This window comes from Micromonospora sp. CA-240977, from assembly GCF_050942285.1.
GTDB lineage: Bacteria > Actinomycetota > Actinomycetes > Mycobacteriales > Micromonosporaceae > Micromonospora.
Genome location: NZ_CP192055.1, coordinates 3804388 through 4261039, shown reverse-complemented (window position 1 = coordinate 4261039; position 456652 = coordinate 3804388). Strand labels below are relative to the sequence as shown.

Below are 456652 nucleotides of genomic sequence, written 5' to 3'. Positions count from 1 at the left end.
CACGCAGAGGCCGCCGTTCAACGTGACCTCCTCCGGCAGTTGCGTGCCGGTGGCGACGAGCCCCAGCGACACGCTGCCGCCCGGCGGAATCAGCGCGTTCCGGTTGGTGTTGCGCACCCGCAGATAGCTGTTGTTGAGGCGATCGACGACCGTCGCGCCCCAGATGCCGCGGACCTGCTGGCTGGCCCAGAACCGCCAGGTCATCGTCCACCCGTCGACCGCAGTGGTGCCGGTGTTCTCGACGACGAGGTTTGCCACGAAACCGTCCGACCACTGCCGCACCGTGGACCGGACCGTGCAACTCGGCGGCGGGGGCAGGGTGGTCACGGTGACCGGCGCGGACAGGGGAGACAGGTGGCCGGCCTCGTCGCGGGCCCGCACCACGAAGGTGTACGTGGTGTTCGGCGTCAACCCGCCGATCTGGGTGCTGTTTCGGGGCGGGTACTGGGACACGTCGCGGACCAGGGTGAGAGCGCCGCCAGCGTCGACCCGGAACACCTCGTACCTGTCGAGCACGACGTTATCCACCGAGTGCGTCCACCGCAGCGAGACCTGTGTGGCGGCGACGTCGTACGCTACCGGTTGGCCCGGCGCGCTCGGCGGTTGGTCGTCGCCGGGTGGCATGGTCAACCGCAGGGTCGGGTTGGACAGCGAACTGTTGCCGGCCGCGTCCAGCGCCCACACCGAGAAGGTGTACGTGCGTGAGGGCCGCAGGCCCTCGATCCGGATGCTGTTGGTGTCTGTCGAATACTGGGCGCCGTTATCCTCGAATTGCGCGCCGACCGGGTAGCGGACCACGCCCACGTTGTCGGTCGAGGCCGCCCAGGTCAGCTCGATCCAGGTGGTGTCGATGGCGACGACTGTGATCGCGCCGGGGGTGGTGGGACGCTCGGTGTCCGCCGCGGCGTACGCCGGGGTCGCGCCCGTCGCCACCAGGGCCGCCGTGAGCGCGCAGGCGGCCAGTGCGGCGGCCCTGGAACGGACGCCGCGCCACGGATGATCGCGCATGATGATCGCCTCGCCTTCGGGGTGACCGCAGCGGACCAGTCATCGACTGATGACGATGATAGGTCAGTGGCGGTAGGGCTGCTGTCCCCTCAGCCGACGAGACGCCGTTCCCAGGCCCACGCGGCGATCTCGACCCGGTTGCGGGCCTTGAGCTTCATCTGCACGCTCGCCAGGTGGGTCTTGACCGTGCCGACCGCGATGAAGAGCCCGGCGGCGATCTCGGCGTTGGTCAGGCCCCGGGCGACGAGCTTCACGACGTCGAGCTCCCGTGGTGACAGCCCGGTGTCGCCGCGCGCCGGGGTCGGCGAGCTGAGGTGCTCCAACAGCCGTACCGTGATGGAAGGGCTGATCAGCGCGTCACCCGACACGGCCGCGCGGACCGCCTCCACCAACAGCGTCGGGCCGGAGTCCTTGAGCAGGAAACCGCAGGCGCCGTTGGCGAGCGCGGTGTGCACGTACTCGTCCAGGTCGAAGGTCGTCACCACGACCACCCGGATTGGGTCGGCGACGCCCGGCCCGGCGATCAGCCGCAGCGCTTCGAGGCCGTCGAGGCGGGGCATCCGGATGTCCAGCAGCACCACGTCCGGGCGCAGCCGCCGGGCCAACTCCACGGCGACCACCCCGTCGGCGGCCTCGCCGACCACCTCCATGTCCGACTGGGCCCCGATGATCATGCCGAAGCCGGTCCGGACCATCGCCTGGTCGTCGGCGATCAACACCCGGATCATCGCCCCACCGCCGTGCGCAGCGGGAACGCCGCATCGAGCACCCAGCCACCGGCGACGCCGGGTCCGGCGCTGATCGTGCCGCCGAGGGCGCGTACCCGCTCGGTGAGGCCGATCAGGCCGAAGCCGTGCCCCCGGGCGGGCGTGGTGCGCCCGGCCGCGCCGTCGTCGGCGACCCGGACCAGCAACCAGTCCGGGGTACGGCGCACGGCGACGTCCACGGCTCGGGCGTCCGGGGCGTGCTGGCGGGTGTTGGTCAGCCCCTCCATCACCACCCGGTACGCCGACGTCGAGACCTCCACCGGCAGTCCGTCCAGGTCACCGTCGACGTGCAGGCGGGCCGGGGCGCTCGCCGTGCCGTTGAACCCCGCCAGCAGCGGCGGCAACTCGGTCACGCCGGCCAGTGGGGCCAGCGGCGCGTCCGGCGGGGTGTCCGGGTTGCGCAGGATCCCCACCATCCGGCGCATCGAGGCCATCGTCTCCGTGCCGGCCCGCTCGATCTGCTCCAGCGCGACGATGACCCGATGCGGGTCCTGCTCGGCGACGAACCGGGCGCCCTGCGCCTGCACCACGATGCCGGTCACGTGGTGGGCGATGAAGTCGTGCAGGTCCCGGGCGAACTCCGCGCGCTGCTCGGCCCGAACCAGCGCGATCGCCCGGTCCCGACCGGCAGCCATGATCCGCAGGTAGAGCCCCACCCCGGCGGCGCCGGCCGCGGCGAGCACCTGGAGCAGACCGAAGATCACCAGCAGGTTCTCGGTGCCGGAGCGCAGCGGCAACGCGGCGACGGCCAGCCCGACGGCCACCGCCGCCCACGTGGCGAGCCGGGGCGCGCCCCAGCGGGTGACCACGAAGGCCACCCCGATCAGCCCGGCCGACTCGGCGAGCCCCCAGCTGCCGCCCGGGGCGTACGTGCCCGCGGAGAGGAACAGCAGGGCCGCGGTCACGGCCAGTGAGGCGCCGGCGAGCGCCAACGCGGCAAGCGGCACCACCCGCGACCCCGGTCGGTGCACCGGCAGCCAGAGCGGCACCGTCGCCACCGCCAGCCCCATGCGTACCAGCAGGAGCAGGAGAGCGGCCAGGCTCTCGGGCGCGCCGAACCGAAGGTCGAAGAGGGCGAGCAGGCCAAGGGCCAGCAGGCCGGCGGCCTGGGCCAGGCGTACCCACCAACGTCGAAGATCCGGCGTGCTCATGGTGACCCAGCGTAGCCAGCGGACGGCACCGGCAGATCGGCCGAAAGACAGACCCGACGCCGGCGATACCCGGCCACGGGCCGATGCGCCCGCCCGCCGGTGGCGGCGACGCTGTCCGGGCCACATCGCAGCCACTGGAGGAACAATGACAACCCACGCCCCGCCGGAGACCAGCCACGCCGCGGTCGCCGCGGTCGACCTGGTGAAGGTGTACGGCAGCGGCGACACCGCCGTCCGTGCCCTGGACGGGGTCTCGGTCGGCTTCGGCCGGGCCGAGTTCACCGCCATCATGGGCTCGTCCGGGTCCGGCAAGTCGACACTGATGCACTGCCTCGCCGGTCTCGACACCGCCACCTCCGGCCGCGTCCTGCTCGGCGGCACGGAGCTGACCGGCCAGTCGGACCGGACGCTGACCCGGGTGCGCCGGGAGCGCATCGGCTTCGTGTTCCAGTCCTTCAACCTGCTGCCGCAGCTCACCGCCGCCCAGAACATCACACTGCCGCTGGACCTCGCCGGCCGGGAGCCCGACCGTCACCTGCTGGAGCACCTGGTGCGGGTGCTGGGCCTCGGTGACCGGCTCAACCACCGGCCCAGCGAACTCTCCGGCGGCCAGCAGCAGCGGGTCGCGATGGCCCGCGCCCTGGTGGCGCGGCCCGAGGTGGTCTTCGCCGACGAGCCGACCGGCAACCTCGACTCCCGCTCCGGCGCGGAGGTGCTCACCATCCTGCGCGACTCGGTGCGCGACCTCGGCCAGACCGTCGTCATGGTCACCCACGACCCGATCGCCGCCGCGTACGCCGACCGGGTGGTGCTGCTCGCCGACGGCCGGGTCGCCGGCGAGATCGACAAACCGGACCAGGTGTCGGTCACCGACGCGCTGCGTGATCTGGCGGCCCGCGCGTGAGAGCGACAGTGCTGCGTACCCAGACGAGCGCCGCCGCCCGGCGGCCCGGCCGGCTGATCCTGACCGGCCTGGCGATCCTTGTCGCGTCCTTCGTCGTCTTCGGCACCGTGCTGGTGCAGCAGATCACCGAACGGACCGTGCGGGACAACCTCAGCGGCACCCCGGCCGTCACCGACCTGGTGATCGGCGCGGTCGACGTGCCGCCACCCACCGTCGCGGACCTGCGGCAGATCCGGGCCGTGCCCGGGGTGGCCGAGGCGGTGGCCCGGGTGGCGACCGGGGTCTCCATCGGCCAGGGGTACCTCAACCTCCAGGCCGACCCGGGGAGCGGCCCGCTGACCACGGTCCGGGTGATCGAGGGCAGCTACCCGGACCGGCCCGGCGAGATCGCGATCACCCCGCGTACCGCCGAACGGCTCGGGCTCTCGGTCGGCACCACCACCAGCGGAACCGGCGGTGAGGTCACCTCGCCCGCACCACTGACCGTCACCGGCCTTGTCGACGCCGGCCGCGACGCGGGCTACGACGCGTACGCCCCGGACAGCGCCGTGATCGGCTGGGCGCGACTGACGGCTGTGGAGCGCGTCGACGTGCGGGTGGCCCCCGGGACCGCGACCGACGCGGTCCGCCAACGGGTGACCGCGGCGGTCGCCGGCCAGCCGATCCGCTCCGGCGCCGAGGTACGTGACGCCGAGGCCAACGCGGCGGCCCAACAGGTCGGGAAGCTCTTCATCCTGGTCGGCGTGTTCGTCTCCATCGCGGTCGTCGCTGCGGCGCTGGTGGTCACCTCGACCTTCCGCATCGTCTTCGCCCAGCGGATGCGGCAGCTCGCGCTGCTGCGGGCCGTCGGCGCGGGTCGGGGCACCCTGGTGGGCGCGTTGACCGCCGAGGGCGCCCTGACCGGGCTGGTCGCCGGGGTCGTCGGGGTCGCCAGCGCCCTCACCCTCGGGTACGCGCTGCCGGCGATCCTGCGCGCCACCGGTTACCAGGTCTCCTCGCCGGGCCTGCCCCTGGCGGCGGCGGTCACCGTGGTGATCGGCGCCGTCGTGCTCACCGTGCTGGCCGTGCTGGCACCGGCGTTCTCGGCTGCCCGGGTCTCCCCGTTGGAGGCGCTGCGGACGGCGAGCACCACCACCGCCGGCCGGCGCGGCATCGGGGTGCTGCGTCTGATCGTCGGGCTGATCCTGGCCGTCGGCGCGGTCCTGGCGGCGGTCGCCACGGTCAGCCAGTTGCCGAAGCCGGACCAGGCGAACTACGACGCCTCGAGGCCACTGCTGCTGCTCGTCGCGTCCGGCGCGCTGGCGTTCTTCGGGCTGGTGGCCCTCGGTCCGCTGCTGGTGCGCCCGGTGCTGGCCGTGGTGGGGTGGCCGCTGCGCCAGCTCGGGCCGCTCGGGCGGATGTCGGTCGGTGGGATCGGCGGGGCTCCGCGCCGGGCCGCCGCGGTCTCCGTCGTTGTCGCGCTGGGCGTGACCCTGATCTCCGGGGTGGTCATCGGCGGCGCGTCGTTGCAGATCCTCGCCGACCGCGAGATGGCGCTCTCGGCGCCGACCGACTTCGAGGTCACCGGGAACGTTGGGCCGCTGCCGCCGGCAGTGGTGACCCGGGCCCAGGCGGCGCGTGGCGCACTGGCGCGGGTGGTGCCGTACCGGATGGTCGGTGACGCCACGCTGCTGCGCGGCGCCGACAAGCTGGGTGACGTCGAGTCCGGCTACGCGACAAGCGACCTGGACCTGGCGGCGCTGCCGAGCACCGGCGCTCTGGACGTGGCCCAGGGCTCCCTGGCCGATCGTGGCCCGGGTCGGATCGTGCTCACCAGTTGGGTCGCCCGGGACGCGGGTCTGCGGGCCGGCGACAGCGTCACCCTCGCCGTCGCCACGGGGAGGATCGACGTGCGGGTGGCCGCGGTTCTGCCCGGTGACGGCCCGCTGCACGCCAGCATCCTCGCCGATCCGGCCGACCTGGACCGGATCGGCGTGCCGGCGGCGTACAGCGGTCTGCTGGCCGACGCGGCCGGGTCCGGTGAGGACGGTCGCACCGCCGGCGTGCGGGCGCTGCGCCAGGCGATCGGGGGCAGCGACGGGGTGGGCCTCGCGGTGCTCGCCGACGAACGGGACCGCAACGACAGTTTGGTGCGCACCCTGGTCTGGATCGCGGTGGGCCTGGTCGGCCTGACCGTGCTGATCGCTGTCGTCGGCGTGGGCTCCACGACCGCGCTGTCGGTGGTGGAGCGGGTACGCGAGTCCGGGCTGCTCCGCGCGATCGGGCTGTCCCGGACCGGCCTGCGCACGATGCTGACCGTCGAGTCCGGCCTGTACGGGGTGATCGGCGCGACGATCGGCCTGGTGCTCGGTGTCCCGTACGCCTGGTTGGCGGTCCAGACCCTCGGGATCGAGGCGCCGCTGACCGCGCCGCTGCTGCCACTGGCCGGGCTCTTCGTGGCCCTGGTCGGGCTGACCGCGCTGGCCGGGGTGCTGCCGGCCCGTCGGGCGTCGCGGGTCAGCCCGGTGGTGGCGTTGGGGGCCGACACCTGAGCACCGTCGTGGGCCGGCACCGGAACGTGGCGCCGGCCCACGACGGCCCGGTCAGTTGGGGTTGTTGGCGTGGGTGAGCGTCTCCCAGGCGACGAAGAGGTTGTTGGTTCCGGCCGGACGTTGTTGCAGCGTGAGGGTCTGGGTGTTGGTCATGACGTTGCCCAGCCGGGTGCTCATCGCGTTGAAGCCGACCTCGGTGATCGGGCCGAGGCCCCGGGTGAGGCTGCCGCCGCAGAGCCAGGAGGGCGGCGCCTCGCCGAGCTGGTAGCGCGAGTGGAAACCGAGCGCCTGGCGCAACCGCTCACCGACCTGTGGGTACAGGTCCTGTCCCTGGATGCGGGAGGTCTCCGCGACGTGCGAGATGGCGGAGATCCCGTACCCGGTGTGGACGAAGTCGCGGCACGTCTCCTGGGCGAGGCCGGCGACGAAGGTGGACTGGCCCTGCCAGTAGCCGATGATCTCCGAGCTGGTGTCCAGACCGCTGCCGGGCACCGTGTAGGGCAGCGCGCCGTCGCTGGGCAGGTAGACGAAGGCGCGGGTGCGGTTGAGGAAGCGGGTGACCGCCGCGTCGTAGGCGCTCCGGTCCTCAAGGAAGACGGCGATGCCGACGGTCGCCTCCATCATCGTCAGTTCCCAGTTGCCGTTGCTGTTGGAGCCGTTGCGCACCATCGGCAGGTAGACGGTGCGCAGCATGGTGGCGAAGCGGTTGGCGTTGGGCCAGCTGGTGTACGTGTACTTGATGATCTCGGCGGCCCGGGGCCAGACCGAGGCCGCCCAGCCGGTCTGCAACGGGGCGTTGCTGCCGGTGTGCGCGGTGATCGTCGCCGACCACGCGTCCATGATCTGGATCGACTTCTGCGCGTACCGGGCGTCTCCGGTGACATACCAGGCGAGCGCGTCGGTGTACGCGGCGATCGCGTCCTCCCGCTCGTCGGTGCAGCCGTTGTTCGGGTTGGAGTAGGACCCGCACTCGACCACCGACCGGGGCGCCGGGGTACGCGACAGCGAGGCGTACCGGCTGCCCATCATCTGGCTGTGGGCCGACGCCCACGGCTGCGCGCCGGCCTGCACCCGGCCCCGGACGAAGTCGAGCTGGCCCCGGCTGACAAGCACGCCGGGGTGCGTGAAACCACCGGGCGGCGGTGGGGTGGTGCCGCCGCCGGGCAGTGTCCAGGTCTGGTTGGCGGTGCCGGTGCAACTCCAGATCTGGAGCGGGGTGCCGTCGGCGGAGCTCTGGCCGGTCGCGTCGAGGCACTTGCCGGAGATGGGGTTGACCAGCTGGCCGGCGTTGGCCGACCACTGTTGCGCCCCGGTGCCGTTGCAGTCGTAGATCTGCACCCGGGCGCCGTTGGCGGTGCTGGCGGCGGCGATGTCGAGGCACTTGCCCAGCGCCCGGATCGTGCCGTCGTCGCCGACCGTCCACTGTTGCGCGGTCGAGCCGTTGCAGGTGTAGAGCTGGACCGGGGTGCTGTTGGCCGGGTTCGCGGCGGCCACGTCGACGCACTTGCCGCCGTACCCGGTGATGATGCCGGTGCTGGCGGCCGTCGCGGAGGGGGCGCCGACGACCAGGCCGATCGGTACGGCGAGCACTGCGGCAGCGAGTGCGGAGGTCAGTCTGATGCGGGGGCGGCGGGGCGCGGGCCCGGCCAATCGTCGCGCCATGTCGGGGTCCTTCCGGGGCGGCGAAACAACTGTAAAGTGTGTTAATCATTACAGTCATACGGACCGATATCAATGTCTTCGCCGCCCCGGATACCGTTACGGGTGCATCGACGCCCCCTTGAGCACCTTGTCCACCACGGCGCGCGGCGCGTGCAGCGCCAGGCCCACCAGGTCGAGCTTCTCCCGACCGACAGCCTGGACGGCGGCGCGGTTGTCCCGGTCGTTGCCGGTGGCGAACAACTCGGACGTGAAGATCGCCATCCGCAACCCGCGGGCCAGGGCGCGCGAGTGCGCGCCGACAAGCGTCGTCCGGTCACCGGCGAAGACCAGCACCGGCTGGCCGAACATCGGCAGGTACGCGGTGCCGTCCGCGTCGCGGTACTCCTCGCCGAGCAGCTCCGGTACGGCGTTCGCGATGCCACTGACCAGAAAGGCCGTGACGTTCAGCCGTTGCCAGCCGGCCAGGTCGTTGCGGAGCAGCACGGCGATCTTGGTGGGAAATCGGATCGGTTCGGTCATGGCGTCGAGCCTGCCGACCTCGACGCCGGCCGGTCTTGTACGTTCTTAGCGTGGCCACCCGCCCGCCGGGCTCGCACGTGAACGCGTGGCGACCTGCGGTAGCCGGGGTCGCCGAGGTCTTCCACGCCCACTTCGTGGACCACGCCTACCCCCGGCACATCCACGACGTGTGGACACTGCTGATCGTCGACGACGGCGCGGTCCGCTTCGACCTCGACCGACACCGGCACGGCGCGCTGCGCACGTCGGTCACCCTGCTGCCGCCGTACGTGCCGCACGACGGAAGCTCCGCCACACCGGACGGCTTCCGCAAGCGGGTCCTCTACCTCGACACCTCGGCGCTCGACGCCGACCTGGCCGGCCGGGCCGTCGACGAACCGGATCTGGCCGATCCGCAGCTGCGGGACCGGATCCACCACCTGCATCAGGCGCTCGCCGCGCCCGGGGACGAGTTCGAGGCCGAGAGCCGCCTCGCGCTCATCCTGGACCGGCTGCGCCGGCAGCTGCGGCAGCGTCCCCCGGTCGTCGGCCAACCCGCGGGACGCGGCCTCGCGATCCGACTACGGGAGCTGCTCGACGCCCGGACGGTGGAGGGCGTCACGCTGGGGGAGGCCGCCGAGTTGCTGCACGCCCACCCGACGCACCTGGTCCGGACGTTCGGTCACGTGTTCGGCGTGCCACCACACTCGTACCTGACCGGTCGCCGGGTTGAGCTGGCACGTCGCCTGCTCCTCGCCGGGCGGCGGCCCGCCGACGCGGCCGTCGCGGCCGGGTTCTTCGATCAGGCGCACCTGACCCGCCACTTCCGGCGCTACCTGGGCGTCAGCCCAGCTCGGTTCCCCGCCGGCAGGTGATCGCGGTCAGACGAGCTGGCCACCGATGACGGAGAGCAGCCGCAGCTTCTCGTCGCTCGGCGACCCGGGCACCGCGGTGAAGACCAACAGTGTCTGGGACTGGTCGGGGTCCACAAGCGTCTGGCAGTGCAGCTCCAACGCCCCGACCTCGGGGTGCACGAAGCGCTTCGGCGGACAGTGGCCGGCCGGCACCGGGTGCTCCCGCCAGAGCTGGGCGAACTCCGGGCTCCTGGCCAGCAGGTCGTCGACGAGGGCCGCCGCCCGCGACCCCCGGCCGTCGCGGGTGTACGAGGCGTGCAGGCTCGCCACGAGCAGGCGGCTCTGCGTGTGGTGGTCCTCCGCCGGGTGCAGCCGCCGTGCCGTCGGGTCGGTGAACCAGCGGTGGTGCGCGCTGCGGGCCAGCCCGGTGTGCCGGGTCTCGTCGCCGAGCAGGGCGACGGCCGGCGCGGTCTGCGCCAGGGTCTCGCCGAGGTGGTTCATCACCTGGGCCGGTGTGTCCTGCATCCGGTCGAGGATCCGCATCATTCCCGGGTTGACGTGGTCGGCCCGCACCGCCCGGCGCGGGACGGCGTGGCCGGCGAGCTGGAACAGGTGGTCCCGTTCGGCAAGGGAGAGCCGCAGGCCGCGGGCCAGGGCGGCGAGCATCTGCTCCGATGGGTGCGGCCCGCGCTGCTGCTCCAACCGGCTGTAGTAGTCGGTGGACATCCCGCTCAACGTGGCGACCTCCTCGCGCCGCAGCCCACCGGTGCGCCGGCGCGGGCCACGGGGCAACCCGACGTCCTCGGGCTGGAGCGCCTCCCGTCGCGTGCGCAGGAAGCTGGCGAGCTGGGCGCGGTCCACGGTGCCTCCGATCGGGGTGCCGGCGGTGAACCGGCACGTCGAGTGCAACAGGCGAGCCCGGCCGGGGTGTTCCGCCTCGACCACCGTGCCGATGGTCACCGCCTGATCGACACCCCGACGTCCGGCTCCAACGGGACGGCCGATCGGTTTTCGCCACCGGCCGGTCACGAAACCCGGCGGCGAACCGTCACAGCTGACGGTTAGTCTGCCAGCGCGCGTCGTCGCCCAGCACGTCGCGTCACGCGCCGGTGCAGGCGCGGCACATCGCCACCACCCACCAATCGGCGCTCAACCGACTTCAGGAGAGTTAGTGACACAGCAATCTGTCGCGACATCGGACAAACTCGACGCCGCGGTGCTCAAGGTGGCCGGCGTCGTCGTCCTCGGCGCGATCATGTCGATCCTCGACGTGACGGTGGTCAGCGTGGCGCTGCCCAAATTCCAGAGCGAGTTCGACGCGTCGTACGCCCGCGTCGCGTGGACGATGACCGCCTACACCCTCGCGCTCGCCACAGTGATCCCGCTCAGCGGCTGGGCGGCTGACCGGTTCGGCACCAAACGCCTCTACATGGTGGCGCTTGCCCTGTTCACCATCGGCTCGGGGCTCTGCGCCACTGCCGACACGATCGGCGAGCTGATCGGCTACCGGGTGTTGCAGGGCCTCGGCGGCGGCATGCTCATGCCGCTGGGCATGACCATCATGACCCGCGCGGCCGGCCCGCACCGGATCGGCCGGCTGATGGCCGTCCTCGGCATTCCGATGCTGCTCGGCCCGATCGGCGGCCCGATCCTCGGCGGCTGGCTCATCGACACCGCGAGCTGGCACTGGATCTTCCTGATCAACCTGCCGATCGGCGTCGTCGCCCTGATCTACGCGCAGATGGCGCTGCCGAAGGACGCCCCCGAGCCGTCCGAGTCGTTCGACTTCGTCGGCATGCTCATGCTCTCGCCGGGCCTGGCGCTCTTCCTCTACGGCATCTCGTCGCTGCCGGAGGCGGGCACCTTCACCGCGGCCAAGGTGTGGGCGCCGATGCTTGTCGGTGGCGCGCTGGTGGTGGCGTTCGTGCTCTACTCGTTCAAGCCCCGGCACCCGCTGCTCGACCTGCGGCTGTTCCGCAACCGCAGCCTGACCATCGCGTCGGTGACGCTGTTCGTGTTCATCATCGCGTTCATGGGCGCGGGTCTGCTGTTCCCGAGCTACTTCCTCCAGGTGCGCGGCGAGACGACGCTGACCGCCGGTCTGCTGATGGCCCCGCAGGGCCTCGGCGCGATGATCACCATGCCGATCGCCGGCACGTTGGCCGACCGGGTGCCGATCGGGCGCACCGTCCCGTTCGCGCTGGCGCTCATCGTCGTCGGGTTCTTCGGCTTCACCCAGGTCGACCCGCAGACCTCGTACTGGCTGCTCGGCGGGTCGCTGTTCGTGATGGGCCTGGGCATGGGCGGCACCATGATGCCGATCATGACTTCCGCCTTGCGGACGTTGTCGGCAAACGACGTGGCGCGCGGCTCGACGCTTGTCAACATCCTCCAGCAGATCGGCGGCTCGGTCGGCGCCGCCGTGATGTCGGTGATCCTCACCAACGAGCTGAACGGATCCCGGCCGATCCCCGGCCTGGTGGACGAGAGCGGCAAGCCGATCACGGAGGCCGGGCTGGCCATCGCCTCCCAGCAGCGGCCGGAGCTGCTCCAGCAGATGCCGGTCGACCCGTCGATCATCGAGCGGGGGCTGGACTTCGCCGCCAGGTCGTTCGGCAACACGTTCTGGGTCGCGTTCGCGCTCGTCGTGCTCACGTTCATCCCGGCGGCTCTGCTGCCGCGCCGACGTCAGCCGGCGCAGCTCGACGACCCGCAGGCCGAGCAGGTCAGGACGCCCGTCGTCATCCACTGACCGACGCCGCCGCGCTCAGCACCCGGTGCGGTGCTGAGCGCGGCGGGTACGGCGTCAGCGCAACGGACCGTCGCCGGGCCCGTCCGGGTCCTCGACCACGTGGATCGCGGCCTCCTCGGCGCTGGCAGCACCGGCGTCGATACCGGCGTCCCAGGCCACCGACTCCGCTTCGTCGTCCTCGCGGACGCCCTCGTCGTAGGCGACGAGACGGCCCGCGCGGGCCTCGCTCTCGTACCCCCGGCGGGTCAGCTCGTCCTCGTCGTCGCCACCCTCGGCGTAGGGGTCGACATCCGGCACCTCCTGAGCGAGGTGCTGTGCCAAGGACTCGCCCGCCCGCTCCTCGGCGGGCGTGGTGCCGAACCGGTTGGCGGCGGTCCAGTGGTCCTCGGCCACGATGCCGGTGTCGAGGGGATCGCCGACCCGGTCGTCGTCGAGGGTGTCGGAGGCATCCAGGACGCCGTCGTCCTCGACCACGTTCCACTCGTCGACGGAATCCATCCGCTCGGTCTGGCTCACGGCGGTCTCCTCTTCGTCACGGTGCACCAAAATGCCCAGCCTATGACCGTGCAACGCCGGCGGGCGCGCAGGCCTGCCCGCTGTGACAAACCGACCTCGGGGTCCGGCCGCGCCGCGCCGGGTCAGCGCGTGAGCAGCCCCACCACGGCCTCGGTGAACTCCGCCGGCTGCTCGATGTGGGCGAAGTGCCCGCTCCGCTCCAGCAACACCAGCCGCGAGTCCTTGAGCCCCGCGTGCAACTGCTCGGCCCAGCGCGGGCCACAGATGAAGTCGTACGCCCCGACGATCACCACGACGGGCACGGTGACCTCCGCCAGGTCCTCCCGCACGTCGAAGGGCGTGGGATCCTGCGCGCCGGCCGGCGCCGAGGAGATCCGGACGGCGGCCTGGAACGGGGCGAACTCGTCCTGTCGGCCCCAGAAGTCCGCGAAGTACACCGGGAGGGCGGCGCGCAGGGCGGCCGCCAACGACTCGTCGTCAGTGGCGCCGCCGATCTGGCCGAAGGCGGCCGGGACCGCCGCCGCCTCGGGCCGGTCCGGGTGCCGCTGCGGGTACGCGGCCAGCCCGGCCATCGCCTCGGCCCAGAACTCGGCGCCGGTGACGGGTGAGGTGTCGTACAGGGCGAGACCGGCGACCCGGTCCGGGTGGGCGAGGGCGTACCGCTGGACGACGAAACCGCCGTGCGAGTGCCCGAGGAGGTACACGCGGGGCTCGCCGAGGTGCTCGACGACGGCGTGCAGGAACCGGACATACGTGTCGAGACGGTAGTCGGCGGGGTCGTCGAGACGTCCCGAGGCGCCAGTGCCCACCGGCTCGACGTACACCATCGTGAAGTGCTCCTCCAGGCTCGGCGTCCGCAGGTAGGACCACTCGATGCCGGGGCCGCCGGAGTGCGCCACGCACACCGGGCCGGTGCCGGCGACGTGGTAGACCTGCCGGACGCCGTCGACGGTGAAGGTGTGGGCGCCCGGTGCGAGGGCACTGGTGTCGTGGCTGATGGAACCCATGAGCTAACTCCCGATCCGAGACCCGCGCGGCGTGTGCCGGCGCGGCAACTGGTGCATGACGCGGACCAGATGCGCGGGCGGCGGGAAAAGTTCGCTCGGTCGGGGAGGTTTTTTCAGACCCGCGCCGGGATGGGGTGGAAGAGGGTGAGTTGGCGCACCCGCCCCTCGCGCAGTACCTGCAACCACAGCGCCGCGGGCGGGCAGTGCTCCGGGTCGTCCGGCGGGCTGATCAGGTCGGTCTCCCAGATCAGCACGTCGCCACTGGCCACCACGTTGCGCAGCCGCTGGCGTACCCCGGCGGTCAGGTCGCGGTTCATGCCGTTGACCGCCAGGTCACGGCCGCCGCGCGGGCCGCCCGGCACGATCATCTCGGCGTCCGGCCACCAGCTTTCGCGCACCACCCGGTCGAAGTCGCCGACCATCGCCGTGGCGATCATGTCGCGACCCTCCCGCCAGCGCGAGTCGTTAGCGGTGGCGACGTCCGGGTGCGCCGCGCTCGCCGCCGTGCGGAGGCCGCCGGCGAGCGCCCGGCGGGCGTGGCTGAGGCGGCTGCGGACGGTGCCGACCGGCACGCCACACACGGCCGCGATCTGCTCGTACGAGGACGCGTCGCTGAAGTACCGCAGCAGGGTGACAAGTCGGTCAGATTCGGACAACCGCCCGATGGCGTGCCACACCCAGTCGCGCATCGCACCCCGGTCCAGTGCCTCCTCCGGGGTGGGTGTGTCGGCGGGGCCGGCGAACCACTCCGGCTCGGCGACCGGGACCGCTCTGGGGTCGCGCAACGCCATCCGGCTGTTGTTGCGGACGATGGCCCGCAGCCACGGGCCGACGGCGGCCGGGTCGCGAACCTCGCCGATGCGACGTAACGCCACGACCATGGCGTCCTGCACCGCGTCCTCGGCGTCCGGCCCGTAACCGAGGACGCTCAGCGCCACGGCCCGCATCCCGGCCTCGTGCCGGGCCAGCAGCACCCCGAGCGCGGCCGCGTCTCCCGCTTGGGCGAGCACGACCAGCTCCGCGTCGCTCTGCGTCACGCCCAGTTCCTCCCCAAAAAGCCAGTTTCGCCGGCTTACGCCCCATCAATCGTACGGCGGGCCGGCGTGTCGATGCCCCGAGCCGCTGGCCGTCCTACGCCGCGGAATGGCTGGCGGCGCGGGTGGCCCGGGCGCCGATCTGCCGCAGGTGCGCGACCAACTCCGGCGGCTCGTGCACCTCCAGGTCGCAACCGAGGGTCAGCAGGCGCCACGCCAGCCACTCCAGCGTGTCGGCGTTGCTGCGCAGCCGGCACGAGGTCGCGTCGATCGGCTCCAGCTCGACGCCGGCGCCACCGAGCGGGCCCGCCATCTGCTCGACCGGCGCGTACAGCGTCACCACCGCCCGGTAGACGGGCGTCAGCTCAAGCAGCTTCTCCGTCATGAACGAAGCGGCGTCGGGCGCCGGCAGGCGCCGGGCGGCGACCCGGACCCGGGTGGGCCGCAGGTCGGTGATCCGGTCGACCCGGAAGATCCGCCAGTCGTCGCGGTCGTTGTCGTAGCCCACCAGATACCAGCGCCGACCCGCCGACACCAGCTTGTACGGCTCGACGAGCCGTTCGGTGTCCGCGCCGTCTCGACTGCGGTAGGTGAACCGCAGGCGCTCCCGGTTGTTGACGGCGGCGGCCAGCGCGCTCAGGTGCTCCGGGTCGACAGTCGGTCGGTCCCAGGTGAGCAGCGGTTCGGTGGCCGCCCCCAGCGCGCTGACCCGGTGCCGCAGCCGGGACGGCAGCACCTGTTCGAGCTTCGCCAGCGCCCGTACCGAGGCTTCCTCGATGCCGGCCACCGCGTGACCGGCGGCGGTGCGCAGACCGACAGCGATCGCCACCGCCTCGTCGTCGTCGAGCAGCAGCGGGGGCATCGCCTTGCCGGCGACCAGGCGGTAACCGCCGATCGCGCCCATCGTCGCCCGCACCGGGTAGCCGAGGTCGCGCAGCCGCTCCACGTCGCGGCGGATGGTGCGCAGGCTGACACCGAGCCGGGCGGCCAGTTCGCTGCCGGGCCACTCGCGGGGCGTCTGCAACAGCGACAGAAGGCCCAGCAGTCGGGCGGGGGTGTCGGACACGGCTCCCAGAATGCCAGCGATGTGTGCCAGAAGCTGTCCTATATCGGCCGTAGCGTTTCCGGCATGACGCCCTTCCGCATCGACATCCCCCAGTCCGACCTCGACGACCTGCGTGACCGGCTCTCCCGAACCCGGTGGCCCCGCTCGTTGCCGGGCACCGGCTGGAGCCGCGGGGTGCCGGTGGACTACCTCCGTGAGCTGACCGACTACTGGGCACGTGGTTACGACTGGCGGGCGCACGAGGCGCGCCTCAACGACTTTCCCCAACTCGTCACCGAGATCGACGGCCTCGACGTGCACCTGCTGCACGTCCGCTCGCCGGAGCCGGACGCGTTGCCGCTGCTGCTGACGCACGGCTGGCCGAACTCCGTTGTCGAGTTCACCGAGCTGATCGGCCCGCTGTCCGACCCGCGGGCCCACGGCGGTGATCCCAGCCAGGCGTTTCACGTGGTGGTGCCGTCGGTGCCCGGCTACGGTTTCTCGCAGGCGCCGCCGGCCGGGTTCACGATCGACCGGCTCGCCCGCATGTGGGCCGAGCTGATGGCCCGGCTCGGCTACCACCGCTACGGCACCCAGGGCGGTGACCTCGGCGCGTACGTCGCGCCGCGGGTGGCGGCGGTGGCGCCGGAGCGGGTGGTCGGCGTGCACATCGACGGTGGGTTCGGCTTTCCGACAGCCGCCGACGTGCCGGAGATGAGCACGGCGGAGCGTGCCGAGTGGGAGCAGATGCAGCGGTGGATGAGCGGTGGCGTGGACCACCACGCGCTGCTGCGGGCAGCGCCGCAGACCTTTTCGTACGCCTGGAACGACTCGCCGGTCGGGCTGCTGGCCTGGATGATGCAGAAGTTCAAGGAGTTCACGATGACGGTGCCGACGCCGGAGCAGGCCATCGACCGGGACCACCTGCTCACCAATGTCAGCCTCTACTGGTTCACCGGTACGTCGGGAACGTCGTCGTGGCCCATGTACGAGCGACTCACCGTTGCCGATGATGGCGGTTTCGCGTGGCCGACGGGCCAGCGGCGGGTGCCGTCCGGTGTGTACGGCGGCGGGTCTGCGCTGATGCGCCGCCTCGCCGAGCGGGACAACACCATCGTGCACTGGCCGCAGGGCAACCCGGGCAGCCACTTCGTGGCGATGGACGAGCCGTTGGCGCACGCCGCGGACATCCGCGCGTTCTTCACGGGCCTGCGATGACCGAGCTGAGCTGGGCCCAGGTGTCCGTCCGACGTCTACAACGACACCGGCTCTCCCCGTCGGCGGCGGACGCGGCACCGGACGCCGGGCGCATCGCCGAGGTGGTGTCGACGATGTGCGGCGCGCACGCCCAGATCGCCTCCGCAGCCGAGCTGTCCATCGGGCTGCGGGTGCCGGGCGCGACCCGCGCCCTGGTGCGCCGGGCACTGTGGACGGAACGCACACTGGTCAAGACCCGGGGGCCGCGCGGAACGGTGCACCTGCTCGCCGCGGCGGACCTGCCGATGTGGGTGGGCGCGCTGTCCGCGTTGCCGGCCCCGTCCTGGGAGCGGAGTGTGGTCCTGCTGACGCCCCGGCAGACCGACCAGGTCCTCGCGGCCATCGCCGACGCGGTCGCCGAGGCCGACCTGACCACCGCCGAGCTGACCGAGGAGATCGTCGCCCGTACCGGCCCGTGGGCGGGTGATCTGGTCATGGAGGCGTTCCAGGACACCTGGCCCCGGTGGATCGCCGCGATGACCGCCGCGACCCGGGGCGGGGTGGTCTGCTTCGGCCCGAATCGTGGTCGGGTCACCACGTACACCAGCCCGGCCCGGTGGCTGCCCGACTTCGCGCCGATGCCCGGTCGCGCCGCCCTGGCCGCCCTCGTCCGCAGCTACCTGTACGCGTACGGGCCGGCCACCCCGGCGCAGTTCGCGAGGTGGTTGGGGGTGCCGCCGGACTGGGCGACGTGGCTGTTCGACTCGGCCGATCTGGCCGAGGTGACGGTGGAGGGCAGCCGGGCCTGGGTGGCCGCCGACGACACCGAGTTCCCCGACGATCGACCGTCCGGGGTGCGGCTGCTGCCCTACTTCGACGCGTACGTGGTGGGCTGCCACCCCCGTGAGCGGCTCTTCCCCGGTGCCGCCGCCGAGCGGGCCCTCGCCGGTGGTCAGGCCGGCAACTATCCGGTGCTGCTTGTGGACGGGGTGGTCGCCGGTGTGTGGCACCAACGCCGCTCCGGGCGCTCGATCCGGGTCACCGTCGAGCCGTTGCGGGCGCTCGACGCCGCCCGGCAACGGGCGCTGGGGGAGGAGGTCGAACGGGTCGGCGAGATCCTGGAGGGTAGGGCGTCGCTGACCATCGGCACCATCAGTGTCGGCCCGCACGCCTGAGACCACGCCGGCCCACCGCCTGGGCGAAGATGAGAGTGTGCACCCCGAACCGGTCGACCACTCGCCCCGGCAGTCGTTCCCCTGGGCGGTCCTGGGTCAGCGCTGGGAGGATCTCACCTTCCTGCACTGGGCTGTCGCTCCGGAGCTCGTCGCACCGCTGCTGCCCGCCGGCACCCGTCCGGACATCCTGGACGGGGTCAGCTACGTCGGCCTGATCGGTTTTCGGATGGTCGGGCTGGGCTTCGGCCGGGGCCCCGGGGTGCCCTACTTCGGCACGTTCTGGGAAACCAACGTCCGGCTCTACTCGGTCGACGACACCGGCCGGCGGGCCGTCGTGTTCCGGTCGCTCGACGCGTCCCGCCTGGTGCCGGTGCTTGTGGCGCGGGTGACGCTGCGGCTGCCGTACCTCTGGTCGTCGATGCGGATGGACCGCGACGGTGACCGTCTCACCTACCGGTGCCGGCGACGGTGGCCCGGCCCGGCGGGCACGACGAGCCGGATGGCGGTGCGGGTGGGGGAGCGGATCGTCGACCCGACCCCCCTGGAGCACTTCGTCACCGCGCGCTGGGGGCTGCACACGCGGGCTCACGGGCGCACCCTGCACCTGCCGAACTGGCATCCGCGCTGGCCGCTGCACCGGGCCGAGCTGCTGCACCTGGACGACGAGCTGGTCGCCGCCGCCGGGTTGCCGACACCGGTCGGGCCGCCGGTCAGCGTGCTCTACTCGCCCGGCGTCGGGGTCAGGTTCGGCCCGCCGGTGGCACTGCGGCGGCCCGGCTGAGTAGTGCCGGGCCGCCGCGGCCTCAGTAGCGACCGCCCTCGGGTGCGGGCAACGCGTCCAGGTCGGCGAGATCTTCGGCGCTGAGCCGCACGTCGCCGGCGGCGCAGTTGTCCACCAGGTACTTCGGGGTCTTGGTGCCCGGGATCGGGATGACCCGGTCCCCCTGGGCGAGCACCCAGGCGAGGGCGACCTGCGCGGGGCTGGCCCCGGCCCGGTCGGCGATCTCGCGGACCCGGGCGACGATGGCGAGGTTGGCGCGCAGCGCGTCCTGTTGGAAACGCGGCAGGCCGCGACGGAAGTCGTCGGCGGGCAGATCGTCGAACGAGGTGAACCGGCCGGCGAGGAAGCCGCGACCGAGTGGGGAGAACGGCAGGAAGGCGATGCCCTGCTCGGCGCAGTACGGCAGCACCTCGGTCAGCGGGTCGCGGGTCCACAGCGACAGTTCGGACTGCACCGACGCCACCGGGTGCACCGCCTGGGCCCGCACGATCTGGGTCACGGTGACCTCGGACAGCCCGATCTGCCGGGCCTTGCCCGCCGCGACGACCTCCGCCATCGCACCCCAGGAGTCCTCGATGGGCACCTCCGGGTCGACCCGGTGCAGCTGGTAGAGGTCGACGTGGTCGGTGCCCAGCCGGCGCAGGCTGTCGTCGATCGCCCTGCGGATGTGCTCCGGGCGGCCGTTGTTGCCGATCGTGGGGGAGTTGCCGGGACCACCGGCGGGGGAGGTGGCCACCAGCCCGGCCTTTGTCGCCAGGACGGCACGCTCGCGGTGACCGCCGGCCAGCGCCCGTCCGACCAGCTCCTCATTTGTGTACGGCCCGTACACGTCCGACGTGTCGATCAGCGTGGCGCCCAGGTCCAGGGCCTTGTGGATGACAGCGATCGACGTGTCGTCGTCGCGCGGGCCGGTGATGTCGTAGCCGTGGCTCATGCCCATGCAGCCGAGGCCGATGACGCCGACCTCGGGGCCTGCGCTGCCCAGCGTGGTGGTTCGCATGCGCCCTACGCTACGACCGGCGCGGGCGGCCCGCACCCGACGTGCCGGGCCAGCGGTCGCGGCCGGCCACGCCGGGTGGGTCCCTAGCGGTGCAGGGCCGAGCCCGACCGGTGCACGACGCGACGGATCTCCTCGGGCGACAGCCGCCGTCCCTGCTCGTAGGCCGTCGCGAAGTCCTCGTCACCCAACGCCGCCACGGCCCGCGCGGTCGCCCGCTCGACGTCGGGTCGATCGGCCGGCGCCAGCGGGAGCCCCGTCGCCTCCCGGCTCGCCGCCGCCGCGCCCAGCAACCGGGCCGCGTCCTGTGGTCGGTCACCGGCGGCGGCCACGCCGACCAGGACCTGCCACGGTGCCTGGTCGGCGCCGAGTTGTACGGCGACCTCGGCGGCCCGCAGGTGCCAGTCCAGGGCCGCCCCCCGGTCACCGCGCAGCTCGGCGACGTACCCCAGCTCGCCCAGGACCCCGGTCAGGTAGAGCGGCTGTCCGGGACCGTCCTGCTGCCGCCCGGCCGCGTCCAGCAGGTTGCGCAGGTGGGCCTCCGCCGTGTCGAGGCTGCCCGCGCGGCGCGCGGCGGCGGCGAGACACAGCTCCGCGAACACGATGCCGAGCGGCGCCCCCTGCTCGGTGGCCAGCCGCAGCCCACGACCGCTGAGCTGCCGCGCCCGCGGGTAGTCGCCCCGCTGCAACGCCACCCAGCCCAACCAGCAGAGCTGCCCGGCCACCTCGAACCCGAGTCCCAGGTCCTCGGCGACGCGCAGGCCCTCCTGGTACAGCCGATCGGCCTGCTCGTAGTCCCCGGCCATGCCCGCCTGGGCGCCGAGCCACTCGGTGGCCTGCAACAGCCCCCACCGGTCGCCGAGCCGGCGGAACAGCGCCGCGCTCTCCGCCCCGGCGCTCACCACCATCGCCCCGTCGCCCCGGACGTGCGCATGCTTGGCCCGCAGGCCCAGGGTGGCGGCCACCACCCACTCGTCGCCCAGCACGCGCGCCTCGGTGAGGACCCGGTCGAGCAACTCGCCGGTGGCCGCCACGTCACCGAGGTCGACCTCCGCGTAGGCGAGAAACCACTGCGCCCGGAGCCGGCCGTGCGGGTCGTCGACGCCCTCGTACCGCCGGACCGCGGCGTGGTGGCGACCGGCCCAGTCCGCGACGTCGCCGGACAGGAGGGCGAAACCCAGGTGCCACGCCGCGGCGCGGGCGCGCTGGGCGGTGGACCCGTCCGGCGCGCAGTCCAGGGCCGCCGCGAGTCGCCGCCGGGCCTCGGCGAACCGGCCCCGCAGGAACCAGTACCAGCTCAGCGCGGTGGCCAGGCGCAGCGCGAGGTCCCCGTCGCGCTGGCGTACCGCGGCGTCCAGCGCCCCGCGCAGATTGGCGGACTCGGCGTCGAGCTGCCGCAGCCACGAGAGCTGACCCGGACCGTGCAGGTGCTCGTGCGCCCGGTCGGCCAGATCGGCGAGGTGCCGGTGGGCGCGCGCGTGGATCTCGTCGAGCTCGCCGGCCGCGCGCATCTGCTCCGCGCCGAAGGCGGCGACCGACTCCAGCAGCCGGTAGTGCGGGCTGCCGTCGCGCGGCGCGACGACGACCAGACACCGGTCGACGAGTCGGGCCAGCAGATCCGCGATGCTCGCGGCGGGCACGCCGTCGGGCGCGCAGACGGCCCGCACCGCGTCCACGCGACCCCCGTCGGCGTACGCGGCCAGCCGCCGCAACACCACCCGTTCCGGCTCGGTGAGCAGTTGCCAGCTCCAGTCGAGCATCGCCAGCAGCGTCCGCTGGCGGGCGGGTACGCCCCGGTGCCGGGCGCCCAGCAACCGGAACCTGTCGTTGAGCCCGGCGACCAGACCCGGCACGCCCAGCCCGCGGACCTGGGTGGCGGCCAGCTCCAGCGCCAGCGGGATCCCGTCGAGCCGCCGACACACCGTGGCGACGGCTGCCGCGTTCTGCGCGGTGAGCACGAATTCCCGGTCCGCGGCGGTCGCCCTGGCGACGAAGAGCCGTACCGAGCCGGAGCGTTGCAGGGCAGCCAGGTCCGTGCCGCCGGACGGGTCGGGAACCGGCAGCGGCGGGACGGCCCACACGACCTCGCCGGACAACCCGAGCGGTTCGCGGCTGGTCGCCAGCACGTGCACCCCGGGCGCCGCCCGCAGCAGCGCGGCGGTCACCTCCGCGACCGGTTCCACCAGGTGCTCGCAGTTGTCAAGCACGAGCAGGAGCCGTCGGTCGCGCAGCACGCGGGCGAGCCGGTCGATCGGCGCGAGGGCGGTGCCCGCTTCGGCGGCGTCCCGGACGTCGAGCACCGCCAGCACCAGGTCCGCCAACGCGTCCACCGTTTCGGGCGCGTCGGACCGGGCGACTCCCGCCAGCTCGACAAGCACCACCCCGTCCGGGTACGCGGCCGTCCGGGCGCGGGCGACCGCCAGGGCGAGTCGGGTCTTGCCGACCCCGCCGACGCCGATGAGGGTGACCAACCGGTTGCGCCCCGGCTCCGCCAGCTCGGTGATCGCCGCCTCGCGACCGATCAGCTCGGTCAACGGGGTCGGCAGGTTCGTCCGGGTGGGAGCGACTGGCTCGGCCGCCCGGTGGACCGTGTCGAGGGCTGCTGGTGGTGTGGCGAGCGCCGGATCGTGGGCGAGAATGGCCCGCTGCAACGCGACAAGCTCGGGGCCCGGATCAAGCCCCAGCTCCTCCCGAAGCCGGACCCGCAGCTCGTCGTAGCTGCCCAGCGCCTCGGACTGCCGTCCCGCCCGGTACAGGGCGAGCATGTGCAGCCCACGGGCACGTTCGCGCATCGGCTGCCGGGCGAGCAGGTCGCCGAGGTCACCGGCGACCGCCCCGTGCTCGCCCAACGCCAGGCGGTCGTCGAGACAGTCCTCCAGGGCGAGGAGCCGCTGCTCCTCCAGACCGGCGGCCGCCGCGGCGGTGAACGACTCGTCGCGGAAGTCGGCGAAGGCCGGCCCCCGCCACAGGGCCAGTGCCGTCGTGAAGAGCGCGACGCGAGATCGGATGTCCCGCGCGCCGCGCGCCTCCGACACCAGCCGGTGGAAGCGGCGCGAGTCCACCTCGTCGTGCTCGACCAGGATCCGGTAACCGGGTGGCGGCGACCGCACCAGCTCCCGACCACCGGGCTCGGCCTCGGCCAGCACCCGGCGCAGCTGAGACACCTTCACCGACAGCGCCGCGGCGGCGTTCGTCGGCGGGGCGTCACCCCACAGGTAGTCGATGAGCCGATCCGCCGCAACCGGCTGCCCCTCGTGCAGCAGCAACGCGGCGAGCAGGGCCCGGACCTTCAACCCCGGGACGGGAACCACGGCCCCGTCGGTGGTCCACACCGTCAACGGGCCCAGCACCCCGAACCGCATGGCGGCCAGGATACGGCGCTGCCCACCGTCTGGAGGACCGGCCGGCCGGTCGGCACCGCCAGCACACCGTAAAGAAACGGTAAGGCGCCCGGAGCAGGGTGAACCCCATCGGTCGGCCACCGCGAGCGGGCCGTTCACCCACCAGCAGATTCCCGAAGGGACACTCCCGTGTCGATGTCGACAGGTCGCCTCCTCCCCGTACTCACCGCCCTGGTCCTGCTGGCACCGGCCGCCCCGGCGAACGCCGCGACCGGCCGCGCCAACCCGGACAACTGGTCGGCGGCCTGGTCGGCCGCCCACCACCACCCCGTGCCGGGCAACGACTGGTTCGGCGCGAACTGGTCAGTGCCCGGCTTCGCCGACGAGTCGGTCCGGCAGGTGGTCCGGGTCAGCGCCGCCGGTTCCCTGATCCGGATCCGGGTGTCCAACCGGTACGGCAGCCAACCGCTGCGACTGACCGGCGCCACAGTGGGCCGGCCGGACGCCGGTGCGGCGGTACGGCCCGGCACCCTGCTCCCGGTCACCTTCGACCGGCGGCGCTCGACCACCGTGGCCGCCGGCGCCGAGACCACCTCCGACCCGGTGCTCCTGCCGGTACGGGCGCTGGAGGCGCTCACCGTGACGCTGTACTTCGCCGGCGCCACCGGCCCGGCGACCTACCACCAGGACGGACTCACCAGCACGTACCGCGCGACGGGTGACCACCGCTTCGACCACCGGGCCGCCGCGTTCGCCGGCGAGACCAGCCAGTCGTGGTACCACCTGACGGGAGTGGACGTCGCCGGGTCGCCGAACACCAGAGGCACGGTGGTGACGTTCGGTGACTCGCAGACCGACGGCTACGGTTCCACGCCGGGGGCCGACAACCGTTACCCGGACCAGTTGGCCGAGCACCTGGTCGCCGCCGGTCGCCCGCTGGCCGTGGCCAACGCCGGCATCGGCGGCAACAAGCTGCTCACCGACTCGCCGTGCTTCGGCGAGCGGGGCGTCGACCGGTTCCGCCGCGACGCCCTCGGACAACCGGGCGTGCGCACGGCGGTCGTCCTGATCGGCATCAACGACATCAGCGGCGGCGGCTACCCCGACTTCGGCTGTGGCGCCTCACCGACGATCACCGCCGCCGCACTCGTCGAGGGCCACCGGGCGCTGATCCGGGCCGCCCGCGCCCACCGGGTCACCGTCATCGGCGCCACGATGCCGCCGATGAAGGGCTCCGCGGGCTACACCCCGGAGAAGGAGCAGGTACGCGACGAGGTGAACCACTGGATCCGCACCAGCGGCGCGTACGACGCCGTCGTCGACCTCGACCGGATCCTCGCCGATCCGGCCGACCGGGACGCCCTGCGACCCGCCTACGACCACGGGGACTTCCTGCACCTCAACGACGCCGGGGCGAGCGTCGCCGCTGCCGCCGTCGCCGCCCGGATCCGCTGAACCAGCCGGTCGAGTGGGAAAGAATCAGCTGGACGTGTCGAGAGCGGCGGCGCTGGCTTCGACCACGGGGTGAGGGCCGGACACACCCGGCCCCACCCCACGGCCGACACGGCACAGACCAAGGAGTGGATCGATGACGAAGGTGACGACCGGGGCGACGATGTCGTTGGACGGCTACATCGCGGACCCGTCCCACGGTGGCTTCGAGTACCTCTTCCAGTGGTACGGCAACGGCGACGTCGAGACGCCGACGGCCAACCCGGAGATGACGTTCCGGACGTCCGCGGCGAGTGCCCGGCACCTGCGGGACCTCAACGAGCGGACCGGAGCGCTGGTCGTCGGCCGGCGGCTGTTCGACATGACAAACGGGTGGGGCGGCCGGCACCCGATGGACGTGCCCGTCGTGGTGGTCACGCACAGCGTGCCGGCGGGCTGGGAGCCGGAGAACGAGTCCTTCGTCTTCGTCACCGACGGCATCGTCAGCGCCATCGACCGGGCGAAGGCGCTCGCCGGTGACAAGGAGGTCGGCGTCAACGGCGGCACCATCGCGGCCCAGGTCGTCGAGGCCGGCCTGCTCGACGAGGTGCACGTCGATCTCGTCCCGGTGGTGCTCGGCGGCGGCGTCCCCCTCTTCGCCGACCTGAAGATCGCGCCACTCCAGCTCGACGGCCCCCTGCGCGTCGTCGAGGGCACCGGCGTCACCCACCTGGCCTACCGGGTACGCCGCACGGCCTGAGCGCACCGGGGACCGGCCCGGCCGGGCCGGTCCCCGCTCGAGCCGAACCGTCGTCGTCCTGCGGCTCTGGCGGACTCGGGACCCAGGGCGGGACCATCGGGCCGCACTGAGTCCGACGAGCGGCCGACGCCCCGGCCAGCGAGAAATCAGCGGCCCGAACTTGAACCGAATAGCGAATGATCGATATTGTCTGCCGCAGGCGCCGCCCCGCCCCAGGCCATCACCGTCGATTGACCGAAGCGGGTTCAGCATGCGCGCACTGAGACTTGTCACGACTCTGGCCGTCGCCGGCCTGCTCGCCGGTGCGGTGGCGATCGTCGCCACACCGGCCAGCGCGGCGACCGTCGTGTTCTCCGTGACCAACAACTGGGGCAGTGGCTACCAGGGGCAGGTCACCGTCACCAACAACACCGCCACGCAGATCAGCGGTTGGCGAGTCGAACTCGACCTGCCGGCCGGAACGAGCATCAGCCAGTCGTGGAACGCCCAACAGACCACCTCGGGCAACCACTACACCTTCAGCAACGTGTCGTGGAACGGCACTCTCGGCGCCGGTGCGTCGACGTCGTTCGGCTTCCTCGTCAACGGCTCCGGCACCCCGGTGAACTGCACAGTCAACGGCAGCAGCGTGTCCTGCACCGGCGGCACACCGCCCACGACCCCGCCTCCCACCACCCCGCCGCCCACGACGCCGCCGCCCACCACCCCGCCTCCGACGACCCCGCCGCCGACCACCGGCACGCCGGTGCAGCGGTACGGGCAGCTACGGGTGTGCGGCACGACGATGTGCGACAGGTCCGGCGCGCGGGTGCAGTTGCGCGGCGTCAGCAGCATGTGGCTCAACTGGGAGACCGCCCCGTACGCCGAGAACCTCTCCGCGCTGACCTGGATGCGGGACAACTGGAACCTCCAGGTGATCCGCGCGGCGATGGGCGTGGAGCCGGCCGGCGCGTACCTGAGTGACCCGGGCAGGGCGCGGGCGCAGGTGGAGACCATCATCAACAACGCCGTCAGCGCCGGGGTGTACGTGATCGTCGACTGGCACGCGCACGAGGCGCAGAACAACCAGTCCCAGGCGGTGGCGTTCTTCGGCGACCTGGCCCGCCGCTACGGGCACCTGCCCAACGTCATCTGGGAGCCGTACAACGAGCCGTTGCAGGTGAGCTGGACCAACGTCATCAAGCCGTACCACCAGGCGGTGGTCGCGGCGATCCGCGCCGCCGACCCGGACAACATCGTCGTGCTCGGCACGCCGACCTGGTCGCAGGACGTCGACGTGGCGGCGGCCAGCCCGGTGACCGGCACCAACCTGATGTACACCCTGCACTTCTACTCGTGCACCCACGGCGCGTCGCTGCGGTCCAAGGGTGACGCGGCGATCCGTGCCGGCCTCGCGCTCTTCGTCACCGAGTGGGGCGCCAGCAACGCCGATGGCGGCCTCGACGGCCGGTCCTGCCTGCCGGAGGCACAGTCCTGGATCGACTGGATGAGGGCGAACGGCATCTCCTGGACGGCGTGGAAGCTCGACGTCGGCACCGACACCACCAACCTGCTCAGCCCCGGCGCGCCGGTGACCGGTGGGTGGACCAACTACCTGCACGGCCATGCGCCGTTCGTGGTGGCGAACATGAGGTGACCTCGGCCCTCGATCGTTCAGGGCCAACCCGTGGCGGGGCATCCGGGCCGGCGGATGCCCCGTCACGGGCGACCCCCTGCGGGCGGCCCGCGAGGTGCCGCTGAGCGGGCCGGTGAGAACGGTCCGCCACCTTAACGCACCCGAAACACACCCGGTACCAACCCTGGGAACGCTCGTCGGACAGCCACGACCACCGATACGCGAACCGGGGTGACCATGGCCGACAACACCACGAACGCGCCGACGTTCGACGGGCCGATCAGCCGATCCGGCAACGGCCGGGCACTGCCCACGCCGCGCGCCAACCCGGCCGCGACCCTCGACGACGGCGACCCGGCGGATCTCGCCACGATCGGTGTGGAGGAGGAGTTCCACGTCGTCGACCTGCACACCAGGGAACTGGTGCCCCGGGCCGGGGAGTTGCTCGACCGGCTACCGGCCGACTCGTTCACCGCGGAGTTGCAGCGCAGCGTGGTGGAGACCAACACCGCGGTCTGTCGCACCCTGGACGAGATCCGCGCCGAGCTGACCCGGCTGCGCCAGCTTGCCGTCCAGGTCGCCGACCGGGCCGGGCTGGGCATCGTGGCCGCCGGCACGGTGCCGTTGCGCGCCGAGGGCGACCCGAGCGTCACCCCCACCTCCCGTTACCGCCGGATGCTCGACGAGTACCAACTGCTCGCGCGGGAGCAGTTGATCTGCGGTGCGCAGGTGCACGTCGGGGTGTCCGACCGGGACCTGGCCGTCGCTGTCACCCGCCGGGTCCAGCCATGGCTGCCGGTGCTGCTCGCCCTGTCGACCAGCTCGCCGTACTGGATGGGTCAGGACAGCGGCTACGCCAGCGTCCGGTCGCTGGTCTGGCAGCGCTGGCCCACGGCGGGTGACCCGGGCGAGGTGACAAGCGCGGCGGATCACGAGGCGTTGGTGGCCGAGCTGATCTCGTCCGGCACGATCACCGACCCTGCCATGATCTACTTCGATGTCCGGCCGTCGGCCCACGTGCCCACCGTGGAGCTGCGGATCACCGACGCCAACGCCGACGTGGAGACCATCGTCCTGCTCACCGGGCTGTTCCGGGCGTTGGTCCGGCGGGAGGTCGCCGCCCTGCGCGCCGGGGTGGAGCGCACCGCCGTGCGGCCCCCGGTCCTGCGCGCCGCCGTGTGGCGGGCGGCCCGCTCCGGGCTCGAGGGTGACCTGCTCGACCTGCCCCGCTCGGCCCGGCCGGTGCCGGCCGCCGAGGCGGTCCGCCGCCTGGTGACCGACCTGCGCCCGCAGTTGGAGGCGACCGGTGACGGGGAGCAGATCCGGGAGCTGACCCGGTACGCCCTGGAGCGCGGCAGCTCCGCCGCGCGGCAACGACGGGCGTACGAGCGCCGCGGCCGGCTGGCCGACGTGGTGGACCTGCTCCTCGACGAGACCCGGGGCCGGGTCCGCGAGGCCCCGCCGGGCGCGCCCACACCGCCGGCGCTGTCCACGTACGCCGATGCCGGCGACGAGGTCTTCGGAACGGCCGGGCCGGAGCCGGCGTACGCCCCGATCCTGGCGGCCCTGCGCCACCTCGGCGCCGGCGTCCTCCGGCAACGCGAGCACGACCGGGACGAGGAGCAGCGCGCGCGGGGCGTGACGTTCAGCGTGGCCGGCGAGGCGAGCACCCGACTGTTCCCCGTCGACCTGGTGCCGCGCGTGGTGCCGGCCGCCGACTGGCAGACCCTGCGCACCGGCCTGGTGCAACGCGCCCACGCCCTGGACGCCTTCCTCCGGGACGTCTACGGCGACCGGGCCGTGGTGGCCGACGGCGTGGTGCCGGCGTGGGTGGTGGAGTCCTCACCCGGGCTGCGCCCGACCGGCGCGCTGATGGGCCGGCGGGGCACCCGCGCCCAGGTGTCCGGGACCGACCTCGTCCGGGACCCGGACGGCGGCTGGTACGTCCTGGAGGACAACCTGCGGGTGCCGTCCGGGATCGGCTACGCGGTGCAGAACCGCCGGCTGACCCAGGCGGTGCTACCGGAGCTGCCGGTGCCGGAGGACCTGCTGTCCGCCGACGAGACGCCGGCGATGCTGCACCGGGCGCTGCTCGCCGCCGCGCCCGCCGCGGCCGACGATCCCGCCGTGGTGGTGCTCAGCAGCGGCCCGGGTGACCCGGCGTGGTTCGAGCACCGTTTGCTCGCCGACGAGATGGGTGTGCCGCTGACCGAGACCGGCGACCTGCTGGTGCAGGAGGGGCGGGTCTGGCTGGTCCGCGCCGGCACCCGCGGCCGGGTCGACGTGATCTACCTGCGGATGGACGAGGAGGCGCTGCTGCACGCGCCCGGCGCCGACGGGGTGCCGCTGGGCTGGCCGTTGCTCGCGGCGGTGCACGCCGGACGGCTCACGCTGGCCAACGCGCTGGGCAACGGCGTCGGCGACGACAAGGCGCTGTACGCGTACGTGCCCCGGCTGATCGAGTACTACCTGGGCGAGAAGCCCCTGCTGGGGGACGTGCCGACGTACCTGTGCGGGCTGCCCGAGCAGCGGGCCGAGGTGCTGGACCGGCTCGACCAGTTGGTGCTCAAACCCGTCGACGGGTACGGCGGCGACCGCGTGGTGATCGGCCCGCGGGCCGAGGCGGAGGAGTTGGACGCCGTCCGGGAGCAGATCCTCGCGGCCCCGCACCGGTGGATCGCCCAGGAGATGGTCTCGCTCACCACCCACCCGGTGTTCGACGGCACGGCTCTCGCTCCCCGCCACGTCGACCTGCGGGCGTTCGTGTTCCTCGGCGAGAAGGCCGAGGTCGCGCCGGTGGCGCTGACCCGGGTGGCGCCGGCCGGCAGCATGATCGTCAACTCGTCGCGAGGCGGTGGGTCGAAGGACACCTGGCTGCTCGGCGGAACCGCGCAGAATTCGGTGTAACGCACGGTTGACCTACCCGTCATCGGTACGCAACCCGGTCCGCCAAACCTGGACCGGTCAGCGGCCCGAGCGGATCCGAGCCGATGAGAGGTGAGTGCCATGTGCGGTATCGGAGGCGAGTTACGCCTCGACGGGGCGCCACCGGACCTGGCCGCCGTCGAGCGGATGCTCCCCGCCCTGACCTCCCGGGGCCCGGACGGGGAGGGGCGGTGGCAGCACGGGCCGGTGGCCCTGGTGCACCGTCGGTTGCGCATCATCGACCTCTCCGACGCCGGCGCCCAGCCCATGGTCGACCCCGAGCTGGGCCTGGCCGTGGTCTTCAACGGCTGCGTCTACAACTACCGGGAGCTGCGCGACGAGCTGACCGCCCTCGGCTACTCCTTCCGGTCGACCTCCGACACGGAGGTGATCCTGAAGGCGTACCACCGGTGGGGGACGGCCTGCGTCGAACGGTTCTACGGGATGTTCGCGTTCGCCCTTGTCGAGCTGGCCACGCACACGGTGGTGCTGGCCCGCGACCGGCTCGGCATCAAGCCGCTCTACCTGACCGAGGGGCCGGGACGGATCCGCTTCGCCTCGACCCTGCCGGCGTTGCTCGCCGCCGGTGACGTGGACACCGACCTCGACCCGGTGGCGCTGCACCACTACATGACCTTCCACTCGGTGGTGCCCCCGCCGCGCACGATCCTCGCCGGGGTCCGCAAGCTCCCACCGGCCACCGTGCGGGTGATCACCGCGGACGGCCGGAGCACCGACACGCGTTACTGGCAGCCGGAGTTCAGCCGGGCCGCAGCCGCCCCGATGTCCGCCGACGAGTGGCAGGAACGGATCATGGCGGCGTTGCGCACCGCCGTACGCCGACGGATGGTCGCCGACGTGCCGGTCGGGGTGCTGCTCTCCGGCGGTCTCGACTCCAGCCTGATCGTCGCGCTGCTGGCCGAGCAGGGCCAGACCGGGTTGGCCACCTTCAGCATCGGGTTCGAGGCGGCGGCGGGGGAGAGCGGCGACGAGTTCCACTACTCCGACCTGGTGGCCCGCCACTTCGACACCGACCACCAGCAGATCCGCATCGGTGCCAGCCGGTTCGTCCCCGCCGTGCACGACGCCATCGCGGCGATGAGCGAGCCGATGGTCAGCCACGACTGCGTCGCGTTCCACCTGCTCTCCGAGGAGGTCTCGCAGCGCATCAGCGTGGTGCAGTCCGGGCAGGGCGCCGACGAGATCCTGGCCGGCTACGACTGGTACCCGCCGATGGCGAACGTGGCCCGCGCGGACGCCGTCGAGGCGTACGCCCGGGTGTTCTTCGACCGTCGCCACGACGCGCTCGCCGGGCACCTGGCACCCGAGTGGATGCTGGACCACGACGCGAGCCTGGAGTTCGTCGCCGCCCACTTCGGCGCGCCCGGCGCGGACACCGCGCTGGACGCGGCGCTGCGCCAGGACAGCCTGGTGATGCTCGTCGACGACCCGGTCAAACGGGTCGACAACATGACGATGTCCTGGGGGCTGGAGGCCCGCGTGCCGTTCCTCGACCACGAGGTGGTCGAGCTGGCCGCCGCCTGCCCACCCGCGCTGAAGCTGGCCCACGGCGGCAAGGGCGTGCTCAAGGCGGCGAGCCGGGGCATCGTCCCGGACGAGGTGATCGACCGGCCGAAGGGCTACTTCCCGGTGCCCGCCATCCGGCACCTCTCCGGCCCACTGCTCGACGACGTCCGGGACGCGCTGACCGCCCAGCCGGCGCGCGAGCGGGGCCTGTTCCGCAAGGACTACCTGGAGGAGTTGCTGGACGCGCCGAACGCCCGGCGGACCACGCTGGGCTCCAACGCGCTCTGGCAGCTCGGGCTGCTGGAGCTCTGGTTGCAGCGGATCGGGGTTTAGATGAGCGTACGGACCGAGGTGCCGCGCACCACCCGACGGGCCCGGCCCGCGAGTCACCGCCCCGCGCCGCCGTCGCTGTCGCCGCACGGCGAGGACTTCGCGCCCGCGCCGTCCCCGGACGGCCGCCGGGTGGCGTACCTCTCCGACCGGGCCGGCGCCCCGGGCGTCTGGGTCCGCGACGTCGACGCCGCCGAGGCGGTGGCGCTGCCCACCGGTGACGAGCCGGTGCTGGCGCTGAGCTGGTCCCCGGACGGGCGGTGGCTGGCCTGCGTCGTCGCCCCCGGTGGCGCGCCCCGCACCGAGCTGTGGGTGCTGCGCCCGGACGGTTCGCGACGCCGCCAGGTCGCCGGGTTCGGCAGGCGCAGCGCCGCGCTGGCCGGCTGGCTGCCCGACGGCGCGGTCCTGATGGTCACCGAGACCGACGAGCAGGGCCGGGCCGTCCTTGTCGACGCGGGCACCGGGCACCGGCGGGTCCTCGCCGAGGGCAACCTGCTCACGCTCCTGGACGTGACAGCGGACGCCGGCTCCGCGCTGCTGCGCCGTGGCCCCCGCAACGCCCGCTGGTTGGAACTGCTCGACGTGGCCACCGGCGTTCGGCGGCGATTGTTTCCGGACACCGGCCAGGGCAGCACCGACCAGGGCTGGTTCGGCCCGGACGGCACGAGCGTGCTGGCCCGCACCGACGCGTTCTCGGAGCTCGCCGCGCTGGTGCGGGTCGACCTGACCCGACCGGAGCGGACGCCGACCCGGCTCGCCGGGCGGTCGGACGCCGAGTTGGAGCACGTGGCGCGGAGCCCGGACGGGCGCCGTGCCGCGCTGCTGTGGAACACCTACGGCGGGCGCAGCGAGCTGAGCCTGCTCGACCTCACCGACGGCGTGCAGCGGGCCGTCGGCGCGCCCGGGGAGGTGCTCGACGACGTCGTCTTCGCCGCCGGCGGCGACCTGCTCTGCCTGACCGCGCAGGGGCCGGTGCAGCCCCGGGAGGTCTGGCTGGTCGACCCGCCGACCGGCGCGCCGCGCCCGTTGCGGCCGAGCGCCACGACCGCCGGCACGAACGGCGGCGGGGTCGCGCCACAACTTGTCGACCTGCGCGCCCAGGACGGGTTACCGCTCTCCGGCTGGCTCTACCGCCCGGCCGGGCCGGGCCCCTGGCCGACCGCGATCAGCCTGCACGGCGGTCCGGAGGCGCAGGAGCGCCCCGGCTACAACCCGCTGTTCCAGGCCCTCGTGGCGCAGGGTGTCGCGGTGTTCGCGCCCAACGTACGCGGGTCGTCCGGCTTCGGCCGCTCCTTCGTCGCCGCCGACAACCTCGCCGGCCGCTACGGTGCGATCGCCGACGTGGCGGCCTGCGGTGAGTTCCTCGTCGACGCCGGTGTCGCCCGACCCGGTCAGCTCGGCTGTCTGGGCCGTTCCTACGGCGGTTACCTCGTCCTGGCGGTGCTCGTGAACTTCCCCGGGCTGTTCGCCGCCGGGGTCGCCGAGTGCGGCATCTCCGACTTCCACACCTTCTACGCCGGCACCGAGCCGTGGATCGCCGCCGCCGCCGTCAGCAAGTACGGCGACCCGCAGCGGGATGCGGAGCTGCTGCGTGACCTGTCGCCGCTGACCCACATCGACCGGCTGGACGTGCCGGTGCTGCTCATCCACGGCGCGAACGACACGAACGTGCCGGCCGGGGAGTCGGCGCAGGTGGCGCAGGCCCTCGCCGCCCGGGATGTGCCGCACGGGCACCTGGTGCTCACCGGCGAGGGGCACGACTTCCTGGCGCGGGCCAACCAGGAGACGGCCCGTACGGCCACCACCGCCTGGCTGACCCAGCACCTCGCCGTGGCCGCGACCACCGTCGGCTGAGGCGTTATCCTGCGCCGGTGGAGGTCACGACGCAGGGCGAGCGGTTGGCCGCCGACCTGGGTCGCTGGTTGGCCGAGCTGACCTTCGTCGACCTGGACGTCGACGCGGTCACCGCCCTGGTGATCGACTCGGTGGTGCGGTGGGCCGAGGCGCAGGGCTGGCGGGTCTACCGGCGCGCGCCAAGCGTGCTGCCGCTGCCGCCGCCGATGGAGCAGCGTCACTCGGTCCTCGACGTGGCGTGTGCCCGTCCGGACGGCCCGCCGGTCGTGGTGGAGGTCGACCACACCGACCGGGCCCGTACGGTGCAGAAGCTGCGCGCCGAGGCGGACGCCGGTCGCATCCCCCTCTGGGTGCGGTGGGGTGTCGGGCGGTTCACCGCGCCGCCACCGCCGGTGCGGATGGTGACCGTCGAGGTGACCCGGCGGGCCGGGCCCGCCGGGCGCGGACGGCTGCACAGCCGCACCGGGGACCGCCCCGCGCCGGCGCACTCGACCGGCGGTGGCACGCTGGCCGCGCAGGCACTGCCCATTCCACTGGCCGGCCCGGACGCGGACGACGGTAAGGGCGTCTGAAGCGGATCGTAAGTGGAGATCGGCAGAGTTCTGGGTGTCACCGGAGAACACGACCGACACCCAGGAGAATTTCGATGCGCAAGCTCATCAACTCGACCTACATCACCCTCGACGGCGTCATCGAGAACCCCATGTGGACCGCGCCGTACTTCGACGAGGAGGCCATGAGCCTCGCCGGGGCGCAGACCACCGAGGCCGACGCGATGCTGATGGGACGGGCCACCTACGACGGCATGTCCGCCGCCTGGCCGAAGATGGACGAGAGCGACCCGAACACGGGCGCCGCGTACTTCAACAACGTCAAGAAGTACGTCGCCTCGACCACCCTCACCAACCCCACCTGGAAGAACACGGAGGTGCTCCAGGGCGACCTGGTCGAGGAGGTCACCAAGCTCAAGGCCCAGGAGGGCAAGAACATCATCCAGTACGGCTTCGGCTCGGTCACCGCCCAACTGATCAAGGCGGGCCTGGTGGACGAGGTCCGGTTCTGGATCCACCCGGTGCTGGAGGGTGGTGCCAACCTGACGGCGGCGCTCACCGATTTCAAGGCCTCGTTCGATCTGGTCGACACCCGGGTGCACAAGAGCGGCGTGATCGTCGCCTCGTACGCGCCGAAGACGCCGGCCTGACCGGAGATCAGAGCTGAGCCCGGGCCTCGCTCGGGCTCAGCTTCGCGCCCTCGGCGAGCAGCGCGTCGAACCGTTCCGGCCCGAGTTCGGCCCGCAGCCGTGCGGCCGTCCGGTCGGTGTCGTCGCGTTCGGCCGGCGCGGCGGGGGACTGCGTGGTGAGCCGGGCGGCGGCCGCCGCGCCCAGCAGCCGGGCGGCCACCTCGGGGGAGCGCGCCGCCGCCGCCATCCCCTCCAGCGGGCCGACCGCGTCGCGCATCGTCGCCATCGCCTCGGCGGCCTCGAACGCCTCGATGTGCAGGGCCAGCGCCGCGTCCGGGTCGCCGCCCTGCTCGATCGCGTAGCCCAGCTCGACAAGGACCATCGGCAGGTAGAGCGCGGGTTGGCTCTCGCCCCGGCCCTGGTCGACGAGGTTGGTGAGGTGGGTGACGGCCAGGTCGAGCTTGCCGTCGCGGCGGGCGGCCAGGCCGAGGCTCATCTCCGCGAAGACCAGCGCGCCGGGCGAACCCTGCTCAACCGCCAGTCCGTACGCGCGTTCGGCCAACTCCCGACCCTGGGCGTAGTCGCGGGTCTGCACGGCGAGCCAGGCCAGCCAGGACAGCTCCGCGCAGACCTGCGGCCACAGCGCCAACTCCTCGGCCCAGCGCAGCCCTTTTCGGTGCAGCGCGACGGCGCGCTCGTGCTCGCCGCGCATGTCGGCGAGCCCACCCACCCACTCGGTCGCCCGGAGTCGACCCCACCGGTCGCCGAGGTCGGCGAACAGTGCGGCGCTGCGGGTCGCCGTGCGCTCCAGGGCGGCCTGGTCACCGTTGGCGTGCGCGAGGTGGGCCCGGGAGGTGAGCACCGCCGCCTCGGTCCACGTGTCGACGGCGGCGGTGGGTAGCAGCTCCGCCGCCAGGGCCAGGTCGCCGTGCTCGATCACCGCGTTGGCCGCGAACCAGGCGGCGTGGCCGTGCGGGTCGACCGCCACCGCGGCGCGTACGTCGTCAGGTGCGATCGCCTCGCCCTGCGACAGGGCGAAGCCGACCCGCCAGGGGGCCGCACGGGTCTCCTGTCCCGGGTCACCGGGCACGGCCAGGGCTTGCCGTGCCTCGGTGAGCCGGCCGCGCAGATACCAGTACCAGCTCAGGGCGACCGCCAGGCGCAACCCGCCGCCGTGGGCCAGCGCCGAGCGCAGGTTCGCCGTCTCCGCGTCCAGCAGCGCCAGCCATCGTTGCTGGTCGGCGCCGCGCAGCTCGGGGTCGGCGCGTTCGGCCAGCTCGGTGAAGTAGGCGGCGTGCCGCGCGCGTACCTCGTCGGCGTCGGTCAGCCGGTCCAGGCCGAACGCGGCGACCGATTCGAGGAGCCGGTAGCGCGGGTCGGCGCCGGAGTCGTCGAGCACGACAAGCGACCGGTCCACAAGCCGCGCGAGGGTGTCCAGGTCGGTGCGGCAGACGTGCTCGGCGGCCTCCGGGGTGCAACCGTCCCGGAACACCGCCAACCGGGCCAGCACCTCCCGGTCGGCCGGGTCCAGGAGGTCCCAGCTCCAGCCGATCACCGCGGTCAGTGTCCGCTGCCGGGTGGGCACGTCCCGTTGCGCTGTGGTGAGCAACCGGAAACGGTCGTCGAGCCGGTCCACCACGCCCCGCACACCGAGGGCGCGGACCCGGGTCGCGGCCAACTCCAGTGCCAGCGGCAACCCGTCGAGGCGGCGACAGAGCTGCGCCACCGCAGGTGCGGTCTGCTCGTCGAGCCGGAAACCGCGCTGCTGCGCGGCGGCGCGGGCGGCGAACAACCGGGCCGCCGCCGAGCGCCGGACCGCGTCCAGGTCACCGTCGGCCGGCACGGGCAGCGGGGGTACGTCCCAGAGCAGCTCGCCGGTCAACCCGAGTGGCTCCCGACTGGTGGCCAGCACGCTCACCCCGGGCACGTCCCGCAGCAGTCGGGCGACCAACTCGGCGACCGGCTCGATCACGTGTTCGCAGTTGTCGAGCACGAGCAGCAGGTGCCGGTGTCGCAGGGCGGTGACCAGGCGGTCGCCGGCCGGCAGGCTCGTGCCGGCGGCCTCGTGGGCGCCCAGCGCCGCGAGCACCTGCTCGGCGACGCGCGGGTCGCCGGCCGGCAGCGGAGCCAGCTCCACGAGCTGGACGCCGTCGGGGAAGGACTGGGTGCGGGCCGTCTCGGTGGCCAGTCGGGTCTTGCCGACCCCACCCGGCCCGACCAGCGTGACCAGCCGCTGCCGGGGCAGCAGCGCCCGCAGCTCGGCCAGCGCCTCCGCTCTGCCGACGAGTTCGTCGAGCTGGGCCGGCAGGCTGTTGCGGATGAGCGCGGCCTTCGGCGGTGCGCTCAGGCCGGCGTCCTGTTCGAGGATCCTGCGGTGCAGGGCGACCAGCTCCGGGCCCGGGTCGAGGCCCAACTCCTCGGCGAGCCGCTCGCGCAGGTCGGCGTAGCTGTCCAACGCCTCGGACTGGCGGCCGGCCGCGTACAGCGCGCGTAGCTGCACGGCGCGCAGGCCCTCGCGCAGCGGATGCCGGGCGACCAGTTCGGCGAGGTCGGCCGCGACCAGGTCGTGCTCGCCCCGGGCCAGTCGGGCCTCGGCCAGCCGCTCGTGCACGGCGAGGCGCTGCTCGGCCAGTCGGGCCGCCTCGGCGCGGACGAACTCGGCGTCGGCCACATCGGCGTACGCCTCGCCGCGCCACAGCCCGAGCGCCTCGGTCAACCGGTCGGCGTCGCTGCTGCGGGCCAACTCGGCGAACCGGTCGGCGTCGACGGTGGCGGTGCGCAGCAGGTAGCCGGGCGGTCGGGACTCGACCAACTCGCGGGCGCCCGGTTCGGCGTCGTTGAGCGCCTTGCGTAACTGGGACACCCGCACCTGGAGGGCGCCCAGGGGGTTGGCGGGGGAGTCAGCGCCCCACAGGTCGTCGACGAGGCGGTCCGCGGAGACCACGTGGTTGCGGTTGGCCAGCAGGTCGGCCAACAACGCGCGCACCTTCGTGCCGGGCACCACCACGGGCTCGCCGTCGTCAGTGGACACGGCGAGCGGCCCGAGCACCCCGAACTGCACGGCCGACATCTTACGACCTGGTGCGCGAATGAGTCCGGAGCGCGCCGGGTTGGAGGCCCGGCCCCCGGTAGGAAGCCGGGCCATCCGAGGGCTCAAAGTCCGGCGCCGCCGGTTGCGTCGATCACTCTGCCGGTGACCCAGCGGGCGTCGTCGGAGGCGAGGAAGGCGACGATGTCGGCGATGTCGGCGGGTTCCCCGACGCGTCCGAGGGCGGCCAGGGAAGCGGCGTGGGCTTGGGCGCCGGGGTTTCCGCGCAGCCATCCGGCGTTGATGTCGGTGTCGACGATGCCGGGAGCCACCGAGTTGGCGGTGATGCCACGCGGGCCCAGGAGCTTGGCCAGGTTGAGGGTGAACGTGTCCAGGGCGCCCTTGGTGGACCCGTAGGCGATGGCCTCAGGCATGGACAGGCGGGCCGCGCCGCTGGAGATGTTGATGATCCGGCCGCCGTCGCGCAGCCGCTTCAGCCCTTCCTTGACGATGAAGAACGGTGCCCGGACGTTCACGGCGAAGACCTCATCGAACCCCTCCTCGGTGAGCGAGGCCAGATCGGCGCTACGGCCGATCCCGGCGTTGTTGACGATGATGTCGACGCCGTCGCCGGGCGTGTGGGTGCCGATGTGAGCGTCGAAGGCGGCCCACAGCGCGGCCGCGTCGCCGTGGCCGCCCAGTTCCGTCCGGATCGCGAAGGCCCGGCCGCCGTTCTTGCCGATCCGCTCGACGACCTCGGTGGCGGCGGTCTGGTCGCGGGCGTAGGCGACGGCGACGACGGCGCCGTCTCGGCCCAGTCGCTGGGCGATGGCCTGACCGATCCCCCTGCTGCCTCCGGTGACCAGTGCGACCTTGCCGTCCAGTGCGTGCGCACCCATGGCTAGTCCCTCCTATTTGTTGATCGATGGCTCAACAAATAGACTAGCACCCATTGTTGAGCGATAGCTCTACAATGGGGGTCATGAGTACGGCAGGCGCGACACGGGGACGCCCCCGGACCTTCGACCGCGACGCGGCGCTGGCCGCGGCTACACGGCTGTTCTGGGAGCGCGGCTACCACGCCACGTCGGTCAGTGAACTCACCGAGGCGATGGGTATCCGGCCAGCCAGCCTGTACGCCGCGTTCGGCGACAAACAGTCGCTGTTCAAGGAGGTGGTGGCCGCCTACGGATCCTCACCCGTCGGCGCCTTTGTGGGTGCAGCCCTCGGGGAGGAACCCACCGCCTACGCCGCGTTCGCCCGCATCCTGCGCGAGGCCGCGGAAATCTACCCCGACCCCTCCCACCCGGCCGGGTGCCTGACCATCACCGCCGCCACCAACGTCGCCGTCCAGGACGTCGGCATCGAGACGTTCCTACGCGACCTGCGCAACGCCAACCTCAGGGTCTTCCAGGACCGCCTGACCGCCGCACAGCAAGCAGGAGAACTACCCCGGGACACCGACCCCCACGCCCTGGCCGGATACTTCGCCGCCGTCATCCAGGGAATGTCACAACGCGCCCGAGACGGAGCCGACAAGACCGAACTCACCCAGGTCGCCGAGCTGGCCCTAACCGCATGGCCCACCCACCGACCATCTGGACGCGTACGCTCCACCAACGCGCACCAGGTTGTTAACGTCGGTAAGCCGACCGGAAGCCAACCGTAAGCGCGTCGGCGCACCGTGTGGTCATGGACATCTATCACGAAGAGCACGGCAACGTCACTGGTCGCCCGCTGGTGCTGATCCACGGAGCGCTCTCCGGCATCGACACCTCGTTCGGCACGATCCTGCCGCTCCTGGCGAAGACCCGGCGGGTGATCGCCGTCGAGTTGCAGGCACACGGCCGCACCCCGGACGTGGATCGCCCGCTGACCGTGGAGCACTTCGCCGCCGACGTCGTGGAACTGCTCGACCGGCTGGGCGTCGAGCGCGCCGACGTGTACGGCTGGAGCATGGGCGCGGCGGTCGCGCTGCGGCTCGGCACCGATCACCCCGACCGGGTCGGGCGGTTGGTGCTCGCCTCGGTGAGCTTCGACGACGACGGCCTGCACCCCGGGCTCCTGGACGGCATCCAGGACCTGCAACCCGAGCACCTGCACGGCTCGGAGTTCCACGAGGAGTATCTGCGCACCGCGCCGGAGCCGGCGGGCTGGGCCAACCTGGTCACCAAGATGAAGGTGCTGGACGCGAACCTGCCGCAGTGGACGCCCGAGCAGATCCGGGCGCTCGCCGCACCGACCATGATCGTGCTGGCCGACTCGGACATCGTCCGGCCCGAGCACGCGGTGGCGATGTTCCGACTGCTCGGCGGCGCGGTGCCCGGCGACCTGACCGGTCTGCCGGCCTGCCGGCTGGCGGTCCTGCCGGGCACCACGCACACCTCGATCCCGCAGCGCGCCGACTGGCTGGCCCCGATGATCGACGAGTTCCTCACCGAGGTCGGATCGTCCGTCTAGCTCTGCCGGTACGGACCGCATCCTCGCTCTGGTCGATCCTGTTCGGATCGGCGGCGGATGGTCGCGAGCATCCGTCGGACGCCGATCACGTGACCGCCGGACGTCAGCAGCATCTGCCGGTAGAGGCCGCCGGTGAGGCCGGGAAAGGCGGCTCGCGTCTCGGCCCGCAGGCGGGATCGGCCTGGCTCGGCTGGTTCGAGGCGGAAGATGAGCGCGTAGGTGGAGAACCGGTGGCTGCCTCGCAGTGCCAACGTGCGGCCGGGGATCGCGGTGGCGACGTGGAATCCGGGGAATGTCGACCCCTCGGTGAGTGGTCGTGGCCCGGACGTGACGGGGTCGGCGGCACTTACCAGGCGGGCGTACTCGCTCATGCCGCGCCGCGAGAACGACCTCTCGACGACGTCGGTGAGGTGGGGCCAGACCCGGTCGGTGTTCGCCGCGATGAGCGTGGCGTGTTCGTCCAGGTGGGGCAACGAGTCGATCTGCATGTGCGCCTCCTTGCGTCACCTCCCATCCTCACCCGTACGGCCGGAAGTTCGCCGCCCCCGGTCATGGCGTGGGGTCGATCCAACGGGTAGAAACATGTCTACCCATCAGAGAGCGCTCTCACCGCCCCAGCTGTGCCGGGAGTACGCCGCCGGCCAGCGGAGAGGACGAACCACATGGCAAACCCCTCCCGACGTACCCTCATCCTTGCCCTTCTGGTGACCACCGCGGTCGCAACGACCGGCACGGCCGCCAGCGCCGGCCGCCCGACGGTCGGCGCACCCGACTTCGGGCCGAACGTGACGATCTTCGACCCGAGCATGCCGGTCGGCGAGATCCAGCAGACCCTCGACGCGGCGCACGCCCGGCAGGTCGACAACGAGATGGGCACCGAGCGGCACGCCTACCTGTTCAAGCCGGGCGCGTACGGCACGGTCGAGCAGCCCCTCCAGGCCAGGGTCGGCTACTACACCGAGGTCTCCGGCCTGGGCGCCTCGCCCACCGACGTCACAGTCAACGGCAAACTCGAGGTCTACAACCGCTGCCTGGCCGACGGCGGCACCGGCAACTGCCTCGCGCTCGTCAACTTCTGGCGCACCCTGTCCAACCTGTCGCTCACCATCAACGCCGCCGGTCAGGACGACTGCCGGTCGACTGCGAACTTCTGGGCGGTGTCCCAGGCGGTGTCGATGCGCCGGTTGAACATCAGCGGCGGCGGTCTGTCGCTGATGGACTACTGCACCGCCGGCCCGCAGTACGCCAGCGGCGGGTTCATCGCCGACTCGCGGCTGCCGGCCACCACGAACGGCTCCCAGCAGCAGTGGCTGACCCGCAACAGCGAGGTCGGCGGCTGGTCCAACGCGGTGTGGAACCAGGTCTTCGCGGGGGTCGAGGGCGCGCCGGACGACGCCACGTTCCCCGACCCGCCCTACACGACACTGGACACCACCCCGCTCAGTCGGGAGAAGCCGTACCTCTTCGTCGACGACAATGGTCGCTACCACGTGCGGGTGCCGGCCGCGCAGCGCGACAGTCGGGGCGTCTCCTGGGTCGACGGCATGACGCCGGGGCGGACCCTCGACATCGGTGACTTCTTCATCGCCAAGCCGACCGACTCCGTGCGCGTCATCAACAGCCACCTCGCGCGCGGCAAGCACCTGCTGCTCACCCCCGGCACGTACGACATCGCCCGCAGCATCGAGGTGCGGCGCCCCGGCACGGTGGTGCTCGGCATCGGGCACGCCACCCTCACCGCGGTGAACGGCGCCATCCCGCTGGACGTCGCCGGCGTCCCGGGCGTGATCGTCGCGGGCGTCACGATCGACGCGGGCCTCGTCGAGTCGCCGGCCCTGCTGCGGGTGGGTCGCCAGCACGGTCACAACGCCAGCAGCCCGACCAACCCGACCACGCTGTCCGACGTGTACTTCCGGGTCGGCGGCCCGCACATCGGGCGGACGAACACCGCGCTGGAGGTCAACAGCGACAACGTGCTCATCGACCACACCTGGGTGTGGCGCGGGGACCACGGTGTGGAGGGCTTCACCGAGGGCGTCAACGGTGACACCGACCGCTGGCGCACCAACACCGGCCGCTACGGCGCCGTCATCAACGGCGACCACGTGACCGCGACAGGCCTCTTCGTCGAACACTTCCAGCGCTACAACACGGTCTGGAACGGCGAGCACGGCACCACGATCCTTTACCAGAACGAGCTGCCGTACGACCCGCCGACGCAGGCCGACTGGATGAACGGCCCGGTCGAGGGCTGGGCCGGGTACAAGGTCGGTGACCAGGTGCGGCACCACATCCTGCACGGCGGCGGGGTGTACGTCTTCAACCAGAACAACCCGTCGATCCACACCGAGAGCGGCTTCGAGGTCCCGGACCGGCCGGGCGTGCGGCTGCACCACGTCATGACCGTCAACCTCAGTGCCGGCACGATCGACCACGTGGTCAACGGCGTCGGCGCCGCGGCCGACATGACCAAGGTCGGCGCGCCGGTCTACCTCGCGCAGTACCCGGCCCCGTAACGGATCCGGCGGAGCGGACGGGGGTCGGAGCCGACGGGGCTCCGACCCCCGCTGTCGTCCCCGCCGCGCGCACGGCTCCGCTGCCGGAGTGCCCTCGATCCCCAAGGTGGCGATCGAGTACTTCCGATTTACTGGCAGATAATTTCACCGTTCAGTCGTGCTCTTGCGGTGCAGCATTCACTGCTGCCACGATGGCCGTCAATGCCTTCCGTCCCGAAGGAGTGGTCCCCATGGCGGTCTCCCGCCGCAGGTTCGTCACGTCGGTGTTGGCCGGGTCCGCCCTCGCCGCCACCTCCACCGAGCTCTTCGCCAGCCCCGCGCAGGCCGCCAGTCCCCCCGGGGACGTGGTCGGCAAGGTGACGGTCGGCTACCAGGGCTGGTTCAGCGCTCCCGGCGACTCCGCGCCGATCGGCGGCTGGTGGCACTGGAGCCGCGACCGGTTCCAGCCGCCCTCACCCGCGAACACCACGATCGTGTCCTGGCCGGACATGCGCGAGTACACGCGCAGCTATCCCACCGCCTACCCCAACCTGGGCAACGGCCAGCCGGCCACCCTCTTCTCCTCCTACGACCAGCAGACGGTGGACACCCACTTCCGGTGGATGCAGGAGTACGGCTGCGACACCGCCGCCCTGCAACGGTTCAACCCGACGGGCGACGAGGGGCCGACCCGCGACGCGATGACGCTGAAGGTCCGCTCGGCGGCCGAGCGCTACGGCCGCAAGTTCTACATCATGTACGACGTCACCGACTGGTTGACGATGCAGTCGGACATCAAGACCGACTGGACGACGAAGATGTCCACGCACACCGCGTCCAGCGCGTACGCCAGGCAGAACGGCAAGCCGGTCGTCTGCATCTGGGGCTTCGGCTTCAGCGAGCCCAGCCGGCCCTTCACCCCAGGGCCCTGCCTGGAGGTCATCAACTGGTTCAAGGCGCAGGGCTGTTACGTCATCGGTGGCGTGCCCACCTGGTGGCGGCAGGGCATCGAGGACTCCCGCCCCGGCTTCCTCGACGTCTACCACGCGTTCCACGCGATCTCGCCGTGGATGGTCTACCGGGCCAGGACGGTGGAAGAGCTCGACTCGTACTACAACAACGTCAACGTCGGCGACATGGCCGACTGCGCGGCACGCGGCATCGACTACCTGCCGTGCGTGATGCCCGGTGACCTCGCCGGTGGGCACCGCAAGCACGGCGACTTCTACTGGCGGCACATCTACAACATGGTCCGGCTCGGCTCCCAGGGCCTCTACGTGTCCATGTACGACGAGTACAACGAGGGCAACCAGATCGCCAAGACGTCCGAGACCCAGGCCACCACCCCGGCCGGCGCGAACATCCGCGCCCTGGACGAGGACGGCGTGTCCTGCTCGGCCGACTACTACCTGCGGATCACCGCCGACGGCGGCCGGATGCTCAAGGGGCAACTCGCGCTCACCGCGGTCCGTCCCACGCCACCGATGACCGGCACCCCGCCCCCGACCGGCGGGAACCTGGCCGCCGGTCGGCCCACCTCGGCCAGCAGCCAGGGTGGCGGGTTCCCCTCAGGGAACGCTGTCGACTCCGACGCCGGCAGCTACTGGGAGAGCGGCGGCGGCGCGTTCCCGCACTGGTGGCAGGTCGATCTCGGCGCCAGCCACCAGGTCAACAAGCTCGTGGTACGGCTGCCCGCCGGCTGGGGCGCGCGGACCCAGACCATCACCGTGCAGGGCAGCGTCGACGGCGGGTCCTTCGCCACCATCGCCGGGGCCTCCGGGTTCACCTTCGACCCGGCCACCGGCAACACCGTCACCCGCACGCTGCCGACCACCACGACCCGCTACGTCCGGCTCAGCATCGGCGCGAACACCGGCTGGCCGGCCGCCCAACTCGCCCAGGTCGAGGTGTACGCCACCGGCGCCACCACCGACAACCCGCCGACCGCGCCGAGCGGCCTCACGGTGACCGGCAAGACGGCGGGCAGCGTGTCTTTGGCCTGGACGGCGTCGACCGACGACAACGGGGTGACCGGTTACCAGGTGCGCCAGGGCGGCACGGTCGTCGCCACGGTCACGGGCACCACGGCGACGGTGAGCGGGCTCAACGCGTCCACCGCGTACACCTTCACTGTCACCGCGCGCGATGCCGCCGGCAACACCTCCGGCACGTCCAACGCGGTCACCGTCACCACGGACGCCGCGGCCAACGCGGACCTCGCCCGCGGACGGTCCACCAGCGAGAGCAGCCACGTCCAGAGCTACGGGTCGGGCAACGTGGTCGACGGCGACGCGAACAGCTACTGGGAGAGCGCCAACAACGCGTTCCCGCAGTGGGTCCAGGTCGACCTCGGCGCGACGCGCACTGTCGGGCGGGTGGTGCTGAAACTGCCGCCGTCATCGGCCTGGGGGAGTCGGACGCAGACCATCGCCGTGACGGGCAGCACGGACGGGAGCAGCTTCGGCACCCTGTCCGGGTCGGCGGGGCGCACGTTCGATCCGTCAAGTGGCAACCAGGTGAGCCTCACCTTCAGTGCCGCGCAGGCCCGGTACGTGCGGGTCACCGTCACCGGCAACACCGGCTGGCCGGCCGGGCAGCTGTCAGCGCTTGAGGTGTACGCAAGCTGAGCGGGCGTGGGCGGTCGCCGGGACGCCGACCGGCGGCCGCCCACCCATCGGCGAATCACATTCTTCCTCGTCGGATCGCGAAGGGGATGCCGACGGCCGCGATGAGCGCGCAACCCGCACCGATGACCATCAGCTCCACGCCGTTGTCTCCACCGTCGGCCGCGGTGATCGCTCCCCAGACGAGGACGAGCACGCCGAAGAAGCCCGTCGCGAGACCCAGCGCCCACATGGTGTTCTTGCTGTACGGTCCGGGGTTGGCCGATCGCTCTTCCATCTCACTCCCTGCCCATCGGCGGCGTGTGCGGTGCCTGCTTGCCGGTCCACGATGGACAATTACCCGCAGGGCATTGTCGGCAACCGTGTGCGGGACACGGTCATCAAACCCCCGCCCCGGTCGCCGATCCCGGAGAACAAGATTACCGAGACGACCGACAGGGATCGGGGTAGCCAAATCTCCTTGGGCTGGTTACATTGTCACAATGTAAGCCGACCTTCGTCTTATCGCGGCGAGGGCGGAAATCAGAACGACGAGGAGGGCGAATGATCGTCAAGCGTAGGCTCACGGCAGGACTGTCCACCTTCTTGCTGTCGATCGGAGCTGGCGCCTTCGTGGCGTCAACTCCGGCTCAGGCAGATCTTGTCTACTGCTACGACAACCCGCAGTTCTGTCTGTATGACCGAGATGGCTTTTATTCCGAAGGCTACCCCGGGAACACGCCCCGCAACACGTGCATCCCGCTGAAGAGCTTCGACGACAACGTCGTCTACAACCTGACCAGCACGAGATGGTACGTGTTCCACACCACCACCTGCGACGGCGCCCACGAGGAGGTTCCCCCCGGCTACGTGGGCCTGATCCCAGGCGGCTACCACTACGGACAGACTCACGCGATCATGCGAACCAGCAGGACCAGCTAACCCCGAGATCACATTAATCGTGCCGCGCCCGGGTGAATGACACTGGCTGTTGTCAATCGGATGACCATTGACATCCAACTCGTCAAACGCTCGGGCGGCATCGGTTTGTCGCGACGACGGATGCGCTGACGGCCCCGTTTCGTCCAGCGTCAGACGACACCAGAACGAGTCGACCTGTACGCCACAGCGTGTTCACGCATTCTGTGATCGATGCCCTGCTTCGTGTTCTCTGTTGCCGAAGGACAGTGGGACGACCGAGCCGCCAGCAAGGTACAGCGCTGCGTCCAGGTCACGCGCACTCATCACCGCACGGACTCGTGTGGCTACGTGGCCGGGAAGGTGCCGCTCGGCCTCTCGGGGCGAGAAGAGGGCGACGTCCTCCAACTCCTGTCCCGGCAGATCGAAGCCATCGAGGTTGTCAAACGACCCGCAGTCGATCGACGTCGCGCGGGCGTACCTCCGGGTGGGTGACCTGCGCGGGGCCGCCCGCGCCCTGGTCGACGCGGACCACGTTGCGCCGGCCGAGGTACGGTGCCGGCCGTTGGCGCGTACCGTGATCGCCGAGATCGCTCGCGTGCGGCCGGCACCGGCCGGTGTGGCGCGACTGGCGACGGTTGTCGGTCTTACCCGCTGACGCCGACCGGCGGCCGTCACCCACCCGGCGAGCGGGCAGGGCACTTCGAACCCCTTGAGTACGTCATGATGTGACCATCCATCGCGACGACCGGGTTTTCTCGTCGGCTGCCGCCGTCGCCCAGCACCGGTGAGGAGCACTGTTGGCGAAGAACAAGCCGCCGTTCAGGATGAAGGCGATGCTCAGTCTGGAACGCGGCATCGGAACCGCCACCGACGCTCTGCGCCGTTACGCTCCGCTCGCCGACGAGATCGGCGCCGACGGGATCGACGTCGACGTCGACCGCGCGGACCTGCTGCTGTCGGGCTACCGGGTCGCCGCCAACGAGGAACGCGCCATGCACGACTTGGCGCAGGGCCTGCTGCACCGCTTCGGCTGGCGCGATCAGGACTTCAGCTACGCGAGCAACGTCCGCTACGCCGAGACCGACGTACCCCCGTCCGGTCCGCCGGCCACTCGCCTGGTGATCAACCGTGCCGACCAGTATCTGGGCTGGGAAGGCGAGACCCACGGCTGTGCCCTCACTCCCGACCGCACCCTGGACATCGGGCCGACCGAGGCCGATGTCGTCGCCCGGCTCTTCGTGACCGTTGCGGCGGCCACGATCGCCGAGAGCGTACAGGCGCTGGGACCGTGGCTGGCTCGCGTCGGGCCGGCCGCCGTCAGTGTGGACCCGGGCCGTGCGGCCCTGCTCTACCTCGCCCGCGCCGACCTGCGGACCGAGGCGGAGATGCTTGGCCTGGGCCCGGTCGAGACCGACCGCATCGAGGGGGACACCGATCACGTCATCGAGACCGCGACGGCCGCCGACGGCACGACCCTCTGGCTGCGTCGGGGCACCGACCCGGTTTCCCCGCGCTGGCCCGGCATCTTCGAGCCCCGAGAGTTGATGATCTCCGACTCCTATCCGGACTAGCTCGGAAACGGTGGCCGGGGCCGGGCAGTTCCGCCAACTGATCTGCGAAGCCAACGGCGCTTGCGCTGGCCGGTACACCCGTAATCAGGTGGACGGGCTGGCTCGGCAATGGGCAGCATCGGGTGGTGCACATCGCAACGGACGGGGAAGTCGTCGACATCATCACGGCTGCCGACCACTGGCAGTCTTCCTGGTATCCGCCGTCGGACGTTCCCACTGGCACTGCACATGGATCGACCGGAGTCTGCGTTGTCGATGGTCAGGTGGTCCTGGTCAGCGATGACGGCACGTACTGGCAATTCCCCGGCGGACGCCCGGAGGCCGGCGAGGACTGGTCCGACACCCTGGCCCGTGAGGTCAGCGAAGAGGCGTGTGCGACGGTGCTCGGCTGTCGATTGCTGGGCTTCAGCCGTGGGCTGTGCAGGAGGGGGCCAGAGCAGGGTCTCGTGCTCGTGCGGGCACTGTGGGGCGCGGATGTCCGCCTGGACGCGTGGACGCCCGAGCACGAGATGGTCGAGCGTCGCCTCGTCCCTCCACAAGGTGTGTGGGATGCGTTGACTGTTCCGACTGGCTGGGAGCCAATTTACCGCCGAATCGTGATCGAGGCAGGCATCCCGGCTGGTCGATAGTGAGGTCCGGTGCCGGCCGTTGGCGCGTACCGGGATCGCCGAGATCGCCTGCGCGCACCCGACGCCGACGTGGCGCGACTGGCGGCGGTGGTCGGCCTCGCTCGGCCGTGAACAACCGGTCCGGACGTGTTCGAAGGGGGTTGCTCGTGGGCGGGAGCGCCTGGCATGCTCTCGGCATGATCGACAGAATTGAGTCCTCCGTCCGCCGGTGAGCGTGACACCCGAGCCTGGACTGCTCGGAACCCCGCTGTCGTTGTTTGAGCACGCGTTGCGGTTGCATCGCGAGGATCCCGACTCGCCCCTGTTCCGTGACGGCGTGCCCTACCCGGACGACGGACAGCACCGAGGTCGGAAGCTTCGTCCTCCAGTACCGGACGACCGGCGCCACGTTGGTGTTGAGGTCGCCGCCGTCTTGGACGCGCATTTTGCTGAGCCTCTCGCCGCTCCAGGCGATCTCGCCGAAGCGTTCCATGGCCTCTACATTCCGATCCATCGCAATGACCACATCGCGGCTGCGGCGTCTCGCGTTGATGCTGACCGTGTCCGGCAGACCGGTCGCTGGCTTGTCCGGCACGCCACCGATCGGTGCGCTGCGACCGTTGGCCTGGCGCTGTTGGGCACCCTCTGGGATGACGACGACATCGAGCTGATCAAGACGATCGGGCTGTTGTCGAACCACTTCGGGCCGCTGGCCGCGCATGCGTTGGAACGGCGGTTGTGGTGCGGTGGCGCGGATGCCCTGCTGTGGCTGGCTGAGCGGGTCACGGACTGGGGCCGGGTGTATGTCGTGGAGTCCCTGTGCAAGGTCGGCGGCACCGGTGCGCGGCCGTGGATGCTGCGTCGTGCATGTGACGGCGACTACCTCAACCGCTACTTCGCCGGAGAAGTCGCCACCGCCGCGCACCTGCACGAGGCGATCACCGCTGCGGATCCCGACAGTGCGGTGATCGACCACACCGGCCTGCTGCTGGCCACCATGGCCGACAGCGGCGGCACGGGCATCACGCTCGATCGCTACCCGTCCGCCGCGGCCGTTCTGGAGGCCCACTGTGAACGCGCCGGTCGTCTGGAGCCGTCGGTGGGGCGCTTTGTCATCGCTGCGCAACTGGCCGGGTATCTGCATGGGGCAGCGGCGGACCGAATGGCGTGGCCCGAGGGGGGACGAGAACGAGTCTTGGGCGGCTACCTTGCTCTCCTGAATCGTGCGGACTGGTGCGCTGTCGCCCGCGCTGGGCTGGCCGAGGGCGATCACCGCGTCACCTGGCTTGCCGGGGCGCTGGCACCGCGCCTCGGGTTGCGTGCGTTCAGTGACTGAGGGCGCGCCGGTGCATCGTGATCGGCTCGGTTTCAGTGATGTCGCGGTGTCCGGGTCGGTGGGATGCCGCGGTTTTGCCGAAAGCGTGTTGATCTCGCCTCGTCCGCGTTTCCGGGTCAGCCTGCCGTCTGCCGCATCCGGCGGAGGTCCGCCGCCGGGTTGATGGTGCGCACCGGATCGGGCACCGAGCCGCGCCGCCGCCACTCGCGCGGGTAGCCCAGCGAGACCTCCTCGAACCGCACCTCGTCATAGAACGTGGTGCGGGGGATGTGCAGGTGCCCGTAGACCATCGTGGACGCGCCGAAGCGCAGGTGCCAGTCGCGGGTGCGGACGGTGCCGCACCACTGGGCGAACTCCGGGTACCACAGGACGTCGGTGGGTTCGCGCACCAGCGGATAGTGGTTGACAAGCACGGTCGGCAGGGCCGTGTCGAGTTCGGCCAACCGGCGCTCGGTCTCGGCGATCCGGGCGTCGCACCACGCCTCCCGGCTCGGGTAGGGGTCGGGGTGCAGCAGCGCCTCGTCCGTGCACACCACCCCGGCCTTGTACGCCAGGTCGAGTGACTCCTGCTTGGTGTTCGCCCCGGGCACCCGGAACGTGTAGTCGTAGAGCACGAAGAGGGGCGCGATAGTGGCCGGGCCGCCCACGCCGTCCCAGACCGGGTACGGGTCCTCCGGGGTGACGACGCCCAGCCCGCGGCACAGCCGGACCAGTTCCTGGTAGCGCGCCTCGCCGCGCAACTGCACCGGGTCGTCGGGTGGTGTCCACAACTCGTGGTTGCCCGGCGCCCAGACGACCTTCGCGAACCGCGTGCTCAGCAGCGTCAGCGCCCACTCGACGTCGGCGTACCGCTCGGCCACGTCGCCGGCGACGAGCAGCCAGTCACCGTCGTGGGCCGGGCGCAGCTCCTGGACGAACGAGCGGTTCTCCGGGTGGGCGATGTGCAGGTCGCTGACGGCTCGCAGTCCAGGAGTTGGGCTCACGCTCCGAGGTTAGGCCTTCGTGGCCCGATCGGAACACCCCTGTTGGGCCTGCTGGGCGTTTCCCGCCGCCCGCATATCCGCCGACTCGACGGGAAAGCCGCGACGTCCGACAGCCCGAGACCGGAGCAGGAGACAAACATGCCTTTCATCACCGTGGGGACGGAAAACTCCGCGCCCATCGACCTGTACTACGAGGACCACGGTTCCGGTAAGCCGGTGGTGCTGATCCACGGCTTCCCGTTCAACGGGGCGACCTGGGAGAAGGTGACCACCCAGCTGCTCAACGCCGGATACCGGACGATCACCTACGATCGGCGCGGTAACGGCAACTCCGCCCAGCCGGCGTTCGGGTACGACTACAACACGTTCGCGGCGGACCTGGACGTGCTGATGACCGAGCTGAACCTGAACGAGGTGACCCTGATCGGTCACTCGATGGGCACCGGCGAAGTGGTCCGCTACCTCGGTAACTACGGCTCGCAACGGGTGAGCCGGGCCGTGCTGCTCAGCCCGCTGCAACCGATGTTGGCGAAGGCCAGCGACAACCCGGAGGGCGTCGACCGGAGCCTCTTCAAGGGTTTCCAGGACGCCATCATCAAGGACCGCTTCGCCTATCTGACGTCCTTCTGCGACGCGTTCTTCAACCCGGACCAGAACATGGGCAAGCGGGTCAGCGAGGAGGCGTACCGGGCGCACTGGCAGATCGGCGCGATGGCCTCCGGTAAGGCCACCCACGACAGTGTGGACGCCTGGCAGGAAGACTTCCGCCCGGACCTGCCGAAGATCAATATTCCGGTGCTGATCGTGCAGGGTGACCAGGACCGGGTGCTGCCCTATCCGGTGACCGGCCAGCGGCTCGGGCCGATGATGCCGACCGGTCAGCTCGTCACGCTCAAGGGCGCGCCGCACGGCATCCCGTGGACCCACGCCAACGAAATCGGCAAGGCGATCATGGACTTCATGAAGCAGCCGGCCAAGGCTCGCGCCTGACCCGTACCGGTGGCCGATCGGACACCCGCGCCGTGAGGCGCCACGACACCCGGCCCAGGGTTCGCACCGGGGCCGGGTGTCGCCGTCGGTCAGGGCCGGCGGGCCACCACCGCGCCGTTGGCGCCGGGGGCGTCGAACGGCACCGTGCGCACGTCGACGAAACCGGCGTCGGCGAGCCAGGCGCCGTACTCCGCGCCCGAGTAGTTGCGCCCGCCCTCGGTCTCGACAAGCATGTTCATGCCCATCAGCGCCGCCTCCGGCGGCCCGGTGCGCTCGTCGTTGAGCAGCAACTCACACACGACGATCGCACCACCGGACGGCAGTGCCGCGTGGCAGCGGGCCAGCAGCGCCCGGTTCGTCGGCTCGTCCCAGTCGTGCAGGATCATGCTGAGCAGGATGACGTCGTGCCCGCCGGGCAGCGCCGGGTCGGCGAGGAAGTCCCCGGCGACCGCGTCGATCCGCCCGGTCAGACCGGCCTCGGCGATCCGCTCCCGCGCCCGTACGCAGACGTGCGGCAGGTCCAGCACTGTGGCCCGCAGGTCGGGCAGGCGGCGGCAGAACTCGATAGGGAACGCGCCCGCCCCGCCGCCTACGTCGAGCAACCGGCGGTGCGCGGAGAAGTCGTACGCGTCGGCTAGGGCGCTGGCGGTGAAACTGGACGTGGAGAACATCGCGTCCCAGAACTGGGCGAGCATCTCCGGGTCGGCGGTGTCGAACATCGACTGTTGGGACTCCGGGTCCCAGGTCAACGGCCGATCCGTGCGCAGGGCCTCGCCGATGCGGTGCCAGGGCAGGTAGGTGCGCAGGTCCGAGTAGCGGACCTGCGCGCCGAAGTAGTACGGGCGACCCTCGACAAGGAACTGCTCGGCCAACTCGGAGTTGCGGTAGCCGTCGCCGGCCTTCTCCAACAGGCCGAGCGAGGCGCTGGCGGCCAACAGCAGGTCCGCGGGCCGGTCGGGCAGCCCGAACTCGGCGGCGACCTCGTCGACTGTCATCGTCCGCCCGCCGGCCAACCGGGTGAACAGGCCGAGCTCGACGCCGGCCGCGAGGGTCTTGAACCCCCACACACCGGCCACCAGGCGCATCAGGGGAGTGGGAGTGGTCACGAAAACATCAGACCATACGTCGGCCCCATCCACGATGGTCGTTCACGCCCGGATGAGCGTCACCAACCCGGCCGCGACCAGCACGCCCGCCCAGAGCCGATCCACGTTGAACCACGCCCGACGCAGCACCCCGACCCCGAGCACCTGGTAGACAAGCAGCGCCACCACCAGGGCGGTGCCGAGCATGGCCACTGTGTGCACCCCCGCCGCCGCGAGCCCGGACAGCGCACCCACCGGCGCGGCGGACAGGTGCCCGGCATGACCCCCGGGCACCGGCTCGGCCACCAGCAGCGGCAGCAGCATCAGCCCCGCGCCGTGCGCCGACGACATGAGGAACGACCAGCCGGCGAGCTGCGCCGAGGACAGCCGCATCCCCGCCCAGTGGAAGTGCCGCTCGGAGAGCAGCCGCCACAGCCCGAACGCGACGAGCAGCACACCGCCGACCACCGCCAGGGTGGTGCTCGCCGTCACCGAACGGGTAGCGGTCACCAGCGCCGCGACGATACCCACCGAGGCGAGATGCCCTGCCGCGATCGGCGGCAGCGACCGCAGCAGGGCCGCCCGGTCGCGCTCCTGCAGGCCCCGGGCCACCGCGAACAGCCAGCCCATCGCCGGGTTCAGACCGTGGAACGCGCCGAGCGCGGCGAGCGCCGCCCAGGTGGCGACGGTCACGGGAAGCAGTACGAGTCGGAGGACGCGTCCCCGCCCTGCAACCGGGTCTGGTGCACCCGCAGCCCGCGGAACTCCTCACCGTGCGGGAAGAACCTCTCGTCGGGGGTGAGCCCACCGGCGTCCACGTCGACGTCGAGCTTCGCCAGCCAGGCCCCCACCCCGTCCGGGTAGAACTGGTCGTCCCACGAGCCGTAGAGGGAGTTGCTGACGTAGACGCGCCGGCCGTCGCGGCTGACCTCGACCATCTGCGGGCCGCCGGCCAGCGCCTCGTCGGGCGCGGACGGGTGCGCGGTGCGGCGGACGATCCCACCGAGGCGCACCGAGCCGGTCTGCACGGGGTGCAGCGGGTCGCTGACGTCGTACTGGCGGAGCTCGCCGGTGCCCCAGCAGGAGACGTAGAGGAAGCGGTCGTCGACCGACAGGTCGATGTCGGTCACCAGCGGCGGCACCGCACCGAACGGCTTGAGCAGGTCGGGCAGGTCGGCCGGATCGGCCGGCTCCGCCGGAATGTCGATCACCTTGGTGACCGCCCAGGCGTCGCCGTCGCGGTGCCACAGCCACACCGAGGCGGACAGGTCCTCGACGCTGATCACCACCCCGACGAACCCGTACGACTGCGTCGGGTCGTGCGCCGGGCGCAGCTCCAACGGCATCTGGTACTGATCGCCCAGGTCGACGCGCTGCACGTGCCGGCGCTTCGCGAGGTCCCAGAAGTGGATCGCGTGGCCGTAGCGTCGGCCCAGCAGCAACTCGCCGACGATGCCGTCCTCGATCATCGACGGGGTGCCCCACTCGCTGGTGACCAGCACGTCCTGGGTGAGGTGCCACCACACGTCGTACGCCAGGAACTGCGGACCCCGGTCGGACTCCCACGCCGCGCGTACCTCGAAGGTGGTGTGGTCGAGGATGGCGATGCCGCCCGGCCCCTCCGCGCCGTCCGCGCCGCCGAGGGCGGAGAGGTAGATGCCGTCCGGACCACAGTGCACCGTGTGCGGGCGCGAGTAGCCGGCCTTCTTCGCCAACTCCTCCGGCCCGATGACCTTGACCACCTGGGGCTGGCGCGGATCGGGCTGCGTGTCGATCACGTGGATCCGCGACGACCGCAGACCGGGCACGATCAGGTAGCGCCGCTCGACGTGCGGGTGCGGGGCGGTCGGACAGAGCGCGCTGCTGCACGCGTTCCACCCGAAGTGGTGCAGCTCGTCGCCGAGGTGCGGCAGGTCGGTCCAGCCGACCACAGTGCCGTAGGTGGGGGAGTCGGGGTCGGTGTCCAGCACCACTATGGCGTCCGGACGGCTGGCCGTCCGGTCGAAGGCCGCCACGTAGGCGAGCTTTTCCGCCGGCGCGGCCACCGCCTCCCGCGGGGAGGGGTAGAAGGTGGGATCGGGGGTCCAGCGGGTCATCGGGTCTCCGCTCGTCAGAAGGTGGGAACGCCGAGTCGGTCGAGCAGGTGCCGGCGCAGCGCGCCGAAGGCCGGATCGTCAGGCGTACGGGTGGGGGCCAGGTCGACGGGCAGTTCCGCGGCGATGCGGCAGTCGTCGAGGAGCAGGATCCGGTCGGCGAGCAGCAGTGCCTCCTCCACGTCGTGGGTGACCAGCAGGGCGGCGAAGCCGTGCTCGGCGCGCAGCCGACGCAGCAGGACCTGCATCCGCAGTCGCGTCAGCGCGTCCAGGGCGCCGAACGGTTCGTCGAGCAGCAACAGGTCCGGTTCGCGGACCAGGGCCCGTGCGACGGCGACCCGTTGTGCCTGCCCACCGGAGAGCTCGGCCGGCCAGGCGCGGTGCCGTTCGGCGAGCCCGACCTCGGCCAGCGCGCGGTGGATCCGACCGGCGGTGTCCGCGCCGGACAGCCCGAGCCCGACGTTGGGCGCCACCCGCTTCCACGGCAGCAACCGGTGTTCCTGGAAGACCACGGCGGCGGTGCCGTGCACGACGATCTCGCCGCTGGCCTCGCCGTCCAGCCCGGCGAGAATCCGCAGGAGGGTGCTCTTGCCGGAGCCGCTGCCGCCGAGCAGAGCCACCACCTCGCCACGGGCGATGCTCAGGTCGACTCCGGCCAGCACGACCGTCGGCCCGAACGCCCGGTGCACCGCGTGCGCGGTCAACACCGGCGTCGTGCCGGTCAGGTGGCCCGCAGTCCGCGACGCCATGTCAGCATCCTCCTCTCCACCACCCGCAACGCACTGTCGGATATCAGCCCGAGCAGCGCGTAGACGAGCAGGCCGAGCACCACCACATCGGTCTGGCTGAACTCCCGCGCCTCCATCATCAGAAAGCCGATCCCGGTCTGGGCGTTGACCTGCTCGCCGACGACCAGGCTGAGCCAGGCCGCGCCGATCGCCAGCCGCAGGCCGAGGAAGAGGGAGGGCAGCGCGCCGGGCAGCACCACGTGCCGCAGCCGCGCCGCCTGCCCCAGCCCGCAGGTACGGGCGGCCTCCACCAGCCGCTCGTCGATGTCCCGGATGCCGGCGTAGGTGTTGAAGTAGAGCGGGAAGAACGCCCCCAGGGCCACCAGGCTGATCTTGAGTGACTCGCCGATGCCCACCCAGATGATCAGCAACGGGACCAGGCCCAGATGTGGCAGCATCCGCGCCATCTGCACCGGTGGGTCGACCAGGTCGTCGCCGAGCCGCAGCAGCCCCGCCACAGTGCCCAGAAACAGCGCCAGGACGCCGCCGATCAGCAGCCCCGCTCCGGCGCGGGTGAGGGAGTCCAGCAGGTGCACGAGGAGTGTGCCGTCCCGGGCCAGCCGCCAACCGGTGGCCAGGACGTCGCTGGGCGCGGGCAGCTTCTCCGGTGCCAGCAGCCCGGTCCGGGCGGCCACCTCCCACCCCAGGACCAGCGCCACCGGGCTGATCAGCCGCCGGTAGCGTCGGACCGACCGAGGGCGCCGAGGCGGAGCTGGCGCCGCGGTCACGACCTCGCTGGGGGCCTCGGCGAGCGTGGCGCGGCTCATTGGAAGACCGCGCTGAACCGGTCGTCGACCCGGGATCGGAGGTCCACCGGCCCGGGAATGAGATCCAGGGCGATGAAGCCGTCGGTGATCGCCTGAAGCTCGTCGCCGATCGCCGGGGTGACCGGGGCGAGGGGCCGGGCGCTGCGAGCCAGGGCGCGGCTGGTGACGTCCTGCGGGATCTTCAGCTCCGGCGCGAGGGTGCTGGCCCGCTCCTCGGGATGGGCGATGCCCCAGTCGGTCACCTCGCGGTAGCGCTGGAGGAAGGCCCGGACCTCGTCCGACCGCTTCGTGACGGCCTCCGGGGCGGCCAGGACGTACTCCCGGTTGCTGGCCAGACCGGTGGCGTCCGCGAGCACCCGCACCCCCGGTTGTTCGGCAAGCGCGAAGTACGGGTCCCAGATCACCCAGGCGTCGACCTGCCCGCCGTCGAACGCGGGCCGCCCCTCCGCGGGCTTGAGGTACGTGACCTGGATGTCCTTCAAGGTCATGTGGTTCGCCTTGAGTAGCTGGACCAGCAGCCAGTGCACGTTGGACCCCTTGTTCAGGGCCACCGTCCGGCCCTTGAGGTCGGCGAAGCTGCGGTAACCACTGTCGGCCTTGACGAGCACGGCCTCACCCTGCGGGATCGGCGCCGACGTGCCGATGACGGAGAACGGGATCTTCCCGGCCGCGGCGAAGACGGGTGGCGCCTCGCCGACCTGTCCGATGTCGATGGAGCCGGCCTTGAGCGCCTCGGTGAGCGCGGGGCCACTCTCGAACAGCGACCACTCCACCTCCGGTGCGGCGCCACGCGCCTTGACCAGACTGAGGCCGCCGAAGCGCTGGTACCCGACCCGGAGCTTGCCCGCGCCGTCCCCGGCGTCGGCCGAGCCGCCGCAGGCGCTCAGGACGGCCGTGGCGAGCACGGCCACTGTCGTCAGCGCGGCGGTGACCAGGCGACTGTGGTGCGGGGGACGGCGGACCGAGGGGGTACGCATGGCGGCTCCTTGGGGGTGCGCGGATGTGCCGGGCCGCGTCGACCGGCGTGGGTGCGTGGGCGGTAGCCTACTAACCCGATAGGTTTTATGGGTAGGCTGTCCGCGCGATCGTCCCACCCCTCAGGAGGTGCCCGCCTCACCGCGCGCGCCGACCGTCCCCGCTGGAGGAAAGAGCCGCCATGACCCTCACCTTCCACTGGTTCCTGCCCACCAACGGCGACAGCCGGGACATCGTCGGCGGCGGACACGGCGTACCGACCGGCGCCGCCGGCGGTGCCCGCCCGGCCAGCGTGGCGTACCTGGGACAGATCGCCCGCACCGCCGAGCAGCTCGGCTTCGTCGGCGCGCTCACCCCGACGGGCGCCTGGTGCGAGGACGCCTGGCTGAGCACGGCGATGCTGACCGAGGTGACCGAGCGCCTCAAGTTCCTTGTCGCCTTCCGCCCCGGGCTGCTGGCGCCCACGCTGGCCGCCCAGATGGCCTCGACCTTCCAACGGCTGTCCCGGGGCCGGCTGCTGCTCAACGTGGTCACCGGCGGCGAGTCGTCGGAGCAGCGGGCCTACGGTGACTTCCTGGACAAGGACGCCCGGTACGCGCGGGCCGACGAGTTCCTGCACGTGGCGCACGCGCTCTGGCGCGGCGAGACGGTCGACCACGCCGGCGCCCACGTCCGCGTCGAGCAGGCGCGGCTGCACCGGCTACCCGAGCCGGTCCCGCCCGTCTACTTCGGTGGGTCGTCCGCCGCCGCCCTGCCGGTGGCGGCGCGGCACAGCGACGTCTACCTGACCTGGGGTGAGCCCCCGGCGCTTGTCGCCGCCAAACTGGCCCGGGTTCGGGCGCTGGCCGCCGACGCCGGGCGCGAGCTGCGTTTCGGCATCCGGTTGCACGTCATCGCCCGGGACACCGCCGAGCAGGCCTGGGCGCAGGCCCACCGGCTGCTCGACGGGATCGCCGAGGCCGACATCCGGGCCGTGCAGGACGGGCTGCGCCGCAGCGAGTCCGAGGGGCAGCGCCGGATGCTCGACCTGCACGGCGGCTCCCGCGACGGCCTGGAGGTCGCACCCAACCTGTGGGCCGGGGTCGGGCTGGTCCGTGGTGGGGCCGGCACCGCCCTTGTCGGCAGCCATGCCGAGGTCGCCGACCGGATCGCCGAGTACCACGCGCTGGGCATCGACGAGTTCATCCTCTCCGGCTATCCCCACCTGGAGGAGGCGTACTGGTTCGGCGAGGGGGTGCTGCCCATCCTGCGCGACCGTGGGCTGTGGCGACACCCCGACGGACCGCCCGGCGTGGCGGTGAACGTCGACGTGCCGTTCGCCGCGATGCCCACGCCGCAGCCGGCCGCGGCCCACTGACCGGCCGGCCCGGCTGGGGAGCGGCGGCTCACGGTGTGAGATTGACCGTGTGGTTGTCGCTGGGTATGTAGACCTCGCGGAGCCCGACGACCCGCGCGTTGGTACTGCCGACACTCGAGCACCAGTTGAAGGCGGTCTGCGGGACGTAGATGGGTCCGTACTGGCCGGTCCACACCGCGCCGTCGGCGGCCTCGGCATAGTAGTAGGCGTAGCGATTGTTCGTGTTCAACACGTACGCTTGGCCGCCGTTGTCAATGGTCCACCAGCCCCGGGTCGCCCACGAGGAACCGTCGGAGTTGCAGCCGGTGTCGTAATACATGATCGCGACCCAGATCCGTGGGCCGTAGCTGTTGCGGAAATGCAGCTGCATCGCTCAGTCCTCCACGGTCCACGGCGCCGGGCGGCGGCTCAGCGGGGTGGCGATGATGCGGCTGTGGTTGGGGGCGAGACGGGCCCCGGAGGCGGTGCCGGGCTCGGGCCCCGTCGCCTGGCCCGGCCGGACGTTGGTCATGCTCCCGGTGTGGGCCCGGCTCGCCTGCTGGCGGGCGATCCCCGGTGCCGGCGGGGCGCCGAAGCCGCCCGGCGCGTCCGGGACAGCCGACGCACCGGTGTCATTCGCTGACGCGGCGGCACCGACCGCGGCGATGCCGGCGGCAGTCAGGCCGAGCACGCCGCCGATGCGTAGGAGTACGCGCCTGGTGAACGACGCGTCGGCGGGATCGGGTGGATGAGGATGCGGGGCATCAGGCATAATTCGGTCCCTTTCCGATTACCTTCTCCGGCGGGGCGGATCTGGCCGTTTTCGGCCGATCGTTCATCCGACCGGCGATAAGGATATTGGCGCTCCCGTATCGAAGGTATGACGCCTGTTATGAGCCGGTCCAGGGTTTGGAAGAAAGGGCACAACCCGAAAAATCCCGAATGACCACGCTGAATGCCTCGGCCAATTCTCCAACTGTCCGAAATTGGCCTCTCGCATCGTGCGCACGCTCGTCGATCAAGGGCAAGCGCGCATGCTTCGATCTCCGATCCGCGTGCTCCTGCTCACAGTCACGGCAAATCCCTCGATCGACGCACATTCCGGATGACGGGCGCACGCGCAGACCGCCTGCTGGGCGACGCGCTGGAGTCCCCGGTGCACCGCCGGCGTTTCGGGCCGAACGGCCTGTGTGTCAACCGCCCGGACGGCAAACCGGCCGAGCTGCTCCCCGTCCGGGAAGAGGCGGGTTACCTCTGGCTGCTGCCCCCGGGCCGGGCCGCTGACTCCGGCGCGGGTGTTCCGGCCTGATCAGCCGGGCTCGCCCCCGGGAGCGGCGAGGACGCAGAGCTCATGTCCGTCAGGGTCGGTCAGGCAGATCCAGGAGACGTCGCCGCCCTGGCCCACGTCGAGATCGGCGGCACCGAGTGCGCGCAGGCGAACGGCCTGGGCGGCCTGATCGTCGCCGGTGTCGGGCCGCAGGTCGAGGTGCAGCCGATCGAGTATGGGCGTGGTGCCGGGGACGCGGACGAAGGTGAGGTCCGGTCCGGTGCCGCGGCCGGACCGCAGGGTGGCCCGCTCGCCGGTGACGGCAACCACGGGCCAGTCGATCGCCGCGCCCCAGAAGCGAGCCATGGCGGGCGGGTCGGTGCAGTCCATGACCACCGCGGAAATGGGACCGGTGTCCCGGCCGGTCTCCTGCGGTCCTGGTACGCAGAACTCGTTGCCCTCCGGATCGGCCAGCAGGGCGCAGGACGCGCCGAGCCGATCGGCGCCGACAGGTTTCGCGCCAAGCCTCTCCAACCGGGCCAGCAGCTCGGCCCGGTGTCCGGACGAGCTGCTGGCGAGTTCGAGACGCATACGGTTCGTTGTCGCTGTCTTCGGCTCGGGGACCGGAACGATGTCGATGCCCAGGAAGTCCGGGTCCGGCCAGACGAGCTCGGCTCGGGGCCCGACGTACGTGGTGACGCCGGGGTGGAACGCGTTCCAGCCGAGCGCCTGAGCCCAGAACTCGCCGACCGCGACGGGATCGACTGCCTTGATGTTCACATGAGCCGGTCGCAGGGCCATGCCCCGATTCTAGGGGAAAGCGGGCATGCGGTCATCGGCGGCCGCCGTGCCCAGCAGCACCAGAATCCCACCAACCACCCACAACCCGCCGTCGTCGGTCGATGCGGCCCGCCACGACCAGGCCGCCGTGAACGCCACGGCCATCACCGGCGCCACCAGCCACGGGCTGAGCCGCGTTCCGGCTAGCGCGGCCAGCAGCACGAGCGTCAACACACAGCCGATCACCTGCCACGGCTCGTACGGGCCGCTGGTCGCGCCGGTCTGCTCGTCGACCCGTGTACCGGGTGTCCCAGCCCAGCCAGAGGATCCACCGCCTACAGGTCCATCGCGTAGACCCGGACCCGGCGGCCGGTGTCCGGCTGCACCGTCTCGCGCTCCAGCGACATGCCCAGCTTGACCATCACCCGCGCCGACGCCTCGTTGCCGACGACGTGGATGCTGACCAGCCGCCGCAGGGCGAGCGCGGCACGGGTGTGGGCGACAACGGCCTGGGCCGCCTCGGTGGCCAGGCCCCGACCCCAGTACGCGCGGCCGAGCCGCCAGCCGATCTCCACGGCCGGCATGATCTCGGGCAGGAAGGTCGGCGTCGCCAGTCCGGTGAAACCGGCCAGCTCGCCGGTCTCTCTGACCTCCACCCCGTACAGGCCGAAACCGTGCTCGTCCCAGTGCCGCTGGTAGGTGGCCAGACGCTCCGCGGTCGCGGCCCGGTCCAGGGTGCGGCCGTCATGGATGTAGCGCATCACCTCGGGCTGCGCGTTGACCGCGGCGAACGCGTCCAGATCATCGCCCCGCAAGGGGCGCAACAGCAGTCGCGGAGTCGTGAGGGACGAGGCAGCAGGGAAACCAGTCAGGTCAGGCACGTCCTCTTCGTAGCATTTCGGCGTCCACCGGGTTGTCCCCGAACGGTCCGGTACGGCGAACGCCCGCACCGGAACAGCCGTCCCGCGCGCCGACCTCAGACGCCGGTGGCGTCCCAGACCACGACGTGGACAACGAACACCTGATCCCTGCCGGGCGGGGCGATGGTCGCGAACCCCACGCGCCCCTCCGAGGTGCGGAAGCAGAAGTCCGCCCCCGGTGTGAACGACGCCCGCGCCGACCCGGAGCCGCCCTGGGCGCAGTCCTGGTACGCCCGGCGGGGGTCGCCGCCCGAGAACTGGTAGACGTTCGGCGGGTTGGCCACCTGGATGTTGTCCGACCGGATGTCCGCCCAGTCGTGGTACAGGTCGAGCCCGTCGGTGGCCCCGCCGGCGTGTTTCACGACGACCTGCTGATTCGGCTTATCCACGTCGATCGCGGCAGCGCGGGGCAGCATCACGTTGCGCTCCACGAGGACGCGCGGCGTGTCCGGGTCGACCACGGCCGTACCGTTGGCGCTCGGGGTGGCTGGCGTCGGAGAGCCCCCCACGGTCGGGGTGGCGGCGGTGCTCGGCGGGGAAGCGCCGCCCACTGCCGACGGTGTGGGCGTCGAGGCGTCACCGGCGACGGGTGGGGGCGCCGACGAGCGGCCGAGTTGTGTCGCCACGACACCGCCGAGCAGCACACAGCCGAGCGCGAGCAGCGTGATCGCCAACCTGGTCCGTTGGTACCAGAACCAGAACCCTCCGAGCAGCAACACGGCGGTGAGGGCGAGGGCGATCAGCAGCGCGTCCCGGCGCAGCACGCTCTCCACCGCCGTGACCACACCGAGGACGTTGGCGGCCACCCCGACCACGGTGAGCGTCCGCAGCCGCCGCTCGCCGTCACCGTTCGCCGCGGGCGCTGACTCCTGCATCGGATGCCTCCCCAGTGGCCGGTGCCCGATCGCGCCGCAGCCCGACCGGGACGGCGGAAAGCCCGCCCAGGTCATGCTCTCACCGGACCGCACGCCGCCGCGGACCAGGACACGCGGGTGCCCGACCCATCCGTGGTCGACTGTTGCCTTGGTCGGTGGCGATCCTCTACGGTCTGCTCAGCGGTGGGCGGTGCGGTCCGCATCCGACCGGACACCGCCGGTTGCCCGTCGTTCGGGCCGGGATGGTGGAGTCCCGGGTCGACCCGTCGACGGCGGCTCGGCGGTCGTGTGACTCCAGCTCGTACTCCCGGGTGTGTTGCCGCCCGGCGTGGCTCAGTGCGGAGCCGACGACGAGCGGGGCACGCTTACCCCACCGGGAGAGCCCTGTGTTTCTCAGCCCGCACGAGCAGGACCGCCTGCTCGTCCATGTCGCGGCCGATGTCGCCCGCCGCCGCCGCGAACGCGGCCTGCGCCTCAACTATCCCGAAGCGGTCGCGCTGATCACCGCGTTCCTGCTGGAGGGGGCCCGCGACGGCCAGTCGGTGGTCGACCTGATGTCGACGGGCCGGACCGTGCTCACCCGCGACGACGTCCAGGACGGCATCCCCGAGCTGCTGAGGGAGGTGCAGGTGGAGGCAACGTTCCCGGACGGCACCAAGCTGGTGACGGTGCACCACCCGATCCCGTGATCCCGGGGGAGATCCTGCCGGCCGCCGGCCCGGTCGAGATCAACGCGGGTCGTCCGGTGACCACAGTGCTCGTGCTGAACACCGCCGACCGGCCGGTGCAGGTGGGTTCGCACTACCACTTCGCCGAGTGCAACCCGGCGCTGGCGTTCGACCGGGACGTCGCCTGGGGGCAACGGCTCGCCGTGCCGGCGGGCACCTCGGTCCGGTTCGAGCCGGGCATCAGCCGCAGCGTCGACCTCGTCCCGTTCGGCGGAGCACGGATCGTGCCGGGACTGCGGGGGGAGTGCGCCGGCCCGCTGGACCCGGCGCCGACCACGCCGACGGCCGACGGGTCGTCGCGGTGAGCGCCGTGCGGCGGGACCGCTACATCGACCTGTACGGGCCGACGACCGGTGACCGGATCCGGCTGGCCGACACCAACCTGTTGATCGAGGTGGAGACCGACCACTGCGTGGGCGGTGACGAGGCGGTCTTCGGCGGCGGGAAGGTGATCCGCGAGTCGATGGGGCAGTCCCGCGCGACCCGCGCCGAGGGGGCGTTGGACACCGTCATCACCGGCGCCGTGGTGCTCGACCACTGGGGTGTGATCAAGGCCGACGTGGGGCTGCGCGACGGGCGGATCGTGGCGCTCGGCCGGGCCGGCAACCCGGACACCATGCCCGGGGTCCACCCCGACCTGGTCATCGGCCCGGCCACCGAGGTGATCGCCGGCAACGGGCGGATCCTCACCGCCGGCGCGGTGGACACCCACGTGCACTTCATCTGCCCGCAGATCGTCACCGAGGCGCTGGCCAGTGGCATCACCACGATGGTCGGCGGCGGCACCGGGCCGGCCGAGGGGACGCGCGCCACCACCGTCACCCCGAACGCCTGGCACCTCGCCCGGATGCACGAGGCCCTGGACACGCTGCCGGTCAACGTGCTGCTGCTCGGCAAGGGCAACACCGTCTCCAGTGAGGCGCTCTGGGAGCAGTTGCGGGCCGGCGCGGGTGGTTTCAAGCTGCACGAGGACTGGGGCACCACACCGGCGGCGATCGACGCCTGCCTGCGGGTCGCGGACGCGTCCGGGGTCCAGGTGTCGATCCACACCGACACGCTCAACGAGGCCGGCTTCGTCGCCGACACCCTGCGCGCGATCGGTGGCCGGGCCATCCACTCGTACCACACCGAGGGCGCCGGCGGCGGGCACGCACCGGACATCATCACCGTCGCCGGTGAGCCGAACGTGTTGCCGTCGTCGACAAACCCGACCCGTCCGTACACCGCGAACACCCTCGCCGAGCACCTGGACATGTTGATGGTCTGCCACCACCTCAACCCGTCCGTGCCGGAGGACCTGGCGTTCGCCGAGAGCCGGATCCGACCGTCCACGATGGCCGCCGAGGACCTGCTGCACGACCTCGGCGCGATCTCCATCATCGGCTCCGACGCGCAGGCGATGGGCCGGGTCGGCGAGGTGATCATGCGGACCTGGCAGAGCGCGCACGTCATGAAGGACCGGGTCGGCGCGCTGCCGGGCGACGGCGCCGCCGACAACCACCGGGCCCGCCGGTACGTCGCGAAATACACGATCTGTGCGGCGATGGCCAACGGGTTGGAGGACGAGGTCGGCTCGGTCGAACCGGGCAAGCTCGCCGATCTGGTGCTGTGGGACCCGGCGTTCTTCGGCGTACGACCGCACCTCGTCCTCAAGGGCGGCATGATCGCGTACGCCCAGATGGGTGACGCGAACGCGTCGATCCCCACGCCGCAGCCGATGTTGCCGAGGCCGATGTTCGGGGCGTACGGCGCGGCGGCGTCCGCCACCAGCCTGGCCTTCGTGGCGCCGGCGGCCCTGGAAGCGGGGCTCCGCCTCGACGTGCGACGTCGGGTGGTGCCGGTGCGCGACGTGCGGTCGCGGGGCAAGGCCGACCTGCCGGAGAACAACGCGATGCCGCGGATCGAGGTGGACCCGGACACGTTCACGGTCCGCATCGACGGGGTGGTGGTGGAGCCGGACCCGGTGACCCGGCTGCCGATGGCCCAGCGGTACTTCCTGTTCTGATGGTGACGCCCAGCCTGCTGTTGCTGTTGGCCGACGGACGCTTCCCGGCCGGGGCGCACGCGCACTCCGGCGGTCTGGAGGCGGCCGTCGCCGCCGGCCGGGTCCGGGACCTGGCCTCGTTGGAGGCTTTCCTGGTCGGACGGTTGGCCACCGCCGGCCTGGTCGGCGCGGCCTTCGCGGCGGCCGCACACCGGGCGGCGAGGCCCGGGAGTGCCGACGGGGCCGAGGCCGTCGGGTCCGTCGGCGGGGCCGAGGTCGCGGAATCCGTGGGACGGTCCGCCGTGCTGGCCGGGTCCGCCGCGCGGCCGCGCATGCTCGCCCAGCTCGACCTGGAGCTGGACGCGCGTACCGCGTCGCCGACGTTGCGGGCCATCTCCCGCCGGCAGGGTCGGGCGCTGCTGCGCGCCGGCCGGGCCATCTGGCCGGACGCGCCGTTCGGTGACCTACCCGCGACGTCCTGCGGCGTGCACCAACCGCTGGTGCTGGGGCTGCTCTGCGCCGCAGCCGGGCTGTCCCGCGTCGAAACCGCCACGATCGCCGCGTACGGGACGCTGACCGGGGCGGCCAGCGCCGGCGTACGCCTGCTCGGCCTCGACCCGTACCAGGTGCAGGCAGTGCTTGTCGGTCTTGCCGACGTCTGCGACGGCACTGCCGCCGACGCGGCGCGGGCCGCCGACGATCCACCGGAGCGGCTGCCGGCCGCGGCCGCTCCGCTCGCCGACATCCATGCCGAAATCCATGCCACCTGGGAGGTGCGTCTCTTTGCGTCCTGACACTGCTGTGCCGAGCGCTGGGTCCGCTGTCGAGCCGATCACGCCGGCACCGAACGGCCAACCGCACGACGAGAACATCCCGCACACCCACCCCGAACCGGGGGTCGACCCGCATCCGCCGCTGGCGCGCGCGGGTCGAGCCCTGCGGGTCGGCATCGGAGGCCCGGTCGGGTCCGGCAAGACGGCACTGGTGGCCGCGCTCTGCCGTGCCTTCGCCGACGAGTTGCGGCTCGGCGTGGTGACGAACGACATCTACACGACCGAGGACGCCGACTTCCTCAGGCGGGCCGGAGTGCTGGACCCGGCGCGGATCCGCGCGGTGGAGACCGGGTGCTGCCCGCACACCGCGATCCGCGACGACATCGGCGCCAACCTGGACGCCGTGGACGAGCTGGCCGAGGCGGTCGGCCCGTTGGACCTGGTCCTTGTGGAGAGCGGTGGGGACAACCTGACCGCGACCTTCAGCCGGGGTCTGGTCGATCGGCAGATCTTCGTGGTCGACGTGGCGGGAGGCGACAAGGTGCCGCGCAAGGGCGGCCCCGGCGTCACCGCCGCCGACCTCCTCGTGATCAACAAGACCGACCTGGCGCCGATGGTGGGGGCGGACCTCGCCGTGATGGACCGCGACGCGCGGGCCCGACGGGGCGACCTGCCGACCATCTTCCTGTCCATCGTGGGGGACCCGACGGCGAGTCGGGTCGCCGACTGGATTCGGCACGAGTTGGCCCACCACGCCACCGCGCACCCACGTGCCGTGCCGGTCGGCCCGCTCTGATGCGGGCGTCCGCCCGGCTGGTCGCCCGGGTCGACGGTCGGGGCGGGACGGTCCTCGTCGAGTTGCACGGCGAGACGCCGCTGCTGCTGCGCCAGACCCCGACCGACGGAGGTGTCGCCACCGTGCACCTCGTCGGCGGGGCGGCCGGGCCGATCGCCGGCGACGATCTGCGGCTGGACATCGAGGTGGGGCCGGGCGCGGCGGTCCGGGTGCACACCGTCGCCGCGTCGATCGCCCTACCGGGCCGGCCGGGTGCGGTGTCCCGGATGGCGGTGCGGGCGGTGGTGGGTACCGGGGCCACGTTGCACTGGCTTCCCGAACAGTTGGTCGCGGCGGCGGGCTGCGCACATCTCGCCGAATCCACTATCGACCTGGCGGCCGGGGCGAGCCTGCGCTGGCGCGACGAGCTGATCTGCGGACGGTACGGCGAGGCGCCCGGTGGGGCCGTCGTGCACACCCAGGTCGACTACGCGGATCGGCCGTTGCTGCGGCAGTCCCTCGCCGTCGGACCACAGGCGCCCGGCTGGGCCGGACCCGCGGTGCTCGACGGCGCGCCGGCCACCGGTTCCTTGCTGGTTGTCGACCCGTCGCGACCCGCCGAAGCGGCGCACGTCCGGCCCGACGCGACAGTCGCCCGACTGCCGCTGGCCGGCGGTCCGGCGACACTGTGGACCGCCACCGCCCCGGACGCCCACACCCTGCGCGCTCACCTGACCGCCTAGCGACGCCGCCCGCCGGCCGCCCGCTGCCGGCTGGCGGGGTCGGTGGGTCAGTGGAGAGAGGCGTGGGCCGGGCCGGCGTGGTCGCGTCGGGAAGCGGGATCGAGACGGCTGATCAGGTCGTCGAGTACGCCGACCAGGTCGGCGGCCTGCGTCACACCCGATTCGGCGGTCTGCGCGATGCCCAGCTCGGCGAGGCTGGCCTGGACCCGCTGGTCGAGGCGGTCGTGCTCGCGTCGCCCCCGAGCCGTGAGGTAGGCGCGGATCCGTCGGCGGTCCGCCGGATCGATCCGGCGGAAGACGAGGTTACGGTCGACAAGTTGGTCGACCAGCTTGGTGAGGGTGCCCGGAGGCAGCGACGCCTCGGCGGAGACCTCACTCATCGGGTGACCCTGGCCATCGGCGAGCAGGCAGAGCACCCGCCACGCCTCGATGGTCAGTGCGTCGTCGGCCAGGACGGCGCCAAGTCGGCGGGAGAGCAGCCGCTCGGCGCGGGTGAGCGAGCGCAGCAGGTCAGCTGGCGCCCCGGGCACGTCTGACATGAAACTCCCTGGTCCGGTGGCCCTGTCATGCTACCGAGTCGTCCCGGTCCGTGGTGAGCTCTGGCCTTCCGTCGTGGGCCGGGCAATCATGTGCACATGTCCGCGCCGGCACCGCCGTGGCTGACCGTCGACCGTGCCGTGGTCAGCATCGCCCTGGTCTATCCGATGCGCGGGCCGGCCGGCATGTTCGGCCCCACCTGCGAGCTGTGCGCGCAGCTCGCGGTCGAGGAGATCAACCGGTGCGGCGGGGTGCTGGGTCGGGAGGTGCGGCTGGTGCTCGTCGACGGTGGCGCGCCGCCGGCCGAGGTGGCCGCCGAGGTCGAGGCGCTGATATCGGTGGGGGCCGTGCAGGGTGTGACGGGGTGGCACATCTCCTCGGTGCGCCAGGCGCTGGCACCCCGCGTCGCGCACCGGGTGCCGTACGTCTACACCGCACTCTACGAGGGTGGCGAGCGTACCGAAGGGGTCTTCCTGACCAGCGAGACGCCGGACGCCCAACTGTGGCCCGCGATGCGGCTGCTCGCCGGTGAGCAGGGGGTGCGTCGCTGGTTCGTGGTCGGCAACGACTACGTGTGGCCGCGGCGCACCGCCCGTGCCGCCCAGTTGTACGCGCTGCGCGGCGGCGGGCAGGTGGTGGGCCAGCACTTCCTGCCGTTGGACGCGCACCACTTCGACGAGGTGCTGCGCCGCATCGAGCACAGCGACGCCGACGCGGTGCTGATGCTGCTGGTGGGCGCGGACGCGGTGCGGTTCAACAGGGCGTTCGCCCGCTCCGGGTTGGACCAGCGTTGTCTGCGGCTGAGCACCCTCATGGACGAGAACATGCTGCTGGCCAGCGGTGCCGGCGCGACCCGCCGGCTGTACAGCACCGCGGGTTTCTTCGCCGGGCTGGTGACCCAGGAGAACCTCGACTTCCACGGCGAGTTCGCCCGTCGGTTCGGGATCGAGGCGCCGCCGCTGGGCAGTCTGGGGGAGTCCTGCTACGAGGGCGTGATGCTGCTCGCGGCGCTGATCGGCCAGGCCCGCACCCTCGACGTGCGGGCCATCGAGACGGCCGCCGACACCGTGGCGTACCACGGGCCGCGCGGGCGGTTGCGGTTGCGCCGGCGGCACGTGCGGCAGCGCATCTACCTCGCCGAGGCCGACGGGCTCGACTTCACGGTGCTCGCCCAGCTCTGACCGGCGGCCGGGTCGAGGCAGCCCTTGACAGCCGCACCCGACCCGGCCCTAAGATGCTTCCTGTGTGAAGTATCTGCCTCTGCGGGCAGCTGCCACCAATGTGTGTCCACCATCGGCGACATCATTCGCCGACCATTGTGATGGCAATTTTTCCGTGATTTCCAGCGGCCGGCACCGTCTTTCCCCGACGGCGTCGGCCGTCTTTTGGTGACCCTGCCGCGCCGGCGGCGGGAAACACTCAATTAAGGGCTGGGAAACACGATCGCAATGATGCCGGTCGACGCTTTCCCTGCCCGTATCCGCTGCGGTGCCCCGGTGGCGTCCACCCGTCGACCCCGGCATCGCCCACGTCAGATCCACCGGACCGCACCGACCGTCCTTTCGCCACGTGAGTGCACCGCAGGGGAGAATTGATGTCATTATTCCGGGGCCGCCGCATCCTGGCGGGTGCCATGACCCTGGTCGCCGCGGCCGCGATGACCGCGTGCGGCAGCAAGACCACCGACGAGGGCGGCGCGGCCGGCGTCACCGCCGACGTCTCCGGCGACACCGTCAAGGTGGGCCTGCTCAACTCGCTCTCCGGGACCATGGCGATCAGCGAGGTCACCGTCCGCGACTCCATCATGCTCGCCGTCGAGGAGATCAACGCGGCCGGCGGCGTCCTCGGCAAGAAGATTCAGCCGGTCGGCGAGGACGGTGCCTCGGACTGGCCCACTTTCGCCGAGAAGGCCGAGAAGCTCATCTCCGAGGACCGGGTCGCCGCCGTCTTCGGCTGCTGGACCTCGGCCAGCCGCAAGGCGGTCAAACCGGTGTTCGAGAAGAACAAGGCGCTGCTGTTCTATCCCGTGCAGTACGAGGGACTGGAACAGTCGCCCTACATCTTCTACACCGGCGCGACGACAAACCAGCAGATCGTTCCCGGGCTCGAATATCTCAAGGCGCAGGGCGCGAAGTCGGTCTATCTGGTCGGCAGCGACTACGTCTTTCCCCGCACCGCCAACAAAATCATCAAGGCGTACGCGGCCGCCAACGGGATGACCGTGTCAGGCGAGGACTACGCGCCGCTCGGATCCACCGAGTTCGGCACGATCGTCAACAAGGTCAAATCGGCCGGGGCCGACGCCGTGTTCAACACCCTCAACGGTGACAGCAATGTGGCCTTCTTCAAGGAGTACAAGTCGGCCGGCCTGACCGCCGCGGCGATGCCGGTGGTGTCGGTGTCGATCGCCGAGGAGGAGGTCAAGGGGATCGGCACCCAGTACCTGGAGGGCCAGCTGACCGCCTGGAACTACTACCAGACCACGCCCGGGGCGGCGAACTCGAAGTTCGTGGCCGCGTACAAGGCCAGATACGGGGCGGACAAGCCGACAAGTGACCCGATGGAGGCCGCGTACGTGGCGGTGTACCTGTGGAAGGCGATGGTCGAGAAGGCCGGCGCGTTCGACGTGGAGAAGGTCCGCGCCGCCTCCGGGGGGATCACCTTCGAGGCGCCGGAGGGCACTGTCACTGTCGACGGTCAGACCCAGCACATCGCCAAGACCGCCCGGATCGGCAAGATCGGCGCGGACGGCCTGATCAGCGAGGTGTGGAACTCCGGCAAGCCGGTCCAGCCCGACCCGTACCTCAAGACCTACCCCTGGGCGAGTGGCCTGAGCTGACGATGCCGGCCCGGGCGGAACGCGTTGCCGCGCGGTCCGCCCGGGCCCCCCGACCAGCAGTACGGAGTCCCCACCGTGACAGTTCTCTTCGGTCAACTCTTCACCGGCATCAGCATCGGCGCGGTGCTGCTGCTCATCGCTCTCGGCCTCGCGCTGACCTTCGGCCAGATGAACGTGATCAACATGGCGCACGGTGAGTTCATCATGGCCGGCGCGTACACCACCTACGTCCTGCAACAGAGCATCACCGGGGCCGGCCTGTCACTTGTGGTCGCGCTGCCCGTGGCGTTCGTGGTCGCCGGCACGATGGGCGTCCTGCTGGAGATGTTGCTCATCCGCCGGCTCTACGCCCGACCGTTGGACACCCTGCTCGTCACCTGGGGTGTGTCGCTGATGCTGCAACAGCTGGCCCGCGACGTGTTCGGCAGCCCGAACGTGCAGACCCGCGCCCCCGACCTGCTGACCGGCAACGTGGCGCTGCCCGGTGGGCTGACCATCGCCAACAACCGGCTGTTCATCCTGGCCCTGGCGTTGGCGGCCGTCGCGGCGCTCACCCTGGGGCTGCGGCTCACCCCGCTGGGCCGCCGCATCCGCGCGGTGGTGCAGAACCGCGACCTCGCCGCGGTGTCCGGCATCCCGACCGCCCGGGTCGACCGGACGACCTTCTTCGTCGGCTCCGGCCTGGCCGGGCTGGCCGGGGTGGCGCTGACGCTGCTCGGCCCGATCGGCCCGACAATGGGCACCAACCTGATCATCGACGCCTTCCTGGTCGTCGTTGTCGGCGGGATCGGCCAGCTCAAGGGCAGCGTGATCGTCGCCTTCGCCCTCGGCGTGCTCCAGGCCACCGGGGAGTACCTGACCACCCTCAGCGTCGCCAAGGTGATCGTGTTCGTGGCGATCGTCGCGTTCCTCCAGTGGCGGCCACAGGGCCTGTTCACCCTGCGGACCAGGAGCCTCGCATGACCGCCGTCACCCCCGCGCCCCCCAGCACCGCCACCGGTCCGGCGCCCACCGGCCCCGCACCCGCGGCCCGGCCCGGTGGTCGCGCCCCACGGCTACGGACCGCCGCCGGCTTCGCGTTCGGCGCGGCGCTGCTGTTCGCCGTGGCGCCGCTGGCGCTGTCGGACTTCCGGCTGGCCCTGCTCGCCAAGTATCTCTGCGTCGCCATGGTGGCGGTCGGCATCGGGATCGCCTGGGGCCGGGGCGGGATGCTGACCCTCGGCCAGGGCGTCTTCTTCGGCCTCGGCGGCTACGCGATGGCCATGCACCTCAAGCTCGCCGACGCGGGTCCCGGTGGGATGCCCGACTTCATGCAGCTGTACGGGCAGCTCGACGAACTGCCACTGTGGTGGCGACCGTTCGCCAGCCCGTGGTTCGCGCTGCCCGCGACGGTGCTGTTGCCGATGGCTGTCGCCTTCGGGCTCGGCTCACTGGTCTTCCGCCGCCGCGTTCGGGGCGCGTACTTCGCCATTCTCAGCCAGGCGCTCGCGGCGGCGATGGTGATCCTGCTGATCGGGCAGCAGGGCACCACGGGTGGCACCAACGGGCTGACCGACATCAAGGGCTTCTTCGGCTACGACCTGGACGATCCGGTCAACCAGCGAATGGTCTACTTCATCATCGCCGGCACGCTGTTGGCGTTGCTCGCGCTGGCCCGCCAACTGATGCAGAGCCGCTACGGGGAGCTGCTGGTGGCGGTCCGTGACGGTGAGGAGCGGGTCCGTTTCCTCGGCTACGACCCGGCGTCGGTCAAGCTTGTCGCGTACGTCGTGGCGGCGGGCATGGCGGGGCTTGCCGGGGCGCTGTTCGTGCCGGCGGTGGGCATCATCTCGCCCGCGCTGATCGGCATCGTCCCGTCGATCGAGTTCGTCATCGGGGTCGCGGTGGGCGGCCGGGCCACCCTGCTCGGCCCGGTGCTCGGCGCGGTGGCGGTGGCCTGGGCGCGTACCGCCCTGTCGGAGCGTTTCCCCGGCACCTGGACGTACCTGCAGGGTCTGCTCTTCGTGGTGGTGGTGGCGTTCCTTCCCGGCGGCCTGGCGTCGCTGTGGGCGTTAACCCGCCGCCGGGAGGGCGGCGCGGAGGCCCGTGGGCGTGGGTGGTTACCGCCGGGACGACGACGCGGCGAGCGGGCGGAGGTGCCGGCGGCATGAGCGACGAGCGGCTGGACGGGTTGTCCGTCCGTGACGTGCGGGTCACCTTCGACGGGTTCACCGCCGTCGACGGTGTCTCGTTGGAGGTGCCCGCCGGTGACATCCGGTTCCTGATCGGGCCGAACGGCGCCGGCAAGACGACGCTCGTCGACGCGATCACCGGCCTGGTCCGGGCCACCGGGTCGGTCCGCTTCGGTGAGCACGAGCTGCTGGGCCGCCCGGTGCACCGGATCAGCCGGCTGGGCATCGGGCGCACGTTCCAGACGTCGACGGTCTTCGAGGAGCTGTCGGTGTTGCAGAACCTCGACATCGCGGCGGGTGCCCGGCGCAGCTGGGCGACCCTGGCCCGTCGTCGGCGCGACATCCCCGACGAGGTGGCCGCGGCCCTGGAGACCATCGGGCTGACCGGGCGGGCCGGGCACCTCGCCGGGACGCTCGCGCACGGCCAGAAGCAGTGGCTGGAGATCGGCATGCTGCTGGTGCAGGACGTCCGGCTGCTGCTGCTCGACGAGCCGGTCGCCGGGATGAGCCACGAGGAACGCGACGCCACCGGCGCCCTGCTGGAGACGGTGAGCCGGGACCGCACAGTGGTGGTGATCGAGCACGACATGGATTTCCTGCGCCGGTTCGCGCGCACCGTCACCGTGCTGCACGCCGGTCGGGTGCTCAGCGAGGGCACTGTGGCGCAGGTCCAGGCGGACCCTCGCGTCCAGGAGGTCTACCTTGGCCACCCGGTCGACGCCGGGTCGGCCCCCACCGTTCGGGAGGCATGATGCTGACGCTGCGCGGGGTGCACGCCGGGTACGGGCGCTCGCGGGTGCTGCACGGGGTGGACCTCGCCGTCCCGCCCGACGGGGTGGCCGCCGTGCTCGGGCACAACGGCGCCGGCAAGAGCACCCTGCTGCGGGTCGCGGCGGGGCTGCTGCGCCCGACCGCCGGCACCGTCGAGCTGGACGGCGAGGACGTCACCCGTCTCGGGCCGCACGAGCGGGTGGCGCGCGGCATGGCGTACGTCCCGCAGGGTCAGCAGAGTTTCCCGCACCTGACCGCCGCGGAGAACCTGCGGCTCGTCGCCGACGGGCGGCGCGACGGCGCGGTGGCCACCGCCGAGGTGCTGGACCTCTTCCCGGCGTTGCGCCAGCTGCTGCGGCGGCGGGCCGGGTTGCTCTCCGGCGGTCAGCGACAGCAACTGGCCATCGCCCGCGCGTTGATCACCCGGCCGAGGTTGCTGATGCTTGACGAGCCGACCGAGGGCATCCAACCGTCGGTGGTCGCCGAGATTCAGGAACGGATCGTCGAGTTGACCCGGCAGTCGGGGTTCAGCGTGTTGCTCGTCGAGCAGCACCTGGGCTTCGCGTTGCGGGTGGCGAATCGCTATCACGTGCTGGAGTCCGGGCGGGTCACCTCGCACGGCGACGGGGGTGTCACTGCGGAACGGGAGGTCCGGGCGGCCCTGGCCGTCTGAGCCGGCGAGCGGTTCGACAGGTCAGGTCGTCGGCGCGGGCCCGGTCGAGTCGCGGACGACGAGCAGGTGCCCGGTGGGGCGGCGGCGAGGGCGGGCCGCGCGCGGCTTCAGCGCGAGGGCGAGTGCCGTGCGGCCCATCTCGGTCATCGGCAGGCGAATGGTGGTGAGGCTGGGCGCGAGGTCGGCCGCCACGGAGACGTCGTCGAACCCGACCACTGACATCCGTGCGGGCACCGGCACACGGCGGGACCGCAGCGTCGACAGCACACCCATGGCCATCGCGTCGTTGAGCGCGATGATCGCCGTCGTCTCGGGATGCTCGTCGAGGATCTGCTCGGCGGCGGCGCGCCCGCCACCGCGGGTGAAGTCGCCGTGCACGACGGCGAGGTCGGCGGGGGACCGCCCGCGCCGCCGCAGGGCCGACGACACTCCGGCCAGCCGGTCGGCGACAGTGGTGAGACCGGCGCTGCCGGCGGCCACCGCGATCCGCCGGTGGCCGAGATCCAGCAGATGCTCGGCGAGCGCGACGCCGCCGGCCTCGTTGTCCGGCAGGACGGCGTCGATGCCCAGCGCGTGCCGTCCGATGGCCGCGGCCCGTCCGCCGTGGTCCTGGAACGCGGCCAGCTCGGCGCGGGCGGCGGCCTCCATGCGGCTGTCGTCGTAACCGGAACCGCTGATCAGGACGATGCCGACCCGCTGGGCGATCAGGTGGCGCAGCTGTTGCAACTCGTAGCCGGGGTCGCGGCCGGACTGGCAGATCTGCACCAGCAGCCCCCGCTCGGCGGCGAGGTGGATGACCCCGGCGGCGATCTCGGAGAAGTACGGGTCGTCGACCTGATGGACGATCAGCCCCACGGTGGAGGTGGCTCCGCTGGCCAGGGTGCGGGCGTACGGGTTGGCGACGTAGCCCAGCTCACCGGCGACCTGTCGGATCCGGTCGGCCACCTCGGCGCTGACCCCCGCGCGGCCGGCGAGGGCGCGGGAGGCGGTCGCCAGTGAGACGGCGGCGTGTTCGGCGACATCCACGAGGCGCGGCCGCTGGCTGGCCCTGGGCATCCGCAACCCTCCGGAAAGCATTCATGTCACCCGATCTATTGCGAGCGACATTGATCGAAGCCTAGGGTACGTAAGCGCTTACGTAAGCGCTTACGTGACCGGCATCCGGCATGCCGCGAAACGAGGTGACAGCCATGTCCATGGCCCGACGAGCGGCCGTCTCCCTCCTGGCGGTCGGCGCACTGGCCGGCGCCGGCACGCCACCGGCGCACGCGGATCCCCGCATGTCGTCCGACGTCCACCCGGCGCTGCGCGCGCACCTGGTCGCCGCGTACGACTTCGACCACCCGGTGCCCGGCGACCCCGCTCTGGAACGCGACCAGGGGCGTTCCGGCACCGAGATCGAGCTGATCAACGGCGGCGCCGCCATGCGGGTGCCGGACCGCGCCTACCGGGGCAGCCGCAACGCGGTGCAGACCCGGCAGGTCGACCCCACCGTCGCCGGCAACGACGACTGGAAGGCCGGCACCTGGTCGGCCAGCGGGGTGCGGACGCTGCGCGCCTTCGGCGCCACCGCGGGCACCACCGTGATGGGCTGGTTCAAGCTGAACATGGACAGCCCGCTGCCCAACTCCACCACCGCCGACCCGGACGACAGGTACAACGCGATCGGGCTGGCTGGAGTGCTGACCGGCGACTCCGACGGCCACGGCGTCCGCGCCCTGCTGGAGCTGATCGACGTCGACGGGGAGTTGCGTCTCGTCGCGCTCGGCCGGCGGCTCGACGGTGGCAACTCGCAGACCTTCGCCGCCAGCCAGGACTGGCGCGAGCTGCTGCCGGTGGGGCAGTGGGTGCACCTGGCCGCCACCTTCGACTTCGACACCGGCGCGCTCGCCCTCTACCGCGACGGCGAACCGGTGGACGGGTTCTACACCCGCGCCGACGACCCGTGGCTGGTGGCCGGGCCCGGCCCGCACCTGACCACCGCCTCCGACCCCCGGGGCATCAAGATCGGCGGCAGCTTCCCGCAGGACACGCTGGAGCGCAACCCGTGCGACTGCCGCATGGACGGTCTGATGTTCCTCGACAGTGTGGTCTCCGCGACCGACGTGCGGAGGCAGTACCACCACCTTGCCCGCTGACCACCCTCGGCACCGTCCCACCGAGAAGGAGACACGCGTGCACACCCTGCGCCGCCGTGCCGGCAGAGACCGCCGGCCCACAGTGAGGGCCGGCCTCACCGCCCTCGTGCTGATCCTGTCCGCCCTGGTCGCCACCCCCGCACGGGCCGCCGACGCGGTCGACGACCCGATCCCGGAGATGCCGATCCAATCCCGCCTCGGGCTGGTCCTCAGCGAGTACGCCAGCTTCCCGCAGTCGTACCCCACTCCCGCGCCGACCGACGCGCGGCTCATGCGTACCGCGCGGATCAACACCGTCATGGAGCTGCCCGACGGCTCCGGCCGGCGGGCGGTGCCCGACCTCAACGGCAGCCTCTACCTGGTCGAGGGCGGCGTGCCGCACGTCTACCTGGACGTGGCCGCGACGTTCGCGCCGCAGTTCTTCTCCGGTCGTGGGCTCGGCCAGGGCTTCGGGTACGTGGCGTTCCACCCGGAGTTCGGGGTGAACGGCCGGTTCTACACCATCCACACCGAGTTGGCGTCGACGACGACCGCCACTCCGGACCACGCCCAGCCCAACACGCTCTTCCACGGCGTCATCACGGAGTGGACGGCGACCGATCCCGCCGCGGCCACCTTCGCCGGTACGCACCGCGAGGTGCTGCGCATCGGGTTCGGCGGGCAGATCCACGGCATTCAGGAGATCAACTTCAACCCGACGGCCACCCGCCACGACAGCGACTACGGCCTGCTGTACCTCGCCGTCGGCGACGGCGGCCAGGGCGCGCGCAACACCGACCCGCAGAACCTGGCAATGCCCCACGGCAAGCTGCTGCGGATCGACCCCCGGGGCACCAACTCGGCGAACGGGCGCTACGGCATCCCACCGACGAACCCGTTCGTCGGCCGGGCCGGCGCGCTCGGCGAGATCTACGCGGTGGGTTTCCGGGACCCGCACCGGTTCAGCTGGGACCGGGCGACCGGCCGGATGTACCTCGGGCACATCGGTGAGCACGCCGTCGAGGCGATCTACGAGGTCCGCGCCGGCGACAACTTCGGCTGGAGCGAGCGCGAGGGCTCGTTCGTTTTCGACAAAACGGCCACGAACCCCTGCGACCGGCTGCTCCCACTGCCCGCCGACGACGACCGGTACGGCTACACGTACCCGGTCGCCGCGTACGACCACGACCCCGCCGCCGGCTGGAACTGCACCGACGACGTCGGTGTCGCGGTGGCCGGCGGTTTCGTGTACCGGGGGCGCACGCTGCCCGCGCTGCGCGGCAAGTACGTCTTCGGTGACCTGGTCGACGGCCGGGTGCTCTACACCGAGGCGAACGAGATGCGCCGGGGTCGAGGGCTCGCCACGATCCACCAGCTCGCGCTCTTCGGCCCGGCGGGCACTCCGGTCCGGATGCGGGACCTCTCCGGGCCGGGCGCGCCCGGCGACCCCAACCGGGTGGACCTGCGCTTCGGCACCGACGCCGCCGGTGAGCTCTACCTGGTCGCCAAGGCCAACGGAAAGATCTGGAAGGTCACCGGCACGCGGGAGTTCGCCAGCGGCGACGTCGGCGACACCACGCTGCGCCGCACCGCCGGGGCGTCGAACTGGGCGCCGGTGACCCCGGCCAAGTGGCAGTTCACCCACGACCAGGTCATCCTCGCCGAGGCCGGCGAGAGCCGGCCGGGCCCGCGCCGGCCGTTCGAGTACGCCGTGCTGACCGCCGGCCCGGCGTGGACGTCGGCGCAGATCGACGCGCGGGTACGCCTGGACACCCCGGTGGAGGTCACCAACCGTGACGTGATCATCGTCTTCGGCTGGCGGTCGGACACCGAGTTCTACTACGCCCACCTGTCCACCGACAACACGATCTATCCGCACAACGGCATCTTCAAGGTGAACAACGCCGACCGGGAGCGCATCGACCACCAGTGGAACGGCCGTTCCCGGGGCGCGAACCCGGCGATCACCGATGCCGACTGGCACCGCGTCCGGGTGGTGCACCTGCCGGCCACCGGCGAGATCGCCGTCTACGTCGACGGGCACCGGGACCCGCTGCTGACCGCGAAGGACACCACGTTCGGCTCGGGGCGGGTGGGCTTCGGCTCGTTCGACAACGTGGGCCGGGTACGGAACCTGACGGTGACCGGCACGCCGGCCTGAGCCGTGTCGCGGTGGGGACGGCGGGGTTCGTGCCGCCGTCCCCACCGGGTCATCCGTCGACCTGCCCTCCAGGAGCCGGTCCGCTTCGTAGAATCCCTGCCATGCCGGAGATCGTCGAGTTGCTGGCCTCGCCCGTGCACCGCTTCCTGGGTCGGCCCGCCGACGGCCCCGCGCCCGCCCCACCCGGGGAGCTGGTCGACGCGGTCCGGATCCGGGCGCACCTGGGCATCGTCGGCGACAGGTACTTCGGCCAGCAGGCGCACCGCGACGCCAGCGTCACTGTCATCGCCCAGGAGTCACTGCCGGTCGGCATCGGCCTGGCCGAGGTCCGGCGCAACATCCTCACCAGCGGGATCGCGGTGGACGAGCTGATCGGCAGGGTGCTGGTCCTGGATTCCGGAGACGGCCCGGTGAGCCTGCGGGTCAACCGGGCAGCCCGGCCCTGCGCCTGGATGGACGTCACAGTGGGCCCGGGGACCTGGAAGGCGTTACGCACCACCGGCGGCATCCGCTGCACGCCACTCACCGACGGAACCCTGCGCATCGGACCCATCGACGCCGTGGTCAGCTGAGGAAACGACTCGACGGTAACGCCCCCCGACAGGCAAGGTGTGCACCGGACACCGCCCGGTCGGGGCGGCCGACCAGCGCTCGGGGGCAGCGGCAATGGAGCAGACGCTGACGGATCAGCAGGTCGACGACCGGACGATCCTGCAGGTGGTGGTGGGGTCCCGCGCGTTCGGCCTGGCCGGCGGCCCGGCTGGCCGATTCGGCGAGGTGACGCCCGCGCCCGCTGACGCGTGGTAGAACCGACACGCGCACCGGTTCGCGAGCTGCGGGCAGAGCCGGGCGACCGGACGGGACCTGATCCGAACAGAGGTGGTGGATTGATCCCCGAGCTGCGGCAGCTCATCGAGGAGCTGCGGGTGGATCTGGCCGACCAGCCGGCGAGCCTGGCGTTCGCCGAGTTCGCCGAGGGGGCCGCCATCGATGCCGTTCCGGCGGGTCTGCCGGACGACCTGCGGGATCTGCTGCTGGTCGCCGACGGGCTGCGCGCCGGTCGGCTCGAGCTGGCGTCCACGTCGACCCTCACGGGGATCCAGTACCACCTCGACTACGCGCCGGACTTCTCGTCGATCCCCGAGGACCGGGCCGGCTGGCTGGTGGTCGGCACCCGCAGCGACGAGCCGATCTTCATGGACCGCGGCACGGGTGCCATCTGGTACTTCCCACCGAACGGCACCGAGTGGTTCATGTCCGACGCGTTCGAGGAGCTCGCCCCCGACCTCGGCTCCTTCGTGGACTACTACCTGCTCGGCCCGGGTTACGCCGAGCTGACCCCCGGCGACGACAGGTGGTTCGCGTTCCTCGACGAGCAGGGCCTGCTCGACGCCGACGACGACGCCGACGACGAGACCTGACCTCGGTCAGACCGGGCTGACGTGCGCGGCGAGGACCCGCCAGCCGTGCGGGTCGTCGTGGACCCAGGTCCGGGTGTAGCGCAGGCGCGCCGCGAACGCCGTCCCCTCGTACACCCCGGCCACCCGGCCCAGGAAGAACGTCACCCCGGTCTTTCCGACGACGAGCAGGTCCAACTCCTCCTCGACCAACTCCTCCACCACCGAGCGACGGTCCCGGTAGGCGGCCAGGTCATCCTGCTTGGTGTACGCCCGGCCGTCCGGGCCGATGGCGATCAGCTGGTCGACGAGCAGTTGGTCGAGGGCGGCCACGTCGCCGGCCCGCTGGGCGGCCTGCAGGGTCCGCTCGGCATCGAGCAGTTCTGCCTCGCGTGCGCTGTCCGGCATCGTGGCGTCCTCCCGATCGGTGTGGACCCGGCGTCACCGTCGGCCCGGGCTGTCCGCATTGTGGCAGCCGGCGGGCCCCCGAGCGGGCGGATCGCCGGCGGCGGTCACAGGCTCAGGCGGATCCGCACGACGGTCTCGCCGGGGCTGGTGAGCACGGCGACCTCGTCGCAGACCTGCTCCACGATCGCCAGCCCCCGACCCCGGATCGCGTCGGCTGCCGGCATGCGCCGGCCCAACGCCCGCGTCGGCCCCCGGTCGACGACGTCGCAGAACAGGTGGCCCGCCTCGGCCCAGAGACGGACCCGGCCGCCGCCGGTGGCGTGCTGCAACGTGTTGGTCGCCAACTCGCTGACCGCCAGGACCAGCAGCTCCACCCGATCGGGCGGCAGGCCCCGGGCGAGCGCCCCGACGCTGACGAACGCGCGGAGCGCCCGCACGTCCGTCGCGACCTGGTACGACATGGTGTCCGTGAGATGGGCGGGGACGCTCTGCTCGGCCACGGCCTCCGGTCGCTCGGCCGGCATCAGCCCGCCATCCGCGGGTCGGCGGCGAGCGTCACCACGACAGACCCGGGTGCGGGGAACGTGCGAGCCGCGAAGTGCGCCATCGGGCAGCAGCAACCCTTCTCCTAGCGACAGCTGTTTGTTGGCACATCATGTCACCTGTTGTCGCGCCGGCTGCCCCACCCGTTCGGCGGTCGATCCGGCGACGCCCGGTCAGGCCGCCCGATGGCCGCGTCGGTCCGGGGCGTCGGGAGGTCAGGGGGCCGGGTCGAACGCGATGGACTCGCTCAGCTCGCGCCACCGCGCGTCGGACGCGGCCAGGGCCTCGGCGGCAGCCGAGGCGCCCGCCACGGCATCGGCGCCGAGCAGCAGCCGCAGGGGCGGGTCGTCGACCCGGGTGATCCGGATGATCGCCTGGGCGGCACGGGCCGGGTCGCCCGGCTGGTTGCCGCTGGCCTGGCGGAGCCGCTGCACTGCCGGATCGATGACCGGTCGGTACGGATCGCTGATCGGCAACATGCTCATCGACGAGCCGGCCCAGTCGGTCCGCAACGCGCCCGGCTCGACGCTGGTGATCCGGATCCCGAACCCCTCGACCTCCCTGGCGAGCACGCCGGAGAAGCCGCTGACCGCCCACTTGGCGGCCTGGTACGCGCCCAGGCCGGTGCTGGCGACCCGGCTGCCGACGCTGGAGATCTGGAGGATGTGCCCGCGCCCCTGGGCGCGCATCGCAGGCAGGGCCGCGCGGGAGAGATTGACCACCCCGTAGAAGTTGGCCTCGATCTGGGCCCGGAAGTTGTCCTCCGGCATGTCCTCGATCGCGGCGACGTCGGCGTATCCGGCGTTGTTGACGAGGATGTCCAGGCTGCCGAACGTGTCCACGGTGGTGCGGGCGACGGTGTGGGCCGCCGCCGGGTCGGTGACGTCGAGGGCCACCGTCCTGAGCCGCTCGCCGTACCTGTCGCTCAGGGCGTCGAGCTGGGCCGGGTTGCGGGCGGTGGCGACCAGGTGGTCGCCGTCGGCCAGCACGGCCTCGGCGAGCGCCCGACCGAGACCCCGGGAACACCCGGTGATGAGCCAGACTCGCGACACGTGGTCTCCTCCTGTCGGGCGGGTCAGCGGCTGCTACGAGCGGATGTCCAGCGCGCCGACCAGGTCGTCGCGCAGGGTGAACCGGTAGCGCAGTTCGATCGGGCTGCCGGGAAAGTCGCCGGACACCCGGGTGCGGACCAGGTACGAGTCGCCCGCCTGCGGTGTGACACCGAGCGGCTCGGCCGTGTACGAGTAGGCATCCATCGTCTTCTGCCGCCAGGCGCGGATCGCGGCCCGTCCGTCGTAGAGCCGGTCCTCGTCGGCGACGCTCGCGGTGTCCGCGAAGCAAGCGACGAAGGCATCCAGGTCCCGGTCGTTGACGGCCCGGAAGTACCTGTCGATCACGTCGGGCAGGTCCACCGCCATCTGCTCCTCCTGCGGCACGGGCCGCCGTCGGGCAGCCGTCGGGTTCCCGGTCCGACCTCACCGTACGAGAAGCGGACGGCATCGCGCCGAGCAACGAACAGAACGACCGGGCGCGCGTTCCGGGCGGGCCGCCCACGGCGCGGTGGCCGTCCGGGCCGGTGGGCGGGGTTTGCTACCGGTGGGTCCGGGTAGGCACGCCTTTCCGGAACGAAGGGCGGGAGCATGGCCGAGCTGAGGTTCGTCGACAAGGTCGCGGCGCGGGCGGGGATCCCGCCGGAGCAGGCGCGCGCACTGACCGAGGCTGTTCTGCGGACCCTCACCGAGCGCCTCAGCGGCGGTGAGGCGGGCGCGTTGGCCCCCCACCTGGCCGCCGAGCTGAGCCCGCTGCTGGTCAAGGCCGCGGAGCCGCCGGAAGCGTTCGGCTACGACGAGTTCCTGCGCCGGGTGGCCGACCGCGCCGGGATCGACCGGCCCGCCGCCGAGCGGGGCGCCCGCGCCGTCCTCCAGACGATGCACCGGGTGGTCGGGCACCGGGAGTTCGAGGATGCCCTGGCCCAGCTCCCGTCGGAGCTGCGGGCGCTGGCACAGCCCCTGCCGCACGGCCCCTGAGGGGCGTGGCCTGACCCGCCGGTCAGACCACGCCCCTCGCCGAGGTCAGCCGGTTACCCCGCTACCGATCACCCACTTCTGGTGCGCCCCGCCCGAGTACGTGCCGAGCTGGATCTGGGTGCCGTTGGCGGTGCTGCCGCCGGCGGCCTCCAGGATCTTGCCCGACTGCGGATTGCGGATCGACCCGTCGGACTGCGGCTGCCAGACCTGCGCGCCGGTGCCGTTGCAGGTCCAGAGCTGGACCTTCGTCCCGTTCGCCGTGCCGCCGTTGTCGATGTCCAGGCACTTGCCGAGGACCCGGTACGTGTCGTCGACCCGCGTCCACGACTGCGCGGCGGTGCCGTTGCAGGTGTAGAGCTGGATCTTCGTGCCGTCGGCCAGGCCGGAGTTGTCGACGTCCAGGCACTTGCCGCCGGCGCCGGTGATGGTGCCGCCGGTCGGCGGCGGGGGACTGCCCGGGATGGAGTTGAGCGTGTACCACGCCTCGGTGCTCCACAACGACTGGCCGCTGGTGGAGGTGAACGGGCGCGGCGAGCGTAGGTACACCACCCGGCCGGCCTTGCGACCGGGCACCGTGAGGCTTACCTTCTTCCCGTCCGACGAGAGGGTGGCCGAGGTGACGGTCAGCGTCTCCTCGTCGATCTTCGGCCCGCCGTAGTTCGACGTCGCCACGTACCGCCACTGCTTGACCTTGTACCGTGCGGCCAGTTCGGCGGCGGTGTCCGACGAGACGGGCTGGGTGTACTCCACCTCGAAGCCGGTCGTGGTGGCCCGCATGGCGAGCATCTCGAACGCGGTGGTGCTGGTCGGGGTGAGCTTCTGCAGGCCGTACGACAGCTTGCCGGTCTGACCCCAGTTGCCGCCCGCGCCGAGCCCGCCGACGTAGATCGCGCCGTCCGGGCCGATGTTGACCTCCGAGACGCCCGCCTCCAGGCCCTGCGTGAGCCGGAACAGAGCGCCCTGGTACTCGCCGTTGACCTTCTCCACATTGGCCCGCTGGAGGCCGCCGTAGGTCACGTCGCCGATGACGAACTGGCCGGCGTAACGGCCGCTGGTCAGGTACAGCGGCGTGCTGGGGGAGTTGGCGATCTCGTTCTGCGGCATCCAGAGCACCGGCTGGGTGACCTGGGCGGTGTCGAACGGGCCGGCCGGGTTCGTGTAGTGGTTGAAGAACCGGCCCTGCTTGATGTGCAGCAGCTTCGACGAGGGCAGCCAGCCGCCCTGGTTGTCGGTGACGAAGATGCCGCCCTCCGGGCCCCACCCGATGCCGTGCGGGGTGCGCAGGCCGCCAGCGACGTAGCTGACCGCGCCGGTGTCCTTGTTGACCTTCAGGGTGGTGCCCCGGTTGACGGCGGGCTGCGGGTTGGTGGTGGCGCCGCCGGAGTTGATCGACACCGACAGGTTCAGGTAGAAGAACCCGTCCTGATAGAGCAGCCCGAACGCGAACTCGTGGAAGTTGCCGCCGTACGGCCAGGTGGCGACGGTATCCAGGCGCTCGGCCACCTCGTCGCCGCCGGTGTTGACCAGCCGGGTCAGCCGCTGCTTCTCCGAGACGTACACGACCCCGTCGACGACCTTGAGCCCCTGCGGCTCCTTCAGCCCGCTGGCGATCTTCTTCGTGGTCACAGCGCCCGGAGTGGTCGCGCCACCGGTGTTGCCGAGGATCCAGACCTCACCGTCCTGGGAGGTGCCGGACTGGTCGCTGCCGCCCCAGGTCGAGATGACCAGCCGCCCGTCGGCGAGCCAGTCCATCCCGGTGACCTTCGGCTGGAAGCCGCTGGGCCGCAGGTTGGTGAGCGTGTAGCCGGGGTGCACCCCGGTCAGGGGCAGGCCGTCGCCGGGGGTGTCGGCGATGCCCTCGCACTCCTTGCGGCCGGGCGCGGTCACCCGGACCACGCCGGCGTCGGTGCTCAACGCCGAGTTCGGTACGACAACGAAGGACGACGAGCCGGGCGTCCTCCATTCCAGGGTGATCTGCTGCCCGCCGCCACGCTCGAAGTGGTCGATGCGCAGCGGGTGCAGGCCGGCGGTGAGGGTGACGGTGCCCTCCTTCGGCGGGGTCGCGCCGTGCAGGCCGTCGTGGTTGATCACGACGGTGTTGTCGATCGCCAGCTTGGATCCGTCGTCACTGCTGAGCCGGAACGTGTAGCTACCGGCCTGGGTGGTGGTGATGTTGCCGAGCACCTGCGAGACGAAGTTGTCCTCGAAGCCGAAGTCGGACGCCGAGGTCCAGTTGATTGTGGACATCAGTTTGTCCACGTTGGGGGTTTGCGCGGGCTTGAGGGTGCAGAGTTCGGAGAGCGGCACCTGCACGTCGAAGACGCGGAGTGTCACGCCCGGTTCCTGCGCGGGGGCGGCGGTGGCGGGGGCGGCCCAGAGTCCGGTGGTGAGGATGAGTGCGAGCGCACCCAGGACGGGATTGTGGAGTCGGCGTTGCAGGCGTGGGCCCATCGTTCCTCCAGGAGGCAGTGGAGTGTCCGACGGCAGGTGCGAGGCTGCGGTGAGGATGGCCGTCGGCCCCGGATCCGTAACGTCCTCGACGCCGACGAGTGACATTGCGGAAACACCGGGTTGATGGGTCGAGACATTAAGGTGTTTCGATTGGACTGTCCATGGCTTCGCGTCGATACACCAAAAGTTACTCATGTCCGTGCGAAAGTTGGCGCTGCTACGCGAAGAGTGTCCGGTTTTCACAGCCGGCCTGGGCGGTGAGTCCGGCCCGGCACCGGGCCAGCGCGGCGGCGGACCCGGTGCTACGCCGGCCGGTCGCGCCGATGCTGGCGGCCCCGGTAGACGCGGTGCCCGATGCTCCCGGCCTCATCCACGAATCGAAGTGGGACGGGTGGAGGTGTATCGCGTTCCGGGAGTCGGACCGGGTGTACCTGTAGTCGCGTGCCGATGTGTCGGTCAACGGAACTTCCCTTCACGCAAGGTGACGAGTCGCCCGAAGCTGGACGCGTGTTGTCAGCGGCAGAAGAGCGTACGCAACCGGGTGCCGGCTGTGCCGGTCTGTGATGGCGGCTTCGGCACGAGGGGTGACTGGCGACCCACCGGGGCCAGATCCACTCGGGTAGCGTCTCACTGTGTATCAGGCGATCTTGCTGGACGTGTACGGCACGCTCGTACACGATGATGAGAGCGCGGTCAATGACGTCTGCGTGCAGGTAGCGGATTTGATCGCAGTTGATCCGTCTGCTATCGCGGCGGAGTGGTCCCGACGGCTGGAGGCCAGCGCCGAGATGGCGTATGGGGCCGGTTTTCGTACGCTCGCAGACCTGACGCTCGGCAGCCTCGCCGAGGCTGTGGCGAACTTCGGGGCCTCCGTGGAGCTTGAGCCGATCTGCCGGAAGCAGCTGCACTCCTGGCGTCATCCACCGTTGTACGACGACAGCCGGCCGTTCCTCGATGCGGTGAAGGTGCCGGTGTGCCTGGTCTCCGACGTCGACCAGGACGACCTGACGGCGGTGCTGCGGTGGCACGGCGTCGCCGTCGCCGCCGCGGTGACCAGCGAAGAAGCCCGCGCATACAAGCCCCGCCCCGAACCGTTCCAGCTCGCGCTGGCCCGCCTCGGCCTGGGCCCCGGCGACGTAATCCACATCGGCAACTCCGTATCGTCCGATGTTGCCGGAGCCGCCGCTCTGGGTATCGACACGGCATTCCTCGACCGTGCCGGAGGCGGCCTGCCGCCGGGGGTCACGGCAACCTACACCGCGGCGACGCTGACGGCGCTGCTGCCCCAGGTGTTGCCATGTTGAAAATCCTGGTCAGCGGCTGCCTGGGTGGCGCACCGATCCGGTTCAACGAAACCGGCGTGCCGGTCGCCTCTCCGATTTGGCAGCGCTGGGCTTCTGAAGGGCGCCTCGTGTCGCTGTGTCCAGAACTGGCCGTCGGATTCCCGGTGCCGCGTTCGCCAGCCGAGATCGTCGGCGGCAGCGCGGCCGATGTCCTCGACGGCCGCGCCCAAGTACACGAAGCATCGGGCCGTGACGTCACCGAACTGTTCCAGGCGGCGGCGCAGCGGGCGGTCGACAAGGCACTGCAGGCTGGCGTCGGGCTCGCCATCCTGGTCGAGGGCAGCCCTACCTGCGGTAGCACCTACGTTCACGACGGAACCTTCACCGGCGTCACCGTCGCTGGGCGTGGCGTCGCGGCCGAGGCGTTGCGCCGCCGGGGCATCCCTGTGTTTCCTCACTACGACCTGGACAGGGCAGCGGCTGCTCTGGCGGAGCAGGAACGGCAGCATGGCGGACACGCCTGAGGCCACCTGCCAACTGCCAGCCCGCGTCGGACCGGACCGCCTGCCTACCGCCGTCCGCGTCGGGCCGGACCACCGGAGCGATTGCCGGGCCTGCGGGCCGGGGTGCCGCCCTTGCCCGGCGAGCCGGCTGGCCGACGGCTCGGCGTGGCGGCCCCGCGCGGGGCGGGTCGGCGGCGCGCCGCCACCAGCACGATCGCGGAGACCACGACGACGATCAGGGCCGGAACCAGCCAGGCCGGGAACCCGCCGCCGGACTTCTCCTCGGCGGCACCGGCCGGATTGTCCGTCGGAGCGCCGGTCGGAGCCACCGCGCTGCCGGTCACCCCGGGGCTGGCCGAACCCTCGCCCTCGGCGAGGGCCACCAGCGCCGGCTCCGGCCCGGCCGTGGGCGGCGTCCAACCGGCCGGCGCCGCTGTGGTGCGCCCCTGGTAGTCGAAGGTGACGGTGCCGCGGACCGCCTCGCCGTCGGAGGCGACGGAGAGGTAGCTGGCGGTGTAGCGGCCCTTCGCCGGCCAGTGCGCGACGGTCACCATGGCCGGGAACCCGGTGTGGTAGAGCCGGGGCTCGAACACACCGTTGACCATGAAGTATTCCGTTACCGGTTTGTCCAGTCGCTTGGGCTCGCCGAAGGACCAGCCATTGTCCACCCGCGACCCGTTGGGCCCGCTGATGGCGAAGTGCGCGTTGGAGGCCGGCTTCTCGGTGAAGTACAGGGCCAGCTGGGCCAGTGGCGCGCGCACCACGGTGCCGGTCAGCGGGGTGGAGGTCGCCAACTGACCGTGCGCGGACGCCGGAGCGGCGGGCAGCAGCAACGACACCACAAGCGTCGCGGCCACCGCCGCCATCGCACGGCTCAGGGTGTTACGCGCAGTGACCAGCCTCGATCGCATTCGTTCATCATGGTCATTTCCCCTCCGCCGAACAAGACGTAGAGTTCTCCTCCCCGACGATCACCCCGACACCCGTCCCCCTCGCGTCGTTCGGAGTCCGCCCGTGCCCCTCCGTACCCCCGCCTCTGTCGCCCTCGCCGCCAGCCTCGTCGCCACCCTGCTCGTCGCCGGTTGTGGGCAGGACGACGACCCCTCCGTGGCCACCCCCTCCGCGCCGGCCACGTCCGCCGCCCCGCCGAGCGCCGCCACCACCGCGCCGAGCCCGACGGCCAGCCCCACCCCCAGCGCACCGGCAGCGGACCGCGAGATCGTCGTGACGATCGCGAAGCGGCGAATCAGTCCACCGACCGGTCGGATCACCGTGGGTAAGGGCGAGTTGGTCCGCATCACTGTCACCTCCGACGTGTCGGACGAGCTGCACGTGCACGGCTACGACCTGGGCGCCCGACTGCCGGCCGGCACGCCCGGCTCGGTGGAGTTCCGCGCCGACAAGACCGGGCTGTACGAGGTGGAGACACACGAGACCGAGCTGGTGCTGTTCCAACTCGTCGTCCGCTGAGCGGGATGGCCACCCCCGCAACGCTGCTGGCGCACGGCGTCGGCGGCCGCCAGGACCTGCCGATCACGCTGCCGCAGCTGGTCGTCGCCGCCGCCCTGACCCTCGTCGTCACATTCCTCGCGCTGGGCCTGCTCTGGCGCGAACCCCGACTCGACCGGGACGCGGCCGGCGGCCACCCGGTGCCCCGACGGGTCGCCCGGCTCCTCGACTCGCCCACGTTCCGCTGGGCGTCGCGCGGGCTCGGCCTGCTCGCCGCCGCCTGGTTCTGCCTGGGTCTGCTGGGCGGGCCGGACACCGCGGACAACCCGACGGCCGGCGCGCTCTACGTGCTGCTCTGGGTCGGGCTCGCGCCACTGTCACTGCTGCTCGGCCCGGTCTGGCGGGCGCTCAACCCGCTGCGTACCGTGCACCTGCTCGCCGCGCTGGCGTTGCGCCGCGACCCGGACTGTGGTGTTCGTGAGCTGCCGCCCGGTGTGGGCAGCTGGCCGGCCGCCGCCACGCTGTTCGGGTTCGTCTGGCTGGAGCTTGTCGCACCCGATCGGGCCACCCTGCCGGTCATCACCGCCTGGCTCACCACGTACACGGTGGTCATGCTGGTCGGGGCGGTGCTGTTCGGCGCCGGCTGGTTCGACAGCGCCGACCCGTTCGAGACGTACAGCGCCCTGATCGGTCAGCTCGCCCCGATCGGCCGCGCCGCGGACGGCGTGCTGGTCTGGCGCAACCCGCTCGACGGGATCGCCGGGCTGCGGCCCCGCCCCGGGCTCGTCGCCGTGGTGATCGTGCTGCTCGGCTCGACCATGTACGACAGCCTCTCCAACGCGCCGGGCTGGCTGCGCTTCAGCCAGGAGAACGGCCTGCACCCGGCGGTCACCGGCAGTGGGGGACTGGTCCTGGTCATCGCCGCCGTCGCGGTGGCGTACCTGCTCGCCACCGCGGCGGCGGCCCGCATCGGCCGGGCCGACCCGGCCGACGCCCGAGCGGTGCCGGGCGAGATCGCCCACTCGATCGTGCCGATCGCGGTGGGCTACGTGGTGGCGCACTACTACTCGCTGCTGATCCTGGAAGGCCAACGCACCGTCGCGCTGCTCTCCGACCCGCGGGGCACCGGCGCCAACTGGCTCGGCACCGCCGACTGGGAGCCGCACACCGGGCTTGTCACGCCCTCCGGGGTCGCCACCCTCCAGATCACCGTCATCATCCTGGGACACCTGGTCGGCACGCTGCTCGCCCACGACCGCGCCCTGTACCTGTTCCCCCGGGCACGGGCGGTGGCCGGTCAACTCCCGCTGCTGGCGCTGATGGTCGCGTACACCGTCGCCGGACTGCTGCTGCTGTACGCGGGGTAGTCCCGCCGGGCTCCGACCCGTGCGTCATGATGGCCCGTGGACTCCGACCTTCAGCACTACCTCGACGACCTGGTCGCCGCCGCCCGCGACGTGCTCGGGGCCGACCTGGTCGGCGCGTACGCGGCCGGCTCGGTGGGGCTCGGCGCGTACCAGGCCGGCCGCAGCGACGTGGACGTGGCGCTGGTCAGCGCCGGGCCGCTCACCGACGCCGCCAAACGGACGCTTGTGGCCCGGCTGCGGCACGAGGCCCTGCCCTGCCCGGCACGCGGCCTGGAGCTTGTCACCTACCAGCGTGCGGTGGCCGCCTCCGGGACCCCCGAGCCGGGCTTCGAGGTCGAACTGAACACCGGCTCCGGCATGCCGTTCCGGTGCACCCTCGACCCCGCCGACCGGCCGGCCGCCGACGGCCGCTTCTGGTACGGCCTGGACCGCAGCATCCTGCACCAGAGTGGACTGCCGCTGCTCGGCCCCCCGGCGGGGGAGGTCTTCGCCGACCTCGCCCCCGCCGACCTGCGCCGCCTGCTCGTCGACGCGCTGTCCTGGTGGCTGGCCCTGCCGACACCGCCGGACGACCAGCCCGCGCCCGGCACTGAGGACGCCGTGCTCGGCGCCTGCCGATCGCTGGTGCGCCACCGCGACGGCGTCTGGCTCGCCAAGGTCGCCGCCGGTCAGCGGCTGATCGACACCGACGACCCGGCCGAGGTGATCCGCCAGGCGATCACCGCGCGGCACGGCGGGCCGCCGCCCACCGGGGCGCAGGCCCGCGCCTTCCAGCAACGGGTACGCGACGAGATCGCCGCGTAGCAGGGCCCGGCAGCCCGGTAGTCGTGCGGCCGCCGCCGTGCGGAGGTCAGCGGACCGGGCGGGACGTGAGCGAGGCGAAGAGCAGGTTGAGCCCTTCGGTCATGGTCGGGTGGGTGATGATCGCGTCGCGCAGGGCGGTCCACGGCATCCCGGCGAGCATGGCCAGCTGCACGGAGGTGATCACCTCGCCGGCCTCGGCGCCGAGCAGCGCCGCGCCGAGGATCCGGTCGGTGCTCGTGTCGATGACCGCCTTCCACATGCCCTCGGTCTGGCGCAGGGTGCGCGCCCGGGGGATCGCGGCGACCGGCAGGTGGGCGACCTGGATGTCGTACCCGGCGCGGCGCGCCTCGGTCTCGGTGAGCCCGACCCGGGCCAGCTCCGGGGTGGTGAAGACGGTGTACGGGATCAGCCGGTCGGCGGTGCTGCGCTGGCCACCAGCGAGGTTGGCCCGGATGATCCGGTAGTCGTCCAGCGAGACGTGGGTGAACTGCGGGCTGCCGGCGACGTCACCGGCAGCCCAGGTCCGCTCGGCGCTGGTGCGTAGGTGCTCGTCGACAAGCACGAAGCCCCGTTCGGTCCGGCGTACGCCGGCCGCGTCCAGGTCGAGCCCGTCGGTGACCGGTTCCCGGCCGGCGGCCACCAGCACGTCATCCCCGGTGACCAGGCTGCCGTCGTCAAGCGTCACCCGGAGCGTGCCGGTGACGTCCCGGTCGACACGGGCGACCGCGACGCCGAGGCGCACGTCGATGCCGTCGTCGAGGAAGACGCGGAGCACCGCGTCGCTCACGTCGGGATCCTCCCGGGTGAGCAGCCGCGGGCCGCCCTCGACGAGGGTCACCGCGCTGCCGAACGACGCGAACATCTGCGCGAACTCCACCCCGACGGTGCCGCCGCCGAGCACCACCAGCCGGGCCGGCAGCTGATCCAGGCGTAGCAGCTCGTCGCTGGTCAGCACCCCGGCCTCGGCCATGCCGGGCACCGATGGCAGATGCGGACGCGTACCCGTGTTGATGACCACGTCGTCGCCGCGTAACAGTCGCTCACCGCCGTCGGCGAGGGACACCCGTACGGTCCGGGGGCCGACGAACCGCGCCTCGCCGATCACCAGGTGCAGGCCGGAGTCGAGGAACTGCTGCCGGTTGGCGGCCACCATCCCCTCGACGACGTCCTGCTTGTGCGCGCGCAACAGGTCCACGTCGACCCGGCCGCCCTCGACCGTCAGGCCGAGCGCGGACGCGTCGCGCAGGTGACGTGCCGCCCGTGCGCTTGTCACAAGGGCCTTCGTCGGGATGCACGCGACGTTGATGCAGCTGCCGCCGATCATGCCGCGTTCGACCATGGCGACCCGTTGCCCGGACCGGGCGACGTCCATGCTCAACGTCTTCCCGGCCTTGCCGCCGCCCACGACGAGCAGGTCGAACTCCTCCGGTTGGTCGGTCACCGGGCGCTCCTCTCGGTCACCGGGCGGGCCGGCGGCAACCGCTGGTGCGCGGCGGCCAGCCCAGCCTGCCAGTTCCGAGGAGACCGGCGGCCCGGTTCGGCGCAGAATCGTCCCGGACCCGTGCGAGTTCGCCGCGGGCCCGGGACGACAGTGGTCGAGGTCAGTGCCGGGCTGCGCCGTTCTCGCTGACCGGCTGCCCGAAGGCGAGGAACGGCACGGGCGTCGGGGCGTCCGGCCGGGTGAAGATCCGCTCGGGCTCCTGGATGTGCCCGTCGGGGACGGCCGGTCGGTCGGCGGACGCGGGCACCGGCTCGTCCGCAGTGGTCGGTCCGTCGGCGCGCTCACCGTCGGACCGGTCGGCGGCGGACTGGTCGGCCCTCGACTGATCGGTGGCGGACTGGTCGTCGCCGGGTTGGTCGCCCTCGGCCCGCCCACCAGCGGCGCGCTCGACGAAGGGCCGGTCGGCGCTCGACCGGTCGAGGTGCGACCGGGCACCCACCATCGGGTACTCGGCGGTCTCCGGACCACCGGCCGCCGCCGCCATGACCGCGGCGGCGGCGAGGTCGGCCACCCGCTTCGCCTCGCGCTGCACCCGGGCGCGTACCTCCTTGGCGTGCCGCTCGGCGGAGTCTCCGGCCCGACGGGCCTCCTCCAGCCGGGCGCTCTCGGCGGTCAGGTCCCGGCGGACCTCGCTGAGCCGCTGCTGCATGCGCGACAGCTCGTTCTCCAGCGTCTCGCCCTCCTGCTGGATCTCGGCGAGTTGCTGGCGGGCGGTGTCCAGCTCGGCGTGCAGCTCCTCGGCCTCCTGCCGGCGCTCCCCGATCTCCTGCTGGAGGGCGGTGAGTTGCTCCTGGTGGCTGGCAGCCTGCTCGTCGGCCCGGTTACGCAGCTCGGTCACGTGCTGCTGCGCCTCGGCCAGCAGCGCGGCGATCTGCTGCTCGGTCGCGCTGCGCTGCTCGGCAAGCTCCTGCTCGGCGGCGGCCTGCTGCTCGGCGAGGTCCTGCTCGGCGGCGGTCCGCCGCTCGTTGACCTCCCGCTCCACGTTGGCCTGCCACTGGGCCATCTCCTGCTGGTTCTTGGCGCGGGCGGACTGGAGTTCCTGCTGGATCTGGGTGCGGGCCGACTTCATCAGCGCGTCGGCGGCGACCCGGGTCTGGTTGAGCTGCTGGGCGCTCTGCTCGGTGATCCGTTTCGCCTCGTGCTGGGCGCGCTCGTGGGCGGCCTCACCGTCGGCGCGCAACTGTTCGGCGTGCTCGCGGATCGCTGTCAACTCGGCCTCGGCCAGGGTGCGCCGCTCCTCGTGCGCCTGCTCCTGTTCGGACCGTCGGGTCGACAACTCCTCGGACAGGTCCTGCCGTGCCTGCGCGGCCCGCTCCCGGGTGTCGGCGAGGATCCGCTCCGACTCGCTGCGCAGCTCGTTCGCCCGGTCGGTGGCCGACTCGATGATCATCGCGGCCTGCTTGTCGGCGAGCGTCATGATCTCGGCGACCATCGGACCCAGATCGTGGATGGAGGCGCGATCCACCTGCACTGGTTGCTCCCGCATCTCGGCCAGTTCGGTGCGCAACCGCTGCACCTCGGCGGTCAGCTCCCGGACCCGGACCGCGGAGCGGCCGTGCTCGCCGCTCAGCATCGCGATCTGGCCGTCGAGCTGCTCCAGGTGCCGGTCCACCTGGCGTTTGTCATAGCCGCGCAGGGCGAGCTCGAAGCTCGGCCGCGAGGCCGCATCGTCGCGTACTGCGTGCGGCTCAGCGCCGATGGACATGCACCATCCTCCGTACGATCGGGGGCGTGAGGGTCGGCGGTCGCCTGCCCCGCGGGCCGTCAGTGTGGCGCAACGCTACCGCCGAGCCGACCACATGCGAAGTCCCGCCCCACCACGTCTCGTAACGCCGCCCGGTGGTGCCCCGATCCCGCGTCGACCATGGGTTTGTGGGTGTCGGAATGGCGGTGGTCCGCCACCTTTGTGACCGACCACAGCGCCATGGTCGACGCGGCGTGACCTCCGGCTAGCGGCGGCGGGCCAGCAGGACGGCGTCGTGCAGGGTGAGGGGCTTGCCGTCCGGGTCGGTGGCCGGACGGGGGCGGGCCTCGGCGGCCAGCACCTCCCAGCCGGCCGGGTCCAAGGTGGCGGCCACGTCCTCCGCGGTGAACATCATGTCCGGCATGTGCATCCGGCGCGCCGACGTCCACAGGTCCGACGGGTGGTGCCCGACGATCAGCAGGACGCCGCCGGGCGCCACCGCCTCGGCCAGCCGGGCGAACAACTCCCGCCGCTGCACCGGGGGCAGGTGCATGAACTGCGCGGACACCAGGTCGTACGCCTGCTCGGCGGGCGGCTTGTCGCGCAGGTCGGCGTGGGTGAACTCGATCCGGTCGCCGACGCCGACGGTGTCGGCGTGCGCGGCGGCCCGGTCCAACGCCGTGGTGGAGATGTCCACCGCCGTCACCTGCCAGCCCCGCTCGGCCAGCCACACCGCGTCGGCGCCCTCACCGCTGCCCACATCCAGCGCGCGCCCCGGGGTCAGGTCCGCGACCTCGGCGACCAGCTGCGGGTTCGGCCGGCCACTCCACACCGAGGGCCGCGACTGGTAGCGCTCCTCCCACGCCGGCTCCTCGAACGCCGTGGCCACCACCTGCCGGTACGCGGTCACCGCCGCACGGGTGTCCTCGGCGATGAGGTCGGCGTTGATCGCCGCCGCGGCGGTCAGGCCGGCGGCGGCGGACGTGATCACCTGGCCGCGGATGTCGGCCACGTTGCCGGCCACCCAGACGCCCGGGACGCTCGTCGCGCCGGTGGGGTCGGCCGGAATCTGGGCGCCGATGACGTGCTCACCCATCGTCACCTCCTCCGGGGCGAGGCCCAGCCCCACCAGCAGGCTGGCGCGAGGAGTCAGCCGCGTCGCGACGACCACCGCGTCCAGCGCCACCACCCGGCCGTCGGCCAGCCGTACGCCGGTCAGCGCGTCCCCGGTCACCTCCACCGCGGCCACCGGACCCGGCACCACCGCGATGCTGCGGGCGGCGAGCCGCTCGGCGGTCTCCGCGTCCGGCGCCGGAGCGTCGTGCAGCAGGAGCAGCACGCTGGAACTCCACTGTCGCCACATCTCGGCCTGGTGCACGGCCAGCGGCCCGGTCGCCAGCACGCCGATCCGCTGGTCCCGGACCTCCCAGCCGTGGCAATACGGGCAGTGCAGCACGTCGCGCCCCCACCGCTGGGCCAGGCCGGGCACGTCGGGCAGCTCGTCGGTCAGACCGGTGGTCACCAGCAGCCGGCGGGCCCGCACCGAACCCCCGTCGTCGAGGTCGAGCCGGAACCCGTCGTCGTCGCGGGTCGCGGCGTCCACCCGTCCGGCGCGGAACTGCCCGCCGTACCCGGCGACCTCGGCCCGCCCGACCGCGAGCAGCTCGCCCGGAGGCGTTCCCTCGCGTCCCAGATAGTTGTGCACATGGCCGGCGGGCGCGTTGCGCGGCTCGCCGGCGTCGATCACCAGTACCGACCGTCGCGCCCGGCTCAGCGCCAGGGCTCCGCTGAGCCCCGCGGCGCCGCCGCCCACCACCACCACGTCGTATGTCTCGTCCACCGGTATCTCCCTGTCACCTTGTCGGCTGGGCCCACCATCCGTCGTCGCCGGTAACCTGGCAACTATTCTTGCCGTTATGGCAAACGAGGACACCGCCGCGCTGGCGGCCGTCGGCCCCCGGCTGCGCGCCCTGCGCCAGCAGCGCGGGACCACGCTGACCCAGCTCGCCGACCTGACCGGCATCTCCGTGAGCACCCTGTCCCGGCTGGAGTCCGGCAGTCGCCGGCCCACCCTGGAGCTGCTGCTCCCGCTGGCGAGGGCCTACCAGGTGGCACTTGACGAACTGGTCGACGCGCCGGCCACCGGCGACCCCCGGGTACGCCCCAAACCGATAGTCATCCACGGCGTGACGCACCTGCCGCTGACCCGCCGACCGGGCGGTGTCCAGGCGTTCAAGCAGATCTTTCCGCCGGACCCGTCAGCCGGGGGCCGGATCCCGCAGGTCCACGAGGGGTACGAGTGGCTCTACGTGCTCTCCGGCCGGCTGCGCCTGCTGCTCGGCGACCGTGATCTGACGTTGACCCCCGGGGAGGTGGCCGAGTTCGATACCCGTATTCCGCACCTCTTCTTCAACCCCGGCCCCGGCACCGCCGAGGCCCTCAGTCTCTTCGGGCCGCAGGGGGAGCGGCTGCACGTGCGGGCCCGACCGGCCGCGCCGCGCGACAAGCCCGGTGATCGCTGACCGGCACGAGACCTCCGAGCCCGAGGCCCGGTGCGAAGATGGCGCGATGACTGACGCGGCATACCGGCACGGGAGCGACCGGATCGAGTACCGCGACATCGTCGTGAACGAGGTCCCCGGATTTCGCCCGCTGACGTTGGACCTTGTCGTGCCGGCGGCGGTTCCCGATCCGGTCCCGGTCCTGGTCTGGATCCATGGCGGAGCGTGGCTGTTCGGCTCGCCCAAGCATCCGGCGGACTGGCTCATGCGAGCGGATCCGTTCACCGCCGCGATCCGCGCCGGATTCGCGGTCGCCTCGGCGCAGTACCGGCTCAGCGGCGAGGCGCCTTTTCCCGCCCAACTCGACGACGTCAAGGCGGCCGTGCGCTGGCTACGTCGCAATGGCGACCAGGTGGGCGTGGATCGCGGACGGATCGCGGTGTGGGGAGAGTCGGCCGGCGGGCATCTGGCCTCGCTGGTCGCGCTGACCGGCGTCGACCAGGACGACAGTCGGGTCGATGCGGCGGTCTGCTGGTACGCGCCGGCGAACCTGTTGACAATGCAGTCGCAGGCACACCCGTCGGCGACGATCGACCACGACGCGGCGGACTCGCCCGAGTCCCTCCTGATCGGCGCCGCGTTGACCGAGCACCCGGAGCTGGGCCGGGCGGCCAGTCCGATCACCCACGTGACCGGCCAGGCCCCGCCGATGCTGCTGGTGCACGGCGACCAGGATCTGGTCGTACCGGTGGGGCAGAGCGAAGAGCTCGCCGCCGCCCTGGCCGCCGCGGGTGCCGAGGTCGAGCTGTCGGTGGTGCCGGGCGCCGACCACTGCTTCGCCGGCGTACCGCTGGAGCCCGTGGTCCGCGACAGTCTGGCGTTCTTCACCCGCGTCCTCTGAGCACTGCCCGTTCGTGCCCGGCGGTCGTGCCGACTCGGTGCGGCGATGGTGCTGACGTGCCGCGAGGGCCGGACCGGTTCCCCTCCGGTCCGGCCGTCGCGCGCTCACGCCGGGCCAGGTGTCACCCCTTGTGCTTCTCCTGGCACGGCACGCAGAAGCGCACGTGCGGGAGGACTTCGAGGCGCTCGGCCGGGATGCTCTCGCGGCACCTCTCGCAGGCGCCGTAGCTACCATCCGCGATCCGGCTCAACGCCCCGGTGATCTGCTCCAGGTGGCGGCGGGTGACCGCCAGCAGAGCGGCGTGGTTGTGGGCCTCGCCCGGGTCGCCGGTGTCCGCGTTGAGTTCGGTCAGTTCCCGTAGCCGCGCCGTCTGCGTGGCGAAGTCGTCCGCCAGGGACGCTCGTAGATCAGCCAGCCAACCGTGCTCGACAGCGCGTTGATCGGTGCTCATGGTCTGCCCTTCAGAAAGAACGGGAAAAAGAAAAAGGGCCGAAGCCTGAGTAGCTTCGCCCTGCGGTCGTTCTGGGATGCAACGATTCCGCGGGAGGGCCTCGGCCGGTGCGCGCCGGGCGCGACGTCCCGCGCGTGGGCACGATGTACAAGGCGCCGACAACAGGCACTCCCATGCACGCCTTGCCGCGCGCAGCCGTCACGACGCGGGCAGCACTGCCAGCCGTCACGTCAGTGACGGCTGGCGAGCGGAGGATCACCCACGGCATGCCCCCACCATAGGGCGGCGAACGCCCGGAAGCCAACGTCCCCTCATCGATCACCAGCATCGGGACAGGCGATGGCGCCCGGGGCCGTATCGGACTTCTGAGCACGGTCGAGACACGAGACCGCTGCCGCGTTGTCAGCACGCTCGGCCCGAGCACCGGACAACGTCGAACCGTGCACGCCGTACCTCCGTGTTTATGATCGACGACCCGACCGGGGACGGCCGGCCTGCTCGGCCGGGAGCAAGAGGTGAGGTGCGCGACGGTGATCCGCGAGGCGTACGCCTGCTGGGTGCGCGAGCCCGGCACGGCGGAGATCCGGCCGGTGTCGCTGCCGACACCAGGCCCCGACGAGGTGCTGGTCCGGGCCCGCTACTCCGGTGTCAGCCGGGGCACCGAGACGCTGGTCTTCGCCGGCCGGGTGCCCACCGACCAGTACGCCGCGATGCGCGCGCCCTTTCAGGAGGGTGACTTCCCCGGCCCGGTGAAGTACGGCTACCTCAGCGTCGGCGAGGTCGAACAGGGTCCACCGGAGCTGCTCGGGCGCACGGTGTTCTGCCTGCACCCGCACCAGAGCGCGTACGTCGTGCCGGCCACCGCCGTGGTGCCCGTACCGGACGGGGTGCCGCCCGCGCGGGCGGTGCTCGCCGGCACTGTGGAGACCGCGATCAACGCACTGTGGGACGCCGCGCCACTGGTCGGCGACCGGGTCACAGTGATCGGCGCGGGCATGGTGGGCTGCTGCGTCGCCGCCCTGCTCGCCCGGTTTCCCGGCGTACAGGTCGAACTTGTCGACATCGATGCCCGCCGGGCCGGGGTGGCGGGCGCGCTCGGCGTCGGATTCGCCCAACCGGCCGACGCGACAGGCGACCGGGACCTGGTCGTGCACGCCAGCGCCACCGGCGCCGGCCTGCAACACGCCCTGGACCTGCTCGCGCCGGAGGGCACGGTCATCGAGCTGAGCTGGTACGGCGACCGCCCGGTGCAGGTGTCGCTGGGCGGGTCGTTCCACTCCGGTCGACTCACCGTACGCAGCAGTCAGGTCGGCATGGTCGCTCCCGCCCGGCGGGGACGGCGCAGTTACACCGACCGGCTGGCGCTCGCCCTGGACCTGCTCGACGATCCGGCCTTCGACGCGCTGATCACCGGCGCGTCCCGGTTCGCGGAGCTGCCCGACGTGCTCGCCAGACTGAGCGCGGGCGACCTGCCCGCGCTCTGCCACCTCATCACCTACGACGACGGGGAGTGACAGTGTTCAGCGTGACCGTTCGGGATCACATGATGATCGCCCACAGTTTCCAGGGCGAGGTGTTCGGTCCCGCCCAACGCCTGCACGGGGCGACGTTCGTGGTGGACGCGACGTTCCGCCGTGCCGACCTGGACGCCGACAGCATCGTTGTCGACATCGGCCTGGCCACCGAGCAGCTGCGGGCCGTACTGGGCGAGCTGACCTACCGCAACCTCGACGACGAGCCGGCCTTCGCCGGGGTGAACACCACCACCGAGGTGCTGGCCCGCACCGTCGCGGACCGGCTGGCCGAGCGGGTGCACGCCGGCCAGTTGGGCGAGGGCGCACGCGAGCTGGCGGGCATCACCGTCACCCTGCACGAGTCGCACGTCGCCTGGGCGAGCTACGAGCGGTCACTGTGATCGATGCGGGTCGGGCGGCGTCCCCCGCCGGCTCGGGTAACACCGGCCGTACGGTGCACGTCGTCCTGCCCGGCGACATCGACGACCCGGCCACGCCCAGTGGCGGCAACACCTACGACCGGCGGGTCTGCGCGGGGCTCGGCGACAGTGGCTGGACGGTGCGCGAGCACGCGGTGCCCGGGGCCTGGCCGAGCCCCGAGCCGGCCGATCGGGCGGCGCTGGCCGCGGTGCTCACCGCCGCGCCGGACGACGCCGTGGTGCTGCTCGACGGGCTGGTCGCCTCGACCGTGCCGGACCTGCTCGCCCCGCACGCCGACCGGTTGCGCCTTGTCGTCCTCGTACACATGCCGTTTGACGACGAGGCGGAGGGCCGGGCGCTGGCCGCCGCGCGGGCCGTCGTCACCACAAGCGAGTGGACCCGCCGCCGCCTGCTGCTACGCCACCCGCTGCGCCCCGACCGGATTCGGGTCGCGCCGCCGGGCGTGACTGCCGCTCCGCTGGCGCCCGTCGGCTCGACCGCCGGGGTCCGGCTGCTCTGCGTGGCCGCGGTCACCCACCACAAGGGCCACGACGTGCTTGTCGACGCGTTGACGGTGCTGCCCGAGGTGCCCTGGACGCTTGTCTGCGCCGGCACGCTGACCCGGGAGCCCGAGCTGGTGCGCCGGCTGCGCGACCGGCTCGTCGGCGCGGGCCTCGCCGACCGGGTGCGGCTGGCCGGCCCGCTGACCGGCGCCGCGCTCGACGACGCGTACGCCGCCGCGGACCTGCTGGTGCTGCCCTCGCGGGGCGAGACGTACGGCATGGTCGTCACCGAGGCGCTGGCCCGGGGCCTGCCGGTGCTGGCCACCCGGGTGGGTGGTCTACCCGAGGCGCTCGGCCGGACCGCCGACGGTCACCTGCCGGGGCTGCTGGTGCCGCCGGACGATCCGGCCGCCCTGGCCGGCGCGCTGAGCCGGTGGTGGGGCGACGACGTGCTGCGGGCCCAGCTGCGGTGGGCGGCTGTCGGCCGGCGCCAGACCCTGACCGACTGGACGGTGACGGCCGCGTCGCTGGCCGCCGTGCTCGAGGAGGTGGCGGAATGACCGTCGAGGAGACCCTGCCGTTCGCCGACTGGTTGCGGTTGCGGGAGCCGGCCGACGCGGCGGCGCGGGCCGAGGACCTGCTGGACGCCATCCGTCCCCGGCTGACCGGCGCCACGCCGACGGTGATCCACGACCTGGGCAGCGGCACCGGCTCGATGAGCCGCTGGCTGGCCACCCGGCTGCCCGGCCCGCAGCACTGGGTGCTGCACGACCGCGACGCCGACCTGCTGGCCCGCGCCGCCGAGGGCATGACCGGGGTGGTCGCCGCCGACGGCGCCCCGGTCACCGTCAGCACCCGGTGCGGCGACCTCACCCGCCTCAGCGCCGCCGATCTGGCCGACGGGCGCCTGGTCACCGCGTCCGCGCTGCTGGACATGCTGACCGCCGAGGAGATCGAACGGGTGGTGGCGGCCTGTGTCGGCCGGCCCACCCTGTTCGCCGTCTCGGTGACCGGGCGGGTTCGACTCACCCCGGCCGACCCGTTGGACGCGGCGGTCGAGGCCGCGTTCAACGACCACCAACGGCGCGTCGTCGACGGCCGACGACTGCTCGGCCCGGACGCCGTCGCCGCCACCGCCGCCGCGTTCGCCCGACGCGGCGTGGAGGTGCGGGAACGGCCCAGCCCGTGGCGGCTCGGCCCGGACCAGGCCGACCTGGCCGCCGAGTGGTTCCGGGGTTGGCTGGGCGCGGCCTGTGCGCAGCGTCCCGACCTGGCCGGCCCGGCCGAGGCGTACGCCCGGCGTCGGCTGGCCGACGCGGCGGCCGGCCGGCTCACCGTGCTCGTCGACCACAGTGACCTCCTCGCCGGTGGATGAACCGTTCACACCCTGGGTACGTGCACTAGGGCAAGTGGACGATCTTCAAGGGGAGGGCCGCGGTCGATGTTCTGGGCCTGGGCACGAGTGGTCGGTGGGGTGGGTCTGCTCGCCGTCCTGTTGTGGCAGGTGGGCAGCGGCCCGTTCCTCGCCGGGGTGCGGTTGATCGACGCCCCGGCGTTGGCCGCGGCGCTGGTCATCGGGGTGCTCACCACTGTCTGCGCGGCGTGGCGGTGGAGCCTCGTCGCCGGTGGCCTGGGCGTGCGGCTGCCGCTGGCGACAGCGGTGGCGCACTGCTACCGGGCCGTGTTCCTCAACGCCACCCTGCCGGGCGGGGTGCTCGGCGACGTGCACCGGGCGGTCCGCCACGGCCGGGACGCCGGTGACGTCAGCCGGGGCATCCGCGCGGTGGTCTGGGAACGTGCCGCCGGGCAGGTGGTGCTGGTCGGCGTCGCCCTGGTGGTGCTCGCGGCCTTCCCGTCGCCGGTACGACCGTATCTGCCCGTCGCGGCGGCGCTGCTTGTCGCGGCCGGGCTGGTCGCCGTGCTGCTGGCCCGCGCCGTGCCGAACGCCGGCCCCTCGCGCTGGGCGCGGGCGCTGCGCACCGCCGGGGCGGACGTGCGGTCCGGGTTGCTGTCCCGGCGCACCTGGCTCGGCGTGCTGATCGCCTCCGCGGTGATGGTCGCCGGTCACCTGGCCACCTTCCTGGTGGCGGCCCGCACCGCCGGATCCGACGCCCCGCTGTCGCGGCTGCTGCCGTTGACGCTGCTCGCCCTGCTCGCCATGGGCCTGCCGCTGAACGTCGCCGGGTTCGGACCGCGCGAGGGGGTGGCGGCGTGGGTGTTCGGCGCGGCCGGGCTCAGCGCGGCCGAGGGGGTCGCCACCGCGACCGTCTACGGTGCACTGATCCTGGTCGCCAGCCTGCCCGGCGCCGCGGTGCTGCTGATGCGACGGAACCGTAATCCGGTCGCCGCCCGGGAAGCCGCCCCCGCTGGCGGCTGTTGAATCGGTGGTGAGGAACACGCGCCGCCGCGCGTCGGTGGCGCCGGACAGAGGAGTCCCATGCCCGAAGCATTGCCGGTCGCCACGATCCGCACACAGGTCACTGTGCCGTTGACGTTTCCCGACGGCTACGCCACGACGGTCCGGGTGTTCTCGTTCAAGGGCCTGGTGGACGGCCGGGAGCACCTCGCGCTCGGCCTGGGTGACTGGGCGGGCGCGCTGGACCGGCTCGCCGCCGGGGGAGAGCCGCCGCTGGTCCGCCCGCACAGCGAGTGCCTGACCGGCGACGTGTTCGGCAGCCAACGCTGCGACTGCGGGCCGCAGTTGCGCGAGGCGGTGCAGCGGATCGCCGAGGCCGGTGGTTTCCTGCTCTACCTGCGGCAGGAGGGGCGGGGCATCGGCCTGTACGCCAAACTCGACGCGTACGCGTTGCAGGACGCCGGGCTGGACACCTACCAGGCCAACGTCGCGCTCGGCCGGGGCGAGGACGAGCGGGACTACACCGCCGCCGCGCAGATGCTGAGCACGCTGGGGGTGCCGCGGGTCCGACTGCTGAGCAGCAACCCGGACAAGGCCGTGCAGCTGACCCGCCTCGGCGTGGACGTCGCCGAACAGGTGCCCACCAGCGTCTTCCTCTCGCCGGCCAACGCCGACTACCTGGCCGCCAAGGCCGCCAAGGCCGCCAAGGCCGCCAAGGCGGCGGAGGTCGCCTCGGCCGCGCCCGACCTGCCCGTCGACAAGTGAGCCACACGCCGGCGCCGACGCGGCCGTACGTGCTGCTCAGTTGCGCCACCTCGATCGACGGGTACATCGACGACACGTCCGACAAGCGGCTGCTGCTGTCCAACGAGGACGACCTGGACCGGGTCGACGCGGTCCGGGCCAGCTGCGACGCGATCCTGGTCGGCGCCGGCACCGTCCGCCGCGATGATCCCCGGCTGCTGGTGCGCTCCGCGAGCCGCCGCGCCGAACGGGTGGCGTGCGGTCGGCCCGCCTCGCCCACCAAGGTCACCCTGACCGCCCACGGTGACCTCGACCCGACCGCCCGGTTCTTCACCGCCGGTGACCCCACCCGGCTCGTCTACTGCGCCACGGGCGCGCTGGAGAAGACCCGGGAACGCATCGGTCGACTGGCCACAGTGGTGGACGCGGGGGAGCCGGTCCACCCCGCATGGCTGTTGAGTGACCTGGCCGCGCGGGGCGTACGACGGCTGATGGTGGAGGGCGGCGGGACGGTGCACGCCCAGTTCCTCGCCGCGGGTCTCGCCGACGAGCTGCACCTGGTGGTCGCCCCGTTCTTCGTCGGCGACGGCCGGGCGCCCCGGTTCGTCGGCGAGGGGCGCTTTCCCTGGCACCCGGGCCGCCGCGCCCGGCTGGCCGAGGCCCGCCAGATCGGCGACGTGGTGCTCCTGCGCTACGCCCTCTCCGACCGCTGCACCGAAAGCTGACGCCACCGTCCTGGTTGATCATGAGGTTGGCGGGTCATGTGATCTCTGGAGAACCCGCCAACTTCATGATCGCCGGTGGTTGCGGCGTTGGTAGGCGGCGGGCGCCGGGGCCTTCGCGGCCGAGCACGTCGCGGGGGTTGGTGAGGTGGCAGGCCCGCAGCGAGAGGCAGCCGCATCCGATGCACGCGGTGAGGTCGTCCCGAAGTGCCCGCAGGTGCTCGATCCGCGCGTCGAGGACGCCGCGCCAGTCGGCGGACAGGCGAGCCCAGTCCTCGGGGGTCGGGGTGCGTTCGCTCGGCAGTCGATCCAGGGCCTCCCGGATCACCGTGAGCGAGATGCCGACGTGCTGGGAGGCCCGGATGAACGCCACCCGACGCAGCGTGTCGCGACTGTATCTGCGCTGGTTGCTCGCCGTCCGGTTGCTGCGGATCAAGCCCTTGCGCTCGTAGAAGTGCAGCGCGGAGATGGCGACGCCGCTGCGGTCGGCGACCTGGCCGACGGTGAGTTCGTGAAACGTGGTGCGAGCCCTTGGCATGGGGCCCAGCCTAGGCCTTGACCTCAATCGAGGTTGAGGCCAGAGAATCGGCGGCGTCCAGAACCGCGAATCAGGGAGCACCCCTCATGACCAACGTTCTCGTCATCGGCGCCACCGGCAGGCAGGGCGGCGCCGTCGCCGACCTGCTGCTTGACCACGGCCACGACGTCGTCGCCTACGTGCGGTCGCCCGAGTCGCCCGCCGCGGTGGCCCTGTCCGCCGCCGGGGCCCGGCTCGTCACCGGCGACCTGGCCCACCCCGAGGGCCTCGCCGACGCCGCCAAGGGCGTCGAGGCGATCTTCGGGCTGTCCGTACCGTTCGGGTCCGGCGGCAAGGACGAGGAGGTCACCCAGGGCCGCCACCTGGTCGATGTCGCGGCGCGCGTCGACGCGCACCTCGTCTACTCGTCGGTGCGCGGCGCCGGCCGGGTGGCGCGGACCGATCTCGACCACGCCGACAGCAAGCAGCTCGTCGAGGCGTACCTGCGCGATCGGCAGGTTCGGGCGACAGTCCTCGGGCCCGTGTACTTCATGGAGAACGTGCTCAACGTCGGGTTCAGCCGCCTGACCGACGGCGTCCTGGCCAACCCGCTCACCGCCGGCAAGCCGCTGGACCAGGTGACCGTACGCGACATCGCCGGTCTCGCCGTGCACGCCATCGAGCACCCGCACCGGTTCGTCGGCGAACGGATCGACGTCGCCTCCGACCGGGTCACCGGCGACGAGGCGGCCCGCATCCTCAGCGACGTGCTCGGTCGCGAGATCCCGTACCAGCAGATGCCGTTGGAGCAGGTCCGGCAGTGGGCCGGCGACGAGATCGCCGACATGTTCCAGCGGTTCGAGGAGAACACCGACTTCGTCGACGTCGACGGGCTGCGCGCCAGGTACCCGGAGGTGACCTGGCACCGCTACGCGCAGTGGGTCCGGACGGTCGACTGGGACCGGGTCCTCGCCAGCCGGCCGACCTGGCAGTAGGCCCTCAGCCGTCGATCCCGGCGGCAACCAGGTCGTCGGGGTACGGCACCTGACCGAGTGATCAGCGGGGCGGCGCCGCCTGCGTACGATGCGGGGTCGAGCTCCCCTCGTCGCCGCGGAGGTATCGGGTAGATGGCAGGCCAGCACGAGGGTTTCGCCCTCGGCGTCGACCTCGGTACGTCCAACACGGTCGCGGTGCTGCGCTGGCCGGACGGGCGGACGCGTCCGTTGCTGATGGACGGTCAACCGGTCAGCCCGTCCGCCGTGTACGGCGACCCGGACGGCACCCTGCACGTCGGCTGGGACGCCCGCCGGTTGGCGCAGACCGACCCGGGGCGGTTCGAGGCCCACCCGAAGCGTCGGGTCGACGAGCCCACAGTGCTGCTCGGGGACCGCTCGTACCCACCGTCGGACCTGCTCGCCGCGGTGCTGGCGGCGGTCGCGCGGGCCGCGGTGGCCACCGTGGGGTTCCTGCCCCCGGCCGTGCTGACCTGTCCGGCGGCCTGGGACGCGCGGCGGCGGCAGGTGCTCGCCGACGCGCTGCTGCTGGCAGGCTGGCCGCAGGCGGCCGAGCACACCCTCGCCGGTCCCACGCCACCCGGCACCCGGCTGCTGCGGGAGCCGGTGGCCGCCGCCCGCTACTACGCACAGGTGCTGCGTCGCCCGGTGCCGGTCGGCGGGGCGATCGCCGTGTTCGACTTCGGTGGCGGGACGCTCGACGTGGCGGTGCTGCGCAACGAGGGTGCCGATCCCTGGGGCGATTCCGGCTTCACAGTGGTCGCCGACGGTGGCCTGCCCGACCTCGGCGGCCTGGATCTCGACGCCGCGCTGGTGCGGCGGGTCGGCGAACTGGTCGGCGAACGGCACGCCGCGCAGTGGGCCCGGCTGATCCGACCGGAGGACCCGGCGCAGCGCCGCGACCAGGTGCGGCTCTGGGACGAGGTACGAGGTGCGAAGGAGACGCTGTCCCGGTCGACGGTGGCGCCGGTCGTGGTGCCGGGGGTGGCCGAGGCGGTCCAGCTCACCCGGGCCGACGTCGAGCGGGTGGCCACGCCGCTGCTGCGCCGCGCGGTGGACCGGGCACGGGAGGTGATCGCCGCCGCCGGGCTCAGCCCCGACCAGCTCGCCGGGCTGTTCCTCGTCGGTGGCTCGTCGCGGATCCCCCTGGTGGCCCGGATGCTGCACACCGAACTGGGGGTGGCGCCGACGGTGCTCGACCAGCCGGAGTTGCCGGTGGCCGAGGGCGCGCTGACCGACCTGCCCCTGCGCCGACCGGTGGCCACACCGGCGTACGCCGGGCCGCAGCTCGCCGCACCCGCACCGGCTCCGGTGGGTCCGCCGGCGCCGGCTGGGCCGGCCGGGGGCGGGCCGGCCGTACCGTCGCAGCCCTGGCCGGGGTCGCCCGCGCCGGCGGGACCGGGTGGGGCGGGTGCCCCGCCGGCGGGTCCGCCCGCGCCGGGGTGGGCGGGTGCCGCGCCGCCGAATCCGGCGGGCGCGGCGCGCTGGCGGCGGGCACGCTGGGTGGTGCTGGGCGCGGTGCTGGCCCTGCTCGGGGTGGGCACCGCGGCGACGCTGTATCTGACCCGGGACCGCTACCCCGACCTGGAGTTCGCATCGCTGCGCGTGTTGTCCCGGCCGCCGGCCGGCGGGGAGCGGCCGGCCGGCATGTGGACGGCGGTGCTCGGCGACCGGGCCTACCTCGGGTATCCGCTGCCGGACGACCGGCTGGAGGTGGTGGCGGTCGACACCGCTGGCGGTGGGGAGCTGTGGCGCAGGGCGACCGACGTGCGGGCCGACGACTGGGAGGCGATCATCGCCGTGCCGGGGGCGGTCGCGGTCCTCGCCGACGCGCCGGGCGACAGTACCCTGCGTCCGCTGGCCGTCCTGGACGGTGGTTCCGGCACCCAGCGCTGGCAGCGCCCGGTCCGCGGGGACGACGAGATCTACGTCGCCGACGACACGGCGGTGCTTGTGGACCGGGCCGCGGCCCGGCTGGTCGGCCTGCGCCTGAGCGACGGCACCGAGAAGTGGAACCAACCCAACCCCCGCGACCAGTACGACGGCAGCCGCACAGTGGTCCGGCCGGTGGGCAACGATGAGGCGGCGGGTGGGCCCGCCTTCCTCGACGGCAGGCCCCGCGACCCGTGGACGGGCCGGGGGCGGCGACTCGTCCAGGTGGGTGCGGACCGGTCCGTGCGGCTGCTCGACATGGCATCCGGCGCCGTGTTGCGCCGGTGGGGCAGCGTCGCCGACCTCGACGATCTGGTGGTCGCCCACGAGGACCGCCTGTTCGTGGCCGCCAACGAGGGCGGGTACCAGCTGCTGGCGTATGACCTGGGGTCCGACGCGGAACCGGTGGTGCTCTACCGCTCCGGGAACGACGAGCAGCGGCCGAAGGAACTGGTGGCCTGCGGCGAGCGGAGGGCATGCCTGTTGCAGGTGCCCGACAACGACGTCGAGCGCACCGAGGTGGTGGCCGCCACCGAGGGCGAACGGACGGCCCACTGGCCGGCGCCGGGCGTGACCGACCTGGTGTCGGTGGGGGAGCGGCTGCTCGCCCAGCGGGAGTACCCGGAGCCCACTGTCACCCTCTTCGATGCCGCCGGAAAGGCGGTGCTGCGGGACCGGGGCGGTGTGGCGGTCCGGCTGGACGAGGGCAACCTGCTGGTCTTCGCCAAGCCGCCCAGCGTGGTCGCGGACAACCGGGTGCTGGCCGGGGTGTGGGCCGAGTCCGGGGGGGTCGACGAGTTGGGCGAGCTGAAGGACGTGCGCAGCTCGTCCTGCTCGTGGAACACCCACGTGATCGCCTGCGGCGCGGACAAGGACTTCGTGCTGTACCGCTTCACCGACGACTGACGTTGGCGGCCGCCGGGCCGGCTCGTACGATGCTCCGGTGAATCTTCGGGGAACGGTCCGGTCCGATCGTCCGCTGGTGGTGCTCGCCGTCGGCGAGGAGGCCCGCTACCTGCCGCCTGACCTGCCGGTCCTGTTGACCGGCATGGGCAAGGTGAACGCCGCGAGCGCGGTGGCCGCGGTGCTGGCCACCGGGCCGCGTCCCGCCCTGCTGCTCAACCTGGGTACGGCCGGCGCGTTGCGCCCCGGGCTGGCCGGCATCCACGAGGTCGCCACAGTGCTCCAGCACGACCTGGACACCGACCTGCTGCGCACGCTCACCGGCGAGACCTACGGTGCGCCGCTGACCCTGGCCACCGAGGGCGCGGTGCTGGCCACCGGTGACACGTTCGTGGCCGACGACGCCGCGCGGGACCGGTTGGCGCGGCGCGCCGACCTGGTCGACATGGAGGGGTACGCGGTGGCCTGGGCCGCCGCGCAGGCCGGCGTGCCGTGCCGGTTGATCAAGCAGGTGAGCGACGAGGCGGGCGACGGCGCGGCCCGGACCTGGAAGGAGTCGGTGGACGCCTGCGCCCAGAACCTCGCCGACTGGGTCGGTCGGCACCTGGCGTGAGCGTCGCGGGTCATCCGGCGGGCCGTCGCGGTCCGAGCCCCTGCCTGGTCTCCCGTTCACCGGCCCTCGGGGCCAGGACGTGCCCGGCCAGCGCGAGGGCCACGATCGCGGTGACCAGCACCGGTGGCCAGCCGCCGGCCCAGGGCAGCACCAGCAGGGGGAGCAGTTGCGACGCCACTCGCCGCCACGGCACGCGGGCGGAGAGCAGGTAGGCGAACACTGCCCGGCCGAGCACGAACACCAGCGGTCCGCCGATGATCAGCATTAGCCACCGTACCGGTGTCGTTCCGGTCGGTCGGTCGACGACAAGATCGAAGGAGGCCGCCGTGACGAGCACGCCGACCAGTAGTACCAGGTGGGTGTACGGAGCGATCCGGGAGGACCGGCCGGGCATTGACACGGACGCGGTTTCGCGCAACTCACCGGCCCGATAGACGTAGATCTGCCAGAGCAGCAGCATGATGGCGAACGCGCAGAGCAGGGCGACGATTCTGAGGCGGTCGAATTCGCTGCGGCTGACTTCCAGGGTGGGCACCAGGATGATGTCGCCGAGAGCCAGGATGACGAACTGCTGGTACCGCTCGCCCAGGTGCGCCGTGGTCCGGTCGTACTGGTCGAGCGGCACCCGCCCGAGCCAGGGTGTGGGGTAGCGCGCCGCCGCTGAGATCAGGTCGATCGCGATCGCGATGATCCAGATCCACCACCGCGCGGTGTCGGCCAGCGCGCCGATGATCCAGAGGACGCCGGACACCAGGAACCAGAACAGGAACCGGGTGGCTCGCGCCATGGCCGAGCGGTGCTGCTGCCGGTACAACGTGCTGACCAGGACGATGCCGCGCACCACGTGGGTGCCGACGTAGGCGAGCGCGAAGGCAATGGCCTGCCCTGTGGTGATCATCGGCAGCGATGCCGCCATCCCCACCGATCCGACCATGGCGATCATCAGGATGGCCTGGATGGGGCGCTGCTGCGGGTCGTAGAACTCGGTCGTGGTGGAGGTGACCGACCAGGTCCACCAGATGGCCGTCAGCATCAGCAACACCGCCGCGCTGCGGGCCCAGGATTCCTGGTCGGCGAGGAGCTTCGAGGTCTGCGCGAGCGCGGCCACGAAGACCACGTCGAAGAGCAGCTCCAGCAGCGTCGCCCGGGTCGACCCGTCCAGCCGGCGTACCAGCGCCGCGGTGCCTCCGGTGGTCATGCCCGGCCTCCCGCCGTTTCTCCCGAGAATTATCGGCGGTGCCGGCGGGGACCGTCCCCGGATCGGCGATTCCCGCCGGCCGGGGAGAGGGACGGTCCGAGGTTGCCACGGCGTCGGAGCGGGGGCGATGCTTGACGGCATCCATCACGCTCGATCCTCGCGGAGGTTCGGATGCGCCGCTCCCCGCTCGTCGCCCTCGTCCTGACCACCCTCCTGCTCGTCGCGCCCAGCACGGCGCGGGCGGCCGGCCCCGACCGGGCCGCCGACGCGGCGGCAGTGCTCGCCGGGGTACGCACCGCGGGCACCGCCTGGGGCCTCGACCCCGCCACCGGCCGGATGACCCTCACCGTCGACGACACCGTGGCCCCCGCCGAGCTGACGGCGCTGCGGGCGACCGCCGAGCGGGCCGGCGCGCTGCTGCGCCGCGAACCCGGAACCCTGCGCCCCCTGATCGCCGCCGGCCAGGGCATCTACGGCGGCGGCGGTCGCTGCTCACTCGGCGCGAACGTGCGCAGCGGCAGCACCTACTACGTCGTCACCGCCGGGCACTGCACCACCACCGCCAGCACCTGGTACGCCGACAGCGCCCAGACCACCGTGCTCGGCACCCGTACCGCCACCAGCTATCCCACGAACGACTACGGGCTGATCCGCTACACCGGTCGGCTCGCCCATCCCAGCGCGGTCTACACCTACCCCGGTCTGCTGACCATCAACGGGCCCGGCACCGCGTACGTCGGGCAGGCGGTGTGCCGCAGCGGTGTCACCACCGGGGTGCGCTGCGGCAGCGTCACCGGGCTCAACCAGACAGTCAACTACGCCACCGGCGTGATCTACGGCCTGATCCGCACCAACATCTGCGCCGAGCCGGGTGACAGCGGCGGACCGCTCTACGTGGCATCGACCGGCACCATTCTCGGCATCCTCTCCGGCGGCAGCGGCAACTGCACCTCCGGCGGCACCACCTACTACCAGCCGATCGGGGAGGTGCTCGCCGCGTACGGGTTGACGTTGCCCTGACTCCCCGCGCAGCGGGTTGCTCGTCTCGCGCCCGACACCTAGGCTCGGCGACGCCCAGGATCCCCGCCGCGAGGACGTGTGCCCCCGATGCCTTCCGACCCCCGACCTGACCAGGCGAGCGTCCCGGCGGGTTCCCCGTCGGTGGAGGTGGCAGCGGTCGGGGAGACGATGGTGGTGCTCTGCCCCGCGCCGGGCGAGCCGTTGGAACACGCCGGACAGGTCGCTGTCTCGGTCGGCGGCGCCGAGTCCAACGTGGCCGGCTACCTGGCCCGGCTGGGGCACCGGGCGGCCTGGGTGAGCCGGGTCGGCGACGACCCGTTCGGCCGGGCCGTCGTCCGGCACGTCGCCGCGACCGGCGTCCTCGTCGACCAGGTCAGCGTGGATCCGGCCGCCCCCACCGGCCTGTACGTCAAGGACCCGGGCCCGGAGGGCACCGCCGTGCACTACTACCGGGCCGGGTCGGCGGCCTCCCGGATGGACCCTGACACGTTGGCCGCCCCGGGTCTGGCCGGTGCCCGTGTGCTGCACCTGTCCGGGATCACACCGGTGCTCTCCGCCTCCTGTCGGGCGCTTGTCGAGCACGCCGTGGCGGACCGGCCGCTGGCGGGGGCGCTTGTCAGCTTCGACGTCAACCACCGGAGCCGGCTGTGGCCCGCCGAGCAGGCCGCCGAGGTGCTCCGCGACCTGGCCGACCGCAGTGACCTGGTCTTCGTCGGCCAGGACGAGGCGGAGACGCTGTGGGGCACCGCCGACCCGGCGGCCGTACGCCGGCTGCTGCCCGGACCGGAGACGGTGGTGGTCAAGGACGGCGCGGTGGGCGCCACCGCGCTGAGCCGGGACGCCGAGCCGATCTTCGTGCGCGCGCCACTGGTCACGGTGGTGGAACCGGTCGGCGCCGGGGACGCGTTCGCGGCCGGCTACCTGGCCGGGCTGCTGCGCGGCCTCGACCCCGTGCGGCGCCTGCGCCTCGGGCACCTCGTCGCGGCCCAGGCGTTGACGAGCAACGGCGACAACGCCCCGGTGCCGCCGTGGGCCTGGTTCGACAAGCTTGTCGACGCCCCCGACGAGGCCTGGTCGCCGCTCGACCTGACCGGCGCACCGGCGACGGCCTGAGCCAAGCCGGCGGGCCCCGACCGGGTCGACCGGGCCAGCAGGCAACAGATTCACCGCGATCTCGGATGGAGTGCACCATGACCACAGCGGATTTCGAGCACATCTTCGGCGGCGCCCGGGTGATGGCGATCCTGCGCGGCCTGCCGGTCGCCGAGACCGTTCGGCTCGCCGAGCGGGCCTGGGACCTCGGCATCGACGTGGTGGAGGTTCCGGTGGCCACCGCGGACGCCGTGCCGTCGCTGCGCGCCGCCGTGGCGGCGGGCGCCGAGCGGGGCCGGATCGTCGGCGCCGGCACCGTGCTCGACGTCGAGCAGGTCGCCGCTGCCGCCGACGCGGGCGCCCGGTTCACCGTGGCTCCCGGGCTGGACCTCGCGATCGCCGACGCGGCCGCCGCGCGTGGCCTGCCGCACCTGCCCGGTGTGGCCACTCCCACCGAGGCTCAGCAGGCGCTGCGGCACGGCCTCACCTGGCTCAAGGCGTTCCCCGCGATCTCGCTCGGGCCGGCCTGGTTCAAGGCCATGGCAGGCCCGCTGCCGCAGTTGCGCTTCGTCGCGACCGGTGGCCTGGACGCGGGCAACGCCGCCGCGTTCCTCCAGGCCGGAGTGCGGGTGGCGGCGGTCGGCTCGGCGCTGTCCGACCCGAACCAACTGGATCAACTGGCCGCCCTGACCACCGCCGGGCGCTGACCCCCGCACGCCCCACCCCGCCGCGGCAAGGCCGGAGGGCGCCCGACCGGGGTGGGGTGGCGGGTTTGCGTCATGGCGTAAGTGCGCCGAGGTTCGGTGGGCGTCAGGAGTGGGTGTTGCGTCGATGCTGTGCTGCGTACCACTTCTCGACGCAAAGAGGTCATCTTGGCTCTGTCTCACCGGCGTCGCCGATCCGGGCTGATCGCCCTCGGCACCGCCCTCACCCTGGCGGCCGGGTTCACCCCACCCGCCGCGGGGGCGTCCGCCGCCCCGCCGACCACCCCCGACCGCCCGGTCGGCCTTCCCCCGGCCGCAGCCGGACGTGCGTCCACCGTCACGCTGATCACCGGTGACACGGTCACGGTGACCACCGCGGCGGACGGCAGCACCGTGACGACCGTACGCCGCCCGGACGGCAGCACGCCGACCTTCCACCGCACGGTGTTGGACGGCGACACGTACGTCTACCCGGACACCGCGCTGCCGTACGTCACCAGCGGCGTGCTGGACCGCCAACTGTTCAACGTCACCGAGCTGATCGGCGACGGCTACGACGACGCCCACACCGACAAGCTGCCGCTGATCGTCACGATGACCGACGCGGCGGCCCGCGCCCGCACCCGTCCCACAGTGGACGGCGCCGAGCTGGTCCGCCCGCTCGACAGCGTGCGGGGCGCGGCGCTGACCCGCCAACGCGCCACCGCCGACCGGTTCTGGACCGCCCTGACCGCCGGCGCCACCCGGCGTACGGGCGCCGCCCCGACCTTGGCCAGCGGCATCGCCAAGGTCTGGCTGGACGGACGGGTCCACGCCGACCTGGCCGACTCCACAGCGCAGATCGGCGCGCCGACCGTCTGGGCCGAGGGCAACACCGCAGCCGGGGTCGATGTCGCGGTCCTCGACTCGGGCGCCGACGCGGAGCACCCGGACCTCGCCGGTCAAATCGCCGAGTCCAGCAGCTTCGTGCCCGAGGAGCCGGACATCCTCGACTACAAGGGCCACGGGACGCACGTCGCCTCGACGATCGCCGGCACCGGCGCCGCGTCCGGTGGCGCCGAGCGGGGCGTCGCCCCCGGCGCCCGCCTGCACATCGGCAAGGTGCTCAACAGCGAGGGCAGCGGGCAGAACTCGTGGATCATCGCCGGTATGGAGTGGGCGGCCCGCGAGCAGAAGGCCCGGGTCGTCAGCATGAGCCTGGGCGGTGAGGCCACCGACGGCAGCGACCCGATGAGCCAGGCCGTCGATCGGCTCAGCGCCGAGACCGGCGCCCTCTTCGTGATCGCCGCCGGCAACAGCGGCCCGGCCTCCATCGGCAGCCCGGGTGCCGCCAACTCCGCGCTCACCGTGGGCGCCGTCGACAACACCGACCACCTCGCCGACTTCTCCAGCCAGGGCCCGCGCGCCGGCGACGGCGGGCTCAAGCCCGAGATCACCGCCCCCGGCGTGGACATCCTGGCGGCCCGCTCGCACCTGGTGCGGGGCGGTTCCGGGGACTACACGCTTATGAGCGGCACCTCGATGGCCACCCCGCACGTGGCCGGCACGGCCGCGCTGGTCGCCGCCGCGCACCCGGACTGGACCGGTCAGCGGATCAAGGAAGCGCTGGTCAGCACGGTCAAGGCCACCCCCGAGTACACCCCGTACCAGGCGGGTGCCGGCCGTGTCGACGCGGTCGCAGCCGCGCACGCCACGGTCTTCGCCACCCCGAGCGCCTACTCCGGTTTCCAGGCGTGGCCGCAGCAGCCGGGCGCGACAGTCGACCGTACGGTCACCTACACCAACCTCGGCAGCACGCCGGTGGCCCTGAAGCTGGCCCTCGACGCGGCCACCGCGCCGGCCGGCCTCTTCGCGCTCTCCGCCGATCGGGTCACCGTGCCGGCGGCCGGCACCGCCACCGTGACGGTGACCGCCGCGTATGACAAGCTGCCGGTCGAGAAGCAGGTCAGCGGCATGATCGTCGCGACCGACGACACCGGTACGGTGCGCGGACGCACCCTGGTCGGGGCCGGCAAGGAAGGCCAGCGGCAGAACCTGACGCTTGTCGCCAAGGACCGGGACGGCAAGCCACTCGTCGGCAAGGTCATCCTCACCACCGACACCCTGTTCACCGCCGTGGACCTGCCCGAGAGCGGCACCGCCACGCTGCGGCTGCCGGTGGCGAGCTGGAACGGTTGGATCTCCGCGGACGTGCGCGGCGCGCACGGGCCGCACTCCAAGGGCATGGCGATGCTCAGCTTCACCGACGTCAACCTGGACCGCGACCGGACCGTCGTCCTGGACGCGCGGGCCGCCCGACAGGTGCAGGCCCGGGTGCCGCAGGAGGCCACCGCCAGCGCGCTGCGGATGGACATCCACAGATCCACGAAGAACGGTCTCACCGAGAGTCAGGTGCTGCCCGACGACTCGTACGACAGCATGTGGGCGTTGCCGACGAGCCGTCCGGTCACCGACGGCGAGTTCGAGTTCGGCGCCCGGTGGCGGCTGGAGCAGCCGGCGTTGACCGTCTCGACGGGCGGACACTCGTACGACGATCTGTTGGTCAAGCGGGCGACCCCGGCGCTACCGGCCGGTCGTCACCAGCTGGACGCGGTCTACGTCGCCGACGCGTCGGCGACGGGGCTGGCCAAGCGGCCGGTCCGGGACCGGGCCGTGGTGGTGCGCCGCAGTGACAGCGTGGACATCGCCACCCAGGCGCAGGCCGCCGCGGCGGCCGGGGCGAAGCTGCTGCTCGTGGTCAACGACGGCATCGGTCGGCTCCAGCCCTGGGACGAGGCGGCGTGGAGCCCGGAGAGCCCGGCCCCGGTGACAGTGGCAACCCTCGGCGCCGACGAGGGTGGGCAGCTCATCGCCGCGCTGGAGCGCGGCGCGGTGCGGCTCACCGTCGAGTCGCACCCGGAGACCAGCTACCTGTACGACGTGGCGCACCACTGGGCCGGCACGGTGCCGGCCGACCCCACCTACCGGCCCACGAAGCGGCAGTTGGCCCGGGTCGACGTGGAGTTCCGCAACTACCGGCAGGGCAAGGCGCTGGAGTTCCGCACCGACATCTGGCGCGGCTGGGCGTCGAGCAACCAGGAACCGGCCCCGGCGCAGGGCCGGCGAACCGACTGGGTGAGCGCCGACCAGCGGTGGATCGACGACGCGTTCATCGTCCGCGAGACCGGTCAGCACCTGCAGGCGGTGACCACGTACCCGGCCGGCAAGCCGAGCGCCGTCACCTGGTTCGGGCCGATCCAGCGGCCCCGGATGGGCGGCAGCTACGTGCCGGTCCGCTACCTCGACACCGTCTACCTGCCCGCGCCCGGGTGGGGCGACGGGGGCGGCCACATCGGCGAGGCGTACGCGAACTTCGACATGGTCAACCGGACCACCCTCTACCAGGGTGACAAGGAGCTGGACTGGGGTAACGCCGAGTACCTCCAGGTCTCCGGGCTGGCGGGGGAGCGACTGCCGTACCGGCTGGTGGTGGAGAACGACCGGGCCGCCTGGACCAACCCGTACTCCCGGCAGACCCGTACCGAGTGGGGCTTCCACTCGGCGGTCACCGGGGAGGAGTCGGCCGAGGTGCTGCCGATGATCCAGCTGGACTACCAGGTGGCCATCGACTCCGCCGGCACGGCGTCGCGGCGGGCACCGCTGACCGTTGTCGCCTCCCACCTGCCCGATGTCATTGGCACGATCGGCGCGGTGACCGTCGAGGTGTCCTACGACGACGGGGCGACCTGGCAGAAGCAGCGGCTGACCCGGCACGGCGACGGCTGGCGTACCTCGTTGGCCGCACCGGCGAAGGCCGGTTTCGTGAGCCTGCGCACCACCGCGCGGGACACCGCCGGCAACACCGTGAGCCAGAGCATCACCCGGGCGTTCGGCCTGCGCTGACGCCACTGCGGCCGGCCGCCGCCGGGTGCCTCGCGCACCCCGGCGGCGGCCGGTGCCGTCAGTCGCGTTCCTCGACGAGCTGGTCCCAGTCCGTCACGATCGGTAGCAACTCACCGGCCAGCCAGGCGGCGCTCTGGTTGTCGTGGTGCGGGTCGCCGGGCAACCCGCAGGCGCCCAGCGGGACCACCCACCGGCTGTCCGAGCGGCGGGCCAGGTCCCAGACGAAACGCGCCGCCGGCCCCCGGAAGCACCAGTGGGTGACCCCGGGCACGCTGGAGGTGGCCAACACGCAGTCGTGGTCACCGTCGAGCCGGGGGCCGGGCCCGGCGTCCGGGCCGGGCAGGGCCCGCCACGGCGCCAGCCGGTGCAGGTCCCCCCACGGCACCTGCCCGGCCGCCGCGTCGCCGACCTCCTCGGCCGCCGCACCTACCAGCGCGGTGATGTCCACACCGGGCAGCGGGGTCGCGCCGAGCAGGTGCTCCAGCGCGTACCCGACCCGCGGCGTCAGCGCCAGCCAGGGCCCGAACACCTCGGGGTACGCGGGCGGCTCCGCCAGCGCGGCCAGCGTCGGGTGGGCGGCGATCCGGCGTACGACAGCCGCCCGCAGGATGGCGTAGGCCGCCGCGTCCGTGCTGTCGGCGGCCATCCGGCGATCCCAGCGCAGCAGCCGTTCGCGCAGCGCGGCGGCGGCCGGGCCGAGCCCCGTCGACTCGGCGAGGACCGCCAGCAGCGGCCCGGACGCGCCCAGGTACGTATCGGTGTGCACCGTGGCCATCCCGTCGGCCGTCCAGGCCGAACCGGCGTCGAGCAGCTCGGCGATGCGATGCGCCCGGTGCGGTGGGGCGAACTCCACCCCGAACGGCGCCGCCAGCCCGCGCTCGTTGGCCATCACCGCCCGACCGACCACCTCGGCGCGGGGCATCGGCGCGTGCCAGCCCTGCCAGGCGTGCGCGGCGTCCCACCCGGGGACCACCCGCCGGCCGTTCTCCGGGTGCCGCACCGGCACCGCCCCGGCGACCCGGTGCAGCAGCCCTCCGGCGGTGTCCGCCGCCTGGACCACGTTGACCGGCTCCACCCAGTGCCGTAGCGCGTGGTCCACCTCGGCCACGGTGCGGGCGCGCAGCAGCTCCGGCAGCGTCGCGAAACCGAGGTCACCCCGGACCCGGGGCGGGTAGCGCAGGCTGACGGCCGTCTCGTCGTCCGGCCCACCGGCGATCACCGGACCGCGGTCGGTCTCCACCACTTCGACCTCGACCGGGTCGGCCCCGGCCACCTCGATCGTCTCGACGTGGCGGTGCGCCGGCCGCCAGCCGTCCGGGCCGAGCGCCTGCACCCGGGGGCCGTCGCGGCGCAGCCGCTCCGCGTACACGTCCTGGTAGTCGGCCATCGCGTTGGTGATCGCCCAGGCCACCCCGCCGGTGTGCCCGAAGTGCGCGATACCCGGCACGCCCGGCACCGCCAGCCCGACCACGTCGTACTCCGGGCAGGCCAGCCGGATCTGCTGGTAGACGCCGGGATCCTCGATGAACCGGTGCGGGTCGCCGGCGAGCAGCGCGGCCCCGGTGCCGGTGCGCTCGGCGGCGAGCAGCCACCCGTTGCTGCCGGCCACGGCCGGCCCGTCGGTGGCGAACAGGTCGACCGCCTCCGGCCCGAGCCGCTGCGCCACGTGCTCGCGCCAGAGCTTGCCCGGGAACCCCGCGAACAGGATGTGGTGGCCAAGCCAGACCGCGAGCGGTGTCCACGGCTCCCACCGACCCGGGCTCAGCCCGGTCGCGGCGAACTCCGGCGCGCGGGCCGCCCCGGCGGCGAGGCCCGCGTTGACCCCGTCCACGTACGCGCCCACCCACTCGGCGGTCACCGGGTCGAGTGCCGCGTGGCAGCGGCGCGCGGTGTCGTCGAGCCGGACCTGTCGGGCGAACCGGTCCCAGCCGAGCGCGTCGACGCCGAGGAAGGCGGCGCTGCTGCCCTGGGCCCGGTGCCGTTCCACCTCGATCTGCCACGCCCGGTCGTACGCGGTGACCCGGCCCTGTGCCGCCGCCAGCGTGAGCGGGTCGTCGGCCCGCAGGTGCGGCACCCCCCACGGGTCGCGGAACCGCCGCGCGCTCATGCCGGCCCCGCGACGGTGGCGCGCCGTCGGGCGGCGGGCACGACCAGCGGAGTGCCGCTCTCCGGGTCGTCGATGACCCGGCAGGGCAGCCCGAACACCTCGGCCACCAGGTCGGCGGTGACCACCGTCGTCGGCTCTCCGGCGGCCACCACGCGTCCGTCGCGCATGGCGATCAGGTGGGTGGCGTAGCGGGCCGCGTGGTTCAGGTCGTGCAGCACCGCGACGAGGGTGCGCCCCTGCTCCTCGTGCAGCCGGGCGCAGAGGTCGAGAATCTCGATCTGGTGGGCGATGTCGAGGTACGTGGTCGGCTCGTCGAGCAGCAGCAGCGGGGTCTGCTGGGCCAGCGCCATGGCGATCCAGACACGCTGCCGCTGGCCGCCGGACAGCTCGTCCACCGGCCGGTCGGCGAGGTCGGCGACGCCGGTCGCGGCCATCGACTCCTCGACCACCCGTTCGTCCTCGCGCGACCACTGCCGCAGCAGCCCCTGGTGGGGGTAGCGGCCCCGGGCGACCAACTCGGCGACGGCGATGCCGTCCGGCGCGATCGACGACTGCGGCAGCAGGCCGAGCGTCCGGGCCACCTTGCGGGCCGGCAGGTCGTGGATGTCCCGCCCGTCCAGCAGCACCGCGCCGGCGCTGGGCCGCAGCATCCGGGACAGGGCGCGCAGCAGTGTCGACTTGCCGCAGGCGTTCGGACCGATGATGACGGTGAACGAGTTGTCCGGGACCGCCACGGTCAGGTCCTCGGCGATGGTGCGCTGGTCGTAGGCGAGGGTCAGCGCGGTGCCGCCGAGCCGGGAACTGCCGGGGTGCATCTGTGCTCCTTCGAGGGGGGCGCGGGTGTTCACAGCCGACCCGCCCGGCGTTCCATGGCCAGCAGCCAGACCAGGTAGCCGCCGCCGATCACTCCGGTCACCACTCCGACCGGAAGTTGGTGCCCGGCGAACGCGCGTTGGGCCAGCAGGTCGGCGCCGACCAGCAGCGCCGCGCCGACCGCCATCGACGGCACCAGGTTCGGGCCCGGTGCCCGGGTGAGCCGTCTCGCCACGTGTGGCGCGACGAGCGCCACGAAGGACACCGGCCCGGCGGCGGCCGCCGCGAACGAGACAAGCAGCACCGCCGCGGCGAGCAGCACCAGACGCAACCGGCGCACCGGCACGCCGAGGGCGCCGGCGGTGTCGTCGCCCAACTCCATCATGCGCAGCGCCGGGGCGCAGCCCACCAGAACCAGCGGCGTCAGCACGGCCGTGACGGCGAGCAGGGGACCGGCGTTCGCCCAGCCCCGCCCGTCCAGGCTGCCGGTGAGCCAGAGCACCGCGCGGGCGGCGTCCATCAGGGGCGCCCGGGTCAGCAGGTAGCCGTTGACGCCGGTGAGGATCGCGGAGACGCCGATGCCGACCAGGATGAGCCGGTAGCCGTGCACTCCGCGTCGCCACGCGAGCGCGTAGATCACCAGGCCGGTGCCGAGCCCACCGACGACCGCCGCGCCGGCCAGCGCCAGGCTGCCGCCGCCGAGGACGACCACCACCAGCGCGCCGGTCGACGCGCCCTGGGTGAAGCCGAGGATGTCCGGGCTGCCCAGCGGATTGCGGACCAGCGACTGGAACACCGTGCCGGCGAGGGCCAGCGCGGCACCGACCAGCAGGGCGGTGACCAGCCGGGGCAGTCGTAGCTCCCGCACGATGAACTGCTCCGCCGGGGTGCCACCGCCGGTGAGCGTCCGCAGCACGTCGGCCGGGTCCATCGGGTAGTCGCCGCTGCCCAGGGCCACCAGGCCGAGCCCGGCCGCGAGCAGCGCCGCAGCGACGCCGACGGTGAGCGCGCGGGGGCGGAACCGCACCGACAACCCGCCAGGAGTACGCAGAACTGTCATGCCACCGCTCCGCTTCGCTGCGCGCCGGCGCTGGGCCCGCTGCTCCGCCCGCTCACGGCTGGGCCACCCGTGAGCGGCTGACCAGCCACAGGAAGAGCGGGCCGCCCAGCACGGCGGTGACCATGCCGACCTGGAGTTCACCGGGCCGGCCCAGCACCCGGCCGAGCACGTCGGCGCCGAGCAGCAGCACCGGCGCGAGCACCGCGCAGTACGGCAGCAGCCAGCGCAGGTCCGGGCCGGTCAGGGCCCGGACCAGGTGGGGCACCAGCAGCCCGACGAAGACCATCGGGCCGCACGCGGCGGTCGCCGCGCCGCAGAGCAGGGTGACCGCGACGATCACGGCGGCGCGGATCAGCGCGGGTCGGGCGCCCAGGGCTCGCGCCGCGTCGTCGCCGAGCGCGAGCGCGTTCAGCGGGCGGGCGGCGCCGAGCGCGACCAGCAGGCCGACCAGGATGAACGGCAGCACCCGGGTCACTGTCGCGGAGTCCGCGCTGGCCAGCGAGCCGACCGTCCAGAACCGCAGCCGCTCCAGCGAGGCGGTGTCCAGCAGCATCACCGCGCTCACGTACGAGTAGAGGGTGGCGTTGAGCGCCGCGCCGGCCAGCGCGAGTCGGGCTGGGGTGGCCCCTCGCCCGCCGCCGACGGCGTAGACGAGAGCGGTCACCACCGCCGCGCCGAGCAGCGCGAACCAGACGTACCCGCCGATGGCGGTGACGCCCAGGAACGCGGCGGCGGTGGCGACGGCCGCGGACGCGCCGGCGTTGATGCCGAGCAGCCCGGGGTCGGCGAGGGGGTTGCGGGTGAGGGCCTGCATGACCGCGCCGGCCACGCCGAGCGCGGCGCCGGCGAGGAGGCCGAGCAGGGTGCGGGGCAGGCGCATCCGGTGCACCACGGCGTACTCGGTGGCGTCGCGGTGCAGCAACCCGGACCAGACGTCGGCGAGCGGCATCGCCTTCGCGCCGACCGCGATGCTGAGCACCACGATCACCGCGAGCAGTGCCCCGGCGGCGACCAGGCCGGCGGCGCGGATCGCGTGACGACCACGCCGGCTCGGGGGTGCGGCCGTGTCCCCGGTCGGCACGGGTGGTGCCGGTCGGGTGACGGTGGGTGTGGCGTCCAGTGTGGGCTCCGGGGTGGTGGCGACTCGGCGAACCGCTGTTGACAATGACCGAGGTTAGGCTAACCTAACCCCGCTGCCCTGGTCGACCCCGGCCAACCCCTGATCGAAAGACACCACCATGCCCGATGCCCTGTCCGCCCGTCGCCTCTCTCGTCGTGGTCTGCTGACCGCCGGTGGCGTCGCTACGCTGGCCACCCTGCTCGCCGGCTGCGGCACGGACGACACCGCGAAGCCCGCCGCCAGCAACGGAGGCGGCCCCTGGTCGTTCACCGACGACCGCGCCAGGAAGGTCGAGGCGGCGGCCCGTCCGACCCGCGTGGTGGCCTTCACCGGGGTGGCGGCGGCTCTGATCGATTTCGGTCTGGACAAGCGGCTCGTTGGCGTGTTCGGCGAGACCAGGCGGGCCGACGGCACGGCCGACCCGCAGGCCGGCGACCTCAACGTCGAGACCGTCGAGATCCTCGGCAACGTGTGGGGCGAGTTCAGCCTGGAGAAGTACGCGGCGCTGCGTCCCGAGCTGCTTGTCACCCACATGTACGACCCGGACGCGCTCTGGTACGTGCCGGACGAGAGCAAGGACAAGATCCTCCCGCTCGCGCCCAGCGTGGCGATCACCACCGCCCGGGTGCCGATGACCAAGCCCATCGAGCGGTACGCCGCACTGGCCGAGTCGCTCGGCGCGGACCTGTCCGCGAAGAAGGTCACCGACGCGAAGGCCCGCTTCGACGCCGCCGCCGAGGCGGTCCGGCAGGCGGTCAAGGCCAACCCCGGCATCAGGGTGCTGGCCTGCTCCGGCAGCCCCGACCTCTTCTACGTCTCCAACCCGAAGGTCAGCACCGACCTGATGTACTTCGCCGAGCTGGGTGTCGACATCGTCGTCCCCACCAAGCTCGAAGCCGGCGACTACTTCGAGGCGCTCAGCTGGGAGAACGCCGGCCGATTCCCGGCCGACCTGATCCTGCTGGACAACCGCGGCACGGCCCTGCAGCCCAAGGACCTCACCGCCAAACCCACCTGGCAGCAGCTGCCCGCGGTCAAGGCCAACCAGGTGACCCCGTGGGATGCGGTGCCCCGCTTCTCGTACGCCGGCTCCGCCCCGCTGCTGGAGAACCTCGCCGCCGCGATCCGCGCCGCGAAGAAGGTCAGCTGACGCGCCGACCGGGCGACAGTGCCCGAGTGCCGACCCCCACCGCACGGCAGCACAGCCCCGAGGCGCGCGACAGCGTCCAGGGACGGTTCCGGCTGCCCCTCGTCGAGAACGTGGAAGGACATCCCGTGACCGTGCCGACGTACCCCGTCGAGACCACCGCGCCACCCCCGGCGCCGGCCGCCGCGCGGGCCCACCTGCTGCACGACGGCTCGGTCGAGCAGTACCGGCGGACGATCGCCGACGGCGTCGACCGGGTCGCCCGCCGGGTGGCCACCGTGGACCGCCCGGTCACCGGCATCACCCCGGCCGAGCTGGCCCCCCTGGTGGACCGGGTGGACCTGGACCGGCCACTGGGCGACGCGAGCGCCGCGCTGGACGAGCTGGAGGACGTCTACCTGCGCGACGCCGTCTGGTTCCACCACCCGCGATACCTGGCCCACCTCAACTGCCCGGTGGCGATCCCGGCGCTGCTCGGCGAGGCGGTGCTCACCGCCGTGAACTCGTCACTGGACACCTGGGACCAGAGCGCCGGAGCCACCCTCATCGAACGGCGGCTCATCGACTGGACCGCCGAGCGGATCGGCCTCGGTCCCACCGCCGACGGCGTCTTCACCAGCGGTGGCAGCCAGTCCAACCTCCAAGCCCTGCTGCTGGCCCGGGAGGAGGCGTGCGCCGACGCGATCGGACCGGCGGCGCGCGCCGAGCTGCTGCCCCGGCTGCGCGTGCTCACCTCCGCCGCCGGTCACTTCAGCGTGCAGAAGTCGGCCAAACTGCTCGGCCTCGCCCCGGACGCGGTGATCGCGGTGCCCACCGACGCCCGGCGGCGCATCCGTCCGGCCGCCGTCCGGGAGGAGATCGCGCGGTGCCGGCAGGCCGGACTTGTGGTGATGGCCGTCGTGGCCACCGCCGGCACCACCGACTTCGGCTCCATCGACCCGCTCCCGGAGCTGGCCGAGATCCGCGCGGCGACCGGCGTCTGGCTGCACGTCGACGCCGCGTACGGCTGCGGTCTGCTCGTCTCGCCGACGCGTCGGCACCTGCTCGACGGCATCGAACGGGCCGACTCGGTGACCGTCGACTTCCACAAGTCGTTCTTCCAGCCAGTCAGCTCCAGCGCGCTGCTGGTCCGCGACCGGCAGGCGTTGCGGCACGCCACCTACCACGCCGACTACCTCAACCCGGCCCGGATGGTGGAGCAGCGCATCCCCAACCAGGTCGACAAGAGCCTGCAGACCACCCGCCGTTTCGACGCGCTGAAGCTCTGGCTGACCCTGCGGGTGATGGGCCCGGACGCCCTCGGTGCGCTCTTCGACGAGGTGGTCGACCGGGCCGCCGACGCCTGGCAGCTGGTCAGCGCGGACCCCCGCTTCGAGGTGGTGACCCGCTCCGACCTGAGCACCGTGGTCTTCCGTTACCTCCCCACCGGAGCGGGCCGGGGCCTGGCCGACGCCGCCAACCTGCACGCCCGGGAGGCGCTCGCCGCCTCCGGCCTCGCCGTGGTCGCCGGGACCCGGGTCGACGGCCGGCACTTCCTGAAGTTCACACTGCTCAACCCGGCCACCACCGTCGACGACGTCGGCTACGTGCTCGACCTGATCGCCACGCACGCCGGCCGGTACGTGCACGACCACGTCGTCGCCGAGCTGACCTGCCACGTCGGCGGACGCCGGTGAACCCGCACTCGCGCCTGGAGACCCGGATGTCCACCCACGACTTCATCGCCATCGGGCTGGGCCCGTACAACCTGGGACTGGCCTGCCTCACCGCGCCGATCGACGACCTGGACGGGGTGTTCCTGGAGGCCCGGCCCAGCCTCGCCTGGCACCCCGGCATGCTGCTGGAATCGGCCCGGTTGCAGACCCCGTTCATCGCCGACCTGGTCAGCCTCGCCGACCCAACCTCGCCGTACTCCTTCCTCAACTACCTCAAGGAGATCGGCCGGCTCTACCCGTTCTACATCCGGGAGAGCTTCTACCCCCTGCGCAGCGAGTACGACGCGTACTGCCGGTGGGCGGCGGCGAAGCTGCCGAACCTGCGCTTCGGTCAGACCGTGACCACAGTGGAGTTCGGCGCCTCCGACGAGCGGTACGTGGTGCGGGCCAGCACCGGCGCGGGGGAGACCGTCGAATACCGCGCCCGGCACCTGGTGCTCGGCACCGGCACCCCGCCGCACCTGCCCGACGCGGTCGCCGACCTGCCCGGCGACGCCGTGCACAACTCCCGCTACCTGGAGCACCGCGCGGCGCTGCGCACCAGGCGCAGCATCACGGTGGTGGGCAGCGGGCAGAGCGCCGCCGAGATCTACCACGACCTGCTCGGTGACATCGACAGGTACGGCTACCAGCTCAACTGGGTGACCCGGTCGCCGCGGTTCTTCCCGCTGGAATACACCAAGCTGACCCTGGAAATGACCTCGCCGGACTACGTGGACTACTTCCACGCGCTGCCCGAGGCGACCCGCTACCGGCTGGAGTCCGACCAGAAGGGCCTGTTCAAGGGGATCAACGCGGACCTGATCAACGACATCTTCGACCTGCTGTACGCGCAGAGCGTCGACGGGCCGGTGAACACCCGCCTGCTCACCAACACCGAGTTGGTCAGCGCCGCGCACCAGGACGGCGCGTACACGTTGGGGTTGCGTCAGGTCGAGCAGGAACGGGACTTCACACTGCGGACCGAGGGCCTCGTGCTGGCCACCGGCTACCACTACCGGGTGCCGGAGTTCCTCGCGCCGGTGCGCGACCAGATCCGCTGGGACGCGCACGGCCGGTTCGACGTGGCCCGCAACTACAGCATCGACCACACCGGGCGGGGCATCTTCCTGCAGAACGCGGGCACCCACACGCACAGCATCACCTCACCGGACCTGGGCATGGGCGCCTACCGCAACTCCTGGATCATCCGGGAACTGCTCGGCCGGGAGCACTACCCGATCGAGAAGACCATCACCTTCCAGGAGTTCGGGGTGCCGTCGTGAGCGCCGTCTTCACCCGCGTCGACGATCGGCTCGGTGAGTTCGCGCTGCGGACGCTCGACCCGGACGCCGACGCCGCGCTGCTGCACACCTGGGTGACCCACCCGAAAGCCGCGTTCTGGCTGATGCAGGACGCCGACGTGGCCCGGGTGGCCGAGGAGTACCGGCGGATCGCCGAGCACCCGCACCACGACGCGTACCTGGGGCTGTGGCGGGGGAGTCCGGTTTTCCTCGCCGAGCGCTACGACCCGGCCCACGTCGAGCTGGTCGGCCGCTACGACCACCAGCCCGGTGATGTGGGCATGCACTTCCTCTGCGCGCCGGCCGACACCCCGGTGCACGGCTTCACCCGGGCGGTGCTCACCACCGTCATGGCCTGGCTCCTCGCCGATCCGGCGACCCGGCGGGTGGTGGTCGAGCCGGACGTCCGCAACACCGCAGTGCACGCGCTGAACGCCGCCGTCGGCTTCGAGGTCGTCGGCCCGATCGTCAAGCCCGAGAAGGACGCGCTGCTCAGCGTGTGCACCCGAGCCCAGTTCCAGGCCGCCGCCGACCGCGCCGCCGCCACCCGAACCGAAGGAGCCCCGGCGTGACCGCCACCGCCGTCCCCGCCCAGAGCACCGTCGCCGCCACCCCCGGCGACCCGGTCGGGCATCTCACCCCCCAGCGGTGGGCCCGGGCCAACCGGCTGCTGGTCCGCAAGGCGCTCGCCGAGTTCACCCACGAGCGGCTGCTCACCCCGCAGCCGGTGTCGGGCCCGGACGACCGCCAGTGGTACGAGGTGCGCAGCGACGACGGCACTGTCACCTACCGGTTCGCCGCGCGGGTCCTCGCCCTGGCGCACTGGCAGATCGACGCGGACAGCATCACCCGGCACCGCGACGACACGACGCTGCCGCCCGACGCGGTGGATCTCATCGTCGAGCTGCGCGGCGCCCTCGGGCTCTCCGCGCGGGTGCTCCCGGTCTACCTGGAGGAGATCACCTCGACGCTGGCCGGCACCGCGTACAAGCTGGCCCAGGCCGCGCCGAGCGCCGCCGAGCTGGCCGACGCGGACTTCCAGACCATCGAGACGTCGATGACCGAGGGCCACCCGTGCTTCGTGGCCAACAACGGCCGGCTCGGCTTCGGCGTCGACGAATACCACAGGTACGCCCCGGAGGCCGCCGCCCCGGTCCGGCTGGAGTGGCTCGCCGCCCACCGGGACCACTCGACGTTCAGCAGCGCCGCCGACCTCGACTACGACACCCTCGTCGAGAGCGAGCTGGACGCCGAGACCCGGGCCCGGTTCGCCGCCACGATGACCGACCTCGGGCTGGATCTCGCCGACTACCACCTGATCCCGGCGCACCCGTGGCAGTGGTGGAACAAGCTGGCGGTCACCTTCGCCGGGGAGTTGGCCGCGCGCCGGCTGGTGCACCTCGGCCCGGGACCGGACGTGTACCTCGCCCAGCAGTCCATCCGTACCTTCTTCAACGTCAGCGCGCCGCACCGGCACTACGTGAAGACGGCGCTGTCGGTGTTGAACATGGGCTTCATGCGGGGGCTGTCGGCCGCGTACATGGCGGCCACCCCGGCGATCAACGACTGGTTGGCCGACCTGATCGCCTCCGACGAGGTGCTGACCGGCACCGGCCTGACCGTCATCCGGGAGCGGGCCGCCGTGGGTTACCGACACCGGCAGTACGAGGCGGCGACCGACCGCACCTCCCCGTACCGCAAGATGTTGGCCGCCCTGTGGCGGGAGAACCCGGTGCCCGACCTGGCGCCGGGGCGTCGACTGTCCACGATGGCCGCGCTGCTGCACGTGGACAGCGACGGCGGCTCGCTGGCGGCGGCGCTGATCGCGCGGTCGGGCCTGCCCCCCGAGGTGTGGCTGCGCCGCTACCTGGACGCCTACCTGACCCCGTTGCTGCACAGCTTCTACGCCCACGACCTGGCCTTCATGCCGCACGGCGAGAACGTCATCCTGGTTCTCGACGAGCACGACACGGTCGAGCGGGTGATCTTCAAGGACATCGCCGAGGAGATCGCGGTGCTGAGCGCCGACGTCGAGCTGCCGGCCGAGGTGGAGCGGATCCGGGTCGACGTGCCCGACGACACCAAACTGCTGACCATCTTCACCGACGTGGTGGACTGCTTCCTGCGCCACCTCAACGCGGTGCTCGTCGAGGCCGGCGTGCTCGCCGAGGGCGACTTCTGGCGTACGGTCGCGGCCTGCGCCGCCGACTACTTCGACCGGGTGCCGCAGTTGGCCGAGCGGGTCCGCCACTACGACCTGTTCGCGCCGGAGTTCACGCTGTCCTGCCTCAACCGGCTCCAGCTGCGCGACAACCAGCAGATGATCAACCTGGCCGACCCGTCGGCGGCGCTCCAGTTCGTCGGCACCCTCATCAACCCGTTGGCCGCGCACGCCCCGGCCCGCTGAGGGGCACCCCCGTCCGGTCAGGACGCGCGCCAGCGGGTGCAACGGGCCGATGCCTTCGGGCTGCTGGCGTGGGCGCTGGTCGCCGCGGCCCGGCTGCCCGGCTGAGTCGCCGGGGTGACCGGCTGGGCTCAGCCGGTCGTCTCGGTCGTCTCAGCGGCGCCGGCCCGTTGGAACGCGCGCGCCAACTGGGCGAGGTCGAAGCTCTCGAAGTGCTGGAGGAAGCGCCGGCGGACGGCGTTCAGGTGACTGGGCCAGGACTCCTCCAGGCGGGCGAGTCCCGCGTCGGTGAGGACGGCGTTCCAGCCGCGCGCGTCCTCCGCGCAGCGCTCCCGCTTGACCAGGCCCTGCGTCTCCAGCCGGATGATGGTGCGGGTCATGCCGCTCAGCGAGAGGTGGCAGGCCGAGGCGAGCTCGTTCATCCGCATCCGCCGGCGCGGCGCCTCGGATAGGTTCATCAGGGCGGTGTATTCGGTGAGCGGTAGCTGACGGTCACCGACCATGTCGGCATCGATCGCGCGGGGCAGCACGTGCATCACCTGGCCCAGGGCGCGGACCAGGGCCTCCTCGTCGGGGTTGAGGGGTTGCAGAGGTTCTGCGGCGGGGTTGGACATCCTCATATCATACTTGCTTGACTGAGCAATTGCTTACTCAGCGTGTGATCGTCGCCACGAGGACAACATTTGCTTGACCAAGCAATCACCGGTTAGCGTCGGCCCGTCAGCCCACGTACCGAGGAAAGGCGCCACCATGACCAGGATCGGGATCATTCTCGGCAGCACCCGCCCGGGGCGTAACGGTGAAGCCGTTGCCCGCTGGGTGCTCGAGATCGCCAAGCAGCGCTCCGACGCGGAGTACGAGCTGATCGACCTGCTCGACTACCAGCTGCCGCACCTCGACGAGGCGTACCCGCCGTCGATGGGCCAGTACACCCAGCCGCACACGCTGCGCTGGGCCGAGACGATCGCCTCCTACGACGGGTTCATCATCGTCACCCCCGAGTACAACCACTCGACCTCGGGCGCCCTGAAGAACGCGATCGACTTCCTGTACGCCGAGTGGAACAACAAGGCCGTGGGCTTCGTCAGCTACGGCTCGGTCGGCGGCGCGCGCGCCGTGGAGCACCTGCGGTTGATCTCCGGCGAGCTGCAGATGGCCGACGTGCGGTCGCAGGTCGCGCTGTCGCTCTTCACCGACTTCGAGAACTTCAGCGTCTTCAAGCCCAACCAGTTCCAGCAGGACGCGCTGACCACCACCCTCGACCAGGTGGTCGCCTGGAGCACCGCGCTCGCGCCGCTGCGCCAGGCCTGATCGTTTCGAGCACGTTCGCAGACGGCCGCGGGATCCTCCCGCGGCCGTCTGCGCCTTTCCGTCTCCCGGTCGGTCAGGCCTGGCGCACGTCGGCGAGCAGGTCGAGCGAGAGCTGCCACAGCCGCGCCGCCGCCGCCGGGTCGGTCGCGTGGTCGGCGACGCCCTGCAACGGCGTCTCCGGGCGGTGGGGCGCAGCCTGGTTGCAGTCCTCGAAGTAGCGGCCGCCGACGCCGTCGAGCTGCGGCCAGGCGGCGAGCAGCACCGAGGTCGCCGCCCCCTGCTCCGGGGTCTTGAAGTCGAACGCCGGCAGCTCCGCGTAGTCCTCCTCGGTGAGGTGTCGCCCCAGGTTCGTGATGACCGCGCCCGGGTTGGCCGCGTTGACAGTGATGCCGTCGTCGGCCCAGCGCCGGTTCGCCTCGACCGCGAACAACGCGGTGGCGGTCTTCGACTCGCCGTAGGCGAGCATCCGCTCATAGGGGCGGGCGCGGAAGTTGACGTCCTCGAAAACCATCGGCGCCTGCACGTGGGCGATCGAGCTGAGCGACACCACGCGGGCCCGGCCAGCCGCCGCGAGCGCCCCGTGCAGCCCGGTGGTGAGCGTGAAGTGGCCGAGATGGTTCGTGGCGAACTGCAGCTCCCAGCCCTCCGGCGTCCGCATCTCCGGGGTCGCCGACACTCCGGCGTTGTTGACCAGGATGTGCAGGGGACCCGCCCAGGCCGCGACGAAGGTCGCGATCGACCGCTGGTCGGACAGATCCAACGGTACGACCCGAATCGACCGGTTCGGCGCGCCGGCCCCGATGTCCTGCGCTGCCCGCTCCCCGGCCCGGACGTCCCGTACCGCAAGGGTCACCTCGGCGCCCGCGGTCGCGAGGGCCCGAGCCGTCTCCACGCCGATGCCCGACGAGGCGCCGGTGACGATGGCGCGCTGCCCGCTGAGGTCGACACCGGCCACGACGTCACTGGCGGTGGACCGGGCGTTGAACGGCGTGGTGAAACGTGTCGCAGTCATGATCGGCTTCCTTCGTGGGTGTCGTCGGGAGGCCGTTGCCGCCTCCGGAACGATCGTGCGCGGAGGTCCGACCAGACGGCCAACACAGGCTTCCTGACCTGGCTACAGTCTGTTCCTGTGGCCATCCCTGAGCTGCGGCAACTGCGATACTTCCTGGTCCTCGCGGAGGAGCTGAGCTACACCCGTGCCGCCACCCGGCTGATGATCGCCCAGCAGTCGCTGTCCCAGCAGATCACCGCGCTGGAACGCACCCTCGGGGCGAAGCTGTTCGACCGCGACTCCCGCGGCACCACCCTGACCGACATCGGCGCGCTGTTCCTGCCCGAGGCGCGCGCCGTGACGGACCGCGCCGACGCGGCCGTCGCCGTCGTGGGGCGGGCCCTGCGGGGCGAGGTCGGCAGTCTTCGACTGGCCTTCCTGACCACCGTCGCCAACCACCTCCTGCCCCCGGTGGTCCGAGCCGTGCACCAGCACCTTCCCGACCTTCACCTGGCCACCGAGTCCACCGGCATCGCGCCGCTGGTGCGGGGCGTGCTCGGCGGGCAATACGACGTCGCCTTCACCAGGACCCCGTTGGTCCCCGGCCTGGCGTCCAGGAGGCTGACGACCGAACCGGTGTGCGCGGTGCTGCCCGAGGGCCACCCGCTCGCCGGTCGCGCCGAGTTGACGCTCGCCGACCTGGCGGACGAACCGTGGGTGACGACGCCGCGCAGCTCCTGGGAACCCTGGCACCGCACCTTCGAGGACCAGTTCCGGGAGGCGGGGTTCGTGCCGAACATCGTCCAGGAGGAAGCCAGCGTGCAGAGTCTCCTCGGCCTGGTCGCCGCCGGAGTCGGCGTCACCCGGCTCGCCAGCTCGGCAGCCAGCCTTCGCCGCACCGGCGTGGTGTTCGTTCCGCTGACCGGCGCATACGCCCACACCGAGATGGTGTGGCTACCGGGCAGCACCGCCCCCGCCCTGCGCCGGCTCCTGGACGTGGTGACCGACCTCGCGACCACGACCGACCTCACCAGGACCGGCTGACGGCCGGTCGCCTCCCGGGGCGGCTCAGCTCGTCCGCAGCTGGTGAGTGGTGCCGTCGGCGACGGCGCGGAGCTTGTCGGGGTTGGCCACGTTGTGGATGGCGGTGACGCGGCCGTCGGCGTCGATGTCGAGGCAGATGGTGGCGACCACCCGGCCCGCACCGCTGAACACCAGGCCGGGAGCGCCGTTGATCTCGACCAGGGCGGCGTGCAAGTCGTGCGGCTCGACGCCCTGGTAGGTGACGGTGCCGAGGGCCGCGAACCAGGTGGCGACCGGCTCCGCGCCCCGGACGGGACGCCGGGCCTGGCGGACCTTGCCGCCACCGTCGGTCCACAACGTGACGTCCGGGGACAACAACTCCAGCAGGGTGTTGATGTCGCCGCCGGTCGCGGCGGCGAGGAACCGCTCGGTCACGCCGCGCTGCTGCGACCGGTCCACAGTGAAGCGTGGCCGCTGGGCCCGTACGTGCTCGCGAGCGCGGTGCGCGGTCTGACGGACCGCGGCCTCGGAGCGTTCCACCGCCACGGCGATCTCCGCGTGACTGAAATCGAACACCTCCCGCAGGACGAACACCGCACGTTCGAGCGGGCTGAGCGTCTCCAGCACCACAAGCATCGCCATCGACACGGACTCCGCGTCGGTGACGGCGTCGGCAGAGTCCCCACCGGTCAGGACGGGCTCGGGCAGCCACGGTCCCGGATAGGTCTCGCGTTGCCACCGGGACGAGCGCAGACGTTGCATCGCGAGGTTCGCCACGATGCGGGCCAGGTACGCCTTCGGGTCGGCGACCTGGGCGCGGTCGGCCGAGGACCACCTGATCCAGGCGTCCTGCACCGCGTCCTCGGCATCGGCGGCGGTGCCGAGGATGCGGTAGGCCACCGAGAACAGCAGGTTGCGATGACGGTGGAAGACCTGCTGGTCACTGTCGGGTGGGTGCGTCACCGCGCGTCGTCCCGCAGGCGGGTGAAGCGACCGCCGCGCGGCCAGAAGGCGCCGGACGAGGGCATTGTGGTCATCCGGCGGTACGTCGGCCAGGGCGAGGCGCTCACGGTCTCCTTGTACCAGACCGCCGGACGCCCGGTCAGGCACCCACGGCGGGGGCTGTCGTCGGGGTGGGTGAACTGCACCACCGCATCGTTTCGGCCCAGACTCACCGGCGTGTGGTAGTAACCGAACCGGAACTGCCGGGGCTGCTTGCCCCGCAGCGTACGGGCGATCGACACCGCCGCGTGCACCCCGGTCGGCATGCCGCTCTGGCAGGTCCCGTGCAGGACGCCGTAGCCCTGCCGGACCGCCGCCGCGTCGCCGATCGCGTACACGTCGGGGTGCGACACCGACCGCAACGTCGGGTCGGTGACGACGCGACCGCGTTCGTCCACTGTCAGGCCCGCGGCGGCGGCCAGCGGCGACACCCGCGTACCGGCCGTCCAGAGCACGACGTCGGCCGCCAGGGTCTGCGCGCCGACAAGTTCCACCCCGTCGGGCAGCACCTTCGTGACCGCCGTTCCGCTGATCACCCGGACACCGAGTCGGGCGAGCGCGGCCCGCAGGTGTGACCGGGCCTTCGCGGTCATCGTCGCCCCGGGATCCTGCCGGCCCACCAGCACGACGTCGAGCTCCGGGTGCTGTTCGGCGATCTCCGCGGACGCCTCGACGCCGGTCAACCCGCTGCCGACCACGACGACAGTGCCGCCGCCGAGCCGCGCCAGCCGGTCCGCCAGCGTCGTCGCGTCACCCACACCGTCCAGGGTGTACGCGTGCTCCTCCACGCCCGGCACCGCCGCCGTGTCGGTCACGCTGCCCAACCCGTACACCAGGGTGTCGTAGCGCAGCACCCGGTTGTCGTCGATCCGGACGGTCTTCGCGTGGGCGTCGACCGCCGTCACCCAGCCGCGGACGAAGTGTGCGCCCGTCTTCGCCAGCAGCGTCGGGATGTCCAGCTCGGCGACGCGTTGCCCGGTCGCCGTCAGGTGCAGCCGGAGGCGCTCGGTGAACCGCTCCTGCGCGTTCACCAGTGTCACCTGCACGTCTGCCTTCCCGGTCCGGGCCGCGAGCTGGGTCGCCGCGGCCAGGCCCGCGTAACCCGCGCCGAGGATCAGAACGCGGTGCGTTGTGCTCATTGTTTCGCCTCTCCCTGTCTGACGTGACGACCACGAGATGCGCGGCGCCCGCCGCTTCGTGACATCGGGTCGATGTGACGCCCGCCACGGCCGGCGCCGGGATGGTCGTGCCCACTACGCTCGTCGCGATGAGCAGTTCCGCCGCTGCGGGCCGGCCTCCGCTGTGGCGGGACCGCACCTTCGGCACCTACTGGGTCGCGCAGTCGCTCTCCGCGGCCGGTGACTCGTTCGCCTACCTGGCGGTGCCGCTACTGGTGCTCCAGGCGACCGGGTCGGTGGCGCGGATGGGCCTGCTCACCGCCGTGGCGGGGGCGGCGTCCGTCGTCGCCGGCATCTTCGGCGGGGTGCTTGTCGACAGGTACGACCGCCGCACCCTGATGATCGTCGCGGACCTGGCCCGGTTGGTGCTCTACGGCCTGGTGCCACTGGCCTGGCTCGCCGGCCCACAGGTCTGGCTGCTCTTCGTCGTGCTGCCGATCTGCGAGGCGGCCGGCATGGTGTTCCAGGTCGCCGCGGTGACCGCGGTCCGCAACCTCGTCGACTCCGACCGGATCACCGAGGCCAACGGCCGGTTGCAGGCCACGTACGCGGCGTCGGCCGTCCTCGGGCCGCTGCTCGCCGGCGTGGTGTCGGCCCGCTTCGGCCCGACGCTCGCCATCGCCGTCAACGCGGCGAGTTTCGTCCTCTCGGCAACCGGTCTGTGGCTGATCCGGCTGCGACCCGCGCGGGCCGACGCCGCCGCGCCGGCGGTCCGGGAGCGGCCACTTGCCGAGTTCCTGGCCGGGGCGCGGTTCCTGTGGCGGCAGCCCGTGCTGCGCGCGCTCACCGTCCTGTTGTCGGTGTTCATCTTCCTGACCTACGGCTTCACCGACGTGCTGATCTACCACATCACCCACGACCTCGACGGCTCCGACGGCACCGTGGGAGCGGTGCTCGGCCTGGCCGCGCTGGGCACCGTCGCCGGTGCGCTGCTGGTGGCCCCGCTACGCCGCCGCCGTGGCTTCGGCGCGACCTGGATCGGCGCCCACTCGGTCTGCGGCTTCGCGGTGGCGGGCGTCGGCCTCGCGACGAGTGTTCCCGCGGTAACCGCGCTGACCGCCGTGTATCTGTGCTGCCTGAGCGTCGGCGGGATCTGTTCGATGTCGCTGCGTCAGGAGATCACCCCGGATCACCTGCTCGGCCGGGTCACCTCGGCGTTCTGGAGCACGCACTACGCCCTCGGGCCGATCGGCGCAGCCACGCTGACCTGGGCCGCCGGCCGGTACGGTGTCCAGGCTGTCACGGTCGCGGCCGGCGCGGGATGCCTGCTGGTCGCCGTCGGTGGCCTCCTCACCCCGGTTCGCCGCGCTGGCGCGGAGCCGCCTGGTCCGCCCGCCGGGGCCGTGGTGGGTCAGGTGGTCAGCCACCGGTGAACCGTCCGCCAACGGCGTGAGCCGGCGCGGCACCTGGGCGGTGACTCCAACCCGGATGTCTCCTCATTGCCTGTCGAGCTGCCCCACTTGTGGGGCAGTCACGGCCGTGGCCCGCCGGCATAAGGGTGGCCCGCAGTCACGGCCGTGGCCCGCCGGCATAAGGGTGGCCCGCAGTCACGGCCGTGGCCCGCCGGCACGGTCGTGGTTCGCGGGCATGGGGTGGTCCGCAGGCATGGGGGGCGGTTCGCCGGCATGGCCGTGGTCCGCTTGTCGCCGCGGGCACGCAGCCCCCGGCTGACCGCGACGAACGGGCTGCCCCGCTGATGGGGCAGCTCGACAGGCATTCGACAGACACACCGCACCCCACCCGCCGCGAACCGGTGTGCGCTGGATCGTCCCGGTCAGAACTCCTGGTACATGACGTGCAGACCGACCCGGCCGAGGGTGGGATGGCGGAACGCCCCGGGCACCGTGCCGACCACCGCGAAGCCCTCCCGCCGGTACAGCTCGACCGCCGACCGGTTGCTCTCGACGACGGCGTTGAACTGCATGCCGGCGTACCCCCGCTGGCGGGCCCAGGTCAGGGCGTCGCGGCACAGCGCGGTGCCCACGCCCCGGCCCCGCGCGTCGGCGGCGACCATGAAACTGGCGGTGGACACGTGCGCGCCCGGCCCGGGTCGGTTGGTGCCCATCTTCGCGGTGCCGAGCACCCGCTCGCCGTCGACAGCGACGACGGTCCGGCCCGGCGGCGCCTCCGCCCACATGCCGTACGCCGCGTCGGCGGTCATCGCCGGGTCGTAGGGGAAGGTCTCCCGAGCCCGGATCACCTCCTCGATGATCGACCACACCTGGGACCAGTCCTCCGCCACGAAATCCCGAATTCGCACGTCGAGCAGGGTACGAGCGGCGAACCGGCCGGACAACGGGAATTGCGTCAGCCCGCGAGCGCGTCGAGTTCCGCGTCCAGCAGCGCCGCGAGCCGGGCGTGCCGCTGCGGATGGCTGCTCGGGGTCATGCCACGGCTGGGCATCTCCACCGTCATCAGCAGGTACAGGTGCAGCCGGTAGAGGCCGAGCCGGCGGCGCGCCGAGGCGTCCAGCACCAGTGGTGTGCCGGCGGCGCTGCGGTAGCCGCGCAGCAGCGGATGCTCCGGCTCGTCCTCGACGCGCCGGAAGAGCAGCGGTGAGACCAGGTCCAGCAGCGGGTCGCCGTAGAGGAACCGTTCGCCGTCGACCAGGCCGCACAGCCGGAGCCGACCCTCCCGGTCGGGCGCGGCCAGCACGTTGCCGTCCCAGCAGTCGAAGTGCAGCAGCGCCGGTCGGCGTACCTCGTCCAACGCGTCGGCGTGCCGTCCCACAAGCGTGCGCAGGCGATCCGGGGTCACCGGCAGTGCCACGTTCCAGTCGGTCGCGTCGGCGAGCAGCGCGTCGAGCATCGCCGTGAACGCCGCCCGCCAGGTCGTCCCGCCGGCCCGGTCGTCGTCGTACCCGAACCGGTCGCCGGTGACCCGGTGCAAGCCGGCGAGGGCGACGCCGAGGTCGTACCGCGCCGGGCCGTCGTCGACCGCGACGCCGGCCCCGGCCAGCTCGGACAGGGACCGGCCGGGCAGCAACGCGGTGACCAACCACTCGCCGTACGCGGGGTCGGCGCCGTGCCACAACACCGGCGGTACGGGCACCTGCGGGGCGTGTTCCGCGACGAGGCGGAAGTATCGCGCCTCGGCGGCGCAGAGTCCCCGTTCGTAGCGCAGCAGCGGTGTCCCGGCCGGCGGGGCGAGCTTCAGCACCACCTTGCGGTCGTCGTCGAGGCGTGCCCACCAGACCGTCGCGTATCCGCCGCCCGTCAGCGGTCCGGCGTCCCGGACCCGGGTGTGCGGGCCGAACGACGCGCGGACCAGGTACGCCACGTCGTCGCTGGTGAGCAGACGCTGCGTCGGACTGACGCCGGTCACGAGGCGGAGTCGCCCCGTCGAGCGCGCGGCGCGGAGCCGGCGCTCACGCGGGCGGCGAGCGGGACGGGACCGGCGGTGTCCCTGCGGACCAGTTCGGCGGGGAGCACCTCGACCCGCGGGGCCGCGACCTCCGCGCCGAGCACCAGGGACATCGCCCGGACTCCCATGTCGACAAGCGGCAGCCGCACGGTGGTCAGCGCCGGGGTGACGTCCCGGGCGATCGGCATGTCGTCGAACCCCACCACGGAGACCTGCTGTGGCACGGCCAGCCCACGTGCCCGCAGGGTGGCCAGCGCCCCGATGGCCATGGAGTCGTTGAGGGCCACGATCGCGGTCAGCTCCGGGTCGGCGTCGAGCAGTCGGGCGGTCGCCTCGGCGCCGCCGTCGCGGTCGAACTCGGCGTAGCGGATGCGCCGTTCCGGCAGGTCCCGGCCCTGCTCGGTGAGGGCCTGCCGCAGGCCGGCCAGGCGATCGGTCGTGGTGGTCAGGATGCGCGGACCGGCGACCACACCGATCACCCGGTGCCCCAGTCCGCACAGCTCCCGTCCGGCGAGGTAGCCGCCGGCCCGGTTGTCCGGCATCACCGCGTCGCCGGAGTGCTCGTGCCGACCGATCACCGCCACCCGCCCGCCGGTGGCCTCGTACGCGGCGAGCTTCTCGTTGAGCTGCCTGGTGAAGGCCTCGTCGTGGTAACCGGATCCGGCCAGGATCAGCGCCGCCACCTGGTGGCCGCGCAGCAGCTCCACGTACTCCAGCTCGCGGTCCGGATCCCGGTAGCTGTTGCAGATCATCAGCAGCCGGCCCCGGTCGGTGGCGACGCGTTGCAGGCCGCGGGTGATCTCGGCGAAGTACGGGTCGGAGACGTCGTGCACGATCACGCCGACCGCGCTGCGGTGCGAGCGGGCCAACAGTTGGGCGTGGGCGTTCGGCACGTACTGCAACTCGGCGACGGCGGCGAGCACCCGCTCGCGCAGCTCGTCGGTCACCGGTTTGCTGCTGCCGTTGATCACCCGGGAGGCGGTGGCGGGGGAGACGCCCGCTCGGCGTGCCACATCGGACAGGGTCGCCATGGCCCGCCCCCCTCGGTCTGTTGACGGCGTTTCGCCGTGCCGGCTAGCGTCACGGTACCGCAGAGAAAGCCCTTTCCCGCAGGGAGGCCCGGCCATGTCCGACCGCTTCGCGGCCCCGCTGCCCGGCGGGATCGGGGTGTCCCGGCTACGCGTCTACGACACCGTCGCCCCGGACGGCCTGGTCGGCGGCACCCCGCACGTCCACCTCTGCTGCACGGAGGGGTACGTGGTGACCGACGGCGAGGGCGCGGTGCAGACCCTGACCACCGCCGGTTTTCGGGAAACGCCCCTGCGCCCGGGCGCGGTGGTCTGGTTCGAGCCGGGCACCGTGCACCGCCTGGTCAACGGCGGCGGGCTGACCATCGTGGTGCTCATGCAGAACAGCGGCCTGCCCGAGGCCGGCGACGCGGTGCTGACCTTCCCGCCCGACGTGCTTGCCGACCCGGCCGCGTACGCCGCCGCGGCGGCGCTGCCGGACGGGGGAGCGCCGGGCGCGGACGTGCGGGCCGCGTACCGCCGACGTGATCTCGCGGTGACCGGCTTCCAGGCGCTGCGGTCCGGCGGGCCGACGGCGCTGGCCGCCTTCCACGCCGCCGCTGTCGCCCTGCGTCAGCCGCTGCTGGCGCGGTGGCGGCAGCGGTGGGCGGCCGGCGCGGGTCGGGCCGCCACCGGCACCGGCGTCCACCTCGACGCCCTGGAGCGGGGGGATGCCCGCCACCTGGGCGAGGCCGGGGTGTACGCGGTGGACGAGCCGATCGAGCGGGGTCGGCTGGGCATGTGCGGCCTGCTCGACACCTATCCGGCGGCGAGCTGACGTCGCGGACGCGCGCTGACGTTACCGACGCGCGCTGATCCACTCGGTTTCCTTGAAGGCGCGGTCTCCGAGGGGTGGGGAAGGCCCGGTTTCCAGGAAGTCGAGTCAATTTTGGAGGGACGCCGGTGTGCTGGCCCGGCAATCGGTGAATAGATCAAGGAAAGGCCTTGCCCGGCATCGAGGGGCCGCCTACAGTCCAGGAAAGCGTTTGCCTGATCCGCCGACCGGCCCGGTCCACGGGTGCCGTGCCGGGCCCCGAGGAGGTTCCGCGTGACCGAGAACTCTTTGGACACGGCGGGCCGGCAGGCCGCCGCCGACCAGGCGAGCGGCGCACAGGCGGCCGCCGCCGCGTCTGGGCCCACGTCCGCGTCCGGTCCTGGGCCTGCGTCCTCGTCCGGGTCGGCGTCCTCGCCCGGGCCCGCTGACGCGACGGACGTCGTCGACGGCTCGACACCGTCCACGGTGGCCGCGTCGCGACCCGGCACCGGGGGCCGCCCACCCCGCCCGACGCTCGGCCGCCGGGCGCTGACCCTCGCCGACTCGCTCTGGCGCCCGGCGCTGGTGCTCGCGGTCTTCTTCGCCGTCTGGTGGTTCGTGGCCGCCCGGGAGTACGTCCCGAACTACCTGGTGCCCACGCCCGGCCAGGTCTGGGAGACGATGACCGGCCAGTGGTCCGAGTTGGCCCGACACACAATGGTCACCCTCTACGAGACGGTGCTCGGCTTCGTGCTGGCCGCCGCGCTGGGGCTGGCCACCGCTGTCGCCATCGCCTACTCGCGCACCCTGGACAAGGCGCTCTACCCGATCGTCCTCTTCGCACAGGTCATCCCGAAGATCGCCATCGCGCCGCTGCTGGTGGTCTGGTTCGGCCTCGGTCTCACCCCGAAGATCATCCTGGCGGTGCTCATCGCGTTCTTCCCGGTGGTCATCTCCGGTGTGGCCGGGCTGCGCTCCACCGACCCGGAGCTGCTCGACCTGGCCGCCACCATGGGTGCCGGGCCGTGGCGCACCTTCCGCAAGATCCGCTTTCCGAACGCGTTGCCGCACCTGATGGCCGGCCTGAAGGTGGCCGTCACCCTCGCGGTGGTCGGCGCCGTGGTCGGCGAGTTCGTCGGCGCCAGCGAAGGGCTCGGCTACGTCCTGTTGCTGGCCAACGGCAACCTCGACGCCCCGCTGCTGTTCGCCGACCTGATCCTGATGTCCGCCATCGGCATCGTCCTGTTCGTCCTGGTCGAGATCGCCGAGGCACTGCTCATCCCGTGGCACGCCAGCCGCCGCGCCGGCGTGTCCCTCACCACCTCCTGACCGACCCCATCACGGAGGCACCGATGAAACGCACCGCCACCACCATCCTGGCCACCGCCGCCCTGCTCCTCACCGCCGCCGGCTGCGGCGGGGACGACTCCGCCGGCAAGACCGGCGCCGACGGCAGCAAGCAGGTCACCCTCACCCTCAACTGGGTCCCCTACGGCGAGCACGCGCCGTTCTACTACGGCCTGCAGAAGGGCTACTACTCCGCCGAGGGCATCGACCTCAAGATCCTGCCCGGCAACGGCTCCGGCAACACTGTCAAGCAGGTCGCGCAGAAGCAGACCGACTTCGGCTGGGCCGACAGCCCGGTGCTGCTCAAGTCGGTGGCCAGCGGCATGCCGGTGCGCAGCCTCGGCGCGTACCTGGAGAAGGGCCCCTCCTCGGTGGAGTTCTTCACCGAGGAGGGGATCAAGACCCCGGCCGACCTCAAGGGCAAGACCGTCGGCGGCACACCCGGCGACGCCCTGTACGCGACCTTCCCGGCCTGGCTGGAGAAGAACGGCGTCAAGCAGAGCGACGTCAAGGTGGTCAACGTGGACGCCGCCGGCAAGATCGCCGCCCTGGCCGAAGGCAAGGTCGACGCCATCATGGGCTTCTTCCACGACCAGGCGCCCACCATCGAGAGCAAGACCGGCAAGAAGGTGGACGTGCTGCTCTTCGCCGACTACGGGATGAACCTGCTCGGCACCGGCCTGATCGCCAACACCCAGACCCTGCAGAAGGACCCGGAGCTGGCCCGCAAGTTCGTCCGGGCCACCCAGAAGTCCTGGGCCGACGCCGCCCGCGATCCGGCCGGCGCGGTGGGCGCGATGACCGCGCTCGCCGAGAACGAGCCAGCGCCCGAGGTGCTCACCAAGCAGCTCACCCTGGTCCTGCCGCTGCTCGGCAGCGAGGGGCCGGCCGGGGTGAACACCGAGGCCCAGTGGACCGAGACCATCGACCTGATGTCCCGCTACGCGGAGCTGAAGGACCCGGGCGCGCCGAAGGCGTACTGGGACTCCTCGTACGCGGCCCAGGGGTGACCCGGTGACCGCCGCACCCACCGCCACCGGCGCCGCCATCGGAATGTCCGGGGTGACCGTCCGGTTCACCACCCGGCGGTCGCAGACCACCGCGCTCGACGACGTGTCGCTGGACATCGAGCCGGGGGAGTTCGTCACGATCGTCGGCCCGTCCGGCTGCGGCAAGTCCACCCTGCTGAAGATCGTCGCCGGCCTGGTCAAGCCCACAAGCGGCGAGGTGTCGCTGCTGGAACGCCCGGTCCGCGGCCCGCAGAAGGACATCGGCTTCGTCTTCCAGAAGGCCGCGCTGTTGGAGTGGCGCGGCGCTCGGGCCAACATCCTGCTGCAGGCCGAGATGCGGGGCATGGACCGGGCGCAGGCGGCCCGCCGGGCGGACCAGCTGATCGAGATGACCGGGCTGACCGGCTTCGAGAAGGCGCTGCCCCACGAGCTGTCCGGCGGCATGCAGCAGCGGGTGGCGCTGTGTCGCGCGTTGCTGCACTCCCCGCCGGTGCTGCTGATGGACGAACCGTTCGGCGCCCTGGACGCGCTGACCCGGGAGCAGATGAACGCCGAACTGCACCGGATCTGGCAGGAGACCGGCACCACTGTCGTGCTTGTCACCCACTCCATCGCCGAGGCGGTCTTCCTCGGCACCCGGGTCGTGGTGATGAGCCCCCGGCCCGGCCGGATCATCCGCATCTCCCCGGTCGAGTTGCCGGCGCACCGCGACTACGCGCAGGTGATGTCGGACTCCCGCTTCGACCGGCTCGCCACCGACCTGCGTGGGTTGCTCGGCAGCGCGGCCGCCAACCACTGAGCGCGGATCGGCACGACCAGCACGACGGAAGGAACACCATGACCCGCAGGTCGATCGGCATCATCGTCAACGGCGTGACCGGACGGATGGGCTACCGGCAGCACCTCGTGCGCTCGCTGCTGGCCATCCGCGAGTCCGGCGGTGTGACGGTGGCCGACGGCACGACCATCTGGCCGGAACCGGTCCTGGTCGGGCGCAACGAGACGAAGCTCCGGGAACTCGCCGAACGGCACGGGCTCACCGACTGGACGACCGACCTGACCTCGGCGCTGGCCCGCGACGACGTCGAGATCTACTTCGACGCCCAGGTCACCCAGCAGCGGGAGAAGGCGATCCGGCAGGCCATCGAGGCCGGCAAACACATCTACACGGAGAAGCCCCTCGCCGAGGACACCGCCGCCGCGCTCGACCTGGCGCGGGCGGCGGACGCGGCCGGCGTCCGCACCGGCGTCGTCCAGGACAAGCTCTTCCTGCCCGGTCTGCGCAAGCTCAAGCGCCTGATCGACGGCGGCTTCTTCGGCCGGATCCTCTCGGTGCGCGGCGAGTTCGGCTACTGGGTGTTCGAGGGCGACTGGCAGCCCGCCCAACGTCCGTCGTGGAACTACCGGGCCGAGGACGGCGGCGGCATCACCTCCGACATGTTCCCGCACTGGCACTACGTGCTGGAGGAGCTGTTCGGTCGGGTCGCCGCCGTCTCCTGCGTGACCGCCACCCACATTCCCGAGCGGGTCGACGAGGCCGGCCACGGGTATCAGGCCACCGCCGACGACGCCGCGTACGCCGTCTTCGAACTCGACGGAGGGATCATCGCGCAGATCAACTCGTCCTGGGGTGTGCGGGTGTACCGCGACGAGCTTGTGGAGTTCCAGGTCGACGGCACCGAGGGCAGCGCGGTGGCCGGGTTGCGCAACTGCCGGGTGCAGCACCGGGCGGTCACGCCGAAGCCGGTGTGGAACCCGGACCTGCCGGCCACCGAGGACTTCCGGGCCCAGTGGGTCGAGGTGCCCGACAACGAGGAGTTCGACAACGGCTTCAAGGTGCAGTGGGAGGCGTACCTGCGGCACGTCGTGGCCGGTGAGCCGTTCCGGTGGGACTTCCTGGCCGGCGCGCGCGGCGTCCAACTCGCCGAGCTGGGGCTGCGCTCGGCCCGCGAGGGCCGTCGCGTCGAGGTGCCGGAGCTGCGCTCGTGAGCGTCGAGGTGGCGCTGCCGGGCGGGCGACGGCACCGGCTGGCCGGGGGGAGCGGCTTCGCCCGGCCGGACGCGCCGGCGAGCAGCCGGATCGCGTACGCCGCCGCGCACGTGGTCGCCGACCCGACCGCGGAGAACGTGCCGGGCGCCCCGGCGGCGGTGGACTGGGACACCACTCTCGCGTTCCGGCGGCACCTGTGGTCGTACGGCTTGGGGGTCGCCGAGGCGATGGACACCGCCCAGCGGGGGATGGGGCTGGACTATCCGGCCACCCGGGAGCTGATCCGTCGCAGCGCCGCCGAGGCCCGCGCGGTCGGCGGGCGGATCGTCGCCGGCGTCGGCACGGACCAGCTACCGCCCGATGCGGCCACCCTGGCGGCGGTCACCGCCGCGTACACCGAGCAGCTCGGCGACGTCCGCGCGGCCGGCGCCCGGCCGGTGCTGATGTGCAGCCGGCACCTGGCCGCCGCCGCCCGCGGCCCGCAGGACTACCTCCGGGTGTACGACGAGCTGCTGAGCGCCGCCGACGAGCCGGTGGTGCTGCACTGGCTCGGCCCGATGTTCGATCCGGCGTTGACCGGTTACTGGGGTGCGGTCGACCTGGACGTGGCCGCCGACACGGTCACCGAGCTGATCAAGGCGCACGAGTCCAAGGTGGACGGGATCAAGGTGTCGTTGCTGGACGCCGGGCGGGAGGTGGCGCTGCGCCGCAGGTTGCCCGCCGGGGTGCGCCTCTACACCGGTGACGACTTCCACTACCCGCAGTTGATCCGGGGTGACGAGCTGGGGCACTCGGATGCGCTGCTCGGGGTGTTCGCGGCCATCGCGCCGGCCGCCGCCGCCGCGTTGGCGGCCCTGGACCGGGGGGACCTGGCCGCGTACGCCGAGATCTTCGCGCCGACGGTGCCACTGGCCCGGCACCTGTTCGCGGCGCCGACCTGGCACTACAAGACCGGGATCGTGTTCCTGGCCTGGCTGGCCGGGCACCAGGACCACTTCACGATGGTCGGTGGCGCGCAGTCCGGCCGGTCCCCGGCGCACCTGGCGACCCTGCTGGTCCTTGCCGACGCGGCCGGGTTGCTGCCGGACGCCGACCTGGCCGCCTCCCGGGCGCGCGCGTTCTTCACGGTGGCGGGGGTGGCCCAGTGAGCACCGGAGCGGTGAGCCTCGCGCGGTTCTCGTTCAACCAGGCCACCGCCCAGCGGTGGCCACTGCCCGACGTGGTGGCCGGTTGCGTCGCCGCCGGGGTGCCGGGCATCGGGCTGTGGCGCGAGCCGGTCGCCGAGTACGGGTTGGCCCGGTCGGCGAAGCTGGTCCGCGACGCCGGCCTCACGGTCACCTCGTTGTGCCGGGGCGGGTTCTTCTCCGCCGACGACTGGCGGGCGGACAATCTGCGGGCCATCGAGGAGGCGGCGACGCTGGGCGCCCCCGAGTTGGTGCTGGTCTCCGGTGGGTTGCCGCCCGGCAGCCGGGACCTCGACGGCGCGCGCCGCCGGGTCGCCGACGCGATCGGAGAGTTGGCGCCGCACGCGGCGGCGGCCGGGGTGCGGCTGGCGATCGAGCCGCTGCACCCGATGTTCGCCGCCGACCGCTGCGTGATCGCGACCCTCGGCCAGGCGCTGGACATCGCCGAGCGGTTCGACCCGACGGTGGTCGGCGTGGTCGTGGACGCGTACCACGTCTGGTGGGACGACACGGTGTACGCGCAGATCGAGCGGGCCGGGCCACGGATCGCCGCGTTCCAGGTCTGCGACTGGGTGACGCCGCTGCCGGAGGGGGTGCTGCTCGGTCGGGCGCTGCCCGGCGACGGCTGCATCGAGTTGCGTCGGCTGCGCGAGGCGGTGGACGCGGCCGGGTACGCCGGCCCGATCGAGGTGGAGGTCTTCTCCGCCGAGGTGTGGGCGCGTCCGGGCGCCGAGGTGTTGGACGCGGCGCTGACCGGCTACCTGCGCCACGTTGTCTGAGCCGCTCGACCGGCGGTGGCCGGAGGCGGTCGGCGCGTGGCTGGGCATCGGGACCGCGCCCGCCACCCTGGTGCTGGGCGCGGCGATGGCGGCCCGGCACGGCGGTGCGGTGCCGGTGGCCGGGCTGTTGCTCGGTGGGGCGCTGATGGCGGGGCTGCTCTGGGGGCAGGGCCGGATCGGTCTGCGCCGGCCGCTCGGTGACGGCGGGACGCTGACCGCGGTGCTGCCCGCGTACCTGGGGAACACCTCGCGTCTGCTGCTGGCGGCGGTGCTGACCGTGTCGATGGTCGGCTGGAACGGGTTCAACGTCGGGCTCGGCGGTGCGTCCCTTGCCGCGTTGGCACAGCTGCCGGGCTGGGCGGGGCCGGTGCTGTTGGAGGTGGCTGTCCTCGCCGTCTCCTGGGGGCCGGCCCGGCTGGGCAACCGGGTCGCGGTGGTCACCACGCTGAGCGCGGTGGTGCTGGTCGGGTGGTGCCTGATCGCGCTGCCGCCGCCCGGCGCGCCGGTCCGGCTCGCCGCCGGTGGTCTCGGCGACGCCGCCGCGCTGATCGGGTACGCGGCGGTGTTCGCGCTGCGCGCGCCGGACTTCAGCGTCGGCCTGGCCCGGCGGCGGGACCTGGTCTGGTGCGTGGGGCTGCTGATCGGCCCGGCGCTGCTCGGTGTGCTCGCCGGTGCCGGCCTGTGGCTGCGCACCGGCTCGGCGGACGTGGTCGCGCTGCTCGCCGCCGGGTCGGGGCTGGCCGCGTACGCGAATCTGTTCGTCGCGGTGGCGGTCTTCGCCGCGGCGCTGACCACCACGTACTCCGGTGCGTTGGCGATGCGCGGCCTGCTGCCGCGGGTGCCGGCCCCGGTGTCGATGCTCGCCGTCGCGGTGCTCGGCGGAGTGCTGGCGGTGGCGCGTTTCGACCGCCTCGTGCTGCCCTGGCTGACGGTGCTGGCCGCCGCGCTGCCGGTGCTGGTGGTGCCGATGGCGACCGAGGCCGCGGCGCGGCGGCGCGGTCGTGCGCCGCGGACAGTGCCCGCCTGGTGCTGGATGCCGCCGGCGGTGCTCGCGGTGGCCTGCACGCTCGCCGGGATCGGCGTCGCGCCGCTGCTCGGGCTGGCGCTGGCCGGGGCGGGCACGCTGCTCTGGCGCCGGCGGGAAAACGCGGCTCTAGCTGGCGCCTGAATGGGTGAATTCTCTACCGGGTGGCGTGCGAGCCGGAACTGACAGGGGCTCGACCGGGCTGGCGACCTTGGCCGCCCTACTCGGCTGGCCGACCCGGAGCGCGCGAGCCGTACGCCGGACCGAACACCACAAGCAGCGCCAGATCCTCGGTCACCTCGTCGAACCGGTGTTCCTCACCAGCCGGCACGAAGATCACCGAACCCGGGCCCACCTCGGCCGCGCCGTCCGGGGTCACGACCCGCGCCCGCCCCGTGGTGACCACGTAGATCTCATCCTCGGTGTGCGGGCTCTGACCGTCGCGGCCGCCCGCCGGAATGCAGTACGTCCCCACCGACAGGTCCGGCACTCTCAGCTGTTCGACCCAGTCGTTGGCGGCCCCGGCGGGCGCGGTCCACCGGCCCGCGCCTTCGATGATCAGCATGGCGGAAGCCTAGTGCCGCAACGGCAGCAGCAGAACCGCCGTCGGGACGCTGCGTGATCGCCGCCCGCAGCAGGGCGCCGGATGTCCACCGACCGGTACCGGGGAAACATGATCTAGGCGTGGCCGACGGAACGTGATCTTATACGCACCAGCGATCCGTAACACCGCGCAAACCATCGATTAACCGTCGGCGGCTTAGGTGGGGGAGCGCTCCCATGAGCGGATCGTGATCGAGGAACAGCTCCACAAGGGAGCCATCGAAAGGAGCCTCGTGGCTACAGGCACGAGCGGAAACAGGCGGCGACGACTGGCGATACCGACGCTGGTCGTCGCGCTGATCACCGGCACCACCGGGGTTGCGGGATCGGCGTCGGCCGCCCCCGGCGGGGCGTCGGGCAGCGGCACCGGCGGCTACTTCACCACCGGGCAGGACAAGAAGGTCACCCTGACCGACGGGGCCGATCGTCGACCCGACGGCCGGAACGCGGCAGGCCAACGGGCCGCGACGGACGCGACAGGCGCCGGCATGTACGTCGTCGAGCTGGCCGAGGAGCCGCTGACCGCGTACGCCGGCGGTGTGTCCGGGCTGGCGCGCACCCGTCCGGAGGCGGGCCACCGGCTGGACGTGACGTCGGCACCCTCGCGGGCCTACCGGGGACACCTCGACACGCAGCGCACGGCAGTCGCCGCCGCCGCCGGGGTCACCGTCAACGCCGCGTACACCACCGCCTTCAACGGGTTCTCCGCGAAGCTGACCGCCGAGCAGGCGGCCGCCCTGCGGGCGGACAAGCGCGTTCGCGCGGTGACCGCCTCGCGGGCCCTCGGCACCAGGACGCCGCCGCCCTCGGCGCCGTCGACCGCGCCGACCCCCGGCGCTCCGGCCGCCGCCGCCCCGGCCACGCCGGAGCAACCCCCTGCGGGAGGTCCCGCCGGCAAGCCGGTCAAGCCCGGCCCCGGCACGGGCGCGGGCATGGTGATCGGCGTCCTGGACACCGGCATCTGGCCGGAGAGCGCGTCGTTCGCCAAGAAGATGGCGGCCCCCGCGACCTGGCACGGCACCTGCCAGACCGGTGTCGCCTTCGTGGCCGAGCACTGCAACGGCAAGATCGTCGGTGCCCGGTACTTCGCCGACACGTGGCTCGCGGGCGGCGGCTCGGTGCCCGAGGGTGAGGTGTTGTCTCCCCGCGACATGGCCGGGCACGGCACGCACACCGCGTCCACGGCGGCCGGTCTGCCGATTCCGAACGTCACCATCGACGGTCGGGGCTTCGGCCCCGTCTCCGGGGTGGCGCCGGACGCCCAGATCGCCGTCTACAAGGTGCTCTGGGGCGGCATGGGCTTCGACGCCGACATCATCGCCGGCATCGACGCCGCCGTCGCCGACGGCGTGCAGGTCCTGAACTTCTCGATCGGCAGCGACCTCGGCGACTGGGAGGCCAACACCCCCATCGGCATCGCCTTCCTCAACGCCACGCTGGCCGGAGTCTTCGTCGCGGCGTCGGCCGGCAACACCGGCATCGTGAGCGGGGCGATCAGCAACGCGGCGCCGTGGGTGACCACTGTCGGCGCGGCGGTGACCAACCTCGACGAGGCGACCGTCAAGCTGGGCGACGGCACGAAGCTCGTGGGCGGCTCCCTGGACGCACTGCCCGGCGGAGACTCGCTGCCGATGGTCTTCGGTGAGCAGGCCGGGTCACCGGACCTGGGTGCGGTCTACTGCGAACCGGGCAGCCTCGACGCGGCCAAGATCAAGGGCAAGGTGGTCGCCTGCGCGCTGTCCGACATGTTCGGCTCGGCCGCCGAGATCAAGGCCAAGGGCGGCGCGGCGATGGTGGTGTTCGAGCCGGCCGGCAACTACCGGATCAACTCGATCTTCAATTTCCCGGTCGTCTACCTGCCGACCGAGAAGCAGGCCGGCACGCTGTTCAACTACCTGATGCGCCACCCGACCGACGCGCGGGTGTCCCTGCGCAGCGGCGGTGACGGCTCCAGCGTCCCCGGCGTGCCAAGCGTCGCGGACTTCTCCTCCACCGGCCCGGACAAGGTGACCCTCGGCGTCCTGAAGCCGGACCTGGTCGCGCCGGGTTCGGACATCATCGCCGCGGTCTCACCAGCAGGCAACTTCGGGCGGAACTACGACGCGTACTCGGGCACCTCGATGGCCTCGCCGTACGTGGCCGGCGCCGCCGCGGTGCTGCGTGCCGCGCACCCGGAATGGTCACCGGGCGCGGTCGCCTCGGCGCTGCGGACCACCGCGACCGACACGGTCGGCACCACCAGTCCGCTCGACCAGGGCAGCGGTTTCATCAACCTGGCCGGGGCCACCGACCCCGGCCTGGTCATCCAGCCGGCCGCGGCGGACCTGGTCGCGTTCAGCGAGACGGCCGTGCCGGACGGCAAGGAGCTCAACCTGCCGGCCATCTCATTGCGCGAGTACGACGGGACCCGCCCGGTGACGCTCACCCGCACCCTGACCAACGTGGGCAAGGTGAAGGAGACCTACCGCTCGTCGGTGTCCGGCCTGCCCGGCATGAAGGTCACAGTGACGCCGGCGTCGGTGACGCTGGCGCCCGGCACGTCCGCGACCGTGACCATCACGCTGCGTCGGGGCAGCGCGCCCTGGGACCGGTACGTGACCGGGTCGATCGCCTGGCGCGGCAAGGCCCACAGCGCCCGGATCCCGGTCGCCGCCCGGCCGTGGGGGATCATGCCCCGGCCGTACGGTGACGACGGGGAGGAGTTCGGCCGGATGACCAGCGGGGTGTCCGGCTCGATCCAGCCCGGCTTCACCGGACCGCTCGCCGGTCGCAGCACCGGGTACACGCCGATGCAGCGCGCGTCGTACTCGATGCCGGCCGGCGTCTACGGCGGCGTGTTCGACCCGGAAGCCACCGGGGTGAAGAAGTTCGACTTCACGGTGCCGGCGAACACCGCCGGCATCATCGTCGACGCCAACACCGACGACCCGAACACGAACCTGGACCTGTACCTGTACAAGGGCGACACCCTGATCTACAGCAGTGACAGGTTCTGGACCAGCGCGGAGCAGGCGTACAAGTTCCTGCCCGAGCCGGGGCGCTACACCGCGTACGTGTTCGCGCAGTACCCGGGCAGTCCGGTCGTCGACTTCCAGTTCGGTCACGCGATCATCGGGCAGAACGCGAAGTATGCGGGTGCCGCGTTGACGCTCCCCGCCACCGCGGAGCGCGGTGCGACGCAGGGATTCACGCTGAAGCCGAACAAGCCGCTGCCCGAGGGCGACTTCTGGTCGTACACCGAGTTGAGCACCAACGGCACGGCCATCCCTGGAAACCTTGTCTACACGCAGCAGAGCGCCTGGGAGTAAGCACCATCGACGGTGGGGCGGTGCCGACCGGCGCCGCCCCACCCAGACATCCTTCCTGGCAATCTTGGACAGTTTCCGTTCGGGCCGAACGGAAACTGTCCAAGATCTGTTCTGCCGGCTCCCGTCCGGGCCGCGCGGTGGCGGGCGGGGGTACGCCGCGTCCGCCACCGCTCGACGGTCAGGTGACAGTGATTGTCAGGTTGATCGAGCGGGTCTCGCCGCTGCTGTAGGTGGTCGTCACCCGGGCGGTGAAGGTCCCCCTGCGGTTGTAGGTGTGCGTCGTCGACCGCACTGTCGCCCCGTGCGTGCTGGCGCTGTTGTCACCGAAGTCCCACGCGTAGTCGGTGATGCTCTGCCCGGCCGGCGCTGCCGCGGTGGCGGTGAGCGTGGTGGTGAGCGTTCCGGTGCCGCTGGCCGGGTTGGCGGCGAGGGACAACGTCCCGCCCGGTTCCTGTTTGACCCCGGCCCCGTTGAACCGCAGCCAGTCCAGCGAGAGCAGGTCCGGGGTGCCGCCGACCTGGGCGGCGTTGACGAACTTCGCGTACAGCGTGGTGGTGCCGGCCGGCTTGTTGGTGAGCGTGACGGTGGGGGAGACCAGGTTGTCCCACCCGCCGGTCGAGGCGATGGTGGCCGAGCCGATCAGAGTGCCGGTGGGTGAGCCGGTGCGCAGCTCGACGGTGCCGCCGAGCCCGCCGTTTGTCACCCCGAGCGTCACCGAGCCGATGTTGCGCAGGTCCACCGGCCCGTACGCCGCCCAGTCGTTGTGGTCGACCTCGCCGAGCCGCTTGCCGGCGCGGGCGGTGGCCCGGTCGTTCACGACGAGGCCGGACTGGGCGCTGAAGTGCTCGGCCTCCTTGCTCTTCGGCTGCAACTGCACCCGGGTCGAGCCGGTCAGTGCCGGTACGCCGCCCGCCGCGCCGCCGTCGGTGTACTGCGCGGTGACCAGGGTGTAGAGGTTCTGCCCCGGCCCGTGTCCGTCACCCGCGTCGGCCTCGGTGGCGAGCAACCCCGAGCAGCCGGTGTAGACGTCCAGCGGGTGGGCGTGCGAGTCGTGGCCGAGCTGCGTCTGCACCGTCACCTTGGCGCAGTCGATGCTGGTCTCCTCCGGGTCGGTGACCGTCACCGTGTACGGGATCTTGTCGCCGAAGTCGAAGAACCCACCGTCGGGCACCGTGATGGTCACCGTGGGCCGGGTGTTGCCGACCACCACGTCGGTGACCGCTGTGGCGGTCAACCCGTTGCCGCCGTTGCGCACGGTCAGCCGGGCGGTGTGCTTCCCGGCCGTCGAGTAGGTGAAGCTCGGGTTGGCGGCGGTCGAATCGGTGCTGCCGTCGTTTGTGAAGTCCCAGGCGTAGCTGAGCGTCGACCCGTCACCGGCTGTCGATCCGGCCGACGAGAACGTCACAGCGAGCGGTGTGCGTCCGCTGTCCGGGGTGGCGGCGATCTTCGCGGTCGGGGGCCGCCCGTTGGCGACGTAGTCGATCCGGTAGATGCCGGCGCCGGCGTTGCTGCCGCCGCGACCGCTGCCGGTGCCCTCGCCGAAGTCGATGACGTAGAGCGACCCGTCGGGGCCGAACTCCGCCTCGAACGGCTGGATCCAGCTCATGTTGTCGAAGATCCCGTTGATCGACTGGAGATCACCGACGGCGGTCGGGCCGAAGCGGGAGTTGCTGAAGGTCTGCGCCGTCTGGTGGATCGAGAGCGTCTTGAACCACCTCCGGGTGAACTCGTACGTGATCCACTTGCCGTCGAAGTACTCCGGGAACTTCGTGGTGCGGGTGTTGGCCGGGTCGTAGTCGTAGACCGGCCCGCTCATCGGCCCACCACCGCCGGTGCCCAGCTCGGGGAACTGGGTCGAGGCCGAGTACGCGTACCAGACCAGTGCCGACCTCGACGCCGGCAGAGTGGTCAGGCCCGTGTTGTTGGGGGAGTTGTTCACCGGTGCGGCGCAGTTGAACTTCGCCCCGGAGGTGCTTGTGGCGAAGTTGTAGTCGGTGAACGGGATGTTGTTGCCGACGCAGTACGGCCAGCCGTAGTTGCCGGCGCCGGTGATCCGGTTGAACTCGACAGTCCCCTCCGGACCCCGGTTCGGGTCGGCGGCGCGAGCGTCCGGGCCGTAGTCGCCGACCAGTACGGCGTTTGTCTGCGGCTCGATGGTGATCCGGAACGGGTTGCGCATGCCCATCGCGTAGATCTCCGGCCGGGTCTTCGCGGTGCCGGGCGCGAAGAGGTTGCCGCTCGGGACGGTGTACGTACCGTCGGCCTGCGGGGTGATTCGCAGGATCTTGCCGCGCAGGTCGTTGGTGTTGCCGGCGGTGCCCTGCGCGTCCCAGGCGGCCCGACCGGAACGCTCGTCGATGGGGGTGTAGCCGCTGGAGCCGAACGGGTCGGTGTTGTCGCCGATCCCCGCGTAGAGCCGCCCGGCCGCGTCCATGGCCAGCGAGCCGCCCATGTGCGAGTTGGCCCGGCCCTCACCCCGGTAGGTGGGGATGGTGAGCAGGCGTTTCTCCGAGGAGAGCGCGACGCTGTTGCTGGCGACGGTGAACCGGGACAGGTTGAGCTGTTTCAGGGTCTTGTCCGACCAGAGCAGGTAGACCCAGCCGTTGCTGGCGAAGTTGCGGTCCAGGGTCATCCCGAGCAGCCCGTCGGACTGGTCGGTCATCGCCGAGGTGTACGCGAAGTCCAGCAGCGTGGTGACCTGGAGGGTGTCGGAGTCGACCACCTTCAACGCGCCGGTGCGCTGGATGTAGTAGACCTTGCGGTCCGGGGCGACGGCCAGCTCGAACGGGTCGGCGAGGTTCTCGGTGACCAGCCCCACCCGCTCGAAGTTGCCGGTCTTGGTGGCCGAGCAGTCACCGGCGACCGCGCCGGCCGCCCACTCGATGCCGTAGCGCAGGTGCTCCAGGAACGTCGGCGTGCTGAACTGGGAGCTGGCGTGCCCACCGGCGGTGAACCAGGACCGGCCGCCGTCGTAGCGCTGACACCAGGAGTACGCGTGGTCGACGCCCTCGTCCAGGCCGCTGATCCCGTCGCGCACCTTGATCTGCGCGAGGGTGTGCACGTTGCCGGTCGGGTTGGTCCGCCAGTTGTACCACTCCTCGCTCTGCTCCCAGAGCTCCGGCAGGTTACGCGTGGAGGGGTGCGCCCGGTCGAGCACCTTGACCCGGCCGGGGAAGGTGCCGCCGGTGGCCGAGAAGTCGGGGTGGTAGTCGAAGATCGTGCCGACCAGCCCTTCGTACCACGGCCAGTCGCGTTCGCTGGCCGAGGCGGCGTGCAGGCCGGCCCAGCCGCCGCCGTTGCGGATGAAGGTCTGCAACGCGGCCCGCTGGCTGGCGTTGAGCAGGTCGCCCGAGGTCGGGAGCGAGTTGGTGTTGTTGAAGACCAGGGCGTCGAAGGTGGCCAGGTTGGCGTCGGTGAACGCGGCCGCGTCGGTGGTGGCGACGACCTCGAAGTTGTGCGCCGTGCCGAGCTGCTGGATCGCGGCGATGCCGGCCGGGATCGAGTCGTGGTAGAAGTTGGTGATCTTGGAGAAGACCAGCACCCGGAAGCGGGGGGCGGCCTCGGCGGGCAGGGCGGTGGTGGTGCTCACCACGGTGGCGATGGCGAGCAGGATGAGGCAGAACGCGCGGAGGTGTCGGGGCATGGGGGCGCTCCCTGTCGGACGGTGAGGGTCGGAAAGCGCTTTCTCGCTGCCCGCATCACGGTACTGACAGCCAGTGATGACCGTCAATAGCGCTAGGTAAGCGGTTTCCTGTTCCGGTCGCGACACGCGTCGGCGAACCACGCCCGCCTGTCGCCTGCCGAGTCTCTTGATCCACCGGTGCGTCTGGTCGAGAATCGGCGCCGTGGCAGACGGGGATTCTTCGCAGGGCTGGGTCCAGGTGCTGGGCCACCTCGACCGGCAGGTGTCCTCCGGTCAGCTCTCGCCGGACACGGCGACGTTGTCCGACCTGATGAGCGTCTACCAGGTGCCGGGGGTCAGCATCGCCGTCGGTCACCTGAGCGGGTGGGTGTGGGCGGCCGGGTACGGCGTCACGGGTGGCGAGACGTCGACGGCGGTGACCGAGCGTACGACGTTCGCGGCCTGTTCGATCAGCAAGCATGTCGCCGCGTTCGGCGCGCTGCGGCTGGTCCAGGACGGCGTCCTCGACCTGGACACCGACGTCCGCGAATACCTCACGTCGTGGCAACTGCGCGACCGCGCGGGCCGGCAACCAGTGGTCACCGTACGACAGTTGCTGGCGCACACGGCGGGCCTGTCCGACACCTGGTACCGCGGCTACGGCGCGGATCGCGCCCCGTCGCTGGTGCAGGTTTTGGAGGGCAGCGGCCCGACGACCACCGCGCCGGTACGGTCGACAGTGTTGCCGGGCAGCCGTTTCCGTTACTCGGGCAGCCACTACTCCGTCCTCGAGCAGTTGATTGTGGACGCGACCGGGATGCCGTTCGAGGACCTCATGCGGACTCTGGTGCTGGACCCGGTGGCCATGGCCGACAGCAGCTTCGACCAGCGGTTTCCGCACCAGCGACAGCAGGTGGTGGCGCGCGGCCATCACCTCGGTGGCACCGGGGTCCCCGGCGGGTGGCGGGCGCAACCGGAGACGGCCGCGGCCGGGCTGTGGAGCACCCCGACCGACCTGCTCCGGCTCGACCTCGAAATCGCCCGAGCGGTCTCGGGGAGTTCGAAGCTGCTCGGCCGCGACCTGGCCACCCAGATGTGGACACCGCAGCTTCCGGGCGCCTCCTACGGGCTCGGCACCGAGATCGACGAGCGCGCCGGGCATCGGCGTTTCGGGCACACCGGGATGAACGTCGGGTACACCTGCTTCTCCTTCGTGTGGCCGGACACCGGCACCGCGGTCGCGGCGATGACGAACTCCGACGACGGCTGGGAGCTGCTGAGCAGCATCCGCGTCGCCGCGGACCGTCGGTACGCCACCAGGCTCACCACCGCACCCGTCGGCGACGTGTCGGGTCACTACGTCCTGCGCGACGACTATCCGATCGACATCGCGGTCACCGACGGTCAGCTGATCTTCTCCGCCGCTGCCCAGCAACCGGTGGCGCTGGTGGCCGGCCCGGACGGTAACTACCTCCACCCCGGACTCGATCTGGAGATGCGGTTCGTGCCGGCCGACGACCAGCCGCACGTCCTGGAACTGCGGCAGGAAGGAGTCACGCAAACCGCGACACGATCCACCGCTGCGCCCCACTGACAGCGGCGAACAGCAACTGGATCTTGCCGGTAGGCTGCGCGCCATGCCTCTACGTCCGGACCAGTTCCACGACCACGCGATCGCCGTCGCGGACGACGAGCGGCGGCTGCCGCTGGCACGCATGACGGGCTGGGACATCAGCCCGTTCGAACAGGACGGGTTGCGCGTCGCGCCGCTGCGCCCCCCGGTGCTGCCCGAGCCCGACCGACACGGCGAGGACCCGGCGCAGTGCAGCCCCTGCCAGGAGCGTGACGAGGGGATTTGGTTCAACGATCACTGGCGGCTGGCCCGGGTCACGGGTGTGGGCGTGCCGCTGGCGCTGATGCTGTACCCGCGCGACCACTACGACATGGCCGACCTCCCCGACGATCTCGCCGCGGAGCTGGGCCTGTTGACCACGCGGATCGTCCGCCACGTGCAGGCCCTGCCGCACATCTCGCGAGCCCACGTCTACCGCATCGGTGACGGCGCCGCCCACCTGCACGTCTGGTTCTTCGCGCGGCCCGCGGGCCAGGCGCAGCTCTTCGGATCGTGGCTGGTCGTCTGGGACGATCTCCTGCCGGAGTATCCCGCCGACATCGCCGAGGCGGACGCCGCGATCGTGGCCGATGCTCTGGTCACCTCGCACGGCGGCCAGAGGTCAGCCACCACCCCGCCGCCCGACTGACCGGAGCGCCAGCAGCAGACTCCTCCAGGCTGTCCTGATGGTGATCTGGGGCGTCCTCGCCACCCGCACCGGCCCGCTCGCCGCGATCACCGTCTCCGGCGTACCCCGGCTCGCCACCCCGCTCCTGCTGCCCCGGCGGATACGTTGGTCGACCGGGCGCCAGCCCTGCGGGCCGTGGGAGCCGGCCGTCGCCGCCGTGACGGCTTCCCGTCCCTGCCGGGCTGAGCCAGGTGCTTCGTGCACGGTCGGCTGGGGTGCGGTGGATGATGGCTCGATGGAGGGACGAGCGTACCTGGAGAAGTACGTTGCCGATCGACTGCCGGCCGATCATGGTCAGCCGCCGGAAGGGGGTGGCCTGACGTTGGACCGTTCGGAGGTCCGCGGAGTGGCGATCGGGTTGGTGGCGGCCGGTGCCCTGGCTCAGGAGGAGATGGAACGCATCCTCGCCGGCCTGGACGAGGAACTGGAGCGACGTGGCCGGTTGACCCGCGTCGAGACGCGCATGTCGGCCGAGGGTCGCGTGTCGCCCGTTCATTGGGCGCCTCTGTCCGTCGAGGCCCGGCAACAGTTGGTGTTACAGCAGGGTCGTGAACGCGCGCAGTGGCGGGAGCCGGCTGTTGACCCTGCTCAGTTGCGGGAGGTGATCCCGCTTGCCGGTCGCCGGGCAATGCTTGATGCGGTGCCCGCCACTCTGATCAGCCTGGAATGCTGGTCGACAATGGTCGTGGCAAGGCTGGCGTATGCCGGCACCGACGCCCACCATCCGGGTTTGCCAGACAGCAGGCAAAGTCGATTGAAGCGGTGGCGCGGGTGGGACGACGCGGGAACGCAGTATCGGTCCCACAGCGGCAGCGTAGAACGGCGTGGGGGGCTGTTCATGGAAAGCGTGGTCTTCGAACCCGGCGCTCCGGACGAGGCGCGCACGTTGACGCTGGCGTTTGACCACGACGGTGGGTCGGAACGGGTGACAGTTGGCATCGGCGGCCGGACAGCGCCGGCCTGACGGGATCACCATCGGCTCCGGATCGAACCGACCATGGCCGGCGAAGGCAGAAGTCCCCGTTCGGTGGGGATCACCGGTCCTTGCGAAGCAGAAGAGTCACCGCCTGTCCGTCGGCCGTGCCGAAGGTGCCGTCGGTGGGATGTCCCAGCGCGGCGGCGAGGGTGCGGACGTGCAGATCGACCACCGCCTCCACCAGGTCGGCCAGCACGGACACCGTGCCACGGCCCTGTCGCCAACCCGCCACGCACAGGCCGAGGCCGAGGACCGCCGCGGGCCACCACAGCAGGCCGAGCGCCAGATACAGCAGCCCCCAGCCCACTCGTCGGGCCGCGGCGGTGAAGTCGGCCTGCGCGAGGGCGAGCGGGTCCCGGGTCTCCTCGGGCAGCAGCAACCACAGTCGGGGCCAGGCGGCGACCAGGTCCAGGCCGTAGCAGGCCCGTACCCGTACCGCCGTGGCGAGCATGCGGTCACCGATCCAGGTCGGCCGGTCCGGTTCGGTCAGGGCGATCCGGTCGCAGGCACGGGCGAGCGCCTGGGTGTCCGGCAGCGGCCCGGTGGCGTCATCGGCAGACCGCAACCGGCGTGCCTTGTCCCGCAGGGCATTCTCGTACCGGTCGACGGCCGCGTTCCACCGGTGCCGCCGCCGGCGGGTTACGGCCTCGCCGGCCCGGCCCCAGTCCTGGGTCCACAGGGCCACGACCAGACGTCCCAGGCTCTGGGCGGCGGTCGCGGCGACGACGCTGGCCAGCACGACACCGAGCACGATCAGCAGCGCGGAGCCGGTGCTCCGGGCCGGTGACCCGAGGACGAGCCGGTCCACCTCCTGCCGCAGCAGCCGCAGGTCCCACCAGTGGGCGTGGCCGAGCCGCACTGCCGCGGCGGCCACCGCCACGAACACCACACCGGGCAGCGCCAGCCCGGCGAGCCACCGCTCTGCCAGCTTCCCGCCGAGCGACGCGATGAGCGCGTTCACCGGTCCATCCGGAATGTCGGCAGTGGGCAGTCCCACACCGCGCAGCGCGGCGGCGGGCCGGCGTCCGCCCGGGGGATCTCCACCCGGTCACACAGGTCGCCGGGACACACCTGGACGACTTCCGGGCGGCGGCCGCGGACGCCGGCCAGTGGCAGGTAGCGGTGCCCCCGCACGGCCGTGTCGCCGCCGACCAGCCCGCCGCGGCGCATCAACTCGGTCACCTCGGCGAGCACCGCGTCGACGCCCTGGTCGGACAGCGACCGGTCCCGCAGGCGCGCCATGGCCTGGGCCGGTTCCGGCCCGAGCAGGTCACCCACCTGCGCGATGTCCGCGCAGATTCGGGCCAGCCGGGACGCCCGGTCGTCGTCGAGTCGTCTGCCCGGCACCGATTGACTCATCGGCTGATTATCTCCTGTCGATGTCGACGCGCGGCTGGCAGGCTGGGGAGCAACCGCGACGGGGAGGTGCGCCGGTGGGTGGCTACTCGAGGCACGCCGTCGACCACTGGCGTCGTGCCGCGGCCGGGCTGCCGCGCGGCGACCGGCGATGGGCCGAGGCCCAGGTGGAGCTGGGGGCCGCGCTGCTCGGCCGGTACGCCGCGGACCGCGCGCGGGAAGACCTGATCGAGGCCACCGTCGTGCTGGAGGCCGCGATCCGCACGATGGCCGACTCCTGGCTGGCCCAGGAGTTGGGTACCGGGCACGGTGTCCGCGCGCTGGCCACGTTCACCGATGTGCTGCTGGCCAGAGCCCAGGTGGACAGTGATCCACAGCTGCTGGACATCGCCGAGCAGTATCTGCAGTTCGCGGACGACGTCTCGGCCGACCTCGGCAACAGCGCGTTGCTGAGGCTCAAGACCTGCCAGGTCTATCGGGCCCGGCACACCTTCGACGGCTCGGTCGACACGCTCTACCGGCTGACGGGCATCGCCAAGATGGCCGAGCGGTGGATCAGCGAGGAGCACCGGCCCGCGCTGCGGGGCATTCACGCGGAGGCGCTGCTGCGCGCCTACCAGCTCACCGGGGTGGAGGACTACGTCGACGAGGCGATGGAGCTGATGTCCTCGGTGGACACGACCGGGCCCAACCAGGACCAGATCGTCGTGCTGAGAGCCCGGTGCCTCCTGGCCAGGGCGGCCGGGACCACCCACACCGTGGATGCCGAACGGGCCGTCGCGTTGCTGCGGGAACACACCCCGCAGAGCAATGCCCCGCGTTTCCTGGCCGGGCAGACGTTGCTCACCCTGGTCGACCGCACCGGCCGCGCCGAACTGCTCGGCCAGGCGTGGGAGGAGTTCCTGGCCGCGCTGAACAGCGTCCCCGAGCGGCATCCGGACCATCGGACAGCGCTCGCCAGCCTCGCCAGCGTCGCCCGGAAGACGCACCAGCTGACGGGCGACATCTCCGCCCTGGAGACGGCGATCGGCCTGCTGCGCCGGGCGCTCGCACTCTCCGTGCGCGGCGAGGCCAACCACGCCCTGTACCTGGACCAGTTGGGCTACGGCCTCCGGTTGCTCTACGACGCCACCGGGGAGCCGGCCTACCTGGAGGAGGCGATCGTCCTGCTGCGGAGGGCACTGGACGCCCTGCCCGCGGGCGATCCGCAGCGGGTCGAGACCGGGTTGTCCATCGCCCAGGCGTTGCGGGCGACCTACCTGCGTACCGGTGAGCCCACCCTGCTCACGGAGGCCGCCGAGCGGGCGCGCGCCGCCGGCCGCACCGACTCCGGAGCCGTGCCGGTCCGGATACAGGCCTTCGACAAGGCGGCCTACACGCTGGCGGCGCTGGGCCGGTGGGAGGCCGCGACGGAGGCCTTCGACGAGGCCATCACGCTGCTGCCGCGGCTGGCCTCCCGCGGACGTACCCGGCACGACCAGTACGCCGACCTCGGCTCGACGGCCGGGTTGGCGGCGACCGCCGCCTCCTGCGCGGTCGGCGCCGGGCAGCCCGAGCGGGCCCTGGAGCTGCTGGAGCGCGGCCGGGGCCTGCTGCTGCACCAGCGGTTGACGGCGGACGGCGAATGGGCGGCGCTCCAACGCGCCGACGGGCGCCTGGCGGCCGACTTCCAGCGCATGCGCCGGGACTTCGAAGCGCCAGTCCCCGAATCGTCCCGGCCCACCACCTTCGGCCGGGACCGGGAAACCGAGTGGAACGTGCTGCTGGCAACGATCCGGGAGTTGCCCGGCCTCGGTGACTTTCTGCGCCCGCCCAGCGCCCGGCAGTTGCTCGACCGGGTCGACGGGACCGTGATCGTGCCGATCGCGAGCGAGTTGCGCTGCGACGCGCTCATCCTGCGGCAGCACCGCGTGACGGTGCTGCCGCTGCCGGATCTGTCGTTGGCCGACGCGATGACACACCTGCGGCTGCTCCAGGAGGCCACCACCACGGCGTACGATCCGGCGGCGGATGCGCGGAGCCGGCTGCGCGCCCAGTCGGTGCTCACCGGCGTACTGGAATGGTTGTGGCACGCCCTCGTCGGGCCCGTGCTGGACCGGGTCGACGCGCCCGGGGCAGCCGGCGAGCTGCCGCGCGTCTGGTGGTGCCCGGTCGGCCCGCTGGCGTTCTTCCCCCTACACGCCGCCCAGGCCGGCGCCGGCCGGTCCGCCCTCGACCGGGTGGTCTCCTCCTACACCCCGACCGTGACCGCGCTCGCCCGCAAACGCACCGGGCCGCGGCAGTCCCGACCGGACGCCCGGTCCTGCGTCGTGGCGATGCGTGCCACCCCCGGTGGCCCGGGGGCGCTGCCCAGCGCCGAACTCGAGGCCACGTCGGCGGCACGGGCGCTGCCCGCGGCGTGGCTCGGACTGGACGCGACGGCCACCCGACAACAGGTCCTGGACCGGTTGGCCGGCTCGGCCTACGCGCACTTCGCCTGCCACGCGGTGGCCGATCCGCACGACCCGGCGCAGGGCCGGCTGCTCGTCCACGACCACCGGGACAGCCCGCTCACCGTGGCCGACGTGTCCCAGCTCGACCTGGACGCGGAGTTCGCCTTCCTGTCGGCCTGCGCGACCGCCCAGGCCCCGCTGACCCTTGTCGACGAGTCGCTGCACATCACCGGCGCCTTCCAGCTCGCCGGGTTCCGGCATGTCATAGGCACCCTGTGGGAGATCGACGACGCGGTCTCTCTCGCCCTGACCACCGCCTTCTATGAGCACCCCGACGCGACCGGGGCGGCGGCGTACGCGCTGCACTCGGCCGTGCGGGGGCTCCGGGACCGCTACCCGCTGGCGCCGACGCTGTGGGCGGCGCACATCCACACCGGCGGCTGACCGCCGCCCGCCGGGCCAACGACCGTCGACGTCAGCGGGTGAGCCGGACCAGCGCCCGAGCCTTCTCCGTCTGGGGATGAGCCGGGCCGTGCACGCGTTCGCACCCGGCCAGCGCGGCCCGCGCCTCCTGGGCCGCCCGCCGGTCACCCGCCTCGACAAGCAGCAGGGCGAAGAGCGTACGCATCTCCAGGGTCGCGGGGTGGTCGACGCCTCGGCCCCGTTCACTGTCGGGCAGCGTGTCGGCCAGCAACCGGATCGCCTCGCCTCGCCGCCCCACCCCGGCCAGCGCTCTGGCCAGGGAGTGCCGGGCGTGCAGGAGCACCCCGTCGGTGCTGCTCAGGGTGCGCGCGGCGTCGTCCGCCAGGGCCCGGGCCGCGTCGACCGCCTCGGCCGCCCGGTCGTTGTCGAGCAGGACGACAAGCAGGTTGCTGCGGGCCTGGAGCGACACCGGACTGGTGGGGCCCAACGTCCTGGTCAGCCGCTTGACCACGTCCCGCAGGGCCCGCTCGGCCTGCTGGCTGCGGCCCTGCAGGTGGTGCAGCCCGGCCAGCTTCAGCTGGCAGGACAGGGTGTCCGTGTCGTCCCTGCCCAGCGTCCGCGCCATGCCGTCGGCGACCCGCCGCAGCAGCGGCTCGGCCTCGTCGACCCGACCCAGCTCGATCAGCAACCAGCCGAGGTTGTTGCCGCTGCGCAACGTCTCGGCGTCCTCGTCGCCCAGCACCCGGCGCCGCGCCTCGTAGACGTCTCGTTGCACCCGTTCCGCCTCGGCGTGGGAGCCGCGCTGCCAGAGCGCGAAGGCCAGGCTGTGCTTGCTGCGGAGGGTGTCCGGATGCTGCGGCCCCAGCGCCGAACTGCGCAAGCCGACGATCTCCTGATAGACGGCCACGGCTTCGTTGATGTCGTTGCCGCGCATCAACTCCTGCGCGTAACGCGACCCCGCCTCCAACGTCCGCGCGTCGGTCGCGCCGTACTGCTCGTGGTAGGCGTGGTATTGCAGCCCGAAGGCGAGCGGACCGCCGACCGTCTCGGTGACCGACCGGCCGCCCGTGGTGACGGTGATCTCGATGACCGGCCCGGACGACGACCCCGACTCGCGCGGTGGCTCGTCGTCGCGTTCACGGCCGCGGTTGAACCATCTGCCCACCGCCACACCATATCGCTCTGGATCGATTATGCGTCGGGTTCTCGGCGTCGACCGACTGCGGGCCCCGGGGCGGCGGGTGGTGGCCGGACGTCGGGGCCGTGACGACGTATCGTGGCGCCAACGTTCGGCTCGACCTGGCCGTCGTGGACAACGCCTTCGGCCAACTCGGACTGCGTCGGGTCGACGGCCGGGAGGTCAGGAGTCCGGAATATGCACGTCAGCCTGGCGACGAGCGCCGGAAGGATTGACCGGCGCAACGAGGACTTCGTCGGCGCGGTGCCCGGTGCTGTCGTCCTACTGGACGGCGCCGGCATTCCCGGAGCGGAGTCGCTCTGCCGGCACGGGGTCGCGTGGTACACCCACCGCCTCGGCGGCGCGCTCCTCGGCCACCTGTCGCCCGACGACGGACGGGACCTCGCGGCCGTGCTCGCCACCGCCATCGACGATGTCGCCGCTGCGCACCGGCACAGCTGCGACATCGCCGATCCGAGCAGCCCGCAGGCGACAGTCGTGCTGGCCCGTGCGCACCGGGGCCGGCTGGACTACCTGCTCCTCGCGGACTCCTTCCTCGTCCTCGACCAGGTCCACGGTGGCCCGCAGGTGATCACCGACGAGCGGGAGGTGGTCGCCCGGCGCAACTGCTCCGCCCCGCTGAGCGGTGTCGCCCGGCACACACCGGAGTACGACCGCGTTCGCGCCGCCTGCGCCACGGCCCTGCGAGGCCGCCGGAACCGGCCGGGAGGTTACTGGATCGCCAAGGACGACCCCCGCGCGGCGCGGGAGGCGGTGACCGGCAGCCGGAGCCTTGCCGACCTGAACGGCATCGTGCTGCTCAGCAACGGCGTCAGCCGCATCGTCGATTCGTACAACCAGACCGACTGGCCCGGCGTGTTGGACCTGCTCGCCGCCGACGGCCCAGTCGGCGTCATTCGTCGCCTCCGACGGGCCGAAACCGACGGCGGCCCCGACGGTTCGGCCCCGGACGACGCCACGGTGGCGTACTGCACGCACCTGCCGCGCTAGGGCACTGTTTCACGAGAACTGGCCGGCCTGCGGCGGGCCCGGGCGACGACCGGCGGCATTGCGATCTTGTCCGGATGGAACACCGGTGTCCGATCAGGAGCACCTGGATGCGGATGTCGAGCCGGAAGCATGCGGAGTGCCGAGGCCGATGGTGCGCGGATCAGGCTGCTTTGTGCTGACCGTTGACGGCAGGGGTGACAGTGCCCTGGCTTGCCGCGTCCAGCCGGGCGGAAATGGTTTTCGGGAGGTCGAAGGTGAGTCCGGCGAGATTGGCAGTCAGCTGGTCGGTGGAGCGAGGGCCGAGGATCACCGATGTGATCTCGGGTCGGTCGCGGAGCCAGGCGAGTGCGACGGTTGGGGCGGTGGTTTGCAGTTCGGTGGCGACAGCGAAGACCTCGTCGGCGATGTCGAAGTGCCGTTCGGCGAGCAGACCGGTCACGAATGCGCGCGCCATGGGGCTGGGCATCGCCGCCCAGTGGGCGAGCCGAGATCCGGCGGCCGGAGCGGTGCCGCGCTGGTAACGCCCGGCAAGCAGGCCGCTGCCGAGCGGGCTGTAGGCGAGGATACCGAGCCCTTGCTCGTGGCAGGTGGGGACGATCTCGGCCTCGATGGCACGGGTGATGAGGGAGTAGTTGGCTTGCAAGCTGACGAAGGGTGTCCCGCCGACACGTTGCGCGGCCCATTGGGCGCTGATGATGCCCGCCGCGGTGAAGTTGGAGCAGCCGATGTAACGCACCTTGCCGGAGCGTACGAAGTCATCAAGCGCGGCCATGGTCTCGTCGATCGGGGTGTCCGTGTCGGGTACATGGCACTGGTACAGGTCGACGTAGTCGGTGCCCAGCCGGCGCAGGCTCGCCTCCAGGGCGCGAGTCAGGTGAGCACGGGACAAACCCCGGTCGTTGGGTCCGGCACCCTGTGGCGCCGCCCCTTTGGTCGCCAGGACGACCTCGGCGCGACGGTCGGCGATGGCTCGGCCGACGACTTCTTCGCTGGTACCACCTCGGTAGGTGTCTGCCGTGTCGATGAGGTTGTGCCCGGTTTCGAGAAACGTGTCGATGATGCGGTTAGCTTCGGGTTCAGGGGTCGGGGCCTGCGGGTCCGTGCCGAAGTTCATAGTGCCCAGGCATACCTGGGAGACGCGAAGGCCGGATCGACCCAATGTCCTGTACTGCATGCCATCCTCTAAAATCGGAATCATGATTCCGCTTGAAGATACGGAACCTGGATTCCGCTTGTCAACGCTGTTTGTCCATGAGGGTTCGGCATGATCCGCTCCGACGCGGCGCGCAATCGCGCGAAGGTGCTCACGGCGGCCGAGGCCGTGCTGGGTGAGCAGGGGTTGGCCGCCCGCATGGACGAGATCGCGCGCCGAGCCGGAGTCGGAGTCGGCACGCTGTACCGGCACTTCGCCACCAAGGAAGTCCTGTATGCGGCCATCGTCTCGGCCCGGGTGGACCTGTTGCTGGAGGAGGCTGCCCGGTTGCGTACGGCCGCAGAGCCACAAGCCGGATTCTTCACATTCTTCGCGCAGATCGTGGCGGATGCCGCACGCAAGAAGACTCTTACCGACGCGCTGCAAGGCGCAGGGGTCGATGTCAAAGCAGAGCAGGCAGACCAGCGAGCGCAGATGCGCGAGGCGTTGGCGGACTTGCTGCACGCCGCTCAACGCGTAGGCGCCGTACGCCCCGACGTCGGCATGTCCGAGACACTCGCCCTGCTCCGAGGCGCCAGCATGGCGGCGGAAACCGGCGACTATCCCGGCCCGGTCCTCGACCAGGCCCTCGCCGTCCTGTTCGACGGCTTGCGCCCATCCGCGGCCTCTGCGGAGTCCGCGCAGACCGCTTGACGCGCGCTCGTCGGCAGAAACGGCTGGGGGAGAGGTACGGCCGCCGGAGTGCGTTGGCCACCAGCCAACGCGGGACCTGTCGGCCGGCGAGCGGCAGTACCCATGCGGGCCAGATCCGGCCGCAGCGGTGTACCAACGCCAGTGGCAGCAGGGTGCCCGCGAGGAGCATCAGGACGATGAAGGTGACCATGAAGGTCCAGGGGATCGCCGGTGCCTTGCTCGACACGAAGCCGTGCGCGATCTCGGCGACGAAGCGTGCCAGGCAGGCGTCAGGGGAACCCCCTACCCCGGTCGGGGAGTGGCCGCGCGGTCGAGCTGGACCGGCTCCTGTCGGGGCGAGTCCCCCACCCCCAGTAAGCTCGTCACGTTCTGGTGCGGCCAGACGCGACTGAGGCGGGGTTGGTGGCGGTCCTACGGGTGACAACTCGCAACGCACGGTTCCAACAGTGGGAGGCGCTGTTGGGCAACCGCACCAAGCGCCAGCGCAGCGGCGAGTTCCTCGTTCAGGGCGTCCGACCCATCAAGCTGGCGATCCAACTCGGGTGGCAGGTCCGCCAGCTCCTCTACAACGCGGACGCGCACCTGTCGGCCTGGGCGCACGAGACCCTCGACGCGGCCCGCGCGACGAAGGTTGCCGTCGCCGGCGAGTTGATGTTCGAGTTGGGCGGCAAGGTGGACGTCGCCCCGGAGCTGCTCGCGGTCGTGGCGTTGCCCGATGACGACCTGGGTCGCATCCCGGTGGGTCCCGACCTGCTCGCGGTCGTGTTCGACAGGCCCACCAGCCCCGGAAACATCGGGACGCTGGTCCGGTCGGCGGACGCCTTCGGCGCCGGTGGCGTCATCCTCACCGGCCACGCCGCCGACGTCTACGACCCCAAGGCGGTTCGGGCCAGCACGGGCTCGCTCTTCTCGGTCCCCGCGGTGCGGGTGCCCTCACACCGGCCGGTGCTCGACTGGGTCGAGGCGATCCGAGCCGGGGGCGTCGATGTGCAGGTGGTGGGGACCGACGAGAGCGGCGCGGCGGAGGCAGCGGAGTACGACTTCACCCAGCCGACGCTGCTGGTGGTCGGCAACGAGACGTCCGGGCTGAGTTCGGCGTGGCGCGACGCCTGCGACCACCTGATCCGGATACCCATGGTGGGCACGGCCAGCTCCCTGAACGCCGCCACCGCCGGATCCGTCGTCCTGTACGAGTCGGCCCGGCAGCGGGCCCGCGGGAAGCGCGGATAGCGGACCCGCGGGTCAGGGGATGAGCCGGTCGAGCAGGTCGAACCGCTCGTACGGCTGGTCGTAGTCCCCGAAGTGCCCATCGTCGCGCACGATCTGGGTGCCGCCGAGTCGCTCGAACATGGCGCGCCCCTGGCGGTCGTCGCAGCCGTACGGATCCTTGCGGGAGTTGATGAAGTAGATGTCCCGCACGTGGGATCGGATCGCGGCCCAGTCGTAGCTCTCCTGCAGGACCGGTTCGTCGCTGGCGTTGGGCCGGGTGCAGTAGCCGGCGACAAGGATCGCCTGGGCGACTGTCGCGTCGACATGTTCGAGGAGCGCCAGGAGGAGCGCCGCGCCGCCGGAATGCCCCACCAGGACCGTGTCCTCGTCGAAGCGGTGCCCGTCGAGCACCTTTGGCAGGAACGTGGCGATCGGCTCGACGTTGATGCCCGGAAGGTGCGGCACCTCGACGGCGTAGCCCCGGGCCTCCAGCCGTTGCGCCAGCCAGCGATACCAGACGACGTCCGGATTGCCACCGGTCCCGTGAAAGATGATCGCCCTGCGCCCCACCGGGCCCCCTTTCGGATCGACGTGCAGATCAAACCACGTGATCCGCGCGAGCGGCTGCGGCACCCGTGCCCGTTGGCGGGGGAGCAGCTACCGATCAGGCGGACGGGCGGGGGCGGGGCTTGTCGCTCAGGCCAGCGGCACCTGTGGGGCACGGTCGCCGTCGGCCCCGGCGCGGACCGGGACGGGAGCGGCGATCGGGGCGGCGACGATCCGGCTGGGCAGCACCGGCGCGTCCCGACCCGTGCCGCGCCGGTCGCCGCCGGAGGACTGCTCGTGGTAGTCCTGCTCGACGTTGACCGTCCAGACGTCATGCGTACTGCCGGTGGCGATGTTCTCGGCGGTGAGCATCGCGGTCAGCATCGAGTGGTCCTGGTTGTTGTAGCGGTGCATGCCGTTGCGGCCCACCGGGTGCACGTTCGGCACCGCCTCGGCCAGCCACGCCCGGATCACGTCCACGTTGTGCTGGTAGCGCTCGTCGTACACCGGGTAGGCCTTCGGCATCCGCACGACGTAGCCGGCCTCCACCACGCCGGGCCGCGCCAACCCCAACCGCTCCAGCTCCGCGGTGGCCAGGGTCACGAGGTCGGCATCCGGGGTACGCCACATCTCGTCGTCCTCGAACACGAAGTACTCCAGGCCCAGGCAGGTGCGGCCGTCCTTGACGAGGTACGGCGACCAGGAGCCGAAGTTCTGGATCCGGCCCACCCGCACTCCCGGATCGTGTACATAGATCCAGTTGTCCGGGAACGAGAACTCCGCCGGTACCACCAGCGCGACAGTCAAAAAGTCGCGGTAGCGCAGGTCGGCGGCGCAGGCCAGCACCTCCGGCGGCGCCGCCGGACGCAGGACGGACACCAGCTCCGAGATCGGCATCGACGAGATCACGTGGTCGGCTGGTTCGGTGCGCTGCCCGCCCGCGCCGTTGACCGTCACGCTGATCGCCCGCCGTCGCGTCGGGTCGCGGTGCACCGCGGTGACCCAGGTGCCCGTCGACAGCTGCCCGCCCCGGTGGCGCACCTGCTCGGCGCAGCGTTCCCACATCATCCCCGGCCCGTACTTCGGGTACTGGAACTGCTCGATCAGGCTCGTCACGTCCGTGCGGTACCGCTTGGGCAGCAGCGCGTTGCGGATCGCCTTGGCCAGTGACAGGTTCTTGATCCGCTGCGCGGCCCAGTCCGCCTGCAACCGGTCCGCCGGCATCCCCCAGACCTTCTCCGTGTACGTCTTGAAGAAGATCGAATACAGCCGCCAGCCGAACCGGGCCGACACCCAGCCCTCGAAGTGGGACTGGTCCCGGGGCGGCCGGAGCCGGGCGTGGGCGTACGAGCCGAGGCAGCGGGCCGCCTCCGACAGCCCCAGGTTGCGCAGCGCGTTGACGGCGCTGAGCGGGTAGTTGAACAGGGCGCCCCGGTAGAAGATCCGGCTCATCCGGGGCCGGGTCAGGAAGTCCTCGTCCGGCAGGATCTCGTGCCAGAACGCCTCCACCCGGGGCACCTTCGTGAAGAACCGGTGCCCGCCGATGTCGAACCGCCACCCGTCGCGTTCCACGGTCCGGCTGATCCCGCCGACCACCTCGTCGGCCTCGAAGACCCGGACCGTCCGGCCGTGCCGGAGCAGTTCGTACGCCGCCGTCAGCCCTGCCGGTCCCGCGCCGATGACCACCGTGCCGTGCTGCTCGCTCATGCTGCCGCACTCCCTGCTCTACGCCATCGTCGGAGGCGCCGTGCCTACCCGTTCTGCGCCGAATGTCACTTCCGGTCAACGATCGTTTCCGCTCCGGAGTGGCGTCTGGCGGCGTACAACGGGTTGGACCACACTCCTGTGCGGCGGGTGGGCCGGCGAACCGGGGGGCGGGGGCGGATGCACCGGTGGCGGAGCGGCGCGGCGACGCTGGCCGTCCGACTGGTCGCGGCGGGCCGCGCCGGAGCGCGCGTGGCCCGTCGGGTGCCGGCGCCCTGGCCGTACGTGATCGGCCTGTTCCTCGGCGCGAAGCTGCTGCTGACCCTGCTCGGGCTCCTGGCACTGCACGCCTGGGACGGCGTGCCGGGGGCGCCGCCGCCCGACGACGCGCTGATGTGGGCGCAGCAGCGCGACGTCTCCGGGCACCGGTGGATCTCCTTCTGGTTCGCCTGGGACGGGCTGCTCTACCTGCGGCTGAGCGAGCTGCCCCTGACCGGGCCGTGGCGGGACTTCGGCTTTCCGCTGCTCTACCCGTTCCTGGCCCGGCCGGTCGGCGCGCTGCTCGGCGGCGACAACGCGCTGGCCCTCCTGTTGATCAGCAACGTCGCGTTCCTGCTGGCGCTCTGGTACGGCTACCGGCTGGCCGAGGTGCTGCTCGGCGATCCGCCCGCGGCCCGCCGGTTCACCAGGTACCTGGTGCTGCTGCCGACCGCGTTCCTGTTCCAGGCAGCGCTTACCGAGTCGCTCTTCGTCTGTCTCGCGTTGGCCGCGTTCTACCACGCCGAGCGACGCCAGTGGCTGCTGGTCGGTGTGCTCGGCTACTTCCTGGCGATGAGCCGCTCCGTCGGCCTGTTCGTCGCGCTGCCGCTGGCCCTGGTCCTGCTGCGCCAGCACGACTGGCGGCTCGGCCCCCGCGCCCTGCTCGGCTACCTGCGGATCGGCTGGCCGTTGCTGCTGCTGCCCGCCGGCTGGTTCACCTTCATGGCGTTCTGCCGGTGGCGCGGCGGGGACTGGTTCGCCTACCAGCACGCCCAGCAGACCGGGTGGGGCATCGAGGTGCAGAACCCGCTGCCGGTGCTGCTGAACGGGCTGGCCGGGGAGCCCCGCGACGTCGCCCGGGTCCTCTTCGCCGTGGCCGTGCTGGCCGTGCTGGCCGCCGGGTTCCGCCGCCGGGAGCTGGCCTACCTGGTGTACGGCGTACTCATGGTGCTGGTGCCGCTGTCGATGGGCCCGGCGGTGTACCGGAGCCTGCTGCGGTACCTGCTCGCCGCGTTTCCGGTGGCCCTGGTGCTGGCCCGGTGGGCCCGCCACGCCGGCGTCGACGTGTGGCTGACCGCGACGCTCGCCGTGGTGCAGGGCGCGCTGTTCGTGCTCTGGCTCACCTACTGGACCCACATGATCATCTGATTGGTCGGCCGCCGACGGGGCAGAATGTGGCGGTGAGTGAGCCGCGGGTGCGCCTCGACGACCTCGGGGCCTGGCTGATCAAGGGCAACGCCGACCTGGTCGACCTGACCGCCCGGTTCGCCCGGGACCCGCAGGTGACCAGCTGGTGCGTACGCCCCGGCTACCGGGCGCGGCTGATGAGCGCCGGACAGGTGGTCGTCTTCTGGGCCAGCGGCAGTCGCTGTCGACTGCCCTACGGGCTGTGGGGGATCGGTCGGGTCACCGGGCTGGCCGAGCCGGGGCCGCCGGGGCAGCCCTGGTCGGTGCCGCTGGACCTGCCCATCCTCGCCGAGCAGGACCGGGTGCCCCGGCGGCGACTCCGCGCCGACGAGCGGCTCGCCGCCCTGGAGGTGTTCCGTCAGCCGCAGGCGGCCAACCCGTCGTACCTGACCGTGGCGCAGTTCGCGGCACTGCGTACCCACCTGCCCACCTGAGCGCGCGGACGGCCGGGCCCGGCGCGGACCACGGCGACGAGCCTGTGCGAGGCTGCTCCCCGTTCCTGGCGCGCGCCCGAGTGGAGGTCCGGTGTTCACCCTGCCGCTGACCGAGGAGGTCGAGCTGCGCCCGCTGAACCCGTGGCGGGCCGAGGAGTTCCTCGCCCACCTGGATCGGGCCCGGGAGCACATCCAGCCCTGGGTGTCGCCGTCGTTCGTCGCCACCGACCTGCCGTCGGCCCGCGCGGTCCTGCAACGGTACGCCGACCGGTGGGCCAGCGACACCGGCGGCATCTGGGGGCTGTGGTGGCACGGCACGCTCGTCGGCGGCGTCATGTTCGTGTCGTTCGACGTCGTGCTGGGGATCTGCGAGGTCGGCTGCTGGGTGGAGCCGGCGGCACAGGGACGGGGCATTGTCGCCCCGGCGATCCGCCGGATCGTCGACTGGGCCGTCCGCGAGCGTGGCATCCAGCGGGTCGAGTGGCGGACCAACGCCGCCAACGCCCGCAGCATCGCCCTGGCCCGCCGACTCGGCCTGCGCCACGACGGCACCCTGCGCCAGCTCTACCCGAGCCCTCGCGGACGCATCGACCTGGAGGTCTGGTCGGTGCTCGCCGACGAGTGGCTGGCCCAGCCCGCCACCTCGTAGCCGACCGTCCACTGACGACTACGATTTTTGTCGTACCCCGGCGGCACCATCCATCCATGGCCGTCCCCGCGCTCACCCCCCACCCCGACCCGCCGCGTTCCGTGCCGCTGCGTGAGGCGCGCACCCGGTTCAGTCAGCTTGTCGCGCTCGCCGAGCTGACCGACGCGGTCACCGTCGTCACCCGCGACGGCGATCCCCGCCCGGTCGCCGCGATCGTCCCCGCCGCAGCCGCCCGCAGCGGCGCCCAGGCCCGCGCCGACGCCGACCGGCTCGCCACTGTCACCGCCGGCTGGGCACGCCGCCTCGACGAGCAGCACCGCCGCAGCACCCAGCGGCACGCCGCCGAGCTGGCCGCGATCCGCGCCGCGTTGGCCGAGGCGTGGGCCGAGCTGGATCGTCGGGTCGTGCCGGGCAGCGACCCCACGCTGGCCCGGCTGCGCGCGGCGCACCACGACCTGCTCGCCGGCTGACCGCGTCCGCGCTGCTGGCTGGCCGGTTCTGCGCTGCCGGCTGACCGGGTCCGCGCTGCCGGCTGACCGTGTCCGCGCCGGCGGTGCCAGAGGCGTTGCCAGGGGTCAACCGGTAGCCGGGTACGCGTGCGTCTCGGTCGCCTTGACCGCCACCCAGACCCGCTGACCGGGGATCAGTCGCAGTTGGGCGGCGGCGGCCGGCGTGACGTCGGCGGCCACCCCGATCGGGCCGTCCACCTGCACCCGCACGTTGTCGCCGTGCCGCTGGACGCCGACCACGGTGCCCGCCCAGGTGTTGCGCGGGCTGCCCTCCGGCCGGGACGGGTGCAGGGCCACCGCCGCCGGACGGAACGCCACGAACGCCTCGCCGGCCAGCCGGTCGGCGACGGTGAGGGTCAGGTCCGGCGCGACGCGTACCCCATGCCCTTCGGCACTGCCCCGGTAGAGGTTGAGCCCGACCAGCCGGGCGACGTAGTCGGTGCGCGGGCGGGCGGTGACACTCGGCCCGTCGCCCTCCTGCACCACCCGGCCACCCTCGACGATGACCAGCCGGTCGGCCAACGCCAGCGCGTCCAGTGGGTCGTGGGTGACAAGCACCGTGGCGCCCGGGTGCGCGGACAGGTGTCGGTGCAACTCCGCGCGGGTGTCCAGCCGGGTGCGGGCGTCCAGCGCGGCGAGCGGCTCATCCAGCAGCAACAGAGCCGGCGCCACGGCCAGCGCGCGGGCCAGCGCCACCCGCTGCGCCTGGCCGCCGGAGAGCTGCCGGGGGCGTCGGTGCGCCTGCGTGTCGAGCCCCACCCGGCCGAGCCAGTCCCGGGCGGTGGCACGTGCGGCCCGCCGGTCCACGCCGTGCCGGCGCGGCCCGAAGGCCACGTTGTCCAGGGCGCTGAGGTGCGGAAAGAGCAGGTAGTCCTGGAAGACCACACCGATCGGCCGGCGTTCGGTGGGCACCCAGCCCCGGTCGGCCGGCCGATCCAGGTCGACGCCGTCGAGCGTGACGTGCCCCGCCGTGAGAGGGTGCAGCCCGGCCAGCGCGCGCAGCGCGGTGGTCTTGCCGGCGCCGTTCGGCCCGAGCAGCGCGACCACCTCGCCGGGCGCCACCCGCAGCGGGACGTCGAGCCGGAAGGCGCCCCGGTCGACGACGAGCCGGGCGTCGAGCAGCGGCGGCCTCATGCGCTTGTCATCCAGCGATCCCGCAACGCCACCAGAATGCCCACCGACACGACGAGCAGCACCAGGCTGAGCACGATCGCGGACTCCAGGTCGGTCTCCAGGGCCAGATAGACGGCGAGCGGCATGGTCTGGGTGCGGCCGGGATAGTTGCCGGCGAAGGTGATGGTGGCGCCGAACTCGCCCAACGCCCGCGCCCAGCAGAGCACCGCCCCGGCGGCCAGCCCGGGTGCCACCAGCGGCACCGTGACGTGGGTGAAGGTGGTCCACCGGCCGGCACCCAGGGTGGCGGCGGCCTCCTCGTAGCGGTGGTCCGCGGCACGCAGCGCCCCCTCCACCGCGATGACCAGGAACGGCATGGCGACGAACGACTCGGCCAACACGACGCCCGCGGTGGTGAAGGGCAGGGTGATGCCGAACGTGGCGTCCAGCCAACCGCCGAGCAGCCCTCGCCGGCCGAACACCAGCAACAGCGCCACCCCACCGACCACCGGCGGCAACACCAGTGGCACGGTGACAAGCGCGCGGACCAGTCGGCGGCCGGGAAACTCGACCCGGGCCAGCATCCAGGCGAGCGGCACCCCGAGCAGCAGGCAGAGCACGGTGGCCAGGGTCGCGGTCTGCACCGACAGCCGTAGCGCGGTCAGCGCCCCCGGTGTGGTGAGCCGCTGCGGCAGGGTCGTCCAGGGCGCCCGGATCACCAGACCGACGAGCGGCAGGACGAGGAAGAGCAGCCCCAACCCGGCGGGGATCAACAGCGCCGCCGGCACCCGCCCGCGCCGTCGGGGCGCGGCGTGATCGAGAACCCGACTCATGGGGCCTGGAAGCCCGCCTCGGCGAGGATTTCCTGCGCCGGCGCCGAGCGGACGTACGCGACGAAGGCCCGCGCACCGGCCGGATTCGGCGCGTCCCGCAACGCGACGATCGGATAGTCGTTGACCGCCCGCGTCGACTCGGGGAACTCGACGCCTGTCACGTCGGCGCTCGCGGCCCGCGCGTCCGTGCGGTAGACCAGGGCCGCGTCGACCTCGCCGAGCTTCACCTTGGCCAGCGCGCCCTTGACGTCCTGCTCCAGGGTGACCGGGGTCAGCGCGACCCCGGCCGCGTCCAGGGCCGTGCGGGCGGCCGCGCCGCAGGGCACCTGGTTGGCGCAGAGTGCCACCTTCACGCCGGACCGGCTCAGGTCGACCAACCCGGTCACCCCGGCCGGGTTGCCCCGGGGCACCGCGATCACCAACTGGTTGCGGGCGAAGATGCTCGGTGTGCCATCGGCACTGCCGGCCTCGGTGACAGTGGTCATGGTCGTCGGGGCGGCCGAGGCGAACACGTCCGCCGGCGCACCCTGGTTGATCTGGTTGGCCAGCGCGGAACTGCCGGCGAAGTTGAGAGTCACGGTGCTGCCCGGGTGGGCGGCCTCGAAGTCCTTGCCGATCCGGGTGAACGACTCGGTCAGCGAGGCAGCCGCGAAAACCGTCACCGTGCCGGTGACCGGGCCGTCGACGGCACCACCGGACGCCCGGTCGCCGCCCGCCCCGCAGCCGGCGACGACAAGCGTCACCAGTACGGCCACCGCCGTACGCACCGCCCGCACGCTCATCCCGCGGACCGTCCCCGGGCCGCAGCGGGCGCGGCCCGCTCCACCACCACCGTCGTCGACTTGATCACTGCGACGGCCACCGAACCGACCCGCAGATCCAACTCGTCGACCGCCTCCCGGCTCATCAGCGACACGACCCGGAACGGGCCGGCCTGGATGTCGACCTGGGCCATGACGGCGTCCTTACGAACGTCGACCACAATGCCGCGCAGCCGGTTACGGGCCGAGGAGAACTCGGCGCCCGCATCCGGGTCGGCGGCCTGGGCGCGGGCGAAACCCGCCAGGTCGGCGCCGTCGATGATCCGATGGCCGTGCTCGTCGCGCCCGGCGGAGAGCCGCCCGGCGTCCACCCAGCGGCGGATGGTGTCCGCGCTGACGCCGAGCAGGTCGGCGGCCTCCCCGATCCGGTACGTCGTCACCCGCTCACCCTAGCGCCCGCACCTGCGAGCCCATAAGGCCCTTCCGGGCGGTATCCACATAGGCAATGGGGCGGTAGTGCCGGCAGTTGCGGCCACTGTGTGGCGCGTCACCGCCGCCGATGCCGTCGCCGCCGCCGTCGCCGCAAGATCGTGCTCGATCCAGGAAGTAGTGGCATCGGTCTGCTGGTGAGGCCACTACTTCCTGGATCGAGCGTGACCAACGAACGGCGAGCCACCCGAACCCGCGCTCCGCGGTCCGTGCGCGCCGTGCGCCGTGCGCTCGGTGCTCCGTGCGCCCGTTCTCCCTGCGCCCCGTACTCTGTCCCGTTCCGTACTCCGGGCGCCCCGTGCTTTTTGCGCCCCGTGCTCCGTGCTCCGCGTACCCGCACGCCGCGCCAAGATCCGCGCACCGGGTGCCCCCGCGCGCCGCGCCCCCCGCGCCAAGATCCGCGCAACTTCCCTGATGTTGCTGCCTCCGACGTGCGAGAGACAGCAACATCAGTGAAGTTGCGTAGATCTTGGTGCTGAAGCGCTGAAGCGCTGAAGCGCTGGAGCGCTGGAGTGCTGGAGTGCTGGAGTGCTGGAGTGCTGGAGTGCTGGAGTGCTGGAGTGCTGGAGTGCTGGAGTGCTGGAGTGCTGGAGCGCTGGGGTGCTGGGTGCTGGAGCGCGCAGGTCTGGAGGTCTGGAGGTGCGGAGGTGCGAGGCGAGGCGAGGGGCGCGGCGCGAAGGCGCGTGGCGCGAAGGCGCGTGGCGCGTGGCCCGTGGCGCGGGGTGCGTGGCGCGCGGGGGCGCGGGCGCGGGACGCGCGGGGCGTACAGGGTCGGCGGGTCGGCAGGGGCGGGCGGGCCGCAGGGGCTCCGCCCGCCCCGACGACCCCTCAGCAGTTGCGGAGTTCGGGTGACTGGTTGAGCAGTTGGCCACGGGTCGACACGAAGCGGCGGTACCGCTCCCCGTCCACCGCGGACGGGCGGAACGCGGCGACGCGGTGGCAGTTCTGGAAGGCCAGGCGTACGCCGAAGTGCCGTTCCAGGCCGGCGCGGATCGCGTCGCTCGCCAGCGCCCGGAGCAGTTGTCCCCGGTCGGCGTCGGTGGGCGGCGGGACGACGTTGTCGGCCAGGTCGGCGTCGCCGGCCTCCAGTTCGGCGACCACGCGGCTGACGGTGGCCCAGGCGTACGGGAGCGAGTCGCGGACGCAGGCGATGAAGGCCTCGTCGTCGACGGGGCCGCGTTCGGCGGCGTCGAGCAGGGTGGGCGGGACGGTGAGCGACATGGTTCTCCTCCGCTTCAGCCAATGATTACCGTTTTCAATAACGGCGTCGACTGAGCAGACCACGTCATCGGACGGACGTCAACGACCGGTGGGCGCGCCGCGCCGCGACCCGCGCGAGGGGATCGGGAATGACAGCAGGTCAGGGGCGGCGGGGATGGCCCTTGAGGTGCCGGCCCAGCTCGCGGGCGATCTCCCGGTTGGCGTCCCGCTCGGCAAGCGTCTGCCGCTTGTCGTAGGAGCGCTTGCCCTTGGCCAGGGCCAGCTCGACCTTGGCGTAGCCGTTCTCGAAGTACATCGACAGCGGGACCATGGTCACCCCGCCCTCGCGAACCTTGTCCAGGATCCGGTCGATCTCGGCCCGGTGCAGCAGCAACTTGCGGTTGCGGCGCGGGGCGTGGTTGGTCCACGTGCCGTAGGCGTACTCGGCGATGTGCAGGCCGTACAGCACGATCTCACCGTCACGCTCGTGCGCGAACGCGTCCACCAGCGAGGCCCGCCCCTCGCGCAGCGACTTCACCTCGGTGCCGACCAGCACGATGCCCGCCTCGTACGTGCGCAGCACCGTGTACTCGTGCCGGGCCTTCTTGTTCGAGGCGATCAACCGGCGTTCGGGCTGCTTGGACGGGCTCACCCCGCGACAATATCCGGCCGTCGCCTCAGCCGGTCGTCCGGCGTTCGGGGCGCAGCCGCCCGGTCAGTTCCCGTACCGCCTCGGCGAACTCCTCCTGCGACTCACACGGCCAGTGCCCCAGGATCGGTGGGGGAACGCTGTCGCTGGGCGCCGGCACCACATCCTCCGGGTCGACCAACCGGCGATCCACCATCGCCGCGGGCCCGGTCAGCGTCTCCGCCTCCCCGGGCCGGTCGGAGGCGAAGATCCAACCACCGATCGGGTCCGTGTCGCGCCACAGGTTGATCCACCGCCAGCCGACCCGTTCGCCGATCTCCCGCAGCGCCGGGTCACCGGCGTAGGCCGGGAACAGCCGCGAGTACAACCGATTCAGTGGCGACCCGTAGGTCAGCAGGGCGACCCGGTCGGTGATCCGGGTGGGCAGTTGCAGCACCGTGGCGGCGAGCAGCACCGAGCCGTGGCTGTGCCCGGCCAGCAGCACGCCCTGCCCCTCTTCCACCAGGTAGGAGATCCGCTTGGCCAACTCCGGCACGGCCCGCTCCGCGTAGCAGGGCGGCGCGAACGGGTGCGCCGCCCGGGGCCAGAACGTGCCCAGGTCCCAGAGCACACCCACGTACCGGCGGAACTGCGCGGTCCGGTACGCGAAGATGCCGCCCACCACCAGGCCGATCAGGATCGCGGCGATCGCGTAGCTACCCGACCCGATCAGGAAGTTGACCATGCTCTCGGGTATTCCGACGTAGCGCTGCGCCAGCTTGCCGGGCAGGAGCTGGAGCAGACCGAGCACGCTTGTGGACAGGCCGAGCGCCGCCAGCCCGGCATACACCACGGAGAGCGGTTCCAGCCGCTCGGTGAACCGGGCGCGGGCGATCGCCTGCTCGACCCGGCGCAGCCGGTCCGCCGCCGACGGGGGAGCGTGCGGGAAGTCGGCGGCCACGATCGTCCGGGCGGCCCGCCGCCGGCCGCGCCGGGTCAGCCTGGTCACCACGGCGGCCACCAGCAGAGCGGTCAGCACCGCCAGGAAAAACCCGAAGATCGCCCACTTGTACGCCAGGGGAGGGCTGGTCGCCAGGCCGTCCGCGGTCGTCCCCTCGCGATCGAGCAGGTCCGCCACCCGGTAGACCAGCTCGGCGGAGAACGCCACGGCGAGGCCGGCCGCGATCGTGACGAAGACCGGCGCTCCCAGCGCGCGCAGCGGCGCCCCGTGCTGCCCGCCGCCCCGCCGCCAGATCACCAGCGCGGCGAGGACGGTCACCAGCATCATCTGGCTGACGAACAGCCAGGCCACGATCGCCCCGTAGCCGGGCAGCGCGCCGCCCCGCGGCCACGGGGCCGGGCTGATGACGATGTGCACGATCACCAGCATCGTCACGCCGCAGGCGATCGTGCGCAGCCCGCGGAAGAGGGCGTCCACCCGGGGCGCCGGGCCGGGCCGGTCGATGCTCGGCACCACGGTGAGCAGGACCAGGCAGGCCAGCAGCACCGCCCCGGTGGCCGCCAGCAGGATCACCATCACCCACGAGCGGTGCTGGCTGGCCCGGGCGGCCAGCAGACTGCCGTCGAGGGTGGCGAACGCCGCCGCGACGTGGACCGAGCGCAGCCGACCCACAAGTGGCTCCCCGTCCCACTGGCCGACAGCGCTCAACTGGTGCTTCGAGGTCGGGGTCGACGGGGTCCGGAACGCGTCGAACGAGTGGCCGGGGCGCGCGCCCAGCCACCAGACCAGACCGATGGCGGCGACCGGCACCAGCGCCAGCACACCCAGGCGCAGCCCGGGCGGGCGTCCGCCGAGCCAGGACAGCCAGCTCCGCCCGGCCAGGCACGACGGGCTGTCCATGCAGCGCCAGGCGACCAGGTCCAACGCCACCCCGACGATGGAGAGCACGTACAGCATGGTGAGGGTGAGGGCGAGCACCCGGCTCAGCGCCATGAAGCCGAGCTTCGAGGCGGGGGCCGCCGGGCGCATCCAGAGCGCCACGTTGCACAGCATGAACGGCAACAGGAACACCAGCGAGAGCGTCCGCACGGCCGTGCCGGACGGCAGGTCGCTCCACCGGTACGCCTCCAGCGTCACCCCGTCCGTCCCGGTCGAGTCCGGGTAGCCGGGGCGCGGTCGGTAGAACCCGCCGCTGCGGTCCCCGGCGACCTGGTACACGTACGGCCGGTCCAGAATCTGGTCCGCTCCCGAGCCGGAGACGCCGTGCACCCGCAGCTCCACGATCCCGCCCGACGTGGTCGGTCCGGTCGGCGACACGTCCGCCATGGGCCCCCCGAGGTGTGCGCGGCAGCCGGGCGTGTCGTCGATGTCCGACCACCCACGCGGCTCCCCGGCTTACCCATCCCGAACCCGGTCAACCGTGCCGCAGTGCCCGGGGCGGTGATGCGGCCGACCCGCAACAGGTGATTTCATGGCGCCATGGCGAACCCGGTGATCCTGACCGTCGACGACGACCCCGTGGTGTCCCGTGCGGTGGCTCGGGACATCCGCCGCCGTTACGGCGACCGCTACCGGGTGCTGCGGGCCTCCTCCGGGCCCGAGGCGCTGGACGCGCTGCGGGAGGTGAAGCTGCGCGGCGAACAGGTGGCGCTGCTGCTGGCCGACCACCGGATGCCGGAGATGACCGGCGTGGAGTTCCTGGAAGCGGCAATGGACATCTTCCCGGCGGCTCGCCGGGTGTTGCTCACCGCGTACGCGGACACCGACGCCGCGATCGAGGCGATCAACGTCGTGGACCTGGACCACTACCTGCTCAAGCCCTGGCATCCGCCGGAGGAGAAGCTGTACCCGGTGGTCGACGGGCTGTTGGAGGCGTGGTCGGTCACCCCGGACGCGGCGAGCGCCGAGATCCGGGTCGTCGGGCACCGCTGGTCGGCGCCGTCGTTCAAGGTCCGTGACTTCCTGGCGCGCAACCTGGTGCCGTACCGGTGGATGTTGTCCGACGACCCGGAGGGCGCCCGCCTGCTCGACGCGGCCGGGGCCACCGAGGCGGACGTGCCGCTTGTGGTGACGGCCGACGGTAAGGCGTTGATCGCCCCGAGTGAGGCCGAGTTGGCCGCGCTGGCGGGGCTGACCGTGGTGCCCGCGTCGGACTTCTACGACCTGGTGGTGATCGGCGGCGGCCCGGCCGGCCTCGGTTCGGCGGTGTACGGCGCGTCGGAGGGGCTGCGCACCGTGCTCGTCGAGCGGCGGGCGACCGGTGGGCAGGCCGGGCAGAGCAGCCGGATCGAGAACTATCTGGGCTTCCCCGACGGCGTCTCGGGCGCCCAGTTGACCGATCGGGCCCGGCGGCAGGCGGTCAAGTTCGGGGCCGAGTTGCTCAGTGCCCGGGAGGTGGTCGGCCTCAGTGAGGCCGGGGGCGCCCGGCTGTTGCGCTTCGGCGACGGCTCCGAGATCGCGGCGCACACAGTGGTGCTTGCCACCGGGGTGTCGTACCGGGTGCTGGACGCTCCCGGGCTGGCTGACTTCACCGGTCGGGGGGTGTTCTACGGCGCCGCCGCGACCGAGGCGCCGAGCTGCGTCGAGCAGGAGGTCTACATCGTCGGCGGGGCCAACTCCGCCGGCCAGGCGGCGGTGCACTTCTCCCGGTACGCGTCGAGGGTGCACCTGCTGATCCGGGGCGCGGACCTGACCGCCTCGATGTCGCGTTACCTGATCGACCAGTTGGAACGGATCGACCGGATCACCGTGCACCCGCATACCGCGGTGGTGGGCGGGGCGGGTGAGGACCACCTGCAACGGCTCACCCTCTGCGACACCCGCACCGGGGAGGCCCGCTCGGTCGACACCTCCTGGTTGTTCATCTTCATCGGCGCGGAGCCCCGTACCGACTGGTTGGACGGGGTGCTGGTCCGGGACGGGCGCGGCTTCATCGTCACCGGCCCGGACCTGGTGGCCGGCGGGCGCCGGCCCGCCGGCTGGTCGCTGTCGCGCGACCCGTACCACCTGGAGACCAGCGTGCCGGGCGTGTTCGCGGCCGGAGACGTGCGGGCCGAGTCGGTCAAGCGGGTCGCCTCGGCCGTCGGTGAGGGCGCGATGGCGGTGTCGCTCGTGCACCGCTACCTGGAAGCCCAGTGAGCGCGAGGAGTGAGCCGGTTGTGCGAGCCCCGCAGTCGCGAACGAAAGGTGGCCCAGTGAGCGCGAGGAGTGAGCCGGTTGTGCGCCCCCCGCAGTCGCGAACGAAGGAGACCCCGTGACCACCGCGTCTGATCGGCTGACACCCGCGCAGTTGCGCACCCTGTTCCTGTTCGAGGCGCTCGACGACGGGCAGTTGGACTGGCTGGCCGAGCGTGGCCGCGTCGAGCAGCGTGCCGGCGGCACCCTCGTGTACGCCGAGGGTGAGCCGGCGACCTGCTTCTTCGTGCTGGTGCGCGGCGCGGTGGCGCTGAGCCGGCAGGTGCGGGGCGACGATGTCGAGGTCAGCCGGACCGACCAGCGCGGCGTGTACGGTGGGGCCGTCCAGGCGTACCTGGGTGACCAGGTCGACCAGGTCTACCGCAACAGTCTGCGGGCGGTGACCGACGCGGACTTCTTCGTGCTGCCGGCGGAGGACTTCGCGCACGCGCTGCGGTCCTGGTTCCCGATGCCCATGCATCTGCTGGAGGGGCTGTTCTTCGGCATGCGGGACTCGCAGACCATCGTCGGCGAACGGGAGCGGCTGTTGGCGCTCGGTTCGCTGTCGGCGGGGCTGACCCACGAGCTGAACAACCCGGCCGCGGCGGCGGTGCGCGCCACCTCGGTGTTGCGGGACCGGGTCGCCGGGATGCGGCACAAGCTTGCCATGATCGCCGATGGTCGGCTCGACGGCACCGCCCTGCACGGCCTCGTCGCGTTGCAGGAGGAGGCGGTGGCCCGGGTGGCCACCGCGCCGACGTTGACCCCGATGGCCACCGCCGACGCGGAGGACACCCTCACCGACTGGTTGGAGGAGCACGGGGTCGACGGCGCCTGGGACCTGGCGCCGATCCTGGTGGGCGGCGGTCTCGACGCGGCCTGGTTGGCGCAGGTGAAGGCCGCGGTCGGTGCCGCGGACCTGGAGGCGGCGGTGCGCTGGCTCACCTACACGGTGGACACCGAGCTGCTGATGCGCGAGATCGGGGACTCGGTCACCCGGATCTCCGGCCTGGTCGGCGCCGCCAAGCAGTACTCGCAGCTGGACCGCGCACCCCACCGGGTGGTGGACGTGCACGACCTGCTCGACGCCACGCTTGTGATGTTCAAGGGGAAGATCCCCGCCGAGGTCAAGCTGGTCCGCGAGTACGACCGCGGCATCCCGCCGGTCCCGGCGTACGCGGCCGAGCTGAACCAGGTGTGGACCAACCTGATCGACAACGCGTTGGGCGCCATGGGGGAGAAGGGGGTGCTGACCATCCACACCGGACGGGTGGGTGACCTGCTGGCGGTGGAGGTCACCGACACCGGCCCGGGTATCCCGCCCGAGGTGCGTCCGCGCATCTTCGAGCCGTTCTTCACCACCAAGCCGGTGGGCGCGGGCACCGGCCTGGGGCTGGACATCTCGTACCGGATCGTGGTGCACAAGCACCACGGCGACATCCGGGTGGAGACCGAGCCCGGACGGACCACGTTCCGGGTGCTGCTGCCGATCACGGAGGGCACACCGGAGGCGCCACACGACGCGCCGACTACCTAGAGACAACGGGCGGTCGCCGCCGAGCCCCGCGCCCCGCGCCCCGAGCCCCGCGCCCCGCGCCCCGCGCCCCGCGCGCCGCAAGATCGTGCTCGAACCAGGAAGTAGTGGCCTCGCCGGCTCGCGATGCCACTACAACAAGGATCGAGCACGATCTTGCTCGATCGAGTGGGTGACGCGCGCTCGGGGTCGCGTGCGAGCGGGGCGGGCTCAGACGTGGCGGGTGCAGACGTGGCGGGTGCAGACGCGGCGGGCTCAGACGCGGCGGGGTCACACGCCGCGCGGGGTGACGCGCGGGGTCAGGTTCTGCGGTCGGGGGTGAGGAAGTCGGCGAGGACCCGCGTGTGGGTGGAGAACGCCAACTCGACCGGGTCGGTGAGCACCAGCCACTCGGTCGCCTCCTCCGTCGCAGTGGACGGCGGCAGCTCCTCGGCGGCGCGCTCGGGCAGCACTCCGAAGACCATCATGGTGCCGCCCGCCGGGGCGCCGTGCACCGCGAACAGTCGGGCGTCCTCGGCCGCCGCGACCAGGCCGGTCTCCTCCCGTAGCTCACGCACGAGCGCGTCGGACCAGTCCTCGCCGTACTCGATGAACCCGCCGGGCAGCGCGAGCAGGCCACGGGCCGGCTCGATGTCCCGGCGGACCACCACCACGCCCAGGCCCTCGCTCGTGCGGACCGGCAGCACCGCGACCGCCACCGGCAGCGGGTTGCGCCAGACGGTCTCCCCGCAGACCGCGCAGACCCGCGGCCACCCGGCCGCCGCCGGGTAGGCCGCACCGCAGTAGGAGCAGTGCGCGTACGGCGTGCCGGTCATGCCGCAGCACGTTACTCCGATCGCCGCTCGGGCAGCCGTGCCGCGGTTGAGCCGCTGCGCTCAGGCCTCCGGGGCGCCGGTGTAGAAGGCGGTGGTGCGCGCGGCGGCGGCGTTCGCCTCGTCGGGGTCGGTGCCGGCGGCGATGCTCGCCGCACACCACAGTCGGCTGCTCAGCTCCATGGCCCGTCGGCCCTCGGCGGAGGCGGTCCACTCGGCGGCCTGCTCCGGGGTGACCCCGCTGCCGTCGCCGGCCAGGTGGGAGGCGAGACCGAGCAGCCCGAGATCCCAGCCGACGCCGACTGCGCCCGGCCCGAACTGGGCCCACCGGTCCTGGTCGACGTGCGCGATGTGGTCCAGGTCGAGGCGGGCCCGCTCGTCGTCGACCGGGGTGATCCGCACCTCGATCCAGCTCACCTCGCCGCCCATTTCCCAGGTGGCGGTGAAGCGGTGCGGCGGCTCGCAGCTCTCGATGACGCCGTGGGCGTTGCCCTGGAGTTCGTACTTGCCGTGCAGCCGCAGGTCGCCGGAGATCGGCAGGAACCAGCGGGGGATGCGCTCGGCGTTGGTGCAGGCGTCCCACAGATCCTCGGCCGTCGCCTGGTAGGTCTGGCTGATCGTGGTCACCCGGGCCTCGCCGGCCTCCAGGGTGCGGCTGCCGACCGTGCGCCGTACGGCGTTGATCTGCTCGGTGGCGTCGAACATCAGGTGTTCCTCTCGTCGGGTGGGTCGGCCAGCTCGCGGAGCCGACGGTCGCGTCGGCCCCGGGCCAGCTCGGTGGCGAGTGCCGCCAGGGGCGGGGTCCAGAACCGGCGGAAGTGCTCCAGCCAGCCGTCGACCTCCCGCAGTGGCCGTGGGTCGACCGCGTACAGCCGCCGGGCGCCCTCCGGCCGCACTGTGGCGAAACCGTTGTCCCGTAACACCTTGAGGTGCTGGGACACGGCGGGCTGGGAGATGCCGAACTCGTCGCGGATGACCGCGCTGACTGCGCCGGCGGTCTGCTCGCCGGTGGCGAGCAGCTCCAGGATGCGGCGCCGGACCGGATCGCCCAGCACGTCGAAGGCGTGCACGGGACCTTTATATCAGTACTGGCTTATTTAAGCCAAGCGTGATGACCCGATCAGCTTGTCCAGCCGGATCGGCAGGTCCCGGACCCGCACGCCGGTGGCATGGTGCACCGCGTTGGCGACCGCCGCCGCCGCGCCGACGATGCCGATCTCGCCGATGCCCTTCACCCCGGCCGGGTTCAGCTCGTCGTCCCGCTCGTCCAGCCAGTACGCCTCGATGGACTCAACGTCCGCGCAGCCGGTGATGTGATAGGTGGCCAGGTCGTGATTGACCCAGTCGCCGTACCGCTCGTCGAGCAGGCCCTCCTCGTGCAGCGCCATCGACAGCCCCATCGTCATGCCGCCGATGAGCTGGCTGCGGGCCGTCGTCGGGTTGACCACGCGACCGGCCGCGAACACCCCGAGCATCCGGTTCAGCCGCACCTCGCCGGTGTCCGCGTCCACCCGCACCTCGACGAACTGCGCCCCGTACGCGTACCGGGGCAGGGTCGGCTGCCCGGCCACCTCCTCGGCGGTGTCGACCTCGACGGTCATCTCGCCGGGGTTGTCGCGCAGCTTCTCGCGCACGCCCTGGCAGGCGCGGATGACCGCCCAGCTCCAGCTCGCGGTGCCCATCGAGCCGCCGGCCAACGGCGCGACCGGCAGCGCACTGTCCCCGATCCGGATCTCCACCCGCTCCGGCGGCGCCCCGAGGGCGTCGGCGGCCACCTGCCACATCGCCGTGCGGGCGCCGGTGCCGATGTCGGTGGCGTTGATCCGGACCAGGAAGCTCCCGTCCGGGCGGGCCGTGGCGGCGGCCGACGACGGCCGGGCCCGGGCCGGGTAGCTCGACCCGGCCACCCCCGTGCCGATCAGCCAGCGCCCGTCGCGCCGGGAGCGGGGCATCGGGTCCCGGTCGGTCCAGCCGAACCGCTGCGCGCCCTCGCGCAGGCAGGCCACCAGGTTGCGGCTGGTGAACGGTCGCCCCTGATCCGGGTCGACCGCCGTGTCGTTGCGGATGCGCAGCTCCACCGGGTCGATGCCGGTGGCGATGGCCAGCTCGTCCATCGCCGACTCCAGGGCGTACGCGCCGGGGCACTCGCCGGGGGCGCGCATCCAGAACGGCGTGGGCACGTCGAGGCGGGCCAGCCGATGCGTGGTGCGGCGGTGCGGTGCGGCGTACATGCTGCGGGTGTAGACGGCGGTCTGTTCGGCGAACTCCCGGATGGTCGAGGTCTGACTGATCGCGTCGTGGCAGATCGCGGTGAGTCGCCCGTCGGCGTCGGCGGCGAGGCGGACCCGTTGGATGGTGGGGGTGCGGTAGCCGACCGGCCCGAACAGCTGCTGCCGGGTCAGCGCCAGCTTGACCGGCCGGTCCACGTGCCGGGCGGCGAGGGCGGCCAGCACCACCGAGGACTTGGCGTACCCCTTGCTGCCGAAGCCGCCACCGACGTGCTCGGCGACCACCCGGATCGACTCCGGGGGCAGCTCGAACAGTTCGGCCAGGGTGGCCCGTACCGGTGACGCGCCCTGGGTGGAGTCGTGCACCAGCAGCCGCCCGTCGCGCCACTGCGCCGTCGTGGCGTGCGGCTCCATCGGGTTGTTGTGGTACGCCGGCGTGCGGTACGTGGCGTCCACCCGCACCGGTGCCGCCGCGTACCCGGCGTCGAAGTCACCCTCGGCGGTGTCGGTGGGATAGCTGGGGTTGACGTGGTCCGGCCGGTACAGGCCGGGGTGCTCGTCGGTGAGCACGGTGCTGTGCGGGCCGGCGTCGTAGTCGATCCGGACCAGCCGGGCGCCCTCGCGCGCCGCCTCCAGGCTGGTGGCCACCACGACGGCGACGTACTGCCCCCGGTAGTGCACCGCCGGCGACTGCAACAGCCACAGCTCCGGCTCGGGGCCGGGCGCGAGGCGGGGCGCGTTGCCGTGGTGCAGGACGGCCAGCACGCCCGGCGACGCGAGCGCCTCGGTGGTGTCGACCCGGGTGATCCGGCCCCGGACCACCGCCGACGGCACCGCCCAGCCGTAGGTGACCCCGTCCACCGGGTACTCCACCGCGTAGCGGGCCGTGCCGGTGACCTTTTCGCGACCCTCCAACCGGGGGTACGCGCGGCCGACGGCGTCGGTGGTCACGACGACGCCAGCTCGCTGAGCGCCCGCACGGTGATGGCCCGGGTCAGCGGCACCTTGAAGCCGTTGTGTCGCAACGGGCGGGCCTCGGCCAGCTCCGCGTCGGCGGCCCGCGCGGCCAGCTCGGGGCTGAACGGTCGACCCCGCAGCTCCTCCTCGGCCCGGTAGGCCCGCCATGGTCGGTGCGCCACCGCCCCGTACGCCAGCCGCACGTCGCGGACCACGTCGCCGTCGAGGTCCAGCACCGCCGCCACCGACCCGGCGGCGAAGGCGAACGAGGCCCGGTCGCGCACCTTGAGGTACGTCGAGCGGCGCGCGGCCGGCAGCGGTGGCAACCGGACGGCGGTGATCAGTGCGCCCCGGGCCAGGGTGGTCTCCCGCTCCGGGTGCGTGCCGGGGGAGCGGTACAGGGCGGCGATCGGGATGTCGCGGGGCCCGTCGGTCTCGTGCACCTGCACCACGGTGTCGAGTGCGGTCAGCGCAACGGCCAGGTCGGACGGGTGGGTGGCCACGCACTGTTCGGACCAGTCCAGCACCGCCAGGTCGCGGTTCTGGCCGTGCAGCGCGGCGCAACCGCTGCCCGGCGCACGCTTGTTGCACGCCTTGCCGGTGTCCTGGAAGTAGACGCAGCGGGTGCGCTGCAACAGGTTGCCGCCGGTGGTGGCCATGTTGCGCAGCTGCCCGGAGGCGGCGGCGAGCAGGGCGCGGGCCAGCACCGGGTAGTCGCGGCGGACCATCGGGTGGGCCGCGAGGTCACTGTTGCGGACGGTCGCGCCGATGCGCAGCCCGCCGTCGGGCAACTCCTCCACGGTGTCCAGCGGGAGCCCGGTCACGTCCACCAGCACGTCGGGGCGTTGCACCCCGAGTTTCATCAGGTCCACCAGGTTGGTGCCGCCGCCCAGGTAGGCCGCGTGCGGCTCCGCGCTGAGCACGGCGACCGCGTCGGCCACGTCGGCCGGCCGGTGGTAGCGGAACGCCCTCATCGCGTCGCTGCCGTCTCGCGGACGGCCGCCACGATGTGCGGGTACGCGGCGCAGCGGCACAGGTTGCCGGCCATCCGTTCGCGGATCTCCGCGTCGGTCAGCTCAACCGGCGCGGTCAGGTCGTCGGTGACGGCGCTCGGCCAACCCCGGGCGACCTCGTCGAGCATCCCGCGGGCGGAGCAGAGCTGCCCCGGCGTGCAGTAGCCGCACTGGAACGCGTCGTGCGCGATGAACGCGGCCTGCAACGGGGACAGCTCGTCCGGCCCGGCCAGCCCTTCGACGCTGACCACCGAGTGGCCGTCCACGGTGACCGCGAAGATCAGGCAGCTCTTCACCCGGCGACCGTCCAGCAGCACGGTGCAGGAGCCGCACTGGCCGTGGTCGCAACCCTTCTTCGCCCCGGTCAGGCCGAGGTGCTCGCGCAGCGCGTCGAGCAGGGTGGTGCGGTTGTCCAGCGTCACCGCCCGGGCCGAGCCGTTGACCTCGACCGTCACCCGGGACGAGTGCCGCTCGTCGGTCGTCGTCGCGTTCTCGGGTCCGCCCTGCACCGGCCCAGATTAGCTTTACCGGTACGAACAGGGGCGAATAACGCGGGAGGTGGTCCGGGTGCCGGATCTGCCGATGATCGCCGGGCTGCTGCTGGCCGCTGGCGCCGGACGACGCTACGGCCGGCCCAAGGCGCTGGTCGAGCTGGCCGGGGAGCCGCTGGCGCGACGTGGGGTCCGGTTGCTGCGCGCCGGCGGCTGCGCGCCGGTGCACGTGGTCGTGGGCGCTGGCGCGGACGAGTTGCCCGAGCTGCCCGGCGCGGTGCCGGTACGCCACGAGGGCTGGCGCGAGGGTCTGGGCTCGTCGCTGCGCCGGGGTCTCGCCTCGCTGCCGGACACGGTGCCGGCGGTCGTGGTGGTCCTCGTCGACCAGCCACTGCTCAGCCCGCTCGCGATCCGTCGGGTGCGGGCCGCGTACGCCGGGGGCGCCGTCGTCGCGGTCGCCACCTACGCCGGCCGGCCGGGGCACCCGGTGCTGCTGGGCCGCGCGACCTGGCCGCTGCTGGACAGCTACGCCGTCGGCGAGCGCGGTGCCCGAGACCTGCTGCGCGCCCGCCCGGACCTGGTGGTCGAGGTGCCCTGCGACGACGTCGGCTCGCCGGTCGACGTGGACACCTCGGCCGACCTGTCACGAGCTGTGGCGATCAGGGCGGTGCCGCCGCCGGGGTGATCAGCGGCGGCGACCGGCCGAACGTCGTCGCGGCCGGCGCCGCAGCCCCTCGCTGGTGACCGCATGGTAAACGATCATGACGATGATGCCGACCAGCCCGAGCAGTGGGTTGACGAACCAGCCGAGCAGGCCACTCAGCGCGTACAGGACCAGGCCGGTCACCGGCCGTAGTCGCTGCGCCCGGACGTGCTCGGGGCCGACCTCGCGGTCGAGCAGGGTGGGGTGGCGGTGCAGGTAGCCGAAGAACAGCAGCCAGGGTGCCGACATCAGCGCGGCCGACAGCGCGTACAGGGCGACGGCCGTCCGGCGGTCGTCGGTGTCGCCGTGGGTGAGCGCCGACGCCAGCACCGCTGTCGGAAACGGGATGATCACCGCTCCGAAGAGGATGCCGAGGTTGATCCAGCTCAGCGCGAGCGTGGTCGCGCGGACCAGCCTGAGCAGCGCCTGGTGGTTGAGCCAGATCACCCCGACGTAGACGAAGGACACCACGAAGGCCAGGTAGGACGCTCCCTCGTCGAGCAGCGCGCCCAGCAACTCACCCTCGTGGTACGCCGGCACCCGCAGTTCGAGCACCAGCAGGGTGATGACGATGGCGAACACGCCGTCGCTGAACGCGGTCAGCCGGTCCGTCCCGGATCTCTGTGGCCCGGCGTCGGACTGCTCGACCTCGTCAGGTGCTGCGGCCATTGGCGCAGGCTAACCGCTGCGCGCACCGTCGGCGGCGGTTTGTCCGGTGCGGGACCCGTTGGCGACCGGGTCCACCCAGCAAAGAATACTGTGTATTATACCGAGTATGCTGACTCAGGGTGATGGCTCGTGAGCATCCGGCACGCCATGCTGGCGCTGCTCACCGAGGCACCGAAATACGGTCTCCAGCTCCGGCAGGAGTTCGAGGCGCGCACCGGCGAGGTCTGGCCACTCAACGTCGGGCAGGTCTACACCACACTGCAACGTCTGGAGCGGGAGGGGCACGTCGAGTCCGACGACGCCGGCCGTGACGGCGCGCAGAAGCGCTACCGGCTCACCGCCGACGGCGAACGCGAGCTGCACGGTTGGCTGCGGACGCCGCCCCAGGCCGGGCCGCCACCGCGCGACGAGCTGGTGATGAAGGTGCAGGTGGCGTCGCGGCTGCCCGACGTGGACGTGCACGAGATCCTCCAGGCCCACCGGCGCCGGATCGTCGAGGAGATGCAGCGCTACACCCACCTCAAGGCCGACGCGGCGCCCGAGGACGTCGGCCTCGGCCTCGTCGTCGACGCCGAGCTGTTCCGGTTGGAAGCCGTCGTCCGCTGGCTGGACGCCGCCGACAGCCGGCTGCGCAGCCACCCGCCGACCCGCGGCGAGGCACGACGAACACCGGACACCCCGGCGACCGGTCCGGCCGCGGGGCACCGCGACGCTCGCGACCGCGCGGCGGAGGCCCGCCGATGAGCGCCGTGTTGAGTCTGCGACAGGTGTCCAAGGTGTACGGCAGCGGCCCGGCGGCCGTGCACGCGCTGCGCGGGGTCGACCTCGACGTGGACGCCGGTGAACTGGTCGCGGTCATGGGTCCGAGCGGCTCCGGCAAGAGCACGCTGCTGACCATCGCCGGCAGCCTGGAGGAGCCCACCGCCGGTCAGGTGACGGTGTGCGGGTCCGACCTGACCACTCTCTCCGCCGACGCGACCGCCCGCCTGCGCCGCCGGTCACTGGGCTTCGTCTTCCAGGACCTGAACCTTCTCGCCGGCCTCTCCGCAGTGGAGAACGTGGCCCTGCCCCTCGAACTCGACGGCACTCCGGCCCGCGTGGCCCGCGCCGCCGCCCTGGTGGTGCTCGCCGAGCTGGGGCTGACCGACCGCGCCGGTCATTTCCCGGACGACCTGTCCGGCGGTGAACGGCAACGGGTCGCCATCGCCCGGGCGGTGGTGGGCCAGCGGCGACTGCTCCTCGCCGACGAACCCACCGGAGCGCTCGACGCGACGAACGGTGAGGCCGTCATGCGGATGCTCCGCTCGGCCTGCAAGCGCGGCATCGCCGGAGTGATGGTCACCCACGACGCCCAGCTCGCGTCCTGGGCCGACCGGGTGATCTTCATCCGCGACGGCCGGGTGGTCGACCAGACCGCGCCGTCGTCCGGACCGGACGCCCTGCTCACCCCGGACCTGGCCCCGTGAGCACCGCACCGGCCCCGGCGAGGCGCGGGAAGGCGACCCCGCCGGCCGGCGGTGGTCTCCCGGCCCGCCGCGCCATGATCCGTTGGGCGCTACGGCTGTTCGGCCGTGAGTGGCGTCAGCAACTGCTGGCCATCACCCTGCTCAGCGTGGCGGTCACCGGCGCCACGTTCGGCGTCGCCGCGACCTGGAACCTGGCCGCGTCGAGCGACGCCACGTTCGGCCGCGCCGACCAGCTCATCCGGCTACCCGGCGACGACCCGGCCGTGCTGGACGCCCGGGTGGCCGCCGCCCGGGCGTGGTTCGGCGCGATCGACGTGATCGGGCACCGGCACGTGCCGGTGCCCGGGCGCTTCGACCCGGTCGACGTCCGGGCCCAGGACCCCGCCGGGGCATACGGTCCGCCGATGCTCGCCCTGCGCGAGGGCCGCTACCCGGCCGGACCCGGCGAGGTGGCGGTGACCGACGGGGTGGCGCAGGTCCTGCGCACCCGGCTCGGCGCCCGGGCCCACCTCGGGGACAGCGACCGCCTGGTCGTCGGGGTGGTGGAGAACCCGGCGGACCTGCACGACGAGTTCGCCCTCACCGATCCCGTGCACGCCGACCGGCCGGAGTCGGTGACCGTCCTGGTCGGCGGCAACCGCGGCACCATGGAGGCGTTCCGGCAGACCATCGACGGTCCCCTGGTACGCGAGTCGCGGCCGGTGGACGAGCGCACCGCCCTGACCGTCGCCGTGCTGGCGCTGGCCACCGTCGGGCTCCTGCTGGTGTCGCTGGTCGCCGCTGCCGGGTTCGTGGTGCTGGCACACCGTCGACTGCGTCAGCTCGGCATGCTGGCGGCGATGGGCGCCACCCGTCGCCACCTGCGACTGGTGCTGCTGGCCAACGGCGCGGCGGTCGGCGCGGTCGCCGCGGTCGTCGGCACGGTCGTCGGCGTCGCCGCCTGGCTGGTCACCGCCGGCTTCGTGGAGACGGCCGCCGGGCACCGCATCGACCGGTTCGACCTGCCCTGGCCGCTGCTCGGCGCGGGCGTGCTGCTGGCCGTGATGACCGCGACCGCCGCGGCGTGGTGGCCGGCCCGGGCGGTCACCCGTACCCCGATCATGAGCGCGCTGTCGGCCCGGCCGCCGACACCGCCGCGGGCCCGGCGGACCGCCGTGGCCGCGGTCGTGCTGCTCGCGGCGGGCCTGACCGCGCTTGTGCTCTCCGACGGGTCGAACCCGCCGTTGATCGCCGTCGGCAGTGTCGGCACCGCGCTCGGGGTGCTACTGCTCGGCCCGCTGGCCATCGCACTGCTGGCGGCGGCCCGGGGCGGTCTGCCGGTGGCCGTCCGGCTCGCCCTCACCGACCTGGCCCGTTATCGGGCCCGCGCCGGCGCGGCACTCGCCGCGATCAGTCTCGCGGTGGGCATCTCGGCGGCGGCGGTGGTCGGGTCGGCTGCCGCCGATCACCACAGCCGCCAGGAAGCCGGGCTGGGCAACCTCGCGGACAGCCAGTTACTGATCCGGATCGGGCAACCGGAGCCGGTGATTCCGGACCGCACGGCGGCCGAACTCGCCACCCTGCAGGCCCGGGCCGACACCATCGCGTCCACGGTGGGCGCGTCCACCGTCATCCCGCTGGACATGGCGGTGGTGGCCTCGTACACCGAACCGGGTGGTAAGGGGGGATCGACCGGTCACCCGGCCGTCGAGATCGGGCCACCGAGGGCGCCCGGCGAGTCGACGACCTCGCATCCGCTCTACGTGGTCAACGACGGGCTGCTCCGGCTCAACGGCGCGGCGGGCTCGGTGGTCGATCCCGGCACCGACGTGCTCACCACCCGCACCGGCGTGCTGGAGCTGATGAACATCCCGGAGCGCGACGTCCGGCCGACAGTGCGCAGCCTGCCCCGGTCCGGTTACACCGGGCTGCCCGACGCACTGATCACCCCGGCCGCGCTGAGCCGGCACGGCTGGCAGCCGGCACGGGTCGGCTGGTTCGTCGCGGCCGACCACGCTCTCACCACGGCGGAGCTCTCCACAGTGCAGGATCTGGCCGCCACCGCCGGGCTCACCGTCGAATCGCGCCGGGAGCAGCGGTCGTTGACCGGGCTGCGTACCGGCGCGACCATCGCCGGCGCGCTGCTCGCGCTGGGCGTGCTGGCGACCACCGTCGGGCTGATCCGGGGTGAGGGAGCGGCGGATCTGCGCACGCTGATCGCCACCGGTGCGCGGCGACGGGTACGCCGGACCCTCACCGCCACCACCGCCGGAGCGCTCGCCCTGCTCGGCGCCGTGCTGGGTGTGGGCGGCGCCTACCTCGCGCTGGCCGGTGCGCTGCACCGCGACCTCGACCCGCTCGGCACGGTGCCCGTCGTGCACCTCGCGGCGATCCTCGGCGGGCTGCCGGTGCTCGCGGCGGGCGGCGGTTGGCTGCTCGCCGGCCGGCTGCCACCGAACTTCTCCCGCCGCCTGCTCGACTGAACCCGGGACGCCCCGGGTGCCGCCCGACCGCACGGCACCCGGGGCGTCCCGCCCCCCGCTCAGGCCACCGGCGCGGCCGTCCCGGTCGTGCGGGCCAGCCGCTGGTGGGCGCGGATCAGCTCGGCGTAGCGCAGGCCGCTCGCCTTCATCGTCCGCCGCTGGGTGGCGTAGTCGACGTGCACCAACCCGAAGCGCTTGTCGTAGCCGTACGCCCACTCGAAGTTGTCGAGCAGCGACCAGACGAAGTAGCCGTCCAGGGGCACCCCCCGGGCCACCGCCGACGCGCACGCCGCCAGGTGCTGCTCCAGGTGGTCGGTGCGCTCCTTGTCCTCCACAGTGCCGTCCGCGGTGACCTCGTCCGGCCAGGCCGAGCCGCTCTCGGTGACGATGATCCGGCCCGGCCGGTACTCCTCGTGCACGTCGACGAGCAGCCGCTCCAGGCCCGCCGGGTACATCTCCCAACCCATCGCGGTCTCCACCGAGCCGGGCACCGGCACCTGCCGGGCGTACGGCGCCGCGCCGGTCGGGTCGTCGACCACCAGTTGCCGGAAGTAGTAGTTCACCCCGAGGAAGTCGGTGGGCGTGGCGATCACCGCGAGGTCGTTGTCGCGTACCGGTGGCTCGACCCCGTAGGTGGCGATCATGTCGGCCGGGTAGCCACGCCCGTGGATCGGGTCCAGCCACCACCTGTTGACGTGCCCGTCCGCCCGGCGGGCAGCCGCCACGTCCTCGGGCCGGTCGGTGGCCGCCTCGATCGGGCTGAGGTTGAGCACCAGGCCCACCGACGCCGGCCGGGCGGCGTTGGCGCGGATCGCCTGGGTGGCCAGCCCGTGCCCGAGCAGCACGTGGTGCGAGGCGTGCACCGCGCGGGTCAGGTCCCGCTCGCCGGGGGCCATCTTCCCCTCGAGGTGCCCGATCCAGCACACGCAGAGCGGCTCGTTGACAGTGTTCCAGTCGGCGACCCGGTCACCGAGGCGACCGGCGACCACCGCCGCGTAGTCGGCGAACGCCTCGGCGGTGGCGCGTTCCGGCCAACCGCCCCGGTCCTGGAGAACCTGCGGCAGATCCCAGTGGTAGAGCGTGACGAACGGCCGGATCCCGTCGGCGAGCAGCCTGTCGACGAGCCGGTCGTAGAAGTCCAGCCCGGCGGGGTTGACCCGACCGACGCCGTCGGGCATCACCCGGGGCCAGGCCACCGAGAAACGGTACGCGTCCACGCCGAGCCGGCGCAGCAGCGCCAGGTCCTCCGGCCACCGGTGGTAGTGGTCGCAGGCCACCGCGCCGGTGTCGCCGTTGTCGACGTTGCCGGGGATCGCCGAGAAGGTGTCCCAGATGGACGGCGCCCGGCCGTCGACGTCGACGGCCCCCTCGATCTGGTACGCCGCCGTGGCGACACCCCAGAGAAAGTCGGGTGGCAGCTTGGACAGGTCGGGCACGGGACGGGTCTCCTCTGGGATTGACTGACTCACTTGACCGCGCCGGCGGTGAGACCGGCCACGAAGTAGCGCTGCAGGGCCAGGAACCCGACGACGACCGGGACGCTGACCACCAGCGAGGCGGCCATGATCTGGTTCCAGTAGACGTTGAACTGGGTGGAGTAGCCCTGGAGGCCGACGGCCAGGGTGCGGCTGCCCTCGTCGGTCATCACCGACGCGAAGAGCACCTCGCCCCAGGCGGTCATGAACGCGTACACGGTGACCGCCACGACGCCGGGCACGGCGGCCGGCAGGATGACCTGGAACAGGGTGCGCAGCGGCCCGGCCCCGTCGACCTGCGCCGCCTCGTCCAGCCCGCGGGGGATCGAGTCGAAGTAGCCGACGAGCATCCAGATCGAGAACGGCAGCGAGAAGGTCAGGTACGTGATCACCAGGCCGGTCCGGCTGGCGTACAGCTCGATGCCTGTGGCGTTGCCCAGGTTGACGTAGATGAGGAACAGCGGCAGCAGGAACAGGATGCCGGGGAACATCTGGGTGGACAGCACCGTCACCGAGAACACGCCCCGGCCCCGGAACCGGTACCGGCTCACCGCGAACGCCGCGAAGATGGCCACCGCCACCGAGCAGATCGCCGCGATGCTCGACACCACAAGGCTGTTCACCAGGTACCGGGCCAGGGGCACGGTGCTCCACATGTCCACGAACGGTTGCAGCGTGGGCCGGCTGGGCCACCAGGTGAAGCCGTTCTGCACGTCCTGCAACGGCTTCGCCGCGGAGGTGACCATCACGTAGAGCGGGATGACGACGAAGAGGGTGAGCAGGGTCAGCACGATGCGCCGGCCCCAGCGCTCACCGGCGGTCTCACGCATGGTCGTCCCTCCGACGGTTGGTGATCAGCAGGTACGCGGCCGAGACGATCATCAGGAACAGCAGCAGCGCCACCGACATGGCCGAGCCGGAGCCGAAGTCCCAGGTCTTGAAGGAACTGCGGTAGATGTGGATGGAGATGAGGTCGGCCTGCGCGGGGGCGGAGCCGCCGAAGAGCACGAACGGGGTGTTGAAGTCGTTGAAGGTCCACAGGAACAGCACAAGCAGCAGCACCAGGTTCACCGGCCGCAGCATCGGCAGGGTGACCGAGCGCAGCCGACGCCAGAACCCGGCGCCGTCGATCGCGGCGGCCTCGTACAGTTCGCCGGGCACGTTCTGCAGACCCGCCATCAGGCAGAGGAACGCGAACGGCCAGTTGCGCCAGACCGACACCACAAGCAGCGACCAGAAGCTGTTGTCGCCGATCAACCAGAACGGCCGCTCGCCGAGCACCCCGAGCTGGTCGACGAGGACGTGGTTGACCAGGCCGGTGTCGCGTTGCAGCAGGAAGCTCCAGGTGATCACCGCGGCGTAGACGGGCAGGGCGTACGGGGTGAGGAAGAGCGCCCGCAGGATTGCCCGGCCCCGGAACGGTCGTTGCAGGACGACCGCCGCCGCGATGCCGAGCAGCCAGGCGAACCCGACCGAGAGCAGGCTGTAGGCCAGGGTGATCCAGAACGAGTGCAGCAGTTCCTTGCCGGCGGCGCTGTTCAGGTCGAGCGTCGCCCGGTAGTTCTCGAACCCGACGAAGGGCGCGGTGGACCAGTCACGGATGTGGAACTGGGTCAGCTCCAGCAGGCTCATCCAGACCCCGACGACCATCGGGATCACGTGGATGGCGAGTTCCAGCACGATGGCCGGGGCGAGCAGCAGATACGGCAGGAGTGAGCGGCGGGGGCCGCGGGGCCGGCGGGCCGGCCCCCGGGCCGGTGACCCGGCCCGGGGTTCGCGCCGGTCGGCGTCCGGCGCGGTGGTGCTGGTTGCCATCGGGGTCCTCTCGGAGGCGGTGGCCGTGGCCAGGCTCAGCACCTGACCACGGCCACCGGTGACGCCTGGGTCAGCGCATCTTCTGCTGCGCGTCGGTCAGCTTCGCCTTCACCGAGGCCTCGGTGACCGGCTTGCCGCTGGCCGCGTCCGCGAACAGCTCCTTCATCGCGGTGCCGACCAGGGTCTCGAAGGTGCTCTCCTCGGGCACCTGCGGCAGCGGGGCCGCCGTGGTGACCAGGGTCTCCTGGATGGTCTTCTGCTCCGTGGCGCTGAACGCCGGGTCGGAGCCCGCGGTCTTCACCGCCGGCAGCGAGCCGTACGTCTTGTTGAGGATCGTCTGCTCCTCGTCGCTGGTCATGAACTTCACGAAGCTCAGCGCGCCGTCCTTGTTCTTCGTGTGCTTGAAGACCGCCATGTTGATGCCGGCGACCATGCTGTTGACCTTCTTGCCGCCGGCCGGCGGGCTGGCCAGGAACGGCACCGGGGCCACCCCGTACGCGTCGGCGGGCATGTTCTGCGTCTTGAGGTTCGAGCCGGCGGACTGCCACAGCAGCATGGCGGCCTTGCCGTTGGCGAAGTCGGAGACCGACTGGTTCTGCGCGTACTCCGCGTTGCTCGGGTTGGTGATCTTGTCGGCGGCCATGAAGTCGATGTACCGCTTGATCGCCGAGACGTTCTGCGGGGTGTCGAAGGTCGGCTTGCCGGCCGAGTCGAACCACTCACCGCCGTACTGCTGGCTGAAGGTGAACGCGTGGTGGGCGTTCTCCGACGGGTTCGCCCCCTCGATCGCCAGGCCCCACTTGCCGCCGGTGCTCAGCTTCTTGCCGTCCTCGGCGAGCTGCTCCCAGGTGGTCGGTGGCGCGGTGATGCCGGCGTCGGCGAACGCCTTCTTGTTGTAGTACAGGCTGTACGCCATGCTGTAGAGCGGCACGGCGGCCGGCGGCTTGCCGGGGGCGCCGGCGGCGGCGAGCGCGGCGGGCACGATCCGGTCCTTGCCGCCGACGGCGGTCAGGGCGGCGTCGTCGAACTCGACGAGCGCGCCGGTGGCCTGCAACGACGCCGACCAGGTGTTGCCGATGTTGACAACGTCCGGGCCCTTGCCCGAGGCGGCGGCGGCCAGCAGCCGGTTGAGCAGGTCCGACCAGGGGACCACCTCGACGGTGACCTTGATCCCGGTCTGCTTCTCGAACTTGTCCAGCTCGGGCTGGAGGATCGTCTTGTCGGCCTCCAGGCTGGCGCCCTGGTTGCTGGCCCAGTAGGTGAGCGTCTTGGGCGAGGCGGCGGAGTCGTCGCCGGAGCCGCCGCAGGCGGTCAGCGAGGCCGCGGCCAGTACGGCGGCGGTGAATATCCCGAGGTGTCGTCTCGACACGGGTCAGCCCTTCCGGTGCGTGGTGGGGGTCCGCCGACCTCCGTCGCCGATAGGGGTCGAAGGCGACGGGCGGCCGGCTGCGGACAGGGTTCGGGGTTGCGCCGTCGGGGTCCGTCGGCGTTTCCCGGGAGTTACATCACGGCTTAAATTATGTCGTCATTAAAGTGGCTGGTCAGTGGGTCGTCAAGCACGGGGCGGTTACAGTCGCCTCGAACGGCCAACGGGAACGAGGTGTCGAGTGGAGCTGGCGCGTGCCACCAACCGCAGCGTGCGGCTGCGCAACCGGTCCGCCCTGCTGACCAGGCTCTTCCTCGACGGCCCGCTCACCCGCCAGGACCTGGTGCGCAGCACCGGGCTGAGTCAGCCGGCGGTCAGCAACGTGGTGGCCGACCTGATCGACGAGGGGTTGGTCGCCGAGGCCGGCGCCGCCGAGTCCGACGGCGGTCGGCCCAGCATGCTGCTGCGGATCGCTCGCCGCTTCGCCTTCGTGGTCGGCGTGGACGTCGGCGAGACCCGGGTCCGGGTGGAGCTGTTCGACTTCGCGATGACCCTGCTGGCCAGCATCGAGTACCCGCTCGACCCGGCCCGGACCGAGCCGGACCTGGTGGCCGGGCACGTGCTGGCCGGCATCGACGCGGTGACCGGGCAGGCGCAGGTGGCCACCGGCGACGTGCTCGGCGTCGGCATCGGCGTCTCGGGGGTCGTGGAGCAGGGCGTCGAGGCCGTCGTGCACGCCCAGGCCCTCGGCTGGGACCGGGTGCCGCTGGAGCGGCTGATCGGCGCGGGCACCGACCTGCCCCTGCACATCGACAACGGCGCGAAGACCCTCGGTCAGGCCGAGATGTGGTTCGGCGCCGGCCGGGGCGCCCGGCACGCCGTCTTCGCGCTCGTCGGCTCCGGCGTGGGCGCGTCGGTGGTGACCGGCGGCGCCACCTACCGGGGCGCGTCCAGCAGCGCGGGGGAGTGGGGGCACACCACCCTGGTGTACGGCGGCCGGGCCTGCCGGTGCGGGGCGCGCGGCTGCCTGGAGGCGTACGTGGGCGCGGAGGCGATCATCGACCGCTACCGGGAGGCGCGCCGGGGTCGAGCCGTGCCGGGCGAGGACGAGGAGTCCCAGCTCGCCGCGCTGGTCGCCGCCGCCGACACCTCGGTGACCGCGCGGCGGGTGCTGGACGAGACCGCCGGCTACCTCGGCGCGGGCGTGGCCAACCTGATCAACCTCTTCAACCCGGAGCGGGTGGTGCTCGGCGGTTGGGCGGCGATGGCGCTTGGCGACCTGCTGCCGGCCGTCCGGGAGGCCGCCGGTCGGCAGGCGTTGCGCCAACCGTTCGAGCAGGCGTCGATCGAGCTGTGTCGCCTCGGCGTGGACGCGGTGGCGTTGGGCGCCGCCACGCTGCCGATCGCCCGCTTCCTCACCGAGGGTGGCGTCCGCCGCTGAGGGGTGCGACTCCGCGGGCCGACGGCAAATTACCCAAAAAGAATCCTCGGGATAAATAACGAAGTTATAGATCGATGTCTTGACGCCGCCGCAATCTCGCCGCAACACTCCTACGAGAGCGCTCTCCGACCCGCGGCGCCGCATCGGCGGCACCATCCACGGCACCACGGGGCGAGCCCGATCCCACCCTCGCGGCATCCGTAGCCCCCTATCGACAGGCGATGTCATGACATCTCGTGCAACATCCGTACGCCCGCGTCCCCGACGGGCCGTTCGACACCTGCTCGTCGGGCTCACCGTGGCCCTGGTCGCGGCGCTCACCCCGGCCGGTCCCAGCACCCCCGCGCAGGCCGCGCCCACCCTGCTCTCGCAGGGCCGGACGGCCACCGCCTCGTCCAGCGAGAACGCCGGCACCCCCGCCAGCGCCGCAGTGGACGGCAACACCGGCACCCGCTGGGCCAGCGCGTTCAGCGACCCGCAGTGGCTCCAGGTCGACCTGGGCAGCCGGGCCACCATCAGCCAGGTCAACCTGCTCTGGGAGGGCGCCTACGGGCGGGCCTTCCAGCTCCAGACCTCCGACGACGGCGCCACCTGGACCACGATCTACTCGACCACCACCGGCACCGGCGGCACCCAGAACCTCACCGTCACCGGCGCCGGCCGCTACGTCCGGATGAACGGCACCGCCCGGGGCACCGGCTACGGCTACTCGCTCTGGGAGTTCCAGGTCTACGGCGAGACCGGCGGCAGCACGCCGACCTGCGGCAGCACCAACGTCGCGCAGGGCAGCCCCGCCACCGCGTCGTCCACCCAGGACGCCGGCCTCGCGGCGTCCGCCGCCGTCGACGGCAACACTGGCACCCGGTGGGCCAGCGCCGCCAGCGACCCCCAGTGGCTGCGCGTCGACCTGGGCAGCACCCGCACGATCTGCCGGGTGGTGCTCACCTGGGAGGCCGCGTACGCGCGGGCCTTCCAGCTCCAGACCTCGGCCGACGGCGCCACCTGGACCACGATCTACTCCACCACCACCGGCACCGGGGGCACCCAGTCGCTGACCGTCAGCGGCAGTGGCCGCTACCTGCGGATGTACGGCACCGCACGGGCCACCGCCTACGGCTACTCGCTGTGGGAGCTGGCCGTGAACACCACCGGCGGGACCAGTGAGCCGCCGGTCGACGGGACCGACCCGCGCAACCCGAACCTCGGGCCGAACACGTTCGTCTTCGACCCGAGCACCCCGACGTCGACAATCCAGAGTCGACTGAACACGCTCTTCACCCAGCAGGAGACCAACCAGTTCGGCCCGCAGCGCTACGCGGTGCTGTTCAAGCCCGGCACCTACACCGCCGACGTGAACCTCGGCTTCTTCACCCAGGTCGCCGGCCTCGGGATGAGCCCGGACGACGTCAACCTCAACGGCCACGTCCGCACCGAGGCGTTCTGGATGGGCGGCAACGCCACCCAGAACTTCTGGCGGGCGGCCGAGAACCTCTCGGTCACCCTGCCCGCGGGTCAGACAGTGGAACGGTGGGCGGTGTCCCAGGCCGCCCCGTACCGCCGGATGCACCTGCGCGGCGGGCAGAACCAGATCCAACTCTGGAACGGCGGCGACGGCTGGTCCAGCGGCGGACTGCTGGCCGACACCCGCATCGACGGCCTGGTCGTCTCCGGCTCGCAGCAGCAGTGGTACTCCCGCAACAGCGAGTTCGGCAACGGCTGGACCGGCTCGGTGTGGAACATGGTCTTCCAGGGCGTCACCGGCGCACCCGCGCCGAGCTTCCCCAACCCGTCGCACACCGTCATCGCGCAGACCCCACAGGTACGCGAGAAGCCGTTCCTCTACGTCGACGGCACCGGCGAGTACCGGGTGTTCGTGCCGGCGCTGCGCACCAACTCGACGGGCACCAGCTGGTACAACAAGACGCCGGCCGGCTCGTCCATCTCGCTGTCGCAGTTCTTCGTCGTCCAGGCCGGCACCAGCGCCGCCACCATCAACGCGGCCCTCGCCCAGGGCAAGCACCTGCTCTTCACCCCGGGCGTGCACCACGTCACCGAGCCGATCCAGGTCAACCGGGCCGACACTGTGGTCCTCGGCCTCGGCCTGGCCACCATCCAGGCCGACAACGGCAGCGTCGGGATGCGGGTGGCCGATGTGGACGGCGTCAAGGTCGCCGGCCTGATGTTCGAGGCCGGCACGACCAACTCGCCGGTGCTGATGGAGGTGGGTCCGTCCGGTTCGTCGGCGAGCCACGCCGGCAACCCGACCTCGCTGCACGACGTGTTCTTCCGCATCGGCGGGCCACACGTCGGCAAGGCCACCAACACGTTGACCGTCAACAGCGACAACGTGATCGGTGACCACATGTGGCTGTGGCGGGCCGACCACGCCGCCAGCGGCGTACCGACCGGGTGGACGTTGAACACCGCCGACACCGGGCTCACCGTCAACGGCGACGACGTCACCATGTACGGCCTCTTCGTCGAGCACTACCAGAAGTACCAGACGGTCTGGAACGGCAACGGCGGCCGGACGTACTTCTACCAGAACGAGCTGCCGTACGACGTGCCGAACCAGGCGGCCTGGATGAACGGGTCGACCCGGGGCTACGCCGCGTACAAGGTCGCCGACTCGGTGACCACTCACCAGGCGTTCGGGCTGGGCAGCTACAGCTACTTCAACGTCAATCCCGCGGTGGTCGAGGAACGGTCCTTCGAGGTGCCCACCAACCCGAACGTGCGCTTCACGAACATGGTCACCGTCTCGCTCGGTGGCGTCGGCACCATCAATCGGGTGATCAACAACGCCGGTGGCACCGCGAACGCGGCCAACCAGACGGTGTACCTGACCACCTACCCCTGACCGGGGCGCCCGCGCCGGCCCGGCCGTCCAACGGACCGGGTCGGCCGGGTCGCACCGTGGGCCGAGGCCGGCCCGGTCCCGCCGAGACCGGGCCGGCCCTGGTCGTTGCGATCTCCACCGGCCAGCACCTCGGCCGCCGCCCGCTCACCGGCGCGCACCGCGCCCTCCAGGTAGCCACTCCAGCGGGTGGCCGTCTCGGTGCCCGCCCAGTGCACCCGCCCCACCGGCGCGCGCAGGTGCGGACCGTACGTCCGCCACGTGCCCGGGGTGAGCGCACCGGAGAAGCAGCCGCGGGTCCACTCGTCGGCCGACCAGTCGTACTCGACGACGTCCACCGGATCCGCGGCGTGCGGCCCGACCACGCTGGCGAACGCCTCCAGCAGGCACCGCCGACGCCCGGCGGGGGACATGCCGCGCAGCGTGGCGGCGTCGGTGGAGTAGCTGAATCCGGTCAGCACCCCGAGCGGCGAGGTCGGGGTGGAGTTGTCGACAGTCTCGGTGAACGGCCCGGCGCTGCTGGTGGCCACCCCGGAGCGCCCGTCGGCACGCCAGAACGGCTCCGGGTAGACGGCGTGCACCTTCAGCGCCGACCCCATCGGCATGCGCTGGGTGAGCCCGTCGCGCAGCGGGGGCAGCGGCGGGTCGTACCGGATCCGGCCGGCCAGTGCCGGGGCCAGCGCGACCACCACGGCATCGCCGTCGACGCGCCCGGTGTCGGTCCACGCGGTCGCGCCGCCGACTGTCTGTTCGATGGCCCGCACCGGCGCGGCCAGCGTCAGCGCGCCCGGCGGCAGGGCGGTGGCCATCCGCTCGGCCAGCGCCGACGGCCCGCCCACGATCCGATCCTGCTGCGCGCCACCGGCCATCCCCAGCAACGGCCCGGTCCCGCCGGCGCTGCGCAGGTAGAACAGCAGGTGCAACAGGGACAGCTCGTCCGCGCCGGTGGCCAGCAGCCCGCCGGCGAGCAGCCGTCCCAGGTAGTTGGCTGTGTCGTCGTCCCCGGCCGTGGTGGCGAGCCACCCGCCGAGGGTCGTCCGGTCCCACCGCGCGGCCTCCGGCGTCGCCCAGGGTGCGGCCGGGTCCAGTCGTGCGGCGTACTCGTCGAGCAGACCGAGCACCCGGCCGACCTGCGCCGGCGGCTCGGCCCGGCGCTGACCGGCCCAGAGCAGGGTGGGTCCGCCGACGGATGCCGAGGCGAAGGTGGCCAGCCCGTGCTCGGCGACCAGCTCGTACATCCGGTCCTGGGTCGGGCCGATCCACTGCGCCCCCAGGTCCACTTGCGTGAGCTCGGGCAGCCACCGGGTCAGCACCCGACCGCCCACCCGGTCGCGGGCCTCGAGCACCCGCACCTGGGCGCCGGCGCGGGTGAGCGCCAGCGCGGCGGCGAGCCCGGAGAAACCGGCGCCGACCACGACCACCCGCAAGCCGTCGGTCACGGCGGGGTCTACCCACAACCGCCGCCGGCATGACTACCGGCGTCGGTCGCGGCACCGGTTCCGGGTGGGCTCCGGGTCGCGGCAGGAGCGGATGTTCCTCGTGTGACCCGTGTCCGAGGCGCTCGCGGCGGTGCGGCAACATGATCGTCGTGCAGACGGTTGTCGCGCTCCGGCGTTACCCGCTCAAGAGCGCCCGGGGTGAGGTTCTCGAGGCGGCTGATGTCGAGCCGACCGGTCTGCGTGGAGACCGGACGTGGGCCTGTATCGACTGCCACGACGGGACGGTCGGCAGCGCCAAACATCCACGAAGGTGGGGTCGCCTGCTCGATGTCGGTACGACAGTGCGGGATGACGGCCCGGAGACGATGGTGACGCTGCATGTCGACGGCAGCTCGCTGCGAGCCGGAAGCGCCGCGGCAGATGCCGCACTCAGCAACCACCTGGGCCGTCCGGTGCGGCTGAGCCGGGAGCTGCCGCCCGACGCGAGGCTGCACCGGACGTTGCCTGCTGACGTCGGCATGGTGCCGGACTGGATGGCCGGTGCCCGGCCCGGTCAGGACACCATCACGGAGATCGCGGGCGCGGGGCGGGTCGGCCGGTTCGTCGACTTCGGCGCCGTTCATATCGTGACCACCGGTGCGCTGTCTCTGCTGGGTGAGCGCATGGGAGGTGTCGGTGTGGCCCCGGCGCGGTTTCGCCCGAACCTGGTCATCGACGCACCGCGTGACCCAGAACCGGGGCAGGAGCTACGGCTGGGCGATGTCGTGCTCCGGCTGGTCCTGCCCACTCCACGGTGCGTCATTCCCGGACTCTCCCAGGCCGAGCTGCCGGCCGACCTCTCCGTGCTGAGCGCCCTGGCCCGGCACTACCGCATCCCGGTGGCCGGGCTGGGGCGGGCAGCCTGCTTCGGGACCTACGCCGATGTCGTCCAGCCAGGCCGACTCCGACTGGGGCAGGTCGTCCGCTGAGCGACTCCTCCGTTACGCCGATGCGGTCGTCGTGGCGACCGCTCGGCGGCAATCGAACGCGCGACGCTGCTCGATTGCTCCGGAAAACCGCCTGGCCCCTACCGCGCTGAACTGCGACGATCCGCCGATGTCCCACAACACGAGGCAGCGTCGGCTGGCCGCGCTGCGCGCCTGCGACCGAATCCTTTCCGGCATCCGGCCCACGACGATGAGGGAGCGGCTCGCCGACCTGGACGCCGGTGGTGATCTGGACGATCAGCCCGACTTCTACGGCGACGGCCCGGTGACCGTGCTGGAAGAACGCGTGGCGAGTCTGCTGGGCACGGAGGCCGCCGTCTTCTTCCCCACCGGCACGATGGCCCAGCAGGTCGCGTTGCGCTATGGCGCTGACCGCAGCGGGCACCCGACCGTCGCTCTCCACCCGCTCGGCCACCTCGAGGCGGACGAACGGCATGCCTATGCCCACCTGAGCGGCCTGCGCAGTACCTGGCCGACGACCGCGTTCCGCAACCCCACCGCCGAGGAGATCACCGCGCTCGCCGAGCCCGTGAGCACCGTCGTCATCGAACTCCCGCTGCGCGACGCCGGCTTCGTCCTCCCCTCCTGGGACGAGCTCGCCGCCGCATCCGCCGCGGCGCGCGCCATCGGTGCACGCGTCCATTTCGACGGTGCCCGGCTGTGGGAATCCACCGCACACCTGGCGCACACCCTCAGCGACATCGCCGACCTCGCCGACAGCACCTACGTCTCGTTCTACAAGACGATCGGCGGTCTCAGCGGCGCGGCGCTCGCGGGTACCACGCAGCTCGCCTCCTACGCCCGCATCTGGCGGCACCGCTACGGCGGCGAGGTGTTCCAGCAGTGGCCAGCCGCTCTGAGCGCACTCGCCGGCCTGGACAGGGAATTGCCGCGTATCCCCGATTATGTGCGGCACGCGCGGACGGTCGCCGCGGCGCTCACCGCCCTTCCCGGCGCGCGGGTGTATCCAGAACCTCCGCACACCCATCGATTCCGCCTCTGGCTACCCCACCCGGCGCAGGCACTGAACGACGCTGCGCTGGCGCTCGCCGAGGAGGAAAAGGTGTGGTTTGTCGCCGGCTGGCAGGAAACACACCTACCGGGCATGGCGATGACCGAGATCACCGCCGCCGCGCCCGCCCTCGAGTGGACCACCGACGACATCGCCGAGGCTGGTGAGCGCTTTCTTGGCCGCATCGTCGATCGGTGACCACCACGTGCCTGCCACAGCGGTGCGTGGCGAACTCGCGCATCCACACTGCGGCCAACACGTCTGAGCAGGCGTTTGCCCTCGGGTCGGGACGGGAACCCGAGGCGCCGGCCGCAGCAGTGGAGGGGAGGCGCCATGGCGTACCGTTCGGCGACCGCCGGCATCGTGCCCGACCTGGCCACCCTCACGCTCGGCGTCGAGGAGGAGTTCCTGCTGCTCGAACCGGACAGCGGGCGTAACCTGCCGGTGGCCGACCAGGTGCGGGACGCGCTGCGCGGCCCCGCCCGGGACCAGAGCCGCCAGGAGTTCCGGCACAGCATGGTGGAGATGGTCACCCCGGTCTGCGCCGACCTCACCGAACTGCGCGCGCACCTGGTGGCGCTGCGCCGCTCCGCCGCCGATGCCGCCACGGCGGCCGGGGCCCGACTGGTGGCCGTCGGCGCCACCCCGGTGGCCGAACCGCACCGCACGGTCCCCGACGAACCGCGCTACCACGCGATGTCCCGCCGGTACGGGCCCGTGGCGCACGACCCGGCGGTGTGCGGCTGCCACGTGCACGTCGGGCTGCCCGACCGGGAACTGGCTGTGCGGGTCTGCAACCACCTGCGGGTGTGGCTGCCCGTGGTCCAGGCGATCACCACCAACTCGCCGCTGCACGACGGGTACGACACCGGACACGCGAGCTGGCGTTCGATGCAGTTGGAACGCTGGCCCAGCATCGGCCCGACGCCGTACTTCGACTCGGCCGTCGACTACGACCGCACCGTCGACGAGCTGATCGCCGCCGGCATCATGCTCGACGCGGCGATGGTCTACTGGTACGCCCGACCGTCGTCGGCCTACCCGACGGTGGAGGTGCGGGTCGGTGACGTCTGCACCGAGGTGGACGACGCGGTGCTTGTCGCCGCGCTGGTCCGGTCCCTGGTCGCCACCCTCGCCGACGACGTGCGCGCCGGGGTGGCCGCCCCGCCCGTCCGCGACTGCCTGGTCGCCGCCGCGCACTGGCGGGCCGCCCACGACGGCCTCGACGGCGAGCTGATCGACCTGCGCGCCGGCGGCACCCGGCCGGCCTGGGCGCTTGTCGACGAGATGATGGCGGTGATCGCCCCGGCCCTGCTGCGCCACGGCGACCTGGGGTACGTGTTGGCGCAACTGGCCCGGGTGCGCCGCGACGGCACCGGCGCGACCCGGCAGCGCCGGGTGCTGGAGCGCGCCGGTGACCTGCGCGCCGTCCTCGACGACCTGGCCGCCCGCACGACGACCGGGTGACCGGCGGCGCTCAGCGGATGTCGTGCGTCTGTAGCCACAGCTCCAGCAGGCCGAGCTGCCACAGCTTGTTGCTGCCGGCCGCCGCCCCGGCCCGGTCCGGCTCGGCGAGCAGGCGTGCCACGTACTCCGGGCGGAACAGCCCTCGCTCCCGCGCGGCGGGCGCCTGCAACGCCTCGGCGACCAGCTCGCGCACCGGGCCGTCCACGTTGCGTAGCGCCGGCACCGGGAAGTAGCCCTTGGGACGGTCGATCACCTCGGCGGGCAGCACCTCCCGGGCGACCTCCTTGAGCACGCCCTTGCCGCCCTGGGCGACCTTGTGGTGCGGGGGGCAGTGCGCCGCCAGGGTGACCAGGTCCTGGTCGAGGAAGGGCGTGCGCACCTCCAGGCCCCACGCCATGCTCATGCTGTCCACCCGCTTGACCGGGTCGTCGGGCAGCATCAGGTGGGTGTCCAGGCGCAGCACCGCGTCCAGCGCGGTCTGCGCCCCGGGCGCGGCGAGGTGCTCGGTGAGCAACTCCCGGCTGGCGTCGTGCTCCAGCGCGTACGCCGGGCCGACGATGGCGCGCAGCTCGTCGTGGTCGCGGTCGAAGAACGCGGCGGCGAACGTCTCGGCGGCGCTGTGCCGGGGCGCCTCGGTGAGCGGCTGGTGGTAGCCGTAGCCGGCGAACACCTCGTCGGCGCCCTGCCCGGACTGCGCCACCTTCACGTGCCGCGCCACCTGCTCGGAGAGCAGGTGGAAGGCGACCACGTCGTGGCTGCCCATCGGCTCGGTCATCGCCAGCACCGCACGCCGGACCGCGGGCACCAGATCGTCGTCGGCCAGCCGGATCCGGTGGTGGTCGGTGTCGTACGCGCGGGCCACCAGGTCCGAGTAGTGGAACTCGTCGCCGGACTCGCCGTCCCGGCTGTCGAAGCCGATGCTGAACGTCCGCAGGTGCTGCTGACCGGCCTCGGCGAGCAGCGCCACGATGAGGCTGGAGTCCAGTCCACCGGAGAGCAGCACGCCCACCGGGACGTCGGCGACCAGCCGTCGGCGTACCGCAGTGCGGAGCGCGTCGCCGACGGCGGCCCGCCAGTCCGCGGCGTCCATTTCCGCGTCGGCGGGCTCCCGCACGTAGTCGGGTCGCCAGTACACCTCCTCGCGGCTGCGCCCGTCCGCCTCGATCACCCGCAGGGTGGCCGGCGGCAGCTTGCGCACACCGCGCAGCACGGTCCGGGGCGCGGGCACGATGGAGTGCCAGGACAGGTAGTGGTGCAGCGCCACCGGGTCGATGCCGGTGTCCACGTCGCCGGCCCGCAACAGCGCGGGCAGGGTGGAGGCGAACCGCAACCGCCCGGGGGACTCGGCGAGATAGAGCGGTTTGATGCCGAGCCGGTCGCGGGCCAGGACCAGCCGCCGCCGCACCCGGTCGACAAGCCCGATCGCGAACATGCCGACCAGGTGGTCGACGAAGCGTTCACCCCAGTGCGCGTACGCGACCAGGATCACCTCGGTGTCACTCGTGGAGTGGAAGGCGTACCCTGCGTTCTGTAACTCCTCGCGCAGCTCCGGGTAGTTGTAGACGCAGCCGTTGAAGACCAGCGCCAGGCCCAGGTCGTCGCGGACCATCGGCTGCCCGCCCGCGTCGGACAGGTCGATGATGGTCAGCCGGCGGTGCCCGAGGGTCACCCAGCCGTCGGCGAACAGGCCCTCGTCGTCCGGGCCGCGCGAGCGCATCGCCTCGGTCATCCGGGTGACCGCCGCCGCGTCGGGCGGCCGGCCGTCGAAGCGCGCCTCCCCGCTGATCCCGCACATCAGCCGGGGTGGTGGTTCGGGTGTGGCACCAGCGGCACGAGCATCCTCCTGTCACCTCGCCCCCGGCCGGTGACGGCCGGTCCCGCCGACCGGACGGGGCCGCTGGCTACCCGTGCGCGGAGCGGGCAAACCCGCTCGGCAGGCCCGCCGCGTGTGCGCGAGGCGGGTCTCCCGCCTGTGCGGGGCGGGCCTGCCGAGTGTGCGGCGCCGGTCGCCCGCCTCTGCGGCGCGGGTTTGCCGCCGGACGTGTGGGGGGCCGGCGGGTCGCCGTCGGTCAGGCGCGGAGGGTGCGCAGGATGCGGGCCAGCTCGGCGCGGTCCGTGTCGTTGAGGTGGCCGAAGAAGCGGTCCGCCTCGGCCCGGCGGGCGGTCCGGATGGCGGCGCTGAGGCGCTCACCCTCCTCGGTGAGCGCGACCAGGGTGGCCCGCCGGTCGGCGGGGTCGGGTCGGCGTTCGACGAGCCCACGGGCCTGCAGGTCGTCGACGACCTCGGTTGCCGAGCGGGCCGCGATGCGCAGGTGCTCGGCGAGCGTGCCGGGGCGCACCTCACCGTGGCGGCCCAGCACACCGAGGGCTCGGGACTGGCTGGGGGTGATGTCCCAGGGGGCCAACGACTCCCGGGTCTGCCGACGCAGACGGGACGCCACTGCCCAGAACGTCTCGGCCAGGCTGTCGTCGTCGCCGGTCCCGGTGGTGTCCTCGGTCACCGGAATACCGTAGCAGCCAATGCGGTTGTTCCCTCATGTTGAGGTAACCTCAGCATATCCGAACGAAAGGCAGTGCCCCTTGGAACCCACCCCGATGGGCCGCGAGCGCGGCCACCGCGCCCTCAGCGCCGAAGAGAAGACTCAGGCCCGCCAGGTGTCACTACGTCGCATCGGCCGCCTGTTCACCCCCCACCGGCCCGCGCTGGCCGTGGTCACCGTGATCATCGTGCTCTCCTCGATCATCGCGATGGCGACTCCCTTCCTCCTGCGTACCGTGATCGACAGCGCCCTGCCGCAGGGCGACGTGACCCTGCTGGTCTGGCTGGTCCTCGGCATGGTCGCCGTCGCGGGCGTGACCTCCGCCCTCGGCGTCGTGCAGACCTGGATCTCCACCCAGGTCGGGCAGCGGGTCATGCACCGGCTGCGTACCGACGTGTTCAGTCACCTCCAGCGCCAGTCGCTGGGCTTCTTCACCCGCACCCGCACCGGCGAGGTGCAGTCCCGGATCACCAACGACATCGGCGGGATGCAGTCGGTGGTCACCTCCACCGCCACCGCCGTCGCCGCCAACCTCACCACAGTGGTCGCCACCGCCGTGGCGATGGTCGCGCTCTCCTGGCAGCTCTCCCTCGTCTCGCTCGTGGTGCTGCCGCCGGCGATCTGGCTGACCCGCCGGGTCGCCCGGATGCGCCGGGAGATCACCGCCCAGCGGCAACGCGAACTCGCCGACCTCAACGTCACAGTCGAGGAAGGCCTGTCGATCAGCGGCGTGCAGCTCGCCAAGACCCTCGGCACCGGCCCCGCGCTCGTCGACCGGTTCACCGCTTCCTCGGAACGACTCGTCGACCTGGAACTGCGCAGCGAACTGGCCGGCCGCTGGCGGATGGCCTCGATGAGCATCATCTTCGCCGCCGTACCGGCGGTCATCTACCTCGCCGCCGGGCTGCCGGGCACCGCCGGCACGCTGAGCATCGGCACCCTCGTCGCGTTCACCGCCCTGCAGGGCGGCCTGTTCCGGCCGCTGATGGGCCTGCTCAACGTGGGCGTCTCGCTCACCGCGTCGCTGGCGCTCTTCGCCCGGATCTTCGAGTACCTCGACCTGCCGGTCGACGTTGCCGACCCCGCCGAACCGATCCACCTCGACCCCGCCCGGGTCCGTGGACACCTGCGCCTGGAGGACGTCACCTTCGGCTACCCGGGCAGCGACACCGCCGCCCTCGCCGGAATCACCCTCGACGTGCCCGCCGGCACCAGCCTCGCCCTGGTCGGCGAGACCGGCTCCGGCAAGAGCACCCTCGCCGGACTGGTCAGCCGCCTGCACGACCCGACCGCCGGCCGGGTCACCGTCGACGGGGTCGACCTGCGCGACCTGCGCCTGGCCGACCTGGCCGTGATCGTCGGCGTGGTCAGCCAGGAGACGTACCTGCTGCACACCACCGTCCGGGAGAACCTGCGCTACGCACGCCCGGATGCCACCGACGCCGAGATCGAGGACGCCGCCCGCGCCGCCCAGATCCACGATTTGATCGCCGGGCTGCCCGACGGGTACGACACGATGGTCGGCTCCCGTGGCCACCGCTTCTCCGGCGGTGAGAAGCAACGGCTCGCCATCGCCCGTACGCTGCTGCGCGACCCCCGCATCCTGGTCCTCGACGAGGCCACCAGCGCGCTGGACACCGAGACCGAGCGGGCCGTCCAGCGGGCGTTCGACGTGCTCGCCGAGGGGCGTACCACGATCACCATCGCCCACCGGCTGTCCACAGTGCGCGACGCCGACCAGATCGCGGTGCTCGACCACGGGCGGATCGTCGAGGCCGGCACCCACGACAGCCTGCTGGACCGCAACGGCCGCTACGCCACCCTCGCCGCCTGAGCCGGCCACGGCGGTGGCCGCTCGGGTCCCTGCTGATCCTTGGCAGCTGAGCAACTCGACACGCCGATATCCGTCCTGAGCTGCCAGCGATCAGCGTGGCTAACACAAATCAGGCTGGGTGGGTCGTTGTCCACAGGTGGACGCGTTTCCACAGGGCAGACGCGGGTGTGGTTGCCGAAGGCCAGGGCGGGGCGGCACGGTCCTCGCGTGCAGGTGGCGCTTCGGGAGATGGTTCAGCTCGGCGGCGGACTGGTGACGCTCGGGGCCCTCCGGCAGGTCGTGCCGCAGTGGACGTTGCGGCAGGCTTGTCGTAACGGTGAGCTGGTGCGCGTACTGCCCCAGGTATTCGTGGGGGCGTACCTGCTCGGCGATCGACCCGGCGCCCCTGCCATCAGCGGCTCGACCCTTCTCTGGCGCAGCGCGCGGCCCTCGCCTGGGCCGACGGCTGCGGCGCGCTCAGTCACCTCAGCGCGCTCGATGTGTGGGGGTTGCGCCCGTCGACGGCCGGTGACCCGGTGCACCTCAGCACACCGGCGAGCGCCAGCCTGCGCAGCCGACCCGGAGTTGTCGTGCATCGACGCCGCGAATGTACCTCGACAAGTTCGCCGACCGGGAACGGGTCAACCTCGAACTCGACGGTGCGACCACCCACGGCGACCCGCACCAGCGGGAAGTCGACCTGCGCCGGGACGCGCTGCTCGCGACCATCGGAATCGTGGTGGTTCGGTTCGCCCACCGTCGCCTGGTCAACGAGATCGCTGCGGTACGTCGGGAGACCCTGGCCATCCTGGCGATCCGCAGGACATGACGTGGTAGCTGTCCGGCGGCGACTGGGATCCTGGCTGGGCTGTCGGTGCGTGCCGCCTCGCGAAAGTGGCATATAGCATGATTAGGGCGTGAATGCCCAAAGGGTTACGTCCCCATTGACCCGTCAGCCGGGCCGGTTGGTGTCCTTCAGCGACGGAGTCTTCGCCATCGCCGTGACGCTGCTCGTGCTGGAGATCCAACCGCCAGCGGACTTCGGGCACCTCCTGCGGGGCCTCGGGGCACTCTGGTCGTCGTACCTGGCCTACGCGCTGAGCTTCCTGCTCATCGGGCAGGTATGGGTCAACCACCACGTCATGTTCGACTGCGTTCGACACGTCGACCGTGGAATCCTGTTCCTCAACACGCTGCTGCTGATGGTCATCGCGTTCCTGCCGTTCTCCACGTCGCTCCTCGCCGGCGCGCTGCGCGCGGAGCAGGGACTGCGAACCGCCGTCCTCGTCTACGGCAGCACGCTGTGGATGGCCGCGGCCCTGTTCAACATCATCTGGTTCTATCTGCGCCGCGCCAAACTGCTGGCCCCCACCCTCGGCGCGTTCGGCGTCCGGGCCATCGGCCGCCGATTCGCGCTCGCGCTGATCTGGATCGGCTCCGGCATCCTCGTCGGCGGGTTCGTGCCGATCGCGGGCGTCGCCATCATCGCCGGCTTCCTACCCGCCTACTACCTACCGATCCGGGGCGAGTACGGCGAGGGTGACCCGACGGCGGGATGACAGGCTCGACACATGGAAAGCGTTCTGACGCAGTTGCCCGCCCTGCTCGGCGTGTTGCTCGGCACCATCGGCACGATGGTCGCCACCACGGTCGCAGAGCGCGGCCGATGGCGGCGCGGCCAGACTGTCCGCTGGGACGAGCGGCGGCTGGACGCGTACGCCGATTTCACTCGTGCCGTGAAGGAGATCCATCTGCTCTCCCTGGGGATGCTGAGCGGTCACCGCCCCGGCTCCCGTACGCCCGCCCTGGACCGCGAGGACGGGCTGGCCCGGCTGGCCGAGGCGGACGTGCGTCACACCCTGACCTGGGAGACGGTCCTGCTGCTCGGTGACGCGGCCACGGTGCGGGCGGCCTCCACCTGGCGGCGAGCCGTGCGCGACCTGGAGCAGGCGGCGCGGAGTCTGCCGGACCAACCGGAAGGCCTGGCCGCCATGGTCCGTCAGGCAGACGAGGCCCGCGACGACTTCTACCAGGCCGCCCGCGGCGGCCTCGGCGTGCGCGGCGGAGGCGTCGAGCAGTTTCGGCGTCCAGCCGAGGGACGGGTCCCGGCGGCGCGCACCTGAGCAGCGTGGAAGCGACACGAGCTGCTTATCCGTGAGCCATCGGCTGGCTTCGCTGATCGGCCATGCATGGTCGCGACGCCTGTCACTCACGCGAGAGGCACCGCGATCCGAGGCGAGCACGGCGACCGCCGCGGCAAACATTAGCCCGACGCACTCCCACCGGGCAGCGCTCTGACAGTCCCGTCGCTCGGAGATCGCTGTCCTCCCGCGCCCGATCAACGGCTCTGGTAGACGAAGTGGACGCGGGGTCGTGTGTCCCGACGGGTACATACCACAGCCGGTGCCGCCTCGGGTCGCTGTCCACAGGTGCCTTCCGCTGTCCACAGCAGCCCCGGCGGGACAGCGCACGGGGGCAGGGTGGGCGCGTGGACCCGAGGCTGCACGCTCTGCTCGTACGCCATGACGGCCTGGTCACCCGACAGGACGTGCTGCGTGTGGCGCCGGCCTGGACGATCCAGACCGCCTGGCGTGCGGGTCGAGTGGTTCCGGTGCTGCCCGGGGTCTACGTCGACGCCGCGCTGATTCGCGCCCGGGACGCCGACCTGCCGATCCTGGCCCGTGTTGAGCCCGAGTTGGCCCGTCGGGCGGCTCTGGCGTATGCCGGTGGGCGGGCGGCGCTCAGTCGCCTCACCGCCCTCGACGTGTGGGGCCTACGCCGCCAACCACCTGGGGAGCCGGTTCATCTCGACCTGCCCAACGGGTCAGGCCTGCGGACTCGGCCACACCTCGTGGTACGCCATCGCTCCGACCTCGCGATTGCGCCACCGCAGGTGGTGACCCGGACGGGAGTGCCGGTTACCCGGCTCGACCGGACTCTGGTGGACTGTTGGCCGTTGCTCGAACCGGTTGACCGGCCGGGCCCGCTCATCCGTGCGGTAAATGACCGGCTGACCACCCCGCAGCGCCTCGTCGCCGCTGTTGCCGAGGTGCCGAGGATGAACGACCGCGTGACGTTGCGGCGTCTGCTAGATCGGCTCGCCGCTGGTTGCCGCAGCCCACTGGAGATCTGGGGCCACGACCACGTCTTCACAGGTCCTGGTATGCCGACGTTCACCCGACAGGCGCGGGTGCGGGTCGCGGGCCGAACCATCTATCTCGACATGTTCGCCGAAGCGGAGCGAGTCGACATCGAGCTGGACGGCGCCACCAGCCACGGTGATCCGGCCGAGCGGGAGATCGACCTCCGCCGCGACGCCCTTCTGGCGACCATCGGGATCCTCGTGGTCCGGTTCACGCATCGCCGGCTCACCGCGGATCCGCTCCAGGTCCGCCGGGAAACCCTCGCCATCCTCGCCGCACGCTCCTGCCCCCCATGATCAATTGATGAAAAGTAGGTTCCAGACGCGCCCCAGACCTACTTTTCATCAATTGATCATGGAATGCGGTGGGTGGGAGGGGGAGCGGGAGGGGCGGGGCGGGTGGGGAGAGGGCGGCGGGGCGGGGGCGGGGGCGGGGCTAGGTGGGGGTGGGGCGTTGGTGGGGTGGGGCCGGCGGTGTGTTTACCGGGTCGGCGCGGTGGTGGAGGAGTTCGGTGATCCATCTCGCGGCTTCCCGCTGGGTGCTGAGCAGGTGGTCGCGGGCGTCGGCGATGTCCTGGTCCTCGGCGTGGGCGCTCAGGATCGTGGTCCACTGGCGGCTGAGTTCCTCGGCGTAGCGGGCCTTGCGGAGCTGCTCGTCGAACTGGTACTCCAGCTTCAGCATCCGGTCGACGTGCGGCTGGAGCGCCGGCATGATCCGCTCGTCGAGGCGGACGGCGGCGTCGGGGCGGCAGGTGATGACGAGGTCACCCCGCTGGTAGGTCCACTCTGGTTCGTCGGCCAGCGCCTGTTGCAGCGCCACCTCCAGGTCACCCGCCCGGTGCGGCGCCAGGTCCCGGGCGGCGTCGGCGGCGAGCCGGGTCAGTCGCTGCACGGCGGTGGGCTGGAAGTACCGCACGTACCAGCTCAGTACCTCGGAGCGGAGGCTCACCGGCGACGACCAGGCGAACGTGGCGCGGATGTGGAACGAGTACACGTAGCCGCGCGCGGGCACCGCGATCAGCCGGGGCGCGTCGCGTTGTTCGACGAGCGGGCCGGAGGGCGACGGGTCGGCCGCGGAGCCGACGGGGGCCTCGTCCTGGAGGGCGGCGACCAGCCGATCCCAGGTCCGCGCCCACCACCGCCACCCGCGGACACTCACGTCGCGGGCGACGGTCAGCCCGCGGATGCCCCGGTGCCGCCACTGGTCCGCGGGCCTCGGCCTCCCATCGGGGGCGTCCGTCATGGCACCCCTCCACTGTCACGGATCCGCAACCCACGCTAACAACCGGTGACCGATATGTCCGCCGCCACGCCGGTGTCACACTGCTGGCCTCTGCCGCTCTGGTCACCCCCTCTGCAGGCGGGTACGTGTGGGGCAGCGTCGGGATGCTCGCGCTACTCCCGACCGTTCGCGCCGACGCGAGGGAGGCGCACCGGGGGTTCACCGAGCATTGTGGTGCGGTTGGGGCGACGGGGGCTGTCGTCGTCGACCGGCAACGGCGAGACTGGGTCATCGATCCGATAGTGACGCGGATCGATGACCCGACTGGTCTGGAGGCAGCCTGTGTCCACCCTCGTGTCCCCGCTGGCCACGCTCGGCGCGATCCGCCGGCGTACCACCACTCTCGCCCTGCTCCTCACCATGGTCGCCGCCGCGCTGGTCGGCCCGTCCGTGGTGGCTCCGGGGCTGGCCGACTCCGCCTCGGCGGCGGTCTACAGCTCCTGCACCGTCAGCCGCTGCGCGGACGCCCGCACCGCCCGCTCCGGATGGGCCGCCAAGGGGTTCCCGACCAGCCGCGGCTGGTACTCGTGGAGCGGTGGCCTGTCCAACTTCGCCGGTGGTCGTTTCTACAACTACGAGGGTCAACTGCCGACCAACGCCACCTACTACGAGTACGACGTCTACCCGCGCACCCAGGGCGCCGCCCGGGACGCGTACCGGATCGTGGTGAACCGCAGCACCGGGGTCACCTGGTTCTCACCCAACCACTACACCGACTTCTACCGGCTCTGACCGATCCCAGGCCGGTCGGTCGCGGTCTCGCGGCTGGCCGGCCCTGCGGTTTCGGCGCCCGACAGACCAGGAGACACGTGATGGCCGACGAGGACGACGGACGATGGCCGGACTGGCTGACCGTGTGCCGTGACGACGCGCAGGAAGTGCCGGGAGCGGTAATGCTGGCCGGCGCGGCGACCCGGACCCGGCCCGCGCTCTTCGCCGCGATGGCCGACGCGCTGACCCTGCCAACCCACCTCGGACACACCTGGGACGCCCTCGCCGACGTGCTCCGGGACCGGCTGGACGCCGGGCCGCTCACCCTGTTGGTCGGCGACGCCGGTCAGTTGCTCGTCGACGAGCCGGCCGATCAGTACGCCCTGCTGCTCACCGTGCTCGGCGATCTCGCCACCACCGCACCCCACCCGCTGCGCGTCGTCCTTCGGGAAGCCCCGCCCTTCTGACCGTTCGCCCCGCTCACCCTCCGCGCCGCGGCGGTGCGCCGGCTGCCAGCCGCGGGGTCGATGACGTCGCACGGCGGGTGGCGGCGTCCGGAGTCGCATGGTCCGATGAGCGATATGACCCAGAGGTATAAATATGACGCTGAGGTATATCGCTCGTGAGCAACCCGGCCCGCCCGCGCCGTGCTGGGCGCTGGCCGGCGGCACGAGTGGGGTCACCCGCGCCGCCGGCCATCCCGGTCAGTGTGTCGCGGGCGGGATGCTCTGCTCGTACTGGAAGACGTTGTGCGGGTCGTACTTCGCCTTGATCTTGCGCAGCCGCGGGAAGTTGCGCCCCCAGTAGGCCTCCTCCCACTCCGCCATGCCGATGTTCGGCACGTTGACGTAGGCACCGTCCACGTAGGGGCGCAGCGCCTGGCTGAACTCGGCGATCCAGGTCTGGGCGATCGGGGTGACGGCGTCGTCGCTGTCCGGCTCGCCGCGCTTGCCCCAGCCCACGCCGGGCTCGGAGTAGAAGAGCGCGTCCCGGTGCGGGAACGCCGCGCCGCCGAACGGCTCCTTCCGCTGGGCGCCCCGGCCGAAGGCCTGGGTGAAGAAGTTGCTGTCCGGCGACGGTGACTTCTCCATGAACTGGCGGACGATGCTGATCGCCTGCGCCGGGAAGGGTTCCCTGGTGAACTGCGAGAAGAACTTCCACTTCGCCGGCTCTTCGTCGTTCGGGATCTGGAACCCGGCGTACGTCTCGCTCCAGCCGCCGATCTGCACTGTGACCTCGGGCGTGCCGATCGAGAGGAGCGGTTCCAGCAGCCTCCTCGCCTCGGCCTCCGAACCCTCGGCGAGCACCGCGAACAGCAGGATCTCGGTCGGGTGGACCTCGACCTGGGTGCCGAGACGAGGGTCGCTGAACGGCGCGGTGTGCTGCCAGGTGTCGAAGACCTCGTGCAGGTCGTCGAGACCCGGCCAGGTCACCTGGAGGTAGGCGACGCTCTTCAGCGGGGCCACCTGGTAGGTGAGGGACGTGACGATCCCGAAGTTGCCGTTTCCGGCGCCGCGCAGGGCCCAGAGCAGGTCCGCGTGGTTCCACGGGTCCACCTCGAGCACCCGGGCGCCGTTGGCCCCCGACGCGACGACGATCTCCGCCCCGATCAGGTTGTCGCAGGCCATGCCGAGGTAGCGGGTGAGGAACCCGAAGCCGCCCCCGAGGGTCGCACCGGACAGGCCGACGGTCCCCTCCGTGCCGGTCGTCGCCGCGAGGTCGTACTCCCCGAGCGCGGTGATCGCCTCGGACTGGTTGAGCCCCGCGCCGAGCTTCGCCGTGCGGGTGGCGGTGTCGATGTGGACGTCCTTCAGCTCACTGACGTCGATCACGATGCCGTTGTCGACGTTCGACCAGCCCTCCAGGCTGTGCCGCCCGCTGCGCACCCGCAGCGCGACGTCGTGCTGCCGAGCCCAGGTGAGGGCGTTGACGACGTCCTGGGTCTCCTGGGCGAAGACGATGACCAGCGGGTACCGCACGAACAGCTCGTCCCAGCCGAGGCTCGCCTGCGCGTAGTCGGGGCTCTGGGGACGGACGATCCGGCCGGTCAACGTGGCGGGCGGGGACGTGTCACCGAAGGACGGGCCGTCCGCCGCCAACGCCGAACTGCCGGCGATCATGCCCGGGAGGGCGACCGCTCCGGCGCCGACGGCCGTCGCCTTGAGCAGATCGCGACGAGAAAGGTCGCGCATGGTCCGAGTCCTCTCGATCGGGGTTACGTCAGAAACTTCGATCGAGAGGACTTTTGCCTCCCAACTGACGCAAAACCACCGTAATGCCGCAGGGTGCGGCAAAGATCCGAGAGATTGTCACGGAACCCGGTCGGGTGATGAAATCGCAGGTCAGGTGGAGTGCGCGGGCTGATCCAGGATGGCGCTGAACCGCTCCTCGGCGAGGTCGAGCTGACCGAAGATGTGCCGCTTCACCACCGGGGACAACGGGGTGTCCGGCCGGCCGATCAGGTCGCGGAAGAGCGGCACCAGCGGCCGGTACTTCCGGGCCGACGAGACGACCTTGGGCCCGATCGTGTGGATCACCCCGACGCCGTTGTCGGTGAAGTCCGACACCTTGATCACCCGGGCCCAGGGCTCGCGGTCCAGGCTGACCGCCAGGTGCTCCCGGTACTGCGTGTTGCGGTCCCGCTCGGGGTCGTACACCGGGTTCGTGACGGCGGCGACGAGCGTCGCGACGCGCGTCCCGAACCGCGCGGCGAGCGCGGCCAGCGCGGCCGCGGTCGGGTCGGCGCCGACGTCGCCGGCGGCCAGCTCGACCGGGTGGTCCTCGACCGCGTCGTGCAGCAGGCCGGCGACGATCACGTCCACGTCGCGCACCTGGTAGTGGTGCATCAACCGGATCGCCACCCGCAGCAGGTGGTTGAGGTACGGCTCGCGGACGCGCCGGTCGTCGCGGTGCAGCTCGGCGGCGAGGTCGAGCGCGGCGGTCAACCGCTCGCGGGCGGCGTCGTCGAACTGCTGGACCTCCAACCGGAAGCGCTCCAGCAGGCCCGGTTCGCCGTGGATCTCGGTGATCGCGTGCATCGGCATACTGCCCAGGTGCGGCGGGAAGTCCATGCGTCACTTATAGCCGATCTTCGCCAGATCGATGAGCCCTTACGTCGCCGACCCGACCGCGAACCCGACCCGGGTCGAGCCGTCAGCTCGGCAGCCGGTCGGCCCCGGCGAGCGGGTCCACCAGGAGTGGGACCAGCGGCGCCGGCAGGACGGGGTCGCGGCGCAGGGTGGGCGTCCAGCCCGCGTCGGCGGCCAGGTCGGGATCGTGGCCCGCGTTGTACGCGGCCAGCAGGTCCACAGGTCGGGCCCGCCCGGCGCCCTGGCGCACCCAGGAGCCCCGCTCGGTCAACCCGGTGCCACCCCAGTCGTGGAGCAGGTCGGCCGGGTCGACAGTCGGGTCGAGTGTGAAGAAGTTGTTCTCCGCGTGGATCGCCGACTGGACGCCGACGCCGAGCGCGTACTGGAAGCCGTCCCCACCGAGCCGGTAGTGGTTGTTGTAGACGTCGACCTGACCGAAGCGCACCCGGGGCAGCCGTTGCAGGACGCCGTCGAAGAGGTTGTGGTGCACTGTGACCCTCAGCCGGCCCACGTCCGGGCCGACGGTGTTCGACGAGCCGATCAGCATCAGCTTGTCCCGCCGCGTGAAGCGGTTCCAGGAGGCGGTGACCAGGCTGGCGGTGTGGGTGACGTCCAACGACCCGTCGTGCACCTGGTAGGGCCGCCCGAAGTAGACGGGCTGGGCGCTGTCCGGGTTGTCGCCGTCGGTGAAGCTGTTGTGGTCGACCCAGACGTGCTCGCTGCGACGGACCGAGATCTGGTCGTACTGGCTGTTCCAGTTGCCGGCCTCGCCGTCGGTCGGCGACCAGGCGGGGAAGCAGTCCCGGGCGGCGACGAAGGTCAGGTTCCGGACGATGACGTTCGACGCGCGGTCGATCATGAGGGTGAGCCCGGTCAGCCGGGCGCCGCGCAGGCCGACGATCGTGGTGTTGGGGCCGACGTTGATCTGGGTCTGCCGGGTCTGGTTGGTCACCGAGCGCACCCGGGCCTCCTCCACCGGTCCGGCGGGCGCCACCCGACCCCACACCGCCGGGTCGTACGCGGCCAGGTAGGCGTCCAGCCGGTACCCGGGGTCGGCCAGGTCGGCGCAGCTCAGCGTCGTGCCGTCGGGTCCTTCGAAGCCGTCGATGGCGCCGTCGACGTAGATGAGCTTCGGTGTGGCATCGGCGGCGTTGCTGGCGTTGTCGCCGCCCAACGCGGCGACCAACTCGGCCCGGCTGCGCACCACCCGGGTGCGTTCGGGGGTGGCCGCCGAGCCGCCGGTGGTGCCGGGGCCCTCGGCCGCCCAGCCGTCGCGCTCGGGCAGCGCCTGCCGGCCGAGGTGACGGGCCAGCCAGGAGAGCCGCTCGGTGGACGGAACGTCCGGGCGGGCGGCGGCGGCCGGTGCGGCGCCGAGCAGGAGGGCGACCACCGTGGCGCCGGTGAGGACTGCGCGCATCGACTCTCTCCATTCGTCGGTGGTGGGTCTCCACCCAGGTGATGTCTGTCCGTTCGGCTAGCGGGCCAGGTCGGCGCGGTACGCGGCGACCGCCCACGGCACCGCCAGCTCGTTCGGGAGCGCCCCCCGCTCGGCGGCCCGGCGCAACACGTCGACCACACCCCGCAGGTGGCGGACCCGTTCCCCGCCCTCCCCGACGGCGGTCACCAGATCGCCGTCGAGCAGTCGCGGCTCGGGAGCGGCCCGCAGCGCGTCCAGCAGGGCGGTGAACGGCGCGGTACGGGCCAGCGGGGCGATCAACGGCACCCCCGACGGGTCGGCCCGGTGCGCGAGCAGGTTCTCCAGCAGCCCCTGTCGCCCCGGGATCCGGCGGGTCACCACGTCCCCGGGCAGCCGCAGCCGGTCCGTCGGGTACTCCAGCACCGCCTGTCCCGCCGTACCGGTCACCACCACCTCGCCTGCCACGAACTCCTCGGCGACAAGGGTCACCGCCACCAGCACGGGCGGGCCGGCGCGCAACAGGATCCGCAGCACTGCGGTGTCCTCCACCTCGATCGGCCGGACCCGGTAGCGCTCCACCTCGATCGTCACCGGCCAGGGCGTCGCCCCACCGAGCGCCTCGGCGACCGCCAGGCACTGCATCACCGCGTGGGCGAGCGGGTTGACAAGCGCGCCGTCCAGCACCGGGCGGCCGTCCAGACTCCGTCGGCCGGCCCAGGGGGAGCGGGCGTAGTAGGCGTCCGGCCGTTGCCAGGCGGCGACGGTGCGGATGCCGGTGACGGTGCCCAGTCGGCCCGCCGCCAACGCGTCGGTCAGCGCGGTGAGCGCCGCCGAGCCGAGCGCCTGGAAGCCGACCTGCGCCACCCGGCCGGCGGCGGCGAGCGCCCAGGTCAGCTCCTCGTGCTCGGCGAGGGACAACACCGGCGGCTTCTCCAGCAGCAGGTCCGCCCCGGTGGCCAGGGCGTCCCGGGCGATCGCCAGGTGGGTGTGCGGCGGGGTGCAGATCACCACCACCTCCGGCCGGGTGGCGGCGAGCATCGCCCGGTGGTCGGTGAACACCTCGACCCCGGGCGGCACCGGCGCGACCGGGTCGTCCTCCACGGGCCGGACGTCGACCAGGGCGACAAGCCGCAACCGGCCGCTGGCGTGCAGCGGCGCGAGCACGCGCCGGTGCCAGCGGCCGTGCCCGTTCGCCCCGATCACCGCCACCCGGGGCGGCGTCGCGCTCGCCAGCCCGCTCACCGCGCTCCGACCGACCACGTCACCGGGCACCGGCCAGGGTGGCCTCGACGCCGTGTCGTTCCAGCGCGGTCAGCCAGGCGATCACCTCGGCGCGGACCTCGTCGTCGGCGGCCACCTCGGCCGGGATGACCTCGCGGAGCGCGAAGACGGCGTCCACCGCGCCGGCCGGGGTCCGCGCGCCGGCGTCCAGGGCGGCCCGGATCGGCCCGGCGAGGGGGTCCTGCAACGGCAACGGTCGGCCGTCGTCGGCGTACCCCAGCGCGAAGCGCAACCAGGACGCCACGACCAACGCCCCCCAGCGCGCGGACCGGCCGCTCGCGCGCAGGTCGACGATGGTGTGCAGGATCCGCTGCGGCAGCTTCTGCGAGCCGTCCAGCGCGACCTGGAGGGTGCGGTGGTGGATCGCCGGGTTGCCGAACCGGGCGAGGACCTGCTCGCCGTAGTCGACCACCCGGACACCGTCCGGTGGGGTGAAGCTGGCCGCGACATCCTCGGCGATCAGCCGGCGCAGCACGTCCGCCAGGTACGGGATCTCCAGCGCCTCGGCGATCGTCTCCCGCCCGGCCAGCGCGCCCAGGTACGCCACCGCCGAGTGCACGCCGTTGAGGGCGCGCAGCTTCAACCGCTCCCACGGGCCGGCGTCGTCGGTGAGCACCGCCCCGGCGTGCTCCCAGCCCGGCCGGCCGCCGGGGAAGTCGTCCTCGATCACCCACTGCGCGTACGGCTCGGCGGCGACCGCGGCCAGGTCGGTCACGCCGAGCGCCCGGCGGGACGCCTCGATCGTCGCCGGGGTGCTGGCCGGCACGATCCGGTCCACCATGGTGCCCGGGCAGGTGACGTTGCCGGCCACCCACTCGACAAGCCCGGCAGGCACCCCGGCGGCACGACCGACGGTCTGGTCGAGCATCCCGCGCAGCCGTCGGCCGTTGGCCGGCAGGTTGTCGCAGCTCACCAGGGCCACCGGTCCGGCGTCCGCGGCGGCCCGCGCGGCCAGCCCGCGCAGCAGCAACCCGGGCACCGTGGTCGGCGGCCGGCCGCCGGCCAGGTCGGCGGCGAGCGCCGCGTCCGGGGACAGGTCCCCGGTCACCGGGTCGAGCTGATAGGCCTTCTCGGTGACGGTAAGCGTCACCACCCGCACCGCCGGGTCGGCGAGCAGCGCCACCACGGCGTCCGGGTCGTGGGGCGCGTGCCGCACGCCGCTGAGGGCGCCCACCACCCGGGTGCCGCTGCTGGCGGCGGAGAGGGTGCTGACGCTGAACAGGTTGTCCTGGGCGGCGAGGGCCTCGACCACCGCGGCGCTGCGCGGCGCGACGGCCACGATGCCCCAGTCACCGCCGGCCGCGCCGACCGCCGCCTCGGTGTAGACGGCCTGGTGCGCCCTGTGGAACGCACCAAGCCCCAGATGGACGATGCCGGTCGGCACGGTGCCCGGCCGGACCAGGGGGCGGGCCTCGACGGGGAGTCGGCGCAGCACGCCCAGGCCGAGTCGGGCGCCGACGGTCACCGCCATGCCGGACCGTCCGGGAAGCGGAACTCGGCGATCGACGCCGGCTTCATCGTGGCGCTGTAACCGGGCCGCTCGGGCAGCAGATAGCGGCCACCGCGGGTGCGGACCGGGTCGACGAAGTGTTCGTGCAGGTGGTCGACGTACTCGATCATCCGCCCGTCCAGGCCGGTGCCCACCCGCAGGTAGTCGAAGATCGCCAGGTGCTGGACGTACTCGCAGAGGCCGACGCCACCGGCGTGCGGGCAGACCGGCACCCCGAACTTCGCCGCCAGCAGCAGCTCGGCGAGGACCTCGTTGACACCGCCGACCCGGCACGCGTCGATCTGCATCACCCCGATCGCCTCGGCCTGCAACAACTGCTTGAAGACCACCCGGTTGGCGGCCACCTCACCGGTGGCGACCCGGCACCGCCCGCCGGTCAGCTCGTCGACGGCGCGGGCGATCCGGGCGTGCCCGAGGATGTCGTCGGCGTGGGTCGGCTCCTCGATCCAGTACGGATCCACCTCGGCCAACGCGCCCATCGCGGTGATCGCCTCGTCGACGTCCCAGGCCTGGTTGGCGTCCATCATCAGCAGCGCGTCCGGGCCGATCTCCTCCCGGATGATCCGGGCCCGGCGCACGTCGTCGGCGAGCGGACCGCCGACCTTCATCTTCATCGCCCGCCAGCCGTCCTGGTACGCCTGCCGGGTCAGCGCCCGCACCTTGTCGTCGGGGTAGCCGAGCCACCCGACCGAGGTGGTGTACGAAGGAAAACCACTCTGCGTGAGTTCCGCGAGCCGGCCATCCCCTCCGATCAGTCCCTTGTCGAGGATGGTGGCCGCCTCGTCGGGGGTGAGCGCGTCGGTGATGTGCTTGAAGTCGATGCTGGCGACGAGGTCGTCGGTGGGCAGCTCGGTGAGGAAACGCCACATCGGCTTGCCGGCGAGGGTGGCCCGCAGGTCCCACACCGCGTTGACCAGGGCGCCGGTCGCCATGTGGATGACGCCCTTCTCGGGGCCGAGCCAGCGCAGCTGCACGTCGGCGCTGAGCGAACGCCAGAACGTCACAGGCTCGGCGGTGATCTCCTCGATCGTGCGCCCCCGGACGTGGTGGGCGAGCGCCCGGACCGCCGCGCAGGTGATCTCGTTGCCCCGGCCGTTGGTGAAGGTGAACCCCGCGCCGCTCGGCCCGGCGTCGGTGCCCAACTCCACGTACGTCGCCGAGTAGTCGCCGCGGTTGACCGCGTCGGAGCCGTCGCCCCGGGCGGCGGTCGGGAACCGCACGTCGTGCACCTCGACGGAGGTGATGGTCACCGTCACCGGTCCACCTTTCCGAAGTTGAAGACCCGCTTGGGCAGCCGGTACGCCAGGTCGACGATGGTCTCGGCGGCCTCGTCCATCGGCAGTCGGTGCTCGGCGACCAGCCGGGCCAGGAAGCCGGCGTCCACCCGGCGGGCCACGTCGTGGCGTACCGGGATGGAGCAGAACGCCCGGGTGTCGTCGACGAAACCCGTGGTGTTGTAGAAACCGGCCGTCTCGGTGACCGTCTCCCGGAACCGGCGCAACACCTCGGGGGAGTCCAGGAACCACCAGGGCGCGCCGAGCAGCACGGCCGCGTACCCGCCCGCGAGGGGCGCCAGCTCGCGGGTGAAGGTGTCCTCGTCGAGGGTGTAGAGCACCAGCCGCAGCCGCGGATCGTTGCCGTGGCGCGCCAGCAGCGGGGCGAGGGCGTGCACGTACTCGGTGGCCTGCGGGATGTCCCCGCCGACGTCGCGGCCGTGCCGGGCGTGCAGCCAGCGGTTGTGGTTGCGCACCGCGCCGGGGTGCAGTTGCATCACCAGGCCGTCGTCGAGGGACATCCGGGCGAACTCCATGAGCATGTGCGCCCGGAACGCCTCCGCGTCGGCGGCGTCGGCCGTGCCGCGCCGGCCCCGGTCGTAGAGCCGCTCGGCCTCGGCCGGCGTCAGGTCCAGTGTGCGCGCGGTGGGGTGGCCGTGGTCGGAGGAGGTCGCCCCGGCGGCGACGAACGCGGCCCGCCGGGTCCGCAGGGCGGCCAGGTAGCCGGCGTACGTGCCGGTGTCCTCGCCGGCCAGCTCGCCGAGCCGCGCCACGTTCGTGGACCAGCCGTCGAACTCCATGTCCACCACGTCGTCCGGGCGGAACGTGGTGACCACCCGGCCGCCCGGCCCGCCCCAGCCGTCGGCGGCGAGCTTGGCGTGCTGGCTCAGGTCGTCGAGTGGGGATTCGGTGGTCGCGAGGACCTCGATGCCGAACCGTTCGAACAGCGCCCGGGGCCGGAAGTCCGGTTCGGCGAGCCGGGCCGCGATCTCGTCGTAGACGGTGTCGGCGGTGGCCGGGCCGAGCGGGGTGTGCACGCCGAACACGGTGCGGAAGGTCTGCTCCAGCCAGAGCCGCGACGGGGTGCCCCGGAACAGGTGCCAGTGCGCGGCGAAGCGTCGCCAGATCACCCGGCCGTCGGTCTCCACCGGACTGCCGTCGCGGGTGGGCACGCCCAGGTCCGCCGGCGGGACGCCCTGGCTGAGCAGCATCCGGGTCAGGTAGTGGTCGGGTACGATGAGCAGCCGCGCCGGGTCTGGGAAGGGCTGGTCCTCGGCGAGCAGGGCCGGGTCGACGTGCCCGTGCGGCGAGATGATGGGTTGCTCCGCCGCGAGCGCGTACAGCTCCCGGGCCAGCGCGCGCTGGCCCGGTTCGGGCGGCAGGAGCAGGTCGGTGTGGTCGAACGTCGGCACGGGGATGGGCTCCTCGTCTCCTGGTCAGTGGGGGGTGAGCAGGTCGGCGACCCGGACCGGTTGACCGGTCTCGAAGGACCGGTTGGCGGCCAGGCCGGTGAGCAGGGCCAGCGCGCCGTCGTCGGCGGTCGCGGCGCGGCCCATCGGGTCGGGTTGACCACCGAGGAGTACCCCGGTCATCCGGGCGTCCGCGCCACCGTGGCCGTGTCGGGTGCGGCCCTCGACGGGGATCTGCCGGGGCGGGGCCCAGAACGGGCGCAGGGTGAGGGTCGCGCCGCCGCCCTCGGCCGGCGCGTCGACGCCGTGCAGGGCGGCGCCCTTGACCGCGCCGGCGGTGCCCGGGTCGACGAAGTCGTTCTCGGTGACCTCCAGCTCCAGCCGACCCCGACTGCCGTTGACCATCACCCGGTAACCCTCCCAGGGCGCGTAGGCGGTGAGGTGGTACGTCATGGTGGCACCGGTGGAGTAGCGGGCGAGCACCGCCATGTCGTCCTCGATGGTGACGCCGGGGGCGAAGACGTTGCGGTCCCGCTGGTAGCCGTCCTCGGCCTCGGCATCGAGGTACAGCTCGCGCAGTCGGGGGTGGGCGTCCAGCCGCAGCGCGAACGGGTCGTCGGCGGCGGCGGGGGAGCCGTGTGCCCGGTCGTAGTCGCGGGCGTAGCCGTGCCGCCGGCCACCGTCGCCGTAGAAGAACAGGCGGCCGGCCGCGTACACCTCCACGGGGGTGGCCGCCAACCACCAGTTGACCAGGTCGAAGTGGTGACTGGCCTTGTGCACCATCAGCCCGCCGGAGGTCGCCTTGTCGCGGTGCCAGCGGCGGAAGTAGTCAGCGCCGTGGCGCACGTCGAGCAGCCACTCGAAGTGCACCGAGCCGATCTCGCCGACCGCGCCGTCGGCGAGCAGCCGGCGGACCTGTTCGTGCAGGGGGTTGTAGCGGTAGTTGAACGCGACAGTCACCCGGCCGCCGGTCTCGGTGACCGCGTCCAGGATGCGCCGGCAGCGCGGCGCGTCCACCGTCATCGGCTTCTCGGTGATCACGTCGCGGCCGGCGCGCAGCGCGGCCACCACGTACTCGTCGTGGGTGACATCCACGCTGGTGACCAGGACGACGTCGACGTGCTCGGCGTCCAGCATGGCCTCGACATCGCCGGCCGGGTAGGTCGGCACCGGACGGTGGCCCAGCTCGGCCAGCCAGCGGTTGTGTGTGTCCATCCGGGTCTGGTTGACGTCGGCGAACGCGACGAGCTCGGCGGTGTCGGCGTGGTCGAGCACCAGGGCCCGGACGAACATCTCGGCCCGCGCGCCGGTGCCCACCACGGCGTACCGGACCCGGCCGCCGGCTCTCGGTGACATGCTGTCGCCTCCCCGGTGATCCTGCAAAGGTTTGCAATGAAGTAATCACGATCAATGCGATGGCGTCAACGACGGCGATGCAAACGGCGGTAATTATCCGGTTTTGAGAGGCAGTAGGTCACCGTGGGAAGTGGTGGCGCAACAAAGCCGCAACCATTGACCGTTGACACTGGCGCAACCGTTTGCATTAATGGGCCACACCCACGTGACCGCCACCACATCGGACGAAGGGCCAGCCGTGCCAGTCACCATCCGGGACGTCGCCCGGGCGTCCGGTGTGCACATCTCCACCGTGTCCCGCACCTTCTCCGCCCCGCACCTGGTCAACCCGGAGACCCGGGTCCGGGTGCTGGCCTGCGCGGAGGATCTGGGCTACCGGCCGAACCGCGCCGCCCGAGCCCTGATCACCGGACGTACGCACAACATCGGTCTGATCATCGCGGACATCGCGAACCCGTTCTTCCCGCCGCTGATCAAGGCGGCGGAGAGTCAGGCCCGACACCGCGACTACCACGTCTTCGTGGCCGACACCAACGAGGACCCCGCCGCCGAGGAGGAGTTGGTCCACGCGCTGGCCAAGCAGGTGGACGGCGTGCTGCTGTGCAGCCCTCGGATGAGCAACAGCCTCATCGGGCAGCTCAGCCGCGAGGTGCCGCTGGTGGTGGTGAACCGCCAGGTGACCGGCCTGCCCTGCGTGCTGATGGACGTCGGGCAGGGCGCCCGCTCCGCGATCGAGCACCTGGTCGGCCTGGGCCACCGTCGCATCGCGCTGCTCGGCGGCCCACGCAGCTCGTGGACCAACCGGGAGATGCGTCGCGCCGCCGGCACGGCCGCCCGATCCGGCGGCGCGGAGCTGACAGTGCTCGGCCCGAACGCGCCCACCGAGACCGGCGGCGCCGCCGTCGCCGAGCAGGTGCGACACAGCGGTGTGTCGGCAGTGCTCGCCTACAACGACCTGATGGCGATCGGCCTCATCGAAGGGCTGGACGCGCTCGGGGTTCGGGTGCCGCAGGAGGTGAGCGTCGTCGGGGTCGACGACATCACCCTGAGCCGGCTCACCCGACCCAAACTGACGACGGTGGCCACACCCACCGGGGCCGCCGGCCGGACGGCCGTCGACATGCTGCTGCAACAGGACATCGAGTCACCGCGCGGCGCGCGGGGACCCGGTGCCGGCACGGCGCTCGGCGTCCGTCGTACCACCGCACAGGTAATGCTCCAGACCGACCTGGTCATCCGCGACTCGACCGGACCGGGCCCGCACGCCCGACCGGCACGTTCCCTGGCCTCATCGCATGGCCCGGACCCGCATTGCCCTGCGGGCCCGGGCATCCCGACCGCGGCCACCGGTGACGCCGTCGCCTCCTAATGCCGAGGAGTGAGCGCACATGCACCCCGCAACGCCCCCCACCGTTGACGCGCCCGTCGGGCGCAATGACCGTACCCCGCTGCCTCGGCGGCGCCTGCTGCGCGGCCTGCTCGCCATGACGGTGGCCGCGCCGCTGATGCTCGGGGCCGCCGCCTGCGGCGACGACGGCGGCTCCGCCGACCCGAACGCCCCGGTCAAGCTCTCCATCTTCTGGTGGGGCGGCGACGCCCGGGCCAAGTTGACCGAGGACGCGCTGGCCCTCTACACCCAGAAGCACCCGAACGTGACATTCGAGAAGACCTGGCAGGCCAACCAGGGCTACTTCGACAAGCTGGCCACCCTCACGGCCGGCGGCAACCCGCCGGACCTGTTCCAGATCGACGACAACTACCTGGCCGAGTACGCGGCCCGCAACACCACGCTCGACCTGACCTCGTACCAGAAGTCGGGGAAGCTGGACACCTCCAAGTTCCCCGAGAGCCTCTGGCAGTACGGCGTGGTCGACGGCAAGCTCGCCGGGCTGGCCGCCGGGGAGAACACCCAGGGCCTGGTCTACAACAAGACGCTGCTGAAGACGCACAACCTGCCCGAGCCGACCACCGGGATGAGCTGGGAGCAGCACATCGCCTGGGCCGAGCAGGTCACCGCGAAGACCAGGGTGCCCGGCACCCAGGACCCGAGCGCCGACTACAAGGCGTTCTGGGTGTGGCTGCGCCAGCAGGGCAAGGACCTCTACCGGGGCAAGGAGTTGGGCTTCACCGCCGACGACGTGACCAAGTGGTTCGAGCTGTGGAAGGGCGCCCGGGACCGCAGGGCCACCCCGACCGCCGACGTCATCCACGAGGGCAACTCCAGCGACGTCACCAAGCAGCTGGTGGTCACCGGCAAGTCGGCGACCTCCTGGGTGTGGGCCAACCAGATGCCCGACCTGAAGAAGAACACAAAGGACGAGCTGGGCGTCATCGCCTATCCCGGTGACCCCAGCGCGCAGTGGGCCCGCGCCTCGATGTACTGGTCGGTCTTCAAGGGCAGCAAGAACAAGGACGTCGCGGTCGATGTGATCAACTTCCTGAACAACGACGTCGGGGTGGTCAAGCTGCTCGGCACCGACCGGGGCCTGCCGTCCAACCTGGACCTGCGCCGGGTGGTCAGCGACGACACCACCGACCCCGCCATGAAGCAGTCGATCGCCGTCGAGGCCGAGCTGACCCAGAAGTTCGGCCCGTCGCCGCAGGTGCCGATCAAGGGACACAGCAAGGTCAAGTCCGAGCTGATCAAGGCCGCCGAGAACGCCCAGTACGGCCGGGCCACCCCCGCCGAGGCCGCCACCCAGTTCGTCGAGGCGTGCGCGTCCGCCATCGCCTGACCGCCCCACCGGGCGAGGAGAGGAGCCGTTCGTGGCGTTGACCACGGCGCCCGACCCGACCCGACGCGGCCCCGGATCCGTCCGGGCCCATGCCCAGCGGCGTGGGCCCGGACGCCTCCGGCACAGCGAAGGTCTGGCGGGGTACGTCTTCCTGTCGCCGTGGCTCATCGGCCTGATGGGTGTCACGGCGATCCCCATGCTGCTGTCGCTCTACCTGAGCTTCACCGACTACGACGTCCTCACCCCCTTCTCCGAGGCGCGGTGGGTGGGGCTTGCCAACTACGAGCGGATGTTCACCGCCGACCCGTCGTACTGGCACGCGGTGCGGGTGACAGTGACCTTCGCGCTGGTCGCCGTACCGCTGAAGCTGGCCGCGGCGCTCGGCGTGGCGCTGCTGCTCAACCGCGCCTGGCGCGGCGTCGGGTTGTTCCGTGGGCTGTTCTACCTGCCGTCGCTGCTCGGCGGCAGCGTCGCGCTGGCCATCGTCTGGGTCAACATGTTCAACCGCGACGGGGCGTTCAACTCGCTGCTGAGCCTCTTCGGCGTCACCGGCAGACCGTGGGTCAACGACCCGGACTGGGCCCTGGAGACCCTGATGGTGCTCGCCATCTGGCAGTTCGGCGCGCCGATGGTGATCTTCCTGGCCGGGCTGAAGCAGGTGCCCACCGAGCTGTACGAGGCCGCCTCCGTCGACGGCGCCGGCCGGTTCCGCCAGTTCCGCAACGTCACACTGCCGATGCTCTCCCCGGTGATCTTCTTCAACCTGGTGCTGGAGACGATCAACGGGTTCCAGGGCTTCACCGCGGCGTTCGTGCTCAGCAACGGCACCGGAGGCCCTGTCGACTCGACGCTGATGTACACGCTGAACCTCTACATCACCGGCTTCACCGAACTCCAGATGGGCTACGCCTCGGCGATGGCCTGGGTGTTCCTGCTCGCCATCGCGGTCATCACCGCGATCTTCTTCAGCACCGGACGGTTCTGGGTGCACTACTCCGACGGGGAGGACCGGTGACGGTGACGGTGACCCCGACGGCCGACGTGCCGACCGGACCGGCGCCCAGCACGCGCCGACGCACCGGCGGTCGCTCGGTGCTGCGACTGCTGATCCTGGTGGCGATCGTCGCCGTGGTGCTCTACCCGCTGATCTGGATGGTCGGCACCTCGGTGAAGTCCCAGGAGGAGATCGTCAACAACGTCGGCCTGCTGCCGGAGCGGTTTTCCCCGGGCAACTACACCGCCGGGTGGTCCAACTTCGACGTCAGCTTCGGCCGGTTCTTCCTCAACAGCGCGATGGTCAGCCTGCTCACCGTCGTCGGCAACGGGCTCTCCTGCCTGCTTGCCGCGTACGCCTTCGCCCGGCTGCGGTTCCGGCTGCGCGGGGTGTGGTTCGCCGTCATGATCGGCACGCTGCTGCTGCCGCAACACGTGCTGATCGTGCCGCAGTACATCCTCTTCCGGACGCTCGGGCTGGTCGGCGGCGAATGGCCGTACCTGCCGCTGCTCGTCCCGCAGTTCCTGGCCACCGAGGCGTTCTTCGTCTTCCTGATGGTGCAGTTCATGCGGGGCATCCCCCGCGAACTGGACGAGGCGGCCCGGATCGACGGCGCCGGCCCGTACGGCATCTTCCGGCACATCATCCTGCCGCTGAGCCGTCCCGCGCTGGTCACCACGGCGATCTTCTCCTTCATCTGGACCTGGAACGACTTCTTCCGCCAGCTGGTCTTCCTGTCCCAGCTCCAGGACTACACGGTGCCTGTCGCGTTGACCCTGTTCATCGACTCGACGAGCCAGAGCGCGGTCGGCCCGATGTTCGCCATGTCGGTGCTGTCCCTGCTGCCGGTCTTCCTGTTCTTCGTCGCCTTCCAGCGGATGCTCGTCGAGGGGATCAACACCAGTGGCATCAAGGGCTGAACCGGCGACGGACACCGTCGGTCGGCGGGACTGGCGGGACGTCGCCCGCGACGCCGCCGACCTGGCGCTGCTCGGCATCCTGCTGACCCTCGCCGCGGCGCCGCTGTTCACCGCGGCGGCGGCGGCCGGCACCGCCAGCGCGGCGGTGCACGACTGGACGCGTACCGGCGGTTGGCCGTCGGCGCGGGCCACAGTGCGCCGGTTCGGCAGTTCGGTGCTGTCGGGCGTGCCGGTCAGCCTGCTCGCGCTCGCCGTGGCCGGGCTGCTCGCCGCGGACCTGGCGGCGCTGGCCACCGGCCGGGTGCCGGGCGGGCCGCCGGCGCTGCTGGTGACGGCCCTGGTCGCGGCCGGCCTGGCCGGATACGCCGGGCTGGTCGTCGTCGAGGTGGGCGGCAACGGGGGTGGGTGGTGGCGGGCGGCGGCCCGGTCCGCCGCCCGCGCCTGCCTCGACGCCCCCGCCCGCTGGGCCGCGCTCGCCGGGGTGACCGCGCTGGCCGGGCTGCTCGCCGTGCTGGTCACCCCGGTCGCGGTGCCGATCCTCGCCGGGTACACAGTGGCCGCGCTGCACGCCGTCGCCGGTCGGCGGCCGGCCCCCGTCGACCGGGAGGCACAGTGAGCACCGAGGTCGGGTCCCGGTTCCCGGCGGGCGACGGCGGCGAGCAGCCGGCGCGGCTGGTGGTCGGGGGCACGGAGGTGGCCCGGTACGTTGTCGACCCGGCGCTGGACGCGCGGCACGGGCCGCGGCCGTACCTGCATCCGGTCCGCACCCTGGGCGGGACGGTGGTCACCGACGCGCTGCCCGCCGACCACGTCTGGCACCTCGGCGCCTCCCTGGCCGTGGCGGACGTCAACGGCGCCAACCTCTGGGGTGGGCGCAGCTACGTGCGCGACGTCGGCTACACCTGGCGTGACGACCACGGGCGGATCGCGCACACCGGGTGGTCGGAGCGGTCCGCCGACCGGCTGGCCCACCGGCTCGAGTGGCGCGACCCGCAGGCGGCCGTGCTGCTCACCGAGGACCGTCGGCTCAGCGCTGTCGCGGTGACCGGGGACGTGCCGGCCTGGCGGCTGGACGTGGACTACACGCTGCGGGCCCCGGCCGGGCAGGACGTGCGGCTGGGCAGCCCCACCACGAACGGGCGTCCGGACCGGGCCGGGTACGGCGGGTTCTTCTGGCGGGCGGTCTCAGCCGCGCCCGCGTCGGTGTTCAGCGCCTCCGCGACGGGGGAGGAGGCGGTGAACGGTTCCGTCGAGCCGTGGGTCGCCCTTACCGGCACCGGGCCGGACGGGCGGGCGTACACCCTGGTCCTCACCGGTCTCGGCGACGGCGACCGGTGGTTCACGCGGACCGCGATGTACCCGGGCGTGGGGGTGGCGTTCGCGTTCGAGCGGCCGGTCACCATCGCCGCCGGCACCCGGCGGCGGGGCCGGCACGCGGTGGTCGTCGCCGACGGGGTGCTCGACCGCACCACCGCCGCGGCCCTGGCCGCCAGCGCCGACCCCGGGCGGTCGGACGGTGCTACTCCTTCGTGAAGTAGGCAGCGCTCTCCGGGTCCGCCGGGTAGTAGGACTCGATCGCGATCTCGTCGATCGTGATGTCCATCGGGGTGCCGAACGTGGTGATTGTCGAGAACAGCCGCAGCTCACGTCCGTCGATCCGCAGGATCATCGGGATCACCACGTCGGCGTCGACCCGTTGGCCGACCGGGTCCTCGGGACTCAGCAACTCCTCGTAGAGCGCGGTCAGCTCCGGGTCGGGAGCGCTGGCGAGCTGCCGCGAGATCCGGCTGCGGAACACCGCGCGTACGTCCGCCAGGTTGACGACCAGGGGAGCGAACCCGCGCGGGTCGAGGCCCAGCCGCACCAGGTTCACCGGTGGCCGCAACAGCTCGGGGGCTACCTGCGCGAAGAACGGGTCGATCGCGCGGTTGGTCAGCACGATGTTCCACCGCCGGTCGAAGACCAGTGCGGGATACGGCTCGTGTGCCCGCAGCACCCTGCGGACCGAGTCGAGGGCAGCCGACAGGGCGGCGTCGTCGAGTGGACGCTCCGGGTAGCGGGGTGCGAAGCCCGCGGCGAGTAGCAACCGGTTGCGGTCACGCAGTGGCACATGGAGCTGGTCGGCGAGCCGGAGGATCATGTCCGCGCTGGGCGTGGACTTGCCGGTCTCGACCAGGCTGACGTGCCGGGCCGAGACGTCCGCGGCGATCGCCAGGTCGAGTTGGCTCAGCCCCCGGCGTCGCCGCCACTGCCGCAGGAGGTCCCCGACCGCACACATGATCATGAGCGTACTCAGCTTCGCGCCGAACGCCATGAAGTGCGATGTCATCGACAACCACCGGGGCCGGCGAAACACTTGCTCCCGTGACCACCGAAAACAAGATCATTGTCCAGCGGGCGCTGGCGGGGCTGGCCGAGACGGGCGACGTCGACGCGCTCGCCGCGCTTCTGAGCGACGACTTCATCCACCACCGGCCAGATTCGACCCGCTCCACCAAGGCGGAGTGGCTCGCTGCGGTCCGGGCCGCGTTGGGTCCGACCGCCGGCATGCGGGTCGATGTCCTCCACCTGTTGGCCGACACCGACCATGTCGTGGTGCACTCGCGGCGTCGGCTGCCCGACGGCGGACCGGAGATCGTGGTCGTTGACGTCCTTCGGATCGCCGACGGGTCGATTGCCGAGGTGTGGGAGATCATCGAACCGGTGGCCCAGGCGACCGCCAATCTGGCCTGGTGGGACTCGGCTCGGCGATGACCGGGTCGTGGCGGCCCGGGACGTGCGCCGGCACGTCCCGGTGCCGCCTTGTCGGTCATCTTCGCCCCGGACCGGTCGGCAGCCCCATATCCTCGAGCGGATACGCCAACCGGAGCGGGTGCCGTCTGCGCGACGGCTTACAGGGGGCCGTGATGAGCGGAGCGGATCGGCCGCAGGGCATCAGCCCGACAGCTGTGGAGGGAGCGCCCGGGTTGTGGCGCGTCGACCTCCAGCGACACGATCTCAGCATTCCTGGACGGGAGGTCATCCAGAGTCGGGTGGAGTTCACCCCGGACTCGCCGCCGTTCAAGCACTTCCACCCCGGCGAGGAGATCATCTGCGTGCTCCAGGGGTCGCTGGAGTACACGCTCGAGGGCCAGCCGCCGGTGGTGTGCAATGCCGGTGATGCTCTTACCGTTCCCTACGGTGTCCACCACCAGGCCCGCAATGTCGGCAACTCCGTAGCTGTCGAACTGGCCACCTACGTCGTCGAGAAGGGCAAGCCGCTCCTCACCAAGGTGGAGTGAACCGGTGCCGGCCGGCGGGAGCCGGCACGCCGCGGTGGGCCGGGCGGTGCGCTCAGCGGGACCGGTCAATCAGCTCGCGGACCGCCACCTGGTACGCGGCCTGGGTGTGGTAGGGCCAGTGCCGCTCGATCGGAGGTGGCACGGTGTCCGCCGGGTCGATGGTCAGACTGCGGGGATCACGGAGTCGGATGTCGACGTCTCCGGCCGCTGGGTCGGCGCAGGGCGGCGCGGTGCCCGGGGCACGGGGAAAGGTCGGCCCGCCGATCGGGTCGGTGTCCCGCCAGAGGTTGCGCCACCGCCATCCGATCCGCCCGCCCAGGTCGCAGAGCGTCTCCGGCCCCAGGTAGGCCGGATAGAGCCGGGCGTAGGTGCGCCGCAGCGGTGAGCCGTAGGTCAACAGCGAGAGCCTGGCCCGCACGGACGGCGGTAGTTGCAGGATCGTGGCGGCGGCGAGCACCGAGCCGTGGCTGTGCCCGGAGAGGACCACCGGCCCTCGCGCGGTGAGCCCGGTGATCCGTTTCGCCAGCTCCGGGACCGCGCGGGCGGCATAACAGGGCGGCGCGAACGGGTGGACGGTGCGGGGCCAGAAGGTGCCGAGGTCCCACAGCACCGCCACCATTCGGCGGGTCTGGGACGACCGGTACGCGCGGAAACCGAGCACCATCAGGCAGATCACCATCAGGCTGATCACCCAGACGCCCGCGTCGGTGACGTAGGCGGCGAGGACGGCGAGGGCGCCGCCGTGCCCGCCGAGGCGGGCGGCGAGCTGGGTGGGACCGATCCCGATCACGTCGAAGGCGACGGTGGCCAGCCCGAGCGACGCGATCACCAGGAACGCGATGAGCACCGGGCCCAGTTCCTCGGTCAACCGGGACCGCGCGATGGCCTCCCGGACGAGGCGCAGCCGGCTCGCGTCCTCCGCCGGCACGTCCGGGTAGTCCCGCTCGATGATCCGCGCCGCCAGCCCACGTCGCCGACGCCGGGTCAGCAGGAGAGTCGCCGAGGTCGCCGCCGCGCCGATCAGCAGCGCGGCGAGCCCGGCGAGCGCGGCCCACCAGTAGGCGACCGGCGGATCCAGCGGGCCGACGATCGGCGCGTTGGGCCGGATCGGATCGGGGATGTCGCCGTGGTCGAGGACGTCCGCGACACGGTAGACCAGGGTGGCCGTGAAGGCCGCGCCGACGCTCGCCGACGCGGCCGCCATGATCGGAGTGCCGAGCCCGCGCAGAGGAGGGCGGTCGTCGCCGCGGGCAGCACGTTGGCGGACGTACGTGACGACGGTGAGCACGACGAGCAGGACGCCCTGCGCGGCGACCACCCCGGCGGCGGCCCCCTCGTACCCGGGCAGTTTGCCCGAGCCGGACGGCGCCGCGCCGGCCAGCACGGCGGAGATGAGACACAGCGCGGTCACCCCCGCGGTGGCCGCCCACAGGGGGCGCAGGACCCGTCGGGCCTTCGCCGGGTTGGCCGGAGTGGGCAGGGCGAGCAGGACCACGCCGACCACGAGCAGCCCGACGGCCACGCCGAACAGGGCGAGGTGACCGGGCGCACCGACCCCACCGGGCGAGACGCCGGCGAGCAGGGCCACGTTCAGAGTCCCGACGCCGAGCGCCACGTGAACCTGACGCAGCCAACCGGTGGTCTGCTCGTCGTGCCAGAAGCTGGCATCGGCGAGGCGCTCGGTCCGAGCGCCGCTGAGTGGTTGCGCCGATGGCGGGCCGAACCCCTCGAAGGCCCGCGCCGACCGGGCGCCGATGGCCCAGACGGTCCGCAGCGCCAGCAGTGGGACGACCGACAGCAGAGCCAACCGGGGGCCGGACGGGAGCGCGTAGAGCCAGGCCAGGTAGGGGCGGCTGGCCCGGCACCCGGGGTACGGCACGCACTGCCAGCCGACCAGGTCCAGTGCGACACCCACGATCGCCAGCACGAACGTGGCCGTGAGGGTGCCGGCGAGCAGGCGGCACAGCATGCCGAGCAGGCCCCACCGGTCCCGCCCCGGCGGTCGCAGCCAGATCGCGAGGTTGCTCAGCATGAAGGGCAGCAACAGCAACATCGAGGCCGTCCGTACCGCCGCCCCGGCGGTCAGCGAACCCCACCGGTACGCCTCGACGGCGACTCCGGCCGTCGCCCCGCCGGCGACGCCGCTCGCGGGCCGGGGCCGGAAGAAGCCCGCGTGCGGGTCCCCGGCGACGCGGACCACGATCGGGTGGTCGAGAATCCGTTCCGCGCTGACTCCGGAGATGCCGTGCACGCGCAGCTCCACTGCGTCGCACTGCGGCGTCCTGTCCACGCCGTCAGGGTCACAGACAAATGAGCCTGCCGTTGCCGATACCGCAAACGTTCAACGGGCCGGCAGTGCGGCGGTGACCCGGATGGCCTTCACGATCGCCGGGATCGACCCGATCAGCAGCACCAGCCCCCAGATGATCGCGATCACCGCGAAGACCAGTGCCGCCACGTCGTCGACGATGCTGACCAGGATCACCGGCACCAGGTGGTGCAGGAACTCCAGGACGACGGTGCACAGCAGGGTGGTGAGGATCAGCAGGACGAGGCCCTTGTTCTGCAGGAAGCGCGGCTGGGCCAGCACCAGCAGCCCGGCCCACACCAGCTTGAGCAGCAGCACCAGCCCCAGCAGCAGCGCCGCGTCACCGACCGGGAAGAACCCCCACAGCGCCAGGTACGCGAGCGTGCCGAACGGGACCGCCAGGAACAGCGACACCATGATGGACAGTTCCACGAACGCGACGACCAGCGCGACCAGTCCGACGATGATCAGAATGATCGAGAAGATCAGGCTGGCGACGCCCTGCACCCGGCCCTGGACGCGTTCGGGCAGCAGCATGCCCAGGCAGAACAGCGCGGTGCTCCAGACCGCCACCACGTCGATCAACGCCAGGTAGCCGGTGCCCCGGCCGGACGGCTCGCTGACCCCGGACACGTCGTCGAGGTCCACGTCCAGCGATCCGGCGCTGTCCGCGAGGGCCGCGCCGGCGTCGGCGCCGCCCAGCAGCAGCCCGGCGCCCAGCTCCACGCCGATCACCAGGACGATGGCGAGCATCGCCAGCAGCAGGAACGGCTTACGCAGGTCACCCACGGCGGCACCCTCCAATTCCGGCCAGGTCCCCGGCCACGGTGATCAGGTCAGGACGTGGCCACGACGACGGTGCAGCCACCGAGGCCGGGGCAGGTCAGGCCCACCTCGGTGGCCTGGTCGACGGCGACCTTCGCCACCGCGCCGGTGCCGTCGGGCGCCGGCTCGACCTCGTCGCGGATGGTGAGGTCGGCGTCGCCGGGCGCCGGGGCGACCACAGTGAACCGTGCCTCGCTGCGCAGCACCAGGGTGCGCAGCCCGCCCGGGTCGGCGACCCGCACCACGCACCTGCCGGAGAACGTCAACCGGCCCGTTCCGTCGGCGCAGTCGGCGTCGACGGTGGCCGGGTCCACCGCCGCCCGCTCGCCGCCCAGCGCCGCCAACCGGTCGACAAGCCCGTGCCGGGCCCCCGGATCGCCCCGGTCGTCGCCGCCCACGCCGACAGCTACCACGAACAGCGCCACCAGCAGCACGGCGAACAGCGCCAGCAGCGCCTTCTGCCGGCCGCTCATCGCGCCACGGCCTGCGCCACGAGCTCGGTGAACCGGATCTCGTCGACGCCCGCGAAGTATCGGTTGGTGCCCTGCGTCTTGCCCACCACCGCCAGGGTGACCCGGTGCGGGCCCTTGGTCAGCCGGACCGTGCCGACGTCCAGGAACTCCGTCGTCTGCACCTTCGGTGTGAAGCCGAGGAACGCCCCGCCGACCTGCGTGCCGTCGATCGCGAAGACCGTGTTGGCGTAGTCGAACGACGTGGTCCGCGTCGCCGCGAAGCGCCAGGTGCCGTCCGCCGGGATCTGGACCGTCACGGTGACCTGATCGCCGATGGCCAACCCCTGGAAGAACAACTGCTTGTCCCCGGACCAGGTCACCCCGCAGCAGTTGGGCTGCGCCCCCACGACCGCCCCGCTGGTCCGCGGCGACTCGACCACCGCACCGTCCACCAGGCTCTCCGCCTCGATGGTGACCACCCGCGGTTCGCCGGGAGCCGGCTCGCCGTCGCGGGTCAGCAGCACCACCGCCACGCCGGCGACCACCAGCACCAACGCCGCCGCGGCGGCGATCCACAACCACGGGGTACGCCGGGGCGGCGCGACCGCCCGCACCTCGTACGTGACCCGACCGCTGGACCGGGAGCTCTCCTCCGGCGCGGTGTTCGCCGAGTACGCGAACCCGGTCATGTCGTAACGCCGAGGCGGGGTGCCGGCGGGCACGGCGAGCTTGACCAGGAACGACACCGAGCCCTGCCCCTGTACCACCCGCTGTGGCTCGGCGACGGTGAACCACGCCCGCTGGGAGCCGTCACCGGGCGCCACGTCGAACACCACGGTGTCCGGCGCGTTGCCCGGGTTGGAGACGGTGAACGTCAGCTCGCCGCTGTTGCGCGGGTCGAGGGTGAACTGCTCGGCGGCGGCGACGACCGCCCATTCGGTGGTCATGACGACTCCTCTTCCAGGACGATCTCGACGGTGGTCGAGGCGGGCTTCTCCGCCTCGACGATGCGGGTGATCACGGCGAGTTGGCCGGCGGCGGCGGCCGGGACCCGCACCACGACGTGGAAGGGCCGTTCGGCTGGCTCGTCCAGAGCGAAACCACTCAACCCGGTAGCCACCTCGAGAGCTCTTCGCATGCCGTACGGGGTGCCGCGCCACCGGGCCAGCAGCGCGGCGTTGGCCACCAGGTCGCGCAGCCGCCCCACCGGCAGCGGCAGCGGGGCGTCCGGCCGGGGCGAGGCCACCACGTGGTCCATCGCCACCCAGCGGGTCAACCGCACGACCAGCCCGTCCGGCGCCCGGTACGGGTCGAACAGGGCGTCCACCTCGGCGAGGATCGCCTCGTCCGGGGCGTGCAGCCCCTCCATCACGTCCAGCAGCGCCCAGAGCACGCTGCCGGGCACGCAGGCCCGCTGGTAGGCGGCGGGCAGCAGCCGTTCAATCGCCGAACGTCGCATCCTGGCGCACCACCTCGATGTCGTGCTCGCCGGAGCAGAGCAGCCAGGTATCCGGGACGGTCACCACGTCGGCGGTGGCCTGGTTGGCGCTGGGCGTCCAGTCCACCGCGTTGGCGCTGCGGTGCACGCCGCGTTCGCCGCCGGCGAGGATCAGCCGCTCCGCCGCCCCGGCCGCCGGGCCGCCTGTGCCGTCGCCGGTTGGGCTGCCGCCGGGCGGGCCGCCGACGGCGATGGCGTCCACCGGCACGAACCGGGTCCGGTCCCGCAGCGGCAACCCGCAGTTGACCGACACCGATTGCCACTGTGGCTGTGCGGCAAGGGTGTCCAGCCGCAGCACCCCGCCGCTCTGCGTCGCCGCCACCGCGAGCTGGCCGGCGAACGCCAGGTCGCGGCAGGTGCCGCCGATCCAGCCGGCCTGCACCGGCTGCCACTTCACATCGGACTCGAACAACCGGGTGCGGTGACAGCCCTGTCCCGGCTTCTTCGGATCCGGCTCGCCGGCGCCGCTCCACAGCAACGTCGCCGGGCCGTCGTACTGCACGGCGAGCACCCGGTTGTCCACGTTGGCCAGGCCGACGTGGACGAAGCTGCCCGGTCGACCACCGGCTGTCGACAGGTACACCCCGAAGCCGGCCTGCGCGGCCACCGCCACCCCCGGCGCGCCCCGCTCCGAGACGAACGCGCGCACCGCGTAGAACCCCCGATCGGCATCCGACGGGTCGACAAGGATCTGCAACGGCACCGCCCCGGGCAGCAACGACACCTCGTACAGGCCGGTGTCGGTGGCCACCAGCAGCGCGCCCGCGCCGTCGCGGTCCAGCCAGGCCACGTCGGAGATCCGCGCATCCAGGTCGGTGAGCAGGGACCACGTCTCGCCCAGGTCGGTGCTCAGGTGCACCCGGGAGCCGCCGGACGACCGGAGCGTCACCACGGCCACCGAGCCGGGGCGCGCGACGATTCCCGGTCGTACCGGCGCCGGCGCGGGCGCCACCCGCAGCACCGTCTCACCGTCGAACCGGCCGGCCGGCTCCCAACCGGCGCCGCCGTTGCTGGAACGGAACAGCACCGGGCCGCGACCGGCGTACCAGGTGCGCGGCTGGTACTGGTCGACGGCGAGGGCGCGTACCTCGGCGTCGGGGGCCTCGTCGACAACGAACCGGACCGACTCGACGTAGCGCACGCCCGGCTCGGCGTGCTCCAACAGCCGGTACACGTTTGACGCCCGCAGGGGCTCCCCGAACGGCCAGCCGGTCGGGTTGAGCGCGGTCGGCAGCGGGCTCAACGTCTGGTGCAGCCGGTCGTGGATCCGGCGGCGGACCGCGTCCACGTCCTCCTCCCGGCGGACCACCACCCGGGCCCGGACCGACACCGCCTTGAACCGGGCCCAGGTGGCCCTCGACCGGATGCCGACCATCCGGCGTTCCTCCAGGTCCGCCTCCACCCGGTGGCGCGCCTCGGGCACCTCGTGCTCGCGCAGCACCGCCACCGGCAGCCGGCCACCGGGGCGGGCCGTCGGCGGCACGTACGGCACCAGCACCACCTCGACCTCCCCGGGCCGGGCGAAGCTGTACACCGCCGCCCGGGTGAACGCCCGAGCCCGCGCCACCGCCCCCGAACTGGTGGCGAGGATCTCGAAGTCGCGGGCGGTGACCGCCCGTTGCTGGGCGAAGAACTCGTACGGCCCGCGCAGCAGCACCGACTCCAACGCCTCCACCTCCCGGCCGCCGGCGGCCGGGGCGGGGTTGTCCACGCGGACCCCCGGTAGCGGGTCGCGCAGGCTGGTCAGCGTGCCCGCGGCGACGTTGCCGGTGGGTCCGCCGCCGGAGCGGTACCAGAGCCGGACCTGCCGCCCGGCCGGCGGCACCGCCGCCACCGTCACCGGCGCCGGGCCGGCCGGCGCGCTGTCGCCGGGCGCGGCCGGCGGTCGCAGGTCCAGCGCCGGGGCGAAGGTGACGGTGCCCGAGCAGCGGTCCACCAGGTACGCCTTGGCCTGCGGGCCGAGCCCGGCGAAGCTGTCCACCGGCCGCCAGATCTCGAACGTGCGGCCGTCGTGCTCCCGGGCCGCCGCGCCCAACTCGACGGTGCCGGCCGGTACCTCCACGCCGAGCAGCAGGTCCAGCGCCTCGGCGGTGTGCGTCAGCGGCGCGTGGGCGGCCCGCAGCACCTGCCCCGGCTGGCCGGTGCCCACGCCGAGCAGCTCCGCCTCGACCGGTTCGCAGTGGTGCATCCGTACCGTCACCGACGTCTCGTCGGCGGGCAGCACCGTCGGCTCGGTGGTGACGAACACGACCGGCCGGGGATCCGCGCCGCGCGCCGCCGCGACCCGCAGCCCGGCCGGGATCCGGATGGCGCCCCGGTCGCTGCCGCTGCGGGTGAACAGGACGTCCGCCCAGGCCGCGGTGGGTGCGTGCCGGGTGACCCCGAGCAGGTTCAGAAACGAGACGTACGCCTTCTCCGGCAACTGGTTCAACCGGTAGATCATCACCTCGGTCAGGTGCGCGAACGCCTCCACAAGCGCCATCCCGGGGTCGTGCGCCGACAGGTCGGTCCACGCCGGGCAGGACTGCCGGATGCGTTCCCGGGCCTCGGTGACCAGGTCGAGGAACCCGCGGTCGTCCAGGTGCGGCACGGGCAGCGTCATGACGGTCCTCCCTGCGCGGGCTCGTCGGCGGGGAGCAGATCCACGGAGAAGACCAGGTGCCCGGGCGTCAGGCTGGCGCGCACCCGGTAGTCCAACCGGATCACCAGCCGCCACGCGTCGTCCGGGTCCGGGCCGGCGTCGGTGTCGATCACCTCGACCCGCGGCTCCCACCGGGCGATGGCCTGCCGGACGTAGTGGATGGCCAGACCGGCGGTGGTGTCGTCGTTGGGCGCGAAGACGAGCCGGTGCAGCCGGGAGCCGTACCCGGGTCGCATCAGCCGCTCGCCCGGCGTCGTCGACAGGAGCAGGAACAGCGCCTGCCGTACGCTCTCGTCGCCCTCGGTCATCGCCAGGCCGCCGGCCGCGGTGAGGGCCGGGCCACCGCCGCGCCCCGCGTCGAAGCCGGCGCCGACGAAGCGGAAGGCCCTCACCGGTCCGACCCCAGGAACTGCTGGCGGGGATCCCGGACGGTGTGGTGGACCAGCCCCGGTGGGGTGCCGTCGGTGAACCCCTCCAGGTGGGACAGCACTACCCGCTGCCCGTCGACGCGGAGCCAGTCGCTGTAGCCGACCCGGACGTTCACCGTCCTGCCGCACGGCTTGATCGTCGGGCCGTAGTTGGGGCAGGCCGTGATGTCGCGCCCCTCCGGGTCGTCGTCCACCAGCACGGGTACGCCGGTGACTGTCACCCACTGCTGCGAGGGTCGGTTCTCGACCCGGCCGTCGTGATCGCAGGTGATCACGGAGTCACTGTGGATCCAGCGCATCAGCCGCCTCCTTCGTGGTGGGCGCGCGCCAGCGAACGGGCCTGCCGCGCCGCGGTGGTCGGGTCCTCGGTCGACTCGGCACGCAGGAAGTCCACGCTGCGGGCGCGGACCACCATGGCCCGGCCGGGAGCGGAGATCACCAGGTCCGACGCCGCGTGCAGGGTGGCCAGATCGGGGGTCAGTTCCAGATAGCTGCCACCCTCGGTGGCCAGTCGCAGGCTGCGCCGCACGTCGTCGACGACGATCGACTGCCCGCCGGCGCTGCGCAGCGTCCAGCGCCGCGCCCGGCCGTCGTCGATGCCCGCGTCGTACGGCTCGACGGCGCCGAACAGCGCACCGAGCACGACGCCCGAGGCCGGCTCGCCACCGGGCAGCACCACAAGCACCGTGTCGTCCGGATCCGGCAGCGCCACCAGACCCTTGCCCCGCCCCGCGCCGACGCAGAGCACGGCGAGCCAGCCGGCGTCCAGGTCCCCGTACGCCGGCAGGGTCAGGCGCACCCGGCCCAACCCGTCCGGGTCGGCGACGTCGGTGACGGTGCCGAGGGTGACCACCGCCGCGCCGGGCGGGGCCGCCGGGGTGGCCGGCGGCACCGTGGAGAACCGCGTCAGAAACCCGTTGCCGTCGACGGTGTGCACCACCTCGGTCAGCACGTACGCCCCGGCGACCGGGTCGGGCACACCGCTCAGGTCGACCCGTCGGCCCGGCCGCAGCGCCGGATCGCCCTCGGCCACCCCCTCGGCGGTGACCAGGGTGGCCGCCCGGGTGTCCAGCCGCGCCTGGGCCAGCGCCGCCAACTCGTCGTCGCTGCGGCCCGGCTGGTCGACCGCGGTGCGGACCCCGTCGGCGCCGACATCGGCCGGGTCCGGTCGGTCGAACGCCGGTCGGCCGCACCGCGCCTCGTCGGCCTGCTGGCTGATCACCTCGGCCCGCTGCGGGTGCCAGCCCAGCGCGGCGCTGGCACCGCTGGCCTGGTCGGCGTTTGTGGACAGGCGCAGGGTGTGCACGCTCGCGCCGAGGGCCAGCGCGACCGGCTCTCCGTAGCCCGCGAGGGTGACCAGCCGGACCGCGTCGCCGTCGGCGGCCAGGTGCAGCCCGGCCCGGCCGGCCACCTCACGCAGCAGCTCCAGATCACTGTGCCGGTGCTGCAACAACCGGTCCACCAGTGGCCCGTCGACCTCCGCGCTCACCTCCAGCCCCACCGCGCCGCACAACTCCCGGGCCAGCTCGACGGCGGTCACCGACGTGAAGACCCGCAATCCCTGCCGCTTGCGCAGCCGGTGCAGCGGGTCGTACGCCCGCAGCCGCAGCACCGCCGCTCCGTCGCCGGCGTACTCGACCTCCACGGCGGTGACCTCCCCGCCGAACAGGGCGTCGTCCTGGTCGGCGAGCCGGACGTCGAGCGTCGTGCCGGGGCGCACGGCCGGGTCGAACGCGCCCACGCCGACGGAGGTGGCGAGCACCAGCTCCGCCTGGGTGGGCTGGTCCAGCCGTGCCGCCACCCGCAGCGAGCGGATCCGCTGACGGGCCGCGCCGGTCAGCTCGACGCCGTCGAGCAGGACGACCAAGGCGCGGGGCGCGACGCTTGTCACGGCGTCCCCCCGGGGTTGCCCGGCCGGGGGCTGACCGCCGCGGTGGCGTCGGCGGTGCCCGGCCCGATGCCGGCGAGCGACGCGCCCGTGCGTACCGCGCCGGCCACCGCCTGAGCCATCCCGGCCAGCGCACCGGCGACGGCCGAGCCGTTCCCGGGGACGCCGCCGGGGCGGGTGCCGGCGGGTGGTGGCACGGCCAGCGTGGTGCCGGCCGGCACCGCCAGCGGGTCGGTGATCCGGTTGTGTTCGGCAAGCAGACGCCAGCGCAGCGGCGAGCCGAGCGCGTCGTTGGCCAGCAGGTCGAAACGCACGCCGGAACGGCCCGGCTCCGCCGCGCCGTCGCCGGCCGCGATCACCGCGCTGCCCGGTGCGGCGGTCGGTGTGCTCGTCGCTGCCAACTCCTCGGCGAAGCCGGCCTCGGCCTGGTCGGCCGTCTCGGCGGCGCGGACCAGCTTCAGCCGCAGCCAGGAACGCCGGGGCGAGCCGGTGCCGGTGAACGCGTCGAACCGCTCCGCCACCGCGATGATCACGCCGGGCACGTTCCAGGTCTTCCCCCAGACCAGGCGAACCAGCGGCGGGCGCAGCCAACCATGCTCGGCGGCCGAGTTCTCCGCGAGCATCCACAGGGGACGGGTGAGTACCCGTACGTCGGCCGGACGGACCTGCGCCTGGACGAACTCGACGTCGAACAGCAGGTCGAGCACCAGCTCGGTCCGGCCGCCGCCGGTGAAGACCAGCGGGTCGTCGGCCAGCCCGGACCCGGTGAGCTGCCCGCCGCCGGCACCCCGATGGCGTACGCCGGCGAGCCGGGTCACCTGCACGGTCTCCGGGTTGAGCAGGCAGTCCACCCGCTCGCCGGAGGAGTCGATGAGGAACGCCACGCGCTCCATCAGCCACCCGCCTGTTCCCGGTCGAGTCGACCGAGTTGGGTGGTGTCCAGCGCGTCGGCCGGCACCGTCCACAGGGTCGCGTCGTCCGGCAGCGCCGGCCACGGGTCGGTGAGTGCCGGCTCGACAGTGCCGGCCCATGGCCCGGCGCCCGTCGTCCGTCCACCGCCGGTCGGACCGTGCCCCCAGCCACCGGCCCGGGTCCCGCCGCCGAGCGCGGCGGTCTCGTCGGCGTGCCGTCCGAGCGGGTGTCCACCCGGCCGCCGGGGCCGTGCCGGTTCGTCGGGCCGTGCCGGTTCGTCGGGCAGTGCCGGCCAGGGCCATCGGTCCGCGGCGCGCCCGTCGATCGTCGTGCCCCCGACGCCCGCCGGCACTGTCGCGCCCGCCGAACGCGTCCACGCCGCGCTCCCGTCGGCCGGGTCGGATTCCGACGCCCCACCCGGTCGCGACAGCCGTGTCGGGCCCGGCGCAGGGCCAGCCGGACCGCTCGGAAACCCGCGTCGGTCGTCCGCCGCCCCGGGTTGGCCCGCTCGACTCCGGAGCGGGCCGTCACCCGACCCGGCCGGGTCGTCCCGGACCGGGTGCGGACCACCCGACCGGCCGTCAGCGACGGCGGCAGGGTCCGACCACAGCGAACCGAGGGTGGCGCGGGGCGTGGTTCGGGTGGGTGCGGGGGTGCTGTCACCCCACCCGTCCCGTCGCACCGATCCCTGCGGCCCCGCCACCGCGCCCGGCCCGACGTCCCGTGGCGAGGTGTCCGGCAGCGATGACGCGTGGGTTCGGGGCGCTGCGCCGCCGCCAACCGGGCCGGCGTCACCGATCCCCGTACCGTCCGGTCCGGCGTCGCCGGCCCGCGTGCCGAATGAGCGGGCGTCGCCGGCACGCGTGCCGTCCGGTCCGGCGTCACCGGCCCGCGTGCCGAATGAGCGGGCGTCACCGGTCTGTGCGCCGAATATGCGGGCGTCGCCGGCCCCCGTGCCGGCCGAGCGGGCGTCGGCGATCCCCGTGCCGTCCGGCTCGACGCCCGTCGGTGACGAGCGGCCCGACCGACCGGTCCCGATCGCCGAGCGCGTCCCGTCCTGACCCGCGAACCCATGCCCCCCAGCAGCGCCGGTGCCCGTCGCGCTGCCGGTACCCGTCGCGTTGCTGGTGCCGTCGAACGGGCCGGGCGTGGCGGGTCCCGCAGCGTCGGCGGCGGTCGCCCCGGGATCGCCGGGCCGGTCGTCGCGGACCTGCGCGTCGTCGGAGCCGCGCGGGGACCGGGCGAGGTCCACATCGTGCAGCAGGCCGGGCGCGTGGGCGGCGACCAGGTCCAGCCAGTGCTGCGGGGGTTCGCCGAAGCGGCGCGGTGCCGTCGGCCGCGCATCCACCGCCACCGCCACCGCCGACGCCGCCGTCGACAGCGCCGGCGTCGGCGCGTCCGACGGTGAGGGTTGCCCGGCGGGCTCGACCCGCCCGGCGAGGCGCTGCACCGCCCCGGCCGCCGAGCGCAGCCGGCCGGCCAGCCAGCTACGCGGGTGTCGGCGCGGTGGCACCGCCGGTCTCCAGCTCCAGACCCTCGTAGCGCAGGGTCAACGCAGCGATGGCGATCTCGTGGCTGAGCGTGTTGAGGTGCGCGCCACGCCACCGGGTGGGCCAGGCGTCGATCAGGTTCCAGCGCAGCACCTCGGCGGTCCCGACCGAGTCGAGCAGCACCACCGAGACGTTGCGCCGGTTGAGGGTGCCCTGCGCGGTGGCGTTCACCCAGTCCCACAGCTCGCGGGAGGCGGTGAGTCCGAAGTGCAGCGTCACCGGCTCGTACTCGGCCTGGCCGGGCACCATCCGCATCCGGCCCAGGCCGTGCTCCCGGTACGGCTGCCCGGGGATGTTCACCTCCAGCCCGGTCATCTCGGTGAAGTGGCCGTTGGTGACGCCGTTGATGAGCAACCGGAAGTTGTACGCCCGGTACGGGTCGACCGGGGCGCCGGGTTGCGGGGTGGCTGTGGTGGGCATGTCAGCCTCCGATCGTCTCGGTCTCGGTGCCGCCGGCCCACTGGCTCAGCTTGAACACCACGAATTCGGCGGGCTTGACGACGGCGATGCCGATGTGGGCGATCACCATGCCGGCGTCGCGGACATCCGCCGGGTTGGTCTCCTCGTCGCACTTGACGAAGAACGCCTCCTCGGGGCTGCGCCCGAGCAACGCGCCGTCGCGCCACACCCGGGTGAGGAAAGCCCCGATGTCGCGCCGGATCGAGCGCCAGAGGGTGAAGTCGTTGGGTTCGAAGACCATCCACCGGGTGCCGTTGGCGATGGCCTGTTCGATGGCGATGCTGAGTCGCCGGACGTTGAGGTAACGCCACTCGCTTGCCTCGGCGGCGAGCGTACGGGCGCCCCAGACCCGGATGCCCTCCCCGGCGAAGTAGCGGATCACGTTGACGCCCTTGGGGTTGAGCACGTCGTGTTCCGGCCTGGTGACCAGGTAGGCCAGGTCCACGGCCCCGCGGACGGGTTCGTTTGCCGGTGCCTTGTGCACTCCGCGCAGGGCGTCGGTGCGGGCCCAGATGCCGGCCAGGTGCCCGCTCGGCGGGGTCAGCTCCAACTCGCCGCTGATCGGGTCGCGGACCCGCAGCCAGGGATAGTAGAAGGCGCCGAACTCGGACTGCCGGGGTCGGTACGCCGCCCCCTCGTGCCCGCCGGAGCCGCCTGGCTGGGCCGCGCCGCCGCCGGGACCGGCCGAGCCGCCGCCCGTACCCTCGGCGGGCTTGGGGGGTTTGCCGGAGGACGGTGTGGCGACCCGGGTCAACGCGGCGATGTCGTCGATGTCGGGTGCGGGGTCGCAGATGGCGACCATGGTGCGGGTCCGCTCGGCCATGCTGAGCAGCGCCTCGTGCGACACCACGTCGTGGAAGCCGGGTGCGGCGATGATGGAGATCTCGTCGATGGCCTCCAGTAGTTGCAGGCCTCCGCGCCGCTGCCCGGTGCCGGTGATCGCGCCGCCCTCGCCGACGTTGACCACCCAGCAGCGGGCGCCCCCGTTGTCCAGGAAACCGAAGACCGCTCGGGCCAGCGGGGTGCTCTCCACCCGTTCTCCGTCGGCGAAGAGTCGCAGGAACTCCGTCCAGTTGTTGACCGGCACCGCTCGGCCCAGTTGGGCGTCACGGTTCGGGGCGAGGCCGACGAAGGCGGCGATGCTGGTGCTCGCCGGGCCGATCGGTCGGGCGCCGCTGGGGACCTCCTCGACATAGATGCCGGGGGAGAAGTAGCTGGGCATCGGTCCTCCTGTGTGGGCGGGCGTCAGTGGGTCGGTGGCGCGCAGACGATGACGAGGTCGGGTTCGCCGGGGTCGACGTCGGCGGTGAGGACGAGCCCACGCCCGGTCAGTTGGAGCCGGGTCGGGCTGGGGTGTTCGGGGTCGTGCGGGACGCCGACGAGCTGGAACCGGCCGTTGGTGTCGGTGCGGGTGGCGGACCCGGTGGCCGCCAGCTCGACCCGCATCGCGGCGAGGGGTTGGTCCTCGGGGCCGACCACCCGGCCGGTGAGGGTGCGTACCTCCAGTTGCCGCAGTCGCAGCGGTTGCCGCACCGGCGGCGCGGCCGGGGTCGGGTGGGTGACCTGGGCGGGTACGTCGATCAGCAGCGCCGGGCGGGGTGCGGCGTCGAACGCCGTCCACAGTGCCGCGTCGCCCGCCTCCAGGACGACCGCGTAGCTGCCCGCACCGGTGGCGGTGGTGAGCACCCGGTCCAGCTGGGGCAGCCCGGCCGGCCCGGTCACGCAGAGCAGGTAGCGGACCGTGAACCGGTACGGTTCGCGGACCGCGCCGCTGGAGGGGGTCTGCCGGGCCGGGCGCAGTTCCAGCGGCCAGAGGGTCAGGCCGGTGGCGTCGCCGCCGGTGCGGGGCGGGCCGATCGGGACGGGTTCCCCCGCCGCGCCGGTCAGCCAGGCGGCCAACTCGGCGGTGCACGTCTCGATCGGTCCGCGCCCGTTGTCGCTCATCGGGGCGGCGTCCCCTGGATCCGGTACGCGATGGCCTCGTTCCACACGTGCGGGTAGACCCCGATCTCGAAGTACCTGGCGAACCTGTTGATCGGGGCGTTGGTGTGGTCGTGGTAGAGCAGCCACACCGGGGCGATGGTGAACAGGACGTAGTTCGCCAGCACCAGCGGGATGTAGAGCGGGCCGAGCAGCCGACCCTGGAAGATGTGCACGTCCTCGTGCCGTTGGATGCCCGAGCTGGAGCCGGCGCAGACGGTGCCGATGGTGGTGGCGTAGCGGGGCGAGACCCCCTCCACCACACTGACCCGGCCGCTGCCCGCCGAGGTGGGCCGGTCCAGGGAGTGCCCGAAGACCAGGTGCACGGTCAGGTATATGGCGCCGACGACAGTGTTGAGCAGACTCCAGGTGTGGTCGACGACGAAGAGGAAGATGCCGCGGGCGTCCGCCGCGTACACCCCGGCGGACGTCACCGCCCAGCCGAAGACCGCGCCGAACAGCAGGCCCACGACGGCGCCGACCAGGAGCCCGATCGGGCCGCCGGCGAGGAAGCCGAACAGGGCGCCGAGGATGACCTGGACCGCCGCGCTGAGAATTCCGAAGATCATGACGTCATCCCCTCAGACCCAGGATCGGAAGACTCGGGGCTCGCGACCGCTCGCGACCTGGGTTGGCGTCGCCTGCCGGTTGCCGGGCGGGAACTGGTTGACGCCGAGCGCGGCGGAGAAGATGACAAGCGCGTTGAAGAACGCGATGACCCACTTCTCGCCGCCGGCCTCGTCGGCGAACGCCGCTGTCACGTAGGACAGCAGGAGCGCGATGGCGATGGCGATCCACTTGCGGAGCTTGTCGCCACCGGGGCCGATCAGCCCGCCGATGACGTTGGTGGCCAGCAGGGTGGCGGCGCTCGCGCCGGCGATGCTCCCCAGGGCTGCCCAGGTGAAGAGATCGTTCATGACGATCCCCCTTTTCTGCGATGGTGCGACCGGGATGTGGTGGTGAGGTCCGGTGCTGCCCGGTGAGAGCACCGGGTCCGGGCGTGGCCGGCGGAGCCGACCACCGGGTGGATCAACCGGGTCCCGGGGCGCCGGCGGGCGGGCCCGGCGGTGTCGGTCCGGGCGAGGTCGGGCCGGGCGAGGTCGGTCCGGGCGCAGCCGGCGCGGTGGGGCGTCGGCGTCGCAGCAGGAGTACGCCCCCCGCGGCGAGCAGCAGCAGGAGGAGCACACCGCCGACGATCAACGGCCATCCGATCCCGCCGTCGTCACCGGCGGCGGCGACCGGCGAGGTGGACGGTCGAGGCGGCGCCTCGGCGACGGCGCGTAGCTCGGTCGGCTTGTCCTGGTTGGAGTCGACCTTCCAGCTGACCGACCGGCCGTTGACGGCGCCATTGCTGTCGATCACCCGGCCGGGAAATGTCACCGAGATCTCGAACGACATCAGTTTGAGGAACGCCTGCTGTTGCTGCGGATTCTGCTGCGCCACCTTTCCGCCGTATTTCGACGGATCGAGCGGCAACGTGAAACGGTACAAGTCGCCGTCCCGGACCAGTTTTACGCTCGCCGTGTCGAAACCTGCCAGCGGCGCCCTGCGATAACTGATCTGGGAGCCGAAGAGTTTGTCGTCCTCGTAGCCGGTCTCTTCCCCCGCCGGAAGGGCGGGAATGTTCTGCCGCAGCTCCGCGAAGGCCGCCGCGATGTTCTTGTTCTGCGAGGCCAACACGGACTTCTCGGCGGTCAGCAGCAACTGCCCGTCGACAGTGTCGTCGGCGTTGACGGTGAGCCCCATGTTGAGTTGCATGCAGCCGCTCAGCGCGGCGACCAGAAGGAGACACACCGCGACGCGGAGTGCCTTACCGCGGTTGACTCTCCTGTTCATGGGCTCAGTGTGTGTGATCCATTTCACCATCAGCAGTCAGCCATCGGTCACAAGGCAGTCGCCGATTGTACCGACGCGCTGTCATATGTGACCGCTGTCGACCGGGGCGCAATTGACTATTCTGGAGCTTTGGGTCAGGAACAGTTTTGCGGTGGTGATCCCCCGCGCGGGGGAGGCCGGTCCGGGCCGGGCTGGGGCAGGCTGGACGCACCCGTTCGACCACCCCCGAGGATCGCGATGACGCCAACTCAGCGCCACACCCCGAAGATCGAACTACATGTCCACCTGGAGGGAACGGTCCGTCCGCCGTTGCTCGCCGCGCTGGCCCGCGGCCATCACCTCCCGGTGCCGGCCGAGACGCCCGGAACGTTCGACGACCTGTACGACTTCATCACCACCTGGAACGCGATGACGACGGTGCTGCGGACACCGCGGGACTACCAGCGGGCGCTGCTGGCCTACGCCGCGGAGGCCGGCCGCGATGGCGCGGTCCACCTGGAACCGATAGTGGACGCCGAGCCGCGGCTCGGGTTGGCCGGCTGGGCGAACCTGCTCGCCGCCCTTGTCGACGCGGCGGCCGAGGCCCGCGAGTCGTACGGGGTGTCGATCGGGTTGACCCCGCAGGTCTGCCGAGGTCACGACGTGGACTTCACCGAGAGCGCGGCCCGCATCGCCACCCGGTTCGCCGGGCGGGGCGTGGTCGGCTTCGGGCTGTCCGGCGCCGAGGGGCGGCACCCGACCGCGCCGTACCGCCGGATGGTGGAGCTGGCCCGCGACGGCGGCCTGCCGTTCGTGCCGCACGCGGGCGAGGCGGCCGGGCCGGAGGCGGTCCGCGAGGTGCTGGAGATGGGCGCGGTCCGGATCCGGCACGGGGTGCGGGCCGTGGAGGACCCGGAACTGGTCGCCGAGTTGGCGGCGTGCGGGGTGGTGTTGGACGTGACGCCCACCTCCAACCTGCGCCTCGGCGTGGCCCGACCGGACCGTCCGCATCCGTTGACGGTGCTGACCGACGCCGGGGTCACCTGCTCGGTGTCCACCGACGACCCCGCCATCTTCGATATCACCCTGGCCGACGAGTACGCGTTCGCCGCCCAGCTCGGGGTGGCCGCCGCGACCGCCTTCGCCGCCGGTCTGCGCGGCGTGCTGGCGGACGCCGCCGACCACGCGCGGCTGGTGGCGCTGGGGGAGCAGGCGTACCAGGTCGGCACACCCGCCTAAGCTGAGCTGGTGATTATCGTCGCGTGTGTGCTGCTTGTGGATCCCGACGGGCGGCTGCTGCTGCAACTGCGCGACGCCGACGCGATGCACCACCCGGACGTGTGGGGGCTGCCCGGCGGCCATGCCGAGGCGGGGGAGACGCCGGAGCAGGCCGCCGAGCGGGAGCTGTGGGAGGAGACCGGCCTGCGCGCCGACGGGCCGCTGCGCCTGGTCGCCGTGCAGCCGAATCCCGAGCTGGGTCGGGAGATGCACTACTTCCTCGGCTCCACCCGGGCCCGACAGGAGGACGTGGTGCTCGGTGAGGGCGCGGCGATGGTCTTCGTGCCCGGCGACGAGGTGCTCAACGGTCGTCCCTGGACGCCGGGCACCCACGAGGTGCTGACCCGGTTCCTCGCCGCGCCCGACTACACCGCGTTCACCGGCCGGCTCGTCTAGCCGGCGGGGGGTCGCCAGTCGGCGTACCGGGCCATCCCCCGCAGGGCGGCCCGGCCCGGGGTGAGGCGCAACGCGGTGTTGCGCGCCGCGACGGCGAAAGGGTTGCGCAGTTGCTGGCCGTACCGGCCGGCGGTGTGGGCGGCCCGCGCGATGGCCTGGCTACGCGGGCGGCGCTGCCCGTCGTACGCGGCCAGGGCGGCCGGCACCCCCTCCGCGCCGTCGGCGCAGACCGCGCCGAGCACCACGGCGTCCTCGATGGCCTGCCCGGCGCCCTGCCCGAGGTTCGGCGTCATCGCGTGGGCGGCGTCACCGAGCAGCGCCACCCGTCCCCGCGCGTACGAGGGCAGCGGCTCGGCCAGGTAGTGGATGTCGTGGCGCAGGACGACCCCGGGCGCTGTCGCCGCGAGGATCGCGGGGATGGGCGCGTGCCAGCCGCCGAAGTGTTTCCGCAGGGCCGCCAACTCGTCGGGGGCGTGACCGCCGGCCGGGGCGTTGAGCGCGCCGTACCAGTAGAGCTGGCCGTCGCCGAGGGGCACCATGCCGAACTCGGCTCCGGGACCCCAGCTGATCGCGGCCGGGACCGGTTCGGGGAACGCGATGGCCGCCCGCCAGGTCGTCGACCCCGCGTACACCGGGCCGGGGTGCCGCGGGAAGAGCTGGGCGCGGACCCGGCTGCGCAGGCCGTCGGCGCCGACCACCAGGTCCGCGGTGAGGGTGTGCGGGCCGTCCGCACCCCGATAGCGCACCTCGGCGCGGTCCGGGCCGGACTCCACGTGCTCCACCTCGGCGCTGGTGCGCAGCACCGAGCCGGGCAGCGCCTCGCGCAGGGTGCGGTGCAGCGTGGTCCGGTGGACGCCGAGCGCCGCGGTGCCCAACTGCCGGATCATCTCCGCCCCGTCCACCCGGGACAGCCACCGTCCCTGCCGGTCGCGGATCCCGCCGGGCGCCTCGGCCCCATCGCGACGCACGGCCGGGCCGAGGCCGAGGGCGTCCAGCCCGTGCAGTGCGTTGGCCATCAGGGTCAGTCCGGCGCCGATCTCGCGCGGTTCGGCGGCACGTTCCAGCACGGTGACCCGCCACCCTCGCCGGTGCAGGGCGAGCGCGGCGCTCAACCCGCCGATGCCGGCGCCGACCACCACCGCGTGTGCGTCATCCATGCCGACCACCCTTCTACATCTGTAGAAGAGCGATACTACCTGCGGACCATCGGAGGGAGGGAGTGCCGTGACGGCCCGCACGAACCGGATCGCACTGCTGACCGACGCGGCCATCGAGCTGATCGCCGAGGGCGGCATGCGGGCCCTGACCCATCGGGCGGTCGACGGCCGGGCCGCGGTGCCGCCCGGCACCACCTCCGCGTACCTGCGCACCCGACAGGCGCTGATCGAGGCCGTGGTGGGACGGCTCGCCGAACGGGACCGAGCCGACCTGGCGCACCACGACCTGCCCACCGGTCCGCCGCCCCCGACACCCGCCCCCCGGCTCGACGGAAACGATCTCGACGGTCTCGCCGTCGGCGTCGCCGAGGTGCTCGACCGCTGGTTGAGCACCGGGCGCAGCCGAACCCTGGCCCGCTACGCCTGCCTGCTGGAGGCGGTGCACCGGCCCGAGCTGCGCGGCATCCTGCAACACGGCACCGGCCTGCGGGTGCAGGCCCGCGACCTGCTGACCCGGGCCGGGGCCGCCGACCCCGATCGGCAGGGCGACCAGTTCGTCGCGTTCGTGGACGGGTTGCTCTTCGACCGGTTGGTCGGCGCGGGCGCGCTCAGCGCGCCGCAGCCCGGCAGCGCGGCCAGCCGTGCCGACCTGAGCGCCGCGGTCCGTACGCTGCTGCGCGCCCTCACCGGGAAGTGACAGGCCGTCCCGATCGGCGATCGTGCCCCCGGGCACGCCAGCCCTCCGCACCTCGGCACCCCCGAGCGCCGGTACCCGGCGGCAGGCGCGGAGCAGCCCCGGTGAGCTGGCCCGTCGCGTGATGGGAGACGATCGCCCCGGGGTGCCACGGGTTGGCAAGCGGTGCCCGGTCCGGCGCTTCGGAGCTGAATCGCGTATGACGTCGGGCGCGATGCGGTCGTCGTGGTGGACCGGCCGGTGGGTGGGAAGGAGGGTGGGGATGGTGCGGCTCGGTGGGCTGCGGACGGCCGGTGGGCGGCTGCGGCACGGCTGGCGGCCGGTGCTGGAGGCGACAGTCGCGGCGACAGTGGCGTGGCTGCTCGCCACCCGGCTGCTCGGGCACCCGCAGCCCTTCTTCGCGCCGGCCGCCGCGCTGATCGTTCTCGGTCAGGCCCGCGGTCAACGTATCCGCCGGGCCGTCGAGGTCGTGCTCGGGGTCGCCGCCGGGGTGCTCGTCGCGGACCTGGTGGTGCAGGCACTCGGCCCGGGAAGCACCTGGACGGTCGGCACCGTCATCCTGCTCACCGTCGTGCTCGCGGTGGCCTTCGGCGCCACCGGCGTGACGCTGGTGCAGGCCGCGGTCTCCGCCCTCTACCTGGTGGTGGTCGCGCCGCCGGACGGGTCGTTGGTGCCGTTCCGCTTCGTCGACGCGCTGGTCGGCGGCGCGGTCGCGCTCGCGGCCAGCCTGCTTGTCGACGCCCGGCACCCCCTCGCACCGCTGGTCGCCGAGGTGCGGCGGACCTTCGACGAACTCGCCGGGCTGCTGGGTGAGATCGCCGACGCGCTGGACCACAACGACGAGGCCGCCGCGTTCGCGGCGCTGACGCAGGCCCGCGGAATGGACGCCCGGGTGGACGGGCTGCGCGACGGGGTGCTGGCCGCCGGTGAGGCACTGCGGCTCAACGTCCGACGACGCCGGCACATCGGTCGGCTGAGGTCGGTGGACGAGTCGATCCGGCAGATCGACTACGCGGTCCGCAACGTCCGGGTGCTGGCCCGCGCCGGCGTGACCCTCAGCCGGCTGCACACCCCGGCGCCGCCCGAGCTGGGTGCCGCCCTGCGATCGCTGGCCGAGGCCGTCCGCCAGGCCGGCGCCGCCCTCGCCGCCGACCTCGACGGCCAGGACGGGGCCGCCGACCGGCACGGCGCCCGGGCCGACGAGTCGGCGCTGGCCGCCGTGCACACCGCCGGTCAGCTGTTCGGCGCCACGCCGACCCTCCCGCTAGCCATGATCATCGGTCAGGTCCGGGCCACGGCCATCGACCTGTTGCGGGGCGTCAACCCGGAGGACGACGCCGCCGTTCTCGCCCGCGTCGACGAAGCCCTCGGCCTCCCCGCCGTCTGACGTCTCCCCGCGCGTGCGCCGGGCGCTGGGTGTGCTGGTGAGCCAGGTGGTGGCGCGGTCGCGGATCGAAGCGGGTATCTCGTGGCCGCCGGGAAACTCCTCGTACGCGACGTCGTAGCCGAGGCCGCGCAGGTGGGGGACGAGGCGGCGGCTGCACACGTCGATGGGCAGCACCCGGTCGTCGACACCGTGCGACACGAAGATCCGTGGTCGGCCGTTGGTGGTCGGCGGCGCGGCGAAACCGGGGGAGAAGGCCAACACCCCGTCGACCAGATCCCCGTTGGCCAGGCCCAGCGAGAGCGCGTACGAGGCGCCGTCGGAGAAACCACCGAACGTCACGTCCCCCACCGGGTAGCCATCGAAGACGGTCGCCAGGAGCCCGTCGATACGCCGGACGTCCGCCCCGAAACCGCCGGCGATCAGGTCCCAACTGGCGGCCGACGAGTCCGGGGCGACAAGCAGCAGGTGCTGCGCGTCCGCCACCGGCGACAGCAGGTCCAGCCCCTGGCGCGCGGAGCCGCCCGCGCCGTGCAGGAGCAACACCAGCCGGTACGCCGAACTGTCGGGCGCCGGATCCGGGACGTACGCCAGCGCCAGCGGTTTCCCGTCGGGGCCGGTCATCCGCAGCGGGCCGGTGGGCCCCGGCGTCACCGGCGGGTGGGGACGCGCGGTCAGCCGCCCGTGCCGGGGACCCGGGTACGGCGGCGCGGAGTCGGACACAGCCTGCGCTCCTCGCGGTCGACGCAACGTCCGACGCGGTTACCCGGGAGGCCGGGGCTTAACCGTCGGCGTCGGGCGGGGGCGCAGCGACCCGCCGACGGTCGGGGTTCAGGCGCTGGACCGGGCCACCAGGGTGGACGGGAAGAGGGTCACCCGGGCGGCCGGACGTCCGTCCAGCAGGGCGGTGGCCGCGGCGACGGCGATCCGCCCGACCGGGTGGCTCGCCGTGGTCAGCGCCGGGGCGGTCATCCCGGCCAGCGGAATGTCGTCGAAGCCGGCCACCGCGACGTCGCTGGGCACCTGTACACCGGCGTCGCGCAGCCCCGCGATCACCCCGAGCGCGGTGTCGTCGCTGATCGCGAAGATCGCGTCGACGGTCGCCCAGCGGCGCAGTGCCTCGCCGGCCGCCACCCGGCCGCGCGCCGCCGTGAAGTCCCCGGTGATCTCCCACTCCGGCAGGCCGGCCTGGCGCATCAGCCGGCGGTACGTCTGCACGGGGCGTTGCGCGCAGGGCAGCCACCGGGGGCCGGTCACCATGGCGATGCGGCGGCGACCCGCGGCGTACAGGTGGCGCAGCACCTCGTCCGAGCCGGCGGCGTTGTCGACGTCGAACGACGGCACGGTCGCCGAGCCGACTCCGATCGAGACCACCCGGCCGCGCAGCGACGGGGGCACCGCCGCCAGCAGGTCCTCGGTGGTGTTGACCAGGATCACCCCGCACACGGTGCGGTCCGCGGCGAGTTGGTGCAGGCCGCGGGGGTCGCCGAGGGGCAGCCAGTGCAGCGCCACCCCGACACCGGCGGGTGTGCACACCCGGGCGGCCGAGCCGACCACCTGGTGGACGTACGGGTCGTCCAGCACCGCCGCGCTGGCCCCCTGCGCGGCCACGACAAGTCGTACGCCGCCGCCGCGCACCAGCGCCCGGGCGGCCGGGTTCGGCACGTAACCGAGCTGGTCGACGGCTGCCGTGACCTGTTGTCGGGCTGCCGGCGAGGCGAACCCCGTGCCGGCGATCACCCGCGACGCGGTGGACCGCGACACCCCGGCGATCCGGGCGACGTCCTCGAGAGTGGCCGGTCGTTGTGCCGCTGCCGTCATCATCGCCTCCCCGCGGCGACCCGTCCGGTCGGACAAACGCCTGTTCACATCATGCCCCGACCGATCCAACGGCGGTAAGGGGCGGTTGCCGGTTGTGGTGGTAGCGCTCTCAGGTGTGCGATCGTGCCAGGAGATCACCCCGAGAAAGAGGACCTGACCCCGTGAGCGCCCCCACCAGCAGACCCGTAGCCCCCGACACCGCACCGCCCTCGCGGGCGGTGCTGATGGCCCGCAACGGCGTCGCTGTCACCTTCACCCTCAACGGGCTGGCCGTCGGTAGCTGGTTCTCCCGCGTGCCAGCGGTGCGCGAGGCGTTGGACCTCTCCGCCGGCCGCCTCGGCCTGCTCCTGCTGGCGATGAGCGTCGGCGCGCTGCTCGCCATGCCCACCTCCGGTCTGCTCGCCCAGCGACTCGGCGCGGCCCGGACCGTGACCCTGGCCACCGTGCTTGTCGCGCTCGGCCTGACCGTGGCGGGGCTGGGCGCCACGATGACCGGGTCGTTCGCCGTCGTGGCACTGGGCCTGGTCGCCTTCGGCTACGGCTCCGGCGCCTGCGACGTGGCGATGAACGTCGAGGGCGCGGCGGTGGAACGGCGCCTGGGTCGTACGATCATGCCCCGTTTCCACGCGGGGTGGAGCCTCGGTTCGGTGGCCGGCGCGGCGCTCGGCGCCGGCGCGGCCCGGTTCGACGTGGCGGTCGGCACCCACCTCGTCGCGGTGGCGGTGATCGTGTTGGCCGGCACCGTGCTCGCCTCCCGGACGTTCCTGCCCCCCGCCGGCGAGCACTCCGGCGACCCGGCGGACGCCACCCCGGCGGCCCGCCGCCGTGCGCAGCTCGCCGCCTGGCGGGAGCCGCGCACCCTGCTGATCGGGCTGTTCGTGCTGGTGGCGGCGTTCACCGAGGGCACCGCCAACGACTGGCTGGCCGTTGCGTTCATCGACGGACGGGACCTGAGCGAGGCAGCCGGCGCGGCCGTCTTCGGCGTCTTCGTCGTGGGCATGACCGCCGGGCGCACCGTGGGCACCGTCGCGCTGGACCGGTGGGGTCGGGTGCCGGTGCTCACCGGCACCATCGGGCTCGCCGTGGTCGGCGCCGGCCTGGCCGTGCTCGCCGGTTCGGGGCCGCTGGCCATCGTCGGCGTCGCGCTGTGGGGCCTCGGCGCGTCGCTGGGCTTCCCGGTCGGGATGAGCGCCGCCGCCGACGAGGAGGCCCACGCGCCGGTGCGGGTGAGCGTGGTCGCGGTGATCGGCTACACCGCGTTCCTGGGCGGGCCGCCGCTGCTGGGGCTGCTCGGCGACCAGGTCGGCACGCTGCGTGCCCTGCTTGTGGTGCCGCTGCTGCTGCTGCCGACCCTGCTGCTGGTGCCGGTGCTGCGCCCGCCGCACACCGCCGAGCCGGCTCCGGCAGCACACAAAAACTAACCCACCCCACCGCCGAGCGGTATCGGGTGCGCGGCCGACTGCGCCGCGTACCCGCGCTGGTTAGGGTCGCCCGATGCCAACCGACGAGATCACCGCCGCCGCGGCGGGCACCTGGACCCTGGGCGACCGCACCGTGCGTCGGATGGGCTTCGGCTCCATGCGGATCACCGCGAACCCCGACCGGGACCGGGCGGTCGCCCTGCTGCGCCGCGCCGTGGAACTGGGCGTCAACCACATCGACACCGCCGCGTTCTACGTCTCGCCCGGCGGCGCCCTGGGCGTCGGCACCGGCCCGGCCCGCCACGCCACCGAGTTGATCCGCGCGGCGCTCGCCCCGTACCCGGACGACCTGGTCATCGCCACCAAGGTCGGCTTCGGGTACGACCCGGTGGCCGGCTTCACCGAGGCGCTCACCCCGGCCCAGTTGCGCGCCCAGGTCGAGGAGAACCTGCGTCGGCTCGGCCGCGACCAGCTCGACGTGGTGAACCTGCGCCTCGGCCGGGGGCCGGGCGCGGTGCCGCTTGTCGACCGGTTCGGCGCCCTCGCCGAGTTGCGCGCCGCCGGGCTGATCCGGCACCTCGGGCTCTCCAACGTCCGGCCGGAGCACCTGGACGAGGTGGCGGACATCGCACCGGTGGTCTGCGTGCAGAACAACTACGGGGTGGACGCCTACCGGGAGCAGGACGGGTTCGTCCGGACCTGCGGCGAGCGGCGGATCGCCTACGTGCCGTTCTTCGCGTTGGCCGGCACCGGCCGGGAGGCGGGCCCGAGCGCCGCGCGGAGCGACGCCGTCGAGGCCGTCGCCCGCGCCCACGGCGTCACACCGCAGCAGGTACGCCTGGCCTGGACGCTGCACCAGGGCCCCCACGTGCTCGCCATCCCCGGCACCGCGGACCCCGAGCACCTGGCGCAGAACGTGGCCGCCGGAGCCCTGCGCCTGACGCCGCAGGACCTGGCCCGGCTGCCCTGATCGTCCACCCCGGCGTCGCTCAGGCCCGCACGACGTGCACCACGATCTCCTGACCGTCGCCCACCGTGCCGGAGAAGCCCTCCGACAGGGCGTCCACCACGGTCAGCGTGAGCGCGAGGGTCTCGTGCGCGATGAGCTCCTGGTGCGTGGTGATCGCCGCCGCGACCTCCGCGGGCGCGGCGATCGACACCGTGATCCGGTCGGAGACCGCGAAGTCGGCGTCGCGGCGGGCCTGCTGGACGATGCGTACGACGTCGCGTGCGACGCCCTCGGCGGCCAGTTCGGGGGTGATCTCGGTGTCCACCGCGATCGTCACCCCGCGCTGGGATTCCACGACCCAGCCGGTCCGCGGCACCTCCGTGACCAGGATGTCGTCCGGGCCCACCTCGACCTGCGCCCCGTCGACAGTCAGCGGGAACGACCCGTTCGCCCGGACGCCGTCGACCAGCTCCCGCGCGGGCACGGCGGTGATGGCCTTCGCGACGTGCTGGGTACGGTTGCCGAACCGGCGGCCCAGGGTCCGGAAGTTCGCCTTGACCTGCACGTCGATGACCCCGCTCTGGGAATCGAGCGGCTGGAGGACCTTGACGTTCAGCTCGTCGCCGATGTCGTCGAGCAACGCCTGCGGGAGCACCGTGCCGGCCGGTAGTCCCACAAGCGCCCGGCTCAACGGCTGACGGATCCGCAGGCTGCTCGTCTTACGCGCCGAGCGGCCCGCCTCGGCCAACGCCCGCGCCGTGGCCACCTGGGCCGACAACTCGGCGCTGATCAGGGCGGTGTCGGGCGTGGGCCAGGTCGCCAGGTGCACCGACTCCGGGGCCGACCCGTCGCCCCGCCGGACGACCTGCTGCCACACCTCCTCGGTGAGGAAGGGGATGAACGGCGCGAGCAGCCGGGTGAGGATGTCGAGGCACTCGTACAGGGTGGTGAGGGCGTCGGGGTCGCCCTCCCAGAAACGTTGCCGCGAGCGCCGCACGTACCAGTTCGACAGGTCGTCGATGAAGTCGGCGAGCAGCCGGCCGGCGCGGGCGGTGTCGTAGTTCCGCATCCGTTCGTCAACGGCGGCGGCGAGGGCGTGGACCTCGCCGACGATCCACCGGTCCAGCACCGGTCGTTCGGCGACCGGCTGCGCCAGCTGCGGCGCCCACGTGGAGTTCGCCGCGTAGAGCGAGAAGAACGCCGCCGTGTTCCAGTAGGTCATCAACACCTTGCGGACGATCTCGTCGAGGGGACCGGGCCCGATCCGGCGCGGCGACCACGGTGAGCCGGAGCAGGCCATGAACCAGCGCACCGCGTCGGCGCCGTGCGTGTCCATCAGCGGGATCGGCAGCAGGATGTTGCCCAGGTGTTTGCTCATCTTGCGGCCGTCCTCGGCCAGGATGTGCCCGAGGCAGACGACGTTCTCGTACGGGGACCTGTCGAAGACCAGGGTGCCCACCGCCATCAGCGTGTAGAACCACCCCCGGGTCTGATCGATCGCCTCGCAGATGTACTGGGCCGGGTAGGTGCGCTCGAAGAGCTCCTTGCTGCCCGGCACGTGGGGGTAGCCCAACGACGCGAACGGCATCGCTCCGGAGTCGTACCAGGCGTCGATCACCTCGGGCACCCGGTTGGCGGTCTGGCCGCAGTCCGGGCAGGCGAAGGTGATCTCGTCGACGTACGGGCGGTGCGGATCCAGCTCGGACAGGTCGGCGCCGGCCAGCTTCCCGAGCTCGGTGCGGGAGCCGACGGCTGTCACGTGGTTGTCCGGGCAGCGCCACAGCGGCAGCGGGGTGCCCCAGTACCGGGAGCGGGACACCGCCCAGTCGATGTTGTTCTTCAGCCAGTCGCCGTACCGGCCGTGTTTGATGTGCTCCGGGAACCAGTTCGTGTTCTCGTTCTCCCGGGTCAGCTCGTCGCGTACCTCGGTGGTCCGGATGTACCAGGACGGCTGCGCGTAGTACATCAGCGGGGTGTGGCACCGCCAGCAGTGCGGGTAGGGGTGCTCGAACGGCTCGTGCCGGAACAACCGACCGGACGTCCGGAGGCGGTCGATGAGCAACGCGTCGGCGTCCTTGAAGAACACCCCTCCGACCAGGTCGATGCCGTCGTTGAACCGCCCGTTCGGGGCGACCGGGTTCACCAGCGGCAACCCGTAGGCGCGGCAGACGGCGAGGTCGTCCGCGCCGAAGGCGGGCGCCTGGTGCACCAGGCCGGTGCCGTCCTCGGTGGTGACGTAGTCCGCGAGGACCACCAGGTGCGCGTCCGGGATGTCCACCAGGTCGAACGGCCGCTCGTACCGCAGCCCCTCCAGGGCCGACCCCGGCACGGTGGCCAGGATCTCCGCCTCGTCGCCGAGCACCCGCCGGGTCAACGGCTCGGCGACGACGAACGTGCCCTGCCCGGTGCGGGCGATGGTGTACGTCACCGCGGGATGGACGGCGACGGCGGTGTTGGACACCAGGGTCCACGGGGTGGTGGTCCAGATCAGCAGCTCCACACCGTGGTGGCCGGCCACCGCCCCGCGCACCGGAAACCGCACGTACACGGACGGGTCGGTGACCGTCTCGTACCCCTGCGCCACCTCGTGGTCGGACAGGGTCGTGCCGTCGCGGGTGCAGTACGGCGCGACCCGGAAGTCCTCCACCAGGCGCCCGCCGTCGTGGATCTGCTTCAGTGACCACCAGACACTGTCCACGTACTCCGGGGACATCGTCTGGTACGGGTGCTCCAGGTCGATCCAGTAACCCATCCGCTGACTGAGCTGGACGAACTCGTCCACGTGCCGCAGCACGGAGGTGCGGCACAGGGCGTTGAACTCGGCGATGCCCATCTTCTCGATGTCGGGCTTGCCGGCGAGCCCCAGCTCCTTCTCCACAGCGAGCTCGACCGGCAGGCCGTGACAGTCCCAGCCGGCGCGGCGGGGCACCGAGAAGCCCCGCATCGTCCGGTACCGGGGGAAGAGGTCCTTGAAGACCCTCGCCTCGATGTGGTGGGTGCCCGGCGTGCCGTTGGCGGTCGGCGGCCCCTCGTAGAACACCCACGGCGGACCGTCGGCCGTCCGTTCCAGGCTCCGGTTGAACACGTTGTTCGTCTGCCACCACTCGATGACCGCACGGTCCATCCCACCAAGGTCGATCTTGGTGGGCAGTGGCACGAATGGCGACTTCGAAGGACCGTCCGGCACCGACGTTCTCCCTACACTCCACAGTCCGCTCGCGCGGGCATCAGCTCACTGCCCACGCGGGGACGAAGTGCCAGGCGTATGGCCGGGACTCCGCGGTACCACCCCGCTTGCGCCCCGACAGTGCGGGCGCCGCTCCATTTCGCGACGTGACGTGCCGCGACGTCCGGTTCTACTGGGGCGGCCGAGCTGCCCGTTCTTCCGGAGGCTCCCCGGTGATGGCCGGATCGGTGCCGATGCCGCCCAGCATAGCTGTCCGTGCGCGGAGCCAGACGCGCAGCGGGCCGGTGGGGAGGAAGCCGGTTTCCAGGGCCGGGGCCAGCTCCGGGGTGGTCTCGTAGCCGACGAGCGGCGCGTCGGGCACTGTGGCGCACACCGCGCGCCAGATGTCCCGGGGACGGTCGGTGTGGGTGAACAGGTTGGAGACGCCGTACTGGCCGTCGCCGCTGAGCACCGCTCCGCCGGTGATCGCACCCCGGTCGTCGTGGCGGGCGAGCACCCGTACCCGGGGGTTGGTCAGGAGCGCGGGTCGGAACAGCTCGCCACCGCCGTGGGCCGCCGCCCACGCCGCCAGGTCGTCGGCTGTGGTGACCGGGTCCAGCGGTGTGTCGACGGGTGGTGCCGTGGGTGGCCGGTGGATCCACTGCGCCTCGAAGAGCACCCGGAACCCGTACCCGGACAGGTCGATGTCGGCGAAGCTGTCCTTCACCGACGCGCCGGGCCCCGCGTCGATCCGGGCCAGCAGGGTCACGGCGTCGACGCCCGGCCGCAGGGTGACCGCGTCCGGGTACCACTGTGGCGAACGGTGGGAGACCGACCAGGCATCGGCGTCGGTACGGCCGGTGAGCCCGTGGCTGCCGCAGACGATGTCGCACCATTCGGCATTGTCGCTGGCCGCCGCCGCTCGCGCGTCGATCGGCATGCCCGGCATTCCGGGCAGCCCGGGGGCCGACGTCATGGGGCGTAGACCAGGTCCATCGTGTCGGTGTGCCCGGACCAGCGCAGGTCGAGGTGCCAGCACCCGGCCTGCGGCATGTCGATGATCGACGGCCCGGGACCGCCGGCCACCTCCCGGGTCACCCGGGTGTCGGTGCCGTCCAGTGTCGCGGTGATCACCAGGGTCGCCGGTGCGGTCGGGTCGGGCGAGGTCGTGGCGGCGCGGGCCACCCACAGAATCTTGTTGTTCGACCCGTCCTTGCGGACCTGCCGTAGCGGATGGGCGAACAACACCGCCACGATGTCCCCCTTCGCGCCGAAGACGTGCGGACCTCGGCTGTCCCCATGGAATCCGGCGTCCGCCCAGTCGGGCAGCGACGTCGTCTCGACGGGCGAGTGGCAGCCCGTCGCGGCGCCCGCGCCACTCGCGCCGCCGGCGGCGCCTTCGGCATTCGTCGTGGTGGCGGTGGTGGCGGTGGTGGCGGGCGGCGGAGCCGACCCGCCGCTGGTCGCGGTCGTGCACCCCGCCAACAGAAGCACCGATGCTGCCAGCAGCGACCTGCCCCGTGAACCCATCTCAACCCTCCGGTACGCGTCGACGACCTCTTGCATCTTCAGGACACCGGCCGAGCCCGGCAGGTTCCTAGCGCAGTGAACGGGCGATCTCGAGGGCCTCGGCTTTGGTGACGGCACCCTCGAGCCGGTAGCTCACGTCGGCGTCCTGCCAGATCAGGGTCGAGGCGGCAAGTCGGGCGGTCTCCTTGCGGACCGTGCCCGAGCGGTCCACGTACGACAGCACGTGCGGACTGCCGACCCACACCGCGAAGTCGCCGTTGACGTCGACCCAGTCCATCCCCGGCGGCATGACCTCCTTGTGGAAGGACAGGTTGAGGCGACCGTCGAACGCGTCGATGCGCAGCGCGCCGCCGTCGTAGAGCAGCGTCGCGACGCGACAGGTGCCCGTCGGGTCGGGGTCGGCGACCAGCACCCGCTCGGGCGGACCCAGCTTCGACGGTAGGCGGATCGGGAACCGTACCGCCCGTTGTGCCTCTTCCAGGTCGGCGGCCCGCTGCGCGGGCAACGGCGACGGGACGCCGCTGGGCAGCGTCGGCGTGGGTGCGACGGCGATGCTGACGCCGGCGAAGCGCAGCAGCCCGGTGACCGCGTCGGCGACGGCGGCACGGGTCGGCGGCACCACCGCCACGAGCACGGCGACGAGCGCCGCCGCGGCGAGCGGACGCCACCGCCGCACCGGCCGGCGCAGCCGTCCACGGACGGCGGCGCGCACGTCCGGCGGCTCGGGCGTCTCCAGCCAGGCGGACAGGTCGCGCAGGTCCCGTTCCAGGTCACCCATGCCGCACCTCCTCCCGGTCGAGCAGGCCGCGAAGCTTCGCCAGCGCCCGGGACGTGCGCGACTTCACAGTTCCCCGGGGCCAGCCCAGGGCCGCCACCGTCTCCTCCTCGCTGAGATCGAGGAAGAACCGGCAGACGATCACCTCGCGGTCCCGTACCGGGAGTTGCCGCAGGGCCTGCACCAGCGCGGCCCGGCGCTCCCCGGCGAGGACCGCGTCCACCGCCCCGTCCTCGGCGATCTCCGACGTCGGGTCCGCCGCCGCGGCGCGCAGCACCAGCCCGTCGCGCCGGCCGCGGGACCGGTGCAGGTTGCGGGTCTCGTTGGCGACGATCGCGAGCAACCATGATCGGAAGGACGATTCGCCCCGATATCGGGACAACTTGCGGTACGCCTTCACGAACGCCTCCTGGATGACGTCCTCGGAGTCCGAGCCCGCGCCGAGCAGCACCGCCGTCCGGTACGCGGACGCGGTGTGCCGAGCGACCAGCAGGTCGTACGCCGCCAGGTCGCCGGAGCGGGCGCGGGTGACGAGCGCGTCGTCGTCCAGGGGAACCTCCGTTCGGGTCACACTCATGACACCGCCCACGGCTGGCGGGTTCCAGCCCTCGTCGGGTCAGCCTTCTCCCACCCGGCGTGCAGCGTATTGCCAGGATTCGGTGCTGCACTGGAGGGGCGTCGAGGGAAGGGGTGGGGCATGAGCTGGTTCAGTCGACGGTCCCGGGGTGCCGAGGCGACCCCGACGAAGCTGGACCGGGAGGCGACCCGGGACGACCTCGCCGCGCTGGAGGAGTTCGTCCTGAGCCGGCGCGGGGTGGAGTTCTACCTGGAGCCGGAGACCACCGCGACGGACACCACAGTCGTGGCGATCGCCCACGACGGGGAGTGGATCCGTCGCCGTACCGGCACGCCCCGCGCGGCGGGGTCCATCGCCCGCAAGCACGCGGTGCCGCTGTACGAGGCGGGCCGCACCGGCTATCCGGAGCGGATGCGGGTGTGGAACCGTGCGCACCCGGAACGGCACGCCCGCTGAGGCTCGCCTGCCCAGGCAGCCTCGACGGCTGAACGGCCCGCTGAAATTCGCGGCTGCCCCCGGGTCAGGTTGCCGCGCCTGCGAGTGCGCGCCGAACGAGCGCGAGGATGGGCGGAAGGAGCAGGTCGTTGCCGCCGACTGTGGCGACGGCATCCACGCTGTGGTGCGTGCCGTCGATGTCGACCACCAGCGCGCCAGCCTCTCGGGCGATCACGACGCCCGCGACAGTGTCCCAGGGCTTGTTGTTGAGCATGATGAAAGCGTCGATCCTGCCGTGGGCCAACCAGGCGAGGTCGATTGCGGCGGAACCATGCATGCGTATCCGTTGGACGTGCTGGGTGAGCTGCTCGGTGATGGCAAGTCGTTCGGTGTTCTTCCGGCTGGCCCCGGTCCCGACCGCGTAGTCGCCGATGGCGACGACGGCGTCCTTCAGGTCGGTGACCCCGCTGGCGTGAATGCGTCGGTTGTTGGCGTAGGCGCCGTGACCCTGGGCGGCGTGGTACCGGGTGCCGAGGAACGGGAGGTCGATGACGCCGAGGACGCTGTGGGTGCGGTGGATGAGGCCGAGGGAGATCGCGCACAGGGGTGAGCCGTGGATGAAGTTGACGGTGCCGTCGACCGGATCGAGTGCCCAGGTGAGTGCGCTGGTGTCGCCGCTACTGCCGTACTCCTCGCCGAGGAACCCGATCTCAGGCGCCTTGGCGGCCAGATGCTCGCGGACGGCTCGCTCGATGGCGTAGTCCAACTCGGAGGCCATGTCGCGGTCACCCTTGAAGGTCAGCGCACCGGGCTGGAGCGTCCGCATCAGATCGCGCGCCAGGTCGACGGCCTCCTGGGCGAGGGGAAGAAGGCGGGCGTAGTCGTTCATAGCTGGCGGCTGCGGTCCCACAGTGAACTGAACATCCCGTCGAATATCGGGTAGAGGCCGGACGGGCTCGCGTTGCGCTCGATGACCATCGTCGGACAGTCGACGCCCCGCATCTGCGGCAGATAGTGCTGAACAACGCAGAGCCGGTCGTCGATCAGAAGGATGTTGGCCCGGACGGATTCGTCGTACACCCGAACGGCGAGGCGGTCACGCGCTTCCGACGGGAGCCGGTTGCTGATTCGGCAGGCCAGGTTCTGGATGTTGAGTTCGGTGAGTGCGCTCAGATGCCCCTCTGGATAGTCGTCCTCGCGCTCCAGCCGCCGTATCGTCTCGCCGCCTGGATCGAGGAACAGGCAGCGGAGGCGACTGCCGGCGGCGAGGAGCTTCAGGAGGTGATTGTCGGCGTATTGCTGACAGATGAGGTTGAGTGACACACCCGCCGCGCGGACGTCCCTGGCCTGGTTGAAGAGGACCTGCGGCGGCAACGCCGCGCTGAAGTCAGATCGGTTGGAATAGATCGCCGTGACGTCACCCAGCCGGTCGCGATCAACAGTGTCGAGCTGGGGGTGCCTGAGGCCCTGCTCTGTTGGGGCCCGGTGACGTTCGCCGAGGAGAAGCGTCATGCGGGCGTGGCTCGGCATGGACAGGCCGGCGCAGATGCGGGAGAGGACGTCGATGCTGCTGACCCGTCGGGCGCCGCTGGTGATCTCGCTGACCTGAGCCTGGCTGAGACCGGTGGCGATACCGAGATTGGTTTGGCTGGCGCGGGTGGCTCGTTGCACAAGCCGGAACACCTGAGCGATGTCGCGAGCGGTCAGGGCGTCGAGCATGTCGGAGGTCTCCCACAGCAGGTGAGGGATGCTGAACGGTGGGGCCGTTCGAATGCTCACGCCACGCGTCCTTCCCGCCGGTGGGGTGAGGGTCAGCTTATCCAGCGGGCAAGCGGCGTGGCCCGGACGACATCCGGAGAGCGGGTAGAAACTATCCCCTGAGGAACCACCCGCCGTGACGGATGCCGACGATCGCGGCGATCAGGCTCGGTACGTGAGACCTTCGTACCGCCCGCACCTGCCGATGCGCCCAGCCTGGCTGTGCCGAAACTGCGCCGCCCCATGGCCGTGCTCGCGCGCGCAACTCGATCTCGTCGCCGAGTTCTACGGTCATTCCCTCGCGCTGGCGCTCTACCTGGCGTCCTGCATGAACGAGGCGATCCACGACCTGCTCAGCCTCGGCGGTCGCCCTGACCTTGCCAAGATGCACGCGCGCTTCCTCGGCTGGTTGTCGCTGACTCGTCGCCCTCGACGCGATGGAGCCGACTAATGCGCCTCGGCGGCGGGGCGTTGAGGTAGCGGTGACTCCAGGACCGCCTCCGGGTCGGGGTCGGCCGGACAGAGCCAGACGCGGCCCGCCAAGTGGTGGAACCGCGGGGCGATCACCGTGATCGACCTCCGGTATTGATCGCGGACGCTGCCGGGTGTTCGCCGATCCTAGGCGCGGGTGCCGCGGGTCACCGCCCCATCGGGCGTGGGGCATTGACCTGGGTTGTGCGAGGTGCGGGTTCGAGGGCGCGGAAATCGGTCCACCTCGATGGGTTGCGTTCGGCGGGCGGGGCCGGGCCTGCGTTGACCGGCGGCGCGGCGGTGTGGCAGCATTCGCGGCCTGACGGCAGTGAAGGAAGTCGGTGCGAATCCGACGCGGTCCCGCCACTGTCACCGGGGAGCGATCCCCCCTCGTGAGTCACGGCCGTGTGTCTGCGGCTGGAAGGCCGGGGGAGAGCTGCGATCCGGAAGCCAGGATACTTCGGCCGTCGGGATGTACCCCAGGGCGTGGACACCCGAGGAGGACCCGATGACGCACGGCGTCGCATGCACCGACGACCATCGCCACCACAGGCGCCGCACCGCGCCCACGACCGGCCGCGCCCGCCTGCTCCGGGGCGGCCTCGTCGGCGTGCCCCAGGTCGACCGAGCCGACCGCCGGTCCCGCTGAGCTGAGCGCCCGGCGCTGACGGCCCCGACGTCCGCGTCGGCGAGTCGGCCGCGCCGTCGTACCGGCTGACGCCGTACCCACCCGCTTCGTCCAGGTCGCCTCCGTGGCCGCCCGGGCGTCACTCTCCGGAGCCTGCCGTGCGCATCCTGCTGCTGTCCACCGCCGACACCGACCTGCTGGCCGCCCGCGCCAGCGGGGCCGACTACCGGCTCGCCAACCCCGCGCGGGTCGCGGCCGACGAGGTGCCCGCCCTGCTCGACGGGGTCGCCCTCGTCGTCGTACGCCTGCTCGGCGGCCGGCAGGCGTGGCCGGACGGTCTCGCCGCGGTGCTCGCCACCGGTGTGCCGACTGTCGTGCTCGGCGGCGAGGCGCTGCCCGACGCGGAGCTGATGGCGATCTCCACAGTGCCGTCGGGGGTCGTCACCCAGGCGTTGGCCTACCTGGTCGAGGGTGGGCCGGACAACCTCGGGCAGTTGGCCCGCTTCCTCTCCGACACGGTGCTGCTCACCGGCGAGGGGTTCGCCCCGCCCGCGCCCACCCCCGCGTACGGCGTGCACGGCCAGCACCCGACCGATCCGCAGCGGCCCACAGTGGGGATCGTGTTCTACCGGGCGCACGCCCTGGCCGGCAACACCGGGTTCGTCGACGTGCTCGCGGACGCGGTCCACAGGGCCGGCGGCAACCCGCTGCCGATCTTCTGCGGCTCGCTGCGCGGGCTGACCACGGGCGCGGGCCCGCTCGGGCTGTTCGCCCGCTGTGACGCGCTGCTGGTCACGGTGCTCGCGGCCGGCGGCGCGGTCGCCGCGGACGCCTCCGGAGGCGGCGACGAGGACGCCTGGGACGTCGGCGCCCTGGCCGCCCTGGACGTGCCGATCATCCAGGCGCTCTGCCTCACCAGCACCCGCGCGCAGTGGGCCGACAGCGACGCCGGGCTGTCCCCGTTGGACGCCGCCATGCAGGTGGCCATCCCGGAGTTCGACGGCCGGATCGTCAGCGTGCCGTTCTCGTTCAAGCAGATCGACGCCGACGGGCTCTCGGTCTACGCCGCCGACGCCGACCGGGCCGCCCGGGTCGCCGGGATCGCCGTGCGCCACGCCCGGCTGCGGTACGTGCCCAACGCCGACAAGCGGATCGCCGTGGTCCTCAGCTCGTACCCCACCAAGCATTCCCGGGTCGGCAACGCCGTCGGGCTCGACACCCCGGTCTCGGCGGTCCGGCTGCTCGGCGCGCTCGCCGAGGCCGGCTACCACCTGGGCGACGCGCCGGTGCCCGACGACGGTGACGCGCTGATCCACGCGCTGATCGCCGCCGGTGGTCACGACGTGGAGTGGCTCACCCCGGAGCAGTTGGCCGCCGCCGAGGCCCGGATACCGGGGACGACGTACCGGCGGTGGTTCGACAGGGTCCCGGCCGAGCTGCGCGAGCGGATGCGCGAACACTGGGGTGAGCCGCCCGGCCTGCTCTACACCGAGGGCGGGGACATCGTCCTCGCCGGGCTGCGCTTCGGCAACGTGGTGCTGCTGATCCAGCCGCCGCGCGGCTTCGGGGAGAACCCGATCGCCATCTACCACGACCCGGACCTGCCGCCCAGTCACCACTACCTGGCCGCGTACCGCTGGCTGGCCGCGCCGAGCGCGGACGGTGGCTTCGGCGCGGACGCCGTTGTGCACCTGGGCAAGCACGGCACCCTGGAGTGGCTGCCCGGCAAGGGCCTCGGCCTGGCCGCCGACTGCGCGCCGGACGCGGTCCTCGGTGACCTGCCGCTTGTCTACCCGTTCATCGTCAACGACCCCGGCGAGGGCACCCAGGCCAAGCGCCGCGCGCACGCCGTGGTGATCGACCACCTGGTGCCGCCGATGGCCCGCGCCGAAACCTACGGTGACCTGGCCAAACTGGAGCAACTGCTCGACGAGTACGCCACCGTGCAGGCCCTCGACCCGGCGAAGGTGCCGACCGTGCGGGCGCAGATCTGGGACCTCGTGCGCGCCGCGGAGCTGCACCACGACCTGCACGCCGAGGCGATGCCCGACGCTGACGACTTCGACGACTTCGTGCTGCACCTCGACGGGTACCTCTGCGAGGTCAAGGACGTGCAGATCCGCGACGGGCTGCACATCCTCGCCGACGCGCCCACCGGTGAGCCCCGGGTCAACCTGGTCCTCGCGGTGCTGCGCGCACCCCAGATCTGGGGTGGCGCCCACGCCCTGCCCGGCCTGCGGCAGGCGCTCGCGGTCGCGTACGGGCTCGACGAGCAGGCGCTGCTCGCGGCACCGGGAGAACGACTGGCGGTGCCCACGGCGCTGACCGACGTGGTGGACGGGCCGGCCGGCACCGCCGCCGACGCCGTCGACCTGATCGAGGCGCTCGCCCGGCGGTTGGTCATCGGAATGGAGACGCTCGGCTGGGACGCCGAGGCCGTCGACGCGGTGGTCGCGGAGGTGACCGGCCAGCCGATCCCGGACGTCGCCGCCGTGCTGCGCTTCGCCGCCACCGAGCTGGTGCCCCGGCTGGACCGCACCACCGACGAGCTGACGAACACCCTCGGCGCGCTCGACGGGAGGTTCGTGCCGCCCGGCCCGTCCGGCTCACCCACCCGGGGCCTGGTCAACGTGTTGCCCACCGGCCGCAACTTCTACTCCGTCGACCCGAAGGCCATTCCCAGCCGCAACGCCTGGGACGTCGGGGTGGCCCTCGCGGACTCCCTGCTGGCCCGGCACCTCGCCGACACCGGGGCGTACCCCCGCTCGGTGGGGTTGACCGTGTGGGGCACCAGCGCCATGCGCACCCAGGGCGACGACATCGCCGAGGTGCTCGCGCTGCTGGGCTGCCGGCCGGTGTGGGACGACCGGTCCCGGCGGGTCACCGGCGTCGAGGTGGTGCCGACCGCCGAGCTGGGTCGGCCGCGCGTCGACGTGACGGTGCGCATCTCCGGCTTCTTCCGCGACGCGTTCCCGCACGTGGTGGCGCTGCTCGACGACGCCGTCCGGCGCGTCGCCGCCCTGGACGAGCCGGACGACGACAACTACCTGCGCGCGCACGTCGCCGCCGACCTCGCCGAGCACGGCGACGAGCGGCGGGCCACCGCCCGGATCTTCGGCTCGAAGCCCGGGGCGTACGGCGCGGGCCTGCTGCCCCTGATCGACGCGCGGACCTGGCGCAGCGACGCCGACCTGGCCGAGGTGTACGCGGTGTGGGGCGGCTACGCGTACGGCCGGGGCCTGGACGGGCGGGAGGCGCGCGCCGACATGGAACGCTCCTTCGCCCGGATCGCGGTGGCGGTGAAGAACCAGGACACCCGCGAGCACGACATCGTCGACTCCGACGACTACTTCCAGTACCACGGCGGGATGGTGGCGATGGTCCGTCACCTGACCGGCTCGTCACCGGCGGCGTACGTGGGTGACTCGGCGATGCCGCACGACGTGCGCACCCGGACGCTGGGCGAGGAGACTCGGCGGGTGTTCCGGGCCCGGGTGGTCAACCCGAAGTGGATTGCCGCGATGCGCCGGCACGGCTACAAGGGCGCGTTCGAGCTGGCCGCCACGGTGGACTACCTGTTCGGCTACGACGCCACCGCCGGGGTGGTGGACGACTGGATGTACGAGCACCTGGCCGCCGCGTACCTGTTCGACGACACCACCCGGGAGTTCCTGGAGCAGTCCAACCCGTGGGCGCTGCGCGGCATCACCGAGCGGCTGTTGGAGGCCGCCGACCGGGGGCTGTGGGCCAAGCCCGAGTCGGCCACCCTGGACCGGCTGCGGGACACGTACCTGGCCAGCGAGGGCGATCTGGAGGACCGGGCATGACCGTCACCTATCCGTTCAGCGCGGTGCTCGGCATGGCCGACATGCGGTTGGCCCTGCTGCTCAACGCGGTGTCCCCAGCGATCGGCGGCGTGCTGGTCCGGGGCGAGAAGGGCACCGCCAAGTCCACCGCCGTGCGGGCGCTCGCCGCGCTGCTGCCCCCGGTGCGCCGGGTCGCCGGCTGCCGCTTCGGCTGTGACCCGGCCGAGCCGGACCCGTCCTGCCCGGACGGGCCGCATCCCGCCGACGCCGCCGCCGAGACGCGTCCCGCCCGCCTCGTCGAACTGCCGGTCGGCGCCGCCGAGGACCGGGTGGTCGGCTCCCTGGACCTGGAGAAGGCCCTGGGCGAGGGGGTACGCGCCTTCGAGCCGGGTCTGCTCGCCGCCGCCCACCGGGGGGTGCTCTACGTCGACGAGGTCAACCTGCTGCACGACCACCTCGTCGACCTGCTGCTGGACGCGGCGGCGATGGGTCGTAGCCACGTCGAGCGGGAGGGCGTCTCGGTCAGCCACGCGGCCCGGTTCCTGCTTGTCGGCACGATGAACCCGGAGGAGGGGGAGCTGCGCCCGCAGCTGCTCGACCGGTTCGGGCTCACCGTCGAGGTGGGCGCCAGCCGGGACCCGGCGGTCCGCGTCGAGGTGGTCCGCCGTCGGCTCGACGCCGACGCCGACCCGGCCGGGTTCGCCGCCCGGTGGGCCGACGCCGACGCGGAGATCGCCGGCCAGGTGGCCGCCGCCCGCCGCCGGCTGCCCGGGGTACGCCTGCCGGACGCCGCGCTGCGGCAGATCGCCGAGGTGTGCGCCGCGTTCGACGTGGACGGCATGCGGGCCGACATCGTGACCGCCCGTACCGCCCTCGCCCACGCCGCCTGGCACGGCCGGGACCGGGTCAGCATCGACGACGTCCGGGTGGCCGCCCGGCTGGCCCTGCCGCATCGCCGCCGCCGCGACCCGTTCGACACCCCCGGGCTGGACGAGAAGCGCCTGGACGAGGCGTTGCAGCGTGCCCAGGACGCCCACCCCGACGACCCGGACGACCGTGGCCCGGAGGACCGTGGCCCGGACGACGGCGGTCCGGACGACGGCGGCTCCGACCGGCGTGGCCCGGACGGCGGTGGCCCGGCTGGCAGCGGCGCCGACCGCAGCGGCCCCGACGGTGGTGGCCGCTCCGACGGCAGCGGCGATGCCGTCGACAACGGCGCATCCGGCGCGGTCCAGGACCGGGCGTCCGGTGGCGACGCCGGCCCGGACGGGCGTACGGAGGGGCCGACCGGAACGGACGACGGGTGGCCGCGGCCCTCGACCGACGACCCGGGCGGACACGGTCAGCGCCCCGCGGCGCACGGCGGTCGGGACGCGGCGGCCGGTGGTGACGACGACCCGGCCCGGAAGCGGGGCAGCGGCGGGGATGGTGGGCCGGTGGCCGTACCCCGGGGTGGGTTGCGGGCGCGGGTGCTCACCGCGCCCGGCGTGGGTGACGGGGTGCCCGGCCGGCGTTCCCGGGCCCGCACCGGACGGGGGCGCACCACCGGGGCGCGGGTGCCGACGGGCCGGGTCGCGGCCCTGCACCTGCCGGCGACGGTTCGCGCCGCCGCGCCGCACCAGGCCTCCCGGGGGCGGCGGACCGGCCCGCTGCGGTTGCGCCCGGACGACGTGCGCGAGGCCGTCCGGGAGGGACGGGAGGGCAACCTGGTGCTGTTCGTGGTGGACGCGAGCGGCTCGATGGGCGCCCGGCAGCGGATGACCGCCGTGAAGGACGCGGTGCTCGCCCTGCTCACCGACGCGTACCAGCGGCGGGACAAGGTCGCGGTGATCGCCTTTCGGGGGGCCGCCGCGCGGACGTTGTTGCCGGCCACCTCGTCGGTGCTGGCCGCCTCGACCCGGCTGGCCGAGTTGCCCACCGGTGGGCGTACGCCGCTGGCCGAGGGGCTGCTCGCGGCCACCGGTCTGCTGCGGGTGGAGCGCCTGCGCGACCCGTTGCGGCGACCCCTGGTCCTCATCGTCACCGACGGCCGGGCCACCGCGGGCACCCGCCCGCTGGACCGCGCCGCGGCGGCCGCCCGGGTGCTCGCGGCGACCGGCGCGCCCTGCGTGGTCGTCGACTGCGAGACCGGCCCGGTCCGTCTGCACCTGGCCCGTCGGCTGGCCACCCAGTTGGGTGCCCCGCACCACCCCCTGGCCGCCCTCACGCACCCGCCCGGTGGCGCGCTTCCCGGCGCGGCGTGAGCGACGACCGGCACCGATGACAGACCGAGACCGCACGATCGCGCGAAGGGGAGACCGCTGATGCCGCAGGGACAGCCGAGCGTGGTGCCCGCCGACGGGTTGACGACCCGGCAGCGGCGGCACCGGCCGCTACTGATCGTCCACACCGGACAGATGAAGGGAAAGTCGACAGCCGCCTTCGGGCTGGCGCTGCGGGCCTGGACGGCCGGCCTGCCGATCGGCGTGTTCCAGTTCGTGAAGAGCGCCAAGTGGCGGGTGGGCGAGGAGAACGCCTTCCGGGCGCTCGGCGAGGTGCACGAGCGCACCGGCCAGGGCGCGCCGGTGGCCTGGCACAAGATGGGCGAGGGCTGGTCGTGGATCCAGCGCGGCGGCGAGGCCGACCACGCCGCCGACGCCCTGGAGGGCTGGCGGCAGATCCAGCGGGACCTGGCCGCCGAGCGCTACGGGCTGTACGTGCTCGACGAGTTCACCTACCCGATGAAGTGGGGCTGGGTGGACGTCGACGAGGTGGTCGCGACCCTGGCCGACCGGCCCGGCTTCCAACACGTCGTGATCACCGGCCGGGACGCCGACCCCCGTCTGGTCGCCGCCGCCGACCTGGTGGCCGAGCTGACCAAGGTCAAGCACCCGATGGACGCCGGCCAGAAGGGCCAGAAGGGCATCGAGTGGTGAGCACACAGTGGGCGCTGCCCCGGCTGGTGGTCGCCGCGCCGGCCAGCGGCCACGGCAAGACGACAGTCGCCACCGGGCTGCTCGCCGCGCTGCGCCGTCGCGGCCTGACGGTCAGCCCGCACAAGGTCGGCCCCGACTACATCGACCCCGGCTACCACGCCCTCGCGGCCAGCCGACCCGGGCGCAACCTCGATCCCTTCCTGGTCGGGGCCGAACGGATCGCCCCGCTGCTGCGACACGGCGCGAGCGTCCCCACGCCCGCCGACATCGCGGTCGTCGAGGGTGTCATGGGCCTGCACGACGGCGCGGTCGGCCGCCGCGACTACGCCTCCACGGCGCACGTCGCCCGGCTGATCGAGGCACCCGTGCTGCTGGTGCTGGACACCACCGCGCAGGGCCGCTCGGCCGCCGCGCTGACGCTGGGCATGGCCGCCTTCGACCCGGCGGTACGGATCGGTGGGGTGATCCTCAACCGGGTCGGCTCACCCCGGCACGAGACGCTGCTGCGCGACGCCCTCGCCGAGGTGGGCGTACCGGTGCTCGGGGCGGTCACCCGCGCCGCCGAGGTGGCCGCGCCGGCCCGGCACCTCGGGTTGGTCCCGGTCGCCGAGCGGGCCCCCGAATCCGTCGCGATCGTCACCGCGCTCGCCGAGCTGGTCGAGGCCACAGTGGACCTCGACGCCGTGCTCGATCTGGCCCGCACCGCACCGCCGCTGACCATCCCCGCCTGGGACCCGGTCACCGCCGTCGGCGGGCCGGCCGACGCCGAACGGCCAGTCGTCGCGCTCGCCGGTGGTCCGGCCTTCACCTTCTCGTACGCGGAGACCGCCGAACTGCTCACCGCGGCCGGCGCGGACGTCGTCACCGTCGACCCGCTGCGCGACCCGACGCTGCCCGCCGGCACCCGCGCGGTGGTCATCGGCGGCGGGTTCCCCGAGGCGTACGCGGAGGCGCTGGCCGGCAACGCCACGCTCCGCGCCGAGCTGGCCGACTTCGACGGGCCGATCGTGGCCGAGTGCGCCGGGCTGCTCTACCTCGGGCGGTCCCTGGACGGCGTGCCGATGTGCGGTCGGCTGGACCTGACCGCCCGGATGACCGGCCGGCTCACCCTCGGCTACCGCGAGGCGCTGGCCGTCACCGACTCCCCGGTGGCCCGTGCCGGCGAGCCGGTACGCGGCCACGAGTTCCACCGCACCACCACCGACCCGACGCACGGTGACCGGTCGGCGTGGCGCTGGGACGACGCGGAGCACGGCTTCGTGAGCGGTCGGGTGCACGCCTCCTACCTGCACACCCACTGGGCCGGTCACCCCGCCGCGGCCCGCCGCCTCGTCGAGGCGTGCCGATGAGCGCCGACGCCACGCTGACCGGGGTGGGGGTCGGCCCGGGTGACCCGGAACTGCTCACCGTCAAGGCCGTGCGGGTGCTGCGCGAGGCCGACGTGGTCTTCGTACCCGTGCTGGCGGGCCGGGTCGAGACCACAGCGACCGCCGGTGCGACGCCGCCGGGCGCGGAGGCCGGGCGGGCCGAGACGACCGTCCGGGAGCACGTGCCGGCGGACCGGCTGCGCCGGCTGCCGTTCGCGCTGGACGACCGGGGTGGGGTGACCGCCCGGCGGGCGGCGGCCTGGGACGACGCGGCCCGGGTGGTGGTCGAGGCGATCGACGCGGGCGCGCGGGCACTGGCGTTCGCGACAATCGGTGACCCCAACGTCTACTCCACCTTCGGCTACCTGGCGCAGAGCGTCCGGGCCCTGCGCCCGGCGGTGCGGGTGGCGACGGTGCCCGGCATCACCGCCATGCAGGAGCTGGCGGCCCGCAGCGGCGTTCCGCTCTGCGAGGGACGCGAACCGCTGACCCTGCTGCCGGCCACCGCAGGTCTGGCGCTGTTCGCCGACGCCCTCGCCGGGCCGGGCACCGTTGTCGCCTACAAGGGCTGGCGGCGGCACCCCGAGCTGCTCGCCGAGCTGCGCCGGCAGGGCCGGCTCGCCGACGCGGTGCTCGGGCGCAGCCTGGGGCTCCCCGGTGAACACGTCGGCCCGGTCGACGACGGCACGCACGACCTGCCGTACCTGTCGACGCTGCTGGTCCCGGCCCGCCGCGACCACCGAGGAGGAAAACTGTGACAAGCGACGGCAAGGTCTGGTTCGTCGGCGCCGGCCCCGGGGCGGCGGACCTGCTGACCCTGCGGGCCGCCCGGGTGATCGCCGAGGCGGACATCGTGATCTGGGCGGCCAGCCTGGTGCACGTCGACGTGCTCGACCACGCCCGGCCCGGCGCGGAGATCGTCGACTCGTCGCAGCTGCCCATCGAGGGTGTGCTGCCGATCTACCAGCGGGCCGCCGAGCAGGGGCTGACAGTGGCCCGCATCCACTCCGGCGACCCGGCGCTGTGGGGCGCGGTGCAGGAGCAACTGGACGTGTGTCGGGCGCTCGACCTGGCCGTCGAGATCGTGCCCGGGGTGTCCTCGTTCACCGCCGTCGCGGCGATCGTCGGGCGGGAGCTGACAGTGCCCGAGGTGGCCCAGTCGGTGATCCTCACCCGCCTCGAAGGCGGCAAGACCCCGATGCCGCCCGGCGAGCGGGTCCGCGACTTCGCCCGGCACGGCACCACAATGGCGCTGTTCCTCTCCGCCGCCCGCTCCGGGCAGGTGCAGGCCGAGCTGCTGGCCGGCGGCTACCCGGCGGACACCCCGGCCGTGGTGGCGTACCAGGCGACCTGGCCGGACGAGCTGGTGGTGCGGTGCACGGTGGGCACCCTGGAGGCGACGGTCAAGCAGCACAAGCTGTGGAAGCACACCCTCTTCCTGGTCGGGCCGGCACTGGCCGCCGAGGGCACCCGCTCGCACCTGTACCACCCCGGGCACTTCCACACCTTCCGCAGGGCGGAGCCGGCCGCCCGTGCCGAGCTGCGCCGCCAGGCCCGCACCGGGGGAACAGGCACACAGTGACGTACGTCGAGCCGCCGCTGCGTGAGCCGGACCTGCCGCGTACCGCGAAGGTGCGGCCCACGGCGCTGCGTACCGGCTGGACCACCGGCGCCTGCGCGACGGCGGCGGCCAAGGCGGCGGTCACCGCGCTGGTCACCGGGGAGGTTCAGCCGGACGTGGAGATCGGCCTACCCGCCGGACGCCGGGTGCGCTTCCCGGTGGAGCGTTGCGAGCTGACCGGCACGCCGCCGGTCCGGGCCGAGGCGGTGGTGGTCAAGGACGCCGGGGACGACCCGGACGTCACCCACGGGGCCGAGCTGACCGCCACAGTGGACTGGACCGACGTCCCCGGTCTGCGGCTGGCCGGCGGTGCCGGCGTCGGCACCGTCACCAAACCCGGCCTCGGACTCGCCGTCGGCGGCCCGGCGATCAACGACACCCCCCGCCGGATGATCGGCGAGGCGGTGGCCGAGGTCGTCGACCTCAGCGAGGTCGGCGTCCGGGTGGTGATCAGCGTGCCCCGGGGCGAGATCATGGCCCGCAAGACCACCAACCGGCGGCTCGGCATCCTCGGCGGCATCTCGATCCTCGGCACCACCGGTATCGTCCGTCCCTTCTCCACCGCCTCCTGGCGGGCCAGCGTCGTGCAGGCAGTGCACGTGATGGCCGCCCAGGGTGAGCGGACCGTGGTGCTGTGCACCGGCGGGCGTACCGAGCGGGCGGCCCGTGCGCTCCTGCCCGACCTGCCCGAGGTGTGCTTCGTCGAGGTCGGCGACTTCACCGGGGCCGCCGTGACCGCCGCCGTCGGTGACGCGATGACCGGGGTGGTCTTCGTCGGCATGGCCGGCAAGCTGGCCAAACTCGCGGCCGGCATCCTGATGACCCACTACACGCGCTCGAAGGTGGACCTGTCCCTGCTCGGCGCGGTGACCGCCGAGGCCGGTGGCGACCCGACGCTTGTCGCCGCCGTGACCGAGGCGAACACCGGGCGGCACGCGTACGAGCTGTGGGAGGCCGCCGGGCTGCTCGGTCCGGCCGGTGACCTGCTCTGCCAGCGGGTCCGCCAGGTGCTGCGGCGCTTCGCCGGGCCGACCGTCACAGTGGACGTGGCGATGGTCGACTTCGCCGGCTCGGGCGTCGTCGCCTCGTCCGGCCGGTGGCCCCGATGACGCGGCTGACGCCGACGGCCGGCGTGACAGTGGTCGGGATGGACGCCGCCGGCGCACCGCCGCACCCGGCCCTCGCGCCGGTGCTGGCCGCCGCCGGTCTGGTCGTCGGGGCCGCCCGGCACCTGGCCGTGGCGCCCGTACCGGCCGGCGCGGACACCGTCGCCCTCGGCCCGCTCGCCCCCGCCCTGCATCGGCTGACCGAGGCCGTCGCCGCCGGGGTGCCGTCCGTGGTGCTGGCCAGCGGGGATCCGGGCCTGTTCGGCATCGTCCGGCGGCTGCGCGCGGCCGGGCTGCCGCTGCGGGTGGTGCCGGCGGTGTCCAGTGTGGCCGCCGCGTTCGCCGGCGCCGGCCTGCCCTGGGACGGCGCCGCAGTGGTCACCGCCCACGGTCGCGATCCCCGACCGGCAGTGAACGCCTGCCGGGCGCTGCCGCTTGTCGCGGTGCTCACCGCGCCCGGCGCCGGGGCCGCCGAGCTGGGCGCGGGCCTGATCGGCTGGTCCCGCCGCCTGCTTGTCGCCGAGCACCTGGGCACCGACGCCGAACGGATCCGCGCGGTGACCCCCGAGCAGGCCGCCACCGAGACCTGGGCCGACCCGCACGTCGTGCTCAGCCTCGCCGACACGGACCGGCTCGCGCCGGGTGGGATGCGCGCCGACAACCAGCCGGCCGCCGCCCCGGCCGGGGGCTGGGCGTTGCCGGAGAGCCGGTACGCCCACCGCGACTCCATGATCACCAAGTCGGAGGTGCGCGCCCTCGTCGTCGCCCGGCTGCGCCCCCGACTGGGCCGGCTGATCTGGGACGTCGGTGCGGGCAGCGGCTCGGTCGGCGTCGAGTGTGCCCTGCTCGGCGCGGCGGTGCTCGCCGTCGAACAGGACCCCCGGGCCGGCGCGACCATCCGCGCCAACGCGGCAGCGCACGCGGTGGACGTCCGGCTCGTCACCGGTCGAGCCCCGCAGGCGCTGGCCGGCCTGCCCGAGCCGGACGCGGTCTTCGTCGGCGGCGGCGGGGTCGACGTCCTCGCCGCCGTGGTGGCCCGCCAGCCCGAGCGGGTGGTGCTCACCCTTGCCGCGCTGGACCGGGTCGCACCGGCCGTGGCTCTCCTGCGCGCCGCCGGCTACACGGTGGAGGGCAGTCAGCTCTCCGCCGCCCGCCTCGCCGACCTGCCCGGTGGGTCGATCCGCCTCGCGGCCACCAACCCGGTGGTCGTCCTCACCGGGGAGCGCCCGTGCCTGACCTGACAGTGACCCCCCGGATCGGGCTGGTGGCGGCCACCGCCGCCGGCCGCCGACACGCGCACACCGTCGTCGCCGCCTGGCCGCACGCGCGGCTGGTCGAGGGGGAGAGCGCCACCGACGCGCTGCGGACCGCCTGGGCGCAGTGCGACGCGGTGGTCGCGTTCCTGGCCACCGGGGCCGTGGTGCGGATCCTCGCGCCGCTTCTCGCGGACAAGCGCAGCGACCCGGCCGTGGTGGTCGTCGACGAGGCGGCCCGACACGCCGTGGCGCTGCTCGGCGGGCATGCCGGCGGTGGCAACGACCTCGCCGAGCAGGTCGGCGCGCTGCTGGACGCCCGACCGGTGATCACCACCGCCACCGACACTGTCGGCCTGCCGGGGCTGGACACCCTCGGCTGGCCCGTGCAGGGCGCTGTCGCCGCGGTATCCCGGGCCATCCTGGACGGCGAGCCGGTCCAGTTGATCGCCGACGCCCACTGGCCGCTGCCCGCCCTGCCCCCGAACGTCCACCCACAGCCCATCGCCACGCCGATCGCTGCCGACGGCGTCGACAGCGGCGCCACTGCGGACGGCGGTTACCGGCTTCTGGTCACCGACCGGGTGGTGCCGCTGGACGGGCGGACCGCCGTGCTGCGACCACCGTCGCTGGTCGCCGGGGTCGGCGCGAGTCGGGGCGTACCGGCCGCCGAGGTGGCGGAGCTGCTGCGCCGGGTGCTGGCCGAGGCCGGCCTCGACCCGGCGAGCCTGCGCTGCCTGGCCAGCGCCGACGTGAAAGCCGACGAGGCGGGCATCCTCAGCACCGCCGACGCGCTCGGCGTACCCCTGGTGACCTGGCCGGCGACGCGGCTGGCGGCGGTCGACGTGCCGCACCCCAGCGAGGTGGTCCGCGCCGCGGTCGGCACACCGAGCGTGGCGGAGGCCGCGGCGCTGCTCGGCCCGGCGGGCCGGCCCGCCGACGCCACACTGCTTGTGGGAAAGACCGCGACGGCGATGGCCACCGTGGCGGTGGCCCGGCACGCGCCCCGCGGCCGGCTCGCCGTCGTCGGGCTCGGACCCGGCGCCGCCGACCTGCGCACCCCCCGCGCGGTGGCCGAGCTGCGGCGCGCGGCGGTGGTGGTCGGTCTGGACCAGTATCTCGACCAGGTCCGCGACGTGCTCCGGCCGGGCACCCGGGTGCTGTCCAGCGGGCTCGGCGCGGAGGAGGCGCGGGCCCGCGCGGCCGTCGCCGAGGCCGTCGCCGGCCGGGCGGTCGCGCTGATCGGTTCCGGTGACGCCGGGGTGTACGCGATGGCCAGCCCCGCCCTGGAGTACGCCGACGAGCGCATCGACGTGGTCGGGGTGCCCGGGGTGACCGCCGCGCTCGCCGCCGGGGCGCTGCTCGGCGCGCCGCTCGGCCACGACCACGCCTACGTGAGCCTGTCCGACCTGCACACCCCGTGGGAGGTCATCGAGCGGCGGGTGACCGCGGCCGCCGAGGGTGACTTCGTGACGGTGTTCTACAACCCGCGCAGTCGGGCCCGGGACTGGCAGCTCGGCAAGGCGCTCGGCATCCTCGCCGCGCACCGGCCACCGGACACCCCGGTCGGTGTGGTGCGCAACGCCAGCCGTCCCGGTGAACGGGTGCACCTGGACACCGTGGCCACCCTCGACCCGGCCGTTGTCGACATGTACAGCGTGGTGGTGGTCGGCAGCAGCGACACGAGGCTGGTCGCCGGCCGGATGGTCACGCCCCGGGGGTACCGGTGGCGATCGTGACGATCGGCGCCTGCCAGGGCTGCGGCGCCTGCCTGCTCACCTGTCCCACGCACGCGATCCGGCCGGTCGCCGGCGGCCTGACCGTCCGCGCCGACCGGTGCACCGGCTGCCTGGAGTGCCTGGAGATCTGCCCGGTCGACGCGATCCGCGTCGCCGACGACACCGACCCCCGCGAAGGAGCCCGATGAGCCGGGTGGTGCATCCGATCGAGGTCGAGTCCTACCGCATCCTGCGCGAGCGGGTCGACCTGTCGCACCTGCCGCCGCTGAGCCGCGCGGTGACCGAGCGGGTGGTGCACGCCAGCGCCGACCTCGCGTACGTCGATGAGCTGGTCTGCGACGAGGCCGCGCTGGAGTCGGGGCTGGCCGCGTTGCGCGCCGGCGCGCCGGTGGTCACCGACGTGGCGATGGTCGCCGCCGGCATCACCCGCGCCGGCCTGGAGTTGGTCTGCCCGGTCGCCGAGCCGGCCGCCGCCGAGCTGGGTCGTACGGCGGGAATCACCCGTTCGGCGGCGGCCGTGCGGATCGCCCTGGAGCGGGTCGGTCCGGGCGCGGTCTGGGTGGTCGGCTGCGCGCCGACCGCGCTCGTCGAACTCCTCACGGTGGACGCCGCGCCGGCCCTTGTCGTCGGTCTGCCGGTCGGCTTCGTGGGGGCCGCCGAGTCGAAGGCGGCGCTGCGGGCCAGCGGCCTGCCCGCCGTGTCCAACGTGGGGGAGAAGGGCGGTTCGGCGGTCGCCGCCGCCGCCCTCAACGCCCTGCTCTACATCGAGGAGAAGTCATGACCGGGTTGGTCATCGTCGGGCACGGTACGCGCAGCGCGGCCGGTGTCGACCAGTTCGCCGCCCTCGTCGAGCGGGTTCGTCGACGCGGGGACGTCGGGGACGTCGAGGGTGGCTTCATCGAGCTGTCCCGCCCGCCGCTGACCGACGCGGTCGGCGCGCTCGTCGCGCGCGGGCACCGGGCACTCGTCGCGCTGCCGTTGGTGCTCACCGCCGCCGGGCACGGCAAGGGTGACATTCCCGCCGCCATGGCGCGCGAACAGGAGCGCCACCCCGGGCTGACCTACCGCTACGGTCGTCCGCTCGGCCCGCACCCGCTGCTGCACGAAGCCCTGGAACAGCGCATCGACGCGGCGTTGGCCGCCCCGGACCGGGCCGACGCCGCGCCGGCCGGCGCCGACCGGGCCGGCACGTGGGTCGCGTTGATCGGGCGGGGGTCCACCGACCCGGACGCCAACGCCGAGGTCGCGAAGGTCGCCCGGCTGCTGTGGGAGGGGCGCGGCTACGCCGGAGTCGAGCCGGGCTTCGTCAGCCTCGCCCAGCCGTCGGTGCCGGCGGTGCTGGAACGACTGCGCCGGCTCGGCGCGCGGCGGATCGTCGTGGCGCCGTACTTCCTGTTCGCCGGGGTGCTGCCGGACCGGATCGTCGCCCAGTCGGCGGAGTTCGCCGCCGCCCACAGCGACCTCGACGTGCGGGTGGCCGAGGTGATCGGCGACTGCGACGCCCTCGCCGACCTGGTGCTCGAACGCCACGCCGAGGCGCTCGGCGGCGACATCCGGATGAACTGCGACACCTGCGCGTACCGGGTGTTGCTGCCCGGCTTCGCCGACAAGGTGGGCCGCCCGCAACGCCCGCACGACCACCCCGACGACCCGGTCGGCCACCACCATCACCACCACGGGCACGACCACCACCACGACGGCGGCTCGGTCGCGGTGGTCGGCGGCGGGCCCGGACCCGACGACCTGATCACGGTACGCGGAAAGGCGCTGCTGGACGCCGCGGACGTGGTGGTGGTCGACCGGTTGGCCCCGCAGGGGTTGCTCGCCGGGCTGCGCCCCGACGTGCTGGTCATCGACGCCGCCAAGGTGCCCCGTGGCCCGTCGATGGCCCAGGACGCGATAAACGCGGCACTGGTGTCGCACGCCCGTGCCGGTCGCCGGGTGGTACGGCTCAAGGGCGGCGACCCGTACGTCTTCGGACGCGGCCACGAGGAGGTGCTGGCCTGTGCGGCGGCCGGCGTGCCGGTGACGGTGGTCCCCGGGGTGAGCAGCGCCCTCGCCGCCCCGGCCCTCGCCGGCGTGCCGGTGACCCACCGGGGCGTGGCACACGACGTCACAGTGGTTTCCGGGCACCTGCCGCCCGGGCACCCCGACTCGCTCGTCGACTGGGCGGCCCTGGCCCGCGCCCGGGGCACCGTCGTGCTGCTGATGGCCGTGGACACCATCGCCAAGATCGCTGCCGTGCTGGTCGAGCACGGTCGTGCCCCGGAGACGCCGGTGCTCGCCGTGCAGGACGCCGGGCTGCCCGACCAGCGGGCCGTGCCGGCGCGACTGGACGAGATCGGCGCGGTCGCCGCCCGGGAGGGCATCGGCCCGCCCGCCGTCTTCGTGCTCGGCCCGGTGGTCGCTCTCGCGGCCACCGGGCCGGGCGCCTGACGGCTACTCGCTGCGGGCCGTCTCCGGCCCGGTGACGCGTTCCAGCAGCGGCATCGTGGAGGCGATGACGCCGAGGCAGGCGACCAGTCCGACGACGACGATCACGTAGAACCGCGGCTCGGGCGCGATGAGCGTGTAGTGCATCTGCGCCCGCAGGAACAGGTGCGCGGCGAGCAGACCCATGCCGATGGCGACGGCGGCGACGGCGAGCATCGGTACGGCGCTCTCCAGCGCCACCACCCGGCGCAGCACCCGCACCGGAGCGCCGCTGAGGCGCAGCAGGCTGAACGGGCGACGGCGTTCGGTGAGGCCGCCGATGACACTGACCGCGAGGCTGCACCCGCCGAGCGCGAGGCTGGCGATGATGACGACGTTCGCCAGTTGTTCCCAGCCGCGCAGCGTGTCGGCGAAATCCGACTCGAAGTCGCCGGGCACGTTCGGCCCCACCCAGAAGGTCGGGAAGGCGACCTCCAGCACGGTGCGGACGCGCTCGACGGCGGCGGCGGAGCCGTCCGTGCCGACGACCACCGAGGTCGCCGGCAACCGCTGCAACTCGTCGAGGGTGAGCGACGCGGCGGGCCAGACCGTCGCGGCCGATGCCGACTCCCCCCAGCGGCTGAGGCCCAACGGCACCTCGATGACGCTCGCGCCGTCGGCGCACCGGCCGTACGCGCTCGGCAGGTCGGTGCACGCGATCATTCCGCCCTCGCCACCGTTCGTCGGGTCCGGGTCTTCCCGGATGGCGGTCGCGGACCGCACGCCGCTGATCGTCCGCAGCTCGGCGAAGAGCGTGTCCGGCACCGACGTCGCCTTCTCGTCGAAGACGGTGGTCACCGTGCCCGCGTCGGTCGAGCCGACCGGGGCCGGACCACGTTCGTCGACGATCGTGGTGATCACCCCGACGGCGACGCTGGTGACGAAGAGCGCGAGCATGATCCCGCTGATCGCCCGGAAGCCGGCCTTCGGGTTGTCGGCGAGGCGTCGCGCGGCGATGAGCGTGGCCGGGCGGTTGGCGTACCGGGCCATCACCCGAGCGCCCACCATCGTCAGCCACGGGCCGGCGAGGACCAGGCCGGCCATGATCAGCAGCAGGCCGGGCAGGAACACCGCCGCCTGGCCGTCGGAGGTCTCGGGCCGGTAGCCGATGGCGAACACCAGCACGGCGACGCCCAGCACCATCGGGATCAGCCGGTACGCGCGCGGCGCCCGGGGGGTGACCCGTCGGGTGACGCCCAGCGGCGAGATCCGGACCCGGCGGAGCGAGACCTGCGCGGCCAGCGCCGCGCCGGCCGGGACGCCGAGCGCCACCAGCAGGACGTTCAGCAGACCCAGGGACAGGTCGCCGGGGAAGAACGGCATGCCGGTGAACGGGATACCCGCGAGCGGCTCGCGGAAGGCGTAGAACAGGCCGAAGCCGACGGCGGTGCCAGCGACGGCGGCGGCGGCCGCCTCCACCGCGGCGACCGTCGAGATCTGCCGGGGTGTCGCGCCGACCAGGCGCATCGCGGCGAAGCGCTGCTCCCGGCGGGCGGCGCTGAGGCGGGTGGCGGTGCCGATGAAGATCAGCACCGGGAAGAGCAGCCCACCGGCGATCACGCCCAGGATGAGGTTCACAGTGGTCTCGGGGAGAGCGGGAGTGTCGCCGACGCTGGTGACCTGCTTGGCAGCGGGCAGAGCGGCGACCTGGTCGGGGGTGCCGCCCACGATGATGAGCAGGGTGTCCGGCGAGGTCAGCGCGGCCGGACCCACCGTGCCGAGGCCACGCCCCGGATAGCGGTCGCCCAGTTCGGCGGCCGGGTGGGCGGCCAGCAGATCGCGGAACGCGGGCGAGGCGAAATACTCCCCGGGTGCCGGAACGCGCGGGACGCCGACCGGGATGGGCGACGTCGAGCCGGTCGCGGCGACGTCGATGCGGATGATCTGCTTGCCGCGGAAGTAGTCCTGGCGGGTCGACCACCACAGCGGGTCGACGTCGCCGGCCGAGGCGTTGGGATACATCGAGGCGTACCGGGTGAGCTGGGCGTTGACGGCGTTGACCCCGGCCAGGGTGGTCAGCAGCAGACCGCTGCCGATCGCGACCGCGGCGGCGATGACGAGCAGGCGGGTGAGCGCCTCCCGACCGCCGGCCACGGCGAGGCGGAGCCCGAAGCGGATCATGAGGCGATCCGGTCCGGCGCGTTGACGCGCCCGTCGCGGACCATGACCTCGCGGTCGGCGTACGCGGCGATCCTGGCCTCGTGGGTCACCAGGATGACGGTGGTGCCCTGCTCACGGGCCGCGCCGACCAGCAGGTCCATGACGTGCTCGCCGGTGAGCGAGTCGAGCGCGCCGGTCGGCTCGTCGGCGAAGAGCACCCGCGGCTCGGCGACCAGGCCCCGGGCCAGGGCGACGCGTTGCGCCTGCCCGCCGGAGAGCTCACCGGACCGCCGCTGCTCCAGGCCGTCCAGGCCGAGGCGCGCGAACCAGGCGCGCGCCCTGGGCAACGCCTGCGCCCGGCGTACGCCGCTGAGCAGCAGCGGCAGCGCGACGTTCTCCACAGCGGTCAGCTCGGGGACGAGTTGGCCGAACTGGAACACGAAGCCGAACCGGTCGCGGCGCAGGCTGCTGCGCTGGGTCTCGGGCATGGCGTCGACCCGGGCCCCGTCGAACAGGATCTCGCCGGAGCTGGGCACGAGGATGCCGGCCAGGCAGTGCAGCAGAGTGGACTTGCCCGAGCCGCTGGGGCCCATGATGGCGAGGATCTCGCCGGCGTCCACGGCGACGCTGGCCCCGCGCAGGGCGGGTGTCTGGCCGAAGGCGAACTCCACGTCCCGTGCTTCGAGCATCACGCTCATGGCCGCACCTCTTTCCGCAGGGCGTCCAGGCGGGCGCCGGTCATCTCGATCCACCGGAGGTCCGCCTCCAGGTGGTACAGGCCGTGGTCGGCGAGCAGCGCGTCGACCAGGCTGCCGGAGCGCTTGATCTCGGTCAGCTCGCGCATCCGGTGCAGGTGCGCGCTGCGCTGGGTGTCGAGGTACTCGGCGGCGGGACGGTCGAGCATCAGCGCGAGCACGACCTTGGCGAAGAGCACCGTCTGCAGGTGCGGCTCCGGGTCGACCGGCTGGGTCAGCCACTGCTCCACCTCGGTCGCGCCGACGTCGGTGATGACGTACCGCTTGCGGTCCGGGCCGGAGCCCGGCGCGACGTCGCTGATCACCACCTTGCCGTCGCGGGCCAGGCGGCTGAGGGTGGAGTAGACCTGGCCGAACGGCAGCGGCTTGCCCCGGCCGAAGAAGGCGTCGTAGTCGCGCTTCAGGTCGTAGCCGTGGCTGGGCTCCCGTTCGAGGAGGCCGAGAAGGGTCAGTGGAACGCTCATGGGAGGAGACTACACCGGGGGTATACCTCGCGTATATACCCTCGGGGTGTTCTCGGTGGGTCCCCTGCTCAGGGCATGGCTTCCGGAGGTTCAGCCCAGCAGGGCGCGGGCCAGGGCGTAGCCGGCGGCGGCCGCGGCGAGCCCGGCGGCGACGCTGCCCACGACGTTGGCCAGCGCGAGGAGGCGGTGGTCGCCCCGCGTCAGCCGCAGCGTCTCGTAGCTGAACGTGGAGTAGGTGGACAGCGCGCCACAGAACCCGGTACCGAGCAGCGCGGTGACCGCCGGGTCGACCGGCCACCCGGCCAGCGCGCCGAGCAGCAGCGAGCCGACGACGTTGACGGTGAGCGTGCCCCAGGGGAACGCCGAGGCGTGCCGGGACTGCACGGCCCGGTCGGTGAGGTAGCGCAGCGGCGCGCCGACGGCCGCCCCCAGGGCGATGAGCAGCACTGTCATCGGGCCGCCCTCCGGCGCAGCAGCGAAGCCGTGACGGCGTCGCCCAGCCCGACCGCGACGAGTGCCCCGAGCGGCGTCGCCACCAGGTACGCCAGTGCGGTGCCCGGCGCGCCCGCGACCAGCGCCTGCTGGACGTCGACCGCGTAGGTGGAGAACGTGGTGAACCCGCCGAGCACCCCGACCCCGAGGAACGGGCGGGCCAGGGGATGCCCACCGTCGAGGTGGGTGAGCGCCGCCATCAGCACACCGATCAGCAGGCAGCCGAACAGGTTGACACCGAACGTCGCCCACGGGAAGCCGGTCGGCGGGTGCGGGGCGGCGTGTTGCAGGCCGGCCCGGGCCAGCGCGCCGAGCACCCCGCCTGCCGCGATCGTGGCGAGAATCGTCGCGGGGCGCGCGGTCAACTCGCGGCGGTCGGCGGGGAGGTGTAGGTCGACGTCGGGGTCGGTACGCGGCTCGAACGGCTCTGGCACGGCTCCTCAGCGTAGTGCCGGCGTCAGCGGCGTCAGCGCACCGCCGCGACGGCGGCGTCCGCGCCGCCGCGCCAGACCGTGCCGACCTCACGGAAACCGGCGGCGCTGAGGGCGGCGAGGTGCCAGGAGGCCGGCGGGTTCCACTCCGGGCTGTGCCCGGTCGGGTAGATGTCCTGTCGTTGCCTGACCAGTGGCGCCAGCGCCGGGTCGGCACCGGCCCGCTCCCACCAGTCCGACCAGGACAGCACCGAGCCGGCGGCGTACCGGGCGTTGCGCCGGTCCCGGGCCCGGTCCATCAGTCGCTTTGTCAGTTCCGGCAGGGTGTCGTCGGGCATGTGGTCGGCGTTGACGAAGACCCCGCCCGGTCGCAGCACGTCCCGCAGTTCGGCGTAGAGCTGCCCGAGCCGGTCGGCCGGCAGCCAGTGCAGGGCGGTGGCGGTGAGGACGGCGTCGTAGTCGCGGTGGGGGAGCGCGGAGCGCCAGTCGGGGGTGCCGAGGTCGGCCGTGACGATGGTGGCCCGGTCGGCAAGCGAGGCCCGGGCGATGGCGAGCAACGCCGGGTCGAGGTCCACCAGGGTCGTCTCGGCGCCGGGGAAGCGGGCCAGCGTGCGTAGCGAGATGCTGCCGGTGCCGCCGGCCAGGTCGAGCACGCGTGGCGGCCGACCGTCGAGGACCGCGTCGACGGTGTCCAGCATGGTGGCGAGGCGGTGTTCCCGGTCCGGCAGGTAGGCCTCCTGCTGACGGTCCCAGCTCTCCTGCCAGGCCCACGGATCCGCGATGTAAGGACTCATAGCGATCAGGCTAGTTACGTTTCGAGCGCGTTGTCCAGACCTTGTTGCACATAATTTGCAACTGCGAGAAGATGGCAGGGCGATGATCAGAGTGACGCCGGGCCGGGCGGTTGCCCGACCCGGCGTCCTCGTCGCCGACGGTCAGGCCGCCGTGTCGACCAGGGCCGCGTCGGCCTTCGCCGGCTCCCGGCGGCGGGCCAGCCGCAGCGCCGCCAGCAGGACACCCAGGCCGGCCAGGGTGAGCGCCGCGCCGGCCCAGATCGGCGAGGTGTAGCCCAGCCCCGCGGCGATGGTCACCCCGCCGATCCAGGCGCCCAACGCGTTGCCGAGGTTGAACGCCGCGATGTTCGCCCCGGACGCCAGGGTCGGCGCCTGGTTGGCGTAGTGCATGATCCGCATCTGCAACGGCGGTACGGTGGCGAACCCGAACCCGCCCATCAGTACCAGCGACACGACGGTCAGCACCGGGCTCGACGCGGTCAGCGCGAACCCGACGAGCACCGCGGTGAGCACCGCAAGGACGGTGACCAGGGTGCGCGACAGCGACCTGTCCGCGGCCCGCCCGCCGAGCAGGTTGCCGGCGAAGAGCCCGGCTCCGAAGAGGACGAGCAGCCACGGCACGGTGCTGCTGGCGAAGCCGCTGACCTCGGTGAGCGTGTAGGCGATGTAGGTGAACGCGCCGAACATGCCGCCGAAGCCCAGGACCGTGATCACCAGCGACAGCCAGACCTGCGAGTGGGTGAAGGCACGCAACTCGCCGCGTAGCCCACCGGTCGGCCGGTCGGCGTTCGCGGTGTCGCCGGCCGGAATGAGCAGGGCCAGCCCGATCAGCGCGACCACTCCGATGGCGGTGATCGCCCAGAACGTCGACCGCCAGCCGAAGTGCTGCCCGAGGAAGGTGCCGAAGGGCACGCCGAGCACGTTCGCGATGGTCAGGCCGGCGAACATCATGGCGATGGCGCCCGCCCGGCGGGCCGGCGCCACCAGGCCGGCGGCGACCACCGCGCCGATCCCGAAGAACGCGCCGTGGCAGAGCGCGGCGACGATCCGGCCGGCCATCATCACGGCGTAGTCGCCGGCGACCGCGGAGAGCAGGTTGCCGATGATGAAGAGCACCATCAGGCCCAGGAGCACCGGCTTGCGCGGAAGTCGGGTGACCGCCGCGGTGAGGGCCACCCCGCCGACGGCCACGCTGAGCGCGTAGCCGGAGATCAGCCAGCCGGCGACCGGCTCGGTGACCGCGAAGTCGGTGGCCACCTCGGGCAGCAACCCCATGATCACGAACTCGGTGAGCCCGATGCCGAAGGCGCCGATCGCCAGCGCGATCAGGCCGGGCGGCAGGGACTTGGGGCGTACGGACATGGTTTTCCCATCGGGGAGGGAGCAGATATGCGGCGCGTGCAACTACACGCGCCAGCAACGAAATACTTGCACACGCTTTATATGGGCGCAAGCGTGCTAGCCTGGGGCCGTCGAGAGCACACCCGAGGAGGGCCGGCATGGGCATCGCCGACGACGCGGTCGAGATCCGCGCGCAGGGTTGGCGCACCCTCGCCGCCCTGCACGGGCTGATCGAGACGTCGCTGGAACGGGCGTTGCAGGCCGACCATGACCTGTCCGTTGTCGAATACACGGTGCTCGACGCGCTCTCCCGGCAGGACGGCTGGCACATGCGGATGAGCCAGCTCGCCCGCGCCGCCGCGCTCTCCGGCAGCGCCACCACCCGCCTGGTCACCCGACTGGAGCAACGCGGCCTGCTCACCCGCATCCTCTGTGCCGACGACCGGCGCGGCATCTACACCGAGCTGACCCCGGCCGGCTCCGAGTTGCTCGCCCAGACCCGCCCGACCCACGACCGGGTGCTCACCGCGGCGCTCGCCGAGGCCGAGTCCACCCCCGAGCTGGCCCCGCTTGTCGACGCCCTGCACCGGCTGCCCGCCGTCCGCTGACCGCGCCGCCGGCCTGGGCGACGGCCGGCGTACGGTACCCGCAGCCCGCACCGGGGCCGCCGCGCCAAGGGAGACACGCGATGCAGGACCGCACCCCTCGTCCGGAGGAGCTGGACCCGATCGAGCGCGCCGGCGTCGACGAGCTGCGCGCCCTGCAACGCGAACGGCTGCGCTGGTCGCTACGGCACGCGTACGACAACGTGCCGCCCTACCGCCGGGCGTTCGACGCGGCCGGGGTGCACCCCGACGACTGCCGCGATCTCCACGACCTGGCCCGCTTCCCGTTCACCGGCAAGGCGGAGCTGCGGGACAACTACCCGTTCGGCATGTTCGCCGTGCCCCGGGAGCGGGTCGCCCGTCTGCACGCCTCCTCCGGCACCACCGGCCGCCCGACAGTGGTCGGCTACACCCGCGACGACCTGCGCACCTGGGCGCGACTGATGGCCCGGTCGATCCGCGCCTCCGGCGGCCGTCCCGGCGACCGGGTGCACGTCGCGTACGGCTACGGGCTCTTCACCGGTGGCCTGGGCGCGCACTACGGCGCCGAGGAGCTGGGCTGCACCGTCATCCCGGTCTCCGGTGGCATGACCGAGCGTCAGGTCATGCTGATCCGCGACTTCGAACCCGAGGTCATCATGGTCACCCCCAGCTACATGCTCGCCATCGTGGACGAGATGCAGCGCCAGGGCGTCGACCCGCGCGCCACCTCGCTGCGGGTGGGCATCTTCGGGGCGGAGCCGTGGACCGAGGACATGCGCCGGGAGATGGAGCAGCGGTTGGACATCCACGCGGTGGACATCTACGGGCTCTCCGAGGTGATGGGCCCCGGCGTGGCCACCGAGTGCGTGGAGACAAAGGACGGGCTGCACGTCTGGGAGGACCACTTCTACCCGGAGATCATCGACCCGGTGACCGGGGCGGTGCTGCCCGACGGTGAGCGGGGTGAGCTGGTGTTGACCTCGCTGACCAAGGAGGCGATGCCGGTGGTGCGCTACCGCACCCGCGACCTGACCCGGCTGCTGCCCGGCACCGCCCGTCCGATGCGCCGGATCGAGAAGATCACCGGTCGGACGGACGACATGATGATCGTGCGCGGGGTGAACATCTTCCCGACCCAGATCGAGGAGCTGATCCTGCGGACCGCGCAGCTGTCGCCGCACTTCCAGTGCGTACTCGATCGGCAGGGCCGGTTGGACACCCTCACGGTGCGGGTGGAGCGGCGGGCCGGCGTCGCCGTGGACGCCGCCGAGCGGGCCGGCGCGGCGCTCGTGGAGTTGGTGAAGAACACCATCGGCGTGAGCGTGGCGGTCGACGTGCTCGCCCCGGACGCGGTGGAGCGGTCGACGGGCAAGATGCGCCGCGTCATCGACCAGCGGCGACCCGTCTGAACGCCGGCCGAGCGGTCCGCCGCCCTCGGCCCCGTCGGTGCTGTCTCCTGTAGAGCTGCCCCGGATGTGGGGCAACCGGCCCGGTCCCGTGTCGTCGGGTGTCCTGCGCGATGGTGACCTCGGCGCCGGCCGGGTCAGGCACGGGGCGATCCAGGTGTCGTCATCGACATAGGATCGCGTCCATGCGTGTCCTGGTGGTCTCCGCCCCGCTGGTCGGGCACACCTTTCCGCTGGTGCCGCTCGCCGTCGCGCTGCGCGACGCCGGCCACGACGTGCTGCTGGCCACCGGGGGCGGTGGCCTGGCCGCCGCCAACGCGGGTCTGCCGGTGCACGACATCGCACCGGGCTTCGACTTCGGCCGCATCGCGCTGCGGGTCTTTCCCCGGCACCCCCTGGTCGCCCGCGCCGAGATGGCCGGCACCGCCGGCACCCGGGGCGCCGGCCTGCTCTTCGGCGCGCTCAACGACAAGCTCACCGACCCGGTCGTCGCGTTGGCCGCCGAGTGGGAGCCGGATCTGGTGCTCTACGAGCCGTTCGCGGTCGCCGGTGCGGTCGCCGCCGCCCGGCTGGGGGTGCCGGCCGTACGCCAGGAGAACTCCCTCTTCGACGGCCGGGAGCTGGTCCGTGCCAGCAGCGCCCGACTCGGTGCCGCCCTGCGGCGGCACGGCCTGACCGAGCTGCCGCCGCCCGCCGCGGCCCTCGCCGTGGCCCCGCCCAGTGTGGCCGCGCAGGATGGTTGGCCGATGCGGTACGACTCCTACGTCGGTGGCGGCGAGCTGCCGGCGTGGTTGCGCGAGCCGGGTGAACGGCCCCGGATCCTGGTCACCCGCAGCACCCTGACCGGCCCCGGCGACCGGGGGCCGATGCCCGCCGTGGTGGCCGCCGCCGCCCGGGTGGACGCCGAGATCGTGCTCGTCCGCCCGGATGAGCGGTCGGCTCGTTCGCTGCCCGGCAACGTGCGGGTGGTCGACTGGATTCCGCTGGACGCGGCGTTGCCGGCGAGCGCGGCGCTGGTTCACCACGGCGGGGCGGGCAGTGCCTTCGGCGCCCTCGCCGCCGGGCTGCCCCAGCTCGCCACAGTGGGTCCGGGGGACCGGCGGCACAACGCCGAGCTGGTGGCCCGCCGGGGCGTCGGCCTGGCGTCGCGCCCCCGGGACATCACCGCGCAGGCGCTGACCCGGCTGCTCACCGACGAGCGCCTGCGCACCACCGCGGCGCAGGTCAGCCGGGAGATCGCCGCGATGCCGCCGCCGAGCGACCTCGTCGCGCGGCTGGCGGCGTTGGTCTGACGTCCGTCCCGCGTGCCCACACCGGACGGACCCTCCACTGCGGCAGGATGACGTGATGCGACACGTCGTGCTGTTCCACTCCGTGTACGGGCTGCGGCCCGCCGTGCGCGCCGCCGCCGACCGGTTGCGCGCCGCCGGGCATCAGGTCGGCACCCCCGACCTGTACGGCGTACCGGCCGCCGACACCGTCGAGGAGGGCTTCGCACTGCTCGACAAGATCGGCCAGGAGGTGGTGCTCGACCGGGCCCGGACGGCGCTGCGGGACCTGCCACCGGAGACGGTGCTCGCCGGCTTCTCGATGGGCGCCGGGGTGGCCGGGGCGCTGCTGGCCGAGCGCCCCGACGCCGCCGGTCTGCTCCTGCTGCACGGCACCGGTGGCGGGCCGGACGCGGTCCGGCCCGGGTTGCCGGTGCAGCTGCACCTCGCCGACCCCGACCCGTACGACGCGCCGGACGAGGTCGACGAGTGGCAGCAGGCGCTCACCGACGCCGGCGCCGACCTGACGGTCTTCCGCTATCCCGGTGCCGGGCACCTGTTCACCGACCCGGACCTGGCCGAGCATTCCCCGGACGCCACCGCGGCGACCTGGCCGCGGGTGCTGGCCTTCCTGGCCGCGTCCTGACTGCCGGGCCGAGCGGCGGCCACGGGGCGGGCGCGTGGCGTGCGGGCCCCGGTCCCTGTTGCCTCCCGGGTGGCGCGACCGCGGCGCCCCCTCGACGACGCGGTCGACCCCGGCAAGCCGCCGGCGCGTCGGATCCCCGGGTGCGGCCTCGCTCAGTGCGCATCGGCGCCGGCGCGTCGGATCCCGGGTGCGGCCGCGCTCAATGCGCTGGCCCGCATCGGCGCCCGCGCGTCGGATCGCGGGCGCCGGCCTCGCTCAGTGCGCGCTGGCGCCGATGCGTGGGGGAGTCGCGGTGCCGTGCACCCGCTTGGCGTGGGCGGCGAAGAGCCGCGGTGCGATGATCGGCATGAGGAGCCGGGCCGGCAGCGGGGCGTGTGCCAGCACCGCCCTGATCACCTCGGGGTCGCCCTCGTACATGGCCAGGCCGAAGGCCAGCGGCAGCCGCTTCTTCGGGGTCTTGCTCATTCCGTGCTCGCCGAGTTCCATCCACTCCGCGGCGGTGACGTGCCGGCCGGCAAGCGGCAGGATCTCGCTCTCCTCCAGGGCCATGTGCTCGATCAGCGCGGCGCGGAGGTGCTCGAAGGCGTCGGCGAGCTGGTCACCACCGCGCCCGGTACGCCGCCACGCCGGGAGCAGGGCGACCACCGCCGCGTGGGCCTCCTCGATGGCGTGGTGCTGCGCCTCCATGGTGGGGACGATGGCCGCTGCCTGCGCGCCGCCGCGCTCCAGCAGCAGGGGCCACAGCAGCAGGTCCTCGCCCTCGTGGTGCAGGTGCAGGGTGTGACAGAGCATCTCGGCGTGGGCGCCGACGACCTCCGCGCGGCTGACGTCGCCCGGCCTGACGTCGCGGACGAGCTGCGGTAGCAGGCTGAACTCGCGACGGAAGACGGCGTGCGCCATGTACATGTCGCGGACGTCGGCCATGGCTTCGCGGTGGTTCTGGTTCACGGTGACCTTTCCGGGGGAATCAACTGACACAGATCTGTTGATCATGCTTGGTGGCACTTGGAATCGGCTTGGAAGCCACCAACCGGGAGGTCAGCCGGTCAACGCGGCCGTCGCCTCGGCCAACCAGTGCGGCGATCCCCACCGGCGGGCCACCCCGGCGGCCAGCGTGAAGTGCCGGGCCGCCTCGTCGGTGCGGCCCAGCAGCCGGAACAGCTCCCCGAGCGTCAGCGCGACCGGCTGCACCACGGCCGCGGTGGTGGAGAAACCGGCCAACTGGTCGCGGACCGGGAGCAGGGCGTCGATCACGGGCTGGGCCAGGTCTCGCCGACCCAGTGCCACGATGACCATCGCGCGCACGCTGAGCAGCGCCGACTCGAAGTAGTCCGGGCGGTAGGTGTGCCGCCCGATGGGCATGGCCCGCGCCTCGTCGACCCGTCCGCTCTCGATCAGCGCCAGCGCCAGCAGGTCGTCCACGATCGGCCCCAACGACCTCCGCACGCGGCGGGTCGCCTCCAGATGCTCACCGAAGCGTCCCTGGCTGATCAGCAGCGTCCCCAGCGAGAAGTAGTGGAAGGCCTCGGCGTGCAGCGAACCCTGTCGCCGCATCTGCGCGGCGACCTCGTCGTAGTGTCGCCGCGCCGCGACGAAGTCGCCGGCGACGTGCGCGAGCGCGCCCAGCGCGCACAGGTGGATCGTCTGCGCCTCGTTGAGCTGGTACGTCTCGGCCAGCCGCCCGTGCCGGGCGACGCTGAGGCGCAGGTCGTCCGGCTCGTTGAGCGCGGCGGCGCTGTGACCGAGCACCTGCTCGGCGACCGAGCGGTAGATCACCAGCCCGTGCTCGTCGGCGAGGTCGCGCAGCTCCAGGGCCAACTCCCGACGGGCCGGCGCCTCCCGCTCGTAGCTCATGCTGCGGACCCGTGCGGCCAGCCCGAGGGCACGCAGCTCGGGGTCGTCAAGCCGCCGGCTGAGGGCCAGCGCCTCCCGCCCGGCCGCCCCGCCCCGCGGGTCGGACTCGCCGTCCAGCTCCGTGGCCAGCGCCTCCAGCAGCCGGCAGCGGTCCACCGGGTCCAGGTCGTCGGCGCGCAGGAGCCGGGTGAGCAGCTCGACGACCCGATGGTCCACGACGCCGTACGCGTGCGTCAGCCAGGGCGTGGGGACGGTCCACGCGGTGAACGCCGCGACAAGCAGTTCGTCCCGGCCGGACGCGACGGCGACGTCGACGGCGCGGGCGCGGGTCTGCCGGGCGGCGGCCACCGCACCGGCCCGGGCCTGGGCGCGCAACAGCCGGCCGAGCAGGTCGACCCGCAGCGCGTCGCGATCCCCGGTGACCGACCGGGCGGCGTCGACGGCGTTGTCGAGCACCTCGATCGCCGCGTCGTACGCGTACCGCCGCTCGGCCAGCTCGGCGGCGCGGACCGCGTAGTCGACGGCGAGCGGCGCGGTGTCGGCCGACGCGGCACGGGCGTAGTGGTGGGCCAGGGCCGGATAGTCGTCGGGCGTCAGCCGGCGGGTGGCGGCGGCGATCCGGGCGTGCAGGCGGGTGCGGCGCAGTTGGGGCAGGTCGGTGTAGATGGTGTCGCGGACCAGCCCGTGCACGAAGCGCACCCGCCCCGGCGCCGGTTCGGTGAGCAGCCCGGCGGCCAGCCCGGCCTCCAGCGCTTCGAGGGTGGAGGTCTCGTCGGTGCCGGCGGCGTCGATGAGTGTCGGCACGTCCGCCTCCCGCCCGAGCGTGGCGGCGAGGCGCAGCACCGCGACCGCCGACGACGGCAGGCGGGACAGTCGCCGGCGCAGCACGTCGCGGACCCCGTCCGGCACGTCGCAGGTGGCGACGAGGGTGCCCTCGGCGGCGAGGAGCCGCGCCGACTCCCGGACGTAGAACGGGTTGCCGCCGGTCCGCTCGGTCAGCGCGGCGACCGTCTCCGCGTCGACGGGTCTCCGGGCGAGCGTCCCGAGCAGCGTCTCGATTTCGGCCGTCGTCAGGCCACCCAACCGGATCCGGTACGGAGACCGACGGGCCAGGACGGCCATCGTGTCGGCGAGCCGCTCGCGGTTGTCGGCGGGGCGTAACGCCGCGACGAACAGCACGGCCCCGGTGGTCAACTCGATGACGCTGTTCAGCAGGAGCAGCGTCTCGGCGTCGGCGGCGTGCAGGTCGTCGAGGACCACGGCGACCGGTCTGCGGACCGCGGCCGCGTCCAACCAGGCGCCGACGGCGTGATGCAGCCGGAACCGGCCGGCGGTGACGTCGCCCCCCGGTGCGCCGGGGCTGCCGCCGAGCAGCGGGGCGAGCGCCGGTGCGAGATCACCCGGCGGCGCCTGCTCGGCGAGCTGCCGCAGCGCCTCGACCCACGCCCAGGCCGGCGGGGCGCCCTCGACCTCGGGGCAGCGACCGACGGCGACCAGCCAGTCGCGGGCGGCGAGCACCTCCCGGAAGCGGGCGAGCACGCTCGTCTTGCCCGCGCCGGCCTCGCCGCTGAGCAACGCCACCCGTGGTCCGCCCGCCAGCGCCTCGGCGGCGGCCCGCCCGAGAGCGGCCAGCTCGGCCTCCCGCCCGACGAACACCTCAGCGCTCGCGGATTGCCCGGCGTCGACGCGTGCCGCGCTGGCGGGTTGTCCGGCGTCGAGGTGCGCCGCGCTAGCGGGGTGCCCCGCGTCGAGGTGCGCCGCGCTCGCGGGTTGCCCGGCGTCGACGGACGGCGCGCTCGGCGGTCCTCCGGCGTCGACGCGCGCCGCGCTCGCGGCCACCGGTGGGAGCAGGTCGAGGCGCTGGCCCAGGATCGCCGACTCCACCTCGACCAACGCCGGGCCCGGATCCAGGCCGAGCTCGTCCACGAACGTCGCCCGCGCCCGGCGCAGGGCGGCGAGCGCGTCGCCCTGCCGACCGGCCCGCCACAACGCCAACGCCAGCAGTCGCCAGCTCTCCTCCCGCAGCGGCGCCTGCCGGGTCAGCACCTCCGCCTCCGACACCGCCTCGGCGGCGTCGCCGGACCGCACTATCGCGTCGAGGAGCAACTCCCGGGCGCCGAGCCGCAGCTCCTCCAGCCGCAGCACCTCGGCCTGCGCCCAGGGCTCTCCGGCGAACTCGGCGTACGCCCGACCGCGCCACAGGTCGAGCCCGCTGGTCAGCAGAGCCCGCGCCCGCGCCGGATCGGCGCGGCTGACCGCGCGCGCCTCGACGAGCAGCGCCTCGAACCGGCCGGCGTCGACGGCGTCGGTGGGCACCCGGATCGCGTAGCCGGGCGGCGCGGTGACCAGGACCCGGGCCGGCGCGCGGCGCTCCCGGGACGGCTCCAACAGGCGGCGCAGGTGCGAGACGTACGCCTGGACGGAGGCGATCGCCCGCGGTGGCGCGTCACCCCGCCACAGATCCTCGATCATCTGACCGACGGAGACGACGTCGCCCCGGGCCGCCAGCAGCAGCGCGAGCACGGCGCGTTGGCGGGGGCCGCCGAGGTCGACCGGTCCGCCTGTGTCGACCTCGACCTCAAGCGGCCCGAGCACCCGTAGCAGCATGACCGGGCCAATCCTAGTGGTCCTCCTCGGCGGCTCCTCCGCTGCCGGTGAACAACGGACACCCAGCTCACCGTGGGTAGGGGCGGCGTCCCGCCAGCGCGCGGGGCACCTGCGGACGCATCGCGTTCGATATCGTGGCGCCACCACCAAGATCCTCTGAACGGGGTGTGGCAGTGCCGACGACAGCCTTCGACGAGCACGAACGGTCGCGCTGGGCCGGGCGTGCGGCGGCGTTCGACAGCAGTCTCGCCGCCCTCTGTGCCCATCCCGCGCCAGCGTTGCTGGACGCCGCCCACGTCGCCGCGGGCGTGCGGGTGCTCGATGCCGGCACCGGCTCCGGGACCGTGGCCGGGCTGGCCAGCGCCCGGGGCGCCAGCGTCGTGGCCGTCGACGCCGAACCGAGCATGGTCGAGCTGGTCCGCGGCCGCGTCCCGTCCGCCGCCGAGGTCCGCCTCGCGGCCCTGCCCCACCTGCCGTTTCCCACCGGCCACTTCGACGCGGCCGTGGCGAACTTCGTGATCAATCATGTCGGCGATCCGCTGGCCGCGATCAGCGAACTGCGACGGGTCGTCCGGCCGGCCGGACGGATCGCGGTGACGGTCTGGCCCGATCCGCCGCCCGAGGCGCAGCGGCTGTGGGGCGCGATCTTCGACGCCGCCGGGGTCGACCGGCCGACCTCCGTGCCGACGGTGGACGCGGAGCGGGACTTCCCGCGTACCCCCGACGGGTTCGCCGGCCTGCTCGACGCGGCCGGTCTGGCCGACGTCCGCTGCGACACGATCACCTGGGCGCATCGCACCCACCCCGAGGCCTGGTGGAGTGGGCCGGCCAACGGCATCAGCAGGCCGGGTCTGCTGATGGAGTCCCAGCCGCCGCAGGTGATCACCCGGATTCGTGCCGCGTACGACGAGCTGACCGCCGCCTACCGCGACGTGGACGGCCTGCTCGTGCTGCCGACCGCGGCGCTGCTGGCCTCGGCGTCCGTGCCGTAGCCGGCCGGGCGACCGGCCCGTCGGCGTGAGCCCGGCCGTCCGCGACCGCTGGCGGTCCGGACGGGCGGACCACCGGCCTGTCCAGGGACCCTCAGGCGGAGGCGGCCAGGCCGTCCGGCCGGCGGATCAACGGCGGGCCGGGTACGACGCGGATCGCGGCGGGCGGAGCGCCGACACCGGTGAGCGCATCCTGACCGGCCGACTGCGGCACGGCACGGATCACCACCGGGGTCCGGTCGACGTTCGAGGGCCAGTGACCGCCCGTGTTGGAACGCGTGGCGGGCGCCGTCACCGCCGGGGTCGCCGGCACGTCACCGGCCGGCGCGACGGGTCGGAGCCGGTTGGCGCCCGGCACCCGGTTCGTTGGTCGGGGCAGCGCGGCCGGCGGGGTCGCCATCGTCGGGGTGGGCAGGCGCGACGGGCCGGATCCGGGCGCTGGGGCCAGCGCCACGAGCGGGGCGTCGCGACCGACCCGGGAGCGAACGGCGTCGAGGCGCACCACCTCGGCGGGCCGGGTGGCCGAGCCGTCGCCGACCGCACGAGCGGCGCCGGTGGACGTCGCGGCAACGCGATCCGGCCGGAGGGCGTCGGCGCGGACGGTGTCGTGGCGTGCGGCGTCGGCGGCCCGGCGGGCGAAGACGGCCCGCAGCGCACGGGGCAACCGCTCGACGGCGACCTGGCGCAGCGCGGGCGCGGCGAACGCGTACCCGTTGGCGTGGTGGGGGAGCAGCAGTCCGGCGGCGACCAGCCGGCGTAGTGCCGGCGCGGACCGGCCGGGCGTCCAGCCGAGCGCCCGGTCGACCGCCGCGCCGGAGATCACGCCGCCGAGGACGCCGGCGACCATCAGGACCGCTCGCCGCTCACCGTCGAGGTGGTCCAGCTCGACGCCGACGGCTCGGCGGACCGCCTCGGGCAGCGGGAGCGCCGCCGGGTCGGCCCCGGCCACGATCGACGCGACGTACGCCGCCGCGTGCCCCGGCCGGCCGCCCACCAGTGGCAGCAGCCGGTCGACCAGGGCCACCGGCTGGCCGGCCCGGGTCAGTAGTTGGCGCAGCAGCCGCCCGGACTGCACAGTGGCCAGCGGTCGGATCGCCACCCGGTGGGCCGAGCCGGGCCGGGTGTCGGCCCACTGCGGTTGGTGCAGGGTGACCACGGCCAGTGGCAGTCCCCGGGCCGTCGCCGCGTTGAACAGCGCATGCAGGAATCCGCTCACCGCAGGCGCCGCGCGGTCCACGTCGTCCACCGCGACGATCAGCGGCACCCGGGTGGCCACGCGCAGCAGGACCTCCCGGCAGATCGCCGCGCCGGCCATCGCCGCGGCCGAGCCGTCCGGGTTGGACAGCAGCTGTTGGAGCGCCGGCACCGCCGTGGCGACCCGAGCCGGTGGGAACACGGCGGTCAGGGTGGCGACGAGCCGGTCGTGGACCGCCGCCGGGCCGTCGCCGCGACGCACCCCGGCGACGCCGCGGAGGAGTTCGGCGACCGGTTCCAGGACCTGATCGGGGTACGGCTGGCAGGCCGCCACACACCAGTGCACGGGCGCGCCGTCCACCGTGGTCAACCCGCGGGTCAGCTCGTGCAGCAGGCGGCTTCGGCCGCTGCCGGTGGGCCCGACCAGGGAGACCCAGCACGGGTTCTGCTCCCGGAGGGCCACGGTCAGCTGGTCGCGGATGGTGGCCAGTTCGCGGCGGCGACCGATCAGCGGGCCGTCATGCCGGTCGACGCCGGGGCGCACCGGGCCGACGGCGTGCCAGACCGGCGCCGGCGGCACCCGGCCGGCGACCGGCACCGGCGGCAACTGCCGCTGGGTGATCAGGCCAGCGGTGGCCCGTGCCGTGGCCGCGCAGAGCGCGACGGCGCCGGGTGGCGCGTACTCCTGGAGGCGGGCCGCGGCGGTGATCACCGCGCCACTTGCGACGCCGTGCCCGCCGCTGACCGCGCCGCCCAGGTCGACAACGACCTCGCCGGTGGCGACACCGACGCGCACTCTCAGTCGGATATCCGCGACCATCGGCCGGCAGTCCAGCGCGGCCTGGATCTCGAGTCCGGCGCGCACCGCGCGGTACGCGTCGAAGCCGTCGGACTGCCGGGCGCCGAAGAGCGCCATCACCGCGTCGCCGACGTACTTCTCCACCACGCCCTGCCACCGGTGCAGCACGCCGGCGACGGTGTCGAAGTAGACCCGCTGCAACGCGCGGACGTCCTCCGGATCGAGTCGGTTCACCAGCGCCGTGGAGCCGACGATGTCGGCGAAGAGCACCGTCACGGTGCGTCTCTCCTCCGGTACGGGCCAGTGCGGGGTCACGGGCCGCCGCGCGTCGCCGACGATGATGCTGGTCGTGGTGGTGGTGGTCATGGTTACGCACCAACCCTTCTCCCCGCTGATGCCTGGTGACCTCCGGAGATTGGCATTCCTGGGCTGACGGGGGATCTGCAGAACGACGTATGTCGGCCACCTGCAACCTTTAGTCGCAAAGTCGACGCGAGGAGTACCACAAGCGGCAGATGGCCGTAGAACGGTTCGGCGACCTGTGATTAGGCTGCGTGCCATGGCCAGCGATGTGGACACCGCACCGCTCGTGGGCCGGACCGAGCTGCTGCAGACGGTTCGGTCCGCGTTGCTTGGTGACGCCGCGCACGGGCAGACGGCCGCCGTCTTCCTGACCGGTGAGAGCGGTGTGGGCAAGACCCGGCTGTTGGGTGAGGTCGGCGACCGGCTGCGTGCGCAGGGCGCCGTGGTGCTCACCGGCAGCTGCCTGGACATCGGCGACGCCTCTCCGCTGCACCCGCTGTTGCAGGCGCTGCGCCGCTTCGACGCCGATCTGTCCACCTCGCACGCCCGCACCTCGTCCGCGGTGCGGGGGCTGTTGCAGATGTTCGCCGACGAGACCGCCGGCCCGGACGGCGCTGGCGCGTTGCTGGAGCGGGTCAGCCGTGGGCTGCACCTGATCGCCGAGGGCCGACCACTGGTGTTGATCCTCGACGACCTGCAGTGGGTCGACCGGAGCACCCGACAGTTGCTGCTCTACCTGTTGGCCGGGCTCGGCGACCTCCAGCTCTCCGTGCTGGCGGCGGTACGTGCCGAGTCGTTGCAGGGCGTTCACCCGCTGCGCCGGGTGCTGACCGAGCTGCGTCGCCTGCGGACGGTGCGGGTGCTCGACCTGGCGCCGCTGGGCCGGGCCGACACCGAGAAGCTCGCCGCCGCCGTGGTCGGCCGGACGCTGTCCGCCGAGGCGGCCGAGCAGGTCTGGCAGCGCAGCGGCGGCAACCCGTTCGTCATCGAGGAGCTGGCCCGCGATCTCCGCGACGGCCGCGACGGCCTGTCCGAGACGCTGCGGGAGATCTTCCTCGACCGGGTCGACGCGCTGCCCCAGCACGCGCACGCGGTGGTGCACGCGGTCGCCGCCGGGGTCGAGCCGGTACAGCACTGGCTGCTGGCCGAGGTGCTGCGGTTGCCCGAGGAGGAGCTGATCGACGCGGCCCGCGCGGCGGTGGCCCACCGGCTGCTGGTCGGGGCCGACGACGGTTACCGGCTGCGGCACCGCCTCGTCGCCGAGGTGCTCGCGCACGAGCTGCTGCCGGCCGAGCGGTCCGGTCTGCACCGCCGCTACGCCGAGGCGCTGACCGCCGCGCCGGGCGAGCTGCACCAGGCCCGGCTGGCGCACCACTGGCGGTTGGCCGGCGAGCCGGCGCGCGCGTTGCCGGCGGCGGTGGCGGCGGCGCAGGAGGCCGAGCGGCTGCACGGTTACGCCGAGGCGCACCGGCACTGGTCGGCAGCGTTGCAACTGGCCGCTGACCAGGGCCCGCTGGCGGTGGACCGGGTCGAACTGCTCGAGAACGCCGCCGAGGCGGCCCACCACTGTGGGGAGCACGCCCGCGCGTTGGCACTGCTGGAGGAGGTGGCCGCGCTACCGGGCGGCGGCGCGCCGAGCGCGTTGCACATCCGCCGGGCCCGCTACCTGGCCGCCGCCGGTCGCTCGGCGCTGGCCGAGGAGGAGTACCAGCGGGCGCTGACGGCGGCCGACTGTTCCCCGCGCGACCGCGCCACCGCCGCCGCCCGCCTCGCCGAGCTGCTCCTGCATCTGGGCCGCTACGCCGACGCCGGCCAGCGGGCCCGGGAGGCGCTGGCACTGGCCGCCGACGTGGAGGGTTCCGCCACCGAGGTGGTGCTGGCCAGCTCGGCGCTGGGCTTCAGCGACGCCTACCTGGAGGACCCGGACGCGGGGCTGGCGGTGATGCGCGACGCCCTCGACACCGCCGAGCGCGCCGGCCAACCCGAGGATGTGGCCTGCGCGTACCTGCACCTGGCGGAGCTGTTGACCGGGCCACTGAACATCCTCGAAGAGGGTGTGGTGGTGGCCCGCCGTGGCGCCGAGCGGGTCGCCGAGCTGGGGTTGGGCCGCACCTGGGAGACCCGGCTGCTGGCCGTCGCCATCAACGGGCTGTTCCGGGTGGGCCAGTGGGCCGAGGCGGAGAAGGTGGTCGCGACCGCGCTGCGGCACCGACCGTCCGGTGCGGACGCCGTCGAGCTGCTGCTGGCCCGGTGCCGGCTCTCGGTGGGCTACGGCGACATCGACGCGGGCAGCCGGGACCTCGACGCGGTGGCGACCCTGCTCGCCGGCGGCGGGGCGCGGCACGTCATTCCGCTGCTCACCCTGCGCGCCGGGCTGGCCATGTGGGAGGGCCGGCACGATGTGGCCCGGTTGGCGGTGCAACGCGGCCTCACCGAGAGCCGTTCCGACGACGTGACGATCCTGTCGGCGCTCATCTGGCACGGCCTGCGGGCCGAGGCTGAGGCGCACACCAGCCGCACCATGGCCGTGGATCCGACCGTGGTACGCCGGCTGCGCGACATGGCGGACCGGGTGGCCCGCAAGAGCGTCGGCGCGGCCCGTCCGGTGCGGTCGGTGGTGGCGGGGTTCCTGGCCCTCTGCGCCGCCGAGGTGAGCCGCCTGGACAGCAGTGACCCGGACCTGTGGGCCGCGTCGGTCGCCGAGTGGGATCGACGCCACCACCCCTACCCGGCGGCGTACTCGCGGCTGCGGCAGGCCGAGGCGCTGCTGGCCCGCCGCAGCCGGCTGGCCACCGCCGGCAAGCTGTTGCGGGAGGCGTACCGGGTGGCGCAGGGGTTGGGCGCGGTGCCGCTGACCTCGGAGATCCGCGAGCTGGCCGGGCGGGCCCGGGTGTCGCTGGAGGAGCGCGAGCCCCTCGGCGGTACGCGAGGCGCGCCGGCCGAGGCGTCCGACGACGAGTTGGCGGCGCTCACCGCACGGGAGCGGGAGGTGCTCGCGCTCGTCGCGGAGGGGTTGACCAACAAGGAGATCGGGCAGCGGCTGTTCATCAGCGAGCGGACCATCGGGGTGCACGTGTCGCACATCTTCGACAAGCTCCAGGTCCGTACCCGCGTCCAGGCCAGCGCGATCCAACTACGCAACCTCCGGGGCTGACGCACCGCGCCACACCACGTGTGCGCGCCGGGATACGTCGTTCTACTGATTCGGCGGGTGGGTGTCGGCTGAGAGGCTGGGCCGCGTCGACGACGGCACGGGGGATGCCGCCGACCACTATGGAGGAGAGATGACCGAACCGGTCTGGGGGCCCGTCCACCGGGACATCGTCGACCTGCTCGCCGACCATCCCGCGGACGTGCCGGCCGTTGTCGACCACCTCACCAAGCTTCAGGACATGCTGGTGCGGTTGCCTCCGTTGGAGGCCAGTTGCCCGCTGGCGGACTTCAACAGGCTCTACCTGACCATCACCAGCAGCGTGTTGGACGGGCTGTACGACGACCGCTTCGTCGACCCGGCCTTTCTCTCCCGGCTCGACGTGGAGTTCGCGGCGCGGTATTTCGACGCGATGCGGCTCTGGACCGACTCCAGTCCGGGCACGCCGAAGGCGTGGTCGTGCCTCTTCGAGCGGATGCGGGGGCCGGACGCCCGCCCACTGCCGTCGGCGGCGGCCGGGGTCAACGCCCACATCAACTTCGACCTGCCCTTCGCGCTGGTGACGACGTTCGACCACCTGGAGTCGGAGCCGGTCGACGGCAGTGACCAGCACCACGACTATTTGGAGATCAACAAGATCTTCGCGGACAAGATCCCCGGCCTGCGCCGGGGCTATCTGGAGCGGTGGCAGCTGCTCATCGACATGCTCAACGGCGACATCGACGACTGGTACCAGGGGGAGCTGGTCGAGTACACCCGCGACGTCGCCTGGCGTAACGCGCAGAAGATCTGGCGGTGCCGGCACGACCCGGACGCCCGTGAGTGTGAGCGCACGCGGTTGGACGACAACGCCGCGGCGCTCGGCCGGCTACTGCTCTCGCCCCTGGGAGCGTTTCTGCAGTAGCCGGGACGGGGGGTCCCCGCGCTCCGCCCCGTGGGGGGCGGCGGAGCGCGGGGGCGCGTTTCATCAGATCCGCCCCACCGGGGTGGCCGCCGGCAAGCGGTCGCCCCGGGGGGTGCAGCCGGTCGGCCCCGGGGGGTGTCGACCGTCTGCCACCGTCGGCCGGCTCGGGGGGCCGGCCGACGGTGGGGGAGAGGGCGTCGGGTTCGTCCCGACGGCGGCGGATATCGGGGGTGTCGGCGGGCTCGTACCGGGTACGCCCGCGCCATGACCGTCCTGGCCCGGCGTCGGCCCGCCGCCCGCCCCCGGCCCGCGCGGCCCGGCCCCCTGCGGCCGGGTGGCCCGGTGCCGCGACCCACCGTCCGACCCGGTGCGCGATGACCGGTGCCGCGACGCGGTTCGCGTTCCGCTTCGATCCGCTGTTCCGCCCGCTGTTGGCGCTGCTGGGCGTCCGCCCGGCGACGGCCTGGGTCGCCGTCACCGACCGGGATCTGTTGATCCGGTACGGGCCGTGGCGGCTGCGCACCGCCCGGGAGAACGTGACAGCCGTCGAGCTGAGCGGCCCGTACCGCTGGTGGCGGGCGATCGGGCCACACGTGTCGCTTGCCGACGCGGGCGCGAGCTTCGGCAGCAGCACGGCCGGCGGGATCTGTCTGCGGTTCGGCACGCCGGTGCCGGCGGTGGTGCCGGGCGGGCGGCCACGACACCCGGCGGCCACCGTGACCATCGCCGACCCGCCCGCACTGGCCCGCCTGCTCGCCGTGCCGGACCTGCCCTGAGCTGGCCATCCACCTGCCCGGTTCGGCCGGTCGGGTCCTGCGCCACCGCCTACCGTCGGATCAGGACCTGTGAGGGTGGGACTGGCGATGGGTGACGAGCACCGGGCGAAACCACGACGTTGGAACGGGCGCCGCCACGCGCCGACGGGGCCGGACCCGGCCCTGCGGGCGGCCCGCGATCCGGCCCGCCCGCACCGGGGCGGCCGGCCGGGTGTCGTGGTGCCCGACCGCGTGGCGACGGCGGCGCGGTCGGCGCCGCCGGCCAGTCCGCTGCGTCGGTGGCTCTTCCAGCACCAGGTGCAGCCGCCGGGCCCGGAGGCGGGCGAGGGACAGAACCGTCGGCACGCCTGGTGGCAGGTGATGTGCCTGACCGGCGTCGACTACTTCTCCACGCTGTCGTACCTGCCGGGTATCGCGGCGGTGGCGGCCGGTGCGCTGTCCCCGCTGGCGACCCTGCTGATCGTCGTGCTCACCCTGTTCGGCATGTTGCCGATGTACCGGCGGGTGGCCCAGGAGAGCCCGCACGGGCAGGGGTCGGTGGCGATGCTGGAGCGTCTGCTGCCGTTCTGGCGGGGCAAGATCTTCGTACTCGTGCTGCTCGGTTTCGTGGCCACCTCCTGGATCATCACGATCACCCTCTCCTCGGCGGACGCCACAGTGCACCTGCTGGAGAACCCGTACCTGCCCGACGCGCTGCACGGCCCCGCCGTCCCGGTCGTGGTCACCGTGGTGCTGCTGCTCATCCTCGGCGGCGTGTTCCTGCTCGGCTTCCGCGAGGCGGTGGTGGTGGCCATCCCGTTGGTCGCCGTCTTCCTGGTGCTCAACGCGGTGATCGTCGTGGTCGCGGTGGCCCGGATCGTCGCCGATCCGGGCATCGTGTCGGACTGGACCGCCGCGCTGACCTCCGGCGGCGGCGGGCCGGGGCACGTGCTGCTCACGGCCGTGCTGGCGTTCCCGCTGCTGGTGCTGGGGTTGTCCGGGTTCGAGACCGGGGTGAGCATGATGCCGCTGGTCCGGGCCGACGGGGCGGACACGCAGGCCCGGCTCGCCGCCCGGATCCGCAACACGCGCCGGCTGCTCACAACCGCCGCGCTGATCATGTCGGTGTACCTCATCTCGACGACCTTCGTGACCACGGCGCTCATCCCGGCGGAGGAGTTCCGGCCCGGCGGGGCCGCCAACGGGCGGGCCCTGGCGTTCCTGGCGCACGCCCACCTGGGCGAGGCGTTCGGCACCGTCTACGACGTGAGCAGCGTGCTCATCCTCTGGTTCGCCGGCGCCTCGGCGATGGCCGGGCTGATCAACATCGTGCCGCGCTACCTGCCCTCGTACGGCATGGCGCCGGAGTGGGCGCGGGCGGTGCGTCCGGTGGTGATCGTCTACACGGTCGTCAGCGTCGCCATCACGATCGCCTTCCGGGCCGACGTCAACGCCCAGGCCGGGGCGTACGCGACGGGCATCCTGGCGATGATGGTCTCCGGCGCGGTGGCGGTGACGATCTCCGCGGCCCGCCACCACCAACGCGCCGTCGCCCTCGGCTTCACAGTGCTGACCCTGGTGCTGCTGTACGCGTTGCTGGAGAACGTCATCGAGCAGCCGGACGGGATCACCATCTCCGCGCTGTTCATCCTCGGCATCATCGCTGTCTCGTTGGTCTCCCGGGTCACCCGGACCACCGAGCTGCGCGCCGAGCGGATCGAGTTCGACGAGCCGGCCCGTCGGTTCGTCACCGAGTCGCTGGCCCACGACGGGCAGCTGCACCTGATCGCGAACAAGCGGCAGAAGGGCTCGGTGAAGGAGTACACGGTCAAGGAACGGGCGCAGCGGGGGATGAACCCGGTGCCCGGGGCGGCGGATGTGCTGTTCCTGGAGATCGACGTTGTCGACCCGTCGGAGTTCAGCCAGGTGCTGCGGGTGCACGGGATCGAGGTGGGGGGCTTCCGGGTGTTGCGGGCCAGCAGTCCGGCCGCGCCCAACGCCATCGCCGCGATCCTGTTGGCCCTGCGGGACGCCACCGGGGTACGGCCGCACGCGCACTTCGAGTGGTCGGAGGGGAGCCCGATCGCGCACCTGGCGCGCTATCTGATCCTCGGTCGGGGCGACACCCCGCCGGTGGTGCGGGAGATCATCCGGCGGGCCGAGCGGGACCCGCTGCGTCGTCCCGGCATCCACGTCGGCGGCTGACGGGTTGCCCGTTTGACGGGGCTGAAAGATGAATAGGGGCACTATTCACGTTCACGCCTTCCTGTCCGTATTGCGGACTTATCGTGACGTCTGGTGGTCGGCGCTACGTCGAGCCCCCCGCGCCCGGATCGGCGCGCGGTCACGTCTTGCAGGCAGGAAGGCAGGCACCTTTGATGTCCACGTACCAAGGAGGAGACCGCGAGATCCGACCCAGACGTCGGTCCCGATGGTTCTTGGCCAGCGGCTTGCTGGCGGGAAGCCTGGTCGTGGGAGCGGCCGGCGTGGCCGGTGTGGCCGCGGCGTCCGACCGTGACCTCTCCCTCCCCGGTCTGGGCCGGCTGAGCGCGGCGGCCGGATCCGACGACGACCGCCGTGCCGGCGACGAGAGCGGGGCGGAGCGCGACCAGGGCGGCGGGGATCGGGGCCACGCGCCCAGCCCGGGCACCGGCAAGCGGGGCGTGGTGTCGGTGCCCTGCGACGCCGCGAAGCTGGTGGCGGCGCTGGTGACGGCCAACGCCGAGGGCGGCGCGGAACTGCGGCTCGCGCCCAAGTGCCGCTACCTGCTCACCGAGGCGTTCCACGAGACCGACCAGTACGACGGGGGGATCCGCGACGCGCGGGAGACGGCCGACGCCGCGGAAACCCCCGGTGACGCCGACGCGCCGCCGCACAACCCGGCCGACGACACCGCGGGCCTGCCGGTGATCTACCAGCCCATCACGATCGACGGCGCCGGCGCCACCATCGCCCGGGACGCCCAGGCCGCGCCGTTCCGCTTCTTCACGGTCCGCGACGGTGGCGAGTTGACACTGCGCGACATGGAGTTGCACAACGGCCGCTCGGCCATCGAGGGCGGCAGCGTGCACGTGGTGCACGGGGCGACCGCCGTCGTGGAGCGGGTCACCGTCTCCCAGAGCACCTCGCTGTCCCCGGAGGGCGGCGGCGGTGGGATCTTCAACGACGGCAACATGGTGGTCAGCGACTCCACCTTCGTCGGCAACAGCGCCTCCGGCGCCGCGGGCAAGGGCGGGGGCCTGCTCAACGGCGGTGTGCTGACGCTGAAGCGCTCGGAGTTCCACAGCAACAGCGCCAACGGCTACGGAGGCGGGCTCGGCAACTACCGCGGCGCGGCCGACGTGGAGAGCGTCTCGTTCACCCAGAACAGCGCGGGCCAGGGCGGCGGGCTGGCCAGCTTCTCGGCCCGGACGAAGGTCTCCGACACCGAGTTGCTGAACAACACCGCGCAGGTCGGCGGCGGCGCCGCCAACTCCGACGCGGTGCTGGTGATGCGCAGGATGACCATCCGGGGCAACACGTCCACCGTCAACGGTGGCGGCATCTCCACGGTGAAGGGTCTGACGCCGCTCGACGACAGCGTTGTCGACGGCAACACCACCCACGGCGTCGGCGCCGGCATCTACGCCGAGAAGGCGAACCTGCAGGTCCGGGGCAGCGACGTGACCCGCAACGAGGCGGTCGGCGCCGCGTCCAGCGGCGGTGGCATCTACGCGTCCGCGGGCTCGGTGGCGCTCTACACCAGCAAGGTCACCCACAACGCGTCGACGGTGAAGCCCGGTGGCATCTTCGCCGCGCACGCCCAGATCAAGATCGACGACGAGAGCGTGGTCGTCGAGAACGAGCCGACCAACTGCGAGGGCAGCGCGGTACCTGTCGCGCACTGCTTCCGCTGAGCAGACCCGCGCGCCCAGCCGGCCGCCCGGACGATCACCGCGATCGTCCGGGCGGCCGTCGTCCGTGCCGCCTGGCGTCGCGGTCCGCCGTGCGGCCGTCGCGCTGGCGGCGTCAGGCCATGGCGCGCAGCCGGGCGGCGAGGGTGCCGGCGAAGAAATCGAGGAAGCCGTCCGGGTCGGGGCCGGCGTTCTGCAGGACGATGTGGTCGAAGCCGGCCTCGACGTACGACCGGACCTTGGCCACGTGCGGCTCCGGGTCGGGCCCGATGGCGAAGAGCTGGCGGATGTGCTTCTCCTCCACGTGCGCGCTGGCCGCGTCGAAGTTGACAGGGTTCGGCAGTTCGCTCATCACCTTCCAGCCGGTGACCATCCACCGGCTGGAACGCAACACCTCCTGTACCGCCTGTTGCTCGTCACTGGCCCACGCCAGCGGAACCTCCGCGTAGCGCGGGCCGGAGCCGTGGGCCCGCCGGTAGTGCTCGACGATCGAGGCGTCCGGCTCGGTGGCGAACAACCCGTCGCCCAGTTCCGCGGCGAGCCGGGCCGACGCCTCGCCACTGGCCGCCACCGCGATCACCGGCGGGGTGTCCGGCAGGTCGAAGACCCGGGCGTCCTCCAGGTGCAGGTGCCGGCCCTCGTAGGACTGGTAGCCGCCCTGCCAGAGCAGCCGGATGATCTCCAGCGCCTCGCGCAGCCGCTCGTGCCGGCCCTGGACGCTGGGGAAGCCCCGACCGACCACGTGCTCGTTGAGTCGCTCACCGGCCCCCACCCCGAGGGTGAACCGCCCGCCGGAGACCAGCGCCATGGTCGCCGCGGCCTGCGCGATGATCGCCGGGTGGTAGCGGACGGTTGGGCAGGTGACGCCGGTGGCCAGGCGCAGTGTGCTGGTCTTGGCGGCGATGGCGCCGAGCACGCTCCAGGTGAACGACGAGTGGCCCTGCGCGTCCAACCAGGGGTGGAAGTGGTCGCTCATCTCGACGAAGTCGAAACCAGCCTGCTCGGCCAGGACGGCCTGCCGGATGATCTCCTGTGGGCCGTACCCCTCCGCGGCCAGCTTGTAGCCGATCTGCATGCCCCGCCCCCGATTTCCATCCGCCGACTGACGCGGGTCGGTTCCCGACCTCCGCGTCGACAAACACCGACGACGCTCGCAGACCAGCCTCCTAGGATGCCGTACGGGGTGTGATCCCCGAACGGATGCCGGCCCTGCATACCCCGGGGCGACTCGCGTCGACCACTCGCTGACCCTGGAGGGCACACGACAGCCGCTGACGGTGCGTCCCGTTCCGGTACGTCTCCGACGGCTGATCCACCCCCGTACATACGTCGGCCCGCGCCCCGGGGTCGAGGGGCGCGGGCCGACGTACGTCTGTCCTACTTGGAGGGCTCCGGCAGCTTGCAGTCGACCTTGGGGTTGGCGCCGATGTAGTTCAACGGACCGGCCACGATGGTGACCAGGATGGTGCCGGCTTCGGCGCAGTTGGTGTCGTCGCCGCTGTAGTAGCCGCGTTGGCCGGCGGCGATCGCGCCGATCAACAGCCAGATCACGACGATGACTCCGAGTATCGAGGTGCCGCGCATCGCTGCCTCCTGAGGAAATGTGGTGGATCTGAGGTGCAGTCGTTGTACCCAATTGGGTCGTGCGGCTAACGGACACCGGGGCGGGGCCGCGCTGGATCCCCCGTCCGGCCGATGCCGTTCGCCGTTGCGTACCGCCCGGGATCGGCCGCTCGCACGGGGTAACGCGTGTCGGCTATCGGATCGGCGACCGACCCGGCCGTCGTGCCGTTCGGCGGACGTAGAACTGCCTCACGGCCCCGCCGAGGAGGACTCATGGACGCCCCCACACCGCCCCTGTACATCGACCGTCCCGAGGACGTCGCGGTCGCGGCCCGCGCGTTGGCTCGCGGCGCGGTCGTCGCGGCGGCGTTCGCCAACTTCTACGTCATCGTCACGCGTCCCGACGCGGCCACCGTCCGCCGGGTCAACCTGGCCAAGGGTCGCCCAGCCCAGCAGGTCGGCAGCATCACCACAGCGATCGGCCGCATCCCGGGGATGTTCGACTGGACGCGGATCTCGCCACGGCTGCCGGTCGGTCGGGTGCGGGCGCTGATGGACGCCCTCTACGGCGCCGGGCCGTTCGGCTTCCGGGGGCCGGCGGCGGAGCGGCTCCCCGAGCACCTCACCCAGGTCGATCAGGGACTGCGCACCACCCAGGTGATCGCACCCGGCCTGACCTGCCCGTCCAACGTCTTCTTCGAGCGGGCGCTCGCCGAGACCGGATCGGACCACCTCTACATCACCTCGGCGAACCGGTCCCGGCATCTCACCGGCGCGGCCGAGGAGCCGGCGCACTGGAAGGCCGGCGCCCTCGCCGCCGACTTCGCCCACCTCGACGACCTGGTGGTGCTCGCCCACCGGGACGAGTCGGCGGCCCGCGCCGCGTACCCGGGCTACCTCACCACCTCCGTCACGCTGCTGTCCTTCCACGCGCCGGAGGGCGAGCTCGAGGAGCCGCCGGTGCTCACCGTGGACCGGCACGGATCGCTGCACCTGGATGACGTCCGCCGCGCCGCCGCGCCGCTCGGCCTGCAGGTACGCCTGGGCGGCACCGGCGTGCAGCGACTGCGGGTCCGCGCGTACGCCGGGGCGCTGGTGTGAGCGGTTACCGCGTCGGCCTGGTGGTGCCCAGTTCGAACACCACGATGGAGACCGAGATCCCGGCCATGCTGCGCCGCCGGGAGACCGTCGACGCGACGGTCCGCTTCACCACCCACTCGAGCCGGGTACGACTGCGTCAGGTGACCCCCGACGAGCTGGCCCGGATGAACCGCTCCGCTCTGCGCTGCGTCGCCGAGTTGGCCGACGCCCACTGCGACGTGCTCGCGTACGCCTGCCTGGTGGCGGTCATGTGCGAGGGCCCTGGCGCGCACGAGCGGGCCGAGCGGCGGTTGGGCCGCGCGGCCGGTCGCGCCGGGCACGACATGCCGGTGGTGAGCAGCGCGGGCGCCCTGGTCGCCGGGCTGCGCGCGCTGGGAGCCCGCCGGGTGGCCCTGATCGCGCCGTACCTGCCGCCGTTGACCGCGACCGTCGTCGCCTACCTCGCCTCGCACGGTGTGCGGGTGACCGAGGCGGTGAGCCTGAGCGAGCCGGACAACGTCGCGGTGGGGCGCGTTCCCACCGCTCACCTGGTCGAGGTGGCCGAGCGGCTGGACGTGACCGACGTGGACGCGGTGGTCCTCTCCGCCTGCGTACAGCTGCCGTCGTTGGCGGCGGTGCCGCGGGTGGAGGCCCGACTCGGCCGTCCGGTGCTCACCGCGGCCACCGCCACCGTGCACCAGTTGCTCACCAGGCTGGGTGTCGAGCCGTACGTGCCGGACGCCGGACGGCTGCTCGCCGGTTCGACGTCCCAGTGAACAGGGCCGGTGCCGGCCGCCTGGCTCAGTGCGGTGGGGATGGGGCCTCCGGCGGTTTGCCGTAGCTCCGCCGGAAGTCCGCGTAGGCCACGCCGATCAGCACCAGGAGGGCGCCGAGGGAGGCGAACACCGGCGACACGTACAGCACGGCGGGCGCGATGGTCAGCAGCGCCAGCACACCGCCGGGACGGGACCAGGACACCCGGCTGAACACCTCGTACTCGAAGGAGGCCCGACCGGCCAGGAAGAGCGCCGGGCCGCCGAGGATCACCGCCGCCCAGGCCGGCGGCGTCCGCCCGGTCGGCTCGTGCAGCACGAGGTCGAACCCGGTCGTCGTGGTCACCACCCCGGCGACCATCACCAGATGGGTGTACGGCGCGGTGAACAGGAACTTACTCGGTGACCCCGACCCCTTGATGGCCTTCGGCAGCAGCTGACCGGACTTGTGGACGTAGATCCGCCAGAGCAGCAGGGTGGTCAGGAACGCCACAGCGAACACGCCGATGTTCTGCGCCTCGCTGTGCGCCGCGCTGAACATGGTGCCGATGGTCAGGATGGCGTCGCCGAGGGCGATGATGAAGAACTGCTGGTAGCGCTCGGAGAGGTGCTCCGCTGTGACGTTGCGCTGGGGTTCCGGCACCACCCCGAGCCCCGGCACCGGGTACGCGAGCCGGAAACCGACGTAGTCGATGGCGAGCGCGACGGCCCAGCACGCCAGGCGGGCGTCCGCGCCGACGAACGCGCCGATGATCCACGGGATCGCGGACACCGCGAACCAGAGAAAGATGCGTGCCGCGCGGCGCTGGGTCTGCGGTTCGCGGCGGACGGCCGGCATCAGGAACAGTCCGCGCCCGAGGTGGATCGCCACGTAGGTGCCGGCGAACACCAGCCCACGATCGTTGAACGCCTCCGGGATCGCCGTGGTCATCAGCAGCGCGCCGAACATCACGGCGCTGATCAGCAGCTTGATCTCGGCGCGTTCCGGGTTGTACAGGTCGGTGACCAGGGTGGTTATCACCCACGTCCACCAGACGGCGGCCAGCATGATCAGTGCCTGCCCGGCCCGGTGCCAGTCGAGCTGGTGGACCATGCCCCGGGAGATGAGCGCCAGGGCGACCACGTAGACCAGGTCGAAGAAGAGTTCGAGGAGGGTCACCCTGCGCGGGGCCTCCGGGTCACGCACCGGGGGACGACGGGACCGCGGGGACCCGGGCTCCGGCGCGGGGAGGTGCACGGGTTACTCCTGCGGAACCGGTCGACTCGACGGACCCGTCCGGCCCACCTGAACGGACGGTAACGATCGGTCGGCGGTGGGGCCGCCGAATCGCCGGGTCTTCCCCCGACCGGGGGGACGATCGACTCGAGTTCCCGGAAGTCGGGGCATCCGGGAAGGCCGAATGCCCCGACTTCCAGGAACCCGAGTCGACCATGGTGCGCCTCGTCGGTCGGCCCGACCCCGGGCGAGCCCTCGACCTACCGTCGCGTCGGACGGTCGGCCGAGGGCTCGATCGCCGGCGTCAGGCCTGGTTGCCGTTCGGCAGCACGGTGGCCATCTCGTCGCCCGCGCCGGCGAGCACGCGGGCCTGCTGTGGCCAGGTGGCCAGCCCGGGGGCGGCGCGCAGGCCGGCGGCCCGGATCAGATCGCGCAGCGCCGCCTCGTCCAACGCGCCGAGCTGGCCGTACGTCCGCACGCCGGCGTCCTGCAGGGCGGCCGCCATCTTCGGCCCGACCCCCTGGATGCGGCGGAAGTCGTCCGCCGGACCCGTCGGGTCGACATCCGTGTCGTTGGCGCTGTCGACGTCCGTACCGACCGGCGGCGTCGCGGTGGCGCTCGACCGGACCGGAGGCGCGGCAACCACGGGCCGCGCCGAGTCCGACTCCGCGTCCACCGGCTCGGTGCCCACCGGCTCGGTGCCCACCGGCTCGGCGTTCACCGCGCCGGCGTTCACCAGGTCGGCGCCCACCGCGTCCGCGTCCACGCCGTTGGTCCTCACCGCTTCGGCGTCGACCGTGTCGGTGTCCACCGGCTCGGTGCGCACCGCGTCCGCGTCCGTCGAGCCCGCGTTCGCCGCGTCGACGGTGACCGCAGCCTCCGCCGGCGCCGCGTCGGCCACCGTGGCCCTGGTCGCCGCGTCGTCGGCCGGGGTGGCCGCGCCGGGCTCGTCGGCCAGCGGCGCGATGTCGTCGGACGGGAGGTCGTCGGCGGGTTGGCGGGGAGCGACAACGGATGCCGGGTCGGGCTGCTCGGCGTCCGGTACGGGCGGCGGGGGCTCGGTCAGCGCCATGTCACCCGGGTCGACGGTGCTCGGGGCGTTCGCCGGGACCTCGACCGGCGTGGACGTGGAGTCGACGCCGTTCAGTGCGGTGATGGCGGCGGGCGCGCTGACCGTGTCCACCGGCACCGGTTCGTCGGCGACCGCTGTCGGAGCGGGGTCGACGGTGGCGGCGGGCCGGGCCTCGTCGGTGGTGGCCGCCGGCGTCGGCGTGGAGATCACGGCCAGGCCGGCCACAGGATCTCCGTCCACTATCGAATTGCCCTGTACGCCCCGCCGGCCGCGCAGCAGCCACCCGGCGGCCAGGCCCAGCAACAGTGCCAGTACCACTATCAGCGAGTGTCCGATAGACCACGCCACGGCGAACCTCCCTCTCAGCTCGTTGGAAAAGTCACGAGAAAAACTCGCCGCAGCTTCGCACACGCGTATTGCGGACGACAGAGAGGATCCGCCCCAGGTGTCCCGGTTGGGGCGGTCGCCTCAGGCGGTGCCCGCCGGGTCACGCAGCGTCGCACCGAACAGCACGAAACCCGGGGACACGACGAGACCCGGGCACGGCACGACGAAAGCCGGGGACACGACGAGACCCGGGCCCGGCGGGGGACGCCGGGCCCGGGTCGACGGGCCGAAGCCGGACTCAGTCCTGGTCGCCCTCGTAGGTGTGGAAGTCGTCGACGAACCGGCGACGCAGCCGTGGGACCCGGCTTGTCACTCCGAAGTAGCCGCGCGCGCCGAGGAGCGCGAGTCGACCCACCACCGGCCGGTACATCCGGTCGTCGCCGCTGGTGCCGCTGCGGTTCAGCGACTCGGCGACCCGCGCGAAGCCGTACGGCACCATCGCGGCCTCGTAGTCGGCAACCGCCTGCACCAGCGTCTTGTCGCCGGTGACGGCGCGGCCGAGTTGGTCGCAGAGCAGGCGGGCGTCGCGCAGCGCGGTGTTCGCGCCCACCCCGCGGCCGGGGGTCATTGTGTGGATGGCGTCGCCGAGCATGGTGACGGTGCTGCTCTTCCACGGCGGCGTCGGCTCGGACGTGGACACCCTGATCGGTAGGGCGCTGTCCGGGTCCGCGCGGGTCAGCAGCTCCCGCAGGTTCGGATGCCAGTTGGAGGTGAGGTCCAGGGCCACGCTCACCAGGTCCTCGCCGCGACGGTCCATGACGTCGGTCGGGAAGCGGCGACCCGTGCTCCAGATGATCAGGTTGATGTTGTCGGTGGTGGTGTCGTGGGACAGGCCGGGCCAGTTTCGCAGCAGCGCCGCGTCGGCGTCGCTGACGCCGGGTTTGACCGCCCGCCGGGCGTCCCACTTGAACTCCATGACGTGCAGGACGCCCATCATCCCGCCGACGCCGAAGATCAGCGAGATGCCCTGACGGACCCGCTCCGGAACGAGGCCGCGGGTGTGCGGGGTGAGCGGGATCCGGGTGGCGATGTTGATGGTGCCGGCGTCGCGGGTGACGGCGTGCGGCAGGTACTGCCGGCGCACGGCCGAGTGGGTGCCGTCCGCGCCGACCAGCAGGTTGCCGGTGGCGCTGGTGCCGTCGGCGAAGTACGCGGTGACCGTGCCGTCGTCGCGCTGCTCGTAGCGGGTGAAGGTCTTGTCGAAGTGCACCACGTCGTCCAGACCGGTCAGCAGCACCTGGCGCAGCACCATCCGGGCCACCGAATGTTCGGTGCGCACCGGGTCGGCGCTCGGTCGCAGTGCGAACGACGCGGTCTGGCGGAGCCCCTGGGTGACCACGTTGAAGTAGTGCGGCGGCCGCGCGCAGGTGGCCAGGAAGGTGGCGAACAACTCCGGGGACAGGCACTGCCGCAGGGCCCGGCTACCGGTGGGGCCGATGCCGACCCGGTAGCCGAGCAGCCCTTCGGCGCGGTCGCGGTGCCGCTCGTAGACGGCGACGCTGATCCCGGCACGGCGCAGGCCGTGCGCCAGGCACAACCCGCCCGTGCCGGCGCCGATGATCAGGACGTGCGGTGGCGCGGCGGGCATGTCAGCCCGCCGGGTGTGCCGCGGGCGCGTCCGTACTGGCCGGACGCGCCGTGGGCGCGTCGGAGCTGGCCGGACGCGCAGTGGGCGCGTCGCTGCCGGCGGGACGTGCCGCGGGCACGTCGGTGCTGGCCGGGCGCGCCGTGGGCGCGTCGGTGCCGGCGGGACGCGCCGCGGGCACGTCGGGGGCGTCCCACCGGTAGAAGCAGCCGGCGATCGCGTCCCGGGGGGAGCGCCAGGTCGGCAGGTACGGCGACGTGTGCGCGGAGAGCCGCTCGTTGACCTGTTGGAAGAGCGGGTGGTTGCGGGCCGCCGCGAGCGCGTCCGGATCGACGTCCGAGGTCTCCAGCAGGTGTACGCACAGGTCGTGCAGGCAGTACAGGGATCGGTGCGTGACGCCGGTCAGACCGGGCAGGTCGGTGGCGTCGGACTCGGCGAAGATCTGTGCGACCCGCCCCTCCGCGCCCGGGATGATCCGGCTGACGATCAGTAGACGACTCATGGGACCCCTTCCGCCGGTGGCTTCCCGATCCGCGGATCGGCGCCACGTGCTCTGTGCGCCTACCGTGCCGCAGCGTCTGTCACATCACCGTCACGTCCGCCGGCCCGCTGGTGACGGGCGGTCGGTGACGGCTTCGCGGCTGGCCTGGCGGATCGGGGCGAGCGTGTCGTCGAGCAGGGCGCTCATCGCGGGGCTCGGCTCCAGACTCAACTCCCGGCGCAGCAGGTCCCGGTAGACGTAGAAGGCGTGCACGGCCTCGAAGGCGTTGCCCTCGGCCAGGTGGATGCGGACCACCAGCCGGTGGGGCGTCTCCCGTAACGGCTCGGCGGCCATCGCCTCCAGCGCGGCTTCGAGGGCCTCACCGTGCCGCCCCGCGGTGAGGTGCTGCCCGGCCACCTGTTCCAGCATGTGCAGGCGAAGTTGGCGCAGTCTCTCCCGGTCCAGCAGCACCCAGTCGTCGTACCAGCCGGGCAGGAGGTCGTGCCGTCCGGCGGCGAGCGCTCCCGCGGCGATGCGCGGGTCGTCGCCGTCACGGACCCGGGCCGCGGTGCCGACCAGGTCGTCCACGTCGAGGCGGACCGTCGGGCCGAGCCGTACGGTGTCGCTGGCCACGGTCATCGGGCAGCACGGATCCTGGCGGAGTCGCCACAGCGCGGTGCGGAGTGAGGACAGCGCCCGTTCCTCCGACGCGTCCGGCCAGAGCAGGCCCGCGAGTTGGCTGCGGGTGGCGCCGGGGCGCAGCCCGATCAGGGCGATCACCCGTTGCAGCCCGCGCGGCACCACGACCGGCACCGCCTCGCGCAACAGTCGGAAACCGCCGAGCAGGTGGAGTGAGACGCCCTCCCCGGGCGGCTCGCCGGCGGTCGGGACGGACTGGTCAGCGGTCACGGCGGCACCCCCTGCGGAACGCTCGTCCCGACTGTCTGCTGTGTCCCGGATTGGTTGCCCGCGACACCACTGTCGGCCCCACCGGTGCGGGCGCGGCCCCCGGATGCCGGGCGCGGCCCCGCCCGCCGGGGCGGCCGGGCTGACCACTGTGAAGATTATCAATAGCAGTCACGGTGAGTCAACGACGCGGTGAACCTTCTATTGGTCGGCAGTCAATCTGAGATCAGTTCTGAACTGCGCAAATGGTCGGCGGTCCGGCCGCCTCGGGTGCAGCGTACGCATAGCTGGTACACAGGATGCGTCAACGCAGCGTCACCGTCATACGTCCCTGGCCGGTGCGGCGCGGTGACGCCGCCGTGACGAGGGCTGCCGCATCGTGTCCGCAGTCGTCCAGCGCGTCCGGGGCCACCCGTCGCCGGCCGGACGCCGTGGGGGGGAGGCCCAGTATGGACCGATCACTGATCGTCGCGAAGGTGGATCCGACCGCCGAGGAGCGGGTCGCCGAGATCTTCGCCGAGTCGGACGCGACGGAGCTGCCGCGCCTGGTCGGCGTCCGGCACCGTTCGCTGTACCGGCTGCACGATCTCTACGTGCACCTGTTGGAGACGGAGCATCCGGCAGCGGACGCGGTGGAGGGCGCCCGGGGGCACCCCGAGTTCATCCGGGTCAGCGACCGTCTGCGCCCGTACGTGTCGCCGTACCTGCCCACCTGGCGCTCACCGCGGGACGCGATGGCGCAGTGCTTCTACCGGTTCGACGCCCCGGACCCCCGGCGGCGGTCGTGACCGCCACCGCGTCCGAGGAGCAGCTCTGGTCCCGCTGCGTCGGCTGCGCCAGCCTGCTCTACCGCAAACGGTTGCGCCGCAACCTGGACGTCTGCCCGGAGTGTGGGGAGCACGCCCGACTCGGCGCCCCGGAACGTCTGCGTCAGCTCGTCGACCCGGGGTCGCTGCGCCTGTTGCCCGACCAGCTCCCCGAGACCGACCCGATCGATTTCGTCGACGTGCTGCCGTACCCGCACCGGCTCAGCGCCGCGCGCGCCAGCACCGGCCTGGCCGAGGCGGTCGTCTGCGCCACCGCCACCATCGGCGCGCATCCGGCCGTGCTGGCCGTGATGGACTTCCGCTTCCTGGGCGGCAGCCTGGGCTGCGCGGTGGGGGAGCTGATCACCCGGGCCGCCGAGCGGGCGCTTGACGACCGCGTCCCGCTCATCCTGATCACCGCCTCCGGCGGGGCGCGGATGCAGGAGGGCGTGCTGTCGTTGATGCAGATGGCCACCGTCAGCCAGGCCATCGCCGCGCTGCGCGAGGCGGGTCTGCTCACCGTGAGTGTCCTCACCGACCCGACCTACGGCGGGGTGGCCGCGTCGTTCGCCACAAACACCGACCTGGTGCTCGCGGAGAGCGGCGCGCGGATGGGCTTCGCCGGTCCCCGGGTGATCCGCCAGGTCACCGGTCGGGCGCTGCCGGAGGGCTTCCAGAGCGCCGACGTCCTGCTCCGGCACGGACAGGTCGACATGGTGGTGCAGCGCCGGTCACTGCGCGGACGGCTGGGGGCGCTGCTCGCCGCCACCCGCGCCACCCGCCCGGCGCGTCCGCCCGTACCCCGGCAGGAGCCGGCGCCGCGCCGCGAGCGCCTCGCCGACGCGGCGCCGGCGGCCCCGGCGGGCGGGGGTGACACCCCCGCGGTACGCGACGCCTGGGACACGGTCCGGCTGGCGCGACACCCCGGCCGACCGACCACACTGGACTACCTCGACTCGGTCTTCGACGGGTTCCTGGAGCTGCACGGCGATCGGCTCGGCGGGGACTGCCCGGCCGTCGTGGGCGGGGTGGCGCGACTGGCCGACCGGCACGTGATGGTCATCGGCCACCAGAAGGGGCACACCACCGCCGAGCTGGTCGCCCGCAACTTCGGCATGGCCAGCCCGGCCGGGCACCGCAAGGCGCTGCGGTTGATGCGCCTCGCCGCCCGGCTCGGCCTGCCCGTCGTCACGCTCGTGGACACCCCCGGCGCCGACCCCGGGGTGAGCGCCGAGGAACAGGGCCAGGCGGCGGCCATCGCGGAGAACATCCTCACCCTCACCGTGCTGCCCACCCCCGTGCTGGCGGTGATCACCGGGGAGGGCGGCAGCGGCGGAGCGCTGGCCCTCGCCGTCGCCGACCGGGTGTTGATGCTGGAGAACGCCGTCTACTCGGTGATCAGCCCCGAGGGTTGCGCGGCCATCCTCTGGCCGGACCGGTCGGCGGCGCCGCAGGCCGCCCGCGCGCTCCGACTGACAGCGCCCGACCTGTGCCGGCTCGGGGTGGTCGACGAGGTCGTACCGGAGCCGACCACCGCCGCGCACGACGACCCGGCGGAGACGGCCCACCGGTTGCGCGCCGCCCTGCTGAGCAATCTGCTGCCGCTGCTGGACGTGCCGCCCGCCATGCTGGTCCGCCTGCGTCGACAGCGCTTCCGCCGGTTCGGGATGGCGCGCGGCGGCGCTCGGGCGGGTGCCCGGTGACCGCCGGGGACGCGACGGTGTCGACCGTCGAGGCACCCCACGACGCCGGGACGGACGGCGAGGAGGCCCTGGCGGGTCTGCGCCGGCAGGCCCAACACCTGATCGCCGAACTGGCCGGGCCGGTGCGCCGGATCCGGCTGCGCAGCGGTCCGGCTGTGCTGGAGGTCGAGTGGCACCCGGAGGAGCCGACCCGCGCGGACGTACCTCCTCAGGTGGCCGAGGCGGCGCGGCCGGGCGTGCCGGCCGCCGGCCCGTCGGCGACGCCGGTCCGGCCGACGGTGCCCGGACGGGCCGCGGTGCGGGCGCCCATCGTCGGCACCTTCTACCGGGCGGCGGAGCCCGGCGCCAAGCCCTTCGTCGCGGTGGGCGACCTGGTCCGTCCGGGCCAACCCGTCGCCATCGTCGAGGCGATGAAGCTGATGAACGAGGTGACAGCCGATCGCGCCGGTCGGGTGGTCGCGATCCTCGTCGAGGACGGCCACCCGGTGGAGTACGACCAGCCGCTGGTCGAGTTGGATCCGGCATGACGGCGCAGGGTGGATGACCATGTTCGAGACCGTGCTGATCGCCAATCGGGGCGAGATCGCCCTGCGGGTGCTGCGCGCCTGCAAGGAGCTGGGCGTGCGGACGGCGGTGGTCTACTCCGCGGCGGACGCCGACTCGGCGGTGGTCCGTCTCGCCGACCAGGCCGTCCGGATCGGGCCCGCGTCGAGTCGGCGCAGTTACCTCAACGCGGCGGCGATCGTGGAGGCGGCCCGGCAGGTGGGCGCGCAGGCAGTGCATCCCGGCTACGGCTTCCTCTCCGAGGACGCCGACTTCGCCGAGATATGCGTGGACAACGGGCTGACCTTCATCGGCCCACCACCGTCGGTGATGGCCGCGCTGGCCGACAAGTCCTCGGCCCGGGCACTGCTCAGCCGTGCCGGCCTGCCCCTGTCGCCGGGCAGTGTCGCACCGGTGCCGACCGCCGCCGCGGCGGCCGAGGTCGCCGCCGCCATCGGCTACCCGGTGATCGTGAAGGCCGCCGCCGGGGGCGGCGGTCGGGGCATGACAGTCGTGCGGACGCCGGGCGAGCTGCGCCGCGCGTACACGCGGACCCGGGCGGCCGCCCAGGCCGCCTTCGGCGACGACCGGGTGTACGTCGAGCGCTACCTCACCGAGGCGCGGCACGTCGAGGTGCAGGTGCTCTGCGACTCCCACGGCAACGGGGTGCACCTGGGCACCCGGGACTGCTCGGTGCAACGCCGGCACCAGAAGCTTGTCGAGGAGGCGCCCGCCCCGGCGCTGTCCGCCGCCGTGCTCGACACCATCGCCGAGGCGGCCCTGCGGGGCGCGCTGGATGTCGGTTTCGTCGGCGCCGGCACCCTGGAGTTCCTTGTCGACGCCGAGGAGAAGTTCCACTTCCTGGAGATCAACTGCCGGATCCAGGTCGAGCATCCGGTCACCGAGATGGTCACCGGGATCGACCTGGTGCACGAGCAACTGCACATCGCCGCCGGGGTGCCGCTGCGCTGGCGGCAGGAGGAGATCCGCCTGCGTGGCGTCGCGGTGGAGTGCCGGGTCAACACCGAGGACCCCGCACGGGACTTCGCGCCGACCCCCGGCCGGTTGGAACGGTTCACCCCACCCGGCGGCCCGTTCACCCGGGTGGACACCCACGCCAGCGCCGGCTACCTGGTCGGCCCCTGGTACGACTCGCTCCTGGCCAAGGTGATCGTCTGGGCGCCGGACCGGGAGCTGGCCCTCAACCGGCTGGAGCGGGCCCTTGACGAGTTCGACATCGCCGGGCCGGGCGTACACACCACCATCCCGTTCGTCCGGCGCGTGCTCGACGACGCCGGATTCCGCAAGGGCCGCTACACCACCGGCCTGGTCGACCGTCTGCTCGCCGCGCCCGACGCGGCGTCCGCGCAGCGGCCGGCGACCGCCCCCGCACCGCGCCCCGCGTCCGCCGCGGAGCCCGACGTTACCCTCAGGAGGACCCGATGACCGTCACCCATGGTCGCCCGATGACCGCCGAGATCACCGACATCCTGGTGGCGCACTGCGGGCTGGACGCCGACGCGGCGGCGCGGGCGCCCGCCGCGTCGCTGGAAGAGCTGGGAATGGACTCCCTCGCACTGCTGGAACTGTCCGCGGTCGTCGCCGACCGGTGGCAGGTGAGCATCCCCGAGCAGGCCGGGGAGCTGAGCATCCCGGCGGTGGCCGACCTGGTCGCCCGCCGCGTCGACCCACCCGGGCACACCGAGAACACGGTGGTCATCGACGCGCCGCTGCCGCTGGTCTGGGAGGTCACCAACGACGTGGCGAACTGGACCGAACTGTTCACCGAGTACGCCGTTGTGGACATCCTGCACCGCGAGGGGCACACCGTGCGGTTCCGGCTCACCATGTACCCCGACGAGAACGGGGTGTCCTGGAGTTGGGTCAGCGAGCGCACCTCCGACCCGGTGAGCAGGCAGGTCCGGGCGTACCGGGTGGAGACCGGGCCGTTCGAGTACATGCGGATCCACTGGGGCTACACCGAGGAGGCCGACGGCACCCGGATGACCTGGACGCAGGACTTCGCGATGAAGCCGACCGCGCCGGTCGACAACGCCGGGATGACCGAGCGGATCAACACCAACAGCGTCATCCAACTCGCGGTGATCAAGGACCGGGTGGAGCGGATCGCCCGGCAGCGCGCCGACCAGGACGCCCCGGCGGCCGGCGCCGACCCGACGGAGGCCGACGATGAGTGACCTGAGCACCCGGCCGATCGCCGCCGCTGACGTACCCGCCGACCGACGACGCGGCGGTGAGCTGCGGGTGTTGCTCGGCCCCCGCACCGTCGGCAGCACCTCGGGCTTCCTCGGGGTCGCCGCCCTCGCGCCGGGGGAGCGGATCGCCGAGCACTACCACCCGTACAGCGAGGAGTTCCTGTACGTGGTGCGCGGCGCGATCACCGTCGACCTGGACGACCAGCCGACGCTGCTGGCCGCCGGTGAGGCGCTGTTCGTGCCGGTGAACGTGCGGCACCGACTCCGCAACACCGGCGTCGAACCGGCCGAGGTGGTCTTCCACCTGGGCCCGCTGGCCCCCCGCCCGGAGCTGGGGCACGTCGACACCGAGTTGGCCGAACAGCGCGGTGGGTCGTGAGCGGACGCCGCACGGTGGTCACCGGGATCGGGGTGGTCGCCCCCGGCGGCGCCAGCCGGGACCGGTTCTGGAAGACCATCACCGAGGGGCGGACGGCCACCCGGCGGATCAGCTTCTTCGACCCGTCGGCGTTCCGGTCCCAGATCGCCGCGGAGTGCGACTTCGACCCGACCGCCGCGGGCCTCACCGAGGCCGAACGACAACGGGCCGACCGGTACGTGCAGTTCGCGCTGGCCTGCTCGGTGGAGGCCGTCGCCGACGCCGGACTGGCGCTCACCGACGCCGAACGGGACCGGGCCGGGGTGGTGCTCGGCACCGCCGTGGGCGGCACGATGGCGTTGGAGCAGGAGTACGTCACCGTCAGCGAGCACGGCAAGCGCTGGCTGGTCGACGCGACGCGCGGTGGCCCGTACCTCTACCAGGCGCTGGTGCCCAGCAGCCTTGCGGCGGACGTGGCCTGCCGGCACGGGCTGCACGGCCCGGCGCAGGTGGTGTCCACCGGCTGCACCTCGGGCATCGACGCCATCGGCTACGCCCACCAGTTGATCGTGGACGGTGAGGCGGACGTGATGCTGGCCGGCGCGGCGGACTCGCCGATCTCGCCGGTCACCGTCGCCTCGTTCGACGCGATCAAGGCGACCAGCCCGGACAACGACGACCCGGCGCACGCCTCCCGCCCGTTCGACGCCGACCGGCACGGGTTCGTGCTGGCCGAGGGTGGGGCGGTGCTGGTATTGGAGGAGATGGGGCACGCCCGCCGGCGGGGCGCGCACATCTACTGCGAGGTGGCCGGCTACGCCAGTCGCAGCAACGGTTACCACATGACCGGGCTGCGCCCGGACGGCCTGGAGATGAGCCTCGCCGTCAGCGACGCGTTGAAACAGGGGCGGATCCTCCCCGAGCAGGTCTCCTACATCAGCGCCCACGGCTCGGGCACCCGGCAGAACGACAGGCACGAGACGGCCGCGTTCAAACGGGCGTTGGGTCAGGCCGCGTACCGGGTGCCGATCAGCTCGATCAAGTCGATGGTCGGGCACTCGCTCGGCGCGATCGGGTCGATCGAGATGGCGGCGTGCGCGTTGGCCATCGAGTTCGGCGTGGTGCCACCGACGGCCAACTGGAGCACCCGGGACCCGGAGTGCGACCTGGACTACGTACCGAACGAGGCTCGGGAGGTCCCGGTGGACGTGGCCCTGTCGGTGGGCAGTGGGTTCGGCGGCTTCCAGTCGGCGATGGTGTTCCGCCGCCCGTTCGGCCCGGTGGCGGCGTGAGCGCCGCCCGGGCGGTGGTGACCGGCATCGGGGTGGTCGCGCCGAGTGGCATCGGCGCGGACGCGCACTGGCGAACGGTGCTGGCCGGCACCCGCCGGACCGGACCGATCACCCTGTTCGACCCGGCCGGCTATCCGACCCGCCTCGGCGGGGAGGTGCCCGGCTTCACCGCCGACTCCTACGCCGACAGTCGGCAGGTGGTGCAGACCGACAGGTGGACGCACCTCGGCTTCGCGGCGACCCGGCTGGCGCTTGCCGACGCCGGCCTGCCCGACCGGGCCCCCGACCCGTACGGCTACGCGGTGACCCTGGCCAGCTCGTCCGGGGGCAACCTGTTCGGCCAGCGGGAGCTGCAACGGCTCTGGGGCGGGTCGTCGCGCACCGTCGGGGCGTACCAGTCGATAGCCTGGTTCTACGCGGCGAGCGTCGGGCAACTCTCCATCCACCACCAGTTCAAGGGCCCGAGCGGGGTGCTGGTCGCGGAGGCGGCCGGCGGGCTGGACAGCCTCGCGCACGCCGCCCGCGCGGTACGCCGGGGCACCCCGGTGGTGATCGCCGGGGCCACCGAGTGCCCGCTCAGCCCGTACGCGCTGGCGTGCCAGCTGCGGTCCGGGCTGCTCAGCGACGTCGCCGATCCGCAGCGGGCGTACCGGCCGTTCGACGCCTCGGCCAGCGGCTACCTGCCGGCCGAGGGCGGCGCGGTGTTCGTGGTGGAGGAGTTGGGGCACGCCCTCGCCCGGGGCGCCCGGGTCTACGGCGAGGTGAGCGGGTGGGGATCCACCCACGACGCCGCGCACACCACGGCGGACAGTGCCGGCGACCCGACGCAGTACGCGCGGGCGATGCGGCTGGCCCTGGACCGGGCCGGCGTCGCGGCGGCCGGGATCGACGTGGTGCTGCCCGACGCCCTCGGCGTACGCCGTTACGACCGCAGCGAGGCCGAGGCGCTGCGCGCCGTGTTCGCCGACCGGCCGGTCCCGGTGACGACGCAGAAGCCGCTGACCGGGCGGGCGTACCAGGGCGGGTCGGCGTTGGACGTGGCCACCGCGCTGCTCGCCTTCGCGCACGACACGCTGCCCGCGTCGGCCGGCCCGCAGGAGGTCGCCGAGGGGTGCGAACTGGACTTCCTGCGCGAGCACCGCCAGCCGCGCAGCCGGCTCGCGCTGGTCTGCGCGCGGGGTTTCGACGGGTTCAACAGTGCGCTGGTCCTGCGCGGGGCGGTGCCGATGAGGGGAGAGACGCCATGAGCGGACAGCGGGCGCGGGTGGTGTTCCTGGTGCGGGTGCCGGAGCCGCGCACCGAAGAGTTCCTCGCCGCCTACGAGCAGGTGCGGCACCTGGTCGCCGACGGGGTGCCGGGACACCTTGTCGACCAGGTGTGCCGCTCGTCGACCGACCCGGAGCAGTGGTTGATCACCAGCGAGTGGGTGACCCTTGCCGACTTCGAGGCCTGGGAACGCAGCCCCGAGCACCGGGATCTGGTGCGCCCGATGCGGGAGTGCTTCACCGACGCCCGCTCGCTGCGTTTCCACATCCACGCCCAGACCCCCGCCCTGGTCTGACGCTCCCGCGCGGCCGACGGCGACGCGGCTCATGTGCTTTCTCGTACTTCAGCCGCACTTGCGTGATGTGGAGTTTCGGCAGCTCATCGGCATACCGCGGGGCCCTGTCAAGCCTCGAACTTGGGACGACGAGGCATCCACTGCGGGTGATGGGTTCGGAGGAATTCGACCATCCCTTCGCGCATTTCGCACCGCAGGTTCCAGGCACTCGCTCCATCCCTGGCCGTAACGGTAATGCGCACGGTTACGGATTGTTGGCCCATGTCTGTCATCTGAAGCTCCCAGTCATTGCGATCCCACGCAGTCGATGCTTCCAGTAGCCGCTGCGCTTCATCCCGCAACTCTTTGAGGTCGGCAGTGTAGTCCAGGATCAGATCCACCGAACCGGCGACGGTGCCACCGAAGCGAGTCCAGTTCTCGTACGGCTTACTGGTAAAATACGTGCTCGGTATGACTAGTCTGCGCTTATCCCAGGTTCGAACCACGACGTGGGTGAGTTCAATCTCCTCGACCTGCCCCCAGTTGCCTTCGACAACGAGGACATCGTCGGCGTGCAATGCGCCACTGAAGGCCATCTGGATGCTGGATATTGCCATCTGAAGGGCTTGTCGTGCAGTGACTCCGACCAATAAAGTGAAAACGCCAGCAGATGCTATGACGGTGATTCCCAGCACCCGAACTGGGCGGAAGGTCAGAAGCATCAGGCCAACTGTGAGCAGGACTACGAGGGCAACAATGGTCTGCCCGATCACCTTGGTTTGTGTGCGTGTCCGTCGGATTCGTTCGTCCGCGGGCGTGCGGGGGTAGCGCCGGAAAACGAGCTCCTCGGCAACATGTAAGAGCTTGGTGACGAACCAGCCCGCGGTCCCGATCGCCACAAGTTGATCCCAGTGGCGGAGATGAAAGAGCGCTTCGGGCGGTAGCCCCGCCACTGGCAATGCGTAATACAACGCCGAGGCCACCGCCAGGGTGCTGAACGCGCGTTGGCTGCGCACCTGGGCCATACTCAGAAAACGTTCGAAGCGGCCTCGGGTGAGTCGCTGCACTGATCGTCCGACCAGCCAGCTCAGGAGGAGGGCACCGACAGCGACGCCGACGAGAACAAACACGGCACGAGTGGGCATTGACGAATTCACCTCACCACCGTTCTAACACACTTCGTTGGCGCCGCAACCGTGGTTGCCGTTAATTTGGCCGCGGCCGTTTCAAGGTCATGATTCCCGTGCCGAGTAGCGAGGACGAACCGCCGCCGCGCCGACCGTCTGGCCGCCGACCTGCCCGCCACCGCGTGGACCCGGCGCGGTGCCGGTGACGCCGCCCGCGCCTACCTCCAGGCCGGTGACCTCACCGCCGCCGGGCACGCTTTGGCCGACGCCGACGCCGACGCCGACGCCGACGCCGACGCCGACGCCGACGCCGACGCCGACGCCGACGCCGACGCCGACGCCGACGCCATCGGCCGTCCGGCTGAGGCCACGAAGGTCGTCAGAGGTGACCGCCGGACGGGCCGATCGCGGGACGACTCGCGGGCTGACACACCGCGTTCACCGGATGGCAATGCGCGACGGCCGGCGTACCGTCGTCCTGGGTGGACGGTCATAATGGGCCGCATGGTTGCCTGGGAGTACGCCCTGCTCGTCCGCCGCTATCAGGGACAGGGCCGCAATTTCCACGTCTCGTTCGTCTGGTACGCCCCGGACGGGTCCCGCAAGGACATCACCGCCTACGGTGACACCGCCATCGCGCACCTCAACCGCGCCGGTCGGGAGGGGTGGGAGCTGGTCTCCGCGGCCGAGGACGTGAACAACGTCCAGGGCAGCACCGAGGTGCACCGCTACCACCTGAAGCGTCCCCTGGCCTGAGGCGCGGCCCGGCCTCGCCGTTGCTCCTGACAGCGACGTGCCGCTGAGTCATCGTCATGACTCAGCGGCACGTCGTTCGGTGGGGCGGGTGTCGCGACCCACCCGGACGAGCCGTCAGGCCAGGTCGATGGCCGGGTAGAGCGGGTGCGGGGCCAGCAGGTCGGTCGCCTGCCGGGCGATCTTGTCGGCCAGGTCGGCGTCGAGCGTGTACTTCGCCTTGGACGGGGTGCCGTCGGCGTTGGCGCCGGCCGTGGTCTGGGTCAGCACGGTGTGGATCAGCTCCGCGGTCTGGTCCATCTCGGCGGTGCCCAGGCCCCGGGTGGTCAGCGCCGGGGTGCCGATCCGGATGCCGGACGTGTACCAGGCCCCGTTCGGGTCCTGCGGGACCGAGTTGCGGTTGGTGACGATGCCGGAGTCGAGCAGCGCCTGTTCGGCCTGCCGGCCGGTGAGCCCGTAGCCGGACACGTCGATCAGCACCAGGTGGTTGTCGGTGCCACCGGTGACCAGCTTCGCGCCCCGGCGCAGCAGCCCCTCGGCGAGTGCCTGCGCGTTGTCCACGATCCGCTGGGCGTAGTCGGCGAAGTCGGGGCGGCGGGCCTCCGCGAGGGCGACGGCCTTCGCGGCCATCACGTGCGGCAGCGGGCCACCGAGCACCATCGGGCAGCCGCGGTCCACCTGGTCGGCCAGCTCCGGCTGGCAGAGCACCATGCCGCCGCGCGGGCCGCGCAGCGACTTGTGGGTGGTGGTGGTGACGATGTGCGCGTGCGGCACCGGGTCGAAGTCGCCGGTGAACACCTTGCCGGCGACCAGGCCGGCGAAGTGCGCCATGTCGACCATGAAGGTGGCGCCGACCGAGTCGGCGATCTCCCGCAGGATCCGGAAGTTCACCTTCCGCGGGTACGCCGAGTAACCGCCGACCAGGATCAGCGGCTTGAACTCGCGGGCGGCCTCGGCGACCCGGTCGTAGTCGATCAGGCCGGTCGCCGGGTCGGTGCCGTAGCTGCGCTGGTCGAACATCTTGCCGGAGATGTTCGGCCGGAAACCGTGGGTGAGGTGACCGCCGGCGTCCAGCGACATGCCGAGCATCCGCTGGTTGCCCAGCTCGCGGCGCAGCGCGAACCAGTCGGCCTCGGTGAGGTCGTTGACCTGGCGGACCTGCGCCTTCTTCAGCGCGGGGGACTCGACCCGGTCGGCCAGCACCGCCCAGAAGGCCACCAGGTTGGCGTCGATGCCCGAGTGCGGCTGCACGTACGCGTGCGGGGCGCCGAACAGCTCCCGGGCATGTTCGGCGGCGAGCGCCTCGACGGTGTCGACGTTCTGGCAGCCGGCGTAGAACCGGCGGCCGACGGTGCCCTCGGCGTACTTGTCGCTGAACCAGTTGCCCATGGCCAGCAGGGTCGCCGGGGAGGCGTAGTTCTCGCTGGCGATGAGCTTGAGCGACTCCCGCTGGTCGGTCAGCTCGGCGCCGATGGCGTCGGCGACCCGCGGTTCGACGGCCCGGATCACCTCGAGGGCACTACGGAATGCGGTGGACTCGGCGTTGTGCGACATGCGACCTCCAACAGACGTGCGGGAAGGCCCAGGCGCTCGGCAAACGTCCTCGTGACGGGGCCGCTCCCCGATGGTTGTCCATCCCCACGCGCCAGTAACGGCCCGCGCCGATCCTACCGGGCCGGCCGGGGCCGTCCCGGGCGACCTCCGTACGCCACGCGCCGGAAGGGTTGCCCGGCCGATGTGGGGGCACCTCCTAATGAGCGGGTACGCCACCCGCAGGAGAGGAGTCACCCATCATGACCACACCGTCCACCGACCGGCCGCTCGCCGTGGTGACCGGGGCGTCCAGCGGAATCGGGTACGAGCTGGCCGCGCAGTTCGCCGAGCACGGCTTCGACCTGGTCGTGGTCGCCGAGGACGACGGCATCTCGGCGGCGGCCGAGAAGCTGCGCCGCGACGGCGGCCCACAGGTCCAGCCCGTCCGCGTCGACCTGGCCCGGGAGCAGGGCGTGGAGGAGCTGGCCTCGGCGATCGCCGCCACCGGGCGTCCGGTGGACGCCCTGGCGCTCAACGCCGGCCGGGGCGCCGGCGGCGCCTTCGTCGGCGGGACCGACCTGCGCGACGAGTTGGAGATCGTCGACCTCAACGTGCGCTCGACGGTGCACCTGGCGAAGCGGCTGCTGCCCGGCATGGTCGAGCGGGGCGCGGGTCGGGTGTTGTTCACCTCGTCGATCGCCTCGACCATGCCGGGGCCGTTCCAGGCGGTGTACAACGCCTCCAAGTCGTTCGTGCAGTCCTTCGCCGAGGCGCTGCGCAACGAGCTGAAGGACACCGGCGTCACGGTGACCGCGTTGATGCCCGGGCCGACCGACACGGCGTTCTTCGACCGGGCCGACATGGCGGACACCCGGGTCGGCTCGGGCTCGAAGGACGACCCGGCCAAGGTGGCCGCGCAGGGCTTCGAGGCGCTGATGAAGGGCGATCAGACGGTCACCGCGGGTTCGCTGATGAACAAGGTGCAGACCGCGGCCGGCAAGATCATCCCGGACAGGCTCAAGTCCGAGCAGCACCGGCACATGGCCGAGCCGGGTTCGGGCAGCTGACCACGCACGACGAGGGGCCCGGCAGCACGCCGGGCCCCTCGGTGTCCGTGGTCGACTCAGGCGGTCATCGCGTCCATCGCCTTCTTGATCGCCTTCGGAGCGGTGGGGGTCCGCGGGGCGTCCGCCCGCAGCGCGATCATCTTCTCGCCGATCTCCTGCAACTGCTTACGGCCCAGGGCGTCGCGGACCTTCGGGAACCACTCCTCCTCTTCCTCCTCGACGTGGTGGGTGACGTTCTCGATCAGCACCGTCGTCTTGGCGGTGAAGCGTTCGTCGCTGGCGTCCATGCTTGCCAACTCGGCGCAGAGCACGTCGGCGACGTGGTGCTCCTCGTACGACTCGAGGATGTCGTCCTCCAGGTCGGGCAGCAGGCGGCGGACCTCCGGGTACATGACCTCGTTCTCGAGGTACGTGTGCACGGTGAGGGCCTCCAGGATCTGGTTCACCAGCTTCTGCCGCTGGCTCGCCGGCCCCTCCTCGGCGTCCTGGAAGGCCTTGAAGAGGCGGCGCATCTCCTTGTGGTCCTCTTTGAGCAGGACGATGGCATCGGTCGACACGGGTATGACCTCCCTGGATCTCGTCTGGTGTGAATCCGGTACCCAGCAGGTCAAATGCGGAAACAGCGGATATCGGCCGATCAGACCATCGACAGCGTTCCGGGGATCTCGTCGAGCAACTCCCGGGCGAGGAAGCCGATCCGGCCGTACCGGGGGATCAGCCGCTGACCGCTCACGGCGTGCGCGAACGACCCCCAGCAGGCGGCCTGCGCCGGGTCGGCGCCCCGGGACAGCAACCCCGCCAGCAACCCGGCGAGCACGTCCCCGCTGCCGGAGGTGCCCAGCCCGGCGTCGCCGCTCTCCTCCCGCCAGCCCCGCCCGTCCGGGGCGGCCACGTGCCCGTACAACGAGACGACCGCCTCGTACCGGTCGGCCAGCTCGGCCGCCTCGGCGTCCAGGTCGTCGCCCGGTTCCCGGCCGAGCAGGTGCCCGGCCTCGGTGACGTTCGGGGTGAGCACCACCTGCCGACCCGAGCCGACCAGCAGGTCCGGTGCGTGACTGAGGGCGCCGAGGGCGTACGCGTCGAGCACCAGTGACGTCTGCGGCCGGGCCGCGTCCAGGACCAGGCTCAGCAGCTTGTTGGTCTCGTCGATCGCCTTCAGCCCGGGTCCCAGGGCCACCACGTCGGCCTGTGCGACCAACTCGCCGAGCTGGCCGTTGCGGTCGGCGGCCACCGCGCCGTCGGCGGTCTCCGGCAGGCCGACCACCAGCGCCTCGGGCACCTCGATGCTCAGCGTGGCGGCGGTGGACTCGGCGGCGGCGAGCTGGAGCACCCCGGCTCCGGCGCGCAGCGCGGCCACCCCGGCGAGCAGCACCGCACCGGGGGTGAAGCGGGAGCCCCCGACGACCAGCACGGTGCCGCGGCTCTCCTTGCCACCGGCCGGCACCGGCAGCGCCCAGTCCCGCAGCAACCCCGGCGTGATCACCTTCACCTCAGACCGGCTCGGCATGGATCTCGTCCTCCCTGGTCGGCTGGGCGCCCTGCCGCCGCAGGTGGCCGACCTCGTTGAATCCGCCAAGGGTCAGTTGGCCGTGCGCGTCGGCGGACCAGTCGGTGATCGAGCAGTTGGCGATCACGTGCTCGCGGGTCAGCGCCATCAGGTCCGGCTCGGTCAACCCCTCCACCAGATAACGCAGCAGGAAGACCAGCGCGTCGTGGCCGAAGAGCAGCACCCGCTGACCCTCGTGGTCCCGGCGCAGGTCGCCGAGGAGCGTCCGCAGCCGCAACGCCACGTCGGTCCAGGACTCCCCGCCGGGCGGACGGTAGTAGAACTTGCCGAGCCGGGCCCGCCGCTCGGCCTCGTCGGGGTACCGCCGGCGCACCCCGTGCCCGGTCAAGCCGTCGAGGATGCCCAGCTCCCGGTCGCGCAGCCGCTCGTCCCGGCTCATCGGCACCCCGGTGTTGTGCAGCGCCAACTCGGCGGTGGAGATCGCGCGCAGGTACGGCGAGACCACCGCCACGTCCGGCCGGCGGTCCGGGGGAAGCCCGGTCAACCACCGACCGGTCGCGCGGGCCTGCTCGGCGCCGGTGGGCGAGAGCGGCACGTCGGCGTCGCGGTGACTGAGCCCGATCAGCTCCTCCCCGGACGCCTCGGCGTGCGTCGCCGCCACGTTCGCGGTGCTCTCACCGTGCCGGATGATCCAGAGCGTCGCCAGTTCCGCCATGCCGACCCCCTACCCGGGCGCCGGCGGCGGTAACCGCGCGGTCAGCCGCGCCGTTGCAACAGGGCGACGGTCAGCCCGGTCACGTGGGTCAGCCGGGCCAGTTGGTAACGCTCGCCGAGCAGGGCGGCGGGCTCCTTCGACAGCGCGGTCAGCGGCGCGTCGGTGACCGTCGGCACCACCAACCAGAGCCGCGGCTCGTCGCGCAGGCAGCTCGCCGGGTCGCCGCAGTCCGCGCCGAACAGCTCGTCGCGCTGGGCCGCCGTCCGCTTCTGGAACACGTTGCGCGGGGAGATGTCCGCCGGGAGGTAGTACCGCACGCCGGGCTCGGTCATCCACCACCAGACGCCGCCCACGACGAGGCCGTCGCCGGGCTCGTACCCGGCCTCGATGACCCCGGCCGCCTGGGAGTAGGAGAGTGGCTCGAAGGCGCGTGCCCGCGGGTAGGTGTACCAGCCGTGCGAGTACTCCCCGCGCAGCGTGAGTTGACCGGGCACGGACAGCGCGGCGACGACAACGAGCCCCGCCGCCACCAGCGGGGTACGGCGCAGCGCGGCGATCCCCGCGCCGGCCAGCACCGCCCAGGCCGGCAGCAGGAACAGCAGGTACTTGGAGAAGAAGTAGTTGATCTCGCCGGTCGAGGCCAGCAGGATCACCGGCACCGGCAGCACTGCGACAAGCGTCGCGCTCACCGTCCGGGCCGCGGCGTCGCGGCGCAGGTGGGTCAGCAGACCCGCCGTGGCCAGCGCGGTCACCGCGGCGGCGAGCAGCGTCGAGCCGTACGCCTGCTCCCAGACCGTCCAGGGCGAGCTGTCCGGAATCCAGCTGATCTGCCGCCCGGCCTGTTTCATGCCCCGCAGGATCACCGGCGCGGCGATCGCCACCCCACCGACGGCGGCGAGCGGGAACCAGGCGAGCGACCACCAGCGACGCTGCCGCCAGCAGTGGATCAGAACGGCGGTGCCGTGCCCGAGCAGGAGGGTCAGCGCCACCACGTTGACCAGGCCGATACCGGCCACCGCGAGCGTGTACGGCACCCAACGCGGCCACCCGGGCCGCTCCAGCGCGCGGAGCAGGAACAGGGTGGCCGCCGCCGCGGCGAGAACCACGAAGGCGTACGAACGGGTTTCCTGCCCGAACCGGGTGACGGTGGGCACCAGGGCGAAGACGAAGCCGGCGGCGACACCCGCCGGGTGGTTGAAGAGCCGCCGTCCCGCCAGCGCCACGCAGGCGGTGGCCAGGGTCATGGCCAGCGCCGACGGCAGCCGTACCGCCACGGGGCTGGTGCCGAACAGCGTCGTCCAGGCGTGCATGAACAGGTAGTAGGCACCGTGTACGGCGTCGACGTTCGCCAGCATGCCCCGGATCTGACCGGTGGAGCGCGTCGCCACGTCGATGGTGACCAGCTCGTCGTGCCACATCTCCGGGCTGCCCAGCCGCCACCCGACGGCGAGCGCGGCGAACGCCGTCGGCCAGAACCAGACGCTGAGCGCCAGCCGGCGGGCGAGGGGGACCGGCTCGCGGTCCGGCCCGGCGGGCGGGGGCGGATTCTCCCCGTCGGTCTGCGCGGGCTGCGCGTCCGTGGCGACGGCGCGGTTCGACATCGGCGTCCGATCGGGGGGCGGGGTTACGGGGCGCGACGATGATAGCGCCCGCCAGGGCCGGCGTCGGAGCGTGATCGGTGCGGTCGGGGTGGGCGCGCCGCCCGGTTCGGCGCTGGCCGATCACGGGGGTGGGCCTGATAATGTGGCCGCGCCCGTCGAGCATTTCCACCACGCACAGTGAGGCCTACCGACCCAATGATTGTCGACATTATGCTGCCGTACTACGGAAGCGTGCCCCTCATGCAGGCGGCGGTGCGCAGCGTGATGGCGCAGAGTGACCCTGGTTGGCGCCTCACCGTTGTCGACGACGGCACCGAGCCGGGCGTGCCGGAGTGGTTCGCGGGCATCGACGATGAGCGGGTCAGCTACCAGCGCAACGAGCACAATCTCGGGATCACCGCCAACTACCGCAAGTGCGTCGGTCTCGCCGAGCACGAGTACCTGGTCATGATGGGCACTGACGACATCATGCACCCCAACTACGTCGCCACCGTGCGATCGGTGATCGAGCAGTACCCGGGCGTCGGCATGGTCCAGCCGGGGGTCGAGATCATCGACGCCAACGGCACGGTGGTCAACACCATCGTCGACGAGGCGAAGCGGCGGATCTACGCCCCCCGGATCGACTCCCGCGAGCTGATGGGAGGCGAGGACCTGGCGGCCAGCCTGCTGCGGGGCTGCTGGTTCTACTTCCCGTCGATCTGCTGGCGGACCGACGCGCTCAAGGCCGTCGACTTCCGCGAGGAGTTCCAGGTCATCCAGGACCTGGCCCTGGTGATCGACCTGATCCAGCGTGGCGAGCAGATGGCCGTCGACAACACCCTCTGCTTCCAGTACCGGCGGCACGCGGTCAGCAAGTCCGCCGCCGACGCGGTCACCGGCTCCCGGTTCACCGAGGCGCGGGCGTTCTTCCTCGACGTCGCCCGGCGCATGGACGAGCAGGGCTGGCCCCGGGCGGCCCGGGCGGCCCGCAGCTACACCTCGTCCCGCCTGCACGCCATCACCCTGCTGCCGACGGCGGTCCTCTCGGGCAAGATGTCGGGCGTACGTAGCCTGTCCCGGCACGCGTTCGGACCGGGCCGATGACCGACGACAGCCAGGGAGACGCCATGACCGTCAGACCACGACGTTCGGCGGAGGACGCCGTGCAGCCCGTCCGGGTGGTGGTGCTCGGCGGCACCGGTTTCCTCGGCCGCCCGATCTGCCGCGCGCTTGCCGACCAGGGTCACGCCGTGGTCGCCGTGGCGCGTACCCCGAAGACGATCGGCCCGGGTGTCGTGGTCCGTGCGCTGGACCTGGCCGCCGCCGACGTGGACGAGATCACCGCGGTGCTGCGTGACCTCGACCCGGACGTGGTGATCAACGCGGCGGGCGGGATGTGGGGCCTCTCCGAGGCGCAGATGCTCGCCGTCAACGTCACCCTCGTCGAGCGGCTCCTGGAGGCCGCCGGCCGACTGCCGGGACGGGTCCGGGTGGTCCAGATGGGCAGCGTGCACGAGTACGGGCTGGTCCCGGTGGACACGTCGATGCCCGAGCAGCTGACCCCCGCGCCGGTGATGCCGTACGGCGAGTTCAAGCTGCGCTGCACCGAGGCGGTCACCGCGGCGGACCGGCAGGGTCTGATCGAGGGCGTCACGCTGCGGGTCGGCAACGTCATCGGCGCCGGTCAGCCCGGGCACAGCCTGCTCGGGGTGGTCGCGGGTCGGCTGCGCGACGCCCAGCGGGCCGGCGAGCGGGCCCGGCTGGAGCTGGCTCCGCTCGGCTCCCGGCGGGACTTCATCGGTCTCAGCGACGTGGTCGCCGCCGTGCAACTGGCCGCGACCCGCCCCGACGCCGCCGGCCGCGTGATCAACATTGGTCGGGGGGTGGCGGCCAGCGCGCGTGATATGGTCCGGCTCCTCATCGACGTCAGTGAGGTGCCGACCGACCTCGTCGAGGCCGAGCAGACCGGCCCCGCCGAGACGAGCTGGCAGCGGCTGGACGTCGGGTTGGCCGCCGAGGTGCTCGGCTGGTCGCCGAGCGATGACCTGCACACCGAGATGAAGCAGTTGTGGGAGCACGCCGGCGCCGAGGTGCCCGCCTGATGCCGAGAGGTGCCTGACCGCATGACTACCCCCACTCTCATCCGGTCCCGCGGCACGTTGGCCGACCTGCTCTCCGGCCGCAGCAACGGCATCGGGCTGATCCGGCTCTGCCTCGCCGTCGGCGTCGTGCTCTCGCACTCCAAGCCGCTCGGCTTCGGCGCCCACGACCTCGGCTACTACCTGACCGGTCGGCAGACAAACGTCGGCACCATGGCCGTGTACGGCTTCTTCGTGCTCTCCGGCCTGCTGATCACCCGCAGCGCCCGGCGTACCGGCCTGATCCGGTACGCCTGGCACCGGGCCCTGCGCATCTTCCCCGGGCTCTGGGTCTGCCTGCTTATCAGCGCGCTGGTGGTCGCCCCGCTCGTCGCCCTGCGCGAGCACGGCACCATCGCCGGCTTCTTCGACAACCCCTGGGACCGGGGCGGTCCGCTGGCCTACCTGCAGGCCAACTGGTGGACCGGCGTCCGCCAGTACGGCGTCCGGGACCTGTTCACGGAGACCACCCCCTGGGGTCAGAAGGTCAACTACAGCGTCTTCAACGGCGCCCTGTGGTCGCTCAAGTACGAGATGTTCTGCTACGTCGTGGTGGGCGTGCTGGCGGCGACCGCCGTGCTGCGCAACGCCCGCCGGTTCGTGCTGTTCCTGACCGTCGCGCTCTACCTGAGCATCGTGCAGGACTGGGTGAGCTCCGGGCACTTCAGCGGCCCGGCGTCGACGGCGAGTTGGAGCTTCACCTCGCCGCTGGTCGGCGGGATGACCTTCTACTACATCGTCTACCTGGGCTTCCTCTTCGCCCTCGGCGCGACGATGGACCTCTACCGCGAGCGGGTGCCGATCAACGACGCGCTGGGCATCGGCTCGGCGGTGGCGCTCGGGTTGTCGCTGCTCTTCGGTGGCTTCTTCGTCATCGGGCTGCCCGCGTTCGCGTACCTGCTTGTCTGGTTGTCGGTGCGGATGCCGCGTCAGCTGCACTGGGTGGGTCGCAAGAACGACTACTCGTACGGCATCTACATCTACGGTTTCGTGTTCCAGCAGGTCATGACCAGCCTCGGCTGGAGCCGCTGGGGCTACGTGCCGTTCGCCGCGATGTCGGTGGCGGTCGCCTTCGCCGCCGCGTTCCTGTCCTGGAAGTTGGTCGAGCGGCCGGCGCTGCGGTTGAAGGACTGGACGCCGGGCTTCGTGGCCCGCCGGTCCTCGCAGCGGGTGCCGGTCGAGCAGCAGACCGCTGTGGCCGAGGAACCGCCGGCGCAGGTCGGCGGCCAGACCGAGGAGCTGCCGCAGCAACCCGCCACGCTGGTTCCCGGCCGGTAACCCGCCGGCCCGCCCCCGAGCCGTACGCTCGGGGGCGTGGCCACGGTGGCGGAGGAGATTCAGGTGGGGGAGCGGCTGGTCCGCGTCTCCAGCCCGGACAAGCCGTACTTCCCGGAGCGCGGGCTGACCAAGCTGGATGTGGTCCGCTACTTCCTGGCGGTGGGTGACGGGATCCTGCGCGCCCTGCGAGACCGGCCGACGATGCTGGAACGCTGGCCGCGGGGCGTCTTCGAAGGCGCGACGATCGCCACCCGGCAGACCAGCCGGGGCGACGCGTTCTACCAGAAGCGGCTGCCGGCGGGCGCGCCCGACTGGGTGCGCACCGCGCACATCACCTTCCCCAGTGGCCGGACCGCCGACGAGGTCGCGCCGAGCGAGCTGGCCGTGGTGATCTGGGCGGCCAACCTGGGCACCCTGCGGTTTCACCCGTGGCCGGTCACCGCCGCCGACGTGGAACGACCCGACCAGCTGCGCATCGACCTCGACCCGCTGCCCGGCGTCGGTTTCGAGCAGGTGGTGCCCGTCGCCCGGGAGGTGCGGGCGTTCCTCGCCGAGTTGGGGCTGACCGGTTACCCGAAGACCACCGGCGGGCGGGGCCTGCACGTCTACCTGTCGATCGAGCCGCGGTGGAGCTTCGGCGACTGCCGTCGGGCGGTGCTCGCGTTGGGCCGGGAGATGCAGCGCCGGCTGCCGGAGCTTGTCACCACCACCTGGTGGCGTGACCAGCGGGACCGCCCAGTCTTCGTCGACTACAACCAGATGTCCCGGGACCACACGATGGCCTCGGCGTACTCGATCCGCCCGACGCCCCAGGCCCTGGTGTCGGCGCCGCTGACCTGGGCGGAGCTGGACGACGCCCGACCGGAGGACTTCGACGTGCGGTCCATGCCGGCCCGCTTCGCCGAGTACGGCGACCCGCACGCCGGCCTGGACGGCGACCGGCACTCGTTGGAGCCGCTGTTGGAGTTGGCCGACCGGGAGGGGCTGGAGGCCCCGCCCGTTCGGTGAGGTCCGACAGTGCCGGAGCGGCCCGGCGGGTCACAGCTCGGCGAGCACGGGTCTGAGCGCGGCGCCCACCTGGGGTGCGAGGGTCGTGGAGTACGTGGCGCTCAGGTGGTGCGCGTCGCGCCAGACGAGCACGCCTCCGATGACGGGGGCGCACCGGTCCGCGGGGCAGATCCAGTCGTTCAGGTTGATCAGGTGGGCGCCGGGGAGCCCGTCGGCCGCTTCCTCCTGAGCCGGACCGCCCCCGCGACCCAGGGCCTCGGCGCGGGTGGTGGCGCACTTCGTCAGGCGGTTCGGGTTCTTCGACACGCACTCGGCGATGTCCTTCAGGTGCAGCGGCGTGTCCCGCAGCACCACCACCGGGACCTTCTCCGCGATCATGCCGCTCCACGTCTCGCGCAGCTCGCGGACCAGCGCCGACCGCCATTTCGCGGCGGGCTCGCCGTTGATCGGGTACTCGGCGCTGGTGACGACGAGCAGGTCGGGGCGACCCGCGCCGAGCAGCGTCTGGCGGACCCTCTTGTTCCATTCCGTGCAGGAGGAGTAGGGCCTGTCGTTCAGGGAGATCTCCGCCGTCAGGAACGGGCAGCCGCTCTTGGTGTAGGTGGCGAGGCGCCATCCGTTGGTCTCCGCCGCCAGCCGCATGGCGGGGACCCACTGGTCGGCGTGGGAGTCACCGGCGAGCGCGATCGTGGTCGCCGAGTTCATCTTCCCGTAGACGCACACCTCCGGCGTCGCGGACTCCAGCGACACGTGACAACTCTTCGCCTGCGACAGTGACTGCGACTGCGGGGTGTCCCGGGCCGCCCGAGCCGGGTCGGGGATGATCGAGGCGACCTTGTCGACGGGCACGCCGGCCCGACTGGTGCGGGGGGATCCGCCGAGCGCCGCGGCGCCCGGCGCGGCCGGTGGCACCGCCTGCGGGGAACCCCCGGGCACCTGGCCCATGATGACCGACGGGGAGGTCGTGCCCGTCGTCGTCGGAATGGTCAGTTGGAAGGTCAGGCCGGCGAGCGCTGCCGCGCCGGTGCAGATGGCGCCGACACGCAGGGCGGCGGACGGCCGGTCGGCGAGGGTCGGGGACCGACGGACCGGGTTCTCGATGAAGTGGTACGTGAGCGCGGCGGGGATCGCCGAGGCGGCAACGACGGCGAGCGCGGGGCCGACGCCGAGGTCACCGAAGTACGCCTGCGCGGCGACCAGCACCGGCCAGTGCCACAGGTACAGCGAGTAGGAGATCCCACCGACGTAGCGCCACGGCTGCCGGCCCAGCAGGACGGCGGGACCGGCGCGGCCGGCGGCCGGACCGAACGCGATCACCGTGGCCGTGCCGAGGGTGGGGCCGAGCGCGACGTAGCCGGGGAAGCCGGCCTCCGTGGTGATCAGCGCGGCCGAGGCGCCGACGGCGATCAGCCCGGCCCAGGCCAGCGGAACGGCCACCAGGCGCGGTGACCGGCCCCACCAGACCGCCGTGACGGCGACTGCGCCGCCGAGGGCCAACTCCCACATCCGGGTGGTGGTGACGTAGTACGCCGACGGGTCGGTCGGTGAGACGTACAGCGCCCAGGCGAACGAGGGGACCGCGATCAGCGCCAACCCGAGCAGGTAGAGGCCGCGGCTGGCACGTCCGTGGCGGTGGGCGAACCACCCGAGCGCGATCAGCAGCAGGGGCCACACCAGGTAGAACTGCTCCGCGACGGCGAGGGACCAGAAGTGCTGGGCGATGCTCGCGGCGTCGTTGGCGGCCACGTAGTCGGCGGACTGCTCGGCCATCCGCCAGTTCATGGCGTAGCAGGCGCTGGCGATGACATCCCAGGCGGTGGCCGACCAGCGGCCCCGGGGCAGAAAGACGTAGGTCAGGACCAGGGTCGCGACGAGGACTGTCGCGGCGGCGGGGAGCAGGCGTTTCGCTCGCCGGGCGTAGAAGTCGGTGAGCGAGAGCCGTCCCCGTCTGTCGAGTTCCTCCAGCAGCAGGCCGGTGATGAGGAAGCCGGAGATCACGAAGAACACGTCGACACCGACGAAACCGCCGGGCAGGTACGGCACTCCGGCGTGACCGAGCAGCACCAGCAGCACGGCCACCGCCCGCATGCCTTCGATGTCCCCGCGGAAGGACCGTGGGCCGGTGGACGTCGGCCTGGGCGGCGCCGGCGCGGCGACCCGGGCCTGCGCCCACAACTCATTCGATATAGCCACGTCGCGGATAGTAGCGGCGTCCTACGGTAATTCGCCTATTTCGGCATTATGCCAATGAATTCGTGTTATGGCTTCACTGCCACGGACTCTGCGTACCGCCGAACTCCTCGAAGACGAGCCAGGACCGCGTCGACAACACCCCGGCGATGCGCTGCACCCGGTCCAACACCACGTCCCGCAGGGCGGCGTTGTCCGGAGCCCGGACCAGAGCCAGCACGTCATGCTCGCCGCTGAGCAACGCGACGTGCTCGACATAGCGGACCTGGGCCAGTTCGGCAGACACCTCCCGCCAGGTGTTCTGCTCGATCGTCAGCGCCATGTACGCCGAGGTGCCCAACCCGGCGGCCTCGGGCGCCACCTGGGCGTGGAACCCGGTGATCACCCCGTCGCGCAGCAACCGCTCCACCCGCGCGTACGCGTTGGTGCGGGAGATGTGGATCCGTTCGGCGAGGGTGCGCACCGACGTACGCCCGTCCCGGACCAGCTCGTCGAGGATCCGCCGGTCCACCTCGTCAAGGGCTCGAACCGATCGTCCCGATCCCGCCATCCGGTCTGCTTCGTCGCCGGTTTCCTGGCTCACTGATACGCCTTCCGCATGCCAACCGTCCCGCCTTCTGCGTGGATCTTGAGTCAATCATCCGACACGCGGAAGCATAGGCTCACCACACGTCCCAGGAGGTTCCGCCGTGACGACCACTCCCCAGGCGGTCCGCAGGGCATCCCCGCGTACGCGTCGAGCGGCCACCCCGCCCGACCCGGCGCGCCCGCTACTGCCGGACGCCGAGCCGGTTCGCCTGCTCGACCCGAACGGCACACCGTTGCCCGCCCGCCCCCACTACCCGGAGCCCCCCGTCGAGGTGCTGCGCGAGCTGTACCGCCGGATGGTGCTCGGCCGCCGGTTCGACACCCAGGCCACCGCCCTGACCAAGCAGGGCCGGCTGGCCGTCTACCCGTCCTCCCGGGGGCAGGAGGCGTGCCAGGTCGCCGCGGTGCTCGCGGTCCGCGACACCGACTGGGTCTTCCCCACCTACCGTGAGTCGATGGCGCTTGTTGCCCGGGGCATCGACCCGGTCGAGGTGCTCACCCTGCTGCGCGGCGACTGGCACTGCGGCTACGACCCGACCGAGGTGCACACCGCGCCGCAGTGCACCCCGCTCGCCACCCAGTGCGTGCACGCCGCCGGGCTGGCGCACGGCGAGGCGTACCAGGGCCGCGACACCGTGGCGCTGGCCTTCATCGGCGACGGCGCGACAAGCGAGGGCGACTTCCACGAGGGGATCAACTTCGCCGCCGTGTTCAAGGCGCCGGTGGTCTACTTCGTGCAGAACAACCGCTATGCCATCAGCGTCCCGCTGTCCCGGCAGACCGCCGCGCCGTCGCTGGCCTACAAGGGCGTCGGCTACGGGGTGCCCAGCGAGCAGGTCGACGGCAACGACCCGGTGGCGGTGCTCGCCGTGCTCACCCGCGCGGTCGCGCACGCCCGCGCCGGCAACGGGCCGTTCCTCGTCGAGGCGCACACCTACCGGATGGAGCCGCACACCAACGCGGACGACGCCAGCCGCTACCGCGACGGCGCCGAGGTCGACGCCTGGCGGGACCGCGACCCGGTCGCCCGCCTGGAGACCTACCTGCGGGCCCGCGGGGTGCTCGACGACGCGGCGGTCGCCGAGGTCGCCGAGCAGGCCGAGGCGTACGCGGCGGACCTGCGGACCCGGATGAACGAGCAACCCACAGTGGACCCGCTGAGCCTCTTCGACCACGTCTACGCCCAGCCCACCCCGCAGCTGATCGAACAGCGCGAGCAGGTCCGCGCCGAGTTGGCCGCCGCCCGCGCCGAGGAGGGTGACGCCTGATGGCCACCACCATGGCGAAGGCGCTCAACACCGCGCTCGCCGACGCCCTCGCCGCCGACGACCGGGTCGTCGTCTTCGGGGAGGACGTCGGTCAACTCGGCGGCGTCTTCCGGATCACCGACGGCCTCCAGGCCCGCTTCGGCGAAGACCGCTGCTTCGACACCCCGCTCGCGGAGGCCGGCATCGTCGGCTTCGCCGTCGGTCTGGCCATGTCCGGTCTGCGGCCGGTTGTCGAGATGCAGTTCGACGCGTTCGCGTACCCGGCGTTCGAGCAGATCGCCTCGCACGTGGCGAAGCTGCGCAACCGCACCCGGGGCAAGCTCAGCGTGCCCATCGTGATCCGCGTGCCGTACGCCGGTGGGATCGGCGGGGTGGAGCACCACTGCGACTCGTCCGAGGCGTACTACGCGCACACCCCGGGCCTGAAGGTGGTCACCCCGGCGACCGTCGAGGACGCGTACTCGCTGCTGCGCGAGGCGATCGACGACCCTGACCCGGTGGTCTTCATGGAGCCCAAGAAGCTCTACTTCACAAGCGACGACGCGGTCCTGCCGGCCCGTGCCGAGCCGTTCGGGCGGGCCGTCGTGCGCCGGCCCGGCCGCGACGCCACGCTTGTGGCGTACGGGCCGGCCGTGCCTGTCGCGTTGGAGGCCGCCGAGGCCGCCCGCGAGGAGGGCTGGGACCTGGAGGTGGTGGACGTCCGCACGATCGTCCCGTTCGACGACGACACCATCGCCGCCTCGGTTCGTCGCACCGGCCGGTGCGTGGTGATCCAGGAGGCGCAGGGCTTCGCGGGGGTCGGCGCGGAGATCGCCGCCCGGGTGCAGGAGCGCTGCTTCCACGCGCTGCACGCCCCGGTGCTGCGGGTCGCCGGGCTGGACATCCCGTACCCGGCGCCGATGCTGGAGCACACCCACCTGCCCGGTGTGGACCGGGTGCTCGACGCGGTGGCCCGACTGCAGTGGGACGACCAGCCGGATTCGCGCTGGGCGGCGCAGGGCAGCGCGGCATGACCACCGTCGAGCGGACGCAGGTCTTCCTCCTGCCCGACCTGGGGGAGGGGCTGAGCGAGGCCGAGATCGTCGAGTGGCGGGTCGCGGTGGGCGACGTGGTCACCGTCGACCAGAGCGTGGTCGAGGTGGAGACCGCGAAGGCGGTCGTCGACGTGCCCTGCCCGTACGCCGGCCGGGTGGTCGCCCTGCACGGCGCGGCCGGTGAGGTACGCCCGGTCGGCCAGCCGTTGATCACCATCGCGCCGCTGGACGGCGGCGACGAGCCCGCCGGGCACGCCACCTACCGCGAGGAGGAGCGGGCCGGCTCCGGCAACGTGCTGATCGGTTACGGCACCGGCCACGGCGGCCCCACCCGGCGTCGGCGTCGGCCTCGGCTGACGCTCGCCCCCGCGCCGGGCGACACCGCGCGGACCGACACCGCCCCGACCGACACCGCGCCGAGCGAGGCCGCCGCGACCGGCGGTTCGGCCGTGACCGGCGGGATCCGGGCGGCCGCCGGCAGCGCCGCGGGTGCGGGCGACGCGTCCGGCCACCCGGCACCGCCGACCGCCCTGGTCATCTCGCCGATCGTCCGGCGGCTGGCCCGGGAGCGTGGCGTCGACCTGAACGCGGTACGGGGCACCGGGCCCGGCGGAGTGATCCGCCGTGCCGACGTGGAGGCGGCGCTGACCGTGCCCGCCGCCCGGCTCGCCGCCGTGCCGGACGCGCCCGTCGCGCCGGCCCTCTCCGGGAACGACGACGTGATCGTGCCGCTCACCGGCGTCCGCAAGGTCATCGCCGACAAGCTCTCCCGCAGCCGGCGGGAGATCCCGGAGGTGACGATCTGGGTCGACGTGGACGCCACCGGGCTGCTGGAGACCCGGGCCGCGATCAACGCCGCGACGCCCGACGCGCCGGTGAGCATCCTGGCCCTGCTGGCCCGGATCTGCCTCAGCGGCCTGCGCCGGTTCCCGCAGCTCAACGCCCGGGTCGACACCGAGGCGCAGCAGATCGTCCAGTCCGCCGGGGTGCACCTCGGCATCGCCGCGCAGACCGACCGGGGTCTGCTGGTGCCGGTGCTGCGCGACGCCCAGCGACTCACCACCGCCGAGCTGGCCGCCGAACTGGCGGCGACCACCGCCGCCGCGCGGGCGGGCAACCTGCCGCCGGCCCGGCTGACCGGCGGCACGTTCACGCTCAACAACTACGGGGTGTTCGGCGTGGACGGCTCCACGCCGATCATCAACCACCCGGAGGCGGCGCTGCTCGGGGTCGGGCGGATCGTGGACAAGCCGTGGGTGGTCGACGGGCAACTCGCGGTCCGCAAGGTGACCCAGCTCAGCCTCACCTTCGACCACCGGGTCTGTGACGGTGGGGTGGCCGGTGGCTTCCTGCGGCACGTCGCCGACTGCGTGGAGCGCCCGGCGCTGCTGATCGCCGCCGTCTGACGGCGTACCCCCGGCCCCGGCGCTGCCTGTGCGGCGCCGGGGCCGGCGCACGTCCGGGCTCCCGGCGGTGCCCACGGGCGGGGTTTCCCGGCGGCGTCATCGGGAAGTCGGCCCCGCCGGAGCGCACCGCACGCGTCGAAGGGAGCCGGCCTGTGGCCGTGGCGAACGAGCTGCTACTGAACTCGGTCCGGGTACGACGGCCCGCCGCGGCCGGCGCGCCGCTCTACTGCGACGCCCTGGAGTACGGGCTGACCGGCGACGGCGCGACGAACGACCAGCCGGCGCTTGCCGCCCTCGTGGACCGCCTGGGCGCCGGGTACGCGTCGGACGGGCGCGCCCGGGTCATCTACTGCCCGCCGGGCATCTACTCGATCCGGGACGCGGGCACGGTGTGGCGCAGCGGGGTGTCCCTGATCGGGGCCGGCCCGGCGGCGACCCGGTTCATGCTCAGCAACGAGGGCAACCGGGCCGACCCGACCCCGTTGGCCTTCTGGACCACAGTGCAGCACGGCGCCGACCGGGACCGGCACATCGCCGACTGCACCTTCTCCGACTTCCAGATCGACGGCTCCGGCGTGGCCATGGCCGAGTACAACTACCTGGCCAAGGGCCTCGGACTCCAGTACGTGGTGCGCGGCGTGTTCCGCAACCTCTACATCCACCACACCGCCGCCACCGGGCTGGGCTGCGACTTCCTCCAGGACTCCCTCATCGACGGCGTGGTGGTGGTCGGCTGCGGCCGGCTGGACAACGGCGAGCAGATGGGTGGCGCCGGCATCGGGGTCGGCATCGGCGGCTGGGGCGCGGTGGAGCGGCTGACCATCGCCAACTGCACCACGTTGGCCAACGGCACCAACGGAATCTTCCTGGAGTTGCAGAAGGACTACTGGGCGCCACCGCGTGGCTACCGCATCGTCGGTTGTCACAGCCAGGGCAACCGGTTCGGCATCTCCGACTGGGGCGCCGACGGGCTGATCGTCTCGGCCTGCACCATGACCGGCAACCTGGAGACCGGCTTCGACGTGTCGGCGCAGGGAACCTCGTCGGTGGCCGGCCGGGGCGGGCTGCTCACCGACTGCGTCATCGACGGCAACATGCGCGACGGGGTCAGCATCGGCAACAGCCCCGGCCCGTACACGGTGCGGGGCAACCGGATCAGCGGCAACGGGCGGCACGGCTACCACGCGCACGACCTCGGGCGCGGTTACCAGGGCGCGATCCGGGACGTGGTCATCGAGAGCAACGAGTTCTGGGGCAACGGGCTGGACGCGGTCCGGATCGACCACCAGATGACCGACGCGGTGCTGCTCAACAACCGGATCCGCAACAACGGGCGGCAGTGTGCGGAGGGTGCCGGCGGTGTCGGCGATGCCGTCCGCTACAGCGAGCGGTGCCTGGTGGACCGGTCGGCCAACTGGCCGCACGACGGGCACCGGGGCAAGGTCCTGCGGGTGGGACGAGCCGTCGCCATGGTCGCCTCCAACACCGGCGACGAACTCACCCTCGCCCCGGTACGCCCCGACGGCTTCACCGCGTGGAGCGGGGACGTGCCGCCGCCCGGCTGCGGCTACGAGCTGTCTCCCGCACCCCAGCGGCGGGCCGGGATCACGATCGACGCGCCGTTCGACTCGGCCACCGTCCGCGGCAACCGGATCTGGGACAACCACGACGACCAGACCCAGACGCACGGGCTGTGGATCACCGAGCGGGGCAGCTGCGTGGGCTGCCGGGTCGAGGACAACGACCTGGCCGGCAACGCCGGCGACGGGATGGCGCTGGACACTCCGCCGGTGGGCGGACGCTGGCGGGACAACCACGTCGACAGCGACTGGACCTGAGCGGCGACCGGCGGCGGCCCGCACCCCGCGCCGGCCGGGGCGGAGACGACGAGCGGCGGCGACCGGAGTGATCCGGTCGCCGCCGCTGTCATCGTGCGGTGGTTCAGCCGGCCAGACCGGCCACCGGGGTCGGGTCCAGCACGACAGTGGCCGAGGCCGACTGCGGCGGCACACCCGGCTCGGTCGGCGCGTCGGTGTACTCGGCGACGAAGACCGCCGTCAGGTTGTCCGCGCCGCTGTGCCCACCGTCGACGAAGGTGGGGATCGTCCCGGAGCACCCGGTCGCCGTGGAGAGCGGGTGCCCGTGCTCGTCGTGCCCGAGCACGTAGGTGACCTTCACCCGGGAGCAGTCCACCGGCAGGTCGTCGGTGACCTTCACCTGGTACGCGACCGTCTGCCCGAACTGGAACGGCTGCCCGGCGACCGGGGCGACGAACTCGACGACCGGCGCGGTCGGCCCGACCACCAGCGGCAGGGTCGCCGAGGCGGACCGTCCGGTGCGGTCGGTCACCTTCAACGTCGGGGTGTACTTGCCGTTCTCCTGGAACGTCCAGGTCGCGTTCGCGTCCGTGCTGTCCACCGAACCGTCGGCGTTGAAGTCCCACGCGTAGCTCAGCTTGTCACCGTCCGGGTCGGTGGTGCCGGCGCTGGAGAACGCGACGGTCAGCGGGGCCTGCCCGACGGTCGGCGTGCCGCTGATCTTCGGGATCGGCGTCCGGTTGCCCCGGACGAAGTCGATCCGGGACAGCTGCGCGTCCGGGTTCTCGGCGAAGTAGCCGTCGCCGTACTCCAGGACGTAGAGCGCGCCGTCCGGGCCGAACTCCATGTCCATCGGGTTGTCCACCACAATCGACGGCGCGACCGGACGGATGTCCTGCACGTCCCCGTCCTCGTCGAGGCGGAACTCCTTGATGTAGTCGCGGGTCCACTCGTAGAACAGCGGGACCCCGTCGTAGTAGGCCGGCCAGCGGGTACGCGACGTGCTGGTCCCGTCGTACTCGTACGCCGGGCCGCCCATCGGGGCGATGCCGCCGGTGCCCAGCTGCGGGAACTCGGCCGAGGGGGCCGCCGCGTACCAGACCTGCGGCTGCTCGACCGGCGGCAGCACGCGCTTGCCGGTGTTGTGCGGTGAGTCGTTGACCGGGCGCTTGCAGTTGAACTTGGCGCCGGACTCGCCGGTGGCGAAGTCGTAGTCGCGGTAGGCGATCGTCGGCGTCACGCAGTACGGCCAGCCGTAGTTCGCCGGCTTGTCGACGAGCAGCCACCGGCCGTGCCCGGCCGGGCCGCGCTCCGGGTTCGCGGTGGAGGCGTCCGGGGAGTAGTCGCCCACGTACACGTTGTCGGTACGCCGGTCGACGGAGAAGCGGAACGCGTTGCGCAGCCCCATCGCGTAGATCTCCGGGCGGGTCTGCGCCGTGCCCGGCTTGAACAGGTTGCCGGCCGGCACCGTGTAGCCGCCACCGTTCTTCACCTTGATGCGCAGCAGCTTGCCGCGCAGGTCGTTGGTGTTGGCCGCGCTGCGCTGGGCGTCGAACGCCGGGTTGCGGTCGGCCCGCTCGTCGATCGGGATGTAGCCGTCGGAGGCGAACGGGTTGGTGTCGTCACCTGTCGACAGGTACAGGTTGCCCTTGCTGTCGAAGTCGATCTGGCCACCGACGTGGCAGCAGATCCCCCGGTCGGTGGGCACGTCGATGATCTGCTGCTCGCTGGCGAGGTTGAGCTTCATCCCGTCCAGCTTGAACCGGGACAGCCGCAGCGCGCCCTTGAACCGCTGCCAGTCCGCTGCGGTGCCGGTCTCCGGCGCGTCCCCCTCGTTGACGTCGGGGGTCGCCGGGTCGTCCACCGGGGTGTCCATGGGCGGCGAGTAGTAGAGGTAGACCCACTTGTTCTGGGCGAAGTTCGGGTCGATGGCGACCCCCTGCAACCCTTCCTCGTCGTGCTCGTAGACGGGGATGTCGGCGGCGAGGGTGTTCAGCCCGGTGCGCGGGTCGTGGATGCGGACCTCGCCGGTGCGGGAGGTGTGCAGCACCCGCAGGTCGGGCAGGACGGCGAGGCTCATCGGTTCGCCCGGGAAGTCGTTGAGCGTCACTTTCTGGAAGCTGCTGTCCGGCGGCGCGGCCGGCGCGGCGGCCGCAGCTGACGGTGGTACGGCCAGACCGGCCGTCACCAGCAGCAGGGCGGACACGAATGCGGTCCTGTTCATCAAAACTGTCCCCCGAGGTGTTTCAGTACCGGAGTGAGGCGAGGTAGTCGAAGCCGACCCGGGCGGTGTCCAGGGCGTCGGCGGGGGAGCGCGGCGCGGTGCCCGCGTCGTCGCGCTCCACGATGTACTCCTCGATGCCGGCCTCCCGCTCGTTGGCGAAGATGCGGCCGAAGTCGATGACGCCGTCGCCGAGGTCGGCGAAACCGCCCTCGACGTCGAGGTCCTTGACGTGCACCTGGCGGATCCGGCCGCGGTTGGCCCGGAACACGTCGACCGGGTCGTGCGCGCCCCGCCAGGTCCAGTAGAGGTCGAGCTCGAAGTGCACCAGGCGCGGGTCGGTCTGCCCGGTGAGGATCTCGAAGCCGGTCGAGCCGTCGGTCAACGGCACGAACTCCAGCTGGTGGTTGTGGTAGCCGAAGTCGAGCCCGGCACGTTCGGCCAGCCGGCCGGCCTTGTTCAGGTCGCGTGCCAGGGCCCGGTAGACGTTGGGGTCCCGGATCGCCTGACCGCTGGCGTCCCGACCGAAGTACGGGTGGACGATCTTCTTGCAGCCCACGACGTTGGCGTCGGCGAGGGACTGCTCCCAGGTGGCGGCGTCGAAGGGCTGCGGGATGCCGGTGTGCCCGGAGGTGGCCCGCAACCCGGCCTCGTCGAGCGCGGCCCGGAACTGCGCGGCGGTGCGTCCGACGAAGCCGGCGTGCTCCACCCGCCGGTAGCCGATCCGGCGCAGCGCGTCCAGGGTGCCGGGCAGGTCGGCGGCGAGCTGGTCGCGCAGGGTGTAGAGCTGGATGCTGATCCGGTCGACCGGCACCCGACGCCGGCCCTGGGACTGCCCGGCGGGTGCGGCGGTGGCCGGGCCGGCGAGCAGCCCGGCGGTGCCGACGGCGGCGGCGGAGACGGTCGCGGCGCGCAGCACTCCGCGCCGGCTGATCGGCTCGGACGCCGGTGTCGGTCGGTTGAGCTGTTGATCCATGGTGGTGGTCCCTTCCTGACGGCAGGTACGCCGTCGGCGGCGGTCGACCTGGCTGCCGTCACCCGGGCGCGCCGAACCGGCCGGAGGCGGGCTCCGGCTGGACGGTGAGGACGGCGCGGCCGGTGCGGCCCGGCCCCCGTCGGGGGCGGAACACGGCGACCCGGCAGGGGTGGCGGCAAGCTGATCGACGAATGGGCAACCCTCTATCTAGATCGTGACCTTACCCTTGCCCCCGGACGAAGGCAAAGCTTCGTCGCGTTCGGCAGAAGTTTCGCTTCAGTCGACAAAAGTCCGCCCCCGAGGTGCGCCCCCCGCCGTGACCTCCTCCTTCCCGCTCGCCGAGCCGGGCGCGGACGTGCCGGGGCGAACAGGCCGACCGGGGCGAGCCGCGGCCAGACGCCCGTCATCCGGACAGCCGGGGTGGCGTCGCTCAAGCGGAGCAGAGGGCACGACACGGGTCGGTTGAACGCCTCATCCGCCAAGTGGAACATCGTCGGCAAATTGCGTCGGTAAATGCGCGGACGATTATTTCGAAATACCGCGGATACTCCCTGCTGAGCGGGTGAGAATGTGGCGGAGGGCAGTCGAAAACGGGGGGACTGAACATGACGTCTAGGCGGCGATTGACGCTGTTGGCGGTAACCATCGCAGCCGCACCACTCATCCTGGGTGGCTGCACCGCCGAGCGGGACCCGGCGAATGGTTCGGCCAAGGACCACGTCGCCGGCCCGGACCTCGCCGTGACACCGACGGACAAGGCCCGGGACGTCCCGGTCAGCGCCGAGGTGGGCACCGTGGTCAAGGGTGGGCGGGTCACCGGTGTACGCCTCACCGACGACAAGGGCAAGCAGGTCGGCGCCGAGCCGCGCGACGACGGCTCGGGTTGGGTGCCGACGGCGCCGCTGCAACCGCGGCGGACGTACACCGCCGAGGTGACCGCGACCGGGGACTCCGGCGCCACCACCACCCGCACCAGCACGTTCACCACCATGGCCAAATCCACCAAACCGCAGATCACCAGCACCCTCTATTTCGTGGGCAATCGGACGTACGGCACGGCGATGCCGGTAACCGTCGCGTTCGACCCGGCAATTCCGAAAGAGGCCAGAGCAGATGTTCAGCGGCGGTTGTTCGTGAAGACGAATCCTCCGCAGCCGGGCGCCTGGTCGTGGCTCGAGGACGGCAGTCAGGTCTATTACCGGGCGCCGGATTTCTGGAAGCCGGGGACCACGATCAGTGTCCGGGCCGGGCTGGAGGGCCTGCCGATCGGCAAGGACCGGGTCGGCGACGCCGAGCGGACCGCGACCTCCAAGATTGGACGCCAGCTTTCGCTGGAGGTCGACAACGCCACCAAGCAGATGACGGTGCTGCGGGACGGCAAGCAGATTCGCCGGATCCCGGTCAGCCTGGGCAAGCCGAGCACGCCGAGCTCCAGCGGCAAGATGGTGATCATGGAAAAGCACGAGCGGACCACCTTCGACACCCGGGGTGAGCCGAACGGTGGCTACGTGGTCGACGTCGACGACGCCCAGCGCTACACCTGGGGTGGCGAGTTCATCCACTCCGCGCCGTGGTCGGAGGGCGACCAGGGCTCCACCAACGTCTCGCACGGCTGCGCGAACGTCTCCGCGGCAGCGGCCGACTGGTTGATGGGGGTGACGCAGGTCGGTGACCTGATCACCGTCAAGGGCACCGAGGTGGAGTTGCAGCCGGGCAACGGCTGGACCGCGTGGAACGTGAGCTGGGACGAGTTCGTCCGGGGCAGCGCCCTGCCGGTGGCGCCCGGGCTCAAGCCCGCGCCGCCCGCCCCGGCGCACCCGGGCGCGGTGGCCGGCGGTTCGCCGGCCCCGGCGCCCTCGGTCACCGGTCGCTGAGGCGCTGGCGCCGACACCCGGGCCGGCCCGCCACCACGGCGGGCCGGCCCGCCGGGCGTTTCAAGCAAGCGGTACGCGGGCCACCCCTGGCCCGACCAGGCTGCCCAGCCAGAGGTGATCGCCGTGCTGGCGTACCCCGGTGATCATCTGATACCGCCCGGTCGGGCCGTGCAGCGTCCGGTGGACCCCGCCGTCGCCGTCGACAAGCGCGACGAGCCCGTAGCGGCGCGGCTGCGGCTGCAACGCGTCGGGCAGCAACGCGGCGATCTGACGCAGTCGCGGGTGCGGCAGCAGCCGCTCGGCGATCGGCACCCGTGGGCTGGGCAACGCGATCCAGTACGTCCCGTCGCCGACGGCGGAGAGATTGTCCGGGTACGCGGGCAGGTCGGCGAGCACCCGGACGCCGCCGCCCAGGTCGACGCGGAGCAGGCGGTGGGTGCTGGTCTCCACGAGCATCAGCGCCGACTCGTCCGGGGTCAGCGCGATCCCGTTGGGAAAGTACAGCCCGTCGGCCACCACCTCGGTGCGACCGCTGCCCGGATGGTGGGCCAGCACCCGACCGTTGGGGCGATGCTCCAGCAGGTCCCGCTTCCAGTGCGAGACCGGGAACCGGTCGGAGGAGTCGGTGAAGTAGATGGTGCCGTCGCGGGCCACCGTGGCGTTGTTGGCCAGGTGCACCAGGGGCGTCGTCCCGGTGAGTTCGCGTACCGTGCCGTCGGGTGTCACCCGCAGCAACCCGCGGTACGCGTCGCAGACGATGAGGGCCTCGCCGGAGGCGTCCACCTCGATGCCGAGCGGTCGGCCGCCGGTCTCGGCCAGCAGTCGGGGGTGGGTGCCGACCGGCGCGTCGACCGGCCAGCACCAGAGCCGGCCGTCCTCGTCGCCACTGATCACCCGGCCGGCGTCGTCGACGAGCACGTCCTCCGGGCCCACGGCCCCGTCGGGAAGCGGCAGCAGCTCGGCCTGGTCGAGCCTGCGGTCCGTCGGCGCCCAGGCTCCGGCGAACGCCGGCGGTACGGTGGTCGGCTCGCGGACGGGACGAATCAACCGGGGCGGCCGGGGCCGAGGGATCAGCATCGGCCTATTCTCCACCGCCGACGCCGACCGACGCCCATGATCAACACAGGATCCGTGACGTCGGGGTGTCCCGCTGCCGCGGACACCCCGATGTCACCAACCCGGAGTCGATCACGGTCCGGCCCGGCGGTCGGCGGTCGGATGCTCGGCGAGGAGCGAGGCTCCGGCCTGCACCCCGAGGGGGAGAGGGGGCACCTCGGGGTAAGACCCTGGGCGTACCCGGAATCACTCCGCGAGAGGCCGAAACTGTCGGGGGGTGCGGCTAGATTTCTCGGCATGGGAGAGCGGAGCGACCGGCTGGACGTGCAGGTCAGCGTGAGTGACCAGATGGTCCTCGTGCGGGTGGCCGGCGAGGTCGACATCGCCACGGTGGCCGCGTTCCGGTCCGCGCTGTGGTCCGTGCCGGCCCGTCCGGTGCTCCAGGTGGACCTGTCCGGGCTGCGGCTGCTCTCCGCCGCCGGCGTCCGCACCCTGCTCGCCGCGCACCTGCGCGTTCGGGCCTGTGGTGGCGCACTGGTCCTTGTCGACCCGAGCCCGGTCGTGGCCCGGGTGCTGCGCGCCACCGGCCTGCACCGGGTGATGCCGATTCTGGAGCCGACCCGGGTTGTCGAGGCTGCCCGTCGCCCGGCCGTCGAGCCGGCGCACCTGCAACTGGCCGCCTGAACCCGGCCCCGAGAGGCCCACGCGACCCGGGTCCGCCGCGGGGCCGCCGGCGCGCGCCGACGACCCCCGAGCATCGGTCAGCGCACGCCGAGCAGGTCGACGACGAAGACGAGCGTCTCGCCCGGCTTGATGACGCCGGCCGCACCGCGGTCGCCGTACCCCAGGTGTGGCGGGATGGTGAGCCGGCGACGGCCGCCGACGCGCATGCCGACGACGCCCTGGTCCCAGCCGGCGATGACCTGACCGCCGCCGAGCGGGAACTCGAACGCCTCGCCCCGGTTCCAGGACGAGTCGAACTCGCCGCCGGTGGAGTGCGATACGCCGACGTAGTGCACGCTGGCCAGCTGGCCCGGTTCGGCCTGCGGTCCCTCGCCCACGGTGATGTCCTCGATCACGAGGTCGGCCGGCGGCGCACCCTCGATCGGACCCACCTCGGGCTTGCCGGATCGGGCGCCTGCTGCCTGGTTCATGCGGGGATCTCCTGCCGTGTCGGTTGATGTGTCCGGTCACCTCGATCCTGCCGGATCACCCACCACCGATGTGCGGCAGACCCGCCGCCCGCCCGGTCAGTCCTCGTCTGATCGTGCACGTCCGGTGGTCGATACGGACGCCGTGGCCGCAGGATCGGCGAGTGCGGCCGGGGACCCGGTGCGGACATGCGGCGCGGGTCGGCGGGCGTCGCCGTGGGGGACGCCCGCCGAGGGGGTGCGTTGTGGTTCAGCGGAGCCAGGGGACCCGCCGCACGATCGGCAGCTTCGCCCACGGCCGGCCGAGGCCCCAGGTGTCACCGGCGTTCAGCAGCGCGAGGACCGCCAGCACCGCCGCGTAGACCAGGTGGTCGTCCATGAACGGATTGTTCTCCGGAGGCAGGACGGCGGTCCACATCAGCACCAGCAGCAGCCCACCGGCCACGGCGGCGACCCGCATGCCGATGCCGAGCAGCAGGGCGACCCCGATTCCGGCCAGACCGGCCATGAAGAGCCAGTCCGCCCAGGCCGCGCCGGCGATCCCGGTGTAGACGTCCGTGAACGGACCCGACACACCGAAGGTCAGGAAGCCCTTGGTGGGGCTGCCCCCGTTGATCCAGGCGCTCTTCGACTCGGTGGCCATCCCGAGGCCGAACATCTTGTCGACGAACGCCCAGAGGAAGATCCAGCCGAGCGCGAGCCGGGTGCCGGCCAGGATGTACCGGGCAGCCCGCTCCCGCGTCGTGCCGGTCGTCGGTGCCGTGTGCGTGTCGGTGACCCGCTCGATCGTCGTGACCATGGTCTCCACGTCCCTTCTCCGCTTCGCACCGCGCTTGCCGGTGACATGTCCAGTGGACGCCTGTCCCGCCGGTGGCGGCAGGGCCGACAGACCAGGGCGGCCCGGGGCATTGGACCCCCTCCGGCCCGGTCCGGCGACCCTCACGACGACCGTCGGCGGGCGCCGACTTCACCGGAGCCACGGTGTGGGCGGGGCCGTTCGCCTAGGCTCGACTCAGCCGGCGATCGAGGTGTCGGGCGGTGGCCGTTGTCGATGCGGAGGGCGTCGGTGGCTGAGGCGACGGTCACGGTGCCGCTGTGGGCCTGGGCGGCGGCCGGCGCGCTGATCGCCGTCATGCTCGCCGTGGACGTGCTCCTGCACCGGGACAACCACATCATCGAGCTCCGCGAGGCGTTGCTGTGGAGCGGTGTCTGGATCGGCGCGGGCCTGCTGTTCGGGTTGGTCCTCTGGTGGGGCCTCGGCGGCGACCCGGCCATCGCGTACTTCTCCGGCTACCTGTTGGAGAAGGCGCTGTCGGTGGACAACGTGTTCGTCTTCGCCCTGCTCTTCGGCTACTTCCGGGTGCCCTCGGGTTACCAGCACAAGGTGCTGTTCTGGGGCGTCGTCGGGGCGCTCGTCTTCCGCCTGCTGTTCATCTTCGCCGGCGCCGAGCTGCTGGACCGGCTCACCTGGGCCGGGTTCGCGCTTGGCGCCTTCCTGATCTGGACCGGCTGGCGACTGGCCGTACGCGGAAAGCCGGACGTCGACCCCGACCGCAACGTCGTGGTCCGGCTGTTCCGAAAGCTGGTGCCCACCGACGCCCGGTACCACAACGACCGGTTCACCGCCCGGGTGGCCGGCCGGCGGGTGGCGACGTTGCTGTTGGTGGCGCTCGTCGCCATCGAGGCCACCGACGTGGTCTTCGCCATCGACTCGGTGGCGGCGATCCTCGCCATCACCACGAACACCTTCCTGGTCTGGACGGCCACCGCGTTCGCCGTACTGGGGCTGCGCAGCCTCTACTTCTGCCTCGCCGGCCTGCTGCGCCAGTTCGGCTACCTGCGCTACGGTCTCGCGCTGCTGCTCGGCTTCGCGGGGCTGAAGCTCATCCTCGCCGAGACGCCGGTGGGCAAGCTGCCGGTCTGGTCGACCCTCGCGGTGGTGGTGCTGACCCTGGCGGTCTGCATCGGGGCGAGCGTCGTGGCCGCGCGCCGCCCCGGCGACGACGGCTGAGCCGCACCCGCGCGGGTCAGGGCCGGCCCGGCTCGATGTGGGCGGTCACGTCCAGGTGCGCCGGCTGGCAGTCGGTCGTCGCCGCGAACCGGCGGACGGCGCAGCGAACGTGGTCGCGGACGCCTGCGGCCGTCGCGTCGGCCGTCAGGTCCACCCGGATCCACACGTCGGGGTGCGGCGGCTCGCCGGTGAGCACCACGCGGGCCCGGCGTACCCCGGGGTTGCCGGTCAGGTCGCGGACCAGCGCGTCGGTGAGGACGTCGGCGGCCAGCCGGGTACGGCCCGGTCGTCGCCCGGGGTGGCTCAGGGTGCCGCGCAGCGTACCGCCGGGTCGCCGCACCTCCCGGGTCAGCAGGCGCTGCCCGGCCAGGGCGAGCAGCGCCCCGCCGACCGCCGCGGCCACTGTGCTCCACGGCGCGGCCGTCCGCCACCGCTCCAGCAGTCCGGTGCTGAGCACCACCGCCTGTGGATCGACGCCGGGCAGGTTGCCGTGGCCGGCCGCCAGCGCCGCTGCCCCGCCCGCCACCAGCACCAGCGCGATGATGGTCCACAACAGGCGGTGCCCCGCGTTGGTCATGCCGGGCGCCGACGGGGCTGTAGCCGGACGTCGATGTGGCCGGGGCGGGGCGCGGTGAGCCGGTACAACTCCTGGTGCACCGCGTACTCGATCTCCGCCCGGGCCGCCGGGTCACCGGTCGCGCGCACCCGGGGGCGCCACTGGCCGCCGCGCCGGCGGACCCGGACCCGGGCGCGGCGTACGCCCGGCACCGCGCCGGCGGCGTCCGCCAGTCGCCGCTCCACGCTGCGCCGGTGCAGGTGCCAGCCGTCGCGTTCGTCGGTGCGCAACCGCACCGGCGTCCAGGGGAGCAGTTGGGCCACCAGGATGGCCAGGCCCAGCAGGACGGTGCCGCCGGCCACCGCCTGGACGGTCGGGTCGCGCCACCGGGTGCCGCTCAGGGCGTCGAGCCAGCCGGTGGTGTCCAGCGGCGTCGGCCGGTTCAGGGCGAGGAGCAGTGCCTGGACGGCCACCAGCGCCCCGCCGGCGAGCAGGGCGGTGGCCAGCAGCAGTGAGGCGACCCGGTTGACGCTGCGCATCTCAGCCGCCCTCGGCGGGCACTGTCGCGGGGGCGGCGGAGACGTCGACGCCCGGGACGAGCAGGTCGTCCACGGTGACGGTCACCATCGCCACGCGGAGCCCGGTGGTGGCGGCCACCCGGTCGGCGACCACCGCCCGGACCGCCTCGGCGATGGCGGGCACGCTGTGGCCGTACCAGGTGATCAGGTGCAGGTCGAGTCCGACGGACCGGTCGTCCAGGCGGACCGCCGCCGGACGGACGACGGACACGCCCGGCACCAGGCTGGCCGCCTGGACCGCGATCCGCGCGACCTGCGCGGCGTCGGCGGAGCGGATGGTCATCGGCGTCGCCGCGGGTCGGGGTGGCGGTCGCCGAGGCCGGTCACCGTGAGGTCGCCGTCGAGCACCCGGACCACCAGCCAGCCGAGCAGGCCCGCGAGCAGGGCGAGGGCGGCCACGCCGATGCCGGCGAGTGCCCAGACCGCCACGGCGAGAAACCCGGCGAGGAAGCCGAACTGCTGTCGCGACATGGTCACCTCCGGCCGGTCCGGTACCGGCGGTCGCTGGATACACCCGCCGGCCGTCCCTGGAACGTCAGCCGTCTGTGATCCCGGTCACATCGGAACTCGGAGTGCCATGATCGACCACCTAGACTCGGCCCGGCTCGACCGACCGGCGGATGGATCAGGCAGATGACGAGCATCGGCAGCGACAACCCCGGCTGGCTGCGGGCGCTGCCCGCCGACGGTGGGCCCGAGCCCCTGCTCAGTCGCGCCGGCCACCGGGTCCATCGGGCCCGCCGGCTCAGCGATCTGGTCCAGGGTCGCCCGCCCGGGGTCACCGGCAGTCAGTGGAGTTCGGCCAGCCGTGCCAGCTTCGACTTCGTGGTCTGCGCCGCCGACACCGGCCGGGCGATCGTCGCCGTGGAGATCGGTCCGGTGGCGTCCGCCGGCTCGGCGCAGCAGCGCGTCGAGCGACTCACCGACGCGGTGAGCGCCGCCGCCGGCCTGCCCGTGCTGCGGATCGGGTCGTCGACGTTGCGGGCCGCCGAGCACGGCCGGCGTCTCGTGGAGTACGTGATCGACGCGCGCGCCTACGCGGCGGGCGCTGCCGGGGTGACCGCCGGTGGGGACGACGAGCCGGCCCCGGTGGGCTTCCGGGACATCCTCGGTCGGCTGCCGGACGGCCGGACCGGGCCGGTCAACGACCTGGGTGCGCTGACCCGCGCGGCGGCGGTCGAGGCGTACGTGGCGGGACAGGTGGCCGACCCGATCGTGCGGGGGCTGCACGTGCGTTGGGCCGACGGGCCGGCGCAGGGGTGGAGTTGGGTGCAGGTCCGCCCCGACGCGTGCCTCCTCGAGCGGGTCTCGGTGACCGCGCACCGCTTCTCCTGCGGCGTCGACCTGGCCCAACTGGCCGAGGATCTCGCCACCGTCGCGGTGGGGGAGCGGCTGCGGGCGAACATGGGCACGGACCTGCTGCCGCGCGCCGAGTTGACCGCACAGATCGTCGCGCTGAGTCGGCGCCGCGACGAACTGGTCGGCGGGTTCGCCTTCGACCACCTCTGCGCCGACTGACCGGCGCCCGTTCTCCCTGCTGACACCGGCTCCGGATCCGGATCGGCAATTTCCTGCGCGACGGTTGAACCTTCCCGGTCGCCGTCCCGTACTCCTGCGCGAATGAACAGGATCTCCCCATCCGCGTCCATCGGGCGCGGGAGACGGTGCGGAAAGGGCATCGTCGGCCATCGACGCATTACCCGGGTAGGTCACGGTGCTCACCGCCGTGGCGTGCCATCTCACATCCGTCGGTCCGCCGAGGGCAGGAATCCACTACCGGATCGAGAAGGAGAGCAATTCGATGCGCAGGTCCACACGGGCGCGCCGGTCATCCGGCAACGCGCGGAGCAAGCGTCTGCTGGCCGTTGTCGGCACGCTCGTGGTCTTCGGCGGAGTCGTCGCCGTGACCCAGATTTCGTCGGCCCAGGACCGGCGGACAAATAAGCCGCGTCCGGCTGCCGGGCAGTGCGTGGAGCCGAGCCCGGGTTCGACGGCGCCGGCCGGCGCCGCCTCGACCAGCCGGACCTGGCAGAACGGTCGGTGGGTGCGTAATCACTGGGGTGACGGGCAGCAGTCCGTTCCCGAGTGCGAGGACGGCAAGGACGGCACGGTGGGCACCGGCACGGCCATCGCCTGTCCGGATGTGACGGCGAAGTTGCCGCAGGTGCCGGCTCAGGCGCGGGCCGAGGTGGACCGCGGTCTCGCCCAGTTGCAGGCCCAGATCGCCGAGGCGGACCGCCGGTTGGCCGCCGAGGGCAACAAGGGTGAGGCGTTCATCCGCAACGCGATCCTGCAGCCGCTGCGGGACAAGCGGCGCGCGGTGCTGGACCGGATCACGGCCGCGATCGACCGGGTCGGGCCCCGGCCGCAGGGTCTCGCGCAGCTCGCCGACTGCCAGGTCCAGCCGACCGGCAACACGGGCGGCAACAACGGCGGCAGCAGCACGCCCACCACCACCCCCGGCGGTGGCAACAACGGCGGCGGCAACACCGGTGGGAACGCCCCCGGTGCCGGGCTCGGCGTGCTGGCCAACGACTGCGACGAGAGCCGGCTCCAGGCGCACGACGGTTTCCAGATCGGCAACCGCTGCGTGAGCACCGAGTTCGGTGAGGTCGGCGCCGCCGCAAACAACCCGTCCCTGCTGATCACCCAGTTCCCCGACCAGGTGGGGCGCAACCAGGCGTTCACCCTCCGGGTCAGCACCCGCAACCTGGTCCGGGACCGCTTCCTGGCCGCCGGTCAGGGCGGCTACTACGTGGAGAGCTCGCTGCTCAACGCCCAGGGCCTGGTCCGGGGTCACTTCCACACCGCGTGCCGGATGCTGGACAGCCTGACCACCCCGCCGGAGCCGCAGGAGGTGCCCGCCTTCTTCGTCGCGACCGAGGACGGCCGCGGTGGTGCCCAGCCCGACGAGGTGACGATTCAGATTCCGGGCCTGCCGGAGTCGGGAACCGCGCAGTGCTCCGTCTGGGCCGGTGATGGCTCGCACCGCCTGCCGATGATGGAGCGGGCCAACCAGACCCCCGCCTTCGACTCGGTACGCATCGACGTCAACTGATTCATCTCAACCGGCGGTGGCCGGTCACCCGGGTGACAACCCGGATGGCCGGCCACCGCCGGTTCCCGCCGAGACAATCCGACGGGGCCCCGCCGTCGCAGCGGGACCCCGTCGGCAACTCGCGTGTCAGCGCGCCTTGTAGGCCTCGACGACCTCAACCGGGATCCGGCCCCGCTCGGAAATCTTGTAGCCGTTCTTGACGGCCCATTCCCGGATGGCCCGGTTCTGCTCCCGATCCATTCCGGCGCCGGTGGGTCGCCCCGGCCTCCGGACCGATCGGGTGCTCTCCACCGGACCGCGCCCGATCCGCCGACCCGCATTGATGTACGGATCCAGTGCCTTGCGCAAGACGCCGGCATTTTCGTCCGAGACGTCGATCGTGTAGGCCACTCCGTCGAGACTGAACTCGACCGTCCGGTCGGCCTTGCCGCCGTCGAGGTCGTCGGTCAGGACCGTGATTACTTTTCTCGCCATTGCCGATTACTCCCTGTGTGCGGCGGGATGTGTCCAAAGTCTGACCTATCACCCCGGTAATCCGCAACAATATGCGTCCCATTCGGCGCGTCGTGATTCCGTACCGAGAAAAATCGTGAATCGGTGCGTTGACGGAGCCTCAATGGTCGAGGAGGCCGCTGTGCCCGGCCACGGCGGCGGCCTCCGACCGGTTGGACACCCGCAGCCTGCGCAGCAACGCGGCGGTCATCCGTTTCACCGTCCGTTCCGAGACGTGCAGTTCTTCGGCGATGTCGACGGTCTTGCGGCCGGCGGCGATCGCGCGCAGCAGCCGCCGTTCCTCGCCGTCCAGGTCGACCGACGGGGAGTGCATGGGCCGCAGCATGGCACGCAGCAACTCGGCGGGGAGCACCGCCCAGCCGTCGAGGATCGCCAGCAGCGGGGGCAGCAGTTCCTCCGGTTCGCTGGTCTTCGGCAGGAACCCCTCGGCGCCGGCCCGCAGCGCCGCCAGGGCCGGCGCGGGGTCCACGGCACCGGACATCGCGACCACGCGTACCCGTGGGGTGGTCCGTCTGATCGCGGCCACCGCCCGGATGCCGCCGGGCGCCGGCATGTGCAGGTCGACAAGGGCCAGGTCGGGCCGGCAACGACTGGTCAGCGCGGCCGCGGTGGCGGCGTCTCCGGTCGAGGCGACCACCTCGGCCCGACCGTCGGTGGTGATCGGAAGCAGCAACTCCAGCCCGCGGACGAAGAGGGGGTGATCGTCCACGACGACGAGTCGAATGGTGGAGGCTCCCGGCATGTCTGCGCCGTTCCCCAGCGGGTACCGATCATGCGGGTACGCACCGAACGAGGGGATGCGGGCACGCCACGGTCTGCGGGGTCTGTTGCGAGGATCGCGCCGCACCCGGCCCGATCGGAGCCTGGGTGAAGTGGTCTGGGTCACAGTCCGGAACAAGGGGAACGCTTTGTTACTTGAGTGAGACACGCTCAACTCAACGCGATAGCAGGTGTTCGATGGCAACTCTTCCGGTACTTCCCCTGACCGACGCCGTGCTGCTGCCCGGCATGGTCATCCCGGTGACCCTCGACCCGACCACCCAGGCCGCGATCGACGCGGCGCGGGCGACCGGCGATCGCAAGCTGCTGGCCGTGCCACGGATCGACGGCGAGTACGGCCCGGTCGGCGTCGTCGCCACCATCGAGAAGGTCGGCCGGCTGCCCGAGGGCGAGCCCGCCGCCGTCATCCGTGGCCTGTCCCGGGCCCGGATCGGCTCCGGCGTGCCCGGCCCCGGCGCCGCACTCTGGGTCGAGGCGACTGAACTTGACGAACCCGCTCCCGCCGGCCGCGCCCGGGAACTCGCCCGCGAGTACCGCGCCCTGGTGACCTCCGTGCTTCAGCAACGGGGCGCCTGGCAGGTCATCGACGCGGTGGAGCGGATGACCGACCTGTCCGAGCTGGCCGACTCGGCCGGCTACGCGCCCTGGTTGACCCTGGACCAGAAGACCGAACTGCTCGCCGCGCCGGACGTCACCGCCCGGTTGGAGCTGCTTGTCGGCTGGGTGAAGGACTACCTGGCCGAGCAGGAGGTCACCGAGCAGATCAACAGTGACGTCCGCGAGGGGCTGGAGAAGTCCCAGCGGGAGTTCCTGCTGCGCCAGCAGCTCGCCGCGATCCGCAAGGAACTGGGCGAGGACGAGCCGGACGGCTCGGCCGACTACCGGTCCCGGGTCGAGGCCGCCGAGCTGCCGGACAAGGTCCGTGAGGCGGCCATGCGCGAGGTCGGCAAGCTGGAACGGGCCAGTGACGCCTCACCGGAGGCGGGCTGGATCCGCACCTGGCTCGACACGGTGCTGGAAATGCCGTGGGGCACACGTACCGAGGACAACACCGACCTGGCCGCGGCCCGGGCGGTGCTCGACGCCGACCACGCCGGCCTGGCCGACGTGAAGGACCGCATCCTGGAGTACCTGGCCGTGCGCAACCGGCGCGCCGAGCGCAACCTCGGCGTGGTCGGCGGTCGCGGCTCCGGCGCTGTCCTCGCCCTCGCCGGTCCTCCCGGAGTGGGCAAGACCAGCCTCGGCGAGTCCGTGGCGCGGGCACTCGGGCGCAACTTCGTCCGGGTCTCGCTCGGCGGCGTCCGCGACGAGGCGGAGATCCGCGGTCACCGGCGCACCTACGTGGGCGCGCTGCCCGGCCGGATCGTCCGCGCGCTGCGCGAGGCCGGCTCGATGAACCCGGTCGTGCTCCTCGACGAGGTGGACAAGGTCTCCGCCGGCTACGCCGGCGACCCGGCCGCCGCCCTGCTGGAGGTGCTCGACCCGGCCCAGAACCACACCTTCCGGGACCACTACCTGGAGGTCGACCTGGACCTGTCCGACGTGCTGTTCCTGGCCACCGCCAACGTGGTGGAGTCCATCCCCGGCCCGCTGCTGGACCGGATGGAGCTGGTCACGCTGGACGGCTACACCGAGGACGAGAAGGTCGCCATCGCCCGCGACCACCTGCTGCCCCGGCAGCGGGATCGGGCCGGGCTGACCGCCGACGAGGTGAGCGTCGCCGACGACGCTCTCGCGCTGATCGCGGGGGAGTACACCCGGGAGGCCGGAGTCCGGCAGCTCGAGCGTGCGCTGGCCAAGATCCTGCGCAAGGTGGCGGTGACGCTGGCGACCGACCCGACAGCGGTACGCGTCGACACCGACAACCTCACCGGCTACCTGGGGCGGCCGAAGTTCACCCCGGAGTCGGCCGAGCGCACCGCCGTGCCCGGCGTGGCGACCGGCCTCGCCGTCACCGGCGCCGGTGGGGACGTGCTCTTCATCGAGGCGACAAGCATGGAGGGCGAGCCGGGGCTGACCCTGACCGGCCAGCTCGGCGACGTGATGAAGGAGTCGGCGCACATCGCGCTGTCGTACCTGCGCTCCAACGGGCGGCGGCTCGGCATCGACCCGAACGCCCTGGCGGGACGGCGGATCCACCTGCACGTCCCGGCGGGCGCGGTGCCCAAGGACGGCCCGAGCGCCGGCATCACCATGGTCACGGCCCTGGCGTCGCTTGTCACCGGTCGTCCGGTCCGCCCGGAGTTCGGGATGACCGGCGAGGTGACGCTCTCCGGTCGGGTGCTGCCGATCGGTGGGGTGAAGCAGAAGCTGCTCGCCGCACACCGGGCCGGCCTCACCGAGGTGATCATCCCGGCGCGCAACGAGCCCGACCTGGACGACCTGCCGACCGAGGTGCGCGAGGCGCTGACCGTGCACACCCTGGCCGACGTGGCCGACGTGCTCGCCCTGGCGCTGCGCCCGGCCGACGTCGAGGCGCTGGACGGTCCGGCGCTCTTCACGGTCTGACCATCAACCACAAGGACCCCCGCCGGCTTCGCAGCCGGCGGGGGTCCTGTGGTACGCGGGCAGAGGTCTACTGTGCCGCCTGAAGCGTCAACCACCTCTCCGCCGCGAGGCGGTCCCCTGGAGGAACCCCCGTGAACCTGGTGCTCTGGATCATCCAGATCCTGCTCGCCGCCGTCTTCGCCGGCGCTGGACTGGCCAAACTGACCCAGCCCAAGGACAAGCTGCGTGAGCTGATGCGGTGGGTGGACCCGGTCCCGCCGACCCAGGTCAAGGCGCTCGGCGCGGTCGAGCTGCTGGCCGCGGTCGGACTGGTGCTGCCCCCGCTCACCGGCGTCGCCACGGTGCTCACCCCGCTGGCCGCCGTCGGGCTGGTCGTCGTCATGGTCGGCGGCATCCGCGTGCACCTGCGCGACCTGAAGAAGCAGGACACGCGGGAGGGGCGTCGCACCGAGATCCAGGGCGCGATCACCTGCGCGGTGCTGCTCGTGCTCGCCGCCGTGGTGGCCTGGGGCCGCTTCGGCCCGTACTCCTTCTGATCCGCGGCGCCGGCGACCGTCGTACCCCGGCGGTCGCCGGCGGCTTGCTCAGCGCTCGTCGCCCCCGCGGTCGCGGCGCACGGTGGCCTTGCGGCCCTTGATCGTGCTCTGCCGCAACCCGGAGATCACCTCGTCGGCCACCCCCTGCGGCACCTCCACCAGCGAGAACCGGTCGGCGATCTCGATCGAGCCGATGTCCCGGCCACGGATCCCGGTCTCCCCGGTGATCGCGCCCACCAGATCCTGCGGGCGCACCCCGGCCCGCCGGCCCAGGCCGACGAAGACCTGGACGGTGTTGCCGCCGCCCGAACGAGGCCGGCCCCCGCCCCGCCGGTCGCCGCCCCGGCCACCGCTCTCCGGTCGACCCTCGCGCGGACCGCGCACCGGCACCTGCGGGATCTCCTCCTCGTCGTCGGAGCCCGGCGACGTCACCTCGTGGGCCAGCTTCACCGCGGCGAGGGCGACCTCCATCAGGTCGAACTCGTCGGTCAGCGTCTCCACGATCACCCGGTACGGGTCGAGGTCGTCCTCCAGCAGGCTCTCCCGCAGCGCCGCCTGGGTCAGCTCCAACCGGCGGGTACGCATGTCGGCCACGGTCGGGATCTTGTCGATCGTGATCCGCTGACCGGTCACCCGCTCGATGGTCTTGAGCATCCGGTGCTCACGCGGCTCGGCGAGAGTGATCGCCACGCCCTCGCGGCCGGCCCGGCCCACCCGCCCGATGCGGTGCACGTACGACTCCGGCGCGGACGGCACGTCGTAGTTGACCACGTGGGTGAGCTGCTCGACGTCCAGCCCACGGGCCGCCACGTCGGTGGCGACAAGCAGGTCGGCGGTGCCCGCCCGCAGCCGGCCCATCACCCGGTCGCGCTGCTCCTGGCTCATTCCGCCGTGCAGCGCCTCGGAGCGGTAGCCCCGGCCGTTCATCGTCTCGGTCAGCCGGTCGACCTCCTCCCGGCTGCGGCAGAACACGATCGCCGCGGTGGGCGACTCCACGTCCAGCACCCGGCCCAACGCGGCCGGCTTGTGGGCCCGGGTCACGATGTAGGCGCTCTGCCGCACCCGGGGCGCCTCGCCCGCTACCGTCTGCTCCCGGCCGATCTCGATCCGAACCGGCTCGCGCAGGTGCTGGCGGGCCATCCCGTCGATGCGCGACGGCATGGTGGCCGAGAAGAGCACCGTCTGACGCTGCGCGGGGGCGTGCTCCAGGATCGCCTCGATGTCCTCGGCGAAGCCCATGTCGAGCATCTCGTCGGCCTCGTCGAGCACCACCGTGGCCAGCCCACCGAGGCGCAGGGTGCCCCGGGCGATGTGGTCGAGGGCCCGGCCCGGGGTGGCCACCACCACGTCGACGCCGCTGTCCAGTGCCCGCAACTGCCGCCCGATCGGCTGCCCACCGTAGATCGGCAGCACCCGCGCACCCAGGTCCTTGCCGTAGCGGTGGAACGCCTCGGAGACCTGCACCGCCAGCTCCCGGGTCGGCACCAGCACCAGCGCCACCGGGTCGCCGTCGCGGCGGTGGGGCGTCATGAGGTTCAGCAGCGGCAGCGCGAACGCCGCCGTCTTGCCGGTGCCGGTGGCCGCCTGACCGAGCAGGTCCCGCCCCTCCAGCAGTGGGGGGATCGCCTCCCGCTGGATGGGGGTCGGCTCCTCATACCCGAGGGCGGCGAGCGCGCCCAGCAGTTCGGCGCGCAGCCCGAGCTCGGTGAAGGCGCTCACCTCGTCGGTGCCGCCGGGGGTGGCGTCAATCGGTGCGTCGGTCGGTGCGTCGTGCTGTGCAGGTGCGGAACTCATGCGCCAAGCCTTTCATTACGCGGTCCGGGCCGCTGCGCCGACCGGCACAACCCGCCGCCGACACCCCCACCGGCGCCCCGGCCGCCGCCCGCCGAGGGTGGTCGGTGGGGGTCGGTCAGGTGTTGGTGGTCAGGATCGCCAGGACCATCACGGCGGCGAGGGCGGTGTCGAGCACCGCACACCATTCGGCGTAGCCACGCGGCACCACCTGGGCGGTGCGGTGGTGTACCAGGTCCCAGCCGGCGTGCGCCAGCCACCCGAACGCCACAAGCCAGTCGGCCGTCCGCCCGCCGACCGTGACCGCGGCCAGCGTCAGGGCGACCCAGGCGGCCAGGCCGGCGAGTTGGGTGGCGAGCACGCCCGGCCCGCGCAGGGTCCGGCGGGCCACGCCGATCAGCAGGTAACCGCCGGGCAGCACCAGCATCGTCCACGGGCTGAGCACCCCCGGGTCGAGCCACATGTCGACGGTCATCAGCAGCGCCAGCCCGGTCGGCCAACGGCGGGCGAGCGCCACCACGGCCGGGTGTCGACGTACCGCAACCGGCGGCTCGTGCCGGTGGCGCACAGCGACAAGCACCATTGCCGGCACCATCAGCAGATGGCCGCCGAGCAGCAGGGCGTCGCCGTCCAGCAGACCGACCCGAAATGGTACGAGCAGCAGCAGGAACGGGACGTACATCGCGGCGGCCATCTCACCGACCCCCCGCCAGTGGTGCGCCCGGTAGCGCATCCACACCGTCATCCCGACTGTCATGTTCGTGGCCATCACCAGCGCGGCCACCTCCGGGCGACCCAGCGTCGCGCCGACCCCGAGCAGGGTGCCGGCCGCGTCCCACAGCGGGCCGAGCAGCAGCATCCCGACGAGCATCGCGACCGCCATCTCGCCGAGGTGCCACCACCACCCCCGCCTGCCGCCGGTCGCCGCCGGCACCGGGGGTGCCGGCTGGCCGGTCGGCACGGGCGCGGCCGACGGTACGACGGGTGCGGTCTGCGCGTACATCTGTGTGTTGTCCATGCCTCGACCCTGCCGGCGGCGCGGCGGCAGGGGCAGATGTGTCCGTCACCGGAAGTTCGTGCGGGCCGCACGGTTCGACCGTGACACCTCGCAGGGGTGGACCGTGCGACCAGCGGTCCTAGGATCGACGCGTGCTGAGCGAGCAGGGGTCTCCGCGGGCGGACCGCCGGTTGCGCCTGGCCCGCCAGGCGACGCTGCTGTCGCTCGTCACCGGCGTCTGGGCGAGCATCCTGTTGCCCACGGTCGGTCTGGCCCGTGAGCCCGATCCGGGTCGGGCGGCGCTCGGCGGGTTCGGTGTCCTCGCCTTCGTGATCGCACAGACCGCCGTGCTGTACGCGGCCGTGACGCCGTGGCTCGACCCGCGCTGGCGTCACCGCGCCCATCTGGGTCTGGCCGGGGCGGCCGTGCTGACCGTTCCGCTGGTGGGACCGGTGGCGGCCGGCGCCTGGCCGACGTGGGCCTGGCTCGGTGCGGCGCTGATCGGCATGGCGCCGCTGCTCGTCCGGCCACGGGCCGCGCTCGCGGTGGCGGCCGCCGTCCTGCTGGTGTCGGTGGCCGTCGCCGGGTGGACCGGCGGTTCCGTCGCCCGCCACCTGGCGGTGACCGGCGGGGTCGGAGCGGGTGTCGCCGCCCTCAACGGTTTCCAGGTCTGGTTCTGGGATCTCCTGGTGGACGCCCGGCAGGGCCAGGCGGCCCAGGCCCGGCTGGCCGCCACCGAGGAGCGGTTGCGCTTCGCCCGCGACGTGCACGACGTCCTGGGCCACCGCCTCACGGTGATCGCCCTGAAGGCCGAACTCGCCGCACGGCTCGCCCCGGTCGACCCGGAGCGGTCCGGTCGGGAGGCCGCCGAGGTCCAGCGACTCGCCGCGTCGGCGCTGACCGAGGTACGCGAGACCGTGCACGGCTACCGCGTCGTGGACCTCGACGAACAGCTCACCGCGATCGTGGGGGTACTGCGGTCCTGCGGCGTCCGGTGCACCGTCGTGCCGCCGCCGGCGGACCTGCCGCAGTCCGCCGCCACGGAACTGGCGGCGGTGCTGCGCGAGGCCGGCACGAACGTGCTGCGGCACAGCCGGGCCGACTGGTGCCGGATCCGCATCGACCGGGAGGACGACGTGGCCAGGATGACGGTGGTCAACGACGGCGCCGACGACCGGGGCCCGGACGCGCACAGCCACGGCCTGCGCGGCCTGGCCGACCGGCTCGCGGCCGCCGGGGGAGACCTGCGGGTACGCCAGGCGGACGGCGTGTTCACGCTTGAGGCCACCGTGCCGGTGACGACGTGATCCGCGTCCTGCTCGCCGACGACGAGGAGCTCGTCCGTGTCGCGGTCGCCGCGTTGCTCGGCCTGGAGCCGGACATCGAGGTGGTGGCACACGCCCCCGACGGGCCGACGGCGGTCACCGCGACGCTCGCACACCGCCCGGACGTGGCAGTGGTCGACCTGGAGATGCCCGGTCTCGACGGCATCGCGGTGGCCGCCGAGCTGTCCCGCGTCCGACCCGAGTGCGCGGTGGTGGTCCTCACCGGACACGGTCGGCCCGGTCACCTGCGGCAGGCGCTGACCGCCGGCGCCCGAGGGTTCCTGCCCAAGGGCTCGCCCGGTGGCGCGCTCGCCGACGTGATCCGCCGGGTGCACACCGGCGGCCGGTACGTCGACCCGTCCCTGGCCGCCGACGCGTTGACGCTGCCGGCGTGCCCGCTGACACCCCGCGAACTGGAGACGCTGCGGCTGGCCGAGTTCGGCGCGCCGGTCGCCGTGATCGCCCGCCGGGTGCACCTGTCCACCGGCACCGTGCGTAACCACCTCTCCGCCGCCGTGCAGAAGCTCGGCGCGACCGACCGCGCCCAGGCGGTGCGCGTCGCCCGCGACAACGGCTGGCTCTGACCCGCGCCCGCCCCGGCTGGCGCTGATCAGTGGGATGAAGCCGTTCTGCGGCGATCGGCGGACGGCGACCGGTCTCTCATGCGCGACCAGTGCACGTACCTCGTCCAGTGGGCGCAACTTTCTTCGGTGCAGATCTACGTCGTGCCGACCTCGGCGGGGATGTATTCGGGTCTTGGCGGACCGTTCATCGTTGCCGAATTGGAAGGCGGTGCACGCGTTGCCCATGTGGACAGCCAGGCGCAGGCGCAGATAATCGATCAGTCTCCAGAGATTGCTACCCATGACCGACGGTGGGAACGCATCCGTGGAGAAGCTCTCTCGCGCGGGCAGTCCCTAGACCTGCTCAGGGAAGCGGCATCCTCATGGACCTGATCGGTGCGCAGTGGCGCAAGAGCACCAAGAGTGGCAACAACGGCGGGGCCTGCGTGGAGGTCGCCGACAACCTCCCGGGGGTCGTTCTCGTTCGGGATACGAAGGACCGTGACGGCGGGACGTTGACCTTCGCGCCCCAGGCGTGGCGGGGTTTCATCGCCTTCGCGCGGGCCCAGCGCTGACCGATAAGACAAGTCAGGCCCTTGTGTCCGAATTGGATGCAATGATGGCTTGATGCGCAGGAAGGTCGCCGCGGGTCCGGTCAACCCGGTACGCGCGAGCGCCGTCGAACTGTTCTTCGATCTCGTCTTCATCTTCACCCTCGGCCGTCTGTCGTCGACCCTGGCCGAGGAGCCCAGCTGGGTTGCCGCCGCGCAGGCCGTGATCTTCCTGCTCGCCTTCTGGTGGATCTGGTACAACACCAACCTCGCCACCGACAGCCTCGACTGCGAACGGCCCACGGTGCAGGTCCTGATCATCTGCGTGATGCTCGGCAGCCTGCTGATGTCCATCAACGTCCCGGAGGCGTTCGGCAAGCAGGGATTCGTCTTCGTGGGCGCGTACCTCGGGATCCACCTGGGCCGTACCCTGGTCATGGCCTTCTACCTGCGCAATACCTCCGCCTGGCGGCGGCCGGTCCGGGGAGTGATCTGGTATCTGATCTCCGGGACGATCTGGTTCGCCGGGGCCGCGTCCGACGGCGACACGCGCACGCTGTGGTGGGCGTGCGCGCTGGCGATCGACTACTCGGCGCCGGCGTTGCGGTGGCGTCTTCCGCGGCTCGGCCGGGCCACGGCTTTGGAGTGGCGCCTGTCGGGCGAACATCTGGCCGAGCGGTACCGCCAGTTCATCATCCTGGCTCTCGGCGAGACGATCCTGGCCACCGGCAACTTCTACCGGGAGTCGTCGCGGGACCTGGAGGACACCGCCGCCTTCCTGGTCACCTTCTGGACGGTCGTCTTTCTCTGGTGGACCTACTTCTATCGAACGACGAGCAACCTCGCCGTGAAGATCAACGAGGCGGTCGACCCGTACCGGGTCAACCTGCGGGCCTGCTACACCCACCTGGTGATGGTGGCGGGCATCCTGCTCACCGGCATCGGCGGGGAGCTGATGCTGAAGGCGCCCGGCGGGAAGATGTCGGCCGGTAACGTGGTCGCGATCCTGGTCGGCCCGCTGCTCTTCCTCGTCGGGCGGCTGATCTTCGAGGCATGGGTGTTCGGCCAGTTGACCAAGTACTGCCTCACGGCCGTGGTGGGCTGCCTGATCCTGAGCCCGGTGGCGGCACAACTCCCGCCCCTGGCGGTGGGTCTGCTGGGCGCCGCGACCATCACCGCCGTCGCCGTGTTCGACCTGACGATCCGGGCGCGGGTCACGGGCGCGGTCAACCCGACGGCCGGCGGCGGGGCCGGTCACCTGTACGGCCGGGCCGATTGACGCGTACGGGCTAGCGTGTCTGCGTGCGTACGGTGGAACTGGTCTGCTCGCCCGGGTTGGACGCCGCGATCCGGACGGCCTGGGGTCGGTTGGCGGCCGCCGGGTTGCCGAGCCTGGCCCGCAACATCCATCCGACGAACCGGCCGCATCTGACCATGGCGACCGTTGACGAGTTCCCGGCCGGTGTCGAGCACCGCCTGGCCGCGTTGTTCGACGCCGCGCTGCCGGTGCCGGTGACGCTCGACCGGGTCGTCGTCCTCGACGGCAGCGCCCCGCTGGTCTGGCTCGTGCGGCCCACACCGGCGTTGACCGCGCTGCACGCCGCCGTCTGGGACGTCCTCGACCGGGCCGACGGACACCGCCCCTGGCACGCACCGGGAGCGTGGGTGCCGCACCTCAGCCTGGCGCTGCGGTTCCGCGACGCGGACCTGCGGATGGCCCGCGCCGTGACCGGTGGGCAGCGTCCGGTGGGCGCGTTCGTCGCGGCCCGCAGCTACGACGGCACCGACCGGACGGTGACCCCGTTGACGCAACCGTCCCGGCCCTGACTCGGGCCGGGACGGTCCAGCGGGGATCAGAAGGTGGCGACGTTGAGCAGCTTCTCCTGGGTGCCGTCCGGGTCACCGGCCGGCCAGCTGTAGTTGGTGGTGCCGGCCGCCTGGAGGGCCGACTTGACCGCGCTCGGGGTGGCGGTGGGGTGGGTGGCCTTGTAGAGCGCGGCCCCGCCGGCGACGTGCGGGCTGGCCATCGAGGTGCCGGAGATGGTGTTGTAGGCGGCGCCCTTCCAGGTCGAGTAGATGCAGACGCCCGGCGCCATCAGGTCCACGTCCGCGCCGAAGTTGGAGAAGTCGGCGATGGTGTCGTCCACGTCGCTGCGGCAGGTGGCCGCCGCGCCGCCGCCGGGCACCCCGTTGAAGTCGGCGAGGGCGCTCACGGTGATGACCTCGTCGTAGGCGGACGGCACGTGGTTGGCGGCGTTGTCGGTCTCGTTGCCGGCGGCGACCACATAGGTGACGCCCGCGGCGACGGACCGGCAGATCGCCTCGTGCATGGCGTCCTTGTTGCTGCCGCAGGCGCTGTCGGAGCCGGATCCGCCGAGGCTCATGTTGGCGACCTCGATCTCGCTGGCGTGGGCCGTCACGTAGTCGATGCCGCAGATGATGGCGGAGAACGACCCGCTGCCCGAGTTGTTGAGCACCCGCACCGGCCAGATCCGGGCGCCCGGCGCCACGCCGACCACTCCGACGGTGTTGTCGAGCGCGCCGATCGTGCCCGCGACGTGCGTGCCGTGGCCGTTGCCGTCGTCGGCGCTGTTGCCGGTGGAGCAGTTCTTGGCGCCCGCGGTGTAGACGTTCAGGTCGGGGTGGTCCAGGTCGACACCGGAGTCGATGACGGCCACGTCCACGTTGACCCGCTCGTCGAGGCCGTTGATCTTGGCGGTCGGGCTCAGCTCGGCGTCGGCCCGGTTGATGCCGGTGGGCGTCGTCTGGGCGCTGGCCGTGGCCACGCCGTCGGGCTGGACGAAGAGCACCCGGGAGTCCCGCGCGATCCGCGCGGCGGCCGTGGCGCTCATGCGGGCCGAGTAGCCGTGCAGGGCGTTGGCGTAGACGTACCCGACGGTCGCCCGGTCGGCGCGGGCGTGCTCGGCGGCGACCGATGGCGCGTCGACGTCCGAGCGGAGGACGACGATCCAGTCGCTTGCCGCATCGGCGGCGGTGGCGGCGGTGGCGCCGAACGCCGTGGCGGCGGCGACGACGATGCCGGTCAGCATCGCGACGCCCAGCTTGTTGCGCATGGGGGTTCCTCTCCACGTGCGGTGCGGGCGGTTGGCCCAGGTCGAGGCTGTCGCATCCAGCACGGGTGAACCAGGCAGCGGCGGCATTCGTTATTAGAAATATACAAATAGCACTAAATGGGGCATAATGCTTGACTCGACGTCGGTGACGCCGAGCGCGAAGCCTCTGCTGACTTATCGGCGGCCGGCGCCTCCGTGTTTCACCCCCGGGCTCTCTTGGTGCGCCGAGACCGAGCGGCTACCGTCGGACCAGCCGCAGGAGAGGGGTCCGCCGGGCCGATGGACACACCGGATCCCGACGTCGTGCGTCGCGCAGCCGGGGGAGATCCGGCAGCCGTCACGCAGGTCCTGACCCAGATCAGGCCGATCGTGGTGCGCTACTGCCTGGCCCGCCTCGGTCGGGCCGGCGCCGCCGGTGCGACCGCCGAGGACGTGGCGCAGGAGGTCTGCGTCGCCGTGCTGCGCGCCCTGCCCCGCTTCACCGACCAGGGTCGTCCCTTCCTCGCCTTCGTCTACGGCATCGCCGCCCGCAAGGTCGCCGACGCCTGCCGCGCCGCGAGCCGCGACCGCACCGAGAGCGTCGCCCACGTCCCGGACGCGCCGGACCCGGCTCCCGGCCCCGAACTGCGGGCCCTGACCGCCGACCTGAACGCCAAACTGGCCGGGCTGCTGTCCCAGTTGCCGGCGACCCACCGCGAGATCCTGGTGCTCCGACTGGCGGTCGGCATGACCGCCGACGAGGTCGGTACGGTGCTGGGCATGACGGGAGGCGCCGTCCGACTCGCGCAGTACCGCGCTCTCACCCGGCTCCGCGCCCTCGTGGGCGACACCCTCGCCGGGGTGATCCTGTGACCGCCGCCGAGCCCGTGCCGACGCCGCCGGACCCCGTCGAGCAGGCCGACCAACTGCTCGACGCCATCGGCCGTGGCGAGCGTCCGCCCGCCGGCCACCCACACGACGACGCTGTCATCGCCCTGCTGGCCGACTGGCACGCGGACGTGGTGGGGCGGTCGGAGGAGTTCGAGGCGGCCGGGGAACCGGCAGCGCCGGCAGCAGTCCCGCGCGCCGCTCAGCCGGACGTGGCGACGGTGGCGCACCGGCCCGCTCCGAGCCGGCCACCGTGGACGGGCCGCCGCCGGCGCCCCTTCACCGACGCCCCGGCCGGCGTCGCGCGCCGGCGAGGCAGGCGACCCGCGTACGCCGCCGCGGCGCTGGCCCTGGTCACCGTCGTCGGCGGTCTCTGGTTCGGCGCCCTTCGTGCGGAGCCGGGCGGCCTGTTGTGGCCGGTCACCGAGCTGGTCTACGCCGAGCGGGCGCAGTCAGTGGTCGCCGAACGTGAGGTCGGCCGGATGCTGGAGCAGGCCCGGCAGGATCTTGCCGACGGGCGCCACGACGAGGCGCGCCGACAGTTGGAGCGCGCCGAAGGTCTGTTGAGCGCCATGGGCGCGGACACGACCGCCGTTCGCCTGCGCAGAGAGGTCGAGGAGCTGCGGCTTCTGCTCCCGCCCGCCCCCGCCGCCGAGCCGTCGTCCCCCGCCGGGGACATCGCCACCGGTGCCACGCCGGTGCCCTCCGTGACGGAGCCGGCCGCCTCGACGAGCCAGGGATCCCTGGCGGCTGTTCCCAAGCCGACCCGTACCCCAGCCGGGTCGCGATCGACCACACCGGCCACGAGGACGCACCCGACCGGGCCGCCCGCTGACGTGCCGGCCGCCCGGCCGAGCGCCCCGGCGGCGAGCTCGAAGCGGCATCTTCCGCCGACCCCCACTGCCCGTCCGAGCGACGTACCGTCCCGTGCGGGCGACGTACCGTCCCGTGCGGGTGGCGCACCGTCCCGTCAGGGTGGCGCACCGTCCCGTGCGGGTGGCGCACCGTCCCGTCAGGGTGGCGCCCAATCGCACCGGGACACGACAGCGACGACGCCCGACCGTGCCGCGAACCTGCGGGCGAGCCACAACGGACGGCTGACGGAGAGGTGACTGGGCGATCCGTCGGTGTGAACTGGTGGGAACCGAATCACGGATGGTGGTCGCTATGAACGCGCTTCGCAGTGACTGGATCACCATCGCGGCCTACCAGAACACCCATGGTTGAATACAACGTTGTAAAGAGGCGTCGGGCGGCCGTTCCCGGTGCTGACGCTCGGCGGTGGTTCAGGCGGAGACGTGGACGGCGGCCAGGTGGGCGAGAGCCTTGGCGCTGGGGCTTCCCGGCTCCGGCGTGCCGACAAGCAGTTGCTGACCGGGCGCGTCGCGGACGTCGAAGGTCTGGTAGGTCAGTTCGATCCGGCCGACGTGCGGGTGGTGCAGGACCTTGAACATGCGGCTGAGCCCGCCCACCGTCTGGTCCTCCCAGAGGAGGCGGAACTCCGGTGAGCGCTGCCATTCGTCGGCTACGAGCGCCTGGATCCCTGGGTCGTCCGGAAAGAGGCCGGCGTTGAGCCGCAGCGCGTGCACGACGTTCTCCGTCAGGGTCGGCCAGTCCGGGAAGAAGGCGCGCGCCTGCGGGTGCTCGAACAGCACACGCACCATGTTGACGGTGTCCCCGAACGGTGCCAGCAGCGCTGCCGCCACACTGTTGGTGGCCAGCACGTCGAACGCCGGACTGAGCACGTAGGCGGCGGACGTGGGAAAGGCGTCCAGCAACCGCAGCAGCGCGGGATGGACCGACTTCCGGGAGCTGTCCGGGCCCCGGCCGGGGTTCAGCCCGGCCAGCCGGAACAGGTGACCGCGCGCGTCCGGGTCCAGGCGCAGAGCCCGTCCGATCGCGTCGAGCACCTGCGCGGACGGGTTGCGTTCCCGGCCCTGTTCGAGGCGGGCGTAGTAGTCGGCGCTCACGCCGGCCAGCACCGCGATCTCCTCCCGGCGCAACCCGGCCACCCGCCGGTCGCCGCCCCCGCGCAGCCCGACCTCGCGCGGGTCGACACGGGCGCGCTGGGCCCGCAGGTACGCGCCGAGACGATTGCTGGTGGCGGCCATGTCCACCAGCCTAGAGCTCGCGTTCCCCGGTCTCGGTGCGCTCCACGGCGACGACGGCGGTGACGGACGACGCCGGCCGCCGATAAACGGACGTCGCCCCTGAAACGTGCCTCACCTGCGTGAACAGGTCTGCCGAGAGCGCCACTGCCAGGGTGCCGCGCACCCAGGAAAAGCCGCCCTTCCGGGGCGCGGGGCCCCGCAGGATGGTGGAACGCGCGGTACGTCGCCGCAGGCACCGACCGAGACCCGGAGCAGTGATGACCAGCCCACCCACCAAGATCGTTCTTATCACCGGCGCGAGCAGCGGCATCGGCGAGGCCACCGCCCGCCGTCTCGCCGCCGACGGCCACCACGTCATGCTCGGCGCCCGCCGCGTCGACCGGCTTGCCGCGCTCGTCGACGAGCTGCGCGCCGCCGGCGGCTCCGCCGACCACCAGGAACTGGACGTCACCAGCCGCGACAGCGTGGCCGCGTTCGTCAGCGGGGCGCATGACCGGCACGGTCGCATCGACGTACTGGTCAACAACGCCGGCGTGATGGCCCTGTCCACCCTCGACGCGCTGCGGACCGACGAGTGGGACCAGATGATCGACGTCAACCTGCGCGGCACCCTGCACGGCATCGCGGCTGCCCTGCCGCTCATGCGGGCACGCGGAAAGGGTCACATCATCACCATCGGCTCTTCCGCCGCCTACCGCGTCGACCCGACCGCCGCCGTCTACTGCGCCACGAAGTACGCCGTCCGGGCGCTCGCCGAAGGTCTGCGGCAGGAGAGCCGCGACGTGCGGATGACCCTGGTGAGTCCCGGCTACACCCACTCGGAACTCACCGAGCGTGGTGGCGATCCGCAGATCCGGGCCGCGGCCCGCGCTGCGTCCGACGAGCTGGGCATGCCGGCCTCCGCGGTCGCCGACGCCATCGCGTACGCGATCGCGCAGCCCGACACCGTCGACGTCAACGAGATCGTCATGCGGTCCACGGCGCAGGGCTGACCTTTCACCACAAAGGATTACGACAATGAGCGAAGCACTCGAAATGACGACGTTCCGCCTCGTCGCCGGCCTCACCGTCACGGACTTCGTCAGGGCGAACGAGGACATCGACGACTACCTGCGGCGTCAGCACGGCTTTCGGTGGCGTCGCATCACCGAGGCCGACGACGGCACGATCACCGACATCGTCGCCTGGGACTCCGCCGCCGACGGCCGGCGTAGCGCCTCCGGAATCATGACGCAGATGGCCGACTCGCCGGTGCACGCGACGATCGACCACTCCACCGTCGACTTCCGGATCGTCCCGGTGCGGCACCGCATCCCGTGATCCACCACGGCGGCGAGACAGTGACCCGCGTCGACGCGCGGCGTCCACGACGACCGGACCCGCCTGATCGGCGCGCTGGTGGTCGGCGATGATGGAGCCATGAGTGGTGGCGTCGGCGGCGGGGGGATGGCCGAGCTGGCCGCCCTGCTGGCCGACGGCACCCGGGCCGGCATCTGCCTGGCGCTGCTCGACGGGCGGGCCTGGACCGCCGGCGAGTTGGCCCGACGTGCCGGAGTCGCCCCGTCCACGGCCAGCGAGCACCTCACCCGGCTGGTCCGGGGTGGGCTGCTGGTCGAGGAGCGGCAGGGCCGGCACCGCTACCTGCGCCTGGCCGGGCCGTCGGTGGCCCAGCTGATCGAGGACCTCGCCGGACACGCGCCCGCCCCTCCCGCGCCGACCACGTCACTGCGCGCGGCGAGTGCCAGCGCCGCCCTGGCGTACGCCCGGACCTGCTACGACCACCTGGCCGGGCGGCTGGGCGTCCTGTTGTACGACGCGCTGCTGGCCGCCGGCCGGCTGGACCGATCCAGTGGGCTGGCGCTGACGCCCGACGGATGGGACTGGGCGGCCGGGCTGGGCGTACCGGTGGACGTTCTGCACGCCACCCGCCGACCGGTGGTCCGCGACTGCCTGGACTGGACCGAACGCCGGCCGCACCTCGCCGGAGCGCTCGGCGCGGCACTCCGCCAGCGCTTCGCCGAGCTGGGCTGGATCACCCAGGGCGCCGGCCGGGCGGTACGCCTCACCCCGATCGGCCGCGCCGCCCTGGCCGAGAGCCTGGACGTGCCCGTGCACACCCTCCTCCCCGACCCGCCCGCGGCGCCGACCAGCGGCCGAGCCTGACCCGCCGGCCGCCGCGCTCACGGCACGGCACCTCGGATCGAGCACGATCCTTGTGGAGTGCCGCGGAACTGTTCGGTGGGGAGCGAACGGTTCGGGTTCTACGGTCGAGCGGTGATCGACATCTGGCCTGACATCGCCCCCGTCGCGGGAACACCGGCGTGCGGCCCGCCCTCGTTCGCGCCGGAGCGCGGGTGGTGGGTGACGCGGCACGCGGACGTGCGGGCGGCGCTCACCGACCCGGCCTTCCGGGTTCCGCCGGTCGACAGCGGTCCGCCCGGCACGCTCGCCTGGCTGCGTGCCTCGGTGAGCAGGTTCAGCTCGCCGCGCCGGCACCCCGAGCGCCGGTCGATGGTGGTCACCGCGTTGGACGCGCTCGACCCGGACGAGCTGCGGCAGGAGGCGGCCCGGCGGACCGCCGCCGTCCTGGACCGCGCCGCCGGCCGCCTCGACGTGATGCGGGAACTGGCCCGGCCGGTGCCGTTGTGGGTGCTGGCCGGGCGTCTCGGTTTCGCCGATCCGGTCGCCGCCGGGACGGCGGTCGCGGTCGTCGCCGCGGCGTACCACCCGGGGGTTGACGTGGCAGCGGTCCGGCGGGCCGACCGGGCGGTCGCGACGCTGCTGGCGGCGGTGCCGCCGGCCGCGCCGGAGGTACGCGCGAACCTGATCGGCCTGCTGGTCCAGGCGTGCGACGCGACCGCCGGCCTGATCGGCGCCGCCGCCCACCACCTGCTGCCCCGGCCGGGCGGACACCCGCCGGGTGTCGCGGAAACGGCGGAGCTGCTGGCCGAGGTGCTGCGGCTCGACCCGCCGGTACGGGCGACCCGGCGGGTCACCGCGAGCGCGGTGCGACTCGGTGGGCGAGAACTGCCGGCGGGCAGCCCGGTGCTGCTGCGCTTCGACGCGGCGAACCGGGACCCGGCGGTGTTCGTCGACCCGGCGGCGATGCGGCCGGGCCGTCCCGGCGGTGGTCTGCTGACCTTCGGGGCGGGGGAGCGCGGCTGCCCCGGCGACCGGCACGCCCTGGCCCTCGCCACCGGGGTGCTCGACGTGCTGCGCGAACGCTGCCAGCGCACCCGCGCGCCGCTGTGCCACGAGCCGCACCCGACCCTGACGGTGCCGACGAGCCTGGAGGTGAGCGTCCGATGACCGACCGGCGTGCGGAGTTCCGCGCCCTGCACCACGGCGGCCGGCCGCTGCTGCTGCCGAACGCCTGGGACCACGCGTCGGCGGCGGCCCTCGCGGCGCGCGGCCACCGGGCGATCGGCACCACCAGCCTCGGGGTCGCCGCGACCGCCGGACGACCCGATGGCGCCGCGGCCACCGCCGCGGAAACCCTGGCCCTGGCCGGTCGGCTGGCCCGCCTGCCGGTGCTGCTCACCGTCGACGTCGAGGCCGGGTTCGACGACGACCCGGCGGCGGTCGCCGGGTACGTGGAGGAGCTGGCCGGGCTGGGTGTGGTCGGGATCAACCTGGAGGACGGGCGGGCCGACGGCACCCTGGCCGATCCGGCGTGCGTCGCGGACAAGGTCGCCGCCGTGAAGGCGGCGGTGCCGGACCTGTTCGTCAACGCCCGCGTCGACACGTGGTGGCTCGGGGTGCCGGACCCGTTGCCGCAGACGCTGGCCCGGGCCCGTGCCTACCGGGCCGCCGGGGCGGACGGGATCTTCGTGCCCGGCACCGTCGACCTGGCGACGCTGCGGGTGCTCGGCGAACGGATCGACGGTCCGCTGAACGCGCTGTACCAGCCGGGCGGGCCGGCGCTGGACGAGCTGGGCGGGGCCGGGGTCGCCCGGGTCAGCACCGGCTCCCTGCTGTTCCGGGCCGCGCTCGCCGCGGCCGTCGCCGCCGCCGACGCGGTCCGCGCGGACGGGTTCGCCACCCCGGCGGGGCTGCCGTCGTACGCCGAGGTGCAGGGCCTGGTGCCGGCGGACGGCGCACCCGGCCGGCGGGATCGGCGCTAGGCCGGCCCGGGACGCCACAGGCCGACCTCGAAGGCCTCGCACAACCCTCGATCGCGGCCCGCGACCTGTGCCCACCACCGACTCTTGACCCGCAGGTACTCCTCGGTCATGTAGTCCCGGTCGAGGATCTGCCGGTACGCGGCGAGCGCCTCCATCTTGGCGCACCAGACGTTCGTGACGTCCACGAAGAAGGTCGGGCGGAAGTCGGTGGTGGCGAAGGTCGGGTGGCCGAGGAGGAGCAGCGTCGGGTGCCGGCTGCGGCTGACGGTGATCCGCACGGCGTGGCAGATCGCGTTGTGGTCCTGGTTCTGCCCGGCGCCGGGCCCGTGGGTGATGATGACGTCCGGGCGGCGCGCATCGATCAACGCGTCCGTGATGGTGACCAGGTCCCCGTCGGTGCGCAGGTCGTTGGAGGTCAGGTCGCCCACTTCACCGGATGCCCCGAGGATCTCGCAGGACGCGTCGAACGCCTTGTCCCGGCCCTGCCCCCCGCGCGACAGGGCGGCGACGTGGACGTCCATCCCGGCCCGGGTCATGCGCGCGATGGTGCCGCCGCAGAGCAGCGCCTCGTCGTCCGGGTGCGCGACGACCACCAGAGCCGTCCGCAGTGCGGTCGTCGCGAAGGGGTTCACCGCGCCAACCACGTCGTTCGCCGTCGTCGAGGTGGAAGCCTCCACCGCCCATCGTGTCGATGCGATGTCGTCAGCCATTGACGAAGTATGGCGGCAATCCGTCAGCGTCTGATCACGCGCTGGTACGCCCCGTGCCGCCGTTCGGCGTACCGGCGGGCGTGAGGTCCGGCTCTCTTGGGGGTTAATCGGAGGATTGTTCGATCCATCCCGGTCCGGCTGATTACGGTGTGTTTCAGGGCGATCCACCCAGTGCCGTGAGCGGAGAAGGGACCCCGTCATGCGAGTGCCCAGCCGTAGTTCGGGACAGCAGCCTGGTTCGCCCGTCTCACCCACCGCGCCGCCCCGCCGCCGGCCCTCCGGCACGACCCCGCGCCGCCGGTCCGCCGTCGAGCCCGACCTGGCCGCCTACCGGACCGCCGTCGCCGAACTGCTTGTCGAGGTGGGCGCCCTGGCCGACGCGGCGAGCACCCGGGCCCGCCAGGTGCTCGTCGACGAGCGGTTGCGGGAGCCAGCGCTCGCCGCCGTCCTCGACGCCACCCCCCAGGGGCTGATCGGGGCCCGCGAGACGCTGCTGCTGGAGATGGCCCGCTACCAGCCCAACGAGCGCACCTCGGCGCGGGACCTCAGCGCGCTGGTGCGGATCTACCTGCTCTCCCGCATCGACGTGCTGTGGTGGCAGGACGCCCCGACGTTCGTCACCGACGACCAGGTCAACGGCAGCGTCGAGTTGGTGGACCTGGAGTGGCTGCGCCGCCGCGACCTGCTGCGTTTCCGCTACCAGGAGCAGCCCGCGACCCTGCTGGGCCGCGCCGCCCGCGGGCTGCGACGTCGACTGCGCCCGGACGCCACCCCGCAGACCGCCGGGCTGCTGTTCCGTCGTGCCCGCCGGGAGGTGGTGGCGCTGCTCAACGACCTCGCGCGGGAGTTCGCCGCCGCAGCCCCGCCGAACACCCCGCCACTGTGGGTGACCAGCCTGGTCCGCAGCGCCGAACACCAGTACCGGCTGCGCCGGCTGGGCTACGCCGCGATGCTGCCCAGCGGGCACTGCCTCGGCTACTCCGTCGACGTCGAGCTGAGCTGGTTCGAACGGTTCGGCGCGCGCCAGGCGCTTGCGGAACTGCTGCTGGCCCGGCAGGAGGCCGGCGAGATCAACGTGATCGACGAGGGGCAGGCGTGGCACCTGTGCCTGGCGCCCGCCGCCCGGCGCCGCCTGCGCCGCGCCTACGAGGCCGAGATGGGGGTCTGAGCCGGTGTGCGGCATCGCCCTGAGCATCGGCCCCGAGGCCGACCCGGCGACCTTCCGGCGGATGCTCGCCGTCCTGGCCCCGCGCGGCGAGGTCACCGAGACCCGGTCCGAGCGCGGGCTGCTCGCCGGCACCCGCCGCCTGCGCGTCGTCGACCGGGACCGGGCGGTGCAACCGTGGACCTCGACCGACGAGCGCTGGCTGCTCTGCTTCAACGGCGAGATCTTCAACTACCGGGAGCTGCGGACGCAGCTGACCCGGCTGGGGCAGGCGTTCCGCACCGAGAGCGACACCGAGGTGCTGCTCGCCGCGTTCCAGCAGTGGGGTGAGTCGGCGGTGACCCGGCTGCGCGGCGAGTACGCGTTCGCGGTCGTCGAGCGCAGCACCGGCCGGGCCTACCTGGCCCGCGACCCGCTCGGGGTCAAACCGCTGTACTGGGCCCGTCGGCCCGGTTGCCTGCAACTCGCCTCCGAGGTCAAGGCCCTCGTCGGGCACGGGGCCCCGATCGTCGAGGTGCCCCCCGGGCACCACGGCTGGGCGGAGGCGGACGGACACGTCCGCCTCGACCCGTACGTCGACCTGCTCACCATCGGCGCGGGCCTGCCGGTCATCGACGACCCGGACGAGGCCGCCCTGCTCGTTCGTGCCGCGCTGAGCGACGCCATCCGGATGCGGGTGGAGACCGACCTGACCGTCGGGGTGGTGCTCTCCGGTGGGCTGGACAGCTCGTTGACCCTGCGGCAGGTGCGCGACATCCACCCGGACTGCGTCGCGGTGACGGTCGGCGTCGCGGACAGCCCCGACGTCGCGTACGCCCGGCGGCTGGCCGCCGACCTCGACGTGCCGCACGTCGTGGTCGAGCTACGCCCGCGCGACATCCGGCTCGCCGACGTGCGTGAAGCGATCCGGATCTCCGAGCTGACCGAGTACGGCGACATCATCAACGCTGTCGTCTCGGTGCCGATCTTCCGCCGGCTCCGCGACCTGGGCATCAAGGTGGTGCTGACCGGCGACGGCTCCGACGAGCTGTTCGGTGGGTACCCGATGTACCACCAGGTCGACCCGGCCGCGGCGCGCCGGCTGTTCCTGCACCGGATCCGCAACCTGTGCCGCACGGAGTTGCAGCGGGTGGACCGGACCGCCATGGGGCACGGGGTGGAGGCGCGGGTGCCGTTCCTCGACCTCAGCGTGGTGGAGTTGGCGATGCGGCTGCCGCTGAACCTGAAACTGCGCGACGGGCAGGAGAAGTGGATCGTCCGGCGGGCGTTCGCCGACGTGCTGCCGGACTACATCCTGCGCCGGCCGAAGAACCCGATGTCGTACTCGTCGGGGTTGCACGAGCGGGTCCGGCTGTACAAGCCGCTCTTCGCCCGGCTGCACCGCTCCTTCGGCTACGACCTGCAGGAGCCGGTGCGCCGCGACTTCGACTCGGTGCTGAGCCGGTGTGGCAACGACCTCGACCGGGCCATCGCCGACGGGCTCGACCGGCCCGACTACACGGTCCTGGAGCACGCCCGCGATCTGGTCGGCGCCGCCAAGTGGAACGCCGCGCCGATGGTCCGCCGGTTGGTCGGCCCGCGCCCGGCCCGCCGCTCGTCGGTCGGTTGACCCCACGCTTGACTCTGACACCGTGTCAGGGACGAGGGTGAGGGGACCATGTTCACCATCGGAGACTTCGCCCGACTGGGCCGGGTGTCGGTGCGGATGCTGCGCCACTACGACAGCATCGGGCTCCTGCGTCCGGCCGCCGTCGACCCCCACACCGGATACCGGTTCTACCGCGCGGACCAGCTGCGCCGGCTCAACCGGGTGATCGCCCTGAAGGAGCTGGGCCTCACTCTCGAGCAGGTGCGGGTCATCGTGGACGACGCCGTCGACGTTGTCGAGTTGCGCGGCATGCTGCGGCTGCGTCGTACCCAGTTGGAAGATCAACTGGCGGCGGACACCGCTCGGCTGGCCGCTGTCGAGGCGAGGCTCCGGATGATCGAGTCGGAGGGCACGATGAGTACGCAGGACGTCGTCCTGAAGGAGGTCGCACCGGTGCGCCTCGCGGAGTTGACAGCGCTCGCGGCGAGTTACCAGGGCCAGGACATCGGCCCGGTGATCGGGCCGCTCTACCCGGAGCTGTTCCGCCGGCTGGCCGTCGCCGGAATCACCCCGGCGGGGCCGACAATCGCCTGGTACGAGCCGGTCGCGGAGGGCGACGGCGAGGCGGTGCTTGTGCACGCCGGGGTGACCGTCGCGGTCGGGGCGTCGACAGTTGCCGATGTCGAGGTACGCGACCTGCCCGCGCTGGGCGCCGCCGCCACGATCGTCCACCATGGCGCGATGGACGACGTCGAGCAGAGCATGCAGGTGCTGGCCCGATGGATCGACGACAACGGCTACCGCGCCGACGGCTTCGCCCGCGAGGTGTACCTCGACTACTGTCCGGACCAGCCGGAGAAGGGCGTCACCGAGCTTCAGCTCGCGGTGCGCCGGGACTGACGCGCCCGTGCCGTCGGGTCGCCGAACCGGTCACCCGACGGCAGTCGGGTTCCGGACAGCCACCGCCCACGTTACGACACTCCCATCGCCGAGATGTCGTCTGAGCTGGGAAAACTGGTAGAAGTAGATAGAGGCTCGTCGCTCAGCACGTGAAAGCCGTTCCGTGAGCGACAGTCGGGTTTCCGCCAGTTGCCCTGCGGCCGGGGGCATCAGACGCGTGGCCGCCACAGGACTGTCAGCCGGTCGCCTGTCTCCCCCCATCCGCGGTGGTCCTCATCCCCGGGAGAGGGAGAAAACATTCATGTCCCCAGTGCTCCGTGCCCGTCCACGGGCCGTCACGGCCTGCGCCGCAATCCTGGCGCTGATCGTCGGTCTGCTCGTCGCACCCACGGCGGCCGCGGCGCGCGCCCCGAGTCGTACCCCCACACCGCTGACGGCGCCGGTGACAGCGCCGGCTGTCACCACGCAACGCGCCGCCCCGGCGCAGCCACCGGCCGCCCCGGCCCGACCGAACGCGTTCTGGCGCGCCGGCACGGCCACTGTCACGTGGCAGGCGCCCGCCGACCACGGCTCCGCCCTCACCGGCTACGTGGTCACCGCGTACCGCAACGGTAGGACGACGAGGACGGTGACCTTCGACGCGTCGACGACAACCCAGAAGGTCGAGGGGCTGACCGCCAGGGGCACCTACACCTTCACGGTCGCCGCGCGAAACGCGGAGGGCACCGGCCCGACAAGCAAACCCTCCGCCGCCGCCAAGATCATGGCGTTGCCGGACGCGCCGACCATCATCGCGGTCACCGCCGACACCGCCACGGCGCTGCTGAGCTGGACGCCCGGCCCGGACGGCGGGGCGCCCATCACCGGCTACGAGGTCACCCCGTGGGTCGCCGGGGTGCGTCAGGCCACCCAGACCTTCGGCCCGGCCAGCACGCAGACCGTCACCGGTCTGACCCCGACGGTCGCCTACCGGTTCACCGTGGCCGCCCGCACCGTGGCGGGGACCGGGCCGGAATCGGCCCCGTCGCACGAGGTCACCGCCAACATCTCCCCGACGCTGCTGTTCAACTCGCCGGCCTCCGCCACCGTCGGCGTCGCCTACACCGCGACGTTGAACGTCACTCACGGGGTGCCCCGGTACATCTGGTCGCTGGCGTCCGGGACGCTCCCGCCGGGGCTGAGCCTGAACCCGGTGAGCAACGGCATCTCCGGCGTCCCCACCGACGAGGGCGTCTACCCGGTGGTGGTCCGGGTGGTCGACTCCGCCGGCAAGACCGGCACCCGGCTGGTCGTGCTGACCGTCAACAAGGCGCCCGTGCTGCACTTCCCGCCGCCACCGCTGGGTGAGGTCGGCGCCCCGTACGCCGACCAGCTCGCCGTCACCGGCGGCACCGCCCCGTTCACCTGGGGCATCGCGGCGGGGTCGTTGCCGCCCGGTCTGAGTCTCGCTCCGGACGCCGGACTGCTCTCCGGACGGCCCACAGTGGCCGGGGCGTACCTATCCACCATCCAGGTGACGGACGCCAACGGGTTCGTCGCCACCCAACCGGTCCGGATCGTCATCCAGCCGGCCAGCACTGTCACGCTGACCGCGTCCACCAACGCCGTCACCTTCGGCACCCCGGTGCACTTCGAGGTCCTGGTCGGGCCCGGTGTGGCAAACGGCACCGTGTCGCTCGTCGACGAGCTGCCCAACGGCGTGGAGACCCCGCTGGGCACCTTCCCGCTGGCGCTCAACGTCGCCTCGTTCGACCTCCAGATGCCCGCGTTCGGGCTCAACCGTTTCCGGGTCCAGTACGACGGCGTCAACCCGAACGCCGAGGCCGTGTCGAACACCGTCACCATCGAGGTCTCCGCCGCGTCCGGGCAACTGCTGATCGAGCAGTTCGCCCAGTCCGGCATCGCCGGCGTCGCCGACCAGTTCGTCTCGGTGGTCAACACCACAGCGTTGACCCTGCCGATCGCCGGCTTCAAGGTGCAGGCGCCCGGGGGTCTCTCCGTGACGATCCCCGGCACCGAGCGCGCACTGCCGCCGAACCGAGGGTGGCTGTTGGCGGCGAGCGACTACTCCCTCACCAACATCCAACCCGACCTCGTCGTGCCGAGCCTCGGTCAGGGGGGCATTCGACTGATCGCCCCGGACACCGCGCAGACGGTCACCGACGCCGCCGGCTCGACGCCCGGCTACGTCGAGGGCAAGGCCCTGCCGCCCTTCGGAAGCCCACCGTTCGTGAACTTCGCCTGGATCCGCTTCAGGGTCGCCGCCGTGCCCCACGACACCAACGACAACGCGACAGACTTCCGGCTGGCGGCCACCGTGCACGGGCCGATCAACGGGGTACCGTCCGCCCTGGGCTCACCGTCGCCCCACAACAGCCTCGGCATCTACGAGCAGAACGCTTCGATGCAGTCGACCCTGCTCGACCCGAACGTGGCCCAGTCGGCCGAACCCAACCGGGTACGCGCTCCGGGCCGGCTGGTCATCCGGCGGACGATCACCAACCGGTCGCTCTACCCGATCACCCAGGCTCGGGTCCGGATCAGCAGCCTCAGCCAGGTGAACGGCGCTCCGCTGCCCGGCGGTACGACTCCGGCCGTCTACTCCCACCTGCGCCTGATCAACCCGCCGATGCCGACCAACTCGATCACCGTCAGCGACGGGCGGACTCTTGTGGTGCGCAACCTGTCGATGGACGCGCCGGCCACCAGTCCACCCGGTGGCGGTCTGTGCACGACCCTGAGCATCCCGCTCGAGCTGGGCGGTCTGGCGCCCGGCGCGTCGGTGCACATCGCCCTGACGTTCGCCGTCGACACGCTCGGGCCCTTCTGGGTCGGCTACAACATCGACGCGCTGGGCGGCACTCCCGCACCCGTCGTGGCGGCGTTGGACCGGAAGGGCAGCGGGACGCCGGCCCGGCAGAAGGCCGAGGCCCGCCGGCTCGCCGAATCCGACAAGTTGCGCCTGGTCAGCGGCAAGCTGCGCTGACGCTCGTCGGGCACGCGGGCGGGTGGCGCGTCACCACGAGCGCCACCCGCACCGCGTCGCCGTCCATGATCGTTGACCAGACAATGAGCGGGGAGATCATGCCGACAGCCGGACGAGGCGTGTACGGGCTGCGGGTGCACGGGCTGGACGGGGTGACCGAGCTGCCACCGGCCGACGGCGCCGCCCTCGGGTGGCCCGCCGTACGGGTCGGCCAGCGGAACACACCGCCACCACCGCCGGTGCCCCTGAACGACAGGCGGGGCACCCGGATCCTCGCCGACGGTCGAACTCTCTGCGTGGACCGGCTGCGGGGCACCGCCACCTTCTACGGACCACCGCTCGCTGCGGACGTGCTGGCCCACCCGTACCTCGCGCCGGTGGCGACGACCGTCAACCGGTGGACCGGTCGGGAGACGTTCCACAGTGGCGCGTTCGTGCTCGCCGGTCGGGCCTGGGCGGTGCTCGGGCCGCGTACCGCCGGCAAGAGCAGCCTGCTCGCCGCCCTGGCCGCCCGGGGTGTGCCGATCCTGACCGACGACATCCTGGTCGTCGACCGCGTCGACGCCTTCGCCGGCCCCCGCTGCGTCGACCTGCGCCAGCCCGTGCCGGGCGCGGCAGTGCCCACCCGGCCGGTCCGGGCCGGCGGCCGGCTGCGGGTGGGCCTGCCCCCGATCGCGCCCCGGGTTCCCCTGGGCGGTTGGCTGTTCCTGCGCTGGGGTACCGCGCTCACCCTGACCCGGCTGCCCGGCGCCACCCTGCTGGCGCGGCTCGCCAGCCAGCGGTCGTTCGGGCAGCTGCCCTCCGACCCGGCGGTGCTGCTGTCGCTCGCCGCCCGGCCGGCGTGGGAGCTGACCCGGCCGCGCGACTGGGCCGCCCTCGACGACACCCACCGGCTGCTCGCCGACACCGTCGCCGCCACTTCGGCCGTGGGCGCGACCCGGTGAGCGCCGTGCCGGAGGCGGTCCGCTGCCTGAGCCTCGACACGGCCGCGGTCCGCGTCACCGCCGCGCTGGCCGAACGCGGCGTGGAAGCCGTCCTGCTCAAGGGTGCCGGGCTGGCCCACCGGCTGGGCCAGCGGCGGCACCGGGTCTACACCGACATCGACCTGCTTGTCGCGCCCGGCTCGTTCGGCCTCGCGCAGCGGACGCTGGCCGACCTCGGCTGTCACAGCGCGTTCCCGGAGGGCCGGCCCGACCACCTGTCGCACTGGTACGAGCGACCGTGGCGGCTGCCCGGCCCGCTGTCGCTCACCATCGACCTGCACCGCGGTTTTCACGGGGTGGCCGATCCGGAGGCGCTGTGGGCCGGGCTGTGGCCGTCGGCGGAACGGATCAGGTTGGCCGGCGGCCGGGTCGCGGTGCCGGACGAGGTCGGCGCAGCCCTGCTGGTGGCTTTGCACGCCGCCGCGCCGGGCCGCTCCGACCGGCCGCGTGCCGACCTGCGCCGGGCGCTGGAGGTCTTTCCCGTCGACACCTGGCGATCGGCGGCCGGTTTCGCCGTGCTGACCGGCGCCCTGCCGTCGTTCGCGCTCGGCCTGCGCCTGACCACGGCGGGCGCGGCAGTGGCCGCCACGCTGGCCCTGCCCCGACAGGGCACGCCGGCGCTGTGGTTGCGGGCCCAGCACGCCTCGCCCGCCGCCCTGACGATCGCGCAGCTCGCCGAACTGTCCGGTGTGGCCGCTCGACTGCGGCACCTGGGCCCGCGGCTGTTCCCGACGTCGGCGTCGATGCGGCACGCCAGCCCGCTGGCCCGACGTGGCCCGGTCGGCCTGCTGCTGGCGCACCTGGGCCGGCTGGCCCGCAACGCCGGGCGGCTCCCGGCCGCGCTGAGCGAGGTGCGCGCGGCCCAGCGCAGCGATCGCGGCTGACCGCCGTTCTCCCGTCCCGACCGCCCGGGCGGGCGGCGGTGCGGCTGCTCGCGCCGACCCGCCCGGCCGCGCCCGGTGTCCGCCCGCCCGGGCGGCGAGGATCGGTCAGGGCCGCTGCACCAGCAGCCCGTGCCCGCGAAGGTCCGCCAGGAACGCGGCCACGTCGGCTCGGGCCCGCTCCCGGTCCACCGGGGCGCTCTCCACAAGTGCCGTGACCAGCTCGGCGGTGGTGGCCCCGGTCGCCAGTCGTTGCCACAGCAGCGCCCCGGTGGCAGCCAATCCGAAGTAGACCGAGTCGCGGGTGTCCAGCACGACCACCTCGTCACCGGCGACCCGCCAGGCCACCCGGTCCGGGTCGACCCGGTGCACGATCTCTTGCTCTGTCACGACTTGACCTCCACGTCGATGTCGGCACGCTCCGGCCGGCGGGCGGAGTCGGGCGGGTTGGCGGCCAGCCAGAGCTGTTGGACCAGGCTGGCGGTGCCGCCGGGGATCGGCCAGTGGGACCAGACCCGGCGAAGGCTCTCCGCGTCCACCAACTCCTCGTCGACGCCGGTGCCGTCCCAGCCGTGGACGAACTCCCTGGTCGGCGCCCGGAAGAACACCTCGAGGAAGCGGGCCTTGCGGCGCGGCGCGGTGACCTCGCTCGGGAGGGCGCCCCGGACGATCTCCGCGAGCAGCCGGTCCCGGCCGATTCCGCGGTGGTCGCCGCAGCGCACCGCCAGCGCGGCCAGGAACGCGTCGTCGAGCAGCGGCTGAATCGTGGTCGCCTGGTGCTCGGCGGCCAACGCGGCAAGCGTCGAGCAGGTCATCCGGAGGTCCCGCCGCCGGGTGTGCCAGGCGATCCGCTGCCGCAGGCGGCGCGGTTCGGCGCGCCACTCCGCGCGTTGCGCGCGGTGCGCCTCCCGCGCGACAGTCGCACGCAGCCACGGAAAGACCTCCGCCGGCCCCCGCCGGGTACGCGCGGTGTGCCGTAGCCACCACAGCCGGCCGCGCAGCGAGGTCGCCGGTGGGCGACGCCACCCGGCCAGGATCTGGTCGCCGCCCGCGCCGGTGAGCAGCGCGCCGCCGGTGGCCAACTCGGCGATGGGCAGGTGCAGGTGCAGGTTGACCGGATGGACCACCCCGTGGCGGTGCAACAGCCGGCGGGCCACCGGCCCGACCAGGTCCAGATCGTCGTCGGCCCGCAGGATCTGCCACGACCCGCCGATCCCCAGTGCCCTGATCACCCGTTGCTGCCAGTCCGACTCGTCGGCGCGGGGGGCCGCGGTGAACCGCCAGGTCACCGGGACCGGGTCGGGCAACCCTTCCCGGCGGGCCGCCCGGACGGCCACCGCCAGGATCAGCGACGAGTCCAGCCCGCCCGAGAAGCTGACGACGCACGGCGGGCGGGTCAGGCCGGCCAGCACGGCGGCGTCGAGCGCGTCCAACGGGTCCGGTACGCCGGCCGGCACGGGCTGACGCGGCAGTGGCGCGGCGACACCGAGCAACGTCCCGGTGGCGAGGTCGAACGGTGTCGGACGGAGCATGTCGTACCTCAATCGCGTTTCAGGGCGCCGCGGCCGGCGGCGACCCGCAGCGCGCCCGCGAAGGCCCAGCTCGACAGCGGTAACAGGAGCGCTGTGGCGCCGAACAGCGCGCCGGCCGACCAGGCCCAGTCACCGCCGGCCAGCGCGGCGCGCAGGCCGTCCAGGGCGATCCGGCTGGGCAGCGCGGCGGTCAGCCCCGGCAGGGGACCGGGGAGTTCGGAGACCGGGAAGTACGTGCCGGACACGAAGGTGAGCCCGACGACGAACAGCCGGGCGGCGGCGTCGCCGTGCCCGACCGCGACGGTGAACGCCGCGAGCGCGATGCCGATGCCGAGCACCGAGGCGGTGCCGGCGACCAGTAGCACCGCGACTCCCCACCAGTCGGTCCGGTCGGTACGCAGGCCGAGCACGCTGCCGAGGACGGCCAGGTAGACGCAGGAACGCAGCAGGGCGAACAGGAAGGGGTAGCCGGCGGTCCCGATGGCCAGCGCGGTGACCGGCACGGGTTGGGCGGCCAGCATCTCCAGTGTCCCGCCGCGCTGTTCCCGGATCACCCGGCCGGTCAGTTGTGTGGTGGCGGTCTGCAGGACGAGCAGGAAGGTGATGCCGACCGCCACGAAGTCGAAGTAGCTGGGCGAGTGGGCGAGGTCGGTGCCGGAGGAGGGGGTGAGCACCCGGGAGATGAACAGGAAGACGACAAGGTTCAGCACCCCGAAGGTGAGGTCCAGCAGCAGTGGCAGCCGGAACTGCCGCGGGTCGCCGAGGTCGCGGCGGACCAGGGCGAGGATCATCGCGAGCGGACCGGCCCCGACGGCCCGGCGACCGACCGGTCGGTTGGTGGTCGCGGCCGAGGTGGTCGGTGTCGTCATCGGGGCGCCGTGAGGGTCAGGGCGGACTGGCACCGTGCGCGGTCGTCGGCGAGGTGCGAGGCGATCACGCAGCTCAGCTCGGGCCGCCGGTCGAGCGCCTGCCACAACAGCTCCCTCGACGTCTCGTCGAGGGAGCGGCCCGGCTCGTCGAGGAGCAGCAGCGTGGGCTCGGCGACGAGGGCCCGCGCGATGCTGACCCGGGCCCGCATCCCCGCCGAGCACCGTTGCACGGCGACGGTGGCGTAGCCGGCCAGGTCCAGTTCGGCTTCGACCCGCGCGACGGCGGCGCGGACGGCCCGCCGTGGCAACCGGAGTCGGGCGACGAGAGCCACGTTCTCCCGCGCCGACAGTTGCTCGTAGAGGCCCTGTTCCGGGGCGAGGCAGACGCCCGTCAGGCGTCGGGCGGGCAGTGAGCCGACCGGGTGGCCGCCGACGGTGGCCTGTCCGGCGCTGAGGGTCAGCGTGCCGGACAGGCACCGCAGGAGCGTGGTCTTCCCGGATCCGTTGCTGCCGCCCAGGAACACCCGGGCACCGACCGGGACGTCGAGGTCCAGGTCGGTGAAGATCACCCGACGGCCGAACCGACGCTGTGCCCGGCGGATCGTGAGCAACGGCGGTCCTCCCACGGTGACGGGTCAGAGTGAACCGTCGCCGCCGCCACCCAGGCCGTCGTCCGGACCGACGGTGCCGCCCTTTGTCAGCTCGGCGAGGGTGCCCAGGCGCTGGATCGTCGGCGGCCGGTAGTCCGAAGTGGCCGTCTGGGCGGTGTCCAGCTCGCGGTGCGATGTCATCGGGTCTCCCACTCGTGTCGGTGTCGGGCCAGCATAAGCGGTCATCTCGCCCACGAGGCCGCTAACACGCCTTCGACGGGCATACACCGCAACAGGCCGAGAATCCCTCAATAGTGATGGAGAGTGGGCCCAGCTCACAGCGCCGCCCACCTGCCGCGGGAGGCGATGGCCAGTCGGCTGGCCAGCACGTCGAAGACGCCGGCCACGGCGGTCAGCTCGGCGAGCACGATCACGGTGCCCAGGAAGAGCAGTAGCGGCAGGATTCGGTGCAGGGTGGCGGTGGCCTCCGCCCGCGGCAGCAGCCCGCTCAGCGCGCAGCCCGCGCCAGCCACCGCGAGGACGACAGCCACGAGGTCGAGCGGATGGGGGTGCCAGCGCACGGACGGCTCGGGCGGGGCTGCGGGCTTCACGTCTGCCCACGGTGGCACAGCTGCCGGCCGGCTGGCCGGCAACCTCCGCCCGGGTGACGGGCCGCACCCGCGTGGCCGGGCCCGGTCCCCCGTGGATCGGGGGAACCGGGCCCGGTGTGGTGCGCGGTGCCTACCAGCCCAGGTAGCTGGGCTGGGTCTGCACGTTGAGCTCGTTGTAGCGGGTCAGCTTGGCCGTCCAGGTGCGCCAGTCGTTCAGCTCCAGGACGTCCAGGCCCTTCACCATGTCGTTGGAGTAGATGTGGCCGTTGTAGTAGTACGCGGACCAGGTGCCGCCGCCGACGAACGTGTCGGCCGAGAGCGGGCCGCGCTCCCAGAAGGCGATCTCCTTCGGGTTGGCCGAGTCGGTGAAGTCCCAGACCGAGATGCCGCCCTGGTACCACGCCTGGACCATGATGTCCCGACCGAGCACCGGGACCAGCGAGCCGTTGTGCGCCACGCAGTTCTCGGTGTCGGCGTTGACCCGGGGGATCTTGTAGTAGCTGCGGAAGGTCATCGTCCGGGTGTTGCCGCGGCCGGTGATGTCGTAGATGGCGTCCGCGCCCCGGTTCGGTCCGATGGCCTCGTTGCAGGTCGCCGCCCCGCCGCCGCCCAGCTCGTCGGTGAAGACCACCTTGGTGCCGGAGTTGTTGAAGGTGGCCGAGTGCCAGAACGCGAAGTTGACGGTGTCCCGGACCCGGTTGATGACCCGGGGCGCCTCCCGGTTCTTGATGTCGAGCAGGATGCCGTCACCCATGCAGGCGCCGGCGGCCAGGTCCTTCGACGGGTAGGCGGTGATGTCGTGGCAACCGGTCGTCGCCGAGCCGGTCCCGCTGCCGGGGAAACCGCCGTCCGGGAAGAGGTTCGGCGTCGCCACCACTGCCGCGTCGGTGGGCTTCTTCAGCGGCACCTTGATGATCGAGATGGAGTCGTGCGGCGGCTGGCAGTCCGGGAACTCGGCCCGCGGGCTGTACGACGAGACGTACAGGTAGATGGCCTTGCGGTCCTTGCCCGGCACCAGGGTGTGGGTGTGCGAGCCGCAGGCCGTCTCGACGGACTTGATGTACCGCGGGTTGGCCTTGTCCTTGATGTCGAAGACCTTGATGCCCTCCCAGGACCCCTTCACGTCCGCCCCCTGCGTGGTGCTGTTGCAGGAGTCGTCGCTGCGCGACGAGTCGGTGGAGAGGAAGAGCAGGTCGCCGTGGACGGAGATGTCGTTCTGCGACCCCGGGCAGAGCACCCGGGCCGTGACCGTCGGGGCGTTGGGCCGCGAGATGTCGTAGATGACGAAGCCGTTGTAGTTGCCGGCGAACGCGTACTTGCCCTGGAAGGCGATGTCGCTGTTTGTCGCGTCCAGTGGGGCGACCTTGGGCACGTTGGCGATCTGCCGCAGGTTGGGACTGCTGACGATCTCGTCGACGCCGGGGATCGTGTTGGTGGTGGGGGCAGACCGCGACGCCACCTGGGCGTTGCTGGCCGGGGCGACGAGCGCGCTGGCGACGAGGAGCCCGGTTGTGGCGAGCGCCACGATGCGCAGGTGTCGTAGCCGTGGCATGTGGAGTTTGATCATCGGCGAGGCCCTTCGCAAGGGGAAGATGATGGTCGACACCTTACCGTTCGGCGATGAACGTCGATGTGACCGCGGTCACATCGAAGTGCCTGCGTCAATGGATAGCATCGCGGTGACCTCGACTCCCGGGAGTGGCCCATGACCGATCGGCGCGCACGAACCCTGGCGATCGTCACACTGGCGGTCGTGCTCGCGCTTGTGGCTTTCCTCGTGAGCCGTCCCGGGGGCGACGCCGCGACGGGCGCCGCCCAGTCGGCCTCCGCGCCCGCGTCCGCCTCGCCGACGGTCAGCCCGGTCCCCACCGACCTGACCGTCATCGCGCCCGGCCGCCCGGGTGAGGCAGCGGCCACCCGCGCGGCCCACGAGGTCCGCGACGCCGGTCCCGCGCCGCACAACTCGTTGGACGTCTTGTTCGTCCGGATGATGATCCCGCACCACGCGCAGGCCCTCGCGATGGCGGAACTCGCCGCGGACCGTGCGGCCGACCCTGACATCCGTGCCCTCGCCGAGCGCATCCGGGCCAGCCAGGGCCCGGAGATGGGCATGATGCGGGGCTGGTTGCAGACCCGCGGCCTTCCGGCGGAGGTCGAGGGGCACGACCACGGCGCCATGCGCGGCATGCAGTCGCCCGAGGCGATGCGGCAGCTCGCCGCCAGCCGGGGCGCCGACTTCGACAAGCTCTTCGTCCGGATGATGACCGAGCATCACCAGGGCGCCATCGAGATGGCCACCAACCTGCTCACCGTCGGTTCCGACCTCACGCTCAACGAGTTCGCCACCTCGGTCGCCACCGAGCAGACCGTCGAGATCGACCGGATGCGCGAGGTCCTCGCCCGCTGAGCGTCGGGCCGGTCGCCCGGATCGCGTACGGCTTGACCCGGGCGAGGCGCGCGGGCCGCGAGTCCCGGCACGTACGCTGGGTGACCGTGAGACGCACGATGTTCGGTCGCCCGCTGCGCGGCGTCGCCTTCGACGTGGCCGTTTCCGCGGTGGTGGCCCTCATCGGGCTGGCCGGCGCGGCGAACCTGGCGGGCGGTTGGGCGGCCGCGCTGGTGGCTGCGGGGATGGCGGTGGCGCTGCTGTTCCGCCGCGCGCACCCGGGCGCGGTGACCGTGGTGATCGCCGCGCTCGGCCTGGTGCAGGTGATCGCCCAGTGGGGTCCGCTGCCCTTCGACGTCGCCGTCCTGGTCGCGCTCTACAGCGTGGTGAAGTACGGCGAGCGGCTGCGCGCCGCGGTGCTCGCCGGTGCGGCCGCCGCCGTGGGAGTGCTGCTCGCCGCCGTGCAGACCCCCGGTGTCATCAGTTGGTGGGTGACCGCGCTGTGGTACGCGCTTGTCACCGGCGCGGTGTGGTTGGTCGCGCTGAACGTGCGGACCCGCCGGCTCTACGTGCTCAGCCTTGAGGAACGGGCCACCACCCTGGAACGTGAACGGGAGGCCGAGTCCCGGGCGGCGGTCGCCGAGGAGCGCACCCGGATCGCCCGTGAGCTGCACGACGTGGTCGCCCACAGCCTGGCGGTGATGATCGTCCAGGCCGACGGCGCCCGGTTCATGCTCGACCGTGACCCCACCCAGGCCCGCACCGCAGTGAAGGTGGTGGCGGACACCGGCCGGGCGGCGCTGGAGGAGATGCGGCGGTTGGTCGGCGTCCTGCGCGACGCCGGTCCGTCCGGCGGCGACGGGCTCGTGGCGGCCGCCGACCCGGAGCACCGGCGTCTGGCGCTGGCCGAGCTTCCCGACCTGCTGGCCCGGTTCGGTGACGCCGGGCTGCACATCCGCAGCACCGTCACCGGCGAGCAGCCGGCCCTGCCTCCGGGTTTGGAGCTGACCGTCTACCGGGTGGTGCAGGAGGCGCTGACCAACGCGCTCAAGCACGCCGGCGTCGGCGCCGGCGTCGAGGTCGCGCTGACCCACACCGCCGGGGCCGTCGCGGTCCGGGTGCGCGACGACGGTCGGGGTCGCCCGCTGGTCAGCCCGGCGCCGTCCGGCGGTCACGGTCTCCTCGGGATGCGGGAGCGGGTGACGGTGTACGACGGCAGCCTCACCGCCGGCCCCCGGCCGGCCGGGGGCTGGCAGCTCGAAGTGCGGCTACCGCTACCGTCGGAGCCGGCAACGGAGGTGATCGCGGCATGACGGTCCGGGTGGTGATCGTGGACGACCAGGCGCTGGTCCGCGCCGGGTTCCGGATGGTGCTGGACTCCCAGCCCGACCTGGAGGTGGTCGGGGAGGCGATCGACGGTGCCGACGCCCTGCGGGTGCTCGCCCGCACCGAGGCCGACGTGGTGGTGATGGACATCCGGATGCCGACGATGGACGGCGTGGAGGCGACCCGGCGGCTCTGCGCCGACCGGCCCGCCGGCCCGCCCCGGGTGCTGGTGCTGACCACCTTCGACACCGAGGCGGACGCGTTCGCCGCGCTACAGGCCGGGGCGAGCGGGTTCCTGCTCAAGAACGTCCCGCCGGAGGAGCTGTTGGCCGCGATCCGGGTGGTGGCCCGGGGCGACTCGGTGGTCGCCCCGTCGATCACCCGGCGGCTGCTGGACCGGTTCGCCGGGCAGCTCGGCGCCACCCCGAGCGCGGACCCCCGCCTCACCCAGCTCACCGAGCGGGAACGGGAGGTGCTGCTGCTCGTCGCCCAGGGCCTGTCCAACGCGGAGATCGCCGCCCGGGTGCACGTGGCCGAGGCGACGGTGAAGACCCACGTCGGTCGGATCCTGGCGAAACTCCAGCTGCGCGACCGGGTCCAGGCGGTGGTCCTGGCGTACGAGAGCGGGCTTGTGACACCCGGCGGATGACGCCGCGTACGACCTGGGTCGTAGCGGGTGGCGGGCGCACCGCGACCCGGGGCGCACGCAGGTCGAGCGCGCAGGTGGAGATCAACCGACCCGTCGCGGCCATAGCGTCGGAGGGGTCCGATCCACCACCTGCACCGGGAGCCCCGCATGATCCGCCTGACCCTGCGCTCGTTGCGTGCCGAGGCGCTGCGCATGCTGCTCTCCGCGCTGGCCGTCGTGCTCGGTGTCGCGTTCGTCGCCGGCACGATGATCTTCGTCGACGGGATGCGCGCCGGGGCGTACGAGCGGGCCGGCACCTTCGACAGGCACACCGACCTGGGTGTCTACTCGGCCGGCCGGGAGTTGTTGTCCCCGGCCCTCGTCGACCGGGTGCGTGCGGTCGACGGGGTGGCCGCCGCGGCCGGCGAGCTGACGAACACCGCCGGGATCGTCGGCGCCGACGGCCGTCCGGTGCTCGGCTTCACCATGCTGGTGGCCATCCCCACCGAGCAGGCTCTGCGCTCGTACGACGTGGTCGCCGGCCGACTGCCCGACCGGCCCGGGGAGGTGGTGCTCGACGCGCCGACGGTGGCCGAGGAGGGCTTCGCCCTCGGCGCCGAGGTCCGCGTCGGCGGCAGCGGCGGCGCGGCCCGCCCGTACACCCTGGTGGGCACCGTCGACGTGGCCGGCACCGTCCGCGACGTCGGCGGCCCGTTCGTCGGTCTGGTCGGGCCGGACGCGTTGGCCCTCACCGGCGAGCGGGGCTACGGCCGCGTCATGGTGGCGACCCGACCGGGCGCCTCCGTCCCGGCGGTGACCGAGCGGGTGCGTGCCGTGGCCGGCGGTGAAGCCACAGTGAAGAGTCGTCAGCAGATCCTCGACGACGCCGTCGAGGAGGCGGTCCGCAACGTGGACCAGTTCCGGATGCTGCTGTTGATCTTCGTGGCGGTCGCCGTGGTGGTGGCCGGCTTCGTGATCGCCAACACCTTCGCGATCGTGCTGGCCCAGCGCACCCGGCGCACCGCGCTGCTCCGCCTGATCGGCGCCACCCGGGGGCAGGTCTTCCGGGCCGCCCTGCTGGAGTCGGCGGTCCTCGGGCTGGTCGCCTCCGCGGCCGGGGTGCTGCTCGGGGTGGCCCTCGCCGGTGGACTGCGGCAGCTGATGTCCCAACTGGACGTACCGGGCGTCGGCGGCCTGACCGTGCGCGGTTCGACGGTGCTCACCGGCCTGTTGCTGGGCACCGGGCTCACCGTCTGCGCCGCCCTGCTGCCGGCCTGGCGGGGCACCCGGATCGCGCCGGTGGCCGCGCTCACCGACGCGGCGGTGCAGCCGAGCCGGGGCGCCGGTCGACTTCGGTTGGCCTTCGGCGCGGTGCTGCTGGCCGCCGGTGTGGCCGCGCTGGCCGGCGCCGCCAGCGCCGGCCAGGTGGTGCTGGTGGCGGCGGGCGGGGTGCTGACCTTCTTCGGGATCGTGCTGTTCGGGCCGGTGCTCGTCCCGGCGCTGGCCCGGGTGTTCGGCTGGCCGGCCCGTCGCGTGCTCGGGGCCACCGGCGCGCTGGCGGTGGCAAACACTGTCCGCAACCCGCGGCGGGTCGCCGCCACCGCCACCGCCCTGGTGATCGGGATCGGACTGGTGTCGGCCTTCATGGTCGGCGCGAGCAGCACCAAGGAAGGCATCGAGCGCAGCGTGGACGCGCAGATCGGAACGGACTTCGTGGTCAGCGGAATCGGTCAGGACCTCCCTGCCGCGCTCACCGGCGAGCTGGCCGGGCGCCCCGAGTTGGGGGTGGTGCACGAGCAGCGCCACACTGTCGTCGCCGACGTCGAGATCCGGGCGGCCCACCCGGCGCTGGTCGGCCGGACACTGGGCGGGGTGCTGGCCGGCGACGCCACCCGGGTCGGACCCGGGCAGGTGCTTGTGCACCGGGAGTTGGCGCAGGCACGCGGCCTGCGGGTCGGTTCCCCGGTGACCGTCGCGCAGCGGTCGTTCCGGGTGGCGGCGGTGGTCACCGACGACACGCCCGCCGACGGCGCGCCCGCGGGTCACGTCATCGACATGGCCGACGCGGACTTCGCCGCGCTCTTCCCCGGTCAGCGGGGCTTCCTGGCCGAGATCGACCCCGCCGCCGGGGTGAGCGCCGAGCAGGCCCGGGACGTGATCGAGGCGGTGCTGGCCCGCTACCCGACGGTGAACCTGATGGACCAGGGCGCGTACAAGAAGATGCTCACCGGCACGGTGGACATGCTGCTCGCCTTCGTCACCGCGCTGCTCGGCCTGGCCGTGGTGATCGCCCTGGTGGGTGTGGCGAACACGCTGAGCCTCTCGGTGGTCGAGCGGACCAGGGAGAACGCCGTGCTACGGGCGGTCGGGCTCACCCGCGGACGGATGCGGGCGGTGCTCGCCGTCGAGGCGGTGCTGATGGCGCTTGTCGGTGCGGTGCTCGGCGTGGGGCTGGGCACCGGCGTCAGCGCCTCCGCGATGGCCCTGTTGAGCCGACTCGGCGGAGACTTCCACGTGGTGCTGCCGCTCGGCCAGCTCGGGCTGATCCTCGGCGTCGCGGTGCTGGCCGCCCTGCTCGCCTCGGTCCTGCCGGCCCGTCGGGCCCTGTCCCGCCCGGTCGTCGAGGCGCTCGCTGACCAGTGAGCGATGCTGCCGGCCGGCCCCGGCGACGGGCCCGGCCGGCCGGGACGGAAAGACGGACATCCGCCGGCCGGCCCCGCCGTCTTCCCCGGCGGCGGGACCGGCCAGCGGTGCCGGGTCTACAGGCGCTCGACCATCGGGCCGACGCACCGGTTGCGGGTGTCGAAGACGTAGCGCGCGTGCCGGACCACCAGGTCGTAGTCGAAGCTGTCGTGGTCGGTGACCACCACCACCGCGTCGGCGGCGCGGACCTCCTGCTCGGTGAGCCCGACCACGGCGACCCCGGCCGGGATGTGGTGCGCCTCGGCGTACGGCTCGACAGCGTGCACCTCGGCGCCCAGCGCCCGCAGCCGGAGGGCCACGTCGACAGCGGGGGAGTCGCGCATGTCGCCGGTGTTCTTCTTGTACGCCAGACCGAGCAGCAGCAGCCGGGCGCCGCTGACGGCCCGGCCGTCCCGGTTCAGGCCCGCCATGATCCGTTGCGCGACGTGCTCGGGCATCTCGTGGTTGATGTCGTTGGCCAGCTCGATGAACCGGAACTGCCGGCCGAGGCGGCGCTTGACCTGCCAGGACAGGTAGCACGGGTCGATCGGCAGGCAGTGCCCGCCGACTCCGGGCCCGGGTCGGAACGGCAGGAAGCCGAACGGTTTGGTCTCGGCGGCGTCGATCGCCTGCCAGACGTCGATGTCGAGGTGGTGCGAGAGCATGGTCAGCTCGTTGATCAGCGCGATGTTGACCTGGCGGAAGGTGTTCTCGATCAGCTTGGTCAGCTCGGCCACCTGGGTCGAGCCCACCGGCACTGTGCGTTCCACGAGGCGCTGGTAGAACTCGTCCACCCTGGCCAGCGACGCCGCGTCCACGCCGGAGACGACCTTCGGCGTGTTCTCCAACTGCCACGTCGGGTTGCCCGGGTCGATCCGCTCCGGGCTGTAGCCGAGATGGAAGTCTCCGGGGCTGCGCAGCCCGCTCGCCGACTCCAACAGTGGGCGCAGCAACTCCTCGGTGGTGCCCGGGTAGGTGGTCGACTCCAGGATCACCGTGCACCCCGGGCGGACGTACGGGCCGATGCCCACCCCGGCCTGCTCGACGAAGCTCAGGTCGGGGGTGCCGTCGCGCAGGGGGGTCGGCACGGTGATGACGCAGATGTCGAAGCCCTCGGCATCGGTGTACTCCGTGCTGGGGTTGTACCGGCCGCTACCCAACGCACGGCCCAGCCGGTCGGTCGGGATGTCCTCGACGAACGACTCGCCGGAGGCGAGACGCTTCACCCGGTCGGCGTCGACGTCGAGGCCGACGACGTCCAGCCCCGCCTCCACCGCGCGCATGGCCAGCGGCAGCCCGACGTACCCCTGACCGATCACGACCAGCTTTTCAGCGTTCACCCAGGCTCCCGCGGCAGATGGTGGATATGACCTGCTGAGGAGCCTAGAGGGGTGTTCGGCGACCCAAGTCCGTTTTGGGGATATCGGTGCTGGTGGGACTATCCGCGCTGGGCGAAACCGGCGCGCTCAGTTGAGCTCCGGTCCCTCCGGGACGGTCGGCGGGCTCTCCGGCGCGGTCGACGGAGGCGCCGACGGCGGGGTCGTCGGGGCGCTCGGCGGGGTGGTGGTCGGCGCCGTGGTGATCGTCGGCGGCACCGCCGGTGTCGGCGGGCTGGTCGTCTGGCTGGGGGCCACGCTCGGTGTGGCGGAGATCGACGTCGAGGGGGAGTTGCCGGGCGCCACCGGCCGGTCGGGCCGCGTCGGGCCACCGGTGGCGATCTGCTCGTTGCCCGCGGGCAGGTCCAACGGGCCGCTCGGCGCCGCCGTCGGCGAGCTGGTCGGCAGGTTGACCGCCGGGTCCTCGCTGGTCCGGTGTGTCGTGGCCAGTGCCACCCCGAGCCCGACCAGCGCCACCAGCACCGCCACCGCCGCGCCGACCAGGGGGCCCCGCCGTCGCTCACGCCCGGTCTGGGCCGCGCCTGCCACCGCCGCGCCAGCCGGCACGTCGGTGCGGGTGCCCGGCCCGGCGTCGCGCAGCGGAACGGCCGCCGCCATCGCGGTCGGCGGCTCGCCGCCGGTGACAGCGGTCCGGGCGGCCTCGGCCATCGCCGCGCCGCTGCTGAAGCGGTCCTGCGGGTCCTTGGCCAGGGCCCGGGACACCAGGGCGCGGACCGCCTCCGGAATCTCGTGCGGCAGCTCCGGCGGCTCGTCGTCGAGGTGCCGGACGGCAACCTGGAGCGGGTTGTCGCCGGTGAACGGAGGACTGCCGGTGAGGCAGCAGTAGGTGACCGCGCCCAGCGCGTAGATGTCGGTGGCACCGCTCACCGGTCGGCCGGCGGCCTGCTCGGGGGCCATGTAGAGGGCGGTGCCGGGCACCGCGTTGGTGCTGGTGATGCTGGTGATGTCGAGCGAGCGCGCCACGCCGAAGTCCACCAGGACGACGGTGCCGTCCTCGAGCACCAGCAGATTGCTGGGCTTGACGTCGCGGTGCACGATGCCGCCTCGGTGCGCGGCGTTCAGCGCCGCGGCGGCCTGGGCCACGATCGACATCGTCTCGGCCACGTCGAGGCGGCCGGCCGTCTCGATCCGCTTGGACAACGGCTCGCCGGCGACGAACTCCATGACCAGGTAGTCCGCCCGACCCGCGCCGTCGGGCAGGTCGTCGGCGCCGCAGTCGAAGACCTGCACGATGCCGGGGTGCCGCAGCGCCGCCATGATCCGGGCCTCGGCCCGGAACCGGGCGATGAAGTCGGGGTCGGAGACCAGTGTCGGCAGCAGCACCTTGACCGCGACCTGCCGGCCGAGGATCAGGTCGGCGGCAAGCCAGACGTCGCCCATGCCGCCCGTGGCGACACGTTCGTCCAGGCGGTACCGACCGCTGAGCACGACCTCCGATGACAACACCGCAATACCGTACCCAGAGTGGCGCGCGGGAGCGTGACACGGGCCGTCAGCCGAACGAGTGACAGCGGCGGCGCATTCCGCTGACCTGTGTGGACATCCCGTTGTTGTGACGCTGCGACAACGTGCCGTGACGAAAAGTGACATATTTCGGCGCGACGTTCGCCGGTCGTGGCCGAAAGGTGTGCCGCAGCCTGGTTTGCGCGATCTGATCACGGGCAGTGATGACGACACGCCGACCCGGAGGGTTGATAATTGTCACTCTTCCGTGACAACGTGCCGGCTTGTCGCGTCAGTGGCCCCGTCCTAGCGTTAGCCCGGCTCGCGCCGCCCCGGTCGCCTCGACCGTCGGCGCGCCGAGCCGGCTACCCTGGCGTGGGCCCACCAGAGACCCCGGCCCGACGACCTCGGTCACGGGTGGGACCAGATTGGCGGAGGGCGGTGCGGGGGCGGGTGTGGAGCGGGCGGACAATGCGTACCGCGTGGTCTGCCGCACCGCGGCAGAGCAGCGCGCCGCGAGCCGGACAAGCCGCGGGCCGCGGATGACCGGCGAGCTGTCGGAGGCGGTCAGCGCGGCGCAGGCGGGGGACGAGGACGCGTTCCGGCTGCTCTACCGCAGCCTCCAACCGGGCCTGCTGCGCTATCTGACCGCCCTGGTCGGCTCGGACGCGGAGGACGTCGCCTCCGAGACGTGGCTGCAGATCTCCCGCGACCTGCCCACCTTCACCGGTGGCGAGTTCCGCGCCTGGACCGTCACCATCGCCCGCAACCGGGCGATGGACCACCTGCGCCGGCTGCGCCGCCGACCGTCCCTGCCGGTCCCGGTGCACGCGCTCGTCGACCTGGCCAGCGAGGCCGACACCGCCGAGGGCGCCAGCGAGACGATCGGCACCGAGACCGCCCTGGCCCTGATCGCCACCCTGCCTCCCCGCGAAGCCGAAGCAGTCCTGCTGCGGGCCGTGATCGGGCTGGACGCGGGATCCGCCGGGCGGGTGCTGGGCCGTCGGGCCGGTGCCGTCCGGACCGCCGCCCACCGTGGTCTGCGACGGCTCGCGGCAGTGCTGGAGCGCCAGCGCGCGGCCGAGCCGTCCGTCGAGGTCGACGGGGTGCCGCCACCCCGCACGGGCGGCAACCCACCCCTGCGGGCACCGCACGCCGAGCCGGCGGACGGCTGACGTGAGGGGATTCTGGATGAACCCGTTCCGGCGCGTCGACCATGCCGAGACCGAACGGCTGCTCGACTCGGCCCGCGCCGCCGTGGACGCCACCGCGTACCAGTCCCGCCGGGCCGACGCGGCGTCGTCGCCGGCCCCCGTACCCCCGGCGGACCCGGTGGCCGGCGTCCTCGCCGCCGCCGCCGCTCCGGCCCGGTCCGGCGAGTTGGCCGGCGAGGAGGCCGCGCTGGCCGCGTTCCGGGCCGCCCGGGCCAATCCGGCGCCGTCCGTGCCCCACCGGCCCGGCCGTCGCCGCCTGACCACCGGCGCAGTGGCCTGGATCGGCGCGGTGGCGGCCACCGCCACGGCCGGCGCCGCCTTCGCCGCGGTCACCCTGGACCGGACGCCGGACCCGGTCGCACCGGCGCCGACGCGGACGTCGTCGAGCCCCGACCGGAGCTCCACGTCCGGCGAGCGGACGGCGCCACCCGGCCCACCGTCGCCGGGTCACCCGTCCTCCGGCGCGCCGGTGGGCCCGCCGTCGCCCGGCCCGCCGTCGCCGGGTCACCCGTCCACCCCTGGCGCGCCCCCCGGCGAGTTGCCCGGCCTGTGCCGTTCGTGGCAGGCCAAGAAGCCCGAACAGCGGGAGCAGGCGCTGCGGACGCGGGCCTTCGAGCGGTTGGTCGCCGCCGCCGGCGGCGTCGCCGAGGTCCCGGCGTACTGCCAGCGGATGGCGCCCGAACCCCGGCCGTCCGAGCCGGCGAAGCCCAAGGCGCCACCTCCGTCGACGGGCCACCCCGCGCCCCGGTGAACGACCGGCGGTCGGCGCGTTTCCGTTCCGCCCTACGCGGGAAATTCGTCTGTTAGACAGGGGTGGGTGGCGCCGTGCACGCCCCGACGGTGTCGGTGGGTGGGTTTACGGTGGCACGGTGTCCCGGAGTCGGCACACGGAGAGGGGTCCCGACCGTTGGTGACGTCACCCGAGTTGGACCGCAGCGCCATCCTGCGCGAGTCCGGGGCCGCGGGCCGGCACCTCGCCCGGATCTGCTTCAAGACCGGCCCACCGACACTCACCGGCGTCGAACTGGAATGGACAGTGCACGACGCCGCCGATCCCGCCCGCCCCGTCGACCCGACGCGGCTACGGGCGGCGCTGGGGCGGCACAGCCCCGCCACGCTGGATGCCACAAGCCCCGCCGAGCCGCTGCGACACGGCGGCCTGGTGACCCTCGAGCCGGGTGGCCAGGTGGAGATCTCCACCCCGCCCCGCCCCTCGGTCACCGCGTTGATCCAGGCCACCGAGGCCGACATCGCCCAGGTCACCGACCTGCTGGCCGCCGCCGGGCTGATCCTGGGCCGCAGCGGCATCGACCCACACCGACGGCCCCGCCCGGTGCTGGAAACACCCCGCTACCGCGCGATGCGCGGCGCCTTCGACAAACACGGCGCGGCCGGCCGCACCATGATGTACAGCACCGCCGGCCTGCAGGTCTGCCTCGACGCCGGTGAGCCGGACCAGGTCGCGGCACGCTGGGCGGCCGCCCACGCGGTCGGGCCGCCGCTGCTCGCGGTGTTCGCGTCGGCCCACCGGCACGCCGGGCGGCGCACCGGCTGGGCCTCCGCGCGGATGGCCGCCTGGCTGGCCATCGAGCCGGCCCGCACCCGCCCGGTCTGGACACCCGGCCGCGTCGACGAGGATCCGACCGCCACCTGGATCCGGTACGTGCTGGCCGCGCCCCTGCTCTGTCTGCGCCGGCACGGCACGGACTGGACCGCGCCACCCGGCGTGACCTTCGCCGACTGGCTCGACGGCGCGTTGCCCCGACCGCCCACCACCGACGACCTCGACTACCACGTCAGCACCCTCTTCCCGCCCGTGCGTCCCCGCGGCTATCTGGAGCTGCGCTACCTGGACGCCCAGCCCGACCGGGACTGGCGGCTCCCGCTGGCGGTGCTGACCGCTCTCTTCACCGACCCGGGCACCGTGCGCGCGGCGCACGCCCTCGCCGCGCCGGTGGCGCACCGCTGGTCGGCCGCCGCCCGGCACGGCCTGGCCGACGCCGCGCTGGCCGCCGCCGCGGCGGCGCTGCTCGACCTGGCCCTGCGCACGCTGCCCCGGCTCGACCTGCCGGCGGGCATCCACGACGAGATCCAACACGGACTACGACGGCGGTTGACCGCCGCGACGAGAGGGCGGGACAGGTGAGTACGAGCACGACGGAACACACCGACGGGGAGCGGTTGCGCGACCGGATCGCGGGGGAGTTGGCACGGGCGCGTGCCCGCACGACGCTGCTCACCGAGGTGGTCGACGACGCGGATCTGCTGCGCCAACACTCACCGCTGATGTCGCCGCTGGTCTGGGATCTCGCCCACGTGGGCAACCAGGAGGAGCTGTGGCTGGTCCGTGACGTCGGAGGCCGCGAGCCGGTCCGGCGCGACATCGACGAGCTGTACGACGCGTTCAAGCAGCCGCGACGGGACCGTCCCGCCCTGCCGCTGCTGCCGCCCGCCGAGGCGCGCGCCTACCTGCACACCGTCCGGGACAAGGTGCACGACCTGCTCGACCGGGTGGCCTTCACCGAGCGGCCGCTGGTCGCCGACGGGTTCGCCTTCGGCATGATCGTCCAGCACGAGCAGCAGCACGACGAGACCATGCTCGCCACCCACCAGTTGCGGTCGGGGCCGGCGGTGCTGCACGCCCCGCCGCCGCCCGAGCCCGCCGTCCGGGTGGGCGGTGAGGTGCTGGTGCCGGCCGGCGAGTTCACGATGGGCACCGACACCGACCCGTGGGCGCTGGACAACGAGCGCCCGGCGCACACCGTCGACCTGCCGGCGTACGCCATCGACGCCGCTCCGGTCACCAACGGGCAGTACGCGGCCTTCATCGCCGACGGTGGCTACGCCGATCAGCGGTGGTGGAGCGCGGCGGGCTGGTCGCACCGGCTCGAGGAGCAGCTCAGCGCGCCGATGCACTGGCGGCGGGACGGTGACGGGTGGTCGTACCGGCGCTTCGGCCGGTGGAGTCGGGTCCGCGCCGACGAGCCGGTGGTGCACGTGTGCTGGTACGAGGCGCAGGCGTACGCGGCGTGGGCCGGCAAGCGGCTGCCGACCGAGGCGGAGTGGGAGAAGGCGGCAAGGTGGGACCCGGCGACCGGGCGGTCCCGTCGGTATCCCTGGGGGGATGACGACCCGACCGAGGCACACGCCAACCTCGACCAGCGTCACCTGTGGCCGGCGCCGGTGGGCGCGTACCCGGGTGGCGCCTCGCCGCTGGGCGTGCACCAGCTCATCGGTGACGTCTGGGAGTGGACCTCGACCCCGTTCGACGGGCATCCCGGCTTCACCGCGTTCCCCTACCGCGAATACTCGGAGGTCTTCTTCGGCGACGACTACCGGGTGCTGCGCGGCGGCTCGTTCGGCACCGACCGTTCGGCCTGTCGGGGCACCTTCCGCAACTGGGACTATCCGATCCGCCGGCAGATCTTCAGCGGCTTCCGCTGTGCCCGCGACGTCCGGCGGGACGAGTCGTACCAGTGATCCACAGCACGGCCGGCGGCCCGGCGGGGACGGGGTGCTGATGTGTCGCCACCTGGCCTACCTGGGGCCGCCGGTCACCCTTGCCGAGGTGCTGTTCGATCCGGCGCACTCGCTGGTGCGGCAGTCCTGGGCGCCCCGCGACATGCGCGGCGGCGGCACCATCAACGCCGACGGGTTCGGGGTCGGCTGGTACCCGGGCGACGGTGAGCCGGTGCGCTACCGACGGGCGCAGCCGATCTGGAGCGACCCGACCATCGCCCAGCTCGCGGCGGTGACCCGCACCGGCGCGTTGCTCGCGGCGGTGCGCTCGGCCACCGTCGGGATGGCGGTGCTCGACAACGCCGCCGCGCCGTTCGCCGAGGGTCGGTGGCTGTTCAGCCACAACGGCGTGGTCCGCGGCTGGCCGGACGCGGTGGTCCCGCTCGCCGCCGGGCTGCCGGTGCGTGACCTGCTCACCCTGGACGCCGCCACCGACTCGGCGTTGCTCTGGGCGCTGGTGCGGCATCGGCTGCGCGGCGGCGAGGACCCGGCCGAGGCGGTCGGGCGGACGGTGGCGGACGTGGCCGCGGCGGCCCCCGGGTCGCGGCTCAACCTGCTGCTCACCGACGGCCACCGGGCGGTCGCCAGCGTGGCCGGGCACGCGTTGTCGGTCCGGGAGACGCCGGGTTCGGTGCTGCTGGCCTCCGAGCCGCACGACGACGATCCCGGGTGGCGGGCGGTACCGGAGGGGCACCTGGTCCTGGCCACGGCGGGCGAGGTGCGGGTACGCCCGTTGCCGACCCGGTGAGCCACACCGGTCGTGACACCAACTGTTGTTCGAGCAGAGAGGCGAATCGATGACCGCGGAACCGTTGGAGATCTACCTCGAAGAGGGCGACCTGGAGCGTGGCCTGCGCGACGACGTCCGGGCCGGGCTGAGCGCCGCGCAGAAGTGGCTGCCGCCGAAGTGGTTCTACGATGCCCGGGGCAGCGAGTTGTTCGAGGAGATCACCCGGTTACCCGAGTACTACCCGACCCGGGCCGAGCGGGCGGTGCTGGCCGAGCGTGCTCCCGCCATCGCGGCGTTGACCGGGGCGAAGACCCTTATCGAGTTGGGTTCCGGGTCGTCGGAGAAGACCCGGCTGCTGCTTGACGCCTTCAGCCGGCGTGGCGGGCTGGGCACGTTCGTCCCGCTCGACGTGTCGGTCAGCGCGCTGTCGAGTTCCACGGCCCAGATCGCCGCCGACTATCCGCGCCTGCGGGTCCGCGGCATCGTGGGCGACTTCACCCGGCAGTTGGACCGGCTGCCCACCGGCGGCCGTCGGCTTGTGGCGTTCCTGGGCGGCACCATCGGCAACCTGCTGCCGGCCGAGCGGGCCGAGTTCCTGACGGCGATGCGCGGCGCGCTGGAGGTCGGCGACTGGCTGTTGCTCGGCACCGACCTGGTGAAGGACCCGTCGGTGGTGGTGCCCGCGTACGACGACGCCGCCGGGGTGACCGCCGAGTTCAACCGCAATGTGTTGCGGGTGATCAATCGGGAGTTGGGGGCCGACTTCGACCCGGGGGCGTTCGAGCACGTGGCCCGCTGGGACCCGACCCACGAGTGGATTGAGATGCGGTTGCGGGCGACCCGGCCGATGCGGGTACGGGTGCTGGACCTGACAGTGGACTTCGCCGCGGGGGAGGAGCTGCGCACCGAGGTCTCGGCGAAGTTCCGCCCGGAGGGGATCGCCGGGGAGTTGGCCACCGCGGGCTTCGCCACGACGGAGTTCTGGACCGACCCGGACGGGCTCTTCGGGGTCACGTTGGCGCGGGCGCGGTGAGCCGGTTCACCCACCCCGGCCCGGCCCAGTGGTGATCCGATAGGCTGGTCCGGCGAAGGGGAGTAGCCCCCAATGTCGTGGTCGACATACTGGTGCGTTCCGCATCCGGCCACGCGGCCCCGGTCTTCTCCGGGGCGGGCGAGACCTTCGACTCAGGCTGTTGCAGCCGGGTCGAGGGCACCCCTGTACCTCCTCCCGGCGTGAACGGGAAGGATGTCATGGAGGGATTTTTCGCCGCGCTGGTGATCAGCTTCGGCGTCATCTTCGTCGCCGAGCTGGGGGACAAGTCCCAGTTGATGGCGCTGACCTTCGCCACGCGGTTCAAGCCGATCCCGGTGCTGATCGGCATCACGGTCGCCACGGCGGTGGTGCACCTGGCGTCGGTGGCCATCGGCGTGGGCCTCGGTGCGGTGCTGCCGACCGACTGGATCTCCCTGGTGGCCGGCGTGGCCTTCCTCGGCTTCGGCGCGTGGACGCTGCGCGGCGACAAGCTCACCGAGGAGGAGAAGCGCAAGGCGGAGAAGACCAGCAAGACCGCGATCGTGGCGGTGTCGGTGGCGTTCTTCCTGGCCGAGCTGGGCGACAAGACCATGCTCGCCACGATCACGCTCGCCACCAAGTACGGCTGGTTCGGCACCTGGCTCGGCTCCACCATCGGCATGGTGGCCGCGGACGCGCTGGCCATCCTGGTCGGCCGGATGCTCGGTAGGCGGCTGCCGGAGAAGGCCATCAGGTACGGCGCCGCGATCCTGTTCGCCATCTCCGGTCTCTGGCTGATCCTGGAGGCGGTCAACGAGCTGACCTGAGCGCCGACTAGCTGGCCCGAGGGCGGGTAACGGCCCGGGGTGGAGCCGGCCGAGCTGTTGCGCCAGGGCGACCAGGTGCTGGTTGCCGTGGTGGAGGTGGCCGGCGCGCTTGTCATCTTCGTCGGAGCGGTCTGGGCGGCGGTGCGGTTCGTTGTCGAAGGGCTGCGACACCGCACCGCCGCCCGCTTCACGCCGATCCGGCTCTCGCTGGGTCGCTTCCTGACCCTCGGCCTCGAATTCCAGCTGGCGGCCGACGTCCTGCGGACGGCGGTGTCCCCGTCGTTCGACCAGATCGGCCAACTGGCCGCGATCGCGACGATCCGAACGGCGCTGAACTACTTCCTGGGCCGGGAGATCCGTCAGGAGCAGCGGCAGGTGGCCGAGGGTGAGCGTCGGCCGTGACGGGCGTCCTGATCACGGTGGTCACCGCGCTGGCGTTGGTCGCCGGGGTGGTCACCGCGCTCAGCACCGGGGCGCTTCGGGTCGCCGTCCGGGTGCTGCTGGACCTGCTGACCGCGACCGGCCTGCTCCGGCTGGCCGGCGATCCGGGGTGGAACGGTCTGGCCGGCGCGGTGGCGATCATCGCCCTGCGTCAGCTGCTCGGGGCGGCGCTGGGCACGGCACGGCCGTGGTCCGGGCGACAATCCCGGGCGCGCTGCGCCGGCGACGATCAGCACCTACCGTTGGCGGTGAGAGGCCAGACCGGGAAAGCGGGAGGATGACCAGATGAGCCGGCACGACGAACCGAACGAGTACGGCTACGCCGGCGGCGCCACCGCTCCCGAGCCGCCGCCCGGCGGCAAGGCCGACGAGCAGGATCGGGTCGAGGCGGTGGCGGTGCCGGGCGACGACCTCACCGCACCGACGGTGGAGGCGCTGGCCGAGGAGACCGAGGACCGGCCACCCGCCGAGCGTCGTCGCTGAGCGCGCGGCCTGCCGGGTGAGCGCCCCGCCGGCGCCCGCGGCCACCGTTCACCGGTCGGCGGGCCGCTGGTAGACGTCCGGCACGCCGTCGCCGTCGGCATCGAGCCGCTCCCGCTGCGCCACCCGGCGGTACACGGCGTTGCGGCGGCGGAGCACCGTGGCGGCCAGCCCGGCGGAGACCACCGATCCGAGCAGCACCGCCACCTTGACCCGGTCGTCGGCCGTGCTGCCCGCGCCGAAGGCCAGGTCGCCGATGAGCAGTGACACGGTGAACCCGACGCCGGCCAGCAGGGCGATCCCGCCCAGGTCCGACCAGGTGATGTCCTCGTCCAGCTCGGCGCGGGTGAACCGGGCCAACAGGTACGTCGAGCCGAAGATGCCGATGCTCTTGCCGAGCACGAGTCCGGCGACGATGGCGATCACCACCGGGTCGGTCAGCAGGGCGCCCAGGTCGGTGCCGCGCAGTGTGACCCCGGCGGCGAACAGGGCGAAGATCGGCACCGCGATGCCTGCCGACACCGGCCGCCACCGGTGCTCCAGGTGCGCGGCGAGCCCGCCCTCGTCTGTCCCCGTGGCGCCGGTGCCCGGCTGGCTGTCGCCCGCCGGCCGGTGGCGGGCGAGCACCGGGACCATGAAGCCGAGCAGCACACCGGCCACCGTGGCGTGCACCCCGGAGGCGTGCACGAGTGCCCAGGCCGCGGTCGCCAGGGGGATCAGCGCCCACCACCACGTGCGGCCGCGTCGCACCAGCGCCGCGAAGACCCCGATCGGCGCCAGCGCCGCGAGCAGCGGTACGGGATGGAAGTCGGCGGTGTAGAAGATCGCGATGATGGTGATGGCGAACAGGTCGTCGACCACGGCGAGGGTGAGCAGGAAGGCGCGCAGGCCCTGGGGTAGGTGCGAGCTGACCAGCGCGAGCACGGCGAGCGCGAAGGCGATGTCGGTGGCGGTGGGAATCGCCCAGCCGCGCAGTCCCGGCCCACCCCCGGTCACGACGACCGCCACGTAGATCAGCGCCGGCGTCAGCATCCCGCCGAGGGCCGCCACCACGGGCAGCGCGGCCCGACGCGGGTCGCGTAGCTCACCGGCGACGAACTCCCGTTTGAGTTCCAGACCCACCACGAAGAAGAAGATGGCCAGCAGGCCGTCGCCCGCCCAGGTGGCCACGTCCAGGTCGAGGTGCCAGGGCGCGCCGCCGGGCCAGGGCACCCAACCACCGAGCCGGGTGTACGAGTCGGACCAGGGCGAGTTGGCCCAGACCAGCGCTGCCACGGCGCCGAGCAGCAGCAACGCCCCACCGACGGTCTCGGTGCGCAGCACGTCGGCCAGGTGCCGGGCCTCGGGCCAGGACGATCGCGAGAACAGCCGAGGCTTCGACGGTGGGGAGGGGGAGGTCATCTGCGGTGTTCACCTCGGAAGTCGGGACGGCAGGAATCCACTCGCCGACCAGACTTCCCGGCACACACCGCTGGCGACCCTATCCGGGTTCGTGTGCGGCGGCGACCGCAGGGGCCGTTCGGTCGGCATCCGACCGGCGCCGACTTTTCCCGGGTCTCGCCGCTGCCGAATGCACCTTCGCCCGGTTGGTTATGCGGGCGCACGTGTCGGAGGCAGAAACGCCTAACTCCGGACATAAGCCGTATGAGCGGCTTTAATGGTTTCACGAGTTTACAGCGACCTTGGGGGTTTTCGTGAAGTTTTTTGGCGTAACCGGACCGACGCGGAGGCGCTCCTGATGGACCTGCTCCGCCAATTGCGCCACGTGCGTCGGCACTGGTGGGTCGTGCTGGTCACGGTCATGGTGGCCCTGGGCGCCTCGGCGTTCCTGACCGTACGGGCACAACCCCGGTACGTCGCCTCGGTGACCTTCTTCGTCACCACCCCCAACTCCGGCGTCAGCGATGCCTACCAGGGTGGGCTCTTCCTCCAACAGCGCGTCAAGTCGTACGCCGACCTGCTCACCAGCGACCGGCTGGCGCAGAGCGTGGTGGCCGAGACGCCGGTGGGCCTCACCGCGGACGAGGTGCGTAGCCGGGTGAGTACCTCCACCGAGACGGGCACCGTCCTGCTGCGCGCCTCGGTCACCGACACCGACCAGACCCGGGCGTTGCGGGTGACGGAGTCGCTCGCCGCGAAGTTCGTCGACCTGGTGCAGAAGGTCGAGACGACCCCCGAGGGCAAGGCCCCGATCAAGATCGAGGTGGTAAGCGGCCCCCGGGTCACCGCCAACCCGGTCTCACCGCAGCCGACGCGCAACCTCACCCTCGGCGGCTTGATCGGCCTGATGCTCGGCGTCGGCCTGGCGATCCTGCGCGGCGTCGCCGACGTCCGGCTGCGGGACTCCGCCGGTCTGCAACGCGCCACGGGCAGCCCGCTGCTCGGCGAGATCCCCTACGAGGGCAGTGCCCGCTCCGAGCCGCTCATCATCGGCGACGCCGCGACCTCGGCCCGCGCCGAGGCGGTGCGCAAGCTGCGGACCAACCTGCGTTTCGTGGACGTCCACGAGCCGGCCCGGGTCATCGCCGTGACCAGCGCGTTGCAGGGCGAGGGCAAGACCACGCTCTCCTGCAACCTGGCCATCGCACTGGCCGAGGCGGGTTGGCGGGTGTTGCTCGTCGACGCGGACCTTCGCCGGCCGAAGGTCGACGAGTACCTCGGGCTGGATGCCGGGGTCGGCCTCACCGATGTGCTCGTCGGCGACGTGAAGGTCGGCGACGTGGTGCAGCGCTGGGGCGACAAGTCGATGCTGGTGCTGCCCAGCGGTTCCGCCCCGCCGAACCCGAGCGAGCTGCTCGGTTCCAAGGCGATGTCGGATCTGCTGCTGGCGCTGCGGGAGTCGGCGGACATCGTGATCATCGACACCGCCCCGCTGCTCGCGGTGACCGACGGCGTGGTCGTGGCCGTGCAGGCCGACGGTGCGCTGCTGGTGAGTCAGCAGGGCCGTACCTCACGGACCCAGGTGGCCGCTGCGGCCCGCGCGCTGCACTCGGTCTCGGTCCGCCTGCTCGGCTGCGTGCTCAACATGGCCAAGGTGGCCAAGGCCGAGGCGTACCAGTACGAGGCCTATCGGGTGGTCGCCTCGACACCCCCGGCGTCGGTACCGGCGGACCGGGTGGCGTCCGGCCGGCACAGCGACACCACCACCGGGGTCAACGGCGTCGCCGACCACACCCAGGAACTCACCCGGCTGCCCCGATGAGCGCGGCGAGGGGTCGCAGCGACCGTTCGATCTCCTCGGCGCAGCGTCGGAAGTCGGCGGATGTGCCGCCGATCGGGTCCCGAAGGTCGTCCGCGTCCGGGGCGGCGGGTTGCAGCCGTCCCCGGGCCTGGGCGACGGCGGCGATCGCCGCCCCCAACGTGTCGTCCGCCGCCCCGGCGGGCGGCTCGGCCGCCGCGGCCAGCCGACCGAACTGGCGCAGGGTGAACGTCCGGTGCAGGGCGCTGGGCGCCAGCGCGGTACAGATCGAGCGCTGGCGGCGGGTGGCGGTCAGCACCAGCGTCGCGTCGATGAGGTACTCGGGCCGCAAACTCCGGGTCCGGAACGCCGACGCGTCCGCGCCGCCCTCGGTCGCGACCTCCAGGGCGTACGGATGCATGGACAGCCCGTCGATCGCGTCGGTGCCGGCGCTGGCCACCGTGACGGGCCGGTCGGCCAGCAGCCGGCGGGCCAGATGTTCGGCCATCGGCGACCGGCACAGGTTGGCGTGGCAGACGAACAACACGCGGTCAGCCATCGGTGCCCCTCTCGTCGGTGCGGACGCGGGCGGGCACACCGTGCGAACGGTGCGTCGGTGCCGGCGGCCGCGCGGGGAGGGGTTGTCGGAATCGTACGCGCGCCGTGCGCCCGTCGGTCAGGGTGCCGCGCCGGTCGACGCCGATTCGCAGCGGACGGGGGCGCGGCGATGAAGATCGGCATCCTGTCCTACCACTTTCCGCCCGAGCCGGCGTTCATCCCCGGCAGCCTCGCCGAGGAGTTGGCCGCGCGGGGGCACGAGGTCCGGGTGCTCACCGGGTTTCCGGACTACCCCGGCGGGCACGTCTATCCCGGCTGGCGGCAGCGTTGGCACCACGAGACGCACAGTGAACGGCTGACCGTGCGCAGGGTGCCCCGCTACCCGGCCGGCGCCACGTCCACCGGCGCTCGGATGGCCAGCTACCTCTCCTTCGCCGGCAGCGCGACGCTGACCGCCCGTCGGTACTTCAGCGACCTCGACGCCCTGTACGTCTTCCAACTCCCGGCCACGACGTTCGCCGCCGCCGGGGTGCTCCGGCTGCTCGGGCAGGTGCCGGCGGTGCTGCACGTCCAGGACGTCTGGACCCGCGACGGCGTCGACGAGGCCGCCGAGGGGCGCTGGGTGGCGCGGATGGGCAGCGCGATGACCCGGATCTACCGGTCCGCCGCGCGGATCGCGGTCGCCGCGCCGTCGATGCGGGATCTGGTCGTCGCCGCCGGCGCCGAACCGGACCGGGTCCGGTTGGTGCTCAACTGGACCGACGAGCGGATCTTCTATCCGGCGACGCCCGGCGCGGCGGCCCGCCAGCTGGTCCGGCGCGACGGTCGGTGCGTGGTCATGCACGCCGGCACGATCGGCCCACGGCAGGGCCTGGAGACCGCGGTCCGGGCGGCCGCGGCGCTGGACCGGACGATGGACCTGGTCCTTGTCGGTTCGGGCTCGGCCGAGCGGCGGGTCCGAGGGCTCGCCGCCGAGTTGGGCGCGGACAACGTCCGCTTCGTGGAACGCCGGTCGCCGGTCGACATGCCCGAGCTGTACGCCGCCGCCGACTATCAGCTGGTCATGCTGCGTGACCTTCCGGAGCTGCGCGGCACGGTGCCCGGCAAGCTGCAGGCGGCGCTCTCCTGTGCCGCACCGGTGGTCGCGTCGGCCGGCGGCGACACCACCGAGCTTGTCGAAAGGGTCCGGGCAGGACTGTCGTGCCCGCCGGAGGACTGGGCGGCGCTGGCCGACCGGTTCTGGTTGGCCGCCACCATCCCGCCGCCGACGCGTACCGAGATGGGTCGCCGGGGGCGGGCCGCGTACCTGCGGGAGATGTCGCTGCCGGCCGGCGTGGACCGGATCGAGCGGCTGCTGCACGAGGCGGCGGGACGGGTCCCCGAGCCCGCCGGTGAGCTTCGAAGGAAATTCGCTTAAAGGGCGAAGAATCTAATAACGGTACGAAGTTCCCCGACGCGTGCTAAGAACGTCAGGGAACCGACCTTCTGTCCGGTTCCGCGAACGGGAGTGTGGTGTGACGGAAAGCGAACGGCCGACCCGGCGACGGAGCCGGTCCCGGCGTCGTCGGCGTGCCCGACTGCGACGTGCCCTCCTCGGCGCCCTGGTCGTCGGCTCGCTGCTGCTGGCGACCGGCGGATGGATCGGCTTCCGCGGCTGGCAGGCGCGTACCCACCTGCTCAACGCCGCCGGCCTGGCCCGGGAGTTGAGCGCCCAGGTGGTGGGCGGGGACACCGACCGCGCCCTGCGGACGCTCGCCGCCCTCCAGGAGCAGTCCGGCGCCGCTCGGGCGGCGACGGCTGATCCGAGCTGGCGACTCGGTCGGCGCACGCCGATCGCGGGCGACGACCTCGACGCCGTCCGCCGGATCGCCGTCGCCATCGACCAACTGGCCCGGGAGGCGTTCCCGAGTCTTCTGCGGACGGATCTGACCAGCCTGGTGCCGACCGGCGGACGGCTGGATCTCGCTGGGCTCACCGCCGTGTCCACCGAGCTGACCGGGGTCAACGAGTCGGTGCAGCGGACCCGTCGGGACCTGGCTTCGGTGCCGGCCGACCGCCTGGTCAGCCAGGTCCGGCAGGCGTTGACGGACCTGCGCGACGAGATCGACCGACTGTCCAGCCTCACCACGGCCGCCGACCAGGGAGCCCGCCTCCTGCCGCCGCTCCTCGGCGCGAACGGACCGCGACGGTACCTGCTGGTCTCGCAGAACCTCGCCGAGCTTCGCGCCACCGGGGGCATGTTCGGCGCGTACGCGATGATCGAGGCGGAGAACGGCGCGGTGAAGATGGGCAAGCAGGGCAGCAGTGCCTCGCTGGGCCGGTTCACCCCGGCGCTGAAGGTGCCCGCCGAGACCCGGGCCCTCTGGACCGACCTGCCCGGCATCTATCCCGCCGACGTCAATCTGTCTCCGCACTTCCCGACCGCCGCCACGCTGTACCGCGAGATGTTCCGACGCTCGACGGGCATCACCGTCGACGGGGTGCTCGCCGTCGACCCGGTGGTGCTGTCCTACCTGCTCAAGGCGACCGGCCCGGTGTTGGTGCCCGGTGGCGTCCCGCTGGCCAGCGAGAAGGTCGTGCAGACCTTGCTCAACGACAGCTACCAGCGGCTGAACGTACGCCAGCAGGACGCGTTCTTCGCGGCGTCGGCCGCGTCGGTCTTCGACGCCTTCTTCAAGAAGAATGTCAACCCTCGTGTGTTGTTGTCCGCATTTGACCGTGCTATCACTGAACGCCGGATATTGTTCTGGAGTGCCCGACCTGAGGAACAGCGGACATTCGGCGCGAGCCGGATGGCCGGGACGCTTCCGGAACAGGACACCGTGCCGACCGTCGGCGTTTTCCTCAACGACGGCAGCGGCGCGAAGCTCGGCTACTACCTGCGGCCGACGGCGAACCTGACGGTCGGCGAATGCCGGCCCGATGGCCGCCGTGAGCTTCGGCTGCGGGTGACCCTGCGCTCGACCGCGCCGAAGTCCGGACTCAGTGAGTCGGTCCTCGGTCTCGGCATGGCTGGTGATCCGTACACCGTCCGCACCTTGGTGTCCATCTTCAGTCCTGCGGGCGGAGCGGTGCTCGAGGCCCGGCTCGATGGGGCCGAGACGGCCGTTGGTAGCGGCACCGAACGCCGGCGTCAGGTGGCGACCGCCAGCGTGGACGTCGCCCCCGGCGCCGAGAAGGCGTTGGAGGTCACCGTGCTGACGGCCAAGACCGGCGTCGGGCAAGCCGAGTTGTGGCTGACCCCCACCGCCAGCCCCTGGACCACCCAAGTTCATTCCGCACCAAGCTGTGACCAGTAGGAGGGAACCAATCATGCGGCTATCCCGCATCATCATGGCGCTCACGGTCGGCCTGGCCGTGGTGGCCGTGCCGACGGCAGCGGGGGCGGCACAGCCGCAGCCGGCGCCGACCACGACCGACCCGACCCAGCCGCCGCCGTACACGCCGCAGAACCCGGCCCTGACCGTCAACCGACCGACGATCTTCCTTGGCGAGACGGTCGTGCTGACCGGCACCGGCTTCGGACCGAACGAGACCGTCGACATCTCGGTGACGGTGGCTCCGTTGGCTGCTCCGGCCGGCGGTCAGGCTCCGGCTCGCCGCAGCGACGGCAGCACCGTGGCGATGGCCCCGGTGGCCTACCAGGCGAGCGCGCCGCTGAACTTCACGGCGTACACCAACGCCCAGGGAAGGTTCACCAAGAGCTACAAGCCGTCGGTGACGGGTCTGCTGACCTTCACCGCCACGGGTCGGGAGTCCGGCCGTACCGCCAGCACCGAGCTGCGGGTGCTGCACAAGAAGCAGCCGCTGCCCGTCACCGGTGACAGCATCGGCACGCCCATGAAGCTCGGCGGCGGCCTCGTCGGCGCCGGAGCGGTCATGCTGCTGCTGACCCTGGCCTGGCGTCGCCGCCAGCGCCTCGGTGGGGCTGCGCACTAATCCGCACACCACCGGGCCCTGCCCGGATCGCACCTCAAGCTGGCGCCCGTCGGAACACTCCGGCGGGCGCCAGCACCTGTTGCCCATGCGTCTGGTTCCCGGATGTCCCTGGTCCTTAGCGGGTTCGGCCTCGACCAGATCCAGGGCCGACCAGATCCAGGCCAATCAAGAGCCTCGTTCGGGCAATTCGTCCGTTTCGGAAGGGTTGGCCGTGCTCGAGGCCTCTTGATCGACTCGGGTTTCATGATGTCGCGGTGTCGGAGCGTCCCGGATGCCCCGGTATCAATGACGTCGAGTGGATCATGTCCGCCCGGATAGGCCTGGCGCGGGTGTCGAGCCGTCTGGCGACGCGGACGGCAGATCATTGGGGTATTTTGTCGAGTTTGGGCATATCCGGCATTGTGGCGGGCCGCACCCGCGGCCTGGAATCATGGCCGGGCCGGGGTCGTTACATACTCTGACGATCGCAGCACCACCGGCTCGCCGCCCCGCCCAGCGGGGTTGGAATGCGGGCTTCGGTCCGGTCGTTACAGTCCCCACGAACGACCGCCCGGTCACCGCCTTGACGAGGGTGCCGGTGGATGGGCCGCCCCCGGAATGACCCCGGCCCGCAGGTCGTTACACCTGGACCCGGCACCACAAGCCACCGCTCAGCCGATGGATGGGCCGGCCTCTGGAATGACCCCGGCCCGCCGGTCGTTGCACCCGGGCCCGGCACCACAGGCCCCCCGCTGGCCGGTCGCCGAACCAGGCACCATGAGCCCCCGCTTGTGAGATCGCCGCAATTCGGGCGTCGTGAGCCTTCTGGTTTGCCGGTCGCCCACCCCTCCCGACTTTGCCCCTGTTTTGTGCAGCGCCGGACGAGGTGCTCACACCCGTGCCGCCGACCCCCCGGTCAGTGGTTTGGGTGTTCCTACCCCCGAAGGAGCTACCCCCATGAACACGATCATGCGTAAGAGTGTCCTGTCCGTTGCTGGTCTCGCGTTCGCCGGTGGTGTGTTCGCCGGTCCGATCGCCGCCCACGCCAACCCGGTCGACACCAAGCCCGTCGCGGCCACGGTGCAGAGCACCGCACCGAAGCCGCAGGGTGAGCAGTCTCGGATTCCCCTGAACGGTGAGCAGACGGCCAACGTCAAGGCGATCATCGCCGCGACGAAGAAGGCCGGCCTGCCCGAGCGGGCCGCGGTGATCTCGATCGCGACGAGTCTGCAGGAGTCGAAGTTGGAGAACCTGGGTCATCTGGGTGACAGCAACGACCACGACTCGTTGGGCCTGTTCCAGCAGCGCCCGAGCTCGGGTTGGGGTACTCCGGAGCAGATCACTGACCCGGCTTACTCGACGACGGCGTTCCTCAAGGGCCTCACGCAGGTCGACGGTTGGCAGGACATGCCGCTGACCGAGGCCGCGCAGACCGTGCAGGTGTCCGCCTACCCGGACGCGTACGCCCAGTGGGAGCAGCAGGCCACCGACCTGGTCAGCCAGCACTGGAACAGCTGACCCCCACCGGCTGAACACCGACCGCTGGCCGGCACCCCACACCCCGGGGTGCCGGCCAGCGGCGTACCCCTGGTGTTGTCAGGTTTTCTGATGGCGCGTGCGGAAGATGTCGATCAGCGCGCAGATCAGCGCGAGTGCGATGATGCCGGTGGCCAGCATGAGCGACCGTTCGAAGGACGTGGTCCAGTTGCCGCGGCTGTCGGCAAGCGATGAGAAGAACATCGAGCCGACGGCGGCGATGCCGGCGGCGGCGCCGATCCGCTGACCGGTCTGGAGCATGCCCGCGCCACTGCCCGCCTGCGCTACCGGAACGTCGGCGAGGGTGATCGTCTGGTTGGGTGCGATCACCAACCCGCTGCCGATGCCGGCGACGAGCAGGGGGCCGGTGGTGACCCAGGGTGCTGGGGCGTCCGGCGCGAGGTGCAACGCGACGACAGTCGCGGCCAGCCCGACCACGACGGTGACCAGACCGATGGCGACCAGTGGTCGGCCGACGCGGTTGACGATGCGGCCACCGAGCACGGCGGCGGCGGCCGAACCCAGGGCGAACGGGGTGATGGCCAGGCCCGCGACGAGCGCGCTGTAGCCGAGACCCATTTGCAGGAACAGGGTGAAGATGAAGAAGATCGCGGTGAAGCCGCCGAAGTAGACGAGCGCGATGAGCGACCCCAGGGTGTACGACTGGAGGCTGAACAGTCGAAGGTCGAACAGTGGTTGGTGCTGGCGTTCGTATCGCCGCTCCCAGAGCCCGAAGGCGATCAGCACCGCGGCACCGACCGGGATGAGCGCCCATTTCCAGGGGGTGCGCCACTGCTGCTCCTGCACGAGTGGAAGCAGGACGAGGACCACGCCGACACCGAGCAGGAGGACCCCGACGGGGTCGAGTTGACGCCAGCCGGGTTGACCGGCGGGGCGGCCGGGCAGCAGACGCCAGCCGAGGATCACCGCGAGGACGCCCACCGGGACGTTGACGAAGAAGACCCACCGCCACCCGTGTTCCTCGCCGCCGATGGCGATGAGCAGCCCGCCGAGCAGCGGCCCGACGGCGGTGGAGATTCCGATGGTGGCGCCGAGCAGCCCGAACGGGCGGGCCCGTTCCGGCCCGCGGAAGAGTTGCTGGATCAGTCCGATCACCTGTGGGTTGACGATGCCGGCGGCGGCGCCCTGGAGCAGTCGGGCGATGACCAACCAGGTCGGCGAGGTGGCGAGGCCGGCGAGCGCGCTGGTCACGGTGAACAGGGCGATGCCGAAGACGAACGCGTTGCGCCGGCCGCGGGCGTCGCCGAAGCGGCCGGCGGGCACCAGCGCCAAGCCGAAGGTGAGCGCGTACCCGGAGAGGATCCACTGGAGGTCACTTGACGAGGCGTGCAGTGCCCGGTCGATGGACGGCACCGCGACGTTGACGATGCTGACGTCGAGCAACGTCATGAACGCGGCGACCAGTCCGACGCCGACGGCCTGCCAGCGTCGCCGGTTCGCGGCAGCGTCCACCGGCTGCGGCGGTTGCGCCGCACTCATCGTGCCCCCCGTTGACCGTTGCTCGCGCATCGTTGACCCCTACCCGGGTCAGCGGGGGGCGAATCGTCCCGGCTTGTTCCGCGGGTCACGCCATCTGGCGGGCGCAGAACCGGGGACCGAAGTCGAGGCCCGCCATCGGCGAGTCCTCGCGGTGCAGCAGGCCCTTCTCGGTGAGCAGGTGCAGGGGGCTACCCACCTGTTCCTCGGTCAGCCCGGACTCCTCGGCGATCAGGTCCGGATAGGGCACCTGTCCGCGTGCCTCAAGGGTGGTGACCGCCTGGTACACCCGTTGCTCGGCCTCCGACAGTGGCACCTGCTGCATGGTTCCTCCTTCGTTCGTCCGCCGTCGTGCGGCGGTTGCCGTGCGCCGGTTACCCCCTGGCCGACCGAAGATGCGCACCCGATCGGGCGGTGCGGACCAGGCGCGGCACGCGGGTAGCCGCGCGGGATCACCCCGACGGCAGGCGGTTGCGCAGCTCGGCGGGACCTTCGCCATCCCCTAGGCTGCTGTCGTGATCGTTTGGGACCTGGTTGTCGTCGGCGCCGGCCCCGCCGGGTTGTCCGCGGCCCACGCCGCTGCCCGCGCGGGTGTCTCCACCCTGGTTGTCGAGCGGGCCGCGCACCCGCGGTACAAGACCTGCGGTGGTGGCCTGATCGGCACCTCGCTGGCGGCCGTCGACGGTCGGATCGAGGTGCCCGCGCAGGACCGGGTGGACCGGGTCACGTTCACCCGGGACGGTCGTCGGGAGTTCACCCGCCGCAACGGCAGTCCAGTGGTGACAATGGTGCGCCGCGAGGAGTTCGACGACCGGCTGCGCGCGGCGGCGGTCGCCGCCGGCGCGCAGCTGCGCGAGCGGGTCGCGGTCCGCGCGATCGAGCAGGACCCCGAGGGGGTACGCCTGCGGCTGGCCGACGGTACGACGATCGCGGCCCGTGCGGTGATCGGGGCGGACGGTTCGTCGGGGGTGACCGCGCGACACGTGGGGGTGCGGTACCGGCAGGTGGACCTGGGTCTGGAGTTGGAGATCGCGGTGCCGCCGGTGGAGCAGGAGCGGTGGCGGGGTCGGCTGCTGCTGGACTGGGGTGCGATGCCCGGCTCGTACGCCTGGGTCTTTCCCAAGAACGACAGGTTGACCGTCGGTGTGATCGCGGCTCGGGGCGCGGGGGAGGGGACCCGGGACTACCTGCGGCAGTTCGTCGACCGGTTGGGGCTGACCGGGTTGCCGGCGGAGCACGACTCCGGTCACCTGACCCGGTGCCGCGAGGAGGATTCGCCGCTGCGTAACGGTCGGGTGCTGGTCGTGGGCGACGCGGCGGGGCTGTTGGAACCGTGGAGCCGGGAGGGCATCAGCTTCGCGTTGCGCTCGGGGGAGTTGGCCGGTGCGGCGGTCGCCGGCGGGGATCTGGCCGGGTACGAGCGGGCGGTCGCCGAGCGTCTGGTGCCGGAGATGCGGGCGGGGTTCCGGCTGCTCGACGTGTTCACCCGGCGTCCGGAGGTGTTTCACGCGCTGTTGGCGACCCCGCCGGGTTGGCGGATGTTCGTCCAGTTCTGTCAGGGTCGGGCGAGCTTCGCCGAGATGCTGCGACGGCGGCCGATCCGGGCTGCGCTCGCGGTGCTCGACCGGCTGCCCGACCGGCGTTGACCGCCCATCGTTGTTCACCCAGGATCCTAGGATGCTCTACGCGGTGTGACGTCACCCTGGCACGCAGCACCCCGCACCCCGGACAATGACGAGGGAGCACCAGGAGGCACCCATGGCCGAGCAGCCGTTCACCGACGACGAGTACGCGTTCCTGCGGTACGCGCGCTTCGGGGAGTTGCCGCCCGCCGTCCGGCCGGACGAGCGGGTCGAGCTGACCGAGACCGATCCCGGGCGGGACCGGCCGGAGAAGGCCGAGGACCCGGTCCGCTGGAACGTGCAGGGCTGAGAGACGCGGACGGGCCGCGGGTGTCGCCACCCACGGCCCGGCTGCGGTCGGCGATCAGAAGACCGGCACGCCCTCGCGTACCAGTCGCCAGTTGGGCTGGAAGAAGTCGGCCGGGTTGATCGTCCCCTTGGCCTGCGCCCAGTCGATGAGCAGCTGACGGATCTCCTGCTGCGCGTTGTAGACCTGGGTCTTCACGATGCCGGGGAAGTTGCCGCCGCCGCTGCGCCGATAGTTGTTCACCGCTATCACGAACTGTGCGTCGTCCGCGACGGGGGTGTCGGTGCCGGGCAGCACCAGCCGGGTGATCCGCTGGCCGACCGGCTTGGCGATGTCGATGTCGTACTCCAGTCCGGAGAGCGCGTCGTAGTTGTAGTCCGGCACCGACGGGTCGTTGATCTGCTCCGGGTCGACCGGTGCGCCCGGCGCGAGGGTCCGGAAGTACTTCGCCGAGTACTCCAGGTAGGCGCGCACCTCGGCGCCGCTGAGCACGACCGCTTCGAGCGTGTTGTCGAACACGTACAGCCCGGCCACGTCACGGATCTTGACGTCGCCGGCGGGGAAGACCGCGGTACGGCTGAACGGCGAGGCCTGCGACAGCACCGGCAGGTCGGCGTACTGCGTGCCGGCCAACGCCTCCGTGACGGTCTGGGCCTGGACGTGGTTGATGAAGTCCAGGATGGGGGTGTCCTTGTACCGGGACTCCACAGTGGACATCTCCACGGTCGCCTGGGCGACCACCTGGTTCACGTACGCGATGGTCTTCTGGTGCTGGGACCGCACGGCGGCGAGCACCTTCGGGTCCTCGACCACCGTGTTGGTGTTCAGCATGGTGGCGGCCTTCTTGGTGATCGTCCAGCGGCCGCGCTCCCGGGCGAGGGTGAAGTCCATCCGGGTGAGCCGCTGGCCCCACTTCGAGGGCTCGGAGAGCAACACCTGCTCGCCGGTCCGCTCGTTGGTGACGAACCGCTCGACCACCTCGTTGTGCGCGTGACCGAAGAGGATCGCGTCGATCCCCGGCACCTGCTGGGCGATCAGCGCCACCGGGTTCTCGTTCGGCAACTCCGGGCCGTAGCTGGAGGTGCCGCTGTCACCGCCGTGCGCGGAGATCAGCACGAGGTCCGCACCGCGGGCCCGCATGATCGGCACCCACTTCGCGGCGGTCGCGACCATGTCGTCGAAGCGCAGCTTGCCCTCGACGTTGCCCCGGTCCCAGATGGCCACGCCGGGGTTGGTCAGCCCCAGGATGCCGACCCGCAGGGTCGGCGCGGCGAAACCGAGGGAGACCTTCTTGATGACGTACGGCAGGAACGCCGGCTTGCCGGTCTTGGCGTTCACCGCATTCGCGGCGAGCGCCGGGAAGCCGAGCTGGCGGATCCACAGGTCCAGCAACGGCAGGCCGTAGTTGAACTCGTGGTTGCCGAGCGTCACCGCGTCGTAGTCGATGACGTTCATCGCCCGGGCCATCGGGTGCTTCTCCCCGGTGGCGGTGATCGGCTCCTGCTTGGCGTAGTACGTCGCCAGCGGCGTGCCCTGGATCGTGTCACCGGCGTCGAGCACCAGCGTCGCCTTGCCGCGCCGCTCCTGACGGATCTGGTTGATCAGGGTCGCCAACTTCGCGACGCCGATGTCGTTGTGCTTGCTGTCGTCGTACTCGGCGTCTCGGTAGTAATCCCAGTTGTAGACGTTGCCGTGGGTGTCCGACGTGCCCAGGAGGGTGAGGTCCCAGGTGCGCGGCCGGGCCACGCCGGCCGCCTGCGCGGGCGCGGCGGCGATCAGCGGGGCGGTCGCCGCCGCGGCGGCGGCGACGAGCACCTGGCGGCGCGACGGGCCGGAGGGAGAGGTCATGACGTGCCTTTCCATGGGGTGGACGCGCCTCGTGAGCGCCTTGCGCACCATAACCAGCAGCCGTCACGCCCGCCACGCCAGCCCCAGGCGCTCCTGCGGTTTCCGCAGGCCACAGCGGGGTAGGGCGGTCGGGGAGGACATTCGCGGGAGAGCCCCGCTTCCCGCGCGCAGCGAGGAGTTGTCAGTGACTGAGGACCAGCACACCCAGCAGGACCCGACCAACCAGTACGGCCAGCAGTCGGGCCAGCCCGCTCAGCAGCAGTCACCGCCCGGCTCGACCGGGGACATGAGCCCGAAGCCCGACCACGGGGAAGCCTCGTACCGGGGCAGCGGCAAGCTCGACGGCAAACGGGCGTTGATCACCGGTGGTGACTCGGGGATCGGCCGGGCCATCGCGATCGCCTACGCCCGGGAGGGCGCCGACGTGCTCATCTCGTACCTGAGCGAGGAGGAGGACGCCGACGCCCGGGAGACCATCCGACTGGTCGAGGACGCCGGCCGGCGCGGCATCGCGGTACGCGGCGACATCACCGACGAGGCGCACTGCCAGGAGTTGGTCGATCGGACGGTCCGCGACCTGGGTGGCATCGACATCCTGGTGAACAACGCGGCGTACCAGGTGTCGCAGGACAAGGGGATCCTCGGGATCAGCACCGAGCAGTTCGACAGGGTGCTCAGGACCAACCTGTACGCCATGTTCTGGCTCTGCAAGGCCGCCATCCCGCACCTGGCCGAGGGGTCGGCGATCATCAACACGGCGTCGATCCAGGCGTTCGACCCGTCACCGCAGCTGCTGGACTACGCCACCACGAAGGCGGGGATCGCCAACTTCACAAAGGCCCTCGCCGCCGACCTGGCCGAGCAGGGCATCCGGGTCAACGCTGTCGCACCCGGCCCGGTCTGGACGCCATTGATCCCGTCCACGATGCCCGAGGAGAAGGTGAAGCAGTTCGGCACCGACACCCCGGAGGGGCGCCCCGGCCAGCCGGCCGAGCTGGCCCCGGCGTACGTCTTCTTCGCGTCGCAGGAGTCCAGCTACGTCACCGGCGAGATCCTGGGAGTCACGGGCGGTCGACCGACCAAGTGATCCACTGTTGGGGCGGGCGCCGGTCGGCCGCCCGCCCCGGCGCGACGCCGTGTCCCTCCGGTGGCGCGTGCCTCGGGCGTCCGGCGTGGCGCTGGTCCGGTGCGCCTGCTGTGGCGGTCCGGCGCTGCGCTGGTTCGGCGTCTCGTTGCGCGGTTCGTCGGCGGCGGTCGCGTCAGCGCGGCCACGCGGCGAAGCGTTGGCGGACCTGGGCGATGTCGGCCGCGCTCAGGCCGTAACGACCGAAGCGCTGCTCGGACAGCCGGTCCAGGTAACGGCCGGCGGCTCGCACGTCCGCCGGATCCAGCGCGGGATCGACCTGCCGTGCCAGCACCAACAGCTCGGTCACGTCGTAGTGCTCCAGCGCCGCCGCGACGTCGATGAAGTCACGGACCTCCCGTCGGTTCACCAACGCCGCGATCTTGTTGGCCACCAGGTCCCGCACGTCCATGACCGGGCCGAGGTCCATCACCACCGGGCTCTGCTGACGGTCCAACCGGGCGAGGCTGAGCCGGATCTGCCGCCCGTCCCGGCTCACCACGAAGTCCTTCATGTCCTGGCCGTACCCGTCGAACAGCTCGGCCAGCTCACTGTCCGGGTCCGCGTCGGTGACGGTGAAACCGGAGCGTTCCAACGCCACCCGTACCCCGGTGGACGCCGCCGCGGCAGCGCCCTCCACGTCCGCGAAGAGGTCGACGTCCTCCGTCGGGCGGGCGACCAACCCGTGCGCCGCCCAGGCCACCCCACCACCCAACACGAACCGGTACGGCCCGGCGGCGGTCAGCGCCACCCGCGCCACCTCCCGGTAGAACTCGTGCAGGTGAGGCTCGGTCACGCCGCGCGCAGGCCGCGGTGCCGGGACTCCCACGCCTGCCGTACGCCCCGGGGCAGGTTGAGCAGTCGCCACACCCGACGCAACGTCCGCCCGTTGATCAGCGCCCGCAGATCGTCGGCGCGGGTGGTCTCGCGGAGCACGTTCTCGTACATCCAGAGCAGTTGGTCGGGGTCGCCGAGGTCGAAGGTGCGCTCGGCGTTCCACATCAACCGCACGGGCAGTTCGACGACACCCCGGGTCGGGCCGGCCAGCTCGGCGAGCGTTCTCGCCACCACGGCAGGGCGACCCGGACGCGCCAGGAAGGCGACGTCGGTCGGGGTGGGAAAAACGGCCTGCATGGTGTCAGGGTAACGCCCGGCAGACCCGGTGTCGCTCAGGACGATCCCCGCGCCCTGCCGCAGGCCGGTGCGGTCCCGCTCCGGCAAGGCCGGTCGCGACCCTGTCGTGCCCCGCCGGCCGACCGCTGCTCTCGACGCTGTGGTCTGAGCGGTCCGTGCGTCATCCGCCGTCCCTGGGGGCGTCAATCCCACCGTTTCTGTCTGGCGGCTCCACCTACGGCCCCGCCCACCGCCGGAAGGGCTGCCCGACCCGGTCCCGGTGACCTGGCGGTTCACCGCGGCCCCTCGCGCCCGACGGGTATTTTACCCCGTTTGCCCGGTCTGGGTGGTCGGCGACACTCTTGATCGACTCGGGTTTCGGGAAGTCGGGGTGTGGTCCCGCTGGGATAGGCCGATCTTCATGAAGTCGAGCGGATCTCGCCCCGCCGGGCTGCCTGATCCTGGTCCCGGCCGGCGAGATCGCCGGCGATGTTCGCGCCCGGGCGGTTTGTCCGGTTCCGCAGTTCTGTTGGCCGTGGCGGGCCGCACCCGTGGGTCGGAATGATGGCTGGGCCGGGGTCGTTACATACCCTGACGATCGCAGCACCACCGGCTCGCCGCCCCGCCCGACGGGGTTGGAATGCGGGTCGCGGTCAGGTCGTTAGAGTCCCCACGAACGACCACCCGGTCACCGCTTCCGCGAGGGTGCCGGTGGATGGGCCGCCCCTGGAATGACCCCGGCCCGCCGGTCGTTACATCTGGACCCGGCACCACAAGCCCCCGCTCACCGAACCTGGTACGAGCCCCGCTTGTGAGGTCGCCGCAATTTGGGCGTCGTGAGCCTTCCGGCTTGCCGGTCGCCCACCCTCCAGACTTTCCCCGTTTTTGTGCAGCGCCGGACGAGGTGCTCACACCCGTGCCGCCGGCCCCCCGGTCAGTGGTTTGGGTGTTCCTACCCCCGAAGGAGCTACCCCCATGAACACGATCATGCGTAAGAGCGTCCTGTCTGTTGCGGGTCTCGCGTTCGCCGGTGGTGTGTTCGCCGGTCCGATCGCCGCCCACGCCGCCACCCCGGTCGAGGGCAAGCCGGTCGCCGCTACGGTGCAGACCAGTGCGCCGAAGCCGCAGGGCGACCAGTCCACGATCACCCTGAACGGTGAGCAGACGGCCAACGTGAAGGCGATCATCGCCGCGACGAAGAAGGCCGGCCTGCCCGAGCGGGCCGCGGTGATCTCGATCGCGACGAGCCTGCAGGAGTCGAAGCTGGAGAACCTGGGTCACCTGGGTGACAGCAACGACCACGACTCGCTGGGCCTGTTCCAGCAGCGCCCGAGCTCGGGTTGGGGTACTCCGGAGCAGATCACCGACCCGGCTTACTCGACGACGGCGTTCCTCAAGGGCCTCACGCAGGTCGACGGTTGGCAGGACATGCCGCTGACCGAAGCCGCGCAGACCGTGCAGGTGTCCGCCTACCCGGACGCGTACGCCCAGTGGGAGCAGCAGGCCACCGACCTCGTCGGCCAGTACTGGAACAGCTGACCCCCACCGGCTGAACACCGACCGCTGGCCGGCACCCCACACCCGGGGTGCCGGCCAGCGGCATACGCGGCTGCGGCGACGGGTTGTGGGGCTGACGCGACGCAGTGTCGGGCGCGCGGGCAGCCGATCACCCCGGCCTCCGACGGCGGTTGGTCGGAGATCTTGGACAGTTTCCGTCAGCGGCTAACGGAAACTGTCCAAGATCTCGCGGCCGGCCCCGCCGTTCGTGGCTAGTCTCGCGCCCGCGACGGGCTTCGTGCCCACGACGGGCGCCGCGGCCGGCACCTGCCCGCGACCGGCCCGTGCCCGCGGCCGGCCCGTGCCCGCGGCCGGCACCTGCCCGCGGCCGGCACCTGCCCGCGACCAGCCCCCGCGCCCGCCCCCGCGACCAGCCCCCGTGCCCGCGGCCGCGGCCGGCTCCGCAACCGCCCTGTGCCGGGTCCGTGCCCGTGCCGCGCCCGCGACCGGCCCGCGCCCGCGCCCGCGACCGGCCCGCGCCCGCGCCCGCGACCGGCCCGCGCCCGCGACCGGCCCCGCCACCCTGACCGGCCCGACGCGGGGAACAACGCCGGGGCTTGGCTGGTTGTGGAGGGTGTCGGTGTGACTCAGTGTCCCCGGGCCTCACCTAATATCGCCTTCGCGGAATACCGTTCGGCTGGAGCCGCGTCGTGCCACTCGCCGAGAGGCGACCTGCACACCGACACCAGCGCCGCCCCCGGCCCACAAGGCCGGGGGCGGCGCTGTCTGCCTGCCCCCGCTCGCGAAGATGTCTCGGTTGACCTATGTTCATGGGGTCGCTCGCGTGGGAGGGGGTGTCGGGGCATGGGTCTGCGTACCTTCATTGAGGGTTGGCCGGTCTACCGGCAGCTCACCGGCACCGATCCGCTCGGTCGGGGTGCCGCGGCCAAGTCCGCCCGCTCGGCGGAGCTCACCGCGCGCACCGACGACGCGGATTCGATGGCCCGGTCTGTCTGTCCGTACTGCGCTGTCGGTTGTGGTCAGCGGGTGTACGTCAAGGATGGGCAGGTCAGCCAGATCGAGGGCGACCCGGACAGCCCGATCTCGCGGGGTCGGCTCTGCCCGAAGGGTTCGGCCAGTAAGAGTCTGGTGACCAGCCCGCTGCGGCAGACGACGGTGCGGTACCGCCGTCCGTACTCGACGCAGTGGGAGGATCTGGACCTCGACACCGCGCTGGACATGATCGCCGACCGGATGCTCGCGGCTCGTGAGCAGACCTGGGAGGACGTCGACACGCATGGCCGGCCGCTCAACCGGACGCTGGGTTTCTCCAGTCTGGGTGGGGCGACGCTGGACAACGAGGAGAACTACCTCATCAAGAAGTTGTTCACGGCGATGGGGGCGCTCCAGATCGAGAACCAGGCCCGTATTTGACACTCCGCCACCGTCCCCGGTCTGGGGGCCAGCTTCGGTCGTGGCGGTGCGACGGATTTCCAGCAGGACATCGCCAATGCTGACGTGATCGTCATCCAGGGTTCGAACATGGCTGAGGCGCACCCGGTGGGCTTCCAGTGGGTGATGGAGGCCAAGCGCCGTGGCGCGAAGGTGTTCCACGTCGACCCGCGGTTCACCCGGACCAGCGCGGTGGCGGACGCGTACCTGCCGATTCGGGCCGGCACCGACATCGCGCTACTGGGTGGTGTGGTGCGGTACATCCTGGACAACGAGCTGGACTTCCGTGAGTACGTGCTGTCGTACACGAACGCGGCGACGATTGTCAGCGACGAGTTCGTCGACACCGAGGACGGCGACGGGTTCTTCTCCGGGTTCGATCCGGAGACCGGCAGCTACGTGCAGGACAGCTGGCAGTACGCGGGGCACGAGGGTTCGTCCGGCAGCGGCCACACCGCCCAGGAGCGGGACAGCGCCGCGGGGCTGACGCACGAGTCGCACGGCGCGCCGGTCGGCGGCCAGACCCAACGCGACGAGACGTTGCAGGACCCGCGCTGCGTCTACCAGATCCTCAAGCGACACTTCTCCCGCTACACCCCGGAGATGGTGGAACGGGTCTGTGGGATTCCCCGGGAGCAGTTCCTGGAGTTGGCCGAGGCGTGGACGCGGAACTCTGGTCGGGACCGCACCGGCATGCTGATCTACTCGGTCGGGTGGACGCAGCACAGTGTGGGTGTGCAGTACATCCGTACCGGCGCGATCATCCAGCTGCTGCTCGGCAACATGGGTCGCCCGGGTGGCGGCGTGATGGCCCTGCGGGGGCACGCGAGCATTCAGGGCTCCACCGACATTCCGACGCTGTTCAATCTGCTGCCCGGGTACCTGCCGATGCCGCACCACGCCGAGCACCCGACCTTCGACGAGTGGGTCGACAGCATCCGGCACCCGGGTCAGAAGGGGTTCTGGGGCAACGCGCGGTCGTTCGCGGCCAGCCTGCTCAAGGCGTACTGGGGTGACGCGGCGACACCGGAGAACGACTTCTGTTACGGCTACCTGCCGCGGATGACCGGTGATCACGGCACCTACCAGCAGGTGTTGAACATGATCGACGGGAAGATCAAGGGGTACTTCCTGCTGGGTCAGAACCCGGCGGTCGGTTCGGCGCACGGCCGGGCGCAACGTCTCGGCATGGCCAACCTCGACTGGCTGGTCGTGCGGGACCTGTTCATGATCGAGAGCGCGACGTTCTGGCAGAGCGGCCCCGAGGTGGCCACCGGGGAGATCGTGCCCGAGGAGTGCCGGACCGAAGTGTTCTTCCTGCCCGCCGCCTCGCACGTGGAGAAGGAGGGCACGTTCACCCAGACGCAGCGGTTGTTGCAGTGGCGGGAGAAGGCCGTCGAGCCGCCGGGCGACGCCCGCTCCGAGCTGTGGTTCTTCTACCACCTCGGGCGCAGGCTGCGGGAGAAGCTGGCCGGCTCGGAGCTGCCGCGCGACCGGGCGCTGCTCGACCTCACCTGGGACTACCCCACGCACGGTCCGCACGCGGAGCCGAGCGCCGAGTCGGTGCTGCGCGAGATCAACGGGTACGACGTGGCGAGCGGCCGCCCGCTGTCCAGCTTCGCCGAGGCCCGCGCGGACGGTTCCACAGCGATCGGCTGCTGGATCTACACCGGCGTGTACGCCGACGGTGTCAACCAGGCGGCGCGGCGCAAGTCCCGACACGAGCAGGACTGGGTGGCCGCCGAGTGGGGGTGGGCGTGGCCGGCGAACCGGCGGATCCTCTACAACCGCGCCTCCGCCGACCCGGACGGTAACCCGTGGAGCGAGCGCAAGAAGTACGTCTGGTGGGACGCGGACAGGGGAGAGTGGACCGGTTACGACGTGCCGGACTTCGAGAAGACCAAACCGCCGTCGTACCGGCCGCCGCCCGGGGCGTCCGGGACGGAGGGCATCGCCGGTGACGACCCGTTCGTCATGCAGGGCGACGGCAAGGGTTGGCTGTACGCGCCCAGTGGCGTCCTGGACGGCCCGTTGCCCACGCACTATGAGCCGGTGGAGTCGCCGGTGCGTAACCCGCTCTACCGGCAGCAGGCCAACCCGACCCGCAAGATGTACGCGCATCCGGTGAACTCGGTGAACCCGAGCCCGCCGGAGGAGCACAGTCAGGTGTTCCCGTACGTGTTCACGGTCAGTCGGCTCACCGAGCACCACACCGCCGGTGGGATGAGTCGGACGGTGCGGACGCTTGCCGAGTTGCAGCCAGAGATGTTCGTCGAGGTGTCACCGGAGTTGGCGGTCGAGCGCGGGCTGACCCATCTGGGGTGGGCGCATCTGGTGACCGCGCGTGCGGCCATCGAGGCGAAGGTGTTGGTGACCGACCGGCTCACTCCGTTGCGCGTGGACGGTCGGATCATCCACCAGCTGTGGTTGCCGTACCACTTCGGTTTCGAGGGTCTGGTGACCGGCGACTCGGCGAACGACCTGTTCGGCATCAGCCTGGACCCGAACGTCCTGATCCAGGAGAGCAAGGTCGGCACCTGCGATGTCCGGCCGGGCCGGCGGCCCACCGGACCGGCGCTGCTCGACCTGGTGACCGACTACCAGCGGCGCGCGGGCCTCACGCCCGGCCAGAACGCCCCGGCGGTCACCACCGACAGCGCGGGGGAGGGGCACTGTGATTCCTGACCCGAACAGCCTGTACGGCCCGTTGGATCCGGCGCCGGACGCCGGTTACGAGAACGCGCCGCCCCGGATGGGGTTCTTCACCGACACCAGCGTCTGCATCGGCTGCAAGGCCTGCGAGGTGGCCTGTAAGGAGTGGAACGGCGTGCCCGGGAGCGGCCTCGATCTGCTCGGCATGTCGTACGACAACACCGGCGCGTTGACCGCGAACTCGTGGCGACACGTCGCGTTCATCGAGCAGCCCCGCCCGGCCGGACACCGCGCCCCGCCGTTCGCGGGTACGCCGACCGAGGGTTCGGTCAGCGCGGCGTCGGCGGCCGTGGCGGCTGGCACCAGCGCGCGCACCGGCACCGACCCGGGTCTGCCGACCGGCACGCCGTCCGCCGCCGCCCGGATGGCCGCGGGCGGACCGGCGGACGTGCTCGGCGCCCCGCTCGCCGCCGGCCCGACCAACCCGTCCGCCGCCGACCCAGCCGACCCGCTCACCGCCGACCCAGCCAAGCCGCTCGCCGCCGGCCCGACCAACCCGATCGCCGTTGGCCGTGGTGGCGCGGGTCCCGAGTTCCTGGGGATGCCGGGGGCGCAGCCGCCGGGGCGGGGTTCCGGTGTGGAGGGGCGTTCGGATTTTCGGTGGTTGATGATGTCGGATGTCTGTAAGCACTGCACGCATGCGGCGTGTCTGGATGTGTGTCCGACGGGTTCGTTGTTCCGGACGGAGTTCGGGACGGTGGTGGTGCAGGAGGACATCTGCAATGGGTGTGGTTACTGCATTTCGGCGTGTCCGTACGGGGTGATCGATCAGCGTAAGGATGACGGTCGGGCGTGGAAGTGCACGTTGTGTTACGACCGGTTGGGTGCGGGGATGACGCCGGCGTGTGCGCAGGCGTGTCCGACCGAGTCCATCCAGTACGGGCCCTTGGACGAGTTGCGGGAGCGGGCCGCGCAACGGGTCGAGACGCTGCACGAGCGGGGCGTGCCGGAGGCCCGCCTGTACGGGCACGATCCGAACGACGGCGTCGGCGGTGACGGGGCGTTCTTCCTACTCTTGGACGAGCCCGAGGTGTACGGGCTGCCACCTGACCCGGTCGTGACCACCCGCGACCTGCCGAAGATGTGGAAACGCGCGGGCCTCGCCGCCCTCGCCATGGCGGCGGCGACCGTCGCCGCGTTCGTCGGAGGTTCCTCGTGAGTCCCCAGCGCCCAGAGGTGGGCGACCTGTTCCGCCGCTTCCGCGACCGGCTCGCCGCCAACGGACCCGGCCCGTCGGCCGCGAACGGACCCGGCCGGCTGACCGCCGACGGACCCGGCCCGTCGGCCGCCGACGGACCCGAGCGGAGGCGGCGCGGAACGGCGGACGCCGACCTGACCTCGCCCCAGCCACGGTCCGCCGGTCGGCGGGCTGGTCGTCGGGGTGGGCGTCGCGGCGGTGGCGAGGAACTGCGAGTGCCGGAGGCCGAGTTCACCTCGTACTACGGTCGGCCCATCCTGAAGGCGCCGGTCTGGAAGTGGGACATCGCGGCGTACCTGTTCACCGGTGGGCTGGCCGCCGGCTCGTCGCTGCTCGCCGCGGGTGGGCAGCTCACCGGGCGGCCGGCGCTGCGTCGCGCCGGTCGGGTGACCGCACTGGCCGCCGTCAGCGCCAGCGCCGTCTTCCTGATCAGGGATCTGGGCCGGCCGGCGCGGTTCCACCACATGCTCCGGGTGGCCAAGCCGACCTCGCCGATGTCGATGGGCACCTGGATCCTCACCGCGTACGGGCCGGCCGCGGGCGTCGCCGCCATCGCCGAGGTCGCCGGTCGGCTGCCCCGCCACGGTCCGCTCGGGCTGGCCGGCCGGGCGTTGCCGTCACTCGGGTCCGCCGCCGGGCTGCTCGCCGCCGGCACCGCGCCCGCGCTGGCCACGTACACCGGGGTCCTGCTCGCCGACACGGCGGTGCCGTCGTGGCACGAGGCGTACCCCGAGTTGCCGGTGATCTTCGCGGGCAGTGCCCTGGCCAGCGGCGCGGGCGTGGGTCTGCTCGCCGCGCCGCCGGAGCAGGCGGGGCCGGCCCGGCGGATGGCGGTGGCCGGCGCGGCCCTGGAGTTGTACGGCGCGCATCGGGTGGAGACCCGCCTCGGTCTGCTCAGCGAGCCCTACCGGCAGGGCAGCCCTGGTCGGCTGCTGCGCGCCGGCCGGATGCTCACGGCCGGTGGCGTCGCCGGCGCGTTGCTCGGTCGGCGGAGCCGGGTGGTCAGTGGGCTGTCCGGCGTCGCGCTGCTGGCCGCCTCGGTGCTGACCCGGTTCGGCATCTTCTACGGCGGCGTCGCCTCCGCGCGCGACCCTCGGTACACGGTCGTGCCGCAGCGCGAGCGGGCCGACGCGCGGCGAACCGGCCTGGATCTTCCATCTGGTCGGGCGGCCCCGCCCGCGGTGTGATCGAATGTCCGGTGGAGGCGTTCAGGCGGCTGGTGCCCCTCCCGGTCTTCAAAACCGGAGTGGTCCGGGACCCGGGCCAGGCGGGTTCGATTCCCGTCCGTCTCCGCCAAACCGCAGCAGGAGATGACGCGATGGGCGACGGGCCGGTGGACCCGCGACGCCGCGTGCCCCGCACCGACACGCTCCTCGCCGACCCGCTGCTGGCCGCGGCCAGCGCGACACTGGGCCGGGACCAGGTCAAGGCGGTCGTCGTCCGCGCCCAGGAACAGGCCCGCCGTGGCGAGATCAACCCCGACGAGGTACGCGACGCCGCGGTCGCCGCGTTGCCCGCGCCCGGCCCCCGGGTGGTCCTCAACGCCACAGGCGTCGTGCTGCACACCAACCTGGGCCGGGCGGCACTGTCGCCCGCCGCGGTCGCCGCCGTGGTGGCCGCCGCCGGGCACACCGACGTCGAGTTGGACCTCAGCACCGGCCGACGGGCCCGTCGTGGCCGCGACGCGCTCGACGCCCTGGCCGCCGCCGTGCCCGACGCGGGCGCCGTGCACGTGGTCAACAACGGCGCCGCCGCGCTGGTGCTGGCCGCCACCGCCCTGGCCGCCGGCCGGGAGATCGTGGTCAGCCGCGGCGAACTCGTCGAGATCGGCGACGGCTTCCGCCTGCCCGACCTGCTGGAGAGCACCGGCGCTCGACTGCGGGAGGTGGGCACCACCAACCGCACCACCCTCGCGGACTACGCCGCCGCGCTCGGCCCGCAGACCGGCTTCGTGCTCAAGGTGCACCCGTCGAACTTCCAGGTCACCGGGTTCACCTCGGCGACCCCGGTCCGCCACCTGGCTACCCTCGGCGTGCCGGTGGTCGCCGACATCGGCTCCGGCCTGCTCACCGCGGATCCGCTGCTGCCCGACGAACCGGACGCGACGAGCACCCTGCGCGCCGGGGCCGCGCTGGTCACCGCCAGTGGCGACAAGCTGCTCGGCGGCCCGCAGGCGGGGCTGCTGCTCGGCGACGTCGAGCTGGTCGACCGGCTGCGCCGTCACCCGCTGGCCCGGGCGCTGCGGGTGGACAAACTCACCCTGGCGGCGCTGGCCGCCACCCTGCACCAACCAAACACCCCGACGCGCACGGCCCTGCACGCCGATCCGGCCGCCCTGCGCGAGCGGGTGGAGCGGCTGCGCGACCGGCTCGGCGCGGACGGCCGTAAGGCGGAGGTGGTGCCGGCCGTCGCGGTGGTCGGCGGCGGCGGCGCTCCCGGCGTCGAGTTGGACTCGTGGGCGCTGAGCCTGCCCGAGCGCTACGCGGCGCCGCTGCGCACCGGAAACCAGCCGGTGTTCGGCCGGGTGGTGCGGGGCCGACTCCTGCTCGACCTGCGCTGTGTGCCCGCCGACGCCGACGAGGCGGTCCGTGCGGCCGTGCTGCGCGTACCCGGGGACGACTGAACGTGTTCGTCGTCGCCACCGCCGGGCACGTCGACCACGGCAAGTCGACACTGGTCCGGGCGCTGACCGGAATGGAACCCGACCGGTGGGCCGAGGAACGCCGCCGGGGGATGACCATCGACCTGGGCTTCGCCTGGACGACGTTGCCCTCCGGCGGCACCATCGCCTTCGTCGACGTGCCCGGCCACGAGCGGTTCGTGCCGAACATGCTCGCCGGGGTCGGCCCGGTGCCGGCGGCGCTGATCGTGGTCGCCGCCGACGAGGGGTGGATGCCGCAGTCCGCCGAGCACCTGGCCGCGCTGGACGCGCTCGGCGTCGCGTACGGCCTGCTGGTGGTGACCCGCGCGGACCTGGCCGATCCGGGGCCGGCGACCACCCGCGCCCGCGCCGAGATCGGCGCGACAAGCCTCGGCGCGGTGGAGGCGGTGGCGGTCAGCGGCCGCACCGGCGCCGGTCTGCCGGAGCTGCGGGCCGCCCTGGACCGGCTCACCGCCCGACTGCCGGCGCCCACTGTGGACGACCCGGTCCGGCTCTGGGTGGACCGCAGCTTCACCGTGCGGGGCAGCGGCACCGTCGTCACCGGCACCCTCGGCGCCGGCCGGCTGCGGGTGGGTGACGTGCTGGAGTTGGCCGGCGCCGACGAACCGGTCCGGGTCCGTGGCCTGCACTCGCTCGGCGAGGCCCGACCGGAGGCCGCCGCGGTGGCCCGGGTGGCGGTCAACCTGCGCGGTACGCCCCGCGACCGGCTCGGGCGCGGTGACGCGCTGCTCACCCCGGGACGGTTCCACCCCACCGACCTCGTCGACGTCCGGCTCACCGGCGACCCGGCCGCCGACCTGCCGGCCACCCTCACCCTGCACGTCGGGTCGGCGGCGGTGCCGGTCCGGGTCCGACCGCTCGGCCCGGACACCGTGCGGTTGCGCCTGTCCCGCCCGCTGCCCCTGCTGGTGGGCGATCGGGCGCTGCTGCGGGACCCGGGGCGGCACCACGTGACCGGCGGGGTACGGGTGCTGGACGTGGCACCGCCGCCGCTGGGTCGCCGGGGCGCCGCGGCCGCCCGCGCGCAGGTCCTCGCCGAGTTGGACGGTCGACCCGACCTGGTTGGTGAGCTGCGCCGCCGGCGACTGGTCCGGGCCGGTGAGTTGATCCGGATGGGCGTTCCGGTGCACGCCGCGCCGGTGGCCGGTGACTGGCTGGCCGACCCCGAGCACTGGCGGCGGCTCGGCGACGAGGTGACCGAGGTGGTCACCCGCTACGCGCGGGACCACCCGTTGGAGCCCGGGATGCCGGTGGACGCGCTGCGCCAGCGTCTCGCCCTGCCGGACCGGGTGCTTGTCGAGGCGCTGGTCCGGCCGCCGCTGCGGATCCACGCCGGGCGGGTCGGCGCGGCGGGCGCCGACGCGTTGCCGGAACCGGTGGCCCGAGCCGTGCGGCGGGTCCGCGCCGAGTACGGCGACCGGCCGTTCCGCGCCCCCGAGGCGGACCGTCTCGTCGACCTCGGTCTGGGCCCCCGGGAGATCGGCGCGGCGGTGCGGGCCGGCGCGCTGCTGCGGTTGGCCGACAACGTGGTGCTGCTGCCCGACGCGCTCGACGACGCGGTCCGGGTGCTGGCCGGGCTGCCGCAGCCGTTCACCCTCTCCGCGGCCCGGCAGGCGTTGGACACCACCCGCCGGGTGGCGGTGCCGTTGCTGGAACTGCTGGACCGTCGCGGTGCGACCCGGCGACTGCCCGACGACGCCCGGATCGTCGTCGACTGAGCCCGGTCACACGCCCTCCGGTCACCCGCTGCCCGTGGAGCTGAGCCGCTGGCGACCGGGTGTCGCGCCGATCCGGGTGCCGGGCTGAGTCGGTGGTGCCGGGCCAACCGGCCCCCGGGTCGGCGGCGGTCACCTACGGTGACGCCATGGACCCTTCGGCGGTCTGGCGGGATCGGCAGCACCAGTGGCGGATCGAGGCGTACCGCGCGCCCGATCTGCGGTTCGCCATCTACGCCACAAACGGCCCCACCGAATCGGTGCCGCTCTGGCTGTTCGGCATGTCGGCGCTGGCCCGCTGGTTGATGACCCACTCCATCTCGCTTGACGACCTGGAGGTCGACTGAGCGGTGGCGCGGGCGCAAACCGGACCCGGGACCGGCTCCGCTGCGGTTGAGTGACCTGAGGCGGCGGACGGGGGTGCGCGATGGGTGGTCAGCTCGTGCAGGTGGCGCTGGTGGCCGTGCTGGTGCTCGTCAACGCCGCGCTCTCGGGCAGCGAGATGGCGTTGGTGACGCTGCGCGAGGGGCAGTTGCGGCGGTTGGGGCGGCGGTCGCGCGCCGGGGACCGATTGGTGCAGCTGTCCCGCGACCCCAACCGCTACCTGGCCACCATCCAGCTCGGCATCACCCTGGCCGGTTTCCTCGCGTCGGCGGCGGCCGCGGTGTCGCTGGCCGAGCCACTGGTCGGTCCGTTGGGTTTCCTCGGCGGCGTGGCCCGTCCGGCCGCGGTGCTGGTGGTGACGGTGCTGCTGACGTTCGTCACGCTGGTGCTCGGCGAGTTGGCGCCCAAACGGCTGGCGATGCAGCGGGCGGAGCGCTGGGCGTTGCTGAGCGCCGGCCCGCTGGACCTGCTCGCCCGGGTGTCCCGGCCGGCGGTGTGGCTGCTCAGTCGGGCCACCGACGCGGTGGTACGGCTTGTCGGCGGTGACCCGCGGGCCAACCGCGCGGAGATGACCGAGGAGGAGTTGCGGGAGATGCTGGCCAGCCAGCGCGGCCTGTCGGCCCAGCAGCGGGAGATCCTGACCGGGGCGTTCGACATCGCCGGCCGGACGTTGCGGGAGATCCTAGTGGCCCGGCGGGAGGTGATGACGTTGCCGGCCGGCCTGACCGCCGACGAGGGGGTCCGCCGGCTCGCCGCCGCCGGGCGGTCCCGCGCCCCGGTCACCGGTCCCGGTGGCCTGGACGAGCTGATCGGGGTGGTGCACATCCGCGACCTGGTGCAGGCCGGCACGGCGTTGGTGGGGGAGCGGCTGCGTTCCCCGGTGCTGCTGCCGGTGACCCTGCCGGTCGCCGACGCGTTGCGTCAGCTCCGTCAGGAGCATCAGCAGTTGGCGCTTGTGGTCGACGAGCACGGTGGCATCGACGGCCTGGTCACCATGGAGGATCTGCTGGCCGAGGTGGTCGGCGAGTTGTACGACGAGACCGACCGGGACGTGCGCGGGGTGATCCGGGAGGAGGACGGCGCCCTGCTGGTGCCCGGTGACTTCCCGCTGCACGACCTGCCCGACCTGGGGGTGCGGCTGAGCTTCCCGTTGTCCCGGGAGTACACCACGGTGGCCGGTCTGGTGCTGGCCCGGCTGCGGCACCTGCCCGGCCAGCCGGGCGAGACGGTACGGCTACCCGGGCTGACCCTGGAGGTGGTGGAGGTCGCCGACCGGGCGGTGCGCCGGGTGCGGCTGCGCGGGTTCACCGCCGACCGCTGACCGGGTCGCCCGGACGGGGGACACCAACGCCGATCAGTCCCGCGGCGGACGCGACTCCGCATACGGTGCGATTCGTGAAGGACCGAGGTTTGCGGACGTTCGTCACGGTGCTAGCGGGTCTCGCGGTGATCTATTTCGGCAGCGCCGGGCGTAGCCCCGAGGAGGGGCGTGGGATCTCCGGTGGGGTGGTGGTCCTGGCGTTGCTCGCCGCGTTGCTGGTGTGGCACCTGACCAGGCCGGGGGACAAGACGGTGAAGTGAGTGTGTCAGCGGGCGGCGACGCGGGTGATGTCGCCGGCGGACTCCTCGCCGAGCGCCACCCGCACCAGCGCCGAGGCGAGCCGGCCGAAGTCCGGTTCGTCGACCAGGCCGGCCAACCCGTCCGGGGAGCCCGGCAGGCCCAGCCGCTTCGCCCCGGCCAGCGCCCGGCGGTCCGCGTACGGGCGCAGGTCGGACCAGACCGCCTGGGCCTCGCGCAGGTAGATGTCCGCGCCGGTGGGGCCGATGCCGGGAAACTCGGTGAGCCGTCGACGCAGCCCGGCCGGGTCACCCTGGGCCTCCCGGTGGAGTCGACGCAGGTCACCGTGCCAGCGGTCCAGGCACAGTCGGGCGCCGGTGCCGAGCATGGTGGCCGTGCGCTCGTCGTAGCGGCGGTAGTGACCCCGGCCCAGCGCGTCGACGCGGTCCTGCCAACTGGCCGCCTCCATCGCCTGGGGGGTGCGGTAGCCCGCGGCGAACAACTCCCGGGCGGCGTCCACCGCCACGCAGGCCCGGATCCGGGTGCTCAGCAGGGTGGCCAGCACCAGCAGTTGGTAGAGCGGACCGGGGCGGTCGGCGAGTCGGATGCCGGCCTCCTCCGGGTACGTGCGGTCACGCCGGTCCAGCAGGACCCGCACCACAGTTCGATCGTTGCCCACCCCGACCGGTTACCCGATCCGCGTCCCGCTAGCCGTCGGGCCGGCGACCGGCGTCGGAATGCCAGCGGGGCGGGCGGGTATGCCGGCGGTGGAGGCGGTCGATGCCGCCCGCCGTACCCGGAGGGAGACACCTGTGGTCAACCCGCAGCAGGAAGAGTTCCGGCGTAACGCCAAGGGAGCGACCAGCCAGGACAGCAAGGGGCCCCAGCCGACCGGGCACCCGCTCAACCGTGGCTCGTCGCGCGGCGACGAGGGTCGGCCGGTGCCCAAGGGGCAGGTGTCGCCGTACGGCCCGGCCGGTGAACCGGTGGCCGAGGACGACAGCGACACCCGGTAACGGCCCCTAACGATCGCGACCTGACGGCCGCCGCAACCTGTTCCAGGTGGCGGCGGCCGTCAGCCCGTACGCGAGGTGCGGGACGATGTCGGAGATCCAGTCGGAGCGCCGCCAGGTACGCGGGTCACTGATCCCGAGCGCGGTGATCGACCCGTCGGTCATGGTCATCACGCCGGCGCCGAGCAGGCCGGTGGCCATCGGCAGCGGTTGGCGTCGACCGCCGGCGTAGAGCGCGAACGCGACGCCGGCGGCGATGCCCAGCCCGTAGCCGATCAGGGGTCCCAGGCCCGAGCGGCGGTTCGCCGCCCGGACCCCGGACCCCAGGTCCACGTGCGCGATCCCGGCCAGCCGGTCGACGGTCTCCTGGGGGACGTCGCTCTCCGGCCGTCCCCGCAGGGCCATGTCGAGGTAGCTGACCACGTTCAGCGCGGTGCTGCCGACGGCGCCCGCGATGGCGCCGTCGGCCACGTCGACCCTCCTCACTTCGGGTCGCCCGGTTCGCGCTCACTCTTGGGGCCGTAGGTGCGGTCGCCGCGTACCACGCCCCGCTGGCCGCGATCCTCCTGGAGGATCCGGTTGGCGACCTGGTTGGCCTTGCCGTCGGGCACCCGGCGTCCGGAGTCGTCGATCGCGTTGCGCAACCGCGCCCGCTGCTTGTCGTAGGCGTTGCTGCCCGGCCGTGGTCCTGGCATCTGGTGCCTCCTTCGTCGGTCTGGGCATGTGCTGGCGCCCTCGTCGCGGTCGGCGTACCGCGGCCGTCTACCCGTCTGGCGGCCGGTGAACCTCGGTCCTAGCGGGGGGCGTGGACCACGGCGACCGGGCACCGCGCGTGGTGCAGCATCGACTGGCTCACCGACCCCAGCAGCAACCCGGTCACCTCGCCGCGCCCCTGACCGCCCACCACCGCCAGTTGCGCGGAGCCGGACGCCTCGGTGAGCACGGCGCCGGTCCGGCCGCGTACCGCCCGGCAGGTCAGCCGCAGCTCCCGGTGGTGCTCGGTCAGGCCGGTCAGCCACCCGGCGAGCATCCGCTCCTGCTCGGCGTGCAGCTCCGCCTCGTCGTACACCAGGGGTTGCATGTCGCCGGGGCCGCTGCTGCCGGGGTGCCGGTAGGCGTGCACCGCCAGCAGCGGCACGCCGCGCGACACGGCGGTCTCGGCCGCGAAGTCGGCCGCCAGCCGGGAGGCCGGCGAGCCGTCGACAGCGACCAGCACCGGCTCGTCGGGTCGCTGCGCGCCGCGGGCCACCAGCACCGGGCAGTCGGCGTACGCGGAGACCTGCACCGCCACCGAGCCGACCACCAGCGCCGAGAAGCCACCCAACCCACGGTCGCCGAGCACGATGAGCGCGGCGGTGGGCGACTCGCCCACCAGCACCGCGGCGGCCTCACCGTCGATGATCTCCCCGGAGATCGACAGTCCCGGTACGGTCGCCTCGGCCTCGGCCACCGCGGCCTGGACCAGCTCCTCGGCCCGGTGGCGCAGCCCGCCGCCGGGCGGGGCGTCCGGGGCGGGGGAGACCGGCACGTGCAGCAGCGGCCAGATGAACCCGTGCACGATTCGCAGCGGCCGGCGCCGGCGGGCCGCCTCGGTGGCGGCGAGGCGCACGGCGCGCAGGGCTGGCTGTGAGCCGTCCACGCCGACCACCACCGCCGCGCTGTTCGCCGAGTTCACCGCCCACCTCCCGCTCGGGCCAGTATCGCGGGCGGGAACGTCGCCGCGCCGCGATACCGCTGAGCACGTCGGGGTCGGTACGCTGGCGACGACCGGTCCGGAGGGAGGATTGTCGATGGGTGAACCGGACCAGCCGAGCACCGGCCGCATGATCGACTTTTGGCTCGGCGGGGAGCACCATTTCCCTGTCGACGTGGCCGCCGCTGGCGCGTTCGAGCAGGCGTACGGGCCGTGTGCGCCGGTGTTCCGGGAGTTGCGCGCGTTCCTGGGTCGGACGGTGCGGGCCATGGTCGGGCAGGGCGTGGACGGTTTCCTGGTGTTCGGCGCCGGGGTGCCCACGATGGGCAACGTGCACGAGGTCGCCACCGACGCGACGGTGCTCTACACCGACGTCGACCCGGTGACCATCCGGCTGGGGCAGAGCATCCTCGCCGGCAGCGACCGGGCCGGCTACGGCTTCGGGGACGCGACCGACATCGGCACCATCGACCCGGCGCAGCTGCACCGTTTCGTGCCGGGCTGGGGCCGCCGGCCGGTCGGGGTGGTCTTTCTCGGGCTCGCGGCGTTCCTCGACGACGCTACGCTGACCCACACGCTCGACGAGCTGTACGCCGGCGCGGCGCCGGGCAGCCTGCTCGTTGTGGACTTCGACACCGAGGAGCTGGCAGCTCACCCGCGGGCGTTGGCGATGATGGGGCCACAGTTCCGGATGCGTCCACCGGCGGCGTTCGCGCCGCTGCTGGGCCGCTGGGTGCCGACGGCGGACGGGATCGTGCCGGTCGCGCGCTGGCGGCCGGTGGGTCCGCCGGCCCAGGTGCCCGACGCGTTCCACGGCGTGCTCGCGACCCGTGGTGACGACTGACCGCGCAGAGTCGCCGTCCGGGGGTGTCCGTATGATGCTTGCCCTATAGCAAGCTTCTGGAGAGGACGACCATGGTGGAGCCGCCGGACGTGGTGTCGCGCGCGCTGCGCGAGGCCCCGCCCGACCAGTTGGCGGAGGCGGCGGACCAGGCGATCCGGTCGACGCTGGGCGCAGTGCGCACCGACGTCTTCGTCGCCGACTATCGGATCAGCGGGCTCTGGCCGGTGCTGGACCCGGACCTGCCGGCGGCGGGGTTCCTGTCCTGCCACACCATGGCGCAGCGGTGCTTCAGCAGCCAGCAACCGGTGCGCGACGCCGCCGGCGAGGGTCCCTGCCGGCTCTACCTGCCGTTGACGCTGTGGGGGGAGCGGCTGGGCGTGCTGTTGATCGAGTTGCCGACCGCGCCGAATCCGACGGTCACCGGCCACGCGACCGACATCGCCGGTGCGATAGCGGTGGCGATGCGGGCGGCGGACCGGGGGACCGACAGGTACCGGCGGGCCCGCCGCCGTGAGCGACTCACGATGGCCGCCGAGATGCAGTGGGATCTGCTGCCCGGTCGCAGCGTGGCGCACCACGCGTTCCAGCTGGCCGGGCAACTGGAACCGGCGTACACCGTGGGTGGGGACCACTTCGACTGGTCTCTGGACGGCGACCGGCTCACCGTCACGGTGCTCAACGGCGAGGGCAGTGGGCTGGCCGCGTCGATGTTGACCGCCGTCACGGTGAACGCGATGCGCAACGCGCGTCGCTCCGACGGCGGCCTGGTGGAGCAGGCCGAGCTCGCCTCGGACACGGTCTTCTATCAGCACCGGGGCCGCCGGTACGTGGCCACCCTGCTGCTCGATGTCGACACTCGCACCGGTCGGGTCCGGGCGGTCGACGCGGGTTCCCCACACCTGCTGCGGATGCGCGGGGCCACGGTGGAGCCGATCAAGCTGGATCAGCAGTTGCCGCTGGGGATGTTCGCGGAGACCCGCTACGAGGTGCAGGAGCTGCGCCTCGAGCCGGGTGACCGCCTCTTCGTGGTCAGCGACGGGGTGTGGGCCGCCGAGCCGCCGGGCCAGGAGCCGTACGGGGAGCGGGTGATGGCGCGTTCGCTGCGCGCGACGCGGTTGCAGCCGCCGACTGAGGCGGTTGGTACGGTGATGCGCGAACTGCACGCTTATCACGCGGACTCCGATCTCCGCGACGACGCCGTCGTGGTGTGTCTGGACTGGCACGGTCCGCGTGAGCGGGACGGCGGGTGAGGGTCGCCGCCGCTCCGTCTGGCGGGCACCAGCGCGACGACGGCAGGGGACATCGGGTGGAGCGACCTGCGGATCTCGCCGCGGCGATCGACGCGGCTGCCGGGACGCTGATCGCTGTGCTCGACTCGTCCACGTCGCGGCATCAGGTGCCACCCACCCAGTTGCGGGTGTTGACGCTGATCACCAGCCGGGCGGAAACCAACGTCAACGGGTTGGCGGAGCTGCTGGACGTGGTGCCGTCGTCGGCGAGCCGCCTCTGTGACCGACTGGAGGCGACCGGGCTGTTGCGCCGGGTGGCCGATCCCCGCGACCGGCGCGAGGTGCGGTTGGTGCCCACCCCCGCGGCGTTGGCGCTGCTTGCGGACCTGGCCGAGCGGCGGCGACGGGCGGTGCAGTCGGTGCTGGATCGGATGCCGGCGAGGACGCAGCACGATCTGTTGCTGGCGTTGGTCGCGTTCGGCCGGGCGGCGACCCAGTCGGTGCCCGAGCAGCAGGCCGATCCGGCGGTCCAGACGGCCTGAGGGCCTCAACCTTCGCCCACGCTTCCACTAGTGTCCTAGGACGCTTTACGCGTGGTGATCCACGCCACAGTGCGGCAGAGCCGCACCGAACGCGCGGCGACGGCGCCGGGCAGGCGGAGGCAGGCCCGATATAGTGACAGCGCACTTACCCGGCCCGTGATCTTCGAGATCGCGGGCCGGCTCAGGGAAGAGGCCCCGCCCGGGGCCGCAGGGGAGCCGGCGCTGGCCGGCCCGACAGCGCGTACGACCCTCCGCCGCGCCCGACGCCGGCCGGAGGGTCCGTGCCGTGGAGGAGGATCGGTGTCGCGTCCGGCTCGGGCAGAGCAACCGCGGGACACCGGTGACCAGGCCCCCGGCAACCAGGTGCTCACCCTGCCCAACCTGATCAGCTTCGTGCGGCTGCTGGGCGTACCCCTCTTCCTCTACCTGTTCCTGGTCGAGCGGGCCGACGTGGCGGCCATCGTCGTGCTGGCCATCGGCGGCACCACCGACTGGGTCGACGGCTGGATCGCCCGCCGCCTGCGCCAGGTGAGTCGACTGGGGGAGTTGCTCGACCCGTTCGCCGACCGGCTCTACATCCTCGCCACCCTTGTCGCCTTCACCGTGCGGGAGGTGGTGCCGTGGCAGTTCACCGCGGCGCTGCTGGCCCGCGAGCTGCTGCTGCTCGGCTCGCTGGCGGTGCTGCGCCGCTACGGGTATGGGCCGCCGCCGGTGCACTACGTGGGTAAGACGGCCACGTTCCTGCTGCTGGCGGCGTTCCCGGTGCTGCTGTTGGCAAGTGAGTGGAGCGCGGCGGCGACGGCGACGGCCGCGATCGGCTGGGCGTTGGCGTGGTGGGGTCTGGTGCTCTACTGGGTGGCCGGCGGGATGTACGTGGTGCAGGCCGCGCGGCTGGTGCGCGCGACGCGCGGCCCGGGAGCGGCGGCATGAGCGCGCCGCAGCCGGGCAAGCCCCGCCAGGACCGGGTGTACGCGCCGGATTTCCTCACCGAGCTGTTCCGCAACCCCCTCGATCCGGGGTATGCGGATGCGGCGGCTGCCCGTCGACGTTCGGCGTCCACCGAGTCGGTGCGGGGGTGGCGGGCCTGGCCGGCCCGGTCGGTCAGTCTGGTCGTGGTGGTGCTGCTCGGGTTCCTGTTCGCTGTCGCGTACCGGCAGACGATGGCGGACGAGCCGGGGCGTGCCCAGGCCCGTTCCGGTCTGGTGGCGCAGATCAAGGAGCGGGAGGGCACCACCGACCGGTTGTCCACGCGCGCGGACCAGCTGCGCGAGGAGGTCAGTCGGCAGCGTGACGCGGCGTTGAGCGGGTCGGCCGCGGCGCGGCTGCGGGACCTGGAGGCGAGCACCGGGCTGGGGCGGGTGCGCGGCGACGGCGTGGTGGTGCGGTTGGCGGACGGGCCGGGTAATGCGGACGCGGTGACGGGTGCCGGCGCGGGGCCGTCGCGGGTGTTGTACAGCGATCTGCAGGGTGTCGCGAACGCGCTGTGGAGTGCCGGTGCCGAGGCGATCGCCATCAACGGGCAGCGGTTGACGTCGACGTCGACGATTCGTACGGCGGGTGACGCGATCCTTGTGGATTTCCGGCCGGTGATGGGGCCGTACGAGGTGTCGGCGGTCGGGCCGGGTTCGATGCGGCGCAAGTTCGAGGACAGCCGGAACGCGGATGTGATGCGGGAGGTCGCGCAGAAGACCGGGTTGTCGTTCGGTGTGCGGGAGGCTGATGACCTCACCCTGCCGGCGGCTCCGGAGCCGCAGCTACGCTACGCGAAGCCGTCGGTCAGTCCGAGCCCTTCCGCGTCGGGTGTCCGGTCCGGCAGTCCTGGGTCGTCCGGTCCGACGACGACCGTTAGCCCCTCCGGAGGTGGCCGATGATCGCGGTGCTGGCGTTGCTTGCCGGTGTGGTGCTGGGTGTGTGGCTTGATCCCACGGTGCCGGCGGCGTTGCAGCCGTACCTGCCGATCGCGGTGGTGGCCGCGTTGGACGCGGTGTTCGGTGGGGTGCGGGCCCGGTTGGACCGCATCTTCGACGACAAGCAGTTCGTGGTGTCGTTCATCTCGAACGTGCTGGTGGCCGGTCTGATCGTGTATCTGGGTGACCAGCTCGGGGTGGGCGGGCAGCTGTCCACGGGTGTGGTCGTCGTGTTGGGTGTCCGCATCTTCGGCAACGTGGCGGCGATCCGTCGGCACCTGTTCCGGGCGTAGGTTTGACAGCGATGAGTGACGAGCAGAGCGACACGGGGACCGGGTGGCCGCAGCCGGGTGGGCCGACGCGGCCGGGTGGGCCGGCGGGTGAGCCGGATCCGCGTCCGGACGCGCCGGATCCGGACGAGTTGAGTCCGTTGGCCCCGCAGGAGCCGGCGCCGCCGCCGCAGGAGCGGCCGGACGAGGAGCCGGCGGTGGAGCGGGTCGACGACGGTGCGACGGTGGACCTGATCGCGATGTCGCGGCCGGGGGAGCCGGTGGCGGTGTCTGACGGGTTGGCCGAGCCGGCCGGGGAGCCGGTGGTGGCGCGACCGGTGGCGGCGGGTCGGTTCCGGTGGAGTACGGCCGGTGTGATGATCGTGGCGTTGTTGGTGCTGCTGGGTTTCACGTTGGTCGTGCAGTTGAAGACGACGTCGACGGATCCGACGTTGGGGGCGACGCGCCAGGAGGACCTGGTGCGGATCCTGTCGGATCTGGATGCGCGGGAGAGTCGTCTTCAGCAGGATATTCGTGCTCTGGAGGACAGTCAGCGGCAGTTGCGTTCGGGTGAGCAGGGTCGTCAGGCGGCGTTGGACGAGGCGACGCGGCGGGCGAACGAGTTGGGCATCCTGGCGGGTACGTTGCCGGCGGTCGGTCCGGGGTTGACTGTGCAGTTCGAGGCTGGCATCAAGCCGATCACCGCGACCCGGGTGTTGGACGCGGTGCAGGAGTTGCGGGGCGCGGGCGCGGAGGCGATGCAGATCGCCGGTGGTGACCGGGCGACGGTGCGGATCATCGCGTCGACGTACTTCCTCGATGGGGACAACGGGTCGTTGATGGTGGAGGGGCGTCGGTTGACGGGGCCGTACACGATCACGGTGATCGGTGATCCGGCGACGATGCGTACGGCGTTGAACATTCCTGGTGGGGTGGTGGCGTCGGTCCGAGGTGTCGGCGGTAACGTGACGTTTGGGGAGCGTGAGGTTGCCGAGGTTTCGGCGCTGCACGCGCCGATCAAGTTGGAACACGCCCGTCCGGTCTCCTGACCGGCGCGGCCGCGCCGGGCCCGGGTGGTCCGGGGCACCGATGGATGAAGGACGCGTCTGGTGATTCCTGAGGATCTGCGATACACCGCCGAGCATGAGTGGGTGGCGGGTGACGGCACGGGTTCGATCCGGGTCGGTATCACGCACTTCGCGCAGGACGCGCTGGGTGACATCGTGTACGTGCAGTTGCCCGAGGCGGGTGCGGTGGTCGCGGCCGGTGATTCGTTGGGTGAGATCGAGTCGACGAAGAGTGTGTCGGAGATCTACGCGCCGGTGGCCGGTACGGTGGTGGCGCCCAACGAGGCGTTGGGTGACACACCAGAGCTGATCAACACTGATCCGTACGGTGCGGGTTGGTTGGTGGAGATCACGCCGAACGATCCGACGGCGACGGATGGGTTGCTGACGGCGGCCGCTTATCAGAAGATCACCGAAGGCTGAGTGTGCGTGATCCGGTGCGTGGGCTGTGTGCGCGCGTCCGGTTGCCCTGCATTTCGGCGCTGGCTAGGCTCGCCCAGTCGACCGAGAACCCAAATAGTTGAGCGTTGCGGAATTGCCTTCCCGGGCACGGGGAGCCAGCCGCCGGGTGTTCACATGCCCGGCGGCCAGACCCGCCATTACCCGACGCCGACCGAACAGA

General features: G+C 72.6%; 413 protein-coding genes, 1 tRNA gene, 6 pseudogenes and 2 riboswitches (1 of these 422 cut by a window edge). Of the genes and pseudogenes, 238 read left to right on the top strand and 182 right to left on the bottom strand.

Translation table 11 applies throughout. From position 1 onward, the window contains the following. The 3 genes from ACQPWW_RS19740 to ACQPWW_RS19730 form a co-directional block, all read right to left on the bottom strand. Nucleotides 1-1008, bottom strand: the 5' portion of a protein-coding gene (locus tag ACQPWW_RS19740; protein ID WP_433124547.1) for a fibronectin type III domain-containing protein. Its footprint begins 15 nt before the window's first position; only the first 1008 of its 1023 coding nucleotides appear in the window; its start codon is at nucleotides 1006-1008; the stop codon falls past the left edge of the window. Between the two features lie 89 nt (nucleotides 1009-1097). Further along, the gene (locus tag ACQPWW_RS19735) at nucleotides 1098-1736 is read right to left on the bottom strand and encodes a response regulator (RefSeq protein ID WP_433124546.1); all 639 of its coding nucleotides are present in this window, start codon (nucleotides 1734-1736) and stop codon (nucleotides 1098-1100) included. Further along, complete coding sequence (locus ACQPWW_RS19730; protein ID WP_433124544.1) at nucleotides 1733-2926, bottom strand: sensor histidine kinase; 1194 nt, start codon at nucleotides 2924-2926, stop codon at nucleotides 1733-1735. The genes ACQPWW_RS19735 and ACQPWW_RS19730 overlap by 4 nt, the downstream gene beginning before the upstream one ends. 145 nt (nucleotides 2927-3071) lie before the next feature. On the opposite strand from ACQPWW_RS19730, the gene ACQPWW_RS19725 reads away from it, so the two are divergent. Together ACQPWW_RS19725 and ACQPWW_RS19720 are read left to right on the top strand one after the other, a co-directional pair. Further along, nucleotides 3072-3830: an ABC transporter ATP-binding protein gene (locus ACQPWW_RS19725; RefSeq protein ID WP_433124542.1), complete on the top strand. Its 759-nt coding sequence runs from the start codon at nucleotides 3072-3074 to the stop codon at nucleotides 3828-3830. Nucleotides 3831-3838: 8 nt separating this feature from the next. Continuing rightward, on the top strand, nucleotides 3839-6361 hold the full coding sequence (locus ACQPWW_RS19720; protein ID WP_433124540.1) for an FtsX-like permease family protein: 2523 nt from the start codon (nucleotides 3839-3841) through the stop codon (nucleotides 6359-6361). A 51-nt stretch (nucleotides 6362-6412) separates the two neighbouring features. Here the strand turns inward: ACQPWW_RS19720 and ACQPWW_RS19715 are convergent, their stop codons facing one another. Beyond that, nucleotides 6413-8023, bottom strand: a complete 1611-nt coding sequence (locus ACQPWW_RS19715; RefSeq protein ID WP_433124539.1) for a ricin-type beta-trefoil lectin domain protein — start codon at nucleotides 8021-8023, stop codon at nucleotides 6413-6415. A gap of 96 nt (nucleotides 8024-8119) precedes the next feature. After that, nucleotides 8120-8542, bottom strand: a complete 423-nt coding sequence (locus ACQPWW_RS19710; RefSeq protein WP_433124537.1) for a DUF2000 family protein — start codon at nucleotides 8540-8542, stop codon at nucleotides 8120-8122. Nucleotides 8543-8592: 50 nt separating this feature from the next. Between ACQPWW_RS19710 and ACQPWW_RS19705 the strand changes: the two genes are divergently transcribed. Beyond that, nucleotides 8593-9396: an AraC family transcriptional regulator gene (locus ACQPWW_RS19705; protein WP_433124535.1), complete on the top strand. Its 804-nt coding sequence runs from the start codon at nucleotides 8593-8595 to the stop codon at nucleotides 9394-9396. 6 nt (nucleotides 9397-9402) lie between these two features. Here the strand turns inward: ACQPWW_RS19705 and ACQPWW_RS19700 are convergent, their stop codons facing one another. Then, nucleotides 9403-10236, bottom strand: coding sequence for a helix-turn-helix transcriptional regulator (locus tag ACQPWW_RS19700; protein WP_433134439.1), 834 nt, complete (start codon nucleotides 10234-10236; stop codon nucleotides 9403-9405). A 310-nt stretch (nucleotides 10237-10546) separates the two neighbouring features. Here ACQPWW_RS19700 and ACQPWW_RS19695 point away from each other — a divergent pair, with 310 nt between their 5' ends. Then, entirely contained in the window at nucleotides 10547-12127 is a 1581-nt protein-coding gene (locus tag ACQPWW_RS19695; RefSeq protein ID WP_433124533.1) for a DHA2 family efflux MFS transporter permease subunit, read from the top strand. Between the two features lie 54 nt (nucleotides 12128-12181). Here the strand turns inward: ACQPWW_RS19695 and ACQPWW_RS19690 are convergent, their stop codons facing one another. The 4 genes from ACQPWW_RS19690 to ACQPWW_RS19675 form a co-directional block, all read right to left on the bottom strand. Then, nucleotides 12182-12643, bottom strand: a complete 462-nt coding sequence (locus tag ACQPWW_RS19690; protein WP_433124531.1) for a DUF5709 domain-containing protein — start codon at nucleotides 12641-12643, stop codon at nucleotides 12182-12184. Nucleotides 12644-12765: 122 nt separating this feature from the next. Beyond that, complete coding sequence (locus ACQPWW_RS19685) at nucleotides 12766-13650, bottom strand: alpha/beta fold hydrolase (protein ID WP_433124529.1); 885 nt, start codon at nucleotides 13648-13650, stop codon at nucleotides 12766-12768. A 113-nt stretch (nucleotides 13651-13763) separates the two neighbouring features. Then, nucleotides 13764-14687, bottom strand: a complete 924-nt coding sequence (locus ACQPWW_RS19680; protein WP_433124527.1) for an RNA polymerase sigma factor — start codon at nucleotides 14685-14687, stop codon at nucleotides 13764-13766. Nucleotides 14688-14781: 94 nt separating this feature from the next. Next, nucleotides 14782-15750 carry a helix-turn-helix transcriptional regulator gene (locus ACQPWW_RS19675; protein WP_433124526.1) on the bottom strand — a complete coding sequence of 323 codons (969 nt, stop codon included), beginning with the start codon at nucleotides 15748-15750 and terminating at the stop codon, nucleotides 14782-14784. Nucleotides 15751-15813: 63 nt separating this feature from the next. Between ACQPWW_RS19675 and ACQPWW_RS19670 the strand changes: the two genes are divergently transcribed. Genes ACQPWW_RS19670 through ACQPWW_RS19660 form a run of 3 tightly spaced genes read left to right on the top strand, consistent with a single transcriptional unit; the run spans nucleotide 15814 to nucleotide 18882 of the window. After that, entirely contained in the window at nucleotides 15814-16947 is a 1134-nt protein-coding gene (locus tag ACQPWW_RS19670; protein ID WP_433124524.1) for an epoxide hydrolase family protein, read from the top strand. Further along, on the top strand, nucleotides 16944-18101 hold the full coding sequence (locus ACQPWW_RS19665) for a winged helix DNA-binding domain-containing protein (RefSeq protein ID WP_433124523.1): 1158 nt from the start codon (nucleotides 16944-16946) through the stop codon (nucleotides 18099-18101). The genes ACQPWW_RS19670 and ACQPWW_RS19665 overlap by 4 nt, the downstream gene beginning before the upstream one ends. Before the next feature lie 37 nt (nucleotides 18102-18138). Next, nucleotides 18139-18882 (top strand): YqjF family protein, encoded by a 744-nt coding sequence (locus tag ACQPWW_RS19660; RefSeq protein WP_433124521.1) that lies wholly within the window; start codon nucleotides 18139-18141, stop codon nucleotides 18880-18882. 22 nt (nucleotides 18883-18904) lie between these two features. On the opposite strand, the gene ACQPWW_RS19655 is transcribed toward ACQPWW_RS19660, so the two are convergent. Together ACQPWW_RS19655 and ACQPWW_RS19650 are read right to left on the bottom strand one after the other, a co-directional pair. Beyond that, the gene (locus ACQPWW_RS19655; RefSeq protein WP_433124519.1) at nucleotides 18905-19882 is read right to left on the bottom strand and encodes an aldo/keto reductase; all 978 of its coding nucleotides are present in this window, start codon (nucleotides 19880-19882) and stop codon (nucleotides 18905-18907) included. 83 nt (nucleotides 19883-19965) lie between these two features. After that, on the bottom strand, nucleotides 19966-23241 hold the full coding sequence (locus ACQPWW_RS19650) for a BTAD domain-containing putative transcriptional regulator (protein WP_433124518.1): 3276 nt from the start codon (nucleotides 23239-23241) through the stop codon (nucleotides 19966-19968). A 174-nt stretch (nucleotides 23242-23415) separates the two neighbouring features. Between ACQPWW_RS19650 and ACQPWW_RS19645 the strand changes: the two genes are divergently transcribed. From ACQPWW_RS19645 to ACQPWW_RS19610, 8 genes are all read left to right on the top strand, one after another. Next, nucleotides 23416-24675 (top strand): SGNH/GDSL hydrolase family protein, encoded by a 1260-nt coding sequence (locus ACQPWW_RS19645; protein ID WP_433134437.1) that lies wholly within the window; start codon nucleotides 23416-23418, stop codon nucleotides 24673-24675. A gap of 133 nt (nucleotides 24676-24808) precedes the next feature. Further along, nucleotides 24809-25411, top strand: a complete 603-nt coding sequence (locus tag ACQPWW_RS19640; RefSeq protein WP_433124516.1) for a dihydrofolate reductase family protein — start codon at nucleotides 24809-24811, stop codon at nucleotides 25409-25411. Between the two features lie 250 nt (nucleotides 25412-25661). Continuing rightward, nucleotides 25662-27047, top strand: a complete 1386-nt coding sequence (locus ACQPWW_RS19635; RefSeq protein ID WP_433124515.1) for a cellulase family glycosylhydrolase — start codon at nucleotides 25662-25664, stop codon at nucleotides 27045-27047. A 216-nt stretch (nucleotides 27048-27263) separates the two neighbouring features. Continuing rightward, the gene (locus tag ACQPWW_RS19630) at nucleotides 27264-29933 is read left to right on the top strand and encodes a glutamate--cysteine ligase (RefSeq protein ID WP_433134435.1); all 2670 of its coding nucleotides are present in this window, start codon (nucleotides 27264-27266) and stop codon (nucleotides 29931-29933) included. Nucleotides 29934-30032: 99 nt separating this feature from the next. After that, nucleotides 30033-31811 (top strand): N-acetylglutaminylglutamine amidotransferase, encoded by a 1779-nt coding sequence (locus ACQPWW_RS19625; protein ID WP_433124514.1) that lies wholly within the window; start codon nucleotides 30033-30035, stop codon nucleotides 31809-31811. After that, nucleotides 31812-33662 (top strand): S9 family peptidase, encoded by a 1851-nt coding sequence (locus ACQPWW_RS19620; RefSeq protein ID WP_433124513.1) that lies wholly within the window; start codon nucleotides 31812-31814, stop codon nucleotides 33660-33662. 17 nt (nucleotides 33663-33679) lie between these two features. Beyond that, nucleotides 33680-34234 carry a hypothetical protein gene (locus tag ACQPWW_RS19615; protein WP_433124512.1) on the top strand — a complete coding sequence of 185 codons (555 nt, stop codon included), beginning with the start codon at nucleotides 33680-33682 and terminating at the stop codon, nucleotides 34232-34234. Nucleotides 34235-34308: 74 nt separating this feature from the next. Further along, a complete protein-coding gene (locus ACQPWW_RS19610; RefSeq protein WP_433124511.1) occupies nucleotides 34309-34863 on the top strand; it encodes a dihydrofolate reductase family protein in 555 nt (184 codons plus the stop codon). Nucleotides 34864-34870: 7 nt separating this feature from the next. Here ACQPWW_RS19610 and ACQPWW_RS19605 read toward each other — a convergent pair whose 3' ends face one another. Both ACQPWW_RS19605 and ACQPWW_RS19600 read right to left on the bottom strand, forming a co-directional pair. Next, on the bottom strand, nucleotides 34871-37912 hold the full coding sequence (locus ACQPWW_RS19605) for a BTAD domain-containing putative transcriptional regulator (RefSeq protein ID WP_433124510.1): 3042 nt from the start codon (nucleotides 37910-37912) through the stop codon (nucleotides 34871-34873). Between the two features lie 83 nt (nucleotides 37913-37995). Beyond that, nucleotides 37996-38769: an SDR family oxidoreductase gene (locus ACQPWW_RS19600; protein ID WP_433124509.1), complete on the bottom strand. Its 774-nt coding sequence runs from the start codon at nucleotides 38767-38769 to the stop codon at nucleotides 37996-37998. 83 nt (nucleotides 38770-38852) lie between these two features. Between ACQPWW_RS19600 and ACQPWW_RS19595 the strand changes: the two genes are divergently transcribed. Together ACQPWW_RS19595 and ACQPWW_RS19590 are read left to right on the top strand one after the other, a co-directional pair. After that, entirely contained in the window at nucleotides 38853-39539 is a 687-nt protein-coding gene (locus ACQPWW_RS19595; RefSeq protein ID WP_433124508.1) for a TetR/AcrR family transcriptional regulator, read from the top strand. A 23-nt stretch (nucleotides 39540-39562) separates the two neighbouring features. After that, nucleotides 39563-40330, top strand: coding sequence for an alpha/beta fold hydrolase (locus ACQPWW_RS19590; RefSeq protein WP_433124507.1), 768 nt, complete (start codon nucleotides 39563-39565; stop codon nucleotides 40328-40330). On the opposite strand, the gene ACQPWW_RS19585 is transcribed toward ACQPWW_RS19590, so the two are convergent. Then, nucleotides 40327-40818, bottom strand: coding sequence for a hypothetical protein (locus ACQPWW_RS19585; RefSeq protein ID WP_433124506.1), 492 nt, complete (start codon nucleotides 40816-40818; stop codon nucleotides 40327-40329). The two genes, ACQPWW_RS19590 and ACQPWW_RS19585, sit on opposite strands and share 4 nt — an antisense overlap. A gap of 174 nt (nucleotides 40819-40992) precedes the next feature. On the opposite strand from ACQPWW_RS19585, the gene ACQPWW_RS19580 reads away from it, so the two are divergent. Both ACQPWW_RS19580 and ACQPWW_RS19575 read left to right on the top strand, forming a co-directional pair. Continuing rightward, the gene (locus ACQPWW_RS19580) at nucleotides 40993-42846 is read left to right on the top strand and encodes an adenylyl cyclase (RefSeq protein WP_433124504.1); all 1854 of its coding nucleotides are present in this window, start codon (nucleotides 40993-40995) and stop codon (nucleotides 42844-42846) included. A 230-nt stretch (nucleotides 42847-43076) separates the two neighbouring features. Further along, entirely contained in the window at nucleotides 43077-45452 is a 2376-nt protein-coding gene (locus ACQPWW_RS19575) for a galactose-binding domain-containing protein (protein WP_433124502.1), read from the top strand. A 55-nt stretch (nucleotides 45453-45507) separates the two neighbouring features. Here ACQPWW_RS19575 and ACQPWW_RS19570 read toward each other — a convergent pair whose 3' ends face one another. Next, a complete protein-coding gene (locus ACQPWW_RS19570; protein WP_433124501.1) occupies nucleotides 45508-45726 on the bottom strand; it encodes a hypothetical protein in 219 nt (72 codons plus the stop codon). 266 nt (nucleotides 45727-45992) lie between these two features. Between ACQPWW_RS19570 and ACQPWW_RS19565 the strand changes: the two genes are divergently transcribed. The 5 genes from ACQPWW_RS19565 (at nucleotide 45993) to ACQPWW_RS19545 (ending at nucleotide 49864) form a co-directional block, all read left to right on the top strand. Beyond that, nucleotides 45993-46370: a hypothetical protein gene (locus ACQPWW_RS19565; RefSeq protein ID WP_433124499.1), complete on the top strand. Its 378-nt coding sequence runs from the start codon at nucleotides 45993-45995 to the stop codon at nucleotides 46368-46370. Between the two features lie 415 nt (nucleotides 46371-46785). Then, nucleotides 46786-47004: a hypothetical protein gene (locus ACQPWW_RS19560; protein ID WP_433124498.1), complete on the top strand. Its 219-nt coding sequence runs from the start codon at nucleotides 46786-46788 to the stop codon at nucleotides 47002-47004. Between the two features lie 142 nt (nucleotides 47005-47146). After that, nucleotides 47147-47920, top strand: a complete 774-nt coding sequence (locus ACQPWW_RS19555; RefSeq protein ID WP_433124496.1) for a hypothetical protein — start codon at nucleotides 47147-47149, stop codon at nucleotides 47918-47920. 125 nt (nucleotides 47921-48045) lie between these two features. Further along, nucleotides 48046-48549, top strand: a complete 504-nt coding sequence (locus ACQPWW_RS19550; protein WP_433124494.1) for an NUDIX hydrolase — start codon at nucleotides 48046-48048, stop codon at nucleotides 48547-48549. A 208-nt stretch (nucleotides 48550-48757) separates the two neighbouring features. Then, on the top strand, nucleotides 48758-49864 hold the full coding sequence (locus ACQPWW_RS19545; RefSeq protein ID WP_433124493.1) for a hypothetical protein: 1107 nt from the start codon (nucleotides 48758-48760) through the stop codon (nucleotides 49862-49864). A 116-nt stretch (nucleotides 49865-49980) separates the two neighbouring features. On the opposite strand, the gene ACQPWW_RS19540 is transcribed toward ACQPWW_RS19545, so the two are convergent. Then, nucleotides 49981-50847 (bottom strand): metallophosphoesterase family protein, encoded by an 867-nt coding sequence (locus ACQPWW_RS19540; RefSeq protein ID WP_433124492.1) that lies wholly within the window; start codon nucleotides 50845-50847, stop codon nucleotides 49981-49983. Between the two features lie 138 nt (nucleotides 50848-50985). Here ACQPWW_RS19540 and ACQPWW_RS19535 point away from each other — a divergent pair, with 138 nt between their 5' ends. Continuing rightward, nucleotides 50986-51837, top strand: coding sequence for an alpha/beta fold hydrolase (locus ACQPWW_RS19535; RefSeq protein ID WP_433124491.1), 852 nt, complete (start codon nucleotides 50986-50988; stop codon nucleotides 51835-51837). Between the two features lie 89 nt (nucleotides 51838-51926). Here ACQPWW_RS19535 and ACQPWW_RS19530 read toward each other — a convergent pair whose 3' ends face one another. The 6 genes from ACQPWW_RS19530 to ACQPWW_RS19505 are packed head-to-tail and all read right to left on the bottom strand — an operon-like array spanning nucleotide 51927 to nucleotide 57547. Next, nucleotides 51927-52943 (bottom strand): methyltransferase, encoded by a 1017-nt coding sequence (locus ACQPWW_RS19530; protein ID WP_433124490.1) that lies wholly within the window; start codon nucleotides 52941-52943, stop codon nucleotides 51927-51929. 42 nt (nucleotides 52944-52985) lie between these two features. Continuing rightward, complete coding sequence (locus ACQPWW_RS19525) at nucleotides 52986-53615, bottom strand: hypothetical protein (protein ID WP_433124489.1); 630 nt, start codon at nucleotides 53613-53615, stop codon at nucleotides 52986-52988. After that, nucleotides 53612-55018, bottom strand: a complete 1407-nt coding sequence (locus ACQPWW_RS19520; RefSeq protein WP_433124487.1) for a selenium-binding family protein — start codon at nucleotides 55016-55018, stop codon at nucleotides 53612-53614. The genes ACQPWW_RS19525 and ACQPWW_RS19520 overlap by 4 nt, the downstream gene beginning before the upstream one ends. A gap of 14 nt (nucleotides 55019-55032) precedes the next feature. Further along, nucleotides 55033-55764 carry an ABC transporter ATP-binding protein gene (locus ACQPWW_RS19515; protein ID WP_433124486.1) on the bottom strand — a complete coding sequence of 244 codons (732 nt, stop codon included), beginning with the start codon at nucleotides 55762-55764 and terminating at the stop codon, nucleotides 55033-55035. Continuing rightward, nucleotides 55737-56570 carry an ABC transporter permease gene (locus ACQPWW_RS19510; protein WP_433124484.1) on the bottom strand — a complete coding sequence of 278 codons (834 nt, stop codon included), beginning with the start codon at nucleotides 56568-56570 and terminating at the stop codon, nucleotides 55737-55739. The genes ACQPWW_RS19515 and ACQPWW_RS19510 overlap by 28 nt, the downstream gene beginning before the upstream one ends. Continuing rightward, complete coding sequence (locus ACQPWW_RS19505) at nucleotides 56567-57547, bottom strand: aliphatic sulfonate ABC transporter substrate-binding protein (RefSeq protein ID WP_433124482.1); 981 nt, start codon at nucleotides 57545-57547, stop codon at nucleotides 56567-56569. Before ACQPWW_RS19505 ends, ACQPWW_RS19510 begins: the two co-directional genes overlap by 4 nt. A 179-nt stretch (nucleotides 57548-57726) precedes the next feature. Between ACQPWW_RS19505 and ACQPWW_RS19500 the strand changes: the two genes are divergently transcribed. Next, entirely contained in the window at nucleotides 57727-58902 is a 1176-nt protein-coding gene (locus ACQPWW_RS19500) for an LLM class flavin-dependent oxidoreductase (protein ID WP_433124480.1), read from the top strand. 28 nt (nucleotides 58903-58930) lie between these two features. Here the strand turns inward: ACQPWW_RS19500 and ACQPWW_RS19495 are convergent, their stop codons facing one another. Further along, nucleotides 58931-59272, bottom strand: a complete 342-nt coding sequence (locus tag ACQPWW_RS19495) for a DUF1036 domain-containing protein (RefSeq protein WP_433124478.1) — start codon at nucleotides 59270-59272, stop codon at nucleotides 58931-58933. Between the two features lie 3 nt (nucleotides 59273-59275). Continuing rightward, nucleotides 59276-59653, bottom strand: a complete 378-nt coding sequence (locus ACQPWW_RS19490) for a hypothetical protein (RefSeq protein WP_433124476.1) — start codon at nucleotides 59651-59653, stop codon at nucleotides 59276-59278. Between the two features lie 333 nt (nucleotides 59654-59986). Here ACQPWW_RS19490 and ACQPWW_RS19485 point away from each other — a divergent pair, with 333 nt between their 5' ends. After that, on the top strand, nucleotides 59987-60190 hold the full coding sequence (locus tag ACQPWW_RS19485; protein WP_433124474.1) for a hypothetical protein: 204 nt from the start codon (nucleotides 59987-59989) through the stop codon (nucleotides 60188-60190). Here the strand turns inward: ACQPWW_RS19485 and ACQPWW_RS19480 are convergent, their stop codons facing one another. From ACQPWW_RS19480 to ACQPWW_RS19465, 4 genes are all read right to left on the bottom strand, one after another. Then, complete coding sequence (locus ACQPWW_RS19480) at nucleotides 60191-60949, bottom strand: VOC family protein (protein ID WP_433124472.1); 759 nt, start codon at nucleotides 60947-60949, stop codon at nucleotides 60191-60193. A 9-nt stretch (nucleotides 60950-60958) separates the two neighbouring features. Beyond that, nucleotides 60959-61162: a hypothetical protein gene (locus ACQPWW_RS19475; RefSeq protein ID WP_433124470.1), complete on the bottom strand. Its 204-nt coding sequence runs from the start codon at nucleotides 61160-61162 to the stop codon at nucleotides 60959-60961. A gap of 101 nt (nucleotides 61163-61263) precedes the next feature. Continuing rightward, entirely contained in the window at nucleotides 61264-61809 is a 546-nt protein-coding gene (locus ACQPWW_RS19470) for a GNAT family N-acetyltransferase (protein ID WP_425759227.1), read from the bottom strand. Between the two features lie 95 nt (nucleotides 61810-61904). After that, the gene (locus ACQPWW_RS19465) at nucleotides 61905-62723 is read right to left on the bottom strand and encodes a hypothetical protein (RefSeq protein WP_433124468.1); all 819 of its coding nucleotides are present in this window, start codon (nucleotides 62721-62723) and stop codon (nucleotides 61905-61907) included. A gap of 386 nt (nucleotides 62724-63109) precedes the next feature. Between ACQPWW_RS19465 and ACQPWW_RS19460 the strand changes: the two genes are divergently transcribed. The 6 genes from ACQPWW_RS19460 to ACQPWW_RS19435 are packed head-to-tail and all read left to right on the top strand — an operon-like array spanning nucleotide 63110 to nucleotide 67726. Then, nucleotides 63110-63412 (top strand): urease subunit gamma, encoded by a 303-nt coding sequence (locus ACQPWW_RS19460; protein ID WP_433124467.1) that lies wholly within the window; start codon nucleotides 63110-63112, stop codon nucleotides 63410-63412. Next, complete coding sequence (locus ACQPWW_RS19455; RefSeq protein WP_433124465.1) at nucleotides 63409-63756, top strand: urease subunit beta; 348 nt, start codon at nucleotides 63409-63411, stop codon at nucleotides 63754-63756. Before ACQPWW_RS19460 ends, ACQPWW_RS19455 begins: the two co-directional genes overlap by 4 nt. After that, nucleotides 63753-65456 carry an urease subunit alpha gene (locus ACQPWW_RS19450; RefSeq protein ID WP_433124463.1) on the top strand — a complete coding sequence of 568 codons (1704 nt, stop codon included), beginning with the start codon at nucleotides 63753-63755 and terminating at the stop codon, nucleotides 65454-65456. Before ACQPWW_RS19455 ends, ACQPWW_RS19450 begins: the two co-directional genes overlap by 4 nt. Further along, nucleotides 65456-66229, top strand: a complete 774-nt coding sequence (locus tag ACQPWW_RS19445) for an urease accessory protein UreF (protein WP_433124461.1) — start codon at nucleotides 65456-65458, stop codon at nucleotides 66227-66229. Before ACQPWW_RS19450 ends, ACQPWW_RS19445 begins: the two co-directional genes overlap by 1 nt. Next, nucleotides 66219-67004: an urease accessory protein UreG gene (gene ureG / locus ACQPWW_RS19440; RefSeq protein ID WP_433124460.1), complete on the top strand. Its 786-nt coding sequence runs from the start codon at nucleotides 66219-66221 to the stop codon at nucleotides 67002-67004. The genes ACQPWW_RS19445 and ureG overlap by 11 nt, the downstream gene beginning before the upstream one ends. Further along, entirely contained in the window at nucleotides 67004-67726 is a 723-nt protein-coding gene (locus tag ACQPWW_RS19435; protein ID WP_433124459.1) for an urease accessory protein UreD, read from the top strand. The genes ureG and ACQPWW_RS19435 overlap by 1 nt, the downstream gene beginning before the upstream one ends. Nucleotides 67727-67773: 47 nt before the next feature. Here the strand turns inward: ACQPWW_RS19435 and ACQPWW_RS19430 are convergent, their stop codons facing one another. Continuing rightward, nucleotides 67774-68265, bottom strand: a complete 492-nt coding sequence (locus ACQPWW_RS19430; RefSeq protein ID WP_433124457.1) for a MarR family winged helix-turn-helix transcriptional regulator — start codon at nucleotides 68263-68265, stop codon at nucleotides 67774-67776. Between the two features lie 96 nt (nucleotides 68266-68361). Here ACQPWW_RS19430 and ACQPWW_RS19425 point away from each other — a divergent pair, with 96 nt between their 5' ends. The 6 genes from ACQPWW_RS19425 to urtE all read left to right on the top strand — a co-directional run bounded on the left by ACQPWW_RS19425 (nucleotide 68362) and on the right by urtE (nucleotide 74717). Further along, nucleotides 68362-69444 carry a substrate-binding domain-containing protein gene (locus ACQPWW_RS19425; RefSeq protein ID WP_433124455.1) on the top strand — a complete coding sequence of 361 codons (1083 nt, stop codon included), beginning with the start codon at nucleotides 68362-68364 and terminating at the stop codon, nucleotides 69442-69444. 413 nt (nucleotides 69445-69857) lie between these two features. Continuing rightward, a complete protein-coding gene (gene urtA / locus ACQPWW_RS19420; protein WP_433124453.1) occupies nucleotides 69858-71102 on the top strand; it encodes an urea ABC transporter substrate-binding protein in 1245 nt (414 codons plus the stop codon). Nucleotides 71103-71177: 75 nt separating this feature from the next. Next, entirely contained in the window at nucleotides 71178-72065 is an 888-nt protein-coding gene (gene urtB / locus ACQPWW_RS19415; RefSeq protein ID WP_433124452.1) for an urea ABC transporter permease subunit UrtB, read from the top strand. Continuing rightward, nucleotides 72062-73252, top strand: coding sequence for an urea ABC transporter permease subunit UrtC (gene urtC, locus ACQPWW_RS19410; RefSeq protein WP_433124450.1), 1191 nt, complete (start codon nucleotides 72062-72064; stop codon nucleotides 73250-73252). The genes urtB and urtC overlap by 4 nt, the downstream gene beginning before the upstream one ends. Continuing rightward, nucleotides 73249-74025: an urea ABC transporter ATP-binding protein UrtD gene (gene urtD / locus ACQPWW_RS19405; protein ID WP_433124449.1), complete on the top strand. Its 777-nt coding sequence runs from the start codon at nucleotides 73249-73251 to the stop codon at nucleotides 74023-74025. Before urtC ends, urtD begins: the two co-directional genes overlap by 4 nt. Then, on the top strand, nucleotides 74025-74717 hold the full coding sequence (gene urtE / locus ACQPWW_RS19400) for an urea ABC transporter ATP-binding subunit UrtE (protein ID WP_433124447.1): 693 nt from the start codon (nucleotides 74025-74027) through the stop codon (nucleotides 74715-74717). Before urtD ends, urtE begins: the two co-directional genes overlap by 1 nt. A gap of 21 nt (nucleotides 74718-74738) precedes the next feature. Here the strand turns inward: urtE and ACQPWW_RS19395 are convergent, their stop codons facing one another. Next, nucleotides 74739-75773, bottom strand: a complete 1035-nt coding sequence (locus ACQPWW_RS19395; protein WP_433124446.1) for a LacI family DNA-binding transcriptional regulator — start codon at nucleotides 75771-75773, stop codon at nucleotides 74739-74741. 134 nt (nucleotides 75774-75907) lie between these two features. Here ACQPWW_RS19395 and ACQPWW_RS19390 point away from each other — a divergent pair, with 134 nt between their 5' ends. The 5 genes from ACQPWW_RS19390 (at nucleotide 75908) to ACQPWW_RS19370 (ending at nucleotide 80416) form a co-directional block, all read left to right on the top strand. Next, nucleotides 75908-76855 (top strand): LamG-like jellyroll fold domain-containing protein, encoded by a 948-nt coding sequence (locus ACQPWW_RS19390; RefSeq protein WP_433124445.1) that lies wholly within the window; start codon nucleotides 75908-75910, stop codon nucleotides 76853-76855. A gap of 37 nt (nucleotides 76856-76892) precedes the next feature. Then, nucleotides 76893-78995 carry a PQQ-dependent sugar dehydrogenase gene (locus tag ACQPWW_RS19385; RefSeq protein WP_433124444.1) on the top strand — a complete coding sequence of 701 codons (2103 nt, stop codon included), beginning with the start codon at nucleotides 76893-76895 and terminating at the stop codon, nucleotides 78993-78995. Nucleotides 78996-79096: 101 nt separating this feature from the next. After that, on the top strand, nucleotides 79097-79567 hold the full coding sequence (locus ACQPWW_RS19380) for a molybdenum cofactor biosysynthesis protein (RefSeq protein ID WP_433124442.1): 471 nt from the start codon (nucleotides 79097-79099) through the stop codon (nucleotides 79565-79567). A 94-nt stretch (nucleotides 79568-79661) separates the two neighbouring features. Continuing rightward, nucleotides 79662-79802: a hypothetical protein gene (locus ACQPWW_RS19375; RefSeq protein WP_433124441.1), complete on the top strand. Its 141-nt coding sequence runs from the start codon at nucleotides 79662-79664 to the stop codon at nucleotides 79800-79802. A gap of 80 nt (nucleotides 79803-79882) precedes the next feature. Then, a complete protein-coding gene (locus tag ACQPWW_RS19370) occupies nucleotides 79883-80416 on the top strand; it encodes an SUKH-4 family immunity protein (RefSeq protein ID WP_433124439.1) in 534 nt (177 codons plus the stop codon). A gap of 6 nt (nucleotides 80417-80422) precedes the next feature. Here the strand turns inward: ACQPWW_RS19370 and ACQPWW_RS19365 are convergent, their stop codons facing one another. From ACQPWW_RS19365 to ACQPWW_RS19350, 4 genes are all read right to left on the bottom strand, one after another. Beyond that, nucleotides 80423-80800 (bottom strand): nuclear transport factor 2 family protein, encoded by a 378-nt coding sequence (locus ACQPWW_RS19365; protein WP_433124437.1) that lies wholly within the window; start codon nucleotides 80798-80800, stop codon nucleotides 80423-80425. A 104-nt stretch (nucleotides 80801-80904) separates the two neighbouring features. Then, a complete protein-coding gene (locus ACQPWW_RS19360) occupies nucleotides 80905-81324 on the bottom strand; it encodes an ATP-binding protein (RefSeq protein ID WP_433124435.1) in 420 nt (139 codons plus the stop codon). A 234-nt stretch (nucleotides 81325-81558) separates the two neighbouring features. Continuing rightward, entirely contained in the window at nucleotides 81559-82395 is an 837-nt protein-coding gene (locus tag ACQPWW_RS19355; protein WP_433124434.1) for an oxidoreductase, read from the bottom strand. 33 nt (nucleotides 82396-82428) lie between these two features. Then, nucleotides 82429-82761 (bottom strand): nuclear transport factor 2 family protein, encoded by a 333-nt coding sequence (locus tag ACQPWW_RS19350; RefSeq protein WP_433124433.1) that lies wholly within the window; start codon nucleotides 82759-82761, stop codon nucleotides 82429-82431. 222 nt (nucleotides 82762-82983) lie between these two features. Between ACQPWW_RS19350 and ACQPWW_RS19345 the strand changes: the two genes are divergently transcribed. After that, the gene (locus tag ACQPWW_RS19345; RefSeq protein WP_433124432.1) at nucleotides 82984-83370 is read left to right on the top strand and encodes a DUF2267 domain-containing protein; all 387 of its coding nucleotides are present in this window, start codon (nucleotides 82984-82986) and stop codon (nucleotides 83368-83370) included. A 45-nt stretch (nucleotides 83371-83415) separates the two neighbouring features. Here the strand turns inward: ACQPWW_RS19345 and ACQPWW_RS19340 are convergent, their stop codons facing one another. Then, a complete protein-coding gene (locus tag ACQPWW_RS19340; RefSeq protein ID WP_433124431.1) occupies nucleotides 83416-85821 on the bottom strand; it encodes a ricin-type beta-trefoil lectin domain protein in 2406 nt (801 codons plus the stop codon). A 632-nt stretch (nucleotides 85822-86453) separates the two neighbouring features. Here ACQPWW_RS19340 and ACQPWW_RS19335 point away from each other — a divergent pair. Together ACQPWW_RS19335 and ACQPWW_RS19330 are read left to right on the top strand one after the other, a co-directional pair. Next, nucleotides 86454-87125 (top strand): HAD family hydrolase, encoded by a 672-nt coding sequence (locus ACQPWW_RS19335; RefSeq protein WP_433124429.1) that lies wholly within the window; start codon nucleotides 86454-86456, stop codon nucleotides 87123-87125. Further along, on the top strand, nucleotides 87119-87628 hold the full coding sequence (locus tag ACQPWW_RS19330; RefSeq protein WP_433124428.1) for a DUF523 domain-containing protein: 510 nt from the start codon (nucleotides 87119-87121) through the stop codon (nucleotides 87626-87628). Before ACQPWW_RS19335 ends, ACQPWW_RS19330 begins: the two co-directional genes overlap by 7 nt. Nucleotides 87629-87672: 44 nt before the next feature. Here the strand turns inward: ACQPWW_RS19330 and ACQPWW_RS19325 are convergent, their stop codons facing one another. After that, nucleotides 87673-88518: a copper resistance protein CopC gene (locus ACQPWW_RS19325; protein WP_433124426.1), complete on the bottom strand. Its 846-nt coding sequence runs from the start codon at nucleotides 88516-88518 to the stop codon at nucleotides 87673-87675. A gap of 103 nt (nucleotides 88519-88621) precedes the next feature. On the opposite strand from ACQPWW_RS19325, the gene ACQPWW_RS19320 reads away from it, so the two are divergent. From ACQPWW_RS19320 to ACQPWW_RS19310, 3 genes are read left to right on the top strand one after another with little or no spacing between them, the layout of a single operon-like run. Continuing rightward, the gene (locus ACQPWW_RS19320; RefSeq protein ID WP_433124425.1) at nucleotides 88622-89077 is read left to right on the top strand and encodes a hypothetical protein; all 456 of its coding nucleotides are present in this window, start codon (nucleotides 88622-88624) and stop codon (nucleotides 89075-89077) included. Nucleotides 89078-89082: 5 nt separating this feature from the next. After that, nucleotides 89083-90423, top strand: coding sequence for a hypothetical protein (locus ACQPWW_RS19315; protein ID WP_433124423.1), 1341 nt, complete (start codon nucleotides 89083-89085; stop codon nucleotides 90421-90423). A 36-nt stretch (nucleotides 90424-90459) separates the two neighbouring features. Further along, nucleotides 90460-91227 carry a nucleotidyltransferase domain-containing protein gene (locus ACQPWW_RS19310; RefSeq protein WP_433124421.1) on the top strand — a complete coding sequence of 256 codons (768 nt, stop codon included), beginning with the start codon at nucleotides 90460-90462 and terminating at the stop codon, nucleotides 91225-91227. Between the two features lie 46 nt (nucleotides 91228-91273). Here the strand turns inward: ACQPWW_RS19310 and ACQPWW_RS19305 are convergent, their stop codons facing one another. From ACQPWW_RS19305 to ACQPWW_RS19290, 4 genes and pseudogenes are all read right to left on the bottom strand, one after another. Next, nucleotides 91274-92668, bottom strand: coding sequence for a dihydrolipoyl dehydrogenase family protein (locus ACQPWW_RS19305; protein WP_433124419.1), 1395 nt, complete (start codon nucleotides 92666-92668; stop codon nucleotides 91274-91276). 160 nt (nucleotides 92669-92828) lie between these two features. Further along, a complete protein-coding gene (locus ACQPWW_RS19300; protein ID WP_433124417.1) occupies nucleotides 92829-94433 on the bottom strand; it encodes a DivIVA domain-containing protein in 1605 nt (534 codons plus the stop codon). A 244-nt stretch (nucleotides 94434-94677) separates the two neighbouring features. Continuing rightward, nucleotides 94678-95220: pseudogene (locus tag ACQPWW_RS19295) on the bottom strand (SAM-dependent methyltransferase); the annotation flags it as partial. Between the two features lie 87 nt (nucleotides 95221-95307). After that, nucleotides 95308-96258: pseudogene (locus ACQPWW_RS19290) on the bottom strand (NAD(P)/FAD-dependent oxidoreductase); the annotation flags it as partial. Nucleotides 96259-96328: 70 nt separating this feature from the next. On the opposite strand from ACQPWW_RS19290, the gene ACQPWW_RS19285 reads away from it, so the two are divergent. Both ACQPWW_RS19285 and ACQPWW_RS19280 read left to right on the top strand, forming a co-directional pair. Further along, nucleotides 96329-96934, top strand: a complete 606-nt coding sequence (locus ACQPWW_RS19285; protein ID WP_433124415.1) for a helix-turn-helix domain-containing protein — start codon at nucleotides 96329-96331, stop codon at nucleotides 96932-96934. A gap of 46 nt (nucleotides 96935-96980) precedes the next feature. Then, nucleotides 96981-97814: an alpha/beta hydrolase fold domain-containing protein gene (locus tag ACQPWW_RS19280; protein ID WP_433124414.1), complete on the top strand. Its 834-nt coding sequence runs from the start codon at nucleotides 96981-96983 to the stop codon at nucleotides 97812-97814. Nucleotides 97815-97935: 121 nt separating this feature from the next. Here ACQPWW_RS19280 and ACQPWW_RS19275 read toward each other — a convergent pair whose 3' ends face one another. Beyond that, nucleotides 97936-98265 carry a TraR/DksA family transcriptional regulator gene (locus ACQPWW_RS19275; protein WP_433124412.1) on the bottom strand — a complete coding sequence of 110 codons (330 nt, stop codon included), beginning with the start codon at nucleotides 98263-98265 and terminating at the stop codon, nucleotides 97936-97938. Between the two features lie 530 nt (nucleotides 98266-98795). On the opposite strand from ACQPWW_RS19275, the gene ACQPWW_RS19270 reads away from it, so the two are divergent. From ACQPWW_RS19270 to ACQPWW_RS19240, 7 genes are all read left to right on the top strand, one after another. Then, nucleotides 98796-99779 carry a dehydrogenase gene (locus ACQPWW_RS19270; protein WP_433124410.1) on the top strand — a complete coding sequence of 328 codons (984 nt, stop codon included), beginning with the start codon at nucleotides 98796-98798 and terminating at the stop codon, nucleotides 99777-99779. A 2-nt stretch (nucleotides 99780-99781) separates the two neighbouring features. Further along, entirely contained in the window at nucleotides 99782-100180 is a 399-nt protein-coding gene (locus ACQPWW_RS19265; RefSeq protein ID WP_433124409.1) for a 6-pyruvoyl trahydropterin synthase family protein, read from the top strand. Then, on the top strand, nucleotides 100180-101262 hold the full coding sequence (locus ACQPWW_RS19260; protein ID WP_433134433.1) for a glycosyltransferase family 4 protein: 1083 nt from the start codon (nucleotides 100180-100182) through the stop codon (nucleotides 101260-101262). The genes ACQPWW_RS19265 and ACQPWW_RS19260 overlap by 1 nt, the downstream gene beginning before the upstream one ends. After that, on the top strand, nucleotides 101259-102077 hold the full coding sequence (locus ACQPWW_RS19255; RefSeq protein ID WP_433124407.1) for a class I SAM-dependent methyltransferase: 819 nt from the start codon (nucleotides 101259-101261) through the stop codon (nucleotides 102075-102077). The genes ACQPWW_RS19260 and ACQPWW_RS19255 overlap by 4 nt, the downstream gene beginning before the upstream one ends. 66 nt (nucleotides 102078-102143) lie before the next feature. Then, on the top strand, nucleotides 102144-103082 hold the full coding sequence (locus tag ACQPWW_RS19250) for a lysylphosphatidylglycerol synthase transmembrane domain-containing protein (RefSeq protein WP_433124406.1): 939 nt from the start codon (nucleotides 102144-102146) through the stop codon (nucleotides 103080-103082). 57 nt (nucleotides 103083-103139) lie between these two features. Next, on the top strand, nucleotides 103140-103823 hold the full coding sequence (locus ACQPWW_RS19245) for a GTP cyclohydrolase II (protein ID WP_433124404.1): 684 nt from the start codon (nucleotides 103140-103142) through the stop codon (nucleotides 103821-103823). After that, the gene (locus tag ACQPWW_RS19240; protein WP_433124403.1) at nucleotides 103820-104527 is read left to right on the top strand and encodes a RibD family protein; all 708 of its coding nucleotides are present in this window, start codon (nucleotides 103820-103822) and stop codon (nucleotides 104525-104527) included. Before ACQPWW_RS19245 ends, ACQPWW_RS19240 begins: the two co-directional genes overlap by 4 nt. 34 nt (nucleotides 104528-104561) lie before the next feature. On the opposite strand, the gene soxR is transcribed toward ACQPWW_RS19240, so the two are convergent. Further along, the gene (soxR, locus tag ACQPWW_RS19235; protein WP_433124402.1) at nucleotides 104562-105062 is read right to left on the bottom strand and encodes a redox-sensitive transcriptional activator SoxR; all 501 of its coding nucleotides are present in this window, start codon (nucleotides 105060-105062) and stop codon (nucleotides 104562-104564) included. An 86-nt stretch (nucleotides 105063-105148) separates the two neighbouring features. Here soxR and ACQPWW_RS19230 point away from each other — a divergent pair, with 86 nt between their 5' ends. From ACQPWW_RS19230 to ACQPWW_RS19220, 3 genes are all read left to right on the top strand, one after another. Beyond that, nucleotides 105149-106036 carry an NmrA family NAD(P)-binding protein gene (locus ACQPWW_RS19230; protein ID WP_433124401.1) on the top strand — a complete coding sequence of 296 codons (888 nt, stop codon included), beginning with the start codon at nucleotides 105149-105151 and terminating at the stop codon, nucleotides 106034-106036. Nucleotides 106037-106168: 132 nt separating this feature from the next. Further along, nucleotides 106169-108892: an Hsp70 family protein gene (locus ACQPWW_RS19225; protein ID WP_433124399.1), complete on the top strand. Its 2724-nt coding sequence runs from the start codon at nucleotides 106169-106171 to the stop codon at nucleotides 108890-108892. Between the two features lie 37 nt (nucleotides 108893-108929). Continuing rightward, the gene (locus ACQPWW_RS19220) at nucleotides 108930-109502 is read left to right on the top strand and encodes a nucleosidase (protein WP_433124398.1); all 573 of its coding nucleotides are present in this window, start codon (nucleotides 108930-108932) and stop codon (nucleotides 109500-109502) included. A gap of 10 nt (nucleotides 109503-109512) precedes the next feature. On the opposite strand, the gene ACQPWW_RS19215 is transcribed toward ACQPWW_RS19220, so the two are convergent. Further along, entirely contained in the window at nucleotides 109513-110700 is a 1188-nt protein-coding gene (locus tag ACQPWW_RS19215; protein WP_433124396.1) for a low temperature requirement protein A, read from the bottom strand. Nucleotides 110701-110871: 171 nt separating this feature from the next. Here ACQPWW_RS19215 and ACQPWW_RS19210 point away from each other — a divergent pair, with 171 nt between their 5' ends. From ACQPWW_RS19210 to ACQPWW_RS19195, 4 genes are all read left to right on the top strand, one after another. Next, entirely contained in the window at nucleotides 110872-111720 is an 849-nt protein-coding gene (locus ACQPWW_RS19210) for a S1 family peptidase (RefSeq protein ID WP_433124395.1), read from the top strand. Between the two features lie 87 nt (nucleotides 111721-111807). Next, nucleotides 111808-112833, top strand: coding sequence for a sugar kinase (locus ACQPWW_RS19205; protein ID WP_433124394.1), 1026 nt, complete (start codon nucleotides 111808-111810; stop codon nucleotides 112831-112833). A gap of 77 nt (nucleotides 112834-112910) precedes the next feature. After that, the gene (locus tag ACQPWW_RS19200) at nucleotides 112911-113519 is read left to right on the top strand and encodes a bifunctional 4-hydroxy-2-oxoglutarate aldolase/2-dehydro-3-deoxy-phosphogluconate aldolase (protein ID WP_433124392.1); all 609 of its coding nucleotides are present in this window, start codon (nucleotides 112911-112913) and stop codon (nucleotides 113517-113519) included. Between the two features lie 165 nt (nucleotides 113520-113684). Beyond that, entirely contained in the window at nucleotides 113685-117398 is a 3714-nt protein-coding gene (locus ACQPWW_RS19195) for a S8 family serine peptidase (RefSeq protein ID WP_433124390.1), read from the top strand. Between the two features lie 58 nt (nucleotides 117399-117456). On the opposite strand, the gene ACQPWW_RS19190 is transcribed toward ACQPWW_RS19195, so the two are convergent. From ACQPWW_RS19190 to ACQPWW_RS19175, 4 genes are read right to left on the bottom strand one after another with little or no spacing between them, the layout of a single operon-like run. Further along, nucleotides 117457-119505 carry a penicillin acylase family protein gene (locus ACQPWW_RS19190; protein ID WP_433124388.1) on the bottom strand — a complete coding sequence of 683 codons (2049 nt, stop codon included), beginning with the start codon at nucleotides 119503-119505 and terminating at the stop codon, nucleotides 117457-117459. Next, the gene (locus ACQPWW_RS19185; RefSeq protein WP_433124387.1) at nucleotides 119502-120320 is read right to left on the bottom strand and encodes an ABC transporter ATP-binding protein; all 819 of its coding nucleotides are present in this window, start codon (nucleotides 120318-120320) and stop codon (nucleotides 119502-119504) included. The genes ACQPWW_RS19190 and ACQPWW_RS19185 overlap by 4 nt, the downstream gene beginning before the upstream one ends. Before the next feature lie 29 nt (nucleotides 120321-120349). Beyond that, complete coding sequence (locus tag ACQPWW_RS19180; protein WP_433124385.1) at nucleotides 120350-121378, bottom strand: FecCD family ABC transporter permease; 1029 nt, start codon at nucleotides 121376-121378, stop codon at nucleotides 120350-120352. A 52-nt stretch (nucleotides 121379-121430) separates the two neighbouring features. Continuing rightward, complete coding sequence (locus ACQPWW_RS19175; protein WP_433134431.1) at nucleotides 121431-122327, bottom strand: FecCD family ABC transporter permease; 897 nt, start codon at nucleotides 122325-122327, stop codon at nucleotides 121431-121433. A 289-nt stretch (nucleotides 122328-122616) separates the two neighbouring features. On the opposite strand from ACQPWW_RS19175, the gene ACQPWW_RS19170 reads away from it, so the two are divergent. The 5 genes from ACQPWW_RS19170 to ACQPWW_RS19150 all read left to right on the top strand — a co-directional run bounded on the left by ACQPWW_RS19170 (nucleotide 122617) and on the right by ACQPWW_RS19150 (nucleotide 129050). Beyond that, nucleotides 122617-123648 carry an ABC transporter substrate-binding protein gene (locus tag ACQPWW_RS19170; protein WP_433124383.1) on the top strand — a complete coding sequence of 344 codons (1032 nt, stop codon included), beginning with the start codon at nucleotides 122617-122619 and terminating at the stop codon, nucleotides 123646-123648. A gap of 125 nt (nucleotides 123649-123773) precedes the next feature. Further along, the gene (locus ACQPWW_RS19165) at nucleotides 123774-125321 is read left to right on the top strand and encodes a pyridoxal phosphate-dependent decarboxylase family protein (protein WP_433134429.1); all 1548 of its coding nucleotides are present in this window, start codon (nucleotides 123774-123776) and stop codon (nucleotides 125319-125321) included. Between the two features lie 26 nt (nucleotides 125322-125347). Further along, on the top strand, nucleotides 125348-126625 hold the full coding sequence (locus tag ACQPWW_RS19160; RefSeq protein ID WP_433124381.1) for a lysine N(6)-hydroxylase/L-ornithine N(5)-oxygenase family protein: 1278 nt from the start codon (nucleotides 125348-125350) through the stop codon (nucleotides 126623-126625). Then, nucleotides 126622-127215 (top strand): GNAT family N-acetyltransferase, encoded by a 594-nt coding sequence (locus tag ACQPWW_RS19155; RefSeq protein ID WP_433124379.1) that lies wholly within the window; start codon nucleotides 126622-126624, stop codon nucleotides 127213-127215. Before ACQPWW_RS19160 ends, ACQPWW_RS19155 begins: the two co-directional genes overlap by 4 nt. Continuing rightward, nucleotides 127212-129050: an IucA/IucC family protein gene (locus ACQPWW_RS19150; protein WP_433124377.1), complete on the top strand. Its 1839-nt coding sequence runs from the start codon at nucleotides 127212-127214 to the stop codon at nucleotides 129048-129050. Before ACQPWW_RS19155 ends, ACQPWW_RS19150 begins: the two co-directional genes overlap by 4 nt. A gap of 128 nt (nucleotides 129051-129178) precedes the next feature. On the opposite strand, the gene ACQPWW_RS19145 is transcribed toward ACQPWW_RS19150, so the two are convergent. Then, the gene (locus tag ACQPWW_RS19145; protein ID WP_433124376.1) at nucleotides 129179-129661 is read right to left on the bottom strand and encodes a MarR family winged helix-turn-helix transcriptional regulator; all 483 of its coding nucleotides are present in this window, start codon (nucleotides 129659-129661) and stop codon (nucleotides 129179-129181) included. A gap of 136 nt (nucleotides 129662-129797) precedes the next feature. Between ACQPWW_RS19145 and ACQPWW_RS19140 the strand changes: the two genes are divergently transcribed. Then, nucleotides 129798-130358: an NADPH-dependent FMN reductase gene (locus tag ACQPWW_RS19140; RefSeq protein ID WP_433124374.1), complete on the top strand. Its 561-nt coding sequence runs from the start codon at nucleotides 129798-129800 to the stop codon at nucleotides 130356-130358. A gap of 73 nt (nucleotides 130359-130431) precedes the next feature. Here the strand turns inward: ACQPWW_RS19140 and ACQPWW_RS19135 are convergent, their stop codons facing one another. Next, the gene (locus ACQPWW_RS19135) at nucleotides 130432-131370 is read right to left on the bottom strand and encodes an SDR family NAD(P)-dependent oxidoreductase (RefSeq protein WP_433124373.1); all 939 of its coding nucleotides are present in this window, start codon (nucleotides 131368-131370) and stop codon (nucleotides 130432-130434) included. Nucleotides 131371-131487: 117 nt separating this feature from the next. On the opposite strand from ACQPWW_RS19135, the gene ACQPWW_RS19130 reads away from it, so the two are divergent. Continuing rightward, entirely contained in the window at nucleotides 131488-132393 is a 906-nt protein-coding gene (locus ACQPWW_RS19130; protein WP_433124371.1) for a LysR family transcriptional regulator, read from the top strand. Nucleotides 132394-132417: 24 nt separating this feature from the next. Here the strand turns inward: ACQPWW_RS19130 and ACQPWW_RS19125 are convergent, their stop codons facing one another. Together ACQPWW_RS19125 and ACQPWW_RS19120 are read right to left on the bottom strand one after the other, a co-directional pair. Next, the gene (locus ACQPWW_RS19125) at nucleotides 132418-133335 is read right to left on the bottom strand and encodes an RNA polymerase sigma-70 factor (RefSeq protein ID WP_433124369.1); all 918 of its coding nucleotides are present in this window, start codon (nucleotides 133333-133335) and stop codon (nucleotides 132418-132420) included. Next, nucleotides 133332-134513 (bottom strand): NAD(P)/FAD-dependent oxidoreductase, encoded by a 1182-nt coding sequence (locus tag ACQPWW_RS19120; RefSeq protein ID WP_433124367.1) that lies wholly within the window; start codon nucleotides 134511-134513, stop codon nucleotides 133332-133334. Before ACQPWW_RS19120 ends, ACQPWW_RS19125 begins: the two co-directional genes overlap by 4 nt. 128 nt (nucleotides 134514-134641) lie before the next feature. Here ACQPWW_RS19120 and ACQPWW_RS19115 point away from each other — a divergent pair, with 128 nt between their 5' ends. Further along, nucleotides 134642-135925, top strand: a complete 1284-nt coding sequence (locus ACQPWW_RS19115) for an MFS transporter (protein WP_433124365.1) — start codon at nucleotides 134642-134644, stop codon at nucleotides 135923-135925. Nucleotides 135926-136326: 401 nt separating this feature from the next. Here ACQPWW_RS19115 and ACQPWW_RS19110 read toward each other — a convergent pair whose 3' ends face one another. Genes ACQPWW_RS19110 through ACQPWW_RS19100 form a run of 3 tightly spaced genes read right to left on the bottom strand, consistent with a single transcriptional unit; the run spans nucleotide 136327 to nucleotide 138946 of the window. After that, nucleotides 136327-136812 carry an N-acetyltransferase family protein gene (locus tag ACQPWW_RS19110; protein ID WP_433124363.1) on the bottom strand — a complete coding sequence of 162 codons (486 nt, stop codon included), beginning with the start codon at nucleotides 136810-136812 and terminating at the stop codon, nucleotides 136327-136329. Between the two features lie 47 nt (nucleotides 136813-136859). Beyond that, the gene (locus ACQPWW_RS19105; protein WP_433124362.1) at nucleotides 136860-137876 is read right to left on the bottom strand and encodes a phosphotransferase family protein; all 1017 of its coding nucleotides are present in this window, start codon (nucleotides 137874-137876) and stop codon (nucleotides 136860-136862) included. After that, nucleotides 137873-138946: a LacI family DNA-binding transcriptional regulator gene (locus tag ACQPWW_RS19100; protein ID WP_433124361.1), complete on the bottom strand. Its 1074-nt coding sequence runs from the start codon at nucleotides 138944-138946 to the stop codon at nucleotides 137873-137875. The genes ACQPWW_RS19105 and ACQPWW_RS19100 overlap by 4 nt, the downstream gene beginning before the upstream one ends. Nucleotides 138947-139040: 94 nt before the next feature. Between ACQPWW_RS19100 and ACQPWW_RS19095 the strand changes: the two genes are divergently transcribed. The 8 genes from ACQPWW_RS19095 (at nucleotide 139041) to ACQPWW_RS19060 (ending at nucleotide 147213) form a co-directional block, all read left to right on the top strand. Continuing rightward, nucleotides 139041-139760 (top strand): cupin domain-containing protein, encoded by a 720-nt coding sequence (locus tag ACQPWW_RS19095; RefSeq protein ID WP_433124360.1) that lies wholly within the window; start codon nucleotides 139041-139043, stop codon nucleotides 139758-139760. A gap of 270 nt (nucleotides 139761-140030) precedes the next feature. Then, nucleotides 140031-141065 carry an ABC transporter permease gene (locus ACQPWW_RS19090; protein WP_433124359.1) on the top strand — a complete coding sequence of 345 codons (1035 nt, stop codon included), beginning with the start codon at nucleotides 140031-140033 and terminating at the stop codon, nucleotides 141063-141065. A 23-nt stretch (nucleotides 141066-141088) separates the two neighbouring features. Then, the gene (locus ACQPWW_RS19085; protein WP_433124358.1) at nucleotides 141089-142093 is read left to right on the top strand and encodes an ABC transporter substrate-binding protein; all 1005 of its coding nucleotides are present in this window, start codon (nucleotides 141089-141091) and stop codon (nucleotides 142091-142093) included. A 43-nt stretch (nucleotides 142094-142136) separates the two neighbouring features. Then, entirely contained in the window at nucleotides 142137-142892 is a 756-nt protein-coding gene (locus ACQPWW_RS19080) for an ABC transporter ATP-binding protein (RefSeq protein WP_433134427.1), read from the top strand. Nucleotides 142893-142930: 38 nt separating this feature from the next. Then, the gene (locus tag ACQPWW_RS19075) at nucleotides 142931-144082 is read left to right on the top strand and encodes a Gfo/Idh/MocA family protein (protein ID WP_433124357.1); all 1152 of its coding nucleotides are present in this window, start codon (nucleotides 142931-142933) and stop codon (nucleotides 144080-144082) included. Beyond that, nucleotides 144079-145230: a dihydrodipicolinate synthase family protein gene (locus ACQPWW_RS19070; protein ID WP_433124355.1), complete on the top strand. Its 1152-nt coding sequence runs from the start codon at nucleotides 144079-144081 to the stop codon at nucleotides 145228-145230. Before ACQPWW_RS19075 ends, ACQPWW_RS19070 begins: the two co-directional genes overlap by 4 nt. After that, complete coding sequence (locus tag ACQPWW_RS19065) at nucleotides 145227-146045, top strand: sugar phosphate isomerase/epimerase family protein (RefSeq protein ID WP_433124354.1); 819 nt, start codon at nucleotides 145227-145229, stop codon at nucleotides 146043-146045. The genes ACQPWW_RS19070 and ACQPWW_RS19065 overlap by 4 nt, the downstream gene beginning before the upstream one ends. Next, entirely contained in the window at nucleotides 146038-147213 is a 1176-nt protein-coding gene (locus ACQPWW_RS19060; RefSeq protein WP_433124353.1) for a hypothetical protein, read from the top strand. Before ACQPWW_RS19065 ends, ACQPWW_RS19060 begins: the two co-directional genes overlap by 8 nt. Before the next feature lie 76 nt (nucleotides 147214-147289). Here the strand turns inward: ACQPWW_RS19060 and ACQPWW_RS19055 are convergent, their stop codons facing one another. Beyond that, complete coding sequence (locus ACQPWW_RS19055) at nucleotides 147290-147634, bottom strand: cupin domain-containing protein (protein WP_433124351.1); 345 nt, start codon at nucleotides 147632-147634, stop codon at nucleotides 147290-147292. Between the two features lie 271 nt (nucleotides 147635-147905). Here ACQPWW_RS19055 and ACQPWW_RS19050 point away from each other — a divergent pair, with 271 nt between their 5' ends. Further along, nucleotides 147906-150980: a S8 family serine peptidase gene (locus ACQPWW_RS19050; protein WP_433124350.1), complete on the top strand. Its 3075-nt coding sequence runs from the start codon at nucleotides 147906-147908 to the stop codon at nucleotides 150978-150980. 178 nt (nucleotides 150981-151158) lie between these two features. On the opposite strand, the gene ACQPWW_RS19045 is transcribed toward ACQPWW_RS19050, so the two are convergent. After that, nucleotides 151159-154623: a ThuA domain-containing protein gene (locus ACQPWW_RS19045; RefSeq protein WP_433124349.1), complete on the bottom strand. Its 3465-nt coding sequence runs from the start codon at nucleotides 154621-154623 to the stop codon at nucleotides 151159-151161. Nucleotides 154624-154825: 202 nt separating this feature from the next. On the opposite strand from ACQPWW_RS19045, the gene ACQPWW_RS19040 reads away from it, so the two are divergent. The 3 genes from ACQPWW_RS19040 to ACQPWW_RS19030 are packed head-to-tail and all read left to right on the top strand — an operon-like array spanning nucleotide 154826 to nucleotide 157866. Further along, complete coding sequence (locus tag ACQPWW_RS19040; RefSeq protein WP_433124347.1) at nucleotides 154826-156196, top strand: serine hydrolase domain-containing protein; 1371 nt, start codon at nucleotides 154826-154828, stop codon at nucleotides 156194-156196. Nucleotides 156197-156239: 43 nt separating this feature from the next. Beyond that, on the top strand, nucleotides 156240-156863 hold the full coding sequence (locus ACQPWW_RS19035) for a hypothetical protein (protein WP_433124346.1): 624 nt from the start codon (nucleotides 156240-156242) through the stop codon (nucleotides 156861-156863). A gap of 37 nt (nucleotides 156864-156900) precedes the next feature. Then, nucleotides 156901-157866 carry a hypothetical protein gene (locus tag ACQPWW_RS19030; protein WP_433124344.1) on the top strand — a complete coding sequence of 322 codons (966 nt, stop codon included), beginning with the start codon at nucleotides 156901-156903 and terminating at the stop codon, nucleotides 157864-157866. Between the two features lie 70 nt (nucleotides 157867-157936). On the opposite strand, the gene ACQPWW_RS19025 is transcribed toward ACQPWW_RS19030, so the two are convergent. Both ACQPWW_RS19025 and ACQPWW_RS19020 read right to left on the bottom strand, forming a co-directional pair. After that, nucleotides 157937-158839 carry a hypothetical protein gene (locus tag ACQPWW_RS19025; protein WP_433124343.1) on the bottom strand — a complete coding sequence of 301 codons (903 nt, stop codon included), beginning with the start codon at nucleotides 158837-158839 and terminating at the stop codon, nucleotides 157937-157939. After that, nucleotides 158836-159237, bottom strand: a complete 402-nt coding sequence (locus ACQPWW_RS19020; protein WP_433124341.1) for a hypothetical protein — start codon at nucleotides 159235-159237, stop codon at nucleotides 158836-158838. The genes ACQPWW_RS19025 and ACQPWW_RS19020 overlap by 4 nt, the downstream gene beginning before the upstream one ends. Nucleotides 159238-159311: 74 nt before the next feature. Between ACQPWW_RS19020 and ACQPWW_RS19015 the strand changes: the two genes are divergently transcribed. Next, nucleotides 159312-162110, top strand: a complete 2799-nt coding sequence (locus ACQPWW_RS19015) for a CHAT domain-containing protein (protein WP_433124340.1) — start codon at nucleotides 159312-159314, stop codon at nucleotides 162108-162110. 31 nt (nucleotides 162111-162141) lie between these two features. Here the strand turns inward: ACQPWW_RS19015 and ACQPWW_RS19010 are convergent, their stop codons facing one another. Continuing rightward, the gene (locus ACQPWW_RS19010; protein ID WP_433124338.1) at nucleotides 162142-163254 is read right to left on the bottom strand and encodes a tetratricopeptide repeat protein; all 1113 of its coding nucleotides are present in this window, start codon (nucleotides 163252-163254) and stop codon (nucleotides 162142-162144) included. Nucleotides 163255-163464: 210 nt separating this feature from the next. Between ACQPWW_RS19010 and ACQPWW_RS19005 the strand changes: the two genes are divergently transcribed. Further along, entirely contained in the window at nucleotides 163465-164277 is an 813-nt protein-coding gene (locus ACQPWW_RS19005) for a hypothetical protein (protein WP_433124337.1), read from the top strand. A 160-nt stretch (nucleotides 164278-164437) separates the two neighbouring features. On the opposite strand, the gene ACQPWW_RS19000 is transcribed toward ACQPWW_RS19005, so the two are convergent. Further along, the gene (locus tag ACQPWW_RS19000; RefSeq protein ID WP_433124335.1) at nucleotides 164438-165391 is read right to left on the bottom strand and encodes an aldo/keto reductase; all 954 of its coding nucleotides are present in this window, start codon (nucleotides 165389-165391) and stop codon (nucleotides 164438-164440) included. 150 nt (nucleotides 165392-165541) lie between these two features. On the opposite strand from ACQPWW_RS19000, the gene ACQPWW_RS18995 reads away from it, so the two are divergent. Continuing rightward, nucleotides 165542-166123, top strand: a complete 582-nt coding sequence (locus tag ACQPWW_RS18995; protein ID WP_433124334.1) for a TetR/AcrR family transcriptional regulator — start codon at nucleotides 165542-165544, stop codon at nucleotides 166121-166123. Between the two features lie 399 nt (nucleotides 166124-166522). Next, nucleotides 166523-167353, top strand: a complete 831-nt coding sequence (locus tag ACQPWW_RS18990; protein WP_433134425.1) for an RNA methyltransferase — start codon at nucleotides 166523-166525, stop codon at nucleotides 167351-167353. 12 nt (nucleotides 167354-167365) lie between these two features. On the opposite strand, the gene ACQPWW_RS18985 is transcribed toward ACQPWW_RS18990, so the two are convergent. Beyond that, on the bottom strand, nucleotides 167366-167902 hold the full coding sequence (locus tag ACQPWW_RS18985) for an RBBP9/YdeN family alpha/beta hydrolase (protein ID WP_433124332.1): 537 nt from the start codon (nucleotides 167900-167902) through the stop codon (nucleotides 167366-167368). A 126-nt stretch (nucleotides 167903-168028) separates the two neighbouring features. Next, entirely contained in the window at nucleotides 168029-169585 is a 1557-nt protein-coding gene (locus ACQPWW_RS18980; RefSeq protein WP_433124331.1) for an NAD(P)/FAD-dependent oxidoreductase, read from the bottom strand. A gap of 177 nt (nucleotides 169586-169762) precedes the next feature. Between ACQPWW_RS18980 and ACQPWW_RS18975 the strand changes: the two genes are divergently transcribed. The 4 genes from ACQPWW_RS18975 to ACQPWW_RS18960 all read left to right on the top strand — a co-directional run bounded on the left by ACQPWW_RS18975 (nucleotide 169763) and on the right by ACQPWW_RS18960 (nucleotide 172581). Then, nucleotides 169763-170989, top strand: coding sequence for a hypothetical protein (locus ACQPWW_RS18975; RefSeq protein WP_433124329.1), 1227 nt, complete (start codon nucleotides 169763-169765; stop codon nucleotides 170987-170989). Between the two features lie 32 nt (nucleotides 170990-171021). Beyond that, a complete protein-coding gene (locus ACQPWW_RS18970) occupies nucleotides 171022-171462 on the top strand; it encodes a hypothetical protein (protein WP_433124328.1) in 441 nt (146 codons plus the stop codon). Between the two features lie 91 nt (nucleotides 171463-171553). After that, nucleotides 171554-172111 (top strand): GNAT family N-acetyltransferase, encoded by a 558-nt coding sequence (locus ACQPWW_RS18965; protein ID WP_433124326.1) that lies wholly within the window; start codon nucleotides 171554-171556, stop codon nucleotides 172109-172111. 56 nt (nucleotides 172112-172167) lie between these two features. Next, complete coding sequence (locus ACQPWW_RS18960; RefSeq protein ID WP_433124324.1) at nucleotides 172168-172581, top strand: type II toxin-antitoxin system Phd/YefM family antitoxin; 414 nt, start codon at nucleotides 172168-172170, stop codon at nucleotides 172579-172581. Nucleotides 172582-172686: 105 nt separating this feature from the next. Here ACQPWW_RS18960 and ACQPWW_RS18955 read toward each other — a convergent pair whose 3' ends face one another. From ACQPWW_RS18955 to ACQPWW_RS18925, 7 genes are all read right to left on the bottom strand, one after another. Further along, complete coding sequence (locus ACQPWW_RS18955) at nucleotides 172687-173754, bottom strand: ABC transporter ATP-binding protein (protein WP_433124323.1); 1068 nt, start codon at nucleotides 173752-173754, stop codon at nucleotides 172687-172689. Next, nucleotides 173751-174566, bottom strand: a complete 816-nt coding sequence (locus ACQPWW_RS18950; protein WP_433124322.1) for an ABC transporter permease — start codon at nucleotides 174564-174566, stop codon at nucleotides 173751-173753. Before ACQPWW_RS18950 ends, ACQPWW_RS18955 begins: the two co-directional genes overlap by 4 nt. Beyond that, nucleotides 174563-175348 (bottom strand): molybdate ABC transporter substrate-binding protein, encoded by a 786-nt coding sequence (gene modA, locus ACQPWW_RS18945; protein WP_433124321.1) that lies wholly within the window; start codon nucleotides 175346-175348, stop codon nucleotides 174563-174565. Before modA ends, ACQPWW_RS18950 begins: the two co-directional genes overlap by 4 nt. Further along, complete coding sequence (locus tag ACQPWW_RS18940) at nucleotides 175345-175767, bottom strand: TOBE domain-containing protein (protein ID WP_433124319.1); 423 nt, start codon at nucleotides 175765-175767, stop codon at nucleotides 175345-175347. The genes modA and ACQPWW_RS18940 overlap by 4 nt, the downstream gene beginning before the upstream one ends. Before the next feature lie 877 nt (nucleotides 175768-176644). After that, entirely contained in the window at nucleotides 176645-177037 is a 393-nt protein-coding gene (locus tag ACQPWW_RS18935) for an SCO5389 family protein (RefSeq protein ID WP_433124318.1), read from the bottom strand. 139 nt (nucleotides 177038-177176) lie between these two features. Beyond that, the gene (smpB, locus tag ACQPWW_RS18930; protein WP_112590079.1) at nucleotides 177177-177668 is read right to left on the bottom strand and encodes an SsrA-binding protein SmpB; all 492 of its coding nucleotides are present in this window, start codon (nucleotides 177666-177668) and stop codon (nucleotides 177177-177179) included. A 25-nt stretch (nucleotides 177669-177693) separates the two neighbouring features. Further along, a complete protein-coding gene (locus ACQPWW_RS18925) occupies nucleotides 177694-179931 on the bottom strand; it encodes a hypothetical protein (RefSeq protein WP_433124317.1) in 2238 nt (745 codons plus the stop codon). A 153-nt stretch (nucleotides 179932-180084) separates the two neighbouring features. On the opposite strand from ACQPWW_RS18925, the gene ACQPWW_RS18920 reads away from it, so the two are divergent. Further along, nucleotides 180085-181743: an FAD-dependent oxidoreductase gene (locus tag ACQPWW_RS18920; protein WP_433124315.1), complete on the top strand. Its 1659-nt coding sequence runs from the start codon at nucleotides 180085-180087 to the stop codon at nucleotides 181741-181743. A gap of 115 nt (nucleotides 181744-181858) precedes the next feature. Beyond that, on the top strand, nucleotides 181859-183316 hold the full coding sequence (locus ACQPWW_RS18915; RefSeq protein ID WP_433124314.1) for an ATP-binding protein: 1458 nt from the start codon (nucleotides 181859-181861) through the stop codon (nucleotides 183314-183316). 296 nt (nucleotides 183317-183612) lie between these two features. Here ACQPWW_RS18915 and ACQPWW_RS18910 read toward each other — a convergent pair whose 3' ends face one another. The 6 genes from ACQPWW_RS18910 to ACQPWW_RS18885 are packed head-to-tail and all read right to left on the bottom strand — an operon-like array spanning nucleotide 183613 to nucleotide 188778. Next, nucleotides 183613-184128, bottom strand: coding sequence for an NUDIX domain-containing protein (locus tag ACQPWW_RS18910; protein WP_433124313.1), 516 nt, complete (start codon nucleotides 184126-184128; stop codon nucleotides 183613-183615). A 60-nt stretch (nucleotides 184129-184188) separates the two neighbouring features. Beyond that, nucleotides 184189-184830, bottom strand: a complete 642-nt coding sequence (locus ACQPWW_RS18905; protein WP_433124311.1) for an SRPBCC family protein — start codon at nucleotides 184828-184830, stop codon at nucleotides 184189-184191. Next, the gene (locus tag ACQPWW_RS18900; RefSeq protein WP_433124310.1) at nucleotides 184830-185195 is read right to left on the bottom strand and encodes an ArsR/SmtB family transcription factor; all 366 of its coding nucleotides are present in this window, start codon (nucleotides 185193-185195) and stop codon (nucleotides 184830-184832) included. The genes ACQPWW_RS18905 and ACQPWW_RS18900 overlap by 1 nt, the downstream gene beginning before the upstream one ends. A gap of 27 nt (nucleotides 185196-185222) precedes the next feature. Continuing rightward, nucleotides 185223-187304 (bottom strand): xanthine dehydrogenase family protein molybdopterin-binding subunit, encoded by a 2082-nt coding sequence (locus ACQPWW_RS18895; protein ID WP_433124308.1) that lies wholly within the window; start codon nucleotides 187302-187304, stop codon nucleotides 185223-185225. Next, the gene (locus ACQPWW_RS18890) at nucleotides 187301-188284 is read right to left on the bottom strand and encodes an FAD binding domain-containing protein (RefSeq protein ID WP_433124306.1); all 984 of its coding nucleotides are present in this window, start codon (nucleotides 188282-188284) and stop codon (nucleotides 187301-187303) included. Before ACQPWW_RS18890 ends, ACQPWW_RS18895 begins: the two co-directional genes overlap by 4 nt. Next, nucleotides 188281-188778, bottom strand: a complete 498-nt coding sequence (locus ACQPWW_RS18885) for a 2Fe-2S iron-sulfur cluster-binding protein (RefSeq protein ID WP_433134423.1) — start codon at nucleotides 188776-188778, stop codon at nucleotides 188281-188283. The genes ACQPWW_RS18890 and ACQPWW_RS18885 overlap by 4 nt, the downstream gene beginning before the upstream one ends. A gap of 112 nt (nucleotides 188779-188890) precedes the next feature. Between ACQPWW_RS18885 and ACQPWW_RS18880 the strand changes: the two genes are divergently transcribed. After that, the gene (locus ACQPWW_RS18880) at nucleotides 188891-189499 is read left to right on the top strand and encodes a nucleotidyltransferase family protein (protein WP_433124305.1); all 609 of its coding nucleotides are present in this window, start codon (nucleotides 188891-188893) and stop codon (nucleotides 189497-189499) included. Here ACQPWW_RS18880 and ACQPWW_RS18875 read toward each other — a convergent pair whose 3' ends face one another. Continuing rightward, nucleotides 189500-190186 (bottom strand): TMEM175 family protein, encoded by a 687-nt coding sequence (locus ACQPWW_RS18875; RefSeq protein WP_433124304.1) that lies wholly within the window; start codon nucleotides 190184-190186, stop codon nucleotides 189500-189502. It lies immediately after the preceding gene. Nucleotides 190187-190315: 129 nt separating this feature from the next. On the opposite strand from ACQPWW_RS18875, the gene ACQPWW_RS18870 reads away from it, so the two are divergent. Genes ACQPWW_RS18870 through ACQPWW_RS18860 form a run of 3 tightly spaced genes read left to right on the top strand, consistent with a single transcriptional unit; the run spans nucleotide 190316 to nucleotide 194114 of the window. Continuing rightward, nucleotides 190316-190930: a PadR family transcriptional regulator gene (locus ACQPWW_RS18870; RefSeq protein WP_433124302.1), complete on the top strand. Its 615-nt coding sequence runs from the start codon at nucleotides 190316-190318 to the stop codon at nucleotides 190928-190930. After that, on the top strand, nucleotides 190927-191652 hold the full coding sequence (locus ACQPWW_RS18865) for an ABC transporter ATP-binding protein (RefSeq protein WP_433124301.1): 726 nt from the start codon (nucleotides 190927-190929) through the stop codon (nucleotides 191650-191652). Before ACQPWW_RS18870 ends, ACQPWW_RS18865 begins: the two co-directional genes overlap by 4 nt. Next, entirely contained in the window at nucleotides 191649-194114 is a 2466-nt protein-coding gene (locus ACQPWW_RS18860; RefSeq protein ID WP_433124300.1) for an FtsX-like permease family protein, read from the top strand. The genes ACQPWW_RS18865 and ACQPWW_RS18860 overlap by 4 nt, the downstream gene beginning before the upstream one ends. Before the next feature lie 59 nt (nucleotides 194115-194173). Here ACQPWW_RS18860 and ACQPWW_RS18855 read toward each other — a convergent pair whose 3' ends face one another. From ACQPWW_RS18855 to ACQPWW_RS18840, 4 genes are all read right to left on the bottom strand, one after another. Beyond that, complete coding sequence (locus tag ACQPWW_RS18855; RefSeq protein WP_433124299.1) at nucleotides 194174-195550, bottom strand: GH1 family beta-glucosidase; 1377 nt, start codon at nucleotides 195548-195550, stop codon at nucleotides 194174-194176. A gap of 29 nt (nucleotides 195551-195579) precedes the next feature. Beyond that, complete coding sequence (locus tag ACQPWW_RS18850; protein WP_433124298.1) at nucleotides 195580-196419, bottom strand: carbohydrate ABC transporter permease; 840 nt, start codon at nucleotides 196417-196419, stop codon at nucleotides 195580-195582. Continuing rightward, nucleotides 196412-197404: a carbohydrate ABC transporter permease gene (locus tag ACQPWW_RS18845; RefSeq protein ID WP_433124297.1), complete on the bottom strand. Its 993-nt coding sequence runs from the start codon at nucleotides 197402-197404 to the stop codon at nucleotides 196412-196414. Before ACQPWW_RS18845 ends, ACQPWW_RS18850 begins: the two co-directional genes overlap by 8 nt. A gap of 70 nt (nucleotides 197405-197474) precedes the next feature. Then, nucleotides 197475-198773, bottom strand: a complete 1299-nt coding sequence (locus tag ACQPWW_RS18840; RefSeq protein WP_433124295.1) for an ABC transporter substrate-binding protein — start codon at nucleotides 198771-198773, stop codon at nucleotides 197475-197477. A gap of 238 nt (nucleotides 198774-199011) precedes the next feature. Here ACQPWW_RS18840 and ACQPWW_RS18835 point away from each other — a divergent pair, with 238 nt between their 5' ends. Beyond that, the gene (locus ACQPWW_RS18835; RefSeq protein WP_433124294.1) at nucleotides 199012-200211 is read left to right on the top strand and encodes an ROK family protein; all 1200 of its coding nucleotides are present in this window, start codon (nucleotides 199012-199014) and stop codon (nucleotides 200209-200211) included. Between the two features lie 226 nt (nucleotides 200212-200437). Then, nucleotides 200438-203071: a discoidin domain-containing protein gene (locus ACQPWW_RS18830; protein ID WP_433124292.1), complete on the top strand. Its 2634-nt coding sequence runs from the start codon at nucleotides 200438-200440 to the stop codon at nucleotides 203069-203071. On the opposite strand, the gene ACQPWW_RS18825 is transcribed toward ACQPWW_RS18830, so the two are convergent. Next, nucleotides 203062-204507 (bottom strand): flavin monoamine oxidase family protein, encoded by a 1446-nt coding sequence (locus tag ACQPWW_RS18825; RefSeq protein ID WP_433124290.1) that lies wholly within the window; start codon nucleotides 204505-204507, stop codon nucleotides 203062-203064. The genes ACQPWW_RS18830 and ACQPWW_RS18825 overlap by 10 nt on opposite strands. A gap of 140 nt (nucleotides 204508-204647) precedes the next feature. Here ACQPWW_RS18825 and ACQPWW_RS18820 point away from each other — a divergent pair, with 140 nt between their 5' ends. From ACQPWW_RS18820 to ACQPWW_RS18810, 3 genes are all read left to right on the top strand, one after another. Further along, a complete protein-coding gene (locus ACQPWW_RS18820; protein WP_433124288.1) occupies nucleotides 204648-205475 on the top strand; it encodes an MOSC domain-containing protein in 828 nt (275 codons plus the stop codon). Beyond that, on the top strand, nucleotides 205429-206703 hold the full coding sequence (locus tag ACQPWW_RS18815; protein ID WP_433124286.1) for a threonine aldolase family protein: 1275 nt from the start codon (nucleotides 205429-205431) through the stop codon (nucleotides 206701-206703). Before ACQPWW_RS18820 ends, ACQPWW_RS18815 begins: the two co-directional genes overlap by 47 nt. 135 nt (nucleotides 206704-206838) lie before the next feature. After that, the gene (locus ACQPWW_RS18810) at nucleotides 206839-207972 is read left to right on the top strand and encodes a carboxylate-amine ligase (protein WP_433124284.1); all 1134 of its coding nucleotides are present in this window, start codon (nucleotides 206839-206841) and stop codon (nucleotides 207970-207972) included. A 10-nt stretch (nucleotides 207973-207982) separates the two neighbouring features. Here ACQPWW_RS18810 and ACQPWW_RS18805 read toward each other — a convergent pair whose 3' ends face one another. Both ACQPWW_RS18805 and ACQPWW_RS18800 read right to left on the bottom strand, forming a co-directional pair. Continuing rightward, the gene (locus ACQPWW_RS18805) at nucleotides 207983-209767 is read right to left on the bottom strand and encodes an N-acetylglutaminylglutamine amidotransferase (RefSeq protein WP_433124282.1); all 1785 of its coding nucleotides are present in this window, start codon (nucleotides 209765-209767) and stop codon (nucleotides 207983-207985) included. Nucleotides 209768-210041: 274 nt separating this feature from the next. After that, nucleotides 210042-210473, bottom strand: coding sequence for a MarR family winged helix-turn-helix transcriptional regulator (locus ACQPWW_RS18800; protein WP_433124281.1), 432 nt, complete (start codon nucleotides 210471-210473; stop codon nucleotides 210042-210044). A 94-nt stretch (nucleotides 210474-210567) separates the two neighbouring features. On the opposite strand from ACQPWW_RS18800, the gene ACQPWW_RS18795 reads away from it, so the two are divergent. From ACQPWW_RS18795 to ACQPWW_RS18775, 5 genes are all read left to right on the top strand, one after another. Next, nucleotides 210568-212346, top strand: a complete 1779-nt coding sequence (locus ACQPWW_RS18795; protein ID WP_433134421.1) for an ABC transporter ATP-binding protein — start codon at nucleotides 210568-210570, stop codon at nucleotides 212344-212346. Nucleotides 212347-212932: 586 nt separating this feature from the next. Beyond that, nucleotides 212933-213154 carry a DUF559 domain-containing protein gene (locus ACQPWW_RS18790; RefSeq protein WP_433124280.1) on the top strand — a complete coding sequence of 74 codons (222 nt, stop codon included), beginning with the start codon at nucleotides 212933-212935 and terminating at the stop codon, nucleotides 213152-213154. Between the two features lie 115 nt (nucleotides 213155-213269). Then, nucleotides 213270-213884, top strand: coding sequence for a TMEM175 family protein (locus ACQPWW_RS18785; RefSeq protein WP_433124279.1), 615 nt, complete (start codon nucleotides 213270-213272; stop codon nucleotides 213882-213884). A 12-nt stretch (nucleotides 213885-213896) separates the two neighbouring features. Further along, on the top strand, nucleotides 213897-214448 hold the full coding sequence (locus ACQPWW_RS18780) for a hypothetical protein (RefSeq protein WP_433124277.1): 552 nt from the start codon (nucleotides 213897-213899) through the stop codon (nucleotides 214446-214448). A gap of 365 nt (nucleotides 214449-214813) precedes the next feature. Continuing rightward, nucleotides 214814-215764, top strand: a complete 951-nt coding sequence (locus ACQPWW_RS18775) for a DUF559 domain-containing protein (protein WP_433124276.1) — start codon at nucleotides 214814-214816, stop codon at nucleotides 215762-215764. 139 nt (nucleotides 215765-215903) lie between these two features. On the opposite strand, the gene ACQPWW_RS18770 is transcribed toward ACQPWW_RS18775, so the two are convergent. Then, the gene (locus ACQPWW_RS18770; protein WP_433124274.1) at nucleotides 215904-216710 is read right to left on the bottom strand and encodes a hypothetical protein; all 807 of its coding nucleotides are present in this window, start codon (nucleotides 216708-216710) and stop codon (nucleotides 215904-215906) included. Nucleotides 216711-217031: 321 nt separating this feature from the next. On the opposite strand from ACQPWW_RS18770, the gene ACQPWW_RS18765 reads away from it, so the two are divergent. After that, nucleotides 217032-217481 (top strand): ribonuclease domain-containing protein, encoded by a 450-nt coding sequence (locus tag ACQPWW_RS18765; protein ID WP_433124273.1) that lies wholly within the window; start codon nucleotides 217032-217034, stop codon nucleotides 217479-217481. A gap of 80 nt (nucleotides 217482-217561) precedes the next feature. Continuing rightward, nucleotides 217562-217927, top strand: a complete 366-nt coding sequence (locus ACQPWW_RS18760) for a barstar family protein (protein WP_433124271.1) — start codon at nucleotides 217562-217564, stop codon at nucleotides 217925-217927. Between the two features lie 237 nt (nucleotides 217928-218164). On the opposite strand, the gene ACQPWW_RS18755 is transcribed toward ACQPWW_RS18760, so the two are convergent. From ACQPWW_RS18755 to ACQPWW_RS18720, 8 genes are all read right to left on the bottom strand, one after another. Next, nucleotides 218165-219652, bottom strand: a complete 1488-nt coding sequence (locus ACQPWW_RS18755; RefSeq protein WP_433124270.1) for an FAD-binding oxidoreductase — start codon at nucleotides 219650-219652, stop codon at nucleotides 218165-218167. A gap of 150 nt (nucleotides 219653-219802) precedes the next feature. Beyond that, a complete protein-coding gene (locus tag ACQPWW_RS18750; protein WP_433124268.1) occupies nucleotides 219803-220531 on the bottom strand; it encodes an HD domain-containing protein in 729 nt (242 codons plus the stop codon). Between the two features lie 82 nt (nucleotides 220532-220613). After that, complete coding sequence (locus ACQPWW_RS18745; protein ID WP_433124266.1) at nucleotides 220614-221966, bottom strand: pectate lyase family protein; 1353 nt, start codon at nucleotides 221964-221966, stop codon at nucleotides 220614-220616. Nucleotides 221967-222023: 57 nt separating this feature from the next. After that, on the bottom strand, nucleotides 222024-223238 hold the full coding sequence (locus tag ACQPWW_RS18740; RefSeq protein ID WP_433124265.1) for a Gfo/Idh/MocA family protein: 1215 nt from the start codon (nucleotides 223236-223238) through the stop codon (nucleotides 222024-222026). Then, complete coding sequence (locus ACQPWW_RS18735) at nucleotides 223228-224718, bottom strand: mannitol dehydrogenase family protein (RefSeq protein WP_433124264.1); 1491 nt, start codon at nucleotides 224716-224718, stop codon at nucleotides 223228-223230. The genes ACQPWW_RS18740 and ACQPWW_RS18735 overlap by 11 nt, the downstream gene beginning before the upstream one ends. After that, nucleotides 224709-226013, bottom strand: coding sequence for an enolase C-terminal domain-like protein (locus ACQPWW_RS18730; protein ID WP_433124263.1), 1305 nt, complete (start codon nucleotides 226011-226013; stop codon nucleotides 224709-224711). The genes ACQPWW_RS18735 and ACQPWW_RS18730 overlap by 10 nt, the downstream gene beginning before the upstream one ends. Then, on the bottom strand, nucleotides 226010-227443 hold the full coding sequence (gene uxaC, locus ACQPWW_RS18725; protein ID WP_433124261.1) for a glucuronate isomerase: 1434 nt from the start codon (nucleotides 227441-227443) through the stop codon (nucleotides 226010-226012). The genes ACQPWW_RS18730 and uxaC overlap by 4 nt, the downstream gene beginning before the upstream one ends. A gap of 24 nt (nucleotides 227444-227467) precedes the next feature. Beyond that, nucleotides 227468-228796 carry a Gfo/Idh/MocA family protein gene (locus ACQPWW_RS18720; RefSeq protein WP_433124260.1) on the bottom strand — a complete coding sequence of 443 codons (1329 nt, stop codon included), beginning with the start codon at nucleotides 228794-228796 and terminating at the stop codon, nucleotides 227468-227470. A 238-nt stretch (nucleotides 228797-229034) separates the two neighbouring features. Here ACQPWW_RS18720 and ACQPWW_RS18715 point away from each other — a divergent pair, with 238 nt between their 5' ends. The 6 genes from ACQPWW_RS18715 to ACQPWW_RS18690 are packed head-to-tail and all read left to right on the top strand — an operon-like array spanning nucleotide 229035 to nucleotide 234978. Beyond that, nucleotides 229035-230165 (top strand): LacI family DNA-binding transcriptional regulator, encoded by a 1131-nt coding sequence (locus tag ACQPWW_RS18715; protein ID WP_433124258.1) that lies wholly within the window; start codon nucleotides 229035-229037, stop codon nucleotides 230163-230165. A 19-nt stretch (nucleotides 230166-230184) separates the two neighbouring features. After that, nucleotides 230185-231531 (top strand): ABC transporter substrate-binding protein, encoded by a 1347-nt coding sequence (locus tag ACQPWW_RS18710; protein WP_433124257.1) that lies wholly within the window; start codon nucleotides 230185-230187, stop codon nucleotides 231529-231531. Between the two features lie 31 nt (nucleotides 231532-231562). Then, the gene (locus ACQPWW_RS18705; RefSeq protein ID WP_433124256.1) at nucleotides 231563-232546 is read left to right on the top strand and encodes a carbohydrate ABC transporter permease; all 984 of its coding nucleotides are present in this window, start codon (nucleotides 231563-231565) and stop codon (nucleotides 232544-232546) included. Next, the gene (locus ACQPWW_RS18700; protein ID WP_433124254.1) at nucleotides 232543-233445 is read left to right on the top strand and encodes a carbohydrate ABC transporter permease; all 903 of its coding nucleotides are present in this window, start codon (nucleotides 232543-232545) and stop codon (nucleotides 233443-233445) included. The genes ACQPWW_RS18705 and ACQPWW_RS18700 overlap by 4 nt, the downstream gene beginning before the upstream one ends. After that, a complete protein-coding gene (locus tag ACQPWW_RS18695) occupies nucleotides 233429-234061 on the top strand; it encodes a hypothetical protein (RefSeq protein ID WP_433124253.1) in 633 nt (210 codons plus the stop codon). Before ACQPWW_RS18700 ends, ACQPWW_RS18695 begins: the two co-directional genes overlap by 17 nt. Next, on the top strand, nucleotides 234058-234978 hold the full coding sequence (locus ACQPWW_RS18690) for a PmoA family protein (protein WP_433124251.1): 921 nt from the start codon (nucleotides 234058-234060) through the stop codon (nucleotides 234976-234978). Before ACQPWW_RS18695 ends, ACQPWW_RS18690 begins: the two co-directional genes overlap by 4 nt. Here ACQPWW_RS18690 and ACQPWW_RS18685 read toward each other — a convergent pair. Next, on the bottom strand, nucleotides 234965-235774 hold the full coding sequence (locus ACQPWW_RS18685) for a helix-turn-helix domain-containing protein (RefSeq protein WP_433124250.1): 810 nt from the start codon (nucleotides 235772-235774) through the stop codon (nucleotides 234965-234967). The two genes, ACQPWW_RS18690 and ACQPWW_RS18685, sit on opposite strands and share 14 nt — an antisense overlap. Nucleotides 235775-235809: 35 nt before the next feature. On the opposite strand from ACQPWW_RS18685, the gene ACQPWW_RS18680 reads away from it, so the two are divergent. Both ACQPWW_RS18680 and ACQPWW_RS18675 read left to right on the top strand, forming a co-directional pair. Further along, complete coding sequence (locus tag ACQPWW_RS18680; protein ID WP_433124249.1) at nucleotides 235810-236199, top strand: nuclear transport factor 2 family protein; 390 nt, start codon at nucleotides 235810-235812, stop codon at nucleotides 236197-236199. 152 nt (nucleotides 236200-236351) lie between these two features. Next, on the top strand, nucleotides 236352-236726 hold the full coding sequence (locus ACQPWW_RS18675) for a cupin domain-containing protein (RefSeq protein ID WP_433124247.1): 375 nt from the start codon (nucleotides 236352-236354) through the stop codon (nucleotides 236724-236726). A 52-nt stretch (nucleotides 236727-236778) separates the two neighbouring features. Here ACQPWW_RS18675 and ACQPWW_RS18670 read toward each other — a convergent pair whose 3' ends face one another. The 17 genes from ACQPWW_RS18670 to ACQPWW_RS18590 form a co-directional block, all read right to left on the bottom strand. After that, nucleotides 236779-239016, bottom strand: coding sequence for a hypothetical protein (locus tag ACQPWW_RS18670; RefSeq protein ID WP_433124244.1), 2238 nt, complete (start codon nucleotides 239014-239016; stop codon nucleotides 236779-236781). A 51-nt stretch (nucleotides 239017-239067) separates the two neighbouring features. Then, nucleotides 239068-239823, bottom strand: coding sequence for a hypothetical protein (locus ACQPWW_RS18665; RefSeq protein ID WP_433124243.1), 756 nt, complete (start codon nucleotides 239821-239823; stop codon nucleotides 239068-239070). A 47-nt stretch (nucleotides 239824-239870) separates the two neighbouring features. Beyond that, nucleotides 239871-240332 (bottom strand): hypothetical protein, encoded by a 462-nt coding sequence (locus tag ACQPWW_RS18660; protein ID WP_433124242.1) that lies wholly within the window; start codon nucleotides 240330-240332, stop codon nucleotides 239871-239873. Next, the gene (locus tag ACQPWW_RS18655; protein WP_433124241.1) at nucleotides 240329-241258 is read right to left on the bottom strand and encodes a hypothetical protein; all 930 of its coding nucleotides are present in this window, start codon (nucleotides 241256-241258) and stop codon (nucleotides 240329-240331) included. Before ACQPWW_RS18655 ends, ACQPWW_RS18660 begins: the two co-directional genes overlap by 4 nt. Then, the gene (locus ACQPWW_RS18650) at nucleotides 241255-241770 is read right to left on the bottom strand and encodes a phage tail protein (RefSeq protein ID WP_433124239.1); all 516 of its coding nucleotides are present in this window, start codon (nucleotides 241768-241770) and stop codon (nucleotides 241255-241257) included. The genes ACQPWW_RS18655 and ACQPWW_RS18650 overlap by 4 nt, the downstream gene beginning before the upstream one ends. Further along, on the bottom strand, nucleotides 241751-244411 hold the full coding sequence (locus tag ACQPWW_RS18645; protein WP_433124238.1) for a putative baseplate assembly protein: 2661 nt from the start codon (nucleotides 244409-244411) through the stop codon (nucleotides 241751-241753). The genes ACQPWW_RS18650 and ACQPWW_RS18645 overlap by 20 nt, the downstream gene beginning before the upstream one ends. After that, entirely contained in the window at nucleotides 244408-244842 is a 435-nt protein-coding gene (locus tag ACQPWW_RS18640; RefSeq protein WP_433124237.1) for a GPW/gp25 family protein, read from the bottom strand. Before ACQPWW_RS18640 ends, ACQPWW_RS18645 begins: the two co-directional genes overlap by 4 nt. Further along, nucleotides 244839-245177: a hypothetical protein gene (locus tag ACQPWW_RS18635; RefSeq protein ID WP_433124236.1), complete on the bottom strand. Its 339-nt coding sequence runs from the start codon at nucleotides 245175-245177 to the stop codon at nucleotides 244839-244841. The genes ACQPWW_RS18640 and ACQPWW_RS18635 overlap by 4 nt, the downstream gene beginning before the upstream one ends. Continuing rightward, nucleotides 245177-246769, bottom strand: a complete 1593-nt coding sequence (locus ACQPWW_RS18630) for a contractile injection system protein, VgrG/Pvc8 family (protein ID WP_433124234.1) — start codon at nucleotides 246767-246769, stop codon at nucleotides 245177-245179. Before ACQPWW_RS18630 ends, ACQPWW_RS18635 begins: the two co-directional genes overlap by 1 nt. Beyond that, nucleotides 246766-247659, bottom strand: a complete 894-nt coding sequence (locus tag ACQPWW_RS18625; protein WP_433124233.1) for a hypothetical protein — start codon at nucleotides 247657-247659, stop codon at nucleotides 246766-246768. The genes ACQPWW_RS18630 and ACQPWW_RS18625 overlap by 4 nt, the downstream gene beginning before the upstream one ends. Further along, nucleotides 247659-249191, bottom strand: coding sequence for a hypothetical protein (locus ACQPWW_RS18620; protein ID WP_433124232.1), 1533 nt, complete (start codon nucleotides 249189-249191; stop codon nucleotides 247659-247661). Before ACQPWW_RS18620 ends, ACQPWW_RS18625 begins: the two co-directional genes overlap by 1 nt. After that, nucleotides 249166-249648, bottom strand: a complete 483-nt coding sequence (locus tag ACQPWW_RS18615) for a phage tail protein (RefSeq protein ID WP_355028749.1) — start codon at nucleotides 249646-249648, stop codon at nucleotides 249166-249168. The genes ACQPWW_RS18620 and ACQPWW_RS18615 overlap by 26 nt, the downstream gene beginning before the upstream one ends. A 1-nt stretch (nucleotide 249649) precedes the next feature. Then, on the bottom strand, nucleotides 249650-250909 hold the full coding sequence (locus ACQPWW_RS18610) for a phage tail sheath family protein (RefSeq protein WP_433124230.1): 1260 nt from the start codon (nucleotides 250907-250909) through the stop codon (nucleotides 249650-249652). Nucleotides 250910-250932: 23 nt separating this feature from the next. Beyond that, the gene (locus ACQPWW_RS18605; RefSeq protein WP_433124229.1) at nucleotides 250933-251631 is read right to left on the bottom strand and encodes a carboxypeptidase-like regulatory domain-containing protein; all 699 of its coding nucleotides are present in this window, start codon (nucleotides 251629-251631) and stop codon (nucleotides 250933-250935) included. Next, the gene (locus ACQPWW_RS18600) at nucleotides 251628-252236 is read right to left on the bottom strand and encodes a glycine zipper family protein (RefSeq protein WP_433124227.1); all 609 of its coding nucleotides are present in this window, start codon (nucleotides 252234-252236) and stop codon (nucleotides 251628-251630) included. The genes ACQPWW_RS18605 and ACQPWW_RS18600 overlap by 4 nt, the downstream gene beginning before the upstream one ends. Before the next feature lie 12 nt (nucleotides 252237-252248). Next, nucleotides 252249-252584 carry a hypothetical protein gene (locus ACQPWW_RS18595; RefSeq protein ID WP_433124225.1) on the bottom strand — a complete coding sequence of 112 codons (336 nt, stop codon included), beginning with the start codon at nucleotides 252582-252584 and terminating at the stop codon, nucleotides 252249-252251. Between the two features lie 112 nt (nucleotides 252585-252696). Then, nucleotides 252697-253503, bottom strand: a complete 807-nt coding sequence (locus ACQPWW_RS18590; protein ID WP_433124223.1) for an LppM family (lipo)protein — start codon at nucleotides 253501-253503, stop codon at nucleotides 252697-252699. 237 nt (nucleotides 253504-253740) lie between these two features. Here ACQPWW_RS18590 and ACQPWW_RS18585 point away from each other — a divergent pair, with 237 nt between their 5' ends. Together ACQPWW_RS18585 and ACQPWW_RS18580 are read left to right on the top strand one after the other, a co-directional pair. After that, nucleotides 253741-254721, top strand: a complete 981-nt coding sequence (locus ACQPWW_RS18585; RefSeq protein WP_433124221.1) for an adenosine deaminase family protein — start codon at nucleotides 253741-253743, stop codon at nucleotides 254719-254721. 9 nt (nucleotides 254722-254730) lie between these two features. Further along, nucleotides 254731-255156 (top strand): NUDIX domain-containing protein, encoded by a 426-nt coding sequence (locus ACQPWW_RS18580; protein WP_433124219.1) that lies wholly within the window; start codon nucleotides 254731-254733, stop codon nucleotides 255154-255156. Here ACQPWW_RS18580 and ACQPWW_RS18575 read toward each other — a convergent pair. Then, on the bottom strand, nucleotides 255153-256313 hold the full coding sequence (locus ACQPWW_RS18575; RefSeq protein WP_433124218.1) for an FAD-dependent oxidoreductase: 1161 nt from the start codon (nucleotides 256311-256313) through the stop codon (nucleotides 255153-255155). The genes ACQPWW_RS18580 and ACQPWW_RS18575 overlap by 4 nt on opposite strands. A gap of 67 nt (nucleotides 256314-256380) precedes the next feature. On the opposite strand from ACQPWW_RS18575, the gene ACQPWW_RS18570 reads away from it, so the two are divergent. After that, nucleotides 256381-257010, top strand: coding sequence for a TetR/AcrR family transcriptional regulator (locus ACQPWW_RS18570; protein ID WP_433124217.1), 630 nt, complete (start codon nucleotides 256381-256383; stop codon nucleotides 257008-257010). Nucleotides 257011-257269: 259 nt separating this feature from the next. Further along, nucleotides 257270-258394, top strand: a complete 1125-nt coding sequence (locus tag ACQPWW_RS18565) for an FUSC family protein (protein ID WP_433124216.1) — start codon at nucleotides 257270-257272, stop codon at nucleotides 258392-258394. 132 nt (nucleotides 258395-258526) lie between these two features. Here ACQPWW_RS18565 and ACQPWW_RS18560 read toward each other — a convergent pair. Together ACQPWW_RS18560 and ACQPWW_RS18555 are read right to left on the bottom strand one after the other, a co-directional pair. Further along, nucleotides 258527-259015, bottom strand: a pseudogene (locus tag ACQPWW_RS18560) (alpha/beta hydrolase); the annotation flags it as partial. Between the two features lie 207 nt (nucleotides 259016-259222). After that, on the bottom strand, nucleotides 259223-260212 hold the full coding sequence (locus tag ACQPWW_RS18555; RefSeq protein WP_433124214.1) for a LacI family DNA-binding transcriptional regulator: 990 nt from the start codon (nucleotides 260210-260212) through the stop codon (nucleotides 259223-259225). Nucleotides 260213-260436: 224 nt separating this feature from the next. Here ACQPWW_RS18555 and ACQPWW_RS18550 point away from each other — a divergent pair, with 224 nt between their 5' ends. Both ACQPWW_RS18550 and ACQPWW_RS18545 read left to right on the top strand, forming a co-directional pair. Continuing rightward, complete coding sequence (locus ACQPWW_RS18550) at nucleotides 260437-261633, top strand: MFS transporter (RefSeq protein ID WP_433134419.1); 1197 nt, start codon at nucleotides 260437-260439, stop codon at nucleotides 261631-261633. A 73-nt stretch (nucleotides 261634-261706) separates the two neighbouring features. Next, complete coding sequence (locus ACQPWW_RS18545; protein ID WP_433124212.1) at nucleotides 261707-262603, top strand: aldo/keto reductase; 897 nt, start codon at nucleotides 261707-261709, stop codon at nucleotides 262601-262603. Nucleotides 262604-262622: 19 nt separating this feature from the next. Here ACQPWW_RS18545 and ileS read toward each other — a convergent pair whose 3' ends face one another. From ileS to ACQPWW_RS18520, 5 genes are all read right to left on the bottom strand, one after another. Then, a complete protein-coding gene (gene ileS, locus ACQPWW_RS18540) occupies nucleotides 262623-265706 on the bottom strand; it encodes an isoleucine--tRNA ligase (protein ID WP_433134417.1) in 3084 nt (1027 codons plus the stop codon). 232 nt (nucleotides 265707-265938) lie between these two features. Continuing rightward, nucleotides 265939-266724 (bottom strand): hypothetical protein, encoded by a 786-nt coding sequence (locus ACQPWW_RS18535; protein ID WP_433124210.1) that lies wholly within the window; start codon nucleotides 266722-266724, stop codon nucleotides 265939-265941. Continuing rightward, nucleotides 266721-267242, bottom strand: coding sequence for a hypothetical protein (locus tag ACQPWW_RS18530; protein WP_433124208.1), 522 nt, complete (start codon nucleotides 267240-267242; stop codon nucleotides 266721-266723). Before ACQPWW_RS18530 ends, ACQPWW_RS18535 begins: the two co-directional genes overlap by 4 nt. A gap of 103 nt (nucleotides 267243-267345) precedes the next feature. Next, nucleotides 267346-268056 carry a hypothetical protein gene (locus ACQPWW_RS18525; RefSeq protein WP_433124206.1) on the bottom strand — a complete coding sequence of 237 codons (711 nt, stop codon included), beginning with the start codon at nucleotides 268054-268056 and terminating at the stop codon, nucleotides 267346-267348. Next, nucleotides 268049-268630, bottom strand: coding sequence for an RNA polymerase sigma factor (locus ACQPWW_RS18520; protein WP_433124204.1), 582 nt, complete (start codon nucleotides 268628-268630; stop codon nucleotides 268049-268051). Before ACQPWW_RS18520 ends, ACQPWW_RS18525 begins: the two co-directional genes overlap by 8 nt. 120 nt (nucleotides 268631-268750) lie before the next feature. On the opposite strand from ACQPWW_RS18520, the gene ACQPWW_RS18515 reads away from it, so the two are divergent. Next, nucleotides 268751-269086, top strand: a complete 336-nt coding sequence (locus ACQPWW_RS18515; RefSeq protein ID WP_433124202.1) for a hypothetical protein — start codon at nucleotides 268751-268753, stop codon at nucleotides 269084-269086. 64 nt (nucleotides 269087-269150) lie between these two features. Here ACQPWW_RS18515 and ACQPWW_RS18510 read toward each other — a convergent pair whose 3' ends face one another. Both ACQPWW_RS18510 and ACQPWW_RS18505 read right to left on the bottom strand, forming a co-directional pair. Continuing rightward, on the bottom strand, nucleotides 269151-269954 hold the full coding sequence (locus ACQPWW_RS18510; protein WP_433124200.1) for an inositol monophosphatase family protein: 804 nt from the start codon (nucleotides 269952-269954) through the stop codon (nucleotides 269151-269153). Further along, a complete protein-coding gene (locus ACQPWW_RS18505) occupies nucleotides 269951-270844 on the bottom strand; it encodes a DUF5919 domain-containing protein (protein ID WP_433124198.1) in 894 nt (297 codons plus the stop codon). The genes ACQPWW_RS18510 and ACQPWW_RS18505 overlap by 4 nt, the downstream gene beginning before the upstream one ends. 115 nt (nucleotides 270845-270959) lie before the next feature. Between ACQPWW_RS18505 and ACQPWW_RS18500 the strand changes: the two genes are divergently transcribed. From ACQPWW_RS18500 to cobA, 13 genes are all read left to right on the top strand, one after another. Beyond that, on the top strand, nucleotides 270960-271274 hold the full coding sequence (locus tag ACQPWW_RS18500) for a hypothetical protein (protein WP_433124197.1): 315 nt from the start codon (nucleotides 270960-270962) through the stop codon (nucleotides 271272-271274). A 326-nt stretch (nucleotides 271275-271600) separates the two neighbouring features. Further along, a riboswitch (cobalamin riboswitch) is annotated at nucleotides 271601-271777 on the top strand. A gap of 303 nt (nucleotides 271778-272080) precedes the next feature. Next, nucleotides 272081-275749: a cobaltochelatase subunit CobN gene (gene cobN / locus ACQPWW_RS18495; RefSeq protein ID WP_433124196.1), complete on the top strand. Its 3669-nt coding sequence runs from the start codon at nucleotides 272081-272083 to the stop codon at nucleotides 275747-275749. Beyond that, entirely contained in the window at nucleotides 275746-277971 is a 2226-nt protein-coding gene (locus ACQPWW_RS18490) for a VWA domain-containing protein (RefSeq protein WP_433124195.1), read from the top strand. Before cobN ends, ACQPWW_RS18490 begins: the two co-directional genes overlap by 4 nt. Before the next feature lie 60 nt (nucleotides 277972-278031). Next, the gene (gene cobO, locus ACQPWW_RS18485) at nucleotides 278032-278643 is read left to right on the top strand and encodes a cob(I)yrinic acid a,c-diamide adenosyltransferase (protein ID WP_355032584.1); all 612 of its coding nucleotides are present in this window, start codon (nucleotides 278032-278034) and stop codon (nucleotides 278641-278643) included. Further along, nucleotides 278637-279992, top strand: coding sequence for a cobyrinate a,c-diamide synthase (locus ACQPWW_RS18480; protein WP_433124194.1), 1356 nt, complete (start codon nucleotides 278637-278639; stop codon nucleotides 279990-279992). The genes cobO and ACQPWW_RS18480 overlap by 7 nt, the downstream gene beginning before the upstream one ends. Next, nucleotides 279989-280768, top strand: coding sequence for a precorrin-2 C(20)-methyltransferase (cobI, locus tag ACQPWW_RS18475; RefSeq protein ID WP_433124193.1), 780 nt, complete (start codon nucleotides 279989-279991; stop codon nucleotides 280766-280768). Before ACQPWW_RS18480 ends, cobI begins: the two co-directional genes overlap by 4 nt. Then, nucleotides 280765-281592 (top strand): precorrin-4 C(11)-methyltransferase, encoded by an 828-nt coding sequence (cobM, locus tag ACQPWW_RS18470; RefSeq protein WP_433124191.1) that lies wholly within the window; start codon nucleotides 280765-280767, stop codon nucleotides 281590-281592. The genes cobI and cobM overlap by 4 nt, the downstream gene beginning before the upstream one ends. Continuing rightward, on the top strand, nucleotides 281589-282740 hold the full coding sequence (locus ACQPWW_RS18465) for a cobalt-precorrin-5B (C(1))-methyltransferase (RefSeq protein WP_433124190.1): 1152 nt from the start codon (nucleotides 281589-281591) through the stop codon (nucleotides 282738-282740). Before cobM ends, ACQPWW_RS18465 begins: the two co-directional genes overlap by 4 nt. Beyond that, nucleotides 282737-283978, top strand: coding sequence for a precorrin-6y C5,15-methyltransferase (decarboxylating) subunit CbiE (gene cbiE, locus ACQPWW_RS18460; RefSeq protein ID WP_433124189.1), 1242 nt, complete (start codon nucleotides 282737-282739; stop codon nucleotides 283976-283978). Before ACQPWW_RS18465 ends, cbiE begins: the two co-directional genes overlap by 4 nt. Further along, a complete protein-coding gene (cobJ, locus tag ACQPWW_RS18455) occupies nucleotides 283966-285729 on the top strand; it encodes a precorrin-3B C(17)-methyltransferase (protein WP_433124187.1) in 1764 nt (587 codons plus the stop codon). The genes cbiE and cobJ overlap by 13 nt, the downstream gene beginning before the upstream one ends. After that, entirely contained in the window at nucleotides 285717-285917 is a 201-nt protein-coding gene (locus tag ACQPWW_RS18450) for a DUF362 domain-containing protein (protein WP_433124185.1), read from the top strand. Before cobJ ends, ACQPWW_RS18450 begins: the two co-directional genes overlap by 13 nt. Next, on the top strand, nucleotides 285914-286510 hold the full coding sequence (locus ACQPWW_RS18445; RefSeq protein WP_433124184.1) for a precorrin-8X methylmutase: 597 nt from the start codon (nucleotides 285914-285916) through the stop codon (nucleotides 286508-286510). The genes ACQPWW_RS18450 and ACQPWW_RS18445 overlap by 4 nt, the downstream gene beginning before the upstream one ends. Then, nucleotides 286507-288165, top strand: coding sequence for a uroporphyrinogen-III C-methyltransferase (cobA, locus tag ACQPWW_RS18440; protein WP_433124182.1), 1659 nt, complete (start codon nucleotides 286507-286509; stop codon nucleotides 288163-288165). The genes ACQPWW_RS18445 and cobA overlap by 4 nt, the downstream gene beginning before the upstream one ends. A 3-nt stretch (nucleotides 288166-288168) precedes the next feature. Here cobA and ACQPWW_RS18435 read toward each other — a convergent pair whose 3' ends face one another. The 7 genes from ACQPWW_RS18435 to ACQPWW_RS18405 all read right to left on the bottom strand — a co-directional run bounded on the left by ACQPWW_RS18435 (nucleotide 288169) and on the right by ACQPWW_RS18405 (nucleotide 294599). Continuing rightward, nucleotides 288169-290322, bottom strand: a complete 2154-nt coding sequence (locus tag ACQPWW_RS18435; RefSeq protein ID WP_433124180.1) for an FtsX-like permease family protein — start codon at nucleotides 290320-290322, stop codon at nucleotides 288169-288171. Then, the gene (locus ACQPWW_RS18430) at nucleotides 290319-290999 is read right to left on the bottom strand and encodes an ABC transporter ATP-binding protein (RefSeq protein ID WP_433124179.1); all 681 of its coding nucleotides are present in this window, start codon (nucleotides 290997-290999) and stop codon (nucleotides 290319-290321) included. Before ACQPWW_RS18430 ends, ACQPWW_RS18435 begins: the two co-directional genes overlap by 4 nt. Then, nucleotides 290996-291520 carry a PadR family transcriptional regulator gene (locus ACQPWW_RS18425; protein ID WP_433124178.1) on the bottom strand — a complete coding sequence of 175 codons (525 nt, stop codon included), beginning with the start codon at nucleotides 291518-291520 and terminating at the stop codon, nucleotides 290996-290998. The genes ACQPWW_RS18430 and ACQPWW_RS18425 overlap by 4 nt, the downstream gene beginning before the upstream one ends. Before the next feature lie 90 nt (nucleotides 291521-291610). Beyond that, a complete protein-coding gene (crcB, locus tag ACQPWW_RS18420; RefSeq protein ID WP_433124177.1) occupies nucleotides 291611-291973 on the bottom strand; it encodes a fluoride efflux transporter CrcB in 363 nt (120 codons plus the stop codon). Further along, complete coding sequence (locus ACQPWW_RS18415) at nucleotides 291970-292446, bottom strand: fluoride efflux transporter FluC (protein ID WP_433124176.1); 477 nt, start codon at nucleotides 292444-292446, stop codon at nucleotides 291970-291972. Before ACQPWW_RS18415 ends, crcB begins: the two co-directional genes overlap by 4 nt. A gap of 32 nt (nucleotides 292447-292478) precedes the next feature. Beyond that, nucleotides 292479-293237 (bottom strand): class I SAM-dependent methyltransferase, encoded by a 759-nt coding sequence (locus tag ACQPWW_RS18410; RefSeq protein WP_433124174.1) that lies wholly within the window; start codon nucleotides 293235-293237, stop codon nucleotides 292479-292481. 141 nt (nucleotides 293238-293378) lie between these two features. Further along, nucleotides 293379-294599: an MFS transporter gene (locus tag ACQPWW_RS18405; protein WP_433124172.1), complete on the bottom strand. Its 1221-nt coding sequence runs from the start codon at nucleotides 294597-294599 to the stop codon at nucleotides 293379-293381. Between the two features lie 137 nt (nucleotides 294600-294736). On the opposite strand from ACQPWW_RS18405, the gene ACQPWW_RS18400 reads away from it, so the two are divergent. The 4 genes from ACQPWW_RS18400 to ACQPWW_RS18385 all read left to right on the top strand — a co-directional run bounded on the left by ACQPWW_RS18400 (nucleotide 294737) and on the right by ACQPWW_RS18385 (nucleotide 298485). After that, nucleotides 294737-295186: a MarR family winged helix-turn-helix transcriptional regulator gene (locus ACQPWW_RS18400; protein WP_433124170.1), complete on the top strand. Its 450-nt coding sequence runs from the start codon at nucleotides 294737-294739 to the stop codon at nucleotides 295184-295186. A gap of 80 nt (nucleotides 295187-295266) precedes the next feature. After that, a complete protein-coding gene (gene paaK, locus ACQPWW_RS18395; RefSeq protein ID WP_433124169.1) occupies nucleotides 295267-296574 on the top strand; it encodes a phenylacetate--CoA ligase PaaK in 1308 nt (435 codons plus the stop codon). A 182-nt stretch (nucleotides 296575-296756) separates the two neighbouring features. Beyond that, nucleotides 296757-297863, top strand: a complete 1107-nt coding sequence (locus ACQPWW_RS18390; RefSeq protein WP_433124167.1) for a nucleotide disphospho-sugar-binding domain-containing protein — start codon at nucleotides 296757-296759, stop codon at nucleotides 297861-297863. 55 nt (nucleotides 297864-297918) lie between these two features. Next, on the top strand, nucleotides 297919-298485 hold the full coding sequence (locus ACQPWW_RS18385; protein WP_433124165.1) for a dienelactone hydrolase family protein: 567 nt from the start codon (nucleotides 297919-297921) through the stop codon (nucleotides 298483-298485). 255 nt (nucleotides 298486-298740) lie between these two features. Here ACQPWW_RS18385 and ACQPWW_RS18380 read toward each other — a convergent pair whose 3' ends face one another. Both ACQPWW_RS18380 and ACQPWW_RS18375 read right to left on the bottom strand, forming a co-directional pair. After that, nucleotides 298741-299433, bottom strand: coding sequence for a hemerythrin domain-containing protein (locus tag ACQPWW_RS18380; protein WP_433124163.1), 693 nt, complete (start codon nucleotides 299431-299433; stop codon nucleotides 298741-298743). A 90-nt stretch (nucleotides 299434-299523) separates the two neighbouring features. Beyond that, on the bottom strand, nucleotides 299524-302946 hold the full coding sequence (locus ACQPWW_RS18375) for an ATP-binding protein (RefSeq protein ID WP_433124162.1): 3423 nt from the start codon (nucleotides 302944-302946) through the stop codon (nucleotides 299524-299526). A gap of 173 nt (nucleotides 302947-303119) precedes the next feature. On the opposite strand from ACQPWW_RS18375, the gene ACQPWW_RS18370 reads away from it, so the two are divergent. After that, nucleotides 303120-303938 (top strand): class I SAM-dependent methyltransferase, encoded by an 819-nt coding sequence (locus tag ACQPWW_RS18370; RefSeq protein WP_433124160.1) that lies wholly within the window; start codon nucleotides 303120-303122, stop codon nucleotides 303936-303938. 91 nt (nucleotides 303939-304029) lie between these two features. Here ACQPWW_RS18370 and ACQPWW_RS18365 read toward each other — a convergent pair whose 3' ends face one another. Beyond that, a complete protein-coding gene (locus tag ACQPWW_RS18365) occupies nucleotides 304030-306294 on the bottom strand; it encodes an adenylate/guanylate cyclase domain-containing protein (protein WP_433124159.1) in 2265 nt (754 codons plus the stop codon). 193 nt (nucleotides 306295-306487) lie between these two features. Between ACQPWW_RS18365 and ACQPWW_RS18360 the strand changes: the two genes are divergently transcribed. From ACQPWW_RS18360 to ACQPWW_RS18340, 5 genes are all read left to right on the top strand, one after another. Further along, nucleotides 306488-309385, top strand: a complete 2898-nt coding sequence (locus tag ACQPWW_RS18360; protein WP_433124158.1) for a helix-turn-helix transcriptional regulator — start codon at nucleotides 306488-306490, stop codon at nucleotides 309383-309385. A gap of 130 nt (nucleotides 309386-309515) precedes the next feature. Further along, on the top strand, nucleotides 309516-310286 hold the full coding sequence (locus ACQPWW_RS18355; RefSeq protein ID WP_355032607.1) for a DUF5995 family protein: 771 nt from the start codon (nucleotides 309516-309518) through the stop codon (nucleotides 310284-310286). A 374-nt stretch (nucleotides 310287-310660) separates the two neighbouring features. Then, nucleotides 310661-311062: a hypothetical protein gene (locus ACQPWW_RS18350; protein WP_433124156.1), complete on the top strand. Its 402-nt coding sequence runs from the start codon at nucleotides 310661-310663 to the stop codon at nucleotides 311060-311062. Between the two features lie 87 nt (nucleotides 311063-311149). After that, the gene (locus ACQPWW_RS18345; RefSeq protein ID WP_433124155.1) at nucleotides 311150-313246 is read left to right on the top strand and encodes an amino acid transporter; all 2097 of its coding nucleotides are present in this window, start codon (nucleotides 311150-311152) and stop codon (nucleotides 313244-313246) included. Between the two features lie 173 nt (nucleotides 313247-313419). Further along, a complete protein-coding gene (locus tag ACQPWW_RS18340) occupies nucleotides 313420-314937 on the top strand; it encodes a hypothetical protein (protein ID WP_433124153.1) in 1518 nt (505 codons plus the stop codon). A 112-nt stretch (nucleotides 314938-315049) separates the two neighbouring features. Here the strand turns inward: ACQPWW_RS18340 and ACQPWW_RS18335 are convergent, their stop codons facing one another. Together ACQPWW_RS18335 and ACQPWW_RS18330 are read right to left on the bottom strand one after the other, a co-directional pair. Then, a complete protein-coding gene (locus tag ACQPWW_RS18335; protein ID WP_433124151.1) occupies nucleotides 315050-316009 on the bottom strand; it encodes a TIGR03557 family F420-dependent LLM class oxidoreductase in 960 nt (319 codons plus the stop codon). 302 nt (nucleotides 316010-316311) lie between these two features. Further along, nucleotides 316312-316518, bottom strand: a complete 207-nt coding sequence (locus ACQPWW_RS18330; protein ID WP_110566517.1) for a hypothetical protein — start codon at nucleotides 316516-316518, stop codon at nucleotides 316312-316314. Nucleotides 316519-316770: 252 nt separating this feature from the next. Between ACQPWW_RS18330 and ACQPWW_RS18325 the strand changes: the two genes are divergently transcribed. Both ACQPWW_RS18325 and ACQPWW_RS18320 read left to right on the top strand, forming a co-directional pair. Beyond that, the gene (locus ACQPWW_RS18325; RefSeq protein ID WP_433124149.1) at nucleotides 316771-317598 is read left to right on the top strand and encodes a hypothetical protein; all 828 of its coding nucleotides are present in this window, start codon (nucleotides 316771-316773) and stop codon (nucleotides 317596-317598) included. Beyond that, nucleotides 317595-318353 carry a maleate cis-trans isomerase family protein gene (locus tag ACQPWW_RS18320; protein WP_433124148.1) on the top strand — a complete coding sequence of 253 codons (759 nt, stop codon included), beginning with the start codon at nucleotides 317595-317597 and terminating at the stop codon, nucleotides 318351-318353. The genes ACQPWW_RS18325 and ACQPWW_RS18320 overlap by 4 nt, the downstream gene beginning before the upstream one ends. 25 nt (nucleotides 318354-318378) lie before the next feature. Here ACQPWW_RS18320 and ACQPWW_RS18315 read toward each other — a convergent pair whose 3' ends face one another. The 5 genes and pseudogenes from ACQPWW_RS18315 to ACQPWW_RS18295 all read right to left on the bottom strand — a co-directional run bounded on the left by ACQPWW_RS18315 (nucleotide 318379) and on the right by ACQPWW_RS18295 (nucleotide 324000). Next, the gene (locus ACQPWW_RS18315) at nucleotides 318379-319536 is read right to left on the bottom strand and encodes a low temperature requirement protein A (protein WP_433124147.1); all 1158 of its coding nucleotides are present in this window, start codon (nucleotides 319534-319536) and stop codon (nucleotides 318379-318381) included. Nucleotides 319537-319870: 334 nt separating this feature from the next. Continuing rightward, a pseudogene (locus ACQPWW_RS18310) lies at nucleotides 319871-320107 on the bottom strand (helix-hairpin-helix domain-containing protein); the annotation flags it as partial. A 1156-nt stretch (nucleotides 320108-321263) separates the two neighbouring features. Beyond that, nucleotides 321264-322613, bottom strand: a complete 1350-nt coding sequence (locus tag ACQPWW_RS18305) for an FAD-dependent oxidoreductase (protein WP_433124145.1) — start codon at nucleotides 322611-322613, stop codon at nucleotides 321264-321266. A 154-nt stretch (nucleotides 322614-322767) separates the two neighbouring features. Next, nucleotides 322768-323112, bottom strand: a pseudogene (locus tag ACQPWW_RS18300) (TcmI family type II polyketide cyclase); the annotation flags it as partial. A gap of 90 nt (nucleotides 323113-323202) precedes the next feature. Further along, nucleotides 323203-324000 carry an AfsR/SARP family transcriptional regulator gene (locus tag ACQPWW_RS18295; protein WP_433124143.1) on the bottom strand — a complete coding sequence of 266 codons (798 nt, stop codon included), beginning with the start codon at nucleotides 323998-324000 and terminating at the stop codon, nucleotides 323203-323205. 446 nt (nucleotides 324001-324446) lie between these two features. Here ACQPWW_RS18295 and ACQPWW_RS18290 point away from each other — a divergent pair, with 446 nt between their 5' ends. Genes ACQPWW_RS18290 through ACQPWW_RS18250 form a run of 9 tightly spaced genes read left to right on the top strand, consistent with a single transcriptional unit; the run spans nucleotide 324447 to nucleotide 332476 of the window. Further along, complete coding sequence (locus tag ACQPWW_RS18290) at nucleotides 324447-324785, top strand: TcmI family type II polyketide cyclase (protein WP_433124141.1); 339 nt, start codon at nucleotides 324447-324449, stop codon at nucleotides 324783-324785. Next, on the top strand, nucleotides 324782-326506 hold the full coding sequence (locus tag ACQPWW_RS18285; protein WP_433124140.1) for an acetyl-CoA carboxylase carboxyltransferase subunit alpha: 1725 nt from the start codon (nucleotides 324782-324784) through the stop codon (nucleotides 326504-326506). Before ACQPWW_RS18290 ends, ACQPWW_RS18285 begins: the two co-directional genes overlap by 4 nt. Continuing rightward, a complete protein-coding gene (accB, locus tag ACQPWW_RS18280; protein ID WP_433124139.1) occupies nucleotides 326503-327033 on the top strand; it encodes an acetyl-CoA carboxylase biotin carboxyl carrier protein in 531 nt (176 codons plus the stop codon). The genes ACQPWW_RS18285 and accB overlap by 4 nt, the downstream gene beginning before the upstream one ends. A gap of 19 nt (nucleotides 327034-327052) precedes the next feature. Next, nucleotides 327053-328495 carry an acetyl-CoA carboxylase biotin carboxylase subunit gene (locus ACQPWW_RS18275; RefSeq protein ID WP_433124138.1) on the top strand — a complete coding sequence of 481 codons (1443 nt, stop codon included), beginning with the start codon at nucleotides 327053-327055 and terminating at the stop codon, nucleotides 328493-328495. Continuing rightward, nucleotides 328492-329247, top strand: a complete 756-nt coding sequence (locus ACQPWW_RS18270; protein WP_433124136.1) for an SRPBCC family protein — start codon at nucleotides 328492-328494, stop codon at nucleotides 329245-329247. The genes ACQPWW_RS18275 and ACQPWW_RS18270 overlap by 4 nt, the downstream gene beginning before the upstream one ends. After that, nucleotides 329240-329644 (top strand): cupin domain-containing protein, encoded by a 405-nt coding sequence (locus tag ACQPWW_RS18265; protein WP_393370725.1) that lies wholly within the window; start codon nucleotides 329240-329242, stop codon nucleotides 329642-329644. The genes ACQPWW_RS18270 and ACQPWW_RS18265 overlap by 8 nt, the downstream gene beginning before the upstream one ends. Further along, entirely contained in the window at nucleotides 329641-330915 is a 1275-nt protein-coding gene (locus ACQPWW_RS18260; RefSeq protein WP_433124134.1) for a beta-ketoacyl-[acyl-carrier-protein] synthase family protein, read from the top strand. The genes ACQPWW_RS18265 and ACQPWW_RS18260 overlap by 4 nt, the downstream gene beginning before the upstream one ends. After that, complete coding sequence (locus ACQPWW_RS18255) at nucleotides 330912-332162, top strand: beta-ketoacyl synthase N-terminal-like domain-containing protein (protein WP_433124132.1); 1251 nt, start codon at nucleotides 330912-330914, stop codon at nucleotides 332160-332162. The genes ACQPWW_RS18260 and ACQPWW_RS18255 overlap by 4 nt, the downstream gene beginning before the upstream one ends. Further along, complete coding sequence (locus ACQPWW_RS18250; protein ID WP_433124131.1) at nucleotides 332159-332476, top strand: antibiotic biosynthesis monooxygenase family protein; 318 nt, start codon at nucleotides 332159-332161, stop codon at nucleotides 332474-332476. The genes ACQPWW_RS18255 and ACQPWW_RS18250 overlap by 4 nt, the downstream gene beginning before the upstream one ends. Nucleotides 332477-332583: 107 nt before the next feature. Here the strand turns inward: ACQPWW_RS18250 and ACQPWW_RS18245 are convergent, their stop codons facing one another. Further along, complete coding sequence (locus ACQPWW_RS18245; RefSeq protein ID WP_433124129.1) at nucleotides 332584-333585, bottom strand: mechanosensitive ion channel family protein; 1002 nt, start codon at nucleotides 333583-333585, stop codon at nucleotides 332584-332586. A gap of 492 nt (nucleotides 333586-334077) precedes the next feature. Between ACQPWW_RS18245 and ACQPWW_RS18240 the strand changes: the two genes are divergently transcribed. Then, on the top strand, nucleotides 334078-334338 hold the full coding sequence (locus ACQPWW_RS18240) for a hypothetical protein (RefSeq protein ID WP_088989459.1): 261 nt from the start codon (nucleotides 334078-334080) through the stop codon (nucleotides 334336-334338). Nucleotides 334339-334452: 114 nt separating this feature from the next. Here the strand turns inward: ACQPWW_RS18240 and ACQPWW_RS18235 are convergent, their stop codons facing one another. Further along, nucleotides 334453-335889 carry a glycine hydroxymethyltransferase gene (locus tag ACQPWW_RS18235; protein WP_433124128.1) on the bottom strand — a complete coding sequence of 479 codons (1437 nt, stop codon included), beginning with the start codon at nucleotides 335887-335889 and terminating at the stop codon, nucleotides 334453-334455. Between the two features lie 19 nt (nucleotides 335890-335908). Beyond that, nucleotides 335909-335998: riboswitch (ZMP/ZTP riboswitch) on the bottom strand. A gap of 130 nt (nucleotides 335999-336128) precedes the next feature. On the opposite strand from ACQPWW_RS18235, the gene ACQPWW_RS18230 reads away from it, so the two are divergent. Further along, complete coding sequence (locus ACQPWW_RS18230; protein ID WP_433124127.1) at nucleotides 336129-336935, top strand: SDR family NAD(P)-dependent oxidoreductase; 807 nt, start codon at nucleotides 336129-336131, stop codon at nucleotides 336933-336935. A 56-nt stretch (nucleotides 336936-336991) separates the two neighbouring features. Here the strand turns inward: ACQPWW_RS18230 and ACQPWW_RS18225 are convergent, their stop codons facing one another. The 4 genes from ACQPWW_RS18225 to ACQPWW_RS18210 all read right to left on the bottom strand — a co-directional run bounded on the left by ACQPWW_RS18225 (nucleotide 336992) and on the right by ACQPWW_RS18210 (nucleotide 340758). Further along, on the bottom strand, nucleotides 336992-337492 hold the full coding sequence (locus ACQPWW_RS18225) for a hemerythrin domain-containing protein (protein WP_433124126.1): 501 nt from the start codon (nucleotides 337490-337492) through the stop codon (nucleotides 336992-336994). 80 nt (nucleotides 337493-337572) lie between these two features. Continuing rightward, nucleotides 337573-338442: an NAD(P)H-hydrate dehydratase gene (locus ACQPWW_RS18220; protein ID WP_433124124.1), complete on the bottom strand. Its 870-nt coding sequence runs from the start codon at nucleotides 338440-338442 to the stop codon at nucleotides 337573-337575. Further along, nucleotides 338426-339157 (bottom strand): histidine phosphatase family protein, encoded by a 732-nt coding sequence (locus ACQPWW_RS18215; protein ID WP_433124122.1) that lies wholly within the window; start codon nucleotides 339155-339157, stop codon nucleotides 338426-338428. The genes ACQPWW_RS18220 and ACQPWW_RS18215 overlap by 17 nt, the downstream gene beginning before the upstream one ends. A gap of 41 nt (nucleotides 339158-339198) precedes the next feature. Further along, nucleotides 339199-340758: a glycosyltransferase family 39 protein gene (locus tag ACQPWW_RS18210; protein WP_433124120.1), complete on the bottom strand. Its 1560-nt coding sequence runs from the start codon at nucleotides 340756-340758 to the stop codon at nucleotides 339199-339201. A gap of 195 nt (nucleotides 340759-340953) precedes the next feature. Here ACQPWW_RS18210 and ACQPWW_RS18205 point away from each other — a divergent pair, with 195 nt between their 5' ends. From ACQPWW_RS18205 to ACQPWW_RS18190, 4 genes are read left to right on the top strand one after another with little or no spacing between them, the layout of a single operon-like run. Continuing rightward, nucleotides 340954-341844, top strand: coding sequence for a glycosyltransferase family 2 protein (locus ACQPWW_RS18205; RefSeq protein WP_433124119.1), 891 nt, complete (start codon nucleotides 340954-340956; stop codon nucleotides 341842-341844). Nucleotides 341845-341867: 23 nt separating this feature from the next. Further along, nucleotides 341868-342842 carry an NAD-dependent epimerase/dehydratase family protein gene (locus tag ACQPWW_RS18200; RefSeq protein WP_433124117.1) on the top strand — a complete coding sequence of 325 codons (975 nt, stop codon included), beginning with the start codon at nucleotides 341868-341870 and terminating at the stop codon, nucleotides 342840-342842. Between the two features lie 21 nt (nucleotides 342843-342863). Further along, complete coding sequence (locus ACQPWW_RS18195; protein ID WP_433124115.1) at nucleotides 342864-344156, top strand: acyltransferase family protein; 1293 nt, start codon at nucleotides 342864-342866, stop codon at nucleotides 344154-344156. Between the two features lie 36 nt (nucleotides 344157-344192). Continuing rightward, nucleotides 344193-345164, top strand: a complete 972-nt coding sequence (locus tag ACQPWW_RS18190; RefSeq protein WP_433124113.1) for a DNA polymerase domain-containing protein — start codon at nucleotides 344193-344195, stop codon at nucleotides 345162-345164. Nucleotides 345165-345194: 30 nt separating this feature from the next. Here the strand turns inward: ACQPWW_RS18190 and ACQPWW_RS18185 are convergent, their stop codons facing one another. Further along, nucleotides 345195-347357, bottom strand: a complete 2163-nt coding sequence (locus ACQPWW_RS18185; protein WP_433124112.1) for an acyltransferase family protein — start codon at nucleotides 347355-347357, stop codon at nucleotides 345195-345197. A 73-nt stretch (nucleotides 347358-347430) separates the two neighbouring features. Further along, nucleotides 347431-347904: an Lrp/AsnC family transcriptional regulator gene (locus ACQPWW_RS18180; RefSeq protein ID WP_357076906.1), complete on the bottom strand. Its 474-nt coding sequence runs from the start codon at nucleotides 347902-347904 to the stop codon at nucleotides 347431-347433. 139 nt (nucleotides 347905-348043) lie between these two features. On the opposite strand from ACQPWW_RS18180, the gene pdhA reads away from it, so the two are divergent. The 4 genes from pdhA to ACQPWW_RS18160 all read left to right on the top strand — a co-directional run bounded on the left by pdhA (nucleotide 348044) and on the right by ACQPWW_RS18160 (nucleotide 353488). Continuing rightward, complete coding sequence (pdhA, locus tag ACQPWW_RS18175) at nucleotides 348044-349210, top strand: pyruvate dehydrogenase (acetyl-transferring) E1 component subunit alpha (RefSeq protein ID WP_433124111.1); 1167 nt, start codon at nucleotides 348044-348046, stop codon at nucleotides 349208-349210. Further along, complete coding sequence (locus tag ACQPWW_RS18170; RefSeq protein WP_433134415.1) at nucleotides 349207-350223, top strand: alpha-ketoacid dehydrogenase subunit beta; 1017 nt, start codon at nucleotides 349207-349209, stop codon at nucleotides 350221-350223. The genes pdhA and ACQPWW_RS18170 overlap by 4 nt, the downstream gene beginning before the upstream one ends. Then, nucleotides 350220-351650 (top strand): dihydrolipoamide acetyltransferase family protein, encoded by a 1431-nt coding sequence (locus ACQPWW_RS18165; RefSeq protein ID WP_433124110.1) that lies wholly within the window; start codon nucleotides 350220-350222, stop codon nucleotides 351648-351650. The genes ACQPWW_RS18170 and ACQPWW_RS18165 overlap by 4 nt, the downstream gene beginning before the upstream one ends. Nucleotides 351651-351808: 158 nt before the next feature. Then, nucleotides 351809-353488, top strand: a complete 1680-nt coding sequence (locus ACQPWW_RS18160; protein WP_433134413.1) for a right-handed parallel beta-helix repeat-containing protein — start codon at nucleotides 351809-351811, stop codon at nucleotides 353486-353488. 103 nt (nucleotides 353489-353591) lie between these two features. On the opposite strand, the gene ACQPWW_RS18155 is transcribed toward ACQPWW_RS18160, so the two are convergent. Continuing rightward, nucleotides 353592-355691, bottom strand: coding sequence for a PQQ-dependent sugar dehydrogenase (locus ACQPWW_RS18155; protein WP_433124108.1), 2100 nt, complete (start codon nucleotides 355689-355691; stop codon nucleotides 353592-353594). A gap of 22 nt (nucleotides 355692-355713) precedes the next feature. Beyond that, complete coding sequence (locus ACQPWW_RS18150) at nucleotides 355714-356664, bottom strand: sugar phosphate isomerase/epimerase family protein (protein ID WP_433124107.1); 951 nt, start codon at nucleotides 356662-356664, stop codon at nucleotides 355714-355716. Nucleotides 356665-357269: 605 nt separating this feature from the next. Here ACQPWW_RS18150 and ACQPWW_RS18145 point away from each other — a divergent pair. Beyond that, entirely contained in the window at nucleotides 357270-358538 is a 1269-nt protein-coding gene (locus tag ACQPWW_RS18145) for an Ig-like domain-containing protein (RefSeq protein ID WP_433124106.1), read from the top strand. Nucleotides 358539-358598: 60 nt separating this feature from the next. On the opposite strand, the gene ACQPWW_RS18140 is transcribed toward ACQPWW_RS18145, so the two are convergent. Next, the gene (locus tag ACQPWW_RS18140; RefSeq protein ID WP_433124105.1) at nucleotides 358599-359615 is read right to left on the bottom strand and encodes an SMP-30/gluconolactonase/LRE family protein; all 1017 of its coding nucleotides are present in this window, start codon (nucleotides 359613-359615) and stop codon (nucleotides 358599-358601) included. 276 nt (nucleotides 359616-359891) lie between these two features. Between ACQPWW_RS18140 and ACQPWW_RS18135 the strand changes: the two genes are divergently transcribed. Beyond that, nucleotides 359892-360278: an STAS domain-containing protein gene (locus ACQPWW_RS18135; RefSeq protein ID WP_433124104.1), complete on the top strand. Its 387-nt coding sequence runs from the start codon at nucleotides 359892-359894 to the stop codon at nucleotides 360276-360278. A 77-nt stretch (nucleotides 360279-360355) separates the two neighbouring features. Here ACQPWW_RS18135 and ACQPWW_RS18130 read toward each other — a convergent pair whose 3' ends face one another. Both ACQPWW_RS18130 and ACQPWW_RS18125 read right to left on the bottom strand, forming a co-directional pair. Then, nucleotides 360356-360748 (bottom strand): FKBP-type peptidyl-prolyl cis-trans isomerase, encoded by a 393-nt coding sequence (locus tag ACQPWW_RS18130; protein WP_433124103.1) that lies wholly within the window; start codon nucleotides 360746-360748, stop codon nucleotides 360356-360358. A 247-nt stretch (nucleotides 360749-360995) separates the two neighbouring features. Then, the gene (locus tag ACQPWW_RS18125) at nucleotides 360996-361553 is read right to left on the bottom strand and encodes a hypothetical protein (RefSeq protein WP_433124102.1); all 558 of its coding nucleotides are present in this window, start codon (nucleotides 361551-361553) and stop codon (nucleotides 360996-360998) included. Nucleotides 361554-361796: 243 nt separating this feature from the next. Here ACQPWW_RS18125 and ACQPWW_RS18120 point away from each other — a divergent pair, with 243 nt between their 5' ends. After that, on the top strand, nucleotides 361797-362756 hold the full coding sequence (locus ACQPWW_RS18120) for a TerC/Alx family metal homeostasis membrane protein (RefSeq protein ID WP_433124100.1): 960 nt from the start codon (nucleotides 361797-361799) through the stop codon (nucleotides 362754-362756). Between the two features lie 16 nt (nucleotides 362757-362772). Here ACQPWW_RS18120 and ACQPWW_RS18115 read toward each other — a convergent pair whose 3' ends face one another. Genes ACQPWW_RS18115 through ACQPWW_RS18100 form a run of 4 tightly spaced genes read right to left on the bottom strand, consistent with a single transcriptional unit; the run spans nucleotide 362773 to nucleotide 364361 of the window. Then, nucleotides 362773-363333 carry a hypothetical protein gene (locus ACQPWW_RS18115; protein WP_433124099.1) on the bottom strand — a complete coding sequence of 187 codons (561 nt, stop codon included), beginning with the start codon at nucleotides 363331-363333 and terminating at the stop codon, nucleotides 362773-362775. Beyond that, nucleotides 363330-363851: a DUF6286 domain-containing protein gene (locus ACQPWW_RS18110; protein ID WP_433124098.1), complete on the bottom strand. Its 522-nt coding sequence runs from the start codon at nucleotides 363849-363851 to the stop codon at nucleotides 363330-363332. The genes ACQPWW_RS18115 and ACQPWW_RS18110 overlap by 4 nt, the downstream gene beginning before the upstream one ends. A gap of 1 nt (nucleotide 363852) precedes the next feature. Beyond that, entirely contained in the window at nucleotides 363853-364173 is a 321-nt protein-coding gene (locus ACQPWW_RS18105; protein ID WP_433124096.1) for an Asp23/Gls24 family envelope stress response protein, read from the bottom strand. Continuing rightward, complete coding sequence (locus ACQPWW_RS18100) at nucleotides 364170-364361, bottom strand: hypothetical protein (protein ID WP_433124095.1); 192 nt, start codon at nucleotides 364359-364361, stop codon at nucleotides 364170-364172. The genes ACQPWW_RS18105 and ACQPWW_RS18100 overlap by 4 nt, the downstream gene beginning before the upstream one ends. Before the next feature lie 162 nt (nucleotides 364362-364523). Here ACQPWW_RS18100 and ACQPWW_RS18095 point away from each other — a divergent pair, with 162 nt between their 5' ends. After that, nucleotides 364524-365408 (top strand): DUF2726 domain-containing protein, encoded by an 885-nt coding sequence (locus ACQPWW_RS18095; RefSeq protein ID WP_433124094.1) that lies wholly within the window; start codon nucleotides 364524-364526, stop codon nucleotides 365406-365408. A gap of 283 nt (nucleotides 365409-365691) precedes the next feature. Beyond that, entirely contained in the window at nucleotides 365692-366948 is a 1257-nt protein-coding gene (locus ACQPWW_RS18090) for a hypothetical protein (protein ID WP_433124093.1), read from the top strand. Between the two features lie 126 nt (nucleotides 366949-367074). Here the strand turns inward: ACQPWW_RS18090 and ACQPWW_RS18085 are convergent, their stop codons facing one another. Together ACQPWW_RS18085 and ACQPWW_RS18080 are read right to left on the bottom strand one after the other, a co-directional pair. Further along, complete coding sequence (locus ACQPWW_RS18085) at nucleotides 367075-367422, bottom strand: histone-like nucleoid-structuring protein Lsr2 (protein WP_433124091.1); 348 nt, start codon at nucleotides 367420-367422, stop codon at nucleotides 367075-367077. A gap of 139 nt (nucleotides 367423-367561) precedes the next feature. After that, nucleotides 367562-368170 carry a response regulator transcription factor gene (locus ACQPWW_RS18080; RefSeq protein WP_433124090.1) on the bottom strand — a complete coding sequence of 203 codons (609 nt, stop codon included), beginning with the start codon at nucleotides 368168-368170 and terminating at the stop codon, nucleotides 367562-367564. A gap of 248 nt (nucleotides 368171-368418) precedes the next feature. Between ACQPWW_RS18080 and lon the strand changes: the two genes are divergently transcribed. Next, nucleotides 368419-370749, top strand: a complete 2331-nt coding sequence (lon, locus tag ACQPWW_RS18075) for an endopeptidase La (RefSeq protein ID WP_433124089.1) — start codon at nucleotides 368419-368421, stop codon at nucleotides 370747-370749. Nucleotides 370750-370880: 131 nt separating this feature from the next. Next, entirely contained in the window at nucleotides 370881-371285 is a 405-nt protein-coding gene (locus ACQPWW_RS18070) for a DoxX family protein (protein WP_433124087.1), read from the top strand. A gap of 48 nt (nucleotides 371286-371333) precedes the next feature. On the opposite strand, the gene ACQPWW_RS18065 is transcribed toward ACQPWW_RS18070, so the two are convergent. Together ACQPWW_RS18065 and ACQPWW_RS18060 are read right to left on the bottom strand one after the other, a co-directional pair. Further along, complete coding sequence (locus tag ACQPWW_RS18065) at nucleotides 371334-373079, bottom strand: DEAD/DEAH box helicase (protein ID WP_433124086.1); 1746 nt, start codon at nucleotides 373077-373079, stop codon at nucleotides 371334-371336. A 115-nt stretch (nucleotides 373080-373194) separates the two neighbouring features. Beyond that, nucleotides 373195-374094: a hypothetical protein gene (locus ACQPWW_RS18060; RefSeq protein ID WP_433124085.1), complete on the bottom strand. Its 900-nt coding sequence runs from the start codon at nucleotides 374092-374094 to the stop codon at nucleotides 373195-373197. A 131-nt stretch (nucleotides 374095-374225) separates the two neighbouring features. Here ACQPWW_RS18060 and ACQPWW_RS18055 point away from each other — a divergent pair, with 131 nt between their 5' ends. The 6 genes and pseudogenes from ACQPWW_RS18055 to ACQPWW_RS18030 all read left to right on the top strand — a co-directional run bounded on the left by ACQPWW_RS18055 (nucleotide 374226) and on the right by ACQPWW_RS18030 (nucleotide 378339). Continuing rightward, a complete protein-coding gene (locus tag ACQPWW_RS18055; protein WP_433124084.1) occupies nucleotides 374226-375380 on the top strand; it encodes a sensor histidine kinase in 1155 nt (384 codons plus the stop codon). Continuing rightward, complete coding sequence (locus tag ACQPWW_RS18050) at nucleotides 375377-375982, top strand: response regulator transcription factor (RefSeq protein WP_433124082.1); 606 nt, start codon at nucleotides 375377-375379, stop codon at nucleotides 375980-375982. Before ACQPWW_RS18055 ends, ACQPWW_RS18050 begins: the two co-directional genes overlap by 4 nt. A 33-nt stretch (nucleotides 375983-376015) precedes the next feature. Then, nucleotides 376016-376354 (top strand): annotated as a pseudogene (locus tag ACQPWW_RS18045) (Scr1 family TA system antitoxin-like transcriptional regulator); the annotation flags it as partial. Then, the gene (locus ACQPWW_RS18040) at nucleotides 376345-376536 is read left to right on the top strand and encodes a DUF397 domain-containing protein (RefSeq protein WP_433124081.1); all 192 of its coding nucleotides are present in this window, start codon (nucleotides 376345-376347) and stop codon (nucleotides 376534-376536) included. The pseudogene ACQPWW_RS18045 and the gene ACQPWW_RS18040, both read left to right, overlap by 10 nt. A 52-nt stretch (nucleotides 376537-376588) precedes the next feature. Further along, nucleotides 376589-377791: a low temperature requirement protein A gene (locus ACQPWW_RS18035; RefSeq protein ID WP_433124080.1), complete on the top strand. Its 1203-nt coding sequence runs from the start codon at nucleotides 376589-376591 to the stop codon at nucleotides 377789-377791. Between the two features lie 23 nt (nucleotides 377792-377814). Next, on the top strand, nucleotides 377815-378339 hold the full coding sequence (locus ACQPWW_RS18030; RefSeq protein ID WP_433124078.1) for a 2'-5' RNA ligase family protein: 525 nt from the start codon (nucleotides 377815-377817) through the stop codon (nucleotides 378337-378339). Nucleotides 378340-378365: 26 nt separating this feature from the next. Here ACQPWW_RS18030 and ACQPWW_RS18025 read toward each other — a convergent pair whose 3' ends face one another. Continuing rightward, entirely contained in the window at nucleotides 378366-379586 is a 1221-nt protein-coding gene (locus ACQPWW_RS18025; RefSeq protein ID WP_433124077.1) for a S8 family peptidase, read from the bottom strand. Nucleotides 379587-379865: 279 nt separating this feature from the next. Here ACQPWW_RS18025 and shbA point away from each other — a divergent pair, with 279 nt between their 5' ends. Together shbA and ACQPWW_RS18015 are read left to right on the top strand one after the other, a co-directional pair. Further along, on the top strand, nucleotides 379866-380438 hold the full coding sequence (gene shbA, locus ACQPWW_RS18020) for an RNA polymerase sigma factor ShbA (RefSeq protein ID WP_433124075.1): 573 nt from the start codon (nucleotides 379866-379868) through the stop codon (nucleotides 380436-380438). Further along, nucleotides 380435-381565: an anti-sigma-D factor RsdA gene (locus ACQPWW_RS18015; RefSeq protein WP_433124074.1), complete on the top strand. Its 1131-nt coding sequence runs from the start codon at nucleotides 380435-380437 to the stop codon at nucleotides 381563-381565. Before shbA ends, ACQPWW_RS18015 begins: the two co-directional genes overlap by 4 nt. A gap of 174 nt (nucleotides 381566-381739) precedes the next feature. On the opposite strand, the gene ACQPWW_RS18010 is transcribed toward ACQPWW_RS18015, so the two are convergent. Beyond that, the gene (locus ACQPWW_RS18010) at nucleotides 381740-382564 is read right to left on the bottom strand and encodes a helix-turn-helix domain-containing protein (RefSeq protein ID WP_433124072.1); all 825 of its coding nucleotides are present in this window, start codon (nucleotides 382562-382564) and stop codon (nucleotides 381740-381742) included. Between the two features lie 257 nt (nucleotides 382565-382821). Between ACQPWW_RS18010 and ACQPWW_RS18005 the strand changes: the two genes are divergently transcribed. The 5 genes from ACQPWW_RS18005 (at nucleotide 382822) to ACQPWW_RS17985 (ending at nucleotide 386688) form a co-directional block, all read left to right on the top strand. Beyond that, nucleotides 382822-383556: an SDR family oxidoreductase gene (locus ACQPWW_RS18005; protein WP_433124070.1), complete on the top strand. Its 735-nt coding sequence runs from the start codon at nucleotides 382822-382824 to the stop codon at nucleotides 383554-383556. Between the two features lie 25 nt (nucleotides 383557-383581). Beyond that, nucleotides 383582-383884: a hypothetical protein gene (locus ACQPWW_RS18000; RefSeq protein ID WP_433124068.1), complete on the top strand. Its 303-nt coding sequence runs from the start codon at nucleotides 383582-383584 to the stop codon at nucleotides 383882-383884. Nucleotides 383885-383983: 99 nt separating this feature from the next. Continuing rightward, the gene (locus ACQPWW_RS17995; RefSeq protein WP_433124066.1) at nucleotides 383984-384727 is read left to right on the top strand and encodes an ArsR/SmtB family transcription factor; all 744 of its coding nucleotides are present in this window, start codon (nucleotides 383984-383986) and stop codon (nucleotides 384725-384727) included. A 111-nt stretch (nucleotides 384728-384838) separates the two neighbouring features. Next, nucleotides 384839-385873, top strand: coding sequence for a cytochrome P450 (locus ACQPWW_RS17990; RefSeq protein WP_433124064.1), 1035 nt, complete (start codon nucleotides 384839-384841; stop codon nucleotides 385871-385873). After that, on the top strand, nucleotides 385870-386688 hold the full coding sequence (locus ACQPWW_RS17985) for an isocitrate lyase/PEP mutase family protein (RefSeq protein ID WP_433124063.1): 819 nt from the start codon (nucleotides 385870-385872) through the stop codon (nucleotides 386686-386688). The genes ACQPWW_RS17990 and ACQPWW_RS17985 overlap by 4 nt, the downstream gene beginning before the upstream one ends. Here the strand turns inward: ACQPWW_RS17985 and ACQPWW_RS17980 are convergent. Further along, nucleotides 386685-387398 (bottom strand): PIG-L deacetylase family protein, encoded by a 714-nt coding sequence (locus ACQPWW_RS17980; RefSeq protein WP_433124062.1) that lies wholly within the window; start codon nucleotides 387396-387398, stop codon nucleotides 386685-386687. The genes ACQPWW_RS17985 and ACQPWW_RS17980 overlap by 4 nt on opposite strands. A gap of 199 nt (nucleotides 387399-387597) precedes the next feature. On the opposite strand from ACQPWW_RS17980, the gene ACQPWW_RS17975 reads away from it, so the two are divergent. The 6 genes from ACQPWW_RS17975 (at nucleotide 387598) to ACQPWW_RS17950 (ending at nucleotide 395904) form a co-directional block, all read left to right on the top strand. After that, nucleotides 387598-388566, top strand: coding sequence for a DUF5715 family protein (locus ACQPWW_RS17975; protein ID WP_433124061.1), 969 nt, complete (start codon nucleotides 387598-387600; stop codon nucleotides 388564-388566). 4 nt (nucleotides 388567-388570) lie between these two features. Further along, complete coding sequence (locus ACQPWW_RS17970) at nucleotides 388571-390172, top strand: asparagine synthetase B family protein (RefSeq protein ID WP_433124060.1); 1602 nt, start codon at nucleotides 388571-388573, stop codon at nucleotides 390170-390172. A gap of 48 nt (nucleotides 390173-390220) precedes the next feature. Beyond that, entirely contained in the window at nucleotides 390221-391051 is an 831-nt protein-coding gene (locus ACQPWW_RS17965; RefSeq protein WP_433124059.1) for a MerR family transcriptional regulator, read from the top strand. A 301-nt stretch (nucleotides 391052-391352) separates the two neighbouring features. Then, nucleotides 391353-394037, top strand: a complete 2685-nt coding sequence (locus ACQPWW_RS17960) for a fibronectin type III domain-containing protein (protein WP_433124058.1) — start codon at nucleotides 391353-391355, stop codon at nucleotides 394035-394037. Between the two features lie 83 nt (nucleotides 394038-394120). After that, nucleotides 394121-394981 carry a hypothetical protein gene (locus ACQPWW_RS17955; RefSeq protein ID WP_433124056.1) on the top strand — a complete coding sequence of 287 codons (861 nt, stop codon included), beginning with the start codon at nucleotides 394121-394123 and terminating at the stop codon, nucleotides 394979-394981. Next, a complete protein-coding gene (locus ACQPWW_RS17950) occupies nucleotides 394978-395904 on the top strand; it encodes a nucleotidyltransferase family protein (RefSeq protein WP_433124055.1) in 927 nt (308 codons plus the stop codon). Before ACQPWW_RS17955 ends, ACQPWW_RS17950 begins: the two co-directional genes overlap by 4 nt. 105 nt (nucleotides 395905-396009) lie before the next feature. Here the strand turns inward: ACQPWW_RS17950 and ACQPWW_RS17945 are convergent, their stop codons facing one another. The 7 genes from ACQPWW_RS17945 to ACQPWW_RS17915 form a co-directional block, all read right to left on the bottom strand. Further along, complete coding sequence (locus tag ACQPWW_RS17945) at nucleotides 396010-396291, bottom strand: PqqD family protein (RefSeq protein ID WP_433124053.1); 282 nt, start codon at nucleotides 396289-396291, stop codon at nucleotides 396010-396012. Then, nucleotides 396288-397433 carry an asparagine synthase-related protein gene (locus ACQPWW_RS17940; RefSeq protein ID WP_433124051.1) on the bottom strand — a complete coding sequence of 382 codons (1146 nt, stop codon included), beginning with the start codon at nucleotides 397431-397433 and terminating at the stop codon, nucleotides 396288-396290. The genes ACQPWW_RS17945 and ACQPWW_RS17940 overlap by 4 nt, the downstream gene beginning before the upstream one ends. A gap of 8 nt (nucleotides 397434-397441) precedes the next feature. Then, nucleotides 397442-398302 (bottom strand): ABC transporter permease, encoded by an 861-nt coding sequence (locus ACQPWW_RS17935; RefSeq protein ID WP_433124049.1) that lies wholly within the window; start codon nucleotides 398300-398302, stop codon nucleotides 397442-397444. Next, nucleotides 398299-398913: an ABC transporter ATP-binding protein gene (locus ACQPWW_RS17930; protein WP_433124048.1), complete on the bottom strand. Its 615-nt coding sequence runs from the start codon at nucleotides 398911-398913 to the stop codon at nucleotides 398299-398301. The genes ACQPWW_RS17935 and ACQPWW_RS17930 overlap by 4 nt, the downstream gene beginning before the upstream one ends. A 24-nt stretch (nucleotides 398914-398937) precedes the next feature. Next, nucleotides 398938-399093, bottom strand: a complete 156-nt coding sequence (locus ACQPWW_RS17925; RefSeq protein ID WP_433124046.1) for a lasso RiPP family leader peptide-containing protein — start codon at nucleotides 399091-399093, stop codon at nucleotides 398938-398940. Nucleotides 399094-399227: 134 nt separating this feature from the next. After that, the gene (locus ACQPWW_RS17920; RefSeq protein WP_433124045.1) at nucleotides 399228-399503 is read right to left on the bottom strand and encodes a hypothetical protein; all 276 of its coding nucleotides are present in this window, start codon (nucleotides 399501-399503) and stop codon (nucleotides 399228-399230) included. Between the two features lie 130 nt (nucleotides 399504-399633). Further along, nucleotides 399634-401070, bottom strand: coding sequence for an LVIVD repeat-containing protein (locus tag ACQPWW_RS17915; protein ID WP_433124043.1), 1437 nt, complete (start codon nucleotides 401068-401070; stop codon nucleotides 399634-399636). A gap of 138 nt (nucleotides 401071-401208) precedes the next feature. Between ACQPWW_RS17915 and ACQPWW_RS17910 the strand changes: the two genes are divergently transcribed. The 4 genes from ACQPWW_RS17910 (at nucleotide 401209) to ACQPWW_RS17895 (ending at nucleotide 406486) form a co-directional block, all read left to right on the top strand. Further along, entirely contained in the window at nucleotides 401209-401910 is a 702-nt protein-coding gene (locus tag ACQPWW_RS17910; protein WP_433124042.1) for a DUF305 domain-containing protein, read from the top strand. A gap of 80 nt (nucleotides 401911-401990) precedes the next feature. After that, nucleotides 401991-403202: a sensor histidine kinase gene (locus tag ACQPWW_RS17905; RefSeq protein ID WP_433124040.1), complete on the top strand. Its 1212-nt coding sequence runs from the start codon at nucleotides 401991-401993 to the stop codon at nucleotides 403200-403202. Further along, on the top strand, nucleotides 403199-403864 hold the full coding sequence (locus ACQPWW_RS17900; RefSeq protein WP_433124039.1) for a response regulator: 666 nt from the start codon (nucleotides 403199-403201) through the stop codon (nucleotides 403862-403864). Before ACQPWW_RS17905 ends, ACQPWW_RS17900 begins: the two co-directional genes overlap by 4 nt. A gap of 147 nt (nucleotides 403865-404011) precedes the next feature. Next, the gene (locus tag ACQPWW_RS17895) at nucleotides 404012-406486 is read left to right on the top strand and encodes an ABC transporter permease (RefSeq protein ID WP_433124037.1); all 2475 of its coding nucleotides are present in this window, start codon (nucleotides 404012-404014) and stop codon (nucleotides 406484-406486) included. A 116-nt stretch (nucleotides 406487-406602) separates the two neighbouring features. On the opposite strand, the gene ACQPWW_RS17890 is transcribed toward ACQPWW_RS17895, so the two are convergent. After that, complete coding sequence (locus ACQPWW_RS17890) at nucleotides 406603-407865, bottom strand: nucleotide sugar dehydrogenase (protein WP_433124036.1); 1263 nt, start codon at nucleotides 407863-407865, stop codon at nucleotides 406603-406605. Nucleotides 407866-407991: 126 nt separating this feature from the next. Beyond that, nucleotides 407992-409368: a serine/threonine-protein kinase gene (locus ACQPWW_RS17885; protein ID WP_433124034.1), complete on the bottom strand. Its 1377-nt coding sequence runs from the start codon at nucleotides 409366-409368 to the stop codon at nucleotides 407992-407994. Between the two features lie 539 nt (nucleotides 409369-409907). Between ACQPWW_RS17885 and ACQPWW_RS17880 the strand changes: the two genes are divergently transcribed. The 10 genes from ACQPWW_RS17880 to ACQPWW_RS17835 all read left to right on the top strand — a co-directional run bounded on the left by ACQPWW_RS17880 (nucleotide 409908) and on the right by ACQPWW_RS17835 (nucleotide 417591). Then, the gene (locus ACQPWW_RS17880) at nucleotides 409908-410540 is read left to right on the top strand and encodes an RNA polymerase sigma factor (RefSeq protein WP_433124032.1); all 633 of its coding nucleotides are present in this window, start codon (nucleotides 409908-409910) and stop codon (nucleotides 410538-410540) included. Nucleotides 410541-410556: 16 nt separating this feature from the next. Next, the gene (locus tag ACQPWW_RS17875) at nucleotides 410557-411330 is read left to right on the top strand and encodes a hypothetical protein (protein ID WP_433124030.1); all 774 of its coding nucleotides are present in this window, start codon (nucleotides 410557-410559) and stop codon (nucleotides 411328-411330) included. Between the two features lie 156 nt (nucleotides 411331-411486). Continuing rightward, on the top strand, nucleotides 411487-412725 hold the full coding sequence (egtA, locus tag ACQPWW_RS17870; protein ID WP_433124029.1) for an ergothioneine biosynthesis glutamate--cysteine ligase EgtA: 1239 nt from the start codon (nucleotides 411487-411489) through the stop codon (nucleotides 412723-412725). Beyond that, entirely contained in the window at nucleotides 412722-414059 is a 1338-nt protein-coding gene (gene egtB, locus ACQPWW_RS17865) for an ergothioneine biosynthesis protein EgtB (RefSeq protein WP_433124028.1), read from the top strand. Before egtA ends, egtB begins: the two co-directional genes overlap by 4 nt. A gap of 40 nt (nucleotides 414060-414099) precedes the next feature. Next, a complete protein-coding gene (gene egtC / locus ACQPWW_RS17860; protein ID WP_433124027.1) occupies nucleotides 414100-414846 on the top strand; it encodes an ergothioneine biosynthesis protein EgtC in 747 nt (248 codons plus the stop codon). A 49-nt stretch (nucleotides 414847-414895) separates the two neighbouring features. Then, the gene (egtD, locus tag ACQPWW_RS17855) at nucleotides 414896-415861 is read left to right on the top strand and encodes an L-histidine N(alpha)-methyltransferase (protein ID WP_433124025.1); all 966 of its coding nucleotides are present in this window, start codon (nucleotides 414896-414898) and stop codon (nucleotides 415859-415861) included. A 218-nt stretch (nucleotides 415862-416079) separates the two neighbouring features. Then, complete coding sequence (locus ACQPWW_RS17850; protein ID WP_433124024.1) at nucleotides 416080-416667, top strand: TMEM165/GDT1 family protein; 588 nt, start codon at nucleotides 416080-416082, stop codon at nucleotides 416665-416667. Between the two features lie 39 nt (nucleotides 416668-416706). Continuing rightward, entirely contained in the window at nucleotides 416707-417069 is a 363-nt protein-coding gene (locus tag ACQPWW_RS17845) for a DUF1622 domain-containing protein (protein WP_433124022.1), read from the top strand. Further along, the gene (locus ACQPWW_RS17840) at nucleotides 417066-417389 is read left to right on the top strand and encodes a hypothetical protein (protein WP_433124021.1); all 324 of its coding nucleotides are present in this window, start codon (nucleotides 417066-417068) and stop codon (nucleotides 417387-417389) included. The genes ACQPWW_RS17845 and ACQPWW_RS17840 overlap by 4 nt, the downstream gene beginning before the upstream one ends. Before the next feature lie 4 nt (nucleotides 417390-417393). After that, nucleotides 417394-417591: a hypothetical protein gene (locus ACQPWW_RS17835; RefSeq protein WP_433124020.1), complete on the top strand. Its 198-nt coding sequence runs from the start codon at nucleotides 417394-417396 to the stop codon at nucleotides 417589-417591. Nucleotides 417592-417639: 48 nt separating this feature from the next. Here ACQPWW_RS17835 and nhaA read toward each other — a convergent pair whose 3' ends face one another. Further along, entirely contained in the window at nucleotides 417640-418989 is a 1350-nt protein-coding gene (nhaA, locus tag ACQPWW_RS17830) for a Na+/H+ antiporter NhaA (protein WP_433124019.1), read from the bottom strand. Nucleotides 418990-419326: 337 nt separating this feature from the next. Between nhaA and ACQPWW_RS17825 the strand changes: the two genes are divergently transcribed. Further along, entirely contained in the window at nucleotides 419327-420790 is a 1464-nt protein-coding gene (locus tag ACQPWW_RS17825) for a polysaccharide biosynthesis tyrosine autokinase (protein ID WP_433124018.1), read from the top strand. Here the strand turns inward: ACQPWW_RS17825 and ACQPWW_RS17820 are convergent. Further along, nucleotides 420771-421325, bottom strand: a complete 555-nt coding sequence (locus tag ACQPWW_RS17820) for a low molecular weight phosphatase family protein (RefSeq protein WP_433124016.1) — start codon at nucleotides 421323-421325, stop codon at nucleotides 420771-420773. The two genes, ACQPWW_RS17825 and ACQPWW_RS17820, sit on opposite strands and share 20 nt — an antisense overlap. Before the next feature lie 168 nt (nucleotides 421326-421493). Between ACQPWW_RS17820 and ACQPWW_RS17815 the strand changes: the two genes are divergently transcribed. From ACQPWW_RS17815 to ACQPWW_RS17800, 4 genes are all read left to right on the top strand, one after another. After that, nucleotides 421494-422741 carry a glycosyltransferase family 4 protein gene (locus tag ACQPWW_RS17815; protein ID WP_433124015.1) on the top strand — a complete coding sequence of 416 codons (1248 nt, stop codon included), beginning with the start codon at nucleotides 421494-421496 and terminating at the stop codon, nucleotides 422739-422741. Nucleotides 422742-422838: 97 nt separating this feature from the next. After that, nucleotides 422839-424623 carry a DUF4012 domain-containing protein gene (locus ACQPWW_RS17810; RefSeq protein WP_433124013.1) on the top strand — a complete coding sequence of 595 codons (1785 nt, stop codon included), beginning with the start codon at nucleotides 422839-422841 and terminating at the stop codon, nucleotides 424621-424623. Between the two features lie 13 nt (nucleotides 424624-424636). Next, nucleotides 424637-425263, top strand: a complete 627-nt coding sequence (locus ACQPWW_RS17805) for a hypothetical protein (protein ID WP_433124012.1) — start codon at nucleotides 424637-424639, stop codon at nucleotides 425261-425263. Nucleotides 425264-426199: 936 nt separating this feature from the next. Next, nucleotides 426200-426760, top strand: a complete 561-nt coding sequence (locus ACQPWW_RS17800; protein WP_433124010.1) for a hypothetical protein — start codon at nucleotides 426200-426202, stop codon at nucleotides 426758-426760. Between the two features lie 78 nt (nucleotides 426761-426838). Here the strand turns inward: ACQPWW_RS17800 and ACQPWW_RS17795 are convergent, their stop codons facing one another. Continuing rightward, the gene (locus ACQPWW_RS17795) at nucleotides 426839-428278 is read right to left on the bottom strand and encodes an MFS transporter (protein WP_433124009.1); all 1440 of its coding nucleotides are present in this window, start codon (nucleotides 428276-428278) and stop codon (nucleotides 426839-426841) included. An 85-nt stretch (nucleotides 428279-428363) separates the two neighbouring features. Then, nucleotides 428364-428600 carry a hypothetical protein gene (locus ACQPWW_RS17790; RefSeq protein ID WP_210859535.1) on the bottom strand — a complete coding sequence of 79 codons (237 nt, stop codon included), beginning with the start codon at nucleotides 428598-428600 and terminating at the stop codon, nucleotides 428364-428366. Between the two features lie 190 nt (nucleotides 428601-428790). Here ACQPWW_RS17790 and ACQPWW_RS17785 point away from each other — a divergent pair, with 190 nt between their 5' ends. Together ACQPWW_RS17785 and ACQPWW_RS17780 are read left to right on the top strand one after the other, a co-directional pair. Then, a complete protein-coding gene (locus ACQPWW_RS17785) occupies nucleotides 428791-429921 on the top strand; it encodes a geranylgeranyl reductase family protein (RefSeq protein ID WP_433124007.1) in 1131 nt (376 codons plus the stop codon). Between the two features lie 112 nt (nucleotides 429922-430033). Beyond that, nucleotides 430034-430207: a hypothetical protein gene (locus ACQPWW_RS17780; RefSeq protein WP_433124006.1), complete on the top strand. Its 174-nt coding sequence runs from the start codon at nucleotides 430034-430036 to the stop codon at nucleotides 430205-430207. Nucleotides 430208-430261: 54 nt separating this feature from the next. Here ACQPWW_RS17780 and ACQPWW_RS17775 read toward each other — a convergent pair whose 3' ends face one another. Further along, nucleotides 430262-432052: a bifunctional metallophosphatase/5'-nucleotidase gene (locus tag ACQPWW_RS17775; RefSeq protein ID WP_433124005.1), complete on the bottom strand. Its 1791-nt coding sequence runs from the start codon at nucleotides 432050-432052 to the stop codon at nucleotides 430262-430264. A 184-nt stretch (nucleotides 432053-432236) separates the two neighbouring features. Between ACQPWW_RS17775 and ACQPWW_RS17770 the strand changes: the two genes are divergently transcribed. Beyond that, nucleotides 432237-433139, top strand: a complete 903-nt coding sequence (locus ACQPWW_RS17770; protein ID WP_433124004.1) for an SDR family oxidoreductase — start codon at nucleotides 432237-432239, stop codon at nucleotides 433137-433139. Nucleotides 433140-433311: 172 nt separating this feature from the next. Here ACQPWW_RS17770 and ACQPWW_RS17765 read toward each other — a convergent pair whose 3' ends face one another. After that, nucleotides 433312-433971 carry a nucleotidyl transferase AbiEii/AbiGii toxin family protein gene (locus ACQPWW_RS17765; protein WP_433124002.1) on the bottom strand — a complete coding sequence of 220 codons (660 nt, stop codon included), beginning with the start codon at nucleotides 433969-433971 and terminating at the stop codon, nucleotides 433312-433314. Beyond that, nucleotides 433968-434309, bottom strand: coding sequence for a hypothetical protein (locus ACQPWW_RS17760; protein ID WP_433124001.1), 342 nt, complete (start codon nucleotides 434307-434309; stop codon nucleotides 433968-433970). Before ACQPWW_RS17760 ends, ACQPWW_RS17765 begins: the two co-directional genes overlap by 4 nt. A 954-nt stretch (nucleotides 434310-435263) precedes the next feature. On the opposite strand from ACQPWW_RS17760, the gene ACQPWW_RS17755 reads away from it, so the two are divergent. The 10 genes from ACQPWW_RS17755 (at nucleotide 435264) to ACQPWW_RS17710 (ending at nucleotide 447489) form a co-directional block, all read left to right on the top strand. Continuing rightward, nucleotides 435264-435827 (top strand): hypothetical protein, encoded by a 564-nt coding sequence (locus tag ACQPWW_RS17755; RefSeq protein ID WP_433123999.1) that lies wholly within the window; start codon nucleotides 435264-435266, stop codon nucleotides 435825-435827. 822 nt (nucleotides 435828-436649) lie between these two features. Beyond that, nucleotides 436650-439922 (top strand): formate dehydrogenase, encoded by a 3273-nt coding sequence (gene fdh / locus ACQPWW_RS17750; protein WP_433123998.1) that lies wholly within the window; start codon nucleotides 436650-436652, stop codon nucleotides 439920-439922. After that, the gene (locus tag ACQPWW_RS17745; protein ID WP_433134411.1) at nucleotides 439915-441108 is read left to right on the top strand and encodes a 4Fe-4S dicluster domain-containing protein; all 1194 of its coding nucleotides are present in this window, start codon (nucleotides 439915-439917) and stop codon (nucleotides 441106-441108) included. Before fdh ends, ACQPWW_RS17745 begins: the two co-directional genes overlap by 8 nt. Then, complete coding sequence (gene nrfD / locus ACQPWW_RS17740; protein WP_433123997.1) at nucleotides 441105-442334, top strand: NrfD/PsrC family molybdoenzyme membrane anchor subunit; 1230 nt, start codon at nucleotides 441105-441107, stop codon at nucleotides 442332-442334. The genes ACQPWW_RS17745 and nrfD overlap by 4 nt, the downstream gene beginning before the upstream one ends. Before the next feature lie 13 nt (nucleotides 442335-442347). Beyond that, nucleotides 442348-442443: transfer RNA gene (locus ACQPWW_RS17735), tRNA-Sec, on the top strand. A 22-nt stretch (nucleotides 442444-442465) separates the two neighbouring features. Beyond that, on the top strand, nucleotides 442466-443770 hold the full coding sequence (gene selA, locus ACQPWW_RS17730; protein WP_433123996.1) for an L-seryl-tRNA(Sec) selenium transferase: 1305 nt from the start codon (nucleotides 442466-442468) through the stop codon (nucleotides 443768-443770). A 2-nt stretch (nucleotides 443771-443772) separates the two neighbouring features. Next, nucleotides 443773-445527: a selenocysteine-specific translation elongation factor gene (selB, locus tag ACQPWW_RS17725; RefSeq protein WP_433123994.1), complete on the top strand. Its 1755-nt coding sequence runs from the start codon at nucleotides 443773-443775 to the stop codon at nucleotides 445525-445527. A gap of 146 nt (nucleotides 445528-445673) precedes the next feature. Further along, complete coding sequence (locus ACQPWW_RS17720) at nucleotides 445674-445871, top strand: hypothetical protein (RefSeq protein ID WP_088989536.1); 198 nt, start codon at nucleotides 445674-445676, stop codon at nucleotides 445869-445871. Between the two features lie 80 nt (nucleotides 445872-445951). Next, nucleotides 445952-447229 carry a hemolysin family protein gene (locus ACQPWW_RS17715; RefSeq protein ID WP_433123993.1) on the top strand — a complete coding sequence of 426 codons (1278 nt, stop codon included), beginning with the start codon at nucleotides 445952-445954 and terminating at the stop codon, nucleotides 447227-447229. A 74-nt stretch (nucleotides 447230-447303) separates the two neighbouring features. Next, entirely contained in the window at nucleotides 447304-447489 is a 186-nt protein-coding gene (locus tag ACQPWW_RS17710) for a hypothetical protein (RefSeq protein ID WP_036410487.1), read from the top strand. A gap of 5 nt (nucleotides 447490-447494) precedes the next feature. Here the strand turns inward: ACQPWW_RS17710 and ACQPWW_RS17705 are convergent, their stop codons facing one another. Beyond that, nucleotides 447495-448145: a hypothetical protein gene (locus ACQPWW_RS17705; protein ID WP_433123992.1), complete on the bottom strand. Its 651-nt coding sequence runs from the start codon at nucleotides 448143-448145 to the stop codon at nucleotides 447495-447497. Here ACQPWW_RS17705 and ACQPWW_RS17700 point away from each other — a divergent pair. Then, nucleotides 448138-448482 (top strand): hypothetical protein, encoded by a 345-nt coding sequence (locus ACQPWW_RS17700; RefSeq protein WP_433123991.1) that lies wholly within the window; start codon nucleotides 448138-448140, stop codon nucleotides 448480-448482. The genes ACQPWW_RS17705 and ACQPWW_RS17700 overlap by 8 nt on opposite strands. Nucleotides 448483-448488: 6 nt before the next feature. Here ACQPWW_RS17700 and ACQPWW_RS17695 read toward each other — a convergent pair whose 3' ends face one another. From ACQPWW_RS17695 to ACQPWW_RS17685, 3 genes are all read right to left on the bottom strand, one after another. After that, entirely contained in the window at nucleotides 448489-448965 is a 477-nt protein-coding gene (locus ACQPWW_RS17695; RefSeq protein WP_433123990.1) for a hypothetical protein, read from the bottom strand. After that, on the bottom strand, nucleotides 448962-449174 hold the full coding sequence (locus ACQPWW_RS17690) for a phosphatidylethanolamine-binding protein (RefSeq protein ID WP_088989541.1): 213 nt from the start codon (nucleotides 449172-449174) through the stop codon (nucleotides 448962-448964). The genes ACQPWW_RS17695 and ACQPWW_RS17690 overlap by 4 nt, the downstream gene beginning before the upstream one ends. 98 nt (nucleotides 449175-449272) lie before the next feature. Beyond that, nucleotides 449273-450154: a universal stress protein gene (locus ACQPWW_RS17685; protein ID WP_433123989.1), complete on the bottom strand. Its 882-nt coding sequence runs from the start codon at nucleotides 450152-450154 to the stop codon at nucleotides 449273-449275. Nucleotides 450155-450269: 115 nt separating this feature from the next. Here ACQPWW_RS17685 and ACQPWW_RS17680 point away from each other — a divergent pair, with 115 nt between their 5' ends. From ACQPWW_RS17680 to gcvH, 8 genes are all read left to right on the top strand, one after another. Next, entirely contained in the window at nucleotides 450270-451016 is a 747-nt protein-coding gene (locus tag ACQPWW_RS17680) for an SAM-dependent methyltransferase (RefSeq protein ID WP_433123987.1), read from the top strand. A gap of 71 nt (nucleotides 451017-451087) precedes the next feature. Continuing rightward, complete coding sequence (locus ACQPWW_RS17675) at nucleotides 451088-452266, top strand: PP2C family protein-serine/threonine phosphatase (protein WP_433123986.1); 1179 nt, start codon at nucleotides 451088-451090, stop codon at nucleotides 452264-452266. 56 nt (nucleotides 452267-452322) lie between these two features. Then, a complete protein-coding gene (locus tag ACQPWW_RS17670) occupies nucleotides 452323-452787 on the top strand; it encodes a MarR family winged helix-turn-helix transcriptional regulator (protein ID WP_433123985.1) in 465 nt (154 codons plus the stop codon). A gap of 300 nt (nucleotides 452788-453087) precedes the next feature. Then, nucleotides 453088-453717, top strand: coding sequence for a CDP-alcohol phosphatidyltransferase family protein (locus ACQPWW_RS17665; protein ID WP_433123984.1), 630 nt, complete (start codon nucleotides 453088-453090; stop codon nucleotides 453715-453717). Beyond that, complete coding sequence (locus ACQPWW_RS17660) at nucleotides 453714-454658, top strand: DUF881 domain-containing protein (protein WP_433123982.1); 945 nt, start codon at nucleotides 453714-453716, stop codon at nucleotides 454656-454658. The genes ACQPWW_RS17665 and ACQPWW_RS17660 overlap by 4 nt, the downstream gene beginning before the upstream one ends. Continuing rightward, on the top strand, nucleotides 454655-454987 hold the full coding sequence (locus ACQPWW_RS17655) for a small basic family protein (RefSeq protein WP_030327710.1): 333 nt from the start codon (nucleotides 454655-454657) through the stop codon (nucleotides 454985-454987). Before ACQPWW_RS17660 ends, ACQPWW_RS17655 begins: the two co-directional genes overlap by 4 nt. Before the next feature lie 11 nt (nucleotides 454988-454998). Continuing rightward, complete coding sequence (locus tag ACQPWW_RS17650) at nucleotides 454999-456012, top strand: DUF881 domain-containing protein (RefSeq protein WP_433123981.1); 1014 nt, start codon at nucleotides 454999-455001, stop codon at nucleotides 456010-456012. Nucleotides 456013-456072: 60 nt separating this feature from the next. Next, nucleotides 456073-456453, top strand: coding sequence for a glycine cleavage system protein GcvH (gene gcvH / locus ACQPWW_RS17645; RefSeq protein ID WP_355031815.1), 381 nt, complete (start codon nucleotides 456073-456075; stop codon nucleotides 456451-456453). Nucleotides 456454-456652: the final 199 nt, after the last annotated feature.

Coding starts and splice junctions, on each gene's coding strand:
- ACQPWW_RS19200 (WP_433124392.1), top strand. CDS start 112,911: ATGACCACAGCGGATTTCGAGCACATCTTCGGCGGCGCCCGGGTGATG.
- ACQPWW_RS18120 (WP_433124100.1), top strand. CDS start 361,797: ATGCGGAGGGCGTCGGTGGCTGAGGCGACGGTCACGGTGCCGCTGTGG.
- ACQPWW_RS19600 (WP_433124509.1), bottom strand. CDS start 38,769: ATGGGTGCGCACGCACTGGACGGCAAGGTCGCACTGGTCACCGGAGGC.
- ACQPWW_RS18410 (WP_433124174.1), bottom strand. CDS start 293,237: ATGAGTCCTTACATCGCGGATCCGTGGGCCTGGCAGGAGAGCTGGGAC.
- urtD (WP_433124449.1), top strand. CDS start 73,249: ATGAGCGACGAGCGGCTGGACGGGTTGTCCGTCCGTGACGTGCGGGTC.
- ACQPWW_RS18210 (WP_433124120.1), bottom strand. CDS start 340,758: ATGTCGAACCGCGCCGTCGCCACGGACGCGCAGCCCGCGCAGACCGAC.
- ACQPWW_RS19160 (WP_433124381.1), top strand. CDS start 125,348: ATGTCCACCCACGACTTCATCGCCATCGGGCTGGGCCCGTACAACCTG.
- ACQPWW_RS17690 (WP_088989541.1), bottom strand. CDS start 449,174: ATGCCAGGACCACGGCCGGGCAGCAACGCCTACGACAAGCAGCGGGCG.
- ACQPWW_RS18575 (WP_433124218.1), bottom strand. CDS start 256,313: ATGGATGACGCACACGCGGTGGTGGTCGGCGCCGGCATCGGCGGGTTG.
- ACQPWW_RS17815 (WP_433124015.1), top strand. CDS start 421,494: ATGAAGATCGGCATCCTGTCCTACCACTTTCCGCCCGAGCCGGCGTTC.
- ACQPWW_RS19435 (WP_433124459.1), top strand. CDS start 67,004: ATGCGGGCGTCCGCCCGGCTGGTCGCCCGGGTCGACGGTCGGGGCGGG.
- ACQPWW_RS18710 (WP_433124257.1), top strand. CDS start 230,185: ATGCACCCCGCAACGCCCCCCACCGTTGACGCGCCCGTCGGGCGCAAT.
- cobI (WP_433124193.1), top strand. CDS start 279,989: ATGAGCGCCGACGCCACGCTGACCGGGGTGGGGGTCGGCCCGGGTGAC.
- ACQPWW_RS18340 (WP_433124153.1), top strand. CDS start 313,420: ATGTCCACGTACCAAGGAGGAGACCGCGAGATCCGACCCAGACGTCGG.
- ACQPWW_RS17720 (WP_088989536.1), top strand. CDS start 445,674: ATGGACCCTTCGGCGGTCTGGCGGGATCGGCAGCACCAGTGGCGGATC.
- ACQPWW_RS18035 (WP_433124080.1), top strand. CDS start 376,589: ATGCGCAGGAAGGTCGCCGCGGGTCCGGTCAACCCGGTACGCGCGAGC.
- ACQPWW_RS18975 (WP_433124329.1), top strand. CDS start 169,763: ATGCACCGGTGGCGGAGCGGCGCGGCGACGCTGGCCGTCCGACTGGTC.
- ACQPWW_RS18845 (WP_433124297.1), bottom strand. CDS start 197,404: ATGGCAACCAGCACCACCGCGCCGGACGCCGACCGGCGCGAACCCCGG.
- ACQPWW_RS19505 (WP_433124482.1), bottom strand. CDS start 57,547: ATGCGTACCCCCTCGGTCCGCCGTCCCCCGCACCACAGTCGCCTGGTC.
- ACQPWW_RS19500 (WP_433124480.1), top strand. CDS start 57,727: ATGACCCTCACCTTCCACTGGTTCCTGCCCACCAACGGCGACAGCCGG.
- ACQPWW_RS19655 (WP_433124519.1), bottom strand. CDS start 19,882: ATGCGAACCACCACGCTGGGCAGCGCAGGCCCCGAGGTCGGCGTCATC.
- ACQPWW_RS18130 (WP_433124103.1), bottom strand. CDS start 360,748: ATGAACCAGGCAGCAGGCGCCCGATCCGGCAAGCCCGAGGTGGGTCCG.
- ACQPWW_RS18925 (WP_433124317.1), bottom strand. CDS start 179,931: ATGGCGGACGTGTCGCCGACCGGACCGACCACGTCGGGCGGGATCGTG.
- ACQPWW_RS19495 (WP_433124478.1), bottom strand. CDS start 59,272: ATGCAGCTGCATTTCCGCAACAGCTACGGCCCACGGATCTGGGTCGCG.
- ACQPWW_RS18760 (WP_433124271.1), top strand. CDS start 217,562: ATGGCCGACGAGGACGACGGACGATGGCCGGACTGGCTGACCGTGTGC.
- ACQPWW_RS17960 (WP_433124058.1), top strand. CDS start 391,353: ATGTCCCCAGTGCTCCGTGCCCGTCCACGGGCCGTCACGGCCTGCGCC.
- ACQPWW_RS19620 (WP_433124513.1), top strand. CDS start 31,812: ATGAGCGTACGGACCGAGGTGCCGCGCACCACCCGACGGGCCCGGCCC.
- cbiE (WP_433124189.1), top strand. CDS start 282,737: ATGACGCGGCTGACGCCGACGGCCGGCGTGACAGTGGTCGGGATGGAC.
- ACQPWW_RS19425 (WP_433124455.1), top strand. CDS start 68,362: ATGTCCGCGCCGGCACCGCCGTGGCTGACCGTCGACCGTGCCGTGGTC.
- ACQPWW_RS18390 (WP_433124167.1), top strand. CDS start 296,757: ATGCGTGTCCTGGTGGTCTCCGCCCCGCTGGTCGGGCACACCTTTCCG.
- ACQPWW_RS17910 (WP_433124042.1), top strand. CDS start 401,209: ATGACCGATCGGCGCGCACGAACCCTGGCGATCGTCACACTGGCGGTC.
- ACQPWW_RS17825 (WP_433124018.1), top strand. CDS start 419,327: ATGGACCTGCTCCGCCAATTGCGCCACGTGCGTCGGCACTGGTGGGTC.
- selA (WP_433123996.1), top strand. CDS start 442,466: ATGGGCGACGGGCCGGTGGACCCGCGACGCCGCGTGCCCCGCACCGAC.
- ACQPWW_RS18205 (WP_433124119.1), top strand. CDS start 340,954: ATGATTGTCGACATTATGCTGCCGTACTACGGAAGCGTGCCCCTCATG.
- ACQPWW_RS18685 (WP_433124250.1), bottom strand. CDS start 235,774: ATGACATCGCACTTCATGGCGTTCGGCGCGAAGCTGAGTACGCTCATG.
- ACQPWW_RS18520 (WP_433124204.1), bottom strand. CDS start 268,630: ATGAGTGTGACCCGAACGGAGGTTCCCCTGGACGACGACGCGCTCGTC.
- ACQPWW_RS18805 (WP_433124282.1), bottom strand. CDS start 209,767: ATGTGCGGGATCAGCGGGGAGGCGCGCTTCGACGGCCGGCCGCCCGAC.
- ACQPWW_RS19640 (WP_433124516.1), top strand. CDS start 24,809: ATGACGAAGGTGACGACCGGGGCGACGATGTCGTTGGACGGCTACATC.
- ACQPWW_RS18980 (WP_433124331.1), bottom strand. CDS start 169,585: ATGAGCGAGCAGCACGGCACGGTGGTCATCGGCGCGGGACCGGCAGGG.
- ileS (WP_433134417.1), bottom strand. CDS start 265,706: ATGGACCGTGCGGTCATCGAGTGGTGGCAGACGAACAACGTGTTCAAC.
- ACQPWW_RS19210 (WP_433124395.1), top strand. CDS start 110,872: ATGCGCCGCTCCCCGCTCGTCGCCCTCGTCCTGACCACCCTCCTGCTC.
- ACQPWW_RS17680 (WP_433123987.1), top strand. CDS start 450,270: ATGGGTGAACCGGACCAGCCGAGCACCGGCCGCATGATCGACTTTTGG.
- ACQPWW_RS19215 (WP_433124396.1), bottom strand. CDS start 110,700: ATGACCACCGGAGGCACCGCGGCGCTGGTACGCCGGCTGGACGGGTCG.
- cobO (WP_355032584.1), top strand. CDS start 278,032: ATGCCGCAGGGACAGCCGAGCGTGGTGCCCGCCGACGGGTTGACGACC.
- ACQPWW_RS19430 (WP_433124457.1), bottom strand. CDS start 68,265: ATGTCAGACGTGCCCGGGGCGCCAGCTGACCTGCTGCGCTCGCTCACC.
- ACQPWW_RS18270 (WP_433124136.1), top strand. CDS start 328,492: ATGACCGTCACCCATGGTCGCCCGATGACCGCCGAGATCACCGACATC.
- ACQPWW_RS19175 (WP_433134431.1), bottom strand. CDS start 122,327: ATGCCGCTCGCCGACGTCTGGTCCGGGTTGCTGCACCGCGACGCCACC.
- ACQPWW_RS18400 (WP_433124170.1), top strand. CDS start 294,737: ATGGGCATCGCCGACGACGCGGTCGAGATCCGCGCGCAGGGTTGGCGC.
- ACQPWW_RS17935 (WP_433124049.1), bottom strand. CDS start 398,302: ATGACGACACCGACCACCTCGGCCGCGACCACCAACCGACCGGTCGGT.
- ACQPWW_RS19185 (WP_433124387.1), bottom strand. CDS start 120,320: ATGCACCCCGGCAGTTCCCGGCTCGGCGGCACCGCGCTGACCCTCGCC.
- ACQPWW_RS18140 (WP_433124105.1), bottom strand. CDS start 359,615: ATGCTGATCCCTCGGCCCCGGCCGCCCCGGTTGATTCGTCCCGTCCGC.
- paaK (WP_433124169.1), top strand. CDS start 295,267: ATGCAGGACCGCACCCCTCGTCCGGAGGAGCTGGACCCGATCGAGCGC.
- ACQPWW_RS18360 (WP_433124158.1), top strand. CDS start 306,488: ATGGCCAGCGATGTGGACACCGCACCGCTCGTGGGCCGGACCGAGCTG.
- ACQPWW_RS19145 (WP_433124376.1), bottom strand. CDS start 129,661: ATGTCCAACCCCGCCGCAGAACCTCTGCAACCCCTCAACCCCGACGAG.
- ACQPWW_RS18330 (WP_110566517.1), bottom strand. CDS start 316,518: ATGCGCGGCACCTCGATACTCGGAGTCATCGTCGTGATCTGGCTGTTG.
- ACQPWW_RS18275 (WP_433124138.1), top strand. CDS start 327,053: ATGTTCGAGACCGTGCTGATCGCCAATCGGGGCGAGATCGCCCTGCGG.
- ACQPWW_RS19485 (WP_433124474.1), top strand. CDS start 59,987: ATGACGGGCGCACGCGCAGACCGCCTGCTGGGCGACGCGCTGGAGTCC.
- ACQPWW_RS17895 (WP_433124037.1), top strand. CDS start 404,012: ATGATCCGCCTGACCCTGCGCTCGTTGCGTGCCGAGGCGCTGCGCATG.
- ACQPWW_RS18995 (WP_433124334.1), top strand. CDS start 165,542: ATGATCCGCTCCGACGCGGCGCGCAATCGCGCGAAGGTGCTCACGGCG.
- ACQPWW_RS17985 (WP_433124063.1), top strand. CDS start 385,870: ATGACCGACCGGCGTGCGGAGTTCCGCGCCCTGCACCACGGCGGCCGG.
- ACQPWW_RS17900 (WP_433124039.1), top strand. CDS start 403,199: ATGACGGTCCGGGTGGTGATCGTGGACGACCAGGCGCTGGTCCGCGCC.
- ACQPWW_RS18230 (WP_433124127.1), top strand. CDS start 336,129: ATGACCACACCGTCCACCGACCGGCCGCTCGCCGTGGTGACCGGGGCG.
- ACQPWW_RS19325 (WP_433124426.1), bottom strand. CDS start 88,518: ATGCGATCGAGGCTGGTCACTGCGCGTAACACCCTGAGCCGTGCGATG.
- urtE (WP_433124447.1), top strand. CDS start 74,025: ATGCTGACGCTGCGCGGGGTGCACGCCGGGTACGGGCGCTCGCGGGTG.
- ACQPWW_RS17780 (WP_433124006.1), top strand. CDS start 430,034: ATGGCCGAGCAGCCGTTCACCGACGACGAGTACGCGTTCCTGCGGTAC.
- ACQPWW_RS19645 (WP_433134437.1), top strand. CDS start 23,416: ATGTCGACAGGTCGCCTCCTCCCCGTACTCACCGCCCTGGTCCTGCTG.
- ACQPWW_RS19250 (WP_433124406.1), top strand. CDS start 102,144: ATGTTCTGGGCCTGGGCACGAGTGGTCGGTGGGGTGGGTCTGCTCGCC.
- lon (WP_433124089.1), top strand. CDS start 368,419: ATGGCAACTCTTCCGGTACTTCCCCTGACCGACGCCGTGCTGCTGCCC.
- ACQPWW_RS19375 (WP_433124441.1), top strand. CDS start 79,662: ATGGAGCAGACGCTGACGGATCAGCAGGTCGACGACCGGACGATCCTG.
- ACQPWW_RS17655 (WP_030327710.1), top strand. CDS start 454,655: ATGATCGCGGTGCTGGCGTTGCTTGCCGGTGTGGTGCTGGGTGTGTGG.
- ACQPWW_RS19730 (WP_433124544.1), bottom strand. CDS start 2,926: ATGAGCACGCCGGATCTTCGACGTTGGTGGGTACGCCTGGCCCAGGCC.
- ACQPWW_RS19570 (WP_433124501.1), bottom strand. CDS start 45,726: ATGGAAGAGCGATCGGCCAACCCCGGACCGTACAGCAAGAACACCATG.
- ACQPWW_RS18960 (WP_433124324.1), top strand. CDS start 172,168: ATGGCCGTCCCCGCGCTCACCCCCCACCCCGACCCGCCGCGTTCCGTG.
- ACQPWW_RS18795 (WP_433134421.1), top strand. CDS start 210,568: ATGGGCCGCGAGCGCGGCCACCGCGCCCTCAGCGCCGAAGAGAAGACT.
- ACQPWW_RS19140 (WP_433124374.1), top strand. CDS start 129,798: ATGACCAGGATCGGGATCATTCTCGGCAGCACCCGCCCGGGGCGTAAC.
- ACQPWW_RS19315 (WP_433124423.1), top strand. CDS start 89,083: ATGGCCACCCCCGCAACGCTGCTGGCGCACGGCGTCGGCGGCCGCCAG.
- ACQPWW_RS19480 (WP_433124472.1), bottom strand. CDS start 60,949: ATGGCCCTGCGACCGGCTCATGTGAACATCAAGGCAGTCGATCCCGTC.
- ACQPWW_RS18165 (WP_433124110.1), top strand. CDS start 350,220: ATGACCACCGTCGAGCGGACGCAGGTCTTCCTCCTGCCCGACCTGGGG.
- ACQPWW_RS19605 (WP_433124510.1), bottom strand. CDS start 37,912: ATGTCGGCCGTGCAGTTCGGGGTGCTCGGGCCGCTCGCCGTGTCCACT.
- ACQPWW_RS18180 (WP_357076906.1), bottom strand. CDS start 347,904: ATGGCGGGATCGGGACGATCGGTTCGAGCCCTTGACGAGGTGGACCGG.
- ACQPWW_RS19390 (WP_433124445.1), top strand. CDS start 75,908: ATGTCCATGGCCCGACGAGCGGCCGTCTCCCTCCTGGCGGTCGGCGCA.
- ACQPWW_RS18200 (WP_433124117.1), top strand. CDS start 341,868: ATGACCGTCAGACCACGACGTTCGGCGGAGGACGCCGTGCAGCCCGTC.
- ACQPWW_RS18385 (WP_433124165.1), top strand. CDS start 297,919: ATGCGACACGTCGTGCTGTTCCACTCCGTGTACGGGCTGCGGCCCGCC.
- ACQPWW_RS17975 (WP_433124061.1), top strand. CDS start 387,598: ATGCGAGTGCCCAGCCGTAGTTCGGGACAGCAGCCTGGTTCGCCCGTC.
- ACQPWW_RS18650 (WP_433124239.1), bottom strand. CDS start 241,770: ATGCGACGTTCGGCGATTGAACGGCTGCTGCCCGCCGCCTACCAGCGG.
- ACQPWW_RS17925 (WP_433124046.1), bottom strand. CDS start 399,093: ATGACATCGCACCGCGAGCTGGACACCGCCCAGACGGCCACTTCGGAC.
- modA (WP_433124321.1), bottom strand. CDS start 175,348: ATGAGCGTGCGGGCGGTGCGTACGGCGGTGGCCGTACTGGTGACGCTT.
- ACQPWW_RS18610 (WP_433124230.1), bottom strand. CDS start 250,909: ATGCCCAGCTACTTCTCCCCCGGCATCTATGTCGAGGAGGTCCCCAGC.
- ACQPWW_RS18790 (WP_433124280.1), top strand. CDS start 212,933: ATGTACCTCGACAAGTTCGCCGACCGGGAACGGGTCAACCTCGAACTC.
- ACQPWW_RS19685 (WP_433124529.1), bottom strand. CDS start 13,650: ATGGGTTCCATCAGCCACGACACCAGTGCCCTCGCACCGGGCGCCCAC.
- ACQPWW_RS19595 (WP_433124508.1), top strand. CDS start 38,853: ATGAGTACGGCAGGCGCGACACGGGGACGCCCCCGGACCTTCGACCGC.
- ACQPWW_RS19085 (WP_433124358.1), top strand. CDS start 141,089: ATGAAACGCACCGCCACCACCATCCTGGCCACCGCCGCCCTGCTCCTC.
- ACQPWW_RS19580 (WP_433124504.1), top strand. CDS start 40,993: ATGGCAAACCCCTCCCGACGTACCCTCATCCTTGCCCTTCTGGTGACC.
- ACQPWW_RS19280 (WP_433124414.1), top strand. CDS start 96,981: ATGACTGACGCGGCATACCGGCACGGGAGCGACCGGATCGAGTACCGC.
- ACQPWW_RS18090 (WP_433124093.1), top strand. CDS start 365,692: ATGCGCAGGTCCACACGGGCGCGCCGGTCATCCGGCAACGCGCGGAGC.
- ACQPWW_RS18155 (WP_433124108.1), bottom strand. CDS start 355,691: ATGAACAGGACCGCATTCGTGTCCGCCCTGCTGCTGGTGACGGCCGGT.
- ACQPWW_RS19735 (WP_433124546.1), bottom strand. CDS start 1,736: ATGATCCGGGTGTTGATCGCCGACGACCAGGCGATGGTCCGGACCGGC.
- ACQPWW_RS19665 (WP_433124523.1), top strand. CDS start 16,944: ATGACCGAGCTGAGCTGGGCCCAGGTGTCCGTCCGACGTCTACAACGA.
- ACQPWW_RS19005 (WP_433124337.1), top strand. CDS start 163,465: ATGCACGTCAGCCTGGCGACGAGCGCCGGAAGGATTGACCGGCGCAAC.
- ACQPWW_RS18950 (WP_433124322.1), bottom strand. CDS start 174,566: ATGAGTCGGGTTCTCGATCACGCCGCGCCCCGACGGCGCGGGCGGGTG.
- ACQPWW_RS19520 (WP_433124487.1), bottom strand. CDS start 55,018: ATGACCCGCTGGACCCCCGATCCCACCTTCTACCCCTCCCCGCGGGAG.
- ACQPWW_RS18085 (WP_433124091.1), bottom strand. CDS start 367,422: ATGGCGAGAAAAGTAATCACGGTCCTGACCGACGACCTCGACGGCGGC.
- ACQPWW_RS18490 (WP_433124195.1), top strand. CDS start 275,746: ATGACCGTCACCTATCCGTTCAGCGCGGTGCTCGGCATGGCCGACATG.
- ACQPWW_RS19075 (WP_433124357.1), top strand. CDS start 142,931: ATGACCCGCAGGTCGATCGGCATCATCGTCAACGGCGTGACCGGACGG.
- ACQPWW_RS19725 (WP_433124542.1), top strand. CDS start 3,072: ATGACAACCCACGCCCCGCCGGAGACCAGCCACGCCGCGGTCGCCGCG.
- ACQPWW_RS19465 (WP_433124468.1), bottom strand. CDS start 62,723: ATGCAGGAGTCAGCGCCCGCGGCGAACGGTGACGGCGAGCGGCGGCTG.
- ACQPWW_RS19630 (WP_433134435.1), top strand. CDS start 27,264: ATGGCCGACAACACCACGAACGCGCCGACGTTCGACGGGCCGATCAGC.
- ACQPWW_RS18405 (WP_433124172.1), bottom strand. CDS start 294,599: ATGTCCGTACGCCCCAAGTCCCTGCCGCCCGGCCTGATCGCGCTGGCG.
- ACQPWW_RS18820 (WP_433124288.1), top strand. CDS start 204,648: ATGATCGTCGTGCAGACGGTTGTCGCGCTCCGGCGTTACCCGCTCAAG.
- ACQPWW_RS19635 (WP_433124515.1), top strand. CDS start 25,662: ATGCGCGCACTGAGACTTGTCACGACTCTGGCCGTCGCCGGCCTGCTC.
- ACQPWW_RS18425 (WP_433124178.1), bottom strand. CDS start 291,520: ATGAGCGTTCCACTGACCCTTCTCGGCCTCCTCGAACGGGAGCCCAGC.
- ACQPWW_RS18905 (WP_433124311.1), bottom strand. CDS start 184,830: ATGTTCGACGCCACCGAGCAGATCAACGCCGTACGGCGCACGGTCGGC.
- ACQPWW_RS17880 (WP_433124032.1), top strand. CDS start 409,908: ATGACCGGCGAGCTGTCGGAGGCGGTCAGCGCGGCGCAGGCGGGGGAC.
- ACQPWW_RS19345 (WP_433124432.1), top strand. CDS start 82,984: ATGGCCGAGCTGAGGTTCGTCGACAAGGTCGCGGCGCGGGCGGGGATC.
- ACQPWW_RS19230 (WP_433124401.1), top strand. CDS start 105,149: ATGACCAACGTTCTCGTCATCGGCGCCACCGGCAGGCAGGGCGGCGCC.
- ACQPWW_RS17980 (WP_433124062.1), bottom strand. CDS start 387,398: ATGGCTGACGACATCGCATCGACACGATGGGCGGTGGAGGCTTCCACC.
- ACQPWW_RS18100 (WP_433124095.1), bottom strand. CDS start 364,361: ATGTCGCGACAGCAGTTCGGCTTCCTCGCCGGGTTTCTCGCCGTGGCG.
- ACQPWW_RS17790 (WP_210859535.1), bottom strand. CDS start 428,600: ATGCAGCAGGTGCCACTGTCGGAGGCCGAGCAACGGGTGTACCAGGCG.
- ACQPWW_RS18780 (WP_433124277.1), top strand. CDS start 213,897: ATGGAAAGCGTTCTGACGCAGTTGCCCGCCCTGCTCGGCGTGTTGCTC.
- urtC (WP_433124450.1), top strand. CDS start 72,062: ATGACCGCCGTCACCCCCGCGCCCCCCAGCACCGCCACCGGTCCGGCG.
- urtA (WP_433124453.1), top strand. CDS start 69,858: ATGTCATTATTCCGGGGCCGCCGCATCCTGGCGGGTGCCATGACCCTG.
- ACQPWW_RS18815 (WP_433124286.1), top strand. CDS start 205,429: ATGTCGTCCAGCCAGGCCGACTCCGACTGGGGCAGGTCGTCCGCTGAG.
- ACQPWW_RS17835 (WP_433124020.1), top strand. CDS start 417,394: ATGAGCCGGCACGACGAACCGAACGAGTACGGCTACGCCGGCGGCGCC.
- ACQPWW_RS19340 (WP_433124431.1), bottom strand. CDS start 85,821: ATGGGCCCACGCCTGCAACGCCGACTCCACAATCCCGTCCTGGGTGCG.
- ACQPWW_RS17795 (WP_433124009.1), bottom strand. CDS start 428,278: ATGAGTGCGGCGCAACCGCCGCAGCCGGTGGACGCTGCCGCGAACCGG.
- ACQPWW_RS18000 (WP_433124068.1), top strand. CDS start 383,582: ATGAGCGAAGCACTCGAAATGACGACGTTCCGCCTCGTCGCCGGCCTC.
- ACQPWW_RS18215 (WP_433124122.1), bottom strand. CDS start 339,157: ATGGCGGAACTGGCGACGCTCTGGATCATCCGGCACGGTGAGAGCACC.
- ACQPWW_RS19135 (WP_433124373.1), bottom strand. CDS start 131,370: ATGACTGCGACACGTTTCACCACGCCGTTCAACGCCCGGTCCACCGCC.
- ACQPWW_RS18430 (WP_433124179.1), bottom strand. CDS start 290,999: ATGAGCGTGATGCTCGAAGCACGGGACGTGGAGTTCGCCTTCGGCCAG.
- ACQPWW_RS18135 (WP_433124104.1), top strand. CDS start 359,892: ATGGGAGAGCGGAGCGACCGGCTGGACGTGCAGGTCAGCGTGAGTGAC.
- ACQPWW_RS17660 (WP_433123982.1), top strand. CDS start 453,714: ATGAGCGCGCCGCAGCCGGGCAAGCCCCGCCAGGACCGGGTGTACGCG.
- ACQPWW_RS19045 (WP_433124349.1), bottom strand. CDS start 154,623: ATGCCCCGACACCTCCGCGCGTTCTGCCTCATCCTGCTCGCCATCGCC.
- ACQPWW_RS18955 (WP_433124323.1), bottom strand. CDS start 173,754: ATGAGGCCGCCGCTGCTCGACGCCCGGCTCGTCGTCGACCGGGGCGCC.
- ACQPWW_RS18365 (WP_433124159.1), bottom strand. CDS start 306,294: ATGACCACCACCACCACGACCAGCATCATCGTCGGCGACGCGCGGCGG.
- ACQPWW_RS19275 (WP_433124412.1), bottom strand. CDS start 98,265: ATGAGCACCGATCAACGCGCTGTCGAGCACGGTTGGCTGGCTGATCTA.
- ACQPWW_RS19030 (WP_433124344.1), top strand. CDS start 156,901: ATGGTGATCTGGGGCGTCCTCGCCACCCGCACCGGCCCGCTCGCCGCG.
- ACQPWW_RS19380 (WP_433124442.1), top strand. CDS start 79,097: ATGCCGGAGATCGTCGAGTTGCTGGCCTCGCCCGTGCACCGCTTCCTG.
- ACQPWW_RS18755 (WP_433124270.1), bottom strand. CDS start 219,652: ATGCGCGACCTTTCTCGTCGCGATCTGCTCAAGGCGACGGCCGTCGGC.
- ACQPWW_RS18325 (WP_433124149.1), top strand. CDS start 316,771: ATGGACGCCCCCACACCGCCCCTGTACATCGACCGTCCCGAGGACGTC.
- ACQPWW_RS19300 (WP_433124417.1), bottom strand. CDS start 94,433: ATGTCCATCGGCGCTGAGCCGCACGCAGTACGCGACGATGCGGCCTCG.
- shbA (WP_433124075.1), top strand. CDS start 379,866: ATGGACACACCGGATCCCGACGTCGTGCGTCGCGCAGCCGGGGGAGAT.
- ACQPWW_RS18110 (WP_433124098.1), bottom strand. CDS start 363,851: ATGCGCAGCGTCAACCGGGTCGCCTCACTGCTGCTGGCCACCGCCCTG.
- ACQPWW_RS18335 (WP_433124151.1), bottom strand. CDS start 316,009: ATGCAGATCGGCTACAAGCTGGCCGCGGAGGGGTACGGCCCACAGGAG.
- ACQPWW_RS18435 (WP_433124180.1), bottom strand. CDS start 290,322: ATGATCCGCTTCGGGCTCCGCCTCGCCGTGGCCGGCGGTCGGGAGGCG.
- ACQPWW_RS18040 (WP_433124081.1), top strand. CDS start 376,345: ATGGACCTGATCGGTGCGCAGTGGCGCAAGAGCACCAAGAGTGGCAAC.
- ACQPWW_RS18305 (WP_433124145.1), bottom strand. CDS start 322,613: ATGCCCGCCGCGCCACCGCACGTCCTGATCATCGGCGCCGGCACGGGC.
- ACQPWW_RS17965 (WP_433124059.1), top strand. CDS start 390,221: ATGTTCACCATCGGAGACTTCGCCCGACTGGGCCGGGTGTCGGTGCGG.
- ACQPWW_RS19715 (WP_433124539.1), bottom strand. CDS start 8,023: ATGGCGCGACGATTGGCCGGGCCCGCGCCCCGCCGCCCCCGCATCAGA.
- ACQPWW_RS19490 (WP_433124476.1), bottom strand. CDS start 59,653: ATGCCTGATGCCCCGCATCCTCATCCACCCGATCCCGCCGACGCGTCG.
- ACQPWW_RS18060 (WP_433124085.1), bottom strand. CDS start 374,094: ATGGACAACACACAGATGTACGCGCAGACCGCACCCGTCGTACCGTCG.
- ACQPWW_RS18625 (WP_433124233.1), bottom strand. CDS start 247,659: ATGGAGCGCGTGGCGTTCCTCATCGACTCCTCCGGCGAGCGGGTGGAC.
- ACQPWW_RS19245 (WP_433124404.1), top strand. CDS start 103,140: ATGCCCGAAGCATTGCCGGTCGCCACGATCCGCACACAGGTCACTGTG.
- ACQPWW_RS18265 (WP_393370725.1), top strand. CDS start 329,240: ATGAGTGACCTGAGCACCCGGCCGATCGCCGCCGCTGACGTACCCGCC.
- ACQPWW_RS17995 (WP_433124066.1), top strand. CDS start 383,984: ATGAGTGGTGGCGTCGGCGGCGGGGGGATGGCCGAGCTGGCCGCCCTG.
- ACQPWW_RS18635 (WP_433124236.1), bottom strand. CDS start 245,177: ATGCGCTGGATCCACAGTGACTCCGTGATCACCTGCGATCACGACGGC.
- ACQPWW_RS19350 (WP_433124433.1), bottom strand. CDS start 82,761: ATGGCGGTGGACCTGCCCGACGTGATCGACAGGTACTTCCGGGCCGTC.
- ACQPWW_RS18350 (WP_433124156.1), top strand. CDS start 310,661: ATGACCGGTGCCGCGACGCGGTTCGCGTTCCGCTTCGATCCGCTGTTC.
- crcB (WP_433124177.1), bottom strand. CDS start 291,973: ATGACAGTGCTGCTCATCGCCCTGGGGGCGGCCGTCGGCGCGCCGCTG.
- ACQPWW_RS18510 (WP_433124200.1), bottom strand. CDS start 269,954: ATGAACGACTACGCCCGCCTTCTTCCCCTCGCCCAGGAGGCCGTCGAC.
- ACQPWW_RS19710 (WP_433124537.1), bottom strand. CDS start 8,542: ATGACCGAACCGATCCGATTTCCCACCAAGATCGCCGTGCTGCTCCGC.
- ACQPWW_RS18745 (WP_433124266.1), bottom strand. CDS start 221,966: ATGCGCGCAGTCCTCACCGGCGCCACGGTGGTCGCCCTCCTGCTCGGC.
- ACQPWW_RS18655 (WP_433124241.1), bottom strand. CDS start 241,258: ATGACCACCGAATGGGCGGTCGTCGCCGCCGCCGAGCAGTTCACCCTC.
- ACQPWW_RS18445 (WP_433124184.1), top strand. CDS start 285,914: ATGAGCCGGGTGGTGCATCCGATCGAGGTCGAGTCCTACCGCATCCTG.
- ACQPWW_RS18890 (WP_433124306.1), bottom strand. CDS start 188,284: ATGAGGGCGTTCCGCTACCACCGGCCGGCCGACGTGGCCGACGCGGTC.
- ACQPWW_RS18355 (WP_355032607.1), top strand. CDS start 309,516: ATGACCGAACCGGTCTGGGGGCCCGTCCACCGGGACATCGTCGACCTG.
- ACQPWW_RS19625 (WP_433124514.1), top strand. CDS start 30,033: ATGTGCGGTATCGGAGGCGAGTTACGCCTCGACGGGGCGCCACCGGAC.
- ACQPWW_RS19510 (WP_433124484.1), bottom strand. CDS start 56,570: ATGAGCCGCGCCACGCTCGCCGAGGCCCCCAGCGAGGTCGTGACCGCG.
- ACQPWW_RS18595 (WP_433124225.1), bottom strand. CDS start 252,584: ATGAACGATCTCTTCACCTGGGCAGCCCTGGGGAGCATCGCCGGCGCG.
- ACQPWW_RS17940 (WP_433124051.1), bottom strand. CDS start 397,433: ATGCTCCGTCCGACACCGTTCGACCTCGCCACCGGGACGTTGCTCGGT.
- ACQPWW_RS18590 (WP_433124223.1), bottom strand. CDS start 253,503: ATGAACAGGAGAGTCAACCGCGGTAAGGCACTCCGCGTCGCGGTGTGT.
- ACQPWW_RS19535 (WP_433124491.1), top strand. CDS start 50,986: ATGCCTTTCATCACCGTGGGGACGGAAAACTCCGCGCCCATCGACCTG.
- ACQPWW_RS19000 (WP_433124335.1), bottom strand. CDS start 165,391: ATGAACTTCGGCACGGACCCGCAGGCCCCGACCCCTGAACCCGAAGCT.
- ACQPWW_RS18375 (WP_433124162.1), bottom strand. CDS start 302,946: ATGCTGCTACGGGTGCTCGGGCCGCTTGAGGTCGAGGTCGACACAGGC.
- ACQPWW_RS18250 (WP_433124131.1), top strand. CDS start 332,159: ATGAGCGGACAGCGGGCGCGGGTGGTGTTCCTGGTGCGGGTGCCGGAG.
- nhaA (WP_433124019.1), bottom strand. CDS start 418,989: ATGACCTCCCCCTCCCCACCGTCGAAGCCTCGGCTGTTCTCGCGATCG.
- ACQPWW_RS18105 (WP_433124096.1), bottom strand. CDS start 364,173: ATGACCATCCGCTCCGCCGACGCCGCGCAGGTCGCGCGGATCGCGGTC.
- ACQPWW_RS18735 (WP_433124264.1), bottom strand. CDS start 224,718: ATGGCGGTGACCGTCGGCGCCCGACTCGGCCTGGGCGTGCTGCGCCGA.
- ACQPWW_RS19115 (WP_433124365.1), top strand. CDS start 134,642: ATGAGCAGTTCCGCCGCTGCGGGCCGGCCTCCGCTGTGGCGGGACCGC.
- ACQPWW_RS17675 (WP_433123986.1), top strand. CDS start 451,088: ATGGTGGAGCCGCCGGACGTGGTGTCGCGCGCGCTGCGCGAGGCCCCG.
- ACQPWW_RS18010 (WP_433124072.1), bottom strand. CDS start 382,564: ATGGCCGCCACCAGCAATCGTCTCGGCGCGTACCTGCGGGCCCAGCGC.
- ACQPWW_RS18865 (WP_433124301.1), top strand. CDS start 190,927: ATGAGCGCCGTGTTGAGTCTGCGACAGGTGTCCAAGGTGTACGGCAGC.
- soxR (WP_433124402.1), bottom strand. CDS start 105,062: ATGCCAAGGGCTCGCACCACGTTTCACGAACTCACCGTCGGCCAGGTC.
- ACQPWW_RS18240 (WP_088989459.1), top strand. CDS start 334,078: ATGGGCCGCATGGTTGCCTGGGAGTACGCCCTGCTCGTCCGCCGCTAT.
- ACQPWW_RS18555 (WP_433124214.1), bottom strand. CDS start 260,212: ATGACGGCAGCGGCACAACGACCGGCCACTCTCGAGGACGTCGCCCGG.
- ACQPWW_RS18585 (WP_433124221.1), top strand. CDS start 253,741: ATGACGCCAACTCAGCGCCACACCCCGAAGATCGAACTACATGTCCAC.
- ACQPWW_RS19120 (WP_433124367.1), bottom strand. CDS start 134,513: ATGAGCACAACGCACCGCGTTCTGATCCTCGGCGCGGGTTACGCGGGC.
- ACQPWW_RS18115 (WP_433124099.1), bottom strand. CDS start 363,333: ATGACCAACGCGGGGCACCGCCTGTTGTGGACCATCATCGCGCTGGTG.
- ACQPWW_RS19395 (WP_433124446.1), bottom strand. CDS start 75,773: ATGCCCAGGGCCAGCCAGCGGCCGCGCCTCGTGGATGTCGCCGAACAC.
- ACQPWW_RS19095 (WP_433124360.1), top strand. CDS start 139,041: ATGTCCGACCGCTTCGCGGCCCCGCTGCCCGGCGGGATCGGGGTGTCC.
- ACQPWW_RS19100 (WP_433124361.1), bottom strand. CDS start 138,946: ATGGCGACCCTGTCCGATGTGGCACGCCGAGCGGGCGTCTCCCCCGCC.
- ACQPWW_RS19205 (WP_433124394.1), top strand. CDS start 111,808: ATGCCTTCCGACCCCCGACCTGACCAGGCGAGCGTCCCGGCGGGTTCC.
- ACQPWW_RS18565 (WP_433124216.1), top strand. CDS start 257,270: ATGGTGCGGCTCGGTGGGCTGCGGACGGCCGGTGGGCGGCTGCGGCAC.
- ACQPWW_RS18095 (WP_433124094.1), top strand. CDS start 364,524: ATGACGAGCATCGGCAGCGACAACCCCGGCTGGCTGCGGGCGCTGCCC.
- ACQPWW_RS19565 (WP_433124499.1), top strand. CDS start 45,993: ATGATCGTCAAGCGTAGGCTCACGGCAGGACTGTCCACCTTCTTGCTG.
- ACQPWW_RS18535 (WP_433124210.1), bottom strand. CDS start 266,724: ATGACGTCGGCCCCCGGGCTGCCCGGAATGCCGGGCATGCCGATCGAC.
- ACQPWW_RS18770 (WP_433124274.1), bottom strand. CDS start 216,710: ATGACGGACGCCCCCGATGGGAGGCCGAGGCCCGCGGACCAGTGGCGG.
- ACQPWW_RS18675 (WP_433124247.1), top strand. CDS start 236,352: ATGAGCGGAGCGGATCGGCCGCAGGGCATCAGCCCGACAGCTGTGGAG.
- ACQPWW_RS18150 (WP_433124107.1), bottom strand. CDS start 356,664: ATGGATCAACAGCTCAACCGACCGACACCGGCGTCCGAGCCGATCAGC.
- ACQPWW_RS18875 (WP_433124304.1), bottom strand. CDS start 190,186: ATGGCCGCAGCACCTGACGAGGTCGAGCAGTCCGACGCCGGGCCACAG.
- ACQPWW_RS19585 (WP_433124506.1), bottom strand. CDS start 40,818: ATGCAGATCGACTCGTTGCCCCACCTGGACGAACACGCCACGCTCATC.
- ACQPWW_RS19170 (WP_433124383.1), top strand. CDS start 122,617: ATGCCCGATGCCCTGTCCGCCCGTCGCCTCTCTCGTCGTGGTCTGCTG.
- ACQPWW_RS19360 (WP_433124435.1), bottom strand. CDS start 81,324: ATGCCGGCCGAGCGACCGGAGGCCGTGGCCGAGCAGAGCGTCCCCGCC.
- ACQPWW_RS17875 (WP_433124030.1), top strand. CDS start 410,557: ATGAACCCGTTCCGGCGCGTCGACCATGCCGAGACCGAACGGCTGCTC.
- ACQPWW_RS18720 (WP_433124260.1), bottom strand. CDS start 228,796: ATGTCACCGAGAGCCGGCGGCCGGGTCCGGTACGCCGTGGTGGGCACC.
- ACQPWW_RS18810 (WP_433124284.1), top strand. CDS start 206,839: ATGGCGTACCGTTCGGCGACCGCCGGCATCGTGCCCGACCTGGCCACC.
- ACQPWW_RS19035 (WP_433124346.1), top strand. CDS start 156,240: ATGCCTCTACGTCCGGACCAGTTCCACGACCACGCGATCGCCGTCGCG.
- ACQPWW_RS19225 (WP_433124399.1), top strand. CDS start 106,169: ATGGCAGGCCAGCACGAGGGTTTCGCCCTCGGCGTCGACCTCGGTACG.
- ACQPWW_RS18525 (WP_433124206.1), bottom strand. CDS start 268,056: ATGGGTGACCTGGAACGGGACCTGCGCGACCTGTCCGCCTGGCTGGAG.
- ACQPWW_RS18850 (WP_433124298.1), bottom strand. CDS start 196,419: ATGCGTGAGACCGCCGGTGAGCGCTGGGGCCGGCGCATCGTGCTGACC.
- ACQPWW_RS18235 (WP_433124128.1), bottom strand. CDS start 335,889: ATGTCGCACAACGCCGAGTCCACCGCATTCCGTAGTGCCCTCGAGGTG.
- egtD (WP_433124025.1), top strand. CDS start 414,896: ATGACCGCGGAACCGTTGGAGATCTACCTCGAAGAGGGCGACCTGGAG.
- ACQPWW_RS18750 (WP_433124268.1), bottom strand. CDS start 220,531: ATGGACTTCCCGCCGCACCTGGGCAGTATGCCGATGCACGCGATCACC.
- ACQPWW_RS18290 (WP_433124141.1), top strand. CDS start 324,447: ATGGACCGATCACTGATCGTCGCGAAGGTGGATCCGACCGCCGAGGAG.
- ACQPWW_RS19575 (WP_433124502.1), top strand. CDS start 43,077: ATGGCGGTCTCCCGCCGCAGGTTCGTCACGTCGGTGTTGGCCGGGTCC.
- ACQPWW_RS17715 (WP_433123993.1), top strand. CDS start 445,952: ATGGGTGGTCAGCTCGTGCAGGTGGCGCTGGTGGCCGTGCTGGTGCTC.
- ACQPWW_RS18545 (WP_433124212.1), top strand. CDS start 261,707: ATGCCAACCGACGAGATCACCGCCGCCGCGGCGGGCACCTGGACCCTG.
- ACQPWW_RS18920 (WP_433124315.1), top strand. CDS start 180,085: ATGGCGAACCCGGTGATCCTGACCGTCGACGACGACCCCGTGGTGTCC.
- ACQPWW_RS19255 (WP_433124407.1), top strand. CDS start 101,259: ATGACCGTCGAGGAGACCCTGCCGTTCGCCGACTGGTTGCGGTTGCGG.
- ACQPWW_RS19610 (WP_433124511.1), top strand. CDS start 34,309: ATGCGCAAGCTCATCAACTCGACCTACATCACCCTCGACGGCGTCATC.
- ACQPWW_RS18645 (WP_433124238.1), bottom strand. CDS start 244,411: ATGACGCTGCCCGTGCCGCACCTGGACGACCGCGGGTTCCTCGACCTG.
- ACQPWW_RS19515 (WP_433124486.1), bottom strand. CDS start 55,764: ATGGCGTCGCGGACTGCGGGCCACCTGACCGGCACGACGCCGGTGTTG.
- ACQPWW_RS18345 (WP_433124155.1), top strand. CDS start 311,150: ATGGGTGACGAGCACCGGGCGAAACCACGACGTTGGAACGGGCGCCGC.
- ACQPWW_RS18065 (WP_433124086.1), bottom strand. CDS start 373,079: ATGAGTTCCGCACCTGCACAGCACGACGCACCGACCGACGCACCGATT.
- ACQPWW_RS17805 (WP_433124012.1), top strand. CDS start 424,637: ATGCGGCTATCCCGCATCATCATGGCGCTCACGGTCGGCCTGGCCGTG.
- ACQPWW_RS18550 (WP_433134419.1), top strand. CDS start 260,437: ATGGCCCGCAACGGCGTCGCTGTCACCTTCACCCTCAACGGGCTGGCC.
- ACQPWW_RS18830 (WP_433124292.1), top strand. CDS start 200,438: ATGACATCTCGTGCAACATCCGTACGCCCGCGTCCCCGACGGGCCGTT.
- ACQPWW_RS18935 (WP_433124318.1), bottom strand. CDS start 177,037: ATGTCGCTCACCGTCCCGCCCACCCTGCTCGACGCCGCCGAACGCGGC.
- ACQPWW_RS18515 (WP_433124202.1), top strand. CDS start 268,751: ATGAGCTGGTTCAGTCGACGGTCCCGGGGTGCCGAGGCGACCCCGACG.
- ACQPWW_RS19670 (WP_433124524.1), top strand. CDS start 15,814: ATGACGCCCTTCCGCATCGACATCCCCCAGTCCGACCTCGACGACCTG.
- ACQPWW_RS18195 (WP_433124115.1), top strand. CDS start 342,864: ATGACTACCCCCACTCTCATCCGGTCCCGCGGCACGTTGGCCGACCTG.
- ACQPWW_RS19590 (WP_433124507.1), top strand. CDS start 39,563: ATGGACATCTATCACGAAGAGCACGGCAACGTCACTGGTCGCCCGCTG.
- ACQPWW_RS18910 (WP_433124313.1), bottom strand. CDS start 184,128: ATGACCGGCACGCCGTACGCGCACTGCTCCTACTGCGGTGCGGCCTAC.
- ACQPWW_RS19330 (WP_433124428.1), top strand. CDS start 87,119: ATGTTGAAAATCCTGGTCAGCGGCTGCCTGGGTGGCGCACCGATCCGG.
- ACQPWW_RS18025 (WP_433124077.1), bottom strand. CDS start 379,586: ATGCGCAACAAGCTGGGCGTCGCGATGCTGACCGGCATCGTCGTCGCC.
- ACQPWW_RS19020 (WP_433124341.1), bottom strand. CDS start 159,237: ATGAGTCAATCGGTGCCGGGCAGACGACTCGACGACGACCGGGCGTCC.
- ACQPWW_RS18145 (WP_433124106.1), top strand. CDS start 357,270: ATGACGTCTAGGCGGCGATTGACGCTGTTGGCGGTAACCATCGCAGCC.
- ACQPWW_RS18660 (WP_433124242.1), bottom strand. CDS start 240,332: ATGAGCGGCCGGCAGAAGGCGCTGCTGGCGCTGTTCGCCGTGCTGCTG.
- ACQPWW_RS19055 (WP_433124351.1), bottom strand. CDS start 147,634: ATGCTGATCATCGAAGGCGCGGGCCGGTGGACCGCGCCCGCCGGGGCC.
- ACQPWW_RS19445 (WP_433124461.1), top strand. CDS start 65,456: ATGGTGACGCCCAGCCTGCTGTTGCTGTTGGCCGACGGACGCTTCCCG.
- ACQPWW_RS17755 (WP_433123999.1), top strand. CDS start 435,264: ATGAACACGATCATGCGTAAGAGCGTCCTGTCTGTTGCGGGTCTCGCG.
- cobA (WP_433124182.1), top strand. CDS start 286,507: ATGACCGGGTTGGTCATCGTCGGGCACGGTACGCGCAGCGCGGCCGGT.
- ACQPWW_RS19180 (WP_433124385.1), bottom strand. CDS start 121,378: ATGACAGTTCTGCGTACTCCTGGCGGGTTGTCGGTGCGGTTCCGCCCC.
- ACQPWW_RS17915 (WP_433124043.1), bottom strand. CDS start 401,070: ATGATCAAACTCCACATGCCACGGCTACGACACCTGCGCATCGTGGCG.
- ACQPWW_RS18600 (WP_433124227.1), bottom strand. CDS start 252,236: ATGATCTTCGGAATTCTCAGCGCGGCGGTCCAGGTCATCCTCGGCGCC.
- ACQPWW_RS19190 (WP_433124388.1), bottom strand. CDS start 119,505: ATGAGCGCGCGGCGGTTCCGCGACCCGTGGGGGGTGCCGCACCTGCGG.
- ACQPWW_RS17820 (WP_433124016.1), bottom strand. CDS start 421,325: ATGGCTGACCGCGTGTTGTTCGTCTGCCACGCCAACCTGTGCCGGTCG.
- ACQPWW_RS19365 (WP_433124437.1), bottom strand. CDS start 80,800: ATGCCGGACAGCGCACGCGAGGCAGAACTGCTCGATGCCGAGCGGACC.
- ACQPWW_RS17955 (WP_433124056.1), top strand. CDS start 394,121: ATGAGCGGGGAGATCATGCCGACAGCCGGACGAGGCGTGTACGGGCTG.
- ACQPWW_RS17650 (WP_433123981.1), top strand. CDS start 454,999: ATGAGTGACGAGCAGAGCGACACGGGGACCGGGTGGCCGCAGCCGGGT.
- ACQPWW_RS17760 (WP_433124001.1), bottom strand. CDS start 434,309: ATGCAGGCCGTTTTTCCCACCCCGACCGACGTCGCCTTCCTGGCGCGT.
- ACQPWW_RS18220 (WP_433124124.1), bottom strand. CDS start 338,442: ATGCCGAGCCGGTCTGAGGTGAAGGTGATCACGCCGGGGTTGCTGCGG.
- ACQPWW_RS18605 (WP_433124229.1), bottom strand. CDS start 251,631: ATGAGCGACAACGGGCGCGGACCGATCGAGACGTGCACCGCCGAGTTG.
- ACQPWW_RS17800 (WP_433124010.1), top strand. CDS start 426,200: ATGAACACGATCATGCGTAAGAGTGTCCTGTCCGTTGCTGGTCTCGCG.
- egtC (WP_433124027.1), top strand. CDS start 414,100: ATGTGTCGCCACCTGGCCTACCTGGGGCCGCCGGTCACCCTTGCCGAG.
- ACQPWW_RS19285 (WP_433124415.1), top strand. CDS start 96,329: ATGGCAAACGAGGACACCGCCGCGCTGGCGGCCGTCGGCCCCCGGCTG.
- ACQPWW_RS18005 (WP_433124070.1), top strand. CDS start 382,822: ATGACCAGCCCACCCACCAAGATCGTTCTTATCACCGGCGCGAGCAGC.
- ACQPWW_RS17850 (WP_433124024.1), top strand. CDS start 416,080: ATGGAGGGATTTTTCGCCGCGCTGGTGATCAGCTTCGGCGTCATCTTC.
- ACQPWW_RS19080 (WP_433134427.1), top strand. CDS start 142,137: ATGTCCGGGGTGACCGTCCGGTTCACCACCCGGCGGTCGCAGACCACC.
- ACQPWW_RS18615 (WP_355028749.1), bottom strand. CDS start 249,648: ATGCCCACCACAGCCACCCCGCAACCCGGCGCCCCGGTCGACCCGTAC.
- ACQPWW_RS17775 (WP_433124005.1), bottom strand. CDS start 432,052: ATGACCTCTCCCTCCGGCCCGTCGCGCCGCCAGGTGCTCGTCGCCGCC.
- ACQPWW_RS19650 (WP_433124518.1), bottom strand. CDS start 23,241: ATGCGGTTCGGGGTGCTGGGCCCGTTGACGGTGTGGACCACCGACGGG.